This window comes from Pseudomonas sp. A1230, from assembly GCF_044218825.1.
GTDB classification, from domain to species: Bacteria; Pseudomonadota; Gammaproteobacteria; order Pseudomonadales; family Pseudomonadaceae; genus Aquipseudomonas; species Aquipseudomonas iridis.
This window is the reverse complement of record NZ_CP162582.1, coordinates 4,013,117-4,472,429: the sequence shown is the minus strand read 5'-3', so window position 1 is coordinate 4,472,429 and position 459,313 is coordinate 4,013,117. Positions and strand designations below refer to the sequence as shown.

Annotated in this window: 416 protein-coding genes, 13 tRNA genes, 6 rRNA genes and 8 pseudogenes (2 of these 443 cut by a window edge); 247 read left to right on the top strand and 196 right to left on the bottom strand. The window is 58.2% G+C overall.

Annotation, left to right across the window (positions count from 1 at the left end):
- On the top strand, window positions 1-1,636 hold the 3' portion of the coding sequence (locus tag AB4P97_RS21000) for an acyl-CoA dehydrogenase C-terminal domain-containing protein (RefSeq protein ID WP_042561411.1). The gene continues 143 nt to the left of window position 1, outside the view; 1,636 of the gene's 1,779 nt are visible here — the last part of the coding sequence; its start codon lies off the left edge, out of view; it ends in the stop codon at window positions 1,634-1,636.
- Between the two features lie 228 nt (window positions 1,637-1,864).
- On the opposite strand, the gene AB4P97_RS20995 is transcribed toward AB4P97_RS21000, so the two are convergent.
- Window positions 1,865-2,794 carry a LysR family transcriptional regulator gene (locus AB4P97_RS20995; RefSeq protein ID WP_042561410.1) on the bottom strand — a complete coding sequence of 310 codons (930 nt, stop codon included), beginning with the start codon at window positions 2,792-2,794 and terminating at the stop codon, window positions 1,865-1,867.
- Window positions 2,795-2,963: 169 nt separating this feature from the next.
- On the opposite strand from AB4P97_RS20995, the gene AB4P97_RS20990 reads away from it, so the two are divergent.
- Both AB4P97_RS20990 and AB4P97_RS20985 read left to right on the top strand, forming a co-directional pair.
- Window positions 2,964-4,247 carry an aspartate aminotransferase family protein gene (locus tag AB4P97_RS20990; protein ID WP_395601557.1) on the top strand — a complete coding sequence of 428 codons (1,284 nt, stop codon included), beginning with the start codon at window positions 2,964-2,966 and terminating at the stop codon, window positions 4,245-4,247.
- A gap of 196 nt (window positions 4,248-4,443) precedes the next feature.
- A complete protein-coding gene (locus AB4P97_RS20985; RefSeq protein WP_003228885.1) occupies window positions 4,444-4,602 on the top strand; it encodes a YqaE/Pmp3 family membrane protein in 159 nt (52 codons plus the stop codon).
- Between the two features lie 149 nt (window positions 4,603-4,751).
- Here AB4P97_RS20985 and AB4P97_RS20980 read toward each other — a convergent pair whose 3' ends face one another.
- The 15 genes from AB4P97_RS20980 to rpsU form a co-directional block, all read right to left on the bottom strand.
- Window positions 4,752-6,560, bottom strand: coding sequence for a S9 family peptidase (locus AB4P97_RS20980; RefSeq protein ID WP_395601556.1), 1,809 nt, complete (start codon window positions 6,558-6,560; stop codon window positions 4,752-4,754).
- Entirely contained in the window at window positions 6,526-7,686 is a 1,161-nt protein-coding gene (gene pqqE, locus AB4P97_RS20975; protein ID WP_395601555.1) for a pyrroloquinoline quinone biosynthesis protein PqqE, read from the bottom strand. The genes AB4P97_RS20980 and pqqE overlap by 35 nt, the downstream gene beginning before the upstream one ends.
- Entirely contained in the window at window positions 7,658-7,933 is a 276-nt protein-coding gene (pqqD, locus tag AB4P97_RS20970; RefSeq protein ID WP_042561406.1) for a pyrroloquinoline quinone biosynthesis peptide chaperone PqqD, read from the bottom strand. The genes pqqE and pqqD overlap by 29 nt, the downstream gene beginning before the upstream one ends.
- Entirely contained in the window at window positions 7,930-8,682 is a 753-nt protein-coding gene (gene pqqC / locus AB4P97_RS20965) for a pyrroloquinoline-quinone synthase PqqC (RefSeq protein ID WP_042561405.1), read from the bottom strand. Before pqqC ends, pqqD begins: the two co-directional genes overlap by 4 nt.
- Before the next feature lie 134 nt (window positions 8,683-8,816).
- Window positions 8,817-9,728, bottom strand: coding sequence for a pyrroloquinoline quinone biosynthesis protein PqqB (gene pqqB / locus AB4P97_RS20960; RefSeq protein ID WP_047303785.1), 912 nt, complete (start codon window positions 9,726-9,728; stop codon window positions 8,817-8,819).
- Between the two features lie 81 nt (window positions 9,729-9,809).
- The gene (gene pqqA / locus AB4P97_RS20955) at window positions 9,810-9,884 is read right to left on the bottom strand and encodes a pyrroloquinoline quinone precursor peptide PqqA (RefSeq protein ID WP_003422658.1); all 75 of its coding nucleotides are present in this window, start codon (window positions 9,882-9,884) and stop codon (window positions 9,810-9,812) included.
- A gap of 158 nt (window positions 9,885-10,042) precedes the next feature.
- Entirely contained in the window at window positions 10,043-12,448 is a 2,406-nt protein-coding gene (gene pqqF, locus AB4P97_RS20950; protein ID WP_395601554.1) for a pyrroloquinoline quinone biosynthesis protein PqqF, read from the bottom strand.
- Between the two features lie 38 nt (window positions 12,449-12,486).
- A complete protein-coding gene (locus AB4P97_RS20945; protein ID WP_261736655.1) occupies window positions 12,487-13,281 on the bottom strand; it encodes a carbon-nitrogen hydrolase family protein in 795 nt (264 codons plus the stop codon).
- 12 nt (window positions 13,282-13,293) lie between these two features.
- Window positions 13,294-14,976 (bottom strand): flavin monoamine oxidase family protein, encoded by a 1,683-nt coding sequence (locus AB4P97_RS20940; protein WP_395601553.1) that lies wholly within the window; start codon window positions 14,974-14,976, stop codon window positions 13,294-13,296.
- Window positions 14,977-15,197: 221 nt separating this feature from the next.
- A complete protein-coding gene (locus AB4P97_RS20935; RefSeq protein ID WP_042561399.1) occupies window positions 15,198-15,659 on the bottom strand; it encodes an Lrp/AsnC family transcriptional regulator in 462 nt (153 codons plus the stop codon).
- A 120-nt stretch (window positions 15,660-15,779) separates the two neighbouring features.
- Window positions 15,780-15,856, bottom strand: a tRNA-Ile gene (locus AB4P97_RS20930).
- A gap of 15 nt (window positions 15,857-15,871) precedes the next feature.
- Window positions 15,872-19,618: a bifunctional diguanylate cyclase/phosphodiesterase gene (locus AB4P97_RS20925; protein WP_395601552.1), complete on the bottom strand. Its 3,747-nt coding sequence runs from the start codon at window positions 19,616-19,618 to the stop codon at window positions 15,872-15,874.
- A 126-nt stretch (window positions 19,619-19,744) separates the two neighbouring features.
- On the bottom strand, window positions 19,745-21,592 hold the full coding sequence (gene rpoD, locus AB4P97_RS20920; protein WP_042561397.1) for an RNA polymerase sigma factor RpoD: 1,848 nt from the start codon (window positions 21,590-21,592) through the stop codon (window positions 19,745-19,747).
- Between the two features lie 67 nt (window positions 21,593-21,659).
- Window positions 21,660-23,624: a DNA primase gene (gene dnaG / locus AB4P97_RS20915; protein ID WP_042561396.1), complete on the bottom strand. Its 1,965-nt coding sequence runs from the start codon at window positions 23,622-23,624 to the stop codon at window positions 21,660-21,662.
- 483 nt (window positions 23,625-24,107) lie between these two features.
- The gene (gene rpsU, locus AB4P97_RS20910; protein WP_002551877.1) at window positions 24,108-24,323 is read right to left on the bottom strand and encodes a 30S ribosomal protein S21; all 216 of its coding nucleotides are present in this window, start codon (window positions 24,321-24,323) and stop codon (window positions 24,108-24,110) included.
- A 202-nt stretch (window positions 24,324-24,525) separates the two neighbouring features.
- Between rpsU and tsaD the strand changes: the two genes are divergently transcribed.
- Window positions 24,526-25,551 (top strand): tRNA (adenosine(37)-N6)-threonylcarbamoyltransferase complex transferase subunit TsaD, encoded by a 1,026-nt coding sequence (gene tsaD / locus AB4P97_RS20905; RefSeq protein ID WP_042561395.1) that lies wholly within the window; start codon window positions 24,526-24,528, stop codon window positions 25,549-25,551.
- A gap of 23 nt (window positions 25,552-25,574) precedes the next feature.
- Here the strand turns inward: tsaD and plsY are convergent, their stop codons facing one another.
- The gene (plsY, locus tag AB4P97_RS20900; RefSeq protein WP_042561394.1) at window positions 25,575-26,144 is read right to left on the bottom strand and encodes a glycerol-3-phosphate 1-O-acyltransferase PlsY; all 570 of its coding nucleotides are present in this window, start codon (window positions 26,142-26,144) and stop codon (window positions 25,575-25,577) included.
- Between the two features lie 74 nt (window positions 26,145-26,218).
- On the opposite strand from plsY, the gene folB reads away from it, so the two are divergent.
- The gene (gene folB, locus AB4P97_RS20895) at window positions 26,219-26,575 is read left to right on the top strand and encodes a dihydroneopterin aldolase (protein WP_042561393.1); all 357 of its coding nucleotides are present in this window, start codon (window positions 26,219-26,221) and stop codon (window positions 26,573-26,575) included.
- Window positions 26,566-27,081, top strand: a complete 516-nt coding sequence (folK, locus tag AB4P97_RS20890; RefSeq protein ID WP_042561392.1) for a 2-amino-4-hydroxy-6-hydroxymethyldihydropteridine diphosphokinase — start codon at window positions 26,566-26,568, stop codon at window positions 27,079-27,081. Before folB ends, folK (AB4P97_RS20890) begins: the two co-directional genes overlap by 10 nt.
- A 94-nt stretch (window positions 27,082-27,175) precedes the next feature.
- Here the strand turns inward: folK (AB4P97_RS20890) and AB4P97_RS20885 are convergent, their stop codons facing one another.
- The 11 genes from AB4P97_RS20885 to AB4P97_RS20835 all read right to left on the bottom strand — a co-directional run bounded on the left by AB4P97_RS20885 (window position 27,176) and on the right by AB4P97_RS20835 (window position 41,262).
- Window positions 27,176-28,399 (bottom strand): multifunctional CCA addition/repair protein, encoded by a 1,224-nt coding sequence (locus AB4P97_RS20885; protein ID WP_042561391.1) that lies wholly within the window; start codon window positions 28,397-28,399, stop codon window positions 27,176-27,178.
- A 63-nt stretch (window positions 28,400-28,462) separates the two neighbouring features.
- Entirely contained in the window at window positions 28,463-30,025 is a 1,563-nt protein-coding gene (locus AB4P97_RS20880) for a SpoVR family protein (RefSeq protein WP_042561390.1), read from the bottom strand.
- A complete protein-coding gene (locus tag AB4P97_RS20875) occupies window positions 30,022-31,293 on the bottom strand; it encodes a YeaH/YhbH family protein (RefSeq protein ID WP_042561389.1) in 1,272 nt (423 codons plus the stop codon). The genes AB4P97_RS20880 and AB4P97_RS20875 overlap by 4 nt, the downstream gene beginning before the upstream one ends.
- A gap of 117 nt (window positions 31,294-31,410) precedes the next feature.
- The gene (locus AB4P97_RS20870) at window positions 31,411-33,333 is read right to left on the bottom strand and encodes a PrkA family serine protein kinase (protein WP_042561388.1); all 1,923 of its coding nucleotides are present in this window, start codon (window positions 33,331-33,333) and stop codon (window positions 31,411-31,413) included.
- A 294-nt stretch (window positions 33,334-33,627) separates the two neighbouring features.
- The gene (gene glpE / locus AB4P97_RS20865) at window positions 33,628-33,957 is read right to left on the bottom strand and encodes a thiosulfate sulfurtransferase GlpE (RefSeq protein WP_042561387.1); all 330 of its coding nucleotides are present in this window, start codon (window positions 33,955-33,957) and stop codon (window positions 33,628-33,630) included.
- Between the two features lie 33 nt (window positions 33,958-33,990).
- Window positions 33,991-34,872 carry a symmetrical bis(5'-nucleosyl)-tetraphosphatase gene (locus tag AB4P97_RS20860; RefSeq protein WP_115147185.1) on the bottom strand — a complete coding sequence of 294 codons (882 nt, stop codon included), beginning with the start codon at window positions 34,870-34,872 and terminating at the stop codon, window positions 33,991-33,993.
- Window positions 34,872-35,252 carry a Co2+/Mg2+ efflux protein ApaG gene (gene apaG / locus AB4P97_RS20855; protein ID WP_042561385.1) on the bottom strand — a complete coding sequence of 127 codons (381 nt, stop codon included), beginning with the start codon at window positions 35,250-35,252 and terminating at the stop codon, window positions 34,872-34,874. Before apaG ends, AB4P97_RS20860 begins: the two co-directional genes overlap by 1 nt.
- A 113-nt stretch (window positions 35,253-35,365) precedes the next feature.
- The gene (rsmA, locus tag AB4P97_RS20850; protein WP_115147186.1) at window positions 35,366-36,184 is read right to left on the bottom strand and encodes a 16S rRNA (adenine(1518)-N(6)/adenine(1519)-N(6))-dimethyltransferase RsmA; all 819 of its coding nucleotides are present in this window, start codon (window positions 36,182-36,184) and stop codon (window positions 35,366-35,368) included.
- On the bottom strand, window positions 36,181-37,170 hold the full coding sequence (gene pdxA / locus AB4P97_RS20845) for a 4-hydroxythreonine-4-phosphate dehydrogenase PdxA (protein ID WP_395601551.1): 990 nt from the start codon (window positions 37,168-37,170) through the stop codon (window positions 36,181-36,183). Before pdxA ends, rsmA begins: the two co-directional genes overlap by 4 nt.
- Window positions 37,167-38,483: a peptidylprolyl isomerase SurA gene (surA, locus tag AB4P97_RS20840; RefSeq protein WP_147282620.1), complete on the bottom strand. Its 1,317-nt coding sequence runs from the start codon at window positions 38,481-38,483 to the stop codon at window positions 37,167-37,169. Before surA ends, pdxA begins: the two co-directional genes overlap by 4 nt.
- Complete coding sequence (locus AB4P97_RS20835; protein WP_042561382.1) at window positions 38,464-41,262, bottom strand: LPS-assembly protein LptD; 2,799 nt, start codon at window positions 41,260-41,262, stop codon at window positions 38,464-38,466. Before AB4P97_RS20835 ends, surA begins: the two co-directional genes overlap by 20 nt.
- A gap of 131 nt (window positions 41,263-41,393) precedes the next feature.
- Between AB4P97_RS20835 and AB4P97_RS20830 the strand changes: the two genes are divergently transcribed.
- From AB4P97_RS20830 to AB4P97_RS20820, 3 genes are read left to right on the top strand one after another with little or no spacing between them, the layout of a single operon-like run.
- Window positions 41,394-42,413, top strand: coding sequence for an aminoglycoside phosphotransferase family protein (locus AB4P97_RS20830; protein ID WP_042561381.1), 1,020 nt, complete (start codon window positions 41,394-41,396; stop codon window positions 42,411-42,413).
- Entirely contained in the window at window positions 42,410-43,081 is a 672-nt protein-coding gene (gene murU, locus AB4P97_RS20825; RefSeq protein ID WP_261736648.1) for an N-acetylmuramate alpha-1-phosphate uridylyltransferase MurU, read from the top strand. Before AB4P97_RS20830 ends, murU begins: the two co-directional genes overlap by 4 nt.
- A 1-nt stretch (window position 43,082) precedes the next feature.
- Window positions 43,083-43,850 (top strand): TerB family tellurite resistance protein, encoded by a 768-nt coding sequence (locus tag AB4P97_RS20820; RefSeq protein ID WP_042561379.1) that lies wholly within the window; start codon window positions 43,083-43,085, stop codon window positions 43,848-43,850.
- A 119-nt stretch (window positions 43,851-43,969) separates the two neighbouring features.
- Here the strand turns inward: AB4P97_RS20820 and AB4P97_RS20815 are convergent, their stop codons facing one another.
- Window positions 43,970-44,959, bottom strand: a complete 990-nt coding sequence (locus tag AB4P97_RS20815) for an alpha/beta hydrolase family protein (protein WP_395601550.1) — start codon at window positions 44,957-44,959, stop codon at window positions 43,970-43,972.
- A gap of 73 nt (window positions 44,960-45,032) precedes the next feature.
- Between AB4P97_RS20815 and AB4P97_RS20810 the strand changes: the two genes are divergently transcribed.
- From AB4P97_RS20810 to trpE, 10 genes are all read left to right on the top strand, one after another.
- Window positions 45,033-47,429: a PAS domain S-box protein gene (locus tag AB4P97_RS20810; protein ID WP_395601549.1), complete on the top strand. Its 2,397-nt coding sequence runs from the start codon at window positions 45,033-45,035 to the stop codon at window positions 47,427-47,429.
- Window positions 47,430-47,539: 110 nt separating this feature from the next.
- A complete protein-coding gene (locus tag AB4P97_RS20805) occupies window positions 47,540-48,169 on the top strand; it encodes a response regulator transcription factor (RefSeq protein WP_008147212.1) in 630 nt (209 codons plus the stop codon).
- 330 nt (window positions 48,170-48,499) lie between these two features.
- Window positions 48,500-49,624 carry an ABC transporter ATP-binding protein gene (locus AB4P97_RS20800; RefSeq protein ID WP_042561376.1) on the top strand — a complete coding sequence of 375 codons (1,125 nt, stop codon included), beginning with the start codon at window positions 48,500-48,502 and terminating at the stop codon, window positions 49,622-49,624.
- A gap of 48 nt (window positions 49,625-49,672) precedes the next feature.
- Window positions 49,673-50,716, top strand: a complete 1,044-nt coding sequence (locus tag AB4P97_RS20795; RefSeq protein ID WP_395601548.1) for an ABC transporter substrate-binding protein — start codon at window positions 49,673-49,675, stop codon at window positions 50,714-50,716.
- A gap of 194 nt (window positions 50,717-50,910) precedes the next feature.
- Window positions 50,911-52,158, top strand: a complete 1,248-nt coding sequence (locus AB4P97_RS20790; protein WP_042561374.1) for an ABC transporter permease — start codon at window positions 50,911-50,913, stop codon at window positions 52,156-52,158.
- Window positions 52,159-52,170: 12 nt separating this feature from the next.
- A complete protein-coding gene (locus AB4P97_RS20785) occupies window positions 52,171-52,995 on the top strand; it encodes an ABC transporter permease (RefSeq protein WP_042561373.1) in 825 nt (274 codons plus the stop codon).
- A 224-nt stretch (window positions 52,996-53,219) separates the two neighbouring features.
- The gene (locus tag AB4P97_RS20780; protein ID WP_395597993.1) at window positions 53,220-54,368 is read left to right on the top strand and encodes an iron-containing alcohol dehydrogenase; all 1,149 of its coding nucleotides are present in this window, start codon (window positions 53,220-53,222) and stop codon (window positions 54,366-54,368) included.
- Between the two features lie 114 nt (window positions 54,369-54,482).
- Window positions 54,483-55,157, top strand: coding sequence for a ribulose-phosphate 3-epimerase (gene rpe, locus AB4P97_RS20775; protein WP_042561371.1), 675 nt, complete (start codon window positions 54,483-54,485; stop codon window positions 55,155-55,157).
- Window positions 55,154-55,972 carry a phosphoglycolate phosphatase gene (locus tag AB4P97_RS20770; protein ID WP_042561370.1) on the top strand — a complete coding sequence of 273 codons (819 nt, stop codon included), beginning with the start codon at window positions 55,154-55,156 and terminating at the stop codon, window positions 55,970-55,972. The genes rpe and AB4P97_RS20770 overlap by 4 nt, the downstream gene beginning before the upstream one ends.
- Window positions 55,973-56,042: 70 nt before the next feature.
- Window positions 56,043-57,524, top strand: coding sequence for an anthranilate synthase component I (gene trpE, locus AB4P97_RS20765; RefSeq protein WP_042561369.1), 1,482 nt, complete (start codon window positions 56,043-56,045; stop codon window positions 57,522-57,524).
- Window positions 57,525-57,693: 169 nt separating this feature from the next.
- Here trpE and estP read toward each other — a convergent pair whose 3' ends face one another.
- Window positions 57,694-59,604, bottom strand: a complete 1,911-nt coding sequence (gene estP, locus AB4P97_RS20760) for an esterase EstP (protein WP_042561368.1) — start codon at window positions 59,602-59,604, stop codon at window positions 57,694-57,696.
- Window positions 59,605-60,010: 406 nt separating this feature from the next.
- Between estP and AB4P97_RS20755 the strand changes: the two genes are divergently transcribed.
- The 4 genes from AB4P97_RS20755 to AB4P97_RS20740 all read left to right on the top strand — a co-directional run bounded on the left by AB4P97_RS20755 (window position 60,011) and on the right by AB4P97_RS20740 (window position 63,332).
- Entirely contained in the window at window positions 60,011-60,604 is a 594-nt protein-coding gene (locus AB4P97_RS20755) for an aminodeoxychorismate/anthranilate synthase component II (RefSeq protein ID WP_025113531.1), read from the top strand.
- A 9-nt stretch (window positions 60,605-60,613) separates the two neighbouring features.
- On the top strand, window positions 60,614-61,663 hold the full coding sequence (gene trpD, locus AB4P97_RS20750; protein WP_042561367.1) for an anthranilate phosphoribosyltransferase: 1,050 nt from the start codon (window positions 60,614-60,616) through the stop codon (window positions 61,661-61,663).
- Complete coding sequence (gene trpC, locus AB4P97_RS20745; protein WP_042561366.1) at window positions 61,660-62,496, top strand: indole-3-glycerol phosphate synthase TrpC; 837 nt, start codon at window positions 61,660-61,662, stop codon at window positions 62,494-62,496. Before trpD ends, trpC begins: the two co-directional genes overlap by 4 nt.
- A 134-nt stretch (window positions 62,497-62,630) precedes the next feature.
- Window positions 62,631-63,332 carry a lipoate--protein ligase family protein gene (locus AB4P97_RS20740; RefSeq protein WP_042561365.1) on the top strand — a complete coding sequence of 234 codons (702 nt, stop codon included), beginning with the start codon at window positions 62,631-62,633 and terminating at the stop codon, window positions 63,330-63,332.
- Between the two features lie 9 nt (window positions 63,333-63,341).
- Here the strand turns inward: AB4P97_RS20740 and crp are convergent, their stop codons facing one another.
- A complete protein-coding gene (gene crp, locus AB4P97_RS20735; RefSeq protein WP_007966430.1) occupies window positions 63,342-63,986 on the bottom strand; it encodes a cAMP-activated global transcriptional regulator CRP in 645 nt (214 codons plus the stop codon).
- A gap of 236 nt (window positions 63,987-64,222) precedes the next feature.
- Between crp and AB4P97_RS20730 the strand changes: the two genes are divergently transcribed.
- Complete coding sequence (locus AB4P97_RS20730) at window positions 64,223-64,645, top strand: OsmC family protein (protein ID WP_003228794.1); 423 nt, start codon at window positions 64,223-64,225, stop codon at window positions 64,643-64,645.
- A 237-nt stretch (window positions 64,646-64,882) separates the two neighbouring features.
- Window positions 64,883-65,677 carry an adenosylmethionine decarboxylase gene (speD, locus tag AB4P97_RS20725; protein WP_042561364.1) on the top strand — a complete coding sequence of 265 codons (795 nt, stop codon included), beginning with the start codon at window positions 64,883-64,885 and terminating at the stop codon, window positions 65,675-65,677.
- Window positions 65,678-65,788: 111 nt separating this feature from the next.
- Here speD and coq7 read toward each other — a convergent pair whose 3' ends face one another.
- From coq7 to hemJ, 6 genes are all read right to left on the bottom strand, one after another.
- Complete coding sequence (gene coq7 / locus AB4P97_RS20720; RefSeq protein ID WP_042561363.1) at window positions 65,789-66,436, bottom strand: 2-polyprenyl-3-methyl-6-methoxy-1,4-benzoquinone monooxygenase; 648 nt, start codon at window positions 66,434-66,436, stop codon at window positions 65,789-65,791.
- Window positions 66,437-66,627: 191 nt separating this feature from the next.
- On the bottom strand, window positions 66,628-66,966 hold the full coding sequence (locus AB4P97_RS20715; RefSeq protein ID WP_003228789.1) for a histidine triad nucleotide-binding protein: 339 nt from the start codon (window positions 66,964-66,966) through the stop codon (window positions 66,628-66,630).
- Window positions 66,967-67,046: 80 nt separating this feature from the next.
- Complete coding sequence (locus tag AB4P97_RS20710; RefSeq protein WP_042561362.1) at window positions 67,047-67,835, bottom strand: SDR family oxidoreductase; 789 nt, start codon at window positions 67,833-67,835, stop codon at window positions 67,047-67,049.
- A 61-nt stretch (window positions 67,836-67,896) separates the two neighbouring features.
- Window positions 67,897-68,847, bottom strand: coding sequence for a DUF805 domain-containing protein (locus AB4P97_RS20705; protein WP_042562228.1), 951 nt, complete (start codon window positions 68,845-68,847; stop codon window positions 67,897-67,899).
- Window positions 68,848-68,926: 79 nt separating this feature from the next.
- Window positions 68,927-69,895, bottom strand: coding sequence for a nitronate monooxygenase family protein (locus tag AB4P97_RS20700; RefSeq protein ID WP_042561361.1), 969 nt, complete (start codon window positions 69,893-69,895; stop codon window positions 68,927-68,929).
- A 33-nt stretch (window positions 69,896-69,928) separates the two neighbouring features.
- Window positions 69,929-70,357, bottom strand: coding sequence for a protoporphyrinogen oxidase HemJ (gene hemJ / locus AB4P97_RS20695; protein ID WP_042561360.1), 429 nt, complete (start codon window positions 70,355-70,357; stop codon window positions 69,929-69,931).
- A 135-nt stretch (window positions 70,358-70,492) separates the two neighbouring features.
- On the opposite strand from hemJ, the gene argC reads away from it, so the two are divergent.
- Entirely contained in the window at window positions 70,493-71,527 is a 1,035-nt protein-coding gene (argC, locus tag AB4P97_RS20690; protein ID WP_042561359.1) for an N-acetyl-gamma-glutamyl-phosphate reductase, read from the top strand.
- A gap of 168 nt (window positions 71,528-71,695) precedes the next feature.
- The gene (gene erpA, locus AB4P97_RS20685; RefSeq protein WP_042561358.1) at window positions 71,696-72,046 is read left to right on the top strand and encodes an iron-sulfur cluster insertion protein ErpA; all 351 of its coding nucleotides are present in this window, start codon (window positions 71,696-71,698) and stop codon (window positions 72,044-72,046) included.
- 76 nt (window positions 72,047-72,122) lie between these two features.
- Here erpA and AB4P97_RS20680 read toward each other — a convergent pair whose 3' ends face one another.
- Together AB4P97_RS20680 and AB4P97_RS20675 are read right to left on the bottom strand one after the other, a co-directional pair.
- Window positions 72,123-73,214, bottom strand: a complete 1,092-nt coding sequence (locus AB4P97_RS20680) for an anhydro-N-acetylmuramic acid kinase (protein WP_042561357.1) — start codon at window positions 73,212-73,214, stop codon at window positions 72,123-72,125.
- A 3-nt stretch (window positions 73,215-73,217) separates the two neighbouring features.
- The gene (locus AB4P97_RS20675; protein ID WP_042561356.1) at window positions 73,218-74,642 is read right to left on the bottom strand and encodes a peptidoglycan DD-metalloendopeptidase family protein; all 1,425 of its coding nucleotides are present in this window, start codon (window positions 74,640-74,642) and stop codon (window positions 73,218-73,220) included.
- A gap of 212 nt (window positions 74,643-74,854) precedes the next feature.
- Here AB4P97_RS20675 and tyrS point away from each other — a divergent pair, with 212 nt between their 5' ends.
- The 56 genes from tyrS (at window position 74,855) to bfr (ending at window position 118,529) form a co-directional block, all read left to right on the top strand.
- Window positions 74,855-76,054, top strand: a complete 1,200-nt coding sequence (tyrS, locus tag AB4P97_RS20670) for a tyrosine--tRNA ligase (RefSeq protein ID WP_042561355.1) — start codon at window positions 74,855-74,857, stop codon at window positions 76,052-76,054.
- Window positions 76,055-76,607: 553 nt separating this feature from the next.
- Window positions 76,608-78,144 (top strand): 16S ribosomal RNA (locus AB4P97_RS20665).
- 82 nt (window positions 78,145-78,226) lie between these two features.
- A tRNA-Ile gene (locus tag AB4P97_RS20660) sits at window positions 78,227-78,303 on the top strand.
- A gap of 30 nt (window positions 78,304-78,333) precedes the next feature.
- Window positions 78,334-78,409, top strand: a tRNA-Ala gene (locus AB4P97_RS20655).
- Between the two features lie 248 nt (window positions 78,410-78,657).
- Window positions 78,658-81,551, top strand: a 23S ribosomal RNA gene (locus AB4P97_RS20650).
- Window positions 81,552-81,707: 156 nt separating this feature from the next.
- A 5S ribosomal RNA gene (gene rrf, locus AB4P97_RS20645) occupies window positions 81,708-81,823 on the top strand.
- Together the 16S, 23S and 5S rRNA genes with 2 tRNA genes alongside form the textbook arrangement of a ribosomal RNA operon.
- A 132-nt stretch (window positions 81,824-81,955) precedes the next feature.
- Window positions 81,956-82,909: a bifunctional biotin--[acetyl-CoA-carboxylase] ligase/biotin operon repressor BirA gene (gene birA / locus AB4P97_RS20640; RefSeq protein WP_042561354.1), complete on the top strand. Its 954-nt coding sequence runs from the start codon at window positions 81,956-81,958 to the stop codon at window positions 82,907-82,909.
- Window positions 82,899-83,648 carry a pantothenate kinase gene (locus AB4P97_RS20635; protein WP_042561353.1) on the top strand — a complete coding sequence of 250 codons (750 nt, stop codon included), beginning with the start codon at window positions 82,899-82,901 and terminating at the stop codon, window positions 83,646-83,648. Before birA ends, AB4P97_RS20635 begins: the two co-directional genes overlap by 11 nt.
- Window positions 83,649-83,655: 7 nt before the next feature.
- On the top strand, window positions 83,656-84,093 hold the full coding sequence (locus tag AB4P97_RS20630; RefSeq protein WP_042561352.1) for a hypothetical protein: 438 nt from the start codon (window positions 83,656-83,658) through the stop codon (window positions 84,091-84,093).
- 144 nt (window positions 84,094-84,237) lie between these two features.
- A tRNA-Tyr gene (locus AB4P97_RS20625) sits at window positions 84,238-84,322 on the top strand.
- Between the two features lie 25 nt (window positions 84,323-84,347).
- A tRNA-Gly gene (locus AB4P97_RS20620) sits at window positions 84,348-84,421 on the top strand.
- A 26-nt stretch (window positions 84,422-84,447) separates the two neighbouring features.
- A tRNA-Thr gene (locus AB4P97_RS20615) sits at window positions 84,448-84,523 on the top strand.
- Between the two features lie 84 nt (window positions 84,524-84,607).
- Window positions 84,608-85,801, top strand: coding sequence for an elongation factor Tu (gene tuf, locus AB4P97_RS20610; RefSeq protein WP_042561351.1), 1,194 nt, complete (start codon window positions 84,608-84,610; stop codon window positions 85,799-85,801).
- Between the two features lie 53 nt (window positions 85,802-85,854).
- Window positions 85,855-85,930 (top strand) — tRNA-Trp (locus AB4P97_RS20605).
- Between the two features lie 45 nt (window positions 85,931-85,975).
- On the top strand, window positions 85,976-86,344 hold the full coding sequence (gene secE, locus AB4P97_RS20600) for a preprotein translocase subunit SecE (protein ID WP_042561350.1): 369 nt from the start codon (window positions 85,976-85,978) through the stop codon (window positions 86,342-86,344).
- A gap of 9 nt (window positions 86,345-86,353) precedes the next feature.
- Window positions 86,354-86,887: a transcription termination/antitermination protein NusG gene (gene nusG, locus AB4P97_RS20595; RefSeq protein ID WP_007916492.1), complete on the top strand. Its 534-nt coding sequence runs from the start codon at window positions 86,354-86,356 to the stop codon at window positions 86,885-86,887.
- Window positions 86,888-87,004: 117 nt separating this feature from the next.
- Entirely contained in the window at window positions 87,005-87,436 is a 432-nt protein-coding gene (gene rplK / locus AB4P97_RS20590; RefSeq protein ID WP_042561349.1) for a 50S ribosomal protein L11, read from the top strand.
- On the top strand, window positions 87,436-88,131 hold the full coding sequence (gene rplA, locus AB4P97_RS20585; protein WP_042561348.1) for a 50S ribosomal protein L1: 696 nt from the start codon (window positions 87,436-87,438) through the stop codon (window positions 88,129-88,131). The genes rplK and rplA overlap by 1 nt, the downstream gene beginning before the upstream one ends.
- A 198-nt stretch (window positions 88,132-88,329) precedes the next feature.
- On the top strand, window positions 88,330-88,830 hold the full coding sequence (gene rplJ, locus AB4P97_RS20580; RefSeq protein WP_007916479.1) for a 50S ribosomal protein L10: 501 nt from the start codon (window positions 88,330-88,332) through the stop codon (window positions 88,828-88,830).
- 78 nt (window positions 88,831-88,908) lie between these two features.
- Window positions 88,909-89,274, top strand: coding sequence for a 50S ribosomal protein L7/L12 (gene rplL, locus AB4P97_RS20575; protein ID WP_042561347.1), 366 nt, complete (start codon window positions 88,909-88,911; stop codon window positions 89,272-89,274).
- A gap of 220 nt (window positions 89,275-89,494) precedes the next feature.
- Window positions 89,495-93,568 (top strand): DNA-directed RNA polymerase subunit beta, encoded by a 4,074-nt coding sequence (gene rpoB / locus AB4P97_RS20570; protein ID WP_042561346.1) that lies wholly within the window; start codon window positions 89,495-89,497, stop codon window positions 93,566-93,568.
- 64 nt (window positions 93,569-93,632) lie between these two features.
- Window positions 93,633-97,832, top strand: a complete 4,200-nt coding sequence (gene rpoC / locus AB4P97_RS20565) for a DNA-directed RNA polymerase subunit beta' (RefSeq protein ID WP_042561345.1) — start codon at window positions 93,633-93,635, stop codon at window positions 97,830-97,832.
- Between the two features lie 216 nt (window positions 97,833-98,048).
- A complete protein-coding gene (gene rpsL, locus AB4P97_RS20560; protein WP_003186084.1) occupies window positions 98,049-98,420 on the top strand; it encodes a 30S ribosomal protein S12 in 372 nt (123 codons plus the stop codon).
- A 107-nt stretch (window positions 98,421-98,527) separates the two neighbouring features.
- A complete protein-coding gene (gene rpsG, locus AB4P97_RS20555; protein WP_007916467.1) occupies window positions 98,528-99,001 on the top strand; it encodes a 30S ribosomal protein S7 in 474 nt (157 codons plus the stop codon).
- A 30-nt stretch (window positions 99,002-99,031) separates the two neighbouring features.
- A complete protein-coding gene (gene fusA / locus AB4P97_RS20550; RefSeq protein ID WP_042561344.1) occupies window positions 99,032-101,137 on the top strand; it encodes an elongation factor G in 2,106 nt (701 codons plus the stop codon).
- A 31-nt stretch (window positions 101,138-101,168) separates the two neighbouring features.
- Window positions 101,169-102,362 (top strand): elongation factor Tu, encoded by a 1,194-nt coding sequence (tuf, locus tag AB4P97_RS20545; protein WP_042561343.1) that lies wholly within the window; start codon window positions 101,169-101,171, stop codon window positions 102,360-102,362.
- 154 nt (window positions 102,363-102,516) lie between these two features.
- Complete coding sequence (rpsJ, locus tag AB4P97_RS20540; RefSeq protein WP_003186070.1) at window positions 102,517-102,828, top strand: 30S ribosomal protein S10; 312 nt, start codon at window positions 102,517-102,519, stop codon at window positions 102,826-102,828.
- Between the two features lie 80 nt (window positions 102,829-102,908).
- On the top strand, window positions 102,909-103,544 hold the full coding sequence (gene rplC / locus AB4P97_RS20535; protein ID WP_007253310.1) for a 50S ribosomal protein L3: 636 nt from the start codon (window positions 102,909-102,911) through the stop codon (window positions 103,542-103,544).
- 12 nt (window positions 103,545-103,556) lie between these two features.
- Window positions 103,557-104,159 carry a 50S ribosomal protein L4 gene (gene rplD, locus AB4P97_RS20530; protein WP_003228735.1) on the top strand — a complete coding sequence of 201 codons (603 nt, stop codon included), beginning with the start codon at window positions 103,557-103,559 and terminating at the stop codon, window positions 104,157-104,159.
- Entirely contained in the window at window positions 104,156-104,455 is a 300-nt protein-coding gene (gene rplW / locus AB4P97_RS20525; RefSeq protein WP_002555488.1) for a 50S ribosomal protein L23, read from the top strand. The genes rplD and rplW overlap by 4 nt, the downstream gene beginning before the upstream one ends.
- Before the next feature lie 14 nt (window positions 104,456-104,469).
- Window positions 104,470-105,294 carry a 50S ribosomal protein L2 gene (gene rplB / locus AB4P97_RS20520; protein WP_042561342.1) on the top strand — a complete coding sequence of 275 codons (825 nt, stop codon included), beginning with the start codon at window positions 104,470-104,472 and terminating at the stop codon, window positions 105,292-105,294.
- Between the two features lie 16 nt (window positions 105,295-105,310).
- Window positions 105,311-105,586, top strand: a complete 276-nt coding sequence (rpsS, locus tag AB4P97_RS20515) for a 30S ribosomal protein S19 (protein ID WP_003228731.1) — start codon at window positions 105,311-105,313, stop codon at window positions 105,584-105,586.
- 11 nt (window positions 105,587-105,597) lie between these two features.
- Window positions 105,598-105,930, top strand: a complete 333-nt coding sequence (rplV, locus tag AB4P97_RS20510; RefSeq protein WP_003103908.1) for a 50S ribosomal protein L22 — start codon at window positions 105,598-105,600, stop codon at window positions 105,928-105,930.
- 13 nt (window positions 105,931-105,943) lie between these two features.
- Window positions 105,944-106,630 (top strand): 30S ribosomal protein S3, encoded by a 687-nt coding sequence (gene rpsC / locus AB4P97_RS20505; RefSeq protein ID WP_003176422.1) that lies wholly within the window; start codon window positions 105,944-105,946, stop codon window positions 106,628-106,630.
- 12 nt (window positions 106,631-106,642) lie between these two features.
- Window positions 106,643-107,056: a 50S ribosomal protein L16 gene (gene rplP / locus AB4P97_RS20500; protein WP_003232424.1), complete on the top strand. Its 414-nt coding sequence runs from the start codon at window positions 106,643-106,645 to the stop codon at window positions 107,054-107,056.
- Entirely contained in the window at window positions 107,056-107,247 is a 192-nt protein-coding gene (gene rpmC / locus AB4P97_RS20495) for a 50S ribosomal protein L29 (protein WP_002555481.1), read from the top strand. Before rplP ends, rpmC begins: the two co-directional genes overlap by 1 nt.
- 2 nt (window positions 107,248-107,249) lie before the next feature.
- The gene (rpsQ, locus tag AB4P97_RS20490) at window positions 107,250-107,516 is read left to right on the top strand and encodes a 30S ribosomal protein S17 (RefSeq protein ID WP_003194644.1); all 267 of its coding nucleotides are present in this window, start codon (window positions 107,250-107,252) and stop codon (window positions 107,514-107,516) included.
- 23 nt (window positions 107,517-107,539) lie between these two features.
- Entirely contained in the window at window positions 107,540-107,908 is a 369-nt protein-coding gene (rplN, locus tag AB4P97_RS20485) for a 50S ribosomal protein L14 (RefSeq protein WP_002555479.1), read from the top strand.
- A gap of 11 nt (window positions 107,909-107,919) precedes the next feature.
- Window positions 107,920-108,234, top strand: coding sequence for a 50S ribosomal protein L24 (rplX, locus tag AB4P97_RS20480; RefSeq protein ID WP_042561341.1), 315 nt, complete (start codon window positions 107,920-107,922; stop codon window positions 108,232-108,234).
- Window positions 108,235-108,254: 20 nt separating this feature from the next.
- Window positions 108,255-108,794 carry a 50S ribosomal protein L5 gene (rplE, locus tag AB4P97_RS20475; RefSeq protein WP_003210069.1) on the top strand — a complete coding sequence of 180 codons (540 nt, stop codon included), beginning with the start codon at window positions 108,255-108,257 and terminating at the stop codon, window positions 108,792-108,794.
- Between the two features lie 13 nt (window positions 108,795-108,807).
- Complete coding sequence (gene rpsN, locus AB4P97_RS20470; RefSeq protein WP_003228726.1) at window positions 108,808-109,113, top strand: 30S ribosomal protein S14; 306 nt, start codon at window positions 108,808-108,810, stop codon at window positions 109,111-109,113.
- A 209-nt stretch (window positions 109,114-109,322) separates the two neighbouring features.
- Complete coding sequence (rpsH, locus tag AB4P97_RS20465) at window positions 109,323-109,715, top strand: 30S ribosomal protein S8 (protein ID WP_007966178.1); 393 nt, start codon at window positions 109,323-109,325, stop codon at window positions 109,713-109,715.
- A gap of 12 nt (window positions 109,716-109,727) precedes the next feature.
- The gene (rplF, locus tag AB4P97_RS20460) at window positions 109,728-110,261 is read left to right on the top strand and encodes a 50S ribosomal protein L6 (protein ID WP_003176412.1); all 534 of its coding nucleotides are present in this window, start codon (window positions 109,728-109,730) and stop codon (window positions 110,259-110,261) included.
- A gap of 10 nt (window positions 110,262-110,271) precedes the next feature.
- Complete coding sequence (rplR, locus tag AB4P97_RS20455) at window positions 110,272-110,622, top strand: 50S ribosomal protein L18 (protein WP_003186037.1); 351 nt, start codon at window positions 110,272-110,274, stop codon at window positions 110,620-110,622.
- 3 nt (window positions 110,623-110,625) lie between these two features.
- Window positions 110,626-111,126 (top strand): 30S ribosomal protein S5, encoded by a 501-nt coding sequence (gene rpsE / locus AB4P97_RS20450; protein WP_003176409.1) that lies wholly within the window; start codon window positions 110,626-110,628, stop codon window positions 111,124-111,126.
- A gap of 2 nt (window positions 111,127-111,128) precedes the next feature.
- A complete protein-coding gene (gene rpmD / locus AB4P97_RS20445; RefSeq protein ID WP_003176408.1) occupies window positions 111,129-111,305 on the top strand; it encodes a 50S ribosomal protein L30 in 177 nt (58 codons plus the stop codon).
- Window positions 111,306-111,308: 3 nt separating this feature from the next.
- Entirely contained in the window at window positions 111,309-111,746 is a 438-nt protein-coding gene (gene rplO, locus AB4P97_RS20440; protein WP_042561340.1) for a 50S ribosomal protein L15, read from the top strand.
- Complete coding sequence (secY, locus tag AB4P97_RS20435; RefSeq protein ID WP_042561339.1) at window positions 111,747-113,075, top strand: preprotein translocase subunit SecY; 1,329 nt, start codon at window positions 111,747-111,749, stop codon at window positions 113,073-113,075.
- 27 nt (window positions 113,076-113,102) lie between these two features.
- Window positions 113,103-113,219, top strand: a complete 117-nt coding sequence (gene rpmJ / locus AB4P97_RS20430; RefSeq protein ID WP_002555468.1) for a 50S ribosomal protein L36 — start codon at window positions 113,103-113,105, stop codon at window positions 113,217-113,219.
- Between the two features lie 129 nt (window positions 113,220-113,348).
- Window positions 113,349-113,705 (top strand): 30S ribosomal protein S13, encoded by a 357-nt coding sequence (gene rpsM / locus AB4P97_RS20425; protein WP_009045849.1) that lies wholly within the window; start codon window positions 113,349-113,351, stop codon window positions 113,703-113,705.
- A gap of 30 nt (window positions 113,706-113,735) precedes the next feature.
- Window positions 113,736-114,125 (top strand): 30S ribosomal protein S11, encoded by a 390-nt coding sequence (gene rpsK / locus AB4P97_RS20420; RefSeq protein ID WP_002555466.1) that lies wholly within the window; start codon window positions 113,736-113,738, stop codon window positions 114,123-114,125.
- Between the two features lie 18 nt (window positions 114,126-114,143).
- Window positions 114,144-114,764, top strand: a complete 621-nt coding sequence (rpsD, locus tag AB4P97_RS20415) for a 30S ribosomal protein S4 (protein WP_003176404.1) — start codon at window positions 114,144-114,146, stop codon at window positions 114,762-114,764.
- A gap of 22 nt (window positions 114,765-114,786) precedes the next feature.
- Entirely contained in the window at window positions 114,787-115,788 is a 1,002-nt protein-coding gene (locus AB4P97_RS20410) for a DNA-directed RNA polymerase subunit alpha (RefSeq protein ID WP_003186012.1), read from the top strand.
- 42 nt (window positions 115,789-115,830) lie between these two features.
- On the top strand, window positions 115,831-116,217 hold the full coding sequence (rplQ, locus tag AB4P97_RS20405; RefSeq protein WP_042561338.1) for a 50S ribosomal protein L17: 387 nt from the start codon (window positions 115,831-115,833) through the stop codon (window positions 116,215-116,217).
- 240 nt (window positions 116,218-116,457) lie between these two features.
- The gene (locus AB4P97_RS20400; protein ID WP_042561337.1) at window positions 116,458-117,912 is read left to right on the top strand and encodes a catalase; all 1,455 of its coding nucleotides are present in this window, start codon (window positions 116,458-116,460) and stop codon (window positions 117,910-117,912) included.
- A 149-nt stretch (window positions 117,913-118,061) separates the two neighbouring features.
- Window positions 118,062-118,529 (top strand): bacterioferritin, encoded by a 468-nt coding sequence (gene bfr, locus AB4P97_RS20395; RefSeq protein ID WP_047303712.1) that lies wholly within the window; start codon window positions 118,062-118,064, stop codon window positions 118,527-118,529.
- Window positions 118,530-118,593: 64 nt separating this feature from the next.
- On the opposite strand, the gene uvrA is transcribed toward bfr, so the two are convergent.
- Window positions 118,594-121,428: an excinuclease ABC subunit UvrA gene (gene uvrA / locus AB4P97_RS20390; protein ID WP_042561335.1), complete on the bottom strand. Its 2,835-nt coding sequence runs from the start codon at window positions 121,426-121,428 to the stop codon at window positions 118,594-118,596.
- A gap of 191 nt (window positions 121,429-121,619) precedes the next feature.
- Between uvrA and AB4P97_RS20385 the strand changes: the two genes are divergently transcribed.
- The 3 genes from AB4P97_RS20385 (at window position 121,620) to AB4P97_RS20375 (ending at window position 125,019) form a co-directional block, all read left to right on the top strand.
- Window positions 121,620-123,017 (top strand): MFS transporter, encoded by a 1,398-nt coding sequence (locus AB4P97_RS20385; RefSeq protein WP_042561334.1) that lies wholly within the window; start codon window positions 121,620-121,622, stop codon window positions 123,015-123,017.
- 9 nt (window positions 123,018-123,026) lie between these two features.
- Entirely contained in the window at window positions 123,027-123,551 is a 525-nt protein-coding gene (locus AB4P97_RS20380) for a single-stranded DNA-binding protein (RefSeq protein WP_042561333.1), read from the top strand.
- A 262-nt stretch (window positions 123,552-123,813) separates the two neighbouring features.
- Window positions 123,814-125,019 (top strand): acyltransferase family protein, encoded by a 1,206-nt coding sequence (locus tag AB4P97_RS20375; RefSeq protein ID WP_395601547.1) that lies wholly within the window; start codon window positions 123,814-123,816, stop codon window positions 125,017-125,019.
- 75 nt (window positions 125,020-125,094) lie between these two features.
- On the opposite strand, the gene AB4P97_RS20370 is transcribed toward AB4P97_RS20375, so the two are convergent.
- The 7 genes from AB4P97_RS20370 to AB4P97_RS20340 form a co-directional block, all read right to left on the bottom strand.
- Window positions 125,095-126,252 (bottom strand): glutathionylspermidine synthase family protein, encoded by a 1,158-nt coding sequence (locus AB4P97_RS20370; RefSeq protein WP_395601546.1) that lies wholly within the window; start codon window positions 126,250-126,252, stop codon window positions 125,095-125,097.
- 2 nt (window positions 126,253-126,254) lie between these two features.
- Window positions 126,255-126,950 (bottom strand): DUF1190 domain-containing protein, encoded by a 696-nt coding sequence (locus tag AB4P97_RS20365; RefSeq protein WP_042561325.1) that lies wholly within the window; start codon window positions 126,948-126,950, stop codon window positions 126,255-126,257.
- A gap of 17 nt (window positions 126,951-126,967) precedes the next feature.
- Window positions 126,968-127,393, bottom strand: a complete 426-nt coding sequence (locus AB4P97_RS20360; protein ID WP_042561324.1) for a DUF350 domain-containing protein — start codon at window positions 127,391-127,393, stop codon at window positions 126,968-126,970.
- 15 nt (window positions 127,394-127,408) lie between these two features.
- A complete protein-coding gene (locus AB4P97_RS20355) occupies window positions 127,409-128,059 on the bottom strand; it encodes a DUF2491 family protein (protein WP_395601545.1) in 651 nt (216 codons plus the stop codon).
- Between the two features lie 210 nt (window positions 128,060-128,269).
- The gene (locus AB4P97_RS20350) at window positions 128,270-128,968 is read right to left on the bottom strand and encodes a PspA/IM30 family protein (protein WP_042561322.1); all 699 of its coding nucleotides are present in this window, start codon (window positions 128,966-128,968) and stop codon (window positions 128,270-128,272) included.
- A gap of 17 nt (window positions 128,969-128,985) precedes the next feature.
- Window positions 128,986-129,567 carry a YjfI family protein gene (locus AB4P97_RS20345; protein ID WP_224787147.1) on the bottom strand — a complete coding sequence of 194 codons (582 nt, stop codon included), beginning with the start codon at window positions 129,565-129,567 and terminating at the stop codon, window positions 128,986-128,988.
- A 242-nt stretch (window positions 129,568-129,809) separates the two neighbouring features.
- Window positions 129,810-130,364, bottom strand: coding sequence for a cysteine hydrolase family protein (locus AB4P97_RS20340; RefSeq protein WP_042561320.1), 555 nt, complete (start codon window positions 130,362-130,364; stop codon window positions 129,810-129,812).
- A 101-nt stretch (window positions 130,365-130,465) separates the two neighbouring features.
- On the opposite strand from AB4P97_RS20340, the gene AB4P97_RS20335 reads away from it, so the two are divergent.
- The 3 genes from AB4P97_RS20335 (at window position 130,466) to AB4P97_RS20325 (ending at window position 133,604) form a co-directional block, all read left to right on the top strand.
- On the top strand, window positions 130,466-131,446 hold the full coding sequence (locus AB4P97_RS20335) for a GlxA family transcriptional regulator (RefSeq protein ID WP_395601544.1): 981 nt from the start codon (window positions 130,466-130,468) through the stop codon (window positions 131,444-131,446).
- 300 nt (window positions 131,447-131,746) lie between these two features.
- Window positions 131,747-132,856: a DUF3182 family protein gene (locus tag AB4P97_RS20330; RefSeq protein WP_273877722.1), complete on the top strand. Its 1,110-nt coding sequence runs from the start codon at window positions 131,747-131,749 to the stop codon at window positions 132,854-132,856.
- Complete coding sequence (locus AB4P97_RS20325) at window positions 132,846-133,604, top strand: alpha/beta hydrolase family protein (protein ID WP_395601543.1); 759 nt, start codon at window positions 132,846-132,848, stop codon at window positions 133,602-133,604. The genes AB4P97_RS20330 and AB4P97_RS20325 overlap by 11 nt, the downstream gene beginning before the upstream one ends.
- Before the next feature lie 111 nt (window positions 133,605-133,715).
- Here AB4P97_RS20325 and AB4P97_RS20320 read toward each other — a convergent pair whose 3' ends face one another.
- Genes AB4P97_RS20320 through AB4P97_RS20305 form a run of 4 tightly spaced genes read right to left on the bottom strand, consistent with a single transcriptional unit; the run spans window position 133,716 to window position 137,690 of the window.
- Window positions 133,716-134,702: a lysylphosphatidylglycerol synthase domain-containing protein gene (locus AB4P97_RS20320; RefSeq protein ID WP_395601542.1), complete on the bottom strand. Its 987-nt coding sequence runs from the start codon at window positions 134,700-134,702 to the stop codon at window positions 133,716-133,718.
- Window positions 134,699-135,973, bottom strand: a complete 1,275-nt coding sequence (gene clsB / locus AB4P97_RS20315) for a cardiolipin synthase ClsB (protein WP_042561315.1) — start codon at window positions 135,971-135,973, stop codon at window positions 134,699-134,701. Before clsB ends, AB4P97_RS20320 begins: the two co-directional genes overlap by 4 nt.
- Entirely contained in the window at window positions 135,970-136,767 is a 798-nt protein-coding gene (locus AB4P97_RS20310; protein WP_042561314.1) for an endonuclease/exonuclease/phosphatase family protein, read from the bottom strand. Before AB4P97_RS20310 ends, clsB begins: the two co-directional genes overlap by 4 nt.
- Window positions 136,764-137,690, bottom strand: a complete 927-nt coding sequence (locus AB4P97_RS20305; protein WP_042561313.1) for a DUF72 domain-containing protein — start codon at window positions 137,688-137,690, stop codon at window positions 136,764-136,766. The genes AB4P97_RS20310 and AB4P97_RS20305 overlap by 4 nt, the downstream gene beginning before the upstream one ends.
- A gap of 370 nt (window positions 137,691-138,060) precedes the next feature.
- Between AB4P97_RS20305 and AB4P97_RS20300 the strand changes: the two genes are divergently transcribed.
- From AB4P97_RS20300 to AB4P97_RS20290, 3 genes are all read left to right on the top strand, one after another.
- Entirely contained in the window at window positions 138,061-140,172 is a 2,112-nt protein-coding gene (locus AB4P97_RS20300; protein ID WP_395601541.1) for a mechanosensitive ion channel family protein, read from the top strand.
- A gap of 261 nt (window positions 140,173-140,433) precedes the next feature.
- Window positions 140,434-141,318 (top strand): sugar nucleotide-binding protein, encoded by an 885-nt coding sequence (locus tag AB4P97_RS20295; RefSeq protein ID WP_042561311.1) that lies wholly within the window; start codon window positions 140,434-140,436, stop codon window positions 141,316-141,318.
- Window positions 141,311-142,243 (top strand): NAD-dependent epimerase/dehydratase family protein, encoded by a 933-nt coding sequence (locus AB4P97_RS20290; RefSeq protein ID WP_200613307.1) that lies wholly within the window; start codon window positions 141,311-141,313, stop codon window positions 142,241-142,243. The genes AB4P97_RS20295 and AB4P97_RS20290 overlap by 8 nt, the downstream gene beginning before the upstream one ends.
- Before the next feature lie 254 nt (window positions 142,244-142,497).
- Here AB4P97_RS20290 and AB4P97_RS20285 read toward each other — a convergent pair whose 3' ends face one another.
- The 8 genes from AB4P97_RS20285 to AB4P97_RS20250 all read right to left on the bottom strand — a co-directional run bounded on the left by AB4P97_RS20285 (window position 142,498) and on the right by AB4P97_RS20250 (window position 148,919).
- Complete coding sequence (locus AB4P97_RS20285) at window positions 142,498-143,196, bottom strand: OmpW family protein (protein WP_042561309.1); 699 nt, start codon at window positions 143,194-143,196, stop codon at window positions 142,498-142,500.
- Window positions 143,197-143,419: 223 nt separating this feature from the next.
- Window positions 143,420-143,938, bottom strand: coding sequence for a DUF3299 domain-containing protein (locus AB4P97_RS20280; RefSeq protein WP_042562226.1), 519 nt, complete (start codon window positions 143,936-143,938; stop codon window positions 143,420-143,422).
- 11 nt (window positions 143,939-143,949) lie between these two features.
- Complete coding sequence (locus tag AB4P97_RS20275) at window positions 143,950-145,215, bottom strand: ABC transporter permease (protein ID WP_395601540.1); 1,266 nt, start codon at window positions 145,213-145,215, stop codon at window positions 143,950-143,952.
- Between the two features lies 1 nt (window position 145,216).
- A complete protein-coding gene (locus tag AB4P97_RS20270) occupies window positions 145,217-145,927 on the bottom strand; it encodes an ABC transporter ATP-binding protein (RefSeq protein WP_042561307.1) in 711 nt (236 codons plus the stop codon).
- 133 nt (window positions 145,928-146,060) lie between these two features.
- Window positions 146,061-146,669: a DUF2796 domain-containing protein gene (locus tag AB4P97_RS20265; RefSeq protein WP_395601539.1), complete on the bottom strand. Its 609-nt coding sequence runs from the start codon at window positions 146,667-146,669 to the stop codon at window positions 146,061-146,063.
- 158 nt (window positions 146,670-146,827) lie between these two features.
- Complete coding sequence (locus AB4P97_RS20260) at window positions 146,828-147,394, bottom strand: hypothetical protein (RefSeq protein WP_395601538.1); 567 nt, start codon at window positions 147,392-147,394, stop codon at window positions 146,828-146,830.
- Window positions 147,391-148,341 carry a CHAP domain-containing protein gene (locus AB4P97_RS20255; RefSeq protein ID WP_395601537.1) on the bottom strand — a complete coding sequence of 317 codons (951 nt, stop codon included), beginning with the start codon at window positions 148,339-148,341 and terminating at the stop codon, window positions 147,391-147,393. Before AB4P97_RS20255 ends, AB4P97_RS20260 begins: the two co-directional genes overlap by 4 nt.
- Complete coding sequence (locus tag AB4P97_RS20250) at window positions 148,338-148,919, bottom strand: PAAR domain-containing protein (RefSeq protein WP_395601536.1); 582 nt, start codon at window positions 148,917-148,919, stop codon at window positions 148,338-148,340. The genes AB4P97_RS20255 and AB4P97_RS20250 overlap by 4 nt, the downstream gene beginning before the upstream one ends.
- Before the next feature lie 125 nt (window positions 148,920-149,044).
- On the opposite strand from AB4P97_RS20250, the gene AB4P97_RS20245 reads away from it, so the two are divergent.
- Window positions 149,045-149,404, top strand: a complete 360-nt coding sequence (locus AB4P97_RS20245; protein WP_042561303.1) for a hypothetical protein — start codon at window positions 149,045-149,047, stop codon at window positions 149,402-149,404.
- Window positions 149,405-149,525: 121 nt separating this feature from the next.
- Here the strand turns inward: AB4P97_RS20245 and trxA are convergent, their stop codons facing one another.
- The 3 genes from trxA to AB4P97_RS20230 form a co-directional block, all read right to left on the bottom strand.
- Window positions 149,526-150,398 carry a thioredoxin gene (trxA, locus tag AB4P97_RS20240; RefSeq protein ID WP_395601535.1) on the bottom strand — a complete coding sequence of 291 codons (873 nt, stop codon included), beginning with the start codon at window positions 150,396-150,398 and terminating at the stop codon, window positions 149,526-149,528.
- Window positions 150,399-150,554: 156 nt separating this feature from the next.
- A complete protein-coding gene (locus AB4P97_RS20235) occupies window positions 150,555-151,211 on the bottom strand; it encodes a class I SAM-dependent methyltransferase (RefSeq protein ID WP_395601534.1) in 657 nt (218 codons plus the stop codon).
- Window positions 151,208-151,672, bottom strand: coding sequence for a YbaY family lipoprotein (locus AB4P97_RS20230; protein WP_115146582.1), 465 nt, complete (start codon window positions 151,670-151,672; stop codon window positions 151,208-151,210). Before AB4P97_RS20230 ends, AB4P97_RS20235 begins: the two co-directional genes overlap by 4 nt.
- Before the next feature lie 128 nt (window positions 151,673-151,800).
- Here AB4P97_RS20230 and nrdR point away from each other — a divergent pair, with 128 nt between their 5' ends.
- From nrdR to AB4P97_RS20170, 12 genes are all read left to right on the top strand, one after another.
- Complete coding sequence (gene nrdR / locus AB4P97_RS20225; protein WP_007910946.1) at window positions 151,801-152,265, top strand: transcriptional regulator NrdR; 465 nt, start codon at window positions 151,801-151,803, stop codon at window positions 152,263-152,265.
- Complete coding sequence (ribD, locus tag AB4P97_RS20220; RefSeq protein WP_042561300.1) at window positions 152,262-153,395, top strand: bifunctional diaminohydroxyphosphoribosylaminopyrimidine deaminase/5-amino-6-(5-phosphoribosylamino)uracil reductase RibD; 1,134 nt, start codon at window positions 152,262-152,264, stop codon at window positions 153,393-153,395. Before nrdR ends, ribD begins: the two co-directional genes overlap by 4 nt.
- A gap of 47 nt (window positions 153,396-153,442) precedes the next feature.
- Window positions 153,443-154,108, top strand: a complete 666-nt coding sequence (locus AB4P97_RS20215) for a riboflavin synthase (RefSeq protein WP_042561299.1) — start codon at window positions 153,443-153,445, stop codon at window positions 154,106-154,108.
- Window positions 154,109-154,124: 16 nt separating this feature from the next.
- A complete protein-coding gene (ribBA, locus tag AB4P97_RS20210) occupies window positions 154,125-155,216 on the top strand; it encodes a bifunctional 3,4-dihydroxy-2-butanone-4-phosphate synthase/GTP cyclohydrolase II (RefSeq protein WP_042561298.1) in 1,092 nt (363 codons plus the stop codon).
- A 91-nt stretch (window positions 155,217-155,307) separates the two neighbouring features.
- The gene (gene ribE, locus AB4P97_RS20205; RefSeq protein ID WP_003228649.1) at window positions 155,308-155,784 is read left to right on the top strand and encodes a 6,7-dimethyl-8-ribityllumazine synthase; all 477 of its coding nucleotides are present in this window, start codon (window positions 155,308-155,310) and stop codon (window positions 155,782-155,784) included.
- Window positions 155,781-156,281, top strand: a complete 501-nt coding sequence (gene nusB / locus AB4P97_RS20200) for a transcription antitermination factor NusB (RefSeq protein WP_042561297.1) — start codon at window positions 155,781-155,783, stop codon at window positions 156,279-156,281. Before ribE ends, nusB begins: the two co-directional genes overlap by 4 nt.
- A 17-nt stretch (window positions 156,282-156,298) precedes the next feature.
- Complete coding sequence (gene thiL, locus AB4P97_RS20195) at window positions 156,299-157,264, top strand: thiamine-phosphate kinase (protein ID WP_042561296.1); 966 nt, start codon at window positions 156,299-156,301, stop codon at window positions 157,262-157,264.
- A complete protein-coding gene (locus AB4P97_RS20190) occupies window positions 157,261-157,764 on the top strand; it encodes a phosphatidylglycerophosphatase A (RefSeq protein WP_011336134.1) in 504 nt (167 codons plus the stop codon). The genes thiL and AB4P97_RS20190 overlap by 4 nt, the downstream gene beginning before the upstream one ends.
- 34 nt (window positions 157,765-157,798) lie before the next feature.
- Window positions 157,799-158,536 (top strand): ABC transporter substrate-binding protein, encoded by a 738-nt coding sequence (locus tag AB4P97_RS20185; RefSeq protein ID WP_042561295.1) that lies wholly within the window; start codon window positions 157,799-157,801, stop codon window positions 158,534-158,536.
- Between the two features lie 254 nt (window positions 158,537-158,790).
- Window positions 158,791-159,408: a GTP cyclohydrolase II gene (gene ribA, locus AB4P97_RS20180; RefSeq protein WP_042561294.1), complete on the top strand. Its 618-nt coding sequence runs from the start codon at window positions 158,791-158,793 to the stop codon at window positions 159,406-159,408.
- Complete coding sequence (locus AB4P97_RS20175) at window positions 159,405-159,824, top strand: hypothetical protein (RefSeq protein WP_042561293.1); 420 nt, start codon at window positions 159,405-159,407, stop codon at window positions 159,822-159,824. The genes ribA and AB4P97_RS20175 overlap by 4 nt, the downstream gene beginning before the upstream one ends.
- A complete protein-coding gene (locus AB4P97_RS20170) occupies window positions 159,824-160,624 on the top strand; it encodes a cobalamin-binding protein (protein WP_395601533.1) in 801 nt (266 codons plus the stop codon). Before AB4P97_RS20175 ends, AB4P97_RS20170 begins: the two co-directional genes overlap by 1 nt.
- Window positions 160,625-160,732: 108 nt before the next feature.
- On the opposite strand, the gene AB4P97_RS20165 is transcribed toward AB4P97_RS20170, so the two are convergent.
- From AB4P97_RS20165 to AB4P97_RS20150, 4 genes are all read right to left on the bottom strand, one after another.
- Window positions 160,733-162,619: a TonB-dependent receptor domain-containing protein gene (locus tag AB4P97_RS20165; RefSeq protein WP_395601532.1), complete on the bottom strand. Its 1,887-nt coding sequence runs from the start codon at window positions 162,617-162,619 to the stop codon at window positions 160,733-160,735.
- 139 nt (window positions 162,620-162,758) lie between these two features.
- Window positions 162,759-164,657, bottom strand: coding sequence for a 1-deoxy-D-xylulose-5-phosphate synthase (gene dxs / locus AB4P97_RS20160; protein ID WP_042561290.1), 1,899 nt, complete (start codon window positions 164,655-164,657; stop codon window positions 162,759-162,761).
- Between the two features lie 91 nt (window positions 164,658-164,748).
- Window positions 164,749-165,636 (bottom strand): (2E,6E)-farnesyl diphosphate synthase, encoded by an 888-nt coding sequence (ispA, locus tag AB4P97_RS20155; protein WP_042561289.1) that lies wholly within the window; start codon window positions 165,634-165,636, stop codon window positions 164,749-164,751.
- A complete protein-coding gene (locus AB4P97_RS20150; protein WP_003228627.1) occupies window positions 165,633-165,875 on the bottom strand; it encodes an exodeoxyribonuclease VII small subunit in 243 nt (80 codons plus the stop codon). The genes ispA and AB4P97_RS20150 overlap by 4 nt, the downstream gene beginning before the upstream one ends.
- A gap of 380 nt (window positions 165,876-166,255) precedes the next feature.
- Here AB4P97_RS20150 and AB4P97_RS20145 point away from each other — a divergent pair, with 380 nt between their 5' ends.
- The 4 genes from AB4P97_RS20145 to AB4P97_RS20130 are packed head-to-tail and all read left to right on the top strand — an operon-like array spanning window position 166,256 to window position 174,004.
- The gene (locus AB4P97_RS20145; RefSeq protein WP_395601531.1) at window positions 166,256-167,047 is read left to right on the top strand and encodes a YfaP family protein; all 792 of its coding nucleotides are present in this window, start codon (window positions 166,256-166,258) and stop codon (window positions 167,045-167,047) included.
- A gap of 47 nt (window positions 167,048-167,094) precedes the next feature.
- Window positions 167,095-168,807 carry a DUF2138 domain-containing protein gene (locus tag AB4P97_RS20140; protein WP_395601530.1) on the top strand — a complete coding sequence of 571 codons (1,713 nt, stop codon included), beginning with the start codon at window positions 167,095-167,097 and terminating at the stop codon, window positions 168,805-168,807.
- Window positions 168,804-169,442, top strand: a complete 639-nt coding sequence (locus tag AB4P97_RS20135; protein WP_042561286.1) for a DUF1175 domain-containing protein — start codon at window positions 168,804-168,806, stop codon at window positions 169,440-169,442. The genes AB4P97_RS20140 and AB4P97_RS20135 overlap by 4 nt, the downstream gene beginning before the upstream one ends.
- Window positions 169,439-174,004 (top strand): alpha-2-macroglobulin family protein, encoded by a 4,566-nt coding sequence (locus AB4P97_RS20130; RefSeq protein WP_395601529.1) that lies wholly within the window; start codon window positions 169,439-169,441, stop codon window positions 174,002-174,004. Before AB4P97_RS20135 ends, AB4P97_RS20130 begins: the two co-directional genes overlap by 4 nt.
- On the opposite strand, the gene AB4P97_RS20125 is transcribed toward AB4P97_RS20130, so the two are convergent.
- Entirely contained in the window at window positions 173,997-174,299 is a 303-nt protein-coding gene (locus tag AB4P97_RS20125; RefSeq protein WP_395602960.1) for a hypothetical protein, read from the bottom strand. The two genes, AB4P97_RS20130 and AB4P97_RS20125, sit on opposite strands and share 8 nt — an antisense overlap.
- Here AB4P97_RS20125 and AB4P97_RS20120 point away from each other — a divergent pair.
- The gene (locus AB4P97_RS20120) at window positions 174,204-175,625 is read left to right on the top strand and encodes a DUF2300 domain-containing protein (RefSeq protein WP_395602959.1); all 1,422 of its coding nucleotides are present in this window, start codon (window positions 174,204-174,206) and stop codon (window positions 175,623-175,625) included. The two genes, AB4P97_RS20125 and AB4P97_RS20120, sit on opposite strands and share 96 nt — an antisense overlap.
- A 3-nt stretch (window positions 175,626-175,628) precedes the next feature.
- Window positions 175,629-176,441: a YfaP family protein gene (locus AB4P97_RS20115; RefSeq protein ID WP_042561284.1), complete on the top strand. Its 813-nt coding sequence runs from the start codon at window positions 175,629-175,631 to the stop codon at window positions 176,439-176,441.
- Window positions 176,442-176,464: 23 nt separating this feature from the next.
- Here the strand turns inward: AB4P97_RS20115 and AB4P97_RS20110 are convergent, their stop codons facing one another.
- The 4 genes and pseudogenes from AB4P97_RS20110 to AB4P97_RS20095 form a co-directional block, all read right to left on the bottom strand.
- Window positions 176,465-176,899 (bottom strand): hypothetical protein, encoded by a 435-nt coding sequence (locus AB4P97_RS20110; RefSeq protein WP_395601528.1) that lies wholly within the window; start codon window positions 176,897-176,899, stop codon window positions 176,465-176,467.
- Window positions 176,900-176,961: 62 nt separating this feature from the next.
- A complete protein-coding gene (locus AB4P97_RS20105; RefSeq protein WP_042561282.1) occupies window positions 176,962-177,519 on the bottom strand; it encodes a hypothetical protein in 558 nt (185 codons plus the stop codon).
- 172 nt (window positions 177,520-177,691) lie between these two features.
- Window positions 177,692-178,776 (bottom strand): annotated as a pseudogene (locus tag AB4P97_RS20100) (macro domain-containing protein).
- 57 nt (window positions 178,777-178,833) lie between these two features.
- On the bottom strand, window positions 178,834-179,754 hold the full coding sequence (locus tag AB4P97_RS20095; protein ID WP_042561281.1) for a restriction endonuclease: 921 nt from the start codon (window positions 179,752-179,754) through the stop codon (window positions 178,834-178,836).
- A gap of 347 nt (window positions 179,755-180,101) precedes the next feature.
- On the opposite strand from AB4P97_RS20095, the gene AB4P97_RS20090 reads away from it, so the two are divergent.
- The 9 genes and pseudogenes from AB4P97_RS20090 to AB4P97_RS20050 all read left to right on the top strand — a co-directional run bounded on the left by AB4P97_RS20090 (window position 180,102) and on the right by AB4P97_RS20050 (window position 186,484).
- Window positions 180,102-181,346, top strand: a complete 1,245-nt coding sequence (locus AB4P97_RS20090) for a tyrosine-type recombinase/integrase (protein ID WP_395601527.1) — start codon at window positions 180,102-180,104, stop codon at window positions 181,344-181,346.
- A gap of 67 nt (window positions 181,347-181,413) precedes the next feature.
- A complete protein-coding gene (locus tag AB4P97_RS20085; protein WP_395601526.1) occupies window positions 181,414-181,911 on the top strand; it encodes a hypothetical protein in 498 nt (165 codons plus the stop codon).
- 70 nt (window positions 181,912-181,981) lie between these two features.
- Window positions 181,982-182,215: an AlpA family phage regulatory protein gene (locus tag AB4P97_RS20080; RefSeq protein ID WP_395601525.1), complete on the top strand. Its 234-nt coding sequence runs from the start codon at window positions 181,982-181,984 to the stop codon at window positions 182,213-182,215.
- A pseudogene (locus tag AB4P97_RS20075) lies at window positions 182,215-182,412 on the top strand (topoisomerase); the annotation flags it as partial. The gene AB4P97_RS20080 and the pseudogene AB4P97_RS20075, both read left to right, overlap by 1 nt.
- A 24-nt stretch (window positions 182,413-182,436) precedes the next feature.
- Window positions 182,437-182,595 carry a hypothetical protein gene (locus tag AB4P97_RS20070; protein WP_395601524.1) on the top strand — a complete coding sequence of 53 codons (159 nt, stop codon included), beginning with the start codon at window positions 182,437-182,439 and terminating at the stop codon, window positions 182,593-182,595.
- Window positions 182,592-184,154 carry an AAA family ATPase gene (locus tag AB4P97_RS20065; protein WP_395601523.1) on the top strand — a complete coding sequence of 521 codons (1,563 nt, stop codon included), beginning with the start codon at window positions 182,592-182,594 and terminating at the stop codon, window positions 184,152-184,154. The genes AB4P97_RS20070 and AB4P97_RS20065 overlap by 4 nt, the downstream gene beginning before the upstream one ends.
- A gap of 210 nt (window positions 184,155-184,364) precedes the next feature.
- Window positions 184,365-184,604: a hypothetical protein gene (locus AB4P97_RS20060; protein ID WP_395601522.1), complete on the top strand. Its 240-nt coding sequence runs from the start codon at window positions 184,365-184,367 to the stop codon at window positions 184,602-184,604.
- A 622-nt stretch (window positions 184,605-185,226) separates the two neighbouring features.
- Window positions 185,227-186,012: an HNH endonuclease gene (locus AB4P97_RS20055; RefSeq protein WP_395601521.1), complete on the top strand. Its 786-nt coding sequence runs from the start codon at window positions 185,227-185,229 to the stop codon at window positions 186,010-186,012.
- Window position 186,013: 1 nt separating this feature from the next.
- Window positions 186,014-186,484, top strand: a complete 471-nt coding sequence (locus tag AB4P97_RS20050) for a hypothetical protein (RefSeq protein ID WP_395601520.1) — start codon at window positions 186,014-186,016, stop codon at window positions 186,482-186,484.
- Between the two features lie 279 nt (window positions 186,485-186,763).
- On the opposite strand, the gene AB4P97_RS20045 is transcribed toward AB4P97_RS20050, so the two are convergent.
- The 11 genes from AB4P97_RS20045 to AB4P97_RS19995 all read right to left on the bottom strand — a co-directional run bounded on the left by AB4P97_RS20045 (window position 186,764) and on the right by AB4P97_RS19995 (window position 202,785).
- Window positions 186,764-187,330, bottom strand: a complete 567-nt coding sequence (locus tag AB4P97_RS20045) for a hypothetical protein (RefSeq protein ID WP_395601519.1) — start codon at window positions 187,328-187,330, stop codon at window positions 186,764-186,766.
- Window positions 187,331-187,383: 53 nt separating this feature from the next.
- Window positions 187,384-192,678: a DEAD/DEAH box helicase gene (locus tag AB4P97_RS20040; protein ID WP_395601518.1), complete on the bottom strand. Its 5,295-nt coding sequence runs from the start codon at window positions 192,676-192,678 to the stop codon at window positions 187,384-187,386.
- Window positions 192,679-193,421: 743 nt separating this feature from the next.
- On the bottom strand, window positions 193,422-194,168 hold the full coding sequence (locus AB4P97_RS20035) for a helix-turn-helix transcriptional regulator (RefSeq protein WP_115146495.1): 747 nt from the start codon (window positions 194,166-194,168) through the stop codon (window positions 193,422-193,424).
- Window positions 194,169-194,390: 222 nt separating this feature from the next.
- Window positions 194,391-194,918 carry an inorganic diphosphatase gene (gene ppa, locus AB4P97_RS20030; protein WP_003205933.1) on the bottom strand — a complete coding sequence of 176 codons (528 nt, stop codon included), beginning with the start codon at window positions 194,916-194,918 and terminating at the stop codon, window positions 194,391-194,393.
- Between the two features lie 112 nt (window positions 194,919-195,030).
- Window positions 195,031-195,843, bottom strand: coding sequence for a zinc-dependent peptidase (locus AB4P97_RS20025; RefSeq protein WP_042561273.1), 813 nt, complete (start codon window positions 195,841-195,843; stop codon window positions 195,031-195,033).
- A gap of 4 nt (window positions 195,844-195,847) precedes the next feature.
- Window positions 195,848-196,498, bottom strand: a complete 651-nt coding sequence (locus tag AB4P97_RS20020; protein ID WP_042561272.1) for a DedA family protein — start codon at window positions 196,496-196,498, stop codon at window positions 195,848-195,850.
- A gap of 250 nt (window positions 196,499-196,748) precedes the next feature.
- Window positions 196,749-197,210 carry an N-acetyltransferase gene (locus tag AB4P97_RS20015; protein WP_016773002.1) on the bottom strand — a complete coding sequence of 154 codons (462 nt, stop codon included), beginning with the start codon at window positions 197,208-197,210 and terminating at the stop codon, window positions 196,749-196,751.
- A 115-nt stretch (window positions 197,211-197,325) separates the two neighbouring features.
- A complete protein-coding gene (gene eutC / locus AB4P97_RS20010) occupies window positions 197,326-198,153 on the bottom strand; it encodes an ethanolamine ammonia-lyase subunit EutC (protein ID WP_395602958.1) in 828 nt (275 codons plus the stop codon).
- Window positions 198,154-198,155: 2 nt separating this feature from the next.
- Entirely contained in the window at window positions 198,156-199,550 is a 1,395-nt protein-coding gene (locus AB4P97_RS20005) for an ethanolamine ammonia-lyase subunit EutB (protein ID WP_042561271.1), read from the bottom strand.
- A gap of 52 nt (window positions 199,551-199,602) precedes the next feature.
- Window positions 199,603-201,054, bottom strand: a complete 1,452-nt coding sequence (gene eat, locus AB4P97_RS20000; RefSeq protein ID WP_042561270.1) for an ethanolamine permease — start codon at window positions 201,052-201,054, stop codon at window positions 199,603-199,605.
- Window positions 201,055-201,264: 210 nt separating this feature from the next.
- Window positions 201,265-202,785, bottom strand: a complete 1,521-nt coding sequence (locus tag AB4P97_RS19995; RefSeq protein ID WP_042561269.1) for an aldehyde dehydrogenase family protein — start codon at window positions 202,783-202,785, stop codon at window positions 201,265-201,267.
- Between the two features lie 301 nt (window positions 202,786-203,086).
- On the opposite strand from AB4P97_RS19995, the gene AB4P97_RS19990 reads away from it, so the two are divergent.
- The 4 genes from AB4P97_RS19990 (at window position 203,087) to AB4P97_RS19975 (ending at window position 207,419) form a co-directional block, all read left to right on the top strand.
- Entirely contained in the window at window positions 203,087-204,991 is a 1,905-nt protein-coding gene (locus AB4P97_RS19990) for a sigma-54-dependent Fis family transcriptional regulator (RefSeq protein ID WP_395601517.1), read from the top strand.
- A 157-nt stretch (window positions 204,992-205,148) separates the two neighbouring features.
- Window positions 205,149-206,498 carry a UDP-N-acetylmuramate:L-alanyl-gamma-D-glutamyl-meso-diaminopimelate ligase gene (gene mpl, locus AB4P97_RS19985; protein ID WP_042561268.1) on the top strand — a complete coding sequence of 450 codons (1,350 nt, stop codon included), beginning with the start codon at window positions 205,149-205,151 and terminating at the stop codon, window positions 206,496-206,498.
- The gene (gene ubiX / locus AB4P97_RS19980) at window positions 206,495-207,142 is read left to right on the top strand and encodes a flavin prenyltransferase UbiX (RefSeq protein ID WP_042561267.1); all 648 of its coding nucleotides are present in this window, start codon (window positions 206,495-206,497) and stop codon (window positions 207,140-207,142) included. Before mpl ends, ubiX begins: the two co-directional genes overlap by 4 nt.
- Complete coding sequence (locus AB4P97_RS19975; protein ID WP_042561266.1) at window positions 207,135-207,419, top strand: YceK/YidQ family lipoprotein; 285 nt, start codon at window positions 207,135-207,137, stop codon at window positions 207,417-207,419. The genes ubiX and AB4P97_RS19975 overlap by 8 nt, the downstream gene beginning before the upstream one ends.
- A gap of 139 nt (window positions 207,420-207,558) precedes the next feature.
- On the opposite strand, the gene AB4P97_RS19970 is transcribed toward AB4P97_RS19975, so the two are convergent.
- The 3 genes from AB4P97_RS19970 to AB4P97_RS19960 form a co-directional block, all read right to left on the bottom strand.
- The gene (locus AB4P97_RS19970) at window positions 207,559-208,200 is read right to left on the bottom strand and encodes an oxidoreductase (protein ID WP_042561265.1); all 642 of its coding nucleotides are present in this window, start codon (window positions 208,198-208,200) and stop codon (window positions 207,559-207,561) included.
- Window positions 208,201-208,227: 27 nt separating this feature from the next.
- Window positions 208,228-209,955, bottom strand: coding sequence for a C13 family peptidase (locus tag AB4P97_RS19965; RefSeq protein ID WP_395601516.1), 1,728 nt, complete (start codon window positions 209,953-209,955; stop codon window positions 208,228-208,230).
- A 110-nt stretch (window positions 209,956-210,065) separates the two neighbouring features.
- Window positions 210,066-210,521: a MaoC family dehydratase gene (locus tag AB4P97_RS19960; protein WP_042561263.1), complete on the bottom strand. Its 456-nt coding sequence runs from the start codon at window positions 210,519-210,521 to the stop codon at window positions 210,066-210,068.
- Window positions 210,522-210,701: 180 nt separating this feature from the next.
- On the opposite strand from AB4P97_RS19960, the gene AB4P97_RS19955 reads away from it, so the two are divergent.
- From AB4P97_RS19955 to AB4P97_RS19945, 3 genes are read left to right on the top strand one after another with little or no spacing between them, the layout of a single operon-like run.
- The gene (locus tag AB4P97_RS19955) at window positions 210,702-211,064 is read left to right on the top strand and encodes a CidA/LrgA family protein (RefSeq protein WP_042561262.1); all 363 of its coding nucleotides are present in this window, start codon (window positions 210,702-210,704) and stop codon (window positions 211,062-211,064) included.
- Entirely contained in the window at window positions 211,064-211,780 is a 717-nt protein-coding gene (locus AB4P97_RS19950) for an LrgB family protein (protein WP_395601515.1), read from the top strand. Before AB4P97_RS19955 ends, AB4P97_RS19950 begins: the two co-directional genes overlap by 1 nt.
- A 10-nt stretch (window positions 211,781-211,790) precedes the next feature.
- Window positions 211,791-212,381 (top strand): LON peptidase substrate-binding domain-containing protein, encoded by a 591-nt coding sequence (locus AB4P97_RS19945; protein ID WP_200613249.1) that lies wholly within the window; start codon window positions 211,791-211,793, stop codon window positions 212,379-212,381.
- Window positions 212,382-212,390: 9 nt separating this feature from the next.
- Here AB4P97_RS19945 and AB4P97_RS19940 read toward each other — a convergent pair whose 3' ends face one another.
- The 3 genes from AB4P97_RS19940 to AB4P97_RS19930 all read right to left on the bottom strand — a co-directional run bounded on the left by AB4P97_RS19940 (window position 212,391) and on the right by AB4P97_RS19930 (window position 218,514).
- The gene (locus tag AB4P97_RS19940) at window positions 212,391-215,900 is read right to left on the bottom strand and encodes a calcium-binding protein (protein WP_395601514.1); all 3,510 of its coding nucleotides are present in this window, start codon (window positions 215,898-215,900) and stop codon (window positions 212,391-212,393) included.
- A gap of 488 nt (window positions 215,901-216,388) precedes the next feature.
- A complete protein-coding gene (locus tag AB4P97_RS19935) occupies window positions 216,389-217,705 on the bottom strand; it encodes a bifunctional DedA family/phosphatase PAP2 family protein (protein WP_200613233.1) in 1,317 nt (438 codons plus the stop codon).
- A gap of 113 nt (window positions 217,706-217,818) precedes the next feature.
- The gene (locus tag AB4P97_RS19930) at window positions 217,819-218,514 is read right to left on the bottom strand and encodes a DNA-3-methyladenine glycosylase (protein ID WP_395601513.1); all 696 of its coding nucleotides are present in this window, start codon (window positions 218,512-218,514) and stop codon (window positions 217,819-217,821) included.
- 177 nt (window positions 218,515-218,691) lie between these two features.
- Here AB4P97_RS19930 and AB4P97_RS19925 point away from each other — a divergent pair, with 177 nt between their 5' ends.
- From AB4P97_RS19925 to AB4P97_RS19865, 13 genes are all read left to right on the top strand, one after another.
- Complete coding sequence (locus tag AB4P97_RS19925) at window positions 218,692-219,963, top strand: glutamate-5-semialdehyde dehydrogenase (protein WP_042561256.1); 1,272 nt, start codon at window positions 218,692-218,694, stop codon at window positions 219,961-219,963.
- Window positions 219,932-220,654, top strand: coding sequence for a nicotinate-nucleotide adenylyltransferase (gene nadD, locus AB4P97_RS19920; protein ID WP_273877744.1), 723 nt, complete (start codon window positions 219,932-219,934; stop codon window positions 220,652-220,654). The genes AB4P97_RS19925 and nadD overlap by 32 nt, the downstream gene beginning before the upstream one ends.
- Before the next feature lie 72 nt (window positions 220,655-220,726).
- Window positions 220,727-221,221, top strand: a complete 495-nt coding sequence (gene rsfS / locus AB4P97_RS19915) for a ribosome silencing factor (RefSeq protein ID WP_042561254.1) — start codon at window positions 220,727-220,729, stop codon at window positions 221,219-221,221.
- A gap of 9 nt (window positions 221,222-221,230) precedes the next feature.
- Window positions 221,231-221,698, top strand: a complete 468-nt coding sequence (gene rlmH / locus AB4P97_RS19910) for a 23S rRNA (pseudouridine(1915)-N(3))-methyltransferase RlmH (protein ID WP_007937439.1) — start codon at window positions 221,231-221,233, stop codon at window positions 221,696-221,698.
- A 10-nt stretch (window positions 221,699-221,708) separates the two neighbouring features.
- Window positions 221,709-223,604 (top strand): penicillin-binding protein 2, encoded by a 1,896-nt coding sequence (gene mrdA / locus AB4P97_RS19905; protein ID WP_042561253.1) that lies wholly within the window; start codon window positions 221,709-221,711, stop codon window positions 223,602-223,604.
- A gap of 31 nt (window positions 223,605-223,635) precedes the next feature.
- Window positions 223,636-224,739, top strand: coding sequence for a rod shape-determining protein RodA (gene rodA, locus AB4P97_RS19900; protein ID WP_042562213.1), 1,104 nt, complete (start codon window positions 223,636-223,638; stop codon window positions 224,737-224,739).
- 17 nt (window positions 224,740-224,756) lie between these two features.
- Window positions 224,757-225,767 carry a lytic murein transglycosylase B gene (gene mltB / locus AB4P97_RS19895; protein WP_042561252.1) on the top strand — a complete coding sequence of 337 codons (1,011 nt, stop codon included), beginning with the start codon at window positions 224,757-224,759 and terminating at the stop codon, window positions 225,765-225,767.
- Window positions 225,767-226,777: a septal ring lytic transglycosylase RlpA family protein gene (locus AB4P97_RS19890; protein ID WP_042561251.1), complete on the top strand. Its 1,011-nt coding sequence runs from the start codon at window positions 225,767-225,769 to the stop codon at window positions 226,775-226,777. The genes mltB and AB4P97_RS19890 overlap by 1 nt, the downstream gene beginning before the upstream one ends.
- A 170-nt stretch (window positions 226,778-226,947) precedes the next feature.
- Window positions 226,948-228,105 (top strand): D-alanyl-D-alanine carboxypeptidase family protein, encoded by a 1,158-nt coding sequence (locus AB4P97_RS19885; protein WP_042561250.1) that lies wholly within the window; start codon window positions 226,948-226,950, stop codon window positions 228,103-228,105.
- 85 nt (window positions 228,106-228,190) lie between these two features.
- Window positions 228,191-228,466, top strand: a complete 276-nt coding sequence (locus tag AB4P97_RS19880; RefSeq protein WP_042561249.1) for a DUF493 domain-containing protein — start codon at window positions 228,191-228,193, stop codon at window positions 228,464-228,466.
- Window positions 228,466-229,113, top strand: a complete 648-nt coding sequence (lipB, locus tag AB4P97_RS19875; RefSeq protein WP_042561248.1) for a lipoyl(octanoyl) transferase LipB — start codon at window positions 228,466-228,468, stop codon at window positions 229,111-229,113. Before AB4P97_RS19880 ends, lipB begins: the two co-directional genes overlap by 1 nt.
- Window positions 229,114-229,138: 25 nt before the next feature.
- Window positions 229,139-230,137 (top strand): lipoyl synthase, encoded by a 999-nt coding sequence (lipA, locus tag AB4P97_RS19870; RefSeq protein ID WP_162184605.1) that lies wholly within the window; start codon window positions 229,139-229,141, stop codon window positions 230,135-230,137.
- Window positions 230,138-230,309: 172 nt separating this feature from the next.
- Window positions 230,310-231,260, top strand: coding sequence for an LD-carboxypeptidase (locus AB4P97_RS19865; RefSeq protein ID WP_395601512.1), 951 nt, complete (start codon window positions 230,310-230,312; stop codon window positions 231,258-231,260).
- A gap of 101 nt (window positions 231,261-231,361) precedes the next feature.
- On the opposite strand, the gene AB4P97_RS19860 is transcribed toward AB4P97_RS19865, so the two are convergent.
- The 5 genes from AB4P97_RS19860 to leuS form a co-directional block, all read right to left on the bottom strand.
- Window positions 231,362-232,684: a lytic murein transglycosylase gene (locus AB4P97_RS19860; protein ID WP_042561245.1), complete on the bottom strand. Its 1,323-nt coding sequence runs from the start codon at window positions 232,682-232,684 to the stop codon at window positions 231,362-231,364.
- Window positions 232,685-232,745: 61 nt separating this feature from the next.
- Window positions 232,746-232,910 (bottom strand): alternative ribosome rescue factor ArfA, encoded by a 165-nt coding sequence (arfA, locus tag AB4P97_RS19855; RefSeq protein WP_007960579.1) that lies wholly within the window; start codon window positions 232,908-232,910, stop codon window positions 232,746-232,748.
- A 159-nt stretch (window positions 232,911-233,069) separates the two neighbouring features.
- Window positions 233,070-234,107 carry a DNA polymerase III subunit delta gene (holA, locus tag AB4P97_RS19850; RefSeq protein ID WP_395601511.1) on the bottom strand — a complete coding sequence of 346 codons (1,038 nt, stop codon included), beginning with the start codon at window positions 234,105-234,107 and terminating at the stop codon, window positions 233,070-233,072.
- A 39-nt stretch (window positions 234,108-234,146) separates the two neighbouring features.
- Window positions 234,147-234,752 carry an LPS assembly lipoprotein LptE gene (lptE, locus tag AB4P97_RS19845; RefSeq protein ID WP_042561242.1) on the bottom strand — a complete coding sequence of 202 codons (606 nt, stop codon included), beginning with the start codon at window positions 234,750-234,752 and terminating at the stop codon, window positions 234,147-234,149.
- A gap of 88 nt (window positions 234,753-234,840) precedes the next feature.
- Complete coding sequence (leuS, locus tag AB4P97_RS19840) at window positions 234,841-237,447, bottom strand: leucine--tRNA ligase (RefSeq protein ID WP_115146503.1); 2,607 nt, start codon at window positions 237,445-237,447, stop codon at window positions 234,841-234,843.
- 254 nt (window positions 237,448-237,701) lie between these two features.
- On the opposite strand from leuS, the gene AB4P97_RS19835 reads away from it, so the two are divergent.
- On the top strand, window positions 237,702-238,025 hold the full coding sequence (locus AB4P97_RS19835; protein WP_042561240.1) for a hypothetical protein: 324 nt from the start codon (window positions 237,702-237,704) through the stop codon (window positions 238,023-238,025).
- A gap of 105 nt (window positions 238,026-238,130) precedes the next feature.
- Window positions 238,131-238,892 carry a YdcF family protein gene (locus AB4P97_RS19830; protein ID WP_042561239.1) on the top strand — a complete coding sequence of 254 codons (762 nt, stop codon included), beginning with the start codon at window positions 238,131-238,133 and terminating at the stop codon, window positions 238,890-238,892.
- An 86-nt stretch (window positions 238,893-238,978) separates the two neighbouring features.
- On the opposite strand, the gene lnt is transcribed toward AB4P97_RS19830, so the two are convergent.
- From lnt to miaB, 5 genes are all read right to left on the bottom strand, one after another.
- Complete coding sequence (gene lnt / locus AB4P97_RS19825; RefSeq protein WP_042561238.1) at window positions 238,979-240,502, bottom strand: apolipoprotein N-acyltransferase; 1,524 nt, start codon at window positions 240,500-240,502, stop codon at window positions 238,979-238,981.
- Between the two features lie 14 nt (window positions 240,503-240,516).
- Complete coding sequence (locus AB4P97_RS19820) at window positions 240,517-241,356, bottom strand: HlyC/CorC family transporter (RefSeq protein ID WP_024014438.1); 840 nt, start codon at window positions 241,354-241,356, stop codon at window positions 240,517-240,519.
- Window positions 241,357-241,361: 5 nt separating this feature from the next.
- A complete protein-coding gene (gene ybeY / locus AB4P97_RS19815) occupies window positions 241,362-241,856 on the bottom strand; it encodes an rRNA maturation RNase YbeY (RefSeq protein ID WP_042561237.1) in 495 nt (164 codons plus the stop codon).
- On the bottom strand, window positions 241,849-242,853 hold the full coding sequence (locus AB4P97_RS19810; RefSeq protein WP_042561236.1) for a PhoH family protein: 1,005 nt from the start codon (window positions 242,851-242,853) through the stop codon (window positions 241,849-241,851). Before AB4P97_RS19810 ends, ybeY begins: the two co-directional genes overlap by 8 nt.
- Before the next feature lie 228 nt (window positions 242,854-243,081).
- Complete coding sequence (gene miaB, locus AB4P97_RS19805) at window positions 243,082-244,410, bottom strand: tRNA (N6-isopentenyl adenosine(37)-C2)-methylthiotransferase MiaB (protein ID WP_042561235.1); 1,329 nt, start codon at window positions 244,408-244,410, stop codon at window positions 243,082-243,084.
- 133 nt (window positions 244,411-244,543) lie between these two features.
- Here miaB and AB4P97_RS19800 point away from each other — a divergent pair, with 133 nt between their 5' ends.
- Window positions 244,544-244,873: a DUF1820 family protein gene (locus AB4P97_RS19800; protein ID WP_042561234.1), complete on the top strand. Its 330-nt coding sequence runs from the start codon at window positions 244,544-244,546 to the stop codon at window positions 244,871-244,873.
- 123 nt (window positions 244,874-244,996) lie between these two features.
- Here AB4P97_RS19800 and AB4P97_RS19795 read toward each other — a convergent pair whose 3' ends face one another.
- The 4 genes from AB4P97_RS19795 to AB4P97_RS19780 form a co-directional block, all read right to left on the bottom strand.
- Window positions 244,997-245,551: a tetratricopeptide repeat protein gene (locus tag AB4P97_RS19795; protein ID WP_042561233.1), complete on the bottom strand. Its 555-nt coding sequence runs from the start codon at window positions 245,549-245,551 to the stop codon at window positions 244,997-244,999.
- Window positions 245,552-245,775: 224 nt separating this feature from the next.
- The gene (hemL, locus tag AB4P97_RS19790; protein ID WP_042561232.1) at window positions 245,776-247,059 is read right to left on the bottom strand and encodes a glutamate-1-semialdehyde 2,1-aminomutase; all 1,284 of its coding nucleotides are present in this window, start codon (window positions 247,057-247,059) and stop codon (window positions 245,776-245,778) included.
- Between the two features lie 17 nt (window positions 247,060-247,076).
- The gene (gene thiE, locus AB4P97_RS19785; protein ID WP_047303580.1) at window positions 247,077-247,700 is read right to left on the bottom strand and encodes a thiamine phosphate synthase; all 624 of its coding nucleotides are present in this window, start codon (window positions 247,698-247,700) and stop codon (window positions 247,077-247,079) included.
- 18 nt (window positions 247,701-247,718) lie between these two features.
- Complete coding sequence (locus AB4P97_RS19780) at window positions 247,719-248,516, bottom strand: hydroxymethylpyrimidine/phosphomethylpyrimidine kinase (protein WP_047303578.1); 798 nt, start codon at window positions 248,514-248,516, stop codon at window positions 247,719-247,721.
- Between the two features lie 313 nt (window positions 248,517-248,829).
- Between AB4P97_RS19780 and AB4P97_RS19775 the strand changes: the two genes are divergently transcribed.
- The 4 genes from AB4P97_RS19775 (at window position 248,830) to AB4P97_RS19760 (ending at window position 255,328) form a co-directional block, all read left to right on the top strand.
- Complete coding sequence (locus AB4P97_RS19775) at window positions 248,830-251,184, top strand: 7TM diverse intracellular signaling domain-containing protein (protein WP_395601510.1); 2,355 nt, start codon at window positions 248,830-248,832, stop codon at window positions 251,182-251,184.
- A 94-nt stretch (window positions 251,185-251,278) separates the two neighbouring features.
- A complete protein-coding gene (locus AB4P97_RS19770; protein WP_395601509.1) occupies window positions 251,279-252,928 on the top strand; it encodes an acyl-CoA dehydrogenase family protein in 1,650 nt (549 codons plus the stop codon).
- Window positions 252,929-253,120: 192 nt separating this feature from the next.
- Window positions 253,121-254,620, top strand: a complete 1,500-nt coding sequence (gene amn / locus AB4P97_RS19765; protein ID WP_162184593.1) for an AMP nucleosidase — start codon at window positions 253,121-253,123, stop codon at window positions 254,618-254,620.
- A gap of 72 nt (window positions 254,621-254,692) precedes the next feature.
- Window positions 254,693-255,328 (top strand): pseudouridine synthase, encoded by a 636-nt coding sequence (locus tag AB4P97_RS19760; protein WP_150688114.1) that lies wholly within the window; start codon window positions 254,693-254,695, stop codon window positions 255,326-255,328.
- On the opposite strand, the gene AB4P97_RS19755 is transcribed toward AB4P97_RS19760, so the two are convergent.
- Window positions 255,323-255,532: a DUF2788 domain-containing protein gene (locus AB4P97_RS19755; RefSeq protein WP_042561226.1), complete on the bottom strand. Its 210-nt coding sequence runs from the start codon at window positions 255,530-255,532 to the stop codon at window positions 255,323-255,325. The two genes, AB4P97_RS19760 and AB4P97_RS19755, sit on opposite strands and share 6 nt — an antisense overlap.
- 197 nt (window positions 255,533-255,729) lie before the next feature.
- Window positions 255,730-256,209 (bottom strand): Lrp/AsnC family transcriptional regulator, encoded by a 480-nt coding sequence (locus AB4P97_RS19750; RefSeq protein ID WP_042561225.1) that lies wholly within the window; start codon window positions 256,207-256,209, stop codon window positions 255,730-255,732.
- A 454-nt stretch (window positions 256,210-256,663) separates the two neighbouring features.
- Between AB4P97_RS19750 and AB4P97_RS19745 the strand changes: the two genes are divergently transcribed.
- Window positions 256,664-257,665 (top strand): DUF6515 family protein, encoded by a 1,002-nt coding sequence (locus AB4P97_RS19745; protein ID WP_273877752.1) that lies wholly within the window; start codon window positions 256,664-256,666, stop codon window positions 257,663-257,665.
- A 27-nt stretch (window positions 257,666-257,692) separates the two neighbouring features.
- Here the strand turns inward: AB4P97_RS19745 and AB4P97_RS19740 are convergent, their stop codons facing one another.
- Complete coding sequence (locus AB4P97_RS19740) at window positions 257,693-258,601, bottom strand: cation diffusion facilitator family transporter (protein ID WP_395601508.1); 909 nt, start codon at window positions 258,599-258,601, stop codon at window positions 257,693-257,695.
- 15 nt (window positions 258,602-258,616) lie between these two features.
- Window positions 258,617-259,036, bottom strand: coding sequence for a hypothetical protein (locus AB4P97_RS19735; protein WP_042561222.1), 420 nt, complete (start codon window positions 259,034-259,036; stop codon window positions 258,617-258,619).
- A gap of 365 nt (window positions 259,037-259,401) precedes the next feature.
- Between AB4P97_RS19735 and hrpB the strand changes: the two genes are divergently transcribed.
- Entirely contained in the window at window positions 259,402-261,921 is a 2,520-nt protein-coding gene (hrpB, locus tag AB4P97_RS19730) for an ATP-dependent helicase HrpB (protein WP_395601507.1), read from the top strand.
- 56 nt (window positions 261,922-261,977) lie between these two features.
- Here hrpB and AB4P97_RS19725 read toward each other — a convergent pair whose 3' ends face one another.
- From AB4P97_RS19725 to AB4P97_RS19715, 3 genes are all read right to left on the bottom strand, one after another.
- Window positions 261,978-262,898: a hypothetical protein gene (locus AB4P97_RS19725; protein ID WP_042561204.1), complete on the bottom strand. Its 921-nt coding sequence runs from the start codon at window positions 262,896-262,898 to the stop codon at window positions 261,978-261,980.
- A gap of 65 nt (window positions 262,899-262,963) precedes the next feature.
- Window positions 262,964-264,043: an endonuclease/exonuclease/phosphatase family protein gene (locus AB4P97_RS19720; protein WP_042561203.1), complete on the bottom strand. Its 1,080-nt coding sequence runs from the start codon at window positions 264,041-264,043 to the stop codon at window positions 262,964-262,966.
- A gap of 75 nt (window positions 264,044-264,118) precedes the next feature.
- Window positions 264,119-264,793: a YciC family protein gene (locus tag AB4P97_RS19715; RefSeq protein ID WP_042561202.1), complete on the bottom strand. Its 675-nt coding sequence runs from the start codon at window positions 264,791-264,793 to the stop codon at window positions 264,119-264,121.
- A gap of 178 nt (window positions 264,794-264,971) precedes the next feature.
- On the opposite strand from AB4P97_RS19715, the gene AB4P97_RS19710 reads away from it, so the two are divergent.
- From AB4P97_RS19710 to AB4P97_RS19700, 3 genes are all read left to right on the top strand, one after another.
- On the top strand, window positions 264,972-265,715 hold the full coding sequence (locus AB4P97_RS19710; protein ID WP_273876105.1) for a DUF2076 domain-containing protein: 744 nt from the start codon (window positions 264,972-264,974) through the stop codon (window positions 265,713-265,715).
- Window positions 265,716-265,853: 138 nt separating this feature from the next.
- On the top strand, window positions 265,854-266,333 hold the full coding sequence (locus tag AB4P97_RS19705; RefSeq protein WP_042561201.1) for an NYN domain-containing protein: 480 nt from the start codon (window positions 265,854-265,856) through the stop codon (window positions 266,331-266,333).
- 41 nt (window positions 266,334-266,374) lie between these two features.
- Complete coding sequence (locus tag AB4P97_RS19700) at window positions 266,375-266,980, top strand: PolC-type DNA polymerase III (protein ID WP_042561200.1); 606 nt, start codon at window positions 266,375-266,377, stop codon at window positions 266,978-266,980.
- 123 nt (window positions 266,981-267,103) lie between these two features.
- Here the strand turns inward: AB4P97_RS19700 and AB4P97_RS19695 are convergent, their stop codons facing one another.
- Window positions 267,104-267,556 carry an Lrp/AsnC family transcriptional regulator gene (locus AB4P97_RS19695; RefSeq protein WP_200613163.1) on the bottom strand — a complete coding sequence of 151 codons (453 nt, stop codon included), beginning with the start codon at window positions 267,554-267,556 and terminating at the stop codon, window positions 267,104-267,106.
- A gap of 164 nt (window positions 267,557-267,720) precedes the next feature.
- On the opposite strand from AB4P97_RS19695, the gene yedA reads away from it, so the two are divergent.
- Complete coding sequence (yedA, locus tag AB4P97_RS19690; protein WP_395601506.1) at window positions 267,721-268,656, top strand: drug/metabolite exporter YedA; 936 nt, start codon at window positions 267,721-267,723, stop codon at window positions 268,654-268,656.
- A 65-nt stretch (window positions 268,657-268,721) separates the two neighbouring features.
- Window positions 268,722-270,059, top strand: a complete 1,338-nt coding sequence (locus AB4P97_RS19685) for a DEAD/DEAH box helicase (protein WP_042561197.1) — start codon at window positions 268,722-268,724, stop codon at window positions 270,057-270,059.
- Between the two features lie 50 nt (window positions 270,060-270,109).
- On the opposite strand, the gene AB4P97_RS19680 is transcribed toward AB4P97_RS19685, so the two are convergent.
- Both AB4P97_RS19680 and AB4P97_RS19675 read right to left on the bottom strand, forming a co-directional pair.
- A complete protein-coding gene (locus AB4P97_RS19680; protein ID WP_395601505.1) occupies window positions 270,110-271,375 on the bottom strand; it encodes a TIGR03862 family flavoprotein in 1,266 nt (421 codons plus the stop codon).
- Between the two features lie 295 nt (window positions 271,376-271,670).
- On the bottom strand, window positions 271,671-272,591 hold the full coding sequence (locus AB4P97_RS19675; protein ID WP_273875892.1) for a histone deacetylase: 921 nt from the start codon (window positions 272,589-272,591) through the stop codon (window positions 271,671-271,673).
- A gap of 82 nt (window positions 272,592-272,673) precedes the next feature.
- Between AB4P97_RS19675 and AB4P97_RS19670 the strand changes: the two genes are divergently transcribed.
- The 3 genes from AB4P97_RS19670 to AB4P97_RS19660 all read left to right on the top strand — a co-directional run bounded on the left by AB4P97_RS19670 (window position 272,674) and on the right by AB4P97_RS19660 (window position 274,812).
- Window positions 272,674-273,243 (top strand): GNAT family N-acetyltransferase, encoded by a 570-nt coding sequence (locus tag AB4P97_RS19670; protein ID WP_395601504.1) that lies wholly within the window; start codon window positions 272,674-272,676, stop codon window positions 273,241-273,243.
- 109 nt (window positions 273,244-273,352) lie between these two features.
- Window positions 273,353-274,222 carry an acyl-CoA thioesterase II gene (tesB, locus tag AB4P97_RS19665; RefSeq protein ID WP_047303520.1) on the top strand — a complete coding sequence of 290 codons (870 nt, stop codon included), beginning with the start codon at window positions 273,353-273,355 and terminating at the stop codon, window positions 274,220-274,222.
- Window positions 274,219-274,812, top strand: a complete 594-nt coding sequence (locus AB4P97_RS19660) for an HAD family hydrolase (RefSeq protein ID WP_047303518.1) — start codon at window positions 274,219-274,221, stop codon at window positions 274,810-274,812. The genes tesB and AB4P97_RS19660 overlap by 4 nt, the downstream gene beginning before the upstream one ends.
- A 137-nt stretch (window positions 274,813-274,949) precedes the next feature.
- Here the strand turns inward: AB4P97_RS19660 and AB4P97_RS19655 are convergent, their stop codons facing one another.
- Window positions 274,950-275,900: an alpha/beta hydrolase family protein gene (locus tag AB4P97_RS19655; protein ID WP_395601503.1), complete on the bottom strand. Its 951-nt coding sequence runs from the start codon at window positions 275,898-275,900 to the stop codon at window positions 274,950-274,952.
- Complete coding sequence (locus AB4P97_RS19650) at window positions 275,901-276,788, bottom strand: neutral zinc metallopeptidase (protein ID WP_042561190.1); 888 nt, start codon at window positions 276,786-276,788, stop codon at window positions 275,901-275,903.
- A gap of 294 nt (window positions 276,789-277,082) precedes the next feature.
- Here AB4P97_RS19650 and AB4P97_RS19645 point away from each other — a divergent pair, with 294 nt between their 5' ends.
- A complete protein-coding gene (locus AB4P97_RS19645) occupies window positions 277,083-277,961 on the top strand; it encodes a DMT family transporter (protein WP_150617335.1) in 879 nt (292 codons plus the stop codon).
- Window positions 277,962-278,068: 107 nt separating this feature from the next.
- Here the strand turns inward: AB4P97_RS19645 and AB4P97_RS19640 are convergent, their stop codons facing one another.
- Window positions 278,069-279,406 (bottom strand): MFS transporter, encoded by a 1,338-nt coding sequence (locus AB4P97_RS19640; RefSeq protein WP_042561188.1) that lies wholly within the window; start codon window positions 279,404-279,406, stop codon window positions 278,069-278,071.
- Between the two features lie 269 nt (window positions 279,407-279,675).
- Between AB4P97_RS19640 and quiC the strand changes: the two genes are divergently transcribed.
- Window positions 279,676-281,577, top strand: coding sequence for a 3-dehydroshikimate dehydratase QuiC (quiC, locus tag AB4P97_RS19635; protein ID WP_395601502.1), 1,902 nt, complete (start codon window positions 279,676-279,678; stop codon window positions 281,575-281,577).
- Window positions 281,578-281,679: 102 nt separating this feature from the next.
- The gene (locus tag AB4P97_RS19630) at window positions 281,680-282,357 is read left to right on the top strand and encodes a TetR family transcriptional regulator (RefSeq protein WP_047303349.1); all 678 of its coding nucleotides are present in this window, start codon (window positions 281,680-281,682) and stop codon (window positions 282,355-282,357) included.
- A gap of 76 nt (window positions 282,358-282,433) precedes the next feature.
- On the opposite strand, the gene AB4P97_RS19625 is transcribed toward AB4P97_RS19630, so the two are convergent.
- The 4 genes from AB4P97_RS19625 to AB4P97_RS19610 form a co-directional block, all read right to left on the bottom strand.
- Window positions 282,434-283,288: a shikimate dehydrogenase gene (locus tag AB4P97_RS19625; protein ID WP_395601501.1), complete on the bottom strand. Its 855-nt coding sequence runs from the start codon at window positions 283,286-283,288 to the stop codon at window positions 282,434-282,436.
- Entirely contained in the window at window positions 283,285-283,734 is a 450-nt protein-coding gene (gene aroQ / locus AB4P97_RS19620; RefSeq protein WP_042561186.1) for a type II 3-dehydroquinate dehydratase, read from the bottom strand. Before aroQ ends, AB4P97_RS19625 begins: the two co-directional genes overlap by 4 nt.
- 270 nt (window positions 283,735-284,004) lie before the next feature.
- The gene (trmA, locus tag AB4P97_RS19615) at window positions 284,005-285,084 is read right to left on the bottom strand and encodes a tRNA (uridine(54)-C5)-methyltransferase TrmA (protein WP_395601500.1); all 1,080 of its coding nucleotides are present in this window, start codon (window positions 285,082-285,084) and stop codon (window positions 284,005-284,007) included.
- Window positions 285,081-286,376: an NCS2 family permease gene (locus AB4P97_RS19610; protein WP_395601499.1), complete on the bottom strand. Its 1,296-nt coding sequence runs from the start codon at window positions 286,374-286,376 to the stop codon at window positions 285,081-285,083. The genes trmA and AB4P97_RS19610 overlap by 4 nt, the downstream gene beginning before the upstream one ends.
- Window positions 286,377-286,598: 222 nt before the next feature.
- Here AB4P97_RS19610 and AB4P97_RS19605 point away from each other — a divergent pair, with 222 nt between their 5' ends.
- Both AB4P97_RS19605 and AB4P97_RS19600 read left to right on the top strand, forming a co-directional pair.
- Complete coding sequence (locus tag AB4P97_RS19605) at window positions 286,599-287,048, top strand: DUF4879 domain-containing protein (protein ID WP_395601498.1); 450 nt, start codon at window positions 286,599-286,601, stop codon at window positions 287,046-287,048.
- Between the two features lie 66 nt (window positions 287,049-287,114).
- Window positions 287,115-287,666 (top strand): DJ-1 family glyoxalase III, encoded by a 552-nt coding sequence (locus AB4P97_RS19600; protein ID WP_047303489.1) that lies wholly within the window; start codon window positions 287,115-287,117, stop codon window positions 287,664-287,666.
- Between the two features lie 5 nt (window positions 287,667-287,671).
- Here AB4P97_RS19600 and AB4P97_RS19595 read toward each other — a convergent pair whose 3' ends face one another.
- From AB4P97_RS19595 to AB4P97_RS19585, 3 genes are all read right to left on the bottom strand, one after another.
- Window positions 287,672-287,959: a HigA family addiction module antitoxin gene (locus AB4P97_RS19595; protein ID WP_047303344.1), complete on the bottom strand. Its 288-nt coding sequence runs from the start codon at window positions 287,957-287,959 to the stop codon at window positions 287,672-287,674.
- Between the two features lie 14 nt (window positions 287,960-287,973).
- Window positions 287,974-288,252, bottom strand: coding sequence for a type II toxin-antitoxin system RelE/ParE family toxin (locus tag AB4P97_RS19590; RefSeq protein ID WP_115146588.1), 279 nt, complete (start codon window positions 288,250-288,252; stop codon window positions 287,974-287,976).
- Between the two features lie 100 nt (window positions 288,253-288,352).
- Window positions 288,353-289,591, bottom strand: a complete 1,239-nt coding sequence (locus AB4P97_RS19585; protein ID WP_042561182.1) for an MFS transporter — start codon at window positions 289,589-289,591, stop codon at window positions 288,353-288,355.
- Between the two features lie 407 nt (window positions 289,592-289,998).
- Between AB4P97_RS19585 and AB4P97_RS19580 the strand changes: the two genes are divergently transcribed.
- The 3 genes from AB4P97_RS19580 (at window position 289,999) to AB4P97_RS19570 (ending at window position 292,704) form a co-directional block, all read left to right on the top strand.
- On the top strand, window positions 289,999-291,444 hold the full coding sequence (locus AB4P97_RS19580; RefSeq protein WP_042561181.1) for a cytochrome ubiquinol oxidase subunit I: 1,446 nt from the start codon (window positions 289,999-290,001) through the stop codon (window positions 291,442-291,444).
- Between the two features lie 3 nt (window positions 291,445-291,447).
- Window positions 291,448-292,455 carry a cytochrome d ubiquinol oxidase subunit II gene (gene cydB, locus AB4P97_RS19575; protein WP_042561180.1) on the top strand — a complete coding sequence of 336 codons (1,008 nt, stop codon included), beginning with the start codon at window positions 291,448-291,450 and terminating at the stop codon, window positions 292,453-292,455.
- Between the two features lie 81 nt (window positions 292,456-292,536).
- Entirely contained in the window at window positions 292,537-292,704 is a 168-nt protein-coding gene (locus tag AB4P97_RS19570) for a DUF2474 domain-containing protein (RefSeq protein ID WP_395601497.1), read from the top strand.
- Between the two features lie 68 nt (window positions 292,705-292,772).
- Here the strand turns inward: AB4P97_RS19570 and AB4P97_RS19565 are convergent, their stop codons facing one another.
- Both AB4P97_RS19565 and AB4P97_RS19560 read right to left on the bottom strand, forming a co-directional pair.
- On the bottom strand, window positions 292,773-293,897 hold the full coding sequence (locus tag AB4P97_RS19565) for a class I SAM-dependent methyltransferase (RefSeq protein ID WP_047303341.1): 1,125 nt from the start codon (window positions 293,895-293,897) through the stop codon (window positions 292,773-292,775).
- A 175-nt stretch (window positions 293,898-294,072) separates the two neighbouring features.
- The gene (locus AB4P97_RS19560) at window positions 294,073-294,786 is read right to left on the bottom strand and encodes an autoinducer binding domain-containing protein (RefSeq protein WP_042561178.1); all 714 of its coding nucleotides are present in this window, start codon (window positions 294,784-294,786) and stop codon (window positions 294,073-294,075) included.
- Between the two features lie 318 nt (window positions 294,787-295,104).
- On the opposite strand from AB4P97_RS19560, the gene AB4P97_RS19555 reads away from it, so the two are divergent.
- The gene (locus AB4P97_RS19555) at window positions 295,105-295,881 is read left to right on the top strand and encodes a ferredoxin--NADP reductase (protein WP_395601496.1); all 777 of its coding nucleotides are present in this window, start codon (window positions 295,105-295,107) and stop codon (window positions 295,879-295,881) included.
- Between the two features lie 46 nt (window positions 295,882-295,927).
- On the opposite strand, the gene mscL is transcribed toward AB4P97_RS19555, so the two are convergent.
- On the bottom strand, window positions 295,928-296,341 hold the full coding sequence (gene mscL / locus AB4P97_RS19550; RefSeq protein WP_042561176.1) for a large-conductance mechanosensitive channel protein MscL: 414 nt from the start codon (window positions 296,339-296,341) through the stop codon (window positions 295,928-295,930).
- Window positions 296,342-296,626: 285 nt separating this feature from the next.
- Between mscL and AB4P97_RS19545 the strand changes: the two genes are divergently transcribed.
- Genes AB4P97_RS19545 through radA form a run of 3 tightly spaced genes read left to right on the top strand, consistent with a single transcriptional unit; the run spans window position 296,627 to window position 300,186 of the window.
- Window positions 296,627-298,168 carry a catalase gene (locus AB4P97_RS19545; protein WP_115146534.1) on the top strand — a complete coding sequence of 514 codons (1,542 nt, stop codon included), beginning with the start codon at window positions 296,627-296,629 and terminating at the stop codon, window positions 298,166-298,168.
- Between the two features lie 59 nt (window positions 298,169-298,227).
- The gene (locus tag AB4P97_RS19540; protein WP_115146535.1) at window positions 298,228-298,773 is read left to right on the top strand and encodes an ankyrin repeat domain-containing protein; all 546 of its coding nucleotides are present in this window, start codon (window positions 298,228-298,230) and stop codon (window positions 298,771-298,773) included.
- Window positions 298,774-298,818: 45 nt separating this feature from the next.
- Entirely contained in the window at window positions 298,819-300,186 is a 1,368-nt protein-coding gene (radA, locus tag AB4P97_RS19535; RefSeq protein ID WP_008084632.1) for a DNA repair protein RadA, read from the top strand.
- A 112-nt stretch (window positions 300,187-300,298) separates the two neighbouring features.
- Here radA and AB4P97_RS19530 read toward each other — a convergent pair whose 3' ends face one another.
- Entirely contained in the window at window positions 300,299-300,667 is a 369-nt protein-coding gene (locus tag AB4P97_RS19530; protein ID WP_115146536.1) for a PilZ domain-containing protein, read from the bottom strand.
- Window positions 300,668-300,826: 159 nt separating this feature from the next.
- Here AB4P97_RS19530 and AB4P97_RS19525 point away from each other — a divergent pair, with 159 nt between their 5' ends.
- From AB4P97_RS19525 to yjiA, 3 genes are all read left to right on the top strand, one after another.
- Window positions 300,827-302,893: a carbon starvation CstA family protein gene (locus AB4P97_RS19525; protein WP_042561172.1), complete on the top strand. Its 2,067-nt coding sequence runs from the start codon at window positions 300,827-300,829 to the stop codon at window positions 302,891-302,893.
- Between the two features lie 15 nt (window positions 302,894-302,908).
- Window positions 302,909-303,106, top strand: a complete 198-nt coding sequence (locus AB4P97_RS19520; RefSeq protein WP_042561171.1) for a YbdD/YjiX family protein — start codon at window positions 302,909-302,911, stop codon at window positions 303,104-303,106.
- 163 nt (window positions 303,107-303,269) lie between these two features.
- Complete coding sequence (yjiA, locus tag AB4P97_RS19515; protein WP_042561170.1) at window positions 303,270-304,241, top strand: GTPase; 972 nt, start codon at window positions 303,270-303,272, stop codon at window positions 304,239-304,241.
- A gap of 122 nt (window positions 304,242-304,363) precedes the next feature.
- On the opposite strand, the gene AB4P97_RS19510 is transcribed toward yjiA, so the two are convergent.
- The 5 genes from AB4P97_RS19510 to morA all read right to left on the bottom strand — a co-directional run bounded on the left by AB4P97_RS19510 (window position 304,364) and on the right by morA (window position 312,880).
- The gene (locus tag AB4P97_RS19510) at window positions 304,364-305,074 is read right to left on the bottom strand and encodes a GntR family transcriptional regulator (protein ID WP_395601495.1); all 711 of its coding nucleotides are present in this window, start codon (window positions 305,072-305,074) and stop codon (window positions 304,364-304,366) included.
- Between the two features lie 24 nt (window positions 305,075-305,098).
- A complete protein-coding gene (locus tag AB4P97_RS19505; RefSeq protein ID WP_042561168.1) occupies window positions 305,099-305,803 on the bottom strand; it encodes a FadR/GntR family transcriptional regulator in 705 nt (234 codons plus the stop codon).
- 84 nt (window positions 305,804-305,887) lie between these two features.
- Complete coding sequence (locus AB4P97_RS19500; protein ID WP_042561167.1) at window positions 305,888-307,201, bottom strand: C4-dicarboxylate transporter DctA; 1,314 nt, start codon at window positions 307,199-307,201, stop codon at window positions 305,888-305,890.
- A 328-nt stretch (window positions 307,202-307,529) separates the two neighbouring features.
- Window positions 307,530-308,783, bottom strand: coding sequence for a serine hydroxymethyltransferase (gene glyA, locus AB4P97_RS19495; protein ID WP_395601494.1), 1,254 nt, complete (start codon window positions 308,781-308,783; stop codon window positions 307,530-307,532).
- 248 nt (window positions 308,784-309,031) lie between these two features.
- Window positions 309,032-312,880, bottom strand: coding sequence for a cyclic di-GMP receptor MorA (gene morA / locus AB4P97_RS19490; protein WP_115146539.1), 3,849 nt, complete (start codon window positions 312,878-312,880; stop codon window positions 309,032-309,034).
- A 609-nt stretch (window positions 312,881-313,489) separates the two neighbouring features.
- Between morA and AB4P97_RS19485 the strand changes: the two are divergent.
- Both AB4P97_RS19485 and AB4P97_RS19480 read left to right on the top strand, forming a co-directional pair.
- Window positions 313,490-313,673 (top strand): annotated as a pseudogene (locus AB4P97_RS19485) (IS256-like element ISPa46 family transposase); the annotation flags it as partial.
- A 6-nt stretch (window positions 313,674-313,679) separates the two neighbouring features.
- Window positions 313,680-314,448, top strand: a pseudogene (locus AB4P97_RS19480) (IS3 family transposase); the annotation flags it as partial.
- Between the two features lie 44 nt (window positions 314,449-314,492).
- On the opposite strand, the gene AB4P97_RS19475 reads toward AB4P97_RS19480, so the two are convergent.
- A complete protein-coding gene (locus AB4P97_RS19475) occupies window positions 314,493-314,723 on the bottom strand; it encodes a helix-turn-helix domain-containing protein (RefSeq protein ID WP_044319274.1) in 231 nt (76 codons plus the stop codon).
- Between the two features lie 381 nt (window positions 314,724-315,104).
- On the opposite strand from AB4P97_RS19475, the gene AB4P97_RS19470 reads away from it, so the two are divergent.
- The 4 genes and pseudogenes from AB4P97_RS19470 to AB4P97_RS19455 all read left to right on the top strand — a co-directional run.
- Window positions 315,105-315,539, top strand: a complete 435-nt coding sequence (locus tag AB4P97_RS19470) for a hypothetical protein (RefSeq protein WP_003348436.1) — start codon at window positions 315,105-315,107, stop codon at window positions 315,537-315,539.
- 49 nt (window positions 315,540-315,588) lie between these two features.
- Window positions 315,589-316,350 carry an SIR2 family NAD-dependent protein deacylase gene (locus tag AB4P97_RS19465; protein ID WP_395601493.1) on the top strand — a complete coding sequence of 254 codons (762 nt, stop codon included), beginning with the start codon at window positions 315,589-315,591 and terminating at the stop codon, window positions 316,348-316,350.
- A gap of 5 nt (window positions 316,351-316,355) precedes the next feature.
- Window positions 316,356-316,979 carry a BPSL0761 family protein gene (locus tag AB4P97_RS19460; protein WP_395601492.1) on the top strand — a complete coding sequence of 208 codons (624 nt, stop codon included), beginning with the start codon at window positions 316,356-316,358 and terminating at the stop codon, window positions 316,977-316,979.
- A gap of 104 nt (window positions 316,980-317,083) precedes the next feature.
- A pseudogene (locus AB4P97_RS19455) lies at window positions 317,084-317,283 on the top strand (diguanylate cyclase); the annotation flags it as partial.
- Between the two features lie 100 nt (window positions 317,284-317,383).
- On the opposite strand, the pseudogene AB4P97_RS19450 reads toward AB4P97_RS19455, so the two are convergent.
- The 3 genes and pseudogenes from AB4P97_RS19450 to AB4P97_RS19440 form a co-directional block, all read right to left on the bottom strand.
- A pseudogene (locus tag AB4P97_RS19450) lies at window positions 317,384-317,578 on the bottom strand (IS3 family transposase); the annotation flags it as partial.
- A 95-nt stretch (window positions 317,579-317,673) separates the two neighbouring features.
- On the bottom strand, window positions 317,674-317,994 hold the full coding sequence (locus AB4P97_RS19445; RefSeq protein ID WP_395601491.1) for a hypothetical protein: 321 nt from the start codon (window positions 317,992-317,994) through the stop codon (window positions 317,674-317,676).
- A gap of 156 nt (window positions 317,995-318,150) precedes the next feature.
- Window positions 318,151-318,381, bottom strand: a pseudogene (locus AB4P97_RS19440) (IS66 family transposase); the annotation flags it as partial.
- 432 nt (window positions 318,382-318,813) lie between these two features.
- Between AB4P97_RS19440 and AB4P97_RS19435 the strand changes: the two are divergent.
- The 5 genes from AB4P97_RS19435 to AB4P97_RS19415 are packed head-to-tail and all read left to right on the top strand — an operon-like array spanning window position 318,814 to window position 328,414.
- A complete protein-coding gene (locus tag AB4P97_RS19435; RefSeq protein WP_147490901.1) occupies window positions 318,814-319,719 on the top strand; it encodes a DUF4007 family protein in 906 nt (301 codons plus the stop codon).
- On the top strand, window positions 319,712-323,170 hold the full coding sequence (locus AB4P97_RS19430; protein WP_395601490.1) for a hypothetical protein: 3,459 nt from the start codon (window positions 319,712-319,714) through the stop codon (window positions 323,168-323,170). The genes AB4P97_RS19435 and AB4P97_RS19430 overlap by 8 nt, the downstream gene beginning before the upstream one ends.
- The gene (locus tag AB4P97_RS19425; protein ID WP_054997661.1) at window positions 323,148-323,975 is read left to right on the top strand and encodes a phosphoadenosine phosphosulfate reductase family protein; all 828 of its coding nucleotides are present in this window, start codon (window positions 323,148-323,150) and stop codon (window positions 323,973-323,975) included. Before AB4P97_RS19430 ends, AB4P97_RS19425 begins: the two co-directional genes overlap by 23 nt.
- Window positions 323,976-323,990: 15 nt before the next feature.
- Window positions 323,991-326,411, top strand: a complete 2,421-nt coding sequence (locus AB4P97_RS19420) for an ATP-binding protein (RefSeq protein WP_395601489.1) — start codon at window positions 323,991-323,993, stop codon at window positions 326,409-326,411.
- A gap of 2 nt (window positions 326,412-326,413) precedes the next feature.
- Entirely contained in the window at window positions 326,414-328,414 is a 2,001-nt protein-coding gene (locus AB4P97_RS19415; RefSeq protein ID WP_395601488.1) for a hypothetical protein, read from the top strand.
- Between the two features lie 192 nt (window positions 328,415-328,606).
- On the opposite strand, the gene AB4P97_RS19410 is transcribed toward AB4P97_RS19415, so the two are convergent.
- From AB4P97_RS19410 to AB4P97_RS19395, 4 genes are read right to left on the bottom strand one after another with little or no spacing between them, the layout of a single operon-like run.
- On the bottom strand, window positions 328,607-329,005 hold the full coding sequence (locus tag AB4P97_RS19410; RefSeq protein WP_054997658.1) for a hypothetical protein: 399 nt from the start codon (window positions 329,003-329,005) through the stop codon (window positions 328,607-328,609).
- A gap of 2 nt (window positions 329,006-329,007) precedes the next feature.
- Window positions 329,008-331,242 carry a hypothetical protein gene (locus AB4P97_RS19405; RefSeq protein ID WP_395601487.1) on the bottom strand — a complete coding sequence of 745 codons (2,235 nt, stop codon included), beginning with the start codon at window positions 331,240-331,242 and terminating at the stop codon, window positions 329,008-329,010.
- Window positions 331,235-332,824 (bottom strand): tyrosine-type recombinase/integrase, encoded by a 1,590-nt coding sequence (locus tag AB4P97_RS19400; protein WP_395601486.1) that lies wholly within the window; start codon window positions 332,822-332,824, stop codon window positions 331,235-331,237. The genes AB4P97_RS19405 and AB4P97_RS19400 overlap by 8 nt, the downstream gene beginning before the upstream one ends.
- Window positions 332,824-334,086 carry a tyrosine-type recombinase/integrase gene (locus AB4P97_RS19395; protein ID WP_395601485.1) on the bottom strand — a complete coding sequence of 421 codons (1,263 nt, stop codon included), beginning with the start codon at window positions 334,084-334,086 and terminating at the stop codon, window positions 332,824-332,826. Before AB4P97_RS19395 ends, AB4P97_RS19400 begins: the two co-directional genes overlap by 1 nt.
- 147 nt (window positions 334,087-334,233) lie before the next feature.
- Between AB4P97_RS19395 and ettA the strand changes: the two genes are divergently transcribed.
- Window positions 334,234-335,925 (top strand): energy-dependent translational throttle protein EttA, encoded by a 1,692-nt coding sequence (gene ettA, locus AB4P97_RS19390; protein WP_395601484.1) that lies wholly within the window; start codon window positions 334,234-334,236, stop codon window positions 335,923-335,925.
- An 81-nt stretch (window positions 335,926-336,006) separates the two neighbouring features.
- Here ettA and AB4P97_RS19385 read toward each other — a convergent pair whose 3' ends face one another.
- Entirely contained in the window at window positions 336,007-336,300 is a 294-nt protein-coding gene (locus tag AB4P97_RS19385) for a hypothetical protein (RefSeq protein WP_395601483.1), read from the bottom strand.
- On the opposite strand from AB4P97_RS19385, the gene gdhA reads away from it, so the two are divergent.
- On the top strand, window positions 336,299-337,636 hold the full coding sequence (gene gdhA, locus AB4P97_RS19380) for an NADP-specific glutamate dehydrogenase (RefSeq protein ID WP_395601482.1): 1,338 nt from the start codon (window positions 336,299-336,301) through the stop codon (window positions 337,634-337,636). The genes AB4P97_RS19385 and gdhA overlap by 2 nt on opposite strands.
- Here gdhA and AB4P97_RS19375 read toward each other — a convergent pair.
- The 4 genes and pseudogenes from AB4P97_RS19375 to AB4P97_RS19360 form a co-directional block, all read right to left on the bottom strand.
- Window positions 337,621-338,128 (bottom strand): annotated as a pseudogene (locus AB4P97_RS19375) (GreA/GreB family elongation factor). The gene gdhA and the pseudogene AB4P97_RS19375 overlap by 16 nt on opposite strands.
- Window positions 338,129-338,198: 70 nt before the next feature.
- Window positions 338,199-338,555 carry a hypothetical protein gene (locus AB4P97_RS19370; protein WP_042561161.1) on the bottom strand — a complete coding sequence of 119 codons (357 nt, stop codon included), beginning with the start codon at window positions 338,553-338,555 and terminating at the stop codon, window positions 338,199-338,201.
- 155 nt (window positions 338,556-338,710) lie between these two features.
- Window positions 338,711-340,564 carry a DUF4105 domain-containing protein gene (locus AB4P97_RS19365; RefSeq protein WP_042561160.1) on the bottom strand — a complete coding sequence of 618 codons (1,854 nt, stop codon included), beginning with the start codon at window positions 340,562-340,564 and terminating at the stop codon, window positions 338,711-338,713.
- A gap of 96 nt (window positions 340,565-340,660) precedes the next feature.
- Window positions 340,661-341,149, bottom strand: a complete 489-nt coding sequence (locus tag AB4P97_RS19360; RefSeq protein ID WP_042561159.1) for a DUF3015 domain-containing protein — start codon at window positions 341,147-341,149, stop codon at window positions 340,661-340,663.
- A gap of 277 nt (window positions 341,150-341,426) precedes the next feature.
- On the opposite strand from AB4P97_RS19360, the gene AB4P97_RS19355 reads away from it, so the two are divergent.
- Both AB4P97_RS19355 and AB4P97_RS19350 read left to right on the top strand, forming a co-directional pair.
- Complete coding sequence (locus AB4P97_RS19355; RefSeq protein WP_042561158.1) at window positions 341,427-343,865, top strand: Lon protease family protein; 2,439 nt, start codon at window positions 341,427-341,429, stop codon at window positions 343,863-343,865.
- 324 nt (window positions 343,866-344,189) lie between these two features.
- Entirely contained in the window at window positions 344,190-344,510 is a 321-nt protein-coding gene (locus tag AB4P97_RS19350) for a hypothetical protein (protein ID WP_042561157.1), read from the top strand.
- On the opposite strand, the gene AB4P97_RS19345 is transcribed toward AB4P97_RS19350, so the two are convergent.
- On the bottom strand, window positions 344,507-346,336 hold the full coding sequence (locus AB4P97_RS19345; RefSeq protein ID WP_395601481.1) for a hypothetical protein: 1,830 nt from the start codon (window positions 346,334-346,336) through the stop codon (window positions 344,507-344,509). The genes AB4P97_RS19350 and AB4P97_RS19345 overlap by 4 nt on opposite strands.
- Window positions 346,337-346,499: 163 nt before the next feature.
- Between AB4P97_RS19345 and AB4P97_RS19340 the strand changes: the two genes are divergently transcribed.
- The 3 genes from AB4P97_RS19340 (at window position 346,500) to AB4P97_RS19330 (ending at window position 348,166) form a co-directional block, all read left to right on the top strand.
- Window positions 346,500-346,988 (top strand): TIGR00645 family protein, encoded by a 489-nt coding sequence (locus AB4P97_RS19340; protein ID WP_042561155.1) that lies wholly within the window; start codon window positions 346,500-346,502, stop codon window positions 346,986-346,988.
- A 131-nt stretch (window positions 346,989-347,119) separates the two neighbouring features.
- Window positions 347,120-347,425, top strand: coding sequence for a DUF6482 family protein (locus tag AB4P97_RS19335; RefSeq protein WP_042561154.1), 306 nt, complete (start codon window positions 347,120-347,122; stop codon window positions 347,423-347,425).
- A gap of 123 nt (window positions 347,426-347,548) precedes the next feature.
- On the top strand, window positions 347,549-348,166 hold the full coding sequence (locus AB4P97_RS19330; protein ID WP_042561153.1) for an FKBP-type peptidyl-prolyl cis-trans isomerase: 618 nt from the start codon (window positions 347,549-347,551) through the stop codon (window positions 348,164-348,166).
- Window positions 348,167-348,296: 130 nt separating this feature from the next.
- Here AB4P97_RS19330 and AB4P97_RS19325 read toward each other — a convergent pair whose 3' ends face one another.
- The 3 genes from AB4P97_RS19325 to AB4P97_RS19315 form a co-directional block, all read right to left on the bottom strand.
- On the bottom strand, window positions 348,297-348,554 hold the full coding sequence (locus AB4P97_RS19325) for a hypothetical protein (protein WP_042561152.1): 258 nt from the start codon (window positions 348,552-348,554) through the stop codon (window positions 348,297-348,299).
- A 206-nt stretch (window positions 348,555-348,760) separates the two neighbouring features.
- Window positions 348,761-349,102, bottom strand: coding sequence for a zinc ribbon domain-containing protein YjdM (locus AB4P97_RS19320; protein WP_042561151.1), 342 nt, complete (start codon window positions 349,100-349,102; stop codon window positions 348,761-348,763).
- A 144-nt stretch (window positions 349,103-349,246) separates the two neighbouring features.
- On the bottom strand, window positions 349,247-350,215 hold the full coding sequence (locus tag AB4P97_RS19315) for a polyprenyl synthetase family protein (protein WP_007909817.1): 969 nt from the start codon (window positions 350,213-350,215) through the stop codon (window positions 349,247-349,249).
- Between the two features lie 240 nt (window positions 350,216-350,455).
- Here AB4P97_RS19315 and rplU point away from each other — a divergent pair, with 240 nt between their 5' ends.
- The 6 genes from rplU (at window position 350,456) to AB4P97_RS19285 (ending at window position 356,383) form a co-directional block, all read left to right on the top strand.
- Window positions 350,456-350,770 (top strand): 50S ribosomal protein L21, encoded by a 315-nt coding sequence (gene rplU / locus AB4P97_RS19310; protein ID WP_003230856.1) that lies wholly within the window; start codon window positions 350,456-350,458, stop codon window positions 350,768-350,770.
- 35 nt (window positions 350,771-350,805) lie between these two features.
- The gene (gene rpmA / locus AB4P97_RS19305) at window positions 350,806-351,063 is read left to right on the top strand and encodes a 50S ribosomal protein L27 (RefSeq protein WP_003176049.1); all 258 of its coding nucleotides are present in this window, start codon (window positions 350,806-350,808) and stop codon (window positions 351,061-351,063) included.
- 193 nt (window positions 351,064-351,256) lie between these two features.
- Window positions 351,257-352,480: an Obg family GTPase CgtA gene (gene cgtA / locus AB4P97_RS19300; protein WP_115146542.1), complete on the top strand. Its 1,224-nt coding sequence runs from the start codon at window positions 351,257-351,259 to the stop codon at window positions 352,478-352,480.
- A gap of 137 nt (window positions 352,481-352,617) precedes the next feature.
- A complete protein-coding gene (gene proB / locus AB4P97_RS19295; RefSeq protein WP_042561149.1) occupies window positions 352,618-353,736 on the top strand; it encodes a glutamate 5-kinase in 1,119 nt (372 codons plus the stop codon).
- Window positions 353,737-353,746: 10 nt separating this feature from the next.
- Window positions 353,747-354,214 carry a CreA family protein gene (locus AB4P97_RS19290; protein WP_042561148.1) on the top strand — a complete coding sequence of 156 codons (468 nt, stop codon included), beginning with the start codon at window positions 353,747-353,749 and terminating at the stop codon, window positions 354,212-354,214.
- Window positions 354,215-354,343: 129 nt separating this feature from the next.
- Complete coding sequence (locus AB4P97_RS19285) at window positions 354,344-356,383, top strand: hypothetical protein (protein ID WP_395601480.1); 2,040 nt, start codon at window positions 354,344-354,346, stop codon at window positions 356,381-356,383.
- 127 nt (window positions 356,384-356,510) lie between these two features.
- Here the strand turns inward: AB4P97_RS19285 and rpsT are convergent, their stop codons facing one another.
- The gene (gene rpsT / locus AB4P97_RS19280; RefSeq protein WP_003228351.1) at window positions 356,511-356,783 is read right to left on the bottom strand and encodes a 30S ribosomal protein S20; all 273 of its coding nucleotides are present in this window, start codon (window positions 356,781-356,783) and stop codon (window positions 356,511-356,513) included.
- 252 nt (window positions 356,784-357,035) lie between these two features.
- On the opposite strand from rpsT, the gene murJ reads away from it, so the two are divergent.
- From murJ to ispH, 6 genes are all read left to right on the top strand, one after another.
- Entirely contained in the window at window positions 357,036-358,574 is a 1,539-nt protein-coding gene (gene murJ, locus AB4P97_RS19275) for a murein biosynthesis integral membrane protein MurJ (protein ID WP_042561146.1), read from the top strand.
- Between the two features lie 129 nt (window positions 358,575-358,703).
- Entirely contained in the window at window positions 358,704-359,642 is a 939-nt protein-coding gene (ribF, locus tag AB4P97_RS19270) for a bifunctional riboflavin kinase/FAD synthetase (RefSeq protein WP_042561145.1), read from the top strand.
- 13 nt (window positions 359,643-359,655) lie between these two features.
- Complete coding sequence (gene ileS / locus AB4P97_RS19265) at window positions 359,656-362,487, top strand: isoleucine--tRNA ligase (RefSeq protein WP_042561144.1); 2,832 nt, start codon at window positions 359,656-359,658, stop codon at window positions 362,485-362,487.
- The gene (gene lspA / locus AB4P97_RS19260; RefSeq protein WP_042561143.1) at window positions 362,480-362,992 is read left to right on the top strand and encodes a signal peptidase II; all 513 of its coding nucleotides are present in this window, start codon (window positions 362,480-362,482) and stop codon (window positions 362,990-362,992) included. The genes ileS and lspA overlap by 8 nt, the downstream gene beginning before the upstream one ends.
- A gap of 7 nt (window positions 362,993-362,999) precedes the next feature.
- Window positions 363,000-363,437 (top strand): FKBP-type peptidyl-prolyl cis-trans isomerase, encoded by a 438-nt coding sequence (gene fkpB / locus AB4P97_RS19255; RefSeq protein WP_181818467.1) that lies wholly within the window; start codon window positions 363,000-363,002, stop codon window positions 363,435-363,437.
- Between the two features lie 139 nt (window positions 363,438-363,576).
- Window positions 363,577-364,521, top strand: coding sequence for a 4-hydroxy-3-methylbut-2-enyl diphosphate reductase (ispH, locus tag AB4P97_RS19250; RefSeq protein WP_042561141.1), 945 nt, complete (start codon window positions 363,577-363,579; stop codon window positions 364,519-364,521).
- Here ispH and AB4P97_RS19245 read toward each other — a convergent pair.
- The gene (locus AB4P97_RS19245; protein ID WP_042561140.1) at window positions 364,493-365,047 is read right to left on the bottom strand and encodes a GspH/FimT family pseudopilin; all 555 of its coding nucleotides are present in this window, start codon (window positions 365,045-365,047) and stop codon (window positions 364,493-364,495) included. The two genes, ispH and AB4P97_RS19245, sit on opposite strands and share 29 nt — an antisense overlap.
- Before the next feature lie 130 nt (window positions 365,048-365,177).
- Between AB4P97_RS19245 and AB4P97_RS19240 the strand changes: the two genes are divergently transcribed.
- Genes AB4P97_RS19240 through thiO form a run of 7 tightly spaced genes read left to right on the top strand, consistent with a single transcriptional unit; the run spans window position 365,178 to window position 371,949 of the window.
- Entirely contained in the window at window positions 365,178-365,651 is a 474-nt protein-coding gene (locus tag AB4P97_RS19240; RefSeq protein WP_042561139.1) for a GspH/FimT family pseudopilin, read from the top strand.
- Entirely contained in the window at window positions 365,648-366,097 is a 450-nt protein-coding gene (gene pilV, locus AB4P97_RS19235) for a type IV pilus modification protein PilV (RefSeq protein ID WP_042561138.1), read from the top strand. Before AB4P97_RS19240 ends, pilV begins: the two co-directional genes overlap by 4 nt.
- On the top strand, window positions 366,094-366,807 hold the full coding sequence (locus AB4P97_RS19230) for a PilW family protein (protein WP_042561137.1): 714 nt from the start codon (window positions 366,094-366,096) through the stop codon (window positions 366,805-366,807). Before pilV ends, AB4P97_RS19230 begins: the two co-directional genes overlap by 4 nt.
- Before the next feature lie 11 nt (window positions 366,808-366,818).
- Window positions 366,819-367,298, top strand: coding sequence for a PilX N-terminal domain-containing pilus assembly protein (locus AB4P97_RS19225; protein WP_042561136.1), 480 nt, complete (start codon window positions 366,819-366,821; stop codon window positions 367,296-367,298).
- Window positions 367,285-370,374, top strand: a complete 3,090-nt coding sequence (locus AB4P97_RS19220; RefSeq protein WP_042561135.1) for a pilus assembly protein — start codon at window positions 367,285-367,287, stop codon at window positions 370,372-370,374. Before AB4P97_RS19225 ends, AB4P97_RS19220 begins: the two co-directional genes overlap by 14 nt.
- A gap of 15 nt (window positions 370,375-370,389) precedes the next feature.
- Entirely contained in the window at window positions 370,390-370,791 is a 402-nt protein-coding gene (locus AB4P97_RS19215) for a type IV pilin protein (protein ID WP_047303296.1), read from the top strand.
- Between the two features lie 57 nt (window positions 370,792-370,848).
- Complete coding sequence (gene thiO / locus AB4P97_RS19210) at window positions 370,849-371,949, top strand: glycine oxidase ThiO (RefSeq protein ID WP_042561133.1); 1,101 nt, start codon at window positions 370,849-370,851, stop codon at window positions 371,947-371,949.
- A 129-nt stretch (window positions 371,950-372,078) separates the two neighbouring features.
- Here the strand turns inward: thiO and AB4P97_RS19205 are convergent, their stop codons facing one another.
- The 4 genes from AB4P97_RS19205 to AB4P97_RS19190 form a co-directional block, all read right to left on the bottom strand.
- On the bottom strand, window positions 372,079-373,425 hold the full coding sequence (locus AB4P97_RS19205; RefSeq protein ID WP_395601479.1) for a sigma-54-dependent transcriptional regulator: 1,347 nt from the start codon (window positions 373,423-373,425) through the stop codon (window positions 372,079-372,081).
- Window positions 373,422-375,011: a sensor histidine kinase gene (locus AB4P97_RS19200; protein ID WP_395601478.1), complete on the bottom strand. Its 1,590-nt coding sequence runs from the start codon at window positions 375,009-375,011 to the stop codon at window positions 373,422-373,424. Before AB4P97_RS19200 ends, AB4P97_RS19205 begins: the two co-directional genes overlap by 4 nt.
- Window positions 375,001-375,234 (bottom strand): PP0621 family protein, encoded by a 234-nt coding sequence (locus tag AB4P97_RS19195; RefSeq protein ID WP_042561130.1) that lies wholly within the window; start codon window positions 375,232-375,234, stop codon window positions 375,001-375,003. Before AB4P97_RS19195 ends, AB4P97_RS19200 begins: the two co-directional genes overlap by 11 nt.
- A 126-nt stretch (window positions 375,235-375,360) precedes the next feature.
- Window positions 375,361-376,377, bottom strand: a complete 1,017-nt coding sequence (locus AB4P97_RS19190; RefSeq protein ID WP_042561129.1) for an outer membrane protein assembly factor BamD — start codon at window positions 376,375-376,377, stop codon at window positions 375,361-375,363.
- 151 nt (window positions 376,378-376,528) lie between these two features.
- Here AB4P97_RS19190 and rluD point away from each other — a divergent pair, with 151 nt between their 5' ends.
- The 7 genes from rluD (at window position 376,529) to AB4P97_RS19155 (ending at window position 381,615) form a co-directional block, all read left to right on the top strand.
- Window positions 376,529-377,491: a 23S rRNA pseudouridine(1911/1915/1917) synthase RluD gene (rluD, locus tag AB4P97_RS19185; RefSeq protein ID WP_042561128.1), complete on the top strand. Its 963-nt coding sequence runs from the start codon at window positions 376,529-376,531 to the stop codon at window positions 377,489-377,491.
- A complete protein-coding gene (gene pgeF / locus AB4P97_RS19180; RefSeq protein WP_395601477.1) occupies window positions 377,488-378,210 on the top strand; it encodes a peptidoglycan editing factor PgeF in 723 nt (240 codons plus the stop codon). Before rluD ends, pgeF begins: the two co-directional genes overlap by 4 nt.
- 130 nt (window positions 378,211-378,340) lie before the next feature.
- Window positions 378,341-380,905 (top strand): ATP-dependent chaperone ClpB, encoded by a 2,565-nt coding sequence (clpB, locus tag AB4P97_RS19175; RefSeq protein ID WP_042561126.1) that lies wholly within the window; start codon window positions 378,341-378,343, stop codon window positions 380,903-380,905.
- Between the two features lie 296 nt (window positions 380,906-381,201).
- Window positions 381,202-381,277: transfer RNA gene (locus AB4P97_RS19170), tRNA-Asn, on the top strand.
- 9 nt (window positions 381,278-381,286) lie between these two features.
- Window positions 381,287-381,363: transfer RNA gene (locus AB4P97_RS19165), tRNA-Pro, on the top strand.
- 5 nt (window positions 381,364-381,368) lie between these two features.
- Window positions 381,369-381,444: transfer RNA gene (locus AB4P97_RS19160), tRNA-Lys, on the top strand.
- Window positions 381,445-381,538: 94 nt separating this feature from the next.
- A tRNA-Pro gene (locus AB4P97_RS19155) sits at window positions 381,539-381,615 on the top strand.
- 136 nt (window positions 381,616-381,751) lie between these two features.
- Here the strand turns inward: AB4P97_RS19155 and AB4P97_RS19150 are convergent.
- From AB4P97_RS19150 to AB4P97_RS19110, 9 genes are all read right to left on the bottom strand, one after another.
- On the bottom strand, window positions 381,752-382,159 hold the full coding sequence (locus AB4P97_RS19150) for a hypothetical protein (protein ID WP_042561125.1): 408 nt from the start codon (window positions 382,157-382,159) through the stop codon (window positions 381,752-381,754).
- Window positions 382,160-382,453: 294 nt separating this feature from the next.
- Window positions 382,454-383,752 carry an NAD(P)/FAD-dependent oxidoreductase gene (locus AB4P97_RS19145; protein WP_395601476.1) on the bottom strand — a complete coding sequence of 433 codons (1,299 nt, stop codon included), beginning with the start codon at window positions 383,750-383,752 and terminating at the stop codon, window positions 382,454-382,456.
- A gap of 63 nt (window positions 383,753-383,815) precedes the next feature.
- Window positions 383,816-383,989 (bottom strand): DUF3094 family protein, encoded by a 174-nt coding sequence (locus tag AB4P97_RS19140; protein WP_042561123.1) that lies wholly within the window; start codon window positions 383,987-383,989, stop codon window positions 383,816-383,818.
- Window positions 383,990-384,040: 51 nt separating this feature from the next.
- Window positions 384,041-384,568, bottom strand: a complete 528-nt coding sequence (locus AB4P97_RS19135; protein WP_042561122.1) for an MOSC domain-containing protein — start codon at window positions 384,566-384,568, stop codon at window positions 384,041-384,043.
- Window positions 384,565-385,191: a DUF1780 domain-containing protein gene (locus AB4P97_RS19130; protein ID WP_007909887.1), complete on the bottom strand. Its 627-nt coding sequence runs from the start codon at window positions 385,189-385,191 to the stop codon at window positions 384,565-384,567. Before AB4P97_RS19130 ends, AB4P97_RS19135 begins: the two co-directional genes overlap by 4 nt.
- Window positions 385,192-385,248: 57 nt before the next feature.
- Window positions 385,249-386,532, bottom strand: coding sequence for a C4-dicarboxylate TRAP transporter large permease protein DctM (gene dctM, locus AB4P97_RS19125; RefSeq protein ID WP_042561121.1), 1,284 nt, complete (start codon window positions 386,530-386,532; stop codon window positions 385,249-385,251).
- A complete protein-coding gene (locus AB4P97_RS19120; RefSeq protein WP_042561120.1) occupies window positions 386,529-387,161 on the bottom strand; it encodes a TRAP transporter small permease in 633 nt (210 codons plus the stop codon). Before AB4P97_RS19120 ends, dctM begins: the two co-directional genes overlap by 4 nt.
- A 73-nt stretch (window positions 387,162-387,234) precedes the next feature.
- Complete coding sequence (locus tag AB4P97_RS19115) at window positions 387,235-388,230, bottom strand: TRAP transporter substrate-binding protein (RefSeq protein ID WP_395601475.1); 996 nt, start codon at window positions 388,228-388,230, stop codon at window positions 387,235-387,237.
- A gap of 104 nt (window positions 388,231-388,334) precedes the next feature.
- Window positions 388,335-389,789 (bottom strand): TrkH family potassium uptake protein, encoded by a 1,455-nt coding sequence (locus AB4P97_RS19110; RefSeq protein ID WP_395601474.1) that lies wholly within the window; start codon window positions 389,787-389,789, stop codon window positions 388,335-388,337.
- A 245-nt stretch (window positions 389,790-390,034) separates the two neighbouring features.
- On the opposite strand from AB4P97_RS19110, the gene AB4P97_RS19105 reads away from it, so the two are divergent.
- A complete protein-coding gene (locus AB4P97_RS19105; protein WP_042561117.1) occupies window positions 390,035-390,724 on the top strand; it encodes an energy-coupling factor ABC transporter permease in 690 nt (229 codons plus the stop codon).
- A 65-nt stretch (window positions 390,725-390,789) separates the two neighbouring features.
- A complete protein-coding gene (locus tag AB4P97_RS19100; RefSeq protein ID WP_042561116.1) occupies window positions 390,790-391,005 on the top strand; it encodes a hypothetical protein in 216 nt (71 codons plus the stop codon).
- A gap of 5 nt (window positions 391,006-391,010) precedes the next feature.
- On the opposite strand, the gene yacG is transcribed toward AB4P97_RS19100, so the two are convergent.
- The 5 genes from yacG to pilB are packed head-to-tail and all read right to left on the bottom strand — an operon-like array spanning window position 391,011 to window position 395,622.
- The gene (yacG, locus tag AB4P97_RS19095) at window positions 391,011-391,211 is read right to left on the bottom strand and encodes a DNA gyrase inhibitor YacG (protein ID WP_042561115.1); all 201 of its coding nucleotides are present in this window, start codon (window positions 391,209-391,211) and stop codon (window positions 391,011-391,013) included.
- Window positions 391,208-391,831 (bottom strand): dephospho-CoA kinase, encoded by a 624-nt coding sequence (gene coaE, locus AB4P97_RS19090; RefSeq protein WP_395601473.1) that lies wholly within the window; start codon window positions 391,829-391,831, stop codon window positions 391,208-391,210. The genes yacG and coaE overlap by 4 nt, the downstream gene beginning before the upstream one ends.
- Window positions 391,828-392,700 (bottom strand): A24 family peptidase, encoded by an 873-nt coding sequence (locus tag AB4P97_RS19085; protein WP_150595329.1) that lies wholly within the window; start codon window positions 392,698-392,700, stop codon window positions 391,828-391,830. The genes coaE and AB4P97_RS19085 overlap by 4 nt, the downstream gene beginning before the upstream one ends.
- A 1-nt stretch (window position 392,701) precedes the next feature.
- On the bottom strand, window positions 392,702-393,919 hold the full coding sequence (locus AB4P97_RS19080; RefSeq protein ID WP_042561112.1) for a type II secretion system F family protein: 1,218 nt from the start codon (window positions 393,917-393,919) through the stop codon (window positions 392,702-392,704).
- A 2-nt stretch (window positions 393,920-393,921) separates the two neighbouring features.
- On the bottom strand, window positions 393,922-395,622 hold the full coding sequence (gene pilB, locus AB4P97_RS19075) for a type IV-A pilus assembly ATPase PilB (protein WP_395601472.1): 1,701 nt from the start codon (window positions 395,620-395,622) through the stop codon (window positions 393,922-393,924).
- Window positions 395,623-395,848: 226 nt separating this feature from the next.
- Between pilB and AB4P97_RS19070 the strand changes: the two genes are divergently transcribed.
- Entirely contained in the window at window positions 395,849-396,280 is a 432-nt protein-coding gene (locus AB4P97_RS19070; RefSeq protein WP_042561110.1) for a pilin, read from the top strand.
- 299 nt (window positions 396,281-396,579) lie between these two features.
- Window positions 396,580-396,936: a BON domain-containing protein gene (locus AB4P97_RS19065; RefSeq protein WP_042561109.1), complete on the top strand. Its 357-nt coding sequence runs from the start codon at window positions 396,580-396,582 to the stop codon at window positions 396,934-396,936.
- Window positions 396,937-397,201: 265 nt separating this feature from the next.
- On the opposite strand, the gene AB4P97_RS19060 is transcribed toward AB4P97_RS19065, so the two are convergent.
- The 15 genes from AB4P97_RS19060 to dksA form a co-directional block, all read right to left on the bottom strand.
- Window positions 397,202-397,501, bottom strand: coding sequence for a DUF2845 domain-containing protein (locus tag AB4P97_RS19060; protein ID WP_115146562.1), 300 nt, complete (start codon window positions 397,499-397,501; stop codon window positions 397,202-397,204).
- Entirely contained in the window at window positions 397,498-400,449 is a 2,952-nt protein-coding gene (locus AB4P97_RS19055; protein WP_395602957.1) for a DUF748 domain-containing protein, read from the bottom strand. Before AB4P97_RS19055 ends, AB4P97_RS19060 begins: the two co-directional genes overlap by 4 nt.
- Before the next feature lie 216 nt (window positions 400,450-400,665).
- On the bottom strand, window positions 400,666-401,682 hold the full coding sequence (locus tag AB4P97_RS19050) for a class I SAM-dependent rRNA methyltransferase (protein ID WP_395601471.1): 1,017 nt from the start codon (window positions 401,680-401,682) through the stop codon (window positions 400,666-400,668).
- Between the two features lie 117 nt (window positions 401,683-401,799).
- On the bottom strand, window positions 401,800-402,672 hold the full coding sequence (locus AB4P97_RS19045; RefSeq protein WP_395601470.1) for an oxygenase MpaB family protein: 873 nt from the start codon (window positions 402,670-402,672) through the stop codon (window positions 401,800-401,802).
- Window positions 402,673-402,723: 51 nt separating this feature from the next.
- Window positions 402,724-404,661: an acetate--CoA ligase gene (gene acs / locus AB4P97_RS19040; RefSeq protein ID WP_395601469.1), complete on the bottom strand. Its 1,938-nt coding sequence runs from the start codon at window positions 404,659-404,661 to the stop codon at window positions 402,724-402,726.
- 211 nt (window positions 404,662-404,872) lie between these two features.
- Window positions 404,873-406,537 carry a glucose-6-phosphate isomerase gene (gene pgi, locus AB4P97_RS19035; protein ID WP_200612993.1) on the bottom strand — a complete coding sequence of 555 codons (1,665 nt, stop codon included), beginning with the start codon at window positions 406,535-406,537 and terminating at the stop codon, window positions 404,873-404,875.
- A 342-nt stretch (window positions 406,538-406,879) separates the two neighbouring features.
- Window positions 406,880-407,740: a pantoate--beta-alanine ligase gene (panC, locus tag AB4P97_RS19030; RefSeq protein WP_042561102.1), complete on the bottom strand. Its 861-nt coding sequence runs from the start codon at window positions 407,738-407,740 to the stop codon at window positions 406,880-406,882.
- Window positions 407,737-408,537: a 3-methyl-2-oxobutanoate hydroxymethyltransferase gene (panB, locus tag AB4P97_RS19025; RefSeq protein ID WP_047303260.1), complete on the bottom strand. Its 801-nt coding sequence runs from the start codon at window positions 408,535-408,537 to the stop codon at window positions 407,737-407,739. Before panB ends, panC begins: the two co-directional genes overlap by 4 nt.
- Before the next feature lie 339 nt (window positions 408,538-408,876).
- Window positions 408,877-409,362 carry a 2-amino-4-hydroxy-6-hydroxymethyldihydropteridine diphosphokinase gene (folK, locus tag AB4P97_RS19020; protein ID WP_395601468.1) on the bottom strand — a complete coding sequence of 162 codons (486 nt, stop codon included), beginning with the start codon at window positions 409,360-409,362 and terminating at the stop codon, window positions 408,877-408,879.
- A 3-nt stretch (window positions 409,363-409,365) separates the two neighbouring features.
- The gene (locus AB4P97_RS19015) at window positions 409,366-410,766 is read right to left on the bottom strand and encodes a polynucleotide adenylyltransferase PcnB (RefSeq protein WP_042561099.1); all 1,401 of its coding nucleotides are present in this window, start codon (window positions 410,764-410,766) and stop codon (window positions 409,366-409,368) included.
- Window positions 410,767-411,501: 735 nt separating this feature from the next.
- A complete protein-coding gene (locus tag AB4P97_RS19010; protein ID WP_047303255.1) occupies window positions 411,502-412,938 on the bottom strand; it encodes a sigma-54 dependent transcriptional regulator in 1,437 nt (478 codons plus the stop codon).
- Between the two features lie 22 nt (window positions 412,939-412,960).
- The gene (locus tag AB4P97_RS19005; protein WP_162184591.1) at window positions 412,961-415,915 is read right to left on the bottom strand and encodes a sensor histidine kinase; all 2,955 of its coding nucleotides are present in this window, start codon (window positions 415,913-415,915) and stop codon (window positions 412,961-412,963) included.
- Window positions 415,899-416,075, bottom strand: coding sequence for a hypothetical protein (locus AB4P97_RS19000; RefSeq protein ID WP_003176118.1), 177 nt, complete (start codon window positions 416,073-416,075; stop codon window positions 415,899-415,901). Before AB4P97_RS19000 ends, AB4P97_RS19005 begins: the two co-directional genes overlap by 17 nt.
- A gap of 77 nt (window positions 416,076-416,152) precedes the next feature.
- Entirely contained in the window at window positions 416,153-417,049 is an 897-nt protein-coding gene (gene gluQRS, locus AB4P97_RS18995) for a tRNA glutamyl-Q(34) synthetase GluQRS (RefSeq protein WP_395601467.1), read from the bottom strand.
- 195 nt (window positions 417,050-417,244) lie between these two features.
- A complete protein-coding gene (dksA, locus tag AB4P97_RS18990; RefSeq protein WP_042561095.1) occupies window positions 417,245-417,688 on the bottom strand; it encodes an RNA polymerase-binding protein DksA in 444 nt (147 codons plus the stop codon).
- 334 nt (window positions 417,689-418,022) lie between these two features.
- On the opposite strand from dksA, the gene AB4P97_RS18985 reads away from it, so the two are divergent.
- Both AB4P97_RS18985 and sfsA read left to right on the top strand, forming a co-directional pair.
- Window positions 418,023-419,195, top strand: coding sequence for a pyridoxal phosphate-dependent aminotransferase (locus AB4P97_RS18985; RefSeq protein WP_042561094.1), 1,173 nt, complete (start codon window positions 418,023-418,025; stop codon window positions 419,193-419,195).
- The gene (gene sfsA, locus AB4P97_RS18980; RefSeq protein WP_047303250.1) at window positions 419,195-419,908 is read left to right on the top strand and encodes a DNA/RNA nuclease SfsA; all 714 of its coding nucleotides are present in this window, start codon (window positions 419,195-419,197) and stop codon (window positions 419,906-419,908) included. The genes AB4P97_RS18985 and sfsA overlap by 1 nt, the downstream gene beginning before the upstream one ends.
- On the opposite strand, the gene AB4P97_RS18975 is transcribed toward sfsA, so the two are convergent.
- Window positions 419,905-420,222, bottom strand: a complete 318-nt coding sequence (locus tag AB4P97_RS18975; protein WP_042561092.1) for a Rieske (2Fe-2S) protein — start codon at window positions 420,220-420,222, stop codon at window positions 419,905-419,907. The genes sfsA and AB4P97_RS18975 overlap by 4 nt on opposite strands.
- A 159-nt stretch (window positions 420,223-420,381) precedes the next feature.
- Here AB4P97_RS18975 and AB4P97_RS18970 point away from each other — a divergent pair, with 159 nt between their 5' ends.
- The 4 genes from AB4P97_RS18970 to AB4P97_RS18955 are packed head-to-tail and all read left to right on the top strand — an operon-like array spanning window position 420,382 to window position 423,928.
- The gene (locus AB4P97_RS18970) at window positions 420,382-421,254 is read left to right on the top strand and encodes a hemin ABC transporter substrate-binding protein (protein WP_395601466.1); all 873 of its coding nucleotides are present in this window, start codon (window positions 420,382-420,384) and stop codon (window positions 421,252-421,254) included.
- Between the two features lie 50 nt (window positions 421,255-421,304).
- Window positions 421,305-422,288 carry an iron ABC transporter permease gene (locus AB4P97_RS18965; RefSeq protein WP_261736636.1) on the top strand — a complete coding sequence of 328 codons (984 nt, stop codon included), beginning with the start codon at window positions 421,305-421,307 and terminating at the stop codon, window positions 422,286-422,288.
- A complete protein-coding gene (locus tag AB4P97_RS18960) occupies window positions 422,288-423,055 on the top strand; it encodes a heme ABC transporter ATP-binding protein (RefSeq protein ID WP_395601465.1) in 768 nt (255 codons plus the stop codon). Before AB4P97_RS18965 ends, AB4P97_RS18960 begins: the two co-directional genes overlap by 1 nt.
- A gap of 21 nt (window positions 423,056-423,076) precedes the next feature.
- Window positions 423,077-423,928: a ChaN family lipoprotein gene (locus tag AB4P97_RS18955; RefSeq protein ID WP_395601464.1), complete on the top strand. Its 852-nt coding sequence runs from the start codon at window positions 423,077-423,079 to the stop codon at window positions 423,926-423,928.
- Window positions 423,929-424,160: 232 nt separating this feature from the next.
- Here AB4P97_RS18955 and AB4P97_RS18950 read toward each other — a convergent pair whose 3' ends face one another.
- The 4 genes from AB4P97_RS18950 to AB4P97_RS18935 form a co-directional block, all read right to left on the bottom strand.
- Entirely contained in the window at window positions 424,161-424,955 is a 795-nt protein-coding gene (locus AB4P97_RS18950) for a Crp/Fnr family transcriptional regulator (RefSeq protein ID WP_395601463.1), read from the bottom strand.
- 16 nt (window positions 424,956-424,971) lie between these two features.
- On the bottom strand, window positions 424,972-425,244 hold the full coding sequence (locus tag AB4P97_RS18945; RefSeq protein WP_042561087.1) for a TfoX/Sxy family protein: 273 nt from the start codon (window positions 425,242-425,244) through the stop codon (window positions 424,972-424,974).
- A gap of 282 nt (window positions 425,245-425,526) precedes the next feature.
- Window positions 425,527-425,871 (bottom strand): pentapeptide repeat-containing protein, encoded by a 345-nt coding sequence (locus AB4P97_RS18940; protein WP_007909940.1) that lies wholly within the window; start codon window positions 425,869-425,871, stop codon window positions 425,527-425,529.
- 91 nt (window positions 425,872-425,962) lie between these two features.
- The gene (locus AB4P97_RS18935) at window positions 425,963-427,519 is read right to left on the bottom strand and encodes an AAA family ATPase (protein ID WP_395601462.1); all 1,557 of its coding nucleotides are present in this window, start codon (window positions 427,517-427,519) and stop codon (window positions 425,963-425,965) included.
- A gap of 118 nt (window positions 427,520-427,637) precedes the next feature.
- On the opposite strand from AB4P97_RS18935, the gene mrcB reads away from it, so the two are divergent.
- From mrcB to AB4P97_RS18920, 3 genes are read left to right on the top strand one after another with little or no spacing between them, the layout of a single operon-like run.
- The gene (mrcB, locus tag AB4P97_RS18930) at window positions 427,638-429,962 is read left to right on the top strand and encodes a penicillin-binding protein 1B (RefSeq protein ID WP_047303232.1); all 2,325 of its coding nucleotides are present in this window, start codon (window positions 427,638-427,640) and stop codon (window positions 429,960-429,962) included.
- Between the two features lie 16 nt (window positions 429,963-429,978).
- The gene (locus AB4P97_RS18925) at window positions 429,979-430,728 is read left to right on the top strand and encodes a tetratricopeptide repeat protein (protein WP_042561084.1); all 750 of its coding nucleotides are present in this window, start codon (window positions 429,979-429,981) and stop codon (window positions 430,726-430,728) included.
- Window positions 430,728-431,063 carry a YqcC family protein gene (locus tag AB4P97_RS18920; protein WP_047303230.1) on the top strand — a complete coding sequence of 112 codons (336 nt, stop codon included), beginning with the start codon at window positions 430,728-430,730 and terminating at the stop codon, window positions 431,061-431,063. The genes AB4P97_RS18925 and AB4P97_RS18920 overlap by 1 nt, the downstream gene beginning before the upstream one ends.
- An 18-nt stretch (window positions 431,064-431,081) precedes the next feature.
- On the opposite strand, the gene AB4P97_RS18915 is transcribed toward AB4P97_RS18920, so the two are convergent.
- Window positions 431,082-431,498 carry a DUF4124 domain-containing protein gene (locus tag AB4P97_RS18915; protein ID WP_047303229.1) on the bottom strand — a complete coding sequence of 139 codons (417 nt, stop codon included), beginning with the start codon at window positions 431,496-431,498 and terminating at the stop codon, window positions 431,082-431,084.
- Between the two features lie 399 nt (window positions 431,499-431,897).
- On the opposite strand from AB4P97_RS18915, the gene AB4P97_RS18910 reads away from it, so the two are divergent.
- From AB4P97_RS18910 to AB4P97_RS18845, 14 genes are all read left to right on the top strand, one after another.
- Window positions 431,898-433,622, top strand: coding sequence for an acetolactate synthase 3 large subunit (locus AB4P97_RS18910; protein ID WP_047303486.1), 1,725 nt, complete (start codon window positions 431,898-431,900; stop codon window positions 433,620-433,622).
- Between the two features lie 2 nt (window positions 433,623-433,624).
- Window positions 433,625-434,116, top strand: a complete 492-nt coding sequence (gene ilvN, locus AB4P97_RS18905; protein WP_003176102.1) for an acetolactate synthase small subunit — start codon at window positions 433,625-433,627, stop codon at window positions 434,114-434,116.
- Window positions 434,117-434,162: 46 nt separating this feature from the next.
- Window positions 434,163-435,179: a ketol-acid reductoisomerase gene (ilvC, locus tag AB4P97_RS18900; protein WP_042561081.1), complete on the top strand. Its 1,017-nt coding sequence runs from the start codon at window positions 434,163-434,165 to the stop codon at window positions 435,177-435,179.
- A gap of 147 nt (window positions 435,180-435,326) precedes the next feature.
- Window positions 435,327-436,184 (top strand): CDP-diacylglycerol--serine O-phosphatidyltransferase, encoded by an 858-nt coding sequence (pssA, locus tag AB4P97_RS18895; protein ID WP_042561080.1) that lies wholly within the window; start codon window positions 435,327-435,329, stop codon window positions 436,182-436,184.
- Between the two features lie 63 nt (window positions 436,185-436,247).
- Window positions 436,248-437,261 (top strand): protein-methionine-sulfoxide reductase catalytic subunit MsrP, encoded by a 1,014-nt coding sequence (gene msrP, locus AB4P97_RS18890; RefSeq protein ID WP_042561079.1) that lies wholly within the window; start codon window positions 436,248-436,250, stop codon window positions 437,259-437,261.
- Window positions 437,261-437,878, top strand: coding sequence for a protein-methionine-sulfoxide reductase heme-binding subunit MsrQ (msrQ, locus tag AB4P97_RS18885; protein WP_042561078.1), 618 nt, complete (start codon window positions 437,261-437,263; stop codon window positions 437,876-437,878). Before msrP ends, msrQ begins: the two co-directional genes overlap by 1 nt.
- 547 nt (window positions 437,879-438,425) lie before the next feature.
- A 16S ribosomal RNA gene (locus AB4P97_RS18880) occupies window positions 438,426-439,962 on the top strand.
- 123 nt (window positions 439,963-440,085) lie between these two features.
- Window positions 440,086-440,162: transfer RNA gene (locus AB4P97_RS18875), tRNA-Ile, on the top strand.
- A gap of 10 nt (window positions 440,163-440,172) precedes the next feature.
- Window positions 440,173-440,248 (top strand) — tRNA-Ala (locus tag AB4P97_RS18870).
- 241 nt (window positions 440,249-440,489) lie between these two features.
- A 23S ribosomal RNA gene (locus AB4P97_RS18865) occupies window positions 440,490-443,383 on the top strand.
- Between the two features lie 156 nt (window positions 443,384-443,539).
- Window positions 443,540-443,655, top strand: a 5S ribosomal RNA gene (rrf, locus tag AB4P97_RS18860).
- 148 nt (window positions 443,656-443,803) lie between these two features.
- Complete coding sequence (locus tag AB4P97_RS18855; RefSeq protein WP_042561077.1) at window positions 443,804-444,463, top strand: paraquat-inducible protein A; 660 nt, start codon at window positions 443,804-443,806, stop codon at window positions 444,461-444,463.
- Window positions 444,450-445,073: a paraquat-inducible protein A gene (locus tag AB4P97_RS18850; protein WP_395601461.1), complete on the top strand. Its 624-nt coding sequence runs from the start codon at window positions 444,450-444,452 to the stop codon at window positions 445,071-445,073. Before AB4P97_RS18855 ends, AB4P97_RS18850 begins: the two co-directional genes overlap by 14 nt.
- On the top strand, window positions 445,066-447,369 hold the full coding sequence (locus AB4P97_RS18845; protein WP_395601460.1) for an MlaD family protein: 2,304 nt from the start codon (window positions 445,066-445,068) through the stop codon (window positions 447,367-447,369). Before AB4P97_RS18850 ends, AB4P97_RS18845 begins: the two co-directional genes overlap by 8 nt.
- A gap of 218 nt (window positions 447,370-447,587) precedes the next feature.
- Here the strand turns inward: AB4P97_RS18845 and mksF are convergent, their stop codons facing one another.
- From mksF to mksB, 3 genes are read right to left on the bottom strand one after another with little or no spacing between them, the layout of a single operon-like run.
- Window positions 447,588-450,428, bottom strand: a complete 2,841-nt coding sequence (gene mksF, locus AB4P97_RS18840) for an Mks condensin complex protein MksF (RefSeq protein WP_395601459.1) — start codon at window positions 450,426-450,428, stop codon at window positions 447,588-447,590.
- Window positions 450,425-451,126, bottom strand: coding sequence for an Mks condensin complex protein MksE (gene mksE / locus AB4P97_RS18835; protein WP_395601458.1), 702 nt, complete (start codon window positions 451,124-451,126; stop codon window positions 450,425-450,427). Before mksE ends, mksF begins: the two co-directional genes overlap by 4 nt.
- Window positions 451,116-452,396 (bottom strand): Mks condensin complex protein MksB, encoded by a 1,281-nt coding sequence (mksB, locus tag AB4P97_RS18830; RefSeq protein ID WP_181818542.1) that lies wholly within the window; start codon window positions 452,394-452,396, stop codon window positions 451,116-451,118. Before mksB ends, mksE begins: the two co-directional genes overlap by 11 nt.
- A gap of 244 nt (window positions 452,397-452,640) precedes the next feature.
- On the opposite strand from mksB, the gene AB4P97_RS18825 reads away from it, so the two are divergent.
- Window positions 452,641-453,387: a hypothetical protein gene (locus AB4P97_RS18825; RefSeq protein WP_042561072.1), complete on the top strand. Its 747-nt coding sequence runs from the start codon at window positions 452,641-452,643 to the stop codon at window positions 453,385-453,387.
- Window positions 453,380-453,832 (top strand): ribosomal protein S18-alanine N-acetyltransferase, encoded by a 453-nt coding sequence (gene rimI / locus AB4P97_RS18820; RefSeq protein WP_047303173.1) that lies wholly within the window; start codon window positions 453,380-453,382, stop codon window positions 453,830-453,832. The genes AB4P97_RS18825 and rimI overlap by 8 nt, the downstream gene beginning before the upstream one ends.
- A gap of 139 nt (window positions 453,833-453,971) precedes the next feature.
- Here rimI and AB4P97_RS18815 read toward each other — a convergent pair whose 3' ends face one another.
- Window positions 453,972-454,376 (bottom strand): hypothetical protein, encoded by a 405-nt coding sequence (locus AB4P97_RS18815; RefSeq protein WP_047303171.1) that lies wholly within the window; start codon window positions 454,374-454,376, stop codon window positions 453,972-453,974.
- Window positions 454,377-454,517: 141 nt separating this feature from the next.
- Between AB4P97_RS18815 and can the strand changes: the two genes are divergently transcribed.
- Complete coding sequence (gene can / locus AB4P97_RS18810; RefSeq protein WP_042561069.1) at window positions 454,518-455,162, top strand: carbonate dehydratase; 645 nt, start codon at window positions 454,518-454,520, stop codon at window positions 455,160-455,162.
- A 22-nt stretch (window positions 455,163-455,184) separates the two neighbouring features.
- Here the strand turns inward: can and AB4P97_RS18805 are convergent, their stop codons facing one another.
- The 3 genes from AB4P97_RS18805 to AB4P97_RS18795 form a co-directional block, all read right to left on the bottom strand.
- A complete protein-coding gene (locus AB4P97_RS18805) occupies window positions 455,185-455,709 on the bottom strand; it encodes an SET domain-containing protein-lysine N-methyltransferase (RefSeq protein ID WP_042561068.1) in 525 nt (174 codons plus the stop codon).
- Between the two features lie 182 nt (window positions 455,710-455,891).
- Window positions 455,892-457,064 (bottom strand): hypothetical protein, encoded by a 1,173-nt coding sequence (locus AB4P97_RS18800; RefSeq protein WP_395601457.1) that lies wholly within the window; start codon window positions 457,062-457,064, stop codon window positions 455,892-455,894.
- 182 nt (window positions 457,065-457,246) lie between these two features.
- Window positions 457,247-458,665, bottom strand: coding sequence for a short-chain fatty acid transporter (locus tag AB4P97_RS18795; protein WP_042561066.1), 1,419 nt, complete (start codon window positions 458,663-458,665; stop codon window positions 457,247-457,249).
- 261 nt (window positions 458,666-458,926) lie between these two features.
- Between AB4P97_RS18795 and AB4P97_RS18790 the strand changes: the two genes are divergently transcribed.
- Window positions 458,927-459,313: the 5' end (the start) of an MFS transporter gene (locus AB4P97_RS18790; protein ID WP_042561065.1), read on the top strand. Its footprint extends 927 nt past the window's final position; 387 of the gene's 1,314 nt are visible here — the first part of the coding sequence; the start codon lies at window positions 458,927-458,929; its stop codon lies off the right edge, out of view.

Genomic DNA, 459,313 nt, shown 5'->3' with positions numbered 1-459,313 from the left:
CAAGGTCACCAGCAAAAGCATCGCGCCGCTGAGCCGTGCCGCTGATGAAGAAGGTTGTCACTGGGCGGACGGTGCCGTCACCACGCCGGCCGGTTTCCCACAGGCTTATCAGACTTACGCCGAGGGCGGTTGGGTTGGCGTTGGTGGCGATCCGCAATACGGCGGCATGGGCATGCCCAAAGCCGTGTCGGCGCAGGTCGAAGAAATGGTCAACTCCGCGAGCCTGTCCTTCGGTCTGTACCCGATGCTGACTGCCGGCGCGTGCCTGTCGATCAACGCCCACGCCAGCGAAGAGCTGAAAGCCGCCTACCTGCCGAACATGTACGCCGGCGTCTGGGCCGGTTCGATGTGCCTGACCGAGCCGCACGCCGGCACCGACCTGGGCATCATCCGCACCAAAGCCGAACCTCAGGCCGACGGTTCCTACAAGGTTAGCGGCACCAAGATCTTCATCACCGGTGGTGAACACGATCTCACCGAAAACATCATTCACCTGGTGCTGGCCAAACTGCCGGACGCACCAGCGGGCCCCAAAGGCATCTCGCTGTTCCTCGTGCCCAAGTTCATGGTCAACGCAGATGGCAGCCTGGGCGCGCGCAACCCGGCCAACTGTGGTTCGATCGAACACAAGATGGGCATCCAGGCGTCCGCGACGTGCGTGATGAACTTCGACGAAGCGGTGGGTTATCTGGTCGGTGAGCCGAACAAAGGCCTGGCGGCGATGTTCACCATGATGAACTACGAGCGTCTGGGCGTCGGCATCCAGGGCCTTGCCACTGGCGAGCGCTCCTACCAGAACGCCGTCGAATACGCTCGCGACCGCCTGCAAAGCCGCTCGCCGACGGGCGCGCAAAACAAAGACAAGGTCGCTGACCCGATCATCGTCCATCCGGACGTGCGTCGCATGCTGCTGACCATGAAAGCGTCGAACGAAGGTGGTCGCGCATTCTCCACTTACGTGGCGATGCAACTCGACACCGCCAAGTTCAGCGAAGACGCGACGACGCGCAAGCGTGCGGAAGACCTGGTGGCGTTGCTGACGCCGGTTGCCAAGGCGTTCCTCACCGATCTGGGTCTGGAAACTACCGTACACGGCCAGCAGATTTTCGGCGGCCACGGTTACATCCGCGAGTGGGGCCAGGAGCAACTGGTACGTGACGTGCGCATCACCCAGATTTACGAAGGCACCAACGGCATTCAGGCGCTGGACCTGGTGGGTCGCAAGATCGTCGGCAGTGGCGGCGCGTTCTATCAACTGTTCGCTGACGAAATCCGCCACTTCACTGCGACCGCCAGTGCAGATCTCGGCGAATTCACCAAGCCGCTGAACGACGCCGTCACAACGCTCGACGAGCTGACTTCGTGGGTGCTGGATCGGGCGAAAAGCAATCCGCACGAAATCGGCGCGGCGTCGGTCGAATATCTGCAGGCGTTTGGTTACGTGGCCTACGCCTACATGTGGGCATTGATGGCCAAAGCCGCGTTGGGCAAAGAAGCGCAGGAAGATTTCTATGCCAGCAAACTCGGCACCGCGCGCTTCTACTTCGCCCGTCTGCTACCGCGTATTCATTCGTTGAGCGCGTCGGTCAAGGCCGGTAGCGAGTCGCTGTACCTGCTGGATGCAGCGCAGTTCTGACCCCGATAGCGTCATGTAAGCAATCGCTTACATGACGTGCTGCTGTTCTCCCATATGCGTAGATTGGATCCACGGCTAATCTACATTTCATGGACGTCGCGCAGGAAGCGCAAAGCAACAACACGGACACGTAGGATTCTGCCAGGGTGGCGGAGTGAAATGGATGTCAGGGAAACAGTCTGCAAAGCCCCGCTTCGGCGGGGTTTTCTTTTGCCTGAAGAAAAGTTTTCAGGTCAGGGAATCCAGTGCTGGCGGGCTTTTGCGCGCTTTTTCATCGCGGCCCATGACCTCTTCCAGCAATGTCTGCAGCAGTGCCAGCGAAGCTTGCTGACGTTGCACGTCGCGACACACCAGCCCGACTTTCAACGGCACCCGTGGCTCGCTCAGCGGCTTCCATAGCAGATCTTCATCGTCGTACTCTTTTTGCGAGTGCCCGGGCAGCACCGTCGCCAGTTTGGTGTGCGGCAGACTGTCGAGAATCCCCAGCATATTGTTCAACTCGGCCTGCACTTGCGGGCGACGGCCAAGGCTGGTCAATTGCGCTTGCCAGATCTGGCGGATCTGAAACTCCTCGCCCAGTAACAGCATTGGCAATTCGGCCGCCTGGCGAATCGAAACCTTCTTGAATTCCCGCAACGGATGGTCCGCCGGGATGACCAGCGTCAGTTCATCTTCGTACAGCATCACGCCATGCAGCCCAGGCTGACGTGGCGGCAGATAGCTGATGCCGATGTCCAGCGAGCCGTTAAGCAAGCGCCGTTCGATCTCCAGCCCGGTCAATTCATAAATTTGCACCACCAGATGCGGTTGCGCCTTGCGCACTCGCTCAAGCATTTGCGGCACCAGACTGGTATGGACGGTTTGCAGCACGCCAATCGCCAAGGTGCGCAAAGCCTGGCCTTTGAAGTTGCCGAGCGCTTCGCGCGCGCGTTGCAGCCCGTCGAGCAATGGCAGCGCGTGGTTGTACAACGTGTGCGCGGCGAGGGTCGGCAGCAGGCGTTTACTGCTGCGTTCGAACAGGGTGACGTCAAGATTTTGCTCGAGCTGGCGAATCTGCTGTGACAGCGCGGGTTGGGAGATCGACAGGCGTTCGGCAGCCCGTCCGACATGACCTTCCTCGTAGACCGCGACGAAATAACGCAGTTGTTTGAAATCCATAAGTAATGCTTATCGAAAATGCTGATAAATCGAAATGGCCCAAGGCCGTCAGTGCGCCTAGTCTAACCGCAATCACAAGGCTTACAGGGCCATAGCGCGCGATGAATAGCTTTTGCTGCGACAGTGTTTGCATAGGCAGTTCAAAAAACCTCGGACGAGGTTTTTTCCAATGAATCTCTTCAATCTGCGGCGCCCTGCGCCAAGCCTCGATGACCTTGTCTTCGATGCCGAGCATTCCGATGCGGATGACAGCCTGAATAGCGATCGCCTGATGCCGAGCGTTGAACGGCCGCAGCAGGTTTTCGTTCGGGGTCAGGGGTCGTGGCTGTGGGACAGCAACGATCGCGCCTACCTCGACTTCTCCCAGGCCGGCGGCGCCAACAGCCTTGGCCACAGTCCTTCAGCATTAGTCAAAGCCATCGCCGGTCAGGCCCAGGCGTTGATCAACCCCGGGTTCAATCTGCACAACCGCGGCATGCTCAGCCTCGCCGAACGGCTGTGTGCCAGCACCTCCAGCGATCAGGCGTACCTGCTCAACAGCGGCAGCGAAGCCTGCGAGGCGGCGATCAAACTGGCACGCAAGTGGGGTCAACTGCATCGTGGCGGCGCCTCGCGAATCATCGTGGCGAGGCAGGGCTGTCACGGCCGTAGCCTGGCGACGATCTCGGCGTCAGACAGTTGCAACCTGCACAATCGCTTTGCACCGCTGCTGCCGGGTTTCGATCTGGTGCCCTTCAACGATCTTCCGGCGCTGCATGACGCCGTCGACGCGCAAACCGTGGCGATCCTGCTTGAGCCGATCCAGAGCGATGCCGGGGTTGTCCCTGCGGCCGATCGCTATCTCAAAGGTGTCGAACGCCTGTGCCGCGAACTGGGGATTCTGCTGATCCTCGACGAAGTACAAACCGGCATCGGCCGTTGCGGCACCTTGCTTGCCGAACAGTCCTACGGCGTGCGCGCCGACATTGTCGTGCTCGGCAAAGGCTTGGGCGGTGGCGTGCCATTGGCGGCGCTGCTGGCGCGTGGCAAAGCGTGCTGTTTCGACGCGGGCGAACTGGGCGGCACGCACCATGGCAATGCACTCATGACCGCGGCAGGGCTGGTGGTGCTCGACAGCGTTCAGGATCGCGCATTCCTTCAGCAGGTCCGGGACAAAGGCCAGCATCTTCGTGAAGGCCTCGCACGGCTGGCGCATCGTTATGATCACGGCGACCTGCGCGGTCAGGGGCTGTTCTGGGGTTTGACCCTGTCGGATGATTCAGCAGATGCCGTAGTCAAAGCAGCGCTGCATGAAGGCCTGATACTCAACGCCCCACAAGCCGATTGCCTGCGCTTCACCCCGGCACTTACGGTCAGCAAGGCCAACATCGACGAAATGCTCCTGCGCCTGGCCCGGGCCTTCTCCCGAGTGCGCACCGCACAACTGCAATGCCGCAAAGGGATTGCCGTCTGAGCCGAAGCTTCCTACCCGAATTCAAGAACCGTCTCGCGGTATAACGCACGCCCCACGCCTGATTCTTTTGGTGTGGGGCGTTTTTTTTGCGTGTGATAGTGGCGAACAAATGGCGGAAGCACTGAACCCTGACGAGCGGCACGGGTCATTAGCGTGTATGGCTCACGTGAGCCAACCCCCAATCAGGAGCTGACCCATGGATTTCATTCGTATCATCATCGCCATTCTGTTGCCGCCACTGGGTGTTTTTCTGCAGGTCGGATTTGGCGGGGCGTTCTGGCTGAACATTCTGCTGACGTTGTGCGGTTACATTCCGGGGATCGTGCACGCGGTTTACATCATCGCCAAGCGCTGAGTTCTGCGGCGCCAGGTAGATCGCTATCGCGGGCAGCCCGCTCCCACATTGGTCTCGGTTGTTCACACATTGCGTGTACACCAGAACACCTGTGGGAGCTGGCTTGCCAGCGATTGGGGCGACACGGATCCGAGTGGTGGAGGTGAATTTCAGTCCGCCAATGCCATCACCCGCCGATAAAACGCCCACTCCCGCTCCAACGCATGCGCCTGATTCACCGCTCGACGAAAGCCGTGGCGTTCGTCGGCGTAGTAGTGCGCCTCGACCGGAATGCCGTTCTGCTCCAGCGCCGTGACCATGTCGCGGGTTTGCTGCGGGACGACGACGGCGTCCAGTTCACCCTGAAAGAAAATCACCGGCACGCGGATGTTGCTCGCGTGCAGCAAGGGTGTGCGGGCAGCGTAGCGTTCGGCGTCCTGTTCGGGATCGCCGATCAGCCAGTCCAGATAATCGCCTTCGAACTTATGCGTCGCCCGGGCAAGGGCGACTGGATCGCTGACCCCGTAGAGGCTGGCGCCGGCGCGGAAGACTTGATGAAAGGCCAGAGCGCACAGGGTCGTGTAGCCGCCAGCGCTGCCGCCACGAATGAACGCGCGTTCACCGTCGATCAGGCCTTGTCTGGCGAGATAGTCGACCACGGCGCAGGCGTCCTCCACATCAACGTCACCCCAACTCAACTGCAACGCCTGCCGATATTCCCGGCCATACCCGCTGCTGCCGCGATAGTTGAGGTCGGCGACCGCGAAGCCGCGTTGCGTCCAGTACTGGATGCGCGGATCGAGCATCGGGTAGCAGGCTGAGGTAGGGCCGCCATGGATGAACACCACCAGCGGCGGCTTCGTTTCACCACTCATCGCCGGATAAAAGAACCCGTGAGCCTCGCCCGAACCGCTTGGGTAGCGCAGGGTTTGCGGGCGGCTGATGCGTTCGGCGGCCAGCGGCGCAACGCCGCCGGCCAGCACTGTTACTTTATGGGATGCGCGATCAATGGCGATCACCGCCGAAGGGCTGATCGGCGAGGCAGCGATGCAATAGATGAATCGCTCATCCAGTGCCAGATGCCGGAATCGGCTGTAATCGCCGGTAAGGTCATCGCCATTCAATGCGAGGCGACCGAAACCGCTCTCACTCCAACTGGCCAGATAGCCGTCAGCCATTGGCAGCCAGGTGCAGCCACCCATTTGCCACGGCGCTGGCGCGTGATCCGCTTGCACGCTGGGCAATGGCTCGAATCCATCCACTGATTCGACATAAGGCTGCCAAAAGCCAGCGCGGTCGGTCAGACAGTAAAGCTGTCCTTTCGCGTCGAAACGCGGCTGTTGAATCGACTCTTCAATGGCATCGCCCGCCACGCAGCGGGGCGCTGAAAAGCTCTGCCCGGAACGCTCGGCCACCATCAACCGGGTTGACGTCCATGGTTGATGCGGACGGCTCCACTCGATCCACGCCAGCCTTGCGCCATCCGGGCTGATAATCGGTGCGGCATAAAAGTCCGCGCCTTCGGCCAGCAAACGGCGCGTACCATCGGCCAGATCGATTGCGACCAGTCGGTGCTGATCGCCATTTTCCTCGACTGCCAAAATCTGCCCGTCGGCAAAATTCACATCGCCATACCGGCACTCGCCTGATGTCAGCGCCTCGGGCGAGCCATCCAGCGTTTGCCGGTAAAGCTGCTGATCCGCCTCATTAACGAAAACCACACCGTCAGGCGTCAGACAAAACGCTCCACCGCCATATTCGTAAACCCGACTGCGCACGCTGAAACCCGTGGGTGTCAGACATTTCGCCACGCCGTCGCGCCAGTGCCAGATTCGGCACGCGGCATCTTCCGGGCGATATTCGTTCCAGAACAAACCGTTGGCACCGAGTTGCAGTTCGGCAAAATCCATTCCGGCAGCGACGGCTTGGGCGGCGCTGAAAGGCTCAGCCTTTAGCGATGAGGCGCGAGTTTCGTTCATTGCGAAAGGCCAGTTGTTCGATGGTTTGGGTGGCGTGCTCGGCTTCTTCGCGGGCCGCAAAGATCACACCGTGATGTTCGGATTTGCTGCACACCGGGTCTGCATTGCTTGCATCACCGGTCAGCATGAATGCCTGGCAGCGGCAGCCGCCGAAATCCTTTTCCTTTTCGTCGCAGGAGCGGCACGGCTCTGGCATCCAGTCGTAACCGCGAAAGCGGTTGAAGCCGAACGAGTCGTACCAGATGTGCTGCATGCTGTGGTCGCGCACATTGGGAAATTGTACCGGCATCTGTCGGGCGCCATGACAAGGCAGGGCGGTGCCGTCCGGTGTGACTGTCAGAAAAATACTGCCCCAGCCGTTCATGCAGGCTTTCGGGCGTTCTTCATAGTAGTCCGGGGTAACGAAAATCAGCTTGCACGGATGCCCTTCGGCTTCCAGTTTGGCGCGGTATTCGTTGGTGATGCGCTCGGCACGGACCAGTTGCTCTTTGGTCGGCAACAGACCGACACGATTGAGCTGCGCCCAACCGTAGAACTGGCAAGTGGCGAGCTCGACGAAGTCGGCTTCCAGCGCAATGCACAGCTCGATGATGCGGTCGATCTTGTCGATGTTGTGCCGATGAGTGACGAAGTTCAGCACCATCGGATAGCCGTGGGCCTTCACTGCACGGGCCATCTCCAGCTTCTGCGCAAAGGCTTTTTTCGAGCCGGCGAGCAGGTTGTTCACTTGCTCGTCGCTGGCTTGGAAACTGATCTGGATGTGGTCGAGACCGGCCTTCTTGAAGTCGCTGATTTTCTGCTCGGTCAAGCCGATGCCGGAGGTGATCAGGTTGGTGTAAAAACCCAATTTCCGCGCTTCAGCTATCAGCTCGGCGAGGTCCTGGCGCACCAGCGGCTCTCCGCCGGAAAAGCCCAACTGAGCCGCGCCCATCTCCCGTGCTTCGCGGAACACCTTGATCCACTGTTCGGTACTCAGCTCTTTTCCCTGTTCGGCAAAATCCAGTGGATTGGAGCAGTACGGGCATTGCAGCGGGCAGCGATACGTCAGCTCGGCGAGCAGCCACAGCGGCAGGCCGATTTCAGGTTTTGCGGGCAGATCAACCAAGGGTGATCCAGTGTTGCGCACGGGCAACCTCCATGAATTGCTCGATGTCGTCACCGAGCTCGGGCACGCCGGGGAACTGCTCGTCGAGTTTGGCGATGATCGCCGCGACATCCCGTTCACCGTCAATCAAACCACCGATCAGCGCGGCCGTCTCGTTGAGTTTGATCATGCCTTCGGGGTACAGCAGCACATGGCCTTTTTGCGCCGGTTCGTACTGGAAACGGTAGCCGGGACGCCAGGTCGGGGTCTTGCTGCGGTCGAAACTCATAAGGTGATTCCTTTATGCCAGACGCGTTGCTCAGTCACGCTGTGATACGGCGGGCGGTTCAGTTCGTAGGCCATGCTCATGGCGTCGAGCATGCTCCAAAGAATGTCCAGTTTGAACTGGAGAATTTCCAGCATGCGCTCCTGGCCTTCGCGCGTCTTGTAGTGTTCCAGTGTGATCGCCAAGCCGTGCTCGACATCGCGCCGTGCCTGGCCGAGGCGGGTGCGGAAGTACTCGTAGCCGGTCGGGTCGATCCACGGGTAATGCTGCGGCCAGCTGTCCAGACGCGACTGATGGATCTGCGGCGCGAACAGTTCGGTCAGTGAGCTGCTGGCGGCTTCCTGCCAACTGGCGCGGCGGGCGAAGTTAACGTAGGCATCGACGGCGAAACGCACGCCAGGCAACACCAGTTCCTGCGAACGCAGTTGATCCGGGTCGAGGCCGACTGCCTGGCCGAGCCGCAGCCAGGCTTCGATACCGCCGTCTTCACCGGGAGCGCCGTCATGGTCGAGCAAGCGCTGTATCCACTCGCGGCGGATTTCGCGATCCGGGCAGTTGGCGAGGATCGCGGCGTCTTTCAGGGGGATGTTCACCTGATAGTAGAAGCGGTTGGCGACCCAGCCCTGAATCTGCTCACGGGTGGCGCGGCCTTCGTACATCGCCACATGGTACGGATGGTAGATGTGGTAATACGCGCCCTTGGCGCGCAGGGCCGCTTCGAATTCTGTAGGGGACATTGGCGTATCAGTCATGTCTGTTCTCCGGGAACAACCATTGGATTCTGTGGTGTCTGTCAGGACGCCATCGCTGGCAAGCCAGCTCCCACAGATTTTGCGTACGCCACAGAACCTTGTGGGAGCTGGCTTGCCAGCGATGAGGCCATCAGCTACAGCACAATACTCATGCCATCGAACGCCACTTCAACATCACGCCGCGCCAGTTCTGCGCGCTCCGGCGAATCCTCATCGAGAATCGGGTTGGTGTTGTTGATGTGGATAAGCACTTTGCGCTGTTCGGGCAATTGCTCCAGCACTTCGAGCATGCCGCCGGGGCCGTTCTGCGCCAAGTGGCCCATCTCGCGCCCGGTGCGGGTGCCAACGCCACGGCGCTGCATTTCATCGTCATCCCACATCGTGCCATCCACCAGCAGGCAATCGCTGCCGGCCATGATTTCCAGCAGCGGCGCGTCGACCTTGCCTAAGCCCGGGGCGTAAAACAGTTTGCCGCCGGTATTCAGATCTTCGACGATCAAGCCTATGTTGTCGCCTGGGTGCGGGTCGAAGCGGTGCGGCGAATAGGGCGGCGCGGCGCTGCGCAATGGCAGCGGGGTGAAGCGCAGGTTCGGGCACGCGGCAACGGTGAAGCTCTGGTCGAGCTCAATGCGGTTCCAGTCCAACCCACCGTTCCAGTGGGTGAGCATCTTGAACAGCGGAAACCCAGTGCTGAGGTCTTCGTGAACCATGTCCGTGCACCAGACCTGATGCGGGCAGCCTTCGCGCAGGCTGAGCAGGCCAGTGGTGTGGTCGATCTGGCTGTCCATCAGGATGATGGCGCTGATGCCGGTATCGCGCAGAGCGCGGCCCGGTTGCATCGGGGCAAAGCTTTGCAACTGCGCGCGGATGTCCGGCGAGGCGTTGCACAGCACCCAGTTCACGCCGTCATCGGAAATCGCGATCGACGATTGGGTGCGGGCCTTGGCATTCAGGCTGCCGTCGCGAAAACCTGCGCAGTTGACGCAGTTGCAATTCCACTGCGGAAATCCGCCACCGGCGGCCGAACCCAGAATCTGGACGAACATGAACGCTCCATCATTTCAACGCTGAAAATAAAACGCCCCGGCGAACCGAGGCGTTGCACTGCAATTCTGTCGAGGCAGAACTCAGCGGCTGGCGAAGTACATGGTGACTTCGAAGCCGATACGCAGGTCGGTGTAAGCAGGTTTTGTCCAGGACATAGGGTTACTCCTCAGGTGGTGGATGGGATAGCGCTGTCCATAGGTATAGTCCACGGCAGCGCAGGGATGTTCCAAATAGTTAGGCGGCTATGTTACTCAAAATTTCAACGTGATTGCCCGTGAATATTCGATAAAGCTCGTTGCAGCCTCGGTAATGATCACTTTGTCGCTTGCCACGGCGCGCCGAGCGGCGAATCGCTGGCGAGGCACAGCCAGCCACCCTCGGCGCGGTTCAGTCGTTGCGCGGCGGCCAGCAATGCTGGGCGTTCCAGCGAATCGATTGCGCTGACCAGTTGCGGCAGATAATCCGACGAGTGGCCGGCAAGTCTGGCCTGCCACAGCAGTTCGGCGACATCTTTGGTCGATAGATTTTCGTCGCTGAATTGATCGGCGAGGTTCTGCCGTTGCTGGACGAGGTCAGTCGCATCGATGAGCGAAGCAAGCGCTTCAATAAACTGTTGAATATGGCGGAGCAACTCCACCGGTGCGAACGTCGGCGATTGCACGCCGAACAGCAACCCGGTCTGTCCGTGCATCTGCCGCACGGCACTGAACACCGCGTAACCCAACTGCAACTCGACCCGCAGGCGTTGGTAGAACGGCGTTTGGCACGACTGCGCGAGCAGGCGCCAAGCGGCTTCATCAGCGACATCGCGACTGGCCGTTGGGCAGAACAGCAACAACGCGTGGTCGCTGGACGCGGTGTCGATGTGGCGCCACAGGTGTTGACCATTGATCGCCGACGGAGCCGGTATTTGAGTATCGGGTGTGCCGGGGATGCGGCTCAGGGCCAGGCCCATGGCTGATTGGGTTTGCGCACCGAGGCCCAAGGCCAGGCCATCCCAGCGAGAAGTTGTCCACAGGTGCCGAGCATTGTCGGATGTTTCTACAGAGGCCGAACATTGTTCAGGCAATGCCTTGAGCAATTGGCGGATCGGTAGCAACGGCGTTTCCGGCTCACCTCGCGCGGAATCGGCGTCAACTTGCGTAAGGCATTTCAGCGCATGCTCCAGGACGATCGGCATTGGTTCTTGCAGACCGGTCAGTTTCAGCAGCCATTGATTGCCGGTCGTGCTGAATGACAATTCAACCCCGGCCTGACGTGCGTCGTCCTGAGTTTCCCGCAGGCTGCCCTGCAGTTGCGCTTGCAGGCCAGCGGTGGCTGCCGCTTCCATCTGCCAGCGCAGATAAATCGCGCCTTGATCACCGTTGTCCGGCAATACCTGGCTGAAGTGCATCGGCGAGCGCTCGCGACGGCCGCGTGAACGATCCTGCGCGAACGTGCGCAGACCTCGGTGAGCGCTGGTTTGTCCGCGGATCAGTCCGGCGTTGGCGACCGGTTCGTTGGCGCGCAAAAACGGATTGGCAGTCGGCAAACGCCAATGGGCGCTGAAGTTATCCACAGTGCCGATCTCGCCAAGGATATGTTTGAGGGCAGCTACGCCGGTTGCGCTCAGGCCTGTTTCCAATTGTTCGCTGTCGAGCCGCGCCCGTTGCAATGCGCCGCTGACTTGCTGCTGACGCGCAAGCATGGCTGCGTATTCTTCACGCAGCGGCGTCCAGTCCTGCTGCGCGAAGAAGCTCAGCCAGTCCCGCACCTGTTCGCCAATGCTGCTCAGCGATTCGGAGGATGTATTGAACGCCAGATGCAGCAAGGCTTGGTCAGCAAAATGATAGAGCGGCGCCGCTTTCAAGCTGTCAGCCAAGCCCTGCTGCTGCAAATACGCAAGCAATCCTCCGGGCTTGGCGCTGTTCAACGAGTGGCAAAGAAACGCCAACGCTTCAGCGGATGAATCAGGCAAGGCGTCGAATGCAAACAGCAGATTGCACTGGCGTTCGGCGACCTGTTGATAACTTTTCACCTTTAACGGCGGCGGCGCGGCTTGCGCAATGTTATCCCCAGCCGGCAACGCCGCCGCGAACGTTTCCGCCAACTCGCGCAGCTGTTCGAGGCTTTGCGGCCCAACCAGGCTCAAGGTCATTTGCCCGGTGCGATAGAACTGCTGATGGAAGTCTGTCAGAGCCTTTTGAAACTCCGGCTGCTCGACCTGGAGAGTGTCCCGATTGCCAGCATGAAAGCCGCGCAATGGATGATCAGCCGGTAAACCTTCGTACAACGCAAACTGCTGCTGCGCCGTCGGATCTTGTGACCAGGCGAAAAATTCCGCCTGTAACACTTCCCGTTCCCGCAATTGATCGTCCGGATTCATACGCGGCTGAGCGAGCATGTCTGACAAACGCTCAAGCCCGGCACTGAATGACTGCCTCGGCAACTCAAAGAAAAAATCGGTAGTGCGCTCGCGAGTGCTGGCATTCACCTGCCCGCCGTGACGCTGCACGTAGGCCATCAGCCCTTCGCTCGCGGGAAAACGCTCAGTGCCGAGAAACAGCAAATGCTCAAGAAAATGCGCCAGTCCCGGCCACGCCAGCGGCACGTCATGACTGCCCGCGGCCACCCGCAGTGCGGCAGCGCTGCGCTTCAGACCAGGCACATGACGCAGGGTCACGCGCAAGCCGTTGGCCAGGGTTTCAGTGTGGGGGCGGGGGTGAGTCGGCGCAGGCATGGGCACTTCCAGAACAGTGAAGTGCCAATGCTAGCGGATTAGCGCTTGTTGAGCGCGCCGTAAAGTTCAGGCCGACGATCACTGAGATAGTGATTGGCCTTGCGGGAGTCGACCATTAACTGCCGATCCAACTCGCCGACGATCAACGCTTCGTCCAGGCCGGCCTGAGCAATACGACTGCCGTCCGGCGCGGCGATGCTGCTTTGTCCGCAATAATGGATGTCGCCCTCATGGCCGCAATAGTTGGCGTAGGCCACGTAGCACTGGTTTTCGAAGGCGCGCGAGCGGACGGTGACATCGGCAACGAAATCGAACGGGATCATGTTCGCCGTCGGCACCAGAATCAGCTCGGCGCCGGCGAGGGCCAGTCGTCGGGCGTTCTCCGGGAATTCGAGGTCGTAGCAGATCAGGAAACCGAGCTTCCAGCCGTTGAGTTCCACCACGGGAACCTCGTCTCCACCGGCGCTGAACATCGACCGGTCAAGATCCCCGAACAGATGGGTCTTGCGGTAATTGCACCGGCGCTCGCCGTGGGAGTCGATCAGCTGCACGGCGTTGTAGATCTGACCGTCGGCAGTGCGCTCGGGATAACCGTAGACGATCGCCAGGCCAGCGGTTTTGGCGATCCGGCCGATCTGCTGCGCCCATTCACCGTTGTAGACCTCGGCCAATGTGCTGACCGCCTCGACGCCAATGTTGTAGCCGGTCATGAACATTTCCGGCAGCACCAACAGGTCGGCGCCTTTGGCCTCCATCGCCAGTTGATGCAGGCGCTGGAGGTTGGCGGCGGGGTCCAGTGGCAGCGGTGGACATTGGTAAAGGGCTACACGCATCAGGAATTCCTCTTACTCGGGCAGGGCGATAGGGCCGATGTCTTTGAACACATCACCCGGGCCTGGGTTCTCTTTATGTGTGGCGCCGCCGAAATGTTTGATGATCCCCCACACCGCGTTGAGCGAAGTCTGCACCGCGCCTTCAACCCACGCAGGCGTCCACGACACATCGTCACCGGCGATGAAGATCCCGCGCTGCTCGGCTGGCATGTCGTCCTGCATGAAGTGCGCGTACATGCGCTGGTTATAGCGATAGTGGCCGGGCAGAGCGCCCTTGAACGCGCCGAGAAAGTGCGGATCAGCCTCCCACGACACGGTGATCGGATCGCCGATGATGCGCGCGGCAATGTCGACTTTCGGGTAGATCTTCTTCAGCGCATTCAGCGCCAGCTCTACACGTTTTTCTACCGGGTGCGGGAGCATTTTCAACGCGTCGCTCATCCACGAGTACGACAGGCAGATCACGCCAGGCTTGTCGTCGCCGTTGTCGAACAGATAGGTGCCACGGGTCAGGCGATCGGTGAGGGTCATGCTCATCAGATCGCGACCGGTTTCAGGGTCCTTGTCCTTCCAGAACGGCCGGTCGACCATCACGAAAGTCTTCGACGACTGCATATAGCGCGTGCGGTCGAGCGCCATCCACATCTTTTGCGAGAACAGCGTTTCGTCGCATTCGATCTGGGTGGTCAGCAGCCAGCTCTGGCAAGTGGTCAGGACGGCGGCGTATTCGCGGGTGTCGCCGTTGTTGTCGGTGACAGCGAAACGACCATCGGCTGCATGGGCGATTTTTTTCACGCCGGAACGCGGGGCGCCCCGGTGCAGGGATTTCAGGCTGGTGCCTTCTGGCCAGTGAACGCAACGTTCCGGCACATGACGCCAAATGCCTTGCGGCACCTGTTCCACACCGCCGACCACCAGGTGCTGGTGATCGTCGCAGTTGGTCATCACCACGCGGAAAATTTCCAGCATCGAGTTAGGGAAGTCCGAGTCCCATCCACCCGTGCCGAAACCGACCTGGCCGAACACTTCGCGATGATGGAACGACAGTTTGGCGAAGGCCTCGGAGGTGGCAACGAAATCGTAGAACGTGCGGTCGTCCCACAGCGGCACCAGAGTGTTCCACAGTTCTTTGAGGCGCGGCACATCACGGTCGCGGATGGCTTGCTGGATATCGGCGAATTGCGAACCGGCTTCCAGCGCGTCCGCCCAGGCGTCAGCCACTTCCTGGAACAGCGCAGGAAGATCCGCCAGTTTCTGTGCGTAATGGGTTTTGCCTTCCAGGTCGATCACTGTGCTGCCGGACGCCGGTGTCAGCGGGTTCGGGAACGGTTTGGTCTCCAGACCCAACTTGTCGACGTAGTGGTAGAACGCGGTGGAAGATACCGGGAAACGCATGCCGCCGAGCTCAGCGACAATACCGTCAGTGCCGTTGAACGCCTGCGAGCGCAGGCGCCCACCCAGTTTCGACGCCTCGTAAACCACCGGTTTCAGGCCCAGCTTCATTAACTCGTAAGCGGCCACAAGACCTGCGATGCCGGCGCCGACAATCGCCACTTCAGCGCCATGATTTTGCACCGGGATGCTACCGAGTCCGGCCGGGTGTTCGATCCAGTCGTCGAAGGCGAAAGGAAAGTCCGGGCCGAAAATGGTGATGGGCTTTTTACCGTCTGCAGGATGGCGATTGTTCTTGTTCATGGCTGACCTTGCTGGCGACCCGACGCGGAATGCGCGTCTGAGTATAGGAAAAGATGCCAGCCATTCTAGGGAGCGTAGAACACGTTAATAAGACGCAAAGTGTCGTCGTTTTGCCAGTTTCCTGTTCAAAATGACGATCTTAAGCTTCACTCTGTTCCCTGTGGGAGCGAGCTTGCCCGCGAATAGGCCCTATCTGACATCCGGGATCTCAATGCCTGCAGTCAGACTGGCTGACCCCGATCAATCTTGCTGCTCAAGATAATTGAAGTCGTGGTCTTCTCAACCCCATCCACACTGCCAATCTGATCCAGCAACTGATCCAGCTGCTCCGGCGAATCCGTGCGCAACCACGCCACATAATCAAATTCGCCACTCACCGCACACAGCTGCTGCACCTGCGCCATCGCACTCAAGCGGCGCAACACATCTTTACCGGAGCGCGGCTGAACCTTTATCCCGACATACGCCTGCAAACCGCCATCGACCACCCGCTGCCCCAGGCGTACGCCGTAACCGGTGATCACCTTGGCTTTTTCCAGCCGCGCCAATCGTGACGTCACCGTGGTGCGGGCAATCCCCAACTGTCGGGCGAGCATGGCCACGCTTTCGCGAGCATTGATTTGCAGGGCTGCAATCAACTGGCGGTCGATTTCGTCAAGCACGGGCGGGCGGATGTCGGGCACGGGGGGCTCCATTGGTGCGGATCGTTGATCAGCGCATGTTACAGGCGATGAAGCTCGCCAAGACTGAAAACACCAAACCATCACCCAAGAAAAAGCCGCGCATTTGCGCGGCTTTCAAAGTGGTGGGCCCACACGGACTTGAACCGTGGACCAAAGGATTATGAGTCCTCTGCTCTAACCAACTGAGCTATAGGCCCTCAGTAGGCCGCGGATTATAGCGACGGTTTCGCCGCTGTGCTATCCGAAAAATCCGATACCGTAATACGCAGAAACGTCGTGGCGAACTCTTCCGGTGGCAGCGGCAGGCTGACGATGTAGCCCTGGATCTGTTCGCAGCCTTCGGCGGCGAGAAATTGTTGTTGCGCCTGGGTTTCCACGCCTTCGGCGATGACGGTGAATTGCATGCTTCGGCCCAAGGCGATGATGGCGCGGACAATCGCCGCATCGTGCGGGTCGTCGGGCAGTCCGCGGACGAATGACTGATCGATTTTGAGGATGTCCAGCGGCAGACGCTTGAGGTAGCTCAGCGAAGAATAACCGGTGCCGAAGTCGTCGATTGCCAGTTGTACGCCCAGGTGTTTGAGTTGATGCAGCACTGTCAGTGCTTCTTCAGCCTGACTCATGATGAAGTTTTCGGTAATTTCCAGTTGCAGTAAATCCGGCCTGAGGCCGTTGTCCTTGAGCAGTTGCTCGATGCGCCCAAGCAGATTCGGTTGCCGCAGCTGCGCCCCGGCGAGGTTGACCGACAGCGGCCCGAGGCTGTCGTAGATCTGGTTCCACTCGAACATTTGCCGGCACGCGGTCTCCAGCACCCAATCGCCGATCTGCAGAATCATCCCGTTCTCTTCGGCCAATGGAATGAAGTGCTCCGGCGGCACCTCGCCAAAAGTTGGATGGCGCCAGCGGATCAGCGCTTCGGCGCCGACGAGGCTGTGGTCGTCGAGGCTGATTTTCGGTTGGTAGTAGAGATGCAACTCTTCACGCTCAATGGCTCGACGCAGTTCGTGCTCCAGTGCCACGCGCTCGATGGCCTGCGCGGTGAGGTCGCGGGTGTAACTCTCGACGCGGTTGCGGCCCTTGGCTTTGGAGCGGTACATCGCCGCATCGGCGTTTTTTACCAGTGTGGCCACGTCGCAACCGTCGCGGGGGTACAGGCTGGTGCCGATGCTGGCGCTTATGAAAAACTCGTGTTCGCCGGCCTGAAACGGTGCGCCGAAGCAATTGAGCAGTTTCAGCGCGATATGGTCGGCGTCGCTGGCCTGTTGCAGGCCGGGCAACAGGATGATGAATTCGTCGCCGCCGAGGCGGGCGACGGTATCGATGTCGCGCAACTGTTCTTTGAGGCGTACGGCGATGCCCTTGAGCAGCAGGTCGCCGACTGGATGACCGAGGCTGTCATTGATGTGTTTGAAGCGGTCGAGATCGAGGAACAGCACGGCACCCAGACCGCCGTTTTCCTGCTGATTATTGAGTGCCGTGAGCAAACGGCTTTCGAACAACGTGCGGTTCGGCAGGCCGGTGAGTGGGTCGTGGTGAGCCTGATAATCGAGTTTGGCCTGGGCGTGTTTGAGGCTGGAGATGTCGGCAAATACCGCAACAAAATGGGTGATGAGTTTGTCGCGGTTGCGCACTGCGCTGATGGTCAGCCAGCTCGGGTACAACTCGCCATTCTTGCGCCGATTGGAAATCTCGCCCTGCCAGTGACCTTCATCGGTCAACTGGTGCCACATCGCTGCGTAAAACGCGCTGTCGTGCAGGCCCGAGGCGAGCAGGCGCGGTGTATGGCCGAGGGCTTCGCTTTCGCTGTAACCGGTGATTTCGGTGAAGGCCCGGTTGACTGCGCTGATGTGCTGTTGGGTGTCAGTGATCAACACGCCTTCCGCGGTGCTTTCGAAAACAGTTGCAGCCTGTTGCAGTTTCTCCTGCATCAGGTGGCGTTCGGTGATGTCGCGGGCGATGGTCAGCATGCAGTCTTCTTCGCCGATCGGTAGCGGTCGGGCAGACACTTCGCACAGGCGAATCTGCCCATCGCTGCGGCGAATATGGCAGGTGAAATCACGGACGAAGCCGTCGCGGTGCAGCAGATCGAGTATCTGTTTGCGCTCGTTGAGGTTGACCCAGATGCCCAGGTCCAGGGCCGAACGATCCACCGACATGGCGCTGTTGAACCCGGTGATCCGGCTGAAACCGTCGTTGACTTCAAGCAGCAATCCGTCGCTTTGACGCGACAGCAGCAAGCCATCCGGCGATGCATGAAACGCCTTGGCAAACTTTTCTTCCGACGTTTGCAGTTGCTGTTGGGTTTCCTTGAGCTGAGTGATATCGCGCACCACCACGACCAGTGCGGGCGTGGTGTCGAGATCAAAGGGTTCGGCGGAAATCAACCCGGTAAACACCTGGCCATTGTTACGGCGAAAGGGCATTTCCAGATTGCGAATGCTGCCGGCCTGCAACCGCTGCAATAGCCCCGGCCCGACCCCGGGAATCCCCCAGATGTTGAGGTTGGTGGCGGTCTGACCGATGACTTCTTCGGCTTTCAGTCCGATCTGCTCTTCGAAGGCCTCGTTTACTTCCAGCAAGCAACCGTCGGACAACCGCGCGATCACCAGAATGTCCGGGCATTGCTGGAACACCGAAGCAAATTTCTGCTCGGACAGGCGCAAGGCTTCCTCGGTACGTTTGGTCTCGCTGATGTCGATCATCAGCCCGCGCATCACCGGTTCATGGCCGTGTTCGATAAGGCTGACGATGTCGCGTACCCACAGACAGCGACCGTCGGCGGTGATCACCCGGTAATCGAGGCTATGATCGCGTCCGGCCAGCACTTCGTGATCGCAGAAGCTCTGGGCGCGGGTCAGGTCGGCCGGGTGAATGATGTTGCGCCAGAACCCCGGAATCAGCCAATGCGATAGCGGATAGCCGAGCAAGTCTTCGGCGTGGGGTGACACATAGCTGTAGGTGAAGTCGCTCATTCGCGCTTCCCAGGCAATGGCCGACAAGCTCTCTACCAAGCCACGATAGTGATACTCACTGCTGCGCAATTCCTGTTCGAGGTTGATGCGGCGGGCGATCTCCGAACTCAGGCGGCGATTGATGCGGATAACCACCGCCAGCACGATGATCAGGATCACCAGGCCAGGCAGGCCGTAAACCAGCAGATCCGACCAGAATGTCCGGTGATCAAGCACGTTGCCAACCCAGTGCTCTTGAATCTCGCTGATTTCAGCGGGGGACATGTCCGCCAGGACTTTGTCCAGAATGCCCACCAGTATCTTGTTGTCACGGGGTACGCCCATCGCCAGCTGATAGCGATACGGTGTTTCGCCGCTGACGTACAGGCCGTCGAGTTTCAGCTGACGCAGGCTCCAGACACTGGACGCGAGATCACCGACTACGGCGTCGACTTCATCGGTCGCAAGCGCTTGCAAGGCAGAGCTGACATTGGGCATGGCGACCAGATTCAGGTCGGGATGGTGGGTGCGCAGGAGTTCATGGGGCGCGTAGTTTTCCACCACGGCGATCTTCAGGCCGTACAGATCGTCAAGTTTGCGCGGTTGTGCGCCGCCGACGTGGGCGAGGATGACGATGGGGAAGTCGAGGTAAGGACGAGTGAACGACAGATATCCCTGACGCTCCAGTGTCGACATGATCCCGGGCAGCAGATCGATCTTGCCCTGCTTGACCTGCTCAAGCACCACCGTCCAGCTCACGGGTTCGACCGGGGTGAGTTTGATCGCCAGACGCTGGCGTATGACGTCTATGTAGTCAGCTGCCAGGCCCTGATAGCGGGACTGATCGTCACGAAACTCAAAGGGCGGCCACGACGCGTCGACGCCTAGGCGCAAGTCCGGATGAGCCGTCAGCCAGCCACGTTCTTCATCGGTCAGAGTCAGCGCGTCAGCCGTTGCGGTCCAGATCATCAATGACAGCAGAATTAGCACGGACGCCAATCTGGGCATAGCGCTCTCGGTATGGCTCGGGGGTGGTTGTTTCGAGTGTAGACGGGGTATGCGGGGGAGGGGTGGTGCGGAGGATTTAATCTGCTACATAAACAAAACCCCCGGCCTGGGCCGGGGGTTCTGGTATCACTCGTCGAGGAAGGAGCGCAAATGCTCGCTTCGCGTCGGGTGGCGCAGCTTGCGCAACGCCTTGGCTTCGATCTGACGGATCCGCTCGCGGGTCACGTCAAACTGTTTGCCCACTTCTTCGAGCGTATGGTCGGTGTTCATGTCGATACCGAAACGCATGCGCAGTACCTTGGCTTCACGGGCAGTGAGGCCGGACAGCACTTCGCGAGTCGCTTCTTTCAGGCTCTCAACAGTGGCAACATCGATTGGCGACTGCATGGTCGAGTCTTCGATGAAGTCACCCAGATGGGAGTCTTCGTCATCACCGATCGGGGTTTCCATGGAGATCGGCTCTTTAGCGATCTTCAATACCTTACGGATCTTGTCCTCAGGCATTTCCATGCGTTCGCCCAGCTCTTCCGGGGTCGGTTCGCGACCCATTTCCTGCAACATCTGCCGGGAAATACGGTTGAGCTTGTTGATCGTCTCGATCATGTGCACCGGAATACGGATGGTGCGGGCCTGGTCGGCGATCGAGCGAGTGATCGCCTGACGGATCCACCAGGTGGCATAAGTCGAGAACTTGTAACCACGACGGTATTCGAACTTGTCCACCGCTTTCATCAGACCGATGTTGCCTTCCTGGATCAGATCGAGGAATTGCAGGCCGCGGTTGGTGTACTTCTTGGCGATCGAGATCACCAGACGCAAGTTCGCTTCAACCATCTCTTTCTTCGCGCGGCGGGCCTTGGCCTCACCGATCGACATGCGACGGTTGATGTCCTTGATTTCAGCAATGGTCAAACCGGTTTCGGTTTCCAGCGCGATCAGTTTCTGCTGGCAACGAATGATGTCCGGCTGAACACGGCCGATGGCTTCGGCGTATTTGCTCTTGCCTTTGGCCAGTGCGTCGGACCAGCTTTCGTCGACTTCGTTGCTCGGGAACTGACGCAGGAAATCGGCGCGTGGCATACGTGCATCACGTACGCACAGTTGCATGATCGCGCGCTCTTGCTGACGCAGACGATCCAGGGCACCGCGAACACGCTCGACCAGGGCTTCGAATTGCTTCGGCACCAGTTTGATCGGCATGAACAGCTCGGCCAGTAGCAGCAGTTCGGCAATCGCTGCCTTGTTGCTGCGACCGTGCTTCTTCAGCGCCTTGCGGGTGATTTCCATCTGATCGGACACAGCGCCAAAACGCTGGGCCGCGATGACCGGATCCGGACCGCTTTCGGCTTCTTCTTCGTCATCGGAAGAGTCGGCTTCATCATCGTCGGTGTCGTCGTCAGCCTTGACGGCTTTCGGATCGACCGGCGGCGGTACTTCTGCCGCAGGCGGCGCAATGCCGTCGTCCGGGTCGATATAACCGCTCAGGACGTCAGAAAGGCGACCACCTTCGGTGGTGACGCGGGTGTACTCGGAGAGAATGTGGTCAACCGTGCCAGGGAAGTGCGCGATTGCGCCCATCACTTCACGGATGCCCTCTTCGATACGCTTGGCGATTTCGATTTCGCCTTCACGAGTCAGAAGCTCAACGGTACCCATTTCACGCATATACATGCGCACAGGGTCAGTCGTGCGACCGATATCGGTCTCCACCGCTGCCAACGCGGCTGCTGCTTCTTCCGCAGCGGCCTCGTCGGTGTCGGCGTCGGCCAACATAAGGGCGTCCGCATCCGGAGCACTCTCGTGTACGGGGATCCCCATGTCGTTAATCATGCGGATGATGTCTTCCACCTGCTCAGGATCTGAAATATCCTCGGGCAGGTGGTCGTTGACCTCGGCGTAAGTCAGATACTTCTGCTCACGACCCAGTTTGATCAACTCAATAATACGAGACTGCTGTTGCGCTTTTCCGGACATAACACCCTATCCACTGAAGGTCTTGGCGGGCAAAAAACAAGCCGAGGATTATACCTGAGCTATGACCTCACGCGCCAGTTGAGGTCGGGCTTGATGCGGAAACATTGCGACTTAAAAGGTCGCGCAGTTGATTTTTCTCTTCGATACTCAGTTCGCTTTGACGCGCTTTCCTGAGTAACTGTTCAAGATTTCGCTCGCGTTGGCGGGCTGACAAGCTAGTAATGGTGTCGAAAAACTGTTGTTCAAGGTTATCTCCGTCAATCAGCCATTCCTTTTCTGCCAGTGCCTTGAGCAATCGACCCTGTTCAGTGCCGTGCCATCGCGCGATCAACTGAAATGAGTTTAGCTTGGGATTCTTCTGTACGGCTTCGAGCAGCGCCACAAGCAGCTGGGCGTTGGTCTGATTTTCGTCCGCAATGTGCCCGGCATCTTCGACGCGCTTGGCCAATTGCGGGTGATGAAGCAGTGTGCGCAGGGCGGTCAGGGTCGGCGACTCGACGCCGATTGGCGTCCGTGGCCGCTGCTGATCGCGATCGCCACCACGCTTGCCGTTTTTATCCCAGGGTTTTTTGTCCCATTTCTTGCCGCCGGCACCGGGTTTTTTCGGCGTCCACTCCTGCTGCGGCGCGTACATGTCCTGCGCCTGCGGCTGATGGTAGTCGCTGTAATCGGGCATTGCATCGTAATCGAAGCCCGGATCGTAGGCGGGCGGCGCTTCCTGCGGTGCGTTTTGCGCGAGCTGACTGACGGTTTCGCTGCTCAGGCCGGTGATTTCGGTCAGGCGCTGACGCATCAGAATGCGAAGATTTGCACCTGGCACTTTGTCGATCAACGGTGCAGCGAGGGTGGCCATGTGGGCCTTGCCTTCGAGCGAGCGCGGGTCGGACTCTTCGCTCAGTTGCTGGAAGAAATAATCTGCCAGCGGCTGCGCATGCTGATTGATTCGGGCCTTGAAGGCGTCGGTGCCCTCGGCGCGAACCAGGGTGTCCGGGTCTTCGCCTTCGGGCAAAAACAGGAATCGCGCGCGACGTCCATCCTGCAGGCTTGAAAGCGTTGCCTCTAATGCGCGCCACGCGGCATTGCGGCCGGCCTGGTCGCCGTCGAAACAGAACAAGACGTTGGGCACGACGCGGAACAGGCGTTTCATGTGCTCTTCGCTGGTCGCGGTGCCCAGCGTTGCGACGGCATTGCGCAGGCCTTGTTGGGCGAGGGCGATGACGTCCATATAGCCTTCGACGACGATGATTTCGTCAAGGTTGCGGTTGTTCTTGCGCGCTTCATAGAGGCCGTAGAGTTCCTGGCCTTTATGGAAAACCGGGGTTTCCGGTGAGTTCAGGTATTTGGGCTTGTCGTCGCCCAGTACGCGACCGCCGAAAGCAATGATCCGACCGCGGCTGTCGCGGATCGGGAACATCACGCGATCGCGGAAGCGGTCATAGCGCTTGCCGGTTTCGGCGTTCTCGATCAGCAGGCCGGCGTCGATCATGGCTTTTTGCTGAAGTGTGTCGCTGCTCAAGTGTTTGAACAGATTGTCCCAGCCCGGCGGAGCAAAGCCTAAACCGAAGTCTCGGGCAATCTCACCTGTCAGGCCGCGACCCTTGAGGTAATCCACGGCGGCTTTGCGCGCCGGGTGGCTCTTGAGTGCCTGCCGATAAAAGTCAGCGGCAGCAGTGAGCAGCGGATACAGCGGCGAATCGGTCGGCTGGCGCGGCTTGTGCGGGCGGCCACTTTCTTCGCGGGGTATTTCCATGCCGGCGGCTTTCGCAAGGTCTTCAACAGCCTGGGGGAAATCCAGGTTGTCGTGATCCATGAGGAAGCCGAGCGCGTTGCCGCCGGCACCGCAACCGAAGCAGTAATAGAACTGCTTGTCGGGGCTTACGCTGAACGACGGGGTTTTTTCTTTATGAAACGGGCAGCAGGCGGTGTAGTTCTTGCCAGCCTTCTTCAATTGCACGCGCGAGCTGACCACGTCGACGATGTCGGTGCGGTTCAGCAGGTCGTCAATGAAGCTCTGGGGAATCAGCCCGGCCATGGCGTGCTCGTCGTCTGCGCTGTAATAAGTCCGATGCGAAGGGCGGCCGGACGCGGGTCGTTGTTTGAAGCGCGCAAAATGTGCGGCTCGACCGGTGTCGTCTGCGTTATCGCTGTCGGGAAGTGTATCTGCCGAAAATCCACTGACGTTAGTACCAATCAGCCTTCGACTATTTGAAAGTGTTGCGCTGAATCCGCTGACGGCCGGTTAAAGACCTCGGATAGCTCAATAAAGCGGGCACGCATGCAGGTGCCTTGGGCTGATCGTCGTAAGAGGAATCAGTGGGTGTGCTCGTCAGTAGCCTTGAAAGGCTCGTCAGAAAAGACGTGCACCGCTGGCAAAAGAGCCAGGTCTGACGTTTGAAGCAGATTTGTCTCGGTCGCGTGTGCGGCGTCGACGATGAAGCATCAAGCGATATCCGCAAATGCCAATAGCCCGGCTGAGGGCCGGGCTTGGCAGAAGCTTGCTACGAACGTCTGTGTATTAGTACAGACGAACGGCGCGGCGCTGTTCGCGCTGAACTTTCTTGGCGTGACGCTTAACAGCGGCTGCTGCTTTACGCTTACGCTCAGAAGTTGGCTTCTCGTAAAATTCGCGGCTACGAACTTCAGCCAGTACACCGGCTTTTTCGCAGGAGCGCTTGAAACGACGCAGAGCTACGTCGAAGGGTTCGTTCTCTTTAACTTTGACGGCTGGCATCCAGAGCTACCTTCTTTCATTACCGGGATCAACGTTCTCGTCGCAAAAAATTCGCGGCTGAGGTCGTCGGTTTTTAAGGGTTGCGGATGTTAACCCCTCATCGCTCGGAATGCAAAGCCTCTGATCGAAAACCGCTGGTCGGGGCATCACGCGGGGACTATTATGCGCGCCTTCGAATTCAGCCTAAACAAGGCGCAAACCCATGCTAGTACTGGGATTAGAAACCTCCTGCGACGAAACCGGCGTCGCATTATATGACAGTGAACGGGGTCTGCTGGCCGATGCACTGTTCAGTCAGATTGACCTGCATCGCGCCTATGGCGGTGTGGTGCCGGAGCTGGCCTCGCGTGACCACGTCAAACGCATGCTGCCCTTGATTCGTCAGGTGTTGGCCGAGGCTGACTGTGTGCCGACCGAGATCGACGCGATCGCCTACACCGCGGGTCCTGGCCTGGTCGGGGCGCTGCTGGTTGGTGCTTCCTGCGCCCAGGCACTGGCGTTTGCCTGGGGCATTCCGGCACTCGGTGTGCATCACATGGAAGGTCATTTGCTGGCGCCGATGCTGGAGCCAGAACCGCCACAATTTCCGTTCGTCGCTTTGTTGGTCTCCGGCGGTCATACGCAGTTGGTTCAGGTCGATGGCATCGGTCAATACGCGTTGCTCGGTGAGACGCTCGACGACGCGGCCGGTGAAGCTTTTGACAAGACCGCGAAGATGATGGGCCTCAATTATCCCGGCGGGCCGGAAATCGCCAAGCTGGCGGAGAAGGGCGTCGCAGGACGTTTCACTTTCCCGCGTCCGATGTGTGATCGCCCGGGGCTGGAATTCAGCTTCAGCGGTCTGAAGACCTCGGCGCTCAACACCTGGCAGCAGCGCATCAGCGCCGGGGACGACAACGAGCAAGCCCGTTGCGACATCGCGCTGGCGTTCCAGCAGGCCGTGGTGGAGACTTTGACCATCAAGTGCAAGCGGGCCCTGAAACAGGCGGGCATGAAGCGCCTGGTGATTGCTGGCGGCGTCAGCGCCAACAAGGCCCTCCGTGTGTCACTGGAGAAAATGCTCGGCGACATGAAGGGCGATGTGTTTTATGCCCGTCCCGAGTTCTGCACCGACAATGGCGCGATGATCGCGTTCGCCGGTTGCCAGCGATTGCAGGCCGGACAGCAGGAAAGTCTGGCGATCAGCGTGCAGGCGCGCTGGCCGATGGAGCAATTGTCGGCGCTCTGATGGGCCGCGCTCATGAACGGTATTCAGAAATGCCGTTCGCGCCCGGCAAACAGGTCGCGTAGATTGCCACGGTGGCGCCAGACGATCAGCAGCGTCAATGCGCTCATCGGCAGCAGTGCCTCCGGTTCTTGCCAGGCCAGTAGCGGCAGAGTCAGCGGTGTGGCGATCAGCGCTGCCAGAGAGCTGGTGCGGGTCAGGTAGAACGTCAGCAGCCAGGCACACACCGCCAGCAGCGCAGCAGGCGGATACAGGGCCAGCAGCATGCCGGCAGCGGTGGCGACTCCCTTGCCGCCGCGAAAACGGAAATACAGCGGGAACAGGTGACCGATCACGGCGCACACGCCAATCCAGGCCTGATCTTGCAGCGAAAGGCCGATAGCCGCAGCGAGCAGTACCGGCAGCAGGCCTTTGCACAGATCACCCAGCAGGGTCAGGATCGCGAGTTTGCGACCGGCCAGGCGCAGCATGTTGGTGGCGCCGGCATTGCCCGAGCCACTCATTCGCGGGTCCGGATTTCCGGTCAGGCGGCTGAGCAAAATGGCGAAGGACAGAGAGCCGAGCAGGTAGGCGAGAGTCGCCAGTAACCAAAACATGCTTACTATTCCGGGCGAGGACGCCCTGATTCTAACGGCGCATTGCGCCCTTGTCGTGCAGCGGAGAAAAGTGCGTGGACAGAGTGTTTATCGAGGGCCTGGAAGTCGACACCGTGATCGGTGCTTACGACTGGGAGCGCGGCATCCGACAGTGTCTGCGTCTTGATCTGAGCTTCGCCTGGGACAATCGCCCGGCCGCGGCCGGTGATGACCTGACCCTGGCGCTCGACTACGCCAGCGTTTCCACGCGTATCCAGGCGTTTGCCGAACAGGCGCAGTTCCAACTGGTCGAGACCTTTGCCGAGCGTCTGGTCGCGGTACTCATGGACGAATTCAAGATCACCTGGGTACGCCTGAAGCTGACCAAGCCCGGCGCCGTGCCGGCCGCCAAGGGTGGCGTGGGTGTGGAGATCGAGCGCGGATGTCGCTGACTCAGGTCTATCTCGGGCTCGGTAGCAACATCGAGCGCGAAACCCATTTGCGCGCCGGTCTGGATGCGCTGGCCACTTTTTTGGTGGATATCCGCTGTTCGGCGGTATTCGAAAGCCAGCCTGTGGGGATCAAAAGTGGTCCGTTCTTCAACTTCGTGGTGTCGGCGTTTACCGACCTGCCGTTGATGGAACTCGATCGTCGCTTGAAATTCATCGAAGCAGATAACGGTCGGTATGCGCCTGACCGTAAGGGGTTGCCGCTGGATATCGACGTGCTGTTGTACGGCGATCTGGTGGGCAATTTCGACGGATTGGTTCTACCGCGCGCCGAAATACTGAAAAACGCCTTCGTGTTGTGGCCACTGTCGCTCATTGCGCCAGATCGCGTGCATCCGGCTGTGGGAAAAAGCTTCGCGACACTGTGGGCCGAGGCGCAGATTGATCAAGTGTTGGCGCCGGTGGGGTTCGAGTGGCGGGGCGAGCAGCTCACACCGCCAAGTCTATAAATCAAAAGATCTCAAGCTCCTACAGGGAAATGCGAATTCCCGTGTAGGAGCTGTCGAAGGCTCGGGCCGTGATCGGACATCTTTTGAGCTGGCCTCAGGCGTTCTCTTTGTAAGCCTTCAAAGCCTTGAGCCGTTCGCGCTTAAGCGCCTCGCCCAGTTCAGGGCCCTTGAATCCTTTCTCTAGCAGTGGCTGCACCGCCACGCCGCGCGCCACACTGGCCGCGCCCCGCAAATAATCAGCCTGTGGGTAACTCCTGTCCTCCAGCCCCTTGCGGCCTCGGGCATCCATCTCGCACGCAGCGATAAACTCTTCGAATCGCTGCGGCCGGCGATAGACATCAAAACTTTGCAGCAGCTCCAGCAACGTTGAGGCCTTCAACTCCAAGGCGCGGTGGCCGTGAGTGTGGTACTGGCCTACCAGCAGCGCCAATTCCTGACAGTCCTTCGGCGCCTTGAAGCGTTCGTTGACCACTTTGATCAGCTTCAGCCCCTTGTGTTCGTGGGCGATGTGTCGTGGCCATTCCTCTTCTGGCGTCAGGCCTTTACCGAGGTCGTGCAGCAGGCAGGCCCAGCGTACGGTGAGCGGCTGTTTGTGCCGCGCCGATTGCTCCAGCACGCTAAGCGTGTGGATACCGCTGTCGATTTCCGGGTGATGGATTTCTGGCTGCGGCACACCGAACAGCGCATCTACTTCAGGCATCAGCACTTTCAGTGCGCCGCAATCGCGTAAGACCTGAATGAACACCTGCGGTTGGTCTTCCATCAGTGCCCGGGAGATTTCCTTCCAGCTGCGTTCGGCTGTCAGTGCCTCAAGTTCGCCAGACTCACTGAGCTGACGCATCAGTTCCAGCGTCTCGGGCGCAACGGCAAAACCCAAATCCGCGTAGCGAGCGGCGAAGCGGGCAACACGCAGTACTCGCAGCGGATCTTCGGCGAATGCCGGCGAAACGTGACGCAGGACTCGAGCTTCGAGGTCGCGCTGGCCGTGATAAGGATCGGTCAGATTTTGCTGGTCGTCTTCGGCCATGGCGTTGATCGTCAGATCACGGCGGATCAGGTCTTCTTCAAGCGTGACTTCAGGGCTGGCGTGAAAGGTGAAGCCGCCATAACCGCGACCGCTTTTGCGCTCGGTGCGGGCGAGGGCGTATTCCGCGCCGCTTTTCGGATGAAGAAACACCGGAAAATCCGCGCCGACCGGGCGATAGCCCTGAGCGAGCATTTCTTCGGTGGTTGCGCCCACCACGACCCAGTCGATATCGGTGACCGGTTTGCCCAGCAAGCGATCACGTACCGCACCGCCAACCTTGAAAATCTGCATAAAAAACCTCCGTTAGCCCGACAGGATAACCCTTGCGTCGAACTTTCGGAGGCCAGAACCGAATCAAAGGTGAATGACGGCAAGGTCGAGCCGACCGTAATCCCCTTCGCTGTGTTCACCGCGTGGCGGAACGTGATGGGTTTTCATGATCTGGTCGCCTTGCAGCGTTTCCAGATGAATGTCGAAACCCCACAAGCGATGCAGATGTTTGAGCACCTCTTCGGTGGAGTCGCCCAGCGGTTTGCGGTCGTGTTGCTGATGCCGCAGTGTCAGCGAGCGGTCGCCGCGACGATCAATGCTGTATATCTGCACGTTCGGTTCACGATTGCCGAGGTTGTACTGCGCTGCGAGGGTTTCGCGGATAGTCCGATAGCCCGTTTCGTCATGGATGGCGGGTACCAACAGGTCATCTTTCTGGTCATCATCAAGGATGCTGAACAGCTTCAGATCGCGGATCACTTTCGGTGACAGGTACTGCAGGATGAAGCTTTCGTCCTTGAAGCTGCTCATGGCGAATTTGATGGACGACAGCCAATCCGTCCCGGCGATGTCGGGGAACCAGTGGCGATCCTCCTCGGTGGGCTCTTCGCACATGCGCCGGATGTCGCGGTACATGGCAAAGCCGAGTGCATAAGGGTTGATCCCGCTGTAGTAAGGGCTGTCGAAACCTGGCTGGAACACCACGCTGGTGTGCGACGTCAGGAATTCCATCATGAAACCGTCGGTGACCAGCCCTTCGTCATACAGGTCGTTCATCAGCGTGTAGTGCCAGAACGTCGCCCAACCCTCGTTCATTACCTGAGTCTGGCGTTGTGGGTAGAAGTACTGGGCGATCTTGCGCACGATCCGCACGATTTCCCGCTGCCAGGGCTCCAGCAACGGTGCGTGTTTCTCGATGAAGTAGAGGATGTTTTCCTGCGGCTCGGCCGGGAAGCGTGCGTTGTCCTTGTCGCTGTATTTGTCCGCGCCTTTGGGAATGGTGCGCCACAGATCGTTGATCTGTTTCTGCATATGTTCTTCGCGATCTTTCTGCCGACGACGTTCCTCTTCGGCGGAAATCGGATACGGGCGTTTGTAGCGATCAACCCCGTAGTTCATCAGCGCATGGCAGGAATCGAGCAGGTCTTCCACGGCATCAATGCCATGGCGTTCCTCGCATTGCATGATGTACTGCTTGGCGAACACCAGGTAATCGATGATTGAACTGGCGTCGGTCCAGGTGCGGAACAGGTAATTGCCTTTGAAGAAGCTGTTGTGCCCGTAGCAGGCATGGGCCACGACCAGGGCCTGCATGCAAATGGTGTTCTCTTCCATCAGATAGGCGATGCACGGGTCCGAGTTGATCACGATCTCGTACGCCAGCCCCATCTGCCCGCGACTGTAGGATTTTTCGGTGCTGAGGAAGTGTTTGCCGTAGGACCAGTGGTGGTAACCCAACGGCATCCCGACCGAGGCATACGCATCCATCATCTGCTCTGCGGTAATCACTTCAATCTGGTTGGGGTAGGTATCCAGCGCATAGCCGGCCGCGATACGGGCGATTTCGCGGTCGTAGGTCTGGATAAGCTCGAACGTCCATTCGGAGCCGGTGGAAATGGGTTGGCGTTTCTGCTCTTTGGCGGTCATGTCACTAACCTGCGCTGGAAGAGTTCACGGAAGACCGGATAGATATCCCCGGCCGAGACCAATTGCTGCTGGGCAAACGTATCGGAAAAGGCTTCGGCGATGCGTTCGTATTCGTACCAGAGGGCTTGGTGTTCGCGTGGGGTGATCTCCACGTAAGTGTAGTACTGCACAAATGGCATGATCTGATTGATCAGAATGTCGCGGCAGATGGGAGAGTCGTCGTTCCAGTTGTCTCCGTCGGAAGCTTGCGCGGCGTAGATGTTCCATTCGTTGCTCGGATAACGCTCTGCCATGATCTCCTGCATCAGTTTCAAGGCGCTGGAGACGATGGTGCCGCCGGTTTCCCGGGAATAGAAAAACTCCTCCTCGTCCACTTCCCGGGCGCTGGTGTGATGGCGGATGAACACGACGTCGATCTTGTCGTAGTTGCGCTTCAGGAACAGGTACAGAAGGATGAAGAAGCGCTTGGCGATGTCCTTGGTTGCCTGGGTCATCGACCCTGAAACGTCCATCAGGCAAAACATGACAGCCTTGGAGCTTGGGTTGGGTTGCTTGATCAGCAGGTTATATTTGAGGTCAAAAGTATCAAGGAATGGCACCCGATGGATGCGCGCGCTGAGCTTTTCGATTTCTGCTTCGAGTGTCTGAATATCGCCGAAGTTGTCGGGCTCTTCGCGTTTGATCCGCTCCAGTTCCGCTTTGGCTTCGCGCAGTTTTGCCCGGCTGCTGCCGGACAGGGCAATGCGCCGCGCGTGAGCTGAACGCAGGGTGCGGATGATGTTGATGCGTGAGGGATTGCCTTCGTTACTGATCCCTGCGCGCACGGTCTTGAAGGTGTCAGTGCCGGTCAGGTTGCGTTTGACCAGGTTCGGCAGTTCGAGGTCTTCAAACATGAATTCGAGGAATTCTTCCTGGGTAATCTGGAAGACGAACTCGTCCATGCCCTCGCCGGAATTACCCGCCTTGCCCGGGCCGCGTCCGCCGCCCCCTCCAGGAGGTCGGGCGATGTGTTCGCCGGCCGTGAACTCCTTGTTGCCGGGATGAACCACAGTCTGCTTGCCGCCGCGACCGTGGTGAAGCACCGGCTCGTCGATGTCGCGACCGGGAATGCTGATTTGTTCGCCGTGCTCCATGTCGGTAATGGAGCGACGGCTGACCGCCTCTTCGACAGCCTTTTTGATGTGGTCACGATAACGCCGCAGGAAACGCTGGCGGTTCACCGTGCTCTTGTTCTTGCCATTGAGACGTCGGTCGATCACATAGCTCATAGGCCCCTCCGGGGAGCTTCAAGTCATAAGCTTCAAGCTGCAAGTGAAAGCTCACCCCCTCTCGAGATCGGTTTTTGCTGTTCTCTTGCAGCTTGTCGCCAGAGGCTTGCAGCTGCTTTATTGCGATTTGCGGACCCGTAGGTACCATTCGGAAAGTAGCCGTACCTGTTTGTCGGTGTAGCCGCGTTCGACCATTCGTGTAACAAAGTCATTATGTTTCTGCTGGTCCTCTTTGCTGGCCTTGGCATTGAAGCTGATGACTGGCAGCAGGTCCTCGGTGTTCGAGAACATTTTCTTCTCGATGACCACCCGCAGTTTTTCGTAGCTGAGCCAGGTCGGGTTCTTGCCGTTGTTGTTGGCCCGGGCGCGCAACACGAAGTTGACGATCTCGTTGCGGAAATCCTTCGGATTGCTGATGCCGGCAGGTTTTTCGATTTTCTCCAGTTCCTCGTTGAGGGCGACACGGTTGAGGATCTCGCCGGTTTCCGGATCGCGGTATTCCTGATCCTGAATCCAGAAATCTGCATACAGCACGTAGCGGTCGAAGATGTTCTGGCCGTACTCGCTGTAGGACTCCAGGTAAGCGGTCTGAATCTCCTTGCCGATGAATTCGATATAGCGCGGTGCCAGATACTCCTTCAGGAAGCGTAGATAGCGCTCGCGGGTCTCCGCCTGGAACTGTTCCTGCTCGATTTGCTGTTCCAGCACGTACAGCAGATGCACAGGGTTAGCGGCAATTTCATGCGGATCAAAGTTGAAGACCTTGGACAGGATCTTGAACGCGAAGCGGGTCGACAGACCGTTCATGCCCTCGTCGACGCCTGCCGTGTCGCGGTATTCCTGAATCGACTTGGCCTTTGGATCGGTGTCCTTGAGGTTTTCGCCGTCGTACACGCGCATCTTCGAATAGATGTTGGAGTTTTCCGGCTCCTTGAGGCGCGACAGCACGGTGAACTGCGCCAGCATCTTCAAGGTGTCGGGCGCGCAATGCGCTTTGGCCAGGGAGCTGTTGAACAGCAGTTTGTCGTAGATTTTTACTTCATCGCTGACCCGCAGGCAGTACGGCACCTTGACGATGTAGATCCGGTCGATGAAGGCTTCGTTGTTCTTGTTGTTGCGGAAGGTGTGCCACTCCGATTCGTTGGAGTGGGCCAGCAGAATCCCGGTGAACGGAATCGCGCCCAAGCCTTCGGTACTGTTGTAGTTGCCTTCCTGAGTGGCAGTCAGCAGTGGGTGCAGCACCTTGATCGGTGCCTTGAACATTTCGACGAATTCCATCAGGCCCTGGTTGGCCCGGCACAGCGCACCGGAGTAGCTGTAGGCGTCAGCGTCGTTCTGTGGGTATTCCTCAAGTTTGCGGATGTCGACCTTACCGACCAGCGCCGAAATATCCTGATTGTTTTCATCGCCCGGTTCGGTCTTGGCCACGGCGATCTGGTTGAGGATCGACGGATACAGTTTGACCACGCGGAACTGACTGATGTCTCCGCCGAATTCGGCCAGGCGTTTGGTCGCCCAAGGCGACATGATGGTGTTGAGGTAGCGTTTGGGAATGCCGAAATCTTCCTCGAGGATCGCGCCATCTTCGGTGGCGTTGAACAGCCCCAGCGGCGACTCGAATACCGGCGAGCCCTTGATCGCGTAGAAGGGCACTTTCTCGATCAGCTGTTTCAGCTTCTCGGCCAGGGACGATTTACCGCCACCGACGGGGCCGAGCAGGTAGAGGATCTGTTTCTTCTCTTCCAGGCCTTGGGCGGCGTGGCGGAAATACGACACGATCTGGTCAATGCATTCTTCCATCCCGTGGAAGTCTTCAAAGGCCGGATAACGACGAATCACCTTGTTGGAGAAGATGCGTGACAGCCTCGAGTTGGTCGAGGTGTCGAGCAGTTCCGGTTCGCCGATGGCCAGCAATAGACGCTCGGCGGCGGAAACGTAGGCGCTACGGTCTTGCTTGCACAGCTCCAGGTACTCTTGCAGCGAGAGTTCTTCCTGGCGTGTGGACTCGAAGCGTTGTTGGAAGTGGCTAAAGATACTCATGACGTCACCTCGCTCGATACGTGGAGCCGACGCCGGATCACTCAGTCGATGCTGGCAAGCAGCCGTGGTGGCCACTTGTTTACCCCCCAGAACACTTTCGCGGTCGACAACCTTGAAAGTCACTCCCGATGACCCGTGCGCCGGTGTACCGGCTCTCCCCTGTTTTGGATGGCCTGGGCTTAAGGATAGTTGGGAATTCGGGAGGTAAAGGCGAGATACGTAATTAGTTGTGGCAGACCGTTCGTCTGTCACGCGCGGGCCCGCGGGAGCCGGGGCCTGCGCGGGACAAAAAAATTATTCGGTGGTGCCTTGCGCGGTTTCCGAAGGGTAGGTCGTACGCCACAGCTCGAAGCCGCCGTCCATGCTATAGACGTCGGAGAAGCCCTGGCTGATCAGGTACGCGGCGGCGCTCTGGCTGGAGTTGCCGTGGTAGCAGACCACTACCGTAGGTGCATCAAGGTCGGCGGCACGGATGAAGTCCGAGATGGAAACGTTGTCCAGATGCTTCGAACCGCTGATATGCAGTGCGGCAAAAGTAGCGGGATCACGGACATCGACCATCACCGCGCCTTGCTCGCGCAGGGCCTGGGCCTGTTCCGGGGAGATGCGTTTGAATTCGCTCATGGCGGGTTCCTGTTGCTCGGCTGATTGCGCAGTCTAACGCGGGGCGCTGACTGGCGAAGTTTCGGGGATAAGTGGTGTGAGCGGGGACAGCGCGCCGCCATGTTCATCGCATTTGCAGGAAAGGCGTTCGCCGCTGTCGACGTTCATCAGGGTCAGACTGCCGCCCCAGACGCAGCCGGTGTCCAGAGCGAAAATACCTGGCTCATGGATATTGCCCTCCAGTGCCGCCCAGTGTCCGAAGATGATCCGCGACCCTCTGGTCTTGCGCTCTTTATGCTGGAACCACGGTTTGTAACCGGGTGGGGCGGTGTCCAGACCTTCCTTGCTCTTGAGATCGAGTTTGCCTTCGGCCGTGCAGAATCGCATGCGGGTGAAATAGTTGGTGATCACACGCAGGCGGGTGACGCCTTTGAGGTCGCTATCCCATTTTGCCGGCTCGTTGCCGTACATGCCGTCGAGGAACGCGGGAAGCAGGTTGTCGTCACGCAGGGCTGTTTCGACTTCATTGGCACACTTCAGGGCGCGGCGCACAGACCATTGTGGCGGGATGCCGGCATGGACCATGGCAACGTCACGCGTCTCGTCGTAGTGCATGAGTTTTTGTTGGCGGACCCACTCAAGCAGTTCGTCACAGTCGGGGGCGTCGAGAATCTCGCGCAGGGTGTCGGACTTCTTCAGGCGTTCGATGTTCTTCGCCGCGGCGAGCAGGTGCAGATCATGGTTGCCGAGGACACAGACCAGCGAGTCGCGCATGCCATATAGAAAACGCAGGGTTTCCAGTGACTGCGGGCCGCGGTTGACCAGATCACCGACCAGCCAGAGCCGATCATGCGCAGGATCGAACGCCACTTGCCTGAGCAGACATTTGAGCGGTTCGAGACAGCCCTGCAGGTCACCAACAGCGTACGTTGCCATCAGTGCAAGGCTCCGGGCACGGCGAGGCGAAAGGGTTTGATGACGGCATCGAAATGCTTGCCGTCGTCGGCGACCATTTCGTAGGTGCCCTGCATGGTGCCGACCCTGGTCGTCATCACCGTGCCACTGCTGTAGGTATGGCTTTTGCCGACGTCGATCAACGGTTGTTGGCCCACCACACCTGCGCCGCGAACTTCTTCTTTATGCCCGTCACCGTCGGTGATCACCCAGTGCCGCGAAATCAATCGCGCCGGGATCTCGCCGTTGTTTTGCACGGTGATGGTGTAGGCGAAGGCGAAGCGGTCGTGCTCGGGTTGCGATTGGTCTGCCAGATAGTGGGTAACGACGCTGACATCGACCTGGTAACGGGAATCGGACATGCAAGAGGCCTTAAACAAAGCGGAACGCGGGGCGTAGCTGATGGGGATTCAGTCTAGGCAAGTATCGGGCAGTAAACCAGAGTGGCGTCCTGCCCGATAGCGTTCATCGCCGGTCAGTCGGCGGCGGGAGCTTCAGGGACTTGCTCGCTGAGCTTGTCGGCCAAGCGCACGAAGGCCGCCAGGTCGAGTTGTTCCGGGCGCAGGCTGCCATCGACACCGGCGGCTTCGATCTCGGCATTGCTCATTAATTGCTTGAGCGTGTTACGCAGAGTCTTGCGGCGCTGGTTGAAGGCTTCGCGCACGACGCGCTCCAGCAAACGATGATCCTTGGCCGGGTGCGGCAGTACCGCGTGCGGCACCAGACGAACGATGGCCGAATCGACCTTCGGCGGCGGATTGAACGCGCCCGGTCCGACGTTGAACAGATGTTCGACGCGGCAATGGTACTGAACCATGATCGACAGACGACCCCAGTCACCACCACCAGGGCCTGCGGCCAGGCGCTCGACCACTTCCTTCTGCAGCATGAAGTGCATGTCGCGAATGATGCCGGCGTTGTTCAGCAGGTGGAAAATCAGCGGCGTGGAGATGTTGTACGGCAGGTTGCCAACCACACGCAGACTGTTCGGCTCGGCGTTGAGCGTATTGAAGTCGAACTTCAGCGCATCGCCTTGATGCAGGTTGAAATTGCTCTTGCCGGCAAACTGCTGGTTGAGGATCGGGATCAGATCCTTGTCCAGTTCCACCACGTCCAGTTGCCCACCGGAGTTCAGCAGGCCGGCGGTCAACGCGCCCTGGCCCGGGCCGATCTCCAGCAGGCGATCTGTAGGCTTGGCGCTGATGGAGCGCAGAATGCGGTCGATGACGCCGGCATCGTGCAGGAAGTTCTGGCCAAAGCGTTTGCGCGCCTTGTGTTGGTATTGCTCGGTCATAAACGGGTCTCGGCCATCTGGTAGGCGGTTTCCAGGGCGACTTGCAGGCTGCCGGTGTCGATCTTGCCGCTGCCAGCCAGATCGAGGGCGGTGCCGTGGTCAACCGAAGTACGGATGATCGGCAGGCCCAGGGTCACGTTGACCGCGGCGCCGAAGCCTTTGTACTTCAGCACGGGCAGGCCCTGGTCGTGGTACATCGCCAGCACTGCATCGCAGTGCTCCAGATATTTGGGGGTAAACAGAGTGTCGGCTGGCAGCGGGCCACGAAGGTCCATGCCCTCGCCGCGCAGGCGCTCTAATGTAGGTTCGATGATGTCGATTTCTTCATGGCCCAGATGTCCGCCTTCACCGGCGTGCGGGTTGAGCCCGCACACCAGAATGCGAGGCTGGGCAATGCCGAATTTTTCCTGCAGGTCGGCGTGCAGAATCCGCGTGACCCGCTCCAGCCGCTCCGGCGTTATTGCATCGGCAATCTCGCGCAGGGGCAGGTGAGTGGTGACCAGAGCTACGCGCAAACCATGCGTGGCAAGCATCATCACCACCAGGGAGGTATGGGTCAGGTCAGCCAGAAATTCGGTGTGTCCGGAAAACGCGATACCCGACTCGTTGATCACGCCCTTGTGGACGGGCGCGGTGATCATGCCGGCGAAGTCGCCGTTGAGGCAGCCGTTGCCGGCGCGGGTCAGGGTCTCGAGGACGAAAGCGGCATTGGCCTTGTCCAGTTGTCCGGCGGCCACAGGTGCGCTGAGCGGTGTATCCCAGACATAGAGACTGTTAGCCGGTGCCGGAGCATCAGGCCAGTGATTCGGCCCGACTTCCAGCAGATTGACGGCCAGCCCCAGCTGCGCGGCCCGCTCAAGGAGCAGGTCGCGGCTGGTGATGGCAATCAGGGGGTGTGGCTGGACTTGCGAGGCGAGCAGCAGGCACAGGTCGGGGCCGATGCCGGCTGGTTCGCCGGGTGTCAGCGCGAAACGCTTGGGTTTCACTGCGCTGCCTGGTCTGCACCAGGGAGTTTGATCTCTACGTACGCTTCGTCACGGATCTGACGCAACCAGGTTTGCAGCTCTTCGTCGTATTTGCGGTTACGCAGTACGGTCATTGCTTGCTGCTCGCGGGCCTGTTCGGTGCTGTCGGTGGCGCGACGGCCAAGGACTTCCAGAACGTGCCAGCCGTATTGGGTCTGGAACGGCTTGGACAGCTGACCTTGTGGGGTATTGGCCATCACTTGACGGAATTCCGGAACCAGTACGTTCGGGTCGATCCAGTTCAGGTCGCCGCCGTTAAGGGCGGAACCCGGGTCTTCCGAGTAGCTCTTCGCCAGTTCAGCGAAATCTTCACCGGCGCTGATGCGCTCATACAACGACTGGACCAGTGCTTTGGTCTTGGCTTCGTCGCGGATCGGGCTTGGCTTGACCAAAATGTGGCGCACATGCACTTCATCGCGCATCTGGCTTTCGCCACCACGCTTGGCCAGCAGCTTCAGGATGATGAAACCACCCGGAGTGCGTGCAGGCTGAGTGATGTCGCCGACGGCCATGCTGCTCAGTTCGCGATCGAACGGAGGTGGCAATTGTGCGGCTTTACGCCAGCCCATGTCGCCGCCTTCCAGTGCGTTGTCGCTGGCAGACTTGGCCACGGCCATCTGACCGAAGTCAGCGCCTTGCTTGAGCTGCTGGTAAACCTCCATGGCCTGACGCGCGGCGTTCTGAATCGCTTCAGAGTTGGCGCTTTCCGGGGTCGGAATCAGGATGTTGGCCAGGTGCAGTTCTTCGGACAGTTGCATCTTGCCCAGATCGGAGGCGAGGAAGTTCTTCACTTCCTGCTCCGACACCTGAATGCGTTCGGCTACACGGCGCTGACGCACACGGCTGATGATCATCTCGCGGCGGATCTGGTCACGGGCGTCGTCATAAGACAGACCGTCGCGAGCCAGAGCAGCGCGGAACTGATCCACGCTCATGTTGTTGCGCTGGGCGATGGTACCAACCGCCTGGTTCAGTTCTTCATCGGTGATGCGAATGCCGGAACGTTCGCCAATCTGCAGTTGCAGGTTCTCGACGATCAGGCGTTCGAGCACCTGCTGATCCAGAACGCCCGGCGGCGGCGAGCCGCCACCACGCTTGGCGATGGTCTGCTGAACTTCGTGGACGCGTTGGTCCAGTTGGCTCTGCATGACCACGTCGTTGTCGACGATCGCAACCACTTTATCGATGGACTGTACTGCGGCGTTGGCCGCAGTACCCAGGAACAGCGCGCCCAGCATCAGCGGGCGCAGACAATCAGAAAGCTTGGTCTTCACGTTCACGATAACCTTGGATGCCTTTGTCGAGGAAGCTCTCTACTTTGGCGCCAGTGAGGCCGCCGAGTCCCTTCAGAACAATTTGGAGGAAGACGCCATGGTCGCCTTTTTCGTTTTGCGGAGCTTCCTGACTGAATTCGTCGTAGGAAACCCAGTAACGGTTGATCAGGCGCAATTTCCAGCAGCAGTTGTCGTACTCGAAACCACCGAAGGCTTCCAGGGTACGGTTACGGTTGTAGTCGTACTGCCAGCGGCTGATCGCATTCCACTGTGGAACGATCGGCCAGATGACCGAGAAGTCATGCTGCTGGATTTTGTAGTAGTCCTTCACGTAGCCAGGCTGGCCTGGGGTGCCGTAGTCGCCACCACCCACGGTCCATTTACCGGTGGTTTGGTCGTAACGAACCTGGTCATTGCGATAGCGATAGCCGACGTTGATGACCTTGTTCGGGTTATCTTCAGGCTGGTAGTGGAACATCGCGCTGCCCGAACGCGGGCTGCGGCTGTCCGGATCCCAGTTGTAGTCGGCCGTGGTGCGCCAATCGCGGTTCCAGCGGTATTCGTATTCCAGCGCGTACGGCGATACATCGGATTTTGCGTCGTCACGATCGTTAAATGCGATGCCCGGCAGTTGAACCTTGCGGTCCTTGAAATACAACGCCTGGCCAACGCTGATGCGTTGACGCTCGAAGCCGTCGTCTTCGATCCAGCGGCTGGTCACGCCCAGCGACAGTTTGTTCTCGTCGCCGACACGGTCGGAGCCGGAGAAGCGGTTGTCACGGAACAGTGAGGCATAGTTGAAGGTGTATTCGCTGGTGTCGAATACTGGAATGTCTTCCTGGTCGACCTCAGGTACATAGAGGTAGAACAGGCGTGGTTCCAGTGTCTGGCGGTAATTTTTGCCGAAGTACGACGTGTTGCGGTCGAAATACAGACCGCTGTCGATGCTGGCGATTGGTACGCCACGGTTTTGGTTGCTGTCGAAAGTGCCGTTGAGCTTGTTCTGCTCCGCGGTTTGCCCGGCGATGTCGCTCTTGCCCTTACCATCCAGATCAAGCTGATACTGGGTGTACTGATACTTGAGCGATGGCTTCAGGAAGCCATAAGTCCAGTTCATCGGCAGGCTGACGCCAGGCTTCAGATTCAGACGATCGCCGTTGGCACGGTCCAGGCCACGAATGTTGGTATCCAGACGTGGCGCCACATTCCCATCTTCGTCGATGAAATTGCCAGTTTTCAGATCACGATCAAACCGCACAATCTCGGTCTCGTAATCGAAATTCAAACCTTCCGGATGATACGGCAGCTGACCATTGAAGGTGATCTGCGGCAGACGACCATACGGTGTGATGTTCGAAACAGTGGCCAATTGGTACTGCTGAGCATTCAAGCGTGCGGTGTAATTGTCGCCACGATAGGTGACCGAACCCTGCTGATTCACGAAGTCGCTGGACTTCACGCCAATCTGATCAGTTTCCAGATCCTGGAAGTAATACGGATCGCTGATCTTGGTGTAATCCACCTGGGTGAGCACGCGGGAGTCGAGACCGCCCTTGTGCTGCCAGTTGTACATGTAGCGGGTTTTTTCGTAATCGGTCTGCTTGCTGCGCTCGGTGTCGTCATCATTCAGGTAAGCAGCGCCGAACTGGCCTTCACTCGACTTGGTCAGGTAACGGAACTCGCCTTCCACCAACATGCCACGCTTGCTCATGTAGCGCGGATACAACGTGGCGTCGTAGTTCGGCGCCAGGTTGAAGTAGTACGGAGTCACCAGTGTGAAGCCGGTATCGGTGCTGGTGCCAATGGTCGGCGGCAGGAAGCCGGACTGGCGACGGTCATCGATCGGGAAGTAGATGTACGGCGTGTACAGAATCGGAATGTCTTTTACGCGCAGCGTCACGTTGGTCGCGGTGCCGAAGCCGGTGGCCGGGTTCAAGGTGATGTTGTTGCCCTTGAGCTGCCAGGCGTTGCTGTTCGGTTCGCACGTGGTGTACGTGCCGTCCTTCAAGCGGATGATCGCGTTCTCTGCACGCTTGGCGTACAGGGCGCTACCGCGAATGCGCGATTTGTGCATCACGTATTCGGCGTTGTCGACCTTGGCTTCACCGGTGTCGAGCTGCACGTCGGCATGGTCGCCGACGATCAGAGCGCCGTTATCACGGATACGCACATCGCCATTGAGTTCGGCGCGGCTCTCGGCCTGATACAGGCTGGCCTCGTCGGACTCGACCTGCATGCTGCCCTGACGCAGGACGACATCACCGGCCAGCGTACCAACTTGATCATCGGTGTTATAGCGCGAAGCTTTTGCGCCGATAAAGGTCGGAGCATCGCTTTTGCTCGTCTTGTCATTCATGCCAGGACGAGTGGGTTCGATGTAGGCACCGGAGCAGTACGGGCCGGTTTCGGCCAGTTGGGCGGCGGTGAGCTTCTCGCGCGGAACCCAGTCGAGGTGACTGAAGTCTTCGCTACGGGATTTCAACCCACGGCCTTTGGCTTCGGTGACCAGCGTTGGCTTGGCGCCATTGTCGGCAACCGAACCTTTATCGCTCGGGGCATCGCCGGTGGCGCTGACGGCACTGCCGTCATGCACTGGACGTGGTGGCAATGCAGCCGCCGACGTCTTGGGCGCACAGTCCCAACCACCCGTAGCCGATACGGAGCAGTCATACTGCTCGGCGGCAACAACGAATTGACTGGCCAGAGGTTGCATAGCCAGCAGACTGCCGGTTACCAACAATGGAAATTTTTTACGAAACGCGGGGGATTTCAATGCCATCTTATTAGTCCGGGCTTCCTGCGTGCCATCTGCCCGCGGTGGTGGGCCGCACGCCTCTCGATGGTCTGAAAAAGATGCTGGATAATAAAGCATGACCCGCTTGACGGCTAGCGCCGTCGGAGACCCTTGCAATGCCTGACCAAGATGTACGCTTGCAACACCTGAAAGTTTGGCTCGATGAGCAGTTGGCAATCCTGTTTGCAGATCAGGGCTGGGGCGCCGTGCCCCCGGCCACGTTGACCGCGGCCAGTAGCGACGCGAGTTTCCGCCGTTACTTCCGTTGGGAAGGCGAGGGTCGCAGTTTCGTCGTGATGGACGCGCCGCCCCCCCAGGAAAACTGCAAACCGTTCGTGGATATCGCTTTTTTGCTGGCGAAATCCGGAATAAATGTGCCAAAAATTTATGCCGAAGACCTCGAACGTGGATTTCTTTTGCTCAATGACCTGGGCAACAAGACTTATCTGGACGTGATCGACAGCGAAAATGCCGACGCATTGTTCAGCGATGCCTTGCAGGCGCTGCTGGCTTTTCAGCAGTTGCCGATGGTCGCGCCGCTGCCGAGTTACGACGTTGCATTGCTGCGCCGCGAGCTGGAACTGTTCCCCGAGTGGTACGTGAAGCGTGAACTGGGCGTCGAACTCGATTCGACCCAACAGCAGCAGTGGCAGCGCATCAGCGACTTGTTGATCGACAGTGCGCTGGCGCAGCCCAAAGTGCTGGTGCACCGCGACTACATGCCGCGCAACCTGATGCTCAGCGAGCCGAACCCCGGCGTGCTGGATTTTCAGGACGCGGTCTATGGCCCGGTCACCTACGACGTGACCTGCCTGTTCAAGGACGCCTTCCTCAGCTGGCCTGAAGAGCGCGTACGCGGCTGGCTGGAAAGCTACTGGCAGCAAGCCTCGGCGCTGAACATACCGGTGCAGCCGGACTTCGAAGACTTCCTGCGCGCCAGCGACCTCATGGGCGTGCAGCGCCACCTGAAAGTCATCGGCATCTTCGCGCGGATTTGCCATCGCGATGGCAAGCCACGCTACCTCGCCGATGTGCCGCGTTTCTTCTCCTATATAGAAGCAGTGATCGCTCGGCGTCCCGAACTGGCAGAACTGCAAGCGCTGTTTACCAGCCTGCGTGGCGGAGCGACGGCATGAAGGCCATGATTCTGGCGGCAGGCAAAGGCGAGCGCATGCGCCCGCTGACCCTGACCACTCCGAAACCGCTGGTGCGTGCCGGCGGCGTTCCGCTGATCGAATACCACCTGCGCGCCCTCGCGGCGGCCGGCTTCAACGAAATCGTGATCAATCACGCCTGGCTCGGTCAGCAGATCGAGGATTATCTGGGAGACGGTTCGCAGTTTGGCTTGAGCATCCAGTACTCGCCGGAAGGTGAGCCGCTGGAGACCGGCGGCGGAATTTTCCGCGCGCTGCCGTTGCTTGGCGACGATGCGTTTCTGGTGGTCAACGGTGATATCTGGACCGATTACGACTTCAGCGTGCTGCATCAGCCGATCAACGGTCTGGCGCATCTGGTACTGGCGGATAACCCGGCGCATCACCCGACCGGCGATTTTTCGTTGGTGGAGGGGCAGGTCATCGACGGCCAACCGAACGTGGCGACGCTGACCTACAGCGGCATCGCCGTGCTGCATCCGCAGTTGTTCGATGGCTGCGCGGACGGGGCTTTCAAACTGGCGCCGCTCCTGCGCAAAGCCATGGCGGACGGTGAGGTGACGGGCGAGCGCCTGAAAGGTCATTGGGTGGATGTCGGTACGCATGAGCGTCTGGCCGAAGCTGAAACCTTGATAGAAGCGAGTCGCTGATATGTTGTGGCCAGGGACTCTGATTGGAGCCGGGGCGGGTTTTGCAATCGCCAGCATTCCGGGGGCCATGCTTGGGGCGTTGTTGGGGCAGGCGCTGGATCGGCGTCTGCACTTGCAGAGCTGGGGGCATTTAAGGGAAAAGCTCGGCGGCCGGCCGATGTTGCGCAACGACGAACTGCTGTTTGTGTTGCTCGGACGTCTGGCCAAGAGCGACGGGCAAGTCAGGGACGGGCATATTCAGCAGGCACGTAACGAGATGCGCGCGCTGGAAATGAGCGAGCCGGCAATGCGTCGCGCGATCGCTGCGTTCAATCGCGGTAAGTCGGGTGGCGATAATCTGCGCGGGTATCTGCGGCGTCTGAGTGCGCAACCCCATGCTACCGAAGGCGTGTTGCGTGCCTGTTGGCGCATGGTCTGGGCTGACGGCCGGGCCGGCGTCAGTGAGCGCGAGTTGTTGGCGCAGTGGGGCAAGTGGCTGGGCTGGACGCCTCAGCAGGTGCAAGCGCTGGCCAGCGATTACGAACCGGGTAAGCGGCCCATCGTCAGTGCAGCGGTGACTTATCAGCAAGCGATGCGTTTGCTCGGCGTCTCGGCGAGCAGCGAGCCGGCGCAGATCAAACGGGCTTATCGACGACTGCTCAGTCGTCATCATCCGGACAAGATCGCTGGCAGCGGCGCGACCCCTGCGCAGGTGCGTGAGGCGACCGATAGGACTCGGGAACTGCACAGTGCCTATACGTTGATTCGTGAGCGGCGGGATTTTCGTTAGGCATTTTTAAGGTCAAAAGATCGTCCGATCGCGGCCCGAGCCTTCGGCAGCTCCTACATGGGATTGATGTACACCCTGTAGGAGCTGCCGAAGGCTGCGATCTTTTGCTTTTGCTTTGGTCAGTCCGGAGTCTGCGGATTCAACCAGCCGCGCACCCGACGGAACAACTGTTCCTGCTCGGCCTTGTTATCCGGCAATGCCCTCAGCGCCACCTGGCTGAATGCCGGGGTCTTCAAACGCTTGCTCGCTTGCATACGCTCCAACGCCGCATGGCGATCCAGTGGTTTATCCATATAGAAGATATCCGCCGTCGGCAGCTTCAGCGTTGGCGTCAGTTCCGCCAGTGGCGGTTTGGCCTTGGCCGGTGCCTGCGCGTCGACCATGACGAATTTCTCCACCTGCGCTGTCTGCCGCTCGCTCAGGTAACGCGCTGCCCAATAGGCGCCGGTGCCGTGGCCGAGCACAACGATGCTTCGCGCGCTCTGCTGTTCGGCGTAGGCAATGGCTGCGTCGATCCGCGCGAAGATCCGTTCGGCATCGGCTTTGGACTGTTCTTCAGTCGTCTCGGCCACCACTTGATCGGCGACTTCCGCTTCACCGCCTGCGGCCTGTTCGATGGGTTGCGCCGTGGTGGCATCCTTACTGCCAGTTTCCGGCGCTTTCGGCGCCGCTGCGGCTTCGACTACCCGCGGCGCGACCGCATCGCTTTGCAGATCGGGCAGGGTAATACTCAGGCTGCTCCACTCGGCGTTCGGCAACTTCTGCCGCAAAGGGCCGATTGCTTGAGGCCAGTCAGCGGTCTCGCCCGCGCCCGGGACGATAATCACTGCGCCTTTGGGATCGGCGGTGTTGGCCGGTTTCCACAGGGCCAGGAAGGTCTCGCTGGCCGCCTGCAACTGTTGCTGTTCTTGCGCCGGCACTTTACGTTCAAGTGCTGCAGCTTCTTCCTGACTACGCTCAAGCAGTGGCTGACGTTCGGCCGGTTTTTCTTCAGCGGGTTTTTCCGCTGCAGCGGCCGGGGCCGGATCGGCGGCGTTGACGGAAAACGCACAAGGCAGGATCAGCGACAGGCACAATGCTGGCATTGCCAGGCGGTAAACAGAGGACATCGGTTATTCCAGGCCAGAAAGTATCCCGGCAGCCTAATGGGTTGGTCAGAATTTGTCAGTTCAAGAGACTTCAATGAAGCGATTTCACTGCCTGTGGGTTATCGGCTGTTTGTGGTTTCCCTTGATGGGCTGGGCGGCGCCTGCGCCACCGGCGCACGTTGCGCAATTGTCGGCGAGTGAGCAGCAATGGCTCGCGCAGCACAACGAATTGCGCGTCGGCCTGGTGTTGCAGGCACCGTACGCGCAATACGACCGACGCTTGCAGCGGTTGTCCGGGGCCAATGTCGAACTGATGAAGTTGCTCGCCCAGGCACTCAATGTTGAGCTGAGCTGGCGCAATTTTCAGGATCTGGCGCAATTGGAAGCGGCGGTGCGCGATGGCGAAGTCGATATCGCCCCAGGGCTGACCCAGACACCCAGTGCGCTGCGCCTGTGGCAGTTTTCCGATCCGTACATGCGCGTGCCGCAACTGGTGGTCAGCGATCAGAAGGCCAGCGGCGTGGTGGATCTGGAAAAGCTCGACGGCCAGACCCGCGTCGCCGTGCGCATGCCGAGTACTACTGCCGACTATTTGCGCGGCAACTATCCGCATCTGAACCTGCAAGGCGTGCCGCTGGAGCGTCAGGCGTTGCAGCTGTTGTTGAGTCAGCAGGCCTCTTACGCGGTGGTCGATGAAGCGCAGCTCGGTCGGCTGTCAGTGGAACCGGAGTTCGCCGAACTGGTGGTGGTTGGCGACATCGGTCTGCCGCAACTGCTGCGCGTGGCTTCGCGGCGCGATTGGCCGCAGCTGGCGGGTATCGTCCAGAGCGCATTGCGTGCGATCCCGGCCAAGGATCTGGAACGCCTGCACAATCAATGGCTGCAACCCAAGTATCCGAGGTTGTCGGACTCGCCTGGGTTTTGGCAGAACCTCAGTCTGTTGTTCGCCGTCATGTTGCTCAGTTGCATGGCGATTGTGTTCTGGCAGCGGCGTCAGCAGCGCAGTCTCGAACAGCGTCTGCTCGCCGCCCGCGAAGACATTGCCCTGCGCGCAGCCAGCGAAGAAGCCTTGCGGCTGACGCAGTTTTCCATCGATCAAAGCACCGTCGGCATTCTTTGGGTCAACTGGGACAGCCACGTGCGGTACGCCAATCGGGCTGCAGAAAACATGCTCGGTTACCCCTCGGGTGGGCTGATCGAACGGCCGTTGATCGACTTCGAACCGGGCCTGCACATGGACCGTTGGCTCAACCTGTGGAAACGCGCGCGAGCCAGTGAAGAAGGGCCGCAGAGTTTCGAAACCAGTTGCGTGCGCGCGGATGGCAGTGTTTTGCCAGCGGACGTGTCGCTGAGTTTCTTGCGCTTTCGTGACAGCGAATATCTGGTCGTTTACCTCACCGACGTCACCGACCGTCGTCGTGCACTGGCCGCGTTGCAGGAAAGCGAGGCGCGACTGCAAGGCATCGCCGCCAACGTGCCGGGGCTGGTGTTCCGTCTGGAGCGGGCGCCGGTCACCGGGCAAATCGACTTTGCCTATATATCCGAGGGCAGCGAAAGTCTGGTCGGTTATGCCCCTGCGGCCATCGCTCACCGTGACATGGGCCTGCGCAGTCTGGTGCATCCGGACGACAAGGCCAGTTATCACCAGACCCAGGATCAGGCGCTGGACACCGATAGCGACTGGTCGTGGCAGGGGCGAATCCTCACGCGCCAAGGGGTGCAGCGTTGGGCCGAAATCAAGGCGATCACCCGACAGCTTGAAGATGGCGCTTATGTCTGGGACGGCATTGTCTGGGACATCACCGAGAGCAAGCGCATCGAGCTGGAACTGGCGTCATCGCGCGAGCAACTGCGCGAACTGTCGGCGCACCTTGAAAGCGTGCGCGAGGAAGAGAAGGCGCGGATCGCCCGCGAGGTACACGACGAGTTGGGGCAAATGCTCACGGTGCTGAAGCTGGAGACATCGATGTGCGAATTGGCCTACGCGCAACTCGATCCGGGTCTGCACGAGCGGCTGAACAGCATGAAACGCCTGATCGCCCAGCTGTTTCAGCTGGTGCGCGATGTGGCGACCGCGTTGCGGCCGCCGATTCTCGATGCCGGGATTGCCTCGGCAATCGAGTGGCAGGCGCGAAGATTCGAAGCGCGGACGCAGATTCCGTGCCTGGTGCAGGTACCGGACAATCTGCCACCGCTCAGTGATGCCAAGGCGATTGGTTTGTTCCGGATCCTGCAAGAGGCGCTGACCAATGTGATGCGTCATGCCCAGGCGCATACTGTGGAACTGACGCTGGTGCTGGCAGGCGACGAATTGTGTCTGACAGTCAGCGATGATGGCGTAGGATTTGTCGCCGCTGCTGGTCGGCCGACTTCGTTTGGTTTGGTAGGCATACGTGAGCGGGTGCTGATCATGGGCGGGCGGTTTGCGCTTGAAAGTGAGCCGGGGGAAGGCACCAGTCTGATGGTGTGGGTGCCGGTGGATGAAGCCTGATGGTTGAGTGGTGTTGATGCTGGCCTCTTCGCGAGCAGGCGCGCTCCTACGTTGGAATGCATTTCCCTGAGGGAGCGAGCCTGCTCGTGAATTTTGAAGTGGAGAAGAACGTGATCCGAGTACTGGTAGCCGAAGACCACACCATCGTCCGCGAAGGCATCAAGCAATTGATCGGCCTGGCCAAGGATCTGCTGGTGGTGGGGGAGGCGAGCAATGGCGAACAATTGCTCGAAACCCTGCGCCATGTGCCGTGCGAAGTGGTCTTGCTCGACATCTCCATGCCCGGGGTCAACGGACTGGAAGCGATACCGCGAATCCGCGCGCTGAATAATCCGCCAGCGATTCTGGTGCTGTCGATGCACGACGAAGCGCAAATGGCCGCACGTGCGCTAAAGATCGGCGCCGCGGGTTACGCGACCAAGGACAGTGATCCGGCGCTGCTGCTCACTGCCATTCGTAAAGTTGCGGCGGGCGGGCGTTATATCGATCCGGATCTGGCTGACCGCATGGTCTTTGAAGTCGGCCTGACGGATTCGCGGCCGTTGCATTCGCTGTTGTCCGAACGCGAGTTCTCGGTGTTCGAGCGCCTGGCCCAGGGCGCCAACGTCAACGACATCGCCCAGCAACTGGCCCTGAGCAGTAAAACCATCAGCACGCACAAGGCGCGGCTGATGCAGAAGCTCAATATCACTTCACTGGCGGAACTGGTGAAGTACGCGATGGAACACAAACTTCTCTGACCTGAACGCGATCCTCTGTAGGAGCTGCCGAAGGCTGCGATCTTTTGATCTTGATCTTAAAAAACAAGATCAAAAGATCGCAGCCTTCGGCAGCTCCTACCAGGGGGGTGTGTGGGCATATCTGTTAGCGACAGCCGCTTTTGCTGGTTCTTGCGGCTCGCAGCTTGTCGCTCTTGGCTCGCTTGCCAATGCGCGCCATCCTTGTAGGGCGATCCCTACCCCCAACCTTCCATACGGCTGAGGCGATTCTCTCCTGCGCCCCGATTTGCGTGGCTGCCGCCAGCCACTAGGCTGGATACACAAGCAGTCATCAACAACAAAGGTGTGGGTATGAGCCAGGTCGATACAAGCGCAGGAGCCAGTGATGTACTGGTCAGCTTTCGTGGAGTGCAGAAAAGCTACGACGGCGAGAACCTGATCGTCAAAGACCTCAACCTGGACATTCGCAAAGGCGAATTCCTCACCCTGCTCGGGCCGTCCGGTTCCGGCAAGACCACCAGCCTGATGATGCTCGCCGGTTTCGAAACCCCGACCGCCGGTGAAATTCTGCTGGCCGGTCGCTCGATCAACAACGTGCCGCCGCACAAGCGCGACATCGGCATGGTGTTCCAGAACTATGCCTTGTTCCCGCACATGACCGTGGCCGAAAACCTCGCGTTCCCGTTGAGCGTGCGCGGGCTGAACAAGAGCGACGTCAGCGACAAGGTGAAAAAAGTCCTGAGCATGGTCCAGCTCGATGCCTTCGCCCAGCGTTATCCGGCGCAGTTGTCCGGCGGCCAGCAGCAACGTGTGGCGCTGGCCCGCGCGTTGGTGTTCGAACCGCAACTGGTGCTGATGGACGAACCCCTCGGCGCCCTCGACAAACAACTGCGTGAACACATGCAGATGGAAATCAAACACCTGCATCAGCGCCTCGGCGTGACCGTGGTCTACGTGACCCACGATCAGGGCGAAGCACTGACCATGTCCGACCGCGTGGCCGTGTTCCATCAGGGCGAAATCCAGCAGATTGCGCCGCCGCGCAGCCTCTACGAAGAACCGAAAAACACCTTCGTCGCCAACTTCATCGGTGAGAACAACCGCCTCAACGGCCGGTTGCTCAGCCAGAACGGCGAGCGCTGCGTGGTCGAGTTGGGTCGTGGCGAGAAGGTCGAGGCGCTGGCGGTAAACGTCGGCCAGACCGGCGAGCCGGTGACCCTTTCGATCCGTCCGGAACGCGTCAGCCTCAACGGTTCGAGTGATCAATGCGTTAACCGCTTCTCAGGGAGGGTGGCGGAATTCATCTATCTGGGCGACCACGTCCGGGTGCGCCTGGAAGTCTGCGGCAAGACCGACTTCTTCGTGAAACAACCGATTGCCGAGCTCGATCCAGGGCTCAGCGTCGGCGACGTGGTTCCGCTTGGCTGGCAGGTCGAGCACGTTCGCGCGCTTGATCCTCTTTTAGAGGCGAACTGATCGCCCCGGCAATACCAACACCAACCCTGCACGTGGAGAGAACAATAAATGTTGAGATCCCTGAAGTTCACCGCCCTTACCCTGGGCCTGATGGGTGCGGCAAGCGCAATGGCTGCTGGCCCGGATTTGACCGTGGTGTCGTTTGGCGGGGCGAACAAGGCTGCGCAAGTCAAAGCCTTCTATGCACCGTGGGAAGCGGCGGGCAACGGCAAGATCGTTGCTGGCGAGTACAACGGTGAAATGGCCAAGGTCAAAGCCATGGTCGACACCAAAAGCGTGTCGTGGGATCTGGTGGAAGTTGAGTCGCCAGAACTGTCCCGTGGCTGCGACGAAGACATGTTCGAGCCACTGGATCCTGCGCTGTTCGGCAAGACCGAAGACTACGTCAAAGGCGCGATCCAGCCGTGCGGCGTAGGTTTCTTCGTATGGTCCACCGTGCTCGCGTACAACGCCGACAAGCTGAAAGCCGCGCCAACCAGTTGGGTCGATTTCTGGGACACCAAGAAATTCCCGGGCAAGCGTGGCCTGCGCAAAGGTGCCAAGTACACTCTCGAGTTCGCCTTGATGGCCGACGGCGTGGCGCCGAAAGACGTCTACAAGGAACTGGCCAGCAAGGGCGGTCAGGATCGCGCGTTCAAGAAACTCGATGAGCTGAAGCCAAGCATCCAGTGGTGGGAGGCCGGCGCGCAGCCGCCGCAATATCTCGCTTCCGGTGACGTGGTCATGAGCTCGGCCTACAACGGTCGGATTGCTGCGGTGCAGAAAGAATCCAACCTGAAAGTGGTGTGGAACGGCGGCATCTACGACTTCGACGCATGGGCCATCCCGAAAGGTCTGGACGCCAAGCGTGCGGAAGCGGCGAAGAAATTCATCGCCTTCTCGGTACAGCCGCAGCAGCAGAAGACCTACTCGGAAAACATCGCCTACGGCCCGGCCAACACTCAAGCCGTGCCGCTGCTGGCCAAGGACGTCCTGAAAGACATGCCGACCACGCCGGAAAACATCGCCAACCAGGTGCAGATCGACGTCAGCTTCTGGGCTGACAACGGCGAGCAACTGGAACAGCGCTTCAATTCCTGGGCGGCGAAATAAGCAAGGCCTGGTGATGGTGGGCTTGCCTACCCCTGTGGGAGCGAGCCTGCTCGCGAAAGCGGTAGATCGGCCAGCATAGATGTTGAATGTGATGGCCTCTTCGCGAGCAGGCTCGCTCCCACAGGTAGCTGTGTTCCAACACAACAGAGGTGGTTCGCCACCTCTGTAACGATCAAAGATTTGCGGAGTACGTCATGGCCATCGCCGTTCCCCTGAACGAGGGCGCCAGCCCCACCTTGAAGCAGAAGCTCAAGCGCGCCGAGCGGGTCAACCGCTGGAAAGCGCAGGCGCTGATTGCGCCGCTGGTGATTTTCCTGCTGCTGGTGTTTCTGGTGCCGATCGTGGCGCTGCTCTACAAAAGCGTCGGTAACCCGGAAGTGGTCGGCGGCCTGCCGCGCACCGTGGCGGCCATCGCCAGTTGGGACGGCCGTGGCCTACCCGCTGAACCCGTCTATAAAGCGGCGAGTGAAGACCTCGCCGAGGCGCGAAAAAACCAGACCTTGGGCGATTTGTCCAAGCGCTTGAACATGGAGTTGGCCGGCTATCGCAGCCTGCTGACCAAAACTGCCCGGGCGTTGCCATTCGCCAGCGAACCGGCCTCTTATAAAGAAGCGCTCGAAGCCCTCGATGAACGCTGGGGCGATCCGGCCTACTGGCAAGCGGTCAAGCGCAACACCAGTAGCATCACCCCGTATTACTTGCTGGCGTCAGTCGATCACCGTATCGACGACCTCGGCGAAATCGCCCCGGCCACCCCGGACCAGGCGATCTACCTCGACATCTTCGCCCGTACCTTCTGGATGGGTCTGGTCATCACTGTGATTTGCCTGGTGCTGGCGTATCCGTTGGCATACTTGCTGGCGAACCTGCCGTCGCGTCAGAGCAACCTGCTGATGATTCTGGTGTTGCTGCCATTCTGGACTTCGATTCTGGTGCGAGTGGCGGCGTGGATTGTGTTGCTGCAATCGGGCGGCCTCATCAACAGCGGGCTGATGGCGATGGGCATCATCGATAAGCCGCTGGAACTGGTGTTCAACCGCACCGGCGTGTACATCTCGATGGTGCACATTCTGCTGCCGTTCATGATCCTGCCGATCTACAGCGTGATGAAAGGCATCTCGCCAACCTACATGCGCGCCGCGATTTCCCTTGGCTGCCACCCGTTCGCGAGTTTCTGGCGGGTGTACTTCCCGCAGACGTATGCAGGCGTCGGCGCCGGCTGCCTGTTGGTGTTCATCCTCGCCATCGGCTACTACATCACCCCGGCGCTGCTCGGCAGCCCGAACGATCAAATGGTCAGCTACTTCGTCGCGTTCTACACCAACACCAGCATCAACTGGGGCATGGCCACTGCGCTGGGCGGCTTGTTGCTGCTGGCGACCGTGGTGCTTTATCTGATCTACAGCTGGCTGGTGGGCGCCAGTCGCCTGCGCCTGAGCTAAGGGGAGTTTGAAATGCTGAGTCCTTACATGTCGCCCATCGAACGGGTGTGGTTCTACAGCTTGCGGATCCTCTGCGGCTTGATTCTGTTGTTCCTGATTCTGCCGGTGCTGGTGATCATTCCGCTCTCGTTCAACTCGGGCAGTTTTCTGGTGTACCCGCTGCAGGGTTTCTCGCTGCAGTGGTATCAGGACTTCTTCGCTTCGGCCGAGTGGATGCGCGCCCTGAAGAACAGCATCATCGTCGCCCCGGCCGCGACCGTGCTGGCGATGATCTTCGGTACGCTGGCGGCCATCGGCCTGACCCGTGGCGACTTCCCCGGCAAGGCGCTGGTGATGGCGCTGGTGATTTCGCCGATGGTCGTGCCGGTGGTGATCATCGGCGTGGCGAGTTATCTGTTCTTCGCGCCGCTGGGCCTGGGCAACAGCTTCTTTTCTCTGATCGTGGTGCATGCGGTGCTGGGTGTGCCATTTGTGATCATCACGGTTTCGGCGACGTTGCAGGGGTTTAACCATAACCTGGTGCGTGCCGCCGCGAGCCTTGGCGCTTCGCCGTTGACGGCATTCCGTCGCGTGACCCTGCCGCTGATTGCACCGGGGGTGATTTCCGGCGCGCTGTTTGCTTTTGCGACGTCGTTTGATGAAGTGGTGGTGACGCTGTTTCTCGCGGGGCCTGAACAGGCTACTTTGCCTCGGCAGATGTTTAGCGGGATTCGCGAGAACCTCAGCCCGACGATTGCCGCTGCAGCCACGTTGCTCATCGCCTTCTCGGTCATCCTGCTGCTGACCCTGGAATGGTTGCGTGGGCGGAGTGAGAAACTGCGTACCGCACAGGTTTAAGGATCCGCGCTATTCCCCCTGTGGGAGCGAGCCTGCTCGCGAAAGCGGTGTGTCAGCTGGCATATCAGTTGAACCAGACACCGTATTCGCGAGCAGGCTCGCTCCCACATTTTGATTTGTGTTGTGTTCAGATGTTTGGGTCATTCACATCCTGAATAGCAGACAACCCCAAATCCCCAGCTAATCTTGTGCCCAGCTCCCACATCTATAAGAGGCTGCGCACGATGAGTCTTTCCCAGTTCAAAATCGCTCACAAACTGATCACCGGCGCCGGAGCCATCGAGCAACTGGCGGCCGAACTCACTCGCCTCGATATCGATAATCCGCTGATCGTCACCGACGCCGCGCTGGTCAAGTCCGGTACCGTCGAGCTGGCGCTGTGCCAATTGGGCGGGCGCGAGTACGAGATTTTCGACCGTGTACTGCCGGACCCGGAAATCGCCATCGTCGAAGATTGCATGCGCGTGTACCGCGAAGGCGGGCATGACGGCTTGATTGGCCTCGGCGGCGGCAGTGCCATCGACATCGCCAAAAGTGTGGCGGCGTATGCCGGTTACCACGGCGCGCTGGAGGATCTGTTCGGCGTCGACCAGGTGCCGCGTAAAGGCCCGCCGCTGATCGCCATCCCCACCACCGCCGGCACGGGCTCGGAAGTGACCAACGTCGCCATTCTTTCGGACAAGGTCGCGCAACTGAAGAAGGGCATCGTCAGCGACTATCTGTTACCGGATGTCGCGCTGGTCAGTCCGCAAATGACCCTGACTTGCCCCCGCAGCGTTACTGCAGCCAGTGGCGTCGATGCGCTGGTGCACGCCATCGAATCCTATCTGTCGGTGAATGCCTCACCGATTACCGACTCCCTCGCCATTGGCGCAATCAAACTGATCGCCAATGCCTTGCCCAAGGCCTACGCCAACGGCGCCAATCTGCAAGCGCGCGAAGACATGGCCACCGCGAGCCTGATGGCCGGCATGGCATTCGGCAATGCCGGGGTCGGTGCGGTGCATGCGTTGGCGTATCCGCTGGGTGGGCGATTCAACATTGCCCACGGCGTCAGTAACGCCTTGTTGCTGCCGTATGTCATGACCTGGAACAAGATGGCCTGCGTCGAGCGCATGCAGGATATTGCCGAAGCCATGGGGGTGAAAACGGCGCATCTGAGCGCCACTGAAGCAGCGGACAAAGCCGTGCAGGCCATGACCGATTTGTGCGCGGCGGTGGAAATTCCCCCGGGGCTGCGCAGTTTCGGTGTGCCGGAAGACGCGATCCCGGCCATGGCCGTGGAAGCCGCAGGCATCGAGCGTCTGATGCGCAACAACCCGCGCAAGCTCAGCGCCGTGGATATCGAGAAGATCTACCGCGCGGCGTACTGATCCGTCGGCGACTAGCGGTCATGGCACAACCCAATCATCGCAGTCACGGTGCGCGCGCGGAAACTTGAGGTATACAATGCGCGCCATCGTGATTTAGCTCAGAAAAGGTGCGTCATGCAGCCCTTCGTAATTGCTCCGTCGATTCTCTCTGCCGACTTCGCCCGCCTCGGCGAAGAAGTAGACAATGTTCTGGCCGCTGGTGCCGACTTCGTCCACTTCGATGTCATGGACAACCACTACGTGCCCAACCTGACTATCGGCCCGATGGTGTGCGCGGCACTGCGCAAGTACGGCGTTACCGCGCCAATCGACGCGCATCTGATGGTCAGCCCGGTGGATCGCATCGTTGGCGACTTCATCGAGGCCGGCGCGACTTACATCACCTTCCACCCGGAAGCCACGCTGCACGTCGATCGCTCGCTGCAGCTGATCCGTGAAGGCGGCTGCAAATCCGGTCTGGTGTTCAACCCGGCGACCCCGCTGGACGTTCTCAAATACGTGATCGACAAAGTCGACATGGTCTTGCTGATGAGCGTCAACCCGGGTTTCGGCGGGCAGAAGTTCATTCCCGGCACCCTCGACAAACTGCGCGAAGCACGGGCGATCATTGATGCGTCGGGCCGTGACATCCGTCTGGAAATCGATGGCGGCGTCAACGTCAACAACATCCGTGAAATCGCTGCTGCTGGCGCCGACACCTTTGTCGCCGGCTCGGCGATCTTCAACGCGCCGAACTATCAGGAAGTCATCGACAAGATGCGCTCCGAACTGGCGCTGACTCGCCCATGAGCGGTTTTGAGCAGCTGTTCCCGGGCAAACTGCCACGGTTGGTGATGTTCGATCTGGATGGCACGTTGATCGACTCGGTTCCCGACCTGGCGGCAGCGGTGGACACGATGCTGCTCAGCCTTGGCCGCCAGCCGGCGGGCATCGATTCGGTGCGCGAGTGGGTTGGCAACGGCGCGCCGGTATTGGTGCGTCGGGCGCTGGCCGGCGGCATCGATCATTCGGCGGTGGATGACGTCGAGGCCGAACACGCGCTGGAAGTGTTCATGCAAGCCTACGGCGCCAGCCATGAACTGACCGTGGTTTATCCCGGTGTGCGCGACACCCTCAAATGGCTGCAAAAGCAGGGCGTGGCCATGGCGTTGATCACCAACAAACCGGAGCGCTTCGTCGCGCCGTTGCTGGATCAGATGAAGATCGGCCGCTACTTCAAGTGGATCATCGGCGGCGATACCCTGCCGCAGCAGAAACCTGATCCGGCGGCGCTGTTCTTCGTGATGAAAATGGCCAATATCCCGGCCTCGCAATCGCTGTTCGTCGGCGACTCGCGCAGTGATGTGCTGGCGGCGAAGGCGGCGGGGGTCAAGTGTGTGGCGCTCAGCTACGGTTACAACCATGGCCGACCGATTGCCGAGGAATCCCCGGCGCTGGTGATTGACGATCTGCGCAAGCTAATTCCCGGTTGCCTGGATCTGGCCGGTGGGATAACGTTGCCCGACGCTGTTCAACCCCCTTCTGGAAACGCCATCGTGGTGGTCACCCGCAAACTCTGGATGAAAGTCATCAAGGCCCTGGCCCGCTGGCGTTGGCGCGCCTGACTTTTTTCTGGCCGGCCTGCCGGCGCGTTTGCACACCTGACTGATGACACCTCACACCACGAGGCACCCTATGATCCGCGAAGAATTCCTGCGCTTGGCCGCTGACGGCTACAACCGCATCCCGTTGGCCTGCGAAACCCTGGCCGACTTCGACACGCCGCTGTCGATCTACCTGAAACTGGCCGACCAGCCCAACTCCTACCTGCTCGAATCGGTGCAGGGCGGCGAGAAATGGGGCCGTTACTCGATCATCGGCCTGCCGTGTCGCACTGTGCTGCGGGTGCACGACCATCACGTCAGCATCACCGTCGATGGCGTCGAGACCGAAAGCCACGACGTCGAAGACCCACTGGCCTTCGTCGAAACCTTCAAGGCCCGCTACAACGTGCCGACCATCGCCGGTCTGCCGCGTTTCAACGGTGGTCTGGTAGGTTATTTCGGTTACGACTGCGTGCGTTACGTCGAGAAACGTCTGGGCAAATGCCCGAACCCGGACCCACTGGGCGTGCCGGACATCCTGCTGATGGTCTCCGATGCGGTCGTCGTGTTCGACAACCTTGCCGGCAAAATGCACGCGATCGTGCTGGCTGACCCGGCGCAGGCCGATGCCTACGAGCAAGGTCAGGCGCGTTTGCAGCAATTGCTTGAGCAACTGCGCCAGCCGATCACGCCTCGTCGTGGTCTGGACTTCAGCAAGCAGCAGTCGGCCGACCCGGTGTTCCGCTCCAGTTTCACCCAGAACGATTACGAAAAAGCCGTCGACACCATCAAGGAATACATCCTTGCCGGTGATTGCATGCAGGTCGTGCCGTCGCAGCGTATGTCGATCGACTTCAAGGCTGCACCGATTGACCTGTACCGCGCACTGCGTTGCTTTAACCCGACGCCGTACATGTACTTCTTCAACTTCGGCGACTTCCATGTCGTCGGCAGTTCGCCGGAAGTGTTGGTGCGGGTCGAAGACAACCTGATTACCGTGCGCCCGATTGCCGGTACTCGCCCACGCGGGGCTACTGAAGAAGCGGATCTGGCGCTGGAAGTAGACTTGCTGTCGGATGACAAAGAGATCGCCGAGCACTTGATGTTGATCGATCTGGGTCGTAACGATACGGGGCGCGTCTCGGAAATAGGTTCGGTGAAACTCACCGAAAAAATGGTCATCGAGCGTTATTCCAACGTGATGCACATCGTGTCCAACGTTACCGGTCAGCTGAAGGAAGGCCTGACGGCGATGGACGCTCTACGAGCGATTCTGCCGGCGGGCACCCTGTCCGGTGCGCCGAAGATTCGTGCGATGGAAATCATCGACGAGCTGGAGCCTGTCAAGCGTGGCGTGTATGGCGGCGCGGTCGGTTACTTCGCGTGGAACGGCAACATGGACACCGCGATTGCGATTCGCACCGCCGTGATCAAGAACGGCGAGCTGCACGTGCAGGCCGGTGGCGGCATCGTCGCCGATTCGGTGCCGGCGCTGGAATGGGAAGAAACCCTGAACAAACGCCGCGCGATGTTCCGCGCGGTGGCCCTGGCTGAACAAACCCCGGACGTCTGATTCACGCAATTCCCTGTGGGAGCGAGCCTGCTCGCGAAGAGGGCGTGTCAGGCGCTATAGATGTTGGCTGATACACCGCTTCGCGAGCAGGCTCGCTACCACATGGGTTTTGTGTTCAGCCATAAAAAAAGCGGCGCCTGTGAGGGCGCCGCTTTTTTGTGCCTGCGATTTAAAAGTCCAGACTCACCCCGACGTTGATCCCTTGCTGGGTAAAGTCATCATCCTTGCGGACGTTGTAGCTGGCACGTAGCGCCAGGTCTTTGGTGAGGTTGTGGCTCACGCCCAGGTTCAAGCGATTGAGGTTGGTCTGCGGGGTGTAGCCTTCCAGGGTGTACTGGTTGCCCGGCAGGCTGTTGAGATTCATCGTCACATCCTGAGCGTCATCGTTGTACTCACGTTCGTGAGCCAATTCGCCGAACACCTGAGTTTGCGAAGTGATCTGGTATTTGCCCTGAATCCCCAGACCGAGACGCCGGGAGATGCGCGACTGGTCATCGAATGTCAGCGCGGTGGAGTCAGCGCCGTCCTCCGAATAGCCGTCGACCTCGACCTTGGCGAAATCAGCACTCACGAAGGGGGACAGGTGCCATGGGCTGCTCGCCTCTGGCGCGATGTCGTAACCCACGCGTCCGCTGAAAGCCAGGACATAACCGTCGGTGTCGCCTTTCTCGCCGCGCTCGTTCGTCCCCAACTGGAATTTACGCTTGAGGCTGTCGTAATCCAGGTGGCCGGCGGTCACGGCCGCGTCACCCCACCAGCGATTCTGCTGGTACTGGGCGAAAGCGGTGCCCATGTAGGTGTTCAGCTTGTAGTCGGAATCGTGCTCGCCAGCTTCGAGTTTCTGGTTGTAGAACCCGGCCGCCAGGCCAACGCGCCAGGCGTCGTTGAGGCGGTAGCTGCCACCGATGTTCAGGTTGTAGCCATTGCCGTCGGCGCTGGCGCCGCTGTCCTGGCTGTCGAAGTCCTGATGTTGGCCGCCGCCAGCGACAATCGCGCGCCATTGGCCAACGCCTTGCCAGTTTTCCCAGTCGGCCAGCCACTGGTTGCGCAGTTCATCCTGATGCGAGCGCAGGGTGCCATGCGCCATCTCTGGCAACAGGGTCGCTTCCCACGGTGCAGCCAGCAACGAGTAAGCGTAATCGGCGATCAGGCGCTGGCCAGCTTCGGTGGGGTGAACTGCATCGTTGTAGATGAGCTTGGTCGGGTCTGGCGTCGCACTGTTGATCCCGTACCGGGCATTCTCGGTGCAGCCGCTACCGCTGAAGCAGGTGGCGCTGAGATTCTGGTCGGTGGCCAGACCGAACTGGCCCGGGTTGGCAAACGACTCTTTGAGCAGCACCGGAATGTTCAGCGGAATCACGTTAGCGTTGACGCGCTGCAACTGGCTCACCAGTTCGGTGTTGAACTGACTGCTGAGCTGGGACGTGAACGCTTGCAGGGGAGAGCCATTGAAGGCCGGGGTGAAGCCGATGTCCGGCAGCAGCCATACCATGATGTAACGGGCGCCGGCTTGTTGCAGGGTTTGCGCACTGCTCGCCAGACGATCCGCCGCAGCGCTGGCCTGAGGCAGGCTGGTCACGCGTCCCTGAAGGAAGTCATTGCCGCCCCCCGACAGGTAATACAGCGCATTCGGATCGGCGCGAAAGCCGTTCGACGGCAGGTAACCGGCGCGAGTGCGTTCGCCGGTGGCGGATTGCGTGGTGATCGAATCAAGAATCTGGTCGGTACGATAGCCGCCTACCGCCCAGTTGTTACCATCGGCCAGGCCTTCGTCCGCGCGTACTGCCGATGACGAGGACGCTGTCTGATCCGGCGAGAACCCCAGTTTGCCGCCGAGAATCTGCGTCGCGTTGAGCGAGCGCAATTCGCCGCTGCCATCCAGATACACCGGGCCGGTACGGTTGGTGAAGCGCTGAGTGGCGCCGTCCGGGCCGCCGCTGTCGCTAAACGTGCCGGCGTCATTGAGGCTGTCGCCGAAAACAATGAAATTCGAATAAGGATTGGGCGCGGCATTCGCTTGGGCGCAGGCTAATGCGAGCAAGCAGCTGGCCATCGGTACAAACAACGTCTGTTTGATCATGAGCAAGTCCGTTTATTTATTGTTGTAGGTGAACAAAACGACAGTACCAAAAACTTCCGGCCTTTTGCCATCGGTCGCGATTCCTCCCCTGGATTTATCCACCAAAGCCCCGGCCATATTGCACGCTCCGCCCAGCTAAGTTACTGTGCCCGAACGTATGAACGAGACCTTCCCCGTGTTGATCACCAGCAAACTTCTGGATCAAGTCATCAAGGCACACGCCCGTTGGCGTTGGCGCGCCTGAATCTTTTCTGCCGGCTCGGCCGGATCTGTATCGCTTTGCCTTCCTTGCTCGTTTGAATTGCCGCTTTGCCGACGCCCCTGTGCGTCCGACATCGTGCAGCGCCCTGCGGGCAAGTCATCTGAAGGCTGTCTTCAAGTCAGAATTCAAGAGGTTCGAAACGCCATGTTGCTGATGATCGACAACTACGACTCCTTTACTTACAACGTTGTGCAATACCTCGGCGAGCTGGGTGCCGAAGTCAAAGTCGTGCGCAACGACGAATTGACCATCGCCGAAATCGAAGCGCTTAACCCCGAGCGCATCGTGGTGTCTCCCGGTCCTTGCACGCCGACCGAAGCCGGTATTTCCATCGAGGCTATCAAGCACTTCGCTGGCAAACTGCCGATTCTTGGCGTCTGCCTCGGCCACCAGTCCATCGGCCAGGCCTTTGGCGGCGACGTGGTGCGCGCGCGTCAGGTAATGCACGGTAAGACTAGTCCGGTATTCCACGAGGACAAGGGCGTTTTCGCCGGTCTGAATCATCCGTTGACAGTCACCCGCTACCACTCCCTGATCGTCAAGCACGATACTTTGCCCGATTGCCTGGAACTGACCGCGTGGACGCAACACGATGACGGATCAGTCGACGAAATCATGGGCCTGCGTCACAAGACCCTGAACATTGAGGGCGTACAGTTTCACCCCGAGTCGATCCTGACTGAGCAGGGCCATGAACTGTTTGCCAACTTCCTCAAACAAACCGGCGGCACGCGCTAAGGACTTCCCATGAATATCAAGACAGCCCTGAGCCGTATCGTTGAGCACCTCGACCTCAGCACCGAAGAAATGCGCGATGTGATGCGCGAGATCATGACTGGACAATGCACCGACGCGCAGATCGGCGCGTTCATGATGGCCATGCGCATGAAGAGCGAAAGCATCGACGAAATCGTCGGCGCCGTATCGGTCATGCGTGAGCTGGCCGATCAAGTCGAACTGAAAACACTCGACGGCGTGGTCGACGTGGTTGGCACCGGTGGTGACGGCGCCAATATTTTCAACGTATCCACCGCTTCTTCCTTTGTGGTTGCCGCTGCCGGTTGCACCGTAGCCAAGCACGGCAATCGCGCGGTATCGGGCAAGAGCGGCAGCGCCGATTTGCTCGAAGCAGCCGGTATCTATCTCAACCTGACGCCGGTTCAAGTCGCCCGTTGCATCGACAACGTCGGCATCGGTTTCATGTTTGCCCAGACCCATCACAAAGCCATGAAGTACGCCGCCGGCCCGCGCCGCGATCTCGGCCTGCGTACGCTGTTCAACATGCTCGGCCCGCTTACGAATCCGGCCGGCGTGAAGCATCAGGTGGTGGGTGTGTTCAACCCGGCGCTCTGCCGCCCATTGGCTGAAGTTTTGCAGCGTCTGGGCAGCAAGCATGTGCTGGTGGTGCATTCGAAGGACGGTCTGGACGAGTTCAGTCTCGCCGCGCCGACGTTTGTCGCCGAGCTGAAAAACAACGAAATCACCGAATATTGGGTCGAGCCGGAAGATCTGGGCATGAAGAGCCAGAGTCTGCACGGCTTGTCGGTCGACGGCCCGGAAGCGTCGCTGGCGCTGATTCGCGATGCACTTGGCAAGCGCAAAACCGAAAACGGCCAGAAAGCCGCTGAAATGATTGTGCTCAACGCCGGTGCAGCGCTTTACGCCGCCGACGTCGCCAGCAGTTTGAAACAGGGCGTGGAGCTTGCGCACGACGCCCTGCATACTGGCCTCGCTCGGGAGAAACTCGAGGAGTTGGGTGCCTTTACCGCGGTATTCAGAGTGGAGAATGAAGGATGAGTGTACCGACGGTTCTGGAAAACATTCTGGCCCGCAAAGTTCAGGAAGTCGCCGAGCGTAGCGCCCGCGTGAGCCTGAGCGAGCTGGAAAGTCTGGCCAAGGCGGCCGATGCACCACGCGGTTTTGCCCAGGCATTGCTGGCGCAGGCGAAGCAGAAACAACCGGCTGTGATTGCCGAAATCAAGAAGGCTTCGCCGAGTAAAGGCGTGATTCGCGAAGATTTCGTTCCCGCCGACATCGCCAAAAGCTACGAGAAGGGCGGGGCGACCTGTCTGTCGGTGCTGACCGACATCGATTACTTTCAGGGCGCCGACGCCTATCTGCAACAGGCTCGCGCCGCCTGCAAGCTGCCGGTGATCCGCAAGGACTTCATGATCGATCCGTACCAGATCGTCGAAGCCCGTGCACTGGGTGCCGACTGTGTGCTGCTGATCGTCTCCGCGCTGGACGATGTGAAAATGGCCGAACTGGCGGCGGTGGCCAAAGGCGTCGGTCTCGACGTGCTGGTGGAAGTGCACGACGGTGATGAACTGGAGCGCGCGTTGAAAACACTCGACACGCCACTGGTCGGCGTCAACAACCGCAACCTGCATACCTTCGACGTCAGCCTGGAAACCACCCTCGATTTGTTGCCGCGTATTCCGCGCGATCGTCTGGTGATCACCGAGAGCGGCATCCTCAATCGTGCCGATGTCGAGTTGATGGAAATCAGCGACGTTTATGCGTTCCTGGTCGGCGAGGCATTTATGCGTGCGGAAAGTCCAGGCACTGAACTGCAGCGCCTGTTTTTTCCGGAACGAGGTGGTTCGATCAGCGGTTCGACGCTCGACTGAGAACCTTTCAGACCGAGCCGACCCTTTCGCGAGCAGGCTCGCTCCCACATTGAAATGCAATCCAGTGTGGGAGCGAGCCTGCTCGCGAAGAGGCGCTTGAAACCCCTGAAGATTCAAATCTGCCGGAGCCCTCCATGTCGCTGCCAATCCCTCTGACCATCGAAGCGGGCCTCCAGGCCGAACAAGACCTGCTCGCCTCAGTCTGCGCCGGCGATTCAGAGTTCGGCCTTCTATTCTGGCAGCCCACTGACCGCGCCCTGGTCATGCCTCGCCGCCTCAATCGTCTACCCGGTTTCGATCACGCCTGCGAAGTCTCCGCCGCAGCCGGCTGGCCAGTACTCCTTCGCGAGACGGGCGGTGAACCTGTCCCGCAATCAGCCTCGACGATTAACATCGCGCTGGTCTACGCACCACCGCGCAGCGAAGGTGATCTCAATCGCATCGAAACGGGCTACCGGCGTCTTTGCGATCCGATTTGTCAGTTGCTGGATGAGTTGGGCGGTACGTCGTCGCTGGGCGAAATTGAAGGAGCGTTCTGCGACGGTCGCTTCAACGTCAATCTCGACGGCCGCAAAATGGTCGGCACGGCCCAACGCTGGCGTCAGAGTCAGGGAGGGCAGCGTCCTGTAGGCTTGGTGCACGGTGCGATGTTGATGGATAACGAGCGCGAATCGATGGTGGCGGCGGTCAATCGCTTCAACGAAGCTTGTGGCCTCGAGCAGCGGGTACGTGCGCAAAGCCACATTGCCCTGCATGAAAAATTCAACGCGCCACAGGCATTGGCGCGTCTTGATGAGCTGTTTCGATTGATGCTGGCGCAGATGTACAGCGCCTGATTTTCGAGCTTACCGCGTACCGAAGACCACCATGGTCTTGCCTTTCACGTCGACCAGGTTGCGTTCCTCAAGATCCTTGAGCACGCGACCGACCATCTCTCGCGAGCAGCCGACAATCCGCCCGATTTCCTGACGCGTCACCTTGATCTGCATGCCGTCGGGATGGGTCATCGCATCCGGCTGTTTGCACAGTTCCAGCAGGCAACGGGCGACACGACCGGTTACGTCAAAGAATGCCAGATCGCCGACCTTGCGCGTGGTGTTGCGCAAGCGTTGTGCGATTTGTCCGCTGAGCACGTAAAGAATGTCTGGATCTTGCTGCGACAACTCGCGGAACTTCACGTAACTGATTTCCGCAATTTCGCATTCAACCTTGGCCCGCACCCAGGCGCTGCGTTGCTGTTCCTGACCAGCCTGCTCGAACAGGCCCAGTTCACCGAAGAAGTCCCCGGCGTTCAGGTAAGCGATGATCATCTCGCGACCATCGTCGTCTTCGATCAGGATCGTCACCGATCCCTTGATGATGAAGTACAACGTATCCGAACGGTCGCCGGCGCAGATGATGTTGCTCTTGGCGGCATGACGACGACGCTGACAATGCATCAGCAGCTTGTCGAGGTTCTTGATTTTGGGTGTGGGGGTAATAGCAACCATGGTTGTATCCCGAAAAGACTGCACGGTGATGTTTGATTTTTTTAGGAGGCGCTGAAGGCGGTCGCTACACAGCTGGCATAGGCGCCAGCGAATTGGCGCCAGCTTAACAGACACTTCGTCGCAAATTCGAGAAATTACCTACACGGTTGGAGCATTCGTCCTAGGAATGCTGCTCGCTGTCAGGGCAATCCCCTGTGCTAAGCTGGCGACCCTTTTTTTACAGTGGAGTCTGGGCGATGAAGGCACGCATCCAATGGGCTGGCGAAGCCATGTTCCTCGGCGAATCCGGTAGCGGTCATGTCGTGGTCATGGACGGTCCGCCGGACGCCGGTGGTCGTAATCTGGGTGTTCGCCCGATGGAGATGCTCCTGCTGGGTGTCGGCGGTTGCAGCAACTTCGACGTGGTCAGCATTCTGAAGAAGTCCCGTCAGGCCGTTGAAAGCTGTGAAGCCTTCCTCGAAGCCGAGCGTGCGACCGAAGACCCGAAGGTGTTCACCAAGATCCACATGCACTTCGTGGTCAAGGGCCGTGGCCTGAAAGAAGCCCAGGTCAAACGCGCCATCGAACTGTCTGCCGAGAAGTATTGCTCGGCTTCGATCATGCTTGGCGCAGCCGGTGTGGCGATCACCCACGATTACGAAATCGTCGAACTGGGTTGAAGCGACATTCAACTATCATAAAAGCAGTGCAGACTCTGGCGATCCCCCGCTGACGTCTGCATAATGCGCCACTTTTTTCAGGGCAGTGATCGGTCAGCCGACGGGTCATCCGCCTGAACAGATAACCAAAATCGCCATCGCGAAGAGGTGTTAACCGTCCTACGCAGGTGCGTTGTTCGCATTTGACGGGCATGCTTGATCACGCGGCTGTGCCGCATACATAGAGAGTTTTTAACGGTGAAAAGCAAACTCAAGCTCCACGGGTTCAATAACCTGACAAAGACCTTGAGCTTCAACATCTATGACATCTGCTACGCGGAAACCCCGCAAGACCAGCAGGCGTACGTCGAGTACATCAATCAAGAGTACAACGCAGAACGTCTGACGCAGATCCTCACGGAAGTTGTAGAAATCATTGGTGCCAACATTCTGAACATTGCGAGTCAGAACTATGAGCCTCAGGGTGCCAGCGTCACGATTCTGATCTCGGAAGAGCCGGTGACCCCGACTGAAAGCCAGATCGAAGAGTCGCCAGGTCCATTGCCCGAAATTATCCTGGCCCACCTCGACAAGAGTCACATCACGGTGCATACCTACCCGGAAATCCATCCGGACGCCGGTATTGCGACTTTCCGTGTAGACATTGATGTGTCGACCTGTGGTGTCATTTCACCGCTTAAAGCGCTCAATTTCCTCATTCACCAGTTCGATTCGGACATCGTGACCGTGGATTACCGTGTGCGCGGCTTCACCCGTGACGTTGAAGGCAACAAGCACTTCATCGACCACGAGATCAACTCGATCCAGAACTACCTTTCCGAAGACACCCGCGACGCGTACCAGATGACCGACGTGAACGTGTATCAGGAAAACCTGTTCCACACCAAAATGCTGCTGAAGAACTTCGAACTGGACAACTACCTGTTCGGCGACGCCACCAGCAGCCTGTCGTCTGAGCAACGTGCCCAAGTGACTGATCGTGTGAAACACGAGATGCTGGAAATCTTTTACGCGCGCAACATGCCAGCGTAAGAGTTTCAGGCACAAAAAAAGGCGACCTTTCGGTCGCCTTTTTCATTCCATCACAGGATCTTTGTGGCAGCTGGCTTGCCAACGACAAGTCCCTGTCTGACGATTCAAACTTCAGATCCGATAAGTACTCTTGGTCATCACCTTGGCCAACAGACTCATCCCGAACTTCACTGGTGCCGGAAACCGGAAACCACCCGCATCGAGCGCACTCTCGGCATGATGCTCTTCATCAATGCGCATCTGCTCGAGAATCGCCCGAGACTTCTCGTCCTCGACTGGCAGTTGCTCCAGGTGCTCGTTCAAGTGCTTGCATACCTGATGCTCGGTCGCCGCAACAAACCCGAGGCTGACCTTGTCGCTGATCAGACCGGCCACAGCGCCAATCCCGAACGACATGCCATAGAACAGCGGATTGAGCACGCTGGTATGACTGCCCAACTGGTGAATGCGTTGTTCGCACCAGACCAGATGATCGATTTCCTCTTCGGCTGCGTGCTCCATGGCCTTGCGCACCTGTGGCAGCTTGGCGGTCAGCGCCTGTCCCTGATACAGCGCCTGGGCACAGACTTCGCCGGTATGGTTGATGCGCATCAGCCCGGCGACATGGCGGGTGTTTTCATCGCTCATCTGGGTTTCCGGCTGCAGAATCGCCGGTGACGGACGGTACGGCTGGCCGCTGAAGGGCAGCAGGGTACGCATCGCGGCATCGGCCTGCAGCAGAAGACGGTCAATCGGCGAGTAGTGACGTTGGGTAGTCATGCTGACCTCCGGGAAGAATCTCGGCGGCCAGTTTAACCGAATCGGCCGGAGAAGGTTTGCGCTGGGTCATTAGCCATGCGGTCATGCTTTTGTGGGAGCAGGCCTGCTCGCGAAGGTCGGCACATTCAAAGCATCAGCACCTGACACTCCGCCTTTGCGAGCAAGATCGCTCCCACAGTTTTTGCGTTACATCAGCCCGGAGGCCAGTTCATCTGGCGTTGTCCGAGTACGTGCATATGAATATGGTAGACGGTCTGCCCACCCTTTTCATTGCAGTTCATGACGACCCGGAAGCCCTCTTCACAGCCCAGCTCCAGTGCCAGGCGCTGCGCAGTAAACAGGATGTGCCCGGCCAGTGCCTTGTCGTCTTCGGTCAGGTCATTGAGGGTGCGCACCGGTTTTTTCGGGATCACCAGAAAATGCACCGGAGCCTGAGGGGCGATGTCGTGGAAGGCCAGAACCTGGTCGTCCTCGTAGATGATCTTGGCCGGGATTTCCCGGTTGATGATCTTGGTGAACAGAGTATCCACTGCTGTTTTCTCCGTTGTTTGGGCTGGTCTGAGTGTACTCATGGGGACTGAACCCGCCCAGTGTTTTGCCGTAGGACAGATCAGCGCGGGCAGTAGGCCTTGTTGACCATGCCGACGATGGTGCGGTTCAGCCAGCGCGAACCCAGTCGCGGTAAAAACGCGAACCAGCGATTGCGCCGTCCCGGAATGATGATCGCGCGATTTTTCTCCAGCGCGCGAACGGTGTAGAGCGCGACTTCTTCGGGGCTCATCAGCATTTTGCTGTCTTTGAGTTTGTCACTGTTCAACTGCGCGGTGCGGAAAAAAGCCGTGCGGGTCGGGCCTGGGCAGAGCACCGAAACCTTGACCGCGCTTTGTTTGAGCTCAACCCGCAATGCTTCGGAGAAGTGCAGCACATACGCCTTGCTGGCGTAATAGGTGCTCATCCACGGGCCAGGATTGAACGCCGCCACGGAGGCAACGTTGAGAATCTGTCCGCCACCCTGCAGCGCCATGCTATTGCCAATCGCATGGCACAGGCGGGTGAGGGCGAGGATGTTTACTTCGATCAGGTCCTGCTCGGTCATCCAGTCCTGAGCCAGGAAAGGGCCGCAAGTACCGATGCCGGCGCAGTTCACCAGCAGGTCGATTTGCCGGTCACCTTCTTCCAGCTCCAGCAGGAAACCGGAGAGGCGCAGCGGTTCGCCCAGATCGCAGGCTCTGAACAGGACTTCGACGCCGAAGCGTTGGGTCAGTTCGATAGCAATACTTTCCAGCTGATCACGCTGTCGTGCCACCAGAATCAGGCTGCGGCCGCGCCGGGCCAGCGCTTCGGCCATGGCCAGACCGATGCCGCTGGAGGCGCCAGTGATCAGAGCGTAACGGGTCATGCAATTCTCCCTCGCAACAGCTCCGCGCCAGCGACGCGGGTGTCACGGCGGGGAGCGCTGTTCATTCTTGCGCAGAGTCTACAGGGGCCTGCGCCGCTTCGGCTGCATCGTCGGTGGAATTCGCTGCGGGCTCGTCCTCGACTTCGACTTCATCGGTGGTCACCGAGCCGCTGTCGTAGCTGCTTTCGAGGCTTGTTTCGTATTCCTGCTGGATGGCCGAAATTCCGCCGAGTATCCCGCCCATGAAAAACAACCCGATAAAGACGATCCACAGTGCACTCAAAACCTTGACTGCTGTGTTGTTGGGCGGAGGTGGTGGCCCGTATCGGTTGGCACCGGTATTGCCCGGCACGACCATGATTACAAAAGGGAAGATGCTGCCCACGAATGGGACTAGGGTCAGCAACCACAGCCAGCCGGACCAACCGATATCGTGCAGGCGTTGCACGGTGAAGAAAATGCTGATGACGATGAGCGCCAAACCCAGAAAGAGCGCGACGATGCCGCCGATGATCAGTCCGCTGGTGGATTCGGCGCTGACCAGCCCCACGGCAATCAGCGCAAAAATGCTGATGATCGGCAGGCTTACCAACGTCACGACCATCGTCCAGGCCAGAAAGCGCAAGCGACCGATCCGGCCTTCCACACCAAGCGGTTTGAGCGGTGCAAACGCTGCGAAGGTTTCACCTACGCTGGCCCGCGGTGGCGCATAAGGCGAGGAGGGTTCTGCCACGGCAGCGGATTGCTCGCGTACGTCCGAGAGGTTCAGCTCGATGGCTGTTTCGGCTTCGATCCGGGCGTCGATCCCGGTTTTGTTCAATGCTTGCAGGTAGGTCTGCGCATCGCTGTGAGACAGATCGCGCTTGAGTGCCACGGTGCTGCCATTGAACAGCCGCTCAATGCTGGCCACTTCGCTTTTGAACAGATCTGCGAGATTCAGCTTGGCTGTGGTGATATCGACACCGGGCTGTAGAGCTCCGTCGAAAACGATCTTGTAACGGGGGTCGCTCATGGCCGAGGCATCCTTGTCGCGATAGATTGAAAGGTCGTCAGTGTAAGGCCAGTCCACCAGCGACTGGCCTGATTTTTTCTTAGCGCGGCCAGCGTTGCGGCAACTGCGCGGCACGTTCCTGAGCCTGCCGGTATTCAGTGTCGAGGCGGGCGATCAACTGATCCACGCTGGGCAGATCATCAATCTGCCCAACACCCTGACCGGCAGACCAGACAGTCTTCCACGCTTTGGCTTCATCGCTGATCGGCTTGAGCTTTTCGCCGAAATTGACTTCGCCTTTGCCTTGCAGCGTCGCCAGGTCGAAACCCGCGGCCTCAAGGCTTTGGCGCATGAAGCTGGCCGGCACCCCCGACACCGCTGGAGTATGAATGATGTCGGCTGCTTTGGCTGTCAGCAGCATCTCTTTGTAAGCGTCAGGCGCATGACTTTCGGTGGTGCCGATAAATCGCGTACCGAAGTAGGCCAAATCCGCACCGAGTAATTGAGCGGCCAGAATCTCGTGGCCATGGTTCAAACATCCCGCAAGCAGCAAGGTCTTGTCGAAGAACTGACGAATCTCGGCGATCAGCGCAAATGGACTCCACGTGCCTGCGTGACCCCCGGCGCCGGCCGCGACGGCGATCAAACCGTCGACGCCGGCTTCGGCGGCTTTCTCGGCATGGCGGCGAGTGGTGACATCATGGAAGACCAGGCCTCCGTAACTGTGTACCGCGTCGACCAACTCCTTCACCGCGCCAAGGCTGGTGATAACGATGGGCACTTTATGTTCGACGCAAATATCCAGATCCGCTTGCAAGCGCGGATTGCTGTTGTGAACGATCAGGTTCACCGCATACGGCGCCGGATTGTCCAGCGTCGCCAGTCCCGCCTCGATCTGTTCCAGCCAGGCTTTGAATCCGCTGCTTTCGCGTTGGTTCAGCGCCGGGAAGCTGCCGACCACGCCATTACGACAGCAGGCCAATACCAGTTCCGGATTGGAAATCAGAAACATCGGCGCCGCCACCACAGGCAGGCGCAGACGTTGTTCGAGCAGAGCGGGCAGCGACATTATGAACACCCCAAAGATTTGTACCGGTTGAAGTTAGAACGGCTTGACCACCACCAGAATTACGATAGCAATCAACATCAGAACCGGCACTTCATTGAACCAGCGATAAAAGACATGGCTGCGGGTGTTCTCGCCACGGGCAAAACGTTTTACCTGCGCGCCGCACATGTGGTGGTAGCCGATCAGCAAGACGACAAGGGTCAGCTTGGCGTGAATCCAGCCACCCATGCTGAAAATGCTCGGGTTGAGGTAGATCAGCCAGCCACCGAAGATCAGCGTGGCGATCATCGCCGGGCCCATGATGCCGCGATAGAGCTTGCGCTCCATGACACTGAAGCGTTCTTTGCTGATCGTGTCTTCACTCTGTGCGTGATAAACGAACAGTCGTGGCAGGTAGAACAGCCCGGCAAACCAGCACACAAGACTGACGATATGAAACGCTTTGATCCACAGATAGAGCATTTTTAGTTATTCCCAGGTTCACGGTAGTCTGGATAGTAGAGGCTTGAGCGTCCACACGTCACCTTGACGGTTGTCGCAGGCGCGCGCGGCCCCTATTATCGACGGCTTTCCAGTGGGTTCGTAGAGGGCAGGTTTATGGTCAAGGTCGGTATCGTCGGCGGCACGGGTTACACCGGTGTCGAACTGCTGCGTCTGTTGGCACAGCATCCGCAGGCAGAAGTGGCAGTCATCACTTCCCGATCCGAGGCCGGTCTGGCCGTGGCTGATATGTACCCGAACCTGCGCGGTCATTACGACGGCCTGGCCTTCAGCGTGCCGGACATCAAAACCCTCGGCGCTTGCGATGTGGTGTTCTTCGCCACGCCGCACGGTGTCGCTCACGCTCTGGCAGGTGAGTTGCTGGCGGCAGGCACGAAGGTCATTGATCTGTCGGCAGACTTCCGTCTGCAAGACGCTGAGGAGTGGGCCAAGTGGTACGGCCAGCCGCACGGTGCACCAGAGTTGCTGGATGAGGCGGTCTACGGTCTGCCGGAAGTCAATCGTGAGCAAATCAGGAAAGCCCGTTTGATCGCCGTGCCGGGGTGCTATCCGACCGCTACGCAATTGGGTTTTCTGCCGCTGCTTGAAGCCGGTCTGGCTGACACCTCGCGTCTGATTGCCGACTGCAAATCCGGTGTCAGCGGTGCCGGTCGCGGCGCGGCTGTAGGTTCTTTGTACTCCGAGACGTCGGAAAGCATGAAGGCTTATGCGGTGAAAGGTCACCGTCATCTGCCGGAAATTCGCCAGGGTCTGCGTCGTGCAGCGGGCAAGGATGTTGGTCTGACCTTCGTGCCGCACCTGACTCCGATGATCCGTGGTATTCACTCCACGCTGTACGCGACGGTAGTCGATCGCTCGGTTGATCTTCAGGCACTGTTTGAAAAGCGTTACGCCAACGAGCCGTTCGTTGATGTCATGCCGGCTGGCAGTCATCCGGAAACCCGTAGCGTGCGTGGCGCGAACGTCTGTCGCATCGCAGTTCACCGTCCACAGGATGGCGATCTGGTGGTGGTGTTGTCGGTGATCGACAATCTGGTCAAAGGCGCCTCGGGGCAGGCGGTGCAGAACATGAACATCCTGTTCGGGCTGGATGAGCGTTTCGGTCTTTCTCACGCAGGTATGCTGCCGTAACACTTTAACTCGCACAGCAAAAAGGCCCGTTCAACGGGCCTTTTTGCATTCTGAACAGCTCGTCGGGTTTATTGATATACCGTAACAATAGTTGACCGATTTTCTCGGACAAGCGGATAATGCGCGTCATCACGCATTATGGCGGCGTAACGCCGGGAGATAGTCAGCATGAGCGTCGAATCCTTCACCCCCACGGCTTTGCAATTCACCCAAGGTGCTGCGCACAAGGTGAAGAGCCTGGTCGATGAAGAGGGGAATGATCGCTTGAAGCTGCGCGTATTTGTTACGGGCGGCGGTTGTTCAGGGTTTCAATACGGTTTCACCTTCGATGAAGATGTTGCCGAGGACGACACCATTGTCGAGCGCGAAGGCGTAAGTCTGGTGGTTGATCCGATGAGTTTCCAGTACCTGGCCGGTGCGGAGGTGGACTACCAGGAAGGTCTGGAAGGTTCGCGCTTCGTGATCAAGAATCCGAATGCTTCCACGACGTGTGGTTGCGGCTCGTCGTTTTCGATCTGATCGCACTTCGCTGCAGACAATAAAACGCCGCAGAGCCTTACGGTTCTGCGGCGTTTTTTATTGGCCGGCGATCTACTCAGTTGGGGTAGATCGCGCCGAGTACACGCAGGCCTTTGGCGCCGGTGACGCTCGGGCGGTTGGTGGCGATGCCTTCGAGGCAGCAATGAGCCAGCCAGGCGAAAGCCATGGCTTCTACCCAGTCAGGATCTACACCGTGAGTGGCAGTGCTGGCGACTTTCGTGTTTGGCAGCAACTCGGCAAGACGATTCATCAGTGCCGCGTTGTGCGCGCCGCCACCGCAGACCAACAGTTCGCGGGTATTCGATTGAGCGCTTTTCAGCGACTCAATGATGGTCAGCGCAGTCAGTTCGAGTAACGTTGCCTGTACGTTTTCAGCTGGGTACGCCTGCAGGCTTGCAAGGTGTCGTTCCAGCCAAGGCAGGTTGAACACTTCCCGGCCGGTGCTTTTCGGGCCTTTGGTCACGAAGAACGGATCGCTGAGCAATGCTTTCAGCAGCGCTGGTTCAGCGGTACCGGAGGCAGCCCAATCGCCGTTACGGTCATAATTCTCGCCACGCTGCTGCTGAATCCAGGCGTCCATCAGCACATTCCCAGGCCCGCAGTCGAAACCGGCTACAGGCTTGGTCGGCTCAATCAGACTCAGATTGCTGAAACCGCCGACATTCAAGACCGCCTGATTACCGCTACGCTCTTCGAACAAAGCTTCATGGAAGGCCGGTACCAGAGGCGCACCTTGGCCGCCGGCAGCGACATCGCGGCTGCGGAAGTCACTGACCACCGTGATACCCGTCAGCTCTGTCAGCAGGGCAGGGTTACCAATCTGTACGGTAAAACCGCGCGCTGGCTCGTGGCGAATAGTCTGGCCATGGCTGCCGATCGCACGGATAGCTTCAGGTTTGAGCTGTTGCTGGCTGAGGAGGGCATCGATGCCCTGTGCCGCGAGCCTTACCCACTCTTGCTGGGCAATCGCCGAGCGAGCGATCTCGTCGGGGCCGCTTGCGCACAAGCCAAGCAGCTCGGCGCGCAGGGATTCAGGCATGGGAATGTAGTGCGTGGCGATCAGTTTGATCGCCGAGGTTTGCTCGATCAGGGCGATGTCCAGCCCGTCGAGACTGGTTCCGGACATCACCCCGATATAGAGAGCCATGGCTTATCGCTTGCTCGAAGCCAGCATGGTGGCCTTCTCTTGGTCCATACGTGCCATCAGTGGTTTGCTCTGCGCCAGGAAACGGGCGCGTTCGGCTTTGGCGATTGGATCGGCCATTGGCAGCTTCTGGCCCAGTGGGTCGACGTGAACGCCATTGACCTGGAACTCATAGTGCAAGTGCGGGCCGGTCGACAGGCCAGTCGTGCCGATGTAACCGATCACTTGGCCTTGTTTGACACTGCCGCCGGTCTTCACACCTTTGGCGAAGCCTTGCATGTGGCCGTAAAGCGTACGGTAAGTATTGCCGTGTTGAATGATGACAGTGTTGCCGTAGCCCCCGCGGCGGCCGGCCAGCAGCACTTTACCGTCACCGGCAGCCTTGATCGGCGTGCCGCGTGGGGCTGCGTAGTCGACGCCTTTGTGGGCGCGGATCTTGTTCAGGATCGGGTGCTTGCGGCCCATGGAGAACTTGGAGCTGATGCGGGCGAAGTCCACCGGAGTGCGGATGAACGCCTTGCGCATGCTGTTGCCATCGGCGGTGTAGTAGCTGCTATTACCCTGTTTGTTGGTGTAGCGCACAGCGGTGTAGGTCTTGCCGCGGTTAGTGAAGCGTGCTGACAGGATGGGGCCGGTGCCGACAGCCTTGCCGTTAACCACTTTCTGTTCGTAGATCACATCGAATTCATCGCCCTGGCGAATGTCCTGAGCGAAGTCGACGTCGTAGCCGAAGACACTGGCCATGTCCATGGTCATGCTATGGGAAAGCCCGGCGCGAGCGGCGGATTGCGATAGCGAACTATTGATTACACCGTGAGCGTAGGCGGTGCGAACGATAGGTTTTGTAGTAACCCGGTTGAAGGCGAAGCCCTTGTCATTCTTGGTCAGGGTGATGGTTTCAACGTCGCTGACTTTGCTGTGCAGGCTTGTCAGTTGGCCTTCAGGGGTGAGTTCGAACTCGAGTTTCTGGCCGCGCTTGAGCTGGCTGAACTGTTTGGCTTGTTTGTCGCTGGCCAGAACTTCATGCACGGCGGTTGCAGGCAAACCGACCTTTTCGAACAGGGTCGATAGCGTATCGCCTTTTGCAACAACTACTTCTCGATGCCCAGGGGCATTAGGTTTTTCAGCGATCGGAGCCGGGGCGGGCGCGGCTTCAGCGGTTTGCGGAGTGTTTTCTTCACTGTTTTCGATTTGGGCGAACGGCGAGGCTACAGGCTCATTTGTGGCTTGAGCGGCGTCTGCAGCGTCTTGATCTTGTGTCAGTTGTTCAGCAGGATTTTCCAGTTCAAGGCTCAGGGTTGTCTTTTTGGCTTCTACATCACTGGAAGGAAATACCAGGAGCGCCAGGCTGAGAAGGGCGGCGATTCCACTTGCAGCGAGCAGGTGGGTCTTCGGGTAAAGCGGTGGCGCTTTAGACGGTTCGGTGGTCATAGGTAATTTTGACTTTGAAAAGTAATGAATTGGAAAAGATGAATGACATGATGAAGATGAAATAACTGTATAAAATATAACCAAATCATCTCTGAAGCAAGTCTACAGACATCGCGTCTGTGGATTGGTGTCCGTGCGCCGGGCAAAACTTGTAATTGGTGCGCGATCTTGTATGGTTGGTTCCCTTTGAATCTGAGCCTTGCGGGTCTGTTATGAAGTCGGTTGAAGAGCAGCTAGCGCTGATTAAACGTGGTGCGGAAGAACTTTTGGTCGAGTCCGAGCTGATCGAGAAGCTCAAGCGCGGCCAACCGCTGCGTATCAAGGCTGGTTTTGATCCGACCGCTCCGGATCTGCACTTGGGTCATACCGTGCTTATTAATAAGCTGCGTCAGTTCCAGGAGCTGGGGCATCAGGTGATCTTCCTTATAGGGGACTTCACCGGGATGATCGGTGATCCGAGCGGCAAGAGTGCCACTCGTCCGCCGTTGACTCGTGAGCAGGTCCTGGAAAACGCCGAGACGTATAAAACTCAGGTGTTCAAGATTCTCGATCCGGCGAAAACCGAAGTTGCTTTCAACTCCACCTGGATGGATCAGATGGGTCCGGCGGATTTCATTCGTCTGACTTCGCAGTACACCGTCGCGCGCATGCTTGAGCGCGATGACTTCGACAAGCGTTACACCACCAACCAGCCAATCGCTATTCACGAGTTTCTCTATCCGCTGGTTCAGGGATATGACTCGGTCGCTCTGCGTGCGGACGTCGAGTTGGGCGGTACCGATCAGAAGTTCAACTTGCTGATGGGGCGTGAGCTGCAGCGTGGTTATGGTCAGGAAGCTCAGTGCATTCTGACGATGCCTCTGCTCGAAGGTCTCGATGGCGTGAAGAAGATGTCCAAGTCGTTGGGCAACTACGTCGGCATTCAAGAGGCGCCGGGCGTCATGTACAGCAAGCTCGTATCGATTCCGGATGCGCTGATGTGGCGTTACTTCGAATTGCTCAGCTTCCGCTCGATGGACGAGATCAATGCGTTGCGTGCTGATGTGGAAGCAGGCGCCAATCCGCGTGATGTGAAAATCAAGCTGGCTGAAGAGATCGTTGCGCGCTTCCATGGCGAAGAGGCTGCAGCGAACGCTCACCGCGCGGCGGGTAATCGTATGAAGGATGGCGAGCTCCCGGATGATCTGCCGGAGATCGAACTGGCTTCTGCTGAAGATATGCCGATTGCCGCCGTCCTTAATAAGGCAGGTCTGGTGAAGAACTCGGCAGCGGCGCGTGATCTTCTGGCGTCCGGCGGTGTGCGTATAGATGGTGAGGTCGTTGATCGCTCCTTTATATATGCAGTGGGTGCGACTCACGTTTGCCAAGCTGGCAAGAAGGCTTTTGCGCGTATCACGCTGAAATCTGAATAAAGTCGAAATTAACGGTTGACGGCAGATTCCAGACGTCTATAATTCGCCCCACTTCCGGCGCAGTCGAAACGGAAAACTCCTTGAGATTCAATGAGTTAAGTAGGTTTCGAGAGTGGGTCGCTTCAGTTCATCGAAGCCTGGAAGGAGTTGAAAGAGCGGTGATGTTTGGCTCTTTTAACGGTTCGATCTTCTCGGTCGAAAGCGGAGAAAAAGAGGTGTTGACAACAGCGAGTAACGCTGTAGAATTCGCCTCCCGCTAACGAGAGATCGGAAGCGCAAGTGGTTGAAGTTGTTGAAGAATTCTTCGAAAACTTCTGAAAATAATCACTTGACAGCAAATGAGGCTGCTGTAGAATGCGCGCCTCGGTTGAGATGAAAGATCTTAACCAACCGCTCTTTAACAACTGAATCAAGCAATTCGTGTGGGTGCTTGTGGAGTCAGACTGATAGTCAACAAGATTATCAGCATCACAAGTTACTCCGCGAGAAATCAAAGATGTAACCAACGATTGCTGAGCCAAGTTTAGGGTTTCTTAAAAACCCAAAGATGTTTGAACTGAAGAGTTTGATCATGGCTCAGATTGAACGCTGGCGGCAGGCCTAACACATGCAAGTCGAGCGGATGACAGGAGCTTGCTCCTGAATTCAGCGGCGGACGGGTGAGTAATGCCTAGGAATCTGCCTGGTAGTGGGGGACAACGTTTCGAAAGGAACGCTAATACCGCATACGTCCTACGGGAGAAAGCAGGGGACCTTCGGGCCTTGCGCTATCAGATGAGCCTAGGTCGGATTAGCTAGTTGGTGAGGTAATGGCTCACCAAGGCGACGATCCGTAACTGGTCTGAGAGGATGATCAGTCACACTGGAACTGAGACACGGTCCAGACTCCTACGGGAGGCAGCAGTGGGGAATATTGGACAATGGGCGAAAGCCTGATCCAGCCATGCCGCGTGTGTGAAGAAGGTCTTCGGATTGTAAAGCACTTTAAGTTGGGAGGAAGGGCATTAACCTAATACGTTAGTGTTTTGACGTTACCGACAGAATAAGCACCGGCTAACTCTGTGCCAGCAGCCGCGGTAATACAGAGGGTGCAAGCGTTAATCGGAATTACTGGGCGTAAAGCGCGCGTAGGTGGTTTGTTAAGTTGGATGTGAAATCCCCGGGCTCAACCTGGGAACTGCATTCAAAACTGACAAGCTAGAGTATGGTAGAGGGTGGTGGAATTTCCTGTGTAGCGGTGAAATGCGTAGATATAGGAAGGAACACCAGTGGCGAAGGCGACCACCTGGACTGATACTGACACTGAGGTGCGAAAGCGTGGGGAGCAAACAGGATTAGATACCCTGGTAGTCCACGCCGTAAACGATGTCAACTAGCCGTTGGGAGCCTTGAGCTCTTAGTGGCGCAGCTAACGCATTAAGTTGACCGCCTGGGGAGTACGGCCGCAAGGTTAAAACTCAAATGAATTGACGGGGGCCCGCACAAGCGGTGGAGCATGTGGTTTAATTCGAAGCAACGCGAAGAACCTTACCAGGCCTTGACATCCAATGAACTTTCCAGAGATGGATTGGTGCCTTCGGGAACATTGAGACAGGTGCTGCATGGCTGTCGTCAGCTCGTGTCGTGAGATGTTGGGTTAAGTCCCGTAACGAGCGCAACCCTTGTCCTTAGTTACCAGCACGTAATGGTGGGCACTCTAAGGAGACTGCCGGTGACAAACCGGAGGAAGGTGGGGATGACGTCAAGTCATCATGGCCCTTACGGCCTGGGCTACACACGTGCTACAATGGTCGGTACAAAGGGTTGCCAAGCCGCGAGGTGGAGCTAATCCCATAAAACCGATCGTAGTCCGGATCGCAGTCTGCAACTCGACTGCGTGAAGTCGGAATCGCTAGTAATCGTGAATCAGAATGTCACGGTGAATACGTTCCCGGGCCTTGTACACACCGCCCGTCACACCATGGGAGTGGGTTGCACCAGAAGTAGCTAGTCTAACCTTCGGGAGGACGGTTACCACGGTGTGATTCATGACTGGGGTGAAGTCGTAACAAGGTAGCCGTAGGGGAACCTGCGGCTGGATCACCTCCTTAATCGACGACATCAGCTGCTCCATGAGCTCCCACACGAATTGCTTGATTCATTGAAGAAGACGATAAGAAGCAGCCCGAAATTGGGTCTGTAGCTCAGTTGGTTAGAGCGCACCCCTGATAAGGGTGAGGTCGGCAGTTCGAATCTGCCCAGACCCACCAATTTTGTGTGGGAAACGCCTGTAGAAATACGGGGCCATAGCTCAGCTGGGAGAGCGCCTGCCTTGCACGCAGGAGGTCAACGGTTCGATCCCGTTTGGCTCCACCACTACTGCTTCTGACGTATGAAAGCTTAGAAATGAGCATTCCATTGAAAGATGGTGAATGTTGATTTCTAGTCTTTGATTAGATCGTTCTTTAAAAATTTGGGTATGTGATAGAAAGATAGACTGAACGTTACTTTCACTGGTAACGGATCAGGCTAAGGTGAAATTTGTGAGTTACTCTGAATTGAGTATTATCGAATTTTCGGCGAATGTCGTCTTCACAGTATAACCAGATTGCTTGGGGTTATATGGTCAAGTGAAGAAGCGCATACGGTGGATGCCTTGGCAGTCAGAGGCGATGAAAGACGTGGTAGCCTGCGAAAAGCTTCGGGGAGTCGGCAAACAGACTTTGATCCGGAGATGTCTGAATGGGGGAACCCAGCCATCATAAGATGGTTATCTTGTACTGAATACATAGGTGCAAGAGGCGAACCAGGGGAACTGAAACATCTAAGTACCCTGAGGAAAAGAAATCAACCGAGATTCCCTTAGTAGTGGCGAGCGAACGGGGACTAGCCCTTAAGTGGCTTTGAGATTAGCGGAACGCTCTGGAAAGTGCGGCCATAGTGGGTGATAGCCCTGTACGCGAAAATCTCTTAGTCATGAAATCGAGTAGGACGGAGCACGAGAAACTTTGTCTGAATATGGGGGGACCATCCTCCAAGGCTAAATACTACTGACTGACCGATAGTGAACTAGTACCGTGAGGGAAAGGCGAAAAGAACCCCGGAGAGGGGAGTGAAATAGATCCTGAAACCGTATGCGTACAAGCAGTGGGAGCAGACTTTGTTCTGTGACTGCGTACCTTTTGTATAATGGGTCAGCGACTTATTTTCAGTGGCGAGCTTAACCGAATAGGGGAGGCGTAGCGAAAGCGAGTCTTAATAGGGCGTCTAGTCGCTGGGAATAGACCCGAAACCGGGCGATCTATCCATGGGCAGGTTGAAGGTTGGGTAACACTAACTGGAGGACCGAACCGACTACCGTTGAAAAGTTAGCGGATGACCTGTGGATCGGAGTGAAAGGCTAATCAAGCTCGGAGATAGCTGGTTCTCCTCGAAAGCTATTTAGGTAGCGCCTCATGTATCACTGTAGGGGGTAGAGCACTGTTTCGGCTAGGGGGTCATCCCGACTTACCAAACCGATGCAAACTCCGAATACCTACAAGTGCCGAGCATGGGAGACACACGGCGGGTGCTAACGTCCGTCGTGAAAAGGGAAACAACCCAGACCGTCAGCTAAGGTCCCAAAGTTATGGTTAAGTGGGAAACGATGTGGGAAGGCTTAGACAGCTAGGAGGTTGGCTTAGAAGCAGCCACCCTTTAAAGAAAGCGTAATAGCTCACTAGTCGAGTCGGCCTGCGCGGAAGATGTAACGGGGCTCAAACCATACACCGAAGCTACGGGTATCATCTTAGGATGATGCGGTAGAGGAGCGTTCTGTAAGCCTGTGAAGGTGAGTTGAGAAGCTTGCTGGAGGTATCAGAAGTGCGAATGCTGACATGAGTAACGACAATGGGTGTGAAAAACACCCACGCCGAAAGACCAAGGTTTCCTGCGCAACGTTAATCGACGCAGGGTTAGTCGGTCCCTAAGGCGAGGCTGAAAAGCGTAGTCGATGGAAAACAGGTTAATATTCCTGTACTTCTGGTTATTGCGATGGAGGGACGGAGAAGGCTAGGCCAGCTTGGCGTTGGTTGTCCAAGTTTAAGGTGGTAGGCTGGAATCTTAGGTAAATCCGGGATTCTAAGGCCGAGAGCTGATGACGAGTTATCTTTTAGATGACGAAGTGGTTGATGCCATGCTTCCAAGAAAAGCTTCTAAGCTTCAGGTAACCAGGAACCGTACCCCAAACCGACACAGGTGGTTGGGTAGAGAATACCAAGGCGCTTGAGAGAACTCGGGTGAAGGAACTAGGCAAAATGGCACCGTAACTTCGGGAGAAGGTGCGCCGGTGAGAGTGAAGGACTTGCTCCGTAAGCTCATGCCGGTCGAAGATACCAGGCCGCTGCGACTGTTTATTAAAAACACAGCACTCTGCAAACACGAAAGTGGACGTATAGGGTGTGACGCCTGCCCGGTGCCGGAAGGTTAATTGATGGGGTTAGCTAACGCGAAGCTCTTGATCGAAGCCCCGGTAAACGGCGGCCGTAACTATAACGGTCCTAAGGTAGCGAAATTCCTTGTCGGGTAAGTTCCGACCTGCACGAATGGCGTAACGATGGCGGCGCTGTCTCCACCCGAGACTCAGTGAAATTGAAATCGCTGTGAAGATGCAGTGTATCCGCGGCTAGACGGAAAGACCCCGTGAACCTTTACTATAGCTTTGCACTGGACTTTGAATTTGCTTGTGTAGGATAGGTGGGAGGCTTTGAAGCGTGGACGCCAGTTCGCGTGGAGCCAACCTTGAAATACCACCCTGGCAACTTTGAGGTTCTAACTCAGGTCCGTTATCCGGATCGAGGACAGTGTATGGTGGGTAGTTTGACTGGGGCGGTCTCCTCCTAAAGAGTAACGGAGGAGTACGAAGGTGCGCTCAGACCGGTCGGAAATCGGTCGTAGAGTATAAAGGCAAAAGCGCGCTTGACTGCGAGACAGACACGTCGAGCAGGTACGAAAGTAGGTCTTAGTGATCCGGTGGTTCTGTATGGAAGGGCCATCGCTCAACGGATAAAAGGTACTCCGGGGATAACAGGCTGATACCGCCCAAGAGTTCATATCGACGGCGGTGTTTGGCACCTCGATGTCGGCTCATCACATCCTGGGGCTGAAGCCGGTCCCAAGGGTATGGCTGTTCGCCATTTAAAGTGGTACGCGAGCTGGGTTTAGAACGTCGTGAGACAGTTCGGTCCCTATCTGCCGTGGACGTTTGAGATTTGAGAGGGGCTGCTCCTAGTACGAGAGGACCGGAGTGGACGAACCTCTGGTGTTCCGGTTGTCACGCCAGTGGCATTGCCGGGTAGCTATGTTCGGGAAAGATAACCGCTGAAAGCATCTAAGCGGGAAACTTGCCTCAAGATGAGATCTCACTGGAACCTTGAGTTCCCTGAAGGGCCGTCGAAGACTACGACGTTGATAGGTTGGGTGTGTAAGCGCTGTGAGGCGTTGAGCTAACCAATACTAATTGCCCGTGAGGCTTGACCATATAACACCCAAGCAATTTGATTACTCGAAAGAGCATCAGATTGCGGTGTGTGAAGACGAAACGAACCGAAAGTTCGATGTTCACAAACACCGAAAGCTATCACATACCCAATTTGCTGAAGCGAGGCCATCTGGCCACGACTCAGTCCCCGAATTTCTTGACGACCATAGAGCGTTGGAACCACCTGATCCCATCCCGAACTCAGTAGTGAAACGATGCATCGCCGATGGTAGTGTGGGGTTTCCCCATGTGAGAGTAGGTCATCGTCAAGATTAAATTCCGAAACCCCAATTGCGAAAGCAGTTGGGGTTTTGTTTTGCCCGCAGGAAATGTACCTGCTTGATTTCTATGCAACGGCCCGGGGCATAGCTATCATTCGGGCCTCATTGTGAGGCGAGACTTGCATGCTGACGTTGTTGAATCTTCTGAAGGATGGACGGTTTCATTCTGGTCAGGACCTTGGCGCTGCCTTGGGAATTAGTCGAAGTGCGGTATGGAAGCAGCTTCAGCACCTCGAGGCTGAGCTTGGGCTATCCATCCACAAAGTTCGGGGGCGTGGCTATCAGCTATCTGCTCCGCTGATGTTGCTCGATCCTCTTAAAATGGCAGGAATGAAAGCAGTCTGGCCAATCACGGTCCTGGACACTACCGACTCCACTAATGCTGAGGCGTTGCGCGCCATTGGCTTAGGGCAAGAGGCCCCATTTTTGGTGCTTGCCGAGAGGCAGACCTCCGGGCGTGGGCGCAGGGGGCGCAAGTGGGTTAGCCCGTTTGCCGAAAACCTTTATTTCAGTCTTGTTCTGCGGATTGATGGAGGTGTGCGCCAGCTTGAGGGGCTCAGCCTTGTCGTTGGGCTGGCAGTCTTGCAAACCCTACGAAAGCTGGGTGTGACTGGCGCTGGTTTGAAGTGGCCCAATGATGTTCTGGTTGGCAATAAGAAGATTGCCGGCATCCTGTTAGAACTGGTTGGAGATCCGGCGGATGTCTGTCACGTGGTTCTGGGTATAGGCGTTAACGTGAATATGCAGGTTGCAGAAGAGGTTGATCAGCAATGGACGTCCATGCGGCTTGAGACCGGTAAAAGCTGTGATCGCAATATTCTAGTGGCCGAGTTGGGCGAGCAATTGCTGGCATACATACAGCGTCAACAAATAGATGGTTTCTCGGTTCTTCAGGCTGAATGGGAAGAAAATCATTTGTGGCAAGAGCGATCGGTGTCCTTGATTGCTGGTGTCAGTCAAATAGATGGAGTAGTGCTCGGAATTGATAACCAGGGTGCGCTGCGATTAAAGGTGAATGGCGTGGAAAAGGTCTTCAGTGGCGGCGAGCTCAGTCTGAGGTTACGCGATGATTCTTGAGCTCGACTGCGGAAACAGCTTCATAAAGTGGCGAGTGCTAAGTGGTGCTGAGGTTGTGTTGATCGCGGAGGGAGTGGTTGATTCGGACCTGGCGCTTTGCGAAAGCTTGTGCAAGCTGAGCGGGCTGTCGCTAAGAAGTTGTCGCATGGTGAGTGTTCGTACTGCTGCGGAGACTAGTGCCTTAATTGAGATGCTTGAGCGAGACTTTGGTGTTTCAGTTATCTGTGCGAAACCTGCTCGTGAAATGTCAGGTGTTAGAAACGGTTACGAAGATTACGAGCGTCTAGGTCTGGATCGCTGGTTGGCGATGCTGGGTGCTTTCCGTCTGGCTAAAGGTCCATGCCTCGTGTTGGACTTTGGTACGGCAGTGACAGCTGACTTTATCGCGATAGATGGGGATCATCTTGGTGGTTTCATTTGTCCTGGTATGCCGTTGATGCGCAACCAGTTGCGTACCCATACTCGAAAAATTCGCTATGACGATGTCGCTGCTGAGCGTGCGCTGACAAGCCAAGCGCCGGGACGAAGCACTGTTGAGGCTGTAGAGCGCGGATGCTCACTGATGTTGAGGGGGTTCGTGCTTACCCAGTTGGAAATGGCGCGATCCTATTGGGGGGAGGGCTTCACTGTATTTATTACAGGTGGCGACGCAGATCTGGTTGCAGGTGTAGCGCCCGGGGCCAGGTTTGTTCCAGATCTTGTATTCGTCGGTTTAGCTTTGGCGTGTCCTTTGTCTTGAGGTATGTATGCGTTGGATGTTCCTGCTGCTTCTTGTTCTCAATATTTTCTATTACGTCTGGCATCAACAGGAAGCGCCATTGCGGGCAAAGGACGTAACGCCGCTGAGTTTGTACAAGGGTTCACCGCAGGATATTCGTCTGCTGAGTGAAGGTGGAAGGGCCCCCAAGGAGAAGCCTGGTCCGCAACGAACTGAAAGTCAGTGCCTTTATCTAGGTGGTTTTGCTCGTCAGGAGATGGTTGCGGTGCTAGGCGAGCGTTTGGCTCAAATGGATATCAAGGCTCAGCCATCGCTTGAGGGGGCTCCTGCAGCGGGTTTCTGGATGCGTATTGCACCTGAAAGCCAGCGTTTGCTGGGGGATGCGCAGTTGCAAAACCTTTCCAACGAATTCAATGAGTTAAAACATAAAATAATGCGGTGTGAGGGGGTTGCACCTGCTGAATAGTTTGAATAGAATGGCGCCCGCTCCGCAGTGAAGACCTTTCAAAGGTTGACGAAGTAGAGCGATGTCAAAGCAGCTAACCTCAGGTTTTTAAATGAGAAATTGCTTGACAAGGGTTTGGCATAGTATAGAATGCCGGCCTGATTAGGAGGGGTTCCCGAGCGGCCAAAGGGATCAGACTGTAAATCTGACGTCTACGACTTCGAAGGTTCGAATCCTTCTCCCTCCACCAGATTTTAGCGTGAGCTGCAAGCTCTGCGGGTATAGTTTAGTGGCAGAACCTCAGCCTTCCAAGCTGATGATGCGGGTTCGATTCCCGCTACCCGCTCCAAGTTTGCAGGTTGTGCAAAGTGTTTCGCTCTTGTAGCTCAGTTGGTAGAGCACACCCTTGGTAAGGGTGAGGTCAGCGGTTCAAATCCGCTCAAGAGCTCCATATAACAAGGCAGATATGAAAATATCTGCCTTTGTTTTAATGGCTTTTGTTGTTTGCTTAATTCTTCTGATAGGGGTGATATCGATGGCTAAGGAAAAGTTTGATCGTTCCCTACCGCACGTCAACGTTGGGACCATCGGTCACGTTGACCACGGTAAAACCACTCTGACTGCTGCTCTGACTCGCGTTTGCTCCGAGGTTTTCGGTTCTGCAATCGTTGACTTCGACAAGATCGACAGCGCCCCGGAAGAAAAAGCTCGCGGTATCACCATTAACACCGCGCACGTTGAATACAACTCGCTGATCCGTCACTACGCTCACGTTGACTGCCCAGGTCACGCTGACTATGTGAAGAACATGATTACCGGTGCTGCCCAGATGGACGGCGCAATCCTGGTTTGCTCGGCCGCTGATGGCCCGATGCCGCAAACCCGTGAGCACATCCTGCTGTCCCGCCAGGTTGGCGTTCCGTACATCGTGGTTTTCCTGAACAAGGCTGACCTGGTAGACGACGCTGAGCTGCTGGAACTGGTTGAGATGGAAGTTCGCGACCTGCTGTCCACCTATGACTTCCCAGGCGACGACACTCCGATCATCATCGGTTCGGCTCGTATGGCTCTGGAAGGCAAAGACGACAACGAAATGGGCACCACTGCCGTTCGTAAGTTGGTTGAGACTCTGGATACCTACATTCCGGATCCGGTTCGCGTAGTCGACAAGCCGTTCCTGATGCCAATTGAAGACGTATTCTCGATCTCGGGTCGCGGCACTGTTGTGACTGGTCGTATCGAGCGCGGTATCGTTCGCGTTCAGGATCCACTGGAAATCGTTGGTCTGCGTGACACTACTGTCACTACCTGCACCGGTGTTGAAATGTTCCGCAAGCTGCTCGACGAAGGTCGTGCTGGCGAAAACTGCGGCGTGTTGCTGCGCGGCACCAAGCGTGACGACGTAGAGCGTGGCCAGGTTCTGGTTAAGCCAGGTTCGGTTAAGCCGCACACCAAGTTTGAAGCAGAAGTTTACGTTCTGAGCAAAGAGGAAGGCGGCCGTCACACTCCGTTCTTCAAAGGCTATCGTCCGCAGTTCTACTTCCGGACCACTGACGTGACCGGTAACTGCGAACTGCCGGAAGGCGTTGAAATGGTAATGCCGGGCGACAACATCAAAATGGTTGTCACCCTGATCAAGACCATCGCAATGGAAGACGGTTTGCGTTTCGCCATCCGTGAAGGCGGTCGTACCGTCGGTGCTGGTGTCGTAGCTAAAATCATCGAATAAGCGGTTGTAATGTATTTTTCGGGCCGGCATAATGGTCGGCCTGATTTTGTTTTAGGTCAGTAGCTCAATTGGCAGAGCGACGGTCTCCAAAACCGTAGGTTGGGGGTTCGATTCCCTCCTGACCTGCCAGATTCACTCGGTGTGTCTGGCTTTCTTTTCACAGGATCTTCATAGATGACTCCTAAGGCTGAAGCACAAAGCTCTCGCTTCGATCTGCTCAAGTGGCTTGTAGTAGTCGCTTTGGTAGTTGTAGGCGTTGTTGGCAATCAGTATTACGCTGCTTCGCCGATCCTGTACCGTGTACTGGCTTTGCTTGTCATTGCTGCTGTAGCTGCCTTTGTAGGCCTGCAGACTGCGAAGGGCAAGTCTTTCTTTGTACTGGTTAAGGAAGCTCGTACCGAGATTCGTAAAGTCGTGTGGCCAACTCGCCAAGAAACCACGCAGACCACCCTAATTGTGGTGGCTGTTGTTCTGGTTATGGCGTTGCTGTTGTGGGGGCTTGATTCCCTGCTCGGTTGGCTTGTTTCCTTGATTGTCGGCTAAGGGTGTCCCGTGGCTAAGCGTTGGTACGTTGTGCATGCTTACTCGGGTTACGAGAAGCATGTCATGCGCTCGCTCGTTGAGCGAGTAAAGCTGGCTGGCATGGAAGATGGCTTCGGCGAAATTCTGGTTCCCACTGAAGAAGTGGTTGAAATGCGTAATGGCCAGAAGCGCAAAAGCGAGCGTAAATTCTTTCCAGGCTATGTGCTGGTACAGATGGACATGAACGAGGGTACTTGGCACTTGGTCAAGGATACTCCTCGGGTGATGGGTTTCATCGGCGGTACTGCTGATAAGCCTGCGCCGATTACTGATAAAGAGGCGGAAGCAATTCTGCGTCGTGTTGCTGATGGTAGCGACAAGCCTAAGCCGAAGACTCTCTTCGAGCCAGGTGAAACAGTACGAGTCAACGACGGGCCATTTGCTGATTTCAATGGTGTTGTTGAAGAAGTTAACTACGAAAAGAGCCGGATCCAAGTGGCGGTGCTCATTTTCGGTCGCTCTACTCCGGTAGAGTTGGAGTTCAGTCAGGTCGAAAAGGTCTAGCTGAGCAAGCATCCCAACCCCGCAGCCTTAGGCTGTGGGGTTTTGTCGTCACTGGGATATACGCGCAAGTAACCGGGGAGCCTTCCGAGGCGTTTGAACCCGTAATTGGAGTGCCTCATGGCCAAGAAAATTACCGCTTACATCAAGCTGCAAGTGAAGGCCGCTCAGGCTAACCCAAGCCCACCTGTTGGTCCTGCTCTGGGTCAGCACGGCGTGAACATCATGGAATTCTGCAAGGCTTTCAACGCCCGTACTCAGGGTATTGAAGCAGGTCTGCCGACTCCAGTGATCATCACTGTCTACAGCGACCGTAGCTTCACTTTCGAAACAAAATCCACCCCTGCTTCGGTTTTGCTGAAGAAGGCGGCCGGTCTGACCAGCGGTTCCGCTCGTCCGAACACCGTTAAGGTTGGCACTGTTACCCGTGCTCAGCTGGAAGAAATCGCGAAAACCAAAAACGCGGATCTGACTGCAGCTGATATGGATGCAGCCGTGCGTACTATCGCCGGTTCTGCTCGTAGCATGGGCCTTAACGTGGAGGGTGTGTAATGGCTAAGCTGACCAAGCGTCAAAAGGCTATCGCCGGCAAAATCGAAGCAGGCAAGGCCTACAACATTGTAGACGCCGCTGCTCTGCTGGCTGAGCTGTCGACTGTCAAGTTCAGCGAGTCGTTCGACGTTGCTGTAAACCTGGGTGTAGACCCGCGCAAATCTGACCAGGTTGTTCGTAGCGCTACTGTGCTGCCACACGGCACTGGCAAGACCGTTCGCGTTGCTGTGTTCACCCAGGGTCCTGCTGCTGAGGCCGCTCTGGCTGCCGGCGCTGACCGTGTAGGTATGGACGACCTGGCTGCCGAAATGAAAGGCGGCGACCTGAACTATGACGTAGTGATCGCATCCCCGGATGCCATGCGCGTTGTAGGTCAGTTGGGTCAGATCCTTGGTCCACGTGGTCTGATGCCTAACCCTAAGGTTGGTACTGTAACTCCAGACGTAGCTACTGCGGTTAAGAACGCAAAAGCTGGTCAGGTTCGTTATCGCACTGACAAAAACGGCATCATTCACACTTCCGTTGGCAAGATGGGCTTCGACGCCGTCAAGCTGAAGGAAAACGTTGAAGCCCTGATCGCTGATCTGAAGCGTATCAAGCCAGCTTCTTCGAAAGGTATCTACGTCAAGCGCGTTACCCTGAGCACCACTATGGGCCCAGGTCTGATCATTGATCAGAGCTCGCTGGACGCGTAAGACAAAAATTGGCGCGGTTATTCGCGCCAGTTGAAAGATTGGGGTCCCTGCCTGGCGGGGGCTATCCAAGACCGTAGGCGACGCAAGTCTTAAACCATAAGCCTACGCAGATGGTGCTCCCGGTTCCTTACCGAATCAGACACCAAAACGACATTCGGTTTCGATCGAGTGAAACGGTAACAAGCAGGAGTTAAACCCGTGGCAATTAATCTCGAAGACAAGAAGGCCATCGTCGCTGAAGTCAACGAGGCTGCCAAAGTCGCTCTGTCCGCTGTCGTGGTTGATGCACGTGGCGTAACAGTAGGCGCAATGACCGGACTCCGTAAAGAGGCTCGTGAAGCTGGCGTTTACGTACGTGTTGTACGTAACACCTTGCTCAAGCGCGCTGTTGCTGACACTGAATACAGTGTTCTCAACGACGTGTTCACCGGCCCGACCTTGATTGCATTCTCCAACGAACATCCTGGCGCTGCTGCCCGTTTGTTCAAGGAATTTGCCAAAGGTCAGGATAAGTTCGAGATCAAGGCAGCTGCGTTCGAGGGCAAGTTCCTCGCAGCTAATCAGATCGACGTGCTGGCAAGCCTGCCGACCCGTGACGAAGCAATTTCTCAGCTGATGAGCGTGATTCAAGGCGCTACCAGCAAATTGGCTCGTACTCTGGCGGCACTTCGCGACCAGAAAGAAGCAGCTGCAGCTTAAGGCTCAGCGTTTCAACTCTCGCGTATTTTTGTTTATTTCGATGGCCTACAGGCTGTCCCCCAATTCAGGAAATAAGTCATGTCTCTGACTAACGAACAAATCATCGACGCAATCGGCGAAAAATCGGTTCTGGAAATCGTTGAGCTGATCAAGGCAATGGAAGAGAAGTTCGGCGTATCCGCTGCCGCTGCTTCTGCTGGTCCAGCTGCTGCTGCCGCTGTTGTTGAAGAGCAAACCGAGTTCAACGTTGTTCTGCTGGAAGCTGGCGAGAAGAAAGTAAACGCCATTAAAGCAGTTCGCGAGCTGACCGGTCTTGGCCTGAAAGAAGCCAAAGAGAAAGTAGACGGCGCTCCTCAGGTTGTTCTGGAAGGCGTTTCGAAAGAAGCTGCTGAAGACGCCAAGAAGAAGCTGGAAGAAGCAGGCGCTAAAGTCGAGCTGAAATAAGCATCGACTTTGCTCCTCCAGCCCGAGCGTCAAGCGACAGGCTGATGGCTGGTGGCTCTTGCCACCGGCCTTTTTCCGTTATTGGCAGCCGACTGGGTCGGTGCTGATAACGAGCTGTAACCACCCGATGTGGTGGAGCAAACCATGGGGTTTGCACGATTTTCTGGCTGCTCCCGTCGGGAGGGGCCAAACAAGCAGGTGACCAAGCTGGGGAACGCTGATGGCTTACTCATATACTGAGAAAAAACGTATCCGCAAGGACTTTAGCAAGTTGCCGGACGTCATGGATGTGCCTTACCTCCTGGCCATCCAGCTGGATTCGTATCGTGAATTCTTGCAAGCGGGAGCGACTAAAGATCAGTTCCGCGACGTGGGCCTGCATGCGGCCTTCAAATCCGTTTTCCCGATCATCAGCTACTCCGGCAATGCTGCGCTGGAGTACGTCGGTTATCGCCTGGGCGAACCGGCATTTGATGTCAAAGAATGCGTATTGCGCGGTGTAACTTTCGCCGTACCTTTGCGGGTAAAAGTGCGCCTGATCATTTTCGACAAAGAATCGTCGAACAAAGCGATCAAGGACATCAAAGAGCAAGAAGTCTACATGGGTGAAATTCCCCTGATGACTGAGAACGGTACCTTCGTAATCAACGGTACCGAGCGTGTAATCGTTTCCCAGCTGCACCGTTCCCCGGGCGTGTTCTTCGACCACGACCGCGGCAAGACGCATAGCTCCGGCAAACTGCTGTACTCCGCGCGTATCATTCCTTACCGCGGTTCGTGGTTGGACTTCGAGTTCGACCCGAAAGACTGCGTATTCGTGCGTATCGACCGTCGTCGCAAGCTGCCGGCATCGGTACTGCTGCGCGCGCTCGGTTATACCACCGAAGAAGTACTGGACGCGTTCTACACCACCAACGTATTCCACCTGAGCGGCGAAACCCTCAGCCTGGAACTGATTGCATCGCGTCTGCGTGGTGAAATTGCCGTTCTGGATATCCAGGATGAAAAAGGCAAGGTCATCGTTGAAGCCGGCCGTCGTATTACTGCGCGCCACATCAACCAGATCGAAAAAGCCGGTATCAAGACGCTGGAAGTGCCTCTGGACTACGTCCTCGGTCGCACCACCGCCAAGGTCATCGTGCATCCAGCCACCGGTGAAATCCTGGCTGAGTGCAACACCGAACTGAACGTTGAGATCCTCGGCAAAATCGCCAAGGCTCAGGTTGTTCGCATCGAGACCCTGTACACCAACGACATCGACTGCGGTCCGTTCGTTTCTGACACGCTGAAGATCGACTCCACCAGCAACCAATTGGAAGCGCTGGTCGAGATCTATCGCATGATGCGTCCAGGCGAGCCGCCAACCAAAGACGCAGCCGAAACCCTGTTCAACAACCTGTTCTTCAGTCCAGAGCGTTATGACCTGTCTGCGGTCGGCCGGATGAAGTTCAACCGTCGTATCGGTCGTACCGAAATCGAAGGTTCGGGCGTGTTGTGCAAGGAAGACATCGTCGCGGTACTGAAGACTCTGGTCGACATCCGTAACGGTAAAGGCATCGTCGATGACATCGACCACCTGGGTAACCGTCGTGTTCGCTGCGTAGGCGAAATGGCCGAGAACCAGTTCCGCGTTGGCCTGGTACGTGTTGAGCGTGCGGTCAAAGAGCGTCTGTCGATGGCTGAAAGCGAAGGCCTGATGCCGCAAGACCTGATCAACGCCAAGCCAGTGGCTGCGGCGGTGAAAGAGTTCTTCGGTTCCAGCCAGCTGTCTCAGTTCATGGACCAGAACAACCCGCTGTCCGAGATCACCCACAAGCGTCGTGTGTCTGCACTCGGCCCTGGCGGTCTGACTCGTGAGCGCGCAGGCTTTGAGGTTCGTGACGTACACCCGACGCACTACGGTCGTGTTTGCCCGATCGAAACGCCGGAAGGTCCAAACATTGGTCTGATCAACTCCTTGGCCGCCTATGCGCGCACCAACCAGTACGGCTTCCTGGAAAGCCCGTACCGCGTGGTGAAAGACGCATTGGTTACCGACGAGATCGTGTTCCTGTCCGCCATCGAAGAAGCTGATCACGTGATCGCTCAGGCTTCGGCCGCGATGAACGACAAGAAAATGCTGATCGACGAGTTGGTAGCTGTTCGTCACTTGAACGAATTCACCGTCAAGGCGCCTGAAGAAGTCACCTTGATGGACGTTTCGCCGAAGCAGGTAGTTTCGGTTGCAGCGTCGTTGATCCCGTTCCTCGAGCACGATGACGCCAACCGTGCGTTGATGGGTTCGAACATGCAGCGTCAGGCTGTACCAACTCTGCGCGCTGACAAGCCGCTGGTAGGTACCGGCATGGAGCGTAACGTAGCTCGTGACTCCGGCGTTTGCGTCGTGGCTCGCCGTGGCGGCGTGATCGACTCCGTTGATGCCAGCCGTATTGTGGTTCGTGTTGCTGATGACGAAGTTGAAACCGGCGAGGCTGGTGTCGACATCTACAACCTGACCAAGTACACCCGCTCCAACCAGAACACCTGCATCAACCAGCGTCCGCTGGTGCGTAAAGGTGATCGGGTTCAGCGTAGCGACATCATGGCTGATGGTCCGTCCACCGATATGGGTGAGCTGGCACTGGGTCAGAACATGCGCATCGCGTTCATGGCCTGGAACGGTTACAACTTCGAAGACTCCATCTGCCTGTCGGAACGAGTTGTTCAAGAAGATCGCTTCACCACGATCCACATTCAGGAACTGACCTGTGTGGCGCGTGACACCAAGCTTGGGCCAGAAGAAATCACTGCGGACATCCCTAACGTGGGTGAAGCTGCACTGAACAAACTGGACGAAGCCGGTATCGTTTACGTAGGTGCTGAAGTTGGCGCAGGCGACATTCTGGTAGGTAAGGTCACTCCGAAAGGCGAGACCCAACTGACTCCGGAAGAAAAACTGCTGCGTGCAATCTTCGGTGAAAAAGCCAGCGACGTTAAAGACACCTCCCTGCGTGTACCTACCGGTACCAAAGGTACTGTCATCGACGTACAGGTCTTCACCCGTGACGGCGTTGAGCGTGATGCTCGTGCTCTGTCGATCGAGAAGACCCAGCTGGACGAGATCCGCAAGGATCTGAACGAAGAGTTCCGTATCGTTGAAGGCGCGACTTTCGAACGTCTGCGTTCCGCTCTGGTAGGCCACAAGGCTGAAGGCGGCGCAGGTCTGAAGAAAGGCCAGGACATCACCGACGAAGTTCTCGACGGTCTTGAGCATGGTCAGTGGTTCAAACTGCGCATGGCTGAAGATGCTCTGAACGAGCAGCTCGAGAAGGCTCAGGCCTACATCGTTGATCGTCGCCGTCTGCTGGACGACAAGTTCGAAGACAAGAAGCGCAAACTGCAGCAGGGCGATGACCTGGCTCCAGGCGTGCTGAAAATCGTCAAGGTTTACCTGGCAATCCGTCGTCGCATCCAGCCGGGCGACAAGATGGCCGGTCGTCACGGTAACAAAGGTGTGGTCTCCGTGATCATGCCGGTTGAAGACATGCCGCACGATGCCAATGGCACCCCGGTCGACGTCGTCCTCAACCCACTGGGCGTACCTTCGCGTATGAACGTTGGTCAGATCCTCGAAACCCACCTGGGCCTCGCGGCCAAAGGTCTGGGCGAGAAGATCAACCGTATGATCGAAGAGCAGCGTAAAGTCGCAGAACTGCGTACTTTCCTGGATGAGATCTACAACCAGATCGGCGGTCGTAACGAAGATCTGGACAGCTTCTCCGATCAGGAAATCCTGGATCTGGCGAAGAACCTGCGTGGCGGTGTTCCAATGGCCACCCCAGTGTTCGACGGCGCCAAGGAAAGCGAAATCAAGGCCATGCTGAAACTGGCAGACCTGCCGGAAAGCGGCCAGATGCAGCTGACTGACGGCCGTACCGGCAACAAGTTCGAGCGTCCAGTTACCGTTGGCTACATGTACATGCTGAAGCTGAACCACTTGGTAGACGACAAGATGCACGCTCGTTCTACCGGTTCGTACAGCCTGGTTACCCAGCAGCCGCTGGGTGGTAAGGCACAGTTCGGTGGTCAGCGTTTCGGGGAGATGGAGGTCTGGGCACTGGAAGCTTACGGTGCCGCTTACACTCTGCAAGAAATGCTCACAGTGAAGTCGGACGATGTGAACGGCCGTACCAAGATGTACAAAAACATCGTGGATGGCGATCACCGTATGGAGCCGGGCATGCCCGAGTCCTTCAACGTGTTGATCAAGGAAATTCGTTCCCTCGGCATCGATATCGATCTGGAAACCGAATAACACGTGACGCGAATCGAGAGCGGGGCAGGATTGCCCGCTCTCTGCTCCGCCAGGAGGAAAGGCCTTGAAAGACCTACTGAATTTGCTGAAAAACCAGGGTCAAGTCGAAGAGTTCGACGCCATCCGTATTGGATTGGCCTCGCCTGAGATGATCCGCTCATGGTCGTTCGGCGAAGTTAAAAAGCCGGAAACCATCAACTACCGTACGTTCAAACCTGAGCGTGACGGTCTGTTCTGCGCCAAGATCTTTGGCCCGGTAAAGGATTACGAGTGCCTGTGCGGTAAGTACAAGCGCTTGAAGCACCGTGGTGTGATCTGCGAGAAGTGCGGCGTTGAAGTTGCACTGGCCAAGGTTCGTCGTGAGCGCATGGCGCACATCGAACTGGCTTCGCCGGTTGCCCACATCTGGTTCCTGAAATCGCTGCCGTCGCGTATCGGTTTGCTGATGGACATGACCCTGCGTGATATCGAGCGTGTTCTCTACTTCGAGAGCTATGTCGTTATCGATCCGGGCATGACTACCCTTGAAAAAGGTCAGCTGCTGAACGACGAGCAATACTTCGAAGCGCTGGAAGAGTTCGGTGACGATTTCGACGCCCGCATGGGTGCCGAGGCTGTCCGCGAACTGCTGCACGCTATCGACCTGGAGCACGAGATTGGCCGTCTGCGTGAAGAAATTCCGCAAACCAACTCCGAAACCAAGATCAAGAAGCTGTCCAAGCGTCTGAAGTTGATGGAAGCCTTCCAGGGTTCCGGCAACCTTCCAGAATGGATGGTGCTGACCGTTCTGCCGGTTCTGCCGCCAGATCTGCGTCCACTGGTCCCGCTGGATGGTGGTCGTTTCGCGACTTCCGACCTCAACGATCTGTATCGTCGAGTGATCAACCGTAACAACCGCTTGAAGCGTCTGCTCGATCTGTCCGCTCCGGACATCATCGTGCGTAACGAAAAGCGTATGTTGCAGGAAGCTGTCGATGCACTGCTCGACAACGGTCGTCGTGGCCGCGCTATCACCGGTTCGAACAAGCGTCCTCTGAAATCCCTGGCTGACATGATCAAGGGTAAGCAAGGTCGTTTCCGTCAGAACTTGCTCGGTAAGCGTGTTGACTACTCCGGTCGTTCGGTAATTACCGTAGGCCCGACCCTGCGTCTGCACCAGTGCGGTCTGCCGAAGAAGATGGCTCTCGAGCTGTTCAAGCCGTTCATTTTCGGCAAGCTTGAAATGCGTGGTCTCGCGACCACCATCAAAGCGGCCAAGAAAATGGTCGAGCGCGAATTGCCAGAGGTTTGGGACGTTCTCGCTGAAGTGATCCGTGAACACCCGGTTCTCCTCAACCGTGCACCGACCCTTCACCGTCTGGGTATCCAGGCGTTTGAACCGGTACTGATCGAAGGCAAGGCTATTCAGCTGCACCCTCTGGTCTGCGCCGCGTACAACGCCGACTTCGACGGCGACCAAATGGCCGTGCACGTACCGCTGACACTGGAAGCTCAGTTGGAAGCGCGTGCGTTGATGATGTCGACCAACAACATTCTGTCGCCAGCCAACGGTGAGCCAATCATCGTTCCGTCGCAGGACGTTGTATTGGGTCTGTACTACATGACTCGCGAAGCGATCAACGCCAAGGGCGAAGGTCGTGTGTTTGCGGATCTGCAGGAAGTTGACCGTGTGTTCCGTGCTGGCGAAGCCGCACTGCACGCCAAGGTTAAAGTACGTATCAACGAAACCGTCAACGACCGTGACGGCAACAGCGTGAGCGGTACCCGTATCGTCGACACTACCGTCGGCCGTGCGCTGCTGTTCCAGGTTGTGCCGAAAGGGTTGTCTTACGACGTCGTCAACTTGCCGATGAAGAAAAAGGCGATCTCCAAGCTGATCAACCAGTGCTACCGCGTGGTTGGTTTGAAAGAGACCGTGATCTTCGCTGACCAGTTGATGTACACCGGTTTCGCTTACTCGACCATCTCCGGCGTTTCCATCGGTGTTAACGACTTCGTTATCCCGGATGAAAAAGCCCGCATCATCGGTGCTGCCACCGACGAAGTGAAAGAGATCGAGAGCCAGTACGCCTCCGGCCTGGTAACCCAGGGCGAGAAGTACAACAAAGTGATCGACCTTTGGTCGAAAGCGAACGACGAAGTCTCCAAGGCGATGATGGCCAACCTCTCGAAAGAGAAAGTCATCGACCGTCATGGCGTCGAAGTCGACCAGGAATCGTTCAACTCGATGTACATGATGGCTGACTCGGGTGCGCGGGGTTCCGCAGCACAGATTCGTCAGCTGGCCGGTATGCGTGGTCTGATGGCCAAGCCGGACGGTTCCATCATTGAAACGCCGATTACTGCGAACTTCCGTGAAGGTTTGAGCGTACTTCAGTACTTCATCTCCACTCACGGTGCTCGTAAAGGTCTGGCGGATACCGCGTTGAAAACTGCGAACTCCGGTTACCTGACTCGTCGTCTGGTAGACGTGGCGCAGGATCTGGTTGTAACCGAGATCGATTGCGGCACCGAACACGGTCTGTTGATGACTCCGCACATTGAAGGCGGTGACGTTGTAGAGCCGTTGGGTGAGCGCGTATTGGGTCGTGTTATTGCCCGTGACGTATTCAAGCCAGGTACCGAGGACGTTATCGTTCCTGCCGGCACTCTGGTAGACGAGAAGTGGGTCGAGTTCATCGAGCTGAACAGCATCGACGAAGTGATCGTGCGTTCGCCGATCAGCTGCGAAACCCGCTATGGCATTTGTGCCAAGTGCTACGGCCGTGATCTGGCTCGTGGTCACCAGGTGAACATCGGTGAAGCGGTCGGCGTAATCGCTGCCCAGTCCATCGGTGAGCCGGGTACCCAGCTGACGATGCGTACGTTCCACATCGGTGGTGCGGCAAGCCGTACTTCCGCAGCCGACAGCGTTCAGGTGAAGAATGGCGGTACCGTCCGTCTGCACAACCTGAAGCACGTTGAGCGAGTGGATGGTCACTTGGTTGCTGTGTCCCGTTCTGGTGAGCTGGCAATCGCTGATGACTTCGGTCGTGAGCGTGAGCGTTACAAGCTGCCATACGGTGCTGTGATTTCGGTTAAAGAAGGTGACAAGGTCGACGCTGGCGCAATCGTGGCCAAGTGGGATCCGCACACTCACCCAATCGTTACCGAAATGAAAGGTACCGTGACCTACGTGGGCATGGAAGAAGGCATCACGATCAAGCGTCAGACTGACGAATTGACCGGTATGACCAACATTGAAGTACTCGACGCGAAAGATCGTCCAGCTGCCGGTAAAGAAATTCGCCCAGCAGTGAAGATGGTCGACGACAACGGCAAGGATCTGTTGCTGCCAGGCACTGACGTTATCGCTCAGTACTTCCTGCCAGCCAACGCCCTGGTCGGTGTTGCGGATGGTGCGAAGATTGCGATCGGTGATGTTATCGCTCGTATCCCGCAAGAAACTTCGAAAACTCGTGACATCACCGGTGGTCTGCCGCGTGTTGCCGACTTGTTCGAAGCTCGTCGTCCGAAAGAAGCGTCGATTCTGGCTGAAGTCAGCGGCACCATCGCGTTCGGTAAAGAGACCAAAGGCAAGCGTCGTCTGGTTATTACCCCGAACGATGGTACTGATCCGTACGAAGAGCTGATTCCGAAGTGGCGTCACCTGAACGTGTTTGAAGGCGAACAGGTAAACCGCGGCGAAGTTATCTCCGACGGTCCTAGCGATCCGCACGACATCCTGCGTTTGCTGGGTGTGAGCGCGCTGGCCAAGTACATTGTTAACGAGATCCAGGACGTTTACCGTCTGCAAGGCGTGAAGATCAACGACAAGCACATCGAGACCATTTTGCGTCAGATGCTGCGTAAGGTTGAAATCGCTGAATCCGGCGATTCCACTTTCATCAAGGGCGACCAGATGGAATTGACCCACGTACTGGTAGAGAACGAGCGTCTGGGCGCGGAAGACAAATTTGTCTCCAAGTTCACTCGCGTTCTGCTGGGTATCACCAAGGCGTCGTTGTCGACCGAATCGTTCATCTCGGCGGCTTCCTTCCAGGAAACCACCCGCGTACTGACCGAAGCGGCCGTCACCGGCAAGCGCGATTACCTGCGCGGCCTGAAAGAAAACGTAGTCGTGGGTCGTCTGATCCCGGCCGGTACCGGTCTGGCATATCACAGCGAGCGCAAGCGTCGTCGTGAAGCAGACAAGCCGTTGCGCGTAAGCGCCAGTGAAGTGGAAGCTGCACTGACCGAAGCGCTGAACTCGAGCGGTAACTGAGTTCTGCGATATATGAGCGTAAGGCCCTGATCGCACCGTTCATCGAATCGAGACAATTTGTCGAGGTTCGATGAGTGGGGAGGTCGGGGCCTTGCCTTGACTGGGGACAAGATCCTCTTTAGACTCTTGTACCCCTAAATTTGGCGGGAATTCGTTCCTGCCATTTTGCTTTTCTTGCAAGACAATAGCGTCGCAAGACAACAGTGGAGCTAGTAGATGGCAACTATCAACCAGCTGGTACGTCAGCCGCGTAAGCGTATCGTCGAGAAATCCGACGTGCCTGCGCTGCAGAACTGCCCGCAACGTCGTGGCGTATGCACCCGTGTGTATACCACCACGCCGAAAAAACCTAACTCGGCACTGCGTAAAGTATGCCGTGTGCGTCTGACCAACGGTTTCGAGGTTTCCTCGTACATCGGCGGTGAAGGCCACAACCTGCAAGAGCACAGCGTCGTACTGATTCGTGGCGGCCGTGTAAAAGACTTGCCAGGTGTTCGTTACCACACCGTTCGCGGTTCTTTGGATACTTCCGGCGTTAAAGGTCGTAACCAGGGTCGTTCGAAGTACGGTACCAAGCGTCCGAAGTAATCGGCCGTTTTGCAGATTTTTATTTTATTGAGTCGATAAGAGTAAGGTCGGGCACGCATCCTTTGGATCTGTCCCGAGCTAACCTGAAGACCGCTTGAGGGCTTATCATGCCAAGACGTCGCGTAGCAGCAAAGCGTGAGATTCTGGACGATCCGAAATACGGAAGCCAGATCCTCGCCAAATTCATGAACCACGTTATGGAAAGCGGCAAGAAAGCCGTTGCCGAGCGTATCGTTTATGGTGCCCTGGAAACCGTTGCGACCCGTAAGGCTGGCACCGATCCCCTGGAACTCTTCGAAAAAGCACTCGACGCCATCGCTCCGCTGGTCGAAGTGAAGTCGCGCCGCGTTGGTGGTGCTACTTACCAGGTTCCGGTCGAGGTTCGTCCTTCCCGTCGTAACGCTCTGGCAATGCGCTGGTTGGTAGACTTCGCGCGCAAGCGTGGCGAGAAGTCTATGGCTCTGCGTTTGGCTGGCGAGCTGCTGGATGCTGCTGAAGGTAAAGGTGCTGCTGTTAAGAAGCGTGAAGACGTGCACCGTATGGCAGAAGCCAACAAAGCTTTCTCGCACTACCGCTTCTAATTTTAGCTTCACTAATTTTGCGAGGGCTTTATGGCTCGTACTACTCCGATTAGTCGCTACCGTAACATCGGTATCGTCGCTCACGTGGATGCTGGTAAAACCACCACCACCGAGCGCGTCCTTTTTTACACTGGCAAAAGTCACAAAATGGGCGAGGTGCATGACGGCGCCGCGACCACAGACTGGATGGTTCAGGAGCAGGAGCGTGGTATTACCATTACTTCTGCTGCCATTACCGCCTTCTGGAAAGGTTCTGCTAAGCAGTACAAAGACGAGCATCGCTTCAACGTAATCGATACCCCGGGCCACGTTGACTTCACCATTGAAGTTGAACGTTCCCTGCGCGTACTCGACGGCGCTGTCGTTGTGTTCTGCGGTACTTCGGGTGTTGAGCCTCAGTCGGAAACCGTATGGCGTCAGGCCAACAAATACGGTGTTCCACGTCTTGTTTACGTGAACAAGATGGACCGTGCTGGTGCGAACTTCCTGCGCGTGATCGATCAGATCAAAAAGCGTCTGGGTCACACTCCGGTGCCAATCCAGTTGGCTATCGGTTCGGAAGACAACTTCCAGGGTCAGATTGATCTGATCAACATGGAAGCTGTGTACTGGAATGATGCTGATAAAGGTATGGTTCCTGTTCGTAAGCCTGTTCCTGAAGATATGCAGGAATTGGCTGCCGAATGGCGCGACAACATGGTTCAGGCTGCTGCCGAAGCCAACGAAGAGCTGATGAACAAGTACCTGGAGGGCGAAGAGCTGACGATCGAAGAGATCAAAGCTGCTTTGCGTCAGCGTACTATCGCCGGCGAAATCGTTCTGGCCGTTTGCGGTTCTTCCTTCAAGAACAAGGGTGTTCCCCTGGTTCTCGACGCCGTTATCGACTTCCTGCCTGCGCCAACCGATATTCCTGCTATCAAGGGTACTGATCCGGATAACGAGGAAGTCGAGCTGGAGCGTCACGCAGACGATGCGGAGCCGTTCTCGGCTCTGGCGTTTAAGATCGCTACCGACCCATTCGTGGGTACTTTGACCTTCGTTCGCGTTTACTCGGGCGTGTTGAACTCCGGCGACGGCGTGATCAACTCGGTTAAAGGCAAGAAAGAGCGCGTGGGTCGTATGGTGCAAATGCACGCAAACGCCCGTGAAGAGATCAAGGAAGTACGCGCTGGTGACATCGCGGCCCTGATCGGCATGAAGGACGTCACCACTGGTGAAACCCTCTGCAACGCTGACAAGCCAATCATCCTGGTTCGTATGGACTTCCCGGAGCCGGTTATTTCGGTTGCCGTAGAGCCTAAGACCAAGGATGACCAGGAAAAAATGGGTATCGCTCTGGGCAAGCTTGCTCAGGAAGACCCTTCTTTCCGCGTCAAGACTGATGAAGAGACTGGTCAAACGATCATCTCCGGCATGGGCGAGCTGCACCTGGACATCCTGGTTGACCGGATGCGCCGTGAGTTCAACGTCGAAGCCAACATCGGCAAGCCTCAGGTTTCCTATCGTGAGCGCATCACGAAGAACTGCGAAATCGAAGGCAAGTTCGTTCGTCAGTCCGGCGGTCGTGGCCAGTTCGGTCACTGCTGGATTCGTTTTGCTCCTGCTGACGAAGGTCAGGAAGGTCTGCAATTCGTGAACGAAGTAGTAGGTGGTGTGGTTCCTAAGGAATACATCCCGGCTATCCAGAAGGGTATCGAAGAGCAGATGAAGAACGGCGTTGTTGCCGGCTATCCGCTGATCGGCCTGAAGGCTACCGTGTTCGATGGTTCTTACCACGACGTCGACTCCAACGAGATGGCGTTTAAAGTGGCTGCTTCCATGGCGACCAAGCAACTGGCCCAGAAGGGTGGTGGTGAGTTGCTCGAGCCGATCATGGCTGTAGAGGTTGTTACGCCTGAAGACTATATGGGTGATGTGATGGGCGACCTTAACCGTCGTCGCGGCATGATCCAGGGTATGGAAGACACGGTCTCCGGCAAAGTAATTCGTGCCGAAGTTCCGTTGGGTGAAATGTTCGGTTATGCGACCGACGTTCGTTCCATGTCCCAGGGTCGCGCAAGCTACTCTATGGAATTCAAAAAATACGATACAGCCCCGTCGCACATCGTCGAGTCTGTTACCAAAAAACAAGGCTGATTCAGCCCCTTTAGGCTAGGAGTTAATTGTCGTGGCTAAAGAAAAATTTGATCGTTCCCTACCGCACGTCAACGTTGGCACCATTGGTCACGTTGACCACGGTAAAACCACTCTGACTGCTGCTCTGACTCGCGTTTGCTCCGAAGTTTTCGGTTCCGCAATCGTTGACTTCGACAAGATCGACAGCGCACCAGAAGAAAAAGCTCGTGGTATCACCATCAACACCGCGCACGTTGAATACAACTCGCTGATCCGTCACTACGCTCACGTTGACTGCCCAGGTCACGCTGACTATGTGAAGAACATGATCACCGGTGCTGCCCAGATGGACGGCGCAATCCTGGTTTGCTCGGCCGCTGATGGTCCGATGCCACAAACCCGTGAGCACATCCTGTTGTCCCGCCAGGTTGGCGTTCCGTACATCGTGGTTTTCCTGAACAAGGCTGACCTGGTAGACGACGCTGAGCTGCTGGAACTGGTTGAGATGGAAGTTCGCGACCTGCTGTCCACCTATGACTTCCCAGGCGACGACACTCCGATCATCATCGGTTCTGCTCGTATGGCTCTGGAAGGCAAAGACGACAACGAAATGGGCACCACTGCCGTTCGTAAGCTGGTTGAGACTCTGGATACCTACATTCCGGATCCAGTTCGCGTAATCGACAAGCCATTCCTGATGCCAATCGAAGACGTATTCTCGATCTCGGGTCGCGGTACTGTTGTAACTGGCCGTATCGAGCGCGGTATCGTTCGCGTTCAGGATCCACTGGAAATCGTTGGTCTGCGTGACACTACTGTCACCACCTGCACCGGTGTTGAAATGTTCCGTAAGCTGCTCGACGAAGGTCGTGCTGGCGAGAACTGCGGCGTGCTGCTGCGCGGCACCAAGCGTGACGACGTAGAGCGTGGCCAGGTTCTGGTTAAGCCGGGTTCGGTTAAGCCGCACACTACCTTCGAAGCTGAAGTGTACGTGTTGAGCAAAGAAGAAGGCGGTCGTCACACTCCGTTCTTCAAAGGCTACCGTCCACAGTTCTACTTCCGGACCACTGACGTGACCGGTAACTGCGAACTGCCGGAAGGCGTTGAAATGGTAATGCCGGGCGACAACATCAAAATGGTTGTCACCCTGATCAAGACCATCGCAATGGAAGACGGTCTGCGTTTCGCTATCCGTGAAGGCGGTCGTACCGTCGGCGCTGGCGTCGTAGCCAAAATCATCGCCTAACTCTTTTGAGTTAAATGATGAATTGAAGAAAGCCTCCGCTTAGCGGGGGCTTTTTTTATTGGGTTGACACCAATCTGGGGCGTCTATAGAATTGCGCCTCCTTTTAACGGGCGTATTGCGCTCGGTGGGAATAGCAGCCGGAGTCTGAAATCCAATGCAAAATCAGCAAATCCGTATCAGGTTGAAGGCTTTTGACCATCGCCTGATCGACCAATCCACCCAGGAAATCGTGGAAACCGCGAAACGTACTGGTGCTCAAGTGCGTGGTCCAATTCCACTGCCTACCCGTAAAGAGCGGTTCACCGTTCTGGTCTCCCCGCACGTCAACAAAGACGCGCGTGACCAGTACGAGATCCGTACTCATAAGCGCGTTCTGGACATCGTCCAGCCAACGGATAAAACCGTTGATGCACTTATGAAGCTTGATCTTGCGGCCGGTGTGGAAGTGCAGATCAGCCTCGGCTAAGACTCGGTCTTAGTCGTGTAACGCTCTGAAATGGGCGGCCATAGCGGGTGAAAGCCCCGTACACTCATGAGGTTTACAACATGACTATTGGTGTAGTCGGTCGTAAATGCGGTATGACCCGTATTTTCACCGAAGAAGGTGTCTCCATTCCGGTCACGGTCATTGAGATCGAACCGAATCGCGTCACCCAGTTCAAAACTGAAGAGACCGATGGCTATCGTGCAGTGCAAGTCACTGTAGGCGAGCGTCGTGCTTCGCGTGTTACAGCTGCTCAGGCTGGCCACTTCGCTAAGGCGAACGTTGCCGCTGGTCGCACTGTCATGGAGTTCCGTCTTGAAGAAGGCGACTACCAGGCTGGCGATCTGATCAACGCTGAAATCTTCGCCGCTGGTCAACTGGTTGATGTAACCGGTCAGTCCAAGGGTAAGGGCTTCCAGGGTACGATCAAGCGTTGGAATTTCCGCGGGCAAGATAACACCCACGGTAACTCCGTATCCCACCGCGTCCCAGGCTCTATCGGCCAGTGCCAGACTCCTGGTCGTGTATTCAAGGGCAAAAAAATGTCCGGTCATATGGGCGCTGAGCGCGTGACCGTGCAGTCCCTGGAAGTAGTGCGCGTGGACGCTGAACGCAATCTGTTGTTGGTCAAGGGTGCTGTTCCTGGCGCTACTGGCGGCAACCTGGTTGTACGTCCAGCAGCCAAGGCTCGCGGTTAAGGGGAAGCTGACATGCAATTAAATGTAAATGACGCTCAAGCGATCGAAGTTTCCGAACTGACATTTGGCGGCGAATTCAACGAGACTCTGGTTCACCAAGCAGTCGTGGCCTACATGGCCGGCGGCCGTCAAGGTAGCAAGCAGCAAAAGACCCGTTCCGACGTTCGTGGTGGCGGTAAGCGCCCATGGCGTCAGAAAGGTACTGGCCGTGCTCGTGCCGGTACTATCCGTAGCCCAATCTGGCGTGGCGGCGGTACCACTTTCGCAGCTCGTCCGCAGGATCACTCCCAGAAGCTGAACAAGAAGATGTATCGCGCAGCAATGCGTTCCATCCTTGCTGAGCTGGTGCGTACTGATCGTCTGGTCGTGGTTCAGGATTTCGCTGTTGAAACTCCGAAAACCAAAGATCTGCTGGGCAAGCTGAACAACATGAGCCTGACCGATGTTCTCATCGTGTCGGACGCTGTTGATCAGAACCTGTACCTGGCTGCTCGTAACCTGCCGCACGTAGATGTACGTGACGTTCAAGGTTCCGATCCAGTTAGTCTGATCGCATACGACAAGGTGTTGATCACCGTGTCGGCCGTGAAGAAATTCGAGGAGCTGCTGGGATGAACCAGGAACGCGTATTTAAAGTTCTGCTTGGCCCGCACGTTTCCGAAAAGGCTACGGTTCTGGCTGACAAGAAGGGCCAGTTCGTTTTCAAGGTTGCAACTGACGCAACCAAGCTGGAAATCAAGAAGGCCGTCGAAAGCCTGTTCAGCGTGAAAGTTGAGCGTGTTACTACCCTGAACGTTCTGGGTAAGAGCAAGCGCACGGCTCGCGGTCTGGGCAAGCGCAATGACTGGAAGAAGGCAGTTATCTCCCTTCAGCCAGGCCAAGATCTCGATTTCAGCAGCAGTGCTGAGTAAGGAAGGGGTGCATCATGGCAATCGTTAAATGCAAACCGACTTCCCCTGGCCGCCGTTTTGTGGTCAAGGTGGTCAACCAGGAGCTGCATAAAGGCGCTCCTCACGCACCGCTGCTCGAGAAAAAATCGAAGACTGGTGGTCGTAACAACAATGGCCGTATTACTACCCGTCACATCGGTGGTGGTCATAAGCAGCATTATCGTATGGTCGATTTCCGTCGCAACGACAAAGATGGCATTCCAGCCACTGTTGAGCGTATTGAATACGATCCAAACCGTACTGCTCACATTGCTCTTATGTTGTACGCAGACGGCGAACGCCGTTACATCATCGCCCCTAAAGGCGTGAGTGCTGGCGACCAGCTGATTTCGGGTGCTTTGGCTCCGATCAAGCCAGGCAACCAGTTGCAACTGCGCAGCATTCCAGTTGGTAGCACCGTACACGGCATCGAATTGAAGCCAGGTAAAGGCGCACAGATCGCTCGTTCCGCTGGTGCCTCGGCTCAGCTGATCGCTCGTGAAGGTGTGTACGTTACCCTGCGTCTTCGCTCCGGTGAAATGCGTAAAGTCCTGGCTGAATGCCGTGCGACCCTGGGCGAAGTCTCGAACTCCGAGCACAGCCTGCGTTCGCTGGGTAAAGCTGGTGCCAAACGCTGGCGTGGCGTTCGCCCAACCGTTCGTGGTGTTGCCATGAACCCGGTTGACCACCCACATGGTGGTGGTGAAGGTCGTACCTCTGGTGGTCGTCATCCGGTATCGCCATGGGGCTTCCCGACTAAGGGCGCGAAGACTCGTGGTAATAAGCGTACCGACAAAATGATCGTCCGTCGTCGCAAGTAAATAGAGGGATACGACAGTGCCACGTTCTCTGAAAAAAGGTCCTTTTATTGATCTTCACCTACTGAAGAAGATCGAAGTGGCGGCGGAAAAGAACGATCGCAAACCAATTAAGACTTGGTCGCGTCGTTCGATGATCCTGCCACAAATGGTCGGTCTGACCATTGCAGTACACAACGGTCGTCAACACGTCCCAGTTCTCGTTAACGAAGACATGGTCGGCCACAAACTGGGCGAGTTTGCCGGTACCCGCACTTATCGTGGGCACGTGGCAGACAAGAAAGCCAAGCGTTAAGGGGTTAGGAAATGGAAGTAGCCGCTAAGTTGTCGGGCGCTCGAATCTCCGCCCAGAAAGCCCGCTTGGTCGCCGACCAGATTCGCGGGAAGAAGGTGGGCGAAGCGCTCAACTTGTTGGCTTTCAGCAGTAAGAAAGCCGCCGAGATCATGAAGAAAGTGCTGGAGTCGGCCGTAGCCAACGCCGAGCATAACGAAGGCGCAGACGTTGATGACCTGAAGGTCAGCACCGTTTTCGTCAACGAAGGGCGTTCGCTGAAGCGCATCATGCCACGTGCCAAAGGCCGTGCTGATCGCATCGTCAAGCGGTCTTGCCATATCACTGTCAAGGTTGCTGACAAGTAACGGAGTCGAAGAGATGGGTCAGAAAGTACATCCCATTGGCATTCGCCTGGGAATCGTCAAGGAGCACACCTCCGTCTGGTACGCAGACGGTCGGACTTATGCGGACTATTTGTTCGCTGATCTGAAGGTGCGTGAGTATCTCCAAGACAAACTAAAAAGCGCGTCCGTAAGCCGTATCGATATCCATCGTCCGGCGCAAACTGCACGTATCACCATCCACACTGCTCGTCCAGGTATCGTTATCGGGAAGAAAGGTGAAGATGTTGAGAAACTGCGTCAGGACCTGACCAAGCAAATGGGTGTGCCTGTGCACATCAATATCGAAGAGATCCGCAAGCCGGAGCTCGACGGTATGCTGGTTGCGCAGAGCGTAGCTCAGCAGCTGGAGCGTCGCGTAATGTTCCGTCGCGCTATGAAGCGCGCTGTTCAGAACGCCATGCGCATTGGTGCCAAAGGCATCAAAATCCAAGTGAGCGGTCGTCTCGGCGGTGCTGAAATCGCACGTACTGAATGGTATCGCGAAGGGCGTGTGCCATTGCACACCCTGCGTGCCGACATCGACTATGCCAACTACGAAGCTCACACCACTTACGGTGTGATCGGTGTAAAGGTTTGGATCTTCAAAGGCGAAGTAATTGGTGGTCGCCAAGAAGAACTGAAACCACAAGCACCAGCGCCTCGTAAAAAAGCTGCTAAGTAAGGGGTACGCCAAATGTTGCAACCTAAGCGTACGAAGTTCCGCAAGCAGATGACAGGTCACAACCGTGGCCTGGCTCAGCGCGGTAGCAAAGTCAGCTTCGGCGAGTTCGCGCTGAAGTCTGTAGCTCGTGGTCGTCTCACCGCTCGTCAGATCGAGTCAGCGCGTCGTGCTCTGACCCGTCACGTTAAACGTGGCGGCAAGATCTGGATCCGTGTATTCCCGGACAAGCCGATTTCCAAAAAGCCCCTCGAAGTTCGGATGGGTAAAGGTAAGGGTAACGTGGAATACTGGGTAGCCCAGATTCAGCCAGGCAAAGTCCTGTATGAAATCGAGGGTGTAACTGAAGAGCTGGCGCGTGAGGCTTTTGCCCTGGCTGCTGCAAAGCTGCCGCTCGCCACCGCCTTTGTTAAACGGACGGTGATGTGATGAAAGCGAATGAACTTCGTGAAAAATCCGCACAGCAGCTGAACGAGCAACTGCTCGGCTTGCTGCGCGACCAGTTCAATCTGCGTATGCAGAAAGCAACTGGCCAGTTGGGGCAGTCTCATCTGCTCTCGCAAGTTAAGCGTGACATCGCTCGCGTGAAGACTGTGCTTAACCAGCAGGCAGGTAAGTGATCATGGCTGAAGCCGAAAAAACTGTCCGTACGCTGACTGGCCGTGTTGTCAGCGACAAGATGGACAAAACCATCACCGTTCTGATCGAGCGTCGCGTTAAGCACCCGATCTACGGTAAATATGTTAAGCGTTCGACTAAGCTGCACGCGCACGACGAAACCAATCAGTGCCATATCGGCGACAAAGTCACTATTCGTGAAACTCGTCCGATGGCCAAGACCAAGTCTTGGGCACTGGTTGATGTTCTCGAACGCGCTGTGGAAGTCTAAGGACTAGGGGTCGGAGAAATTATATGATTCAGACTCAATCCATGCTCGATGTGGCCGATAACAGCGGCGCTCGCCGTGTTATGTGCATCAAGGTGCTGGGTGGCTCCCATCGTCGTTACGCTGGTATCGGTGACATCATCAAAGTTACCGTGAAGGAAGCAATTCCTCGCGGTAAGGTGAAAAAAGGCCAAGTGATGACTGCTGTTGTAGTCCGCACTCGTCACGGCGTACGTCGTGCTGATGGCTCCATTATCCGCTTTGATGGCAACGCTGCTGTTCTTCTGAACAACAAGCAAGAGCCGATCGGCACCCGTATCTTTGGGCCAGTGACCCGTGAACTTCGTACTGAGAAGTTCATGAAGATCGTCTCGCTCGCCCCAGAAGTGCTGTAAGGAGATCCGACATGCAAAAGATTCGTCGTGACGACGAGATCATCGTGATCGCCGGCAAAGACAAAGGTAAGCGCGGTAAGGTGCTGAAGGTTCTTGCTGACAACCGTCTGGTTGTTGGTGGTCTGAACCTGGTCAAGCGTCATACCAAGCCTAACCCGATGTCGGGCGTACAAGGCGGTATCGTCGAGAAAGAAGCGCCACTGCACGCTTCTAACGTAGCCATCTTCAATGGCGAAACCAACAAGGCTGACCGCGTTGGTTTCAAAGTAGAAGAAGGTAAGAAAATTCGTGTCTTCAAGTCGACCCAAAAAGCGGTTGATGCTTGAACACTGCTAGGTAGAAGACCATGGCACGACTAAAAGAGATTTACCGGAAGGAAATCGCTCCGAAACTTAAGGAAGAACTTAAGCTTTCGAACGTGATGGAAGTTCCGCGCGTTACAAAAATCACCCTGAACATGGGTCTGGGCGAAGCGATCGGTGACAAAAAAGTCATCGAGCACGCTGTTGCTGACCTGGAAAAGATCACCGGCCAAAAAGTCGTTGTGACCTACGCTCGTAAATCCATCGCTGGCTTTAAAGTCCGCGAAGGATGGCCGATCGGTGTCAAGGTGACTCTGCGCCGTGAGCGTATGTACGAGTTCCTGGATCGTCTGCTGTCGATCTCCCTGCCTCGGGTTCGCGACTTCCGCGGCCTGAATGCCAAGTCCTTCGATGGTCGTGGTAACTACAGCATGGGCGTAAAAGAGCAGATCATTTTCCCGGAAATCGACTACGACAAGATCGATGCTCTCCGCGGTCTGGACATTACCCTGACCACCACTGCCAAGAACGATGATGAAGGCCGCGCTCTGCTGCGTGCTTTCAAATTCCCGTTCCGCAACTGATTGGAGTAGGAAAATGGCCAAGAAGAGCATGAAAAACCGTGAGCTGAAGCGTCAGCTCACTGTTGCCAAGTACGCCACCAAGCGTGCAGCGCTGAAAGCTATCATCGTTGATCTGAACGCAAGTCCAGAAGCACGTTGGGAAGCTACCGTAGCTCTGCAGAAGCAACCACGTGACGCAAGCGCTTCGCGCATGCGTAACCGTTGCCGCCTGACTGGTCGTCCGCACGGCGTTTACCGCAAGTTCGGCCTGGGCCGTAACAAGTTGCGTGAAGCTGCAATGCGTGGTGACGTTCCAGGTCTGGTTAAAGCCAGCTGGTAATCGCTGTCAAAGCCTCGATGGTCGGGTCCGCAAGAATCTGACTATCGGTGGCCTTGAATTTGAATCAAGCCCCTTTTGGGGCTTGATTCATTTCTGGGGTGTGTCTAGAATGACCGGCTCGCCTGAGCCCGTGTTTTTCATGCCCGGAAGTTCTCGGCGACAAGTAGTAGCCGCAAGGCTAATTTTTCTGTATTAGGAGCGTCTAGCCCATGAGTATGCAGGACCCGTTAGCGGACATGCTAACTCGAATCCGTAATGCCCAGATGGCTGAAAAGTCTGTCGTAAGCATGCCGTCTTCCACGCTGAAGGTGGCTGTAGCAAAAGTCCTGAAGGACGAAGGTTACATCGCGGATTTTCAGATCACCACCGACGCTAAGCCGTCGTTGTCCATCTCGCTGAAGTACTTCGAAGGCCGTCCGGTTATCGAAGAAGTGAAGCGCGTTAGTCGTCCAGGCCTGCGTCAGTACAAGTCCGTTGAAGATCTGCCGAAAGTTCGTGGCGGTCTTGGCGTGTCTATCGTCTCCACCAACAAAGGTGTGATGACGGATCGTGCTGCGCGCGCTGCCGGTGTCGGCGGCGAAGTTCTTTGCACTGTGTTCTAAGGGGGGATAAGCATGTCTCGCGTCGCTAAGAACCCCGTTAAGCTGCCAGCCGGTGTCGAAGTAAAATTCGCAGGCCAACAGCTTTCGGTGAAGGGTGCCAAGGGCACTCTTGAACTGAACATCCATTCGTCCGTTGAGATTGTTGAAGAAGCTGGTGAGCTGCGTTTCGCTGCTCGCAATGGCGATCAACAAACTCGCGCAATGGCCGGTACCACGCGTGCGTTGGTAAACAACATGGTCCAAGGCGTAAGCCAAGGCTTCGAGCGTAAGCTCCAGCTGGTCGGTGTTGGTTACAAAGCGCAAGCAAAAGGCACGGTTTTGAACCTTGCCCTTGGCTTCTCGCACCCAGTGGATTACGAACTGCCGGAAGGCATCACCGCTGAGACTCCTAGCCAGACCGATATCCTGATCAAGGGCATCGATAAGCAGCTGGTAGGTCAAGTGGCCGCTGAGATCCGCGACTTCCGTCCACCAGAGCCGTACAAAGGCAAAGGTGTGCGCTACGCGGACGAAGTCGTCCGTCGTAAAGAAGCCAAGAAGAAGTAGGGCATAGCAAATGACCGACAAAAAAGTTACTCGACTGCGTCGCGCTCGCAAAGCACGCCTGAAAATGCACGAACTCGAAGTCGTGCGTCTCTGCGTGTTCCGCTCGTCGCAGCACATCTACGCCCAGGTCATCTCGGCCGACGGCAACAAAGTCCTGGCAAGCGCCTCGACTTTGGATAAAGAACTGCGTGATGGTGCCACTGGCAACATCGACGCGGCCACAAAGGTTGGCCAGCTGGTCGCTACGCGTGCTAAGGCCGCTGGCGTCTCGCAAGTGGCTTTCGACCGCTCTGGCTTCAAGTATCACGGCCGCGTTAAAGCGCTGGCTGATGCTGCTCGTGAAGCTGGGCTGGAGTTCTAAGTTATGTCAAATAACGACCAAAAGCGCGACGAAGGCTACATTGAGAAGCTGGTTCAAGTTAACCGCGTAGCCAAAACCGTTAAAGGCGGCCGTATCTTCACTTTCACCGCGTTGACCGTGGTTGGTGATGGTAAAGGGCGTGTTGGCTTCGGCCGTGGCAAGTCACGTGAAGTGCCTGCTGCGATCCAGAAGGCAATGGAAGCTGCTCGCCGCAACATGATTCAAGTTGACCTGAACGGCACCACTCTGCAGTACGCAATGAAGTCCGCTCACGGCGCTTCGAAGGTGTACATGCAGCCTGCTTCTGAAGGTACCGGTATCATCGCTGGTGGCGCTATGCGTGCTGTCCTCGAAGTTGCTGGCGTTCAGAACGTTCTGGCCAAGTGCTACGGCTCGACTAACCCGGTAAACGTGGTTCACGCCACTTTCAAGGGTCTGAAAGCCATGCAATCTCCTGAGTCTATTGCCGCCAAGCGTGGCTTGACCGTCAAGGAGATCTTCTGATCATGGCTACCGTTAAAGTAACGCTGATCAAAAGCATGACCGGCCGCATCCCTAACCACAAATTGTGCGTTAAGGGTCTGGGTCTGCGTCGCATCGGTCACACTGTAGAAGTCCAGGATACTCCCGAGAATCGCGGGATGATCAACAAGGCTTACTACATGCTGCGTGTCGAGGGTTAATCGATGAAACTCAATGATCTGAGTCCAGCGCCGGGTTCCCGTCGTGAAAAGCATCGTCCGGGCCGTGGTATCGGTAGCGGTTTGGGTAAGACTGGTGGCCGCGGCCACAAAGGTCAGACCTCCCGCTCCGGTGGCACCATTGCTCCAGGCTTTGAAGGCGGTCAACAGCCGCTGCATCGTCGCCTGCCGAAGTTCGGTTTCGTTTCCCTGAAGGCTATGGATCGCGCAGAAGTGCGTCTGTCCGAGCTGGCTAAAGTGGAAGGCGACATCGTTACCGTGCAGTCCCTGAAAGATGCCAACGTGATTAACGTCAACGTACAGCGTGTGAAAATCATGCTGTCCGGTGAAGTGACTCGCGCTGTCACTATCGGCAAGGGAATCGGCGCCACCAAAGGTGCGCGTTCGGCTATCGAAGCAGCTGGCGGCAAGTTCGAGGAATAAATGGCTAAGCAAGGTGCTCTCTCTGCGCTCGGCAAAGGCGGTATGTCTGAACTCTGGGCTCGTCTGCGTTTTCTGTTCCTGGCGATTATCGTCTACCGAATAGGCGCACACATCCCGGTTCCAGGTATCAACCCGGACCGACTCGCAGAACTGTTTCGACAGAATGAGGGGACCATTCTTAGCTTGTTCAACATGTTCTCCGGCGGCGCGCTGGAAAGGATGAGCATCTTTGCACTGGGGATCATGCCGTACATTTCGGCATCGATCATCATGCAACTGATGACAGCCGTCAGCCCGCAGTTGGAACAGTTGAAGAAGGAAGGTGAAGCTGGGCGTCGCAAGATTGCTCAGTACACCCGCTACGGCACTGTCGTTCTCGCTCTCGTTCAGGCTATTGGCATGTCCATTGGTCTGGCGGGGCAGGGCGTATCGTTCACTGGTGACTTTGGCTTCCATTTCGTCGCGGTATCCACTTTTGTGGCTGGTGCGATGTTCATGATGTGGCTGGGTGAGCAGATTACTGAGCGTGGTGTTGGCAACGGTATCTCGATGTTGATTTTCGCAGGTATCGTCGCCGGTCTTCCGAGAGCGATCGGGCAGTCTTTCGAGTCTGCGCGTCAGGGTGACATCAACATTTTTGCCCTTGTTGCGATCGGTTTGCTGGCAGTAGCGATTATCGGTTTTGTGGTGTTCATTGAGCGTGGTCAGCGTCGTATTGCTGTTCACTACGCCAAGCGTCAGCAGGGCCGTAAGGTCTTCGCTGCGCAGACTAGCCACTTGCCGCTGAAGGTGAACATGGCCGGTGTTATTCCGGCTATTTTCGCGAGCAGCATTTTGCTGTTCCCGGCTTCGTTGGGTACCTGGTTCGGTCAGTCTGAAGGTTTGGGCTGGTTGCAGGACATCTCGCAGTCGATCGCTCCTGGTCAGCCGTTGAATATTCTGCTGTTTAGTGCAGGGATTATTTTCTTCTGCTTCTTCTATACGGCGTTGATGTTCAATCCGAAAGACGTAGCGGAAAACCTGAAGAAGTCCGGTGCCTTTATTCCGGGTATCCGTCCGGGCGAGCAGTCGGCGCGCTACATTGATGGCGTTCTGACCCGTTTGACCCTGTTCGGTGCTCTATATATGACGGCCGTATGTCTGTTGCCCCAGTTCCTGGTGGTTGCGGCAAACGTTCCGTTCTACCTTGGCGGGACCTCGTTGCTGATCGTGGTCGTGGTTGTGATGGACTTCATGTCCCAAGTACAATCGCACCTCGTTTCGCACCAGTACGAATCCCTGATGAAGAAAGCCAACCTGAAGGGTTACGGCAGCGGCATGTTGCGCTGAGTACCCATAAGGTTCGAGGAGTTGGTGATGAAAGTTCGTGCATCGGTGAAAAAGCTGTGCCGTAACTGCAAAATTATTCGCCGCGAAGGTGTTGTTCGAGTAATTTGCAGCGCGGAACCGCGTCACAAACAGCGCCAAGGCTGAGTGTGATCCGCTTGAAGCCCGGCAGCTAGTGCGCTGCCGGGTTGATTATTTGTTATTACAGCGATATTATCTCGCGCCCTATTTCTTGGCTTCCGGGGCGTAGGTAGCTGTCAATTGGAGTCCCACTGAATGGCCCGTATTGCAGGCGTTAACATTCCAGATAACAAGCACACTGTTATCTCGCTGACCTACATCTATGGTGTTGGTCGCACTACTGCGCAGAAAATTTGCGCAGAGACTGGGGTAAACCCAGCCGCAAAGATCAAAGATCTGAGCGACGAGCAGATTGAACAGTTGCGTGGCGAAGTGGCGAAGTTCACCACTGAAGGTGACCTGCGTCGCGAAATCAACATGAAAATCAAGCGTTTGATGGACCTCGGTTGCTACCGTGGTCTGCGTCATCGTCGTGGTCTTCCAGTGCGCGGTCAGCGTACCAAGACTAACGCGCGTACCCGTAAAGGTCCGCGTAAGCCGATCCGCAAGTAATCGCCCACGCGAATCGACAGGAAATTAATCATGGCAAAACCTGCTGCTCGTCCTCGTAAAAAAGTTAAAAAGACAGTGGTTGATGGCATCGCCCACATCCATGCTTCTTTTAACAACACAATCGTGACCATCACCGACCGTCAAGGTAACGCGCTTTCTTGGGCTACCTCTGGTGGTTCGGGTTTCCGCGGTTCCCGCAAGTCCACCCCGTTTGCTGCTCAGGTAGCTGCTGAACGTGCTGGTCAAGCTGCGCTGGAATATGGCCTGAAAAACCTCGACGTTAACGTCAAAGGTCCAGGTCCAGGTCGTGAGTCTGCTGTCCGTGCATTGAACGGCTGTGGCTATAAGATCGCCAGCATCACCGACGTGACGCCAATCCCGCACAACGGGTGCCGTCCGCCGAAGAAGCGCCGCGTGTAATCCAGGAGATTGTAAAGAATGGCTCGTTACATTGGTCCAAAATGCAAACTCGCTCGTCGCGAAGGCACCGATCTCTTCCTGAAGAGCGGCGTGCGCGCGATCGAATCGAAGTGCAACATTGAAGCAGCACCTGGTATCCACGGCCAACGCCGCGGTCGCCAGTCCGACTACGGCACCCAACTGCGTGAAAAGCAGAAGGTCCGTCGTATCTACGGCGTTCTCGAGCGTCAGTTCAGCGGCTACTACAAAGAAGCTGCTGGCAAGAAAGGTGCAACCGGTGAAAACCTGCTGCAACTGCTCGAATGCCGTCTGGACAACGTTGTATACCGTATGGGCTTTGGTTCGACTCGTGCCGAATCCCGCCAGCTGGTATCGCACAAGTCGATCAGCGTTAACGGTCAGACCGTAAACGTTCCGTCGTATCAGGTTCGTGCTGGTGACGTGGTTGCAGTTCGCGAGAAAGCAAAAAACCAGCTTCGCATTGTCCAAGCTCTCGATCTGTGTGCCCAACGTGGCCGCGTAGAATGGGTAGAAGTAGACACTGAGAAGAAGTCGGGCGTTTTCAAGAACGTTCCTGCTCGCAGTGATCTGTCCGCCGACATCAACGAAAGCCTGATTGTCGAGCTCTACTCCAAGTAAGGGCTAGAAAATAGGTGCATCCATGCAGATTTCGGTAAATGAGTTCCTGACACCCCGCCATATTGATGTGCAGGTTGTCAGTCCAACCCGCGCCAAGATCACTCTCGAGCCTCTCGAGCGTGGTTTTGGCCACACCCTGGGCAACGCGCTGCGACGCATCCTGTTGTCCTCAATGCCCGGCTGCGCAGTAGTCGAGGCCGAGATTGACGGTGTGCTCCACGAGTACAGCGCCATCGAAGGTGTACAGGAAGACGTAATTGAAATCCTGTTGAACCTTAAAGGTCTGGCCATCAAGCTGCACGGTCGTGACGAAGTTACGCTGACCTTGTCGAAGAAGGGTTCGGGGGTGGTTACCGCTGCCGATATTCAGCTGGATCATGATGTCGAGATCGTTAATCCCGATCACGTAATCGCTAACCTGGCGTCTAACGGCGCCCTGAACATGAAGCTCACTGTAGCTCGTGGTCGTGGTTATGAACCAGCCGACTCGCGTCAGAGCGATGAAGACGAAAGCCGCAGCATCGGTCGCTTGCAGCTTGACTCTTCGTTCAGCCCGGTTCGCCGTATCGCATACGTGGTGGAAAACGCCCGTGTCGAGCAGCGTACTAACCTGGACAAGCTGGTTATTGATCTGGAAACCAACGGTACTCTGGATCCTGAAGAGGCAATTCGCCGCGCTGCAACCATTCTGCAACAGCAGTTGGCTGCGTTCGTCGACCTCAAAGGTGACAGTGAGCCAGTGGTTGTCGAGCAGGAAGACGAGATCGATCCGATCCTGCTTCGCCCGGTTGACGATCTGGAACTGACTGTACGTTCGGCTAACTGCCTTAAGGCGGAAAACATCTACTACATCGGTGACCTGATTCAGCGCACCGAAGTAGAGCTGTTGAAGACTCCGAACCTGGGTAAGAAATCCTTGACTGAAATCAAGGACGTTCTGGCCTCCCGCGGTCTGTCCCTCGGCATGCGCCTCGACAACTGGCCGCCTGCAAGTCTTAAGAAGGACGACAAGGCGACTGCCTGATCGTCGTAATCACCGAACGTAGTGTTTGGTAAGGAATGAACCATGCGTCATCGTAAAAGTGGTCGTCACCTGAGCCGCACCAGCTCGCACCGCAAGGCCATGTTCCAAAACATGGCGGTGTCGCTGTTCGAGCACGAGCTGATCAAAACTACACTGCCGAAAGCTAAAGAACTGCGTCGCGTTGCTGAGCCGCTGATCACTTTGGCCAAGACAGACAGCCTGGCTAACCGCCGTTTGGTTTTCGACCGTACTCGTTCGAAAGCTATCGTTGGTAAGCTCTTCAACGACCTGGGCAAGCGTTACGCTACCCGTGAGGGTGGCTACCTGCGCATCCTCAAGTGCGGCTTCCGCACTGGCGACAACGCGCCTATGGCGTACGTCGAGTTGGTTGATCGTGCTACCGGCGGTGAAGCTGTATCCGCTGAGTAAGACGTCAGTCTGAAACGAAGAACCGGGCCTAGTGCCCGGTTTTTTGTGCCTGTAAGAAAATGATTGATTTGTACAAGCTTGCGGCTCCCCTCTTTTGTCATCATGTGCGGGAAATGATCATTAGTAATTTTCTATCGATGTCTGCAAGGCAATGAATTTGTAGGTGTCACGTTAATGATCAATACTTCCCACCAAGCCGATTAGCCGGCAGTTTGAAGACTGAAAGAGGAAGAAGACCGTATGAGCCAGATGAAAACGCTTACGACCGCCAGTGGCGCTCCAGTCGCTGATAACCAGAATTCTCGCTCTGCCGGCCCGCGCGGCCCGCTTCTGCTCGACGATTTTCACTTGATCGAGAAGCTCGCCCACTTCAACCGTGAAAACATTCCTGAGCGCCGCGTGCATGCCAAGGGCTCGGGTGCTTACGGTACGTTCACTGTTACTGGCGATATCACCCAGTACACCAGCGCCAAGCTGTTCGAGTCTGTGGGCAAGCAAACTCCGACCTTTCTGCGATTCTCTACTGTCGGCGGCGAGCGTGGATCGGCTGATACCGAGCGCGATCCTCGTGGTTTCGCTTTGAAGTTTTATACCGAAGAAGGCAACTGGGACATCGTTGGCAACAACACGCCAGTGTTCTTTATTCGTGATCCCCTGAAGTTTCCAGACTTCATCCACACTCAAAAGCGTATGCCACAAAGCAACCTGAAAAGTGCGCAAATGATGTGGGACTTCTGGTCGCATTCACCCGAAGCGCTGCACCAGGTCACGATTCTGTTCTCTGATCGCGGTATTCCCGACGGCTACCGTCACATGCATGGCTTCGGCAGCCACACGTACAGCCTGATCAGCGCGCAGGGCGAGCGTCACTGGGTGAAGTGGCACTACAAGACCAAGCAAGGGATCAAAAACCTCACGCCGGCAGATGCTGCGCGTTTGGCGGGCACCGATCCGGATTACGCCCAGCGTGACCTGTTCGAGGCGATCGAGCGCGGTGACTTCCCGAAATGGCGCGTGTGCATCCAGATCATGACCGAGGCTCAAGCTGCGGCGCATTTCGAGAACCCGTTCGATGTCACCAAGACCTGGTCGCAGAAAGAATTCCCGCTGATCGAAGTGGGCGAGCTGGAATTGAACCGCAATCCGCTGAATTACTTTGCCGAAGTCGAGCAAGCCGCATTCGGCCCAAGCAACATGGTTCCAGGCGTCGGTCTCTCGCCTGACCGCATGCTGCAAGGTCGTGTGTTCGCTTACGCTGATGCCCATCGCTACCGTGTCGGCACCAATCACCAGCAATTGCCGGTGAATGCTCCGCGCAGTCCGGTGAATACCTATCAGCGTGATGGCTCGATGGCTTTTGGCAGCAACGGTGGTGCGGCGCCCAACTACGAGCCGAACAGCCACATCGAGTCGCCAAAGCAAGCGCCGCATTATGCTGAACCTGCCCTGAGCTTGAGCGGTGCTGCTGATCGTTACGATCACCGCGAAGACACCGATTACTACAGCCACGCCGGTGCGCTGTTCCGCTTGATGAGTGACGAGCAAAAAGCTCTGTTGGTCAGCAACATTGCCGGGGCAATGAGCGGGGTTTCGCCTGACGTCGTAGACCGCCAGTTGCAGCACTTTTACAAAGCCGATCCGGCGTATGGAGAAGCAATCGCAAAGCTGCTCAACGTACAGCTTAACGAAGTCTAAACGATAAGCAGAACCGCCCTCATTTGGGCGGTTTTTGCGTTATTTAGGCCTCATTTCTCAGAATATCTTCGCTTTTATTGCGTAGAAAGGGTGACCTCCCGGTCCGGTTGGTTCAAACTACAGCCTTTCAAGCAGGGAGATGTAGGGCGATGCAAGGCCACCCAGACGTAATCGATTACCTCAACACGTTGCTGACCGGCGAACTGGCCGCGCGTGACCAATATTTCGTTCATTCGCGGATGTATGAGGACTGGGGGTTCACCAAGCTCTACGAGCGAATCAACCACGAGATGGAAGAAGAGGCTGGTCACGCCGATGCGTTGATGCGCCGGATTCTCATGCTTGAAGGCACACCGCGTATGCGTCCGGATGATCTGGATGTCGGCACCACGGTGCCGGAAATGCTCGAAGCGGATCTGCGCCTTGAGTACAAAGTGCGCGCTGCGCTGTGCAAAGGCATCGAGCTCTGCGAGCAACACAAAGACTACGTCAGTCGTGAGATCCTGCGGATTCAGCTGAACGACACCGAAGAAGATCACACCTACTGGCTGGAAAAGCAGTTGGGCCTGATCAAGCTCATCGGTCTCGAGAACTATCTGCAGTCGCATACTTCCTGATTGCAAAGATATAAAAAAGCCCCTGTCACTGATGAAGTGACAGGGGCTTTTTCATGCCCGGTGTTTAGGCCCGATCACGGATCAGCAACGGCTTGAGGTAGTAACCGGTGTGAGATTGCTTCATCTCGGCCACTTCCTCGGGTGTGCCGGTGGCAATGATCTGTCCACCCTTGGAACCGCCTTCAGGCCCGAGATCAACCAGCCAGTCAGCCGTCTTGATCACGTCCAGGTTGTGTTCGATCACCACCACGGTGTTGCCGTGATCGCGCAGGCGATGCAGCACATCGAGCAATTGCTGGATATCCGCGAAGTGCAGGCCTGTGGTCGGCTCATCGAGGATGTACAGGGTCTTGCCGGTGTCGCGTTTGGATAACTCGCGTGACAGCTTGACCCGCTGCGCTTCACCACCGGACAGCGTGGTCGCGGATTGCCCGAGCTTGATGTACGACAGCCCCACATCCATCAGCGTTTGCAGTTTGCGCGCCAGTGCCGGTACCGCATCGAAGAACACCCGTGCTTCCTCGATGGTCATCTCGAGGGTTTCGTGGATGTTCTTGCCCTTGTACTTGATCTCAAGGGTTTCGCGGTTGTAGCGCTTGCTCTTGCACACGTCGCACGGCACATAGATGTCAGGCAGGAAGTGCATTTCCACCTTGATCAGACCGTCGCCCTGGCACGCTTCGCAGCGACCGCCCTTGACGTTGAACGAGAAACGCCCAGGCCCGTAACCACGCGAGCGTGATTCCGGCACGCCGGCGAACAGTTCGCGGATTGGCGTGAACAGCCCGGTGTAAGTCGCCGGGTTGGAGCGCGGCGTACGGCCGATCGGGCTCTGGTCGATATCGACGACTTTGTCGAGATGTTCCAGGCCTTTGATGCTGTCGTGTGCTGCTGCTTCCAGCGTGGTCGCACCGTTGAGTGCCGTGGCGCTCAGCGGGAACAGCGTGTTGTTGATCAGCGTCGATTTGCCCGAACCGGACACACCGGTCACGCACGTCAGCAGGCCGATCGGGATTTCCAGATCGACATTGCGCAGATTGTTGCCGCGCGCGCCCTTGAGTGACAGGGTCAGCTTCTTGTTGCGTGGCGTGCGCTTGGCTGGCACTGCGATCTTCACCCGGCCCGAGAGATACTTGCCGGTGAGCGAGTCCGGGTGCGCCATGACTTCGGCGGGCGTACCTTCGGCGACGATATGGCCGCCATGCACGCCAGCGCCCGGCCCGATATCGACCACGTAATCGGCCAAACGGATGGCGTCTTCGTCGTGTTCGACCACGATCACCGTGTTGCCGATATCGCGCAGATGTTTGAGCGTACCGAGCAGTCGGTCGTTATCGCGCTGGTGCAGGCCGATCGACGGTTCGTCGAGGATGTACAACACGCCCACCAGGCCAGCACCGATCTGGCTGGCCAGACGAATCCGCTGGGCTTCACCGCCGGAAAGGGTGTCCGCGCTGCGGTCCAGCGAGAGGTAGTCCAGCCCGACGTTAACCAGGAACTGCAGACGCTCGCGGATTTCCTTGAGGATCTTGTCGGCAATTTCGCCACGACGACCGGTCAGCTTCAGCGTGCCGAAATACTCGCAGGCATCGCCGATTGGCAGGTTGGTCACCGCCGGCAGAGTCTTCTCGCCGACCCAGACGTGCCGCGCCTCGCGACGCAGACGTGTGCCTCGGCAATCCGGGCAGGACTGGGTACTGAGGAACTTGGCCAGCTCTTCACGCACGCTCGCCGATTCGGTCTCGCGGTAACGTCGCTCCAGGTTCGGCACGATGCCTTCGAACGGGTGCGAACGTTTGACGATATCGCCACGGTCATTGAGGTATTTGAAGTCGACGTTCTGCGAGCCGCTGCCGTGCAGGATGGACTTCTGCTGATCGGCCGGCAGTTCGTTGAATGGCTTCTCCAGACTGAAACCATAGTGCGAGGCCAGCGAGCCGAGCATCTGGAAGTAATAGACGTTACGCCTGTCCCAGCCGCGGATCGCGCCTTCGGCCAGCGTCAGTTCGCCGTTGACCAGTCGCTTGATGTCAAAGAATTGCTTAACGCCCAGACCATCGCAGGTCGGGCAGGCGCCGGCCGGGTTGTTGAAGGAGAACAGCTTGGGCTCGAGTTCGCTGATCGCATGGCCGCAGATCGGGCAGGCAAAGCGTGCCGAGAAGATCATCTCTTCGCCCGGTTCGTCGTCCATCGGCGCCACGAGGGCAATACCGTCCGCCAGTTTCAGTGCGGTCTCGAAAGACTCGGCCAGACGTTGCTGCAGATCGGCGCGAACCTTGAAGCGGTCGACGATTACATCGATCGAGTGCTTCTTCTGTTTATCCAGTTTCGGCAGCTCGTCGAGCTCGCAGATCCGGCCATTGACCCGGGCGCGGACGAAACCTTGCGCACGAAGTTCTTCAAAAACCGACAGGTGCTCGCCTTTGCGTTCGCGAATCACCGGTGCCAGCAGCATCAGTTTGCTGCCTTCCGGTTGCGCCAGTACCAGGTCGACCATTTGGCTGACGGTCTGCGCTTCCAGGGGAATATCGTGATCCGGGCAGCGCGGCGTACCGACGCGCGCATAGAGCAGGCGCAGGTAGTCGTAGATTTCGGTGATGGTGCCGACCGTGGAGCGCGGGTTGTGGGAGGTCGACTTCTGTTCGATGGAGATTGCCGGCGACAGGCCTTCAATGGTGTCGACGTCAGGTTTTTCCATCATCGACAGGAACTGCCGGGCGTAGGCCGACAGGGATTCGACATAGCGGCGCTGACCTTCGGCGTACAGGGTGTCGAAGGCCAGGGAAGACTTGCCGGATCCGGACAGGCCGGTGATGACGATCAGTTTGTCCCGTGGCAGGGTCAGGTCGATGTTCTTCAGGTTGTGGGTACGGGCCCCACGTATCAGGATCTTGTCCAAAGTGGCCTCGCTCGGCGGGCGTCGAAAACGTAGGAGTATACGGGCAAATACTGGATGGATGCACACTATCAAACCAAGCGTTTTTTGCCTTGCATGAAGAGAGTTTCATCTATGCGTGGCAAAGCGTCGCGATATACCCCGTCTTTCGATGGGACTGGTAGAATCGCCGCCGGTTCACACGAGGTTTTTCCATGCACGATCCCCACAGCGAACGCATGAGTGGCAGCGAGACCCGCGCAGCGAGCGGTCTGGCCCTGGTGTTCGCCTTCCGTATGCTTGGCATGTTCATGGTGTTGCCGGTGCTGGCGACCTACGGCATGGATCTGGCAGGAGCGACCCCGGCCCTGATTGGGTTGGCTATCGGCGCTTACGGCCTGACACAGGCGATTTTCCAGATTCCGTTCGGGTTTATTTCCGACCGCATCGGCCGCCGGCCAGTGATTTATCTGGGGCTGATCGTTTTCGCCCTCGGCAGTGTGCTGGCCTCTCAGGCCGACTCGATCTGGGGCGTGATCGCCGGGCGGATCCTGCAAGGCGCCGGGGCGATTTCCGCTGCGGTCATGGCGTTACTGTCTGACCTGACCCGTGAACAACACCGCACCAAAGCGATGGCAATGATCGGCATGACCATTGGCCTGTCATTCGCCGTGGCCATGGTGGTCGGGCCGCTACTGACCAGTGCCTTCGGCTTGTCTGGATTGTTTCTCGCCACTGGCGCAATGGCGCTGGTCGGAATCGTGATCGTCATGTTCATGGTGCCCAAGTCCACCGGGCCATTGCAGCATCGGGAGTCGGGCGTGGCGCGGCAGGCGTTGCTGCCGACGCTCAAGCATCCGGATCTGTTGCGCCTGGATCTGGGCATCTTTGTGTTACATGCCATGTTGATGTCGAGCTTCGTCGCGCTGCCCCTGGCACTGGTGGAAAAAGCCGGTTTGCCCAAGGAGCAGCACTGGTGGGTCTATCTGACGGCACTGCTGATTTCGTTCTTCGCCATGATCCCGTTCATCATCTATGGCGAGAAGAAACGCAAAATGAAACGAGTTTTGCTCGGCGCCGTCATGACGCTGATGCTGACTGAGCTATTCTTCTGGCAGTTCGGTGACAGCTTGCGGGCTCTGGTGATTGGCACGGTGGTGTTTTTCACCGCGTTCAATCTGCTGGAGGCTTCATTGCCGTCGCTGATCAGCAAGGTTTCACCGGCGGGCGGGAAGGGCACGGCCATGGGCGTGTATTCCACCAGCCAGTTCCTCGGTTCGGCTCTCGGCGGGATACTCGGCGGCTGGTTGTTTCAGCATGGCGGTCTGTCGGTTGTGTTCCTTGGATGTGCCGGGCTGGCTGCCATATGGCTGGCCTTTGCTGTTACCATGCGCGAACCTCCCTACGTGACGAGCCTGCGCTTGCCGTTGTCGCCCGAGGCGATCCGCGAAGCGGGTCTGGTCGAGCGCCTCAAGGCCCTCGTAGGGGTAACCGATGCAGTGATAGTTGCTGATGAAGCGGCTGTTTACATCAAACTGGACAAAGAATTAGTGGATCGCGACACCCTCGAACGCCTGGTGAACAACCCGGCCGGGGCTGCTTGCGAAGCCTAGGAGAACGTTATGGCCCGTGGGGTTAACAAAGTCATATTGGTCGGCACTTGCGGCCAGGATCCCGAAGTTCGCTACCTGCCTAACGGTAACGCCGTGACCAACCTGAGTCTGGCAACCAGCGAACAGTGGACCGACAAGCAAACCGGTCAGAAGGTCGAGAAGACCGAATGGCACCGTGTTTCGATGTTTGGCAAGGTTGCAGAAATCGCTGGCGAATACCTGCGTAAAGGCTCGCAGGTTTACATCGAAGGCAAGCTGCAGACCCGTGAGTGGGAAAAAGACGGTATCAAGCGTTACACCACCGAAATCGTGGTCGACATGCAAGGCACCATGCAACTGCTTGGCGGCCGTCCACAACAGGGCGAGCAACAAGGCGGCGGCAACAACTATCAGCAGTCCGCTCCAGCGCCACGTCAGCAGGCTCCACGCCCGCAGCAGTCGGCTCCGCAACAGCGTTCGGCCCCGGCTCCACAGCAAGCCGCGCCGCAACCGGCTCCGGATTTCGACAGCTTTGATGACGATATTCCGTTCTGATTCGTGTCCTGAATCGCTCCGGATTTAGTCTCAGAACCCCCGCATTGCGGGGGTTTTGTCGTTTTGGCAGGGCTGAAAGTGGCGGGCGCTCCATGAGATGACTGAACAGTCCCGGCGATTGCGGCAGTAAAGTTTTGTACTGAGCCTTGAAGGCGGGGCCAAGCCGATCCATGATCCGTCCCGGCGACTGGCGATCCAGTCGATTTTCTGCAAGAACAGGTCCCCCGGTGTAGGGGCTGTTCCATAACAACAAGAGAAACCCATGAGCAGTAGCAAGAACAAGGAAATCGAGTACCTGCGCGGCGTGGCGATCCTGATGACGGTTTTGGCTCACATCACTCTGATGTTGCCGTTCCATGCGGGGTTCTTTGGGAATTTGCTGAATGTGTACTCACCCTGGTCAGGGGTGGATCTGTTTTTCTGTATTTCCGGTTACGTGGTCAGCAAGGCCTATCTCGATTACTTCGACAAGAATCGCGAACAGAACCGGTTCGGCGTCGCCGCTACTTCTTTCTGGATCCGTCGCGCTTATCGTCTGCTGCCCACCGCGTGGCTATGGGTGCTGATACCGCTGGCGTTCTCGATCTTCTTCAACCAGTCGAATGCATTCCAGTCGTGGTTCGAGAACCTGCGCAGCTTTACCGCAGTCGCTACATTCTCGGGCAATCTGGCGAACCAGTATGGCGTGCTGCTGGGGCCGAATTCGGCGTACTGGAGCCTGGCGCTGGAAGAGCAGTTCTACTTTATCTTCCCGCTGTTCCTGTTGCTGATCACCTCTACGCGCTGGCGGGTAATCGCCTTGATCGCGCTGATTGCCGTGCAGTTTCCTCTGGATCGCAATGGCTTTGGCGCGCCACCCGCCCCGATGCTTTTCTCGTTCCGGCTGGACGCGATGATGTGGGGCATTCTGTTGTGCCTGTTCACGCGCACGTCCTTGTACAAGCAAATCGAGCCTGTGGCACTGGGTGATAGCGTGTTCAAACGACTGGGCATCACGCTGTTTCTGTTTTACATGCTCGGCGCCATTGCCGGCCAGATGATCTCGATGCCGATCGCTGTCGGGCTGATTGCGCTGAATGCATTGATCCTGGTCTGGCTCTCCAGTTATCAAAAAGGCTACATCTACTGTCCGGCGATTTTGAGCGGGTTCGGACAATGGCTGGGGTCGCGCTCCTATGCGTTGTACGTCATCCACATGTTCGCCTACCACTTGAGCACTGAAATCTGGAGCCGCGTGGCCAGCGAGCGGGGCGTGGTGCTGGGCCCAGAGTTCACGGTGGAAATGGTGCTCACCGCATTGGCGGTCATGGCCGTGTGCAGTGAGTTGAACTACCGCTTCGTCGAGACGCCACTGCGCCGTCGGGGGGCGGAAATCTCGCGCCGCAGAATGGCCGGCATCGGCACCCACGAGGCTCTCAAAGAAAAGCCTCTGGCGGATACGCCGGCTCGCTCTACCGAGCTTTCATAACCGCCAGAAACAAAAAACCCGTAGCGCTTCCACGCTACGGGTTTTTTGTTGCTGAAAATTTGCGCTTTTAGCGGCTCAGTCCAGGATCAGGTGCGGCAAGAACCGGCTCGAATCCTTGGTAATCAGACTGTTGTCCTCACGCACACCAATCCCCGCCGCTTGATCACCAATTACCCAAGAGCCGATCAGCGTGTAGCTGTCGTCAAACTTCGGCAATGGCGCAAACTCCTGCAGGATGAACGGCGCATCGGTGTAAGGCCCGTCTTCTTTGACGATCAGACCGTCCGCGGTTTGCAGCTCGATGTTGGCGCCTTCCCGGGAAAAGTACGGTTTGCGCACCCAGCCCCTGGGTACGGCGCTGGCCGGATTCGGATCGAGATGCGCCGCGAGCAGATTCGGATGGCCCTTGTGCAACTCCCACAGCAACGGCAGCGCGCCTTTGTTTGACAGGATCGCTTTCCACGCAGGCTCGAAAAACTGCGTATCGCACGCGGCAATCGCCGCGCCGAACGGCTCGTGGAAGATGAACTCCCAGGCGTGCAACTTGAACAGGTGCGGGATCCAGCGATCCTGCAGGTCGACGAAACGGCCGTCGGCACTGAGGCCAATGTCCTCGATGTCGATGTGCCGTGATTCGATGCCGACTTTTTCCGCGATCAGGCGCAGGTAGTCCGTGGTGCCCTTGTCTTCAACCGAGTCTTTCATCGAGGCGAAGTAGAACGGCCGCTTGAGCTGTAACTCGGCGAAGGCTTGGTGCAGTTTGGTGTCGATGCTGTTGAACTGGTCGGCCTGGCTCGGCAGCGTGCCGCGCTCGATGCATTGCTCCAGCCAGCCCCACTGGAACGCCGCTGCTTCGTAGAGGCTGGTTGGCGTGTCGTAGTTGAGCTCCAGCAGTTTTGCCGGACCGTTTCCACTGTAGGAAAAGTCCATGCGTCCGTACAGATGCGGATGACCTTCCAGCCAGGACGTGCGGATCATGTCGTAGTACGCAGGCGGGATGCTCAGTCGATCAAGCAACTCTTCGCTACGCACTACGCGGTCGACCAGGTCCATGCACATCTCGTGCAGTTCGGTGGTCGGGTCTTCCAGATCATTTTCGATCTGCGCGAGCGTGAACTGGTAGTACGCGCTTTCGTCCCAGTAGGGTTCGTCGTCGATGGTGTGGAACATGAAGCCGAGGCTCTCGGCTGTCGGTTTCCAGTCGGGGCGCTCGGCGCAGTGGATCTTTTTCATGGTCAGCTGCTCGAACGACCGGAACTGCTACCCCAGCCACCCCAACCGCTGCGCGCGCTGGACTGGCTGCCGAAGCCGCCACGGGAAGTCGAAGAGGCGACGTTCACCGGTTTGCTTCTGGTGCTCTCGTAGTCCGGTTGGCTGCGCGGTGCCGATTCGATTTTGCGGTACTGCGTCGAAGTGTTGTAGGTCTGGCGTGTATCGCGGTCGCGGTAAACCGTGCGGTTGGAATTGTTGCTCATCGCATTGCCGATCAGCCATCCGGTCAACATGCCATTGCCGCCGCCTCCACCACCGGAGTAGTGCGAAGTGCTCTGGGTCGCGTTGCTGGATGTTGTGTCACCCGCCGGCATCTGCGCGTCGGCGATGGCATCGAGATTTTGCGCGGCTTCACCGGGCTGCGGCACTTTGAAGCCACCGAGTTTCGGCACGAAGCGGCCATCGGAATTTTTCTGACACCAGTCGGCGGCAAAATCCGCATCGCATTTGGCTTTGTCGTCATACGCCGGAGCGATGCGTCGGTGCTCGGTCAGGGCCGCAACGTAAGCATTCGAGCAAACATCAGCGGCGACTTCGGCATCGACGCACTGTTCCACGCTCTGGAAGTTGCGGGGCTGATCGACTGCCGCCGCTTCGCCAGAGATGGCCATGGCCACCGACGCTGCGAGGGACAACTGAACGTATTTACTTCGTTTCATCTAAGGCTTCCTGCCGATCAGTTGGACGGCGTCATGCACGCAGCGTTGAGCATGCCGACGCTAATCGCTACGGCGGCGACGTAGATGCCAGCGGCCATTTCACCGTTGGCGATGCGCTGCGAAGTACCTTTGAGCACCAGGGTCGTGCCAAGGAACGCCAGCAGTTGCACCACTGCGGCGATCACCGCCCAAACCACGAAGTCGACAACGTTGACCGAAAAGGCAATCACGTTGCTGGCGGGAATGGCGAAACCGATGATTGCACCGGCCAGCGCGACGGCAGCGGCGGCGTTGCCGGAACGAATCAGCTCGAACTCTTTGTGCGGAGTGACGCGGGTGTAGACGAATTGAAACAGCATGAACAGCAGCACGGCGCCGATCAGGTAGACGATGAAACCGGTCAACGCGGTCTTGTTAAGGGATACGGCCAGCACTTCCAGCATGGAAAACTTCCTTATTTAAATGGTGCTCAGGTCAGTCGTGTACAACGAGATGCCCAGCGAGGTGCTCAGACTGACGGTGCCTTCTTCATCCTGTTCGACGGAGAACAGCAACAGTTCGCGGCGATCGGTCAGGCCGGTCTCGCGTGCGTAGAGCATCGAGTGATGGTTGATGGTGTAGCTTTCGTCCACATTGACCACGTGTTCGGTCATCGGCACCAGTTCGGTCTGGCCCTGTTCGGTGCCCCACTCGCGGGTGTATTCGACACCTTCGTGGGTGTAGGTCGGCAGGCCGATCAGGCTGTTGGGGCCGGCCAGGCGCTGCAGTTCGGCATCGCTGTTGACGGTCACGTACGTGAGGTAGTTGAACAGCGTGACCGATTCGATCTGGTCATTGCCGGTGACGTGGATCTGCACCCAGAAATCCTCGTCGTTCATGTAATAGCGGTGCAGTTTGTTGGACTGGCCGAGATCGACCCAGCCTGCGCTCCAGACCGCCTGATCGAAGGGCACACGCACCGAAGTCGAACCGTCGAGCAGCAACGAAAGGGTCGAATCGAACCTGACACCCTTGCCTTGCGCCATGCCGAGTGGGCCGCCGGCAACGGTTTGCGTTGGCGCAGCGGTCTGCCAGTTGCTGGTGCCCAGCAAATCTTTAAACCATCCCATGGGTACGTTCCTTGAAGCGGGTGGAGGTGTTCGTTGGCAAAAAAACGTCGCTAGTGTACCGGGCTGCGTGGTGAACGAGCAGAAGGATTTGAAGCCGGTAAACCATGTGGGAGCGAGCCTGCTCGCGAATGGTGCGTGTCAGTCAACATGGATGTCGACGGGTACACCGCTTTCGCGAGCAGGCTCGCTCCCACAGGTTTGGCGCAGTTTTTACTGAGCGGATTTCTGCTTCAGGCGCTCGAGAATCGCATTGGCGCTGCCCTCGTTCGGCGTGATACCGGCGTCGCGCAGTTTGCGGTCCAGATCGTTGCCGGTCGCGGCATCAGCCAGTTCGTCCGCAGCGCTCAGTTCGGCAGCACGCTGCTGCTGTTTGGCTTGCAGGCGGTTCAAGGTGCCGACTGCGGTTTCCAGTTTGCCGTTGGCACCGCCGCTGGCGATGGACGCGCTGACCTGGGCTTTCTGCACGCTGTCACGGGCCTTGGCCATGTCCACTTGCTGGCGCAGGCTTTTGATCCGCGATTCGGCCTTGTTGATGTCTTTGCGCATGTTGGCGGCGTAGGTGCCGAACTCGTCGCTTTGTTTCTTCTCGACATCCAGGTCGTTGGTCAGGGTCGAAATCGCTTCGGCCACTTCCAGTGCCAGGTCTTCACGGCCGGCGTTCAGGGCCGAGACAGCCTTGGCTTCCAGATCCTTGATCTTGGCGTCGTACTCGCTCACGCGGTCAGCAGCCAGTTTGTGTTTGGCCATGATGGTGACCAGTTCACGGCGGGCGTTCGACAGCGCGGTATCGGCGTCGCGGATTTCCTGATCGAGGATGCGCAAGGCCTGTTGGTCGACGATGCTTTCGCCGACTTCACTGGCGCCGCCGCGCAGTGCGGTGAACAACTTGCTCCAGATGGACTGAGTCATTGGATATTCCCTGTTGATTACTTGAAGAAGTGTTCGAAGGCTTCGCTCGCGCGCTGCACGTTGTCGACCAAGGTTTTCACCTCGGTGACCACGTTGGTCAGGCTCGAGTCGGCGCTCAGTGCGCCAAACATGTTGTAAACGGTCTGGCCGTTAGGCATCGACTCGATACCGATCGACGACAGCGGAAACATTTCCCGGCTGCGCAATACGGCGTCGTTGAAGGCATGGACGTCAGTGATCGAATCGATGTCCACCAGCACGGTGTCGACGATGATCTGCTGACCGGCCAGGGCGATGTGAATCGGCAGGCCGCCGAAATCGTTCATTTCCAGCTTGATGCTGGGCTCGGAGCTCTGGATCAGAGACAGCGTGATCTCTTGCGAAGCCACCTCGTCCAGTGCCTTGAGGGCGTTGAAGAGGCTATCGATGTTCCAGTTGTTGCCTGCGCTCATGTAATTCTCCGACATGAATGAGCCAGCCAGAATCGGTTGGCGTAGCTGTTGCTCCATCTGCTTGAGCAAGCTTCGGTTTTCGGGAAGCACCCAAGTTTCGTGTTTCACATAACCGGCGGCAGCCAGGCCCGCGCGCATCTGCTTCATGTAGAAACTCGACGGTTTTTTTGCGGACGGTCTCGAGCGCTCTCCCTTTGGGCTTTCTGATGCAATAGTGGAGGAGCGGCTTTTCATGGCAGTGACTCGGTTATGAATGTCTCACGCGTGAGCCACACTACAACCAATTCAAAATGCCATCAATGACTCACGCGTGAGATTTTCATGACAAGCGAAAAAAGGCCCGCAGCGAGGCGGGCCTTGGTGATTAGAAAGTATCGAGCGGCAGGGTTTTAACGATTGGCGGCGAGGAATTCGTCGGTCGACACCACACTGGCGTAAGCAAAACCCAGCGCCGACATGAACGCGGCGTGGACGTGCGCCGCCGGTACGGTAAGACCGTTGAACTCCAGATCACGGCTGGCGCAGGCGTCGTGGATCACCGTGACGCTGTAACCCATATCAGCCGCAGCACGGGTGATGCCGTCGACGCACATGTGACTCATGCTGCCGACCACCACCAATTCCTTGATGCCTTTTTCTTCCAGAATCGATTGCAGTTCGGTTTCGCGGAACGAGTTGACGAAATGCTTGAGCACCACGGGTTCATCGGCGCGGTTGAGTACTTTCGGATGCAGCTTCGCGCCGTCGGAACCTGGCGTAAAAAACGGGGCCTCGGGTGAGGTGAATTCGTGGCGGATATGGATCACCGAGTCCCCCGCATCACGGAATGCGGCGATCAGTTGGACGGCGTTGTCGGCAGCGGCGTCGGCACCGACCAGCGGCCACTTGCCTTGGGGGAAGTAGTCGTTCTGGATATCGACTACGATGAGCGCTTGCTTGGCCATGGGTGTGTCCTTGAGGTATTGGCTGAAAGTGGCTTCAGTATTGGCGCTGGCCGGTGATTCGAGGATTGGCCCCACCGACAATAGACAGGGGAAAACTGACAATGGGCGCAGAAAGGGCCGCCGTGGCTGAATTGGGCGTGCTGATTTATCCCGGCGCGCAGATGGCGGCGGTGCATGGTTTGACTGATCTGTTCGCGGTGGCCAACCGGATCGCTGGCGAGCATCAGGCTGCGCAATTGCCGCTGTTGCGCGTCAGTCACTGGCAGGTCGAAGGTGATCAGCCACCAGCGCGGGTTTACGACAGTCTTCCCGGCACCGAAAGCCATTTGCTGGCGGTGCTGATACCGCCCTCGATCGGCGGATTTTCTGCGTCACAAATGCCTGTCGCTCTGGCACCGTGGCTGCGCGAGCAACACGCCCGTGGTGCGACGCTCGGCGGGGTTTGCGTAGGCTCTCTGATGCTCGCCGAAAGCGGTCTGCTCGACGGCCGCAGCGCTACCACCCATTGGACCTCGACCAAGGCATTCGCCGAGCGTTATCCGAAGATCAAACTCAAGGCCGACACACCGATTGTCGATGACGGCGACCTGATCACCACGGCCGGTTTGATGGCGTGGTCGGAGTTGGGGTTGCGGCTTGTCGATCGTCTGCTCGGGCCGGGTATCGCCACCGCCACGGCGCGGTTTCTGGTGGTGGAACACAGCGACAGCGCTAGCGAGTGCGGAAGTAATTTCGCGCCGATCCTCAGTCATGGCGATGCAGCGATTCTCAAGGTGCAGCACTGGTTGCAAGGCACCGGCGCGACGGATGTTTCGCTGGCCGCGATGGCCGAGCGGGCAGGGCTGGAGGAGCGCACGTTTCTACGTCGGTTTCGTGCGGCGACCGGGTTGAAGCCGACCGAGTATTGCCAGCACCTGCGGGTGGGCAAGGCGCGGGAGTTGCTCGAGTTCACCAATGACACGATCGACCATATTGCGTGGACGGTGGGCTATCAGGATCCGGGGGCATTTCGCGCGATTTTCAAGAAGATCACCGGGCTGGCGCCGAGTGAATATCGGGGGCGGTTTGGTTTAGCTGGTTGATCAGAGACTGTCGTAATCTCTGTGGGGGCGGGCTTGCTGGCGATTCGGTCTTACAGTTGGGCAAGTCGGTGGCTGACCCACCGCTATCGCTGGCAAGCCAGCTCCCACAGGGTTATCTGTGAAGCGTTGGATCGTGCAATTTGCCGGGGATTAGTGAGTCGTCGTGCAGATTGAAACAGGCGCGGTGCCATTACGCTTTCGCCAAGCGGTTGATTCACCAGCGCTTTCCACCGGGTTACCGTTGGCCTGATCTCTGCACCTTTCCTGTCTACATTCATTAGCCTGCATGAAGGGGGACGCATGACCCCGACACCCCGCAAGAAAATCGTGGTTGCCCACTCCGTTCGCGCCGAAGCGCCGCAGCACGAGGTGGAAACCAACAAGGCCCTGGCGCGCTGGCTGGCGCAGATTCTCGGTTTAAAATTCGGCGGCGCTTATGACCCCGCGAAACATCGCGGCAGTGACCTGTATCTGTTGCCGACGCAAACCCTTGTTGGCGCCGCCAGCGCCCAGGCACTTGGGGTGAAAGGTCCCGATGACTTGTGGGGCGGCTATGTCGAATACGACTTCATCTGTACCAAAGCCATCAGCCATGGCCTGCGCAGTCATCTGGCCCGCGCGCCGCAAGGCTGGTCGCCGCTGTTCTCTGAACGCGTGCGCAGCGTGGTGCTTGATGGTCTCAGCGTGTTCGCCTTCGAAGATGCGCGGCCTGCCGCCGAGCATTTGTTGTACAGCGGGCCGATCCGTCTGAAGCCAATTCACGCTTGCGCCGGTCGCGGTCAGGAAGTCATCAAAAGCCTCGACGCCTTCGACGAAATTCTCGCCCGACCTGAAGCACACGAGCTGTTCAGCGAAGGCGTAGTGCTGGAGCAAGACCTGAGCGAGGTCATCACTCACAGCGTCGGCCAGTCATTCATTGGCGACAGCGTGCTGAGTTACTGCGGTGATCAATACTTGACCAAAGATGCTCATGGCGAAGACGTCTACGGCGGCTCGAATCTGCTGGTGGTGCAGGGCGGCTATGAGGATTTGCTGGCGCTGGAATTGCCCGATGACGTGCGTTTGGCCATCGAGCAGGCGCAAGTGTTCGACAGCGCCGCCGATGAGGCCTATCCGCGTTTCTACGCCTCGCGCCGCAACTACGACATCGCCCAAGGGTTGGACAGCAGCGGTAAAACCCGCAGCGGCGTACTGGAACAATCCTGGCGCATGGGCGGCGCCAGCAGCGCAGAAGTGGCGGCATTGCAAAGTTTCGTCAACGACCCTGCAATGCGCGCAATCCGGGTATCTTCAGTGGAAACCTATATCGATCAGCCGCTGCCGGCGGACGCCATCGAGGTGTATCGCGGCCCGGCTGAGAACAGCGAATTTCTCCTCAAATACGTAATGGTCAAATCTTATGACGGCTAGAAGCGAAAGCATTCAAATCGACATTGATGATGAACAAATGAGCGGGACGTTTCTCAGTCCTAAATCGAAGGTGCCGGGGGTGTTGTTTGTCCACGGTTGGGGCGGCAGCCAGGAGCGTGATCTTGAACGGGCGAAAGGGATCGCCGGCCTCGGCTGCGTGTGTCTGACCTTCGACTTGCGCGGCCACACTGGCGGCAGCGGAATTTCGCTGAGTCGGGTTACCCGCGAAGATAATCTGCGCGATCTGCTGGCGGCGTACGACCGCTTGCTCTCCCACCCGGCGCTCGACACATCGGCCATCGCCGTGGTGGGCACCAGTTACGGCGGCTACCTCGCGTCGATCCTTACCTCATTGCGCCCGGTGCGCTGGCTGGCGCTGCGGGTGCCGGCGCTGTACCGCGATGAGCAATGGCACACGCCGAAACGCGATCTGGACAAGGCTGACCTGCGCGATTATCGCGGCGCACTGGTTCGCGCCGACAACAACCGTGCACTGCATGCGTGTTCGCAATTCACCGGAGATGTATTGCTGGTGGAATCGGAAACCGACGATTTCGTGCCGCACGCGACGATCATGAGTTACCGCGCTGCGTGTCAGCAGACGCATTCGCTGACGCACCGGATCATTGATGGCGCGGATCATGCGTTGAGCGAGCCGGTTTCTCAGCAGGCATACACGTCGATTCTGGTGGACTGGATTACCGAGATGGTCGTAGGCGAGCGGTTGAGCATTATTCAGTCTGCATAGACTGTGGTGTTCTTTCCGGCGCCATCGCTGGCAAGCCAGCTCCCACAGGGGGCGCATTTCAAATGTGGGAGCAAGCCTGCTCGCGAAGAGGCCGGCATCTGCAAAACAGGTTCAGTACGGTGTTTTCTCGATCCGCAGCGACTTGGCCTTCGCCTCCACAACCAGGTACATCACCAGCGTAATCAGCAGCGGCAACAGGAAGTAAATCGCTCGATACGCCAGCAACCCCGCCACCAGGCTGCCTCGCGAGGCCTCGTGTTGCAGCAGCGCCACGAACACAGCTTCCAGCACCCCGAGCCCCGCCGGAATGTGCGTGATGACCCCGGCAATCGCACTGATCAATAGCACGCCAAGCACTAGCGGATAATCCAGTTTGCTCGGCAGCAGTGTGAAGATCACTGCTGCCATCAACGACCAGTTCAGCGCGCCGAGCAGCAGTTGCAGCACTGCCATTCGCAGCGATGGCAAGTTGATTTCCACCCCGCGAATCGACCACTCGCGGCGCTTTGAGAACTGGCACGCCGCGAGATACCCGGCACTGATCAACAGCAACAGCACGCCGATACCCTGCAACGCCGTGCTGCTGATTTTCCAGCCCGGCGGCATGCTCACCAGTCCGCTGCTGAACACCACGCCGGCAATGGTCATGTAGCCGAACCAATTGGTCGCCAGGCTCAGGCCGAGAATCTTGGCGATGTTGCCTTTGCTCACGCCGAGCCGTGAATACAGGCGATAACGCATGGCGATCCCGCCAACCCAGGCGCTGAGGTTGAGGTTGAACGCGTAGCTGATGATGCCCACCGGCAGAATCTGTTTCCAGGTCAGGTCCTGGCGAATGTAAGTGCGGCCGATCAGGTCGAAGCTGGCGTAGGTCAGAAAACTCACGAGGGTGATGCCGGCCGCGATGATCAGCGTGCGCACCTTGAAGTCGGCAAGGGTTTGCAGCACCTCGGCCCATTCGATGCGTGCGGCGAACATCGTCAATAGCACGATCAGCGCGAGAAAGAACACCACCGTCAGCGGACGTTTCCATTTGCTCCAGCGCGAGTGGGTTGCTGGCGCCGAATGGCTGGCGGATGGCGCGTCGGAATGGCTCATGAGCGATCACCTCGAAATGGCTTGAGCCGGGGTTTGTGCGCGGGCAACCAGCCGGCCATGGCCGGAAAGTGCCGCAGGAAGTGGAATACCAGAAAGCCCACGGTCATGTGCCAGATGCGTCCGCGCGGCGACTTGGCGGCATCCATGGCTTTGCAGTGGTTTTGGCTGAGGTCTTCGAGACGCTCGAACAGCATCTGATTGAACGCGCGGTCGCGGATCAATACGTTGGCTTCCAGGTTCAGCGACAGGCTCAGCGGGTCGAGATTGCTCGAGCCGACGGTGCTCCATTCTTCGTCTACGAGCGCGACTTTGCCGTGCAGCGGGCGCTGGCAATATTCGTGAATTTGCACGCCGGCCCTGAGCAGATAGTCATAGGTCATCCGCGCCGCGAGTTTGGCCACCAGCATGTCTGGCTGGCCCTGAAGAATCAGCCGGACATCGACCCCGCGCCGCGCAGCATTACGTATCTCGCGCAGCAAGCGATAGCCGGGGAAAAAGTAGGCGTTTGCGATTACCACGCGATGTTTGGCGCGGCGCAGCACCTGCATGTACACATCTTCGATATCGGTGCTGTGCTGGTCGTTATCGCGGAACACCAGGCGCACCTGGCCGTCGTGATCGGTGAAAGCCATCTCTGCACGGCGCTGGCGGCGACGTTGCCACCAAAACCTGGCCCGGCCCGGGCGACCGCTTTGCAGCAGGGCAAAGTGATGGATGTCGGCCACCGCCGGCCCCTGCACTTGCACCGAGTAATCCTGCTTGGCTTCAGGGCCGAAATCGGCGAGGTGATCACCGGAAAAATTGATCCCGCCGATGAACGCAACTAAACCGTCGACTACAACGATTTTGCGGTGCAAGCGGCGGAACCAGTTGGTGCGAACTCCGAGGTGTTTGGGGGCCGGGTCGAAGATTTGCAGATGCACGCCGGCATCGCTGAGGGCCGAGAGGTAACCGGTGGTTAACTCGCCGCAACCGAAGCCATCGAGGCTGACAGTGGTGCGCACACCGCGCTTGGCGGCGTCGATCAGAATCTCCTGCAATTCGGCGCCGACCTTGTCTTCAAAGACGATGAAGGTCTCCAGCAGGATTTCACTCTTCGCCGCCCGCATTGCGGCAAACACGCGGGGGAAATATTCCTCGCCGTTTTCCAGCAATTCCACGCGGTTGCCGCCCTGCCAGTGGTACTCGACATCGACTTGACCCGGCTGGCGCACAGGCGGGTTGATGCTTATCGGTTCCACAGCGGATTTTTCCATCGGTGCGCTGCTCATAGTTCGATCTCCACCGATAACGGGGCGTGGTCGGAAAGGTGTGACCAAGGCCGGTTCGCCAGCACTTTTGGCTGGCTGGCCTTGAGGTTGCGTACATAGATGCGGTCGAGGCGCAGCGTCGGCAAACGTGCTGGAAAACTGCGCGCCGGTTTGCCGTGATGCTCGGCGAACACTTCACGCAGACCGCAGGGTTTGAGCAGCGCATCAGCTCGCTGGCGCCAGTCGTTGAAGTCGCCGGCGACAATCACCGAAGCATCGTCCGGCAGTTCTGCAAGGCGTTGCATCAGCAAGCCCAGTTGCTCGTTGCGATGGCTCTCGCGCAGGCCCAGATGCACGCAGATCGCATGCACCTCTTTGCCGTCGCCGGGCAGGCGCAGCACGCAATGCAGCAGGCCACGGTTTTCGTGACCGCTGATGGAAACGTCGAGATTGTCGTGGCGGATGATCTGGAATTTCGACAGCAGCGCATTGCCATGATCGCCCTCCGGATACACCGCGTTGCGCCCGTAGGCGAACTGCGGCCAGAGGCTGTCGGCGAGGAATTCGTATTGCGGCATCGCCGGCCAGTTGTCGTAGCGCTGATGATGGTGCTCGTGGGTGCCGTGCACCTCCTGCAGAAACACCACGTCGGCGGCGACGCTGCGCACCGCTTCGCGCAGTTCCGGCAGGATGAAACGCCGGTTGAGCGCGGTGAAGCCCTTGTGGGTGTTGACCGTCAGCACGGTGAAGCTGCGCACGGATGACTCGACCTCGGCCCCTTCGTCGGTGAAACCGACCGGCTCTGAAACACTCATGCCAGCACTCCTTCGCCAGCGGGCTCACCGGGCGTGGTGGCCAAGTCGTGGTCGAGGTCGAAACGCTGCAGCAAGTTGCGCGCATCGTAGGGCGCGCGGACTTTGATGTCGTTGTCGAAATAGCAGAACACTTCACGTGATTTGCGCACTCGAGGTTTCAGGCGCGGGGCGATCAGATGGGCATCTGTCGGTTGTTTTCCGTGATGCCAGGCTTCGATCCGATCCGCCCAACGCTTGAGCGCCGGTGCGCTGTAACCGCTGGCGTAGAGTTCTTCGGCACCGTGCAGGCGCAGGTAGACGAAGTCACTGGTCACGTCTTCGCGATACGGCCATTTACCGCCGGTGTCGGCAATTACCAGTGCGATGTTGTGGCGTTTCAACAGGCGCACGAAGTCGACATCGATGAAGCTGTCATGACGAATTTCGACAGCATGGCGCAACGGTTTTTTGCGCCAGGCTTTCATGCTGGCGTGGCCATGCAGGTGCGAGTCGTGCTGACGGGCGAGGGCGGCGGCAGCTTCGGTGTCGTGGGGTAATAGGGCGAGAAAATGCTCGAAACGTTCGGCGTCGAATCTGAAGTTCGGTGGGAACTGCCAAAGGATCGGCCCCAGCTTTTCCTTGAGCTCCAGCACACCTGACGCGAAGAAATTCGCCAATGGCTTTTCTATCTCGCGCAAGCGGCGGATATGGGTGATGAAACGCGGCGCCTTCACACTGAAGACGAAGTCGTCGGGCGTTTCGGCGTACCACTGGGCATAGCGTTCGGGTCGTTGCAGGGCGTAGAACGATCCATTGATCTCTATGCTGTTGACCGCTCGCGAGGCGAACTGCAATTCGCGCTTCTGCGCCAGTCCATCGGGGTAGAAATCCCCGCGCCACGGGGCGTAGCGCCAGCCTGAAATACCGATGTGAATCGTTGCCATGCCGCCCTCCCGTTGAAAGTCCTCGTACAGCCTCTGTCTGTTCATGACTGCTGGCTGTTCGGGAAAGTTTCGGCGGTGTTACGGACGGTGCATTTGTGTAAATGCCATTAATTACCTGCGGGAGCAGAGATCAAAAGCCTCCCCCTCACCCCAACCCTCTCCCCCCAGAGGGGGCGAGGGGGAAAGGGAGCTGATCGGGGAATGTTCCAAAGCTGAGTTCGACTGAAGACTCGCAAGTCGGCGTACCTCCAGCATTCAACTCGGTCATTTCCCTCTCTTTCGGGAGAGGGCCAGGGTGAGGGGGCTCTTGAACTTGCCAGCCAATTGCCGATCAGTTCCTTACAGGTTCAGCCAACGGGAGATCGGAGTTTTGATGAAGTTCAGGATCGCCATTCTGCTGGGAGCATTGTTGTTTCTCGGTGCCAGCGAGCTCGAAGCCGCGACACTGCCGGGGTTGCCGGCCGCCACTGAAGAGCCGGCCAAGCCCGAACCGATTGTGCAGGGCGGGTTGCTCGGTGCCATCAGTACGAGCATCGACGACGTACAAGAAAAACTCGACCTCAACGAAGATCTGGTGGATGCCTGGCGCCTGCGCGCCGACCGTGCCGCGAATGAGGTCGACAAACTGGTCAATCACCCCTCGAACCGCTCTGGCTGGAGCGTCGCCGGGGACTTCCTGACGCTGTCCGGGGTGTGGCTCGGCACATTCGCCCTGTTGACCGTGCTCGGCAGCCTGTTGGCTAAACGTCTGCGCGAAGGACGCTGGTTTCGCACGCACCCGCGCTGCCAGGATCTGCTCGGCTATCTGTTGCCCTACACGTTGCCGGCGCTGATCTGCCTGCCGTTGACGCTGTACGTCAGCCATTTCCTGCAAGCGTCGGCAGGACGTGCCCTGGCGCTGTGTTTTGCTTATGCGACCAGCAGCGGCATCTTTTCCACGTCAATACTGTTGTGCGTGGTGGTGATGTTCAATGTCGGGCACAAACGCCCGGCGGCAAAAATCATCCGCGATTACTGTCCGCGACCCCTGTTCCTGATCGGCTTTCTCGCTGCGCTCAGCGATGCGTTGACCAGCCCGCAAATCGCACGGCAATTGGGCGGCAACATCACCAGCAGTATTGCAGTGTTCACCGGATTGATCGCTTCGATCATCTTCGGTTTATTGGTGATTCGCCTGCGCCGCCCGGTGGCGCATCTGATCCGCAACCGTTCGCTGAGCCAGCGTCTGAAACAGCCTTCGTTGCAGGAGTCGCTGCGGATTTTTTCCGGGTTGTGGTATTGGCCGATTGTGCTGATGGTGCTGGTGTCGGCGGTCAATCTGATCGGCATCGGCGAGGACAATCAAAAGGCCCTGCGTTGCGCGTTGTTCACCACGGTGCTGCTGATCGGGACGGTGTTTTTGAGCACCATCCTGCAGCACCTGTTCAAGTCGCGAAAGGCCGAGACGATCAAGCGCAGCAGTGCTTACAAAGAACGTTTCCTGAGCCTTTTGCATGCGTTGCTGCGGATCGTCATCGCCATTGCCTTCATCGATATCCTCGGGCGGATCTGGGGCGTGTCGCTACTTGATTTCGCGCAGAGCAGCACGGTCGGCCGGGCGATCAGCAATGCCTTGAGCAGCATTGGCCTGATCTTCCTGGTGACGTGGCTGCTGTGGGTGGTGCTCGACACGGCGATTCAAGAAGCGCTGAAACCGCCGGTCAGCAAGCGCGGGGCGCGCCAGCCCAGTACCCGGGTAAAAACCATCCTGCCGCTTTTGCGCAATGCGATCAAAATCATCCTCGTGGTGATTTGCGCGATCACGACCATGGCCAATCTGGGCATCAACGTTGCGCCACTGCTGGCCGGTGCCGGGGTGGTCGGTCTGGCCATCGGTTTCGGCTCGCAGCAGTTGGTGCAGGACGTGATCACCGGGTTGTTTATCATCATCGAAGATACCCTGTCGATCGGCGACTGGGTGGTGCTCGACTCCGGGCATGCCGGCACGGTTGAAGGGCTGACGATCCGCACGTTGCGCCTGCGCGACGGCAAGGGTTTTGTGCACTCGGTGCCGTTCGGGCAAATCAAGGCTGTGACCAATCAATCGCGGCAGTTTGCGTTCGCGTTCTTTTCGGTGCAGTTCACCTATGACACGGATGTCGAAAAGGCCATCGAGTTAATTCGCGAGACCGGCGATTCGATTCGCGAAGACCCTTTCCTCAAATACAACCTGCAAGGGCCACTGGATGTGTTTGGCGTGGACAAGATGGATCTCAACGGTGTGGTGCTCACGGCGCAATTCCGCACGGTGTCCGGCGGGCAATATGCGGTGAGCAGGGCGTTCAATCAACGTTTGAAGAAGCTTGTGGATAACAGCCCGTCGGTGCACTTCGCGCAGACTTATCCACAGCAGGTTGTATTGCCGCAGCGGCAAGGAGAGTTAGTGCAGGAGACGCCACCGGAGCAGTCGCCGGTAGTTTTGCCACACCCGTCTCGCAGCTGACCGCAGGATTTCACTAGGGCTGCTGGCCTCATCGCTGGCAAGCCAGCTCCCACAGGATTTGGAGACACCGCGAAACCTGTGGGGCTGGTTTGCCAGCGATAGGGCCAGTCGCGTTGGGATAAATCCCGGGGATCTACACTTTACGGGTGACGGTTGCGCACTAAACCCGCAAAATGCAACGATTCCGGCAATTATCGACGACGGTGCCGCTGGCATCGTCGCCAAAGCCATCGTTCCAATCAGACTGGGCCTGCTGACTTTATGCGAATGCGCCTTATGTTACTGGGCGGCGGAAATGCCCTTGGGCAGGCGCTGATTCGCCTCGGTGCGGAAGAAGACATCGGCTTCCTCGCCCCCCGCCCGCCAGAAGACGGCTGGGATGCCGCGAGCCTGACGCAACTGCTTGACGACACTCGTCCGGATGCGTTGATCAACCTCGCCTACTATTTCGACTGGTTTCAGGCCGAAACGGTCAGCGAAAGCCGCATGGCCGGGCAGGAACGCGCTATCGAGCGTCTGGCCGAACTGTGCCAGCACCACAATATCGTCCTCGTGCAACCGTCCAGTTATCGGGTGTTCGACGGCTCGCGTGCCACCGCGTACAGCGAAAAAGACGAACCGGTGCCGCTGGGCCTGCGCGGTCAGGCGTTGTGGCGGATCGAGCAAAGCGTTCGCGCCACCTGCCCGCAGCATGTGTTGCTGCGTTTCGGCTGGCTGCTCGATGACAGCGCGCAAGGCACGCTCGGGCGTTTCCTCGCCCGCGCCGAACTGCCGGAAGAGTTGCTCATGGCCGATGATCGCCGAGGCAATCCGACTCCGGTCGACGATGCCGCACGGGTGATCATCTCGGTGCTCAAGCAACTCGATTGCGCGGCGCCGCTTTGGGGCACTTATCACTACGCCGGGCATGAGGCGACCACACCGCTGGCGCTGGGTCAGGCGATTCTGACCGAGGCCCGCAGCCTCCACGCGCTGGCCATCGAAGCGCCGACCGCCCAGGCTCACGCCGCACGGCCGGACGCTGCCGAGGAACCGCAACACGCGGTGCTCGCCTGCAAGAAAATTCTGCACACCTTCGGGATCAAGCCGCGCGCCTGGCGTGCCGCGCTCCCGGGCTTACTGGATAGGTTTTATCGCCATGGCTGAAGGCACTGTTTTAATCACCGGCGGCGCGGGGTTCATTGGCTCGCACCTGACTGACGCATTGCTCGCCAAGGGGCATTCGGTGCGGATACTGGATGACCTGTCGACCGGCAAACGCAGCAACCTGCCGCTGGACAATCCTCGGGTGGAACTGATTGTTGGCGATGTCGCCGATGCGGCGTTGGTTGCCCAGGCGATGCAGGGCTGCAGCGCGGTCGCGCATTTGGCGGCGGTGGCCTCGGTGCAGGCGTCGGTGGATGATCCGGTGAAGACTCACCAGAGCAATTTCATCGGCACCTTGAATGTCTGCGAAGCCATGCGCCTGGCCGGGGTCAAGCGGGTGTTATACGCCTCCAGCGCAGCGGTGTACGGCAACAACGGTGAGGGCGAGTCTATTGATGAAGACACGCCAAAAGCCCCGTTGACGCCCTACGCGTCGGACAAACTGGCCGGCGAGCACTACTTCGATTTCTACCGCCGCCAGCATGGTCTTGAGCCAGCGATTTTCCGCTTCTTCAATATCTTCGGCCCACGCCAGGATCCATCCTCGCCGTACTCGGGGGTCATCAGCATCTTCAGCGAACGCGCGCAGAACGGCTTGCCGATCACCGTGTTCGGCGATGGCGAGCAGACGCGCGACTTCCTCTATGTCGAGGATCTGGTCGACATTCTGGTGCAGGCAATCGAAAAGCCTGTTGTCGAAATCGGCGCGGTGAACGTCGGCTGGAATCAGGCGATGAGCCTCAAGCAGATGCTTGAAGCGCTGCAAGCGGTAGTGGGCGAGTTGCCTCCCGTCAGCTACGGCCCGGCGCGCTCGGGCGACATCCGTCATTCGCGGGCGAACAATCGGCGGTTGCTCGAGCGATTCAAACTGCCGCCGCAGACGCCGATGAATGTTGGTTTGGCACGGTTGTTGGGGCGCGCCTGAAAAGCCCCTCACCCTAACCCTCTCCCTAATGGAGAGGGCTGGGGTGATGGGGCTGGATCTAGCTAACTCCACAAATCTCCCAGGCATGAAAAAGGCGCCCTTCAACAGGCGCCTTTTTCACGGCCGGGATTTGTCTCAATCCCTGTGGCAAGGGAATTTTATTCCCCGATCGACTGCACATCAGTCGCCTGCAGTTTCAACCTGCTCACCACCAAGCCTCATTCACCACCACGTGAACGTTCTGTACATCCGGCTTAGAACTTATAGCCCAAACCGACCATGTAGATGAACGGATCCACATCCACATTCACCCGTGCCCGAGTGCCCGGTGCAACGGCGTTGTTTTCAACGGTCGCGCGGGTGTCGATATCGATGTAACGCACTTGAGCGTTGAGCATGATGTTGTCGGTGATCATGTAATCCGCGCCGACCTGCCACGCCAGACCCCAGGAGTTTTTCGCCTTGAAGTTGCTGAAGCCGTTGGCGCTGGCTTCACTGCCGACGTGTTCGTCGTAGATCCAGGTGTAGTTGATGCCGCCGCCGACATACGGCTGGAAAGCCGACTTCGAATCGAGCGGGTAGTAGACGACGCTGAGGGTCGGTGGCAGGTGTTTCAGCGTGCCGAGTTTTCCGTTGGCTGCTGGCAGGGCAGTGCCTTTGAGCTTCACGTCATGTTCGAACGGCGTGGCTGCAAGCAATTCGATACCGACGTGATTGGTGAGCATGTAAGCGAAGTTCAAACCCAGTTGAGTATCGCTGCTCATGGTCGCCTTGCCGCCCAGATTGGCGCCGCTCAACGGACCCTGATCGACCTTGACGCTGGAGCTGTCGGCCTTCGGGTTGACGGTGATTGCACCGGCACGGATCAGGATGTCGCCGGCTTCGTGGGCGTGGGCGAGCGGGGCTGCGAGCGCGAGGGCAACCAGCGAAGCGCTGAGCAAGGACTTGTTCATGGGGGCTCCAAAAGGACATTAAAATTTTCTGATGTCCTATTGTAAGAAGCCGTCTGATCCGGTCTTTTGACTCAGCTCAATGAAACAGTGAAGGGGCGGGTTTTTGTGGGATTTTGAAGGGCCTCTTCGCAAGCAGGCTCGCTCCCACCTTGGAATGTAATCTCCTGTGGGAGCGAGCCTGCTCGCGAAAACGATAGGTCAATCAGCACAAAATTACCGGCATTCACTCTGGCAGCTCATACACATAAATCTTGTCTGCCTCCATCTGATACCCGGCATCCGCCAGTTCACTGCTGGACGCCTTGACCTGCATCGGCCCCTCGATCCAGTAAGGCTGATATAGCTCATCGAGCTTCACCCCGAGTTCGCTTTTCACATGCACGATCTGGTTCGACGGTGGTGGCGGCACGTGGATGCAGGCGCCGAAATACGGCACCAGCAAAAAGTCCGTGGTGCGCCCCTCTTCATTGACTTCCAGCGGCACGATATAACCCGGCAGGCGAATGTTCTGGCCGTCGAGGCTCTGCACCACCGGGGCATTCGGCAAGTCCTGTTTGGCTGCTGGCGCCGACTCAGCCGACAGCGCATCGCTCATCTTCGACAGGTCGTGCAGAGGCGTCATGTTCGGCACTTCCGGCGCGGCGTCCGGCGGGATCATTTCCGACCAGGTCAGGTCTTTTGGCGCGGCTGCCCATACGGGCAGGGCGACCAGTAATAACAGCGCGAGCAGTGCGCGGGGCATGGTGAACATCCTCATAAACGGATCGACAGGCCATCGGCCAAAGATTGGCGATAGGCGCGCCAGGCCGGCACGCTGCCCATCAGCAGCGCGGCCGCCAGAATGCCACCGAGCAGCGTCCATTCATACTCGCTCGGCCACGCCAGCGGCAGGAACAAACCGTAATTGGCCTGCACGTAACCCTGCGCAGCAGCAATGCCGATGTACAACAACGCCAGTCCGGCGATCACTCCGGTCAAAGCCAAGGCAAAGGCTTCCAGCACCAGCAGACTTGCAATGTGCCACGGTCGCGCACCCACCGAACGCAGGATCGCCATCTCGCGGCGCCGCTCGTTGAGGCTGGTGAGAATCGCCGTAAGCATGCCGATCAACCCGGTCAGCACCACGAACAGCGAGACCACGAACAGCGCTTTTTCGGCGGTGCTCATCAGGCTCCACAGTTCCTGCAAGGCCACGCCCGGCAGGATCGCCAGCATCGGTTCGCCACGGAATTCATTGATCTCGCGTTGCAGGGCGAAGGTGGAAATCTTGCTGTTGAGGCCCAGCATGAACGCGGTGATCGCTTGCGGCGTCAGGTCCATGTTTCGCGCCTGATCCGCGCTGATCCGCCCGTTGCCACGGGCCGGCACGCCGTTGTGCCAGTCGATGTGAATCGCCTCCATGCCGCCAAGGCTGATGTGCAGCGTGCGATCCACCGGCGTACCGGTGCGCTTGAGAACGCCGACCACGGTGAACGGTTTGTCGTCGTGTTTGACCAGACTGATCGCGGCCACGCCATGGGCCAGCACCAGTTTGTCGCCGAGCTTGTAATGCAGCGCGTCGGCCACTTCGGCGCCGAGCACCACTTCAAATGGATCGGTGGCAAAGGCGCGACCTTCGGCCAGCGCCAGATGCTGCTGGCGGCCGTATTGGTAATGCTCGAAATAGGCTTCGGTGGTGCCCATCACGCGGTAGCCGCGGTGGGAGTCGCCCAGCGACATCGGGATCGCCCACTTCACTTTCGGGTTGTTGGCGAAGTGTTCGAAGCTGTCCCAACGGATGTTGTTGGTGGCGTTGCCGATGCGAAACACCGAGTACAGCAGCAGGTTCACCGAACCGGAACGGGCGCCGACAATCAGGTCAGTGCCGCTGATGGTGCTGGCGAAACTGGCTTTGGCTTCGGTGCGCACACGCTCGACGGCGAGTAGCAGGCAGACCGACAGGGCGATGGCGAATGCAGTGAGCAACGCGGTGAAGCGGCGGTTGGCCAGGCTGGCCATGGCCAGACGAAACAGATACATCTCAGACCTCGGCAGACGTGGCGGCGCGATTGAGCTCGGCCAGGGACAGATGACGGTCGAATAGCGGTGCCAGACTCTGGTCGTGGCTGACGAACAGCAGGCTTGAACCGGCCTCGCGGCATTCGGCGAACAACAGGCGAATGAAATTTTCCCGGGCGTCGTAGTCCAGCGCCGAGGTCGGTTCGTCGGCGATCACCAGTTCTGGCTGACCGATCAACGCACGGGCGGCGGCGACCCGTTGTTGCTGACCAATGGACAGCGAGTCGGCGCGGCGACTGAGGATGCTTTCGTCCTTGAGGCCCAAATGCGCGAGCAGGGTGGCGGCGGCTTGATCGACACTGCCGTGACGCTGTTTCGCCCGTTCAGCGCGCAATTTCGAGAAGTGGCAGGGCAACTCGACGTTCTCGCGCACCGAGAGAAACGGCAGCAGGTTGAACTGCTGGAATATGTAGCCGGTGTGGTCGACGCGGAATGTGTCGCGGGCACCGGCCGAGAGTTCGGTCAGCTCCTGGCCCAGCAGACGAATGCTGCCGCGATCAGGTTTCTGCACGCCGCCAAGCAAGCCGAGCAGGGTCGTCTTGCCGCTGCCGCTGGGGCCTTTGAGGAACAGGGTTTCACCCGCTTCCAGCCGAAACGCCGGGATGTCCAGCAGCAGTGGGTGACCGGGCCAACTGAAGCCCAGGTCGGACAGTTCGATGAGTGCTTGGGTCATGACACCAATTTCATGGTTGAACACGGAACCCCGTAGGAGCTGCCGAAGGCTGCGATCTTTTGATCTTGCTTCAAAAGCCCAGGATCAAAAGATCGCAGCCTTCGGCAGCTCCTACAGGGGATTTTCGGTGTTTTTAGAATTTCAGCGAGGCAGCCTTCGCCGTCACTTCCGTACCTTGCTGGCCGCTTGCGCTGATCAGTTGTACCTGAATTTTCTGAGTCGCCGGGAAGGTGCTGAAGACAGTCGCCAGATCCAGCGTCTTCAGTGCGCCCGGAGCTGCGCACTTGAACTGATAGTGCGCGTGGATTTCGCTGTGGTCGTGGTGATGCTCGTGGCTGTCCTTGCCCGCTTCATCGTCGTCATGGTCGTCATGGTCGTCAGCATCCGGCTTGTCACCGAACAGTGGGCTTTCCAGTTCCTGACTGACCACTTTGCAACCGGCAGCGGCTGGCAGGTTGAACAGGGCCAATGGCTTTTCAAGCTGCGCACGGGCGGCGGCAACCTTGGCCTTGTCGGCGTCCGTGGTGGCGGCATGTTCGAAGCCCACCAGATTCATCGCCGGGCTTTCCAGCTCAAGTTCCAGCGTCTGGCCATCCAGTGCCGCGTTGAGACGGCCAACGCCATGTTCATGCGCGCCGAGGCTGCCGTGTTCATGGTCGTGATCGTGGTCATGCTCATTGGCAGCATGGGCGATGGCCAGCGGCAACAGGGCAAACGGCAAAGCGAGCAGCAGACGGCGCATGACGGTCTCCGAACAGTAAAATGAAAAGTTTGTTATGTAATCTTATAACGAAAGTGCGCAGAGTTTGCCCGTGCGTTCCGCTTTGCGCAAGACATGACTGAGCACCGCCTGGGATGGGTTCCGGGGCGGCGCGTAGATTGGAGGGCACATTCTTAGAGTCAGAAGCCTGCGCCGGGATATTCGAACCAATAGTGTCCCGATAGGACATGGTTGATCAGATCTGCGCCGAGCACGCTCGGTGCATCGCGAGAGAAGCGCTGGCGCCATGCTGGCAGCCACCAGTAATTGATGGCCGTTCCGCGTGGAAGTACGACCAGTGTCATCACTTCCCTATCGATTCTTTCTTCTACATAGAGTTGATGGCTGTAATCCATGAAGCCCATGTACTGACTGATCGGCAACTGGAACATCAGGGCGGTGGTGTAGATTTTTTCGCTCTGACTGAAGGATGGGCTTCGCAGTATCTGCAACGCTTCGCAGACATACACCTGTGGTTGGCCCGCAATCTTTTGGCCTTCAGGCGTGGATAGCACGTCGAAGCGGTCGTCCATATCCCGCCAATCAATTCGGCTATTGCCTTCAAAGTAATTGCGAATCACGACGGTGAGCGGACCCGGCGCGGTGTCGTTGGAGGTACAGGCTGCCAGGTCGGCGGGTGACCAGAAACGCCATGCCACGATCAGCAGAAGGGGGAGTGTCAGGAGTATCCAGAGGAGTCGGTTCATTGTGGTTTGCTGTGCTTATAACGTCGGAAAATGGTGAAGTCATGGTCACTGTCTACCGCATTGCCCGACGCATTTCGAAAACCTGCATCGTTGACTTCGACTTTGTCCCAGCCTGCGGAAATGCAGACGCCCTGTGTTAGCACAAAACCGACGTGTCCGCTGGCATCCGAGTAGTTGACAGCGTAAGCACCTACGTCGCCCGGCAGAGGCGAGCGCTCTACTTTCCAACTATTGAGCAGTCGTGAACTATCAGCCCATTCACCTGCTAGCGGTGGACTGACCTTGGAGAAATACGGAAGATATTTGGATTTTCCATGTTCGATCAAGGCTACGTTGACCCCGATCGAAGTCAGTACGTCATAAACAAACAGATTGCATTTGTTTGTGTTTGCCGAGAATTCCACACTTTGCTCTAGCGTTGGATGCGACAGAGACTTTTTGCTTTTGTTGCCCGCCCATTGAGTGGAGCCTCGGTGTGAAAGCGCCTCCATCAGTATTCGGCGCGGCATATCCTGAATGATCACCTTCACGGTGCGGGTCTCGTTTCTGCGTTTGACCCCGTATTCCACCTCGTAAAAGGTGTCATTCGAAACCGCACCGCTGGTGGACAGGGGCACTTTCACCCATGGAGAGACGGCAACGATCGACAGAGATTTACCTTCGGTCAGCGTGGCCGTGTGAATCGCCTTTGTCGCCCCGGATGCACCGACAATCTGAACGGTGACTTCGTGATTATCGCGGGTTTTTATTGACGGTAGTTTCTTTGTACCCGAGAGGGTTATTCCGGTTTGCCCCTTCTCAGAGATGAGTGAGTAAATTCGGGGTTTGTCATCGTTTTGAATAATGTTGTCGTCAATGACCAGTCCATCCACCAGCAACTGAAATTTAACGCCTTTAGGTGGCTGCATCAGAAAGTCTTTAAAGACCAGTTTGATTTCCGATTTCATGGCAGGTCCTGATTCATAGGTTCTTCGTAGGCGTAAAACGTCCACTCGGAATCTTCACCTACCAATAGGGTGTCGTAATCCGCGTGGTTTTCAACCGGGTGTTCACAGCCCTCGCCCGTGGCGTTACAGGTGCTGTCTTGCAAGACAGACACCTTTTTCTTGTCCTTGAGTTTGTAGGCCAATCCGGGTTTTTCGATGTCGTCCAAGCGTTCAATGATGACTTGCAAATACTGATACGAAGTCACCGCGGCAATTGGCGGACCCATGTCGATCGGGGCAGGGCGGCCTATTCCTGCAAAACCACTGTGTTGTTGGGGCAACAACTTGTTGGACATGGGCGGGCAGCCGCAGGCGACATAGTCATCTACCAACGCAGCCGGGCCAGCAGGCAATATCAGTGTTCTTTCACCCACCGCCACGATCGGACCTTTGCCGGGGCCGCACACCGGACAACTGGCCAATTGTCCGATTGAGGCGATGATTTTCCCTTCGATATTGAGGTTTTCGTTCCCCTCAAGAACCACGCCGCCCGTTGAGGTCGGGCCTCCCTTTGACGCCAGTTTTCGTCCTGAAGACATGGGTATCCTTCCCATGAAAAAAAAGAGAATGTAGTGGATAATCCGGGTTCTGCCAGCCACCGACACTTGGCGTTACACAAGCCCCGTGGGAGCATGCAGGTCAGAAATGTGCGGGAGCGAACTCAATGTTGCGGATACGCGGAACCGTTGGTGACTTGCCGGTGGATTTGACGGTGGAACTGGATGACAGCGATTGGGCCAGGCTCGGTTCGGCCTTGAATGCGCAGGCGCCGATTGCTCAACCTGAAGGCGTTGCGACGACGCCAGCGGCGAAACCGCTGAACCAGGACGATGCCTTGTGGCAGCTCGCCAAGGATCTGTTGCGCAAGGCCGGGCAACTCAGCGGGCCGGACTTGCTGGAACAGCTCGAAGGGCTGACCGGCAGCGCGGTATCAGGCAAGCGCCTGCTGGTGCGACTGCGACACAGTGCGGATGTGAAGGTGATGAGCGGCGGGGATACGCCGCTTTACAGCTGGGTAGAGTAGCGCGCAAAAAGCAAAAGATCGCAGCCTGCGGCAGCTCCTGCAGGTTCAGCGTTCACCCGCAAAACGGGTGGCAACTGCGATCCCCCTGTAGGCGCTGCGGCACGCTGCGATCTTTTGATCTTCAGTAAAGCGCAGCAAACATCTTGCGACGGTAAACAGTCACCAGCGGATGCTCGTTGCCCAACAACTCGAAAACCTGCAACAACGTCTTGTGCGGCAACCCTTCGCCATAGCTGCGATTGCGGATAAACAACTTAAGCAAGGCATCCAGCGCCGCTTCATATTGCTGACGCGCCAGTTGCTGGATCGACAGTTGATACACCGCTTCGTCGTCCTGCGGATCTTTCGCCAAACGTGCTTTCAGGTCGGCGGCGTCCGGCAGGTCGCGGGCAAGGCCGAGGAACTTGATCTGGGCCTTGGCCCCGGCCAGTGCGGCTTTGTGCTCATCGCTCTTGACCGCATCAAGCACGGTTTGCGCTTCGTCCAGTTCACCACGTTCAGTCAGGCATCGCGAGTAGAGAATCAGCGCCTTGGCGTTGGTGTTGTCCTCATTAAGCATCACCACCAGCGCCGCTTCGGCATCTGCGTAGCGACCGTCATCGAACAGCGCCTGAGCCTGTTCGAACGGATCGGCTGCGGCTGGCGGCGGCATCTGCACATGCGGTTCGAGCAAGGCGCGCACGGCGGATTCCGGTTGGGCGCCGGCAAAACCGTCCACCGGTTGACCGTCCTTGAACAGCACCACGGTCGGCAGGCTGCGAATGCCGAAACGGGCGACGATGTCTTGCTCGATATCGCAATTGACCTTGGCCAGCAGCAGCTCGCCCTGATAGCTCTCGGCAATGCCCTGCAGCATCGGCATCAACGCCTTGCACGGCGCGCACCACTCGGCCCAGAAATCCACCAGCACCGGTTTGTTGAAAGAAGCCTCGATCACCGACTGGTCGAAATCGGCAGTCGTGGCGTCGAAGATGTACGGCGTTTGCTGACTCATGGGGAATCTCTTTTAAGCGTCAATGAACGCACTATAAGGGGTGAAGCAAAAGATCGCAGCCTTCGGCAGCTCCTACAGGTTTATCGTTCATCCGCAATATTGGCGGTGGACCCGACCACTGTAGGAGCTGCCGCAGGCTGCGATCTTTTGGCGTTATCAATCACGCCGCGCATGGTAAAGGCTGACATGCCGAAATTCTTCCGGCTCAGCCAGATCCGGCAAAGTCATCGCCTCCAGCATCTCAATGCGTTCATACAACGGATGGCGAAAATCCCGGACCCGCGAATCCGCCACCAATGCCTCGCGGCCACGGCTGAGAAACGCATCCAGCAACGGCAGATTCGCCCGGTCGTACAACACATCCGCGACCAGGATCAGATCAAAGCGATCCGCCTCGGCAAAGAAGTCCGTCGAATAACTCATCTGCACATCATTGAGCGCGGCATTCGCCCGACAGGCGGCAATCGCCAGCGGATCGAGATCACAGGCCACCACTTCCAGCGCGCCGGCCTTCACCGCCGCAATCCCGGCGATGCCGGAACCGGCGCCGAAATCCAGCACGCGCTTGCCGCGTACCCATCCGGGAAACTCAGCCAGATAGCGCGCCACCGCCAGACCGCTGGCCCAGCAAAAGCTCCAGTACGGCGGCTCATGCAGGATTCGCTGGGTTTCTTCCTGGCTGAATTCGCGCGCCATGTTGTCGCCGTCGATCAGCCAGAGCTGTAAATCAGTCCCGGGCAACGCGCAGGCCTTGAGTCTGGCGTCGCCGAGCAATTCACCCAATGCCTGTTGCAGGTCGAGCGGTGCATTCATGGTGCTTTGACGAATTGCAACTGGCCCAACGCCTGCGTGGTCGGCTGGGTGATGGTTTGCGACGGTAGATGCAGGATCAGTTGGCCGGACTGACTCGCCCGGCCACGCAGCTCAACCCGCGCCCCCGCTGGAAAGGCCTCGGGATTGAAACGCACGTGGAATGGCAGGATCTGGTTGGTGCCGATCAGGCTGGAACTGGCGAGCAGTTGTTGCGGGCGATCCTTTGCATCGATCACCAGCAGCGCCAGTTCGACTTCGGCACCGGCCGGCACACCTTGCAGGGTGCCGCTCAGTTCGCGTTGATGAGCGGGCAGCGGGCCGAGGGCAGCGGCCTGATTGGCTTTTTTCTGCGCCTGCTGCGGCGCCGGTCCTGGTGTGGGCGGTTGAGGCTTGGGCGCATCGCTGCCACAGGCCACCAGCAGGCTGAAAAGACTGAGCAAAACGAGCGGACGTAAAGGCATTGGCAGCTCCGGCAAAATGAAATCCATGGATCAAACGATCATGCCCGTCTGTATACCGCAAACCCTATGTCTTGTCTTGCCACCGGGATGCGCTACCATGGCCCTCCCTTTTTTTGTTGCCAGCCACCATGCACTGTCCCTTCTGCGGTGCCAACGACACCAAGGTCATCGACTCGCGTCTGGTCGCCGAGGGCGAACAGGTGCGCCGCCGGCGTGAATGCCTGGCCTGCGGCGAACGTTTCACGACATTCGAGACGGCCGAACTGGTGTTGCCGCGCCTGATCAAAACCGATGGCAGCCGCCAACCGTTCGACGAAGAAAAACTGCGCGCGGGCATGCAACGCGCTCTGGAGAAACGTCCGGTGAGCGTCGAGCGCCTCGAATCCTCTCTGGTCCACATCAAGCACAAGCTGCGCGCCACCGGCGAGCGCGAGGTCAAATCCCTCGTGGTCGGCGAACTGGTCATGGCCGAGCTGCAAAAGCTTGATGAAGTCGCCTACATCCGTTTCGCTTCGGTGTACAAGCGCTTCCAGGACCTCAACGAGTTCCGCGAAGAAATCGACCGCCTCGCCCGCGAACCGGTGAAAGAATGACCACCGTCGCCGAGCAGGCCATCCTCGACGCCCACTTCATGGCGCGTGCGCTGGAACTGGCGCGCAAAGGTCACTACACCACGCACCCCAATCCTCGGGTTGGCTGCGTGATCGTGAAGGACGGGCAGATTGTCGGCGAAGGCTGGCACGAGCGCGCCGGCGAACCTCACGCCGAAGTCCACGCCTTGCGCGCCGCCGGTGAGCTGGCTCGCGGCGCTACGGCATACGTCACCCTCGAGCCTTGCAGCCACCATGGGCGCACGCCGCCGTGCGCCGATGCGCTGGTCATTGCCGGTGTCGGCCGAGTGGTTGCGGCAATGCGTGATCCGAATCCGCAAGTGGCCGGGCGCGGTTTGCAGCGTCTGGCCGATGCCGGCATTGCGACTGAAAGCGGCGTGCTGGAAGCCGAAGCGCGCAGGCTCAATCACGGATTTTTGAAGCGCATGGAGCACGGCCTGCCGTTCGTGCGCGTCAAGTTGGCCATGAGTCTGGACGGTCGCACGGCGATGGAAAGCGGCGAGAGCCAGTGGATCACCGGCCCGTCCGCGCGTTCGGCGGTGCAGCGTTTGCGTGCTCAGGCGGCCGTGGTGCTGACCGGCGCCGATACCGTGCTGGCCGATGGCGCGCGCTTGACGGTTCGCGCCGACGAACTGGGTCTGGATGCCGAACAAACCGCATTGGCCATGAGCCGCCCGCCGCTGCGGGTTTTGATCGACGGGCGTCTGCGGGTGCCGCTTGATGCGCCGTTCTTCAAGGCTGGCCCGGCGCTGGTCGCGACCTGCATGGCCGTCGAAGAGCAATACGCCAACGGCCCGGAATGTTTGATCGTGCCGGGTGATGACGGTCAGGTCGACCTGCATCAATTGCTGGTCGAGTTGGCCAACCGTGACGTCAACGAGGTGCTGGTCGAGGCCGGTCCGCGTTTGGCGGGGGCGTTTGCCCAGCTCGGTCTGGTCGATGAGTTCGTGATCTTTATCGCCGGCAAGTTCCTTGGCTCCACGGCGCGTCCATTGCTGGACTGGCCGCTGGCCTATATGAAGGATGCGCCGGAGCTGAAAATCACTGAAATTCGTGCGGTGGGCGATGACTGGCGAGTCACTGCCATCCCTGTCCTTACGGCGAGCGTATAATTCCCGGCCATCGCGTTAGCGCTGGCTTCGTTCTCAAGGAGAACCCCATGTTTACCGGCATCATCGAATCCATCGGCAGCATCCGTGCAATGACCCCAAAGGGCGGCGATGTACGGGTGCATGTTGAAACCGGCAAGCTCGACCTGAGCGACGTCAAACTCGGCGACAGCATCGCGGTCAACGGCGTCTGCCTGACGGCTGTCGAGCTGCCGGGCAACGGCTTTGCCGCCGACGTCAGCCGCGAAACGCTGGACTGCACCGCCATGAATGACCTGAAAAGCGGCAGCCCGGTCAATCTGGAAAAAGCCCTGACCCCGACCACTCGTCTCGGTGGTCACCTGGTCAGCGGTCACGTCGACGGTGTCGGCGAAATCGTCTCCCGCGCCGATAATGCCCGCGCCGTGGAGTTTCGCATCCGCGCACCGAAAGAACTGGCCAAGTACATCGCCCATAAAGGCTCGATCACCGTCGACGGCACCAGCCTGACCGTGAACGCAGTCGATGGCGCCGAGTTCATGCTCACGATCATTCCGCACACCCTGAGCGAAACCATCATGGCTTCCTACAAGCCGGGTCGTCGGGTGAACCTGGAGGTCGACTTGCTGGCGCGTTATCTGGAGCGCCTGCTGTTGGGCGACAAAGCCGCAGAGCCGAGCGCTGGTGGCACGATTACCGAAAGTTTTCTGGCCGCCAACGGCTACCTCAATTCCTGACTGAAGGGGGTGCCTTGTGGCGCTCAATAGCATCGAAGAACTGGTTGAAGACATCCGCCAAGGCAAGATGGTCATCCTCATGGATGACGAAGACCGCGAGAACGAAGGCGACCTGATCATGGCCGCCGAGTGCTGCAAGGCCGAACACATCAACTTCATGGCCAAGCACGCCCGTGGCCTGATCTGCATGCCGATGAGCCGCGAGCGCTGCGAGCTGTTGAAGCTGCCGCTGATGGCACCACGCAACGGCTCTGGGTTCGGCACCAAGTTCACCGTGTCGATCGAAGCGGCCGAAGGCGTGACCACCGGCATCTCCGCCGCTGACCGTGCACGCACCGTGCAGGCTGCCGCCGCGAAAGACGCCAAGGCTGAAGACATCGTCAGCCCCGGCCACATCTTCCCGCTGATGGCTCAGGCTGGCGGCACCCTGGCGCGCGCCGGCCACACTGAAGCCGCTTGCGATCTGGCGCGCATGGCCGGTTTCGAGCCAAGCGGCGTGATCTGCGAAGTGATGAACGACGACGGCACCATGTCCCGTCGCACTGAGCTGGAAGCGTTCGCCGCTGAACACAACATCAAGATCGGCACCATTGCCGACCTGATTCACTACCGGATGATCCACGAACGTACCGTTCAGCGGATTGCCGAGCAGCCACTGGACAGCGAACTGGGCCAATTCAACCTGGTGACCTATCGTGATTCGGTAGAAGGTGACGTACACATGGCCCTCACGCTGGGCACTGTTTGCGCTGAAGAGCCAACCCTGGTTCGCGTGCACAACATGGACCCGCTGCGCGATCTGTTGATGGTCAAGCAGCCTGGTCGCTGGAGCCTGCGCGCCGCCATGGCTGCCGTTTCCGAGGCCGGCAGCGGCGTGGTGCTGTTGCTGGGTCACCCACTGGATGGCGACGTGTTGCTGGCGCATATTCGCGAAACCGGCGATCAGGTGCCGGCGAAAAAACCGACCACTTACAGCATCGTCGGTGCCGGTTCGCAGATCCTGCGTGACCTCGGTGTGCGCAAAATGCGCCTGATGTCGGCACCCATGAAATTTAATGCGATATCCGGTTTCGATCTGGAAGTTGTAGAATACGTGCCCTCCGAATAATGACCGGTTGTTTCCGGCCCTGAATTCGCGGCAAATAAATCACTGAGGGACGCGTAGCAGACGCGTCCCGGCTCTTTAAGAGAACTGACGAATGACCCTGAAGACCATCGAAGGTACCTTCATCGCCCCTAAAGGCCGCTACGCTTTGGTAGTGGGCCGTTTCAACAGCTTCGTTGTTGAAAGCCTGGTCAGCGGTGCAGTTGATGCCCTGGTTCGCCACGGCGTGAGCGAAAGCGACATCACCATCATCCGCGCTCCTGGCGCCTTCGAAATCCCGCTGGTTGCGCAGAAAGTCGCTCAGAAAGGCGAGTTCGCAGCAATCATCGCCCTCGGCGCGGTCATTCGTGGCGGTACTCCGCACTTCGAATACGTGGCAGGCGAGTGCACCAAGGGCCTGGCCCAGGTGTCCATGGAGTTCGGCGTTCCGGTTGCGTTCGGCGTCCTGACCGTTGATTCCATCGAGCAAGCCATCGAACGTTCCGGCACCAAGGCCGGTAACAAAGGTGCTGAAGCTGCCCTGTCCGCACTGGAAATGGTCAGCCTGCTGGCACAGTTGGAGGCCAAGTGATTAGCGACGAAAGCGATCGTTTCAACCCGCGCGACCCACGTCCAGCGGACGCCGGCAAGCCTTCGAAAAGCGAGAAGCGCCGCGCTGCCCGTCAGTTGGCGACTCAGGCTTTGTACCAGCGGCTTCTGGCCGGCACTTCGCTGAACGAAATCGAAGCGCAGTTTCGCGTCGATAACGATTTTACCTTTGCCGATGCCAGCTACTTCCACGACATCCTGCACGGTGTTCCGGCCAACCAGACCGAGATCGACACTGCGTTGGCGCCGTGCCTGGACCTGACCATCGAAGAGCTGGACCCGGTTGAGCTGTGCGTGCTGCGCCTGTCCACCTGGGAGCTGCTCAAGCGCGTCGACGTGCCGTACCGAGTGGTGATCAACGAAGGCATCGAACTGGCGAAAGTCTACGGTTCGACCGACGGCCACAAGTTCGTCAACGGTGTGCTCGACAAGCTGGCCCCGCATCTGCGTGAAGCTGAAGTGAAGGCGTTCAAGCGCTGATACGCGCTTGATATCCAATGGGCGAGTTTGAGCTGATCCGCAATTTCTTCGCCGCCGCGCCTTGTGCGCAGGGCGGCGAGGGCGTTGCTCTCGGGATCGGCGACGACTGCGCCTTGCTGGCGGTTCCCCCCGGGGAACAGCTGGCAATCTCCACCGATACGCTGGTGGCCGGCGTGCATTTCGCCGATCCTTGCGATCCATATCTGCTCGGTCAGCGCTCGCTGGCCGTTGCGGTCAGCGATCTGGCCGCCATGGGCGCTACGCCCATTGCCTTTACCCTTGCCCTGACTGTGCCGACGGTGACCGCCGATTGGCTGCAAGCCTATGCCCGCGGTTTGAACCGCATGGCGCAGAGCTGCGGCGTGGCCCTGGTCGGTGGCGACACCACGCGCGGGCCGTTGAGCCTGACCGTCACGGTGTTCGGCCGCGTCCCCACCGGACTGGCCTTGACCCGCAGTGGCGCGCAGCCAGGTGATTTGCTGTGTGTCGGCGGTGAACTGGGCAATGCCGCTGGTGCATTGCCGCTGGTGTTGCGCCAGCGCGACGCCGCGCCGGACATCGCCCAGCCGCTGCTCGATCACTACTGGTCACCGCAACCGCAACTCGCGCTCGGTCAGGCGCTGCGCGGCAAAGCCACGTCAGCGCTGGATATCTCCGACGGTTTGCTCGCCGATTGCGGGCACATCGCGTTGGCGTCGAAGGTGCGACTTCAAATTGAACGTGAGCGTGTACCGCTGTCGGATGCACTAGTGGCGTTTCTTGGTCAGCGCGGTGCCGAGCGTGCGGCGCTGAGCGGTGGCGATGATTACGTGCTGGCCTTTACGTTACCGTCCGTCGAGTTGCCGGCACTGTTGGCCGATGGTTGGCCGATCCATGTTATCGGTCGTGTGGCAGAGGGGCAGGGCGTGGCGCTACTGGACCGCGAAGGGCACGACATCACCCCGCAAATCCGGGGCTATCAACATTTTCAGGAGTCACCGTGACAGATCACCCGAAACAGGTTCCGGCCGAATTCGTTCCGCCTTCTGTCTGGCGCAATCCCTGGCATTTTCTCGCCTTTGGCTTCGGTTCGGGCACCTTGCCCAAAGCACCGGGCACGTGGGGTTCGCTCGTTGCGCTACCCTTTATCCCGTTGTGGCAGATGTTGCCTGACTGGGGGTACTGGCTGATGCTCGGCATCACCATGCTGTTCGGCTTCTGGCTGTGCGGCAAGGTGGCCGACGATCTGCGCGTGCACGACCACGAAGGCATCGTCTGGGACGAAATGGTCGGGATGTGGATTACCCTGTGGCTGGTGCCGGAAGGCTGGTACTGGTTACTCGCGGGTTTCCTGGTGTTCCGCTTCTTCGACATTCTCAAGCCGTGGCCGATCCGCTGGATCGACCGGCATGTTCATGGCGGTGTCGGCATCATGCTCGACGACGTGCTGGCTGGCGTGTTCGCTTGGCTGGCGATGCAGGGGCTGGTGTGGGTATTTGCCTGATTCGAGGGTTGTCAGGTTAGAGAGGGTACTAAGGATGTCTCGGCGCTGGTTGGCAGGAGTGTTTTTGGCGGTGCTGGGCACTGTCGCCAGTGCGCAGGAAGCCGCGCCGATGCCCTCGGTGATTCATCTGGCCAGCGAAGTCTGGGAAGACTACACCGCTGCCGATGGCCATGGTCTTGCCTGGGATGTGATGCGTAAGGTGTTCGAGCCGGTCGGGGTAAAACTCGATATTCGCAGCGAACCCTATACCCGTTCTGTAGGGCTGGCGCAGCGTGCAGAAGTCGATGCTTGCGTGGGCTCCTATCACGAAGAGTTCAGTGATCTGCTCTATCCGCGCTGGAATTTCGATATCGATCACATCTATGCGCTGGGCCTTGCCAGCAACCCGGCGCCAACGCTGAAAACGTTGGGCAGCTATCGACTGGCCTGGGTGCGCGGCTACGATTACCAGAACTACCTGCCCAATGTGCAGAGCTTCAACGAAGTCATCCGACGCACCGGAATCCTGTCGATGCTGACCCACAACCGTGCCGACTATTACATCGACGCGCTGACTGAAATCAATTACGTGGTCAGTCGGGCGAGGGATCCGTCGCAATTTCGCACGACCCATGTTGCCGAGTTGCCGCTGTACCTGTGCTTCGCCAACACCCCCAAGGCGCGCACGTTGATGGCACTGTTCGACAAACGTATGGAGCAATTGGTGAAGAGCGGCGAGCTGAAACCGATTTTCGAGAAGTGGAAGCAGCCGTATCCGTTCGAGCAGCCGTGACGCGGATCGGTCGGTTCGAAACTGAACCCTGTGGGAGCTGGCTTGCCAGCGATGACGGTGTATCAATCGCAATATTATTCGCTGACCCACCGCAATCGCTGGCAAGCCAGCTCCCACAGGGACTCATGTTGTCGGGGAAGTCATCAAACTTTTTGATCGTTATGCCCGATAATTCAGCCTAAGCGTCTGTAGGAACCTGCTGTTACAATGCCGCCCAGCGAATCTTCAGACTTTTTTAGATCAGGAGCACACCGGTGCCTGTCGTTTTTGTTGCCGCTTCCAAGCTGCCAACGCCTTTTGCGCAATTCACCATGCACGGTTTTCTCGATGAAGCCACCGGCCGCGAGCACGTCGTACTGAGCTTGGGTGATTTCACCGACGGTGCCCCGGTACTCGGCCGATTGCATTCTGAATGCCTGACCGGTGATGCCCTGTTCAGCCAGCGCTGCGACTGCGGTTCGCAACTGGAAGGCGCGCTCAAGGCCATCGCTCGCGAAGGTCGTGGTGTATTGCTCTACCTGCGTCAGGAAGGTCGCGGCATCGGTCTGTTGAACAAGATCCGCGCCTATGAATTGCAGGATGGCGGCGCCGATACCGTTGAAGCCAACGAACGTCTGGGCTTTGCCGCCGACCAGCGCGACTACGCGATGTGCCTGCCGATGCTCGAACATTTGGGCGTGAAGGCCCTGCGTCTGATGACCAACAACCCGCGCAAGGTCAAAGCCCTGACCGACATGGGCATCGTCGTCGCCGAGCGCGTGCCGCTGCACACTGGCCACAACCCGCACAACAAACTGTATCTGGCGACCAAGGCCAGCAAGCTCGACCACATGATGGGCAATGAGCATCAGGGTGAGGTAGACAGGGCGTGACTCGCGGTCAGGTAAAGCGTCGCCTCAGCGTCGACTGGTGGAAATACCTGGCGTTAGCGCTGGTGCCGTTGTTCGTGCTGAATGCCGTGTTTGGTCAGGGCGAGGCGATTCTGCCGGTGCTGGCGATGCCGCTGTTCATTGCCGGTGTCGCGTCGATGTTCGTCAGCCTGAAGTATTTTGGCCGCTACAAACATGCGCTGATCGCTACGCAAAAAGCCCTCGATACAGCGGATGAGCCGGCAGCCTGGATCGCCCTCGCGGCAAGCCGCCGAGCGGCATTTCTCGCGGCCGCATTGCCTGCGTGGATCGGTGCACTGGCGGTATTTGTCGGCCTTGAAGCCATACCGCTGATGTTGCTGGCACTGTCCACCGTCGTGCTGTTTTACCTCTACCGTATCCCGCGTCAACTCGGCTGATGCACCGTCTCTGGCTGGCGGTTCTGCTGCTGGCCATCAATGGCCCTGTATTCGCCGCTCTGCGTGTGGTCAGCCTCGCGCCGTCTCTCTCTGAAATCGTCGTTGAACTGAATTCCGCCGATCTGCTGGTCGGCGTGCTGGATGCGGGCGAGCGGCCTGCTGCGATTGCGAATCTTCCCTCGGTGGGCCGCTATGGCCAACTCGACATGGAGCGTTTGCTCAGTCTCAAACCTGATCTGTTGTTGCTCTGGCCTGGTAGTGTCGGGCCGGCGCAGCGCGATCAGCTCAAGCGGCTGAACATCCCGACTTACGTCGCTGAATCGCACAGCCTTGAACAGCTTTCTGCGCAAATCGAAGCCATCGCCGGGCAACTGGGCCGGCCCGAGCGTGGGGTGAAACTGGCGACGGATCTTCGCCAGAAACTCGACCACCTGCGCCAGCGTTATCACCGGGACACGCCGCTTAAGGTGTTCTATCAGGTGTGGGACAAGCCGCTGTATACCGTTGGCGGGGGGCAGATCATCAGCGATGCGCTTGAGGTGTGCGGCGCGCGCAATGTGTTCGGCGACTTGAGCCTGCCGGCGCCGCAAGTCAGCATTGAGGCAGTATTGCAGCGAGATCCCGAGGTGATTCTGGCCAGTGATCAGGCGCAGCTGGATGCGTGGAAGGCATGGCCGCAGGTGGCGGCTGTAAAGCAGGGGGCATTGCTGCGGGTAACCGACAAAGGTCTGGAACGCCCGAGTGGCCAGATGATCGACGCCACCGCCAAGCTCTGCCACCTCATCCAGCCTGACAATTAACCCCTGTAGGAGCTGCCGCAGGCTGCGATCTTTTGATGTTGTTTTAGAAGATCAAAAGATCGCAGCCTGCGGCAGCTCCTACAGGGAGCATCAGCTACTTCAGAGGTTTCAGCGCAGTTCAGGCGTCCAGGTCACCCCAAACATCCAGGCCCGGCCTTCCTCGCGATAACCGTACTGGTTGCCGCCATAGCTGTAGTTTGCGCGGCTGTAACCCTTGTCCAGCAGGTTATCCACCTTCAGATCCAGTTTGATCTCCCGGTTCAGCGCCCAACTGCTGCGCAGACCGAACAACGCGTAACCACCTAGTGTTTGATTGTTGGTCAGGTCGTCATAGCTGCTGCTCACCGCCTGCCAACTGGCACCGACGCTCAGTCGATCAAACTGCCGATCCAGATCCCAACTCAACGTCCGCCGTGCTCGTCGTGCCAACGTATGGCCGGTATCACGGTCGCGCGGGTCGATGATCGCCACGCCAAGGTTGCTCTGCCAGCCAAACAATTCCTGCTTCAGCGCCGCTTCAAAGCCGTTGATCCGTGCTGAAGCCACGTTTTCCGGGCGTGAGTTGCTGCCGAAGATGATCGCGTCTTCAAGATCCGTGCGGTACAGCGACGCTTCCAGTCGACTGCTTTCACTCAACTGGCTACGCCATTGCAGCTCGTAGCTTTTCGAGGTTTCCGGTTTCAGGTTTGGGTTGCTGAAATCCGGGTAGTAAAGGTCGTTGAAGGTCGGTGCACGGAAGCCTTCGCTGTAGCTGAGCAGCAGATCGTTGTCCGGATTGAGCGGTAGGGTGAATGTGCCGCTCCAGGTGTTCTGACCGCCGAACTGCTGGTTGTCGTCGTGACGCAAACCGAGTTCGGTGGAGAAACTGTCAGCCTGATAACGGTGCTGGATGAACGCGGCGCGGTTCCAGCGGCTGTCCTCGTCGAACGCGGTGCTGCTATTGATCCGGTCTTCGTACCAGTCGCCGCCGAGGATCAGGCTGTTGCGTGCATCCAGGGTCAAGTCGTTCTGCCAGTTCACCGAATCGCGGTAAGTGTTGAACACTGTGCGCTCGTCGCTGAGCTTATCCAGTGTCTTTTCGCGGTTTTCGGTGTGGCCGAATTCAATGCGGGTTTTCCAGATATCGTTGACCCGGGCATCGACATAACTGCTGACGCTGCTAACGTTGAAATCGCTGTAGGGCTGTTGCTGGACCGATTCGAACGTGGTCATGTCGAAGCGTCCGAACGGATTGTCGAACTCGCTTTTGCCACGGTTATCCAGCAGGTTGGCGCCGACTTCTATGTCATCAGTCAGCGCATGGCTGAGGCTCAGGCTCACTGACTTGTTGCGGTAGGCATCGTGATCGCCGTCGCTCGGGTATGACTCATGAGTACGGTCGATCCCGGCGGTTTCATCCAGGCTGGCGCCAAGGTTGAAGCGGGTTTTGTCGTCGCCACCGGACAGGCCGAGGCTGCGTTCCCAGGTTTGATGGCTGCCGAAGCCGACATGCATGCGTGGTTGCACGCCTTGCTCAGCCCCGCGACGGGTAAAAATCTGAATTACCCCGCCAATCGCATCGCTGCCGTAAATCACCGAGCGCGAACCGCGCAGCACTTCCACGCGTTCGATCTGCTCGATGTTCAGGTGTTGCAGATTGCTGTCACCGGAAGTGGAACTGCCGATGCGCTGGCCGTCGACCAGCACCAGGCTTTGCGCCGACTGCGTCCCGCGGATATAGACCCCGGGCAAGCTGCCGCGCCCACCGGCTTGCGCCACTTGCACGCCCGGCACGCGACGCAGCAGGTCTGATACATCGCTCGGTTGCAGGCGATCAATGTCTTCGCGGGTGAACACAGTGTTGGCGGCGCTGCTGTCATTGCGCGCTTCGACCTGACGGTTGGCGCTGATCAAAACGTCCGGCAGCTTCAGCGCTTGATCCCGCTCGAAGGTGTCGGCGACAGCGCTAGCGGATGGCAGCAGGAAAAAGGGCAGGGCGAGGCGCGAGAGTTTCATGGCAATCCATCGGGAGTATCGGGTATACACAAATCAAATGTGGGAGCGAGCCTGCTCACGAATGCGGTGTATCAGTCAGAAATGATTTGACTGACAGTCCGCTTTCGCGAGCAGGCTCGCTCCCACAAGGGTATTGCGTTTACTTGTTAAGCAATTCCAGACGCTCACGAATCGACGCTTCGATCCCCGCTTCATCCAGCCCGCACTCGGCCAGCATCTGCGCAGGCTTTGCATGCTCGACGTAAACATCGGGCAGGCCCAGATGCAGCATCGACTTGAGGATATTCTCGCGGGCGAGAAATTCGCTGACTGCGCCACCGGCGCCGCCCATGATCGCGTTCTCTTCGATGGTCACCAGCAACTCGTGGCTGCCGGCAATCTCGCGCACCAAAGCTTCGTCCAGTGGTTTGACGAAGCGCATGTCGACCACTGTTGCATCCAGCTTCTCGGCGACTTTCAGCGCCTCGGCCAGTTGCACGCCGAACACCAGCAGGGCGACCTTGCTGCCCTGACGACGGACGATGCCTTTGCCGATTTCGATCGGTTCGAGGTCTTTCTCGATAGCCGCATTCGGGCCATTGCCGCGCGGGTAACGCACTGCCGCCGGGCCGTTGTACAGGTGACCGGTGGTGAGCATTTGGCGCAGTTCGTTTTCATCGCTCGGGGTCATGATGACCATGCCCGGGATGCAGCGCAGGTAGGACAGGTCGAAGCTGCCGGCGTGGGTCGGGCCGTCTTCGCCTACCAGGCCTGCGCGGTCGATGGCAAATAGCACGTCGAGGTTTTGCACCGCCACATCGTGAACGAGTTGGTCGTAACCGCGCTGGAGGAACGTCGAGTAGATCGCCACGACCGGTTTTGCGCCTTCGCAGGCCATGCCAGCGGCGAACGTCACCGCGTGTTGCTCGGCAATCGCCACGTCGAAATAACGCAGCGGGAAGCGCTCGCTGAACGCCACCAGATCCGAGCCTTCCTTCATCGCCGGGGTAATCCCGACCAGACGCGGATCAGCCGCGGCCATGTCGCACAGCCATTCGCCGAACACTGCCGAATACTTCGGCCCGCCGGTTTTCTTCGGCGCAGTGGCCGGCGCGTCGACAGGCTCGAGCTTGGTGATGGCGTGGTAACCGATCGGGTCGACTTCCGCCGGGGCGAAGCCTTTGCCTTTCTTGGTGACGATGTGCAGGAATTGCGGGCCCTTCAGGTCACGCATGTTGCGCAGCGTAGCGATCAGGGTCGGCAGATCGTGGCCGTCGATCGGGCCAATGTAGTTCCAGCCCAGCTCTTCGAACAGGGTGCCTGGAACCAACATGCCTTTTGCGTACTCTTCGGTGCGACGGGCGATTTCCCAGGCGCCGGGCAGGCGCGACAGCACTTTTTTACTGCCTTCACGCATGCTCGCGTAAGTGCGGCTGGAAAGAATCTTCGCCAGATAGTTCGACAGGCCACCGACGTTGCGCGAGATCGACATGTCGTTGTCGTTGAGGATCACCAGCATGTTGGCGTTGACTTCCGGCGCATGGTTCAGCGCCTCGAAGGCCATACCGGCGGTCAATGCGCCGTCGCCGATCACGGCAATCGCCTTACGATCACTGTTCTGCAGGCGGGCGGCAATCGCCATGCCCAGCGCTGCGCTGATCGACGTGCTGGAGTGGCCAACGCCAAAGGTGTCGTACTCGCTCTCGGCGCGACGCGGGAAAGCGGCGATGCCGTCCTTCTGGCGCAGCGATTCCATGCGCTCACGGCGACCGGTGAGGATCTTGTGCGGATAAGCCTGATGACCAACGTCCCACACCAGCCGGTCGTCCGGGGTGTCGAAGACGTAATGCAACGCGATGGTCAGCTCGATGACGCCCAGACCGGCACCGAAATGCCCACCGGTCTGGCCGACCGTGTAGAGCAATTCCAGGCGCAACTCATCAGCCAGGGTTTCCAGCTCGGCTTCGGCTAACCGGCGCAGGCCGTCCGGCGTATTCGCACGGTCGAGCAGGGGCGTGGTCGGGCGCTTGCGGGGAATCTCATGAAACGTCGTGGGCATCAGGCGAATCGTTATAGGTATAAAAGATGCGGCAGTTTACCTGATGCATCGCCCACTGCCCACGCGTTGATCTTTTTTGGCCGATTCGCCGTCAGCTGCGACGCTCGACGATATACCGGGCCAACTCGCGCAACGGCTCGGCTGCCGCGTCAAACGGTCGCAGGGCGTGGAGAGCCTGATCGCGCAGCTCCAGCGCATAGGCCTTGGCCGCGTCCAGGCCGAGCAGCGCCGGGTAGGTCGGCTTGTCCCGGGCGATATCGGCGCCTTGGCGTTTGCCGAGGGTGGCGGTATCGCTTTCGACGTCGAGGATATCGTCCTGCACCTGGAAGGCGAGGCCGATGGCTTGTGCGTAAGTCTGCAAGGATTGCAGTTCATCCGGCTTGGCGCGGCCGCTGGCCAGGGCACCGAGTTTGACGCTGACTTCGATCAGCGCACCGGTCTTGTGTCGGTGCATCAGTTCAAGGGCTTGCTGATCGAGCTTGAGACCGACCGAACCGAGGTCGATGGCTTGACCGCCGACCATGCCGGCCGGGCCTGCGGCCAGTGCGAGCGCACTGACCATCTGCAAACGGATATCGGCGCTCAGGTCGCTCAGGCGCGGATCGAGCAAGGCGCTGAACGCCAGACTCTGCAAGCCGTCACCGGCGAGAATCGCGCAAGCCTCATCGAATTTCTTGTGAGTGGTGGGCTGGCCGCGACGCAGGTCGTCGTCGTCCATCGCCGGTAAATCGTCGTGCACCAGCGAATAGGCGTGGATCAGCTCCACCGCGCAAGCCGCGCCGTTGGCCTGCTCAGCCTTGCCACCGAGGGCTTCGCACGCGGCGTAAGCCAACAGCGGACGCACGCGTTTGCCGCCGTTCATCACGCTGTAGCGCATGGCCTCATAGAGGCGCGCCAGTTCTGGCAACGGGGCGTTGAACAGGCTTTCCAGTGCCGCGTTGACCCGGGCCTGGCTGGTCGCCGAATACGCTGCAATCATTCTGGCTGTTCCGCGTCGAAGGGTTCCTCGGCGAGTTCGCCATCGCGCTCCAGCAGCACTTGCACCTTCTGCTCAGCCTGAGCCAGCGCTGCCTGGCAGTCACGGGTCAGCCCGATGCCCTGCTCGAAAGCGGTCAGCGAGTCTTCCAGCGACAATTCACCGTTCTCCAGACGCTCGACCAATGTTTGCAGGTCGGCGAGGGACTGTTCGAAATCCAGTGCAGCTTTTTTGCGGGCCATGGCGGCAGTTTCCGGTTGACGTTAAACCGGCGCGACACTAGCAGATAGGGGGGGTATGGGCAAATGAGCGGGCTATCTGCGCCCCGTATTTCTGTGGCGAGGGAGCAGGGGGATATAGGGGGATTCCAGGAGGGTGACGGTGTATTCGGCTCATTCTGTGAGCCGAATAATTCCGCTATTCGGCTCACGCACAACAAATACGCGTAATTCCTACAGCGATAGCACATGTATCCGATTGTTAAAAAAACGCCGAATGGATAATCTTCGCGCCTTCTACGACCCGATAGTCACGGGTCTTTCAGACGAAACGCAGTTTCAGAGGCTGTGAAGTACCGAGGATCGGGTGCAAGGTTTCGTTCAGGCATGGCAGGAGGCATTACATGCGTTCATTCATTTTGCTGTTGCTCGGGATGGTCTGCGCACCCGCGCTGCTGGCCGCACCGAGTGCCGAGCTGTCGGAACCGGTGGGTGGCTGGCGTTATCACGGCTTGCTCGATCGCACGGAAAACCCGCAAGTCGCCTATCCGACGCCACCGATCGATCGTGGCATCCAGCGCAATCGCACGATGATCCAGGGCCAGCTCAAAGCCATCGGCCATATGCGCCCGCCGCACAGCCTCGCCGTCAATGGCAATCCGCTGAATCTGTACACCGACGATCAGGGCCGTTTCGCCCGGCCATATGCCTTTGGCGCCGGTTCCAACAGTGTCGAGGTGATCAGCGCCGAGGGCGAGTCGCTCAAGCGCGTGCAATTTTATGAAGCAAATAATTTGCGCACGCCGGCGCGAATTCGTCTTGTCTTGGGGTGGGACGATCCAAAGGCTGAGCTGGATCTGCACATTGTCACGCCCGATGGCCAGCATGCGTTCTGGGCGCGGCCGGCATTGAGCAACGGCGGCGGCCTCGACCCCGACGGCGTCGATGGCCCCGGCCCTGAGATGTTCACCATGACCGCGCCGCTGCACGGCACCTATCTGGTTTACGTCAACTATTGGGGCAATTTCGGCAACGGCGGCTATAACTTCGAGGAGACCAGCAATCAGAACGAGGTGATTACCTCGCAAATCACGCTGGTGCTCAATGAAAACACCGTCGACGAAAAACGCGAGACGTTCATCGTGCCCCTGCGGGCGATTGGTGATCTGCTGCTGGTCAAGACTTTCAACTATTAAGTATCCCGCCATGGATGAAATCGTGAGCGTTGGGAATGAGCGTGAAGATGAGCGATAACACTGTTACCCCGGCTGCCGAAACACCTGCTGGCAAACCTTCCCGGCGCTGGCCGTTGCTGTTGGTCGGACTGTGCCTGGTGGCCAGCGTGGCGGGCGGTTTTGGCTGGCTGCTGCTCAAACCCAAGGCGCCGCCGGTGGAGCTTGCCGGTGACAGGCTCGGCCTGAGCCGCCCGGATGCATTGCTGGAAACCCGCTCGCTGAGCCAGTTACCCAAAGACCTGCTGACGGTACCGTTCCTCAAGGCCACGCTCACCGAAGATTTCGTCTTCTATTACGAAACCCACGCCGATCGCCTCGGCTTGATCGGTAGTCTGCGCCGAATCATTTACGAGCATGATCTGAAGTTGCAGGACAGCTTGATCGAACAGCTTTTCGATCAGCCAGCCGATGTCGCGCTGTGGCGCGGTGCCGATGGTCGCTTGAAGGACTTTCTGCTGGTGATGGATCGCGGTGGTTTGGCCAAGCTGCTGGAGCCGCTGGCGAAAGTCGCGCTCGATGACACGCAACTCAGTGTTTTCGGCAATCTCAAGGTTGGCAGTGACGAGGTGCCGCTGTACCAGTTGAGCTACAACGCCAGCAAATCGCTGCTGTTCGCTTCGCGCGGCGACAAACTGGTGGTGCTGTCCAATCCGGCCAAGTACTACGACCCTGAAAGCGGCGTGTCCGAGGAATCCGGCCACGTCTCGCCGCAAGCACTGGCGGCATTGCTCAACGGCGAAAAGCTGTTCCCCGAAGCCTTCGGCCTGCCTGCTAAAACCCCGGAAACCAGACAGCGACTCTCGGTGAATTCCAGCGTCCTCGCCATGGGCTACCAGCGCTTCATTCCGAACTTCGCCGGCCTGCGTTTCGACATGGACGACAAGGGCTGGCACAGCTACCTAGCCATGGACGAGCTGGAAAACCAGCCGGATTTCGATTTCAAACCGGTCTGGCAAGCCATGCCACTGGGCGCCAGTGCCTGCGTAACGTTGCCGGTAGCTGCCGAACCGCAAAAGCCGTTGCTGGTAAAACTCGGCGCCGAAGACGCCGTGGCACAGACGCTCACCGAACACGTGGCGGGTGCCGCGGGCTTGTGCTGGTACGCCGATTCGCGGTTGTACACGCCATTGCTGGTGGCCAGTCTGAAGGACGAGGACAGCAGCAAGCTCGACGGCGATCTCGGCAAACTGTTCGGGTCGATGGTCGGCGCCTTCGAGTCCAACGTCGAAGAAAAAGTATTCCCTGTAGTGGAGAAACAGGAAGGCCAGAGCCACGTCTGGCAGCGTCAAGTCAGCTCCAGCTTCGGTCCCTACGCGGCCAGGGACGCAGAGAATCCGGATGCAATCAGCGGCAAGGCTTTCATGAGGGTCAGCCTCGCCCGTCACGGCTCGACGCTGCTGTTTTCCCTCGACGACAAACTGGTCGACAAAGCCCTCGGTACCCTCGACAAACGCTTCCCGCCGATGGCCGATGTGCTGCCCAAAGACGTGCTGATGCCGATCTATTTCGGCCCGGATTCGATGGCGCAACTGATGCAGCAGGAAACCCTCGACAGCCTGCCGCAAGACATGGAACCGGTGTTCTACAACGCCGCGCAAACCTATCTGATCCCAAAACTTCGCACTCTCGGCGGCTACGGCAAATATGCCCTGACCTTGCCTGAAGGCAGCGAGCCGGATGGTCACTGGCAGTGGCTGCCGCTGGAGTGGAAAGCGCTGTGACGGCACTGATCCGCAGTCTCGGCTTGCTAGCGCTGTTACTCAGCGCGGGCGCCCGAGCCATCGAAACGCCTGCGCTCGATCCTGCACAATCCCAGGTGTTCCGCGCCTGGTTCGTGCGCATCGCCCAGGAGCAACTGAGCCAGGGCCCGAGCCCGCGCTGGTATCAACAGGATTGCGCCGGGCTGGTGCGCTTCGCTGCCAACGAAGCGCTGAAAGTCCATGACGATAAATGGCTGCGCAGCAATGGCCTGTCCAATCGTTACCTGCCGCCGGAACTGTCGCTGAGCGACGATCAGCGCAAGCTCGCCCAGCAATGGCAGCAGGGCGGCGGCAAGATCGGGCCGTACGTCAACGCAATCAAACTGATTCAGTTCAACAGTCATCTGGTCAGCCGCGACGTGTCGCAGGCACGTCCCGGTGACCTGATGTTTTTCGATCAGGGCGACGACCAGCACCTGATGATCTGGATGGGCCGCTACATCGCCTATCACACCGGCACCACCACCCCGACTGACAACGGCATGCGTTCGGCAAGCCTGCAGCAACTCATGACATGGAAGGACACCCGATGGATACCCGACGCAGCCAACCCCAACTTCATCGGCGTCTATCGACTGAACTTTCTCTCCCAATGACCGGTGCCCGCATGCTGCGTTTACTGCCTCTGCTGTTGCTATTAGCCCTGCCATTTTCGGCAGTGAACGCCGAAGACACCGTCGAACCGAGCGGCTACACACCGGTGTCCGGCGAAAGTTTTTTCCTGCTGGCTGACAGCAGTTTCGCTGCCGACGAGCAGGCCATGGTTCGCCTCGAAGCGCCGGGCCGCGACTATCGGCGTTTCCGCATGGAGCCTTACGGCGGCGCCGACATTCGCGTGTATCGCATCGACAAGCCGCTGGACTTCCTCAAGCGCCAGAAAAACCTGCACCGCGTGGTCAGCGACGGCCAGTTCAAGGGCGAAGGCTTGTCCAACACCCTCGCGTATCTGTGGGACAACTGGTACCGCAAATCCCGGCGGGTGATGCAGCGTGCGTTCTCCTATGAATCGCGCAAACAGGTCACCGAGGAAGTGCCGGAACTGAAGATGGGCAACGCCATCGTCGCGCCGACACCGTATGACGCGCAGCCGCAATTCGCGCTGATTCCGGGCTTGCCGGTGGTCAGCCAGTTCCGTTATCCGCTGTGGCAGGCCAAGCCGATTCAGCCACCGGCCGGGGTCAATCTGGCCGGGTCTTCCAGCGACTTTGTCAGCGTCGCGCCGGGTAACGTTTACATCCCGCTGGGTCAGTTGAAACCGGGTCTTTATCTGGTCGAAGCGCTGATCGGCAAGTACCGCGCGACCACCATGGTCTTTGTTTCCAACACCGTGGCAGTGAGCAAGATTGCCGGTGATGAATTGCTGGTCTGGGCTGCGCGCAAACACGAAGGCAGTTCGGTGCCGAAGGTCAATGTGCTGTGGACCGACGGCCTCGGCGTGATGAGCAGTGGCGCCACTGATGCCGATGGTTTGCTGCGCCTGAAACACGTCAGCCCCGAGCGTTCTTTCGTCATCGGCGAGGACGAGGAGGGCGGTGTATTCGTCTCGGAAAACTTCTACTACGACAGCGAAATCTACGACACCAAACTCTATGCCTTCACCGACCGACCGCTGTATCGCCCTGGTGATTGGGTGTCGCTGAAAATCGTCGGTCGCGAGTTCAAGAATGCGCGGGATTCGGTGTTGCCGGGTGCCGCAGACGTCAATGTCAGCGTGCTCGACGCCACTGGCACCGAGCTGCAACGCCTTGATCTGAAACTCGATTCGAAGGCCGGCACTCAGGGTCGTTTCCAGTTGCCGGATAACGCGGTGGCGGGCGGGTACGAGATTCGCTTCAACTATAAGGATCAGGCTTACAGCAGCGCCTTCCGCGTGGCTGAGTACATCAAGCCACACTTCGAGATTTCGCTGAATCTGGCCAAGCAGGATTACCGCACCGGCGAGCCGGTCAAGGGCAGTCTGGTGCTGTTGTACCCGGACGGCAAACCAGTGGCGAACGCCAAACTGACCCTGAGCCTGCGCGCGCAGCAACTGTCGATGGTCGACAACGAACTGCAATACCTCGGGCAATTCCCGGTGGAGCTGACCAGCACCGAACTGACCACCGACAGCAAAGGCAACGCCACCCTCGACCTGCCGGCCGCCGACAAACCGAGCCGCTACATGCTCACCGTGTTCGCCAGCGATGGCGCGGCGTATCGGGTCAGGACCACCAAGGAAATCCTCATTGATCGTGGCGCCGCGAGTTTCCGCTTGAGTGCGCCGCAGCGTTTCAGTGCGGTCGGCGACAAGGTCGCGTTCAGCTACGCCAACGAGGGCGGCACCGAGCAGAGCAAAGCGGTCACGCCGAGCACTTACGGCTGGGTGCGCCTGGAAGACCAGAGCACCGGCGAAGGCAAACTCGCGGCGACTGACAAAGGCTTCAGTCTGGCTTTTGAACGTCCGGGCACTTACAACCTGACGCTCAAGGATCAACACGGTCGCGTCCTCGGCGCCACCGGTCATGCGGTCACCGGTGACGGCGTCAAAGCTGTGCCGGGCACCGTCGAAATCGTCCTCGACAAACCTGAGTACAAGGCCGGCGATGAAGCGCTGGCACTGATCACCTTCCCTGAGCCGGTCAATGATGCACTGCTGTCGCTGGAGCGCGACAAGGTCGAAGCCACCGCGCTGCTGGCCAAGGGCGGCGACTGGTTGAAACTGGAAAAACTCAGCGACACCCAATACCGCGCACGCATTGCGGTGAAGGATAACTTCGCACCGAACCTGACCTTCTCCGTGCTTTACACCAAGGGCGGTCAGTACAGTTTCCAGAACGCCGGGATCAAAGTGATCGCACCGCAAATCGACGTGGCGATCAGCACCGACAAACAGGTGTATCTGCCGGGTGACACGGTGACCGTCGACCTGACTACGCAGTTCGCCGGTAAAGCAGTTCCGGCGCATCTGACGGTGAGTGTTGTCGACGAAATGGTTTACGCGTTGCAGCCGGAAGTCGCGCCGACCATCGACCAGTTCTTCTACCATCCACGGCGCAACAACGTGCGCACCAGCGCCAGCCTGTCGTTCATCAGTTACGACGTCGCGCTGCCGGGCAGTCCCGGTGCGCCGGGCAAAGCCAACCGCAGTGAACGTGGCGTAAAAGTGCTGGAGCGGCCGCGTCGTGAAGACGTCGATACCGCTGCGTGGCAACCGGAATTGCTGACCGGTGCCGACGGCAAAACCCGCTTCACCTTCAAGATGCCCGACTCGCTGACCCGCTGGCGCATCACCGCCCGCGCCATCGCCGATGACGGTCAGGTCGGTCAGAAGAAGCAGTTTGTCCGCTCGGAAAAACCGCTGTACCTGAAGTGGAGCGGGCCGAGCAAATTCCGTAAGGGTGATCAGCCGCAACTCGGTATTTTCGCGTTCAGCCAAGCCGAGAAACCGGTCAAGGCTGAGCTGGTCACCCACTACGCCGGCACCGAACAACGCCTGCCGGTGACCCTGAACAACGGCATCAACTACCTGCCACTGCCGGCGTTCGCATTGGCTTCCGGCGAGTGGACGGCGGAGTTGGTGCAGGACGGCAAAACCGCTGATTCTCTGGCCGTGCGCTTGAGCGCAACCGGTGACGGCTGGCAAGTGACGCAGACGCAAAGCCTCGACGTGGCCAGCGGCGATACGCCACTGAGCCTGCCGGCGGACGCCACCGATATTCGCCTGCGGCTGGATGACAGCCCGCAAGCGCTGTTCCGTTCGGCGCTGGATGATCTGCTCAGCTACCCGTACGGCGGGGTCGAGCAGACCGCCAGTCGCTTGTTGCCGCTGAGCATTGCCTATCCTTCGCTGGCATCGAGCCCGCAGATCCGCGAGCGCTTGCGTCTGATCATGCAGAACAGCCGTCTGCGGTTGGTGCAAATGGCCGGGCCGTCGGCGAGCTTCACCTGGTGGGGCTACGACGGTGAGCCGGATGCGTTCCTCACCGCTTACGCCTACTTCGCCGACTGGAATGCCAGCCAGGTACTGGATCTGACGCTGCCGCCGGAGCATTGGCAGCGCGTGTTGGAGGTTTACGCCAAACAGGCGCCGAACACTCCGTTGCTGCAACGGGCGTTGATTCTGTCGTTCGCCAAGCAGATGCATTTGCCGGTGAACACGCTGCTGACGGGGTTGATGGAGGATCTGGCGAAGGCGGGTGAAGGCAATGCCGAAACCCTGATCGACGATGGCGTAGACAGCCTGGTGATGAGCGATCCGGATTCGGCGCTCGGTCTGGCGGCGGCGCGAGTGTTGACCGCATCGCTGGCCACACAGGCGAAAGTCGCGTTGCCTGACGCATTCAATCGTCAGGTGGGCGCTGCGCAACAGCGTCTGTCGGTCAGTTCGCAGCCGTTTGTCGAAGCGCTGAATCTGTCGCTACAACCGTTCGATCAGGCTCGCGCGCAAGCCTTGCTGCAACGCCTGTTGCCGCAGCAATCGACGCTCGAGCGCGCACTGGCGCTGACCTGGCTGCAACGCAGCATCGCCCAGGCTTCGCCGACCATTGCGCTGACGCCGGGTGAGGGCTGGAAGAAAAGCTACGGTGCCAGTGGCGAGATGTTCTGGACGTGGCAGGGGGCGACGCCGGTGCCGAGCGTGTTGACGGTTTCTGGTACTCAGGAGCGTCCGCTGCGCGCGGCGCTGAGTTTCCAGACTCAACAGCCGGCCATCGATCCAATGGCCGTGACCATCACCCGGCGTCTGTCGCGACTGGTGCCGGGCGATGAAGCGTTCACTTTCAAACTGGAGCCGGTCGGCACTAAGCCGTTGTCCAGCGACAGCCTGTATCTGGACGAAGTGATCCTCACCAGCAAGGCGCCGAAACCGCTGCGCTACGGCATGCTTGAAGTACCGCTGCCACCGGGCGCTGATGTCGAGCGCACAACGTGGGGCATCAAGTTGCAGGGCAATGACGGCACCGAACCGACCGCACTCGAGAAAGCGCGTTTCGAGCCGGGGCAGTTGGCTTATGCCGTGCCGGTGGATGCGCTGAGTGGCGAATTGCGCCTGCGCCATCTGGTGCGTTTCTCGCAGAAGGGCCAGTTCAATTTACCGCCGGTGCGTTTCACCCAGGTCTACGCGCCGCAACATCAGGCTCAGGAAGCGAAAGCCGCCCTCGGTCAGGTCACGGTCAACTGACATGAAGCGGCCGCTGCTGTGGCTGATGTTGTGTGTGATTCCCGCGCTGGCAACGGCGCAGGATGAGTCTTTGCGCGTGGCCTACAAGGGTGAATTGTTGTCGTTGAGCCAGACGCAACTGATCGCTCGCGAGCCGTTGCCGCCTTCGCTGGATGCGCCGCTGGGCAGTCTGTGGAAGCTGTTTGTTTATGCGTGGCTGGTGGATACCGGCGCTCGCGAGCCCGCTTATGAATGTCGCGGGCAGTCGAAAGAAGAAGTTTATTGCTGCAGCGCTGGCGGCAAGATTGGACGTGATCAGGCGTTGGTAAAGTCGTGTGGGTTGTATTTTGAGCCTACGCGGTTGGGGATTTCTTCTACCGATTGGCGAGCGTATTGGCAGACGCGGCAGGCACCGTCGTGGTTGCTGGATCTGCCATTGGTGCAACCGGCTACCCGAGTTTCTGTGGCTGATTTGTTGATGGTGTTGTCTTTGCTGCCAGCTCAAGACCAGATGCGCCGCGTGTTGCTTGATGTCGTTCTGACTGCGGCGGATGGCAACGTCGTTGGTGAATTGGGCGGGCGCTTGCGGGTGAAAACCTGGAGCTGGCTCGGCGATAAGGACCCACAATCGCGACAGGGCGGATTTGCCGGTTGGACGGTGGATGGCTCGCCGGTTTGGGCGGGAGGGCGTGGCACCAGTCAAATGGTTCTACGAAATTACGGTCAGGCACTGGCGACGGTGTTGCCAACGGTCTGGCCAGCAGAGACGGGCCGTTGTGTCGAAGTCGTTCTGTTCTCGCGCTATCCGGTGTTACGTGTTTTGGCTGGCGATCGGGCGGTGACTTCCGGACCGTTGCAGGGCGATTACCGCGTCGAATTCGCTAACGGCAATGCGCTGGATATCCATAGCGACGGCGAACTGTTTCTGCTCAACAACAAACTCGTCGCCAGGCTTGATCGCGAAGAATACGTCGCCCGGGTGCTGGATCGCGAAGCCAAACCCGAACCCGCCGAAGCCGCCAAAGCGCTGGCCGTGGCGATCCGCACCTACCTGCTGCAAAACGCTGCGCGTAGCGGCGATTGCCTGAGCATCGATGACAGCAGCACCCGCCAGCGCGTCGCCCCGCGTCCGGCCTCGGCGGAGTCTCGCAGTATCGCCGCATGGACCGCGGATCTGGTGTTGGCCGGCAGTATCGTCACCTATCACTCAGACCAACCCGGCCCGGACAAACTCGCTTGGCAACAAGCCGTCGAGCAGGCCAATGCTGGTCAGCGCTACGACGCGATTCTGCTCCACGCCTATCCGCGCGCCAGCCTTAGCCGTTGGGACAACCCAGTCGCCTCCTGCGAAGCACTGCCCGCCGCCCAAGACTGGCTGCAAAAGCAACGACGCGGCTGGCGCCCGAAGCTGGAAAGCGAAACCGGCTACAACGAAGTCAGCACGTTCGCCGTGTGCAAACTGGCTTTTGGCAGACCCTTCGTCGACCGCGAGCGCCAACGAATCTATGTGCGCGGCGTACTCACCCTGCAGGATCGCCTCGACCTCACCCACGAATATCTGCACCTGGCTTTTGAAGCACATCCCAACGGCCAGGATGAAACCTACATTGAAGGGCTCGCCCGTCACCTCTTGCTGGAATAGACCATGAAACTCCGTTATCCACAGGTCTTGCTGCTGCTCTGCACGTTGACCGCGCTGTCGCCGGCCATTGCCGCCGACAGCGTCAAACTCGACACCCCGGTCGGCGGCTGGCGCAGCGGCGCGCCGCAAGGCGAGGGCGAAAGCTTCCGCCAGACCGTCAACTACCCAGCCTCCTCGGTGAACACCCCGATCGGCCAAGCCAACACCGCACGCATCAGCGGCGAAATCAAAGCCACACCGAAGAGCACAGAGCCCGGCCGCCTCATCGTCAACGGCGTCAGCATGCCGCTGAAAATCGACGACGCCGGCCGCTTCGACCGCCCATTCTCCTTCCCCAACGGCAGCAACAGCGTCGAAGTCCGCAGCCCTGACGGCAAACAACGCCACCGCACCCAATTCCTCAACACCAGCGGCGGCGCCACCCCAGCCAAACTGCGCGTCCTGCTCGCGTGGGACAGCGACGGCACCGACCTCGACCTGCATCTCGTCACCCCCGACGGCGGCCACATCTGGTACGGCAACCGCATCGCCCCCAACGGCGGCGCCCTCGACGTCGACGTCACCACCGGCTACGGCCCGGAAATCTTCGCCATGCCGGCGCCGATCAAGGGGCAGTATCTGGTGTATGTGAATTACTACGGCGGCGGGTATCGCGCAGATGACGAAGGTGGGGATGAAGCCGTGCAGGCGCTGACGACGGCGCAGGTGACGGTGATTACCGAAGAAGGCACGCCGAGCGAGAAGATGGAGACTTTTTTGATCCCGATGCGGACGGCGGGGGAGTTGACGTTGGTTAAGGCGTTTAGTTATCCCTGAGCAGGTACCTGCTCAGGGTTGCACTAGAAACCGGGCGGAATATAACCGGGCACGAACGGCACGTTGATGCACTTGCCGTGAATGATCTTTCCGTCCTCGATCCTGAACAGCACGATCTTTTTCGCCTTGTTGACGGTAGCCTCCAGTTTGCAATCCGAGCTGTGGCCGACCGTCTCGTAATACTCGGTGTAAACCATGCCGTTGCCGGTGTGATTCATTGAAGTAGCGGCCGCTTCTGTGGTGGTCCAGCTGGATGATTTATACCAGGTGAGCACAGCCAGATTCTCGCCGTTGGCAGTGGTCTGTTTTTTCATCGAGTCGGGTTTGCCGAACAAATCGAGCGCTTCCTGAACATCGCGTCCTTCCCAGCGCGACTGTGCAACAAGGTGGCAGCCATTCACCAACAAAGTTGTGGCTGTTATCAGTAGCGCCAGTAACGTTTTAGTCCATTGATTCATCATGACTCCCGATGTCATGTGCGATACGAAATAGCGCGCTGCAGCGTTATGAGGACAGGCTGTTACTTGTTGCCCAGTATCGAATCGAGGTTATCCATCATCTGGCCTTTTTCCTGAATAAGCGCCAGTTTGAAGAATATTTGCTGCATGCCCTGAATCATCTGCAAGTGCTCCATCTTGCCCAGCGCGATCATGTCTTTTTTCTCTGGAGAGCAAACGAAAGCAAGGGCACGTTGCACCCAGAACTCCTTCGGCTGCTGCCATTGCTGGTTCACTTTCAGGTGCCGCAGCAGGTAGGCAATTCGATCCACCGACTGGCCATTAACAAACCGCAGCTTGTTTGTCTTGCACTGAACTTCCAGGTTGTAGGCATCAATCATGGGCTTGCCCGGCTCTTCATACACCAGCGTCACCGCCAACATCTGCGCGCCCTTGGTAAGTGTCGACGGCACCACAGAAGTTGTGTCGGCGACATACATGATGTTCTTGTGCGGGACGCCGTTGCCATAAATGATCCACCAGTCGCCGATGGGGATCGGTTCTTCCGCTAACGCTGAAGTGGCTGACGATAGTGCGGTCAGTAAAGCGAGGGATTTACTCAGTTTTAAAAACGACGACATGGTGCTGCTCCATTCCTTGGCGCTTTTGTAATGCACAAAAACAGAATGGAAATTTAGTGGTGAGGGTGGGCGCGGGGCAATTAGGGCGGATGTGCTAATGGCTTATTGCGATTCCCGTTTCAATCAAGGAGCGGTAAGGGGCTAGTACCTCTTGCCCCATTTCATAACGATGTCAGGCCGCTATTTCCGGGCTGAAGCTGCTGGATGTCAGACGCGTAATCGCAATTCCTAGTGCCTGATCATCGAATAACTTGTTTTTATGCACCGCAGCTCCGGACCCACCTTCCCAGTTCTTCAGTGCTTTACGTACCGCAGGAACGGTTGGAGCAATCCTTTCCCGAATCAGCAACCAATCAACGGTCGCCAGCAACTCCATGCCGAAGGGTGACTCAAAACCGTCGATCAATTCAGCCGTTCGCTCTAAAGCTTGGGAGTATTCCTTGGCTTCAGTCTTGAGGTAGGTTTGCAAAAAGGCTTTGCGATCTTGATCAAACCAAATGACATCGGTGATTCCTGCATCACTGATGCGCTTGTCGCAATGTAAATAGCTGCCATCCAGATTGTTGAGCAGATGCTCCAATCGATTGGCATACGGACCGAATTTATGAGCGACAAATTTGAGGTTTAGCGGATTCTCAGTACCTGGAATTTTCTCGATTGCACGCTCAAGAAACCAAGCCAGTTTCTGAATTTCGAGCAGGCTGCATTCCATGCCCAGAACCCAATAACGCCGGACCAACTCAGCAATCAGTGCGCGTGCCGGAGTGAGTTGCTCAACGCCATCGCGCTTAGCGACATTCAGATACTGATTAGAGGGTTCGAACACTAATACATCGACATCCAGGTCACCCAGCACTTCTACAATCTGCTCGCGCACTTCAGGCCACTTCAAACCACCGTTACCAGCGCCCAGCGGAGGAACAGCGACGGATTTCACATCGTTTTCAAGTAAAAACCGTCGCAGATCATGCAAGCCTTCGGTTATCCATGCCATTTGCGACGGATACCGCCAGTGGCGCTGGTGGGGAAATTCACAATCCAGCGCGGTCCATCGAGTTCGTTGGTGGCAGTCACGTGCATTTTGCCGGTTTCTACTTCCCCGGCCTTACACGCCGCTGCATACACGCGGTAATTCTGCCCAAAGCGCTCTTTGAACATCAGCGCGATGCCCTTGCCCATCACGCCAACGGTATTCACCGTGTTGACGAGGGCTTCGGTTTTGGCTTCCAGCAGGTTGCCTTGGGTGAATCTGATCATTGGAAATACCATTTGGGGCGCGCATGGATGAAGGCCAACTCACAGGGCTTTTAACGCTTACTCCTCATCAAAATAATCGCGATCAAGCGTCGGCAACCGCAACAAACGCGATGTCACGCCCACCTCATGATCCATCATCAGATGCACCAGCCGCATGCCGTCTACCAACACAATGCCGTCCACCGATTTGGCGAAGTCGACAGCGTGCGCTGTAAAGCCAGAGGTGGTAATGAACACGCCACGCTTGGCTTTTTGCCCTGCGAGCGCCCCATAGAACGCCTGCAGTTCAGGCCGGCCAACCGTGTTCTGCCAGCGCTTGGCCTGAACGTAAACCTTCTCCAGCCCCAATTTATCGAGCGAGATAATGCCGTCGATTCCTGCATCACCGGAACCGCCGACACGTTGCAGATCATTACGACTGGCGCCGTAACCCAGGCGATGAAGTACATCCAGCACGATCACTTCGAAGCGGTTGGGGCTGACTTGCAGCAAGTTATCCAAAAGGTCGGCCGCCGTCGCATCGCGCAGTTCCTTTAGCGCTCGCTCCAATCGGTCATCGGGGCTTTCGGTGGCAGAGGCTAGATCTGGCTCCACATTTGGTTGGTCATCCAGTGGCTCGGCATCAGGCGCGACTTTCAGCTTCACATTCATGTAGCCGATCGCTAAATGCTCCACGTCCTTGGCTGACAGTGGAAATGCATGCTCCTTGGCGTACTGCACACCAGCGTCAGTCAACTTCCAATAACCGCGTTTGGCACTACTGGAAAGACCTGCACGCTTGAGGCGATCGTGTGCCCAGCCTGATCGGTTCTTGTAGGTGGCCTGACCACTCGCGATCAGATCTTCACGCTGCGCTTCTGTTAATTGCAGCATTTTGGCTGCCGCTTCGTGGGCGTCCCGAGCAATTGCACCGTCGGGTTTTGTGGCAAGAAACCGGAGGATCGGCTCGATGAACTGATCGTAGGTTGGAACAGACATGGGCGCATCCCTGTGCTGATGGGTGTTTTTGAACTGACCGACGGGCGAGTATAAATTAACGCTCGCTGAGGATGCCTTCGAGAGTAAGAGCTGGTGCCGTGAAAACGTAAGTCGCTGTGTCGTGGCGTCCTGATAGGGCGAGTAGCTGAGCAGAACACTTTCCAGCAGGCATTAAAAAGCCGGCTTGTGGCCGGCTTTTCTTTCGTCCGCAGCTTTTCGCCGACATCCTTAAAGCCTAGATTTTACAGGGCTTTGAGCCTAATATCAGTTCCTAAGTGTCCGCCGTTGATCGCTGGAAACCGCGATTAGGGTGTGGGTCAAAGTGTGGGTCGGGCTGAGGAGGCTTTATGGGCAAGCTGACGATTAAGGCAATCGAATCACTCGCCAGGTCTGGAGACGCAGGCAAAACCAACGACGGTGATGGTCTGTATTTCCAAGTAAGCAAAGCAGGAGTGTCCAGTTGGATTTTCCGCTACAAGATTGAGGGCAAAGGCCGTGAAATGGGTCTAGGCCCTTATCCAACCATCACTCTCGCGAAGGCCCGCGAACTGGCCGCAGATCAACGCAAGGTCCTGGCTGCTGGCAGTGACCCTCTGGCCGCCCGTGATTTCGAGCGAGAAGTGAAGCGTGAAGCAGAGCGACAAGCGCAATCGCGTCGTGTGACTTTTGAGTCGCTTGCGACCGAATACCGGAACGCGCATGGTTCCACTTGGTCGGAAAAGTGGCGTAAAGGCTGGCTGCGGAAACTGGAGCTGTATGCCTTCCCCGTCATCGGCAAGCTGCCTGCTGCTGAGGTTCAGACCGAGCAGGTCCTGAAAGTGCTTCGCCCCATCTGGCCAAGCAAGACCCGCACGGCCGACGAAGTGCGTGGACAAATCGAGCAGGTCCTAGACGCCGCCAAGGCGCACAAGCTGCGCGATGGCGATAATCCGGCACGCTGGCGCGGGCACCTGGACAGCCTGCTGAGCAAAGTGGAAAAGAAAAAAGCCCGCCAGCGCCAGCATTTTCCTGCGATGAAGTGGAAGGATGTGCCGACGCTTATGGTCAAGCTGGCGATGGACGAATCTCGCGCCTCAGTAGCGGCTCGACTGCTCATCCTCACTGGTGCGCGTGCGCTCATGGTCCGCTTTGCAAAATGGTCGGAGTTCGACTTGAAGGCAGGTATCTGGTCGCTGCCTGCCGAGCGAATGAAAATGCGCCAGGCCTTCAACATTCCGTTGGCTCCAGAGGTTGTCGAGCTGCTGGAAGCCCTGCCGCGCGATGAGGACAGCTCCTACCTATTTCCTGGCCAAGGCAAGACTGGCGTTATGCACGCTAACGCCATCCGCAACTTGTTACATAGCCTTGGGCATGATGACGTGACCCGTCACGGCTTTCGGTCCAGCTTCCGTGACTGGGCAAGCGAATACACTCAGTATCCTCGTGAAGTCTGCGAACTGGCCTTGGCGCACGACGAGCGTGATCAGACCGAGGCCGCCTACTCCCGATCCGACTTCATCGAGAAGCGCCGTGCCTTGATGGCTGATTGGGCGAAATTCACAACCACGCCGCCAGCGGCGAATGTCGTTCAAGGCGATTTCAAGTGCGCTTAAAAGTAGGTCTCGCGGGAAAAATATGGTCAATGCCCGCGGCCTATACCTGTTAGGAGAGGAGTAAGTGATGAAGTGGGCAAACGTTACGCGCGATGACCTGAAGGCAGCATTAGCCTCGATCAAGAATGGCTTTGATCCGGAAGCTGCCCAAAACCTCATTGAGTACTTTCATGAGCGCATGAGCAGCGGGCATCCATACGACGAAGAGATTCTCCGCGAACTGATGGCCTTGGTCTTCTCGAGAATGGTGGAGGATAAACGGACAGGGAGCCAAGCATTTGGTTTGAAGCTATGGAGAGGTGGGTACGATCGTGTTGATACGACGGAGCGCGATGTGAAGGCGGCAGCTTTTGTAGTGTTGCTGATGCGAAAAGATATCCGCTGGCAGGACGCAATCGGAGACGCTGCGAACCTTATGTTTCCTGATGGTGAAGGCGACAAAGCTGTCAAGGAAGCCTATGCACATTATAAATCTGAGGTTGAACACTACCCTGACGGCACCCTCATGGAGATTTTGGGGCCGTTTGCCGACACTCCCCTCATAAAGCGCGTTATGGCCGGTTAGAGCCTGCGTCACCTCCAGATGAAATGCCATCGTCCGCCCCAAACCGGGGTGATCCTCAAAGGTATTGACGATGGCAGCAACCAACCAAGAGTACGCCCAACAGAAAGCCACCCAGCGCCAGCAGCGCCGCATCTTGCGGCTCCCTGCCGTGAAGTCTGCAACGGGTTTGGGTCGTACCAAAATCTATGACTTGATGAAAGAGGGCCGCTTTCCGAAGGCCCGCCGCATTGCCGGTGCGAATCTTGTTGGTTGGGACTCGCTGGAGATCGAAGCCTGGATTTCCGAGCAGTTGGAGTGCCAATAATGAAAAACGGCCACTCACTGTTGTTTCTTGATGAACTGCAATCCGTTTATGGCCTGCTTGGTTTTCTCCCGGTGCCAGACGGCAAGATCCATCGCTTCCACGTCCCCGGTGATAAGCCTGGCAGTCTGAACGGCTGGTATCTGCTGTTTGCCGAACCCATCGCTAAGGGCTGCTTCGGTAGCCCGAAGGCTGGTGGTTTTTACATTGGCGAGGTGCTCTAAATGAAAAAGAGCCGCCCCCCTTATCAGCAGAGCAGCCCGTCGCGTGGTCAGTTTATCACCCTCATCGGCGTCTTGTCGGTCCTTGAGTACGCCCTCCGCCTGCCCGTGCTGCTGACGTTTGTTGCACTTCTGTATCGTTTGATCATGGAGGCAGCATGACCAAAATCGCCATTCACAACCACGTTGAACCACTCAACGTGCTGCTTTCGCGTCTGAAAGGTGTCAAGCAACACGGCGACCGCTTCATGGCTGTATGCCCCGCTCATCAAGACAAGTCCCCATCCTTGAGTCTGTCGCAGGCCGAGGATGGCCGCGCATTAGTTCACTGTTTTGCTGGTTGCAAGACCCGTGACGTACTGGGTGCGGTAGGCTTGGAAATGCGAGACCTGTTCACTGAGAGTTTGAGCCAAGAGCAGCGCAAGCAATTTCGGCGCATCAAGCTGCAAACAGTGCGCGGTTCAGAGTATTTGATTATCGAGGCGGCAAAAGCCGAGGCTAAGGCCGGCGCCTTGAGTGAAGAGAGCACCGCAAGGCTGGCACTGGCACAGGAGCGAGTCGACCATTTGAATCGCCAGTTGGAAGAGCTGGGGAGCGCCGAAACACCGCCGTACCGTGCATTGCGGGAGGTGAAGTTGGACGACGTGATGAACGCCAGTTTGGAAACCGTTCGTTATGCCGTGAATCCATTGATGCCTCGTCGGCACGTGACCCTGCTCGGGGGGCATGGTGGTATCGGTAAGTCGAGCCTCGCTTTGGCCATCAGCGCGCATGTTGCATGCGGTCTTCCCTTCGCCGGTCTGGCAGTCGAGCAATCCACCGTTCTGTTCGTGAGCTTGGAAGATGAGGCCAGCATCGTGCGTCTGCGCCTGCGCAGTATCATTGAAGCATACGGGCTGCCCGCGGAACGTGTGCTTGCCTCCCTGCGCCTGTTGGACGGTACGCAGACCATCGCCGCTCTGATGACGGAGGGAGACGGCTTCAGCGCACAGCCCGTTTTCACTCAGGCATACCGGGAACTGGAAGACGCTGCTCACGGTGCAGGTTTGATCGTGATCGATAATGCTTCTGATGCCTTCGATGCGAACGAAAACAGCCGTCGCATGGTACGTACTTTTGTGCGTGGTCTGGCCGACATTGCCCGCAAGCACAATGCTGCCGTGGTCCTGCTGGCGCATATCGATAAGAGCGCTGCCAGGGATGGCGCTCGTGGTAACAACTACAGTGGTTCGACTGCTTGGCACAACAGCGCTCGCTCGCGTTTGGCGCTGATGGGGCAGGAGGGGCGCATTCTGCTCGTACAGGAGAAGGCCAACCTTAGCGTGCGGGCAGAGCCTTTGGCCTTCATGTTTGTGGATGGTGTTCCCGTGCCTGAGGCTGGTATTAAAATGGATGGCCTGACCACTGAGAGCTTCGATCACGCCGAGATCCTTCGCGCGCTTACTGCAGCCCATGAGGCGGGTATCAACGTGCCCGCCAGTCTGACTCCAGGCGCGTATTCGGCTATGAAGGCGCTTGAGTCGCTTCCTGAGTATCGCCATACCTTCAGGGGCAAGCCGGGTGGTCAGCGCGCCGCACTCGCCATTACTGCGCTGATCCGTGCAGGGCGCATCCGGCGCACAGAGTACAAGACTCCCAATCGTAAGAACCGCGAGCGCCTGATGCTGGTCGAGCTGCCGGTGAAAGCCGCAGATTCGATCGATGATGTGCCCATTCAGTGAGTTTAAAAAGTGCGCCGCGCCACCCCCCTATAACCCCCCAGCGCATCGGCGCAGCGCATTGGATGCTTGCGCCAGTGCGCCAACCATGACCGGCGCAGCGCCGAACACCACCGGCGCAATCGGCGCAAATTAGAGCCCACCCCAAGTGCCGCCCAATCTTCAGATTAAGGGGTGGCGGGCATGTAATAAGTTGAGATCGAGGAGTAAACGATGAGCAAGAACCGTCTGTTCAAGAATCAGCCAAAAATCCGTCTGATCGTTTCTGTTGAAGGGGATGCGGTGGAAACCATTGACGAGCTCATTAGTTATCCCCTTGGCAGCGGGCATCCGGCTAAGGGCAACCGTTCGGAGTTCGTGCGCTTGGCAATAGAAGAGACGCTGGAGCGTGACATGGTTCGGTTTCAGAACAGTGTTTCAGCAGTCCCGAAGCATATTGAATCGGATGGATGATTTTCGTAGGCCATACATTGTGCAAACTTTGATGATTTTTATACCAGTACGCGCGTAGGGAGTAGTTGATGGGTAAACCCCAGGTTACCCGGAACAATCAATGGGCTTGGTACTCCTAGACGCGTTTGTGGTGTATCCCATATGAATACTTGCTCCAACCGCGGGGAACTGGCGCTTGAAGTGGTTTGGTTTCACAAAAAGGAACTGATGATAGGAAAAGCCAGAGCGGGCGAGGGGACTTGATACTTTTCGGAGCAGTACGCGCGCGCGTAGAGCATCAACAAGCGACCTGTCTAGGGCATCACCAATAGGGGTCGATCACCATCCAATTGATTGGGGCCTGGCCGAGGTACGCACCCCAGTCGGACAGTACCCGCTTGACAGGTGACCAGTAGAGAAAGGTCACAAGGGGGCATAGTCTTCAGCGCAACACCTGATAGCCGCCATCGGCGCCTTTCGCTTCAATTTGATTGCGTGCCAAAGATGCTTTGCAGCCATTGCTTATTTCAATCTGCGTTTAGCGATTTGAGCAGCTCAAACACCCCAGCCGAGGCACAAGCCCTTAGAAGATTCGTTTTAATGTTGATATTGTTGCCTACCGACTCTGCGCGAAGGACTGCTTATGTCTTCTATTACTACGCTTGATGCCCAAGGCCAATCGCTGCTGGCGCTCCTAGTCGCTAGGCTCCCTTCAGCAAAACCTGCCAACCCACAAACCTTCATCGGATATAAGCAAGCGCACGACCTTCTAGGCCTCCCTCAACTGCGAGAACGGTTTGGCGATAGCCTCAAGGCGCAGGGGCTCGTTTCTCTGGCTGAATGGACGCATGAGACCGGGAAACCCGCGATCACCGGCCTCGTCATTGATCGTGAGTCATTGATGCCAGGTCCAGGCTACTTTCAACTGTTTGGCAGACAGCCTGAGGACTTCACGTGGTGGCGAGGGGAGATTGAAAAATCGAAAAGCTTCGATTGGTCGCCATTCCTCCCGCAAGAGCCAGTGCCGGAACCACCTCTGGCTATCGATATTGATTGCCCAACTGGTCGCGAAGAAGTAACTATTTATCGAATCATTCGCGACACACTGTTGGCTCGGCAAGTTAAGCAACTGCATAACTACCAGTGCCAGCTCTGCGGTCACACGATAGTACTCCCCGATGGTAGCCGCTACGCTGAGGCCCATCATGTTCAACCATTGGGAACTCCCCATGATGGACCGGACGTATGGGAGAACATCGTTTGTGTATGTCCAAATCACCATGCCGAGCTTGATTATGGCGTACGAGCTCTTAATCACACCGACTTGCGCTTAGCAGAGGGGCACACCGTCGGCTCCCGCTTTCTGTCCTACCACAATACGAAGATCTATAAGGTACTTTCGAGCCCCGCAGAGAATGGGGAGGCGTAATATGTCAGCAGCAGCCGAATTGGATCTTGTTGCCTTTTCTTTTTTTCGTGAGTTTGCGCGTTGCGAGTATTGCCTCAAAGCCGTTGGTCTTTTGCTGGGTGCACCGAACAAACCACAGGCAGACTGGGGGACGTTTGCAGCAGAGGTGACTGCTGTTTTCGATGAGCCCCAGAGTTTAGAAGTTAGCGATGCTATTCAGTACTACCTTACACACCCGCCTAAGAAACAAGTATTTTTAGATGGTGTTCTAAGTTGGTCAGATACGCTTCCCAACTGTCGGAGCCAAGCAGAGCTAGTTTTACTTCTAGTGCGTCGAGTGAGGAATAATCTGTTTCATGGGGGGAAGTTCAACAGCCACTGGTTTGAGCCGCAAAGAAGTGAGGAGTTACTTCGTGGGGGATTGGTGATCCTACGAGCGGTGGTCTTGAGCCACTACAGAGTTCGTGATGCCTATGAAAATCGTGCTGAATGATCGACTCTGATGTTTAAATGGCTGCCTTGAGTCTGTTTTCTGGACTCTACAGGCAGCGCTGGGTCGTTTACTGCTGCTATGGGCCACGATGCGTGCAGATCAATTTGTAGCATTCCTCTTTTTTCGATACGGACATTCCCCCGCATCCAGCTAAGTGACACTTCGTGATCCCAGTTAGACGATTACCACAAACCGCTTGCGCCGCTTCCGTGCGGCTTACGGCACTACAGTTAACTCGTGTTCAATCGAAAAAAGTGGGCGTAATTTGAGCCTCGGCTTTCACCTGTCTTTAGGGTCCCAATAGAGCGTCACGACCTTGTGTCGAACAAAAAAATCTAGGCCAGAGCACTCGTGTTTGTGTGTCGATTGAAAGGTCAGTGGATTGCCACCTATTTTGTTGTCGACGGTAACATTAGAGTTACGAGCAACTAATACGCCTTTCCATTTCTCTAGCATTGCTTTTGCATCTTGAACAAAACAGTAGATCAAGACCTCCCCATGGTCTTGGCCGGGATTGCCCGTCGAGTACCGAGTGGAGAGTTGTTTAAAGCCTTTGTCGAGCCACGCATAGTCACTGTGCTTCTTTGCTTCCGCTAACCACAGAAAGTTAAACTTCCCTTCAATTACTACATCGCAGTGGCCGCCGACGGCGGCGTTATGTGTCGCCTTAATTCCGGAATGAGTGAGCATGTCGCAGACTTGGACAGTTAGTCCGTCTTCATCATCGTCCTGCTTTTTGTCTCGGTGCTTGATCAAATTATTGCAAGCAAAGTCCACTGAACGCTGGACAGCATTGACTCTCGCTTCGTGATTTTGGGCCAAAACGAAGTCAATTCCTGTTTCCATGGGTGTACCAGCCACTTGAACTCGTAGGATAGCTAGGGAGTCTGCATTGTTGCTCACTGCATCCGCCCTCCAAAAAGATCCTTTTCAAGTTCGAAGAATGGAATCACATGTTCCGATGCATGGGGGACCTCCACTCGTGTCACGGGATGCAGGACAGTATCCACGTCCAGAACCCTCTGGAAATCGTCAGTGGAGAGCTCGTGGCTTTGGCCTTCTTCGTCAATGAATTCGGCGGAGGCACGGAAGATTGCATATTCGGATTGAACCAATATCGCCAGTGCTCCGACCACATCTTGAGTTAGCTCAGTCCGGTCCAACATCCCCAGGATCTCCCCGACACGCCAGCTTTGCGTCGCCGCTCCGCCATTTCCAATTGCATCGATGATCTTCAACGCCGTAGTGGCGACAGGCAAATTTTTCCAGTGCTCGATGATGGCGAGTTTTAGTTCGTCAACGGTACGATCCTTCGGCTTTTCATTAATATCGATATCGAAAGCAGGAAGCTCCATCACGATCCGCATTGTTTCGAGACTAACGGTGATTACGCGTTGAAGAAGTTCCAGGGGGTATTTGGGGTCGCCGACCGTCTCATTAGCATAATCGTTAGCATCGTTGACTATGCCGCTGGCTTTGTCGGTCCTAACGCCTTGGCGCTCCATTACCCACTCCAGAGCAGGCTTGCCGTTGACGACATAATCATATGCCGCCAGCGGAATGTTTCGTATGGTGATGTTTTCGTTATAGATGACGGTGGTACGGTCCTTTTCTTTTCCTTTACCGCCAAATTTCATTTTTTTGACATAGTAAAATTTCTTGGGGTTCGACTCGGCCTCTGGGATTAGTCGATGGTCTCCTTCTTTAAAGATGACCAAGTACGGTTCAACGGTTTCGAAACCTACATGCAATTTACTTAAGGCGAGGCCAGCATCGCGGAAGGCGGTGAAATCAACAAAGCTCTTAACCGCTGGGATACGGGGAAGTTGCTTGGCGAGGTTGTTGCTGAACTGTTCGCGGTAGTTGGGCGAGTGCAGCAGGCCGTAGACGTAGTAGAAGAGATCTTCCTTACTGATTGACTCCCCTGGGTACGCGGCCTTGAAGTGCGCAAGCCCTACATCGGTGATGGCATCACGGCGGGTAAGATTCGAAGAAAGTTTATTAGCTGTGGCGAAGAGACCGTAATCGGATTGAGTCTCTTCGTAGAGATAGAGCGGGAAACATTGACCTTTTTCTATGTTGTCAAGGCAAGGGATTGTATCTGACATCAGAGCGGAAAAGTTCTTCGCTCCGACCCCCGAAACTTGGATTACCAAATTGCGAACTTCGCGATTTGGAAATATACGTGGCATTTGATACACACGATTGTTGAGGATTGGATCAAAATACAGATGCTGTTTTTGGAACGGTCTATAGACGCTTGGGAATATTTTTTCCTGCGAAAATTCGAGCGAAATTTTGCGGGCGAAATACTTTAATATGTCTCCTCCCCAACTAAAAGCTCGTTCATTAATTGAGACAAAGTTAATTAGTTTTTCTGTCGCCAACGACTGATTGGCTTCGGAAAACTTCGCAAGCTCTGCATTGTAGTATTCAATGCTGCTTTTTACATTTTTAGAAAGTCGGTCGGGACTGCCGTTGTATACCCATGCGTCTCGACTGGTCGTTACTCCCCTTGAGTTTTTCTCAAAAAGATTGCCAGACATTTCAATAAAATGTTCGAAGCCCCGATCAACTTGATCCAGCCAGTCATTGTTTCCATCAGGTACGATTCTCGTCCAGCCTTTAGATTCCGAGATTCCCTGAATAGATCCAAAATCACGGATAATCGCTAGTTTTTGCTTCTGGTCGAGATAATCGCCAATATCACGGAAATGAATACGCCCATATTCGGTGGCGTGGGGGTCTTTAACGAGAACCGAAATCGCAATCGGCGCGCGGCTACCAGAGCCGAAAATTTTGCCACCTTCCTTGCGGGAAAGTTCACCGGCCGTGCGCTGGTTGCCCCGCAAATGGAAGATGTAGAGATCATTAAACTCTGCGGCGAGACACTTACGCATTCCGTCGGCCGCGTTCCCATCGATCCAGCCGGCGTTTGTGACAAAAGCCATTACGCCCGCATTCCCGATCCGGTCACTGGCCCACCGGAAGGCGCGGATATAGCTGTCATAAAGCGAGTTTTTTAACGTTGCTGTTGAGTTGGCAGCGTATGTATCGCGAATTTTTGCATCCAGTTGCGGATAGGCAATGTTTGCCGCGTTATCGTTCGCGCTGTTCTGTCCCGCTGAATAGGGCGGGTTGCCGATAATCACGCGAATATCTAACGCCTTTTGCTTGGTCCTCCGTTCTGAGTTGTCGGGCAGAAGGTTAGCGACCATATCGCGCTCCTGCTCATACATTTGGAACGTGTCGGTCAGCAAAACACCCTCGAACGCGTCATAGGGAGCGTCGTCAGATAGTGAGCCGTAGGCCAATTCGTGATAAACCGTCTCAACGTTTACCGCAGCAATGTAATAGGCAAGTAGCACTATCTCGTTGGCATGAATTTCGTGTTTGTATTTGTGCTTAAGTTCGTCTTGCGCGATCAGCCCCGATTGCAAAAGGCGGGTTATAAATGTGCCTGTGCCGGTGAAGGGGTCAAGGATATGTACACCCTTTGAACCGAGCGTCTGGCCGAACTGGGTTTTCAGCACGTCATTAACCGAGTGGATGATGAAATCCACGACCTCGACAGGGGTATAGACGATACCAAGGCGCGCAGTGAGCACCGGAAATGCCGTACGGAAGAACTTGTCGTATAGCTCGGTTATGAGAGTTTGGCGGCCCTGTGCGGTTTTCACATCCGCAGCGCGGCGTTCCACACTAGCGTAAAATTTGGCCAGACTCTCAGACTCTTTCTCCAGATTGTGTTCATGCAGTTGGCCGAGAACGACTTCCATCGCTCGGGAAACTGGGTTTTCTTTAGTGAAGCGACTGCCTTTGAAAAGTGCGTCAAAGACCGGCTTTGTGATTAGATGCTGAGCTAGCATCTCAATGGCCTCAGCCTCGGAAATCTCAGGGTTTAGGTCGTCTTGCAGCTCACCGAGAAAGGCGAGGAACGAAGTGCGCTCCGATCCCTCTTTCGCGACGATGGTAGTGATCCGAGTAATATGAGTTTGAGCAATATCGGCAATATCTTTCGCCCAAGTATGCCAATAGTCGCGGGTTCCGCATTTCTCGACGATCTTCGCCATGATAGCGCGAGTAAATTCGTCAAAAATTAATGAGCCCTGTACGAATGCCTCCTTTTTGAGGTGTTCGCTTGTTTCGCCGCCGATGTCTGCTCTATCTTTGGAGCTCTTATTCTTGGAGGTTGCGAAGTCATCGACAACGGCAGTCAGCTCTTTCAGCTCAGTTTCCGAGGAAATACGGATCAGCTCAATTTTGTCGCTAATATCCTCGCCGATTTTGGCTTGGTTAATGCGGGCATCTAGGCGGTCGTCATGGGCGCGCAGTGCGTTGAGGATTTGCCATACGACCTTGTATCGCTCGTTGTCGTTCAGCGCCACTTCCGGTTTGGTATTGGGCGGGATTGCGACAGGAAGGATGACATAGCCCAGCTTTTTGCCCTCAGCGCGACGCATCACGCGGCCTACTGATTGCACCACGTCGACCTGGCTTTTTCGAGGATGCATGAACATGATGGCATCTAGGGCGGGCACATCAACGCCTTCAGAAAGCACTTTGGCATTGGTCAGGACGCGGCAGGTGTCATCTCCCGCGTCCGCCTTCAGCCAGCTCAGCAACTCCTCACGCGCGCTGGCATTGTAGCTACCGTCGACGTGGCGAACTTCTGTGCAGAGAGCCCCCGTATCGTCGACAAATTCGTTACCAGTGTATTCCTCGACGACCTGTGCGAACTCTTTCTCGATGACCTTAGATTTGGCAATGCTTTGGCAAAAAATCAGCGCACGGCGCATTGGGCTCGGATCGAATTCAAGATCGTTGGCGAGATCAGATTTTGTAAGCGCCTTATAACAGCCGATGATCTTGGTGGCGTCGTCGAGGGTCAGTTCCGCGCCATCCTTGAGGCGGTTCTGGATGGTGCTCGAGATTAGCCCTTCGTCCACGGCCAAGACGACCACTTTGTAATCAGTCAGTAACTCATTTTCGACCGCCCAACCGAAGCCACGATGAAACAGGTCTTTGCCAAACTTTGTTTCGTCGTCCATGGACGTTAGTTCGGCGTCGTGGTCGTCGGCCTTGCGTTTGGCCATATCTCCGAAAATACGGGGTGTGGCCGTCATGTAAAGCCGCTTCTTCGCGGTCACATAATCGTTGCTGTGGATACGGACAAATGTACTGTTGTCTTCATCCTTGAGCGTTACGCCCGTAGTGCGATGCGCTTCGTCACATATGACTAGGTCGAACTCGGGTAGACCGTAGTGCTCTTGGGCACGTGTCAGTACATCGATCGAATGATAGGTCGAGAAGACGACAGTCATCTTGTCAATAGTTGCGTTATTGACCTGACTGGCTAGTCGCTCTGGATCTGTTGTGGCCGGAAAGGCAAGGTCGTGGATGTTTAGATCAAGGCTGTCGGCGTCTGTATTTTGGCCGATTTTGATATCCGAACAGGCAGAAAACGCCGTGAAATCCTCTTGGCAGTCTTTTTTCCACTCGCGAACAGTCTGAGACATGAGTGAGAGCGAGGGAACCATGAAAAGCACGCGCTTTCCTTTACCCGCCATGGCTTCGGCGATTCGCAATCCTGTAAAGGTCTTGCCAGTGCCGCAGGCCATGATCAACTTGCCTCGGTCGGCCTCAGCCAAACCCTCCATGACCGCTTTCAGGGCGTCGGCCTGGTGGGCATGTAGTTTTTTCTTAGGCGCAAGGCTAACCGTGCCAGTGCGGATGAACTGCGACCAGTCGATTCGGCTAGCCTCAAGCTCATCGAGTCCGATTCGATTCCAATCTTTCGATAATTTATCGAGAGTATCTTTTGCATTACTCCCGAATTCTTTGCGGGTGGTGTCGGCAATGATCAGGCGCGTGAACAGAGCGTTAGATGCCGCCGAGATGAAGCTGTCGATGTCGGGCTTTTGGACGATGTGATTGGGCGAATAGAACTTACATTGGATTGCAGCGAATCCGGAGCCGTCAGAGAGCGTCGCAACCAGATCAATCCCGGTGTCAGTCGTACTCCAGCCTTGGGACCTCGCCCAATCGGCAAAAGGTACGACCTCAGAAAAATATTGTTTCTGCGTGTCATCCTTCTCAAGGAAAACGCGAACCAAACGTTCAAAATAATCACCCTTCTCGCGCTCTGACCGCGAAGAACTGCGATAAATGTTAAACAATTCTTGAAGGTCCATGACTATTACCGTTCCTAAAACTAAGGCGTTTTCTTGAGTTGGACGATGTCAGCTTGACGCGCACATCTGAGCGGCGGAGAGAGTAACGACGCTATGGGCTAAACCACAAGGGGGTCTACGGGTTCTATCCAATTCACACTGAAGGTTTTGACAGGGCTGAAAGGGTCAGAGATCGCCGGAGGGCTCTGCGACGCCTTCTCAGCTTTCGAAGTCGCTCGATATATTCGAATTGATCCACCCTCACTGCATTACTAATTTAAAGCGATTGATGAGCATGCTGCTCTCGCTTGCCCCACAGAGATTCAGATCGTAAATCTGGGGCTAACTCCGAGCTAGGGTGTGGGTCAAAGTGTGGGTCAATGAAGGGGTTTTGTATCAAGCCCGCATTCTACGTGGTTTTCAGGCATTAAAAAGCCGGCTTGTGGCCGGCTTCTCGGGGACTGGCTTGGCCTATTTTTGGTAAGCCTTGCCAGCCTTCAAAACGTACACCCGGATCTGCGTCCGGCTGTGGGACTTGGTCAGACGTTGGTCTGCCGCGTCGGGCGTCATCTGAGCCGCGGGAGCGGGGCGATGCGCAAATGTGGGGCGCAGGATACTGAGTTTTGCTTTGGATTCCCAGTGTGAAGTGCGGGTTAGAGCGATCTCGCTGGCAAAAAATCAAGATTTGTACCGGATATCAGGGCCTCATCGCCAGCAGGCTGGCTCCCACAGGTTCGGTGTGAGGCAAAGTCAGCCAAACCAGCTCAGAGAAATGGCACCACCGGCCGCCGTTTGCTCAGCGTCGACCACCAGAACACCCAACCCAATATATGGATCCGCTGCTCTTCGATTTGTGCGGGGCGAAAGACTTCGTCGGGATATTCAGCGCTGTTGTGGCTGCGCAGGCGCAGGCCGTTGCCGGGCATGCGATGCAGGTATTTGATGCGAAGCATGCCGTCGTGTTCGATGGCGTAGATTTCGCCGTCGACGACTTGGGTGAGGCCGCGGTCGATGGCGACGATGGAGCCGTCATCGATGCGGTCGGCCATGCTATTGCCGATCATGTGTGCGCAGATAGCGTCGCCTGGGCGGATTTCCAGTTGATCGAGGTGCGCGCGTAGCAGGCGGATGGACAGGTCCGGGTCCTGGATGACGTGGGTTTTTCCAGAGCCGTTGGTCTGCGGTGTTTCTTTGAAGAACGCCAGATCGATGTCGTTGGGGTCGATGACGTTGTAGACGCCACGGATGGTCTGGGCGTCGAAGGTGTCGCCGTTGCTCGCGGGCGGGGTCAGGCTTGGTATCTCTTTGGTGCCTTCGCCGGTTTTCAGCCATTCGCTGTTGACGGACAACAGGCGTGAGACTTCTTCCATGCGATACGCCGGGACGCCCCGGGTGTACCAGTTGTGGACATTTTGGGCTTCCGTGCCCCAGAACTTTGCGAAACCCGTGGTGGAGATGTTCGCTTTTTCCAGGAGTGCCTTGAATCTTGGACCGCTAGTGTTCTTTCTCATAAACACGGAGTCTACGGCCGTGCTAGAGGGGTTTGAATAAACTTGGCGTTCAAAAACGGGCTGAATTTTGCGACTGGATGTAAGACGTTCTTGTGGGAAATTAAACAAGTTAAAACCGTATCGCGCAGAGTTTAAACAGTCCGTTTAAGGGGGATGTTCTCGCACATAAAAAACCCCGGATCGACCGGGGTTTTATCCAAGCATCACGCAGGTTGCATGGACTCAGCCTTTGTAGGCAGCAACCGACTTGGTGATCGCTTCGCGGGCGGCGTCTGCACCGGCCCAGCCTTCGATCTTGACCCATTTGCCTTTTTCGAGATCTTTGTAGTTCGCAAAGAAGTGCTCGATCTGCTGGATCAGCAGCGGTGGCAGGTCGGTGTATTCCTTCACGTCGACGTACAGCTGGGACAGCTTGTCGTGTGGCACTGCGATAACTTTGGCATCGCCGCCGCCGTCGTCAGTCATGTTCAGGATACCAACCGGGCGTGCGCGGATTACCGAACCTGGCGCAACCGGGTAAGGGGTTACGACCAGCACGTCGAGGGGATCACCGTCGTCAGCCAGGGTGTTCGGGATGTAACCGTAGTTGGCCGGGTAGAACATTGGGGTGGCCATGAAACGGTCAACGAACAGGCAATCGCTGTCTTTGTCGATTTCGTATTTGATCGGCGCGTGGTTGGCCGGGATCTCGATCGCGACGTAGATGTCGTTCGGCAGGTCTTTGCCAGCCGGAATCTTGCTGTAGCTCATTGGGCGTTGCCCCCGTAGTTGACCAAAAACACTTGGCCGGATTGACCAAAAAGTGGCGGCGATTATAGGCATATTCTGCCGTCGACGCCATGAACCTAAAGTCGTGCAGAACTTAGTCGTGCGCCTGATAGACCGGGTCGCTGGCCTGAAGTTGCCGCAACCTGCCCAACGGGTCCTGCCGATAGAAAAGCTGCAGTTGCGCGTAGACCTGCGGATAAGCCTCGTGCAGCAGATCCGGGGCGCTGAAGAAGTATTCGCTGGTGACGGCGAAGAACTCGGCCGGGTTCTCGGCGGCGTAGGGATCGATGGCGGTTTCTGCGTCGGGATTGTCGTCGAGCTGGCGGTTGAGATCGTCGTAAGCCGTCTGCATCACATCGGCCCAGTCGCTGACGCGCATGTCGGTGTGCAGCGGCGGCAGGCCGTTGGCGTCACCGTTAAGCATGTCGAGTTTGTGCGCCAGTTCGTGAATCACCAGGTTGTAGCCCTCCCAGCCACCACTGGCCATCACGCCCGGCCAGGCGAGGATGATCGGCCCCTGCTGCCAGGCTTCACCGCTGTGTTCGCCATCCCATTCATGCTCGACGCCACTGGCATCGCGGTGACGCTGTGGGCTGAGGAAGTCGTCGGGATAGAGGACGATTTCGTGAAAACCCTGATACCAGTTCAGATCGCCCAGATGCAAAAGCGGTAATTGTGCCTGGGCGGCGAGCAGTAGGCGTTGCTCCTGATGCAATTCGACGCCGGGCAGGGCGCTCAGGTGTTTGTCTTCGAGAAACAGCACACAGGCTTCGCGCAGCCACTGATCTTCTGCGGGCGTGATGCCATCAAGAAAGCTCAGGTGATGGCGCACCTGTTGCCACATCTCGTCGGCAATCGGGTGCCTGGCCAGAATGCGCCGGCGGCGCCAGGCGCTCAGCGACCACATCGGCTTAGTGCGATTGGACTTTGGTGCCGCCGAATCGGCTGCGCACCACGCCGATGATCATCGGAATCAGCGACAGCAGAATGATGGCGACCACCAGCAACGACAGGTTTTTCTTGATGAACGGTACGTTGCCGAAGAAGTAACCCAGGGTCACCAGTCCGCCCACCCAGAGGATGGTGCCCAATACGCTGAAACCGAAGAAACGCGGGTACGGCATCCGTGCTACGCCGGCGACGAACGGTGCGAAAGTCCGGATGATTGGCAGGAAACGCGCCAGGGTCACGGTTTTGCCGCCGTGCTTGTCATAGAAATCGTGGGTCTTTTGCAGATAGTCGCGGCGGAAGATTTTCGAGTTCGGGTTGCTGAACAGCTTTTCGCCAGCCGTTCGCCCGATGACGTAGTTGGTGCTGTCGCCCAGGATCGCAGCGAGCATCAGCAGACCGCCCAACAGCACTGGGTCCATGCCGCCGCCAGCCGCAACAGCGCCGGCAATGAACAGCAGCGAATCGCCAGGCAGGAACGGCATCACCACCAGACCGGTTTCACAGAAAATCACCAGAAACAGGATGGCGTAGATCCACGGCCCGTAGTTGTTCACCAGCAAGTCGAGGTAAACGTCGAGATGCAGGATAAGGTCGAGCGGGTTGAAATCCATGGGGGCACCTGTATGGCGGCCCTACTCAGTGGGCCTGTGCGGATGACTTCGTGTAAGCCTACAGCGGGATGTAGTTTTTCTTACAAGCCGGGAAGATCGGGATTATACGGTTTGAATGATGACGCGCGTGTTGGTTTTGTAGCGCGGGATGTCGAGGTGTGAGGAATTGTCAGAGATACGGAGTTGTGGGGGCGTGAGTTTTTGTGGCGAGGGAGCTCCCCTGGCCACAAATAGACTCGTCAAACTGGCGTTATAGCTCGTCGCTGATCGGCAGCACGTAGTTCTTGAACTCGGTGTCTTCCTTGAAGCCAATCGATTCGTAGGTTTTCTGCGCCACTTCGTTGTTGGCACTGGTGGAGACGCGCATGCGCACGGCCTGGGTTTCCTTGGCCATTTTCTTCGCGGTACGGATCAGGTTGTCGGCGACCAGTTGGCGCCGAGCGTCTTCGGCGACGTAGATGTCGTTGAGGATCCACACGCGTTTGAGCGACAGCGAGGAGAAGCTCGGATACAGCTGACAGAAGCCCATCAGTTTTTTGTCGTCATCATCGGCCAGAGCCAGATAGATCACCGACTCTTTGCGGCGCAGGCGTTTTTCGAGAAACGCGCGGGAGGAATCCGGGTAAGGCAGGGAACCGTAGAACTCGCGATATTTGACGAACAACGGAGTCAACAAATCCAGATGTTCGAGGGTCGCTTGAATAATCCGCATGATAGGTCTCGTCTTCAAGTGGCTGTCTTCAACTGCTCTGACGGCGATGGGAAACCCTGGCGGCCGTGCGTCGATCCTGCCTTAAACCAGCGCAGAAACGCAATGCGGAAACGGTTCAGGCTGGGGGCGGATCGAGTAGGAAGTTTCCTTTCATGTCCGCTCCTGCGTCCGACTCCAGCGTCTGAACCTGTGCTTCGTCCTTCAGGTTGACCCCCGACAGCTGTCGCCGACAGGCTTCGCGCATCAGGTACAGCAAGCGATGCGCCGCCATGCCGTAGCTCAAGCCTTCAAGCCGTACGTTGGAAATGCAATTGCGATAGGCGTCGGTCAATCCGATTTTTGGATTGTAGGTGAAATACAAACCGAGGCTGTCCGGCGAGCTGAGGCCAGGGCGTTCGCCAATCAGCATGACGACCATTTTTGCGCCAAGCAGTTGACCGATCTCGTCGCCGACGGCAACGCGGCCCTGTTCTACCAGAACGAGGGGCGCAATCGACCAGCCGTCGCCGCCCATTTGCTCTTCCAGCCGGAGCAGAAACGGCAGCGTATGCCGATGCAACGCCAGCGCCGACAGACCGTCAGCCACGACAATCGCCAGATCGACGCCGCCCGGATGGGCCGCTGCGTAATCGCGCAAGGCCTGCGCTGACTCATCGCTGAGCTTGCGTCCCAGATCCGGACGTTGCAGGTAGCTGTTGCGGTCCACCGCTGCGCTGTGCACAAGCAGGCTTTCGCGCCCACGCTCACTCAGTTGCGCACTGAGCCCGGCATGATCGAACGGCAGATGCACCGCATCCCGCGCCTGAGCGTGGGCGTACTGGAAATCCAGTTGCGCACTGGTTGGCAGGCTGGTGCCGGTGCGGCCGAGGGCGATTCGCGCCGGCGTCAGGCGACGCAGTTCCAGCCATGGGTTTTGTGGGTCGACAGGCGGTTTATCCATCAGGCTTATCCCAGTTGCGCCAAGGCCTGGCGGAAGGCCGGCGGCAGGTTGTTGCCGAAGCGGACCTTACCGTCCGCCTGGGTGAAGATGCCCATGTTCGCCAGCCACTGTTCAAATTCCGGGGCTGGTTTCAGGCCCAGAGTCTGGCGCGCGTAGAGCGCGTCGTGGAACGAGGTGGTCTGGTAGTTGAGCATGATGTCGTCGGAGCCGGGGATGCCCATGATGAAGTTGATCCCCGCCACACCGAGCAGGGTCAGCAGGGTGTCCATGTCGTCCTGATCGGCTTCGGCGTGGTTGGTGTAGCAGATGTCGCAACCCATCGGCACGCCGAGCAACTTGCCGCAGAAGTGGTCTTCGAGGCCGGCGCGGATGATCTGTTTGCCGTTGTAGAGGTATTCCGGGCCGATAAATCCTACGACGGTGTTCACCAGGAACGGCTTGAAATGTCGCGCCACGGCGTAGGCTCTTGTCTCGCAGGTCTGTTGATCGACGCCGTGGTGAGCGTTGGCCGACAAGGCGCTGCCTTGCCCTGTTTCGAAATACATCAGGTTTTGCCCGAGGGTGCCGCGGTTCAGGCTTAATCCGGCGTCGTAGCCTTCCTGCAACACATTCAGATTGATGCCAAAACTGGCATTGGCCGCCTCGGTGCCTGCGATCGACTGGAATACCAGATCCAACGGCACGCCACGGTTGATCGCCTCGATGGAGGTCGTGACGTGGGTCAGCACGCAGGCCTGAGTCGGGATGTCGTAGCGCTGGATGATCGCGTCGAGCATTTCCAGCATCGCGCAGATTGAGGCGATGCTGTCGGTGGCCGGGTTGATACCGATCATCGCGTCGCCGTTGCCGTACAGCAGGCCGTCGAGAATGCTCGCGGCGATGCCGGAGGGCTCATCGGTGGGGTGATTCGGTTGCAGGCGGGTCGACAGGCGCCCGTGCAGACCGAGAGTGCCGCGAAACTTTGTGACCACGCGGATCTTCTGCGCCACCAGCACCAGATCCTGCACGCGCATGATCTTCGACACGGCGGCGACCATTTCCGGAGTCAGGCCAGGGGCAAGGGCTCGCAGACTGGTTTCGTCAGCGGCGTCGCTGAGCAGCCAGTCGCGAAAACCACCGACGGTGAGGTGGCTGACCACGGCGAAGGCCGGTTTGTCATGAGTGTCGATGATCAGCCGGGTGACTTCATCGGCTTCGTAAGGAATCAGTGCTTCCTGTAGGAAATGTGTCAGCGGAATGTCGGCCAGCGCCATTTGCGCGGCCACGCGCTCGCCGTCGTTGAGTGCGGCGACACCCGCGAGAAAGTCTCCGGAACGCGCCGGGCTGGCCTTGGCCATGACGTCCTTGAGGCTGTCGAAGCGGTAGGTCTGGGCGCCGACCGTGTGAGCGAAACTCGCCATACAGAATTCTCCGTGACGGCGCAGGTCTGTCCTGCGCCGTGGTTTTCGGCAGTCAGTGCAGGGCTTTTTCAGCGTTCTGAATCGCCGCGAATTCTTCTTCCGGCGTACCTGCTACCAAGTGATGTCGACTGTAGAAAGCAAAGTAAGCAATTAACACTCCATAGATGATAGCGGCGCCGATCACGACCCGTGGGTCGACCAGGAAACCCGCGATGACGGCGATGCAAGCCAGCACCAGCGCCACGCCGGAGGTGAAAATGCCGCCAGGCGTGCGGTACGGCCGATCCATTTTGGGGCGGCGGATGCGCAGCGTGATGTGCGCCGCCATCATCAGTACATAGGAAATGGTCGCGCCGAACACCGCGACCAGAATCAGCAGGTCGCCCTGGCCGGTCAGCGACAGACCAAAACCGATGATCCCTGGAATGATCAGCGCCAGCACTGGCGCCTTGCTTTTGTTGGTCTGGGAGAGTTTTCGCGGCAGGTAACCTGCGCGCGACAAGGCGAAAATCTGCCGCGAGTAGGCATAGATGATCGAGAAGAAACTGGCGATCAACCCGGCCAGGCCCACGAGATTGACGAAACCGCCCATCCAGGTCGAGCCGCCATAGGCTTTGCTCAGCGCTTCAACCAGCGGGTTGCCCGACGTCAGCAGCGAATTGGCACCCGCACCACCAGGCCCGACGATCAGGATCAGCAGGGCAAAGGCCAGCAGCACCAGCATGGCGCCGATGAGTCCGCGTGGCAGGTCACGTTTCGGGTTTTTGGTTTCTTCGGCAGCCAACGGCACGCCCTCAACGGCGAGGAAAAACCAGATCGCGTAAGGAATCGCCGCCCAGACGCCGACATAGCCGAACGGCAGGAAAGGGCTGGCGCCGGCAGCACTGGTCACCGGGATGTCGAGCAGGTTGGCGACGTCGAAGTGCGGCACCATCGCCACCAGGAACACGCCGAGCGCCAGCGCGGCGACGGCAGTGATGACGAACATCAGCTTCAATGCTTCGCCGACCCCGAAGATGTGGATGGCGATAAAAATGATGTAGAACGCCAGATAAATCATCCAGCCGCCGATGCCGAACAGCGACTCGCAATAGGCGCCGATGAACACGGCAATTGCGGCGGGTGCGATGGCGTATTCGATAAGGATCGCGGTCCCGGTCAGGAAGCCGCCCCACGGGCCGAACGCGCTGCGGGCAAAGCCGTAGCCGCCACCGGCGGTGGGAATCATCGAGGACAGTTCGGCCAGGGAAAAACACATGCACAGATACATGGTGGCCATCAGCAGCGTCGCGAGGAACATCCCGCCCCAACCGCCCTGCGCCAAGCCGAAGTTCCAGCCTGCATAGTCGCCTGAGATCACATACGCGACGCCAAGCCCCACCAGCAGAACCCAGCCGGCGGCGCCTTTTTTCAATTCGCGTTGTTGGAAGTAGTCCGAGCCGACTTTTTCAAAGTCGACGGATGAGCCGGTCGCCGGAGCGCCAGCGGGGGATTCGATAGGCATAGGGTTCACCATTTTTATTGTTTTATTGGCCCAGTTGCAGAGCCAGGGACCATGGGTTGAATCGCACATCGCTTTCGCGAGCAGGCTCGCTCCCACACTGGATGTGTGTCGGGTCGAGCATTGCGGGGCACGCAATTCCCTGTGAGAGCGAGTCTGCTCGCGAAAGCGGTCGAAAGGGCGAGCCAGGAATACCTGCCTCGCCCTGATGCTTTAGAAGAAGCCCAGCGGATTGATGTCGTAGCTCACCAGCAGGTTCTTGGTCTGCTGATAGTGATCGAGCATCATTTTGTGGGTTTCACGACCAACGCCGGACTTCTTGTAGCCGCCGAACGCGGCGTGCGCCGGGTACAGGTGATAGCAGTTGGTCCAGACGCGACCGGCCTTGATAGCCCGGCCCATGCGGTAGGCGCGGTTGATGTCGCGGGTCCACAGGCCGGCGCCGAGGCCGAACTCGGTGTCGTTGGCGATGGCCAGGGCTTCGGCTTCGTCCTTGAACGTGGTGATGCTCACCACCGGGCCGAAGATTTCTTCCTGGAACACGCGCATCTTGTTGGTGCCTTTGAGCAGGGTCGGCTGGATGTAATAGCCGGTCGACAGATTGCCCTCGAGTTTTTCCACTTTGCCGCCGGTCAGCAGCTCCGCGCCTTCGCCCTTGGCGATTTCCAGGTAGGACAGGATCTTGTCGAATTGCTGCTCGGACGCCTGGGCGCCAACCATGGTGTCGGTGTCCAACGGATCGCCACGTTTGATTTGCAGGACTTTCTTCATCACGACGGCCATGAACTCGTCGTAGATCGATTCCTGAACCAGTGCGCGAGAAGGGCAGGTGCAGACCTCGCCCTGGTTGAAGAACGCCAGCACCAGACCTTCGGCAGCTTTCTCGATGAAGGTTGGTTCGGCCTGCATGATGTCTTCGAAGAAGATGTTCGGCGATTTGCCGCCCAGTTCCACGGTGGACGGAATGATGTTTTCAGCAGCGCATTTCATGATGTGCGAGCCAACCGGCGTCGAGCCGGTAAAGGCAATCTTGGCGATGCGTTTGCTGGTCGCCAGCGCTTCGCCGGCTTCTTTGCCGAAGCCCTGCACAACGTTCAGCACGCCCGGCGGCAGCAGATCGCCGATCAGTTCGACCAGCACGGAAATACCCAGCGGCGTTTGCTCGGCAGGCTTGAGCACCACGCAGTTTCCCGCCGCCAGCGCTGGCGCGAGTTTCCAGGCGGCCATCAGGATCGGGAAATTCCACGGGATGATCTGGCCGACTACGCCCAGTGGTTCATGGATGTGATAAGCCACGGTGTTGCCGTCGATTTCGGCTGCGCTGCCCTCCTGAGCGCGGATGCAACCGGCGTAGTAGCGGAAGTGGTCGGCAGCCAGCGGGATATCGGCATTTAGGGTTTCGCGGATGGCTTTGCCGTTGTCCCAGGTTTCGGTGATCGCCAGCAGTTCGAGGTTCTGTTCGATACGGTCGGCGATTTTCAGCAGGACCAGCGAACGCGCCTGCACCGAGGTTGCACCCCAGGCGTCAGCGGCGGCGTGGGCGGCATCCAGTGCCTTGTCGATGTCTTCGGCAGTGGAGCGGGGGAATTCGGCAATCGGTTGGCCATTGACTGGCGAAGTGTTGGTGAAGTACTGACCTTTGACAGGCGCGACGAACTCGCCGCCGATGTAGTTACCGTACTTGCTCTTGAACGAGACTTTGGCGCCTTCAGTGCCGGGGTGAGCGTAACGCATGATGATGTTCTCCTTGGCTTTGTACTTATTAGAGAAACGCGCAAGTGCGCTTGCTATAAGCGTAGAGCAAAGGTCGGGCCACCGCCGTGCGGGTCATGTAAATCAAGGCGTTGCGTGGTTTCTGTCGGACGGGCGGATCGCAGCTGTGACGGTTTCGGTACAGGCTGAGTGACAGTTTGTACCGCTTTTGGCACAGCCAGTGACCGGGCAGTCTTGCCAGCATTGCAAACGCTGGTTGGCTGGAGGATGCTGGGCGTCACCTCAGCATTGGGCCGTCGAGCTTCGGGGAGAACAATAAGAAATGCACAACAATCATTTGAGTCGCCATGCCCAACAGGTGCTCACCGTTACCCAGGGCAAACCGCATCTGCACGGGCCGGGAGCCGATCCGTCGATAGCCCGCTCGTGGCTGCGCTGTGTTGAGGACTATCACCTCGACCCAGCGCTGAGCATGGCGCCTACCGTGCTCGAACATGGCCGCGTTCTTGAAAGCCGCGAGCGCCTGCAACAGGTGTTGCAGATTGCCGGCAATGAAATGAGCAGCCTGCATCAGCAACTCTCCGGTGCCGGACACGCGGTGCTGCTGACCGATGCCCGTGGGGTGATCCTCAACTGCGTTACCGCGCCGGCCGAACGCAAGATTTTCGAGCGTGCCGGCCTCTGGCTCGGCGCCGACTGGAGCGAAGCCTGTGAAGGTACCAATGGCATCGGCACTTGCCTGGTTGAACGCCAGGCGCTGACCATTCATCAGGATGAACATTTCCGCGGGCGCCACACCGGCCTGACCTGCTCGGCGAGCCCGGTGTTCGATCCGCACGGCGAATTGCTGGCGGTGCTTGATGTGTCCTCGGCACGTCACGACGTCTCGCGGCAGAGCCAGTTCCACACCATGGCGCTGGTCAATCTGTCGGCGAAGATGATCGAGAGCTGCTACTTCCTGCGCTGTTTCGATAATCAATGGTTGCTGCGCTTTCATTTACAGGCCGAGTCCGTCGGGCTGTTCAGCGAAGGGCTGCTGGCATTTGATGGAGAAGGGCGGATCAGTGCAGTCAACCAGAGTGCGCTGAACCTGCTTGGGCACATCCGCGGTGGATTGCTCGGTAAACCCGTCGAGGCGTTTTTCGATTGTTCGCTGGATGAATTGCTCGGTCGTGCTAGTGCCAATGCCAGCGCGAGTTGGCCATTACGCACCCGTGACGGGCGAAATCTGTTTGCGGTGTTGCGCGGCGAGTCGCGCAAAACGACGCCGATCATGCCCGCGCCGGTCGTGGCGCAGGCTGCGCGCCTGTCGGGGATTTGTCTCGGTGACGCGGCGTTGCAGGCGGACTTTCGCAAAGCCCTGCGGGTTTTCGAGCGTGATGTGCCGCTGTTGATCAATGGTGAAACGGGCTCCGGCAAAGAGGCTTTCGCCAAAGCTGTGCATCAGGCCAGTCAACGCGCGAGCAAAGCCTTCGTTGCCCTCAATTGCGCGGCGATTCCTGAAAGCCTGATCGAAAGTGAGCTGTTCGGCTATCGCGGAGGCAGTTTTACCGGCGCGCGCAAGGACGGCATGCGCGGCAAACTTCAGCAGGCCGATGGCGGCACATTGTTCCTTGATGAAATCGGCGACATGCCGTTGGCCTTGCAGACCCGTCTCTTGCGCGTGCTTGAGGACCGGCAAGTGGTGCCGATCGGCGGCGAGCCGGAAGCTGTCAACGTGCGGATCATCAGTGCGACTCACCGCAATCTTCTGGAGCGAGTCGAGAACGGCAGTTTTCGCGAGGATCTGTATTACCGGCTCAACGGCCTGGAAGTGGCGTTGCCGGCGTTGCGTGAGCGCAGTGATAAATCGCAACTGTTGGACTTCCTGCTGGCCGAGGAGGCGAGCGGGGAAACGATCCTGATTGAAGAGCTGGCGCGGCAGGCCTTGTTGGCGTTCAACTGGCCGGGGAATGTGCGGCAGTTGCGTAATGTCCTGCGCACGCTGGCGGCGTTGTGTGATGAGGGGCGGATCGGTCTGGAGGATTTGCCGGCGATGATTCGGCAGGTGCGGCCACAGGTGTTGGAGGTTTGCTCATCCGAACATCCGCTGGAGGATGCCGAGCGGTTGGCGTTGCTGAATGCCCTGGAACAGCAACGCTGGCATATGACGCAGACGGCGCAGCAGCTTGGGGTCAGTCGCAATACCCTCTATAGAAAGCTGCGTAAACACGGGATTGCCCGCTAAACCGCGCCGCACCGTTCGCGAGCAGGCTCGCTCCCACAGGGTTAGCGCCAACCTTGTGGGAGCGAGCCTGCTCGCGAAGGCGTCGGCAAAGGCGAAACACAAGGTGCGATTTCCCCCTCCCTACGCTAACCTGCGGCCATGTTTTACGAGGTCGACTATGCACATTCATATTCTGGGTATCTGCGGGACTTTCATGGGCTCGATGGCGGTTCTGGCCAAAGAGCTGGGCCATCACGTGACCGGCTCCGACGCCAACGTCTATCCGCCGATGAGCACGCAGCTCGAGGCCCAAGGCATTCAGCTGACGCAGGGCTACGATCCGGCTCAGCTCGATCCGGCGCCGGATCTGGTGGTGATCGGTAATGCCATGTCGCGCGGTAATCCGGCGGTGGAATATGTGCTGAACAAAGGCCTGCCGTACGTCTCTGGCCCGCAGTGGCTGGCTGATCACGTGCTGCAAGGTCGCTGGGTGCTGGCCGTTGCCGGCACCCATGGCAAAACCACCACCAGCAGCATGCTCGCCTGGGTGCTGGAGCACGCCGGCATGAGCCCGGGTTTCCTGATCGGGGGCGTGCCGCAGAACTTCTCGGTGTCCGCACGTTTGGGCGGTACGCCGTTTTTCGTGATCGAGGCCGACGAGTACGACAGCGCTTTCTTCGACAAGCGTTCGAAGTTCGTGCACTACCGCCCGCGCACCGCGATCCTCAACAATCTTGAGTTCGATCACGCAGACATCTTCCCCGATTTGCCGGCCATCGAACGGCAATTCCACCATTTGGTGCGCACCATCCCGAGCGAAGGCCTGGTGATCCATCCGACCACCGAGCCTGCCTTGCAGCGGGTAATCGAGATGGGCTGCTGGACCCCGGTGCAAACCACCGGTGCTGGCGGTCAGTGGCAGGTCAAATTGCTCAGCGAAGACGGCTCGGCCTTTGAAGTGATGTTCGAAGGTGTGTCCCAAGGCACGGTCGAGTGGGAATTGACTGGCCAGCACAACGTCGCCAACGCCCTTGCTGCGCTGGCGGCTGCGCGTCATGTGGGGGTGGTGCCGTCGATGGGCATCGCCGGGTTGAGCGCGTTCAAGAACGTCAAGCGTCGGATGGAAAAAGTCGCGGAAGTGCGCGGCATCACCATCTACGACGATTTCGCCCATCACCCGACGGCGATCGCCACCACGCTTGATGGCCTGCGCAAGCGCATCGGTGATGCACCGTTGATCGCGATCATCGAGCCACGCTCCAACTCGATGAAACTCGGCGCGCACCGTGACGGTTTGCCGGACAGCGTGAACGATGCCGATCAGGTGATCTGGTACGCCCCGGCCAACCTTGGCTGGGATCTGGCCGCCACCGCTGCGCTGTGCAAGGTGCCGTCGATTGTCAGCGATACGCTGGAAGGCATCATCGAACGCGTGAAAAGCCAGGCTCAGCCCGGCACTCACGTGGTGATCATGAGCAACGGCGGCTTCGGCGGCCTGCACGGCAAACTCGCCGAGGCGCTGCAATGAACACTTTTGCGCAGAACGGCGGCCCGGAGCGCATCACGCTGGCGATGACAGGTGCATCGGGCGCGCAGTACGGTTTGCGCCTGCTCGATTGTCTGGTGCGGGAAGATCGCGAGGTGCACTTCCTGATCTCCAAAGCCGCGCAACTGGTGATGGCCACCGAAACCGACGTCTCGCTGCCGCCCAAACCGCAGATGATGCAGGCGTTCCTGACCGAATACACCGGGGCCGCCGCCGGGCAGATCCGCGTGTACGGCAAGGAAGACTGGATGTCGCCGGTGGCCTCGGGCTCTGGCGCGCCAGCGGCGATGGTGGTTGTGCCGTGCTCGACCGGGACGCTGTCGGCCATCGCGACGGGTGCCTGCAACAACCTGATCGAACGCGCAGCCGACGTCACCTTGAAGGAGCGTCGCCAGTTGATTCTGGTGCCGCGCGAGGCGCCGTATTCAAGCATTCATCTGGAGCACATGCTCAAACTGTCGAACATGGGCGTGACGATTCTGCCGGCCTCACCCGGTTTCTATCATCAGCCGCAGACTATCGATGACCTGATCGATTTCGTCGTCGCGCGGATTCTCAATCTGCTGGGCATCCCGCAGGACATGCTGCCGCGTTGGGGTGAGCATCATTTGAGCAGCGATGAATAAGCTGCTGGTGATTGTGCTGGCGCTGCAACTGGCCGGGTGCGCCACTGTGCGCACGCTGGACGCGGCCAAACCGGGGGCGCCGGTGGTGTATTCCGGTACGCGGCTGGATTTGTATGCGTTGAATGGCGGGTGTTGTGCGATGGATCGATTCGGTGCCGAGGCGCCGAGTTATCCGGGTGTGGACCTGCCGGCGAGTGCTTTGCTGGATACGCTGCTGTTGCCGTTGTCGCTACTGACCGTGATCGGCGTGGGGTTTCAGGCGACTGGCGGGATGTAAAGATCAAAAGATCGCAGCCTTCGGCAGCTCCTACAGGGTGAAATTAAGATCCATGCAGGAGCTGCCGAAGGCTGCGATCTTTTGATCCCGGGAGTGCTGCGCACTCCATCGCCAGCCTGCTGGCGATTGCGATTTCAGATTATTTGCCCAGTTTCCTCAGTTCATCCGATTCGATCACCCGAACCCCATCCTGCTCCTCCAGCGCCAGCCGCCACATTGCCCGGGCCAGTTGGCACGCTTCGATTCCCCGGTATTTACCCGGAATCAACTTCGAAAACGGCGCAGCAAGCTGCTCGCCCAAGCGTGGTTCGGAACGTTCGCCGAGCAACAGCGACGGCCGGCAAATGGTCAGTTGCGGCCAGTCTTGCGCACGCAATGCCTGCTCCATTTCACCTTTGACCCGGTTGTAGAAAACCGACGATTTCGGATCGGCGCCGATGGCGCTGATCACGATCAGATGCCGCGCACCCATCTCCCGCGCGCGCTTGGCAAACGCCACCACCATGTCCAGATCGACTGCGCGAAACGCCGCTTCGGAGCCGGCCTGTTTGATGGTGGTGCCGAGGCAGCAATAGGCGATGTCGACGCGACCGCTGAGCTGCGGCAGAAAGGCCTGTGGGTCGCCGACCGGGTTTTCCAGGTGCGGATGCTCGGCCAGTGGCCGACGGGAGGGGGCGAGGACGCGAGAAATCGTTGGCTCGTTGAGCAAACGGTCGAGTAGATGTTCACCGGTCAAACCGGTGGCACCGGCAAGCAATACGTGCTGAGGCGTCAAGTACATAGTGTCTCTCCCTTGATACTGTTCAGCTTAGTTGCTCTTTATCGCTCCGTCGTTCAACGCAGCACTTTGCAAAGCTTTTCGCGCTTGCTGTTTACGCAGTTGCTGCCAGTGCGACAGCACGGTTTTCGGTGCCCAGATCTGCGGCTCCGAGGCTTCGAAATTGTCCGCCAGTTCACGCTCGGCGACGGTGGCCCTGGCCAGTTTGAAGGCTTGCTCCAGATCGTCGGTCTGGTTCAATGCCTGGGCGAACAGCGCATCGCCGAAGTAGGTGAAGTTGGCTTCTTCGGAGCAGCCGAAGGACACGCGATCAGCGCGCGAGGCGGTCATGATCAGCGTGCGTTCGTCTTTTAGCGCCGGGATGAAACCGCCGGAGTAACACGCGGAAATCACGATGATCTTGTCGCGGTTTTTCAGCGGCGCGAGCACGGCGGCGAGTTCGTCGGCGGGCAGGTCGGCCAGTTCCATGCGCGGCTGGTCGAGCACCAGCTCATGTTCGGCGGTGCCGTGGCTGGTCAGGTAGATGAACAGCAAATCTTCCGGACCACTGCGTTCGGCCAGGGTCAGTGCAGCGCGGCGCAGGTTCTCTCGAGTGGCCATCGGTCGGTCGCCGAGGTGGTCGCGGTGGTTGACCAGACGAATCTGGCCGTGCGCGCTGAAACGCGTATTGAGCATGTTGGCGACGTAGTCGGATTCGCGCAGGAACACGCTCTGCTTGCCGTCGCCGCCGAGGGTCAGGGTGTACAACTCGACCGCAGGCGTCGAGGGCGGAATCGCCGCCAATGCCTCATCAAGCAAACGGCCCTGAGCGAGCAGGCCGAGTTCGAGGGTGTCGGGCAGCAATTTGCCATCGGCATCACGCACACGCTGGCCGTTGATCCAGGTGCCGCTCATGACACTGCCGTCGGTGAGCACCAGCGTGCCGCGCCCCGAATAACTGTCGTTGTCGAATCCGCCGATATAAAAGCTGCCATCGGACAGGTTCAAGCGACCCTGACCGCTGAAGCGCCAGTCGCTGAACGAACCGATGTAATGGCTACCGTCGGCGCCTATCAATTCGCCCTTGCCGGTCAGCGCGCCTTCCTTGAACTGGCCCAGCCAGACATCGCCGTCGGCGTTTTCGTAGCGGCCCTTGCCGTGCAGTTGGTTGTTCTTGAAGCCACCGACATAGATGTCGCCGTCAGCGCTGTTGAACGTACCGTTGCCTTCAAGCTGACCGTTGACGAAATGGCCGGTGAACGAGTTGCCGCTGGAATCACCGCGCTGGCCTTCGCCATTGGGTTTGCCGTGGGCGAACTGGCCTTGATAAGAGCTGCCGTCATCCATTTCGAGACGGCCGAGCCCGGAATATTGATCAGCCTTGAATTCGCCACGGTAGGTCATGGCGTTTTCTTTCAACGTGCCTTCGCCGTCACGCCGGCCCTGTTTGAAGCCGCCGGTGTAACTGCTGGCATTGGTGGTCAGGCTGCCCTGACCGTCGAACAATCCCTGCTGGAACTGGCCGCGATAGATCTCGCCATTACTGCCATGCCATTCGCCCTGCCCATGCCACTGCCCCTTGTCGAACTGCCCGGCGTACCAGCTGCCGTTGGGGTAGTCGACACGTCCCTGACCTTGCAGCAAGCCATCGACCAACTCGCCGCGATAGCGTCCGCCGTCCGGCAGGCGCGCATCCGGGGGCAACAGCGATTCGCCGTCGCCGCAAGCGGCAAGCAACAGGGTCAAGGCAAGGGGTGCAAGACAAGCGAGTGAGCGCATAGCGGGATCCGGGCAATTAGGCGACCGAGTATGCCGCAGCTATGTGACCTTATACAGCCGCTCAGGGGAAGCAGATGCGAAACAGCGTGCGCCGCTTCGCATCCCGGCGCTTAAACGAAGCAGAGCGACAGCGGTTCAGCGATGTAGGCCGGTTTGTCCGAGCCTTCTATCTCAAGTGTCGCGGTGGCTTTGAGCAGCCACTGGCCAGGTTTTTTCTCGGTCACTTCAACCATGTCGACCTTGAGTCGGACTTTCGAATTGACCTTCACGGGCTGGATGAAACGCACACTGTCCAGACCGTAGTTGACGACCATCTTCACGCCTTCGGGCAGGATCAGGATGTCTTCCATCAGTTTGGGCATTAGTGACAACGACAGGAAACCGTGGGCAATGGTGCTGCCAAAAGGCGTTTGCGCGGCTTTGACCGGGTCGACGTGAATGAACTGAAAATCACCGGTGGCTTCGGCGAACAGGTTGATGCGTTCCTGATCGATGGTGAGCCATTCGGAACGTCCGAGTTCCTTGCCGACATAATCTTTGAGCTCTGCAACTGGAACATAGGGCATTGAGACTCTCCTTGGGTTCATCTGTTTTATAGTTTTTCAGGTGGGGGATTTGACCGCCCTGCGAACCACTGTAGATCATCATGGCAATTTGCTCAGGTCAACCGACCATGCTTTTGGCGAATGCCGATCCATAGCGCGGGCATGCTTATAATGCCGGGCGCTTTTTGTCGGAGATGTCAGATGTTGTTACGAGGCCTGACCCTGCTGGTGCTGTTCCAATTGCTCGGCACGGCACTCAATCATTTGCTCTTGCCGGTGCTGCCGGGGCCGATCATCGGTCTGCTGCTGTTGCTGGTATTCCTGATTATTCGCGGTGAAGTCGGCGAGCCGTTGAATCTGGCGGCCGGCAGCCTGTTGCGTTATCTGCCGTTACTGCTGGTGCCGCCCGCGGTGGGCGTGATGGTTTACGCCACGGCGATTGCCGCCGATTTCTGGGCGATTGTCGGTGCGCTGGTGGTGTCGCTGATTCTCTCGATGGCCTTCGCCGGTGTGTTGATGCAACGCCTGGCCAAGCGTCACGCACAGCCGTCGGAGGAGTCCTGATGCTCTTTGATTGGCACGGCGCCTGGGCGTCGGTGATTCACCATCCGCTGTTCGGCATCGGCATCACCCTTGGTGCCTATCAACTGGTGCTGGCGGCGTTCGAGAAAACGCGCTGGATCTTTTTGCAGCCGGTGCTGGTCTCCATGCTGTTGGTGATCGGTGTACTGGTCGGCTGCGGCCTGACGTACGCCGAGTACCGCAAGAGCACCGAGATCCTCAGCATTCTGCTCGGCCCGGCGACGGTAGCGCTGGCAGTGCCGCTGTATCTCAATCTGCGGCGCATTCGCCAATTGTTCTGGCCGATTTTTACTACGCTAGTGATAGGTGGAGTGGTCGCCACGGGCATGGGCGTCTTGCTGGGGGGGTGGTTCGGTGCTGATCACATGATCCTGATGACCATGGCGCCGAAGTCAGTGACCTCGCCGATTGCGATGCTGGTGGCCGAGCAGATCGGTGGCGTGGCGGCGCTGGCGGCGGTGTTCGTGCTGATCACCGGGGTCATCGGTGCGATCTTCGGCCCGGCGCTGTTGACCCGCCTCGGCGTGCACAGCCCCGAAGCACGCGGCATGGCGCTGGGCATGACCGCGCATGCCGTCGGCACGGCGGTGGCGATGCAGGAGAGTGATGAGACCGGCGCCTTCGCGGCGTTGGCAATGAGTCTGATGGGCGTGGCCACGGCGGTGTTCCTGCCGTTGGCGGTGTCGATGGTGGTGTAAGGAAATGTCTATGAGTCTGGCGCTTTTTCCGTTGAACACAGTGCTGTTTCCCGGCTGCAACCTCGACCTGCAGATCTTCGAGGCGCGCTACCTGGACATGATTGGCCGCTGCATGAAACAGGGTGGCGGCTTTGGCGTGGTGTGCATTCTCGATGGCCTTGAAGTCGGTATCGCTCCCGCGGGTTACGCGCTGGTGGGGTGTGAAGCGCGGATCACCGATTTCCAGCAGCAGGAAAACGGCTTGCTGGGCATTCGCGTACAAGGCGGGCGGCGTTTCCATGTGTTGCGCACCGAAGTGCAGCGCGACCAGTTGATCCTCGCCGACGTCGAGTGGCTGGACGATGAACCCGAGCAACCCTTGCAGGACGAAGACGCCGATCTGGTGGCACTGCTCAAGGCGCTGGCCGAGCACCCGATGGTCGAGGCGTTGAACATGGGCACCGAGGCGCACGGCCAGCAGTCATTGGCCAATCAGCTGGCCTACCTGCTGCCATTCGCCGAAGAAGACAAGATTGATCTGCTGCAACTCGACGATCCGCAGCAGCGACTGGATGCTATCCAGGCGCTGCTCGATGAACTGCAAGGTGAGTTGTTCGCGTGATGGTCGTTTTTATTTGTCGGTGACGCGCGGCAAGCTGATCGATTCAAGATCGATGCTGAGGTCTTCGGCGGCGATGCGGTAACCCGGCGGGTTGTCGACACTCCAGTAATCGTGCGTGGCGTTGTACAACACGTTCGCGCCGACAGCCTTGTCGGTGAAGATATTGCGAACCCTGACCACCCCCGCCAGTTGCTGGCGTTTGCGGTGTGCCCCGAGGTCTTCACTTAACGCTTTGACGCTGCTGTAAGCCTGCGCATTGACTTCGTGCAGTTGCAGCATTTCGAACACAAGGTTGATTTCATAGACATTGCCGCTGGAGGTGACTACATGAACCGACTCGACCGGAACATCAGCGGCTTCGATGTTGGGTAGCGTGATGATGACGGTTCCCACATGTAGAGTCGTGCCCTCCAGGCGTATCTCGTTGCCCGTGATCGTTTCCTTCATGTTTGCGGTGTGAATCGTCCAGCTCGAGGCATTCGCGGTTTTCGCCTCGGCACCTGGTGTTGCCAGGCTGATCATCGCGTTGCTGGCAGGGAAGACCTCGTACTCGGCACTCTGACCTTGCAGTGCGTAAATGCCTTGAGGTGTGTCTGCCTTGATCTCGATCCTGGCGTTATGCGCCGGGAGCAAGCTCTGCTCGGTGATCCTCGGCGCGTGGAAGAAATAGTGCCCATGGCGCAGTTTCAGGCAGTCGCGAGCATTTTTTCCCTGCAAGCCTGCGCGTTTTACGTCCTGCGCATACTCCAGCCTTGGCGCAACCAACCGGCAGGATTTGCCATCACGGAAGACCAGCACGACCTCATTGGCCATGTGCAAGCCATTGGTGAGAATGCCACTACCGCTATTGAATGTGGCGGCGTGTCGCTCGCTGATGACACCGACGAAGTTGATCACCCGGTTGGGAATGAACAGGCTCAGGTTGATGTTGCTGTAAATGAGTGACGAATAGCCCGACACCCCATGGCGGACATCAATGTTGTAGTTGATGTACGTGTCGCCCACGTCTGCATGGTTACAGTCGAGATAAACGATGGTAGCCGTCTTCCGGGTGGCAGTTGCGTCGAAGACGATCTTGCCATCGCCCTGGGGGACGAAATATTGCCTGGGGCTGGTGTTGGCGATCTGCACTTTTCCGCCATTGAGGATGCCCAGGGCGGATGGTTGCCGGCCCGCTACAGTCAGCGCCACCTGCACGTCATGGTCGTCGGCGTCATTGAGCGAGGCGGGCAGGACCGGGAGCAGTTCATAACCGTCGCGGGTCTTGAACAGCAGTTGCTGATGGTTGATCAAGCGCTGGCTGGCCAGTTCCCGGTAAACGTTTTCGACGGTCAGGACGTGCTCGGGCAGCTCGCCATCTTCGCCGCGCAAGGAACGCACCTCCAGTGACGTGCCGATGATCTGCCAGCGCTGAATGGTCGCCAGCGGCCAGTCTAGTTCGATCAGGCTCGACTGCCCGGCATCCTCGATAATGGTTACCTCCGCGCTGCTGGCGGTGATGAAGTAACGATCCCTGCCGGCGCCGCCGTTCACGCGGCAGTGCGTACCACGGATGAGGATGGTGTCGTCGCCTGCGGCGGCGTCCACTGTATCCATGCCGTTGGCACTAATCCGATTGGCAACGTCACTGCCGGTAACCCGACTCGCGCCTGCGGTCAATGTCGAGACGTTCTCGAGGCCAGTAGTCTGGGCAACCTTGATCAAGGTGTCCGTCGCCCCGGCGCCGCGCAAGCTGACTTCGCCGCTGTGCAGATTGACGTCGTAACCTTGCTGGCGAGTATCCGTGGCAGGACGCCTGGAAGTGAAGGAGAGCAGGTCGGAGCCTTCGCCCCCGTCAAGATTGCTGATGGCTGCCGGTGGCAATTCCCGCTCCAGTTCGGCGTGGGTCACCTCGTAGTGGAATTCGTCGGCCTTGTCGCCGCCAACGAGGTTTTTTGCGTCTGCGCGATATATGAAGAAATTCGATTTGGCCTTCACGCCGGTGATCGTGTCCTCGCCATCCCCCAGGCGCCACAGGATGCCCTTGTCGTCTCCCAGGGTGCCCGTCACCACGCCGCCAAGATTCTGCGGCAGGCCATCGCGGGCATCGATGACATCGGCGGTTTCCTGCACCACCGGTTCATGGCTGATCTTGAACGGTTGTTCGCCCGCGCCCGCATTCCATTGGTGCTTCCAGAGTTTCACCGGTTGCAGGCTGACGCTGTAACTGCCGTTGATCACCTGCTCGACGTAGTCGCGGTAGGCGCCGTCGAGCAACTCTCTGGCGGAGCGCTCGACCTGCCGACTGTGGTCGCTCTGGGTCTTGGCAACCTTGTAGCGATCCAGCACGTCCTGGTCGAGCTCCTTGCGCACGCTGGCGAACCAGCCGGAGCGCAGCCGTTCGTGCGCGCTCAATTCGATGTAGTCGTCGATATCGTCAACGATCCGCGCAGCGCGGTAGATCTCCGCACCCAGCACCAGCACACCCGCCGCCAGAATGCCCACGGGACCTGCGATGTTGCCGAAGCCGGCCAGCGCCGCGAGGCCGAGGATAATACTGACCCCGGCACTGGCCGCGCTCAGCGCGCCGCCGACGTAGTGATCCTGGGCTTCCTTGCCCTGGGCCGCCGCCGCAGCGTTGAATGATTTCACCGCGCCGATCACATCGAAGGGCAGGGTGATGGCGCTGGCGAACAAGCCGGCACCGCGGCCCAGCACCTTGCCCGCCGACGTCGTGGAGAAACGCTGGAAAACCACTCCGTTGCTCTTGAGCATCGCTTCGCCGGTCTTGCTCAGGCCGCGCTCGATGATCAGTGAGCCAAGCTCCGTGCCAACAGCTCCGGCGTTGAACGCGGCTTCGCCCCAGTCGCCGGTCTTGATCGCGTCCGCGATCCCGGCCATGCCGCTGTAGATTCCGTAAGCCTGCAGGCCGACCCCCGCGCCATTGAAAATGGAGCTTCTGGTTTTGCTGACCCATGTAGGCCAATGGCTAGCGTCGTCGACGCGCTGAATATCGATTTTCTGCGCGGCATTGACGAGTCTGCCGAAGCGCTCCATCGGGCTGCCAGGCGCCAGCGGCTCGGCGGCGCTGAACACTGGCGGCGCACCGATGGAGCGTTTGCACGCTAGTTCGAAGAAGAAGCTGGCAGTGGTGTTGTCCGCCTGCGCGACAGATTTGATCCGGGCCTCGACGGTGTCCGGGTTGAAGCCCAGTGCGTCGAGAAACGCCTGGTCGGGTGTCTTGAGGTCCGTGTTGTCTGCGCTGATCACATGCCCGGCGATTGTGGCGCCCATGGCCTGAAGCTCGACACGGGTGATGGCGAACTCACCGATGCGCAAGGCGCCCAAACGTTTGTCGAGCGATCTGAGTGTGCGCGAAGAGGGTTTTTCGGCGCCATCGGCTGGCGATTCATGAATGCCCGGCGGCGTTGCGCTCAGGCCCGTCGCAGGCTTTTGCAGATCGCTCGGCGCGTGGGTCGGTGTGACGTGAATGACTGGCTCAGGTGTTATCGGCCTGGCGGCGTCTATAGGTGTTGGCACAATTCAATCCTTTGAATGGTTGCTGTGAAGTGGCGGCTAAGTGCCGGCGTGTTGCACTCGGTAAACTCCCTGTTACAGCCAAAACAATTTCTTCGACGCATGCGACCTGGTCGCCCGGTGCGCGGGTTTATGGGCGCATGAAATCCTTGTCGATCATTTAATTGTTTGAAACGCAAAGTCTGGTCGCAGGCACATGAAGTGTTGTCGAGATGTCATTGAACGACACTGATTGTTCATGATGCTTTTGAGCGATAACTCAGGAAGTTCGCGCACCAATCTAATTGAATAGTGAAATTGTGAAAGTGCCGAAGTTGAATTTGCCCCATTGATATGTAACGCGGTTTTTATACGCAAGTTAATGCGCCGCCAAGTGCGTGAATGAATAGTTGCCGACAGGCAGACAACAACGCTCTCCGGGGCTGGCCAGGAGAGCGAAGAATGACGCTGAGACGAAATTATGTCCGATGGCGCCGAAGGGCTCGGCGTCGTCAGTAGGCGTATCGCACCAGGGTATGGGGCAGATGGCGCAAAGCAAAAAAGCTGAACAACGCCACCAGCGCTGGCAGAACCAGCCACCAGACTTTGAATGGCATGGCGTTCAACGGGGTTTTGCGCTGGCTCAACCACAACGCCGCCGCGCACACGCAAGACGCCAGCATGGCGCCGGCCAGTATGTCGGTCGGCCAATGCGCGCCCAGATACACCCGCGACAGGGCAATCGACAGCGCGGGTATGCAAGCGATCAGCAGCCAGGTCAGGCGCAGGCGTGGCGGTTGCCCGCGCCCGGCCAGCACGCCGAGGGTCAGGAACAGCGCGAACGCGCCCGATGAATGGCCGCTGGGCATGCTGAAGCTGGTAATAGGGTCGGTCAGCACTTCCGGGCGTACACGGGCGAAAAACTGTTTGGTCGCGGTGTTCGCCAGTGCGGTGACGAGCAGGGTGCCGCCAGCGAAAATGGCGTGGCGCCACTGTCGGCACAGCAGCAACAGGCCAGTCAGCAGGGCGCTGAACATCAGCATGTTGCGGAACTCACCGATCAAGGTGAAGGTGACCGCGATTTCATCCAGCACCGGTTGGCGATGTTCCTGCACCAGCGTCATCACGCCCTGATCGAGTGCCGTCAGGTACGGAAAGCCGATGAACAGGCCAACCAGAATCAACAGGCTCATGCTGCTGATCCAGACCGTTGCGCGGCGATGGCGGCGCAGGCTGCTGTTGACACTGAGGCCGACCATCGCCGCGATGCTGCCTGCGACGATCCCCGCTTCCAGCCAGAAACCTTCGGGCAATGGCAGACGGAATGCGGCGCCCGTGGCCCAGCCCGGCAGCAGATAGGCCAGTGTCCAGCCGGCCGTGGCCAGCAAACTGACGGCGGCGAAGCGGGGGAAGGGCATGTCGCACATGCCGGCGACCATCGGAAGCATCGGTCGCAGCGGCCCGATGAAGCGCCCGACCAGCAGGCTGGCGATGCCGTAACGTTGGAAATAGCTTTCGGCACCGCTCATCCATTCAGGATGATGGCGCAGCCCCGGCAGTCTGCGGATGTTCTGGTGGAAATGCCGACCGACGAAGTACGAGACCACATCGCCGAGAATCCCGCCAAGAAAACCCAGCAACAGGGTTTCGCTCAACGACAGTGCGCCGCTGCCGGCCAGCACCGCAACGGCAAACAGCAACACCGTGCCGGGCACGATTAAACCGGCAATTGCCAGGCATTCGACAAAGGCCACAATGAACACCGCGACGGCCAGCCACTGTGGGTTGGCCGCCAGCCACCCGGTCACGCTATCGAGCCATGGGCCCATACCAAAAACTCCATTTCATTGATTGCCCCCTGTAGGAGTTGCCGCAGGCTGCGATCCTTTGATCTTCAAAGCGAAAGATCGCAGCCTGCGGCAGCTCCTACAGGGGTTTTTATTTACAGCAGGAAATAGTCCCGACCTTCGACCTGACCCCGGCGCAGCGGGTTCCGCGTACACCATTGCGCGTAGGCGGCGTCGACGAAGCGGTACATCAGGTGTTCGTCACGGCCAGGGGGAATACCCAGGCGCGTAGTCTGAATGATGTGCGCGGGCGCCGGTCCGATATCTTCTACCAGCAACCGCTCATGATCAAAACGCCTGGCGTCCCACATCGGCACCTTCAAACCCAGCGCCTTGCACAATAAGGTCTGCCCGGCGCAGAGCTTCTGCGATGGCCGCGGCCGACCTTGCGCATCAGGATTGTTCAACAGCATCTGCGCCAGACTCGCCGGGCCGCTGATTTCATCGACCCACGGATAAGCCGATTTGATCAGTACGGCATTGCCCGGCCCCTGCGCGCTGAAGTTCAGCGAATCGCCGCCACGTGCGTAATACATATAGATGTGGCCACCATCCAGAAACAAAGCCTTACGCTTTTCTGTATAGCCGAGTGACGCATGGCTGCCTTTTTCCGCGCAGTAATAGGCCTCGGTTTCGATGATTCGCGCACTCAGCCACAGATCACCGACCCGATGGCGGATGACTTTGCCGAGCAGATCCCGCGCCAGTGTCTGAGAGTCACGGTCGAAAAAACTGTCCGCAAGCCCTTGTGGCAGGCGTTCGGCTTGGCTGGCAACGGTCAGGTCGGACATGGCAGGCAACGTTTATCCGGGCTGAAGAGGTCGCGATAATAACAATTTCAGTCTTAATTCCCGCTGAACGTTGGCAATTTGTAGTCCATTTCGACCATCCGCCCGTCACCGCTGTTAGTCCCGGGACGCGACAGCTATAATCTGCCGCTTTCCTCTTTGCCAAGACCCCAGCAGACCATGACTGAGTCCGTTCTTGACTATATGACCCGATTGGGTCGCGCCGCCCGCGAAGCTTCCCGGGTCATCGGCCGTGCCAGCACCGCGCAGAAAAACCGCGCCTTGCAGGCTGCGGCCAATGCACTGGATGCGGCTCGCGCCGAGCTTGCGGCAGCCAATGAACAGGATCTGGCCGCCGGTCGCGCCAGTGGTCTGGAACCGGCATTGCTGGAACGTCTGGAGCTGACCCCGGCGCGCATCGACGGCATGATTGTCGGCCTGCGTCAGGTGGCTGCGCTGCCGGATCCGGTCGGTGCGATCCGTGACATGAGCTTTCGCCCGTCGGGAATTCAGGTCGGCAAGATGCGCGTGCCGCTGGGTGTGATCGGGATCATCTACGAATCCCGGCCCAACGTGACCATCGATGCTGCCAGCCTGTGCCTGAAGTCCGGCAACGCGACTATCCTGCGTGGTGGCTCCGAGGCGATTCATTCCAATCGTGCGATTGCTGCGTGTATCCAGCGCGGTCTGGCCGAAGCCGAACTGCCTGCGGCCGTCGTGCAAGTGGTCGAAACCACTGACCGCGCCGCCGTTGGCGCGATGATCACCATGCCCGAGTACGTCGATGTGATCGTACCGCGCGGTGGTCGTGGCCTGATCGAGCGCATCAGCCGCGATGCCCGCGTGCCGGTGATCAAACATCTGGACGGCATCTGCCACGTTTACGTCAGTGCCCACGCCGATCTGCCCAAAGCCCAGCGCATCGCGTTCAACGCCAAGACTTACCGTTATGGCATCTGCGGGGCGATGGAGACCTTGCTGGTCGATCAATCGGTTGCCAAGGATTTCCTGCCGTCGATGGCAGCGCAGTTCCGCGAAAAAGGCGTCGAGCTGCGTGGCTGCGAGCGCACCCGGGCGATCATCGACGCCGTGGCGGCCAGTGAAGACGACTGGAATACCGAGTATCTGGCGCCGATCCTGTCGATCCGCGTCGTTGATGGGCTGGACCAGGCGATCGAACACATCAACCATTACGGCTCGCACCACACCGACTCGATCGTCAGCGAAAACCTCGCTGACACCCGGCGGTTTGTGGCTGAAGTCGACTCGGCGTCGGTGATGATCAACACCCCGACCTGCTTCGCCGATGGATTTGAATACGGATTGGGTGCCGAGATCGGCATTTCTACTGATAAGCTGCACGCCCGCGGCCCGGTGGGCCTCGAAGGACTGACCTGCGAGAAGTACATCGTGGTCGGTGATGGCCAGTTGCGCGGCCAGGCGACGGTCTGACTTGACCGACCTCGACCTGACAACGCCGCCGCCCGGCAACGAGACCCGCCCTCTGCGCATTGGCGTCCTGGGTGGTACGTTCGATCCGGTGCACATCGGCCATTTGCGCGGTGGGCTGGAAGTCGCCGAAGCGCTGGGGCTGGATGAGTTGCGTTTGATGCCGAGCGCGCGCCCGCCGCATCGCGGCACGCCGCAGGTGTCGGCGCAGGACCGGTTGGCGATGGTCGAGTGCGCGGTGGCCGGAGTGCCGCCGCTGGTGGTGGATGCCTGCGAATTGCAGCGGGACAAACCGTCCTACACCATTGATACCCTGGAGTTGATGCGTGCCGAAATGGCCGCCGAGACCCAGGTTTTTCTGCTTTTGGGCTGGGACGCATTTTGCGGCCTGCCCACTTGGCATCGCTGGGAAGAGTTGCTCCAGCATTGCCACATCCTGGTGCTACAGCGCCCGGACGCCGACAGCGAACCGCCGGATGCCTTGCGCAACCTGCTGGCAGCGCGTTCGGTGAGCGACCCGCTGGCCCTGAAAGGGCCGAGCGGACAGATTGCATTCGTCTGGCAGACACCGCTCGCGGTCTCTGCCACCCAGATCCGTCAACTGCTGGCCAGCGGTAAGTCGGTACGTTTCCTGGTGCCCGACGCGGTCCTGGCCTACATCGATGCGCACGGTCTATACCGTGCGTCGAACTGAACAAGGCGTGCTTAACTGATACGAATCCACGTGTCGCCAAGCCGCCGAATATATGAGCAAAACGAGTTTTATATGACTGACAAAGATCTACCTAAAGTAAAACGTAAAGGCACATTCAAAAGCGCTCCGTTGCCGGAAGTGGCCAACACCAACGAGCCGCTCAAAGGCGACGAACTGGTCAAGCTTGCTGTTGCCGCTCTTGAAGACGTCAAGGCGCAAGACATCCAGATCATTGATGTTCGCGACAAGCAGAGCATCACTGACTACATGATCATCGCCACCGGTACTTCCAATCGCCAGATCAACGCGATGCTGGACAAGGTTCGCGAAGAAGTCAAAAAGCAGGGTGCCAAGCCGCTGGGCGAAGAAGGCAAGGGCGACAGCGACTGGGTGCTGCTCGACCTCGACCTGGTGATCGTGCACATGATGACCGCCTCGGCGCGTCAGTTCTACGACCTGGAGCGCCTGTGGGCCGGTGCCGAGCAAAGCCGTGCGGCAGACGCCAAGCACCACAGCCCGGAAAACACCCACGAGCATTTCACCAAGCTCAACAAAGACCAGCTGTAAGGGATTGCTGTGCGACTGCGACTGATCGCCGTCGGTTCACGCATGCCCAAGTGGGTGGAAGAAGGCTGGCATGAATATGCCAAGCGTCTTCCGTCCGAGCTGGCGCTGGAACTGGTGGAAATACCGCTCAATACCCGTGGCAAGAATGCCGACGTGGCCCGTTTCATCCGCCAGGAAGGCGAAGCCATGCTGGCCAAGGTCGGGCCGAACGAGCGGGTTGTCACGCTGGAAGTCCACGGCAAACCCTGGAGCACCGAGCAGCTTGCGGTCGAACTCGACCGTTGGCGGCTGGATTCGCGCACGGTCAACTTCATGGTTGGCGGCCCCGAGGGGCTGGCGCCGGAAGTCTGCGCCCGCGCTGATCAGCGCTGGTCGTTGTCGCCGCTGACCTTGCCGCATCCGCTGGTGCGGATCCTCATCGGCGAACAGCTGTACCGTGCCTGGACCGTGCTGTCCGGTCACCCTTACCACAAGTAATCCTGCCCTCATGTCTCAGCCGATCCGCATCAAGGACCACGAAAAGGACGCACGCCTGGTGCGTAGCCGCGTCGTGTTCGGGGCCATTGCAGTCGTGCTGTTGATCTGCGTGTTGATTGCGCGGCTGTATTACTTGCAGGTGATCCAGTACGAGTACCACTCGACGCTTTCGGAAAACAACCGAGTTCACGTGCAGCCGATTCCGCCGACCCGTGGGCTGATTTTCGACCGCAACGGCGTGGTGGTGGCGGATAACCGGCCGAGCTTCAGCCTGAGCATGACCCGCGAGCGCTCCGGCGACTGGCAGCAAGTGCTCGACGTGATCGTCGAAGTGCTGGAACTGACGCCAGAAGACCGGGTGATATTTGAGAAGCGTATGCGCCAGGGGCGCCGGCCGTTCGAGCCGGTGCCGATCCTGTTCGAACTCAGCGAAGAACAGATCGCCCGCATCGCGGTGAACCAGTTCCGTCTGCCGGGCGTGGAAGTCGTTGCGCAACTGGTCCGTCACTATCCGCAGGGCGCGCATTTTGCGCACTCGGTGGGTTACATGGGGCGGATCAACGAGAAAGAGCTCAAAAGCCTCGATCCGGTCAACTACAGCGGCACCCACCACATCGGCAAGACGGGCATCGAGCGTTTCTACGAGCCTGAGCTGCACGGGCAGGTGGGTTACGAAGAAGTCGAGACCAACGCTCGCGGCCGCGTTCTGCGCGTGCTCAAGCGTACCGATCCGATTCCTGGCAAGGACATCGTCCTGAGTCTGGACATCAAATTGCAGGAAGCCGCCGAAGCCGCACTGGGTGGTCGTCGTGGTGCGGTGGTTGCACTCGATCCGAAAACCGGCGAAGTGCTGGCGATGGTCAGTCAGCCGAGCTTCGACCCGAATCTGTTCGTCACCGGCATCAGCTTCAAGGCGTACGCCGAGCTGCGCGATTCCATCGACCGGCCACTGTTCAACCGCGTACTGCGCGGTCTGTATCCGCCGGGTTCGACGATCAAGCCAGCCGTGGCGATCGCCGGCCTCGATTCGGGTGTGGTGACCGCGTCGAGCCGGGTGTTCGACCCGGGCTACTACATGCTGCCCAACTACGATCACAAATACCGTAACTGGAACCGCACGGGTGACGGCTTCGTCGACCTCGACATGGCGATCATGCGCTCCAATGACACCTACTTCTATGATCTGGCCCACAAGCTCGGTATTGATCGGTTGTCGGCCTACATGAACAAATTCGGCATTGGTCAGAAGGTTTCGCTGGACATGTTCGAAGAATCACCCGGCCTGATGCCTTCCCGCGAGTGGAAGCGCGCGACCCGCAAACAGGCGTGGTTCCCGGGCGAAACGCTGATTCTGGGGATCGGCCAGGGTTACATGCAATCGACCCCGCTGCAGTTGGCTCAGGCCACGGCTCTGGTGGCGAACAAAGGCGTGTGGAACCGGCCGCACCTGGCCAAATCCCTCGATGGGGTGAAGCCGGTGGACGAAAATCCGATACCGGACATCATCCTGCGCGATCCGTCCGACTGGGCCAAGGTCAACCATGGCATGCAGCAAGTGATGCACGGTGCCCGAGGTACCGCGCGTAAAGCGGCCATTGGCGCGCAATACCGTATCGCCGGCAAGTCGGGTACAGCCCAGGTCGTGGCGATCAAGCAGGGCGAGAAATACGACCGTTCCAAGGTTCAGGAACGCCATCGTGACCACGCCTTGTTCGTCGGTTTCGCTCCGGCCGATGACCCGAAAATTGTTGTTTCGGTGATGGTCGAGAACGGTGAGTCCGGTTCCGGCGTCGCCGCGCCCGTGGTACGTCAGATCATGGACGCCTGGCTTCTGGGTCAGGACGGACGTTTGAAGGCCGAATACGCCAGCCCAATCAGTTCGGAGGCTACGGCCCGTGATGAATAACTTTGATCGCATGCTCTCCAGTGAGGATGTGATGCGCCGCCGCGCGACGCTGCTGCAAAGACTGCATATCGATGGGCCGCTGCTGATCCTGTTGTTGATTCTCGCTGCCGGCAGCCTGTTCGTGCTGTATTCGGCCAGCGGCAAGAGCTGGGATCTGCTGGGCAAACAGGCCACTTCGTTCGGTATCGGTCTGGTGTCGATGATCGTCATTGCCCAGTTCGAACCGCGTTTCATGGCGCGCTGGGTGCCGCTGGGCTACGTGATCGGCGTGCTGCTGCTGTTGGTGGTCGACATCATGGGTCACAACGCCATGGGCGCCACACGCTGGATCAACATTCCCGGTGTGATTCGATTCCAGCCCTCGGAATTCATGAAAATCCTGATGCCGGCGACCATCGCCTGGTATCTGTCCAAGCGGACATTGCCCCCACAACTCAAGCATGTCGGCATCAGCCTGATGCTGATCGGCGTGCCGTTTGCGCTGATCGTTCGCCAACCGGACCTCGGCACTTCGCTGCTGATTCTGGCCGGCGGGGCATTCGTGCTGTTCATGGGCGGCTTGCGCTGGCGCTGGATCGTCAGCGTACTGGCTGCGGCCATTCCGGTGTCGGTCGCGATGTGGTTCTTTGTGATGCACGACTACCAGAAGCAGCGCGTACTGACGTTCCTCGACCCGGAAAGCGATCCGCTCGGCACTGGCTGGAACATTATTCAGTCGAAAGCTGCTATCGGTTCCGGCGGCGTATTCGGCAAGGGCTGGCTGCTCGGCACCCAGTCGCACCTGGACTTCCTCCCGGAAAGCCACACCGATTTCATCATTGCCGTGCTCGGCGAAGAGTTCGGCCTGGTGGGCATCTGCGCGCTGTTGCTGATTTATTTGCTGTTGATTGGCCGGGGTCTGGTCATCACCGCTCAGGCGCAGACGCTGTTCGGTAAATTGCTCGCCGGCGCGTTGACCATGACGTTTTTTGTTTATGTTTTCGTCAACATCGGTATGGTCAGTGGCCTGTTGCCGGTTGTAGGGGTTCCGTTGCCGTTCATTAGCTACGGAGGAACTTCGCTGGTGACACTGCTGTCAGCGTTTGGGGTTTTGATGTCGATCCATACCCATCGCAAGTGGATCGCACAGGTTTGAATAAGGTGAAGAGTTCAATGCAAGTAATGCGTGGCTGGGCGACTCGATGCGCGCCATGGGTTGGCCTGGTAGGCCTCCTTGGCAGCGTGCAGGAAGCGCTGGCCGGCGAATATGAAGGCTCACCCCAGGTGGCCGAATTCGTCGGTGAAATGACCCGCGACTACGGTTTCGCCGGTGAGCAACTGATGGGTGTTTTTCGCGAGGCTCAGCGTAAACAGGCGATTCTGGACGCCATCTCCCGACCTGCCGAGCGGGTCAAGCAGTGGAAGGAATACCGCCCGATGTTCATCACTGACGCGCGTATTGCGCGAGGTGTGGACTTCTGGCGTCAGCACGAGGCCACGCTGGCCCGTGCCGAGCAGGAATACGGCGTGCCGGCACAAGTCATCGTGTCGATCATCGGTGTTGAGACCTTTTTCGGACGTAATACCGGCAATTACCGGGTGATCGATGCCTTGTCGACGCTCGGTTTCGACTATCCTCCCCGTGCCGAATTTTTCCGCAAGGAGCTGCGCGAGTTTCTGCTGCTGGCGCGCGAAGAGCAGGTCGATCCATTGACGCTCAAGGGTTCATACGCCGGGGCGATGGGCCTGCCGCAATTCATGCCGAGCAGCTTTCGCGCCTATGCAGTGGATTTCGACGGTGACGGCCACATCAATATCTGGAACAACCCGGATGATGCGATCGGCAGTGTCGCCAGTTATTTCAAGCGTCACGGCTGGGTCGCCGGCGAACCGGTGGTCAGCCGCGCCGATGTCCGTGGCGAGCAGGCCGATGAAGGTCTGACCACTGGCATCGAGCCGACAAAGACCGTCGCGGAGTTGCGGGCGCTGGGCTGGTCAAGTCATGATGCGCTGCGCGATGATATGCCGGTTACTGCATTTCGCCTTGAAGGCGAGAACGGCCCTGAATACTGGATGGGCCTGAAGAATTTCTACGCGATCACGCGTTATAACCGCAGCGTGATGTACGCCATGGCCGTACATCAACTGTCTGAACAGCTGGTACAAGCACGGGGCGTCAAGTAATGCGGGCATTGCCTAACAATAAACCCCTGAAGCTGGTGGCATTTGCTGCGTTGGCGGTACTGGTCGCCAGTTGTTCGACCAGCCGTACCCCGACTCAGAAGGCGCCCACAACCGCCGTGCGCAAGCAGCCGGTTCTTGATATCAACCGTGCCCACAAAGATGGCGCGCCGTGGTGGGATGTCGATGTTTCGCGTATCCCCGATGCCACGCCAACCTTGCATACCGGTGCGTACAAGGCCAACCCGTACACTGTGCTGGGCAAGACCTACTTCCCGATACAGGAATCCAAGAGCTACGTCGCTTCGGGCACGGCGTCCTGGTACGGCACCAAGTTTCACGGGCAGAACACCGCCAACGGCGAGGTCTATGACCTGTACGGCATGAGCGCCGCCCACAAGACGTTGCCACTGCCAAGTTACGTTCGGGTGACCAACCTGGACAACAACCGCACAGTGATTCTGCGGGTCAACGATCGCGGGCCGTTCTATTCCGACCGGATCATCGACTTGTCCTACGCGGCGGCAAAAAAACTCGGTTATGCCGAAACCGGCACTGCGCGGGTCAAGGTCGAGGGCATCGACCCGCAGCAATGGTGGGCCGCCAAGGGCCGTCCGGCGCCGTTGATGCTCAATGAGCCGCAGGTTGCGCAGAACAGCGCCCCGGTGATCACGGCCTCGGCCGGCACCGTCGAGCAATGGACGCCACCGCCGCAGCAACACGCCGCGGCCGTTGTGCCAGTGCAGATTGATGCAAAAAAAAACGCTTCTGCAACAGCGTCTGGCCAGTATCTGCAGGTGGGCGCCTTCGCCAACCCGGACGCTGCAGAGCTGCTGAGGTCGAAGCTCAGCGGGATGGTGAGCGCTCCGGTGTTCATCAGCTCGATCGTGCGCAATCAGCAGACTCTGCACCGGGTACGCCTGGGGCCGATCGGCTCGCCGGGTGAAATCACCCAGGTGCAGAACAGCGTGCGCCTGGCTAACCTTGGTTCGCCAAGTGTGGTCACCGAGTAACACGTAGAACTTGATTGACGGTTCACCTGCGGTATTGGGGGGTGAACCAGGTTGTTGGCTCGTCGAAGAACAAAAGCCCGGCAAGGGTGACTGGAGTGAGCAGCTGAATACGCGATGACTCGTCAGAAAGTCATCTGATTAAATTTTGCATTAGCGATTTCGAGAGACGGATGAACATCACCACCTTTGCCAAACGCCTTTTCCTGCTAGTCCCGCTGCTCCTCTCACCCGCCGCGTTCGCGGTCGAGATGATGCCTTCGCCACCACAACTGGCCGCCAAGTCCTATGTGCTCATGGATGCCAGCAGCGGCAACGTGCTGGTTGAAAACAATGGCGACCAGCGTCTGCCACCGGCCAGCCTGACCAAGCTGATGACCGCGTACATCGCGACCCTGGAAATCCGTCGTGGCCAGATCGGTGAAAACGATCCGGTGACCGTCAGCGAAAACGCCTGGCGTACCGGCGGTTCGCGGATGTTCATCAAAGTCGGTTCGCAAGTCACTGTCAGCGACCTGCTGCACGGCATCATCATCCAGTCCGGTAACGACGCCAGCGTGGCACTGTCCGAGCACATCGCCGGTAGCGAAGACGCCTTCGCCGACGTGATGAACAAGACGGCCACCGAGCTGGGCCTGACCAACTCCCACTTCATGAACCCGACCGGTCTGCCAAACCCTGACCATTACTCGTCGGCTCATGACATGGCGATCCTGGCTCGCGCGATCATCCACGAAGACCCTGCTCACTACGCGATCTACTCGCAGAAAGAGTTCTTCTGGAATGGCATCAAACAACCTAACCGCAACCTTTTGCTGTGGCGCGACAAGACCGTTGACGGTCTGAAAACCGGTCACACCGACGAAGCCGGTTATTGCATGGTGTCTTCGGCTGTCCGTGATGGTCAGCGCCTGATCGCCGTGGTGTTCGGCACCAACAGCGATGTGGCTCGTGCTGCTGAAACCCAGAAGCTCTTGACCTACGGCTTCCGCTTCTTCGAAACCCAGACCTTCTATCAGAAGGGCACCGAACTGGCTCAGGCCCCGGTGTGGAAAGGCACCACCAGCCAGGTCAAGGCCGGCCTGGCGCAAGACCTGACCATGACCCTGCCAAAAGGCCAGCTGAAGAAGCTCGCTGCCAGCATGACCATGAACCCGCAACTGACCGCGCCAATCGCCAAGGGCGACGTAATCGGTAAAGTCGAAGTCAAACTGGAAGACAAGGTCGTGCACAGCGCTGACCTGATCGCTCTGGATGGCGTCGAGGAGGGTGGTATCTTCCGCCGCATGTGGGATAGCATCCGTCTATTCTTCTACGGCTTGTTCAACTGATTTGTGTTGACCTGCATGGCCCCGCCCCGATCCGGTGCGGGGCCATGTGCGTTACCACGGCTTGCGCTATAGAGGCCGTTACGCCATGACCGATACCGAAGTAAAGGCGCCAAAGATCGAATTCCCTGCCAACGATTACCCGGTTAAGGTGATCAGCGACACGGGTGTCGGCAACAAAGACAAGATCATCGAAATCGTCAAGAAGCACGCGACCATCAACGATGATCGTATTGACGAGCGTTCTAGCAGCAACGGCAAATACACCACAATCCAGTTGCACATCGTCGCCACCGGTCAAGACCAGCTGTACGATATCAACAGCGAACTGCGGGCGACCGGTTTCGTGCACATGGTGCTGTGATGCCGGGCACGCTGGGCTTTCGCGACCTCGGCCAGATGGCTTACGAGCCGGTCTGGCATGCCATGCAACGCTTTACCAACGAACGCGGCAGCGATGCCGCCGACGAAATCTGGCTCGTCGAGCACCCTCCGGTGTTCACGCAGGGTCAGGCCGGCAAGGCCGAGCACTTGCTTGTGCCGGGTGAAATTCCGGTGGTACAGGTCGATCGCGGCGGGCAGGTGACTTACCATGGCCCCGGCCAATTGGTGGCTTATCTGTTGCTGGATGTACGCAAGCTGGGTTTTGGCGTGCGTGATCTGGTCAGTCGCATGGAGCTATGCCTGATCGAACTTCTGGCCAGTTACGGTGTGACCGCAACGGCCAAGCCAGACGCTCCCGGCGTGTATGTAGATGGAGCGAAAATCGCTTCTCTGGGTTTGCGGATTCGCCACGGTTGTTCCTTTCATGGACTGGCCCTGAACGTGGATATGAACCTGGAACCGTTTCGACGGATTAATCCCTGCGGCTACGCCGGGCTGGCGATGACCCAGCTGAGCGATCACGCAGGATCGATTGAATTTGCCGAGGTAAGTGCCCGGCTGCGCGCGCAGCTCGTCAAACACCTCGACTATGCTGAGCAGACGACCCTGACGGGCGGAATCGACTGATATGACTACTGATGCAGTGCAAACCATGATCCCGACGCTCGACGTGACCGAGCGCCCGGCCCCGCGTCCCAAGGTTGAAGCCGGCGTCAAGCTGCGCGGTGCCGAGAAGGTTGCACGCATCCCGGTAAAGATCATTCCGACCACCGAGCTGCCGAAGAAACCTGACTGGATTCGTGTGCGCATCCCGGTTTCGCCGGAAGTCGACCGCATCAAGAGCCTGCTGCGCAAACACAAGCTGCACAGCGTTTGCGAAGAAGCGTCCTGCCCGAACCTGGGCGAGTGCTTCTCCGGCGGCACCGCGACCTTCATGATCATGGGCGACATTTGCACCCGTCGTTGCCCGTTCTGCGACGTGGGCCACGGTCGTCCGAAGCCACTGGACGTCAACGAGCCGCAAAGCCTGGCCATCGCCATCGCCGACCTCAAGCTCAAGTATGTGGTGATCACCTCGGTTGACCGCGACGACCTGCGTGACGGTGGTGCCCAGCACTTTGCCGACTGCATCCGTGAAATCCGCAAGTTGTCGCCGAACGTGCAGCTGGAGACCCTGGTTCCGGACTACCGTGGCCGCATGGACGTCGCCCTGGAAATCACCGCCGCCGAGCCGCCGGATGTCTTCAACCACAACCTGGAAACCGTGCCGCGTCTGTACAAGGCTGCGCGTCCGGGTTCGGATTACCAGTGGTCGCTGACCCTGCTGCAACGTTTCAAGCAGATGATGCCGCACATTCCGACCAAATCCGGTCTGATGCTGGGTCTGGGCGAGACTGACGAAGAAGTCATCGAAGTCATGAAGCGCATGCGCGAACACGACATCGACATGCTGACTCTCGGCCAGTACCTGCAACCGTCGCGCAGCCACTTGCCGGTGCAGCGTTTCGTGCACCCGGACACCTTCGCCTGGTTCGCCGAGGAAGGTTACAAGATGGGCTTCAAGAACGTTGCGTCCGGGCCTTTGGTGCGTTCCTCGTACCATGCCGATGAGCAGGCGAAGCTGGTCAAGGCTGAGCTGATGGGTTCTTGATCCGGCGCTGAATGAAAAAATGCCCGCCGAGGCTTTAACGCCCGGCGGGCATTTTTTTGCCTGTCTTACATTCAATGCTGATTTTTCCTGCAACCTGCGGCGTGGCCGAGCCTCTTCTGTTTACCGCCGTTCCTGACTACTGTGTGTGCATGACTCACAGGGAGATCCAAGGATGACCGTTCGACCAACCCACACACTTTGCCCGCACAAAGCCGTGCCCGCGTTGCTCTCAGAAGGGCTGATCGGCGTCATTGCACCAGCCGGCCCGGGTGTATTGGACACCGATAAGGCGGTGCAATGGATGCGCGCGCGGGGTTATGGGCTTAAGGTGTTCCCCGGCGTTTATGAAAAGGATGGCTATCTGGCCGGCGGCGACGACGTGCGCTTGCGCGATCTTCATGCGGCGTTCGCTGATCCCGAAGTCGATGCAATTATTTGCCTGCGTGGCGGCTACGGCACGCCACGGCTGCTTGACCGGATCGATTACGACCTGCTGAGCCGCCATGCCAAGCCATTCGTTGGCTACAGCGACATCACCGCGCTGCACCTGGCCATCAGCCGATACGCAGGCTTCGTGACCTTTCACGGGCCGCTGCTCAACGCTGACCTGTTGGGCGACAAGGAGCCGCCAACCGTCACTTCGTTCTTCGCCATGCTGCGCGGGCAAATGAAGGCGGGGAGTGTGCTAAGCCATCCTGTGGCGTATCCGTTGACTACGGTCGAACCCGGCATCGCGCACGGGCGCTTGCTCGGCGGTAATCTGGCGATGATCGCCGCCACCTTGGGCACGCCTTACGAAATCGATGTGGAGGGGGTGATTCTGCTCATCGAGGATATTAACGAGCCGCTGTATCGGATCGACCGACTGCTGACGCAGATGCGTCTGGCCGGCAAACTGGCCAAATTGCGCGGAGTTCTGGTTGGGGATGTCGCGGGGGTGGACGTCGGAGCTTTGAACCGCCTGCTCAAGCAGACGTTCGAGCCTTTGCGGATTCCGGTGCTGTCAGGTTGGCGTAGCGGCCATTGCGATCCGAACCTGACGCTGCCGATGGGCGCGCTGGTGCGGCTGGATGCGGGGAAGAAAGAGTTGATGCTGGAGCAGGATGTGGTCACCCGCCGATAATTGCGGGTGATGCAAAAAGATCGCAGCCTGCGGCAGCTCCTGCACCGGATTAACGTAAACCCTGTAGGAGCTGCCGCAGACTGCGATCTTTTGATTTTGCTTTATTGGTTACGCAGGCTTTCCAGCAGCTTATGCGTTGGATACCCATCCGCCGGCCAGCCAAACGACTGCTGTGCACTGCGAATCGCCTTGCGTGTATTGGCGCCGATGATCCCGTCTGCCGTGCCGGCATCGTAGTTGCGTGCACTCAGCAAGGTCTGCAACTCGATTCGCTCGGTGCGGCTCAGCGGCAGATCATCTTTAGGCCAAGAGCCATTGATCAAGCCAGCGCCGCCAAAGCGCTCGGACAGCAGGCTCACCGCCAGCGCGTACGACGAAGAATTGTTGTACTTGAGGATCGCCCGGAAGTTGTCGAGGACCAGGAACGCCGGGCCACGATAACCGGCCGGCAGCAACAGGGCGGCGGACAATTGTTCGGTTCCGGCGGGCGCCTGAGCCCCATTGGGCAGCATCACGCCCAGCTGACGCCATTCGGCGACGCTTTTGCGCAGGGTGCCATCTGCCAGCGTGTAGTCGAAGTTGCCGGGCAATTGCACTTCAAAGCCCCACGGCTGGCCCCGCTGCCAGCCGGAGCTTTGCAGATAGTGCGCGGTCGAGGCCAGCGCGTCGGCTGGACTGCCCCAGATGTCGCGGCGCCCGTCACCGTCGAAATCAACCGCATGGGTGTTGTAGGTGGTCGGGATGAACTGCGTCTGGCCCATGGCACCAGCCCAGGAACCGAGCATCTTCTCCGGCGTGATATCGCCCTGTTGCAGAATCTGCAGGGCGGCGATCAGTTGCGCGTGGGCAAACCCCGGGCGACGACCTTCGTAGGCGAGTGTGGCCAGCGAGTTGATCACCGATTTGCTGCCCTGGAACTGCCCGAAGTTGCTTTCCATGCCCCACACCGATACCAACGCCTGCCGGTCAACGCCATAACGCTGCTCGATGCTTTGCAGGATATCGGCGTACTGAATGATTAGCGCCTGGCCCTTGCGCACGCGCAGCGGCGACAGTGCTCCGTCGAGGTATTCCCACACCGGGCGGGAGAACTCCGGCTGACTGCGGTCGGCGCGAATCACGCTGGCGTCGAAACTGATATTGGCAAATGCACGATCGAACAGCTCGGCGCGAATCCCGGCTGCCAAGGCATCCTTGCGGAAACCTGCCTGCCATTCGGCGAAGGTCTGGGTCGGCTGAAGATCAAGTGGGTCGGCGGACGGCACTACCGGCGGAATAATCGCTGGGGCCGTGGCGACAGGGGCGGCTTGAAGAGGTTGCGCATCGGCGGCGGTAGGTTTTTCCGCACAGGCGACAAGCAGTATGAAGCTGGAGGCAGCGATCAATTGGCGAACAGGCCAACGACGGGAAAGACTAAAGGGCATGCACAGTTCCAGAGGATACGAATCAGGTGCAGACCTTAACATGACCGGGGGGTGCTGCGCTTTAAGCTGCCAGAAAGTAAGAAGCCTCCCAGCTATTAGACTGGAAGGCTTCGCGGCGGTAGCTGCCTTTACCCTTGGCTGGTTGTTCCTGGCGGCTGCGGAACAGGGGTTGGGCGATGATGGATTTGGCCTTGTTCGGGCCATGTTTCGATGGCTTTTTGCTCATGAGGGTTCTCTTGGTCGAGTGGGTTTTGCGCAGGGAATAATCTGCCGATGTCGGGCGTCTGTCTATAGGGCAAATGCAGGTGCTGTTTGTAGGAAAACAAACTCAAAAGATCGAAGCGTGCCGCAATTCCTACAGATAGAAGGCTGCGATCTTTTGACCTTATTCGGCGGGCAATGACAAGCGCTGGCCTGCCATCAACAACGCCAAACGACTGAGGCTCATCCAGGGCGACCCGGGCGCCTGGCCTTTGATTTGCGCATCAATACGCTGAGCTTCGAGCAACAACTGCGCCCAGCGTTGCGCCGAGTAACGTTGCAGGGCTTTGCTCATCAAGGGCTTGCGCTTGTCCCAGACCGGCGGTTTCGCCGAGCTGAAGCATTTGTCCAGCGGTGTGCCCTGGCTGTACTGCAGAGAGATATTGGCCAGCAGGCGCAATTCCCTCGCCAGTGCCCAGAGGATCACTGGAGGTTCGACCCCCTCACCACGCAACCCTTCGAGCATGCGCAGGGCGTGGGCCGGTTCACCGTTAAGGACCGCGTCGGTCAAGCCAAACACGTCGAATCGTGCACTGTCCGCCACAGCGGCCTGTACGGTTTCGACAGTAATCTGCCCACCTTCGGCCATCAGCTTGAGCTTCTCGATTTCCTGCGCGGCGGCGAGCAGGTTGCCCTCCACACGTGCAGCAATCAGTTCGACCGCATCCTGGCTGGCCGACAACCCCGCCTGCGACAGACGCTGACGAATCCAGCCCGGTAGCTGATTGGCATCCACTGGCCAGATCTGGATGAACTGCGTCTGCTGACCTTCAACCAACGCCTTGCCCCACTTGGTCTTCTGCGCGCTGCCATCAAGCTTGGGCAGGCTGATCAGCAGCACCGTGTCTTCGGCGGGACGCGAGCAGTACTCGATGAATGCGGCAGCCCCCTTGTCACCGGGTTTACCCGAGGGCAAACGCAGTTCCAGCAGACGCTTTTCAGCAAACAACGACATGCTGGCACCGGCCTGCATCAACGTGCCCCAATCGAAATTGGCGTCGGCGGCGAATACCTGGCGTTCGTCGAAACCTTGCTGGCGGGCAGCACTGCGAATGGCGTCGGCGGCTTCCTGACACAGCAGCGGGTCATCACCGCTGATGATATAGACGGGCGCGAGGGCGCCTTGCAGGTGTTTGCCGAGTTGCGCGGGAGCGAGCTTCATAAGAGAGGTCGAACGGGGCGCTTGAGCGCCCCGAACTTCTTATTGCTGCGGAATTTCGAGCGGCGACTGACGCGGGGTTTCCGCCTCAATCTTTTGCGCCGCTTCCAGCGCATCGGCTTCTGCCTTGGCGCGGTCATTGGCGGCCTGCTGCAGTTGCTGCAGTTGACCCGGGGTCAGCTGTTGCAGACGCAGCATCATGCGCTGAACCAGATCGCGACGGATATCGCGACGGGCGTCGTTGGCTTCCTGATCGGAGCCGACGAGGTTGTTGCCGTCGTGGATGAACACTTTCTGCACTTCAAGCTTGTCGCTGAGCAGAGACAGGTTTTTTTCACCGCGGATGTCGTAGCTCAGGACAGTGCTGAGCTGATACTCGCCCGTGCGACCGGCACCTGCATAGCTGAGGATACGCTGGCTTTCCTGTTCGTCAGCCAAGTACAGCTTGTACGGCGCACCGCTGTAAACCTTGACGCCGCTGGACTCCAGTACCTGACGCATTTGAGTGACGGTCTCGCCGTAGGCGTTACGGGCACTCAGGTCGAGTTCCTTGATCGTCAGTTCGTTGCTGCCAGTGCCACGCAGCTGGAAACCGCAGGCGCTCAGCAGAACAGCGAGGCCCATCACCAGCAGATTGCGTTTGATCATTGTGTTGCTCCCCTTGAAACCATGTGGGCCGACCTGGCGGCCCGAAAGGTTTTACAGTGCGTCAGGCAAACCTGACGCCCAATCCAATTTAGCTGGCGACGATGTTGACCAGTTTTCCTGGCACAACGATCACTTTGCGAATGGTCAGACCGTCGACGAAACGCAGCACGTTTTCGTTGACGCGAGCGGCGGCTTCAACTTCTTCGCGCGTCGCGCTCGCCGGCATTTCGATCTGGCCACGCAACTTGCCGTTGACCTGGATAACCAGGGTCAGGCTGTCCTGCACCAGTGCGCTTTCGTCCACTGCAGGCCAGCCTGCGTCGATCACGGCGTCGGCGTGCCCCAGTTGATTCCACAGCTCATGGCTGATGTGTGGCGTGATCGGAGCCAGCAGCAAAGTGACGGCTTCCAGACCTTCGTGCACCAGAGCGCGATCCTGCTCGGTGCCTTGCGCGGCTTTTTCCAGCACGTTCATCAGCGTCATGACCTGAGCGATGGCGGTGTTGAATTTGTGGTTCTGGCCGACGTCGTGGCTGGCTTGCTTGATAGCAAGGTGGATCGAGCGGCGAACGGCTTTTTGCTCGTCATTCAGGCTGGCAACGTCGAGTTTGCCCGGCAGGCCCTGGGTAACGTGGGCTTGCGCGAGACGCCAGACGCGCTTGAGGAAGCGATGCGAGCCTTCCACGCCGGAGTCGGACCATTCGGCGCTCATGTCAGGTGGCGAGGCGAACATCATGAACAGGCGGCAAGTGTCTGCGCCGAACTGATCAATCATCGACTGTGGGTCGACGCCGTTGTTCTTCGACTTGGCCATTTTCTCGGTACCGCCGATTTCCACCGGCAGGCCGTCGGCGATCAGCTTGGCGCTGATGACCTTGGCCTTGCTGTCGCGCTCCAGTTCTACGTCCGCCGGGTTGAACCAGGTGTAGGCACCGTTGGCTTCGCGACGGTAGTAAGTTTCGGCGATTACCATGCCTTGGGTCAGCAGGTTCTTGAATGGCTCGTTGGAGCTAACCAGGCCTTCGTCACGCATCAGCTTGTGGAAGAAACGTGCGTACAGCAGGTGCAGAATCGCGTGTTCGATACCGCCGATGTACTGATCCACCGGCAGCCAGTGGTCGGCCGCGGATTTCTCGACCAGGCCACCTTCAAAGTGCGGCGAGGCGTAACGGGCGTAGTACCACGACGACTCGACGAAGGTGTCCATGGTGTCGGTTTCACGCTTGGCAGGCTGGCCACATTTCGGGCAGCTGCACTCGTAAAACTCAGGCATGCGCGCCAGCGGCGAACCGGCGCCATCCGGCACCACGTCTTCCGGCAACACGACGGGCAGTTGATCTTCCGGTACCGGCACGTCACCGCAAGCGTCGCAGTGGATGATCGGGATAGGGCAGCCCCAGTAGCGCTGGCGGCTGATGCCCCAGTCGCGCAGGCGGAACTGGGTGCGCGAGGCGCCCAGTTCTTTTTTGATCAGCGCTACTTCGATCGCGTCGAACGCGCCGGCGAAATCCAGACCATCGAACTCGCCGGAGTTGATCAGCGTGCCGTGCTCGCCGTAGGCGTCTTGCCACGGGGCCGGGTTGGTCTCGCCGGAGCTGGTGCGCACTACCGATTTGATCGGCAGGTCGTACTTGTGGGCGAACTCGAAATCACGCTCGTCGTGCGCTGGCACAGCCATGACCGCGCCGTCGCCGTAGTGCATCAGCACATAGTTGGCGACCCAGACCGGGAGTTTTTCACCGGTCAGCGGGTGCTCGACGAACAGGCCGGTCGGCAGGCCTTTTTTCTCTTGAGTGGCGACGTCGGCTTCAGCCACGCTGCCGCCCTTGCATTCAGCGATGAACGCTTGCAGCTCAGGGTTGTTCTGCGCGGCCTGGGTGGCCAGCGGGTGTTCGGCAGCGACGGCCACGTAAGTCGCGCCCATCAGGGTGTCCGGACGGGTGGTGAAGACTTTCAGGGTGCCGGCTGTGCCGATCGAGTCGACGTTGTACGGGAACTGCACTTCCATACCGCGGGATTTGCCGATCCAGTTGCGCTGCATGGTCTTGACCTGTTCAGGCCAGCCAGTCAGTTCGTCGAGGCTCTCCAGCAGCTCATCCGCATAAGCGGTGATCTTGAAGTAGTACATCGGGATTTCGCGCTTTTCGATCAGCGCGCCGGAACGCCAGCCGCGACCGTCAATCACTTGTTCGTTGGCCAGAACGGTCTGATCGACCGGGTCCCAGTTCACGGTGCCGCTTTTTTTGTAGATCACGCCTTTTTCGAACAGGCGAGTGAACAGCCATTGTTCCCAGCGGTAGTAATCAGGTTTGCAGGTGGTGACTTCACGCGACCAGTCCACCGCCAGGCCCAGGCTGCGCAGCTGGGTTTTCATGTAGGCGATGTTTTCGTAGGTCCACTTGGCGGGCGCTACGTTGTTTTTCATCGCGGCGTTTTCCGCCGGCATGCCGAAGGCATCCCAACCCATCGGTTGCAGAACGTTCTTGCCTTGCATGCGCTGGTAGCGGGAGATCACGTCGCCGATGGTGTAGTTGCGCACGTGCCCCATGTGTAGCTTGCCGCTGGGGTAAGGGAACATCGACAGGCAGTAGAAAGTCTCCTTGCCTGGCTGTTCGCTGACTTCAAAGGACTTTTGCTCATCCCAGAACGACTGGGCGGCGGCTTCGATTTCACGGGGCTGATATTGTTCGTGCATGGCTACTTTTGTACTGGATAGGGGTGGCCTAATCCTCTTCAACGCGGCATTCGGGCTGGCCCGGACGAGCTGGAAGTGGAATGACAGGAAGCGCCGTAGCATACATGACCGCGCTTGGCCTAGGGAAACCCTGATTGCAGCTGTTTGGCCCGCTGAATGGGTGGCGAGGGCCGTTGGTCGCGGCGTGCAGCCGGTTCGTGCAGCGAAGCTAAGCTCTAACTGGGGAGTGAGTCTTATCTTCAATGAGGTGAGGGATGGTGGAGCAACAGCAAAGAAACGTCACGAAACCTGAGTTGTACGAGCGGTTGATGGACCGTCTGGGCATTGCTCTGGACGCTGCAAAAACCGCAGACCGGCTGCGCGACGAGCGCCCCTTGGAACTGGAATTGCGTGGCTTGAGCCCCGCCGAGTTCAAACTGGTCAAGGCCTATCTGGATCGCAGTGAACGTGAAACGCACGGATGTTTGTCGCAGGCAGTGAAGCAGCTCGATGAAACACATTCGGCCAAGGTCATCTGGCTCAAGGACAAGGCGCCGCGCAAAGACACCGTCAAGGTGCATGCTTTGCGGGCCAAGTAAGCGCATGGCAGGTCAAGAAACGGATCTTTTTCAACAGGATCCCACCCTATCGGTTGTCGCGTTGTATTAACCCACTTAGGCTTCGGGCATCTTTGGAGATGCCCGATGCCTTTACGTTATTTCATCAAACAACTTCTATTGCCGCCCGGCATTCTTTTGCTGCTGTTGCTGGCCGCGTGGTGGCTGCGCCGCTCACGGCCGCGACTGGCTGGATTGTGTTTTGCCCTCGGTTTTGGCGGATTCTGGCTGATGAGCCTGCCGGTGGTGGTGCAATGGGGTGCAAAAGCCCTCGAGCGAGAGCCGCCACTGGCCCGCGAAGAGTGGGCGACATTGGCGCAGCGTGCCGATGCGATTGTGGTGCTGGGGTCCGGGCGTGAGCGGGGTGATCTGGCCTGGGGCGACGATCAACCCACCGGCGTGGGACTTGAGCGTCAGCGTTATGCGGCGCGATTGGCGAAAGCCTCGGGACTGCCGATTTTGACCAGTGGCGGCTTGCACTACGGTACGCCTCCGACCGAGGCAAAGTTGATGGCCGATTCATTGCTGGACGATTTCGGCGTGACCGTGCGTTGGCAGGAAGGGGAGAGCCGCACCACTTGGGAAAACGCCAGATTCAGCGCCGATATGCTGTTGCCGCAGGGGATCAAGCGCGTAGTCGTGGTGACGCAGGCGTGGCACATGCCGCGATCGGTGTGGAGTTTTCAGGCGGCAGGGTTTGAAGTGGTGCCCGCGCCAGTGGGCTTCCTGGGGACAGACAACGCTCGGCCGTTTGGTGGCTGGCTGCCGGAGTTCAAATCGATCTGGCAGAGCGGACAGTTGCTGAATGAAGCGGTGGGGCAGGTGGGGTATTCGCTGTTTTACCGCTGAGAATCAAAAGATCGCAGCCTGCGGCAGCTCCTACAGGGGGAATACAAATCCCATGTAGGAGCTGCCGCAGGCTGCGATCTTTTTGCTTAGAGGGTTTTGGACATCCGGCTAGCCATCAGCGCCCAACCGAACAGCCCCAGACACAGGACGATCAGCGGCCACGAACGCCATTGCAGATATGGCGTCAGGTTGTGCATTGGCACCACTTCGCCATACAAAATGCCTTGTTCGAACTGCGGAATCTGCTCGGTGATCTGCCCGAACGGGTTGATCAGGCCGGTCACGCCATTGTTGGTGGCGCGGATCATCCAGCGTCCGGCTTCCAGCGCGCGCATCTGCGCCATCTGCAAATGTTGCAGCGGGCCGATCGAGGTGCCGAACCACGTGTCGTTGCTGATCGTCAGCAGCAGGTCGCTGCGCGCCGACAGGCTGGCGGCGAACTCCGGATACACCACTTCGTAGCAGATGAACGGCGCGATCTGGTAACCCTTGGCCTGCAGCATCGGCTGATCGGCGGGACCGCGGGCGAAGTCCGACATCGGCAGGTCGAAGAATGCGATCAGTCCGCGCAGCACATCCTGCAACGGCACGTACTCACCGAACGGCACCAGTTTCTGTTTCAGGTAAGTGCCATCGCCTTCGCCCACCACAGTGATGCCATTGTAGAAGCGTCTTTCGTGGTGCACCGTTTCGCGGATCGGTACGCCGGTGATCAGCGCCGATTTACGTTCGGCGGCGAAGTTACCCATCATGCTCAGGTAGCCCTCGGCGGACTCCTTGAGTACCGGCACCGCCGTTTCCGGCCAGATCAGCAGATCCACTGGTTTGGAGCGGAAACTCAGATCGCGGTACAGCGCCAGTTGCGCATTGAGCTGCGCCGGGTCCCACTTCATGCTTTGTTCGACGTTACCCTGAATGGCAGCAACGGTCAGCGGCTCGCCTGAAGGGCTGGTCCAGGCGTGGCCCTTGAGTGCAATCCCCGCCACCCATGGCCCGACCAGCAACAGCAGGCCAACCGCAACAAAAGCCTTGCGACCGGATTGCAGCAGACGCGGCGCGTTGTAGATCAGCGCAGCCGTCAATGCCAGAACGAACGACACCAGCCACATCCCGCCGACCGGCGCGAGACCGGCCAATGGACCGTCGAGCTGGCTGTAACCGGAATAAAGCCACGGGAAGCCAGTGAGGAACCAGCCGCGAAAGGCTTCCTGGCCGACCCACAGCGCGGCGAATGCCAAAGCATCGGCCAGCGGTGCCTCGTTACGGCGCAGCCAGCGCGCCCAGAGCCAGGCGGGCAGGGCGAAGAAAAAAGCAATCGCCGCGGTAAACAACAGCATCAGGAATCCGGCCAGCAGCACCGAAGCGCCGCCGAAGTGGTGAATGCTGTAATAGATCCAACTGGTACCGGCGCCGAACAGGCCGAAACCGAAGCACCAGCCACGGCCCAGTGCCTGACGGGGGCTTAGCTCACGCAGGCCGGCATAGAACAAACCGACCGCCAGCAAAGCCAGCGGCCAGATATCGAAGGGTGCCAGAGCGAACGTGGTGATTGCACCGGCCGCCACGGCCAGCAGGTTACCGGGCCAGCCGGGGCGGGTTGTCCAGCGCATTTCAGTCCTTAGATTTAACGAGCGATGGGCGTCAGTCGCAGCAAGTGAATCCGACGGCTGTCGGCGTTCAGGATGCGGAAACGATAAGCGCCGATTTCAGTGGTTTCGTTGCGTTTTGGCAAGTGCCCGAACGCGCTCATCACCAGGCCGCCGACGGTGTCGAACTCGTCGTCGGAAAACTCGCTGTCGAAGAACTCGTTGAAGTTCTCGATCGGCGTCAGTGCCTTGATCAGGAAGTCACCGCTGGGCAGCGGCTTGATGTAGCTGTCTTCTTCGACGTCGTGCTCGTCCTCGATATCGCCGACGATCTGTTCCAGAACGTCTTCGATGGTCACCAGACCTGCCACGCCGCCGTATTCATCAATGACGATGGCCATGTGGTTGTGGTTGGCGCGGAACTCACGCAGCAACACATTCAGACGCTTGGACTCCGGCACGAACGTGGCCGGGCGCAGCAGGTCCTTGATGTTGAAGCTGTCGCCGTTTTCCTTGAGGATCAGCGGCAGCAGATCCTTGGCCAGCAGCACGCCCATCACGTCGTCATGGCTTTCGCCGATGACCGGATAGCGCGAGTGGGCGGAATCGACCACGGCCGGGAGGAATTCACGCGGTGTCTGGGTCGCCTTGATGCTGACCATCTGCGAACGCGGCACCATGATGTCGCGTACTTGCAGGTCAGCCACCTGAATGGCACCTTCGACGATGGCCAGCGCTTCGCTGTCCAGCAGTTTGTTCTGATGTGCATCGCGCAGCAGCTCAAGGAGCTCCTGGCGGTTCTTCGGCTCGTGGGCAAAAGCCTGGGTCAGTTTACCCAGCCATGACTTCTGCCCGTTGCTCGATCGATCTTCGCTCATAGCGATTACTCTGAATCCTTTGTTGTAACGATTGGGGATGGTTCGGTTTCGTCGTCCGCGTACGGATCGGGATAGCCCAGTTCAGCAAGCAACTCGCGTTCCAGTGCTTCCATTTCTTCGGCTTCTTCGTCATCTATATGGTCGTAACCAAGCAGATGCAAGCAGCCGTGAATGACCAGATGTGCCCAGTGGGCCTTTAGTTCCTTGCCTTGTTCGGCGGCTTCGCGCTCAACCACGGCCACGCAGATCACCAGATCGCCGAGCAGCGGGATATCGAGAAACTCGTCGGGCACGTCAGCCGGGAACGACAGGACGTTGGTCGCGTAATCCTTCTGGCGCCAGGTGTGATTGAGCTCACGGCCTTCTTCCTCGTCGACCAGACGAATGGTCATTTCCGAGTCAGCGGTGCGCTGGCGCAGGGCCAGTTCGCACCATTGGCGGAACTCGGTTTCACTGGGAGCGGACGCTTCGGTCGCTATTTGCAGGTCAAGCTCAAGCATCGCGGCGAGTGTCCTTCGCAGGTTCATCAGTCACGCGATTTTCGAAGCGCTCGTAGGCTTCGACGATGCGTTGAACCAGCGGGTGGCGCACAACGTCTTTGGGCATGAAGTGCGTGAAGCTGATACCCGGCACGTCTTTGAGCACTTCGATCACGTGGTGCAGGCCCGACTTGGTGCCTTTCGGCAGGTCGACCTGGGTGATGTCCCCCGTGATAACCGCGGTAGAGCCGAAACCGATACGCGTCAGGAACATCTTCATCTGTTCGACGGTAGTGTTCTGGCTTTCGTCGAGAATGATGAAGCTGTTGTTCAGCGTACGACCGCGCATATAGGCCAGCGGCGCGACTTCGATCACCTGACGTTCGATCAGCTTGGCCACATATTCGAAGCCGAGCATTTCGTAGAGTGCGTCATAGAGCGGGCGCAGGTACGGGTCGATCTTCTGCGACAGATCGCCGGGCAGGAAACCTAGCTTTTCACCCGCCTCAACCGCCGGGCGCACCAGCAGGATGCGCCGGATCTGCTCGCGCTCCAGTGCATCGACCGCGCAGGCTACGGCCAGATAGGTCTTGCCGGTACCGGCCGGGCCTATGCCGAAGTTGATGTCGTTACCGAGTATTTCTTTCACGTAGCGCAACTGATTCAAGCCACGAGGGCGAATCATGCCTTTTTTGGTGCGCAGGGCGACGGAGGCTTCCGCGGGGGCGTGGTTGTCCAGCTCGACGACGGCTGATTCCTGCAGAAACAGGTGAACCATATCTGGCGACAACTCCGTACCCTTGGTTTCGCGGTACAGGCGGCGAATCAGATTTTCCGCAGACGTGGTGTGCTTGGAGTCGCCGATCAGCTCGAACTGGTTTCCGCGGTTGCGGATCTCGATACTCAGGCGCTGTTCGATCAAGCGCAAATGCTCGTCGAATTGCCCGCACAGATTGGCGAAGCGATGAGCCTCAAAGGGCTCGAGAATAAAACGATGTGGTTCTATGGGAGCGTTCAAGGTCGTATTTAGCCGCCCTGGGGCAATTAAGATGAAATCAAGGATAACGCCAGTGGCCTGGGTGCGAAAGCTCTTAAATTAATGAACACAATCTCAGTAACAGTGCAGTCCACTGTGGGAGCTGGCTTGCCAGCGATAGCGGTGCAACAGGCGACATATTTGTCGGGGCTGATGGCCTTATCGCTGGCAAGCCAGCTCCTACAGGATTCTCTATGTTCCTGATATTTGTTATTGGATCAGCGAACCGCGCAGCGAGTGCGGTTGCGCCGCATCGATGTGCACATCTGCGAACTGGCCGATCAGCGTTGGATTGTCGCAGCGGAAGTTGACGATACGATTATTCTCGGTGCGCCCTTGCAGTTCGCCCGGGTCTTTCTTCGAGTAATCGGTCACCAGAATTCGCTGGGTCGAGCCGACCATTTGTCGGCTGATCTCGAAACCTTGCTGATTCAGGCGGTGCTGAAGCGCGTTCAGGCGTTCTTTCTTGAGCGCTTCTGGCGTGTCATCGGCCAGATCGGCAGCCGGTGTGCCCGGGCGCTGGCTGTAAACGAACGAGTAGGAAAAATCGAAACCGACGTCTTCGATCAGCTTCATGGTCTGTTCGAAGTCTCTCTCGGTTTCACCCGGGAAGCCGACGATGAAGTCCGAGCTGATGCAAATCCCCGGCACCGCCGCGCGCAGTTTGCGCAACTTGGATTTGTACTCCAGCGCGGTGTGGTTGCGCTTCATCGCCGCCAGAATCCGGTCGGAGCCCGATTGCACTGGCAAGTGCAGGTGCTTCACCAGTTCCGGTACTTCGGCGTGGGCCTGGATCAGGCTGTCGGAGAACTCCAGCGGATGCGAGGTGGTGTAGCGAATGCGGTCGATGCCATCGACGGCGGCGACCACGCGGATCAATTCCGCCAGGTCGGCCAGACGACCGTCGTGGGTTGCGCCGCGATAGCCGTTGACGTTCTGCCCCAGCAAAGTGACTTCACGTACGCCGTTTTCGGCCAGATGAATGATTTCGGCGAGCACGTCGTCGAAGGGGCGGCTGACTTCTTCACCACGGGTATAAGGCACCACGCAGAACGTGCAGTACTTGCTGCAACCTTCCATCACCGACACGTAAGCACTCGGGCCGTCAATGCGCGGCTCGGGCAAGTGGTCGAATTTTTCGATTTCCGGGAACGAGACGTCGACTTGCGGCAATTTGGTGATGCGTGCGGCGTCGATCATTTCCGGCAGGCGGTGCAGGGTCTGCGGGCCGAACACCACGTCGACGTAGGGTGCGCGATCACGGATCGCCGCGCCTTCCTGGCTGGCCACGCAACCGCCGACGGCGATCACCATGTCCGGGTTGGCCAGTTTCAGTTCGCGCCAGCGGCCCAGTTGCGAGTACACCCGGTCCTGGGCGCGTTCGCGGATCGAGCAGGTGTTAAGCAGAATCACGTCGGCATCTTCGGCGCGAGCAGTGACTTCCAGGGCCTGATGTTCACCCAGCAGATCGACCATGCGCGAGCTGTCGTACTCGTTCATCTGGCAACCGTGGGTTTCGATGTAAAGCTTCTTGGCCATGGATTAGGATCGTCACGTGATTCAAAGAACCGCGCATTATAGGGAACATGTCTCCATGTTCCTACCGTTGTGCGTCCGGTGGCTATGCTATAGTTCGCGCCCTCATTTTTATCCCCGATGTTATCCGCCCGCCATGACCAAACGCGAAGCTCCAATCTACAAGGTGATTTTCCTCAACCAGGGCCAGGTGTTCGAAATGTACGCCAAGCAGATCTATCAAAGTGATCTGTGGGGCTTCCTGGAAGTGGAAGAGTTCGTCTTTGGCGAGCGCACGCAGATGGTCGTCGATCCGAGCGAAGAAAAGCTCAAGGCGCAATTCGAAGGCGTGGTGCGCAGCTTTGTGCCGATGCATTCGATCGTGCGCATCGACGAGGTTGAGCGTCTGGGTACACCGAAAATCAGCGAAGCCCGCGGCACCGTCGGCAATGTGATGCCGTTTCCGATGCCGATGCCTGAGAAGTAAGTTTCAAGACCGCGTCTCCCCATTCGCCAGCAGGCTTGCTCCCACATTTGATCTCCAGTGTTCCGAAGACCACTTGTGGGAGCGAGCCTGCTCGCGATGGGGCCAGCAAGATCGGCTCAGAAATCAGGGAAGAGGCGAAAACGGCGTGCGCCCATCGGCGCTCTGCAGTTCCATCAGGTATTTACGGAAAATTTGCCCGAGCACCTGTGTGGCGGTTTCGAGGTCTTCGCGGGACATTTTTTCAGAGACTTCGTCGGCAGTGTCCAGCGCCTCTTCGGCGCCGTTGACCGCGGCCATCTTCAGCACGATGTACGCCTGAATGTTGTTGGCCTGCACGCCTTCGCCGTGGAAGAACATCGTGCCGAGCTTGAATTGCGCCTGGGCATGGCCTTGCAGCGAGGCTTTTTCGAAATAGCTCAGGGCTTGATTGAGGTCGCGCGGCGCATTCTTGCCGTCGTAGTAGAACTCACCCAACTCGTATTGCGCTTGCGCATCCCCTTCATCCGCTGCCTTTTGGCAGGCGGCCAGTGCCTGCGTGACGTCTTGCGGCTGAGTATTGAGGGTGCAACGACCCATCGCCGGGATCAACAACGAGTTGCCGCCTGCTTGTGCATGCGCGAGCAGGGGCTGAAGGAGCAACAGGCAGCCCAAGGCAAGGGTGCGGCCGGTGCGGTTCATGGGAATCGACTTACCTCTGAAGGGCACGCGGACCCATCGAGGGATCCAATAAGCGCGCATTATGAAATAAGCAGGGCCATCCTTACAAAGTCTTTACTCGTTTTTCTGCTGCGCGGGGAATATATCGCCCACTTCAGGCGGATATTTAGCAGAGGCGTCGGAAAAACAGCTCGGGTGTAGGTGAAAGCTGACGCTGGCAATGGCCAACGTCAGCGGTTCGGCGATTATTTCAGTTTGGCGAAGGCGCGCTCGGCTGCATCCAGAGTCAATTTCAACTCGGCTTCGCCGTGGGCGATAGAAGTGAAACCGGCTTCGAATGCACTCGGCGCCAGGTACACGCCGCCTTCCAGCATCAGGTGGAAGAAGCGACCAAACAAGGCAGCGTCACTGGCCATCACGTCTTCGAAGGTGACGATGTCGTCGGCACCGCTGAAGTACAGGCCGAACATGCCGCCGGCCTGAGTGGTCACGAACGGAATGCCCGCTGCGTCAGCGCGTTGTTGCAGGCCGTCGAGCAGGCGCGTGGTGTAATCGGTCAGTTCGTCGTGGAAACCCGGACGGCTGATCAAGCGCAGAGTAGTCAAACCGGCAGCCATGGCCAGCGGGTTACCCGACAGCGTACCGGCCTGATACACCGGGCCCAGTGGCGCGATGCGTTCCATGATTTCGCGCTTGCCGCCGAAACAGCCGACCGGCATGCCGCCACCGATGATTTTGCCGAAGGTGGTCAGGTCTGGTTTCACGCCGTAGTAAGCCTGCGCCCCACCGAGGGCCACGCGGAAACCGGTCATCACTTCGTCGAAAATCAGCACAACGCCATGCTTGTCGCACAGCGAGCGCAGACCTTCGAGGAAGCCCGGCGCTGGCGGTACGCAGTTCATGTTGCCGGCCACTGGCTCAACGATGATGCAGGCGACGTCTTCACCGACTTCGGCGAGCATTTTTTCCACGGCGTCGATGTCGTTGAACGGCAGGGTCAGCGTGTGTTTGGCGAACGCTGCCGGTACACCCGCCGAGCTCGGAACGCCTTGGGTCAGTGCGCCGGAACCGGCCTTGACCAGCAGACTGTCGGAGTGGCCGTGGTAGCAGCCTTCGAATTTGATGATGCTGTCGCGGCCGGTGAAACCACGGGCCAGGCGGATGGCGCTCATGGTCGCTTCGGTGCCGGAGCTGACCATGCGCACCATGTCCATCGACGGCACCAGCGAGCAGACCAGGTCGGCCATCTCGGTTTCCATCGCGGTCGGCGCACCGTACGACAAGCCGTGCTGCAGTTGATTGCGCACCGCGTCCAGCACGTCCGGGTGGCTGTGGCCAAGAATCATCGGGCCCCACGAGCCAACGTAATCGACATAACGCTTGTCGTCTTCGTCAGTGACGTAGGCGCCTTCGGCATGTTTGAAGAACAGCGGCGTGCCACCCACGCTCTTGAACGCGCGAACCGGTGAGTTCACGCCACCGGGAATGTGTTTCTGGGCATTGGCAAACAGGGTTTCGGAACGAGACATGATCGGGCTCTCAAAAATCAGGATTTGAACAATTCATTGAATGCGCGGGCGCGGCGGGTCACTTCGGCTGTGCTGTCGGCACCAAACAAACCGTGGACCACAGCAAGCAAGTCGACGCCGTGGGCCACCAGCGGCGCAGCGTTGTCGAGGGTGATGCCACCAATCGCGCAGATCGGTAGATGCAGCGCACGTTTGGCTTCGTCGAGCAGATCAAGGCTGCAGGTCGGTGCACCGGGTTTTGTGTTGGAATTGAAGAAACGACCGAAGGCGACGTAACTCGCGCCTTCCTTGGCAGCCTGTTGCGCCAGTTCGATTTGCGCGTGGCAAGTCGAGCCGATGATCGATTTCGAGCCGAGCAGGGCGCGGGTCGGTGACAGCGGGCCGTCGGTCTGGCCCAGGTGTACACCGACGTTCAGGCGCGCGGCCAGTTCGGCGTCGTCGTTGATGATTAGCTGCGTCTTGTAGCGTTCGCACAGATTGCGCAGCGCCTCGGCCTCGCGCAGACGACGGGCTTCGTCGCTGCTCTTGTCGCGGTATTGCAGCAGAGTGACGCCGCCTTCCAGCGCCGCCTCCACGTACGACAGGAACTTGCCGGCCAGCAACTGGCTGTCGGTAATGGCGTACAGGCCACGTAGTTTCATCAGGCAGACCTCACGACGTTACGAGCAGAAATCCAGCGGCAGGCGACGCGGGACAAACTGGCCTTTGCCCAGCTGTTCGGCATCGCGCAGGGTGCGCCAGGTGTAATCCAGTGCACTGCGCACGGCGCTGGCGAGGTTTTCACCTTGCGCCAGGCGACCGGCCAAGGCACTGGCGAGGGTGCAGCCAGAACCGTGATAACTGCCCGGCAAGCGCTGGCAGTAAAAGGTTTCACGCAGACCGTCGCGGCTGTACAGGCGATTGTGGATTTCAGTTTCGTCGCCGTGGCCACCGGTAATCAGCAGGTTCTTGACGAACGGCAGAAGTTTTTCAGCGCACTCGTCCGCGGTGCCTTCGGGCAGTTCGGCAAGGATGCGCGCTTCGGGAAGATTGGGGGTCGCGATGATCGACAGTGGCAGCAGACGTTCGCGCATCGCATAGCCGACTTCGTCCTTGCCCAGACGTCCACCGCCGCCGGCGCGCAGTACCGGGTCACAGACCACCGGCAAGTGCGGGTGCGCCGACAACAGTTCGACAACGGTGTCGACCATTTCCAGCGAACCGAGCATGCCCAGTTTGACCGCAGCGACTTCGGAGTCGTTGAGCACGGCGTTGGCCTGGGCCAATACCCACTCACGGTCGAGGACGCGAAAGTCAGTGACGTTGACGGTGTCTTGCACGGTCAGGGCGGTGACGGCCGGAGCCGCATGGCAACCCTGCGCGAGCAGGGCTTCGATATCTGCCTGCAAGCCGGCGCCACCACTGGGGTCGTGGCCGGAGAGACAGAGGACAACGGGGCGGGAGCTGTAGATATTCATGGTGCGCGAGCTTACCACCAAAGCTGATTTTCGGGTGTGGCTGGCGCAGCAAGATCAAAAGATCGTCCGATCGCGGCCCGAGTCGTTGGAGGATCTTGTGATCTACCTGACTAATCAAACAGCTCTAGCTCGCTGCTTTGCTCTGAAACGCCCGTTCTAGAGCCTTTATAGGAAAATTCCGATGGTGCTCAATGGCCATCAACAGCTATGCTAGTCTGGATCCAAACCAATAACAGGTAACACCGGTTTTACGTCTACTCACAAGGAATGGGGGGCTTCCTGACACAACCGGACGAGCCACGCTGGGGCTTCAATGCGCTATCTGCTGATGTTGCTGTTCTGCTTGCCCCTCATGGCGAGCGCCGTCGAATTCGACGAATTCACCCAGAGCCTCCCTCTGGGCCGGTCACTGCAAGTGTTCGAAGACCCGAGCGGTCAGGCGAGCATTGCCGATGTCCGCGCGCAGGCTGCTGCCGGCAATTTCAAAGCCCACGACAAAGCCACGCTCAATGCCGGGTACTCACGCTCGGCATTCTGGCTGAAGATCGACCTGCATTACCGCCCGAGCAATCCTGGCGCCCAGCGCACCTGGCTGCTGGAGTTGGCGTATCCGCCGCTCGACCATCTCGACCTGTATCTGCCCGACGCCCGTGGCGACTTTCACCTGATCCGGCAAACCGGCGATGCCTTGCCGTTCGCCAGTCGTGAGATCCGCCAGAACAACTATCTGTTCGACCTGACGTTCGCGCCGGATCAACAGCAAACCGTGTACCTGCGACTCGCCAGCGAAGGCTCGATCCAGGCGCCGGTGACGTTGTGGTCGAGCACCGCGTATCTCGAAGACCAGCCGGTGCGCCTGTACGTGCTGGGCATCATTTATGGCGTGCTGCTGGGGATGGTGGTGTACAACCTGTTCATCTACCTGAGCGTGCGAGACACCAGTTACCTCTATTACATCTTCTACATTGCTTCGTTCGGGCTCTATCAGCTGTCGGTGAATGGTGCGGCAGTCGAGTACTTCTGGCCGAACAATCCGTGGTGGGCCAACGCCGCCACCCCGTTCTTCATCGGTTGCGCGGGGTTGTTCGGCAGCCAGTTCGCCCGCAGCTTTTTGCAGACCAGGACGCACAGCCGCTGGCTTGACCGCTTGCTGATCGCCTTGATCGCATTCGGCGCGCTGGTGGTTGGTCTGTCGTTGATGGCCAGTTACGCCTTGGCCCTGCGCCTGGCAACAACGTTGGCGCTGACCTTCACTGTGGTGATTTTCGCCGCCGGGATTCTGGCCTGGTGCCGCGGCCTGCGGGTGGCGCGCTACTTCATCATCGCCTGGTCGGCGTTTCTGCTCGGTGGCGTGATCAACACGCTGATGGTGCTGGGCTTGCTGCCGAACGTGTTCCTGACCATGTACGCCAGCCAGATCGGCTCGGCCATCGAAGTGGCGCTGCTGTCGCTGGCATTGGCCGATCGCATCAACGCGATGCGCGAACAACAGGCGCAGACGCTGTTCGATGCCAGCCAGAAACTCGAAGTGCTCAACCAGCAACTGGCCCGCAGTAACAAGCTCAAGGATGAATTCCTCGCGACCCTGACCCACGAACTGCGCACGCCGATGAACGGTGTGATCGGCTCGCTGGAACTGATGCAGACCGTCGACCTCGACCCGGAGCTTGAGCAATACCAGCAAACCGCTGCCGGTTCCGCCCGGGACATGATGCGCATGGTCAACGGCATCCTCACCCTTACCGAATTGCAAGCCGGCAAGCTCAAGGCGACACAGGGCAGCTTCAGCCTGCGCGGCGTGGTCGAGGCATTACGCGTGCAATTTGAAAGTAATGCGGCGAGCAAGTCGCTGGACTTCAAAGTCGACGTGCTGCCGACCCTGCCGGATCGCCTGAATGGCGACAGCACGAAACTGGCGCAATGCCTGGAATGCTTGCTGGATAACGCGATCAAGTTCACCCGCGTGGGCGGTCTGGCGCTACGTGTTAGCGGCAAACCGACGACGGACAATCGTATGGCGCTGTCGTTTGCGGTGATCGACACCGGTATCGGCTTCACTGATCTGGGCGAGGCGACGATGTATCAACGCTTCTTCCAGCTCGACGGGTCGATGACCCGTGAGTACGGCGGCTTGGGCGTGGGTCTGGCGATTTGCCGACAGTTGGTGGAATTGCTCGGCGGCAAGCTCACCCATCGTTCCGAACCCGGTCGCGGCAGCCGTTTCCAACTGGACGTCGAGTTCGAATTGCCGGTGGTCGAACCTGCGCCAACAGCGGCGCCTGCCCGCGATTGCATACGCGCCCCACAAGACTGCACGGTGTTGTTGGTCGATAACAACAGCGTCAACCAACTGGTGATGCGCGGCATGCTGCTCAAGCTCGGTTTCCGCGTGCGCGCCGCCGATAATAGTGCGGCAGCGCTTGATTACCTGCAGCGCGAGAGCTTCGACGCGGTACTGATCGATTGCCAGTCGCCTGCCCAGGACGGCGCGGCATTGTGCTGCCAGATCCATGCTTTGCCGGGTTGCGCGCATCTGCCGGTGTTCATGTTGGCGCTGAGTGCCGACCGCGAGATGTGCAGCCCTGGCGCGGTGATCGATTACCTGAACAAACCGGTGAAATTCGAAGATTTGCAGGCAGCGCTGGAGCGGCGCGTGCTCTGCTGTTGATAGGGTAAAAGCGCCGCAAAAACGGCGGATATGACACTTTGTTCGGCGTGGGGGCGGTGCTTAACTGACCTTCTCGCTGAAGAAGGAACCCGTCATGAACCTGCATCAGTTCGCCGAAACCCACGAAGTCACCAACCAGCCGCCGTCGCTGGACGGCAGCAACCTGTACCGCATTGATCTGCCGTTGCAGGAGTGGTCGCGCCGGTTTGGCGCCGGTTGGGCCGAATCGCGAATTGATGCCTACGGTGCTCTCGCTGGCGGGCCGCTGATGGAAGCCGGGTTCCTCGCCAATCAGAACAAACCGGTATTCGCCAGCCATGACCGCTACGGTCATCGCATCGATCTGGTGGAATTCCATCCCGCTTATCACGAGCTGATGCGCACGGCCATCGAGCATGGCCTGACTTCCTTGCCATGGGCCCACCCGCAGGACGGCGCCCACGTTGCCCGGGCCTCCATGAGTTACCTGCACAGCCAGGCCGAGGCCGGCAGTGGCTGCCCGTTGACCATGACGTTCGCCAGCGTTCCGGCCCTGCGTTTGCAGCCGAACCTGGCCGAGCAATGGCTGTCGAAAATCCTCGCCACCGAATACGATCCGCGCAATGTCGGCATGGCGCACAAGGCCGGGGTCACCATCGGCATGGCGATGACCGAGAAACAGGGCGGCACCGACGTGCGCGCCAATAGCACCAAAGCCTATCCGGTCGGTGCCAGCGGGCCGGGCGAGGCCTATGAACTGGTCGGGCACAAGTGGTTCTGCTCGGCGCCGATGTGCGATGCGTTCCTCACGCTGGCGCAGACCGACAAAGGCCTGACCTGTTTTCTGCTGCCGCGCCATCGTCCCGATGACACGCGCAATCAGTTCTACATCCAGCGCCTGAAAAACAAACTCGGCAATCAGTCCAACGCCTCCAGCGAGGTGGAATTTCGCGGGGCGCTGGCGTGGATGGTCGGTGAAGAGGGGCGCGGCGTGCCGACCATCATCGAGATGGTGGCCATGACCCGTTTCGATTGCATGGTCGGCTCCAGCGCGCTGATGCGTCAGGCGCTGACCCAGGCCAGCCATCACTGCGCGCACCGCAAGGTCGGCGGCAAACTGCTGAGCGAACAGCCGTTGATGCAGAACGTGCTGGCCGATCTGGCGCTTGAAAGCGAGGCCGCACTGGCCCTGAGCCTGCGCATGGGCAAAGCGCTCGATCATCTGGATGATCGCCACGAAGCGCAATTCGCCCGGTTGGTGACGGCGGTGGGCAAATACTGGGTCTGCAAACGCGCGCCGGCCATGATCAACGAAGCCGCCGAATGCATGGGCGGTGCGGGTTATGTCGAAGACAGCATCCTGCCGCGACTGTACCGCGAGGCGCCGGTCAACTCGACGTGGGAAGGCTCGGGCAACGTGCAGTGCCTCGACGTGTTGCGTGCCTTGTCGAAAGAGCCGGGCGTGCTGGATGTGTTGTTCAGCGAACTGGGTGACGGCCATGGCGATAAACGTCTGGCCGCGCATATTCAGCAGTTGCAGGCGCAGTTCAAGGATACGAGCGACATTCAATACCGGGCGCGGCAGTTGACTGAGGATATTGCGCTGGGGCTACAGGCCAAACTGTTGCTGGAGGCGGGGAATTCGGCGGTCAGTGATGCATTTATTGCCAGTCGTCTGAGTGGTGGCGGACGAGTCTACGGCGCGCTGCCGCGTGGACTGGACGTTGAAGCCATCGTCGCCCGCTCGACCCCGCAACGTTTCTGACCCCAATCTCCCCAACACCACAAAACCCTGTGGGAGCTGGCTTGCCAGCGATGGCGTTCTGTCACTCGACATCGATGTTGAATGTGACGACCTCATCGCTGGCAAGCCAGCTCCCACAGGGATTCGGGTTGTCTGAAAGATTTAGGTGTAGCCACAACGCCACTGTTCCCGTCACGCCACGATGCAGGCAAGATGAAGCTCTGCAAGTCAGAACACAGGAAGCTGATCGTGACCGAAGCGTTTATTGTCGTTCAAACCGCCGAACAAGCCGTGGATCGTCTGGCCGAGCTGCATGAGCGGGCCACCTCTGCGCTGAACTCGGCGCTCAAGCGGTACCTCAAGGATCGCGTCGAGCCCGACGCCGAGCAGCGTGCTCAGTTTCGTTATCCCGAACTGCGTTTGACCTATCACTGCCAGGGCGAAGTCCCGCAGACCACCCGCGCCTACGCCAAGGTGCAACTGCCGGGCACCTACAGCGTCACCGTCACCCACCCGGCGGCCTTTCGCAAATATCTGCTCGAACAACTTGTGCCGCTGATGCATGACTTCACCGTGACCGTGGAAGTCGGCGTCAGCCAGCAAAACATTCCGTATCCATACGTGGTCGAACAGGGCGACGAACTGGCCGGCTCCGGCGTGACGGCAGCGGTGCTGGCGCGCGTTTTCCCGAGTACCGATTTGTCTGCCGCCACCGATGGCATCGCCGACGGTCTCTACGATTGGGAAAATACCGATCCGCTGCCATTGGCGCTGTTTGATGCGGCGCGTGTGGATTTCTCGCTGCGCCGACTGGTGCATTACACCGGCAGCGACTGGCGTCATGTGCAGCCGTGGATCCTGCTGACCAACTATCACCGTTACGTCGACCAGTTCATCGTCCATGGTCTGGAGCAATTGCGCAGCGATCCGCGTTTCGTGCGCATGGTGTTGCCGGGCAACGTGATCATCGAAAAGAGCATGGATCACGGCGAAGCCTCGGCGATTGCTGCCGGTGTGGTCTGGCACCGCTACCAGATGCCGGCCTATCACCTGATCGCCAGCGATGGCCACGGCGTGACCTTGGTCAATATCGGTGTCGGCCCGTCCAACGCCAAGAACATTACCGACCATTTGGCGGTACTGCGTCCGCATTGCTGGCTGATGATCGGTCACTGCGGCGGTCTGCGTCAGTCGCAGACCATCGGCGATTACGTGCTGGCCCACGCCTACATGCGTCGCGACGGTATTCTCGATCGCGTCGTGCCGCCCAACATTCCGATCCCGGCACTGGCCGAAGTGCAAATGGCGCTGCAACAAGCGGCAGCCAATATCACGGGCGAGAAGGGCGATGATCTGAAAAAACGCCTGCGCACCGGCACCGTGCTGACCTACGACGACCGTAACTGGGAGCTGCGCTGGGCCCAGGAGCGACCGTTGATCAACCTGTCCCGCGCCGTGGCGGTGGACATGGAAAGTGGCACGATTGCCGCGCAGGGTTATCGCTTGCGAGTGCCGTATGGCACGTTGCTGTGCGTTTCGGACAAACCGCTGCACAGTGAAATCAAGCTGCCGGGTTCGGCCAACGCCTTCTACGAACGCGCGGTCAGCCAGCACTTGAAGATCGGCATCGAAGCGGTCGATCTGCTGCGCACCGAACTCAACTCGCTGCACTCGCGCAAACTGCGCAGCTTCGACGAACCGCCGTTCCGTTAACGGTTAGTCGTGGTCATTTGGCGATCCGGGCACTAGCATTGTCAGCCCAGATCGCCAGATGTTGTTTTGCCCATGTCCCGTCCTCCGCGTCCACCTTCTCGCCGTCCCGGCGCGAAGCCTCCGTCTTCTGCCCCTCGCCGTGTCGCCAAGGCGCCGCCGGCCGAGCCGAAGCTGATCCTGTTCAACAAACCGTTTGATGTGCTGACGCAATTCAGCGACGGTGAAGGGCGGGCGACACTCAAGGATTACATCGACGTGCCGGGCATCTACCCGGCCGGGCGTCTGGACCGAGACAGCGAAGGTTTGCTGCTGCTGACTAACGATGGCCAGTTGCAGGCGCGGATCGCAGACCCGAAACACAAGCTGGCGAAAACCTATTGGGTGCAGGTCGAAGGCGAGCCGACGGACGAGCAGTTGCAGCGTCTGCGTGATGGCGTCGAGTTGAATGACGGCATGACCTTGCCCGCCGAGGCGCGCCAACTCGATGAGCCAGAGCTGTGGCCACGCAACCCGCCCGTGCGCTTTCGCAAGAGCGTGCCAACGAGTTGGCTGGAACTGGTGATTCGCGAGGGACGCAACCGTCAGGTACGGCGCATGACTGCCGCGGTCGGGCTGCCGACGCTGCGGTTGGTGCGGGTCAGGATTGGTGACTGGACGATCGACGGTCTCGATCAGGGCCAGTGGGCGGAGGTGCCGGCGCGCTTATAGAGCGCCGGATTCGATCAGGCCGATCACCACGCTCTTGATGATGAACGCGGCCACACCCAGGCCCAGCACGAAGAACAGAATGAGCGAGCCGAAGCGACCGGCCTTGGACTTCTTCGCCAGATCCCAGACGATGAAACCCATGAAAATGATCAGGATGCTGACCAGACCGGTCATCATCCACTCTTCGAGTAGTGCAGGATCCATCGGACATCTCCGGCGCGGGGCGGGGTAAAGGGCGGCGGCGATTATACGCCATGGGCAATCGCTGAATCATTGACCTGCGTCGGTGTGCCACACCTCTTCAGTCACCGCTCCCCCCTGTAGGAGCTGCCGAAGGCTGCGATCTTTTGATTCTGTTTTTAAAAGATCGCAGCCTTCGGCAGCTCCTACAGGGAGAGATTTCAGCTACGCAAATGAGTCAGCGGCAACTCGGTACTGTTCAATACCTGATTCAGCACAAAGCTTGAGCGAACGCTGGTCACCCCATCAATCCGGGTGAGGTGACCGAGCAACAGCTTCTGATAGTGATCCATATCCGGTACCACCACTTTCAACTGGTAATCAGCATCCACCCCCGTCACCAGGCTGCACTCCAGCACCTGCGGCAACGTGCGAATCGCCGCTTCGAAATTCTCGAAACGCTCTGGCGTGTGCCGGTCCATGCCGATCAGCACGTAAGCCGTCAGGCTCAGGCCGAGCATCTTGCGGTCCAGTAGCGCCACCTGACGCGAGATATAGCCGTCGTCTTCCAGCTGTTTGACCCGGCGCGAGCAAGGGGAGGGTGACAGACCGATGCGCTCGGCCAACTCCTGGTTGGAGATGCGGGCGTCGCGTTGCAATTCCGCCAAAATGCTCAGGTCGTAACGGTCGAGTTTGCTCATCAATCTGTCCTTGGTTGTAACTATTGCGGAGGATTATCTATCCAGGGTGAAAAATTGCGCAAGTGATGTTTATTTGAGCAATCTTCGCAATCCTCTGTCGCAGCCTCCGGCTTATTCTTATCACCAGAATCACTGCTCGGTAACACAGTCCACGCGGCCCGCCCAATCAGGCCTGCCGCGGCCGCCACCCCCACCGGGGTTGGGCCGGCCCCCGAGCTACGCACTGTCCACAAGACGGCGTGAGGTGAGCCGACGTCAAAAGCGTCGAGCCAGGACGAAGTTCTCTAAAGGGAGGCCGACGGGTCTCCCTTTTTTCTTGTGCGCAATTTACTGCTGCGCCGCTCAATAAATAAGTTGCGTGACTGATAACCTGTTGCAGAACCCGGTGTGTGTTTCCCCGGTCTTAGCTACAGGCCACTCCAATCAAGGTCTCTGAGCCGCAGTGAGGAATTTCATGAAGTCGCGCATCTGGCAGCTGGCCGGTGTTGGTTTGCTGTGTATGAGTGTCGGTGCGCAGGCACTGGCCGATGAGCCGCAAAATCGTGGCCCCGACGGCGGCGGTCGCGGGCCGGAACATCAGGGCAATAATCAGGGCCATGGCGGCGACAATCAGCAGCGCCCGCAGAACAACGAAATCATCCGTGGCGACAACAGCCGCCAGTTCGAGCACAACGGTCAGCAGAACAACGGCCAGAACCAGAACCGCCCGGCCTACAACCCCAACCCGGTGCGCCAGCCCCCTCCACCGCCGCAGCTACCGGCCAACAGCCTGCCGATCCAGCCGCGCCCCGACGCCGTGCGCCAGACCCAGGAACCGCGTCAGGGTTACTACCGCGATGAGCGTCCGCAAAACGGCTACAACAATCAGCATTGGCAGACCGGCAATCGGCCCAACGATAACCACTGGCCGGGACGTCCGGACGGTCACGGCACTGGTTGGGGACCCGGCCCGCAATATCGCCCGGGGCATGTGATCGATCGCTTCCCCGATCGTGACTATCGCGTGCCGTATCGCGGTCAGGACTACTTCTATTCCGGCGGCTACTGGTATCGCCCGCAAGGCCCGCGCTACATCGTCGTGCAACCGCCGCGCGGGATTCGTACGCAGTACTTGCCGGATTACGCCCGTGAAGTTTGGGTCGGTGGGTCGCTGCTGTTCCTCGCTGCCGGCTCGTACTACGCGTATCAGCAAGACACGCAGGATTACATCGTGGTCGCGCCGCCCGTGCAGCAGCAACAGCCGCAATCCCAGGGCTACGACGTCGAGGCCTATCCGGCCAATGGACAGTCGCCGCAGCAGGTGCAGCAGGACGGATACCAGTGTTATCAGTACGCGGTGCAGCAAAGCGGTTTCGATCCGCGCACCGCGACGTATCAACCGGCGCCCGAGGTGGTCCAGGCCTACCGTCAGGCCCAGGGCAATTGCCTGAGCAGTCGCGGTTATCAGGTCAGATAGAAGCCGCTACGAGCTGCAAGTTTCGAGCTACAAGCTTGAATCTTGAGGCTGGCGGCTTGTAGCTGCTTTGATCGGGTCTGCGTGCACCAGCACTTCGGCTCGTGGGTAGGCTTTGTGAATGGCATCGGCGGCCTGATCGCTGATGCCGTGCGCGACGGACAACGTCAGCTCCCCCGGCAATTCCAGATGCAATTGCACAAACCAGTGGTTGCCCGAGATCCGTGTGCGCAAGTCATGCGCGCCCAGTACCCCCGGCACACTGCACGCCAGTTCGAGCATGTGCTGGCTGACGTCCGTCGGCAGCTCCTCGTCCATCAACACTGAGAAACTTTCTCGGGCGATCTGCACCGCGCTCCACAGGATGTAGACAGCAATCCCCAGACCGAACCACGCATCCAGTTGCTCAAAGCCAAACCCGGCCAGCACCAGCGCAATCAGAATGCTGCCGTTTAGCAGCATGTCCGAGCGGTAATGCAACGAATCGGCGCGCACGGCATTGGAGCCGGTCGCCTTGATCACCCGATGCTGCAACACCAGCAGCGCCAGCGTCAGCAGCAGGGAAAACACGATCACGCCGATGCTCAGCCAAGGCGCGCCCAGCGGCTGCGGATTGTTCAGCCGCTCATACGCCTGAAATGCGATCAACACCGCACTGCCACCAATGAACAGCGCCTGCGCCATGCCGGCCAGCGACTCCGCCTTGCCGTGGCCATAGCGGTGATCGTCGTCCGCCGGACGTAACGCGTAGTGCACTGCCAGCAGATTGAGCAACGACGTGACGCCGTCCAGCGCCGAGTCGGTGAGGCCGGCGAGCATGCTCACCGAACCGCTCAGCCACCAGGCGATGGCTTTGGCGACGATCAGCGTGCAGGCCACCGCCACCGAGGCGCGGGTGGCCAACCGCAGCAGGCGGGCGTGTTCGGGCTTGGAGATCATGGGCAGAGTGATTCCTTATGCGGCAGGTTGCAGGCCGAACATCGCTAGTTGCTGAGTGCTGCCCTTGTGCTGGATCAGGCGTGGATCGTCCAGCGGGAAGTTGCGCCCCAGTTCCGTTTCGAGAATAGCCTGCAACTTGTGGTTATCGACCTGACCGTCCGGGCCGACGGCTTGCTTGAGCTTGGCCGGATCGATTTGTGCGGTATGACCTGGCTCGAAATAGATCGCGCCAGTGGCGAAGTCGACAGCAAATGCGATCAGCCCGGGGATCACGTAGAACAGCAGCCCGACGGCATCGAGCACGGCAATCGCCGGGTCAATCTTGCCGTCGATCTGGCCGCGACGATCCGGATAGAAAATCGAGCCGCACGCGGTGATTTGAGTGAGCAGGGTGGCGACCAGCACGCCGCCGATCAGGCGAAAAGGTAAACGCATGGGAAATATCTCCTGAGTCATCTAATAACGAAGCGTCGTCGTGTGAAGTTAAGACCCTGACGAACGCCAAGCAGTTCGCCGTTATACTCGCCGCTGGCAGGGCTTGCCCACAGTAAATTGCGGCCTCGTCTCACCCCTACCGAAATATGTTGAGGATTGAAGTTGTTTTCTCCAGATCGACACCGCGTGAAGGCTGATGAGTCCTGTCGGGGTTCGGCCCTCCGGGCTAAAGCTGTGAGCGCGCCATGCTGCGTTGCGGGACTTGGCAAGGAAACGACCCTTACCTGCGTCCCGCGCCTTGCCTGGCACGCTCACATCTTTAACGTGACTCGCCATTTACTGTGGGCACGCCCTGGGGAGCCAGCATGATTTCTTTGCCGATCGATGAAGTTTTACCCGCCCTGCGTGAAGCGTTGGCGACACGCCACGAAGCCGTGCTCGAAGCACCGCCCGGCGCCGGTAAAACCACCCGCGTGCCTTTGGCGCTGCTCAATGAAGCCTGGCTCGATGGGCAAACCATCCTCATGCTTGAGCCTCGTCGTCTGGCGGCGCGTGCCGCAGCGGAACGACTGGCCAGCGAGTTGGGCGAGAAGGTCGGGGAGACCGTCGGGTATCGCATTCGTCTCGACAGCAAGGTTGGCCCCAATACCCGCATCGAAGTGGTCACCGAAGGCATTCTCACTCGCCGCTTGCAGGATGACCCGGCACTGGAAGGCGTGGGTCTGCTGATCTTTGACGAATTCCACGAACGCAGCCTCGACGCCGATCTGGCATTGGCCCTGAGTTTGAACGGTCGAGAGCTGTTTCGCGCTGAACAGCCGCTGAAGATTTTGCTGATGTCCGCAACGCTGGAAGGCGAACGCCTGGCCGGTTTGCTCGACGACGCGCCGATCCTGCGCAGCGAGGGCCGCATGTACCCGGTGACAATGCGCTGGGGGCGGCCGTTTCAGCCTGGCGAATACATTGATCAACGCGTGACGCAGACGGTACTCGAAGCGCTCAATGATGAAACCGGCAGCGTGTTGGTGTTTCTGCCGGGGCAGGCGGAAATCCGTCGAGTCCATCAGCAACTGAGCGACGCCATCGGTGAGCGCAGCGACGTGTTGCTCTGTCCGTTACACGGTGAGCTTGATCTGAACGCGCAACGAGCCGCCATCGATCCGGCTCCACCCGGTCAGCGCAAAGTGGTGCTGGCGACCAACATCGCCGAAACCAGTTTGACCATCAACGGCGTGCGCGTGGTGATCGATGCCGGGCTGGCGCGGGTGCCGCGTTTCGACCCGGGCAGCGGCATGACCCGCCTCGACACGCAACGCATTTCCAAAGCCAGTGCCACCCAACGCGCAGGCCGGGCAGGGCGACTGGAACCGGGCGTTTGTTATCGCTTGTGGTCGCAGGATCAACACGAGCAACTGGCGGCCTACGGCAGTGCGGAAATTCTCTCGGCAGATCTGGCCAGCCTTGCGTTGCAACTGGGGCGCTGGGGCGTGACACCGGGCGAACTGGTCTGGCTCGACGCGCCGCCGGCAGCGGCTTACGCACAGGCACAGGATTTGTTGCAGCGTCTGGGTGCGCTGGACGGCGAGGCGCTGACTGCGCACGGTCAGGCCATGGCCGAGCTGCCAGCGCATCCGCGTATCGGCCACTTATTGCTGCGCGGTCAGGCGTTGGGGCTGGCGACGATGGCTTGCGATGTCGCCGCGCTGCTGGGTGAACGCGATATCTTGCGCGGCGCCGGGGCCGACCTGCACAGCCGACTGGTCCTGCTTTCGGGCGAAGAGCGCGCAACCCGTGGCGCGCAGGGCGGCGTGCAGCGAGCGCGGCAACTGGCACGGCAATATCGCGGTTACCTGCGCGGTAAGGCGAGTGAGCCGGTCAACGATCCGGATCATCCGCGCTGGCTCGGCGCTTTGCTGGCGCTGGCCTATCCCGACCGTGTCGCCCAACAGCGCCGCGCCGGTGGCGCTGAATATCGCTTGGCCAATGGTCGCGCCGCGCTGTTCGCCGAAGCCGACAGCCTGATGAAAGAACCGTGGATCGTCATCGCCGACCTCGGCAGCCGTCAGGGCCAGCGCGAAGAACGGATTTATCTGGCGGCGGATTTTGATCCGGCGCTGTTCGATTCGGTGCTGGCCGAGCAGGTGCAGTGCGTCGATCAACTGGATTGGGACGAGCGCGAAGGTGTGTTGCGCGCCGAGCGTCAGCGCAAGGTCGGTGAGCTGATCCTCAGTCGTGAACCGTTGACCGGTCTCGATGAAAGCGCACGCAGTCAGGCACTGGTCAATCTGGTGCGGCGAAAGGGGCTTGAGTTGCTGCCATGGACACCGGAACTGCGTCAGTGGCAGGCGCGTGTCGCCCTGTTGCGGCATTTGGATCTGCAGACTCAAGACGCAAGCCAATGGCCGGACGTCAGCGATGTCTCGCTGATGAAATCCCTTGAACACTGGCTGATGCCGTATCTGGGCAAAGTTTCGCGGCTCAGTCATTTCGCCAATCTGGATCTGTCGAGCATCGTCCGCAATCTGCTGCCGTGGCCTCTGCCGCAACGGCTGGATGAGCTGGCGCCACATCATCTGAGCGTGCCGTCGGGTTCGTCGATTCGCCTGGATTACAGCGAGTTTCCGCCGATTCTGGCGGTGCGTTTGCAGGAGTTGTTCGGGCTGGCCGAAACCCCGCGAGTCGCTGGCGGCAGGCAAGTGGTCAAGCTGCATCTGCTGTCACCCGCGCGGCGTCCGGTGCAGGTGACGCAGGATCTGGCCAACTTCTGGCGCAGCACTTATGCCGAGGTGAAGAAGGATTTGAAGGGACGGTATCCCAAGCATTATTGGCCGGATGATCCGTTGGTGGCCGAGGCCACTGCCCGGGCCAAACCTCGTGGCACCTGAAGAACAAACGATCGCCGCCTGCGGCAGCTCCTACAGGATGTGAGTCGGCCAACAATTCATTGCTGCGAGAAAACCGTCTTCACCCAACCTTGCAGCGTGTATTTTTCATAGATGGGTGCAGGGATGTCCACGTACGGGGCTGTGATGAAGTGCTCCGGAATCACCGGGCCGTTTTCGTCGATGACCAGAATGTTTGCCGGATTGTAGAAGTCATAATCGACAACACTCTTGTTGGTCGTGATGACCTTTTTTCGCGAGGCCATGGCTTCAAAAAAGCGAAAGCTCAAACCGGTCTGACCCGGCTTGGAAATGTCCAGAATGATCCGCGAGCGCTTGACCAGCTCGCCCACAGATTCCAGCGACATTCTCTGCTCGAAGAACGTAATGCCCGGATGAGCCCCCGGGATCGGTTTGCACTGCACCAGAAACCTGTAATCGGTAATGCCGAGTCGATCGAACTCATTCGCCAGACCTTCAAGTGCCGGCACCCGGTCCTTGCCGGCCATCACCACAAACGCCGAGTAATCGCCGGGCGCACCGTCGGCAACATAATCGTCGTAAATGAAATTGTGCAGTTTTTTCAGACCGTGGCTCTTGGCGTTTTCCGGATCAAATGAAAACACCTCGTCATAACTGGCCAGCTCTTCGCGGCTCATCGGCCAGCGACTGAAGCTGTCGTACAGATAAGCGATCTTGCGGTCTGAGGCGCGCAATCCCGTCGCCAACTGCTTCGGATCGATTTGCGCCGGGTTGATGATGAGGGCAACGTCGAATCGCCCGCCTGCACCTATGGCGCGTTTGACCTGGCGCAACTGGGCCCAACGCTTGAGCGGACGACGGATGATCTTGGGGGCTCGATCGAACGTGTTGGCCATCGCCGACGTATCAATGAAGCACACGTCGTTATCCTTCCTCAGATGGTCAGCCAGTTTACGGGCATAACCGCCGATGTCCTTGCACATCAACAAGATTTTCATGCGTCTTCCATGTTGTAAATTCGAAGGCCGAAGCCGTGTAATCGGGCCGTTGAGCAATGCCGTTGCTATGGGGTGGCCGGGAGCAGAAAGCGGGCAATCACTGGCAAGTGATCGGAAATACGCAAGGTATCGTCCTGGCGCACCATCGCTTCAACCCGTTTGATCTTCGGGCTGTAGAACAGATAGTCGACCGTGCGATCCGGGCCGTTGAGGCCGGGATCGTTGGGGTAGTGCGTCAGCCACTGGGCGCGATTGATGCCGCTGGCTTCATTGTTGGTCGGGATCATCGGGTATTTGTCCCACAGCAGATGTAACTCGCTGTCGGCGGCGTAGGGCGTGCGCTGCTCTGCGGGCAAACGGCGATATTGGCCGATCGGCAGCAGGTTGAAGTCGCCGCCGACCAGCCACAGCAAACCCTGGCTTTCATACTTGTCGAGTACCTTGGCCACGGCCGTCACCTGCGCCTGCAAGGTGTCATTCGGTTGGCTGGCGCGTTCCAGATGCGTATTGAATACGGTCAGTTGCCCGCCATCGCTGAGCGGCAGACGGGTCGCGAGCAGGGCGTTTTTGGGCTGGAACTGGCGGCTGATGAAATTGCTCGAAGCCACCGGTAATTGCAGGCGTTCGGCGTGTTCGATGCGGTAGCGGCTCAGTGTCGCCAGTTGTCGTCCGACGCTGCCAAAGATGTGTGGTTCGGGAACAAAGTCGGCTTTCCAGTCAAACGCGCTGACGCTGCACGGATACAGATCGGCGACCCGCTCCTGCAACAGCTTGAGCTGATCCTGATAGTCGCTGGCCTTGGCGCCGTCATCCAGTTCCTGCAACAGCACCACATCGGGTTGCTCGTCGCGGATCACTCGCGCCACTTCATCGAGACTGAAGGCCATGTCTTCCAGGGTCGGCGCTTCGTCATTGCCCTGGGCCAGATCATTCCAGAACACGTAACGCTTGCCGGCCAGGTATTGCACGTTCCAGGTCATGACTTTCAGCGCTTGCCCGGGCACCAGCGCAGGCGGGGTGCCGGTGCAACTGACCGGCAGGGTTTCCCTAGTGTCGGGGCGCCAGGTCAGGCTGAACAACAGCGCGCCGATCAGAGCGATGGCGAGCACAACAAGCAACAGGGTGTAGCGCAGCAGACGGGTCATGGCTCGGCTTATAGCGTTACAGAAAGTGGCCCCGAGCATACCCGAGTGCGCGCCCGTCGCCCAAGGCCAAAGCGATCAGACCGCGCCACTACGTTTGTCAGGCAGTTCGCTGATCAGCATGAACAGGCGAAACAGCACCACGCTGGTGAACAGTTGCAGGAAGCTGTGGGCACTGTCGATCAGTACGGCGATCACCGGGTTTTGCGGCTCTGGATAAACCGCCAGGCTCGCCCCTTTGAGCAACCACAACGGTGTCATCACGCAAAGAATGCACAGCAGGATTCGCCAGAAATGCCCACGGGTCAGGCGCAGGCTTTCTTTCATGGCGTGCAATGGATTGAGGCCGCGCAGGACCAGCAGGTATTCGCCGAACGCCAGCATCACCATGAGGATCAGACCCGGCAGGAAATACAGCGAAATGCCCAGCAGGATCAGCAATGTGTTCAGCGCCGTCAGCAAGGCGAAGCGCGGCCACAGGGTGGCAGCCATCGCCAGCAGGTCGCGGTTGCGCGGCGACTCGCCACGACTGCGGGCATCGAGAAACAGAATCAGCGCGGCGGTATACAACGGATAAATCACCAGGCCGACGATGATGCTGCTCGCCGCAAAGCTTTCCGGCCCGGTGGCGCGATCGACCACCTGTTGCAAAAAGGCTTCGACGATCACCAGCGGCAGACACAGCTGCACGATGCTGACCAAATGGCGTTTGAAAAAAAACAGAGAGTCGCGCAGCACTTCGAAGGCATTCATCAGTCGGTATCGCAGGTCGAAAACAGTGGCTCACTTTAACCGATGATGTGCGGCGCGGCACAAACGTAAACATTCGGTAAAGGTCGTTGAAACATCCTGTCACCGTCGCCATTACAGGTGAGCACCCCGTCCAGTGTGGACGAGGGCAATGTTTTCCCCGGCAATCTACGAGGTCGCCATGAACAGCGAAGAGCAAACCCTGATCGATGGATTGTTTTCCCGGCTGCAACAGGCCGAGACGGAAGCAGCCCCGCGCGATGCCCAGGCCGAGGCGCGGATCAAGGAACACCTGACACGCCAACCGGCGGCAGGTTATTTCATGACCCAGGCGATTCTGGTGCAAGAGGCAGCGCTCAAGAGCCTCGACGAACAGAACAAGCAACTGACCCGGCAAGTCCAGCAGTTGCAGGCCGAACTGCAATCGGCCAAGGCCCAAGGTGCGGCGCCCACGCCGAGTGGTGGCGGTGGTTTTCTGTCGAGCATCTTCGGCGGCGGCACTTCGCGTCCGGCACCGGCCCAGAGCACCCCGGCATCCACTGGCGGCTGGCGTGAGCCGGCACCGCAGCAGAACTTCAATGCGCCCGCGCCGCAACAGAGCTTTGGCGCACAGTCGCCTAACTACGCGCAACAAGCGGCTCCGGCGGCAGGCAACAGCTTTCTCGGTGGCGCATTGAAAACCGCCGCTGGCGTGGCCGGTGGTGTGATGCTGGCGCAAGGCATCAGCAGCCTGTTTCATCACAATCAGCAGCCGGAAGAAATTGTTGAAGTGATCAAGGAAGAGCCGGCGCAGGTTGCAGATCAGAGCAACAGCGGTTGGGGCGATGACCAGCGCATGGCCGGAAACGACCAGGGTGGGGTTGCCGATACCGACTACAGCGATGACAACTCATCGTTCTTCGATGACGACGATTCCTTCGTCTGACTCACCATTCGTCCGGAGCCCCTGAGGGCTCCGGACCGATTATTCGCGTCACCTTCCTTCGGGCTGGCATACTGAGCGCCATTTTCGGGCCTGGCGCCTGATCCCGCTTCGTGCGCTTGCGCGCTCACAGGAACTCCGGTGAAAAAAATCGCAGTGTTCGCCGACGTGCAGAACCTCTACTACACCGTGCGTCAGGCCTATGGTTGCCACTTCAACTACGCGGCGCTGTGGGCAGACATCAGCAAGGACGGGCAGATCGTCGAGGCCTACGCCTACGCGATCGACCGTGGCGACAGCAAGCAGCAGCAGTTCCAGCAGATCCTGCGCAACCTCGGCTTCATCGTGAAGCTCAAACCGTACATCCAGCGCAGCGATGGCTCGGCCAAGGGCGACTGGGACGTGGGCATCACCCTCGACATCATGGACGCCGCCGACCACGTCGACGAAGTTGTCCTGGCGTCCGGTGATGGCGATTTCGACATGCTGCTGGAACGCATCATCAGCAAACACGGAGTGCAAGCGGTCGCTTACGGTGTTCCCGGCCTCACCGCCAACTCGCTGATCCGCGCCGCCAGCCGTTACGTGCCGATCGAAGGCGCACTGCTACTGAAGAATTGAGCGGTTACTGAAGAATTGATTTGTACGGAGTTGAACCCGGTTTGGAACGCATTGCAGTCATCGACTTTGAAACCACTGGCCTCTCGCCAAACAGCAGCTGTCGCGCCACGGAAATTGCCGTGGTCATGCTGGAAAACGGCCGCATCGTCGAGCGTTACCAGAGCCTGATGAACACGGGTGTACGCGTCCCCGCGTTCATCGAACAACTGACCGGCATCAGCAACGCCATGCTGCGCACCGCGCCGCCGGCGGAAAAAGTGATGAACGAGGTCAACGAGTTTGTCGGCTGCACGCCACTGGTCGCGCACAACGCTTCGTTCGATCAGAAGTTCTGGGACTTCGAACTGGGGCGGATCAAGCGCACACGCCTGCAAAACTTCGCCTGTTCGCTACTGTTGGCTCGCCGCTTGATGCCGGCAGCGCCGAATCACAAACTCGGCACCCTCACCACGTTCGCCCGCCTGCCACACACGGGTCAGGCTCACCGGGCAATGGCGGATGCGGAGATGGCGGCGAACTTGATGGCGCACCTTGCGGATGAGTTGCGCAGCAAGCACGGCGTGCGCGAGTTATCCCATGACCTGCTGTGCAAACTGCAGAAAGTCCCGGCCGCCAAAGTCAGCGAACATCTGCAGCGCTATCGCTGATCCCAAAATCACCGACGCTTCCCTGTAGGAGCTGTCGAGTGAAACGAGGCTGCGATCTTTTGATCTTGTTTTTAAGAGCAAGATCAAAAGATCGCAGCCTGCGGCAGCTCCTACAGGAGAACTCTACTTGCCGTTGCTTTCGATGTGCCCGAGCGGCACGCGCTTTTCGATGGCGCTCGACAGCACAATCGACGTCTTGCTGAACCCGAACTTCGCCACACGATTGATCAACTCCTCCAGCTCTGGCATCGAGCCCACCGCGGCCTTCATGATCACGCACGGATCGCCCGTCACTCTAAAACACTCGGTCAGTTGGGGGATTTTCACCAGTTCGTCGTAGACCTTCTGACTGCCGTTCTGGTGCAGACGCAGTTCGATCACGCACTGAATCGGCAGGCCGATTTTCGCCAGATCGATTTTTGCCTCATAGCCGGTGATCACTCCCGCTGCTTCAAGCTTGGCCACACGCTCCGCCACGGCGGGGGCGGAGAGGTTCACTTTGCGCGCCAGGTCGGCGTAGGACGCACGGCCGTTTTCGAGTAGGGCGCTGAGCAGCATGCGGTCGTATTTGTCCAAGGGGTGAACTCCTGAAATCGGCAGACTTTCGAAATCGTGGTTTATGCCGTTGATCTCCGTGCTTTCCAAAGTGTACCGGCGCGATAAACAGGTTTTGTAACTTATTTTTGCCGGCTGGCCTTTCTAGAATATCCAGTCTCCTGACGCTGACTGTCGAGTTGCTCATGTCTGCCCTGCGCCGTTTTTCCTTGCCGCTGATCGCCGCTTTTTTTGCATTGTATGTAATTTGGGGGTCGACCTATCTGGTGATCCGCATCGGCGTCGAATACTGGCCGCCGCTGATGCTGGGCGGCGTGCGCTTTGTGATTGCCGGCGCGTTGATGTACGGCTTCCTGCGCTGGCGCGGGGCACCGGCGCCGACGTGGGCGCAGTGGAAAGCGGCGGGGATCATCGGGATTTTGCTGCTCAGCTTTGGTAACGGCGCGGTGAGTGTGGCCGAGCACTCGGGGGTGGCTTCGGGAGTTGCTGCGTTGGCGGTGGCGACGGTGCCGCTGTTCACGTTGCTCTGCGGTTATTTCTGGGGCGCGCGTAATACCCGTCTCGAGTGGGCCGGGGTGGGCTTGGGCATTGTCGGCATCGCCATGCTCAACATGGGCTCGAATCTGCAATCGAGTCCGCTGGGTGCGGCGTTGCTGATTTTTGCGGCGGCGGCGTGGGCATTTGGTTCGGTGTGGAGCCGGCATCTGCCGCTGCCGCAGGGTGCGATGGCAAGTGCCGTGGAAATGCTGGTCGGCGGTGTGGTGCTGCTGATCGGTAGCACGCTGAGCGGCGAACATCTGGAAGCGCTGCCGCCGATTGAAGGCTGGCTGGCGCTGGCGTATCTGATTTTCTTCGGCTCGATCATCGCCTTCAATTCCTACATGTACCTGCTCAAGCACGTGCGCCCGGCCGCAGCGACCAGTTATGCCTACGTCAACCCGGCGGTGGCGGTGTTGCTGGGGATCGTGTTTGTTGGCGAGACGATTGGTATCGAAGAGGCGCTGGCGATGTTGGTGATCATCAGCGCTGTGGTGTTGATTGGCTTGCCGCAGTGGCGCCGGCCAGTACTGCCGCCAGTCGCAGCGCCGACAGCCGTTCCCGCGGAACAGCGTACGAATTAGGGTAAACTGCGCGGCATTGCACACTCGTGTCGCACAATTGCGCTGAATTTTCCTACGGTACTCCCATGACTTTCGCCTCCCTTGGCCTGATCGAACCTTTGCTGCGCTCTCTCGAGAAGCTCGGCTACCAGACCCCGACGCCTGTGCAGGCGCAAGCCATACCGGCCGTTCTGGCCGGTCGCGACCTGATGGCTGCGGCCCAGACCGGCACTGGCAAAACGGCCGGTTTTGCCTTGCCGCTGTTGCAGTTGCTGGCCATGGAAGGCCCAAAAGTCACCGCGAACTCGGCGCGTGCGCTGATTCTGGTGCCGACCCGCGAGCTGGCCGAGCAGGTTCATGAGTCTGTGCGCCAGTACGCCGAAAACCTGCCGCTGCGCACTTATGCGGTTTACGGCGGCGTCAGCATCAACCCGCAAATGATGAAGCTGCGCGGCGGCGTCGATGTGCTGGTCGCCACGCCTGGTCGCCTGATCGACCTGTTCCGCCAGAACGCGCTGAAACTCGATCAGTTGCAAACCCTGGTGCTGGATGAAGCCGATCGTATGCTCGACCTGGGCTTCTCCGAAGAACTGGCGAATATCTACCGCATGCTGCCGAAAAAGCGCCAGACCCTGCTGTTCTCCGCGACCTTCTCCGACGATATTCGCCTGCTGGCCGGGCAGATGCTCAACGACCCACTGAGCGTCGAAGTCAGCCCGCGCAACGTCGCCGCCAACACCGTCAAGCAGTGGGTGGTGACGGTGGACAAGAAGCGCAAGGCCGAACTGTTCGTGCATCTGATGCGCAAGAGCAAGTGGAAGCAGGTGCTGGTGTTCGCCAAGACCCGTAACGGCGTCGATGCGCTGGTGGAAAAACTCCAGGGCCTGGGCGTCAACGCGGACGGCATCCACGGTGATAAACCGCAGGCGACCCGTCAGCGTGCGCTGGATCGTTTCAAACTCAGCGAAGTGCAGATTCTGGTGGCCACCGATGTCGCGGCCCGTGGTCTGGACATCGAAGACCTGCCGCTGGTGGTCAACTTTGATCTGCCGATCGTGGCCGAGGATTACATTCACCGTATCGGCCGTACTGGCCGTGCCGGTGCGACGGGCGAAGCGATTTCGCTGGTATGTGCCGATGAAGTGAACATGCTGTCGGCGATCGAGATGCTCACGCGTCAGACGTTGAAGCGTCAGAACGAACCGGACTTCGAGCCTGAACACCGCGTGCCGGATACCGACGCCAGCGGCCAGGTGATCAAGAAGCCGAAGAAACCGAAAAAGCCGAAAACTTCCGGCGGTGGCGGCAAGCGCAACCTGGGTAAATGGGTCGACAGCGGCGAGACGCAGGCGCCAGAGCCTTCGATCAAACCTGTGCGCAAGGTGCCTGTGTTCAACACTGGGCCGCGCAAGCGCAAGCCGTAAAAGCAGCTTCGAGTGGATAGCTGCAAGCTGCAAGTTAAAAGCGCTGTGCTTTAGCTTGCAGCTTGTGGCTTAAAACCTGGCGCTGCTTTAAGCCACTGCACAATCCCCAACCCCGCGGCCCGCCCACTGGCAAAACACCCCGTCAGCAAATAGCCGCCCGTTGGCGCTTCCCAGTCAAGCATCTCGCCCGCGCAGAACACTCCCGGCAACGCCTTGAGCATCAATTGCTCATCCAGCGCTTCAAACGTCACGCCGCCAGCACTGCTGATTGCCTCATCCAAAGGACGGGTCTTCACGAGTGTCACCGGCAATGCCTTGATCGCCCGGGCCAACAACGCCGGATCAGCAAAGGTTGCAGCGTCAGTTAATTCACGCAACAACGCCGCTTTCACCCCATCAATCCCGACCTGACTGTGCAGATGCTTGGCCATCGACCGCGAACCGCGTGGCTTGCTCAACGCTGCCTGCAATTTATCCACAGGTCGGCCGGGCAACAGATCGATGTGAATAACCGCCGCGCCATATTGATTGATCGCCTCACGAATCGGCGCCGACAGCGCATAAATCAGACTGCCTTCAATGCCGGTCGCGGTGATCACGCATTCGCCCAAGCGCGGAATGTCGTCGTTCAAGCCGATGGCGATATTTTTCAGCGGCGCGCCGGCGAATTTGCTGACAAGCAATTCGCTCCAGGCCTGCACTTCGAAGCCGCAGTTACTTGGCTGCAATGGCGCCAGTCCTACACCACGCTGCTCAAGCGGCAACATCCACGCGCCGTCGGAACCGAGTCGCGACCAACTGCCGCCGCCGAGGGCGAGCAGCGTGGCATCGGGTTTGAGGGTTTTCTCGCCTTCCGGGCTGTCGATGCGCAGCGCGCCGTGTTCATCCCAACCGAGCCAGCGATGGCGGGTGTGGATAACCACGCCGCTGTCGCGCAGACGCTTGAGCCAGGCGCGCAGCAACGGCGCGGCTTTCATGTCGGTGGGGAACACACGGCCGGAGCTGCCGATGAAGGTTTCGATGCCCAGATCGTGAATCCAGCGGCACAACGCATCGGCATCGAAGCTGCGAAGCAACGGGGCGATTTGCGGTGCGCGTTCGGCGTAGCGCGAAAGGAACGCCGGGTAGGCTTCGGAATGGGTGATGTTCATGCCGCCGACGCCTGCCAGCAGAAACTTGCGGCCCACCGAGGGCATGCCGTCGTACAGATCGACGCGTACTCCCGCCTGGCTCAGCACTTCGGCGGCCATCAGGCCGGCAGGGCCACCGCCGATGATGGCGACGTGAGCGGGGGAGGAGGCGGTGTTCTGAGTCATGGCGTGCGCTGCGGTATGGCGAGATAAGGCGCGCATTCTAACAGCGCAGGCCAATGGGGGAGATCCCTGTGGGAGCGAGCCTGCTCGAGAAAGCGGTGGGTCAGTCACTTTTGATGTTGAAAGGACCGACTTCTTCGCGAGCAGGCTCGCTCCCACAGTGGATTTGTGGAGCAATTCAAATGTTGGTTAAAAAACAACCACCGCGCTGTACGCCATGTTCGCTGTGGCCTGTAGTCCCTTTCACTCAGGTTATCCACAGGCAGTTCCACAGCGATTGTGGGTAACGCAGCACAGCTCAATGACAACCGTGTGACGTCCAGACGCGCTGCGCGCTGTGATGAAGAATGCCGTGGCGGCGGGCGAGGGCGTGGCGATCCTTGCTGTAACCACCGCCGATCACGCCGACCACCGGGATGTCACGGCCCAGACAATGGCGCATCACGCTTCCATCGCGGGCGGCGACACCTTCGTCGGTGAGTTGCAGATAACCGAGGGCGTCGTCCTTGTGCACATCAACGCCGGCGTCATACAGCACCAGATCCGGTTGATACAGCGGCAGCAGATAGTTGAGCGTGTCGTCGACCACTTTCAAATAGTCGGCATCGCCCATGCCTTTGGGCAGCGGTATGTCCCAGTCACTTTCGGCTTTGCGTGCAGGAAAATTCTTCTCGCAGTGCAGGGACACGGTAATCGCCTCCGGGGTGTCATGCAGGATGCGCGCGGTGCCGTCGCCCTGATGCACGTCGCAATCGAAGATCAGCACGCGATTGACCCGGCCGCTTTGCAGCAGGTATTGGCTGATGATCGCCAGGTCATTGAAGATGCAGAACCCGGCCGGGTAGTCGTAATGCGCGTGATGGGTGCCGCCCGCCAGATGACAGGCCAGGCCATGCTCCAGGGCTTTTTCCGCAGCGAGGATTGAACCGCCGACCGCCCGCACCGTGCGCCGCGCCAGTGCTTCGTTCCACGGCAGGCCGAGGCGCCGCTGGTCTTCGCGGGACAACTCGCCGCTCATGTAGCGTTCGATATAGCTACGGTCATGCGCCAGCGCGAGGATGTCGTTGGGGCAGATTTGCGGACGCAACAGATCGGCGTCACGGGTCAGGCCGCTGTCGACCAGGTGATCACGCAACAGACGAAACTTGTCCATGGGAAAGCGGTGATCCGCTGGGAACTCGGGGCTGTAGTCTTCGTGGTAGATCAGCGGCAATGGCATGGCTTTTTCGCGTGGGAACGTTGGAAAGAGTGAAGGATCCTACCAGCGATGTAGACTTGCGGCATGGAAACGGAGGGGCACGATGGAGCCGATACTGCAACTGGAAAGCGCACGCCTGCTGATGCGTCAGTGGCAGGACGAGGATTTGCCGGAATTTGCGGCGATGTGTGCCGATCCTCAGGTCATGCGCTACTTTCCGGCACCCTTGAGCCGACTGGAAAGTGCCGCGTTGATCGGCCGGGTACGCGGACATTTTGCCGAGCATGGCTATGGTTTGTGGGCGCTGGAGCGCAAGGACAGCGGCGAGTTCATCGGATTCACCGGGTTGGGTGTCGTCGGTTTCGACGCCTCATTCACGCCGGCAGTGGAAATCGGCTGGCGTCTGGCCAAGGAACATTGGGGCCTGGGTTACGCCAGTGAAGCGGCGTGGACCGCTCTGCGCTGCGGCTTTGATCGATTGGCCTTGAAAGAGGTCGTGTCTTTCACCGCACAAAGCAATCTGCCTTCGGAGAAAGTCATGCAGGCGATCGGCATGCATCACGCGCCGGCCGATGACTTTGATCATCCGAAACTCGCTGTCGATCACCCGTTAAGAAGGCATGTGCTGTATCGCATCACCCGGGAACAATGGCTGCAAACCTTGCATGGATAAGCCGACACGGACGTTTACAATGGCCGCCAAATCATTGGCCTGCGCCAGAATCTGAATCGACCGCCGTAGCCAAGACTGCGCGGTATAGCTTTGTGTGAGGAGAGCCTGAATGAGCCAAGTGTTGGAAGATCTGGTCGATTTGCTGACCCTGGAACCGATCGAAGAAAACCTCTTCCGCGGCCGTAGCCAGGACTTGGGTTTCCGTCAGTTGTTCGGTGGTCAGGTGCTCGGCCAGTCGCTGTCGGCGGCCAGTCAGACCGTTGAAGAAACCCGCCATGTGCATTCGATGCACGGTTATTTTCTGCGTCCGGGCGATGCCAAGTTGCCGGTGGTCTATTCGGTTGATCGCGTGCGCGATGGCGGCAGCTTCAGCACTCGCCGTGTGACGGCAATCCAGAAGGGCCATCCGATCTTCACGTGCAGCGCTTCGTTTCAGTATGACGAAGAAGGCTTCGAGCACCAGACCCCGATGCCGGTTGTGGTCGGCCCGGAAAACCTGCCGTCGGAGCTGGAGCTGACTCAGCAACGTGCGCACCTGATCCCCGAGCACATGCGCGAAAAACTGCTGTGTCCGAAGCCGATCGAAGTGCGCCCGGTCACTGAAAAAGATCCGTATAACCCGCAGCCAGCGGACCCGGTGAAATACGTGTGGTTTCGCGCAGACGGTGCGTTGGCCGACATTCCGGCGCTGCACAAATACCTGCTGGCCTATGCCTCGGACTTCGGTCTGCTGACCACCTCGATGCTGCCTCACGGCAAATCGGTCTGGCAGAAAGACATGCAGGTTGCCAGCCTTGATCACGCGCTGTGGTTCCACAATGACCTGCGTGCCGATGACTGGTTGCTCTACGCGATGGACAGTCCGTGGGCCGGCAACTCGCGTGGTTTCTCCCGTGGCAGCGTGTTCAATCGCGCTGGGCAACTGGTGGCTTCGGTCACCCAGGAAGGCCTGATTCGGCATCGCAAGGATTGGGCATGAGCCTGGCTGACGTCCGCCATTGGGTGTTCGACATGGACGGCACCCTGACCGTCGCGGTGCATGACTTCGCGGCGATTCGCGTGGCATTGGCGATTCCGCCCGAAGACGACATCCTCACCCATCTCGCCGCATTGCCGGCCGATGAATCGGCGGCCAAGCATGCGTGGCTGCTTGAACACGAGCGCGACCTGGCCTTGGGTTCGACCCCGGCGACGGGTGCAGTGGAGCTGGTGCGTGATCTGCACTCGCGCGGTTATCGCCTCGGCATTCTGACCCGCAACGCGCGCGAACTGGCGCATGTGACCCTGGAGGCAATCGGTCTGGCTGACTGCTTTGCCGTCGACGATGTGCTGGGCCGCGATGAAGCACCACCGAAGCCGCACCCGGGTGGTTTGCTGAAACTGGCCGAGGCCTGGAACGTGTCGGCCAGTGAGATGGTGATGGTCGGCGATTACCGCTTTGATCTGGATTGCGGCCGTGCGGCGGGCGCGCGCACGGTGCTGGTGAATCTGCCGGATAACCCGTGGCCGGAGCTGACGGATTGGCATGCGCAGGATTGTGTCGATTTGCGGCGGATGTTGTTCACCTGATATCCCGGTTGTTTGAACTGGCCTCATCGCTGGCAAGCCAGCTCCCACAGGGATTTTCAGTGGATGCAGAAATGTGCCTGACACAAATCATTGTGGGAGCTGGCTTGCCAGCGATGGCGCCAGATCATTTACAGGACTTATTCGAACAAAGCCTTCTGCCCCTCCGGCGACGTCAGCATCTCGTCGCCGTTATGCCCAACCCGCGGCACCTCAACCAAGCGTTGATTCACCCCTTCCGGATGGCGGCGCAGCAAGTAACCGAAAAACATCTTGCCTCGCTCCAGGCGATACGCCCCCTGCGCTTTTGCCGAGCAACTCTTGTCCAACGCCGGATGCTGCGGGTCGATGTCCTGCTGCCCGAGTAGATAAATCACCTCGCGTTTGATGTAACTGCTTTCAAGCTGCAGCGCCGTTTGCCCACTGGCATACACCGGCATGTCTGACAGACCGTACTTCCAGCGATTGAAGCCCGGACATTGCGCGTGATCGAATGCCACGGGCCGCTGTTCGTTGAAATAGGCGTACGAGGAAGGGTTCGCTACCACGTAACGCAGGCGAATGCCGTTGGCTTTGAGCGCCGGTTGATCCTTGGCGAGCAGGGCATAACGCTGCACCACCTGGCCTCCGCCGGAGTGGCCAAAAATCACGATCTGCTTGACGTCCGGAAACTGTTTGCGATCGGTGATACGGGCGACGATTTCATCCAGCGCCGCATAGGAACTCAATGGATTCGGACCTGTGGAAAAACCGCCGCCCATCCACTCGTTGCCTTTCCAGCGCAACACCGTCGCGGGCAATGAGTACAACGGCACGTCACTTTCATTGAGAAACTGCGGGGCGATCACCAGCGTGTGCGCGGTTTGCCCCGCCAGCTCTGCCGCGCTTTCGGCGCTCTTGCGATAGGTCTCGGCGTTGCGCAGGCGACCATGAATGACGATCAGCACGCGCTCGATTTTCTCCGGCGCAGGGCCGATACCCACCGCCATTTCCCCGGCCTTCAGTTGCAATCGCCCGGGGCTGATTGCGTCGACGCCAGCCGCCTGCGCGGTGCTGCCAACGATCAGTAAAGCCAAAAGCCATTTGTGCATTTACAGGTTTTTCGCCGCAAAGGTGTCGCACTGGCTTACCTGGCCCTGCGCGAATCCGGTTTTGAACCAGCGCACCCTTTGCGCCGACGTACCGTGAGTGAACGAGTCTGGCACCACACGACCCTGACCCTGTTGTTGCAAGCGATCATCACCGATGGCGTTGGCCGCGTTCATGGCCTCTTCAATGTCGCCCGGTTCCAGCCAGTTCAGGCGCTTCTGCGCGCTGTAGGCCCAGACGCCGGCCAGGCAATCGGCCTGCAGTTCCTGGCGCACCAGCAAGCCACCGTCGCCCTCCATCTGCCGACCTTGCTGGCGGGCTGTCTGAATTTTCGCCGAGACACCGAGAAGCGTCTGCACGTGATGTCCGACTTCGTGAGCGATCACGTAGGCTTGTGCGAAGTCTCCGGACGCCTTGAAGCGTTGCGACATTTCCTGGAAGAACGCCATGTCCAGATAGACCTTCTGGTCTGCCGGGCAGTAGAACGGACCGGTAGCCGATGTGGCCATACCGCACGCGGAGTTGACCCGATTGCTGAACAGCACCAGGGTAGGATCTTTATATTGCCGGCCGGCCTGCTGGAAAATCGTGCCCCAGGTGTCTTCGGTATCGCCGAGGATCGAGCGGACGAACTCTGCCTGTTCATCGTTCGCCGGCGGTGCCTGGCGGGTCTGCGAAGTGGCTGCCGGTTGCTCGGACATTTGCCCGGTGAGCTGGCCGAGGATCTGCATCGGGTCTTGCCCGGTGATCCAGCCGATGCCGACGATCAGCAGAATTGCTCCAAGGCTCAGGCCCTTGCCGCCGCCAAAGCGCATGCCACCGCCACCGCCGGCGTCATCACCACGGGCATCGACGACGTTGTCACTGCGTCGGCCTTTTTTCCATAGCATGTGGGAATCCTCTATTGAACGTGATGATGAGTGTTGCTGGTGCGTGAGTATGGCGCCAGTCCGGTCGTCAGACACCCGGGTTGGCCCGGCGGTTCTATTGGCGCGTGAATCCGGGTTCACGTGCAGGATCAGGACTATAACTTCGCGTCATCAAAAGTTCTGCTGTCTTGCTCGTTATCATTGAAGCCGGTGTTGAACCATTTGGTGCGCTGTTCGCCCACTATTATGAATATTCTCTGTGAGAGTCTGACGCCTGGCTCTAGATTGTTTGGCAGTGTTTACAAAGGAGTGCCCATGACCGTCAGTACACCGTTGTCCGGCGTCAACCAACCCTTCAAAGGGATCATGCTGATTGTCGTGGCGACTTTCCTGTTCTCCAGTCATGACGCATTGTCGAAATACCTCTCCGGGTTTTATCCGATCGTGATGGTGGTGTGGGCGCGCTACGTGGTGCACACCCTGCTGATGGCGGGCATTTTTCTGCCGCAATCCGGGTTGCGCGTCCTGCGCACCAAGAAGCCTCTGTGGCAGTTGATCCGCGCACTTTGCCTGCTCGGCACCAGCCTGTTCTTCACCACGGCGCTGATGTACATCCCGTTGGCGGAAGCCACGGCGGTGAACTTCCTGGCGCCGGTGCTGGTGACCGCGTTGTCGGTGCCACTGCTTAAGGAGCGAGTGACCCGTGGTCAATGGATCGCGGTGATTTGCGGTTTTATCGGCGTGCTGATCATCGTCCATCCCGGTGGCGAACTGTTCACGCCGGCTGTTTTGCTGCCGCTGTGCTCGGCGCTGTTTTTCTGCTTCTACCAATTGCTCACTCGCAAGCTCGCCGAAGTCGACAGCCCGACCACCAGCAATTTTTTCGCCGGGTTGTGCAACACGTTGGTGATGAGTGCGCTGGTGCCGTTCTTCTGGCAGGTGCCAACGTTGACCCATGCCGGGCTGATGCTGGCGCTGGGCAGTTGCGGGATGACCGCGCACTTGTTCCTGACCCAGGCGTTCCGCCATGCCGCGCCGGCGTTGCTGGCGCCGTTCGGGTATTGCCAGATTGTGTTTGCGGGGCTGTTGGGCTGGCTGCTGTTCAATCACACGCCGAGCGGGTTGACGGTGATCGGTATTGCGGTGATCTGTTGCAGCGGCCTGGCGGCAGCGTGGCAGCAGAGCCGCCGCTGAAAGTAGCGACACAAACCTCTGTAGGCGCTGCGGCACGCTGCGATCTTTTGATCTTTAACAACAAGATCAACAGATCGCAGCGTGCCGCAGCTCCTACAGGGGGCGGATCACTCGGTGATGGCTGGAATCTTGCGCGGCGCCATGAAGTACATCCACGTCAGCGCGAGGAAGTACATCGCCGGAATCAGGGTGAACAGCACGGTGTAGTTGTTGTTGGTGACGGTGAGGATGTGGCCGACGATCTGGGTCATGAACATCCCGCCGATCGCTGCGCACATGCCGCCGAAACCGAACACCGTACTCATCATGTGCTTGGGCGTGTAGTCCATCACCAGGCTCCAGATGTTCGCGGTCCAGGCTTGGTGCGCGCCGATGGCCAGCGAAATCGCCGCCACCGCGACCCACAAGTTGGCGGAGCCGGCGGCCATGACCACCCCGATGATGCAGCAGGCGAACAGCAACATCGACAGCAACCGCGCCTTGATCGCGTTCATGCCGCGACCGATCAGGAACGAGGACAGAATGCCGCCACCGACACTGCCGAAGTCGGCGGTGACGTAGATGATGATCAACGGGATACCCATCTGGGTCACGTTGATGCCCAGGTTGTATTGCTGATTGAGAAACGGCGGCAACCAGTACAGGTAGAACCAGAACACCGGCGCGGTCAGCGAGTAGGCGAGGGCGAAGGCCCAGGTGCCGCGCATGCGCAGGATTTTCGAGAACGGCACGCGAGCCTGTTCCGGTTCGACTTCCTGCTGGATGTAGTCGAGTTCGGACTGTTTGACGCTCGGGTGATCTTCCGGGTTGAAGTACTTCAAACCCCAGAACAACAGCCAGATCCCGCCCAGTGCCGCCATGCACAGAAACGCCGCCTGCCAGCCCCATACGTGAAGGACCAGTGGCAACAGCATCGGCGTGAACATGGCGCCGACATTGGTGCCGGCGTTGAAGATGCCGGTGGCGACGGCACGTTCACCAGCGGGAAACCACAGGCGCGTGGTTTTCACGCAGGCCGGGTAGTTCGCCGCTTCCGTCAGGCCAAGGATAAACCGGCAGACCATGAAGCCGACCGCCGAAGTGGCCAGGCCGTGAGCGCCGGTGGCCAGGCTCCAGAGCAGCACGGCGCAGAAGAACACGCGCTTGACGCCGACCCGGTCGATCAGCCGCCCTTGCAGGACAAAACCGATGGCGTAGCCGACCTGAAACCAGAAGTTGATGTTGGCGTAATCCATCGCCGTCCAGCTCATTTCCTTGGCGAGGATCGGCTGCATGACGCCGAGGGCGGCGCGGTCGATGTAGTTCAGGGTGGTGGCGAAAAACACCAGCGCCAGCATGCCCCAACGGGTTTTGCCGACCGCCATGGCGCCGCGGATCTTGTCGCCGATGCCACCGGTGGCAGTGCTCATGGCCGGGGCCATGCGGGAAGTCTGTGAAGGAATCATGTGTTCCACCCGTTTTTGGATTTTTTATTTGGTGTTCTTTTGTTGTCGAACACTGCGACCGGTGGTTCATGTCCGGACTCAATGTGCAGTCGATGTTGGGCAGTGGACGAAAAATCGTCAATTCGTCAAACCGCCATTGTGTTCGATAATCGCCCGCAAAACTAACCGGGTAGTACACTTTAAATTGCTGCGCGAGGGGATGCAGCCAATAATTTCACCACGATAAAAATGATCACCCGTCACAAACGGCGCAGTCCGGGAGTAGAAACATGCAGCGTTCCATTGCCACGGTTTCCTTGAGCGGCACCCTGCCGGAAAAACTCGAAGCCATCGCCGCCGCCGGGTTCGACGGGGTGGAAATCTTTGAAAACGACCTCCTGTACTACGACGGCAGTCCGCGGGAAATTAAACAGATGTGCGCCGATCTCGGCATCGCCATCACCCTGTTCCAGCCGTTCCGTGATTTCGAAGGCTGCCGCCGCGATCGGCTGGCGCGCAATCTGGAGCGGGCGGAGCGCAAGTTCGATCTGATGCAGGAACTGGGTACCGACCTGGTGCTGGTGTGCAGTAACGCCTCGGCCGACAGCGTTGGCGATCAGCAGATTCTGATAGATGACCTGCGGCTTCTGGCGGAGCGCGCCGGGGCACGCGGTTTACGCATCGGTTATGAAGCGCTGGCGTGGGGCCGCCACGTAAACACTTATCAACAGGTCTGGGACATCGTGCGTCAGGCCGACCACCCAAACCTTGGCGTGTTGCTCGACAGCTTCCATACCTTGTCGCTGAAAGGCGATCCGTCTGCCATCGCCAACATACCCGGCGACAAGATCTTTTTCGTGCAAATGGCTGATGCACCGATCCTGGCAATGGATGTGCTGGAGTGGAGCCGACATTTCCGCTGCTTTCCGGGGCAGGGCGAGTTCGATCTGCCGGGCTTCCTCGCGCCGATCATCCAGAGTGGTTACACCGGGCCGCTGTCGCTGGAAATCTTCAACGATGGTTTCCGTGCCGCGCCGCCACGGGCTAACGCGGCCGACGGGTTGCGTTCATTGCTGTACCTGGAGGAGAAGACTCGGCTGCGCCTGGAGCAGGACGCGACCCCCGTTGCCAATCGCGAAATTCTCTTCGAAACGCCCAAGGCCAGCGAGTACAACGGCGTCGAGTTTCTTGAGTTTGCTGTCGATGAAAGCCTCGGCGCCAAGCTATCGAACTGGCTGGAACGACTCGGTTTCGTCAAGGCTGGGCAGCACCGCTCCAAGAGTGTGAGCCTGCTGCGCCAAGGTGATATCAACCTGATCCTCAATTCTGAACCGTACTCGTTTGCTCACAGTTTCTTCGAGGCCCACGGCCCATCGCTGTGCGCCACCGCCGTGCGAGTCAAGGACAGCGCCAGCGCGCTGGCCCGTGCAGTTGCTTATAAAGGTCAGCCCTATCGCGGGTTGGTCGGGCCGAACGAGTTGGAATTGGCTGCGGTACGCGCGCCGGACGGCAGCCTGATTTATCTGGTGGATGAACAGGCGGATGTCTACGGCACCGACTTCAATCTGCTGCCCGACGCACCGGGACGTGGCGGCCTCAAGCGCATCGATCACATGGCCATGGCATTGCCGGCGGACAGCCTCGACAGTTGGGTGCTGTTTTATAAAAGCCTGCTGGATTTCGAGGCCGACGACGAAGTGGTCCTGCCCGACCCGTATGGTCTGGTGAAGAGCCGAGCGCTGCGCAGTCGCGATAGCTCGATCCGTTTGCCGTTGAATATTTCCGAGAACCGCAACACGGCGATCTCCCACGCACTGTCGAGCTATCGCGGCTCCGGTGTGCATCACATCGCCTTCGATTGTGATGACATCTTCGCCGAAGTCAGTCGAGCCAAAGAGGCGGGGGTGCCGTTGCTGGATATTCCGCTCAACTATTACGACGATCTCGCCGCGCGTTTTGATTTCGACGACGAATTCCTCAGTGAGCTGGCGTATTACAACGTGCTGTATGACCGCGACGCGCAGGGTGGCGAGCTGTTTCACGTCTACACCGAGCCGTTTGAAGGGCGCTTCTTCTTCGAGATCATCCAGCGCAAAAATGGCTATGCCGGGTATGGCGCGGCGAACGTTGCGGTGCGTTTGGCCGCGATGGCCAAATCACGCAGTGGCGCGGTGCGCCAGGCGAAGTTGTAGGAAATTCGTAAACGCGGGATTAAACACGGGTCGCGCGGCTTCCTTCACTGTGCGGCTCGGCCCATAATCGCCAGCCTGTGCAGTGAAGGCCGTGAGCCCGCAATGACAATAAATTCAGAACTTTCCGCAGCTCCCGTCGAGTCCGTCGCAGAGCCGCGCAAAAGTCGCAAGAACAACCCGGAAAAGACCCGTGAGAACATCTTGCAGGAGGCGATCGTCGAGTTCGTCCAGCAGGGATTGTCCGGTGCCCGCGTCGACGCGATTGCCGAGCGCATCCACACCTCCAAACGCATGATCTATTACTACTTCGGCAGCAAGGAGCAGTTGTACGTCGAGGTGCTGGAGAAACTTTACGGCGATATCCGCAACACCGAAAACCGCCTGCACCTGACTGAGTTGCCGCCCGTGGTGGCGATTCGGCGACTGGTAGAGTTCACCTTCGATCATCACGACCGCAACGTCGATTTCGTGCGAATCGTGTGCATCGAAAACATCCACAACGCGGAGTTCGTGAAGCGATCCGACGCGATCAAGGCGATGAACAACACCATCCTCGATTCACTGGGCGAGATACTGCGTCGGGGTGCCGAGGAGGGTGTATTCCGCGCCGGGCTCAATGCGCTGGATGTGCATTTGTTGATCAGTTCGTTCTGCTTCTATCGCGTGTCGAACCGCCACACGTTCAGTGAGATTTTTCAGATTGATCTGCCGGACGAAAGCATCAAGCAGCGTCATCGCGAGATGATTTGCGATTCGGTGTTGCGCTATCTGCAAGCCTGACACTTCAAAAGATCGCAGCCTGCGGCAGCTCCTAATAAAACCTGCAGGAGCTGCCGCAGGCTGCGATCTTTGATCTCTAAATGTCCATACTTTGAAAATGCGCCAGCATCCGCTGCGCATCCGGCACCACGCCGCTGAACAACTCAAACGCCTTCACCGCTTGAAACACCGCCATGTTGCCGCCATCCAGCGTCCGGCAACCCAGTGCGCGGGCGTTACGCAACAATTCGGTTTCCAGCGGGAAATAGACGATTTCCGCCACCCACAACTCCTTGCGCAACAGCTCCACAGGCACCGGCATGCCCGGCAGTTTGGCCATGCCCATTGGCGTGGTATTCACCAGGCCGTCGGCCAGTTTCAAGGAGCTCGACAGCTCATGCCCGGCCGCTGCTCGGCCCCCGCCGAAGTGCTGGTTGAGGTTGTTCGCCAGGTGCTCGGCGCGTTCACGGTCTACGTCGAAAATACTCAAGTGCCGTACGCCTTCGCTCAACAGCGCGTGGGCCACTGCCGCGCCAGCGCCACCGGCACCCATCTGGACCACCCGCTCGCGTGCAGCGTCCTTCAAGCCACGGCGAAAACCTTCGGCAAACCCGAGGCAATCGGTGTTGTGGCCGACACGTTTGCCATCCTTCAGCACCACGGTATTCACCGCGCCGATGCCGCGCGCTTCGTCAGACAGTTCGTCGAGTAGCGGGATGATCGCTTGCTTGCACGGGAAGGTAATGTTCAACCCGGTGTAGTTCATCCGTTCGGCGGCCAGTAACAAGTCGGGGAGGGCGCTGCTATCCATGTGCAGTTGGTCGAGGTCGATCAACCGGTACAGATAACGCAGGCCCTGTGCGTCGCCTTCGTGCTCATGCAGCGCTGGCGTGCGCGAGGCCTGAATGCCGGCACCGATCAGCCCGGCCAGTATTACGTTTTTGCGAATCATGCCGCGCATCCCTTCAGCCGCTGGCTGAAATGTTCCAGGGCCAGACGATAGCCGTGGCTGCCAAACCCGCACATTACTGCCGTGGCGATGGCTGAAACGAAGGAGTGATGCCGGAATGCCTCGCGTGCGTGGACATTGGACAGGTGCACTTCGATCACCGGCAGTTCGCTGGCCACCAATGCATCACGAATCGCCACGGAGGTGTGCGTCCAGGCCGCTGGATTGATCACGATCCCGGCGCAACGGCCACGGGCGGCGTGAATCCAGTCGAGCAGTTCGCCTTCGTGATTGGTCTGGCGAAACTCCACGGTCAGGCCGAACTCTTCACCGGCACGACCGCACAGGGCAGAGATGTCAGCGAGGGTTTCGTGACCGTAAGTTGCTGGCTCACGAGTGCCGAGCAGATTCAGGTTCGGGCCGTTGAGCACCAGAACGATAGGGGGCATGAGAGGAAACTCCACTTATTGTTTTTGGCTTTGGCCGAGGGTTTCAGCCTGTGGAGATAAAATGTACTAGATGGTTACATTGGTCAATTGAACGCTTGGGTGCTTTGGGTTTTTTGTTCGGTGATCGCACAGATCAAAAGATCGCAGCCTTCGGCAGCTCCTACATTTGGAACGCGCTCCCCCTGTAGGAGCTGCCGCAGGCTGAGATCTTTCAAGGCACCCACAAAAAAGCCGTCATCACGACGGCTTTCCTGTATCCAGTATCTGCAATCAGCGCCGGGTTAGCAGCACACCCGATTCCATGTGATGCGTCCACGGGAACTGGTCGAACAACGCGCACTGGGTAATACGGTGCGTGTCGTGCAACTGGGCGATGTTGGCCGCCAGGGTTTCCGGGTTGCAGGAGATATAAAGGATGTTGTCGAAACGCCGGGTCAGTTCACAGGTGTCCGGGTCCATGCCGGCGCGCGGTGGATCGACGAATACGCTACCGAACTCGTAACTTTTCAGGTCGATACCGTGCAGGCGACGGAACGGACGGACTTCGTTGAGCGCTTCGGTCAGCTCTTCGGCAGACAAGCGCACCAGTGTGACGTTATCCACAGCGTTTTCGCTGAGGTTGCTCAACGCCGCATTGACCGACGTCTTGCTGATTTCGGTGGCCAGTACTTTACGCACGCGGGTTGCCAGCGGCAGGGTGAAATTGCCGTTGCCGCAATACAGTTCGAGCAGATCGTCAGTGCGATCGCCCAGTGCTTCGTATGCCCAGTTCAACATCTTCTGGTTCACCGTGCCGTTAGGCTGGGTGAACGCGCCTTCCGGCTGGCGGTAGCTGAAAGTGCGGCCGCCGACTTCAAGTTGCTCGACCACATAATCCTGGCCGAGGACTTCGCGTTTGCCCTTGGAGCGACCGATGATGCTGACGCCCAGGTCCGCCGACAACTGGGTCGCTGCCGCGTGCCAATGCTCGTCCAGCGGACGGTGATAGCACAGGGTGATCATCGCGTCGCCGGCGAGCGTGGTCAGGAACTCCACCTGAAACAGCTTGTGACTCAACGCCGAACTCGCCTGCCAAGCCGCCTTCAATTGCGGCATCAACTGGTTGATGCGCAGGCTGGCAATCGGGAACTCTTCGATGAGGATCGGCGTGCGCTTGTCATCCTGGGAGAACATCGCGTAATGCCGCTCACCGCCCTCGCGCCACAGGCGGAACTCAGCGCGCAGGCGGAAGTTCGCAAGCGGCGAGTCGAACACGGTCGGCTCGGGCGCATCGAACGGCACCAGCAGATCACGCAGGCGCGTGACCTTGGCTTCCAGTTGTTCGGCGTAAGCTTTGGAATCGAAAGTCATGCGTTGAACCAACCCAACTTGATCACGAACAGAATCGACAGAATCACCAGCGCCGGGTTCAGCTCACGAGCGCGGCCCGACAGCAGTTTGATCGCGGTCCAGGAGATGAAGCCAAACGCGATGCCGTTGGCGATCGAGTAAGTGAATGGCATGGCCAGCGCAGTTACGACGACCGGCGCGGCGACGGTGATGTCGTCCCAGTCTATTTCCGCCAGGCCCGAAGTCATCAACACGGCGACGAACAGCAACGCCGGTGCAGTGGCGAAAGCCGGAACGCTGGACGCCAGTGGCGAGAAGAACAACGCCAGCAGGAACAGAATCGCCACGACGATGGCCGTCAGACCGGTACGGCCACCAGCACTTACGCCAGCAGCGGATTCGATGTAACTGGTGGTGGTCGAAGTGCCCAGCAGCGAACCGGCCATGGCCGCGGTGCTGTCGGCGATCAGTGCGCGACCCATTTTCGGCATGTGGCCTTCCTTGCCCATCAGGCCGGCGCGCTTGGCAACGCCGATCAGGGTGCCGGAGTTGTCGAACAGGTCGACGAACAGGAAGGCGAAGATCACGCTGACCAGACCGATGTCCAGTGCGCCTTTGATGTCCAGTTGCAGAAAGGTCGGCGCCAGCGAAGGCGGCATCGAGGTAATGCCGCCGAACGGGGTGAAGCCCATGGCGATCGAGGTGATGGTCACCGCCAGGATGCCGATCAGCACTGCACCGCGCACTTTCAGCGCTTCGAGGGCGACGATCAGGGCGAAGCCGAGGGTGGCGAGGATTGGTGCAGGTTGTTTCAGGTCACCGAGGCCTACCATGGTCGCCGGGTTGCTGACCACGATGCCGGCGTTGTGCAGGGCGATCAGCGCCAGGAACAGGCCGATACCGGCAGCAATTGCCGAACGCAGGGGCAGCGGGATGCTGTTGATGATCCATTCGCGAATGCGGAAGATCGACAACAGGAAGAACAGCACTGCGGAAATGAACACCGCACCCAGCGCCACTTGCCAGGTGTGGCCCATGTGCAGGACGACGGTGTAGGTGAAGAAGGCGTTCAGACCCATGCCCGGTGCGAGGGCGATCGGGTAGTTGGCGATCAGACCCATCACCGCCGAGCCGATGGCGGCTGCCAGACAGGTGGCGACGAACAGCGCGCCCTTGTCCATACCGGTCTCGCCGAGAATGCTCGGGTTGACGAACAGAATGTAGGCCATGGCCAGGAAAGTCGTGATGCCCGCCAGAATCTCGGTCCGCACGTTGGTGTTGTGTGCCTTGAGTTGAAACAGCCTTTCCAGCATGTCCGCTCCCCGTGGCGCGCGTGGCGCCGTGAATGTATCGACCTCAACAGCAAAGCACAGACCGTCGCAAGCGCCTGGGAAATTGTGGTGGGCCGGAAAAAGCCGCGCATCATACCAGCAGCGTGAGGAATATGGCGGATGTTGGTGTCGATCGTCGGCGAAGTTTTGCGCTGTGGTCAACTGCGCCATACTGCGCGCAGATTTTTGGTGATGGGGGGAAGCATGAGCAAGTGTCGGTTTAAAGCTTTTGGATTGATCGCAGGCCTGATGGTCGGGACGTCGACAGCGTGGGCCGCCTCGGCGCCGGCCTTGTCGCAAGTCAAAGTCATCAAGGTGCAATCTTCGGCCTGCGGCCTTGAAGACATTGCCGATGGTCAGGCGCAAACCCAGTGCAATCACAGCGGCGCGAGCATCAAGGTCTACGTGCTGGAAGTCGGTTATGGCCAGAACCAACCGCAGGCTGCGCTGGACGGTTTCGAAGTGAACGGCACTCGGGCCCCGGTCTGTGCCTTTGATACCGGCAATCTGACCGAATGCACGCCCGGCAGCAAAACCGTCGGTTCTCTTTATACCTTCGATCTGGCGGGCAAGCAGGAAGGCACCTTCACCTTCAGCAACACCTCGATCAACGCTCCGCGCAACACAATGTCGACGCAGCTTTACATCAAGTAACGGCTGTTGCTGCGCGATCCGGGCGAAGCTGACTACGCTTTGAAGATCACCCAGCGGAAAGCGCCCATGACCTTTAGAGCCCTGATTACCCTCGCCGAGGGCATCGATGATTTGCACAGTGTGACCCTGATCGACGTACTGCGCCGCGCCGGCATCGAAGTGATGGCGGCCAGCATCGAGGGCCGCCGCATGCTGACCTGCGCCCGTGGCACGCGCCTGACCGCTGACGGCATGTTGGTTGATGTGCTGGCGCAGACCTTCGACCTGATCGTCCTGCCCGGCGGTGCCGTCGGTTCACAACACCTGGCGGCGCATCAACCGCTGCAACAATTGCTCAAGGATCAGGCCAGCGCCGGACGCCTGTTCGCCGCCATCGCCGAAGCCCCGGCTGTCGCCCTGCAAGCCTTCGGTGTCTTACGCCAGCGACGCATGACCTGCCTGCCGAGCGCCAGCCATCAACTGTCGGGTTGCACCTTTGTTGATCAACCCGTTGTCGTCGACGGCAACTGCATCACCGCCCAAGGCTCCGGCGCTGCGCTGGAGTTCGCACTGACGCTGGTCGAGCAATTGGGCGGCAAGGCGTTACGGGTGAAAGTGGCGGGGGAGTTGGTGGTTTGAAGTGATCAGGCGTGGGCAGCGAGAGGTTCAATCGCTGGCTGCTCGCGATGTTCCGCCTGCCACAGATCGTAATCTGTTTGTACACCCAGCCACACGCGCGCCTTGCCAATGCCCGCTCGCTCCAGCCGTACCGCCAAGTCCGGACTAATGGGTGCATGGCCGTGCAATACGCGGGAGAGATGCGGGCGAGCGAAGCCAAGGTGTCGTGCCAGTTCAGTAACGCTGATGCCAAGTTCGGGCAAGACGTCCATCAACAATGTTTCACCGGGATGTGGCGGGTTGTGCATGGGCATGAGCCTGCCTCCTGTCAGTGGTAGTCCAGATAATCGACCAATTCGATATCCGAGCCGATAAATCGAAAGATCACTCGCCAGTTGCCTGAAACACTTAGCGACCAGTAATCCCAGAGCTCGCCCTTGAGAGGATGCAAGCGCCAACCCGGAAGATCCAGATCTCCCGGAAGTGTCGCGCGATCCATGAACTGCAGCATGCGAGCCAAGCGTTTTGCGTGGTCGGCGCGAATTCCGCGAGTTGAACCTGTTTCATAGAAGCCCCGAAGGCCTTTGTGCTGAAAGGATTTGATCATGGCGGCGAGTGTAAGGCGATACATTACACTCTGTGCGGTATCCATGTACCGCACCTTCGCGATTAATTTGTGCTCGTCGTGCTGAGTTCTAAAGCGAACGTCAAACCTTCACCTCTTCCACCGGCACATGCATCCGGTCGCGGTTAGCCAGCGTCGGGAACAGTTTGATCCACGTCCCGGTCACCACCAGCGTGCCGATGCCGCCCATGACCACCGCCGGCACGGTGCCAAACCAGTGGGCGGTGACGCCGGATTCGAATTCGCCCAACTGGTTCGAGGCGCCGATGAACAGGCCGTTGACCGCGCTGACCCGGCCGCGCATTTCGTCCGGGGTTTCCAGTTGCACGAAGGAGGCGCGGATCACCATGCTGATCATGTCCGCCGCGCCCAGCACCACCAGCACGGCCAGCGAGAACCAGAACGAGGTCGACAGGCCGAAGGCAATGGTCGCGACGCCGAAGATGCCCACCGCGGTGAACATCACGCGGCCGACGTTACGCTCCACGGCAAAGCGCGCGAGGAACAGCGACATCCCCAGCGCGCCGACTGCCGGCGCCGAACGCAGCAGGCCCAGGCCCCACGGGCCGGTCAGCAAAATATCCTTGGCGAACACCGGCAGCAGCGCCGTAGCGCCACCAAGCAGCACCGCGAACAGATCCAGAGAAATCGCACCGAGAATGTCCGGGCGGCTACGGATGAAGCGAATCCCCGCCAGCAGTGAATCCAGCGTGGCTTTGCCTTTGTTCAACGGTGTCTGACGGGCCGGCAGGTTGAGCATCAATGTGCAGGCAATCACGTACAGGAGCACGGTCGGACCATAGACCCAGACGCTGCCAAACGCGTAGAGCAGACCGCCAAGCGCCGGGGCAACGATGGTTGCCGACTGTTGTGCCGATTGCGCCGCCGCGACGGCCCGGGGGAACAGCGCACTGGGCACGATACTCGGCAACAGCGCCTGAGTGGTCGGCATCTCGAACGAGCGCGCCGCGCCGAGCAGGAAGGCGAGGATGAAGATCAATTCTCGGGTGACGTGATCGGTGGCACTGCCAATGGCCAGTGCCAGCGCGATCAACGCCTGCAACGACTGACAGATGGCCGCGACCTTGCGTCGATCGTAGCGGTCGGCGACGTGCCCGGTGTGCAGCATGAACAGTACGCGCGGGGCGAATTCGACCAGACCGACCAGACCCAGATCGAGGACGTTGCCGGTCAGTTGATAGAGGTTCCAGCCGATGGCCACGGTGAGCATCTGGAAACCGCTGGCGGTGAAAATCCGTGCGAACCAGAACGCCAGGAACGGACGATGGTGACGTAACAGCAGGGGCTCTTGGCTGGGCATCTGAAGGCAGGTCTGGCTCGAGGGGAACCGCGAGATTATCACCAGTCTGTAACAGGAAGTTGCTATGACAAAAAATTTAGTTAGCCAGACATCGATCTTGACCCGCTGCCTGACGGCGTGTGGCGAGGGAAGGCGTGGCAAAGGGTTGCTGCTGCAGTGAGGCAACTTGTCACGCGGCAAACGACCACGCAGTTCTTCGTCGGAAATGGGACTACTCTTTCAACGTTGCTTGATCCAGATCAAGACCCTCCCGGGCCATGCTCTGGTGGCCCGTTGGCCAGACTCCCTGCGTTGCGATGGTTGTAAAAAAAGAACGAATCGGAATTCGCCGCACTCCATATCCGTGGGGGCAGTAGGTGCAGGGGCCACAAGCCCCGACGCCGGTATTACCTGACAGAGGAAGACTTATGTTCGGTTTAGAGGCACTCGATCTCGCCCGAATTCAGTTCGCGTTCACCATCTCGTTCCACATCCTGTTCCCGGCCATCACCATCGGCCTGGCGAGTTACCTCGCGGTGCTCGAAGGCTTGTGGCTGAAAACCCATAACGACACCTACCGTGACCTTTACCACTTCTGGTCGAAGATCTTTGCGGTCAACTTCGGCATGGGCGTGGTTTCCGGGCTGGTCATGGCCTATCAGTTTGGCACCAACTGGAGCCGCTTTTCGGACTTCGCCGGTGCTGTCACGGGACCGCTGCTGACCTATGAAGTGCTCACGGCATTCTTCCTTGAAGCCGGTTTCCTGGGCGTGATGCTATTCGGCTGGAACAAGGTCGGCCGTGGCTTGCACTTCTTCTCCACGGTGATGGTGGCGGTCGGTACGTTGATTTCGACCTTCTGGATTCTGGCCTCCAACAGCTGGATGCAGACCCCGCAGGGTTTCGAAATCATCAACGGTCAGGTGATTCCAACCGACTGGTTTGCAATCATCTTCAACCCGTCATTCCCTTACCGTCTGATGCACATGGCGACCGCGGCGTTTGTTGCGACGGCATTTTTCGTCGGCTCTTCAGCGGCCTGGCACTTGCTGCGCGGCAAGGACAATCCGGCGATCCGCACCATGCTGTCGATGGCGATGTGGATGGCGCTGATTGTCGCGCCGATCCAGGCTGTCATCGGTGATTTCCACGGTCTCAACACCCTCAAGCATCAACCGGCAAAAATCGCCGCGATTGAAGGCCACTGGGAAAACAAGGGTGACGAAGCAACACCCCTGATCCTGTTCGGCTGGCCGGACATGAAGGAAGAGAGAACCAAGTTTGCCGTAGAAATTCCGTATCTCGGCAGCCTGATCCTCACGCACTCGCTGGATAAGCAAGTACCGGCGCTCAAGGACTTCCCGCCCGAAGACCGGCCGAATTCGACCATCGTATTCTGGTCCTTCCGGATCATGGTTGGCCTTGGATTCCTGATGATTTTCACCGGCCTGTGGAGTCTGTGGCTGCGCAAGCGCGACACGCTCTACACCTCGCGTCCGTTTCTTTATCTGGCGCTGTGGATGGGGCCGTCCGGTCTGATTGCGATCCTCGCAGGCTGGTTTACCACTGAAATCGGCCGCCAGCCGTGGGTGGTTTACGGGCTGATGCGCACGGCTGATGCGTCTTCCAATCACAGCTTCGCGCAGATGAGCATCACGCTGATCATGTTTGTGGTGGTGTATTTCGCGCTGTTCGGTGCCGGTCTGGGCTACATGATGCGCCTGGTGCGCAAGGGGCCGAAGATCAGCGAGGGTCAGGAAACACCGGATGGTGGGCCTGGCAAGAAACGCACACCGGCCCGTCCGTTGTCCGCAGCCGACGATTCGTCCGATGCCGACCACGGCGACGACGTCACCCTGACCAAGGAGATTTGACTCATGGGTATTGATCTTCCGCTGATCTGGGCCGTGATCATCATCTTCGGCATCATGATGTATGTGGTCATGGACGGCTTCGACCTGGGCATCGGGATCCTCTTCCCGTTCATCCCGGGCAAGGTCGACCGTGACGTGATGATGAACACCGTCGCCCCGGTCTGGGACGGTAACGAAACTTGGCTGGTGCTCGGCGGTGCGGCGCTGTTTGGCGCCTTCCCGCTGGCGTATTCGGTGGTGTTGTCGGCGTTGTACCTGCCGCTGATCTTCATGCTGATCGGCTTGATTTTCCGCGGCGTGGCGTTCGAGTTTCGCTTCAAGGCCAAGGACGACAAGCGTCACCTGTGGGACAAGGCATTCATCGGTGGTTCGGTGGCCGCGACGTTCTTTCAGGGCGTGGCGCTCGGGGCGTTCATCGATGGATTGCCGGTGGTCAATCGGCAGTTTGCCGGTGGTTCACTGGATTGGCTGACGCCGTTCACGATGTTCTGCGGCGCGGCACTGGTGGTGGCTTACGCATTGCTCGGCTGTACGTGGCTGATCATGAAGACCGAAGGCAAGCTGCAAGAGCAGATGCATAACCTCGCGCGACCACTGGCCTTCGTGCTGTTGGCGGTGATCGGTATTGTCAGTATCTGGACGCCGCTGGCCCACCCGGACATCGCGACGCGCTGGTTCAGCATGCCGAACGTGTTCTGGTTCATGCCGGTGCCGATTCTGGTGCTGGTGACGATGTACGGCTTGATCCGCGCCGTGGCGCGTAACGCCAACTACATGCCGTTCCTGCTGACGCTGGTGCTGATTTTCCTCGGCTACAGCGGTCTGGGCATCAGCCTGTGGCCGAACATCGTGCCGCCGTCGATATCGATCTGGGACGCCGCCGCACCGCCGCAAAGTCAGGGCTTCATGCTGGTCGGCACGCTGTTCATCATCCCGTTCATCCTGGGTTACACCTTCTGGAGCTACTACGTGTTCCGCGGCAAGGTTACCCATGAAGACGGTTATCACTAGAACTGTAGGAGCGGGCTTGTTCCGGGCGGCGTTCCGACGATGGCGTCGGCGGCGTTATTGAGCTAACGGAGGATCGATGCAATGACTGGCAAACATTCCCTGCACGACATTAAAGAAGCCGAAAAAAAGCCGCTGTGGCAGCGGCTCGGCTGGTTGGCCATGATCTGGATTGGTAGCGTCGGCGCACTGTTTATCCTCGCGAGCCTGATGCGCATGTTCATGAATGCTGCAGGTCTGACCACCCACTGAAATATCCAGTCGCCTTCAAGGCACGGTTTTGAAACCCTCCGAACGGAGGGTTTTTTCTGCCTGGCGTTTTACTTGCGGGCTTTGAGAATCACGAATTTCGGTGTGTTCGCCACTTGTTCGACACCGCGGAACAGTCGCGCCAGTTTGCTGTGATAGCCCAGATGGCGATTGCCGACGATATACAACGCACCGCCTACCACCAACGCTTCGCGCGCTTGCTGGAACATGCGCCAGGCCAGGAAATCACCGACCACTTGCTGCTGATGGAACGGCGGATTACACAGCACCACGTCCAGCGATTGCGCTTCCTGACCGGCCAGACCATCGCCGGCACGCACGATCATGTCGCGATCACCAAGTGCTGCGCGCCAGTTCTCGGCAGCAGACTGCACCGCCATAAACGACTCGTCGACCAGCGTGTAGTGCGCATCGGGGTTTTGCAGGGCGCTGGCAATTGCCAGCACACCGTTGCCGCAGCCAAGGTCGGCCACCCGTGCACTGCCAAGGTTCTTGGGCAGATGCGGGAGAAAGGCACGGGTGCCGATGTCCAGGCCTTCTCGGCAGAATACGTTGGCGTGGTTGATCAGTTCGATGGCCGGCGCGTCGAGACGATAACGCGAAGGGTAGGGCGACACCGCCGGTTCTTTCGCTTCAGGGGTGGCAATCAACAGCCGTGCTTTTTTCACCGCCAGTGACGCCTGTACCGGGCCGATGTAGCGTTCCAGCAAATCGCCTGCAGCGCGTGGCAGATGTTTAATCATGGCGGCGGCGATCACTTCTGCGCCGGGCGCCAGTTGCCCTTGCAGGCGAATCAGTTGTTCTTCCAGCAAGGCCAGGGTTTTCGGTACGCGGATCAGTACTCGGTCGAACGGCCCGACCAAGGGCTCGCTCGCCGGGATCCCCTGGATCGCATCGAAGGCCTGGCCATTGCGCAGCAGATTCTTTTCCAGGCCCTGAAAACCCAGAAATGAATCGCCGCTGCTGCTGACTTCAACCTTGCCCAGCAAACTGGCGGCCAACGCGCCGAAGCTGTCGTTGAGCACCAGTACCCGTGTGCCGGCCACCGGTTGCTGCGCCGCCAGGTAATTGAGCAAATATTCATCGGCCGCGTCGAAAGCTTGCAGCGGTTCATTTTGCTGTTCGGGCTGGCGAATCAGGTCGAGTTGGGCGAAGGGCGTGTCAAGCAAGGGCATGGGGCGGGGACTCAGGGTGGTCAAGGTGTGTTCCGCGGCTGGGTTACTTGCGGCGGAACCCGACCCAGTGGACAGCGACTCTGACAAACAGCGTCATCACTCGGGAAGGGCCTGAATGGTACGTTTTTTTCCAGTGCAATACCCGTAAGTTTTTGAAGGACGCCAAGCGGCGATGTCAGATAATGCCGGCTCTGGCAGCGGCGATAACCGCAGAAATCTTGTTGCAGACGTTGAGTTTCTCAATCACGTTTTGTACGTGATAGTTAACGGTGCGCTCGCTCAGGCTGAGGATTTTTGAAATTTCATAGGCGGTTTTTCCGCCAGCCGACAATTGCAGAACCTCCAGTTCTCGTGGCGAAAGATGCGGCTGGTCGGGCTTCATCGACTGCTTTGGCAGCGTACGAGCAAACAATTCGCTCAAATGACTGGCTGCATAAAAGATGTAGCCAAAATGCTCATACAGTTCGAGTGGGCTGATCGGGCAGTGTTTGCGCGCCAGGCTGAGGATGCTGCACAAGCCGCTTTCCTTATGATGGAAAGATTGCGACCAGCCATGTTGCAGGCCTTGTTCCTGCAACGCTTGCCACACATGTGGAGCCTTCTCATACAGTGTTTCATTCCAGACAATCGGCATCATCGACTGATTGCAGTGTGCCGTTATCGGATCAATTGAACTGAATTTCCTTTGTTCATACTGCCTGTTCCATTCTTCGGGGTAGTTATTGATTTGCAAGGTTTTTATTGACGTAACCTGTTGCGGCATTGCAACGGTTACTGCACAAAAGTTAAAGCCAAGATTTTCGGCAAATCTGAGCAGTATCGGATACGCAGTATCGATGCCCTTGGCGAAAGTCAGCTGCTTCAACTGCGACTCCTTCCACGTTTCCATTAAAAATGCTCCGTGCAATTTCCGGGGTGCTTCTTGGATCCAATATGATCCGCACGAAAACGAGTGTATGACGTTTCCCACGTGATGCTCCGATTATTTTGCTCTTGGAACGAGTGATTAATTGAATGGCCGGTTATTAAGTACAGAGTGTTTTATATGTGACTTATCATTGTTACGGAATTTTCCTCTCCCACACGTAATGGAAGAGTGCACGCACATTATCCCAAGGGCAGGCATTCTGATATCACTACAAATCAGAGGTATTTAAGCAGGCAACTTTGCGCGAGACTGTTGGTTAACCGTTGAATGGAGTGCCCAATGACTGCCAGCACAGACAAATTCACCCATCAGACCTTGCTTGACGTGCAACCGTTGACGCCCAATCTGTTCACTCTGCGTACCACCCGTGATGCGGGTTTTCGCTTTCGTGCCGGTCAGTTCGCGCGACTCGGTGTGATCAAGGCCGATGGCAGCACAGTGTGGCGCGCCTACTCCATGGTCTCTTCACCGTTTGACGAGTTTCTTGAGTTCTTTTCTATCGTGGTACCCGGGGGCGAGTTCACCAGTGAGCTGAGTCGGCTGGAGGTTGGCGATACCTTGATGGTTGAACGTCAGGCCTATGGCTATCTGACCCTTGATCGTTTCGTCGACGGACGCGATTTGTGGCTGTTGTCGACAGGTACTGGGGTGGCACCTTTCCTGTCGATCCTTCAGGATTTCGAGGTCTGGGAAAAATTCGACAGGATCATTCTTGTGTACAGCGTCAGGGAAGCGCGAGAACTGGCTTACCAGTCGTTGATCGCCGAACTGGAACAGCGTGATTATCTGGCGGAGCACATCCACAAGCTGCAGTACATTCCCACTGTCACTCGCCAGACGCATCCCGGTGCGCTGAACGGGCGGATCACGACGCTGATCGAGAACGGTGAGCTGGAACGCGCCGCGGGTGTGGAACTGTCTGCCGAATACTCGCGCGTCATGCTGTGTGGCAATCCGCAGATGATCGACGACACGCGTGCCTTGCTCAAACAGCGGCACATGAGCCTGAGCCTTGCTCGGCGGCCTGGCCAGGTGGCGGTGGAAAACTACTGGTAAACAAACGGCGCCTCGCAGGCGCCGTTTTTTTTGGGGTGTGGCTGATTCAGGGCTGATTGTTCTGAGCCTTGAGCAAATCGCGGATCTCGCCCAGCAATTCCTCTTCTTTGGTCGGAACCGGCGGCAGGCTAGGCGCAACGGCTTCTTCGCGCTTCAGACGGTTGATGGCTTTGACACCCATGAAAATCGCGAAAGCAACGATCACGAAGTCCAAAACGGTTTGTAGGAACTTGCCGTACGCGAGCATCACCGCAGGCGCATCGCCCTGAGCCGCTTTCAACGTAATGGCCAGATCACTGAAGTCCACTCCGCCGATCAGCAGACCGATTGGCGGCATGATTACGTCACCGACAAAGGATGAAACGATTTTGCCGAAGGCGGCACCGATGATGATACCGACGGCCATGTCGACCACATTGCCTTTGACCGCGAAGGCCTTGAACTCGTTAAGCACGCCCATAGGTTATTTCCTTGTTACAGATGAGTTTGGTGTTGGCAGTGTAAATCAGTAAAACGCTTACTGCGCGAAACACCTTCTTACAATGCACGTTTTTATCGACACATGAATAGACGATTAGTTTTCAAAGTGCCACTAATCGCGCGCGATTTACGCCATAACCACATGACTTGGAAGGAATTTTTTTCAATCATTGCGTTACGTTCTTTCTATTTATGTTCAGCGTTGCGGGCCTCTAGCCTTGTGTTGGCGCACCTGGATGCGCTCAAAAAAACAGAGGATCCTGATATGAATTCCGCTATTGGATTAGGGGCTTTTCCCCATCGCCGCACGCTTGGGGTCATCACCGCCAGCCTGCTGACCTTTTCCGTGCATGCCGCCCCGCTGACTCGCGACAACGGTGCCGCGGTAGGTGACAACCAGAACTCGCAGACTGCAGGAGCCAATGGCCCGGTGCTGTTGCAGGATGTGCAACTGATCCAGAAACTGCAGCGCTTTGACCGCGAGCGCATTCCCGAGCGCGTGGTACATGCACGGGGCACCGGCGCCCACGGCACCTTTACGGTGACCAACGATCTCAGCGACTTGAGCAAGGCCAAGGTGTTCGCTGCCGGCCAGACTACCCCGGTATTTGTGCGTTTCTCCGCTGTGGTTCACGGTAATCACTCCCCGGAAACCCTGCGTGATCCGCGCGGTTTCGCCACCAAGTTCTACACGGCTGACGGTAACTGGGACCTGGTTGGCAACAACTTCCCGACCTTCTTCATCCGCGATGCAATCAAATTCCCGGACATGGTGCACGCGTTCAAGCCTGACCCACGCACCAACCTTGACGACGATTCGCGCCGGTTCGATTTCTTCTCCCATGTACCGGAAGCCACGCGTACGCTGACCGAGTTGTATTCCAACTCGGGTACTCCAGCCAGTTATCGAGAGATGGATGGCAACGGTGTGCATGCCTATAAGTTGGTCAATGCCAAAGGCGAAGTGCATTACGTCAAGTTTCACTGGAAGAGTTTGCAGGGCATCAACAATCTGACGCCCAAGCAAGTCGGAAAAGTCCAGGGTCAAGACTACAGTCACCTGACTAACGATTTGGTTACGAATATAAACAAGGGCAACTTCCCGAAGTGGGACTTGTACATTCAAGTGCTAAAACCACAAGATTTGTCCAAGTTTGATTTTGATCCATTGGATGCAACGAAGATCTGGCCAGGTATTGCGGAGCGAAAAGTTGGACAAATGGTCCTTAATCGTAATCCGGCAAATGTGTTTCAGGAAACTGAACAAGTAGCCATGGCGCCGGCCAATATTGTTCCTGGTATCGAGCCTTCGGAAGACCGCTTGTTGCAAGGTCGAGTGTTCTCTTATGCCGATACACAAATGTACCGCCTCGGTGCCAATGCCCTGCAATTGCCGATCAATGCACCGAAAGTTGCGGTGAACAATGGCAACCAGGATGGTGCGATGAACTTCGGTGCCAGCGCTTCCGGAGTGAATTATCAACCGAGCCGTCTGCAGCCGCGCGAAGAAACACAAACCGCGCGCTACAGCCAGATGGCGCTGTCGGGCAGCACTCAGCAGGCGAAGATCCAGCGTGAGCAGAACTTCAAGCAGGCAGGCGATCTGTACCGCTCGTTCAGCAAGAAAGAGCGTCGCGATCTGATCGACAGCTTTGGCGGCTCGCTGGCCACCACCGATGACGAGAGCAAGCACATCATCCTGTCCTTCCTTTATAAGGCTGATCCCGAGTACGGCACTGGTGTCACCGAAGTGGCCAAGGGTGACTTGAGCCGCGTCAAGGCACTGGCAGCCAAACTGGTCGACTGATTCCACACAACGTAACGCGGGGCCTGAGTCAGGCCCCGTTTCGCTGAGGGAGACTGCTGATGCGTGTCTATCTGTTTCTATTGTTCGGGTTTATGTCCTGTGGTGCGCTGGCAGCACCGGCCGTGCAAAGCCCTGACGCGATCAAAGAACAGCTACAGGATTACTATTTCGACGCCGCCCGGCGCGGTGATGTACCAATGCTCGATACCTTTATCGAATCCGGTTATTCACTCGACACTCGCGACGGCAAGGGTTACACCGCGCTGATTCTGGCGGCTTATCACGGTCAGGCACCCGCAGTGGAGCGCTTGCTCGTCGCTGGTGCGGATGCCTGTGCCCAGGATCAACGCGGCAACACGGCGTTGATGGGCGCGATCTTCAAGGGTGAGTTACAGATCGCCCGTCGGTTAATGGCCACCGATTGCAGCCCCGATCAACGTAACGGTGCCGGTCAGACGGCGGCGATGTATGCGGGTTTGTTCAAACGCCTTGAATTGCTCGACGCGCTGAAAGCCAAAGGCGCCGACCTGAATGCCGAAGATCCGCTGGGTAACAGCGCCGCACGTCTGGCCAGCGGCGAGATCCGTACCGCGGCGCCGCGCTGATCGGCGGCGCGTGCGTTATCATCGCGGTTTTTGTCGGGGGTTCTGATGGCCAAGGCCAAGCGCATGTACGGCTGCACCGAGTGCGGCGCAACCTTTCCCAAGTGGGCCGGCCAGTGTGGCGAGTGCGGTGCCTGGAATACGCTGACCGAAACCATGATCGAGAGCGGCGGCGCGACGGCGCCCTCCGGACGCACCGGTTGGACCGGGCAGCAGGCGCAGATCAAAACCCTGGCCGAAGTCAGCGTCGAAGAGATTCCACGGTTTTCCACTGCCTCCAGTGAGCTGGATCGTGTACTGGGCGGCGGCCTGGTCGATGGCTCGGTGGTGTTGATCGGCGGCGACCCGGGTATCGGCAAGTCGACGATTCTGTTGCAGACCCTGTGCAACCTCGCCAAGAGCATGCCGGCGCTGTACGTCACAGGCGAGGAATCCCAACAGCAAGTGGCCATGCGCGCCCGCCGCCTCGGTTTGCCTCAGGATCAGCTACGGGTGATGACCGAAACCTGCATCGAGACCATCATCGCCACGGCACGTCAGGAAAAGCCCAAGGTGATGGTGATCGACTCGATCCAGACGATCTTCACCGAACAACTGCAATCGGCGCCCGGCGGCGTGTCTCAGGTGCGCGAGAGTGCGGCGTTGCTGGTGCGCTATGCCAAGCAAAGCGGCACGGCGATTTTCCTCGTTGGCCACGTGACCAAGGAAGGCGCACTGGCCGGCCCGCGCGTGCTTGAGCACATGGTCGACACCGTGCTGTATTTCGAAGGCGAATCCGATGGTCGACTGCGTTTGCTGCGGGCGGTGAAGAACCGCTTCGGCGCCGTCAACGAGTTGGGCGTGTTCGGCATGACCGACAAGGGTTTGAAAGAGGTCTCCAACCCTTCGGCGATTTTTCTCACGCGCGCTCAGGAGGAAGTCCCGGGCAGTGTCGTGATGGCGACGTGGGAAGGCACCCGGCCGATGCTGGTGGAAGTGCAGGCGCTGGTCGATGACAGTCATCTGGCCAACCCGCGCCGTGTGACGCTGGGTCTGGATCAGAACCGATTGGCGATGCTACTGGCCGTTTTGCATCGCCATGGCGGCATACCGACTCACGATCAGGATGTGTTCCTCAACGTGGTCGGCGGGGTGAAGGTGCTGGAAACCGCATCCGACCTGGCGCTGATGGCAGCCGTGATGTCGAGCCTGCGCAATCGGCCGTTGCCCCATGACTTGCTGGTGTTTGGCGAAGTCGGGTTGTCCGGCGAAGTGCGTCCGGTACCAAGCGGTCAGGAGCGGTTGAAGGAAGCGGCCAAGCATGGCTTCAAACGCGCCATTGTGCCGAAGGGCAATGCGCCGAAGGAATCACCACCGGGGCTGCAGATCATTGCCGTGACCCGACTGGAACAGGCCCTCGACGCGCTTTTCGAATAACTACCAACTCCCTGTAGGAGCTGCCGAAGGCTGCGATCTTTTGATCCTGATCTTTTAAAAAGCAACATCAAAAGATCGTAGCCTTCGGCAGCTCCTACACGGCCAGGCTTTATCAGATTTCGATCAGTGCGCCCAACTCCCGCTCCAGCTCCTGCGGATCGCCCAGATTGAACTCAATCAAACGCCGCAGGCGTTCGATCGACTCCAGGCTGATGTGCTTGCAGACAAAGCCCAGTTGGCCGCGGTCATCGTGGGTCAGTTGCACATCCATCTTGATGCCGACCTCATCATTGAGATGAATCTCCACGAGGAAATGCCGTTCCCGATCACCCAGCCACGGCTCGGGTTTTTCGATCAACAGCCCCTTGAGCGAGAGATCGATCAACTTGACCTGCCAGATGTACTCGCCCTGACTCAATTCAGTTCGGGCATCGAACGCGATACGTTTGAATCGGCGACGCTCTGCTGGGTGCTCGCTCATGGCGCAATCCTCTCGAAGGTTTGCTGACTATAGACCCGACCAGCCGGGTGCAGCCAACGATCAAGGCGTCTAGACCTATGTCGGGGTATGGCCTTTGTCGTCTTAAGCGCTAAACTCGGGGTGGCTGTCTTTCTTGTCCACCCTGGCTGGAATAATAAAATGAAAAACAATAATAGCCTGCTACGCCACTTACCCTGGCTAGTGCTGGCAATCGTAGGAGCGTGCGCCCTGGGCGTAGTGGCATTGCGCCGAGGCGAGGCAATTAACGCCTTGTGGATTGTGGTCGCTGCCGTGGCCATTTATCTGGTTGCGTATCGTTACTACAGCCTGTTCATCGCAACCCATGTGATGCAACTCGATCCGCGTCGGGCCACCCCCGCCGTGCTCAACAACGATGGTCTGGACTTTGTTCCAACCAACAAACACATTCTTTTCGGTCACCACTTCGCGGCGATTGCTGGCGCGGGGCCTCTGGTCGGCCCGGTGCTGGCGGCGCAGATGGGGTATCTGCCCGGCACACTCTGGCTGATTGCCGGTGTGGTGCTGGCGGGCGCGGTGCAGGACTTCATGGTTCTGTTCATGTCGACCCGACGCAACGGCCGTTCCCTGGGCGACATGGTGCGTGAAGAAATGGGCCGTGTTCCCGGCACCATTGCACTGTTCGGCTGCTTCCTGATCATGATCATCATCCTTGCGGTGCTGGCGCTGATCGTGGTGAAGGCACTCGCCGAAAGCCCGTGGGGCATTTTCACCGTGATGGCGACCATTCCGATCGCGATGTTCATGGGCATCTACATGCGCTACATCCGCCCGGGCCGCATCGGCGAAATCTCCGTGGTCGGCGTGTTGCTGCTGCTGGGCTCGATCTGGCTGGGTGGGCAGATTGCCGCCGATCCGGTGTGGGCCAAGGCGTTCACCTTCACGGGTGTGCAGATTACCTGGATGCTGGTCGGTTACGGTTTTGTCGCTGCTTCGCTACCGGTCTGGCTGATTCTGGCGCCGCGTGACTACCTCTCCACTTTCCTCAAGATCGGTACCATCGTCGCGTTGGCGATTGGCATTCTGGTGACCATGCCCGAGCTGAAAATGCCGGCGCTGACCCAGTTCGTCGACGGCACCGGCCCGGTGTGGAAGGGCGGTCTGTTCCCGTTCCTGTTCATCACCATTGCTTGCGGTGCGGTCTCCGGTTTCCACGCGCTGATTTCTTCGGGCACCACGCCCAAGCTGCTGGATAACGAAACCAACGCCCGTTACATCGGTTACGGCGGCATGCTGATGGAGTCATTCGTGGCGATCATGGCCATGGTCGCTGCATCGGTGATCGAACCAGGCGTGTACTTCGCCATGAACAGCCCGGCGGCCGTCGTCGGCAGTGACGTGGTGTCGGTTGCGCAAGTGGTCACCAGTTGGGGTTTTGCGATCACGCCTGAGGCGCTGCAAGCCGTGGCGAATGACATTGGCGAAACGACCATCCTCGCCCGTGCCGGCGGTGCACCGACCCTGGCGGTGGGTATTGCGCAGATCCTGCACAGTGTCCTGCCGGGTGAAAACACCATGGCGTTCTGGTACCACTTCGCGATCCTGTTCGAAGCGCTGTTCATCCTGACCGCAGTCGACGCCGGTACTCGTGCCGGACGTTTCATGCTGCAGGATCTGCTTGGCTCCTTCGTTCCGGCGCTCAAGCGTACCGAATCCTGGACCGCCAACCTGATCGCCACTGCCGGTTGTGTGGCGATGTGGGGCTGGTTGCTGTATCAGGGCGTGATCGATCCACTGGGCGGCATCAACACCTTGTGGCCGCTGTTCGGTATCTCCAACCAGATGCTGGCCGGTATCGCGCTGATGCTCGGCACCGTGGTCCTGATCAAGATGAAGCGTCAGCGCTACATCTGGGTCACGCTGTTGCCAGCAACGTGGCTGTTGATCTGCACCACGACCGCAGGCTTCATCAAGCTGTTCGACGCCAACCCGGCGATCGGCTTCCTGTCGCTGGCCAGGAAGTACAGCGATGCACTGGCCAATGGTCAGGTGCTTGCTCCCGCGAAAAGCGTCGAGCAGATGCAGCACGTGATCTTCAACGCTTACACCAACGCCACGCTGACTGTGCTGTTCCTGTTCGTGGTATTCAGCATCCTGTTCTATGCGCTCAAGGTCGGCATCGCTGCCTGGGGCAAAAAAGAGCGTACGGATAAAGAATCGCCATTCCAGGCCCTGCCGGATGCGTAACCAGAGGATTGCAGCATGTTCAATGACCTGAGTCGCCTCGGTAAATACCTCGGTCAGGCCGCGCGCCTGATGGTCGGCATGCCCGACTACGACACTTACGTCGAGCACATGCAAAACAAACACCCGGACAAACCGGTGATGAGCTACGAGATGTTCTTTCGCGAACGTCAGGAAGCCCGTTACGGTGGCAAGGGTGGGCCGAAGTGCTGTTGATCTGACAGCCTGAGGTTGAAGCAAGCCCCCGGTGGGAGCGAGCTTTCTCGCGAGTGCGGAGTATCAGTCGATGAATAATTTGACTGACACACCGCTATCGCGAGCAGGCTCGCTCCCACATTTGTTTTTGTGTTGTTCATTCATTTTGTGAAGGAGAAAGCGTTTGTCCTCTCCCATTCCTGTCACGGTGCTCAGCGGTTTCCTCGGCGCCGGCAAAACCACGTTGCTGCGCCATATCCTGAAAGCCGAGCACGGCCTGAAAATCGCCGTCATCGAGAACGAATTCAGCGATGCCGGTATCGACACCCAGTTGCTGGGCGACGAGCCGGTGCAGGTCATGACCCTGGCCAACGGCTGCGTCTGCTGCACCATCCACACTGATCTGACCAAGGCTCTGTACCTGCTGCTTGAACGCCTGGACAGCGGCGAGATCGCCTTCGATCGTCTGGTCATCGAGTGCACCGGTCTGGCCGATCCGGCACCGGTCGCGCAGACCTTTTTCATCGACGAAGAATTGCGCGAGCGTTACTTGCTCGACGGCATCATCACCCTGGTCGATGCGGCTCACGCCGACGTGCACCTGACCCAGACCATCGCTCAGGCGCAAATCGGTTTTGCCGACCGTTTGCTGGTGAGCAAGACCGATCTGGTTGACGAAGCCACATTCACCGCGCTGAGCGAACGTCTGACCCGAATCAACCGGCGTGCGCCGATCCGCGTGGTCGAGCATGGCAACATCGATCTGGCCGAGCTGCTGGATGTGCGCGGCTTCAACCTCAATGCCGATCTCGGTGGCGGCCTGAGTCTGCGCCCGGTGAGCAAGGCACCTTCGATCGATCGCATCTCAAGCCTGGTACTGCGCACCGATCAGCCGCTGGATATCGATCAGCTCAGTGAGTTCATGAATGAACTGCTGGAAGAACATGGCAAGCAATTGCTGCGTTACAAAGGCGTGCTGAACATTGCCGGGGAAGATCGCCGATTGGTGTTTCAGGGCGTGCTGAAACTCTACGGTTTCGACTGGGACACCGAATGGGGCGAGGGTGAGAAACGCGAGAGTGTGATTGTGTTTATTGCCGATGATTTGCCGGAAGAGAAGATTCGGGCGGGGTTTGCCAACGTGGTGGCGAGCTGATGAATCTTCAGCGTCAGTGATGACGCTATCGCGGGCAAGCCCGCTCCCACAGGTCAAGCGTCGGTCATGAATGCTGTCGGCATCTTGACCACTGAGGGAGCGGGCTTGCCCGCGATGGCGATCTAGCCGACGACGCAGCGGTCATTGACGGAATACAGGAGGGTGTCCTCCAGATGATCCAGATGTTGATTCATCAGCATGCTGGCTCTGCAAACATCCCCAGACTCCACCGCCTCAACCAGTGCCAAATGCTCCTGCCACGCGCAACAGTTGTGCGTAGTCCCGCCACACCGCGCAATGGCCAGTGACGTCAGCGGCACCAGACTGCCAAGAAAATGCGCCAACGGTGCATTCCCCGCCATCCGCGCCAATTGCAGATGAAACTCCCCGGACAAGCGAATCGCCGCGCCCCGCTGATCCTGCTCTACAGCCTGCCGCTCACGCTCGATCAGCGCTCGTAGACGTTTCAAGCCGTCAGCCTGTGGGCGCTGGCACGCCAGGCGCACCAGCGTGTTTTCAGCCAGTCGCCGCGCATGCAACGTCTGTCGATTCTGTTCCGCATCCGGCTCGGCCACCCGTGGCCGATGATTGGTGCGCAATACGATGACGTGTTCGTTGCACAGCTGCGTCAGCACCCGGCGAACATCTGCGCGGCTGGCGCCGAACATCTGCTTGAGACTGTCTTCGGTGAAGCGGCTGCTCGGGTCGATGCGCTGCTCCAGAATCGCGTCGAACAGTCGCGGATACAGATCATCATCCGGCGCGCGCAGACGGGAGAAGGGCAGGGCGGCTGACATCTGGCGAGGGTGCGACGGCGAGGCAAGGCTGTTCATGGCCGGTCTCCAGTGTGAAATATTTCAGTTGCTCAAGTGGTCGTCCGGAATGTTCATCTCGATGCCCATCCGCTGCGCCTCACGCAGAATGTGCCGGCGCATTTCAGCGCTGGCCTGGGCGCTGTTCTTGCTGCGGATCGCACGGACCACGGCTTCGTTTTCTTCCAGCCGTTCGGCCAGATGTTCCGGGGAGTTGCGCAGCACTTCGGCGCTTTGCTTGAGGGCGTTGCTGGTCTGCTGCACCACACTCTGGAAAATCGGGTTTGAAGTCAGCGTGAACAGCTCTTCATGGAAGGCAACGTAGGCGCTGACTCCGGCTTCGCTGTCGCCGGCTTCAAGGGCTTCGCGCATGTCCATCAGCGTCAGGCGCAACTGGCCGACTTCCTTGCTGCTGATCGACTGCGCCACCAGGCCGACAATGAACGGTTCAAGGGTGTAGCGCAGTTGCAGCACGTCTTCGAGGCTGGCGCCGGCCACCGCGCTGTCGTGGCGTTGGCTGTCGCTGAGTTGCGCGTCGAGCACCACCACACCTTTGCCGGGCATTGAGCGGACGAGGCCGAGTGTTTCCAGGACGATCACCGCTTCGCGCAGGCTTGGGCGGCTGATACCCAGTTGTTCGGCCAGTTCGCGCTGGCCCGGCAACATGTCGCCGGAGCGCCACTGACCACGGGCCAGTGCGGCGCGGAGTTTTTCTACGACTGAGTTGACGACGGTGGATGTGGTAATCACTTGTCTTGCTCCATGTGCCTGTGAGGGCGGCCGCAGGCGACGAACAAAGGATCGACGCCTGCTGCACCTCCCACAGGGTTGAAATCAGAACTCCTGCTGGTGCGCCGGAGTTGCTGTTTTACGCGGTTGAAAGGTGTAGCCCTGCTGACCGCTGAGTACTTTATTGGCTCGCTGCACATCAATGTCCTTTTCCCAACGGGCAATGGCCACGGTGGCGACGCAATTGCCGATCAGGTTGGTCAGCGCGCGGCCGATGCCCATGAACCAGTCCACCGCCAGCACCAACACCAGGCCGACCACCGGAATCGCCGGGATTGCCGTCAGCGTCGCCGCGAGAATCACCAAGGCTGAACCGGGAATACCGTGGGCGCCTTTGGAGGTAATCAGCGACACCAGCAGAATCGTCAGCAAATCAGTCATGGCCAAAGGCGTGCCGGTGGCGTTGGCGATGAAGACGATGGCCAGCGTCAGGTAGATCGAAAAGCCGTCGAGGTTGAACGAATAGCCGGTGGGGATCACCAGTCCGACGGTCGAGCTGCCGATGCCCAGGTGTTCAAGTTTGCGCATGATCTGTGGCAACACGGCATCCGAGGACGCGGTGCCCATGACGATCAGCAGTTCTTCGCGCAGGTACTTGAGCAGCGGCCACATCCGCAAGCCGGACGCACGCATCACCAGGCCCAGAATCACGCTGACGAACGCGATACAGGTCAGGTAGAACAAGCCGACCAGGCTGCCCAGATGTTGCAGGGAATCGATGCCGTATTTGCTGGTGGTGAAGGCGATGGCGCCGAACACGCCGATCGGCGCCAGACGCACGATCATGCCCATGATCCGGAAGATCACATGGCTCAGTTCGTTGATCAGTCGCGAGATACCGGAGGCCGCTTCGCCGACCAGATTCAAAGCGCTGCCGAACAGTACCGAGAACAGCAGCACTTGCAGAATGTTGTTCTCGGCAAAGGCGCCGATCACCGATGTCGGGATCAGGTCCATGAGGAACTGCGTGGTGGTGTGCATGTGCTGGCCGCGCTCAGCCAGATCGCCCATGTCGGCCGTGGACAATTGCTCCAGGTGGATATTCGCACCGCTGCCGATGCCGGTGCTGAAGGCGAATACCAGACCGATCACCAGCGCGATGGTAGTCAGCACTTCAAAGTAGATAACCGACTTGAGGCCAATCCGGCCGACCTTCTTCAAGTCGCCCGCGCCACTGATGCCGCTGACCACTACGCAGAACACGATCAGGCCGATGAGCATCTTGATCAGTTTGATGAAGCCGTCGCCGAGCGGTTTGAGCTGGGCCGAGTATTCCGGAAGGGTCAGCCCGCAGACGATGCCGAGCACCAGTCCGAGAACCACTTGGAGGAAGATTGAACGCGAGCACCATTTGAGCATGGGAGAAATCCTGGTCGGTGTCCTGGCTGCCGTACGCGGGGCGTATCAGATTCAGGACTTAATTATTGTGGTCTTACCGGTATGTCCAGTGCGGGTGCAGTCTAGGCTCGGCTTTTTTGAAATGACAAGTGAAAATAGTGAAGTTGGCATGACCGGTCTGACCAGTGGCCAAAGATCAAAAGATCGCAGCCTTCGGCAGCTCCTGCACGGAAACGCGAATCCCAATGTAGGAGCTGCCGAAGGCTGCGATCTTTTGATCTTCCTTCAGGCGAAAAAAAACCGGCCAATCACTTGGCCGGTTTTTCATGCTGCGGGTTTAGCGTCGCAATTAAGCGCCGTATACCGGCAGTTTCTTGCAAATGGCTTTGACTTTCTCGCGAACGGCGTCGATCACCGCTTCATTGGAAAGATCTGCCAGGATGTCGCAGATCCAGCCGGCCAGCTCTTTGCACTCTGCTTCCTTGAAGCCACGAGTGGTCACAGCCGGAGTACCGAAGCGCAGGCCGGAAGTCACGAACGGCGAGCGTGGATCGTTTGGCACGGAGTTCTTGTTCACGGTGATGAACGCTTTGCCCAGAGCGGCGTCGGCGTCTTTACCGGAAATTTCCTGCTTGATCAGCGACAGCAGAAACAGGTGGTTTTGAGTACCGCCGGAAACTACGTCGAAACCACGTTCGATGAACACGCTGGCCATGGCCTGGGCGTTTTTCACCACTTGTTCCTGGTAAGTCTTGAACTCAGGCTGCAGCGCTTCCTTGAAGCAGATCGCTTTGGCGGCAATCACGTGCTCCAGCGGGCCTCCCTGGGCGCCCGGGAATACGGCGGAGTTGAGCTTCTTCTCGATGTCGGCGTTGGCGCGAGCCAGGATCAGGCCGCCACGTGGACCGCGCAGGGTCTTGTGCGTGGTGGTGGTCACGACGTCAGCGAAAGGCACCGGGTTCGGGTAAACGCCAGCGGCAACCAGACCGGCCACGTGAGCCATGTCGACGAACAGGTAAGCGCCAACCTTGTCAGCGATTTCGCGGAAACGCGGGAAGTCCAGGATCTGCGAGTAGGCAGAGAAACCGGCCACGATCATTTTAGGCTTGTGCTCAACCGCCAGACGCTCGACTTCGTCGTAGTCGATCAGGCCGTTGGCGTCGATGCCGTACTGGATCGCGTTGTACAGCTTGCCGGAGGAGGAAACGCTGGCGCCGTGGGTCAGGTGACCACCGTGGGCCAGGCTCATGCCCAGAATGGTGTCACCGGCCGACAGCAGGGCCAGGTAAACGGCGCTGTTGGCTTGCGAGCCGGCGTGCGGCTGAACGTTGGCGTAGTCGGCACCGAACAGTTCTTTGGCGCGGTCGATGGCCAGTTGCTCAACGATATCGACGTACTCGCAACCACCGTAGTAGCGCTTGCCCGGATAACCTTCGGCGTACTTGTTGGTCAATACCGAGCCTTGAGCTTCCATCACCGCTGGGCTGGTGTAGTTTTCCGAAGCGATCAGCTCGATGTGCTCTTCCTGGCGCACGGCTTCTTGCTCCATGGCGGCAAAGAGATCGGCGTCGTACTTGGCAATAGTCAAATCACGGCTGAACATGGCGGTCCTCAAGGATCGGGGGCAGAAAAGGGGGGCATTCTAACCCAACCGCTTTTGGATGGCATATGAAACGACATCATGTCGCAGACAAGTGGCGCTCATCACAGATGTGCGGTGCTTTTGCTGGCCCCATCGCTGGCAAGCCAGCTCCCACAATAACCGGGGTGGCCGCTGGGTTGTGTGATCGATATCAATCGCTGTGGGAGCTGGCTTGCCAGCGATGAGGCCAGGAGCCTCACCCCAAAAACTCAGTCGAACATGAACAGCGCATCATTGCTGAACTGCGCCTCAAACCGTCCCGCCGGCATTGGTCGCCCGAACAGATACCCCTGAACCTCATCGCAGCCATGCTCACGCAGGAAGTCCAGTTGTTCGTGGGTTTCCACGCCCTCGGCAATCACCGCCAGATTTAGGCTGTGAGCCATGGCGATGATCGCTCGGGCGATCTGCGCGTCTTGCTCGCCGGACGGCAGGCCATCGACGAAGGTACGGTCGATTTTCAGCACGTCGATCGGGAACTGCTTGAGGTAGTTCAGCGATGAGTAACCGGTGCCGAAGTCATCGACCGCGATGCTCAGGCCGAGGTTTTTCAGGCCGGCGAGGATCTGCATCGCTTCGCTGACTTCACGCATCAGAATGCTTTCGGTCAATTCCAGTTCCAGACAGGCCGGTGGCAGACCGGTTTCGCGCAGGATCGTGGCGATCCGCGTACCGAGCTGGCCGTCGGAGAACTGCCGCGCCGAGATGTTCACCGACACCTTCGGCACGCGCACACGGTTCTGGTGCCAGGTCTTGAGCTGACGGCACGCCTCGCTGATCACCCAGTCGCCGACATCGACCACCAGCCCGAGCTCTTCCAGCACCGGAATGAAATCTCCCGGCGGCACCAGTCCGCGACGCGGATGACGCCAGCGCAGCAGGGCTTCGGCACCGGTCAGACGTTTGCCGTCGCCGCTGAATTGCGGTTGGTAATACAGGACAAATTCGTCTTGTTCCAAGGCATGGCGCAGGTCGCTTTCCAGCTCCAGACGCTCCAGTGCACTGGCGTTCATGTCGGCCTGATAGAACTGGAAGTTGTTTTTGCCACGCTCCTTGGCGTGGTACATCGCGGTGTCGGCGTTCTTCATCAACTGGCTCAGTTCGTTGCCGTCCTGCGGGCTGAGGGCGATGCCGATACTGGCGGTGACAAAGAACTCACGACCTTCGAGCACGAACGGCCGCACCAGACTGGCGAGAATCTGCTCGGCGACATGAATCGCCCGGTTCAGCGCCAGTTCGCGGCTGGAACGATGTTGCAGCAGCAGGGTGAATTCATCGCCGCCCATGCGCGCCACGGTGTCGTCATCGTCGACGCAGGCCAGCAGACGTGTGGCCATGTCTTTCAGCATGCGGTCGCCGGCCGCGTGGCCGAGGGAGTCGTTGATCGGTTTGAAACGGTCGAGGTCGAGGAACATCAGCACCACCCACGACTTCTGCCGGTCGGCCGATTGCAGCGCGGTGTGCAGACGATCCTGGAACAGCGTGCGGTTCGGCAGATGGGTCAGGGCGTCGTAGTAGGCGAGGCGGTGAATCCGCTGCTCGCTGGCCTTGCGCTCGCTAATGTCACTGAAGAAGCACACGTAACTGGCCAGATCGCCCTCGTCATCGAGCACCGCGGTGATGCCGACCCACGCCGGGTAATGCTCGCCGTTTCGGCGCTTGAGCCAGACCTCGCCTTCCCACGTGCTGTGCTGATGCAATTGCTTGAGCACGTAACGCAGGTGTGCGTCCTGTTGTTCGTCGACGGTGAGCATGTTCGGCAACTGGTCGAGGACTTCGGCCACCGCGTAACCGCTGACCCGGCTGAAGGCTTCGTTGGCCTGGACGATGTAACCGGCCGGATCGGTGATCAGGATCGCCGAAGTCGAATGTTCGAAAACCGTGGCGGCCATGCGCAGGTCTTTTTCGGCGCGGCGCTGCTGGCTGATGTCGCGTCCCACGCCAAGCACACCTTCGAATGCACCGTGTTCGTCCCACACCAGCACCAGGCGCAACTCGATCGGGATCTTGCGGCCGTCGGCGCGCAGGCAGTCGAACAGGAACAGCTGGGTCTGGACCTGGTTGCGCAACAGCGCCAGTTGCTCGGGTTTGTCCAAAGCCTTGCTGACCCGATCCATCAGGGCGTGGATGCCATTCAGTTGCTGCGGGTTGGCGATGGTCGATTGCCAGCCGTTCTGAAAAATCCACTCGACGTCATAACCCAGCACCGCTTGCACCGAGGGGCTGACGTAGTTCAGCGACAGCTTGCTGTCGGTGGAGAAAATCACGTCGCTGATACTTTCGGCGAGCATGCGATAGCGCTGCTCGCTGTCGCGCAGGGATTCGCTGGCCTCGATCTGCTCGGTGATGTCCTTGGCCACCCCGATGATCCGCGTGACCTGATCGTGCTTGTCGCGGGCCAGTGCCTGTTCACGGATATCGAAGCGCCGCCATTCGCCGTCGCGATGGCGGAAGCGCAACTGACATTGCAGCAACTGGCTGTAACCGGCGTGGCGCTGCATCTGCCGCGAGCGGTGGTAATAGTCGGCATCTTCGGGGTGCAGCAGGATTTCCCAGAAATACTCGCCCATCTGATGCAGTTCGCTGCGGTTGTAACCGAGAGTCTGGCCGAGGTGGTGGTTGCTGAAAATCATCCGCTGGCTGATCACGTCCTGCACGTACAGGTGATCCGGCACGGTACGCACCACGTCGGACCAGAAACCTTCGCGCTCCAGCAGCGACAGTTCGATCAGTTTGCGGCTGGTGATGTCGTTGATGCTGAGGATCACGGCTTTGTAGTCATGCTGCTCGGTCGGCAGGCGCAGCACCATCCACAGATGCTGGTCACGACCATTGATGTCGGGCAGTTTGATTTCCAGTTCCAGCTGCTTTTGCTGCTGCAGCACGGCGTCCAGAATCTGATGGCCGATCGCGCAGTGACGGTGCGGATGGCCGTCGATCAACAGTTGCCAGGCGTCGTCACAGGAATTGACGTTGAGCAGTTGCAGCGCCACCTGATTGACCTCGGTGACGCGCAGTTCCTGGAGCAATTGCTGGCGCTGTTGCGGCTGATCGAGCCAGGCCTTGAGCTGGTCGCTGGTCTGGATCTGCACCTTGTCGAAAAATTGCTTGAGACCGGACAGGTCGAGCACGCAGAGGGCCACGCCGGTCCCCTCGAAAATGTCCTGATACCGGCGACGACCCTCATGCAGTTGGCGCTGACGGCGGCGCATGTTCAGCAGCGCAATCACCGGCAGCATCGAGAAGGCCAGGCCCAGCAGGCATTTGCCGATGAACGCCGGCAGCAACTCTTCAAGCACACGTCGACGGTCGAACAGGCCGCGCAACTGCCAGTCGCTGCTGCTCAGTGGCACAGTGAGCACGGTGTTGGCCAGATCATCGGGGCTCAGCACGCCAGGCCTGGCCGACGACGGTGCCTCATCGCGGCTGATGATCTGATGGTTGAGACGGTTTTCCACCAGCCACAGTGGACGCAGGCCGGTTTCACTTTGTTTGGTCAGCGAGTCGAAGAAGATCGGCGCAAGGCGCAAGACCCAGTAGCCGCGCGTGTTGCCGCTGGCCTGATGCAGCAGCAAATGCACCAGAGAACCGTCGTCCGCGTTGCTGAAGTAATGCGCCTGGGAGCGGCTTCGGCGCACCAGTTCAGTCAGGTAGTCGGCATCGGAACTGTCCGCTGCGCTGTCACTGATGATTCTGCCGGACGGACTGAGCAGCGCCATGCTGCGCAGACCGGGCAGCGATTGCTGGAGCTTGCGCAGCAACGCCTGCTGTTCGTCGGCTGACTGCGGCTGTTCGACGATCGGTAGCAGATTGAGCGCGATTTGCGCGTTCAGCGCCATGTTCAGGCTAACCTGCGAGGCGAGGTCGGCGGTGTAATCGATGGTGTACTGGCGCTGGTTTTTCTGGGTTTCGCGCAATTGGTCGAGCAATTGCCAGAACAGCAATGCCAACAGCAAAAGCACGAGTGTCGCCAGCGCACCCTTTAATGTTCCGCGCAGGGGCGAGCCTGGCGCCGGTTGGGTGCTGCTCACAGAGGCTGGCGGAGTGACATTGGACAAGCTGTAATCCTGCGGTCTGGCTGGACTGGCGCGACATGCACTATAAGCCGGACGCCCGAAGGGCGGCTAGCATGCCTTGAGTTGTGGCGAAGTGCCAGCCCCCTAGCGGGTGGACTGCCTTCTATCATTAAGGTAGCTTTGCCGGTTACGCGGGAGCGTTCCAGCTCCTACAATCAGACTTTTTCTGCGCGCACGCATTGATGACTATCAAGTGAACGACGCGCATCGGTCTGGCCGGGCATCGCCTGCGCTCCAATCATTCATCTGTCACTGACCCAAGGTTCTCCATGGCTCAATACGGTTATCTGCCTTATTAACTTTTAGTCGTGTTTTACGATCTGCAGTCGGTCCCTCATGGCCACTAGCTTTCGAGCCTGTCCAGCATCTTTTTCTTCTCAAACCTGTGTCAGGGAGGAGAAATTGGTTAGCTTTTGCTGATTTTGAGTCAAATCTAGACTCCAAAACTTAACTTTTTTGTAAGTGTTCCTATGATCGCTTCTTGTCAAGGCATGAGACGTCCGATTTTTTGTGTCACCGGCTGATGAGCGACACTGTCGCTACGAACTGCAGACACCATGAGCAAAGGCGTAACACTTCATCACTGAGGAAATGCTGAGTCAGCTCTTGGCTAACTATCAGGAGTCTGAAAACCTGGTCGATGCTGACGGCATCCTCAACCAACTGATCAAAATTGACCAAGATACTGGCCGAGCGCGCACTGGATGCGCGACTGACCTACCATCTAGGCCATGGCAAGCATCAACCTATCAGCAACCCAGCTGGCAACCCCCGCTGCCGGAAACGTCGGTATCCGAATGCCGAACGGGTGGTTTTGCGCAGCCGCGTGAACGAGCTGCTTACGCAAAGCCGAAGCGATGCGGGCAGCCGGAGCATCATGCTGATGATGAAAGAGGACGGCATGCAGATCGGGCGATTCAAGGTACGTAGGTTGATGCGCGAGATGAACTTGATCAGCAAACAGCTGGGCTCCCATGCCTACAAAAAGGCTACCGTGGAGCGGCCTGAAATCCCGAACGTGCTTGATCGAGAGTTCAATATTACATCCCCGAACAAGGTCTGGTGCGGTGACATTACGTACGTCTGGGCTGAAGGCCGATGGCACTATCTGGCGGCTGTCATCGTCCTTTGTGTCCGTCGTGTTGTAGGTTGGGCGTTCTCATCCACGCCCGACGCCGACCTGGTAATCAAGGCATTGGACATGGCGTACGAGCAGCGTGGCAGGCCGCAAAACGTATTGTTTCACAGCGACTAGGACAGCCAATATGGCAGCCGGGGTTTCCGTCAGAGACTGTGGCGATACCGCTTCACACAGAGCATAAGTCGTCGCGGCAAGTGCCATGATAATGCGCCGATGGAACGACTATTTCGCAGCCTAAAAAGTGAATGGATACCGACAGTGGGGCTACATGAGCGCTGCGCTAGCGCAACAGGATATCGGCCGGTTCCTGATGGAGCGATACAACTGGCGGCGACCGTATCAGTTCAACGAAGGGCTAGCGCCTGCGGTCGCTGAGGAAAAACTCAATTCAGTGTCCGGGATCAGTTGACCACTACACTAGTAACTTCAAACCTGTTTAAGCGCCATGGTCGATCAGGCGGGATGCAGCTCTGACACCTGAGGCAGTAGGCCGGATGGGTCGCATGCAAGCACACCTGCGATGCGATAAAGCTTCTCGACTGTAATATTTACTTCGCCACGCTCGATCCGGCCCATATAGCTGCGGTCGATATTGCAGGCCAGCGCCAGTGCATCCTGAGAAATCTGGCAGGCTTTCCTCTGCGTTCGGATGCGTCTCCCTAACGCTTTCGCCAACTTGTCCATGACCGTCTCAATTCCACTTGAGGCGGGACTATCCTGCGTTTGCGGACACACGAGCCACGGACTATAATCCGTACTTTTGGAAATCCACTCCTTTGGTACCTCAATGAAATCAGCCTCGTTCCATCTTTGACAGGCGTCTGTATGAGCTGCTTCAGGAGGAAAGGCGTACACGATTCACGACTCGTGAATTGCGGGATGCTTACGCCAAGCGTCTGGATGACATGAGTCTTCGTATCACCGATGTGCTGCGCTACCCATTGTTTTTCCACAAAGTGGATACATGCGGCGCCGACTGAATTGGGAGTGGCTTAGCAATTGATATACGTACTTGACCCTGCAGAACGGACTGTCTCCACCAGGACACACTGTGAATTGGAGGGCATGGTTTTTCTCTTGACTATCTCTTCCACTCAGACCGGGATGTGTGATCGCGCTGCAATGGTCAGTTGCGCGTATGAGCTTCAGCATTACATGACTGCCGCCTCGAATGTGGAGATCAGCCATGTCCAAATGCTTTGTCCACCAGCGATCAGCCGCTCTGGCAAATGGAGCCTCGAGGATCTAGATCGAATCACTTGTTTCCAAGGCGTCGCAACTGAGGACAGTGCTGTGGTGTATCGCACCTCGCAAGGCGTTTACAAAATGGGGGATCTAGACCTTCGCAGGAAGAAAACATCACGGGTATGGTTCTCGAAAAAGCGGCTAGAAAATCACCAGCCCAGAATGTCGGAGCCAGCCCATAAGTCCGCAGCTCACCAGATGTACGCTCCCCTTTACCTTAAGCCAGCACCAGTTTTTAGGGCGAATAGTCAATGATGCTCGCCAGATTCGTCCGTCTTTACCGGGTCAGTACCGAGGATATTCTGTGCCTGAATTTAGAAACGCTGCGAAGGCCTTGTCGGACGCCCTCGAGATCGTCGTCTTCACGGGTGCGGGAATCTCTGCTGAAAGTGGCATCCCCACGTACGGCGATCCATTGACCGGTATTTGGGCTTCATACGATCCGCGCAATATGGAAACAGCCAAGGCCTTTCGTGAAAATCCTCCGTTGGTATGGGGGTGGTACCTATGGCGGCGCCAACAGGTCTCTAATGCCACCCCCAATGCTGCACATCTCGCGGTGAGCCGATTGGCCAAATCGGGGTATAACGTCTCCGTGATCACTCAAAACGTCGATGACTTGCATGAGCGAGCGGGATCCGTGGATGTACTGCATCTACACGGGAGCCTTTCTGCGCCAAAGTGCTTTGCATGCCATCGAACGGCAGCAGTACCTCCATCGCAGGTGACTTCTGTTATCGGTGGCGAGGTCGAACCGCCACGGTGTGTCAGGTGCAACGGGAAGTTACGCCCTGGCGTAGTTTGGTACGGCGAGGACTTGCCTTCAGACGTTTGGAAGTCGGCAATCGCCTTGGTGAAGAGCTGCGACGTTCTGATCTCCGTAGGTACATCTGGAATCGTTACGCCCGCAGCTGACATCCCCAGGACTGCCCTGTCGTATGGTGCGACGGTGATTCACGTCAACACGGAGGATGTCAGCACCGGCGCGCAGAATGAGCTCATGCTGATTGGGAAGGCGACCGAAGTCTTCAAGAGACTGTGCGCCCTCCTACCGAGTGGGGAGTAAGCACTATGACCACTGCCTATGAGCGGACACGCAGCGTAATTGAAACGGGCGGATTTTTGGCGAGGATTTCCCGAGATAAAACCTTGCCCGACTACGTCCGCGAGCAAGCCAGGCAGTTGCTGCGTCACTACCCCACGGCAGAAGCTGTAAGACTGGCTGGGCGATGCGAAGCGATCAGGCAGGATGAAGTTTCAAAGCTCTCTGGCAGTCCGAGAGCACTGCATCCCGCACTTTCGACCTGGCCTCTTCTTGATCCTTTCTTCTACGACCCTACAATCCACGATGCTTCTCACCCGAGTGCTCCACCGGTTGTGGCTGGCTATACCGCGCTGCAACCCAGCCCTCGCACAGAGGACAGTATGGTGGCCGCCAGCTTTCGAATATTGGGGCTGGTTGCACCCGCAGGCACGGGCTGCTTGAGCATTGAACACCGCTGCTTCACATCAGCTCGAGCGCTGGTTCTCTCCCGCGCCACTGTGGTGTTGGGGTCACCATCAAGAGCCCGTAACTGGTTTGAGGGTCGCATCCGTAGCTTGGATAAGCAGCTGCCCTGCACGCTGATGAACAACGTTCACGAATTCACTCTGGTCATGGACACTCTTTTCCGCCTCGAGCACGGAATCTTCTGATAAGCCTCTTGCTTCCGATGCTTACTGTCCAAGTGTGCGTGGAATCCGCATGCTCCCTGGCCGCTGCCGCAACGTCTCGAAGATCGGGCCCCGCAACGCATGGAGGCTTACTGCGCACTTTTTTGGAGATGTTGTCGAGACGGCTCGTTGGACTGATTGGTACGGTCGGCGCTGGATGCACCTATCAGGGATGGAAAACCGTGATGAGGCTTTTTGGAAGCTATTGGACGATTACCGTGTGTTCGCTGTCTTCGACGAAATCCATCATTGCGTTTGTTACGACACACTCTTAAGCAATGCTTGGTGTCGGTGCTGATACGATTTTGACCCAGCGGTGTTGCCGCTGACCGAAAACTGACCCGGTGGGGATGCGGACAAAAACCTGGACTGGTTATGCCGCGTGGCCCAGTAATCTCACGATACTCAATGGGGCCTGAGAGCGCCGCGGGGAATTTTGATACGTTTCTCGTTGTACCAGCGAATGCATGAATCCAAGGCCTGAATGAACGGCTCTATGCTCGTTGACTGCCAATTGCCAGGATGAACAGTTCCGTTTTCAGCCGGCCGAAGATGCCTTCACAAGCCGCGTTGTCAGGCGATACAGTGACCCCTCGGATCGTTAGCTTAGTTATGCCAATCGTCCAGACAAAGAAAAGCCCGCTGGGTGCGGGCCTTGGTATGCGCTGGAAATTAGCTACCATGTGGCTGCATCAGGGATGTGCTGCAGTTCGAACGACATACAGTCTTCGACCTCGGAAACGCCTTCTGGATCCGTACGCCATGCGTCTTGAACATCTGATCCATTCACGCCAATGGTGACGTTCAAAAGCCAAGTGAAGGTGCCGTGATCGGTGTGAGCGAACCAGGTCACATTCCACTCCTCGTCGTCTTCCTTGTACTGAGCGGGTGCGTTGAGGACCCACTCGCCTTCTGTCAGATCGCTTGAATCTAGGCGGTATTCATCATCCTCTACCTTGTAGGAGACATCACCGGACGCTGAAATTTGTAGGCCCATAAATTTTCCTGTTTATGTTTGAGGTTAGCTTGCAGGTGATGGGGAACCGTACCCTCCTCATCCTCTTGCAAATTATACGCGATCGGTCTGTCGCAAAGAAATGTCAGCCTCTCTGTAATCGTCCAACCAATCCATCTTGTGTGACTAGAGCGGACGTCATATGTGCGGCAGATGCCCCTCCATCTCACTCTCTCGTTGCGTCGGCAAGCGCGTCAGTAAATCTTTGAGGTAGGCATACCTGGGTGAACCTCATCATCTCTGCTGCTCCTGTCCGGCCTCAAATGGCCCTGTCATAAAGGTGGCGCGACAGCGCTGCTAGCGTTTCAGACTGTAATCGAGTGCTCTGCTGACAACGGATCCTTCTGGAACTAGGTCGCTGTGGGCGAGAAAATTATGCTCGCCAGCCGTCTAGGTAGACAGAAGTCGACCGCGTGACCTGCTGCCAAGTCAGCTATCAGTGGCAATGGTGCCAAGCCTGAGGACGAGATTGGCCTAACGGACAAAAGACAGGGGAAATGAGCACCTTTAGGAGGCGCTCCCCCTGTGTTAGGTCTCTCAATAAAGTATCATACGAGTATTGATAAAGCCTGCCACGAGGCTTGGGGTAAGTAGGATGAAGGTTTTGTTTGACACCCGCAGGATCCAGAAGCTAGGGCGCGTTTCGCTTAGCGAGCAATTGCTGAGGAATGCCGGCCTACATGAAGGCGACCAAGTAGATATCTACTTTGATGCCGCCACGAAACGCATCATTATCGAGCCTGCAGCTCAGAGCAACGACCAAGCTGCTTCGGAGAAATTGGCACCAGGGAGGAAAGGTTGATGTCGAGTATTCAACGACGAGATGAGCGCTTCTCGGGACATGAGTCCTTCGTTTGCCGTTACGGATGGCTGCCAAAGCTACATCAAGCAATTATCAACAATCCCCTTGCGCTGAAAGATGAAGCTCAGGCGACGATTACGTTGGGCATTGGCCGCAACATGGTCAAGTCGATTCAATTCTGGGGTGAGGCTTTCGGGATAGTCGATGGTCGCGATTCTTCTGGCCTGCAATCCGGCCCGATTGGAAGCTTGCTGCTTTCGAAAGATGGTTGGGACCCTTTCCTCGAACAGCCTGAGTCGCTTTGGCTGCTTCACTGGTGGATTTCATCTCACGCGGAGATTGCAGTTTGGAACTTGGTCTTCGGGAGCGCAATGTATTCCCGTTTTGATCGAAAGACTCTCATCGCGGGTCTCGTGGATCAGGCATCCGCTAGCAACAAAAAGCTGGCGGTCTCCACCCTTGAGCAGCATTCAAGCATTTTCCTGCATTCGTACAAGCGGGAAGAGTCTGCAGGTGATGATACCTCGTGGTGCCCACTGCAAGATTTGGGACTTTTTGAAGAGGTCACTGCCGACGACGGCAGAACTGTTTACCTGGTAGGTAGAAATGCGCCCTTAGGTCTGTCTCCAAGAGTTTTCCTTTTTTCCTTGATTGATTACTTCGAGCGTCAAAATACCAACTCTCTCAGTCTCACCAAGATTGTTCATGGTGAATTCAGTCCCGGTAGCGTTTTCAGGTTGGATAACTTTCAAGTGAGTAGCTTGTTAGAAGGTGTAGAAAAAGAGTTTGGTGGTGTTGTGCGATTTATTGATACCGCTGATACCCAGCAAATTATTCTGGATACAACTTTCGCGCCCGCTTGGGCTGATTGCTTGCTGGGTGTGGGAGAAGAATCGAATGTCTGATCGACTGATAGATCATCTTGAGCTGGACTCCAAATTCCTGCGCTCCATTTCACTGACTAGAGATTTGCGGTCACAAGATTCGCTCGATAGTTATCTGATCACTCCTGCTGTCTTGGCAGTGCTTCGCCAGATTGGCGGTGCGTTGAAGTCGGGAAGCGCACAACGCGCCTGGAAACTCATTGGGCCCTATGGCAGTGGTAAGTCGGCGTTAGGGTTGCTGCTAGCCCGTTTGTTAGAAGGGCAAAAGAGCTCTCATGCAATTTACAAACAGCTCATTGAGGCCTCTACAGAAGTCGCTGAGCTTTTCCCACAAGGGCAAAATCGCTTTGCACTGGCAATAAGCGGTTCGCGCGTATCGTTGGGTGACGCGTTAGCACAGTCTATTCTCGAAGCGCTTGAGCACCTGCCAAAAAGCAAGCTGGCTACTGAGCTTAAGCGCCAGTTGGATACGAAAGCTCAGACCTATCGTGACGTACCCCTTAACGCAGCGACGAGTAGATTGCTGAATGACTTTGTTCTAATCACCCAAGGTGCTGGATGTTCCGGTGTCCTATTGCTGATTGACGAGCTTGGCAAATTCATCGAGTACGCAGCTCTAAATCCGGAAGCCGGCGATTTGATGTCTTTGCAGCAAATCGCTGAGGTCGCATCTCATCCTAAGGACGATGGTCTACTAGTCATATCAATGCTGCACCAGCACTTTGATGCTTATGCCACAGGTGTAGGTCGGACACTTTCCGATGAGTGGCATAAGGTCTCAGCACGCTTCGATGAAGTGCCTTTTGATGAGCCGGTCGAGCGGTATGCGCATTTCGCTCTTCATGCCCTAGGCGCGGATGAAACCATTACTGAGTCGGTTACCCTGAAAAAAGATGCCCGGAGCATCTACAAGCAAGCAATTGATTTCAACTTTTTCCGCGGAACTGGTGAGAGTGAGCTGTTCTCTCAGGCAGAGCGCCTGTACCCATTGCACCCAGCAGCTCTGGCTTGCTTAGCGGTCATATCTAAGCGATTTGGTCAGAGCGAGCGTTCATTTCACGCATTCATGCGTGGATATGAGTCCGGAGCACTGAGAGACTTCGCGGAGCGTAATATTGTCGATCATTCTTCTTGGTATGGAATGAGCGAGCTTTTTGACTACCTCACGACAGGGGTAGGGCTTCGCTTCCGTGATCTTGAAGCTGAGCGACGCTGGGATTTCGCTCGCTCTGTCGTAGAGCGTAATGACGCGGAGATGACGGCGTTACAGCTTGAATTACTCAAGTCGATTGCCGTCATCGAGCTGGTCGCTCAAGTCCTCCATGTGGTGTTGACCGTTGAGCTCCTTAGATTTGCTATGGGGGAAGACCTTGGAGCTATCTCCGAAGCTTTGAGTGAGCTAACTGCCAAAAGAATCCTAGTACATCGTCCTGCGAGTCATGATTATGGTTTTGCCGTCAGTCACGCTATCAACGTCGAGGCTTTATACGAGGAAACGATGCAGCGCTCTGCTGATGAACTGATGTTCAATGGCGTTTCACAAGCCCTATCTGAAAGAAGCGTTATTGCAAGTCGTCACTATCAGCAGACAGGAACAATCCGCTCGGTAAGAGTGACTGCAGGCACGTCGGATAGAATTGCGCAGTCCATCGGTGTTCATGGTCGCCATGATGGCAGTGTGGGGCTGATATTCGCAGACGCCGAATCGTCTGCTTTAGTCGGTGCTGCTGAAGAGGTAGCTCGCTCTACTGACGACGTTTTATCGCTTACCGCAATTGTCAAAGTCGGTCCGGATGAGCGAAATGCTCTCATTGAATACTCCCGCTGGTTGATGGTTCATGACCAGGTCAAGCTTAGTCATTTAGATCCCTGGACTGAGCGTTATGTCGAGTCGAGGTTCAGTACGGCACGTGAGCGTGTTAGCCGACTGGTCTTGGCATTGCTGAACCGGCAAGCAAAAGGGTCCTCCGGTATGCAGTATTGGCATAAAGGCAAGGTGATCGCCGATAGCGGAGCAATGAACCTTAGCCAAGCCGCCTCTTGGCTGTTCGATAAGGTTTACGAGGCGGCTCCGACGATCAATAACGAATTGATCAACAAAGAGAAGCCTTCATCTGCAATCAATGCAGCTCGGCAGCGTCTATTTGACCTGCTGGATAAAAAGGTTGATTCAGAGCTGCTAGGTATCGTCGACTTCCCACCCGAACGATTGCTCTACAGCTCTCTGCTTCAATCCACTGGACTGCATCAGAAAGGGGCTGGCGGCCGTTGGTTGTTAACGGCACCGGACGGTAATTCTCCTGCCGGCATACGTAAAGTTTGGGCGGAGCTTGATAAGCAACTGATGATTGACGGGCAGGTCACTTTTGCTGAGGTCATTTCCAGTCTGGCACTTCCGCCGCTAGGGGTCCGAAGTGGGCCGGCCAGCGTGTGGTTCATGGTTTACCTTCTTGTTAACAAGGAATCGTGCGCGATTTTCGAACGAGGAAGTCTGATCCTAGAGTTGACCTCCGATCATCAGCAACGGATGTTCAGAAGCCCTCACACCTTTAGCTTCCGCCGCTTCGACATTGCAGCAGAGCGCAAAGACCTGATCAAAGATTATGCAAAGGCATTTGGAGCGGTAGGTGTGCAGTTGGGGTTGAACGCATCTTACCTGGATGCTGCGCGGGAGCTGATCCGCTGGTACGGGCGTCTTCCGCAATATTCGCAAGAGACACTGCGACTTACAAACCAAACCAAAGCCCTTCGCGACGTAATTAAAAGAGCTACCGACCCAGTTTCGTTGCTCGCCGTTGATATGCCGCGCGTGGTGAAGGCTGGGAAGGGGAAGGACGCTAGTAGCTTCCCCGATCTGCTGGCGAAAAGCCTCACTGAGCTTGGTATGGCATACCGACGGTTGCAGGATGAGGTTAGCTTTTCCATGGCGCAGGCTTTTGAGATCACAGGCCCTCTGAAGGCCCTTCGATCGCAGCTCCAGGAAGAGTGCGCTGATACTGCGCAGTCTCTTGCCGAGGTAGATCTTAAAGCCTTCATCATGCGCTGTTCGGACATCACCTTGACTGACGACAAGTGGATGGATTCCATTGCGAGTGTTGTCGTTCATAGACCCTTAGATATCTGGAAAGACAGTGACGCTCCGATATTTGCGGAGTCCGTTCTTGAGCTATGCGGGCGCTACAAGCGCTGGCTTAGGGTAGCTATGCGTAAAGGCGAGTTTGAGCGTCAAGCGCAACGCTTCGTCGGGGTGACTTTGACTCTCCCCAGCGGCGAAGAAGCAGCGATGCTATTGACCTCTGATCATGAGACCAAGATCATGGCTAATGGCCTGCTAGAGACTCTCACTAAGCAAGTGGGCGGCAATTTGAATTTGGCCGCTTCAGCCCTTGCTCAAGCGTTGCTGCAATTGCAGCAGGGCTCCACTGAACACGATGAGAATGAGCTAAGCGATGAGCAACGAACCGCAGGTTAGACATATCCTTAGCCTCTCAGGGGGCAAGGACAGCGCAGCGCTGGCGATTTACATGCGAGATCGTGTGCCAGAAATGGAATACATCTTCAGCGATACCGGCAAAGAGTTACCAGAGACGTATGACTATCTGCAGCGTCTGGAAAATTACCTCGGGAAGCCGTTGCATCGTTTGAATGCTGACCTAGGCTTCGATCACTGGTATGACATGTATGGAGGGATGATTCCCTCCAATCATCGTCGTTGGTGCACGAAGATGCTCAAGCTTAAGCCTTTTGAGGATTTCTGCGGTGACCAACCAATAATCAACTACGTTGGGCTCCGTGCTGATGAAAACCGCACGGGGTACATCAGCCATAAGACAAATATCGAAGCTGTGTACCCGTTCCAGGAGGACGGGCTAATCCTGCGCGATATTGAAGAGATTCTACGAGTTTCTGGGGTTGGGATGCCCCCTTACACGAAATGGGGAAGAACCCGCTCTGGATGCTACTTTTGCTTCTATCAGCAAAAAATCGAGTGGGTGAAGTTAAAAGAAACACATCCCGATTTGTACGAGAAAGCTAAAGAGTATGAAGTGCCCTTTGAAAAAACAGGTAACTTCTTTACTTGGAGCCAAGGTGAAAGCCTTGCGGAGCTTGAACAACCGGAGCGTATGGCTCAGATTAAGCGTGATCATGCGCTTCGCGTGGAAAGAATGGCTCAGCGGAAGGATAATTCAACACTGATTGCGGTTTTTTCCGAGCTTGACTCAACTGAGGCTCCAGATGACGATGATGATCAGGGATGCTTGGTATGCTCGCTTTAGACGAAGGAATGTAATATGTCATTCAAAGTGAAGGCTAGAGTCTTGCTGGAGCTAGGAGCAGAGCTTATCAGTTCTGATGGAGTAGCACTTTACGAGCTGATTAAAAACTCCATAGATGCCGGGACTCCAAAAATTGAAGTGCGTATAAACGTCGCATTAACCGCTTCTGGATATCAGGCTCTTGTATCTAGTATCAAAAATGGACAGGAAGATTTTATTCCCGATACGCTGCTTATAAGTAATCTAACCCGTTTTTTTGAACCAAGTACACCTCTTGCTATTCGAGAGTCGTTGGTGCAGAAGCTGTCAGGGCTTAATCGTACTGATTCTTTAGTCGCTCTTAGGGATTTTTATTGTCAGCACTCTTATATTGAGGTGGAGGACTGGGGAAGCGGGATGACACACGCTGACTTAGATAAAAATTTCTTGACCATAGGTACGCCGCATAGAGCAAGCGAGCGGCTAGTGGGCGAAGATTCCGAGGGAAAGCGTCCTATATTAGGTGAGAAAGGAATCGGTAGACTTTCCGCGATGCGACTCGGAGAGAAGTTAGAGCTAATTACTGGCACAAAAAAAGACACTAATTGGTCGAATCTGTTCGTAGACTGGAAGATACTTGGTGATAATATTGACCTCGATCTCGGTGCGTTTAGTGTAAAGGCTGAAAAAGGCAAGAAGAAGAACAGTGTAAAACCCAATGGCACTCTAATTCGAATTAGTGACATACGAAGTGATTGGTCATTCCAAAGAGTTTCCCAAGTTTCTAAATCCGAACTGTCTAAGCTTCAAGACCCTTTTGATCTTGAGGCATCTGTACTCGATTTAAGAATTAGCTTTAATGGAAAAGATGTCGATGTGATCGAGGAAATGAATCCGGATTGGCTGGCCGGATGGCACGGGTATTTTAAGATTGATTTTTCCTATAGAGACAACAATGGAGTGAGAGAGCCTGTTATTAAAGGCATCGCAAAGTTCAGAGTTCCAGAAAAGGATGGCCAGAATGTTGACGACGAGTTGATCGATTCTGGGGAGATATATTCTGCAGGTGATGATTTATATAGCCTTCTTGCAGATATAGATCAGCCTTTGTATAAGGGCGGTACGGAAAATGGCCCAGCACGATTTGCGGGGATCCAAACGTTAGGCGAGTTTAGCGCTGTCGGTTACTGGTTTAATAGGCAGAGAAAGAGGAGGGAGCTACCTACCGAGAAATACAACGAGTTTGGTGAGTGGCTCTCTCAGTGGGCCGGTGGCTTGTTAATGTACAGGGATGGCTATCGAGTTTATCCTTATGCAGATCCCGATGACGACTGGCTTCAGCTGGATCAGAAAGCTCTCAAGCAGCGTTCTTTTAAGCTCAACCGAGGCCAATTTGTCGGTCGAGTGAAAATTAGTTCACGAGATAACCCTTTTCTGAAAGATCAAACCAACAGACAAGGTCTTTGTGACTCACCAGAGCAAAAAAAACTTGTTCAATGCCTTCAATATGTAATATGGAAAGAGCTCGGAGCCCTTGTTAAAAAATATGAGCTAAAAAGTACCTCCAAGTCTATGTCCAGTATAAAGGAGATAGATAATAAGGTTAAAGAAAGCTCCAAAGACGCTAGGGCTCAACTTCGTGAGTTAGCAAGGCAGCTTCCAGATGAAGAGAAAACAGTGCACGCTCTTCGCGGCTACGTAGAGGAGTTAGAAGCAGCTTGGTCTAAAGCTAAAACTACGATTCGAAAGCAGCAAGATCAGTCGGATGTCTACCTTCATCTTGCTGGCGCTGGAATGCTCATGGAGTTCGTAGTTCATGAGCTTAATCGGATGACTCGTTCAACGTTAGCCGACCTCAATAAGGTGAATTTTAATAAGCTTCCTCCATCTTTACAGTCATTAAATGCTCAGCTTAAAACACTTGAAAAGCGTTTGAGGATACTCGACCCGGTTAGCACTCCTGGGAGACAGAGAAAAGAAAGTACGGACGTTGTACAGGTAATACAAACTTTATTGGAGGCCCATAGTTCTCAGTTTGAGAGGCATGAGATTAACGTTTCATTTGAAGAGCCTAGCCATTTTTTTGCTACGGTCGTTCAAGGCCAGATGTATCAAATTTTTGAAAATTTGATATCCAATTCAGTCTATTGGTTAACACACCACAGCGCGATGCTTCTTGAGGCTAATGGTGAAAAAAATACCTATTTGCCCTGTATAGAAATCTTAGTCGATGTTAATGCGCGAGAAATTATTTTTAGAGATAACGGGCCTGGTATAAGAAAAGCCGATGGCGAGAAAGTTTTCGATCCCTTTTTTAGTAAAAAGCCGTCAGGTCGTGGGATCGGATTGTATATAGTAAAAAACTTGTGCGCTGAAAATAATATCTCGGTATCACTTATTAAAGCAGATTCTCGAGATGCTCATGCTGGTTTTGTATTTGGATTTGAGAGCAAATAAAAATGGCTACAAGGAAGTTGAAAAGAAAAGCATTGTTTATCGATGATGCTTTTGCACGCCCTACTGTTTCTGATTTCCAGAAGCAAACTGTGCAGTTGCGAAGATTTCTAAAGGATAATGTTGAGACCAGAGTTTGGTTTGATGAGCAGTTCGGACTGGATGGTGAACCTTCAGGACGCTTATACTTTGAACCTCTTACCTCTAAACCAGAAGAGATTCTGAGATTCTGGAGTATACGCAATAAGTCACCATCAAAGAACCAGCTAGTTAAGCACGTTTTTTCTGATTTGGTTGAAGAGCTTAGCCAGCATCATAAGCCTTTGTCTAAAATTGAAAGGATTTTAAAAAGTAAAGGGTGGAGCGTGGTGAAAACACCTGCTCTTCCAGATTTAGATCTTGTTGAAACAGATGTTTCATTAATAATTATAGATTACCTTCTTAGTAATGAGGTGCCGGATGATATTGAAGGAAAGGTTGCGGAAAGTATTGCATTCTTAAAATCAGTAATCACTCGCGCAAAACAAGAGGAAGGCTGTACTCATCCTTTCGTAATCCTTATCTCTAGTCTTCCTAATTTAGCGGAGAGTGATGCTTATAACTTTCGCAAAAGTTCTTCAACTCCTGGAGGTTTTTTTCGGTTTGTAAGAAAGTTAACGGCAGAAGCAGAGTTTTCTGATGCCGTAGATACATTTTCTCTTCAGGAGGGTGAATTAAAGAAATTTAGAAGTGTTCATGTCAGCCTTGAGAGAGCTATCTCGTCAGCTGCGCACAATCTCCTTGAGCAAATTGAAGGGCTGGAACTGGAGGACTTAGCTACTCTTTATACTGCTCAATTGGTCACAGAGAAAGAACCTTTGTCTGACTATTTGGGGTGGCTCTCGGGTCAGCTTTTGACCGCTTCAATCCAGAAAGATATCACACTGGCCGAGAAGTCTATGGATCTTCCACCGGAAAGCTATGAGGTATTGCTAGGGCACTGTGAGCCAACGCAAAACGTGTCTAATTTGTTTTCTGATTTTTCCTCTGTTAAACCTGCATCAGGGGAACTTTTTAGGAATAAGAACAAGCAAAGACAAATTCGTTTTGGCGATCTTTTTGTAAAGCTGTCATCAAAAAAATCTAACGGTAGTGGAAAGGAAGCTATCGTCAATGCGCCGGATGCAACTTTTTTAATGGTTATATCCCAAACTTGTGATTTGTTACAAGGAAAAATTACAAATGGCCAGGTGTTATGTGTTCAAGGTAGCGGGCGACAAGTCGAACCTACTGAGATTGAACTGCTGCGCGCTACAATAAAACAGATGGGTTCTGATGGTGATATCTTAATAAGAAATGGCGAAAAGTTTACCCAGATCGAGTGGGGGAATAAAAATCTCCTTACCGTCGATCAAAAAACGTTAAGTAAAGAGTTGGGCTTCTCCTATTTGGGGCGACTTAACGAAATTTATGCTTTAGAGGTTCAGCACACAGCGCTTCATCAATTAGGCCGTATTGGCGTCCCAATTGTTCCAGGTTATCGTGTTTTTTTTGGTGCTGTTGAAATTCGAGTGTTTTCTGCAAAGTCTGAACTTTCTGATTATTTTGTTAGTTTGAATAATAGTTCTGTCTTGGCCGTGCTGCGCAGCGAAAAAATCGCTAGCTCAATCAAGCAACGACTGCTTTTTTCTGGGGAACTTCATCGTTGGTTATCAGATCGTCTGAGTGAAATGCTATTGAAAGAGGGATTTCCAAACGGCTTAATAAAGAACGTAACCGATATTTCTGCAGCTCTGAAAAGCGTTGAGTCATTCAGTACTCTTGTAAAGTTTAAAGAGGGCATGATAGACGGCTTTTCGAGAGAACCAATTACGGAGTTGGGGGAGGACAAGGTTCAATCAATTCCAAATGGCGTACTGATAGTTTTGAAAGATCTGCCTCGTGTAGAAAAAAATATTCCATCTCCTAGAGTGCAGATTACATTTTTACCATCTATACAGTTCCATAAAGATAATGTTGATATTTGAAATTATATTCTATGAAGCTTAAGTGGAAGAGTATGATTAGCTCGATAAAAAAGGCTGCTCAGCGGCGCTTATTTTTGTTGGGCTAAAATTCTGGTTGCGGCACGAATAGCAGTCATCCCCCGCACAAATCCGTACGTGCGGAACCGCGCATAGGCGCCTGCATTGGGTAAGGTAGTTATCTTTCAAATGAGATCAGGTCCTCTTCTGAAGCTGTGAAACCGGCCGCTCCAACATTGATTGCGTTAGCCCGTGCATATCTGCATTGGCTTGCCAGATCAAAAATCGGCTATGCATATCTCGAACAGCGGCTAACAGCTTCTGGTTGGACGCTGTCACTTTCTCAATGTGCTCGTTGGCTGCCTGAATATCGCTAATCCAGCCAGGCTTAAGCTTCTGAGCCTTCAATGCCGCCTTGCAGTTCTTCATCGCTAAATCCACGGCAGGTAGATTCATCAGCGACTGGCGAGCACGACTGATACCCAGTTTTTGTTTGCAGGCCTCAACGAGCAAAGGCCAGGTCAGCTTCGGCTCTGACCATTCCTCAATCAGCTTTATGATGCGCTTCTCATCCTTTGGCGTTAAATGCCCCATCTTTAACCCTCAATCTCATTCAGCAAAGCCAAGACGTCATCTAACGATGATAACGCCTCTTGCGCTGGGTGCTCTTCAATGACTTTGACTGCGATCAGACCTGACATTGCGACGGCGTTCTTGGTCAGCGTCCAACCGTTATCAGCGTTCCACACAATGGCACCCTTTTCGAGTCCGGGGTTTTCCAGCATTTGGATGAGCTCCTCGCACTTAAAGAGCTTCTCACCCAGTTTCTTGGCCCACTCCGATGCCCCAAACACGTCCCGAGACTGCGCATCCAGGGCTTTATCGAGGCGTCGTTTAAGATCGTCGCGTTCTTCCTTAAGGTTGCCAAGCTTCACGTCATCCCCTTTGACGCATCCGAGCCGCCCGCAGTCCAAGCAGGCGCCCATTTTCGGGCAGGGCTCGGAAGCAAAGTTGTGCACACAAACGCCGAGATGGGTTTGATGGATAATGCGATCCTGCTCACCCTCGCGCAGTTCCCTTACATCTGCAAGCCTCAGAGGCTGATTGGTTTTAACCTTGTCCAGACGCAGGGCAGCGGTGCCGTGCTTCGTTTTGGGGTGATAATCCGCAACCCCTTGGGTGCGTTCCTCGACTGTTTCATGGTTGTAGACCGATCCCATCGACGAGCGCCCGGAGAAAGCATCAATCAAGAGCTGCGACAGACCGGCCTTGCGCATCTGCGTGTTCAATTCGTGCCGAAACGCATGCGTGTTGACCTTGACGCCGGGGTAACCATAGCGTTCGAACAGGCTTTTCACTGCTGGGTTGTTACTACCTCCTAACTGCGCATTCATTCGGCTAGTGGTCGCCGCTATCTCCACGCCAAACCCGTGTTGCGCACCAGATGTACCTGAGTCTCCAGCCAGTGCTCCCGTGCGCATGGTGAACAACGCATCACGGTACTTCAACCGAGCTTTGCCCTCCGTGTACGGCGTGGTGTATGGAAAATCCTTTGGAAGATACTTCTCCCGCAACAGCATATTGAGTCTGCGTAGCGTGATCACACATCGGTCGTCAAACTCCCAACCCTGGACCCCAAGCTTTCCCTTAACATGTATTCTCTTCCCTTTGCTGGAATCCCACCCGTCACGGATCTCGGCCAAGAGCGCTCGGACGGCGGGGCTCAACGCCTTTTGCTTCTCAAGGCTTTTCAGTAACTTGACATTGAATACTGATCGCGCGTGCCCCTTATGAGCGGCGAGTTTCAGCGCGGCACAAGCTTCGACGTATGTGAGCGGTTCATCAGCTCCCTTGGGTGGCACTCCTGCGTGGGGGGGGAACTCATCGGGATGGTCTTCCAGCCAGGCGGCGTAAGCCCGCGCTTCATCGGTGATCGGTTTCAGTAACATGATGACCCGCTCGACGACCGGCTCCATCTCAGGGATAACGACGGGCTTCGCCGTCATCTGGTTCATCTTTTCCGCGTACCAGCGCAGGAACATGCGCCGATTGCCCTGGGCATCCTCTTTGAATAGCAGGAAATTCAATGGAAGATCCGCCAATTCACCCACGCGACTGGGTACACTCAGTAACAGCGCACAGGCGGATGTCACTACGATGTCGAGGTGGCTGGTCAATTCGTTTGTGAACACTTCCCCGAGGGCTCTGATCGCTTCAGGGTTAGGCAGCTTCTTTTCCCGATCCTCTCTTTGCTGCTTGAGCGTGCCTCTCTGGCTCTGCCTCAGCGGAGATGTCCACCGGAAATCCGACTTGAGCAGTTTTTTGGCCAGCATCAGGGCGATGATGGCCTCAAGTGACTTACTGTAAACGTATGCGGTGTTTCCTTTCGTCCAGTGACGTCTCATGTGCTCGCACGCATTATTACAGACAGCGGCGGACACCCGCGTCACATCCAGCGTGCCGGTCAACTCGAACAGGGCGACTTCCAGCCCCCTAAGAGCGTTCATCCAGTCACTCATCCCCTTTTTCTGCAAATACACCCTTCGGTACACCAGTATGGCTTTGGTAAATTCCGTGAAGGGTGCCTGCATCGTCTTTCGGGCAGATAAGGTCGATCCGAGCGCCGTGAAGCTACAGCTTGAGAGGCCATGCGGGTGCCAACTGCCGTCTTCCCAGCGAATACTCGCGTTCACTCGATTGGGAATGCCTTTGGGCAGAGTGTTTTTTGCCCATTCGATAAACGCCACGAGGTGAGCCTCCGCATCCAGCTGGCTCTTGGGATTAAAATCAACAATGTTATTCGGCGGTTCAGAATCAAACGCTTCAGTCATTCTTCTGTGCCCTTGAGTCCGATGATCGGCGCATGGCCTCGCAATCCAGAATAACCTTTCGGCAAGCGAGAATGGCCCGATCCCATAGCACGCCGGTCGTTTTATCCGTGGCAATGGTTTGCTCCCGGCGACGCTCCAATCGCTCAAGGACCTCGCGGTGATTGGCGTGCAAAAGGGGCTGGAATTTTCCGCATGCATAACAGGTATACGGCGCATCGAGAAGGCAGGCGGTCGTGGCACCGCACACTGCCACATCCTCGATTAGGCGATCCGCTCGATCCCCGTTTATGGCTGAGGTGAGATCTGTGACGATGATCCCGGTGAACGCATTCACAATCAAGGCCATATGGTTGTTCATCTTCGCGTCGATCAACGCCAGCAACTCCGTCGACACGGCGCGGTACTTTCGCACTGTTCGAGTATCGCTATGCATCAATGCGCGGGCTATCGCAAACTCACTCAGCCCCGCATTGGAAAGGTCCGTGCCGAGGGTGTGCCTGAACCGGTGCCCCGTCACTTTCAGCGGCTGATGGGTGCGAGGCGAAATTGGAAAACTCTCCATCCGCTCGATGTGACGAAGCCATTGCTTGACCGTGCCTGATCCGACATGAAAGAGGGGCTGCGGCGCGTCTTCGAGGGCTTTTTGAAGGGGGCTATCGAGCAACACAGGGGGATTCCACCGCCGTTTCCAAGCTTCTGCTGCATCACGATCCAGCTTCTTACGAAAGAGCGGCACATTCTGGATGGCTACATTCCAATCGACACCGTTTGGGTACGTTTGCCAAAGTTGCGCCAGAATCATTGCCTTGTAGGCCTGCACTGTGTTGTAGAGGTCCTCATCCAGCCTAAATCTTTCGGATTTTTTTCGCCAACCCGCCTCGTCGCCTTTTTGCTTTGCCCAATGAAACTTGACCTCGCTCTCCGTGAAGTCACCAAAAACCATCATTCGCACCTGATAGCCACGCTGTCCGTAAATCATCAACATGCGCAGGTAAATGTACTGCTCGAAATCTAACTGCCCGTGACAAAACTGCTCATGTATCCATTGATGCAGCGCGTCCTGCTCGATCTGTGTGAGCGGGCCTTCTTCGGGGTCTAGGCTAAGGATCACATCGTTGCTGGAATTCTTTTTCCTGGGCAATTCCTTGTAGGCATCGATCAGGGATTGCGACGGGCGCTGTTCGAGGGATTCGCAATCGTGCCAAAACGCTATGAAGGAGGCCATGACACTAAACTCTTTATCGCTAAAGCGCTCCCGCAGTGCGATCAGTTGATCCTCGTTGAGCGGGTCAAGCCCAGCCTGAGCAGCCCGCGACAACACACTGGCAGTGTTAGCAACCGTGCGCGCTGCCACATCGCCCATTCGGTACACCAGGGCGGCGTGCAACCAAGGCCGCCAGTCCGGCGAGACGCAGGCAATAGCCGCTTTCCAGTTAACTGAATCACTAGCCGACTTATCCGGTTTCCACATGGGGTCAGCGGGCGTGAACACCTCCCCACATTTCGCCAGGCGAGGCGTGTTCAGCCACGCATCTAGGGTGCTCTGCTTTGGTGCCTGAAGTGCTTCGACGGGAATGTTCACTATGAACCTCCTCGTGTCGTGTCGGCTTTCTGACGGCTTGCCGTAAACCGCTCGGCCCGTTTCTGAATTGCTTTGTCTGCCTCTTCCTTCCAGAATTTCGCGCCGTAGTGGCCGGGCATGTTCGAGTCGGGACTCCAGCCGAACATCCAGGTTAGGGTCTTTTGGACTTGCGTTATGCGGTCCTCCGGCGTGAGCAGTGCAAGTTCCTCACGCATGCTTTCCAGCATCGTGCAAACCGCGTCATGCCTCAGAATATGCGGGTGCACATGAGCCAGTTCCGGCGCTATTTCGCGGACTCTGGACAGAACGCCATCCACTGCCTTGATGGTCAGAGGTCCGCCCTCATTTCGCTTGTGCGCCACCAGCAAAAACGGATGCCTTCTCGCTAGCGATGCACCGCTACGGAGCTTTCTGTGGCGATATTTCGATTCGTACTCAGTTATTGCGTCATACAAGTCATCGGTCATCACCAGCATGCGCTCGTTGGTTTTGAATTGCGGGGCCATCGTTCGTGGATCGAGGCTCTCATCCTCAAGGTTGACCACCGCTAGTTGACGACTGTGCCAGTGAATATCGCTAGTCTTGATCAGCAGCATCTCGGAGCGTCGTAGCCCCATGTCGAGGCCCAGCAGCAAAATGATGTAGTTACGCAGTCTGATGGCTTCATCTGAAAAGGGGTTCTCGGCGTGATCTGGATGCATGATTTCCAGCAATCGAGTTCGCTCTTGACTCGTAAGCCCCTTCATTTCTTTCGTTCGCGTTTTTTTCCACGCAGGTCTGGCCGCTTTGATCTTGCGGTTGATGCGCTTCTTCAGATCGTCAACCGCCTCATATCGTGTTGAGTGATCACCCAGCTTGTCATAGAGAAAGGCTAGATAGTCGCGTACAGCCTCGATTCGCTGCTGTGCGTGGACCTTGCCAACGGATTTGTAGGCAGTCGGATGCAAACGCATCCCCGCATATTTCATGGCCAAGGTTTGCTTGCTGAACCCCGCGTCCGACACAAACCTGGAAAGCTCACTGTCTGTCAGGTACCTGCTGTGAGGGCGCTGTTCGAGGTGAGAAATCAGATCAATGGAGGAAAACGCCAGAAACTCCTCAAACACAGCCAGATGCTCAAGGTATTTCTTGGTTGTTTCGAGGGCTCTGCCCGAGTGCTCCATGGTGATGTATAGGTTGGGGTAGTACACAGGAATGTAGTCTTGCACCAACAGCTTTCTTCGAGCAGCATTCACCACCTGCTCTATGACCTGGAAACCCATGTAGCTCCCTCATAAAACATAACTTTTCTAAGTATAGTCAGGGGTATCGGACGGTCAGCGCAAAACTTAACGTTTTATTTCCAGAGTTTAAGCGCCTGTCTCTACCCTCAAAGCACTGAAAATACAGGATTAAAGGCGAATCAAACCATGTCCAAAACTGACAAAGCAGGAAAAACAGGCTCTTACGTCTTCACCATGCATCGGCTGGGCAAAGTTGTTCCGCCGAAGCGGGAAATCCTCAAAAACATTTCGCTGTCCTTCTTCCCCGGCGCCAAGATCGGCGTGCTCGGCCTCAACGGTTCGGGTAAGTCCACGCTGCTGAAAATCATGGCCGGCGTCGACACCGAGTTCGAAGGCGAAGCCCGTCCGATGCCGGACCTGAATATCGGTTATCTGCCGCAAGAGCCGCAACTTGATCCGACCAAGACCGTGCGTGAAGTGGTCGAGGAAGCGGTCAGCGTGATCAAGAACGCCCAGGCACGCCTGGACGAGGTCTACGCGGCTTACGCTGAAGAAGATGCCGACTTCGACAAACTGGCTGCCGAACAGGCCAAGCTCGAAGCGATCCTGCAAGCCAGCGACGGCCACAACCTGGACCGTCAACTGGAAGTCGCCGCCGACGCGCTGCGTCTGCCGGCCTGGGACGCCAAGGTCGAATTCCTCTCCGGTGGTGAAAAACGTCGTGTGGCCCTGTGCCGTCTGCTGCTGTCCGCTCCGGACATGCTGCTGCTCGACGAACCGACCAACCACCTGGACGCTGACTCCGTGGCGTGGCTGGAGCACTTCCTGCACGACTTCCCGGGTACCGTGGTTGCGATCACGCACGACCGTTACTTCCTGGACAACGTTGCTGGCTGGATTCTGGAACTCGACCGCGGCGCGGGCATTCCTTACGAAGGCAACTATTCGGGTTGGCTTGAAGCCAAGTCCGATCGTCTGGCTGCCGAATCCAAGCAGCAGTCGGCTCACGAAAAAGCCATGAAAGAAGAACTGGAGTGGGTGCGCAAAGGCGCCAAGGCCCGCCAGTCGAAATCCAAGGCTCGTCTGCAACGCTTTGAAGAAATGCAATCGCAGGAATTCCAGAAGCGTTCGGAAACCAACGAGATCTACATCCCGGCCGGCCCGCGTCTGGGCGACAAGGTCATCGAATTCAAGAACGTTTCCAAGGGCTACGGCGATCGCGTGTTGATCGACAACCTGTCGTTCTCGATGCCGAAGGGCGCCATTGTCGGCGTAATCGGCGGTAACGGTGCCGGTAAATCGACCCTGTTCCGCATGCTGATGGGCAAGGAAACACCGGATTCGGGCAGCATCGAAGTCGGCGAAACCGTGCAACTGGCGTGCGTCGACCAGAGCCGCGAAGACCTCGATGGCAGCAAAACCGTGTTCCAGCAGATCTCCGACGGTTCTGACCAGATCCGCATCGGCAACTACGAGATCCCGTCGCGTACCTACGTCGGTCGCTTCAACTTCAAGGGTGGCGATCAGCAGAAGTTCGTCAAGGACCTGTCCGGTGGTGAGCGTGGTCGCCTGCACCTGGCGCTGACTCTGAAAGAGGGCGGCAACGTCCTGCTGCTCGACGAACCGTCCAACGACCTCGACGTTGAAACCCTGCGTTCGCTGGAAGAGGCTCTGCTGGACTTCCCGGGCGCCGCGATTGTGATCTCTCACGATCGGTGGTTCCTTGACCGCGTCGCGACCCACATCCTGGCGTACGAAGACGACTCGCAAGCGATCTTCTTCGAAGGTAACTACACCGAGTACGAAGCCGACCGCAAAAAGCGTCTCGGCGAAGCAGCGGCCCAGCCACACCGGGTACGCCACAAAAAACTGGCCTGATTCGGGTTGGTTGCATGAAAAAGCGGAGCCTTCGGGCTCCGTTTTTTTTGCTTTGATTTTTTCGGGGGTACCGAGGTGGATTCATCGCTGGCAAGCCAGCTCCCACAGGATTTGTGATGTGCCCGGAATGGGTGAGCACTGCTGAAACTGTGGGAGCTGGCTTGCCAGCGATTGGGGTGTAACTGTTGGTGCATCGTCGAGGTTGGTAATCGTCATTGAGGTGCAAAAAATCCCTGAAAAGGCTTCTGATTTATATCCTGTGCACCATTTAATTTCATAACTGCGACATCTTGCGCTGTTCCTGTGCGCAATTCGTTTGCTACAGTCCGGCTCAATTTCTTCCAACGATAATAAATTTGCCGAGACTTTTTCCATGATCGAATCCGTCGAATCCTTCCTCGCACGCCTGAAACAACGCGACCCGGATCAACCCGAATTCCACCAGGCTGTCGAAGAAGTCCTGCGCAGTCTGTGGCCGTTTCTTGAGGCCAATCCGCGTTACCTCACCTCAGGGATTCTGGAGCGCATCTGTGAGCCGGAGCGGGCGGTGGTGTTTCGCGTGTCGTGGGTCGACGATCAGGGCAAGGTCCAGGTCAATCGCGGTTTCCGTATCCAGATGAACAGCGCCATCGGACCGTACAAGGGTGGCTTGCGTTTCCATCCATCGGTGAACATGGGCGTGCTGAAGTTTCTCGCCTTCGAGCAGACCTTCAAAAACTCGCTCACCTCGTTGCCAATGGGCGGCGGCAAGGGCGGCTCGGACTTCGATCCGAAAGGTAAGAGCGACGCCGAAGTCATGCGTTTCTGCCAGGCGTTCATGAGCGAGCTGTATCGCCATATCGGCGCCGACGTTGACGTGCCTGCCGGTGACATTGGCGTCGGCGCGCGGGAAATCGGATTCCTGTTCGGTCAGTACAAGCGCCTGAGCAACCAGTTCACCAGCGTGCTGACCGGCAAGGGCATGGCTTATGGCGGCAGCCTGATTCGCCCGGAAGCCACCGGTTTCGGCTGCGTGTATTTCGCCGAAGAAATGCTCAAGCGCCGCGAGCAGACCGTTGAAGGCAAACGCGTGGCGATCTCCGGTTCCGGCAACGTTGCGCAATACGCCGCGCGCAAGGTCATGGATCTGGGCGGCAAGGTGATTTCCCTGTCCGACTCCGAAGGCACGTTGTATTGCGAAGCCGGGTTGAGCGAAGAACAGTGGCTGGCGCTGCTGGAACTGAAAAACGTCAAGCGCGGACGGATCAGCGAATTGGCGGCAGCCTACAACCTGGAGTTCCGCGCCGGTCAGTTGCCTTGGTCGCTGGCCTGCGACATAGCGCTACCGTGCGCCACGCAAAACGAACTCGACGCCGAATCCGCCCGCGTGCTGCTGCGCAACGGCTGCGTGTGTGTGGCCGAAGGCGCGAACATGCCGACCACTCTGGAGGCTGTGGATATCTTCATCGAGGCGGGGATTCTGTTCGCGCCGGGCAAGGCATCCAATGCGGGCGGCGTGGCCGTCAGCGGTCTGGAAATGTCGCAGAACGCCATGCGCCTGTTGTGGACGGCGGGCGAGGTGGACAGCAAGTTGCACGCGATCATGCAGTCGATCCACCACGCCTGTGTGCATTACGGCGAAGAGAACGGGCGGATCAACTACGTCAAAGGCGCGAACATCGCAGGCTTCGTCAAAGTCGCCGACGCGATGCTTGCTCAGGGAGTGGTCTGATCCGGCTCGATGCGAATCACTTCAATCATTTGATCGCCGGCGGGGCGCTGCCATAGCACCTCGTCGTTGAGCCGGGTGCCAAGCAGGGCCCGGCCCAGCGGTGAGCCCCAATTGATCAGGCCTTTGGCTGCGTCGGCCTGATCCTCACCGACCAGTTGCACGCGGCGTTCGGTGTCGTGTTCGTCGGCGTAGGTCAACCCAACTGCCGATTTGCACTTTGTCTGTAGACGTCGCGGCGACGGCGACTTGTGCGCTGCCGAGGCGCTGATTGAAATAACGCAAGTCTCGTTCGAGATCGGCCTGACGTTGTTTGTCGGCCTGTTCACCTTTTGCCGTTTGCTCGGCGTGCAAGGCTTGCAGCTCGGCGACTTTCGCCTGCAACTGTTGCAGACCTTGTTGTGTGACGTAATTGGGCTGCGCGCTGACCTGCCGTTCGACTGGCTGATCGGCTTGCGCGGCGGCGTTGTCTTCGTTGACGAAAGCACGGCTCATGGTGTCCTCCCCGTTAATGGGTTGGGCCATGCTCGCAGGGATTTGGTTTCATCGGATGTCTGCAAACGACCTATTGCGAGCGATAGGCCCGCGCGGCGCCCTGATCTTTCTGCTGCTGCCAGGCGCGCTCGCGCTCGTCCCAGTGCTCGTTGCGATAGTCGTTGCGATCCTTGTTTTCCAGCATCGCCTGACACTGGCGGAAACCGTCGGTCCAGCCCTCGGCGTATTGCTTGTCCTTGAGATAGCGCGGCACATTCTTGCGAAACTCGCCGCTGATCGATCCGGCGGCTTGTCGGCCGCTGACGCAACCGTCATCAAACCCGTCGGCAAAGGCCGGTGGATAACCCTTGGCGATCAAATCCTCGTGAGTGGTCTGGCAACCGCTCAGCAATAGCAAAACACCCAGCGAAACCACGCACCGCCACATCGCACTCTCCCGAGCCGTCACACGGCTTATGGGGTGAGTCTAGAAGGGGATTCGTTGATGGGGTGTGAAAGAAAGATCAAAAGATCGCAGCCTGCGGCAGCTCCTACACTTGGAATGCATTTGCCCCTGTAGGAGCTGCCGCAGGCTGCGATCTTTTAGTAGTGATACCACTTCACCTCAAGCATCACTTCAGTCTCAGGTGTTGCCACATGACTGAACTCGCGCTGCGCACTCAGGCGTAAACCCAGGTTACGCGACAGCTCCCACTGCTGATTCAGGCTGAGGCTGCGACGCACTTCGCCATTGATGAAGTAATCACCCTTGGCCTCCAGGCTCAGGTTGCCCAGCGGGTTTTTCCACAGTACGCCGGTATTGAAACCGCCGGCGGGGGAAACGAACTCGGCGAAGTCATTGTTGTGTTCGACGCGCACCGTGCCGAGGGCAAAACCGAGCACATCTTCACCCAATTGCCACGTACCGCCACCGCCGCCATTGACGTGGCTGACCAGGGTTTCGTCATCATGCTTGCCCGGTACGCGCTCAAGTCCGCCCGTGACTTGCCACGACAGCGGCTGCAGCAACTCGTTGCGTGGCGTCAGTGAGCGAATGGTCGCCAGATCTAGTTGCTGGAATTGCCAGTGATTGCCTTCGTACTGGCGCAGCTTCATCTGCAGGATTTCGATTTGCGCTCCGAGCGGGAAACTTTCGGCGTTGTCGTTGAGGTCGTGATACGCCATGCGCAAGCCGTACTCGGCGAACGCACGGTCGCCGCGAGTACCGAGGCCGGCCTGCCAGGTGCGCGACTCGTGGCCATCCTCCGGCAGACCGGGACGAGGAATTTCCAGCTCCGGTGCCGGGTTCTTGTTGATCGCCCGAAGCAGTTCAAAGCTGCGCTGCGCCCGTTGCGGATCACGTTCCTGACCGTTGGCGCGGTAGCGCTCCAGCCGATACGCGGCGTCGATGATCAGCGCTTGCCGGGCGCGGGGCAGGGCCTTGAAGGCCGGTTCCTGCAACACCTGCTGCTCGGCGCTGACTTTTAGCACCCATTGCTGTTCTTCGTCAGTCAACGGTTCGGCGCGGCTGAGCAATTCGCGTTCACGGGACGGGCGGTATTCGATGCTTTCTACCAGACCCGCTTCTTTAACGGCTTTGACCGTGTCAGTAGGGATTGCGGTCAGCGGGAATTGTTCGGTCAGGCGCAGGCTCGGCCGGGCCACTTGCAGCAGTTCGAGCAGACGGTAGGAGCAGTTTTCGTCGAAGAAGAAATAGTCGAACTGGATCTGCTTCAACTCCCACACATGCTCGACCATGCGTGCGGTTTCTTCTTGCGTCAGGTTGAGCCGGTACTCCCACAAGTCGCGGTTTTCCAGGCTGCGGTATTCGGAGAGTTTTTCCTGATACGGCACCAGCGCAAACAGCCCCGGATAGCCGCCCATCAAGCCTTTCCAGGCGTAAAGAATGCTGTTGTCCGAACCTTCGATGTAGGCGCCGAAGTTGATCGCGTAACTGAGCAGCGAGGTCTTGTCGCTTTGCACGTCAGCCTGATCGATACGCAGCAGGGTGTGGCCGAACATCGACGACGGACTGTTGAGATACGCTGCCGGAAAGATCATCACCGCGCTGTGCGGCGAGACGTCCTTGAACCACTTTTTGTATTCGGCGCACGCCGGCATCGGCAGGTCGGTCAGGTTGAGCTGCGTTTTCAACCAACGGGTGCGGGCCGGATAAACGCATTGCGCGTGCTGCTCACCGAGACTGGCCGGGGCGTACAACGCTTGCACGGTGGCGGCCAGCTCACGGTCGGGGTGTTCATTGCCATCGGGCGCGAGAAAGAATTTCTTGTCGCTGACATAGCTGCGCCAGCCGCCAAGCTTGGCGGTTTCGTAATGACCGAGGGAAATCCAGAAACGGTCATTGGCCAGTTGCTGCAAACGTTGAGGGTCGATGTTTGGCGCGGCGGACAGCGGGGCGCAGACACAGAGCGCCAGCCAGGCAAGGCGTTTGAGCATAGTCGGCAACTTAAACAGGAAAAAAACAAAAGCCCAAGGAGGGACGGGCCGAAAAAATAAAAACCCGCTCCCCGAAGGAAGCGGGCAGGGTCGAGCTTAAGCCTGCGTTGCGTACTTGGCCAGACGTGGGTCTGATTTCAGCACGGACAGGGTGTTGGTATGCACGTCTTCAGCGGTCACGTCAGCCTTGCTGAAGATCTGCTGGAAGTGCTCGTGAGTCACAGCAGCGAAGTGCGCACGGTCTTCCGGCGCCACGCCCAGTACCACGGCATAGGTCGTCAGCGCTTCGCCGTTGCCCTTGGCCATGTCTTCAGACAGCTCGTTCATCATGCCATTCATGGCAAACCAGGATTTGCCGCCATAGGTCAGCGACGCGTTGGTCGAGCAACCGTTGGTGCCGGAGGTCATACCAAACGTGGCGTTACCGGAAGTGCCGTTGGTGGTGGATGCCAGGAAGTGAGCCGGGGTGCCACGCTGACCTTCGAACAGCATGTTGCCCCAACCGCAATCCGGGCCGCCTGGAGCTTGCGCCATTGCGTTGATGGATACAGCGGTGAAGAGAGTACCGAGAAGAATCCGTTTCATAGCTTTTATCTCTTTATGTGCATACCAATGGACAGGGTTCTGGCTCCTGACGGTGCCAGTGGGCCGGTATTAGTTCCAGCCGCGCAGTTTGGAGTTTAGGCACGTTCCTGGGGTTCCGTGAGTTTTTGCAAAATATTTGGAATAAACCCCGGTTTCAAGGGGGCGGGTCACGGGACGGGCGTTTGTCTATGCTTTGTCACATGGCGCGCCTTGCCAGTGGGGTACAGGCAGCGCCAGAATGCCGCTATCTGCCCCGCCTGATTGTTAAGGAAGCCCGATGCCTGATCCTGTTGCTGCCAGCTTGCGTCTAGCGCCCGAAGCGCTTACCCGTCCGTTTTCCGCTGAACAGTTCAGCTTCACTACCACCAATGATCTGGAGCCCTTTCGCGGTGTGCTCGGCCAGGAACGTGCGGTCGAAGCCTTGCAGTTCGGTGTGGCCATGCCACGCCCCGGTTACAACGTCTTTGTCATGGGCGAGCCCGGTACCGGTCGCTTCTCGTTCGTCAAACGCTACCTGAAAGCCGAAGGCAAGCGCCTGCAGACCCCGGCGGACTGGGTCTATGTGAATAATTTCGATGAACCGCGCGAACCGCGCGCACTGGAGTTGCCATCGGGCACGGCCGGCGCGTTCATCGGTGACATCAACGGCTTGATCGACAACCTGCTGGCGACTTTTCCGGCGGTCTTCGAGCACCCGTCCTACCAGCAAAAGAAAAGCGCCATCGACCGCGCCTTCAACCAGCGCTACGACAAGGCCCTCGACATCATCGAGCGTCTGGCCCTGGAAAAAGACGTTGCCCTGTATCGCGACAGCAGCAACATCGCCTTCACACCGATGCTCGACGGCAAGGCACTGGATGAAGCTGAATTCGCCCAGTTGCCGGAAGCCGATCGCGAGCGTTTTCACGAAGACATTTCCGGTCTCGAAGAGCGCCTGAACGAAGAACTCGCCAGCCTGCCGCAGTGGAAGCGCGAGTCGAACAATCAGCTGCGTTCGCTCAATGAAGAAACCATCACCCTGGCCTTGCAGCCATTGCTGTCGCCCTTGTCCGAGAAGTACGCGGAGAACGCAGCGGTCTGCGGTTACCTGCAAGCGATGCAGGTGTACCTGCTGAAAACCGTGGTCGAGCAACTGGTCGACGACAGCAAGACCGACGCCGTCGCCCGCAAGCTGCTGGAAGAACAATACGCGCCGAGTCTGGTTGTCGGTCATCCGGTCAGCGGTGGCGCGCCGGTGGTTTTCGAGCCGCACCCGACGTACGAAAACCTGTTCGGTCGCATTGAATACACCACTGATCAAGGCGCGCTTTACACCACCTATCGCCAGTTGCGTCCGGGTGCCTTGCACCGCGCCAACGGTGGTTTCCTGATTCTTGAAGCGGAAAAAATGCTCAGCGAGCCGTTCGTGTGGGATGCGCTCAAGCGCGCCCTGCAATCGCGCAAGCTGAAAATGGAATCGCCGCTGGGCGAGATGGGCCGCTTCGCCACCGTGACCCTCAACCCGCAGCACATCCCGTTGCAGGTCAAAGTCATCATCATCGGCGCGCGGTCGCTGTACTACACGCTGCAGGACCTTGATCCGGACTTCCAGGAGATGTTCCGCGTTCTGGTCGACTTCGATGAAGACATCCCGATGGTCGACGAAAGCCTGGAGCAATTTGCCCAGCTGCTGAAAACCCGAACTTCGGAAGAGGGCATGGCGCCGCTGACGGCCGATGCGGTCGCGCGTCTGGCAACTTACAGCGCACGTCTGGCCGAACACCAGGGACGTTTGTCGGCGCGCATCGGTGATCTGTTCCAACTGGTCAGCGAGGCTGATTTCATCCGGCATCTGGCCGGTGATGAAATGACCGATGCCGGTCACATCGAGCGAGCCCTCAAAGCCAAGGCCACCCGCACCGGGCGCGTGTCGGCGCGGATTCTCGATGACATGCTCGCCGGGATCATCCTGATCGACACCGATGGCGCGGCGGTCGGCAAATGCAACGGGCTGACCGTGCTTGAAGTCGGTGACTCGGCATTCGGTGTGCCGGCGCGGATTTCCGCCACGGTGTACCCGGGCGGCAGCGGTATCGTCGACATTGAGCGTGAGGTCAACCTTGGCCAGCCGATCCACTCCAAAGGCGTGATGATCCTCACCGGGTATCTGGGCAGCCGTTACGCCCAGGAATTCCCGCTGGCGATTTCCGCGAGCATCGCACTGGAGCAATCCTATGGTTACGTCGACGGCGACAGTGCGTCGCTGGGCGAGGCGTGCACGCTGATTTCGGCGTTGTCGAAAACCCCGCTCAAGCAATGCTTCGCGATCACCGGTTCGATCAACCAGTTCGGTGAAGTGCAGGCGGTGGGCGGGGTCAACGAGAAGATCGAAGGCTTCTTCCGCCTCTGCGAAGCGCGCGGCCTGACCGGCGAGCACGGCGCGATCATTCCGCAGGCCAACGTCGCTACGTTGATGCTCGATGAGAAAGTGCTGGCGGCAGTGCGCGCAGGGCAATTCCACGTGTACGCGGTGCGTCAGGCCGACGAAGCGTTGAGCCTGCTGGTCGGTGAACCGGCCGGTGAGCCGAATGCCGATGGTGAATTCCCGGAGGGCAGCATCAATGCGCGAGTAGTGGAACGCCTGCGCGATATTGCCGAGATGATCAGCGAAGACGACCTCAAGGAAGCCGAGAAGGAATTGGCGCAGGAGGCATTGGTAGAAGCCAAGCCTGCCTGAGCCTTCATGCAGTAAATCTGTGGGAGCGAGCCTGCTCGCGAAAGCGCTGTATCAGACGACGATTAAGTTGCCTGACACTTCGCATTCGCGAGCGGGCTCGCTCCCACAGTGTTTTTCCAGATTGATTTTTGCGCTGATCTTCGTGAAAAGTGCCATCACTCTGACGCCAATATTCACACAATGACCATTCGGCGCATTCTGGTTTCATATGGCTTGCGCGGCGGACTTTTCTTCTATTCTCAGCTCAAGGATATCGACAGTATCACTGGATCGAGCCAGTCCTCCCGAGAGGGCTGAATACCGGCTTCACCGAGGGTCGCCGCCATGTCGCGCAACCTCTGCCTCACCCGTCAATGCCTGGGTCTCGTGACCCGTATCGAATGTGCCATCAAACCGTTGGCCGGCGATAACGGCATGTGGACGCTGCTCTTCGCTGCCGGCATGGCCGGTGAACAACCTTCCGCCATCAAAGCCCAGGGTCCGTTCCACGGCCCGATTGCCGCCGAGTCGATTCTCGACACCATCGTTGAAAGTCTGACGTTGCACGGCTATGAACTGGCCGACGACCCGCAGATCTGGAGCCTGCACCTGCAAGCCCAGCTTCGGCAGATCAACGGCGGGCGCGGCCGTAGCCTCAACGGTTAGGGCGCGGTGTCAGGCATCTGCGCCTTGTCGAGCTTGACCTCAAAGCCGTATTGCACGGTGGCGAGGTTGGTTCGCTGATAGGTTTCCACGTGGGTAGGACGGCCATAGAAGTAGTGCACGCCAAACAGCGCCGGGCCTTCTGCGCTCGCATCGTGGCTGACCGAGAGAATCTGCTTGAGGTATTTGCCGCTGTCGTCCTTGACGAAGAACCGCCATTCATCGGCAGGAAATAGCTTCAAGTCGACCACCAGCGTGTTGTTCCTGATCTCCAGACCTTTGGGCAAAGACTTGGCGTCGTAGGTTTTTTTCTCGACCGAGGCTAGAAACAGCGGCATTGAGCCGACGGCAATCGCCGGCGTATCCGGGAACAGGTTCAAGTCGTAGGTGATCGTCGCTTGCAGTGGATCGACCTGATAAGCCTCGGGCGGTAGCTCGATCGGTTCATCGAGTTTACCGCTGCGCTTTTCGGTGAAGAACGTCACCGGGCTGACCCCAGGGCTGAAGTCGTCCCCCAGCAGTTCGTCGTTGAAGGTGCGGCGGTGAGAAAACTCGATGCGCGCAGCGCTCGAGTCCTCCACCGATTGTTGAATACGCACGCCTGCCTTCAACTGATCCTCGGTCAGGCTCGCGCCTTTGAGCCAGTTCGTGGCCAGATCGTCATACACCACAATCGGCAAGTCCAATGGCTGGATTGTTTTTTCCATAGTGTGTGGGCTGAAGGTGCGAATTGGCAGATCCAGCGCTTTGCGTGTCACGGTTACCGAGGAAAAATCCAGCAGGCTGACTTCCAGCGTCTCGATCGGGCCATTGAAGTAGACCTTGTTGTAGCGGCGCGGGTGTTGTTGCTCGAACGCCAGTTGGTCGGCACTGAGCTGCTTTTCCAGCGCGTCGCTCCAGGTTTTTTGCTGTTGCAGGTGCGTCAGTTGCTTTTGGTAGAAGGAAACCTGCTCCGGACTTTCGTTGATCGAACCGGCACGCACCAGGTATTGACCAGTGCCATCACGCGCTTGAACGATCAGCGGATTGAGCTGGGCGTCAGCGACTTCCGGGGCCAGGGGCAGGTTGTTGCTGAATTCGACTTCGGCGTAGTTCTTTTCAAGCTTGAGCAGTTTGACGCTGAGATTGTCGTTGGTGCGGGTCTGACCGACATCTTTCTGCGTCAGGTCAAAACTGTACAAGCGGCGCGGCGCAATGACTTCGACCTGGCCTTGCAGGCGCACCGGTTGCGGCAAGGTCTTTTTGTCCACCCCAAGACCATCGATGAACGGGTAGGTCACGGTCAGGTCATCGGGATTGGTAACGTTGGAGCTGGACGGGCTGAGCTGGATGCCCGGATCGGTTTCCGACCATTCCGGCTGATAAGCAATGACGCGCTTGTTGCTCAACGTTACCGACTGCCATTCCACGCCATGCGGGAACAGGAAACCACCGGGGATGTTCAGGTTGAAAGGAAAAACCGGTTGCAGATCGGTGAGGTAATCGGAGCTGGCATCTTTGTGCAGCACGAACAGACCCTTGATGAACGTATCAACCAGCGCTTGCGGGGTGGGGTAGTGCTTGAGCACGCCGAGAGCGTCTTCGCCGTATTCGGTTTGTGCCGGATTGCTGTCGAGCTTGAGCTGTGCGCGTTCGAGCAACAGTAGCGAACCGCCGAGTTCGGTGACGGCGTCCTTGAGCTTCGGATCGGTGATGGCGTCCAGTGACTGTTCGAATTTTGCGGTTTTTTCTTCAAGGCTTACGGTGCGCTTTTCGTCACCTTGCGAGCAACCGCCAAGGAGCAGGGTGAAGCAAATTCCGGCAATCGTTATCGGCAATCGCACATCCATTTCCACTTTTCCTGTCCGCTTTCGCTGGGCCGTCAATGGTTTGGACACTAGCAGAAAAAATTGCCGCACACGTGCGCTGGTGGCGGATTTTCAGGCGGTTTCTGGCTGTCACAGGGGGCTGGTATACTCGCCCCCCATTACAACCCCCCTTGTGTGAGATTCAATGGAACGCTTTATCGAAAATGCAATGTATGCCACGCGCTGGCTGCTGGCGCCGATCTACATCGGGCTGTCTCTCGGACTCCTGGCGTTGGCACTGAAATTTTTCCAGGAAGTTTTCCACATCCTCCCCAACGTCTTCTCGATGGCCGAGTCGGATCTGATTCTGGTCCTGCTGTCGCTGATCGACATGGCGCTGGTCGGCGGCCTGCTGGTGATGGTGATGATTTCCGGCTACGAGAACTTCGTCTCGCAACTGGACATCGACGAGGGCAAAGAGAAGCTCAGCTGGCTGGGCACCATGGACTCCTCGTCGCTGAAAATGAAAGTGGCGGCCTCGATCGTGGCGATTTCCTCGATCCACTTGCTGCGCATTTTCATGGACGCCAAGAACGTCGATCCCGAGCACCTGATGTGGTACGTGATCATCCACATGACGTTTGTGATTTCGGCATTTGCCATGGGTTATCTGGATAAGCTCACCAAGCACTGATCATTCCTTGATTGCTGCAAAACCGCCCGTCTGTTGCGAAACAGACGGGCGGTGTCGTTTGTGGCTTGTGCTTTTTTGCCCGCGGGCATATCCCTGTAGACCTACTGGCTCGCCCTGCGTGAGGTGTGTTCATGAACCTGCAAGAGTTGAACGCGTATGCCATCGCCGGCAAGGTCGATGAGCTGAACCTGATCTCCATGGAAGGTGGCATTTACCTGCTCGAAGCGCGTATGCGTGGAGCGGCGTATCCGCTCAGCAATCCTCAAGGGCAGATGTTGACGCTACGCTCGGTCGAACATGCCCGGGATGTGCTGCATAGCTTCCCGGTGTTGCCATTCAACCTCGTACACACCTCGGTACATGATGAAATGTGTGGCCTCGGCGCCAGTGGCGAGGAAAGTCTGAAAGTGCCGCTCGCCTGGCGGTCCGCACTGTAGACCCGGCGCCCCAAACGCCAAGGCATCTGTGCTAGTCTGCTCGCCCTTTTGGTTCCGGGCGCGCCGGGACGCGCTGTGTACGCACGGCACGTCTGTTGGTCGTCCGCACAGCGGAGCAGTGTCATGTCCGAAGTAAATCTGTCCACCGACGAAACTCGCGTCAGCTACGGTATCGGCCGTCAGCTGGGTGACCAGCTGCGCGACAACCCGCCACCGGGTGTCAGCCTTGACGCCATTCTGGCCGGTCTGACCGACGCTTTCGCCGGTAAGGAAAGCCGTGTAGGTCAGGAAGAAATGTCCGCCAGCTTCAAAGTGATCCGCGAGATCATGCAAGCCGAAGCGGCTGCCAAGGCTGAAGCTGCAGCAGGCGAAGGCCTGGCATTCCTGGCTGAAAACGCCAAGCGTGACGGCATCACCACTCTGGCTTCCGGCCTGCAATTCGAAGTGCTGACGCAGGGCGAAGGCGCCAAGCCAAGCCGTGAAGATCAAGTGCGTACTCACTACCACGGCACCCTGATCGACGGCACTGTGTTCGACAGCTCCTACGAGCGTGGCCAGCCAGCAGAATTCCCGGTTGGCGGCGTAATCGCCGGCTGGACCGAAGCCCTGCAACTGATGAATGCCGGCAGCAAATGGCGTCTGTACGTGCCGAGCGAACTGGCTTACGGCGCTCAAGGCGTTGGCAGCATCCCGCCGCACAGCGTTCTGGTATTCGACGTCGAGCTGCTGGACGTTCTGTAAGACCTGGCCTGTCTGCATGACAGGCTAATGTGGGAGCCAGCCTGCTGGCGAAAGGGTCGAGCGGTTTTTGTTCAAGACCGCTTTGATGCCATCGCCAGCAGGCTGGCTCCCACAGTTTTTTCCGTGACTTTCATAGTTCTATCTTGTGATGCAGTTCATTCGTCGGGCGCAAGGCCCGGGCGTAGCAGAACAGGAACAGATTGCGCACCAGCTCTTTGAGCACCAGCGGCTCGCTGGAATTCAGGCTGTTCACATCCAGATCACCCTGATCCTGCAGCTCATGCAGGGCTTCTTCTTCAAGCACCGCACAGACTTCCCCGGTTTCACGATGCAGGATTCTGAGGTAGGGGTGTGGGCGATCCAGCCAGGCGTCGATCAAATAAGTCATGGTTCTCATCTCCATTGAAAGGGTTTCAATGAGAATAATTCTTATTCATCAAATAGCAAGCGCCTATTGGCGGATTGCAGATTTTTCAGGGTAAAGATTGCGTAAGGTCAAAACGGCTGGCGCTTGGCTATTGCGTGAATGTACCGAGGGAGCAGGGGAGGGGGAAGCTCCATCCCACGGCGGGCGTGGGATGGATGACAGCAGGTTCAGACTTTTCTGACGAACTCGGATTTGAGCTTCATCGGGCCGATGCCGTCGATCTTGCAGTCGATGTCGTGGTCGCCATCGCACAGGCGGATGTTCTTGACCTTGGTGCCGACCTTGACCACCAGCGACGTGCCTTTGACCTTGAGGTCCTTGATCACGGTGATGGTGTCGCCGTCCTGCAGGACGTTGCCGACCGAATCTTTCTTCACGGCGTCATCGGAGGCAGCTTCGGCTTCGCCATTGGCAGACCACTCGTGGGCGCACTCCGGGCACACCAGTTGGGTGCCGTCTTCGTAGCTGTATTCGGAATTGCATTTCGGGCAGGGTGGCAACGTGCTCACTAGGGCTCCTTGAGAGTGGATCGCTAAAAGTCGCACATTGTATAGGGTTTCTCCGCTGATGGCGCCAAAAGCAAAAAATCGCAGCTCCGACAGCTCTGTAGGAGCTGCCGAAAACTGCGATTTTTTGATTTTTTTTCAGCGATTTCAGTGTGTGCGGGCGACCGCAAACTCACTCAATTCAACCAGTGCATCACGGTATTCGCTGGCCGGCAGCGCTTCGAGGCACTTGATCGCACGGGCCACATAGTCGCGAGCCAATTGCGCGGTGTACTCAAGCGAACCGGAAGCTTCCACGGCGATGCGGATGCTTTCCAGGTCTTCGATCCCGCCTTTCTGGATCGCCTGGCGCACCAGTGCAGCCTGTTCAGGCGTGCCTTCGCGCATGGTGTAGATCAGCGGCAGGGTCGGCTTGCCTTCGGCCAGATCGTCACCGACGTTCTTGCCCAGGGTTTCAGCGTCGCCCTTGTAGTCGAGCAGATCGTCGACCAATTGGAATGCCACGCCCAGGTGATCGCCAAAGGTGCGCAGGGCTTCGCTCTGCTCGGCGGTTGCACCGGCCAGCGCGGCGGCGCTGTGGGTCGAGGCTTCGAAGAGCATCGCGGTCTTGCCGCGGATGACTTCCATGTAGGTTTCTTCGGTGGTGCTCGCGTCACGGACCTTGGACAGTTGCAGCACTTCGCCTTCAGCGATGATGCGCGTGGCCTGCGAGAGAATCTTCATCACCGGCATCGAGCCCAGTTCGACCATCATTTCGAACGAGCGCGAGTACAGGAAATCGCCCACCAGTACACTTGGCGCGTTGCCCCACATGGCGTTGGCAGTCGAACGGCCACGGCGCATGCCGGACATGTCGACCACGTCGTCATGCAGCAAAGTCGCGGTGTGCAGGAATTCGATGGTGGCGGCGAGCAGGCGCATGTCATCGCCTTCGCGACCCAGGGCCTTGCCACACAGCAACACTAATAAAGGACGCAGGCGTTTGCCGCCGGCCGAGGTGATGTAATCGCCGATTTTCGATACCAGCGGCACTCGGGAAGTCAGCTGCTTCTTGATGATGCCGTCGACGGCGCTAAAATCGTCCGCCACCGCGCGGTAGAAAGCTTGGGGTTGCATCAGCGAGAGTCGCTCCAGAAGGGTTGCGCGGCATGCTAGGACCCCCGTCCAGACCTGTCAAGGCGCGATGGACGGCTACTTGCAAGCCTGCGATAGCTTGCGTACAATCGCGCACCCTGAACTTCCTGGGCAGCACCTGCCTTACGCAATTGCTAGCGGGCCTTCCAGCCCCATGCAGCCATGCCAGCCAATACCTCTTCTTATAAAGAGCTGGGTGAGCAGGATTATCGGAGAAACACCATGTCTTATGCAGTAATCGTTACTGGCGGCAAGCAGTACAAAGTCGCCCCAGGTGAATACCTGAAGATCGAAAAACTGGAAATCGCTACCGGCGAATCCGTTACCTTTGATCGCGTTCTGTTGGTTGCCAATGGCGACGACGTAAACATCGGCGCTCCAGTTGTTGCTGGCGCTACTGTTGTGGCTGAAGTGATCTCCCAAGGTCGTCACGATAAAATCCGCATCATCAAGTTCCGTCGTCGTAAGCACCACATGAAGCGTATGGGCCACCGCCAGTGGTACACCGAGATCAAAATCACCGGTATTCAGGCTTAATTTCAGCCTAATTCCTCACTAGGAGAATTGAACTCATGGCACACAAAAAAGCTGGTGGTAGTACCCGCAACGGTCGCGACTCAGAAGCCAAACGCCTTGGCGTGAAGATGTATGGCGGCCAGAAGATCATTCCGGGCAACATCATCGTGCGTCAGCGCGGCACCCAATTCCACGCTGGTTACGGCGTTGGCATGGGTAAAGATCACACCCTCTTCGCGAAAATCGAAGGCGTGATCAAGTTTGAAGTAAAAGGCGCGTTCAACCGCCGTTACGTGAGCGTTGTCGCGGCTTAATCGCGAGATCGCTGGAAGAGCCCTGTCTTGCGACGGGGCTTTTTCGTTTGTGGGGTGAGTCTCTTGCAAAACTGTTTGTATGGGCTGTCGGCGTGCGATACAGGTCGTGTTTTGGGGTCGCTGCGCTCATTTTTGCAAGAGTCTTATGTCTTGATTGTTTTTCGGCTCGTCCGTATGGCGAGAGGCGTTGGTTATGAAGTTTGTTGATGAAGTATCGATTCGAGTAAAAGCTGGTGATGGCGGCAATGGCGCCATGAGTTTCCGTCGGGAAAAATTCATCGAGAACGGTGGCCCGAACGGTGGTGATGGCGGTGACGGCGGTTCCATCTACATGATGGCCGACGAAAACCTCAACACCTTGGTCGACTACCGTTACACCCGGCACTTCGATGCCGAGCGCGGTTCCAACGGCGGCAGCACCGACTGCACCGGTAAAAAAGGTGAAGACCTGATCCTGCGCGTTCCAGTCGGCACCACCGTGATCGACTCCGCTACTCAGGAAGTCATCGGTGACCTGACCAAGGCTGGTCAGAAACTGATGGTAGTGCAGGGCGGCTGGCACGGTCTGGGTAACACCCGTTTCAAATCCAGTACCAACCGTGCGCCGCGCCAGACCACTCCGGGTAAGCCGGGTGAGCAGCGCGACCTGAAACTGGAAATGAAAGTGCTCGCCGACGTAGGTCTGCTGGGCTTGCCGAACGCCGGTAAAAGTACCTTTATCCGTTCGGTCTCGGCAGCCAAGCCGAAAGTTGCCGATTACCCGTTCACCACGCTGGTGCCAAACCTGGGCGTGGTCAGCGTCGATCGCTGGAAGAGCTTCGTCGTTGCCGATATTCCGGGCCTGATCGAAGGTGCTTCCGATGGCGCCGGCCTGGGTATTCGCTTCCTCAAGCACCTGGCGCGTACGCGTCTGCTGCTGCACCTCGTCGACATGGCGCCGCTGGATGACGCCAGCGCGCCGGATGCCGCTGAAGTGATCGTCAATGAACTCATCAAGTTCAGCCCGTCCCTGGCTGAGCGCGATCGTTGGTTGGTGCTGAACAAGTGCGACCAGATCCTTGAAGAAGAGCACGAGGAGCGCGTCAAGGAGATCGTTGATCGTCTGGAGTGGACTGGTCCGGTCTACGTGATCTCGGCCATCTCCAAGCTGGGTACCGAGCGTCTGTGCCACGACATCATGCGTTACATGGAAGATCGTGCCGACCGCCTGGCCAACGACCCTGCCTACAAGGAAGAGCTGGCTGATCTCGATCAGCGCATCGAAGACGAAGCGCGTGCGCAACTGCAGGCGCTGGATGACAAGCGTGCCCTGCGTCGCAGTGGCGTGAAGTCGGTCCACGACATCGGCGACGATGATTGGGACGAAGAAGATGTGGATGACGAAGACGGTCCGGAAATCATTTACGTGCGTGACTGATCCGTTGCGATAAACTTGAACGCCGCTCAATCGAGCGGCGTTTTAGTATCTGGAAATCAGTAGTTGGTCAGGAATAGCCACGATTAACGTCACGGGTGGTGCCAGGTCGCGCCGCCCTCAAGCTAAGGTTGAAAATGATGCGGAGCAAGGTGACAGGTGCGCAGCGTTGGGTCGTGAAGATCGGCAGCGCTTTGCTGACGGCTGATGGCAAAGGGCTGGATCGTGCGGCAATGAGTGTCTGGGTCGAGCAGATGGTGGCTTTGCATGAGGCTGGTGTCGAGTTGGTGCTGGTGTCCTCCGGGGCGGTAGCGGCCGGCATGAGTCGCTTGGGCTGGACCGCACGACCCAGTGCGATGCACGAACTTCAGGCTGCCGCCGCTATCGGTCAGATGGGTCTGGTGCAAGCCTGGGAATCAAGCTTCGCCGAGCATGGCCGGCACACCGCGCAGATTCTCCTGACCCACGACGACCTGTCCGATCGCAAGCGCTACCTGAATGCCCGCAGCACCCTGCGAGCGCTGGTCGAGCTGAAAGTAATCCCGGTGATCAACGAAAACGACACGGTGGTTACCGACGAAATTCGTTTTGGCGACAACGACACGCTGGCGGCGCTGGTGGCCAACCTGGTTGAGGCTGATCTGCTGGTGATCCTGACGGATCGCGACGGTATGTTCGATGCCGATCCGCGCAACAATCCAGAGGCGCAGCTGATTTATGAGGCGCGCGCCGATGATCCGAGCCTGGATGCGGTGGCGGGTGGCACCGGTGGTGCGCTGGGGCGCGGCGGCATGCAAACCAAGTTGCGCGCAGCGCGGCTGGCGGCGCGCTCCGGTGCGCACACCATCATTGTGGGTGGTCGTCTCGAGCGTGTGCTGGATCGGCTGAAAGCGGGCGAGCGTATCGGTACGTTGTTGTCGCCCGAGCGCGGCATGTTGGCGGCGCGCAAGCAGTGGCTGGCAGGGCATCTGCAAACCCGTGGCACGCTGGTGCTGGATGATGGTGCTGTGTCGGCGCTGTCTCAAGGTAACAAGAGCCTGCTGCCGGTTGGCGTCAAGCTGGTGCAAGGCAGTTTCCGTCGTGGTGAAATGGTGGTCTGTGTGGCGCCGGACGGTCGTGAAATTGCTCGCGGCCTGGCCAACTACAGCGCGCTGGAAGCTCAAAAAATCATCGGTCAGTCGTCGGATGCGATTGTCGGTTTGCTGGGTTACATGGCTGAGCCGGAACTGGTTCACCGTGACAACCTGATTCTGGTGTAAGGAAAATTCAATGCGCGTAGCAAAAGGATTGTTGGGTCTGTTGATGGCGCTGCCATTGCTGGCCTCGGCCGAGGAAATCGGTCAGGTGTCGACGGTGTTCAAATTTGTCGGTCCGAACGACCGGATCGTGGTCGAGGCGTTCGACGACCCCAAGGTCGAAGGTGTGACCTGCTACCTGTCGCGTGCCAAAACGGGCGGCGTAAAGGGGAGTCTGGGGTTGGCGGAAGATCGCGCCGAAGCTTCGATTGCCTGTCGTCAGGTCGGTCCGATCAAGTTCAGGGGCGAGCTGAAGGACGGCGATGAGGTGTTCAAGGAGCGCACATCGTTGGTGTTCAAGACCATGCAGGTGGTGCGTTTCCTCGACAAGAAACGCAATACGCTGGTGTATCTGGTCTATAGCGATCGCGTGATCGAGGGTAGTCCACAGAATGCGGTGACGGCCATTCCGATTTTGCCGTGGGTGCCGGTTCAGCCATAAGGCTGGAAACCATTACAGGGTCGGGTTTGTTTCCAGGCCCATTGGTTGAATGATTGAGGGCGAGCCGTTTGGCTCGCCTTTTTGTTTCTCCTTGTTGAATTGATGTGCTTCAGGCGCGAAGGGATTCGTATGCGTTCTTTTTTTATGTCGCTGATGGTGTGTTGCTCGCTGTCCATGCAAGTGCAGGCCGAACCGTTTTATGCCGGAAAGTCATTGGCGCACCCGGTGATCCAGTCTCAGGAGAGTGGCGCGACGTTGGCGTTTGTTCGCGAGCCGTCGGGCGTTGTGGGGTATGCGTGCATGTGTGATGCGCCGACAGCGGTGCCGCAGATGCTCGACAATTTCGGTGATTCGAGCATCGAGTCAGTGTTCTACGCCAGTCTCGATAGCGATATACAGACCTTGATTGTCCTGTCCCGAGCGGGTGGGCGAAATGGGCTCCATGGCTATCGATTCAGTGAGCGATCGGGCAAATATCGCAAGCTGAACAGTCTGCAGCCGGTTCTGGATCGCATTGCGAGCAATCAGAAGAAGCTCAATGCCGCACGGGTAGTGAGCGAGCTGAACAAGTTGCTGCCCTATGACTACGGTTATGAGATGGCGGCAACTGGCATCCCCGAGTTCGATGCGCTCGATCCCACGGCTGGCACGTTAGTGGGCGAATTCGGTGTTGGTGGCGTTCCGGCCTCGGAGGGCGGTGAGCCGTCAGAAGATGGTGTCTATGACGCCTACAAGAAAACCTTTCTGCAGCGCGAAGGGCGTTGGTTGACGCTGACCTACGAGCGCACGCCGATGGAGGAGGGTGAGCTCGCTCCGGCCTTTCGTGTAACGCAAATGGCGTGGGAGTCTGACCCGAAACGATATGTGGGTTCGGAGGACGGCCCTCTCGTTAAGTTGTGGGGTGATCGTGTGCTGGAGCGAGGTGTGATGGTTCGGGGCAAGAAGACGGGTGACTGGATCGAGTTTGATGCAGCGGTCTCCGAGGCCTCGGGAGCTTATGCGAATGGTTTGAGGCAGGGCACCTGGGTGATCAACGAGCGCCATAGTGTTTCCGAGGGTTTGTTCGTCGATGGTTTGCGTGAGGGGCGCTGGACGATCACTGCGTACGATAAAGACGAAGATATTTCCGGGTTCGATACGTATAAACACGATGTTCTGGACGGTCCGACAGAGCGAGTCAGGGGAAGTGAGGTTGTCTCGCGCGGCGAGTACCGGAATGGTCGGCAGAACGGTCATTGGCTCAGTGGTGAGGGTGAGGGCGGTTACGTGTCAGGTGCCAGGGAGGGCGCCTGGACTCTCAAAGTGGACGGCGACCGCGTTCAAACCTTGTCGTTTGTCGCGGGTAAAAAGGATGGAGAGCTGCGCGAGGTTGATGCTACGGGTGTGCTGCGACTGCTTGAGCACTACAAGGCTGGTGCGCTTGATGGCTTGAGAGAGACTTACGCTGCAAACGGCAAGCTGACCTATTCGGCGACCTACGTGGCGGGGCAGATCAAGGGGCGTGCGCTGACCTATACCGATGATGGTTCGGTACTGCTGTCTGAGATCACTTGGCTTCACGGAAATAGAGAGGGGCCCTTTCGTACCTATCACTCAAATGGTCGGTTAGACCGAGTGGCTATTTATGAGGCGGATGAGCCCATCGGCAACGATCAGTCGTTTAATGAGGCTGGGGCGTTGGTTTCAGACAGAAATTACTGCCATGTGGTCGATGGCAAGTACACAAGAATCAAGCCGTGTGGCCTGCAGCGTAGTTTTCGCGGTGATGGGGTAGCCTACTTCGAGGCCGATTACCTGTTCGGGGTCAGGCAAAGTGTGCGTCACGAGTCTTACGAGGGGCGAAAGGTCGAGGAGTTGCTGTTGGGTGCGGATGATCGTGTGATACACAACGATTACTACCCCAATGGGCAATTGAAGTGCTCCGAGCCCATGCAGGGATATCGTCTGATCACCGTTGAGGGGCGGGAATACAAAGACTATTCCTATGCGAAGCGTGAAGGTGAAATGGTCTGCTACTACTCGACCGGCGTCGTTGAGCGTCGCTTCAACTTTAAGGGTGGCGAGCTGGTCGGCTGTTACACCGGGTACGATGAGTCGGGCGTGCAGAACTTTCCGCCGCCAGAGGGGTGTCCTCCACCGAAGCCGGTCATGTTCAATTTTGGTGAGTAGACTCGGTGAGTCGGGTGCGTACCCTTGATCGGGTGCGTGCCTGTTTGCGGGGTTGTGATGAGAGGGGCGCCAAATCGCAGGCAATAAAAAACCGACCCGAAGGTCGGTTTTCTAATGACTACGTCGCTTAGGCAGCTTCTTTCAGTGCCTTGACGTGGCCATTCAGACGGCTCTTATGACGAGCAGCCTTGTTCTTGTGGATGATGCCTTTATCGGCCATACGGTCGATAACTGGCACAGCCAGAACGTATGCAGCTTGAGCTTTTTCAGCGTCTTTTGCGTCGATGGCCTTAACTACATTCTTGATGTAGGTACGAACCATGGAACGCAGGCTGGCGTTGTGGCTGCGACGCTTCTCAGCCTGTTTTGCACGTTTTTTGGCGGAAGGTGAGTTGGCCACCGTCGAGCTCCTCGAAAGACTTTTTAGGAAATAGCAAACAAAATAGGCCGCGAATCATGCCGATGAAGAGAAGTCTTGTCAAGGGCACTTGAATCGTTCCGCTAAGTGGTAGGTATAAAGAGGCGGGATATTTATTTCCGGCGCTTGACCTGTAAACTCGCGAGCTTTGGCTCTGTGCTGCTGCGGCGCGGAGTATCGCACAAGTAGGCGCTTTATTCGCCTGCTGTTTATCGACAGGCATAAACTCCTTCAATGAATCTGCTCAAATCGTTGGCCGCCGTCAGCTCTATCACGATGATTTCCCGGGTTCTCGGGTTTGTTCGCGATACGCTGATTGCTCGAATATTCGGCGCCGGAATGGCGACAGATGCCTTCTTTATCGCCTTCAAATTGCCCAATCTGTTGCGGCGGATCTTCGCCGAAGGGGCTTTTTCCCAAGCGTTCGTGCCCATTCTTGCGGAATACAAAAGCCAGAAGGGCGAAGAAGCTACCCGCACTTTTATCGCCTATGTTTCGGGTTTGCTGACGCTGGTGCTGGCGCTGGTCACCGCGCTGGGCATGATCGCCGCGCCGTGGGTCATCTGGGCCACCGCCCCGGGGTTCACCGATACCCCGGAAAAATTCCAGCTCACCTCTGACCTCTTGCGGGTGACGTTCCCTTATATATTGCTGATCTCCCTGTCCTCGCTGGCCGGTGCGATCCTCAATACCTGGAACCGCTTCTCGGTGCCGGCATTTGTGCCGACCTTGCTCAACGTCAGCATGATCGTGTTTTCGCTGTTCCTCACGCCGTACTTCGATCCGCCGGTCATGGCGCTCGGCTGGGCGGTATTGGTCGGGGGGCTGGCGCAGTTGCTGTTTCAACTGCCGCACCTGAAAAAGATTGGCATGCTGGTGCTGCCGCGCCTGAATCTGCGTGATACCGGTGTATGGCGGGTGATGAAACAGATGCTGCCAGCGATCCTTGGCGTATCGGTCAGCCAGATTTCGCTGATCATCAACACCATTTTTGCTTCGTTTCTGGTTGCCGGATCAGTGTCCTGGATGTATTACGCCGACCGTTTGATGGAATTGCCATCGGGGGTGCTGGGCGTGGCGTTGGGCACAATTCTGCTGCCGACGCTGGCCAAAACCTACGCCAGCAAGGATCGCCACGAATATTCGCGGATTCTCGACTGGGGCCTGCGCCTGTGCTTTGTGCTGGTGTTGCCGTGCTCTTTGGCGCTGGGGATCCTCGCCGAGCCGTTGACCGTTTCGTTGTTCCAGTATGGTCAGTTCACTGGCTTCGATGCCGAAATGACTCAGCGAGCATTGATTGCCTATTCTGTCGGTCTGCTCGGGATTATCGTGATCAAAGTGCTCGCGCCAGGCTTCTATGCGCAACAGAACATCCGTACGCCGGTAAAAATCGCAATCTTCACGCTGGTATGTACTCAGTTGTTCAACCTGGTATTGATTGGTCCGCTCGCCCACGCCGGCCTGGCCCTGGCGATCAGTGCCGGTGCGTGCCTCAACGCCGGGCTGCTGTTCTATCAGTTGCGCAAACAGCAGATGTACCAGCCGCAACCGGGTTGGGCCAAGTTCGGTTTCAAGCTGATCGTGGCAGTGGCGGTGATGTCGGTGGTGTTGCTGATCGGCATGCATTTCATGCCGGCGTGGGATCAAGGCCACATGCTTGAGCGCTTCCTGCGTCTGGGGGCATTGGTGGTGGCTGGCGTGGTTGCGTATTTCGGCATGTTGCTGCTGCTCGGTTTCCGTCTGCGCGACTTCAATCGCAAGGCCTTGAGCTGAGGTTTTACCCTTTATGAATGGGCGCGGGCCGGCAGTTTTGTCGGCTCGATCACTTTGCGTTACGGTGTTGCCTGTCGTCGACCGTCGGGTGTGGTTATAATCGACCACTTTATGAGCAAGAAGCGCGTTATGCAGCTGGTTCGAGGCCTCCACAACTTGCGCCCCCAGCATCGGGGCTGCGTCGCCACTATTGGCAACTTTGACGGTGTTCACCGTGGTCACCAGGCTATCCTGGCCCGACTGCGTGAGCGTGCGCTCGAGTTGGGCGTACCCAGCTGCGTGGTGATTTTCGAGCCGCAGCCACGGGAGTTTTTCGCCCCCGAGACCGCGCCGGCACGTCTGGCCCGGTTGCGCGACAAACTGCAGCTACTGGCCGCCGAAGGTGTCGACCGGGTCCTGTGCCTGGCCTTCAACCAGCGTCTGAGCAAACTCAGCGCCAGTGAGTTCGTCGACACCATTCTGGTGGACGGGCTCGGCGTGCAGCATCTGGAAGTCGGTGACGATTTCCGCTTTGGCTGCGACCGCCTCGGCGATTTCGATTTCCTGTTGCAGGCCGGGCAGGTTCACGGGTTTACCGTCGAAGCCGCGCAAACCGTCGAGCTGGATGGCATTCGCGTCAGCAGCACTCAGGTGCGTAACGCCTTGGCCGCCGCCGATTTTGCCTTGGCCGAACGTTTGCTCGGTCGCCCGTACCGCATCGCCGGTCGTGTGCTGCATGGCCAGAAGCTGGCTCGGCAATTGGGTACGCCCACTGCCAATATTCAACTCAAGCGTCGTCGCGTGCCGTTTACCGGGGTGTATCTGGTGGATGTCGACATCGACGGCAAGACCTGGCCCGGCGTCGCCAATATTGGCGTACGGCCCACGGTGCAAGGTGATGGCAAAGCTCACCTTGAAGTCCATCTTTTAGATTTTGCCGGCGATCTGTATGACCGGCGTTTGACGGTGGTTTTCCACCAGAAGCTGCGTGAAGAGCAGCGATTTGCCTCTCTGGAGGCGCTGAAAACGGCGATCAATGCGGATGTCGCCACCGCCCGTGCACTAGCCGCACCTAGCGCCCATCGCTAATGAAGAGCCTTAAATGACCGACTATAAAGCCACGTTAAACCTTCCGGACACCGCCTTCCCAATGAAGGCCGGCCTGCCACAGCGCGAACCGCAGATTCTGCAGCGCTGGGACAGTATTGGCCTGTACGGAAAGTTGCGCGAGATTGGCAAGGATCGTCCGAAGTTCGTCCTGCACGACGGCCCTCCGTACGCCAACGGCACGATCCACATCGGTCACGCTCTGAACAAGATTCTCAAGGACATGATCATCCGCTCGAAAACCCTGTCGGGTTTCGATGCGCCGTACGTGCCTGGCTGGGACTGCCACGGCCTGCCGATCGAGCACAAGGTTGAAGTGACCCACGGCAAGAACCTGGGCGCGGACAAGACCCGCGAACTGTGCCGTGCCTACGCCACCGAGCAGATCGAAGGGCAGAAGTCCGAATTCATCCGCCTCGGCGTGCTGGGCGACTTCGCCAACCCGTACAAGACCATGAATTTCCAGAACGAGGCCGGTGAAATCCGCGCTCTCGCCGAGATCGTCAAGGGCGGTTTCGTGTTCAAGGGCCTCAAGCCTGTGAACTGGTGCTTCGACTGTGGTTCGGCTTTGGCCGAGGCGGAAGTCGAGTACGAAAACAAGAAGTCGTCGACCATCGACGTGGCCTTCCCGATCGCTGACGAAGCCAAACTGGCTGCCGCGTTCGGCTTGCCGTCGCTGGCCAAGCCTGCCTCGATCGTGATCTGGACCACCACCCCGTGGACCATCCCGGCCAACCAGGCGCTGAACGTTCACCCGGAATTCAACTACGCGCTGGTTGATGTCGGCGACAAGTTGCTGGTGCTGGCTGAAGAGTTGGTCGAAGCCTGTCTGGCTCGTTACAGCCTGGAAGGTTCGGTGGTTGCGACCACCACCGGTAAAGAACTGGAGCTGATCAACTTCCGTCACCCGTTCTATGACCGTCTGTCGCCGGTATATCTGGCCGACTACGTCGAACTGGGCGCTGGCACCGGTGTGGTTCACTCCGCCCCGGCTTATGGCGTAGACGACTTCGTGACCTGCAAGAAGTACGGCATGGTCAACGATGACATCCTCAACCCGGTTCAGAGCAACGGCGTTTACGTGCCGACGCTGGAATACTTCGGCGGCCAGTTCATCTGGAAGGCCAACCCGGCCATCGTCGAAAAATTGACCGAAGTCGGTGCGCTGATGCACACCACCGTCATCGAACACAGCTACATGCACTGCTGGCGTCACAAGACTCCGCTGATCTACCGCGCTACCGCGCAGTGGTTCATCGGCATGGACAAAGAGCCGGTCAGCGGCGACACCCTGCGTATTCGCTCGCTCAAAGCCATCGAAGAAACCAGGTTCGTTCCGGCCTGGGGCCAGGCGCGCCTGCATTCGATGATCGCCAACCGTCCCGACTGGTGCATCTCGCGTCAGCGCAACTGGGGCGTGCCGATCCCGTTCTTCCTCAACAAGGAAAGCGGCGAGCTGCACCCACGCACCGTCGAACTGATGGAAGAAGTGGCCAAGCGCGTTGAAGTCGAAGGCATCGAAGCCTGGTTCAAGATGGACGCCGCCGAACTGCTGGGTGATGAAGCGCCGCAGTACGACAAGATCAGCGACACCCTCGACGTCTGGTTCGATTCGGGTACCACGCACTGGCACGTCCTGCGCGGTTCGCACCCTATGGGCCACGAGACCGGCCCGCGTGCCGACCTGTACCTGGAAGGTTCCGACCAACACCGTGGCTGGTTCCATTCGTCGTTGCTGACCGGTTGCGCCATCGACAACCACGCGCCGTACCGCGAACTGCTGACCCACGGCTTCACTGTCGACGAAGCGGGCCGCAAGATGTCCAAATCCCTGGGCAACGTGATCGCACCGCAGAAAGTCAACGACACCCTGGGCGCCGACATCATGCGTCTGTGGGTGGCTTCGACCGATTACTCCGGCGAAATCGCCGTGTCCGAGCAGATCCTGGCTCGCAGTGCCGATGCCTACCGCCGGATCCGTAACACCGCGCGCTTCCTGCTTTCCAACCTGACCGGTTTCAACCCGGCCACCGACATCCTGCCGGCTGAAGAAATGCTCGCGCTGGATCGTTGGGCGGTGGATCGCACCTTGCTGCTGCAACGCGAGCTGCAAGAGAACTATGGTGAATACCGTTTCTGGAACGTCTACTCCAAGATCCACAACTTCTGCGTGCAGGAGCTGGGTGGTTTCTACCTCGATATCATCAAGGATCGCCAGTACACCACCGGCGCCGACAGCAAGGCACGTCGCTCGTGCCAGACTGCGCTGTTCCATATCTCTGAAGCGCTGGTGCGCTGGATCGCGCCGATCCTCGCCTTCACTGCCGACGAACTGTGGCAATACCTGCCGGGCGAGCGTAACGAATCCGTCATGCTCAACACCTGGTACGAAGGTCTGACCGAACTGCCGGAAGGCTTCGAGCTGGGCCGTGAGTACTGGGATCGCATCATGGAAGTGAAAGTCGCGGTCAACAAAGAGATGGAAATCCAGCGTGCAGCGAAAGCTGTCGGTGGCAATCTGCAAGCCGAAGTGACGCTGTTTGCCGAAGAGGCTCTGACTGCCGACCTGGCCAAGCTGAGCAACGAACTGCGCTTTGTATTGATCACTTCGACCGCCAGCGTTGCACCATTCGTACAGGCTCCGGCCGACGCGGTGGCTACCGAAGTCAGCGGCCTGAAGCTGAAGATCGTCAAATCGGCATTCCCCAAGTGCGCTCGCTGCTGGCACTGCCGCGAAGACGTCGGCGTGAACCCGGAGCATCCGGAAATCTGCGGTCGTTGCGTCGACAACATCAGCGGCGCTGGCGAGGTTCGTCACTATGCCTAATGCCATTGGCCGTTTCGGACGGTTGGGCTGGCTCTGGTTGAGCTTGCTGGTGCTGGTCATCGACCAGGCCAGCAAGTTCTACTTTGAAAACAAGCTCGAAATGTTCCAGCAGATCGTGATCATCCCCGATTATTTCAGTTGGACCCTGGCGTACAACACCGGCGCTGCCTTCAGCTTTTTGGCTGACAGCTCCGGCTGGCAGCGCTGGCTGTTCGCCCTGATCGCGATTGTGGTCAGTGCGGTGCTGGTGGTCTGGCTCAAGCGTCTGGGTCGCAACGAAACCTGGCTGGCCATCGCCTTGGCGCTGGTGCTGGGTGGTGCGTTGGGCAATCTGTATGACCGCGTGGCCCTGGGCCATGTAATCGATTTCATTCTGGTGCACTGGCAGAACCGCTGGTACTTCCCGGCGTTCAACATCGCCGACAGCGCTATCAGCGTTGGCGCGGTGATGCTGGCACTGGATATGTTCAAATCCAAGAAAACCGAAGAGGCCGCTCATGACTGAACAAGTATTGGCTGAGCAACGCATTGGCCAGAACACGGAAGTCACTTTGCACTTTGCATTGCGCCTGGAGAACGGCGACACCGTCGACAGCACGTTCGACAAGGCTCCGGCGACCTTCAAGGTCGGCGACGGCAACTTGCTGCCGGGTTTTGAAGCGGCGCTGTTCGGCTTCAAGGCGGGTGACAAGCGCACCCTGACCGTCGAGCCGGAAAACGCTTTCGGTCAACCGAACCCGCAGAACGTGCAGATCATCCCGCGCTCGCAGTTTGCCGACATGGAACTGTCTCCCGGTTTGCTGGTGATCTTCAACGATGCGGCCAATACTGAGCTGCCGGGCGTGGTGAAAGAGTTCGATGACGCGCAAGTGACCATCGACTTCAACCACCCGCTGGCGGGCAAGACGTTGACCTTTGACGTGGAAATCATTTCCGTCAAAGCGCTGTAAAAATATGGGAGCGAGCCTGCTCGCGAAAGCGGTGTGTCAGGCGACATCGATGTTGAATGTCAGTCAGCTTTCGCGAGCAGGCTCGCTCCCACCCAGTTGGTAATTCATTGTTTTTCGCGCGCAAGACACGAGGCATAGCATGCAAATCAAACTCGCCAATCCCCGTGGCTTCTGCGCCGGTGTGGACCGGGCGATCGAAATCGTCAACCGCGCCCTGGAAGTCTTCGGGCCACCGATCTACGTGCGTCATGAAGTGGTGCACAACAAGTTCGTCGTCGAAGACCTGCGCAGCCGTGGTGCGATCTTCGTTGAAGAACTGGATCAGGTGCCGGACGACGTCATCGTGATCTTCAGTGCTCACGGCGTATCGCAGGCCGTGCGTACCGAAGCCGCTGGTCGTGGCCTGAAAGTGTTCGACGCTACCTGCCCGCTGGTCACCAAGGTGCACATCGAAGTCGCGAAATACAGTCGCGACGGTCGTGAATGCATCCTGATCGGCCACGCCGGTCACCCGGAAGTCGAAGGCACCATGGGCCAATACGACGGCAGCAATGGCGGCGCGATCTACCTCGTCGAAGACGAAAAAGACGTCGCCGAATTGCAAGTGCACAACCCGGAGAAACTGGCCTTCGTCACCCAGACAACCTTGTCGATGGACGACACCAGTCGTGTCATCGATGCGCTGCGTACGCGCTTTCCGGCCATCGGTGGGCCGCGCAAGGACGACATCTGCTACGCCACACAAAACCGTCAGGACGCCGTCAAACAATTGGCCGACGAGTGTGACGTGGTGCTGGTGGTCGGCAGCCCGAACAGCTCCAACTCCAACCGCTTGCGTGAACTGGCTGAACGCATGGCCACCCCGGCCTACCTGATCGACGGCGCCGAAGACCTGCAAAAGAGCTGGTTTGATGGCGTCGAGCGTATCGGCATCACCGCCGGTGCTTCGGCGCCGGAAGTGCTGGTGCGCGGCGTGATTCAGCAGTTGCACGCCTGGGGCGCTACCGGTGCCGATGAGCTGGCCGGACGCGAAGAGAACATCACCTTCTCCATGCCTAAAGAGCTGCGCGTCCGCTCGATCTGACGCTTTTGGCTTTTTGACACAGCGCCTGTTCAGTCTTTTCGCTGCTCAGGCGCACGCGACCGGTCGCTGCCAGCACTATCTGGCGCTGGCTGACCGCCTCGCGAGTCGAGCAGATATGTAACGTCCCGGCCTGAAATTTGCGCCCGGGCATCAGCGGTTGCCCCAGATTGCTGAACCGCACATAACGATTTACCAGCCAATTGCCGACAATCGGCACCTTCGCATCGCTCGCATGCTCCATCAGCAGCGGGTTGTTGCTGTCCTCCGCGCCCTTGCCGCTGATATCCAGAATGATCCGCCAACCCTGACTCCAATCGCCGTTGATGCCATGAATCACCGTGGTCTGATTGCGCGTGATGGCTGTTGTGCGGGCGTTACGAATACCCTCGATCAATGACTGCGCTGCCTGGTCGCGCTGGTTCGATTCGGTGAGCGTGGCAAACGCCGGACTGACCAGCAGCAGAACAATTGCGCCAATCGCCAGTCCCATAAGCAGTTCGATCAGGCTGTAGCCTTGTTGCGACATGAAAACGCCCTCCTTGGAGTGTGATCAGCGACGCGTTCCCTGCGTCGCTGCGAGTAAATCAACCGACATGTATCGATTGAATGTTCTAGCGTGTAGAAGCAGGTATAGCCGACGGCAACGGAGGGCATCGATGGATCATCGTACAAAAGGTTTCACGCTGATCGAGTTGCTGGTCGCCATCGCGATTTTTTTGGTCCTGATCACACTGGCGGTGCCCGCCTTCACCCGATCCATACAAAGCAGCAAGGCCGATACCGAAATGGGCGATCTGCAGCGGGCGATCAATTTCGCCAGGCTCGAAGCGATTGACCGCGGCGCGACGCTGCGTCTGCGTCCGACCGCCGGGGGCGGCGTCTGGACCGGTGAGTTGGCTGTCTACGACAGTACTGGCACTGCGGCCAATGTGTTGCGGGTTGTTCCGGCGATGAGCAGCGGCGCAACTCTGACGCTAACCTCAGGAGTGACCGCGCTGGATTTCAACAACCTCGGCGGTCTGGCCGCACCCTCAACGGCAGTGGTCATCAGTTACACGCTGGGAACGCAGAGCAGGACGCTTAACGTGTGTTTGAACGGACGAATTCAACTGGGTGGAAGTTGCGGATGAGGGCAGGGAGCAAAGGCGTACAGCAGGGCATGACGCTGATCGAAGTGCTGGTCGCGTTGCTGATTCTGACGGTCGGGCTGCTAGGGGCGGCGGCGGTGCAAATCAATGCACTGAAATACACCGACAGTTCACGCATGACCAGTCAGGCCAGTTTCATCGCCTACGACATGATGGACCGCATCCGTGCCAACTCCGGTGCGAATTACACCGTTACGCCACCGACCTCGGCCAACCCTGGCAACGCCCGGGATCAGGATCTCTACGATTTCACCACTAGTATCGTCAACTTCGGCGGGCCGACCGCGACGGGCAGCATCACCCTCAACCAGCGGGTTTACACCATCACGATCACCTGGAGTGACGCGCGCGCGGCCAACACGGCCAGCGCTCAGCGCAGTTTCGTCCTGAGCAGTCGCGCCGCCGTTGATCCGGTGGTCATGCCATGAAGCGCCAAAATCGCGGTTTCGGGCTTATCGAATTACTGGTTGCTTTGGCGCTGGGGCTGATCGTGGTGTTGGGCGTGGTGCAGATTTTCATCGCCGCAAAAAACACCTATGTCAGCCAGAACAGCGCTGCTGCCATGCAGGAAGACGCGCGCTTCGTGTTGAGCAAGATGATCCAGGAAATCCGCATGGTCGGAATGTTCGGCTGCCTTGGCACCATCACCGATTCAAGTAATGCCGGGGACTTCAATGCGGCGCAGATCACGCCGATCAATTGGGATAACGCCAATCTCAAGTTGACGCTGGTCACGGCGGATATTGGCGGTGGCGGCGGCACACCCACCTGGACGGTGCTGTCCGATTGCCGCAACAGCGCGACGGCCTATACCGGGTTGCGAAGCCCGGCGACCGGGCAAATTTCTTTTCCTGTCAGACGTTTGATCTACAGCTTCAGCAATAACCAGATATTGATGGGTACTGGCAGCGGCAATCCGGCGCAACAGGTGCTGGTGAATAACGTCAGTGCTTTCAACGTGACATTCGGTGTGGCGAGTTCTGCGACGGATGTCGCAGCCTCGACCTACAGCACCAATCCGGGCGATCCGGCACTTATTCGCAGCGTGCGCCTGAGCCTGACCCTCGCCGACCCCAACAACCGGGTGCGCAATCAAACCTTCAACGTGGTTGCCGCTTTGCGCAACCGCTTGCAGTGAGGGTCAGGGCGATGAGGATTTCTCTCCATCAGCGTCAGGCGCAGAGGGGCATGGTGCTGCTAGTCAGTCTGGTTTTTCTGTTGCTGATGACGATGATCGGCCTGTCATCGATGCAGAGTGCCAACCTGCAGGAAAAAATGGCCGGGAGCGTAGGCCTGCGCAATCAATCATTTCAGACCGCCGAAGCAGCGTTGCGTGTGGGCGAGAGCGCGGTGCAACTGGACAGTTTCGCGTTGGCAGTGTGCAGCGGCACCACGCAATGTGCGCCGCCAGCCGAGTCGTCGGTGGTGAGTACGGCGGGGCTCAATTCAACCTCGGGGGTGCTCTGGATTGCCGCAGGTAACGGCTTCTATGGCGTGCAGAACATCGGTACGACGCTGACCGCCGTGAATGTGCCGAGCAACACCTCGGCGACGCTTTATCGGGTGACCGCTGTCGGCATCGCCGGTACTTCGCGTAGCGTTGTGGAGAGCATCTATGCAAAGTTTTGAACGCTGCGTATCTCTGCTGATCGGCATGCTGCTGACTTTCTATCTGGCCGCACCGGCTTATGCGTTCACGCCGTCTGACTCGCCATTGCTGAGTGCGGCGGCGGTGCCACCGAACGTTATGTTGCTGATCGACGATTCGGGGAGCATGAACAGCATCATCTATGCGGCGGGATTCGATCCGACGCTCAACCGCACGCCCGCCCGGGAGTGCAATGCGTTCCTGGGGTTGTGCTCAGGCCTGAATGCGCCAGCGATTACGGGCGATACAGTGTTCTTGTCGAGTCTGCCGACCTCAGGTTGCTCTGGCGGTGCCTATGCGTTTTACAACAACAGCCTTGCGCCGCTTTGCCTGAAACTGCCAGACCCGGTGGGTGGCGGTAATACCCGCTACTCAGGGGATTACATTTCGTACGTGGTCGGTCTTGCCATCAACAATGGCACCCGCGACTTCACCACCGGGGCGATCCCCAACGATTACCGAATCAACGTCGCACGCAACGTATCCACGGCACTGGTCAGCAGTAACCGCACTTTGCGCATGGGCCTGTCGACGTTCAACCCGGCGACCAGCAGCAACTCTGGCAATGGAGGTTACATTGCCCGTTCCATTGCTGATCTGTCTCCGGTCGCCGGCAGCGTGACCCAAGCCCAGGCTGACTCCAATTACAACGTGTTGATCTCCTCGATCAATAACTTGAGCGCCGTGGCCAACACGCCGTTGGCGGAAACCTATTACGAAGTCACTCGCTACATGCGCGGCATGGCGCCGTTCTATAACAGTACGCCGACTACCTACACCAGCCCGATCCAGTACCGCTGCCAGAAAAATTACGGCGTTGTGATTACTGACGGCTTGCCGACTTTCGACCGTACCTTCCCGACCAATGATCCGCTGGGTACAAACCGTTTGCCGAACTGGGACGGCGTCAACAATGACGGCGACAACCTTAACGGCGACGGTGAGGGCGACACGTTGTATCTGGATGACATCGCCAAATTTGCCTACGACATCGACATGCGCTCCACCGGCACCGACGCGGCAGGCAAGAGCTGGAACGCAGTGGATTTCCCCAGGCAGAACATGAACACCTACACCGTGGGCTTCGCCGCTGACAACGACATGCTCTCGGACGCAGCGAGTTACGGGCAGGGCCGGTACTATCAGGCAACCGACAGCGCTGGCCTCAATGCTGCGTTGTCGTCGGCGCTGAGCGACATCACCTCCAAGGCCGGTTCGGGCGGTGCTGGTGCCGTTAGCGGAGCCACCCTCAGCAGTAACAGCAGTTTCTATCAAACCACCTATGACCCCAAGGACTGGCGCGGCACGATCAAGGCATTCGGCTTCACATCGGCCGGAACCGTTAATACCTCGACGGCACTCTGGAACACCGACACAACAATTGTCCCCGGGGCCACGGCGCCGACTTACCAATCATGGAACACCTCCAGTAACGCCGCCGTCACGCTGGCCTACGGTAATTTTTCCGCCGGGCAGCAGACGACACTCAGCCAGGGCCTGCCCACCGGTATCACCGGCATTGATCTGGTGGAGTGGAGCAAGGGCACCAACAAGAGCGGGCTCAAGGTGCGCAGCGTATTGCTCGGCGACATCATCAACTCGCCATTGGTGCTGGCCTCGCCTGCGGACAAAACCGCCTCCGACCTGTCGGGCGACACCACTTACAGCACTTACCTGACGACCAAAGCGGCGAACATGAGCGCCAGCCTGGTGGTGAATGCCAACGATGGTTTCGTCAACGTCATCAATTCGGCCAATGGCACCCGGCGTTACGCTTACATGCCATCCAGTGTGTTGCCGTCGTTGCGCTTGATCGCCGACCCGAACTACATCAATGGCGTCAGCCACAAGTTTCTGGTCGACGGCCAGGTCGGCGTGTATGACGCGCAACTCAACAACGCCTGGAAAACCCTGGCCATTGGCGGCACCGGAGCGGGTGGCAAAACCTTTTACGCGCTGCAACTGTTCGATGCTTCCGCAGGCAACGTCATGCGTGCGTTGTGGGAAGTCAGCGCACCGACCATCGCCAACACCGGCAACGCTTTTAATGATCTGGGTTATGCCTATGCGCGACCGGAAGTGGCACGCTTGGTCGATGGTCGCTGGGCGGCGTTTATCTCCAATGGTTATGGCAGCAATTCGGGGCTGGCAGCGCTGTATGTGCTGGATGTACGCGACGGTTCGTTGATCAAAAAGATCGTTGTCGACAGTACGGACACCAGTAACGGTTTGTCCTCGGTGAAGCTCAAGGTCAACTCGCAAAATGTGGTGCAGGCTGCCTATGGCGGTGACTTGAAAGGGCGGTTGTGGAAATTCGACCTCAGCGCCACTGCGCCCGACAGCTGGGGCGTGGCGTTTTCCGGCAAGCCGCTGTTCACCACGGCGGGCGGGGCGACGCAGCCGATCACGGCGCAGCCTTTGCTGGCGGACAACGCATCGGGCGGTAAGCAGATCTTCGTCGGTACCGGTAAATTCAACGAAACCGCCGACAAGACCAACAAGGATTTGCAGGCGTTCTATTCAGTGTGGGATGCCGATGGCGGGTCCGGGCAGCTCACTGTCAGCAACTTGCAGCCGCAGGCGATTACCGGCTCTTTCTCTGGCAGTTCCGGGCAATTCCTGACCACCACGCAGAACGACACGACGTATCCGGGGGAGAAGGGCTGGTACTTGCCGCTGGTGTATAACAACGTGCTGACCGGCGAGCGAGTCATCAATCAAGCGAGTATCGTGCTGGGCCGTATCGTCTTCACCACGGCCAGCGTCGACACCACCGATCCCTGTGCGAGTTTCGGTACCGGCAAACTGGTCGAACTCGATGCGTTCAGCGGTAAGATGCTCAACTATGCCGTGCTCGACACCAATTCCGACAACCTGGTCGACAGCAATGACACGATCTCCAGTGGCGTGATATTCACTGGCGGCATTCCGACGCTGAACTTCATCTCCAGTGACGGCAAACGCAAAGGCATGACCGACACCAGCGGCACCATCACCATCATTGTTGAAAAGGGCGGCGGCGGCAGTCGTCGTATCATGTGGCGACAAATACAGTAAGTGAGAGTTTGAGGCATGCGCAGATCCAACCGAGGTTTCACCCTGATCGAAATCATGATCGTGATTGCGATCATCGGGATTGTGCTCACCATCAGCATTCCAAGCTACAACGAATACGTGAAGAAAGGCCGCCGCGCCGAAGTGGTGTCGCTGCTCTCGGAGCAGGCACAGAGCCTCGAACGTTTCTACACCAAGAACAATGTCTACACCGGTATCACCGGTTTGAGCGCGGGCAATGATTTCTACACCCTTACGCCGACGATCACTGATCAGACCTTCCTGCTGACTGCCGCCCGTAAAACGGGCACGGCCATGGCCACCGACAAGTGCGGGGATTTTACCCTGACCAATACCGGTGTCAGAAGCATGAACAACGCGACCACCGGGCTGACCACCAAGGATTGCTGGGGCCGCTGAGGCGCTTATCTTCGGGCGCCTTTTGCGCTCACTGTCTTTTTTACGGTTGGATCAAACATGACCAGGCAACAGCAAGTGGTGATTGTCGGTGGCGGGGTGATTGGCCTGCTGACCGCCTACAACCTCGCCTCCGAAGTACGCAGCGTGGTGCTGCTGGACCGCTCGAATGTCGGCCGGGAATCGTCCTGGGCGGGCGGCGGTATCGTTTCTCCGCTGTATCCTTGGCGCTATAGCCCGGCGGTCACCGCCCTGGCGCATTGGTCTCAGGATTTTTATCCACAGCTCGGCGAGCGTTTGTTTGCCGACACCGGCGTTGATCCTGAAGTCCACACCACGGGTTTGTACTGGCTGGATCTGGACGACGAAGCCGACGCGCTGGCGTGGGCTGAGCGGGAAAACCGTCCGTTGCGGGCTGTGGATATCTCGGCGGCGCATGATGCAGTGCCGGTGCTCGGTGCTGGATTCTCGCGGGCTATCTACATGGCCGATGTGGCCAACGTAAGAAATCCACGCCTGGTGAAATCCCTGAAGGCAGCCTTGCTGGCGCTGCCGAACGTGACTATTCACGAGCAGTGTGAAGTCAGCGGTTTTGTTCGCGAGGGCGAGCGGGTTGTTGGCGTGCAGACTTCCACTGGCGTGATCACTGGGGATCAGGTCGTGCTGACGGCTGGCGCGTGGAGCGGTGATCTGCTCAAGACGCTGGATCTGACGCTGCCCGTCGAGCCAGTCAAAGGCCAGATGATTCTCTACAAGTGTGCGGCTGACTTTCTGCCGAGTATGGTGCTGGCCAAGGGGCGCTATGCGATTCCGCGTCGTGACGGGCACATACTGATTGGCAGCACGCTGGAACATGAAGGCTTCGATAAGACCCCGACCGATGTGGCGCTGCAGAGCCTCAAGGCTTCGGCGGTTGAGCTGTTGCCGGCACTGGCGGATGCCGAAGTGGTGGGGCATTGGGCAGGGTTGCGTCCGGGTTCGCCGGAGGGGATTCCCTACATTGGCCGAGTGCCAGGGTTTGAGGGGCTGTGGCTCAATTGCGGGCATTACCGCAACGGTTTGGTGTTGGCGCCGGCGTCGTGTCAGTTGTTTGCCGATGTGATGCTGGGGCGAGCGCCGATTATTGATCCGGCGGCGTATGCGCCTGAAGGCCGTATTTAGCCGTGGATTGTCCAGGCGTCTGTTAGATCGCCATCGCGGGCAAGCCCGCTCCCACAGTGTTCGTGGTGTTCATCGAACCCATGTACACCAAGAAAACCTGTGGGAGCGGGCTTGCCCGCGATAGGGCCCTCAATCCAGACCGAGTTTTTTCAGTCTGTAACGCATCGACCTGAATGAAAGACTCAACCGCTGCGCCGCCGCAGTCCGATTCCAGCGGGTCTCCTCCAGCGCCTGCAAAATCAGTTTACGTTCGACGTTCTCCAGATAATCTTCCAGATTGTCGATCTGCGTCAGATCGGCAATCGCGCCATCCGCTGCACAGTTGCCTTCGCTCAAGCGCAAATCTTCAGCCTCGATCGTACGGTTCTCGCACAAGGTATGCGCCCGTTCGAGCACGTTCTCCAGTTCCCGCACATTCCCCGGAAACCGATAGTTTTTCAGAGCCTCCAAAGCGTGCAGATGAAGGAGTGCCGCTGGTTGGCCGGTGTCTTTGGCCAGGCGCTGAAGCATGTGCGCCGCCAGCACTTCAATGTCATCCCGTCGCTCGCGCAGGGGCGGCACACGCAATTCGATCACGTTTAGCCGGTAATAAAGATCCTGACGAAAGCGCTCGGCGGCGACTTCTGCGTCGAGGTCCTTGTGCGTCGCGCAGAGAATGCGCACATCGACCACGGTTTCCTGCTGACCGCCGACACTGCGTACGGCTTTTTCCTGAATCGCCCGCAGCAGCTTCACCTGCATCGACAGTGGCAAGTCCGCCACTTCATCGAGAAACAATGTCCCGCCCTGTGCTGCCTGGAACAGGCCCGGTTTGTCCTCGACCGCGCCGGTAAAACTGCCTTTGCGATGGCCGAAAAACTCGCTTTCCATCAGTTCCGAGGGTATTGCCCCGCAGTTCACCGGCACGAACGGCTTGCCGGCGCGAGGCCCTTGTTCGTGGATCAGTCGTGCGACCAGCTCTTTGCCGCTGCCGGATTCGCCGCTGATGTACACCGGTGCCTGGCTGCGAGCGAGCTTGTCGACTTGTTTGCGCAAGTTGCGCATCGGCGGCGAATCACCCAGCAAGCGGCGATCAATTGAGGTGCTTGCGTCGCCAGCGGCGGGCATGCGCAGTGCTGTCGCGACCAATTCCCGCAGTCGGGTGAGATCTACCGGTTTGGTCAGAAAGTCGAAAGCTCCCGCCTTCAACGCATTGATTGCCGTTTCCAGGCTGCCGTACGCGGTGATCATCGCCACCGGCAGTTGTGGATAACGTTGCTGAATATGCTGCACCAGTTCCAGCCCCGTGCCATCGGGCAGGCGCATGTCGGTCAGGCACAGGTCGAAGGTCTCGCGCTGCAACAGCGCCTGGGCCTCACCCAGATTGCGTGCGCTGTAGCTGTTGAGTTTCATCCGTCCCAGAGTGATTTCCAGGAGTTCGCGGATATCGGGTTCGTCGTCGACGATGAGGATTTTTTGCCGTGGGCTCGTGTTCAACTTTGTTTCCGTCCGTGAGCAAAGGTGATGCGAAAGCAGCCGCCGCCTTGGCGTGGATTGAAGTCTAGGCGCGCTTGGTTGCTTTCGCACAGCTCACGGGACAGATAAAGCCCAAGGCCGGTGCCTTGGCTGCTAGTGGTGAAGAACGGTTCGAACAGATGCGCTTGCTGATCAAGCGGTACGCCGGGGCCGTTGTCCTGAACCTCGAGTACCGCCAGTTGGCTCTCGGGTTCGATGAACAGGGCCAGCCAGACCTCGGCCTGATCATGCAGCATGGCGCTGTGACGCCAGCCGTTGCGTAAAAGATTGTCGAGAATTTGTGTGAGCTGGTTGGGATCCATCAGGGTGGCGAAGTCGCCCGAGTTGATCCGCAGATGAATCTTCTGCCGCTCGGTAGCCTGCATTCGGCTCTCAGTGACGAAGTTTTCCAGCCACGGCTTGAGGTCCAGCCGTTGTGGAGCGCTCTGTTGACGGCGGGACAGTTGCAGGACGTTTTCGATAACTCGGTTCATGCGCTGGGAGTGGTCTTGAATAATCTGCGTCAGACGCCGATCCGCGCTATCGAGTTCCTCGGACTCCCCCAACAACTGCGCGGCATGACTGATGGCGCCCAGCGGATTGCGAATCTCGTGGGAAATGCCGGCCGTCAAACGCCCGAGCGCGGCAAGTTTCAGTTGCTGGGCTTGTTGAGCGATCTGCGCGAGGTCTTCGAGAAACACCAGGGTTTGCTGATTGGGGCTTTGTTCGAGGGCGATGAAGCTTGGCTGCAGTTCCAGGCCGTTGCCGGGGATTTTCAGACTTTGTGGGCGCAGTGTCGGGTTGTTCAGCCACAGTTGCAGGCGTTCGACCAGCGCGGTCGAGTAATCGTCGATCAAATGGCCCTGAAGGTGCGATTGCGCGAGCAGGGTCTGCGCGCTGTGATTGGCCAGCTGTACCCTGCGTTGTTCGTCGAGCACCAGGATCCCGGTGCGCATGCGTTGCAGGATCAGCGCATTGAGAGCCTCCAGACCGACCACTTTGCTGGCGGTTTGCTCGGCCAGGGTTTCGCTGACCTCCAGCCGCCGGACCAGCCCCTGCACCAGCAACGACGCGGCAAAACACAACGCGCCGAGGGTGCCGGCCTGCAGGTATTCGTTGGCGCTCAGGGGATGGCTGAAACTCAGCAGAAAGCTTAAACCGACAATGCCGATGGCGCCGATGGCGGCGATCAGCAGACCGATGCGGCGGCGCAGCAAGGTATTGCTGATCGCCACAGAAACGATCAGCAAGTTGCCGAGCGCACTGGCCACGCCGCCAGCCGCGTAGAACAAGCCGCACAGCATCAGAACGTCGACCAGCGCCAGGCTGAACAATTGCGCGGGGCGTCGGGTGTTCTCCAGGAACACCACCAGCAAAATGTTCAGCGCCAGATACAGCCAGCTGCCGTTGCGCAGCAGATCGTCGTTGGCCGACGTCAGCAGGCGGTTGTCCATGTTGCTGGAGATCAGCAGCACCAAGGTGATGCCGACACTTAAACGGTAAAGATGATAAAGGCGCAGCAGACGCTGAGCCTGTTTGCTGTCGGCGTGGGAGGCCTCAGCGATCACTGGAACCTGGGCCTTGCTCGAGGTGAGCCTGGCTGCAATACCACTGTTGTTGAAGGCTCAGCGCGCGGTCGCGGGGCAGATGCACGCCGCAATGGGCGCAGCGCACCATCGGCGCAGCATCTTGCTCGCGAGGAGACTGGGCGGACGAAGCAGGGGCCTTGAACTTGCGCCACAACCAAATCGCGGCAAATATCAGGGCAATCCAGAACAATAAACGAAGCATGATGAGCGGCTTTTCGACGGATGATTCGGCAGTTTAGCCAAGGTCCTGACAAGCGCACAGCGCTATTAAGGGCGGTAATGAAAAAGGGAGATCCGAAGATCTCCCTTTTCTTTGCATCCGGTGTGATCAGTCGAACACGCCGAAAGTCATGTAGCTGAACCACGAGCGGTCGGTGTCGGCAGATTCCGGCTCCGGCTCTTCGATCACGTCGCCGTTCTCGTCTTTAGGCTTGAGCTCGTTCGGGATCGAGTCTTTCGCGTCCTGGTACTGCTTCTGCACGTCCTGGTTGGCGCGGGTCTCTCCCGGCGGCAGTGGCGGACGCGACTCGATCAGACCGAGGGTCGCCTTGCTCAGGAACGAACGGTTGTCGGCTTCTGCAACCCTTGGCACGAACTGGCCGTCTTGCAGGGTCGGGTGATCCGGGTAGTTGAGCTTCAGGGTTTCCAGGCTGGTGTTGGCCAGTTCGTCCAGGTGCAGACGCTGGTAAGCCTCGGTCATCACCGCCAGGCCGTCGCCGACCGATGGGGTTTCCTGGAAGTTTTCCACTACATAACGGCCACGGTTGGCGGCGGCGACGTAAGCCTGACGGGTCAGGTAATAGTCGGCTACGTGGATTTCGTAGGCGGCCAGCAGGTTGCGCAGGTAAATCATGCGCTGCTTGGCGTCCGGCGCGTAGCGGCTGTTCGGGTAGCGGCTGGTCAGCTGCGCGAACTCGTTGTAAGAGTCGCGGGCAGCGCCCGGGTCACGCTTGGTCATGTCCAGCGGCAGGAAGCGCGCCAGCAGGCCGACGTCCTGGTCAAAGGAAGTCAGACCCTTGAGGTAATACGCGTAATCCACGTTCGGATGCTGCGGATGCAAACGAATGAAACGCTCCGCGGCAGACTTTGCAGCCTCCGGCTCAGCGTTCTTGTAGTTGGCGTAGATCAGTTCGAGTTGTGCCTGATCAGCATAGCGACCGAACGGATAACGCGACTCCAGGGCCTTCAGCTTGGCTGTGGCGCTGGTGTAGCTATTGTTGTCCAGGTCCTGCTGAGCCTGCTGATACAGCTCGGCTTCACTCAGGTTTTCGTCTACGACTTCCTTCGATGAGCAAGCAGCGGTCAATGCGAGGATGGCGATCAGCAGCAGGTGTTTCACTTGCATGGCGGCTTGCGTCCCTATGACGGCCGCTGTCTTGGGCGGGGCCGTCCTGTTATGATGAGCGCCCCGTTGAAAAGCCTCGGGGCAAAAGACGCCGTATTTAACCACAAGCGCGCAGCCGAAACCAAAAGCTGTGCCGACGCACAGTCAGAGCATGTCCGATAAAATTGAACTTCGCGCAGAGGTGCCGTCCGAATTGGGCGGCCAACGCCTCGATCAAGTCGCTGCCCAACTCTTCGCTGAGCACTCACGCTCGCGCCTTTCCGCCTGGATCAAAGAAGGTCGCCTGACTGTGGACGGGGCGGTCATCCGCCCGCGCGACATCGTTCATGGCGGTGCCATCCTTGAACTGACTGCCGAGCAGGAAGCTCAGGGTGAGTGGATCGCCCAGGACATCGAACTCGATATCGTCTACGAAGATGACGACATCCTGGTGATCAACAAGCCTGCGGGCCTGGTGGTGCACCCGGCTGCCGGTCACGCTGATGGCACGCTGCTCAACGCCTTGCTGCACCATGTGCCGGACATCATCAATGTCCCGCGCGCCGGTATCGTGCATCGTCTGGACAAGGACACCACCGGTCTGATGGTGGTGGCCAAGACCATTCAGGCGCAGACAAAGCTTGTTACTCAATTGCAGAGTCGCAGCGTCAGCCGGATCTACGAGTGCATCGTGATTGGCGTGGTCACCGCCGGGGGCAAGATTAACGCCCCGATCGGTCGTCACGGCCAGCAGCGCCAGCGCATGGCGGTGATGGAGGGCGGCAAGCCTGCCGTCAGCCACTATCGCGTGCTGGAGCGTTTCCGTTCCCACACTCACGTGCGGGTCAAACTGGAAACCGGTCGTACTCACCAGATTCGCGTGCACATGGCGCACATCAACTTCCCGTTGGTCGGCGATCCGGCGTACGGCGGTCGCTTCCGCATTCCGCCAGCCGCGAACGTGAACATGGTCGAAACCCTCAAGCAGTTCCCGCGTCAGGCACTGCACGCGCGTTTCCTTGAGCTGGATCATCCGACGACCGGTCAGCGCATGAGCTGGGAATCGCCGTTGCCGGAAGATTTCGTCTGGCTGCTGACCCTGCTCAAACAGGATCGCGAGGCGTTCATCGGATGAACTGGCTGACGCCGGACTGGCCTGCGCCGGCCAGCGTCAGGGCCTGTGTCACCACCCGCGAGGGAGGTGTCAGCGAGGCGCCGTTCGACAGCCTCAATCTGGGTGATCATGTTGATGATCGTCCCGAGGCTGTTGCCGAGAATCGTCGGCGACTGACCGATCACTTCTCTATAAAGCCTGCCTGGTTGCAGCAAGTTCACGGGATAGCCGTGGTTCATGCTGATCCAGGCATTGTTGCGACAGCAGATGCTAGTTGGACGGCAACGCCGCGCATTGCCTGCGCGGCGATGACGGCGGACTGTTTGCCGGCTCTGTTCTGCAATCGCGCGGGCACTCGTGTTGCGGCAGCCCATGCCGGTTGGCGTGGTCTGGCAGCAGGCGTGCTTGAGGCAACTCTCGACAGCCTCGATGTTCCGGCTGCAGAGGTGCTGGTCTGGCTCGGTCCGGCCATTGGCCCCAAAGCCTTTGAAGTCGGCCCGGAAGTACGGGAAGTCTTCATCAATCAACTGCCTGAAGCAGCAGAAGCGTTCGTACCGAGCGACAATGCCGGCAAGTTCATGGCTGACATCTATCTGCTGGCGCGCCTGCGTCTGGCTGAACGGGGTGTCACGGCTGTTTATGGTGGCGGTTTCTGCACCGTGACCGATCCGCGCTTCTTTTCTTACCGCCGTGCGTCGCGCACCGGTCGTTTCGCCTCCCTTGTTTGGCTCACCCGCTAAACTCTCTGATCTGCATCAACTCACCGACGCTTGAATCTCCCAGAATCGACCGCATCTACAGTGGTATCTGGCAGGTTTCTTTATTCAGGATGGTTTTCAGGTCCGGCCTGCTCAAAAGGAAGGTGACCCCATGCGTATAGACCGTTTAACCAGCAAATTACAGTTGGCCTTGTCCGACGCCCAGTCGTTGGCTGTCGGCCACGATCATCCGGCCATCGAGCCGGCGCACTTGATGCAGGCCATGCTTGAACAGCAGGGTGGTTCGATTAAACCTCTGCTGATGCAAGTAGGCTTTGACGTCAACAGTCTGCGAAAAGAGCTGACCAAAGAGCTCGATCAATTACCAAAAATCCAGAACCCGACTGGCGACGTGAATATGTCGCAGGATCTGGCGCGCCTGCTCAACCAGGCTGATCGTCTGGCCCAGCAGAAGGGCGATCAGTTCATTTCCAGCGAACTGGTGTTGCTCGCTGCGATGGACGAAAACAGCAAGCTCGGCAAACTGTTGCTCGGCCAGGGCGTGAGCAAGAAAGCTCTGGAAAACGCGATCAACAACCTGCGCGGTGGCGAAGCCGTTAACGACGCCAACCACGAAGAGTCGCGTCAGGCGCTGGATAAGTACACCGTCGACCTCACCAAGCGTGCCGAAGACGGCAAGCTTGATCCGGTGATCGGCCGTGACGACGAAATCCGTCGCACCATCCAGGTTCTGCAGCGTCGCACCAAGAACAACCCGGTGTTGATCGGTGAGCCTGGCGTGGGTAAAACCGCGATTGCCGAAGGTCTGGCCCAGCGCATCATCAATGGCGAAGTGCCGGATGGCCTCAAGGGCAAGCGTCTGCTGTCCCTCGATATGGGCGCACTGATTGCCGGTGCCAAGTATCGCGGTGAGTTCGAAGAGCGCCTGAAATCGCTGCTCAATGAGCTGTCGAAGCAGGAAGGGCAGATCATTCTGTTCATTGACGAACTGCACACCATGGTCGGTGCCGGTAAGGGCGAAGGCTCCATGGATGCGGGCAACATGCTCAAGCCTGCGCTGGCTCGCGGCGAGTTGCATTGCGTTGGCGCAACCACGCTCAACGAGTACCGCCAATATATAGAGAAGGATGCGGCCCTCGAACGGCGCTTCCAGAAAGTTCTGGTGGAAGAGCCGAGCGAAGAAGACACCATCGCGATCCTGCGTGGCCTCAAAGAGCGTTACGAGGTTCACCATAAAGTCGCGATCACCGACGGCGCGATCATTGCGGCGGCCAAGCTCAGCCACCGTTACATCACTGATCGGCAGTTGCCGGACAAGGCCATCGACCTGATCGACGAGGCCGCCAGCCGCATCCGCATGGAGATCGATTCCAAGCCGGAAGTGCTGGATCGTCTGGAGCGCCGTTTGATTCAGTTGAAAGTTGAATCTCAGGCACTGAAGAAAGAAAGCGATGAAGCGGCGATGAAACGCTTGGAAAAACTTCAGGAAGAAATCGTCCGTCTTGAGCGCGAGTACTCGGACCTGGAAGAAATCTGGAACTCGGAAAAAGCCGAGGTGCAGGGTTCTGCACAGATTCAGCAGAAGATCGAACAGTCCCGTCAGGAACTGGAAGCCGCGCGCCGCAAAGGCGATCTGAACCGCATGGCGGAGTTGCAGTACGGGGTCATCCCGGATCTGGAACGCAGCCTGCAAATGGTCGACCAGCACGGCAAGAGCGAAAACCAGTTGCTGCGCAGCAAGGTGACTGAGGAAGAAATCGCGGAAGTCGTGTCGAAGTGGACCGGCATCCCGGTGTCGAAAATGCTCGAAGGCGAGCGCGACAAGCTGATGAAGATGGAAAGCCTGTTGCACAAGCGCGTGATCGGTCAGGAAGAGGCGGTCGTGGCGGTCTCCAATGCGGTGCGTCGTTCGCGCGCCGGGTTGTCCGACCCGAATCGTCCGAGCGGCTCGTTCATGTTCCTCGGCCCGACCGGTGTCGGTAAAACCGAGCTGTGCAAGGCTCTCGCCGAGTTCCTCTTTGATACTGAAGAGGCGATGGTGCGGATCGACATGTCCGAATTCATGGAGAAACATTCCGTGGCACGGCTGATCGGTGCGCCACCGGGATACGTCGGTTACGAAGAGGGCGGTTATCTGACCGAAGCGGTACGGCGCAAGCCTTACTCTGTGATCCTCTTGGACGAAGTCGAGAAGGCGCATCCGGATGTGTTCAACATTCTGCTGCAAGTGCTTGAGGATGGCCGTCTGACCGACAGTCATGGCCGTACGGTCGATTTCCGCAATACCGTGATTGTCATGACCTCTAACCTCGGCTCGTCGCAGATCCAGGAGCTGGTCGGTGATCATGAGGCACAACGTGCGGCCGTCATGGACGCGCTGACTTCCCACTTCCGTCCGGAGTTCATCAACCGGGTCGACGAGGTGGTGATCTTCGAGCCTTTGGCGCGGGATCAGATCGCGGGTATCACCGAGATCCAGTTGGGCCGCCTGCGCAGCCGTCTGGCCGAGCGCGAGCTGAAGCTGGAACTGAGTCCGGAGGCGATGGACAAGCTGATTGCCGTCGGCTACGACCCGGTCTATGGCGCACGTCCTCTGAAGCGGGCGATCCAGCGCTGGATCGAAAACCCGTTGGCGCAACTGATCCTGTCGGGGCATTTCCTGCCTGGCGCGACAGCAACAGGTGCAGTGGAGAACGACGAAATCGTTTTCAACTGATCCGCAGCGTCAATAAAATAAGGAAGGCCTCGCATTGCGAGGCCTTTTTTTCGCCAGGCTGTTGAACTGAAAGGAAAAGGCTTGTAAAGTGCGCCCCGCAGTCAGTCACCCACAAGGGTTTCAGCTCACTGAGCGGAAATCTGAAATAAGTTGCAAATCATTAACTTGAAAGCGATTTAGGGGGTTGACAGAGGTGTTCTAGGTTGTAGAATAGCGCGCCTCAGACACACGAACGCAGCGATGCGAACGGAGTCTGAAAGCTGCAAGTTTCACCGTTGTAAATTGAAATATGTAGTTCCGTGATAGCTCAGTCGGTAGAGCAAATGACTGTTAATCATTGGGTCCCAGGTTCGAGTCCTGGTCACGGAGCCAATTTCAAACCGGGGTATAGCGCAGTCCGGTAGCGCGCCTGCTTTGGGAGCAGGATGTCAGGAGTTCGAATCCCCTTACCCCGACCATTTTTGGGTCGTTAGCTCAGTTGGTAGAGCAGTTGGCTTTTAACCAATTGGTCGTAGGTTCGAATCCCACACGACCCACCATTTTTGAAACCAGTTAACGCTGGGATCGAATCTTAAGATCAGAGGCCAAAAGCGCTGATCGAAGAAGGCGATCGAAAGGTCGCCTTTTTTTTACCGGGGTATAGCGCAGTCCGGTAGCGCGCCTGCTTTGGGAGCAGGATGTCAGGAGTTCGAATCCCCTTACCCCGACCATATTAAAAATCCTCGTATCGAAAGATACGGGGATTTTTTTTGTCCGGCATTTATAAGCCCCACAGCAACAGTGCTTGTTTGGGGCGTAAAAAAGCCGCGTTTTCCAAAGGAAGACGCGGCTTTGTCTACAGCCGACTCAGGCGCCGTCTTGATCCTTCAGGTGTTCGAACAGACCCTTGGGCATTTTCTTGCCGTTGGCTTCGAAGTTGGCTTTCACGTTGTCATACGCCTCTTGCTCATCGATGAAGCCGTCATGGTTGGTGTCGATCTTGTCGAAGTCGGATTTCGGCGCGACTTTGATGAACTCGGCGCGCGAGACTTTGCCGTCGCCATCGCTGTCAGTCTTGGCCATCGAGGCGTCGCCGCATTTGCCCTCACCGCATTTGCCTTCCGGGGTTTTTACCGAGGTTTCTGCTGAAGCGACCATGTAGCCCTGAGCCAGTGGCTGCGCGGCGAATACCGAGCCGGACAGCATCAGGCCTCCCGCCAGTGCAGCGCCGAACAGGCCAATGGATTTTTTGCCGAGAGTCGAGTGATGGGACATTGCATTCTCCTACGGTTGCACAGCGCAACCACACGTTAAGGGCGATCAGCCGGAGCAGGTGTGCTCAGGTGGGGCCATTAGGCGGTGGCGGTGTATCGCGTCTGTGTCGTGGAGCGGGGCGTTTGTAAGCGAAGGTGGGGAGAGCGGGGCGGGATACAGTCAGACACATCTCTGCAGATCACCCTCAAACCCTGTAGGAGCATTCGAGTGAAACGAGGCTGCGATCTTTTGATCCTGATCTTTAAAAACCAGGTCAAAAGATCGCAGTGTGCCGCAGCTCCTACAGGTATTGCATCAGTGCAGCTTCAGACGCGGCTCAGTCCCGCGACCGATCTTGCTGCCCAGCATCAGCATTGCCGTGCGGAAAGGCCCGTACAGCGCCATCTGGTGCATGCGATACAGAGACACGTAAAACATCCGCGCCAGCCAGCCTTCGAGCATCACGCTGCCGGTCAGGTTGCCCATCAGGTTACCCACAGCCGAGAAGCGCGACAGCGAAATCAGCGAGCCGTAGTCGGTGTATTTGTACTCCGGCAGGGTCTTGCCTTCGATGCGCAGTTTCAGCGACTTGGCCAGCAGTGACGCCTGTTGATGCGCGGCTTGCGCACGCGGCGGCACGTTGCGGTCGGAGCCCGGTTGCGGGCATGCGGCGCAATCGCCGAACGCGAAGATGTTTTCGTCGCGGGTGGTTTGCAGGGTTGGTAGCACTTGCAGTTGATTGATGCGGTTGCTTTCCAGGCCATCGAGATCCTTGAGGAAACCCGGTGCGCGAATGCCCGCCGCCCAGACCTTCAGGCTGGCCTTGATCTCGTTGCCATCGGCGGTAATCAGGCTGTCGGCCGTCACTTCGCTGACCGACGCGTTGGTCATCACGTTGACCCCGAGTTTCTCCAGCGTCTTGTGCACCGGCCCGCTGATGCGCTCCGGCAGGGCAGGCAGCACCCGTGGCCCGGCTTCGATGAGGGTGATGTGCATGTTTTCCGGTTTGATGCGGTCGAGGCCGTACGCCGCCAGTTCATGCGCCGCGTTGTGCAGTTCTGCCGCCAGCTCGACGCCGGTAGCACCGGCGCCGACGATGGCCACGCTGATCTGCTGGACCACATCGGACTGCCCGGCATGGGCACGCAGATAGTGGTTGAGCAGCTGCTGGTGGAAACGCTCGGCCTGTTTGCGGGTGTCGAGGAACAGGCAGTGCTGCGCGGCGCCCTGAGTGCCGAAATCGTTGGTGGTACTGCCTACTGCGATCACCAGCGAGTCATAAGCCACTTCGCGGGCGGGCACCAGTTCGACGCCGTTTTCGTCGTAGGTGGCGGCCAGCTGGATTTTTTTCGCGGCACGATCAAGCCCGCTCATGCGCCCCAGCTGGAACTCGAAGTGGTTCCATTTTGCCTGGGCAACATAGTTGAGTTCGTCTTCGGAGGAGTTCAGCGATCCAGCCGCCACTTCGTGCAACAGCGGTTTCCAGATGTGCGTCAGGTTCGCGTCGACCAGCATCACACTGGCCGTGCCGCGCTTGCCCAGAGTCTTACCCAGGCGGGTAGCCAACTCCAGACCGCCGGCGCCGCCGCCGACAATAACAATACGATGGGACATAGGGATAACTCGCAAGGTTTTTAAAAGAAATCGGTGCGATTACCCGAGCGAGCGCGATGCAGCTCATAGCGTCAGGTAACTGATAAATCGGCTCAACAGGCCGAGACCAATGGTCACTGCCAGCACCAGCACCAGGAGCATCCAAGGCCGGAAAGGCCGGCGCTCGACACGGTGTTGGGAAAGTTGCAGGTACTCTTCGACATGCTTTTGGTCTTCGGGTTTCAGGCGGCTGGTCATAAAGGCCTCGTCAGGTAGACGTTGCTGAATGTGCAGAAGCTACAGCGGTTTTCAACCGGGGTTGAACGCAGCATAGCCGCTGTCCGGAACCGGTTCGACACAGAGGCTATCGTCGAGGCGAATGATGCCGCTTTGTAACACTCGCGCGGTGATTCCGCCATGCCCGCGCACCGCTTGAAAGGTGCCGGGGCCGAGGTTGTTCTGCAGGCGTGCGCAGGGCTGGCACCAGCCGGTGGTTTCGAAAATCGCCTGACCGATACGAAAGCGCCTGCCCTTGAGGCTGAACAGGTTGATCCCGCTTATAACGAGATTGCGCCGCAGATCTTCAGGTTTTACCGGTTGATCGTGCGGGCGTCCCATCAATGCGCTGATCACGGCCAGATGTTCCCACTGAATCAGCGTCACTTGCCGCGCGTTGCGCACCCCGGGGCGGGCGTGGTCGCCGGTCAGTCCGGCTTCAAGGCGTGCTTCAACGGCATCGAGTTCGATCATCGGTCCACGGGATTCGGGGCGCACGCCGATCCAGCGCACGGTGCCGGTTTGCGGGACATCGGCGATCAATTGCTGAAGTGGTGTCACAGGCTGATCCCTACATCGAAGACGATGCTGCGCCCCAGGTTACTGCGCAGAAAGTCCGGTGCATCGGGGTGCGCAAACAGCACGCGGGCGAACGTCGGGCCGACGAGGGACAGCGAACGCCAGCCCTGACGCAAATATTCGGTCGGCGGTGGAAAGTGGCTGTTGAGGTCCAGCACTTCGCGCTTGAGGCTGGCGAACGCGATGATGTCCAGCTCGCCCAGATCCATGCCGCGCTCCTTGTAGTTGTGGGCTTTTTTGCGCAGCGTCGGCGCGAGGCGCAAGAGGAATTCATTGGCCGGAATCCGCTTTGGCTTGGCTTCGCGGCGCACCAGTTGACTGAGGGAAAACGCGCTACGCCGACGTTGCAGTTCATCGCGCCATTCGTCGTTAAGCCTGCGCCCCTCGTCGAGGACGAAGAATACTTCGAAGTTGGCGTCGCGAAACAGCACGTCCGGCGGCTCGCCGGCAGGCGCGAATTCGTCGGCGCGATAAGGAATGTTCAGGCCTTGCAGCAGGCGCTGGCAGACCCAACGCTCACGCTCCCATTTGCGGGCATTGGACAGGAATGCGTTGGCCTGCTCGGCCGCGATGGTCAGCAGGCGTAAGTAATCTGAGTCATCCATAGGCCAAGCTTAGCGTTCAAATGTGATCGAAGTAGTGGCCAGGAAAACTCTTCCCGGTTACGTCATCCCCAGCCAGTTTGGCAGGGCCAGCGAAATCCACGGTACATAGGTTATCAATATCAGGAACAGTAACAGGATAATCAGCCAAGGCATCGCCGCACGGATGGTGGCACCCAGCGACATGCCTGTCACCGCCGACGTGACGAACAGGTTCAGCCCCACGGGCGGAGTAATCAGCCCGATCTCCAGGTTCACCACCATGATGATGCCCAGGTGGATCGGGTCGATCCCCAACTGCACGGCAATCGGAAACAGGATCGGCGCCAGGATCAGGATGATTGCCGAAGGCTCCATGAACGCCCCCGCCACCAGTAATACGATGTTCACCACCAGCAGGAACGTCACCGGCGTCAGCCCCGCGCCGATGACCCAGGCGGTGATCTGTTGCGGAATTTGCTCGGTGGTCAGCACATGAGCGAACAGCATGGCATTGGCGATGATGAACATCAGCATGATGCTCAGCTTGGCGGATTCCAGCAGCACTTTCGGTGTCTCACGGAACGTCATGTCCTTGTAGACGAACAGTGCAATGAATGCCGAGTAGACCGCCGCGACTGCCGCCGCCTCGGTCGGGGTGAACATTCCTGAGTAGATGCCGCCCAGGATGATGACCATCAGCAACAGGCCCCAGATGGCTTTGCGTGCTGCCGTAAACCATTCACGAACGGTGGCACGAGGCATGGCGGGCAGGTTTTTCCTGACGGCGACGACATAGATAGCCACCATCAGCGCGGTACCCAGCAGCAAACCCGGTATGACTCCGGCCATGAACAGCTTGCCGACCGAGGTCTCCGTCGCAGCGGCATATACCACCATGACGATGGAGGGTGGAATGAGAATGCCCAGCGTACCGGCATTGCACACGATGCCGGCACCGAACGCCTGTGGATAACCGGAGCGGACCATGCCCGCAATTGCGATGGAACCCACGGCCGCGACCGTTGCAGGGCTCGAGCCGGACAGCGCGGCGAACAACATGCACGCGAGGACGGCTGCGATGGCCAGACCACCGCGAATATGACCGACACACGCATTGGCAAAGTCGATCAGGCGTCGCGCCACGCCGCCCGTGGTCATGAACGCGCCGGCCAGCAAAAAGAACGGGATCGCCAGTAACGTGTAGTGCTCGGATGTCTCGAATAACTTGATGGCCAGTGAGCGCACGGAGTCGGGGCTGAACAGAATGATCGTCATCGAACCGGCCAAACCCAGGGAAATGGCGATCGGCACGCCGATGAACATCAGCACGAACAGGGCGACGAAGAGGAACAGAATGGTCATTTCTTGTCATCCTCATGTTCGGTCAGTTTCATCGCATCTGCGGCTTCATCGGCCAGGCCCAAACCGGTTTGACGGTGTTGCACAATGCGCACGAGGATTTCGGCAAAGCGAATGAACACCAGAGCGAAACCGACAGGCACGATCAGCCCGATGTGCCACTGCATGATGCCGTAGTGACCGAGATCCTCGGCGCCGATACCGGCGATGAACAACGTCTGAATCCATTCGAAACTGCTGACACTGAGCAGCCCCGCATAGGCGAGACAGCACAGGCAGGCGATGATGGCGATGATGCGCTGAGCCGGTTTGCTGGCCAGCTTCACCAAGGCATCGACGCCGATATGCCCGGCAGTGCGCACGCCATAGGACAAGCCAAAAAAGATCAGCCAGGCAAACAGGGCTTTGGTCAACGCGATGCTCCACGTCATGGCCTGGGCCATCCCCATGATGCTGTCGCCAATCGCGAATAACGGTTCACTTGCGCCTTGCCATTGCTCAGCGAAGCTGTAGAAAACGCTATAGAGGTTGTTCAGGATGACGTAAACGAACGTCACCAGCGTCATTGCCGCCAACAGGAAAACAATGAAGCCTTCCTCGAAGTGGTCCCAGATGCGCCGCAAGGCATTCATGAGTAACTGCTCCCGATCGAGTGACGACAATGAAACAGGTGCCGCCCTTTTGAGGCGGCACATGCGGGCAGATTTACTGAGCCTGGTTTGAGGCGTCGGCGGCCTTGATCAGGTCGGCGCCGATAGCACCTTCGAACTTCGCCCAGACCGGCTTCATTTTTTCACGCCACTCGCCACGTTGTTCCGGAGTCAGCAGGATGATTTCAGTGGTTTTGGCGTCGACGATATGCTGTTTGGCGTCCTGGTTGAGCTTCTCGGCGTCTTTGTTCACCTGAGCGGTAACCTCGACGATTATTTTGTCCAGTTCGGCTCTCACATCCGGCGGCAGGCCATTCCAGAACTTGGTATTGGTGATCAGCATGTAGTCGAGCAAGCCATGGTCGGATTCGGTGATGAACTTCTGCACCTCGTGCATTTTCTGACTGAAGATGTTCGAGTAAGGGTTTTCCGCGCCATTCACGACACCGGTCTGCAAGCTCTGATACACCTCGGCGAAGCTCAACTTGCGCGGGTTGGCTTTCACTGCTTTGAATTGTTCATCCAGTACGGCCGACGCCTGTACACGGAATTTCAGACCCCGGGCATCGCCCGGTACAACCAGCTTCTTGTTGGCGGACAACTGCTTCATGCCGTTGTGCCAATAAGCCAGGCCTGTGATGTTCTTGCTTTCCATCGACTTGAGCAGTTCCTGGCCTTGAGGGCTGCGCTGGAAACGGTCGACGGCCGAGATGTCGTTGAACAGGAACGGCAAGTCGAATAGCTGCAATTTCGGTGTGTATTGTTCGAACTTTGCCAGCGACGGAGCAATGAGTTGCACATCGCCCAACAGCAGTGCCTCCATTTCCTTGCCGTCGCCAAACAACGAAGAGTTCGGGTAGACCTCAACCTTGACCTTGTCCTTCAGGCGTTCTTCGACGAGTTTCTTGAATAGCAGGGCGCCTTGACCCTTGGGCGTTTGCTCGGCGACTACATGGGAAAACTTGATAATGATTGGATCGGCCGCCAGCGCCAGGCCCGATACGCCCAGCGCAAGTGCGCAGACGACTGCGTTGCGCAATGATTTAAGCATTGAGATGTTCCTCTTGTTTTAGTTCTCGTGCGGCTCATGACTCAAAAGCGTTTGCACGGTGGACAAGAGGAGTCTAGGCAATAAATCTCAATTGGTTGTCGAGACTAGTATTTCCAGAAGACCGGTGTGAGCAGCACCAGGACAGTGAGGATCTCCAGTCTTCCCAAAAGCATGCCGACAGTCAGCAGCCATTTGGCAGCATCGGGCAATGTGGAAAAGTTTCCCGCCGGCCCAATGATCGAGCCAACGCCAGGCCCGACGTTGCAGACGGCGGTAGCCGCGCCACTCAATGCAGTTGTCCAGTCCAGGCCGATGAGCGCCAAACCCATGGCGATCACCCCGATAGTGATGGTGAAAAAGAATGAAAACGTCAGCAGCGAACGGGCGATGTCCTCGTCGATGGGGTGTTTGTTGTATCTTTTTCGGATCACGGCGCGAGGATGGATCAATTGATTCAGACTGCCCATTAGCAGCGTGCCAGCCACCTGAAAGCGGAATATTTTAAGACCGCCAGCGGTGGAACCGGAGCAGCCCCCGACAAAGGTCAGATAGAAGAACAGCAATACGGCAAAACTGCCCCATAACGTGTAATCCCCCAGTGCTACGCCGGTTGTCGTGACCACCGATGTCACGTTGACCGCCACGATCCGAAACGCTTCCCACCAGCCGTACTCGCTGTGCAAGCACAACCAAGTACCGACCAGCACCCAGGTAATGAGCAAAAAGCCGATGAACCCGCGTACCTGATGATCCTTGAACAAGGCCCGTTTATTGCCGCGAAGCGTGCTCACGTACAGCGTGAAAGGGAGGCTGCCCAGAATCATGGTAGCGACCGCCACCCAATGAATGGACGGTTGTGTCCAATGTGCCAGCGAGGCATCGGAGGTTGAAAATCCTCCCGTGGAAATCAATGACATTGAATGGTTGATGGCTTCGAACGGCGTCATCCCTGCTATCCACAGGGCCAGCGTGGCAAGACCGGTAAGCCCGACATAAAGCCCCAGAATATATTTGGCGGCGACATGGGAGCGCGGCGTGACCTTCTCCGACCAGTCGGACGATTCGGTCTTGAATAGCCGCATGCCCCCGACCCGCAGTAATGGCAGGATAGCCACCGCCATGCCGATGAAGCCGATCCCGCCCAGCCAATGCAGCATCGACCGCCAGATCAGCAATCCTGGAGATGCCGTGTCCAGCCCGGTAAGGATGGTCGATCCAGTTGTGGTGATGCCTGACATCGTTTCAAAAAACGCATCGGTGTAGCTGATGTGCTGGATAAGCACCATAGGCAATGCGGCGAATATGCACACAACCACCCAACTGGCGGTCGTCAGCATGTACATATCGCGAGGACGTAACTGAACGTTCTCGGGACGACCCTTGTTAATCATCACCAGTCCGCACAGCGCTGTGATCAAGCTCGACCACAGGAAGGCCGACATATCATCTTTGCGATCATGGATCACCAGCGTCAGCATGGGTATCAGCATGCTCACCGCCAGCGTGATCAGAATAATTCCCAGAATGAAGCTGATGAGTCGTAATACCGCAATGGACATATGTAACGCCTTTTTGTTAGCGCCGCGCAGTATCGGCGGGCCTGTTGTCTCGTCCCGTAAAGTTTTCGTAACTTTTTCTCTCCTCCGGATTCTCTGCGCGCCACGCGCAGAAGCGTGATACGGCGAGTCGCAAACGGCGGTATAGACTGAGATCTGCCTCGACGGGAGAACCGCGTGAAAAATATAACAGTGTTGCTGCTCGATCTTTGGCTGGCGCGGCGCCAGGCGTCAGCGAAGGATCACCTATGATCGGCGCCGAATTGCTGTCATCCACAAGCCTGACGCTCGGATGGCTGATCTATCTGCCGGTGCTGTTCTGGGCGATTGTTCGTGCTCCTTGGGTCGAGTTGTTCAGTGATAGCCGTCGCCAGCATCTGTTGTTCGGCACGGTGTTCGCGCTGTTTCTGTTGTGGCTGGTGCGCCGGGATTTCGATACCGGGGTGGCTTATCACTTCATCGGCATGACGGCGGTGACATTGCTGCTCGACTGGCCGCTGGCGATTCTCGGCGGGCTGGTGGCGCAAGTTGGCCTGGTGCTTCTCGGGCGCCAGGATCTCGCGGCACTGGGGGTCAACGGTGCACTGTTTATTCTGCTGCCGGTGCTGGTTACCGAGTGCGTGGCGATCCTCGTCGAGCGCGCCCAGCCTCGCAATCCCTTTGTGTACATCTTCTGCTCCGGGTTTCTCGCCGCCGCGCTGTCGGCGCTGTTGTGTCTGCTGCTGAGCCTGACATTGCTCTGGTACGACGGCCTGTTTGCCATGCCCGAATGGCTGGAAGACTTCATCGGCTACCTGTGGCTGATCATATTCCCCGAGGCGTTCATCAACGGCATGGTGGTCAGCGCACTGGTGGTGTTCAGCCCGGAATGGCTGGAGACGTTCAATCGCACGCGCTACCTTTCGGCACCCTGGAAGGACGACGATCCCAAGTCTTGATCCACATCAAACCCGCCACGCGCGCGGCATTTCATGCTCGGCCAAATTCCTTCAGGAGCGGCAGCATGAGTGTTTACGAGTGGGCGCGGCAGGAAACCCGCAAGAGTCTGGAGATGGCGCAAGAGGTGGGGTTCGATCCGGGGTTGAGCCTGCGCGCCTTGCTCAGTGCGGTGGTGCAACAGAGCAAGACCGTGCGCAACGCCGAAGACCTGGCCGACGAGTTGCGCTTTCTGGCGGAAAACCTCGACGACGATCAGGACTACGGCTTCATGCGGCCCTGAAGGGATCAGTGGCGCGGATCGAAATCGCCGGAAAACAGTTCATCCTCGGCGTCCGGTGCGACCGGGATCTTGTGTTCTTCCGAGGCCCAGGCGCCCAAGTCGATCAGTTTGCAGCGATCGGAGCAGAACGGCCGGAATTTGTTATCCGGAGTGAATTCCACGGGGGCGCCACACGTTGGGCATTCTACGGTCGGGATCTGGCTCATGATTGGCCTCCACTTAAAGTCAGGTAAAAGTCATGCAGGCGCTCGACCTCGCTGTGCAGCCAGGCGAGGTCGCGGTCGTTGACCACCACGTCGTTGGCACGGCTCACGCGGTCTTCACGGCTCGACTGGGCCTTGAGGATCGCCTGAACCTGCTGTTCGCTGGTCTGGTCACGCTGCAAGGTGCGTTCGATCTGCAGTTGTTGCGGAGCGTCGATCACCAGGATTCGCTGGGTCATCGCGTATTGCCCGGATTCGATCAACAGTGGCGAAACCAGAATCGCATAGGGCGATTTTGCCAGCGCCAGATGATGGGCGATTTCCTCGGCGATCAACGGATGCAGCAGGGCTTCGAGCCAGCGGCGCTGCTCCGGGACTTCGAAGATCAGCTTGCGCAGGGCGGCGCGATCCAGCGTGCCGTCAGCCTGTAACACGCCGGCGCCGAAGTGCTCGGCAATCCTGGCCAGCGCCGGGCGACCCGGTTCGACCACCCAGCGTGCTGCGTGATCAGCGTCGACCACATGGACGCCAAGGTCGATGAAGTGCTGGGCCGCGGCGCTTTTGCCGCTGCCGATGCCGCCGGTCAGGCCGAGAATCCAGGGTTTTTCCACAGGGGTATTCATTTCAAACCGACAAACTGCCAATAGAAGTCGGTTATTTGACCACCCCAGAGCAAGGCAATCCAGCCGGCAATTGCCAGATAGGGGCCGAAGGGGATCGGCGTCGAGGTTTTCTGCTCGCGCACACGCAGCAAAATCACCCCGAGAATCGCTCCCACCAGCGAAGACAGCAGGATCGTCAGCGGCAGAATCTGCCAGCCACCCCAGGCGCCGAGCAGCGCCAGCAGCTTGAAATCACCGTGACCGATGCCGTCCTTGCCGGTCAGCAGTTTGAACAGCCAGAAAACCGACCACAGCGCCATATAACCGGCCACCGCGCCCCACATTGCATCGTGCAGCGGCACGAACAGCCCGAAACTGTTGACGATCAGCCCCAGCCACAACAACGGCAGCACCAGCACATCGGGCAGCAATTGATGCTCGGTGTCGATCAGACTCATCGCCAGCAAGCCCCAGGTGAGGAAGATCAACAGACAGGCCGGCCAGCCAAAACCCACCTGCCAGGCGATAAACGCCGAAAGCAGTCCACAACTCAGTTCGGTCAACGGATAGCGTTTGCTGATCGGCGCTGCACACGCGGAGCAGCGTCCGCGCAGGCACAGATAACTGAGCAGCGGGATGTTTTCCCACGCACGAATTCGATGTGCGCAGTGCGGGCACTCGGAGTGCGGCAGCATCAGGTTGTAGGTCGGCAGCGGCGTTTCGCCGGGCAGACCGAGCACGTCCTGCGCCTGCTGGCGCCAATCGCGCTCGAGCATTTTCGGCAGGCGCCAGACCAGCACATTGAGAAAGCTGCCGACGATAAGACCGAGCAGCAACGCCGTGCAGACGAAGGCCAGTGGGTAAACGGCAAACAGTTCGTCGATAGGCATGTCAGATCGCTGAGCCGAGTTGGAAGATCGGCAGGTACATCGCCACCACCAGACCGCCGACAATCACCCCCAGGACGACCATGATGAACGGCTCCATGAGGCTGGTGAGGTTGTCGACCATATTATCCACTTCGTCCTCGTAAAACCCGGCGACCTTGTCGAGCATCTCGTCCAGCGCGCCGGACTCTTCGCCGATGGCGGTCATCTGCACCGCCATGTTGGGAAAAACCCCGGTGGTGCGCATGGAAAAATTCAGCTGCATACCCGTGGAAACATCCTGGCGGATGCGCAATACCGCGCGCTTGAAAACCACGTTGCCCGTGGCGCCGGCTACCGAGTCGAGCGCTTCCACCAACGGCACGCCGGCAGCAAATGTGGTCGACAGGGTCCGGGCGAAGCGTGCAACGGCAGATTTGTACATCAGCGTGCCCACCAACGGCAGCTTCAATAGCCAGGTGTCTTTGCGATCGCGCATGGCCTGGGATGTTTTCAGCGCACGGCGGGTGCCGAAAAAAGCGGCCACCAGCGCAACGAGTATCGCCCACCACCATTGCTGCATGAATTCCGAGAGGCTGATGACCAGCAGGGTGAAGGCCGGCAACTCGGCGCCAAAACCGGAAAAAACCGACTCGAACTGCGGCACCACTTTCACCAGCAGAATCCCGGTCACCACGGCTGCAACCAGCACCACGGCGGTGGGGTAGGTCATGGCTTTCTTGATCTTGGCCTTGAGGGCTTCGCTTTTTTCCTTATAGGTCGCGACCCGTTCCAGCAACGTGTCGAGGGCGCCGGACTGTTCGCCGGCATCCACGAGGTTGCAATACAACTCATCGAAATACTGCGGCTTCTTGCGCAGGGCGTTGGCGAAACTGTTACCGGCGGCGATCTCCTGTTTCACCTCGTCGACCAGTTTGCGCATGGCCGGGTTTTCGAAGCCCTCACCGATGATGTCGAACGACTGCAGCAGCGGCACGCCAGCCTTCATCATGGTCGCCATCTGCCGCGTGAACAGGGCGATGTCCCGGGGCTTGATGCGTTTGCCGAAGCTAAAAAGCGAGGCAGTTTTTTTACGCACCTTGCCCGGATTGATCCCTTGCTTGCGCAGTTGAGCCTTGATCAGTGCCGGGTTCTGCCCGCTTAATTCACCGCTGAGTTTGCTGCCTTTCCTGTCCGTGCCTTCCCAGGCGTAGACGCTGATTTTCGCTGCCTTGACCGCCATGTTCAGTCCTTGGTGACCCGGTTGATTTCTTCCAGGCTGGTAATGCCTTGCATGGCCTTGCGCAGGCCTGAGGTACGCAGGTCGTCGAAGCCGTCGCGGCGCATCTGGATGTCGATTTCCAGCGAGTTGCCCTCGGCCATGATCAGTCGTTGCAGGTCTGCTGTGTTCTTCACCACTTCATAAATCCCCACGCGTCCCTTGTAACCGCCATTGCAGTGATCGCAACCGACTGGCTCGTAGATCGTGAAACTGCCGATGCGTTCCTCGGGGAAGCCTTCCTTGATCAGGGCTTCGCGCGGAATCTCGATGGCTCTCTTGCAGTGGCTGCACAACTTGCGCGCCAGCCGCTGGGCGATGATCAGGCTGACCGAAGTGGCGATGTTGAAGCCGGGGATGCCCATGTTATGCAGTCGCGTCAGGGTTTCCGCGGCGCTGTTGGTGTGCAGTGTCGAAAGCACGAGGTGGCCGGTCTGCGCAGCCTTGATCGCGATCTCGGCGGTTTCCAGATCGCGGATCTCGCCGACCATGATCACGTCCGGATCCTGACGCAGAAACGAGCGCAAGGCCTGGGCAAAGTCGAGCCCCTGTCTGGGGTTGACGTTGACCTGGTTGATGCCTTCCATATTGATCTCCACCGGGTCTTCGGCGGTGGATATGTTGATGTCGACCGTGTTGAGAATATTCAGCCCGGTGTACAGCGACACCGTTTTGCCCGAGCCAGTGGGGCCGGTGACCAGAATCATCCCTTGTGGCTGCTTGAGGGCTGCCAAATACAGGTCTTTCTGCTCAGGCTCATAGCCGAGGGCGTCGATGCCCATTTGCGCGCTGGAGGGGTCGAGAATCCGGATCACCACTTTCTCGCCCCACAGGGTCGGCAGGGTATTGACCCGGAAGTCGATCGACTTGCTTTTGGACAGGCGCATCTTGATCCGCCCGTCCTGCGGTTTGCGCCGTTCCGAGATGTCGAGGCTGGCCATGACTTTCAAACGTGCGGCGATGCGCCCGGCCAGTTGGATCGGCGGCTTGGCAACCTCGCGCAGAATGCCGTCGGTGCGCACCCGTACCCGGTAGTTTTTTTCGTAAGGCTCGAAATGCAGGTCGGAGGAGCCGCTTTTGATCGCATCGAGCAGCATCTTGTGGACGAAACGCACCACCGGCGCATCGTCGGCGTCTTGTCCGCCGATGGCGTCCTGCTTGTTGTCGTCGATCGATTCGACATCGAGGCCGTCGAGATCGACGTCGGCCATGTCTTCGAGACCGCTGGCGTGAGTGTCGAAGAATTTTTCGATGGCATCGCTGAGCTTGTCGTCCTCCACCAGGATGGCTTCGGTGCTCAACCCGGTGCTGAACTGGATGTCGTTGATTGCCTGATGATTGCTCGGGTCGGAAATTCCCACGAACAGCTTGTTGCCGCGCCGCCACAAGGGCAGGGCATGATGCTGGCGCACCAGTTTTTCACTGACCAGGCCTTTGGGCTGGGTTTCCTTGTCCAGGCAATTAAGGTCGAGGAACGCCATGCCGAAGTGCTCGGAGGCGATCTCGGCGACCTGCGCGCTCTTTACCAGTTTGTTCTGCACCAGATAGCTGACCAGCGACAGCCGATTGCGCTGGGCCTGTTGCCAGGCCTGCTGGGCACTTTTTTCCGTGAGCAGTTCGGCCTGCACCAATTGCTTGGCCAGACCGCTCAGAGCGATGTCATTCATGGGGATTCCGCACGCTTGCAGTTCATGACTTATAGCCTAGTCAAGTGACAGCGCCAAACACGGTCGGTGCAGGTGACAAAAAGTGTCAGATAGTGCGGTTGCGGGCTGTAGGAAACTGCGTAGAGCGCTGCTCGCGCTTTGTGGGCAGGGCTTTCAGGCGCTTGGCATGGGCTATGCTCTGCTCTTCTCAGATCATGAGATTTCGACTCATGCATGGAGCGTTTCTATGAAAAAACAACAAGGTTTTACGCTGATCGAGCTGCTGATCGTTGTGGCGATCATCGGGATTCTGGCGACTATCGCCCTGCCGCAGTATTCGAAATATCAAGCGCGATCCAAGGTGACGGCGGGGCTGGCAGAGATCAGTGCGATGAAAGTGCCATTCGAGGACGTCATTAACCAAGGTACTGATCCCACACTGACTAACGTGGCGGGCAGTGCGACGGTTACCACCTCAAACTGTTCGGTGACCGCGTCGGGCACAGCTTCTTCGGGTGCCGGGACTATCGTTTGTACGATCAAAAATGCGCCAGGCCCAGTATTGGACAAAACCATCACGCTCACTCGGTCCTCTGGCACCGGCGCGGGTCTCTGGACTTGCGGCACTACCGTTGCACCTGACTATTCGCCAAAAGGCTGTACTGCTAGCGGTACATAAGGCTTTCATTGTTTTTTGGTTAAGTGCCCCGCAATGCGGGGCATTTTTCATTGCGCAGCGCTTCACAAAAGCTTCAATAATTTCAGCGCCTTAGGAACTTTTCAAAAAGCCGCAACTTGCATGTGAATATTCAGCCACTCATGCATTTTGCATGAATCCGGAAATTTGTCTTATTTATAAGTTGTTGATTTATAAGGGTTTTGTGTCATCTGAAAAGTTGGCACAGCGTTCGCAATATCTACGGTAACCCTGCTGACAAGACATCCAGCAGACTTTCCAGAAAAACAGGAGTTACTCGTATGAAGAAGTTCGCTATCACTGCCGCTGCTGCAACCGCGCTGACCCTGACCATGGCTTCCGGTGCATTCGCACAATCGGCTCAGGCTACTCAGGCTCCAATGACTCTGGCAGCCGGTGAAGTCACCGAGATGAAACAAGATACTTCCGATACCTGGATCACCACTAAGGTCAAAGCTGACCTGGTCACCGAAAAAGGCATTCCAGGTACCGACATCAAAGTAGAAACCAACAAAGGCGTTGTGTCGCTGTCGTCGACTACTGCTGTAACCGAATCGCAGAAAGACGTAGCTGTTGCCATCGCCAAGAAAATCAAAGGCGTTAAAGCGGTATCCGCTGACGGCCTGAAAGCCGAGTAAGGCATGACTTCTCGCCTGGACCGGGAGAAGGGGCGACAGACGGGCCGAGCAATACGTCTGCCGCAACTTTAGAGTTCATGCGAACGATCACATGGATGTGATCATTACGGGCCCCGACACTTTGTGTCGGGGCCCGTTTTATTTGGCACGCAACAAACAATGTGGGAGCGAGCCTGCTCGCGAAGTGCTCCGTCAGCCGACGAAGATGTCGACTGACGCGTTGCATTCGCGAGCAGGCTCGCTCCCACATGAGTTTGGTGTCGGGTCAATTACCGCGTTTGCTATCGATCTGCTTCAGACGATTGCCTTCAAAGCGCAGGTATTGATACATGCCGTTGTTCGGGCCGTAGGTCCATTCCTCGACCTGAAACTCTTCCCGCCGATTGGCGCTGCGCTTGTAACCCAGTACATCGCGGCTCACGGGCTCGCCACACTTGTTCAGCACCTCGCTTGCGCGGTCGCCTAGGCTGATCAGTTGGCTGCCGCAACGCAACGTATCGGAGGCTGACGCCTGGCCAGCAACGAATGTCAGTGCCATTGCCGCCAGCCATTTACGATGGGTCATTCGGCATCCAGGTGCATTTGCGTCACCACCCGACCGTCGCTTTCAGCCTCGCCCAGATTGGTGTCGATGAAGTACACGCGGTCGTCAGCCAGTTGGCCCTTGTCCACCAGGAAATCCTTGATGCTGCTGGCACGGTCCTGGCCCAACTGACGCAGCAGCACATCGCTGGAACTCCAGAACTGGATAACGCCTTCGCGCATTTTCGCTGTGCGTTCTTCCTTGCCCAGATCCTTCCATTCGGCCGGCGGCTGAGTCTTTAGACGAGTGCGATAGATGCCTTCGAGCAGTGGGCCTTTCTCGCTGTCCGGCACGTCAATCAAGGATGCCTGGGCCGGGACTTTATCGCCGCGGCGCTGGAGCATCTTGTAGTAGTTGTATTGGTATTCACGTTCCAGACGCTGTTCGGCAAGCAATGGGCCGTCGCTGCTTTTGGCGGCGACGCCCTCGATTTCCAGGCGCAGGGCCGGACGCTCCTTGAGTGCCTGGGACAGCTTGATCAGCGCACCCTCGGCATCCTTGTTCAACTCGCTGGAGCCGGGCGCGAAGGACACCGTGCCGAGATCCTGGGAGCCGCCACCGCTGACCAATCCACCAATCATTTTGAATGGCGCCGCAGCGGCTTTGACGATCAGATTACGCAGGGTCTGCCAGACAATCGGCATCACGCTGAATTGCGGATTGTTCAAGTCGCCCGTCACGGGTAACTCGATGGAGATTTTGCCGTCGACGTCTTTGAGCAACGCGATCGCCAGTTTCAAAGGCAGGCTTGTCGCATCCGGACTGTCGACTCTCTCACCCAGCTGCAATTGCTCGACCACCACTTTGTTCTCGGCCTTCAGTTGGCCCTTGGTGATCAGGTAATGCAGGTCGAGGTTGAGCCGGCCCTTGCGGATGCGGTATCCGGCGAATTTGCCGGAGTAGGGTGTCAGGGTGGTCAGCTCGACCCGTTTGAAACTGGTGGTGATGTCGAGGCTGGCCATCGGGTCGAAAGGATTGACCGCGCCCTTGATGGTCACCGGTGCATAGCGATCAACCTTGCCTTTGATGTCGACAGTGGCCGGTTTCGACTGTCGACTGTCGATGGTGCCGATCTGGCCGTTGAGTTGCTGGACGGCGGTGGCGAAATTCGGCGTCAGGCTGAAGTCGGCGAAGTTGGCAGAGCCGTCGTTGATGGCGATACCGCCGATGCGAATGCCCAATGGTTTGTCTTTGCTGGCCGGTTTGGCAGCGGCGGTTGTCGTGCCGCTGTCGGCAGGCTGCGGAATCAGCAGATCATCGATATTGGTGGTGCGGTCATCGTTGATCATGAAGCGCACGTACGGCTGTAACAGGTTGACCTTGTCGATCGACAGGCTGTCGCCATGCTGATAGTTCAAGCCTTCCACAACGACTTGCTGCCACTTGAGGAAGTCGCGGGTTTTCAGGGTGTCGAGGGTGTGCAGTTGATCGATCTGCGCGCGGCCGGTCACGCTGAGCGCCAGCGGTTCGGTGCTCTTGAGGTTGACCTTGAGGTCACTGCCGAGCATGCCGCTGCGCAATTCGAGACGAATGAACGGATTGATGTAGGACTGCGCAACACGCAGGTCGATGTCCTGGGTTTTAACGTTGAGCTGGGCGTTGACCGGCGCCAGATTGACCGTGCCATCGGCGAGGATCTTGCCCTGCTTGCCTAACCCGGTATCGAGTTTGAGCTTGAAGGGTGATCCGTTGAGGCTGTCAAAATCCTGCAGGTCGACGTTCAGCGGGGTGACATCCAGTGTCACCGGTGGATTGGCCGACCGGTCAGCCAGATGGACGGTGTAGTTGCGCAGCTGCACATCTTTGAGCAGTACTTGCCATGGCTTGTCCGGCGCGCTCGGTTCAGGTTTTGGCGAGTCGGCGGTCGCAGGCGTGCTGGCCGGTTCGGCGGCGGCTTTGGCGGCGGGTTTCGAAGGCTGGCTGGCGAACAGTTTCTGCCAGTCCAGTTGCCCGTCAGCCTCAAGGGCGGCCCAGGTTTCCAGTTTCTGGCTACGAATCTTGCCAACCACCACTTGCTGTTTCGCCAGGTCCACCGAGGTCTCGCTGACATCAAGGCGTTCAAGTTTCGCCAGTGGGCGCCCGTCGGGTGCCTTGATCGCGAACGGCGCGATGCTCAGTGCGATGTTGTTCAGTTGCAGCTCGGTTTGTTTCGACAGATTGAGTTTGTATTCTGTGCTGAGGTTCATCACGCCGTTTTCAAGAACCAGGGGCACCGCGTCTCGTACGTAAGGCCAAAACGCTTTCATATTGCCGTCGGTGATTTTCAGCGTGCCTTCGGAGGTGATCGGGATCAGGCTGAAATTGCCGCTCCAGTCGATTCGGCCACCGTTGGGACCAATCGCGACCAGCGTCATGTCGGCGCTGTCTTCGGGCAGAGTGCTGAGATTTTTCAGCTCGAAGTTGAGATCGTCGTAGAGGAATTCGATGGGTTCGCTCGGGCGCACATCCTCAAAGTGCACGACACCGTTGGCGAGTTTGATCTGGTCGATGCGCAGAGGAAACGGTTTGGCATCGGGATCGACGGGTGTCGGTTCACTGGCGGGTATGTTGAAAAGACCGAGCAGGTTGAGCTTGCCGTCTTTGGCGAAGAGGATTTCGGTCTTCGGTTTGTCCAGTTCGATGTTGGACAGATGGACTGCTTTCGTCCACAGGCTATCGAGTTGCAGGTCGGCGTACAGGCGTTCAAAACCGACCTGTTCTTTGCCGGGCTCGCCGATGACCAGGCCCCACAAGGTGACTTCAAGGCTGAACGGATTGAGTTCGATGCGCTGGATATGCGCAGGCACCGCTGCGTAGTTGGCCAGTTGCTGGTTGGCAACACGCAAGGCAATGCCCGGTAAAATCAGAAACCCGAGCAAGCTGTAGAGGGCCAGAGCGGTCAACAGTGCGCCAATCGCGCGAATCAATCCTTTGGGCATGTGCGGCTTCATCTGTCGGAAACGGAGTGCCTTGGAGTATGGCACGCGATTCTGGTTCCGAAGTACCTGGTGTAGAACAGGATTGTTCAGATTCTTCGGAAAACATAAAACACTGTGGGAGCTGGCTTGCCAGCGATGACGGCCGATCATTCGACATAGATGTCGCCTGGTCCACCGCAATCGCTGGCAAGCCAGCTCCCGCAGGTTGTTCGCCGCAAAGCAATGTGATCAGAGTTGCAGGATCAAGGTTTTCAACGGCGGCTGTTGGTCCAGCGACGGAAAATCCGCGCCCGGGGTCATCACGCTCCATTCGCGCACCGGGCGCCCGGCCTTCTCGGCGCAGCGCAGGACCTGTTCGCGCCAGTCATCCATGCTGACTTTCGCCAGGTTGTTGCAGCAGATCAGCACGCCGTTGTCGGCGGTGGTCAGCAGGGCCGGTTTGAGCAGGCTTTGATAGTCGCGCAGCAGGTCGACGGTGCCGAACGCGCTCTTGGCCCAGGCCGGCGGATCGAGCAGTACCAGATCGTACTGGCGCTGTTCCAGGCGCTGATAGCTCGGCAGTTTCTGCCCGCGTCGTTGACTGATGGGCAGACCGGCCAGTTGGCGGATGGCCGGAAAGTAGTCGGACTGGACGAACTCCATTTCCGGCAACTGCGGATTGAGCAAACCGTTTTCGCGACCAACGGCGAGGTTGCCTTCGGCAAAATCCAGGTTGCACACTTCACGGGCGCCACCGGCCGCGGCACTCAGGCCAACGCCGCAGGTGTAGGCGAACAGGTTGAGCACGCTTTTGCCTTTGGCGTGGTCCTTGACCCAGCCGCGGGTGTTGCGCAGGTCGAGGAACAGCAGTGGATCCTGCCCGGCATGGCGTCCGCGTACGCGGTAATTCAGGCCCCATTCGTGACCGACCAGATCCACCAGCGCCGCGTCATCGGCACGGTAGACGTGGTCTTCGCGGTCGATACGCGAGTTGCCGCGGGAACGGTCGTTGTAGACCAGCAAAGTCTCCAGGCCCAGGGTCTGGTTGACGATAGCGTGCAGTTGCAGCAACTCGTCACGCTCCAGCGTCTGGTGAAAGCTTTGCACCAGCAATTGCGGGCCGTAACGGTCGATGGTCAGGCCGCCGGCACCTTCCTGGCTGCCATGGAACAGGCGATAACAATCGGTGCCCTGGCTGTGCAGTACAGAGAGCAAGTCCTGACGTTGATCGAGGGCGGCGCGCAGCGCCTGATTCAAGGAAGACATGCGGGCGCCTTGCTGGAGAGAATTGGGGCGCGGGAGTTTAGCAGTTACTGAGCTGCAAGCTCTAAGCTTCAAGCCTCAAGCTCAAAACTTGCAGCTTGCAGCTTGCAGCTCTGAGCGTCAGCGAAGCAGCCCCATCCGCCGCTTTGCCCGTTGCACCGAGCCATTGCGCATCGCCCTGCGTAGCATCGGCGCGCTGCGCTTGACGCTGGCGCGGATCAGTTGGCGTTGCAGCGGATTCTGTCGGGCGTCGAGCATGTCGCTGGCCCAGTCTGGCAACAGATCGATGCCGGCCTTCATCATCAGATCGCCAAATGGCCGCGCCATCAGGCTGGGGGCCGGGGCTTCGAGCAGCAGGCGCAGGACTTCGCGGCTGCGCTCATCGCAGAGCAACTGCGGGCGCATGCGTTGCAGATAATCCGCCACGGCCTGCCGCGATTTCGGCACATCCCGGGCGCCGAGGCGCTCGGCGACCACGGCGATTTCTGCGTAATACCGGTCCTGATCGGCCAATGACAACTGTGGGTTGCGATAACGCAGATGCGCCGCGAGAAAGTTACTGACTTCCGCCACATGCACCCACGTCAGCAAATCCGGATCGCTGGCCGCATAAGGCCGGCCATCTGGCGCCGTGCCGACGACTTGCAGGTGAATGGTGCGGACTTTCTCGATCAACCAGTCGGCGTCGCGGCGTGAACCGAAAGTGGTGCCGGAGACAAACTGACTGGTGCGGCGCAAACGTCCGAGCATGTCTTCACGAAAGTTCGAGTGGTCCCAGACCCCGGCCAGCGCCAGTGGATGCAGCGCCTGCAGCAATAGCGCACTGATGCCGCCGATCAACATGCTGCTGAAGTCGCCGTGCACCTGCCAACTGACCGAGTCGGGGCCAAACAGCCCCGGGTCGCCCTTGGGGTTTTCCAGATCGAGCTGGCCGAGGGACAGACCGGTCAGGCTCATGAGTTGGTTTTCGATACGACTGCGGATGAATTCCATGAGCACTCAGTGAGGGAGTGGGGCGCGCTCGGTTGGCCGCGCCCGCAAGGGTTACTGATTGAGGCGCGTGTCGATCAGGCCTTGCACCACGCTCGGATCGGCCAGGGTCGAAGTGTCACCGAGGCTGTCGAGTTCGTTGCAGGCGATCTTGCGCAATATGCGCCGCATGATCTTGCCTGAGCGGGTTTTCGGCAAGGCCGGCGCCCACTGGATCAGATCCGGTTTGGCGAAGCTGCCGATCTCCTTGCTGACGTGGGCCAACAGTTCTTTTTTCAGCTCATTGCTGGGCTCGGTGCCGTTCATCGGTGTGACGAAGGCGTAAATGCCCTGGCCTTTGACGTCATGTGGATAACCGACCACCGCCGCCTCGGCGATGCTGTTGTGCAGCACCAGCGCGCTTTCCACTTCAGCGGTGCCGATACGATGGCCGGAGACGTTGATCACATCGTCGATACGTCCGGTGATCCAGTAATCGCCGTCCTCGTCGCGACGGGCGCCGTCGCCGGTGAAGTAGTAGCCGGGGTAGGGCTTGAAGTAGGTATCGACCATCCGTTGCGGGTCGCCGTAGACACTGCGGATCTGTCCCGGCCAGCTTGATTTTATGGCGAGCACGCCGCTGCCGGCGCCTTTGATCTCCTTGCCGTGTTCATCAAGCAGCACCGGTTGCACGCCGAACATCGGTTGCGTGGCGCAGCCCGGCTTGATCCGCTGCGCACTGACCAAGGGGCTGAGCATGATGCCGCCGGTCTCGGTCTGCCACCAGGTATCGACGATGGGGCAGCGTTGTTCGCCGACCACGTTGAAATACCATTCCCACGCTTCCGGGTTGATCGGCTCACCGACGCTGCCGAGTAATCTGAGGCTCTGTCGGGAAGTTTCCTTCAACGGTTCGGCACCTTCGCGCATCAACGCGCGCAGTGCCGTCGGTGCGGTGTAGAAGATATTGACCTTGTGCTTGTCGATGACCTGCCAGAAGCGCGAGCTGCTCGGATAGCTCGGCACGCCTTCGAACATCAGCGTGGTCGCGCCATTGGCCAGTGGCCCGTAGACAATGTAGCTGTGGCCCGTCACCCAGCCGACGTCGGCCGTGCACCAGAACACTTCGCCGTCGCGGTAATCGAGCACGTATTTGAAGGTCATCGCCGCTTGCAGCAGATAGCCGCCGGTGGTGTGCAGCACGCCTTTGGGCTTGCCGGTGCTGCCGGAGGTATAGAGGATGAACAGCGGGTCTTCGGCGTCCATCGGTTCCGGTGGACAGTCGTCGCTGACGTCGCGCACAGCCTGGTGATACCAAAGGTCCCGGCCTTCGACCCAATCGACCTTGCCTTGGGTACGCTCGACCACGATGACAGTGCTGACATCCGGGCAACTTTGCAGGGCTTTGTCGACGTTGCTTTTCAGCGGCACGAATTTGCCACCGCGCACGCCCTCGTCGGCGGTGATCACGGTGCGGCAATCGGCATCAAGGATACGGTCGCGCATGGAGTCAGGGGAAAAACCGCCAAACACCACCGAATGAACGGCGCCAATTCGGGTGCAGGCGAGCATGGCGTAAGCCGCCTCGGGAATCATCGGCATGTAGATGCACACCCGATCGCCTTTCTTCACGCCACGGCTTTTCAATACGTTGGCCAGTCGGCAGACGTGATGATGAAGTTTTTTGTAGGTGATTTGCGCCGATTCGGCAGGGTCGTCGCCTTCCCAGAGCAGGGCGGTTTGATCGCCGCGCTGTGCTAAGTGACGGTCGATGCAGTTGTAACTGACGTTCAGTTTGCCGCCGGCAAACCAGGCGGCTTCACCGGTTTTCAGGTCGTAGCGCTGAACGGTTTGCCACGGTGTGCTCCAGTCGAGGAAGCGTGTGGCCTGTTCGGCCCAGAAACTGCTGGGGTGTTCAATGGATTCGCGGTACAGGCGCTGATAGTCGTCCTGACTCAACTGAGCAGCCCGGCGGACGGCATCGGCTTGGGGGAACGTGCTGATATCGAACATGACGGTTCCTTATTCTTGTTGTGCGAAGAATAAAGATGCGCCGAGCGGTCAACAGGTTCAAGTCATCCACAAACAACTGTGGGAGCGAGCCTGCTCGCGAATGCGGAGTGTCAGTCAACAAAGATGCTGAATGACAAACCGCATTCGCGAGCAGGCTCGCTCCCACAGTGGATAAGTGTTGCCCGCAGGATCTGTGGGCAACACAGTCAAATCAACCGCGGTGACGACCGCGGAAGTAGCTGATCAAGCCCTGGGTGGACGGATCGTCAGCGTTGGTTTCGTCGCTGCCGACCAGGCGATTGTAAACGCCCTTGCCCAATTCCTTGCCCAGTTCCACGCCCCACTGGTCAAAGGCATTGATGCCCCAGACCACGCTTTGCACGAACACTTTGTGTTCATACATGGCCACCAGTGCGCCAAGACGACGCGGGCTGATGCGTTCGACCACGAGGGTGTTGCTCGGACGGTTGCCCGGGATCACCTTGTGCGGAGCAAGTTTGTGCACCTGGTCTTCGCTCATGCCCTTTTCGCGCAATTCGGCTTCGGCTTCCGGCAGGGTCTTGCCGAGCATCAGCGCCTGGCTCTGCGACAGGCAGTTGGCGTACAGCCACTGATGGTGGTCGGCCACCGGGTTGAAGCTGACGATTGGCACGATGAAGTCGGCCGGGATCAGTTGGCTGCCTTGATGCAGCAGCTGGTGGTAGGCGTGCTGACCGTTGCAGCCGACGCCGCCCCAGATCACCGGGCCGGTATCAGTCGAGACCGGGGTACCGTCCTGACGCACGCTCTTGCCGTTGGATTCCATGTCCAGTTGCTGCAAGTGCTTGGTGATGTTGCGCAGGTAATGGTCGTACGGCAGGATCGCGTGGCTTTGCGCGCCCCAGAAGTTGCCGTACCACACGCCGAGCAGCGCCAGCAGCACTGGCATGTTCTGTTCGAACGGCGCGGTCTGGAAATGCTGGTCCATGGTGTAGGCACCGGACAGCAGTTCCTTGAAGTTGGACATACCGATGGCCAGGGCAATCGGCAAGCCGATGGCCGACCACAGCGAGTAACGGCCGCCAACCCAGTCCCACATCGGGAAGATGTTTTCTTCACGAATGCCAAACGCCACGGCCGCGGCGTTGTTGCTCGACACAGCGATGAAGTGACGATACAGCTCGGCTTCCGAACCGCCCTGAGCCAGGTACCAGGCGCGTGCGGCCTGAGCGTTCTTCAGGGTTTCGAGGGTGTTGAACGACTTCGACGAGACGATGAACAGCGTGGTTTCGGCGCGCAGTTTTTGCGTCAGTTCATGGAACTCGCTGCCGTCGATGTTTGCCAGGTAGTGGCAGCGCACGCCTTTTTGCGCGTAGGACAGCAAGGCTTCGGACACCAGCTCTGGGCCTAGGAACGAGCCACCGATGCCGATGTTGACCACGTCAGTGATCGGCTTCTCGGTGTAACCACGCCACAGACCGTCGTGGATGCGGCCGACCAGATCGGTGATCTGATTCAGTACCTTGTGCACTTCCGGCATCACGTTGACGCCGTTGACCGACAGCTTGTCGCCGACCGGACGGCGCAGGGCGGTGTGCAGCGCTGGACGCTGTTCGGACGTATTGACGATTTCGCCGTCGAACAACGCTTTGATCGCGCCCTTCAGATCGACTTCATTGGCCAGGTTCACCAGCAGGTCGCGGGTCTGGGCGTTGATCAAATTCTTCGAATAATCGAGAAACAGCCCGCAGCTGCTGAGGGTGAACTGATTGAAGCGCTGCGGATCGGCGTTAAAGGCTTCGCGCATGCTGAAATCCTGCATGGCTTGGCGGTGATCTTTCAACGCTTGCCAGGCGGGCAGAGCGGTAACGTCTTGAGGATTGAGGTAATACGCCATCGCTGCGGTTTTCCTTTTTACTTGAACGGCCTTTTGAACACTGAACAGGCCTGCACGCCATGTTTGGGCGTGGGCCAACTGCGTTGTCACGGTTTCTGGACACAGGGCGAATACAGTAAACCTCGCGCTGCAATCTGTCTTGACTTTGTCTGACCCGATCCCTGTACTTTTTTAACATTGATACCGGGAACGAGGCGACAAACGGCCAATACACACCAGCAGTGGAGCGAAAACAAATGTGGGAGCGAGCCTGCTCGCGAAGCGTCCTGTCAGGCGGCGCGGGGCTATCTGACAGTTTGCATTCGCGAGCAGGCTCGCTCCCACTGGGTATTGCGGTGATGCTTACGTCGGCGTATCGAGATTCAGGTGCAGGTTATCGATCAACCGCGTAGTGCCGAGGAACGCTGCCACCAGAATCACCAGATCACGGTCTTCAGCCGTCGCCGGACGCAAGGTCACGGCGTGGCGGATTTCCAGATAATCCGGGCGCAGGCCAGCGGCTTCGAGCTGCTGCAGTTGCGCGCTGATCAGCGCCGGGAAATCCCGTTCACCTTGCTTGATCGACTCGGCAATCGTGCTCAGGGTGCGATAGACCACTGGAGCTACGGCGCGTTGTGCTTCGCTTAGGAAACCGTTGCGCGACGACAGTGCAAGGCCATCGTCAGCGCGGACTGTCGGTTCGCCGATGATCTGGATCGGCATGTTCAGGTCATGCACCAGCGCGCGGATCACCGCCAGTTGCTGGAAATCCTTCTGACCGAAAATCGCCAGATCCGGCTGAACCATGTTGAACAGTTTGCTGACCACTGTCGCCACACCTTCGAAATGCCCCGGACGGCTGGCGCCACACAGGCCTTCGGAAAGTTGCGGCACGCTGACCCGGGTCTGCCCGGCCATGCCATCGGGGTACATTTCTTCGACGGTCGGCGCGAACAGCAGCGAGCAACCGGCTTCCAGCAGTTTTTCCTGATCCGCCGCGAGGGTGCGCGGGTATTTGTCGAGGTCTTCGCCGGCGCCGAACTGCAGCGGGTTGACGAAAATGCTCGCGACCACGAAATCCACGCGTTGGGTGGCTTTGGTCACCAGCGCGACGTGGCCGCTGTGCAGGTTGCCCATGGTCGGCACGAAGCCGATGCGCTTGCCTTCGCTACGGGCGCGGGCTACAGCAGCGCGCAGTTCGCGTACGGTTTTGACGGTGTTCATGCAGAGAATCCGTGTTCGATGCCAGGGAACGTGGTGGCTTTGACTTCGCTGACGTAAGCCTTGAGGGCCGAATCGATACTGTCCTGACCGTGCATGAAGTTTTTCACGAACTTGGGTACGCGGCCGGAGATCGACAGACCGAGCATGTCGTGCAGCACCAGGACCTGACCATCGGTGGCGCTACCAGCGCCGATGCCGATGACCGGAATCTTCACTGCCTGACTGATTTCCGCAGCCAGTTCGCTCGGTACGCATTCGAGCAGCAGCATGGCCGCGCCAGCCTGTTCCAGTGAAATGGCGTCAGCACGCATCTGCCGCGCCTGGTTCTCGTTGCGGCCCTGCACTTTATAGCCACCGAGAATGTTCACCGCTTGCGGGGTCAGGCCCATGTGCGCGCAGACCGGGATACCGCGTTCGGCGAGCAGACGGATCGACTCGGCCAGCCACAATGCACCCTCGACCTTGATCATGTGCGCGCCGGCCTGCATCAGCATGGCGGCGTTGGTCATGGTTTGCTCGAGAGTGGCGTAGGCCATGAACGGCAGGTCGGCCATGATCAGGGCATCGCGGTTGCCGCGTTTGACGCAGGCAGTGTGATAGGCCATTTCTGCGGTGGTCACCGGCAGGGTGCTGTCGTGACCTTGCAGGACCATGCCGAGTGAGTCGCCCACCAGCAACACTTCGACACCGGCCTCGTTGCAGGCGTGGGCGAAAGTCGCGTCATAGCAGGTCAGCATGGTGATCTTTTCACCTTTCTGCTTGAGGCTCTGGAGCGTGGTCAGGGTGATGGCTGGCATGTAAAAAATCCTCGTTCAGGCGCTCTGGAAACTACTGCGAGTAACGCGCGTGATTCTTCATCTACTCAGGCGCACGGTCTTTTGTCGTGCTTATAAGGCCTGGATTGCGCCCGTATGTGCCGGGTTGGCGGCAGCGGGACGCCTATAGTCGTGAGGAGCCAAGCGGAAGTCAATTGTGTGTGTTACCGCGTTGTTACGAGGGGAGTGTTACCGGCGTTACTGATGCGATTCAGCGGCGCGGCGGGGCTGATTCGCGGGGTTTTTGTCCGACAAAAATAGCGATGCCGCACGCTATCCATGTAGGCGCTGCCTGCGGCAGCTCCTACAGGGGGATTTGTTTCAGGCTTGAGGGAGGCGTTCCAGGCCGACGAACGGGCAGGCGGCCAGCAGACCGGCGAGGCTACGGCCATCGGCAAGAAGCAAATCGGCTGGAGCCAGTTCGGCCATCGGATACAGGACGAACGCGCGTTCCTGAATCTGGTAGTGCGGGACTTTCAGTCGTGGTTCGTCGATCAGTCGATCACCGAACAGCAGAATATCCAGATCCAGCGTGCGCGGACCCCAGCGCTCCAGACGTTCGCGGCCCTGATCGTTTTCGACGGCTTGCAGCGCGTCGAGCAGATCCAGCGGGGCCAATGCGCTGTCGAGCGCGGCGACCGCGTTGGTGTAACGCGGTTGGCCCGGCAGCAGCGAGTCGCTTTGATAGAAGGCGGAAACGCCGACGAGTGCGGTCTGCGGCAATTGCCCCAGCGCGTCGACCGCGCTGCGCAATTGTTCGGCAGGGTCAGCGAGGTTGCTGCCCATGCCGATGTAGATGCGTTCCATGCCTTACTCGCCTGTGGCGCTCGGCGCACCGGCGCGCTTGCGCTTGGAACCGCCGCTGCGACGACGTTTGCGCGGAGCACCGCTGGCATCGTCACCCTTGCCGCTGAGGTCGCGGATCATGTCGCGACGTTCGCTGTCGTTGGCATCCTGATAGTCAGTCCACCATTCGCCCAGGCCGTCGGTCTGCTCGCCAGCGCTTTCACGCAATAGCAGGAAGTCGTAACCGGCGCGGAAGCGCGGGTTGTCGAGCAACAAGTCGGCACGCTTGCCGCTGCGCCGTGGCAGGCGCTCCTGCATGTCCCAGATCTCGCGGATCGGCATGGTGAAGCGCTTTGGAATCGCAATGCGCTGGCACTGTTCGGCGATCAGCTCGTGCGCGGCTTCCTGCATTGCCGGAATCGGCGGCATGCCACGCTCTTGCAGACGCAAAACGCGGGCCGGCAGGGCGGGCCACAGCATCGCGGCAAACAGGAACGCCGGGGTCACCGGTTTGTTCTGCTTGATGCGCAAGTCGGTGTTGGTCAGCGCTTCGCTGATCAGCGTGTGGGTGTAATCCGGGTTGTGATCCAGTGCGTCGGCGCTGGCCGGGAACAGCGGGGCGAACAGTTGCAGATCGACCAGCATCTCGAAGGTGATCGCACCGTGTCCGGAGAGGAACAGCTTGAGCACTTCTTCGAACAGGCGCGCCGAGGGAATCTCGCGCAGCATCGGTGCCAGTTCGCGGATCGGCTGAACGGTGTGTTTTTCGATGCCGAAATTGAGCTTGGCGGCGAAACGCACGGCCCGCAGCATACGTACCGGGTCTTCCTGGTAACGCTGCTTTGGATCGCCAATCAGGCGGATCAAGTGATTGCGAATGTCGTGTACGCCGTTGGCGTAATCGAGAATGCGCTCGCTGACCGGATCGTAATACAGGGCGTTGATGGTGAAGTCGCGGCGTTGCGCGTCTTCTTCCAGAGTGCCGTAGACGTTGTCGCGCAGAATCCGCCCGCTTTCGTTACGCGAAGACTGATTACTGTCTTCATCGTCTTCGTTTACGGGGTGATTGGCGCGGAAGGTCGCGACTTCAATGATTTCGCGACCGAAATGGATATGCACCAGTTTGAAGCGGCGGCCGATGATCCGCGCATTGCGGAATTCGGCGCGGACTTGCTCAGGCGTGGCGCTGGTGGCGACGTCGAAATCCTTGGGCGTGATGCCCAAAAGCATGTCACGCACGCAACCGCCGACCAGATAGGCCTGGTAACCGGCGCCCTGCAAGCGTTCGACAATATTGACCGCATAGCGGCTGAATTGCGTTTTCTGCAGCGAATGTTGACCGCTGTTGAGCACTTCAGGGGTGCTACGGATGTGTTGCGTACGACGCACGGGAGTTCGGAATGACTGGAACAACTTCTTCAGCATGGGATGCACTGTTTGAAGGAATGTTCGGCCATACCAAAGAATGACCGCATGATGGGCGCAGATTCTAGCATTTAGTCAGGGGATGGTGTAGGAGACAGCAGATTCGAGCTGAAAGCCGCAAGCTACAAGGGTGAAGCGGGAGTAAAAGGGCGATTTTTACAGATGGGAGAAACTACAAGGGGAGCCGAAGCTCCCCAAGAAAGTAGTTGCGTGCTCTTTTTTATTATTGATTCGGGCTTCTTGTTTTTGTTGAGTGCCCTCGCCATGAAGCTTTTCCTTCATGACCCTCCCAATCGGGAGCCAAGAGCAAACGGATTGCTTTGGTCGCTGAATTGCAGTGATCTCTCGATCCAACCAGTACTGGCTCTGTCTTAGGACAGTTTTTGTTGTTCTCGGCCTGGTCGTGGGGCAAGCCCCAAATACAACGCCTCTCCAAAAGAATCAGTTAGCTGCGCCTCTCGCCGTCTTGTTTTTATTGTGCGTGAGTCGATTCGTCTTATTTTTATTGTCTTGTGCATTGCTTGTTATTGTTCTTGTACCAAACATATAGCAGGGGGCGTGCCAACTTTTGCGAGGCCCAATAAAACAAGGGGTTAGGTCGATATAACCGTTTTTTCGGGACGAAAAAAAGCCGGGGTTTCGTTACCGATAACCCCGGCTTCTGTTACGTGAATGGACTGAGGTAACAGTTTTTTCACATCTTTAAACGTTACCCGCACACTCGGCAGGTAACGTTCAGCTCTCGCTGGCAACCCCGGTCTTGCGCCGTGGAATGCCCAGACGCTGACGCCGTTCCCACAGGCATTTACGGCTGACGCCCAGTTTGCGCGCCAGTTCGGTCTCGGTCATGTGGTCTTGATGCTCGAGGACGAAGTGCTGGAAGTAGTCCTCCAGCGACAGATCTTCAGTCGGCTCGTGGCTGCTGTTGCTGGCGTTACCGCTCGTTTGCGGTGGCAGGCCGATGAACTCGTCGTCTTCCAGATCGCTCAGCTCGATGTCGATGCCCAGCAGCTCCGCGGAAATCTCCGGACTCTCGCTGAGAATCACCGCGCGCTCCACAGCATTTTCCAACTCGCGCACGTTACCCGGCCAGGAATAGTGACGGATGGCCTGTTCGGCATCCGCGGCAAATGTCAGGTCGGTACGGTTGATGCGCGCACTCTGGCGTGCGAGGAAGGCGCTGGCGATCTCGTTAACGTCAGCACCGCGCTCACGCAGGGCCGGCAGTTTCAATGCGATCACGTGCAGGCGGTAATAAAGGTCTTCGCGGAACTGGCCGATTTTCGCCAGGCTCTTGAGGTCCCGGTGAGTCGCCGCGATCAGGCGCACATCGACCTTCTGCGACTGCACCGAACCCACCCGGCGAATTTCGCCTTCCTGCAACACACGCAGCAAGCGGGCCTGGGCTTCGAGTGGCAGTTCGCCGATCTCGTCGAGGAACAGCGTGCCACCGTCCGCGGCTTCGACCAGGCCAGCGCGCCCGGCGCTGGCGCCAGTGAACGCGCCTTTTTCGTGGCCGAACAGTTCGGATTCGATCAGGCTTTCCGGGATGGCCGCGCAGTTCACCGAGATCATCGGCGCCTTGGCGCGTTTCGACAGGTTGTGCAGGGCGCGCGCCACCAGCTCTTTACCGGTGCCGGACTCGCCCTGGATTAGCACATTGGAATCGGTCGGGGCGACTTTGCGGATCTTGCTGTAAAGGTCCTGCATGGGCGGGCACGAGCCGATGATGCCGATTTCGCCATTGCTGTTGTCGACGGCGGACTTGCCGCCGCTATTGGCGGTTTTGGCGGTAACCGTCTCACCCGCAGCAGGCGCCGATTGACGATCACGCAAGATTCGCGCGACAGCCTGGAGCATTTCATCGTGGTCGAAAGGCTTGGCGATGTAGTCCACCGCGCCCATCTTCATCGAATCCACCGCCGAGCGCAGGCTGGCGTAACTGGTCATGATCAGCACCGGCGTGCCTTGGCCAAGCTTGATCAGCTCGGTGCCAGGGGCGCCCGGCAAGCGCAGATCGCTGACGATCAGATCGAACGTTGGAATGGTGAAGCGTTCTTGTGCTTCCTGCACTGAACCGGCTTCGCTCACCTGGTACTGGTTACGTTCCAGCAGGCGGCGCAAGGCGGAGCGGATAATTGTTTCGTCTTCGACGATCAAAATGTGCGGCATTGATTCGATACTCTCGACGGTCTCAGTTCACAGCGGACGTCGCTTCGACATGACGCGGTAAGGTCACCCGGATACGGGTGCCGCGTTGGCTTTGTACATCAGCCGGGCTGTCGATGGTGATTTGTCCATAATGCTCTTCAACGATGGAATAGACCAGTGCAAGGCCCAGACCGGTGCCTTCGCCAGGATCCTTGGTGGTGAAGAAGGGTTCGAACAATCGGTCCATGATGTTCTTCGGAATACCGCTGCCTTCGTCCTCCACGATCAGGTCGACCGTGTGTTCGCCGGCTTCACTCTTGACCCGCACCGCGCTGTGCGGCGGGGAGGCGTCACGGGCGTTGGAGAGCAGATTGATCAGCACCTGGGCGAGGCGCTGCGGATCGCCTTCGACCCAGTGATCGGGATCGCAGAGGTTGTAGAACTGCACTTCGAAATTACGCCGGTTCAACGCCAGCAGCCCGATCGCATCCTGCGCGACTTCGGCCAGACAAACGGGCTCGTCGCTGTGCTGATGGCTGCCAGCATGGGCGAAGCTCATCAGCGACTGGACGATGCGTGACACGCGTTTGGTCTGTTCAAGAATCTGCCCGCTGATTTCGGTCAGCTCGCTATCGTCTTCGCGTTCTTCGCGCAGGTTCTGCGCCAGACAGGCGATACCGGTGATCGGATTGCCGATTTCATGGGCCACGCCCGCAGCAAGACGACCGATGCTGGCCAGGCGCTCGGAGTGCACCAGTTTGTCTTCGAGCATCTGGGTTTCGGTGAGATCTTCGACCAGCAGCACCAGACCGCTGTTGCCTGGGGCCAGCGGTTCGTCAATCGCTGCTTTGTGCAGATTGAGCCAGCGCGTCTGGCCGTCGAGGGCCAGGTGTTGTTTGTGCAAGTGCTCATCGGGCAGGTTGATGAAGCCCTGGAGCAATTCTTTCCACGGATCGCCAATGGTACTCAGGCGCGAGCCGACCACGCGTTGCGCAGCGATCCCGGTGAGTTCTTCCATGGCCTTGTTCCACATCAGGATCTCCTGATCCTTGGCCAGCGAGCAGACGCCCATCGGCAGTTCCTGCAAGGTCTGGCGGTGGTAGCGGCGCAGGGCATCGAGTTCGGCGGCCAGACCTGTGAGGCGCGAGTGGTAATCCTCGAGGCGGCTTTCGATGAAGTGAATGTCTTCGGTCACGTAGTTTTCGCCGCCGGCCTTGTACGGCAGGAAGGTTTCGACCATGTCCTGAGCGACGCTTGGGCCCATCAGACCGGAAAGGTTGGCTTCGATACGGTCGCGCAAACGGCGCAAGGCGTACGGGCGGCGTTCATCGAACGGCAGATAAAGATCACGCAGCGCCTGTTCGACTTCTTTCTGCGCAGCCTTGGCGCCCAGCGGTTTGGCCAGTTGCGTGGCGAATTCCTGTGGCGAGGCGGCATGCAGTTCGCGGCGTTGCGGGCGACGCACGTTGTCCACGGCGCAGGCTTCGGCAGCGGACGCTTCCTCGGGGCTGGCGTTGGTGAACAGCGAGATCAGAGTGAACATCAGCACGTTGGCGGCCAGCGAGGCGATCGCCGCCATGTGCCAACTGGTGTCATCCAGCACGTAAATCATGTTCAGCAGCGGGATGTAGAAACCTTGCAGATTGCCGACCAGCGGCAGGAGCATGGTCACCACCCACACCAGAATCCCCGCCAACAGACCGGCGATAAAACCGCGCCGATTGGCGGTCGGCCAGTACAGCACCGACAACACGCCCGGCAGGAATTGCAACGTGGCCACAAAAGCAACGATGCCCAGGTTGGCCAGATCCTGGCCGGCGCCGAGCATCAGATAGAAGCCGAAACCGGCCATGATGATCGCGACGATCAGCGCCCGGCGGGTCCACTTCAGCCAGCGATAGATATTGCCTTCGGCGGGCGGCTGATAAAGCGGCAGCACCAGGTGGTTCAGCGCCATGCCCGACAGTGCCAGGGTGGTGACGATGATCAGGCCGCTGGCCGCCGACAAACCACCAACGTAGGCGAGCAATGCCAGCGGCTTGCTGTTGGCGGCAATGCCGATGCCGAGGGTGAAATATTCCGGGTCGGTGGTGGCGCCGAGCTTGAGGCCGGCCCACAAAATCAGCGGCACTGCCAGGCTCATCAGCAGCAGGAACAGCGGCAAACCCCAGCTTGCGCTGACTAATGAGCGCGGGTTGAGGTTTTCGGTGAAGGTCATGTGATACATGTGCGGCATCACGATTGCCGAAGCGAAAAACACCAGCAGCAGCGTGCGCCACGGGCCTTCCTGCAACGGCGTGTGCAACGCGGCGAGGGCGGTCTGGTTTTGCAGCAGCCACAGCTCAAGCTGTTGCGGGCCGTCGAATACGCCGTACAGCGCATAAAGGCCAACGCCGCCGAGGGCGATCAGTTTGATCACCGATTCGAAAGCAATCGCGAACACCAGCCCTTCGTGCTTCTCGCGAGTGGCGATATGCCGGGAGCCGAAGAAAATCGTGAACAGAATGATCAGCGCGCAGAACGCCAGCGCCACGCGGCTCTGAATCGGCTCGCCGGTGAGGATGCCAATGGAATCGGCCACCGCTTGAATCTGCAACGCCAGCAGCGGCAGCACGCCGATCAGCATGAAAATCGTGGTCAGCGCCCCGGCCCAGGTGCTGCGAAAGCGGAAGGCAAACAGATCCGCCAGCGACGACAGTTGATAGGTGCGGGTGATTTTCAGGATCGGATAGAGCAGCACCGGCGCCAGCAAAAATGCGCCGGACACCCCGAGATAACTGGACAGAAAGCCGTAGCCGTACTGATAGGCCAGGCCCACCGTGCCGTAGAAAGCCCAGGCACTGGCGTAAACCCCCAGCGACAACGTGTAAGTCAGCGGATGGCGAATGATCGCCCGTGGAATCATTCCACGCTCACTGATCCAGGCTACGCCAAACAGTGCGGCCAGGTAGGCGGCGCTGATCAGGAGCATCTGGGTCAGGCTAAAGCTCATCGGCATCTTTTTGGCTCTGCAGGATGAAGGTCACGACAATCAGGATCAGCCAAAGCAGATAGGGGCGATACCAGGCGCCCGTAGCGTCGATCCACCAATCCATGATGGCGGGCGAAAACAGATAGATCCCCACGACCAAAAGCAGGACCAAGCGATAGATGTACATCCCGGCCTCTCTTTTTTATGCGCGTGCCCGAAAACGTGCGGCGATGGTAACGGATGGCAGCGCGACTGCAAGTGTCGTCATAGCAGTTGCGCTTCGGGCAGGGTCAGTGTGCGCGGGATCCGGGTGGCATCCCAGTGCGCGCTGCCCCACTTCAGCAGTTCCTGCGGCGTGGCGTGTTCGAGTTCCGCGCCGGGGTTTTGCCCCAATGCACGCAAGGCCCGCAGCAGCAACGGCGTGGCTTGATCCGCCTCAAGCGGCGGCGAGCGGTAGGACTTGCCGAGTTTGTTGCCGTCCGGTTGGGTGATCAACGGCAGGTGCAGGTAGTGCGGTTGACGCAAGCCCAGCAGTTCTTGCAGATAGAGCTGGCGCGGCGTGGAGTCGAGCAGATCGGCACCGCGTACGATATCGGTGATGCCTTGCCAGGCATCGTCGAGCACTACGGCCAGTTGGTAGGCATAGAGGCCGTCGCGACGGCGAATCACAAAGTCGCCGACATCGCGGCCCAGATGCTGGCGATATTCGCCCTGCACCCGATCAATGAAGTGATATTCCAGCTCCGGCACGCGCAGGCGGATCGCCGCGTCTTGCTGGTCGTGGCCGGCGTTGCGGCACAACCCCGGATAAATCCCGTGATACGGCTCCAATTGCTTGCGCGAGCAGGTGCAGGCGTAGGCCAGGCCGTGATTGAACAGGCTGTTGAGCACTTGGGCATAAGCGTCGTGTCGATCGCTCTGGCGCACCATGTCGCCATCCCATTCAAAGCCGTAGCTTTCCAGGGCCTTGAGGATCGCTACCTGCGCGCCGGGCTCTTCGCGCGGCGGGTCGAGATCCTCCATGCGCACCAGCCAGCGGCCGCCGACCGAACGCGCGTCCAGGTAAGAGGCGAGGGCAGCGACCAGCGAGCCGAAGTGCAGGTGGCCACTGGGTGTCGGGGCGAAGCGGCCGATGTAGGCGGGGGAAGTCTTGGCAGTCATGAATGCGATAGTACTTTTGAGGACTTGCGGCGGCCACTGTGGGAGCGAGCCTGCTCGCGAAAGCGCAGTGTCAGACAATTAAATGCTGAATGACACAGCGTTTTCGCGAGCAGGGCCGCTCCCACAAAAGCAGATAGCAAACGGCAGAAACAAAAACGGAGCGTTCGCACGCTCCGTTTTTCGTTCAGGTCGATATTACTTGCCGACCTGCTTTTCCTTGATTTCAGCCAGGTTCTTACAGTCGACGCACATGTCGGCGGTAGGACGGGCTTCGAGGCGCTTGACGCCGATCTCGATGCCGCAGGATTCACACCAGCCGTAATCTTCGTTCTGGATCAGATCAAGCGTCTTGTCGATCTTCTTGATCAGCTTGCGCTCGCGATCGCGGGCGCGCAGTTCCAGGGCGAATTCTTCTTCCTGGCTGGCACGGTCGGCCGGGTCAGGGAAGTTGGCCGCTTCGTCTTTCATGTGGTCGACAGTACGGTCGACTTCCTGCATCAAGTCCTGCTTCCACTTGTTCAGGATCTTGGTGAAGTGGGCCCGCATTGGGGCGCCCATGTACTCTTCGTCTTTGGCCTGAACATAAGGTTCGAAACCGCTGACGGTCGGATTAGCCTGTTGCTTTGCTTGGGTGGGCATGAAATGGACCGCCTCTACTCTTGTAATCCATTGCGCAGGATTGCTCCATCACCGACACCTGCCGGCCCTGCGGCTGCAAGCGGGCGAACTTACCAGATCAATTCGGCCCGCGCTACTCCCGGATGTCGAGGCTGCGGCCGACGGTGCCTGGAAATGTTTGCCAAGCCATGTCTGGCGGTGTTGAAGACCTGTTCAATCACTGATTTTAGTCAATCCTGGAGCGTACGTTCTTATCGTTACAGTCCAGCGTTCTTGTGGCTGTGACCGCTACGGGTTCTCGCTCGTTCCGGCAGATGGGTAGAATCGTTTCTTTTCCCTCGTCGAAGGAAGGCCAATGGCTCAGCCCTACAGTGCGCGCAGTCGTGCGATCGAACCGTTCCATGTGATGGCGCTGCTGGCGCGGGCCAATGAATTGCAGGCTGAAGGGCACGATGTGATCCACTTGGAAATCGGCGAGCCGGACTTCACCACGGCCGAGCCGATCATCCAGGCGGGGCATGCCGCGCTGACGGCGGGCAAGACGCGCTACACCGCCGCGCGCGGTATTCCCGAGCTGCGCGAAGCGATTTCCGGTTTTTATCAGTCGCGATACGGCTTGAACATTGATCCGCGGCGCATCCTGATCACACCGGGTGGCTCCGGGGCCCTCCTGCTGGCCAGTGCTCTGCTGGTCGATCCCGGTAAACACTGGTTGCTGGCGGACCCGGGTTATCCGTGCAACCGGCACTTCCTGCGCTTGGTCGAAGGCGCGGCGCAGCTTGTTCCGGTAGGGCCGGAGGTGCGTTACCAACTGACTCCGGACCTGGTCGAGCGGCACTGGGATCACGACAGCGTCGGCGCACTGGTGGCCTCGCCGGCCAACCCGACCGGGACGATCCTGACTCGCGATGAACTCGCCGGGTTATCCACAGCCATCAAGGCGCGACACGGGCATCTGGTGGTGGATGAGATCTATCACGGCCTGACTTACGGCACCGATGCGGCCAGCGTTCTGGAAGTTGATGACAGCGCTTTTGTGCTCAACAGTTTCTCCAAATATTTCGGCATGACCGGATGGCGTCTCGGCTGGTTGGTCGCACCGGATGCGGCGGTCAGTGAATTGGAAAAACTCGCACAGAACCTCTACATCAGCGCACCGAGCATGGCCCAGTACGCGGCGCTGGCGTGTTTCGAGCCGGATACCATCGCGATTCTTGAGGAGCGCCGAGCCGAATTCGGCCGACGTCGAGATTTCCTGCTGCCGGCATTACGCGAGTTGGGGTTCAACATCGCGGTAGAACCGGAAGGCGCGTTTTATCTCTACGCGGATATCAGCAAGTTCGGCGGCGATGCCTTCGCGTTCTGCCGTCATTTCCTCGAAACCGAGCACGTTGCGTTTACCCCGGGGCTCGATTTTGGCCGTTATCAGGCCAGTCACCATGTGCGATTTGCCTACACGCAAAACCTCCCTCGCTTACAGGAAGCGGTGGAGCGGATTGCCCGTGGCTTGAAGAGCTGGCAAGCCTGATGCGGTTTTATCCTCCTCTGGAAGAGGCGCGACTGATCCGCCGATATAAGCGTTTTCTCACCGATATCGAGACCGTTAACGGCGAGTTGCTGACTATTCACTGCCCGAACACCGGTTCGATGCTCAATTGTCAGGTCGAGGGCGGGCAGGTCTGGTTTAGCCGATCCAACGACCCGAAGCGCAAATTACCCGGCACTTGGGAAATCGGTGAAACCCCGCAAGGACGCTTGTTCTGCGTGAATACCGCACGAGCCAATGGACTGGTTGAAGAGGCGTTGCAGGCCGGCGTCATTACCGAGTTGAACGGCTTTACCGCGTTGAAGCGCGAAGTGGCTTACGGACAGGAAAAAAGCCGCATCGATTTTCGCCTCGAATACCCGAGCGGCCCGGCTTACGTGGAAGTGAAAAGCGTCACGCTGGGTTTCGATGGCACGAACGTGGCGGCGTTTCCCGATGCTGTCACCCAGCGCGGCGCCAAGCATTTGCGTGAGCTGGCGCATCTGGCGCGGGATGGGATTCGTGCAGTGCAGTTGTATTGCGTGAATCTCAGCGGAATTGAGGCAGTGCGTCCGGCCGAAGAAATCGATTCGGCCTATGCCGAGGCGTTGCGTGAGGCGGTCGCCTGTGGTGTTGAGGTTTTGGCTTACGGGGTTCGCCTGAGCCATGAAGAAATGGTGATCGACCGCCGCCTTGATGTGCTGCTTAACGGTTAAACATCTATCCACAGGCCTTGCGCATCTTCGCGGCAAGGTATGGCCGTCAGCGATTGTCCGGCGCAGGGCCCTGAAACGCATTCACCGTCCTCGATCAGAAACAGTGCGCCGTGAGTGGCGCACTGGATCAGGCTATTGCTCGGGTCGAGAAACTGGTCGGGTTGCCATTCCAGCCCTACACCGCGGTGCGGGCAGCGATTGAGATAGACATACGCCTGACCTTCGCGACGCACGGCAAACAGTTTTTTCCCGTCGACATCAAAACCGCGACTGCCGGCCTCGGCCAGAGCGGCGCCCGCGCAGAGAAACTTCATGGCTATCCTCTAGTGTCGTGTCGGGATATGTCCGAGCTTGACGTTTAAATGCAAACAATTATCAAATGGCGGCCTTCACCCGAAGGCGCCGGACAGATGCCGAGGATACTTGGCCTGACATCCTGACGCCCGGGAAAACCTTGTTCAAGGAAGCTGTGTATGCGCCTGAGTACCCGCGTTGCTGTGCTGTGTGTCGGACTTTTCGTCAGTCACCAGGCTGCAGCGGCTGATTTGCCGCAACGCTGGGTCAGTGCCGGCGGTTCGCTGTCGGAGTGGGTCAGTGCGCTGGGTGGCGAGTCGAAACTGGTCGGCGTCGATACCACCAGTCAGCATCCGCAAACGTTGAAGGCTCTGCCGAGCATCGGCTATCAGCGCAGTCTGTCTGCGGAGGGCATCCTCAGTTTGCGTCCGGACATTCTGATCGGTACCGAGGAAATGGGCCCGCCACCAGTGCTGGCGCAGGTGAAAGCGGCCAAGGTTCAGGTGGAATTGTTCTCGGCTCAACCGGATCTGCCGACACTGGAGAAAAACGTCTCCCATCTGGGCCAGCTACTTGGAGCGGAAAAACAGGCCGCTCAACTGCTGCAAAGTTATCAACAGCAACTCGACGCGCAAAAAACGTGGGTGACTGAAGCGCAATCCAGACTAAAGGCGCCGGGTGTGCTGCTGTTGCTCGGGCATGCCGGTGGCAAGCCGCTGATTGCTGGCAAGGACACCGCCGCTGACTGGCTGCTGCAACAGGCAGGCGGGCGTAATCTCGCCACCCACACCGGGTACAAGCCGTTTTCCGTGGAATCCCTCGCCAGCCTCGATCCAGAAGTGCTGGTGTTCTCCGACCGGGCGTTAACCGGTGAGGCGGCCAAAACTGCGTTGTTCAAGGAAAACCCTATTCTCAACTCCAGCCGCGCGGCCAAGGCCGGGCGGGTGCTGGAGCTCGATCCAACCCTGTTGGTCGGTGGGCTCGGACCACGTTTGCCGGCAGCGCTGAAAACCCTTTCTGACGGTTTTTACCCGGCCAAGAGCGGCCAATGACCACACTGGTAAAACCCCGCAGCCTGTTTATCGGCCTGACACTTCTGTGTCTGCTGGCGATCTGGTTGTCGTTGGCGCTTGGCCCGGTCAGCCTGCCACTGTTCGATACGTTGCGCGCGGCGTTGCGCATGATCGGCGTACCGCTGGCACCGGAAGGGCTGGAGCAGGCTGAGCTGATTCTCGGGCAGATTCGTCTGCCGCGAACCTTGCTCGGGCTGGCGGTCGGCGGCGTGCTGGCGTTGTCGGGGGTCGCGATGCAGGGACTGTTTCGCAACCCGTTGGCAGACCCGGGTCTGGTCGGCGTTTCCAGTGGTGCGGCGCTGGGCGCGGCGATTGCGATTGTCGGCGGTTCTTTTTTTGGTGGCTTGCCGGAATGGTTCGGGCCTTATCTGTTGTCGGCGTGCGCGTTTCTTGGTGGGCTCGGTGTTACAGCACTGGTTTATCGTCTCGGTCGGCGCAATGGGCAAACCAATGTCGCGACCATGTTGCTGGCGGGGATCGCGCTGACGGCACTCGCCGGTTCGGCAGTTGGCCTGTTCACTTATCTGGCAGATGACGCGACCCTGCGTACGCTGACGTTCTGGAACCTCGGTAGCCTCAATGGCGCCAGTTATGCGCGGCTGTGGCCATTGCTGATCATCAGTGCCGGTGTGGCGTTGTGGTTGCCGCGTCGGGCGAAGGCACTGAACGCCTTGTTGCTGGGTGAATCCGAGGCCGGGCATTTGGGCATCGATGTCGAACGGCTCAAACGTGAACTGGTTTTTTGCACGGCGCTGGGTGTCGGCGCGGCAGTGGCGGCGGCGGGGATGATCGGGTTTGTCGGGCTGGTGGTGCCCCATCTGGTGCGATTGCTGGCCGGCCCTGATCACCGGGTCTTGCTGCCGGCCTCGGTGTTGGCAGGGGCGAGCCTGTTGTTGCTCGCTGATCTGGTGGCGCGACTGGCCCTGGCGCCGGCGGAGTTGCCGATCGGTATCGTCACGGCGTTTATCGGTGCGCCGTTCTTCCTGTATCTGCTGCTGCGGGGGCGTGCCTGATGTTGCGTACGCACAATCTGCACATCCGCCGTGGTCGTAAAACCGTGCTCAGCGGTATCACCCTTGAGCTTGAACCGGGTGAAGTACTCGGTGTGCTCGGTCCGAATGGCGCCGGAAAGAGTACCTTGCTCGGCGCTTTGTGCGGTGAGTTGACGGCCAGTGAGGGAGAGGTCTTGCTCGACGCGCACGTGTTGAGCCACTGGACCGGCACCCAACGCGCGCAACGCCTGGCCGTGTTACCGCAGGTGTCGACGCTGGATTTTGCCTTTCGCGTCGAAGAAGTGGTCGGCATGGGGCGTTTGCCTTATCAAAGTGGCCGGGTGCGCGATGACGAGATTGTCGCCGCGGCACTGGCGGCCGCAGACGCCGGGCATCTGAGCGGTCGCAGTTATCTGGCGTTGTCCGGTGGCGAACGGCAGCGCGTGCATCTGGCGCGGGTGCTTGCGCAACTCTGGCCGGGGCAGGCGGGGCAAACGCTGTTGCTGGATGAGCCGACCTCGATGCTCGACCCGCTGCATCAACACACGACGTTGCAAGCGGTGCGCGAGTTTGCCGATCGTGGCGCCGCCGTGCTGGTGATCCTGCATGATCTGAATCTGGCAGCACGTTATTGTGATCGCGTGTTGCTGCTTGAAGGCGGGCGTTCGGTAGCATTGGACACGCCGCAACAGGTATTGCAGCCGGAAACGCTCAAAGCCGTGTTCGGCCTTGAGGTATTGGTGCAGCCGCACCCGGAGCGTGGGCATCCGCTGATCATCGCCCGCTGATTTTCTCATCGAGGTGATCGCATGCGTGGGATGTGGCTTTTGGCTGTGTTGTTGCTCGCCGGGTGTCAGCATGTTGCTGCGCCGCCGCCGATCGGTGGTCAGATTCGTGATCTGCACAGCGGTCAGGTGCTGACCGCGCAGCAATTGCTCGCGCGTCTCGCCGAACCCGATCGGGTGATCGTCGGTGAGCAGCATGACAACGCCGACCACCACGCTGCGCAGTTATGGCTTTTACGGTCGCTTGGCGAGCTGCGGCCGCAGGGCAGCCTGCTGCTGGAAATGCTCACGCCGGATCAGCAGGCCAAAGTTACTGCGGTTCGCCAGTCCGCGTCGCCTCCCTCTGACCTTCCCGGCGCATTGGCCTGGCAGGAGGGTTGGGACTGGAATCTCTATGGGCCGATTGTCCGCTTCGCCCTCACGCAACCGTATCCGCTGCTGGCCGCCAACCTGGATAACGGCGAAATCCGCGTCTTCTATCGTAATCCGCCGGGTTTGAGTGGCAAGCGCAGCAATGCTGAAGCAGTGAAAACGACTTTGCTGGGGCAGATCAGCGATTCTCACTGTGGTCTGCTGCCTGATTCACAGATGCCGGCGATGCTGGCGGTTCAGCAGCAGCGGGATCGACGCATGGCAGAGGTTTTGCTGTCGGCGCCGACTCCGTCCTTGCTGCTGGCCGGTGCGTGGCATGCGCGCAAGGATGTCGGGGTGCCGCTGCACGTCGTGGATGTGAGCGAGTCCCGAGCACCGACGGTGCTGATGCTGGCAGAGCAGGGCGATGAGGTGACTGAGGCGATGGCCGATTACGTCTGGTACACCCCGGCCACCCCGAAGCGCGATTACTGTGAAGAGATGCGTAAACAGTTCGGCAAATGACTTTTCCACAGGCAAAAAAAGACCCGGTAAGAACCGGGTCAAATAACCGTGATTAGCCTGATGAGGAGATAATCTGAGAGTCCGAACCAAGGGCTTTTCAGAATATCGACTGATCTCGCGACCAGTTGTGATAATCATAGCGATTCTCATTACCATGTCAATCGCTGATTCTGCATTTATTTGATCTGATCTCTGCAATGGCTCGAACGCCCCGTAAATAAAGGAGTTCGCGCTACCCTTTGTCAGCCGTCAAGCGGGCGATCTGTTGGTTCATTTGGCCGATGCGCCGCGCCATGCTCGCGATCAGGCTGTGGGCGATCTTCGGATTACTGCTGGTCATGCTCAAAAATTGATCCCCGGGAATCAGCATGACTGTGCAAGGTTCTCGCGTGATCACCGTAGCGTTGCGCGGCTCCCCGGTGAACAGCGCCATGGCGCCGAAAATTTCGTCCTTGGGAACCTCGCCGACCTTGTGTCCGTCGACAAAGGCTTCGGCGTGCCCCTCGATGATCACGAACACGTGATCGGCGGGGTCGCCTTGGTGAATCAGGGTTTCCCCGGCCTCGACCCGCTTGAAACCGTTGGTACTGCGAAACTCCCGCGGTTTCAGTTCGGCCACGGCGTGGGCGAGGAGGGCCATTTGTCCCAGCAGATACTCGAGAAATAGCTCCGCACGGCTGGCGTCTGCAAATAAATGCTGGAAGACATCACTGCGCCGATAAGGCAACAAACGTAACGGCCCGTCACTGCGCAAGCGGCAATCGGCCCAGGCGTCACTCTGCTGGAGGCCGATCAAGTCGCCTTCCTGCCAATAGAACAGTGCGCGCGAACCGATGAAACCATTGATCACCCCTTCAGCCAGTAGAAACACTTGATCGTCGGGCAACTGCGCCGACAGATCATCAGTCGCTTCCAGTTCAATCGCCGACCCGCACGACAAAAGGCCTTCCAGCCACTGTGCAGGCAGATTCTGCAAACGGTTGATCATTGCGTCGGCCAATGCCGATTGTTCCCCAAGCAGGTACATGGCAGTCAGCGCCCGTTCAGTTCTTGTGGCGTGTGGAAATGGCTTCGAGCTGCTTGTTCAGGGCGTCCTTGCGTTCGGCGGGGATGTCGTTCCAGTGCACATCCATCAACGCGCCTTCGATCGCATACAGCAACACCTTCGACGCGCGAAACCCGCGGGTGCGCACGGCCCGGTAGGCGTCCACTGCGCCCAGGCGACGCAAGTCCGAGGCGCTGTGGATGCCCACGGCATGCAGCCATTGCGCCGACGTCTTCCCAAGATTCTTCAGGTGTTGCAGTTCATCATTCATCAAGCCTCCTTGCGACGGCCGAATGGTGCGTGGGCGAGCTTCTCAGGAGTGTAGCCATCAGTAGGAAAAGCGTGGTTGTTTGGTCGGATTCAACGCAAAAGCTTCTAAGAAACGACAACCGGAGGGTGTGAAAGGCCTGCGAACGCAGAAAGAAGGGGGCAAACAAATATCAAATGTGGGAGCGAGCCTGCTCGCGAAAGCGGTCTTACTTTCACGATCAGGGTGACTGACACTCCGTCTTCGCGAGCAGGCTCGCTCCCACAGGGTGTGGTGTCAGAGATATCAGCGAGTGCGATAACGCAGGCGTGTGCCGAAATTCATCGACATCAGGATCTCGTCAGCACTCAGTTCCGGCGGGAAGTACGCCCCGGAAATCTGCGCGTGGGCCAGGCTTGCGCCTTCAAGCGACGCGTTGCGGAAATCAATGCCACGCAAATCGGCAGAACGGAAATACGCGTCCCGGAAATCTACGCCATCGGCGTTCAATTCGCGCAAATCGAGGCCACGGAAGTCGCCACCGACCATGTCGATCGGGCCGTCTTGTGGGCGTTCCTTGTTGAAACCTGTGATGTCATCTTTATGCAGCAAGGCATACAGCGGGGTGTCGAGAAGTTTCGGCTGGCTCATGTCACATCACCTGTTGGTTTTATGACGCCAGTATAGTGCCACTATTTAGCGGCCGTGAAGCGAGCGAGGGCTTCACGGCCGAAATAGTTTCTTACAAGCCTGGCAGGCGCTGACGGATCTGCGCGACAACGGTGTCCAGTGTCCCGGATTCATTGGTCTGAACGCGTTTGCTGCGCAGAATCTCTTCCGGCGTCAACGCTTCGCGGTTGGCCTGTTGTGCTTCGATCACAGCCAACGTGGCGTCGGACGGATCCTGTTTATCGGCCTGACGAATCGCCAGCCAGCTCTCGATCACTGCTTGCGGGGCGTTACAGTCGAGGATCAGGAACGGTGTGCCAGTCGCTTCAGCGATTTTTGCGGCGTTATCGCGCTGCTCACGCTTGAGGTAAGTCGCATCGATAACCACCGGGAAACCGGCGTGCAGGATGACCTCGGCAATTTCATGCAGGCGCGAGTAGGTTTTGGCGCTGGCGTCGGCGCTGTAAATGCCGGCCTGCACATCGTTGGCCACGGTCTGCTCGCCGAACAAACGCTTGCGTTCAACGTCGGAGCGCAGACGAATTGCCCCCAGTGCTTCGACCAGGCGCATGGCCACGTGGCTCTTGCCGACAGCGGAAACGCCGTGGGTAATCGCCATGAAGCGCGAAGGGATGGTGCTGTAGCTTTCCGCCAGGTTGGCGTAGTTGCGGTACTGGCGCAGGGTAGTGGCGCGCTGCACCGGAGTCGCGTCCGCCGGCATGCTGAACAGGGCCACTTTGGCGCGAACCAGTGCGCGGTAGGCTTTATAGAAGTTCAGCACTTCCAGGCCTTGGTAGTCGCCGGTCAGTTCCAGGTATTGGCTGATGAAACGGCGAGCCAGCGACTTCAGGCCGCGGTCTTCCAGGTCCATCGCGAGGAAACCGGTATCGGCGTAGACGTCGGTGAAGCGGAACGGCTCGTTGAATTCGATGCAGTCGAAAATCACCACTTTGCCGTCGATGACGGTGGCGTTGCCCAAGTGGATGTCACCGTGGCATTCGCGGGTGAAACCTTCGGCCTTGCGCTGGGCGAACAGCGGCTTTAGGCGCTCGAAGCTGCTTTCGGCCCAGGCTTTCAGAGCCTCGAGTTGCAGCAAATCGTTTTTGTCGCTGAGGAACGGCAGGATCTGTTCGAAGTTTTGCGACACCGGTGCCATCACGCTGTCCGGGGTGCCTGCGTCGTGCTCGGCTGGGACTTTCGGCGCGGTGAGGTGGAACTTGGCGATCTGTTCAGCCATTTCGTCGATGTGCTGAGTTGTCAGCTCGCCGTTGGCTTGCAGGGTGCTGAGCAAGCCGGACTGTGGAAACTGGCGCATTTTCAGCACGTAGTCGATCGCTGGGCCGTCGCCGCCCAGTCGCGGGGCGTCGACGCTGCCCGTCACCGGCAACACTTCCAGATACAAATCCTCGGTCAAACGCTGGTTCAGACGCAGCTCTTCAGCGCAAAAGTGTTCGCGTTGATCGAGGCCGGTGAAGTCGAGGAAGCCGAAATTCACCGGCTTCTTCACTTTATAAGCAAAGGGACCGGTGAGGATCACCCACGAAATATGGGTTTCGATGACCTGGAACCCTTCGACGGGGTGCGGATACAGGGCCGGGTTTTGCAGGGCAGCGATCAGGGACTGGCTCACGGGCGATCCTTCAGAGACTGGGGGAAATTCGAGGTCGCCATTATGGCCGCTCGCCCGCCTGACGCAAACCTCGGAGCGCTCCTGTTGAGTCTGAATAAAGTGCGTATAATCCGCCGCCATGACTCGAACTCGATCTCCCCGTACCAAGAAAAAACCACCTTCCAAGGGCCTGCGCCCATGGATGGGCTGGGCCATTAAACTCAGTCTGGTCGGCCTTGTAGTGCTGGCCGGCTTCGCCGTTTACCTCGATGCCGTGGTGCAGGAGAAGTTCTCCGGCAAGCGCTGGACCATCCCGGCCAAGGTATACGCGCGCCCGCTTGAGCTGTTCGTCGGACAGAAACTCAGCAAGGAAGATTTCCTCACCGAACTCGACGCACTCGGCTATCGCCGCGAAGCCGTGAGCAATGGCCCCGGCGCTGCCGCAGTCTCCGGAAACACCGTTGACCTGAATACCCGTGGCTTCCAGTTCTATGAAGGCCTTGAGAAGGCGCAACCCGTGCGCGTGCGCTTCTCGGGCGATTACGTGGCCGAGTTGTCGGCGACCAACGGTTCGAAACTGTCCGTGGTACGTCTGGAGCCGGTTCTGATCGGCGGGATTTATCCGAAGAACCTCGAAGACCGCATCCTGATCAAACTGGATCAGGTGCCGCCGTATCTGCTGGAAACCCTGGTCGCCGTCGAAGACCGGGATTTCTACAGCCACTGGGGCGTGTCGCCGAAGTCGATTGCCCGGGCGATCTGGGTCAACACCTCTGGCGGCAAGATGACTCAGGGTGGCAGTACGCTGACCCAGCAGTTGGTGAAAAACTTCTACCTGACCAACGAACGCAGCCTGAGCCGCAAGCTCACCGAAGCAATGATGGCGATGTTGCTGGAACTGCATTACGACAAGAAGGAAATCCTTGAGGCGTACCTCAACGAAGTCTTTGTCGGTCAGGACGGTCAGCGCGCCGTGCACGGTTTTGGTCTGGCCAGTCAGTTCTTCTTCGGTCAGCCATTGTCCGAGCTCAAACTGCATCAGGTCGCGATGCTGGTCGGCATGGTCAAAGGCCCGTCCTATTACAATCCGCGCCGCAATCCGGAACGTGCACTGGAACGTCGTAATCTGGTGCTCGACGTGCTCGAGCAGCAAGGCGTAGCGACTGCCGAGCAAGTGGCCGCCGCGAAGAATATGCCTCTGGGTGTCACCACTCGCGGCAAACTGGCCGATAGCTCCTTCCCGGGTTTTATCGACCTGGTCAAACGTCAGCTGCGTGAAGACTATCGCGACGAAGACTTGACTGAAGAAGGCCTGCGGATCTTCACCAGTTTCGACCCGATCCTGCAGATGAAAGCCGAGGCGTCGGTCAACGACACCTTCAAGCGTCTGTCCGGTCGCAAGGGCTCCGATGATGTGGAAGCGGCGATGGTCGTGACCAATCCTGAGACCGGCGAAGTCCAGGCCATGATCGGCAGCCGCCAGGCCAGTTATGCCGGTTTCAACCGGGCACTGGACGCCGTGCGGCCAATCGGCTCGTTGATCAAACCGGCGGTTTATCTGACTGCGCTGGAGAAACCGAGCCAGTACACGCTGACCAGTTGGCTGTCGGATGATCCGTTGTCGGTCAAAGGCGCGAACGGTCAAGTCTGGAAGCCGCAGAATTACGATCGTCGTTCCCACGGCACCGTGTTCCTGTATCAGGGGCTGGCGCATTCCTACAACCTGTCGACCTCGCGCCTGGGTCTGGAAGTGGGCGTGCCGAATGTCCTCAAGACGCTGGCCCGTCTGGGGGTGACCCGTGAGTTCCCGGCGTTCCCGTCGATGTTGCTGGGCGCGGGCGCGATGACGCCGATGGAAGTGGCGACCATGTACCAGACGCTGGCCAACGGTGGTTTCAATACGCCGATGCGCGGCATTCGCAGCGTACTGACCGCCGAAGGGGAGCCGCTCAAGCGCTATCCGTTCCAGATCGAGCAGCGGTTTGATCCGGCCTCGATCTATCTGATCCAGAACGCCATGCAGCGGGTGATGCGCGAAGGTACCGGCAGCTCGGTTTATAACGTGTTGCCAAAGACTCTGACGCTGGCCGGCAAGACCGGCACCAGTAACGATTCGCGCGATAGCTGGTTCGCAGGTTTCAGTCAGGACTTGCTGGCAGTGGTCTGGCTGGGCCGTGATGACAACGGCAAGACGCCGTTCACCGGCGCGACCGGTGCGTTGCAGGTCTGGAGCAGTTTCATGCGCAAGGCCGATCCGCTGCCGCTGGACATGCCGCAGCCTGACAACGTCGTGCAGGCATGGGTTGATTCGCGTACCGGGCAAGGTTCTGACGCCAACTGCCCGGGTGCGGTGCAGATGCCGTATATTCGCGGCAGCGAACCACCACCCGGCGCTGCGTGTGCAAGCGAAACGCCTGCATCTGGCGAGTCGGTGATGGATTGGGTCAAGGGCTGGATGAATTAAGCAAAGAGGGTTTCAAGTGAACAAGTGGTTGATTCCAGCGGTGACCGCCGTGGCTTTGCTCAGCGGCTGCTCTACCGTTCAGCGTGGTTCGATCCCTGTAGTGGATTCGGGCACAGCCGTGTCCAACAGCGAGCGCATTTCCGCCAATGGCGGTTTCCGTCAGACGACGGTCAAGCGTCCTGTGCAGGGCCAGCCTCAAGCCATCCCGCAAGGCGATACCGGCGTCGTAGTGATGGTGCCGGGCGGTGGCGCGACAACGTCGGCACCGATCAGCGCGGCGCCAATTGTGCCGGGCCCGGCATCCGGCGGTATTACGCCGGGGCCATATAACCCGTCGCCAGTCGAGTCGGCACCGATCAACTCCGGCAGCTACAGCATGCCCTCGACACCGAGCGGCATTCCTTCGGCCAGCAGTAGCGGTGGTTTGTCGGCGGACGAGCAACTGGATGGTCCGGTGCTCGCCTTGTTGACGACTGCTCAACAGCAACAGGCCGGTGGCGACCTCAACGGTGCGTCGTCGAGCCTTGAGCGCGCGCAACGTGTCGCCCCGCGTGAGCCGCAAGTGCTCTATCGTCTGGCTCAGGTGCGCATGGCCCAAGGCGATGCGCCACAGGCCGAGCAATTCGCCCGTCGTGCGTTGACCATGGCCGGCGGCCGTCCGGACTTGCAGGCCAACCTGTGGGAAATCATCGCTCAGTCCCGTGAGAAACAAGGTGACTCCGCCGGCGCTGCTCAGGCCCGTCAAAAGGCCAAGGTAACGCTGTGATGGATGCGCGCTTCCCGAAAATCGCCGATCAGTTATTGCTGATCGAGCGTGAGCTGCGTACCCAGGGTTGGTGGGATGAGGTCTCGCCGTCGGCCGAAGCCTTGAGCAGTGTCGAGCCGTTTTCGGTCGACACACTCGAGTTCGAGCAGTGGCTGCAATGGATCTTCCTGCCACGCATGAAGATGATCCTTGAACAGGATCTGCCGCTGCCGAACGCCTCGGGCATTCAGGAAATGGCGGAAATGGTCTTCGCCCAGCGCAATCTGCAGGGCAAGGATCGACAGCTGCAGCTACTCCTTAAAGAGTTTGACCTGCTGATCACCGCTTCCCGCTGAACCGAAAACTGCCAGGCTTTACTGGCAGTTCTCTCTGATCTGTTTCTGCGCTTCGACAATGCGCTCCTGCCGTTGTGCATCATCCAGCCGCCGCAATTCTCCCCCCACGTCCTCTCGCAAACGCGGATTGTTCTGCAATTGCGCAAGATTCGTCCGTGCCTGCTCACAAAATGCCTTGAGCTGCGCTTGTTGGTCGTCGACCTGTTTCTTGACCTTGTCGTCGATGGCTTTCTGATCGCCCAGCACACCGCTGCCTGGCATGGCTGCGGGTTTTGCCGGGGCCGAGGAGGGCATGTGTACCGTGGTGGATGGTTGGCCTGGCGGAGGTTGCGCATCGAAGTGCGTAACACCTTGGGCATCGACCCATTTGTAAATCTGAGCGGCTGTGCACCATGGGCTGAGGCCGATCAGCAGGGTTAACAGAAGCATTCGCATGCTGATTCCTTGGCAAAATTGCGCAATTGACGCTAACAGAGTAGCTGTTTTCAGGTTTTTTCTTGCGTTCTCATGTGCTTACCCACAATTAACTACAGAGACGGCTTGACTTGGAGAGGACGAAACAGAAGAATCCAAAGTCCGCTGTAGAGGGACTGCCAGAAGCAGACCCACTCGGTAGATCATGAGGCGCATACCCGCGCCGACCTGTTACACCCGCAACGCGTTACCTCGCGCTGGGTGGGAAAGGCCCGCAACACTTGGGACGATCCCAATACTTGCTCAGTCAGTGCTGACGTAGTCGGCGACCACCGTCGCTCATGCTCTGCCGAGAAGTAAACCTATTAAGACCCGTCCCATTTTCGTGGGCGGTATTCTGGCGTTTTAGAGGTGAACAACGTGGAGCTTTTATCTGGCGGTGAGATGCTCGTCCGCTTCTTGCGTGACGAAGGCGTCAAATATATCTACGGGTACCCGGGCGGTGCTCTCCTGCATGTTTACGATGCCCTGTTCAAAGAACCGGAAGTGACTCACATCCTGGTTCGTCACGAACAAGCGGCAACCCATATGGCTGACGGCTACGCCCGTGCCACCGGTAAAGCCGGCGTGGTATTGGTGACTTCCGGTCCAGGCGCCACAAACGCCATCACCGGTATTGCCACAGCCTATATGGACTCGATTCCAATGGTGATCATTTCCGGTCAGGTGCCAAGCACCATGGTCGGCACCGATGCGTTCCAGGAAACCGACATGATCGGTATCTCCCGGCCGATCGTGAAGCACAGCTTCATGATTAAGCACGCCTCGGAAATCCCGGAAGTCATGAAGAAAGCGTTCTACCTGGCGCAATCCGGTCGTCCTGGCCCGGTCGTGGTCGATATCCCGAAAGACATGACCAACCCGGCCGAAAAGTTCGAATACATCTTCCCCAAGAAAGCCAAGCTGCGTTCCTACAGCCCGGCCGTTCGTGGGCACTCCGGGCAAATCCGCAAGGCAGCAGAAATGCTCCTGGCAGCCAAGCGCCCAGTGCTGTACTCCGGCGGCGGCGTCATTTTGGGCAACGGTTCCGCTCCGCTGACCGAACTGGCGAAAATGCTCAACCTGCCGGTGACCAACACGTTGATGGGCCTGGGCGGTTTCCCTGGCACTGATCGTCAGTTCATCGGCATGCTCGGTATGCACGGCAGCTACACCGCTAACCTTGCGATGCACCATGCCGACGTGATCCTGGCGGTTGGCGCACGTTTCGATGACCGAGTGATCAACGGCCCGGCGAAGTTCTGCCCAAACGCCAAGATCATTCACATCGACATCGACCCGGCTTCGATTTCCAAGACCATCAAGGCCGACGTGCCTATCGTTGGTCCGGTGGAAAGCGTCCTGACCGAAATGGTCGCGATCCTCAAGGAAATCGGCGAGACCCCGAACAAGGAGTCCGTGGCCAGTTGGTGGAAGCAGGTTGATGAATGGCGCGGTGATCGCGGCCTGTTCCCTTACGACAAGGGCGACGGCAGCAAAATCAAGCCGCAGACCGTTATCGAAACCCTGTGCGAAGTGACCAAGGGCGATGCCTATATCACCTCCGACGTGGGTCAGCACCAGATGTTCGCTGCGCAGTACTACACGTTCAACAAGCCTAACCGCTGGATCAACTCCGGTGGCCTGGGCACCATGGGCTTCGGTTTCCCCGCAGCCATGGGCATCAAGTTGAGCTTCCCGGACGACGACGTTGCCTGCGTCACCGGCGAAGGCAGTATCCAGATGAACATCCAGGAACTGTCGACCTGCCTGCAATATGGCTTGCCAGTGAAAATCGTCATCCTGAACAACGGCGTTCTGGGGATGGTTCGTCAGTGGCAGGACATGAGCTATGGCAGCCGTCACTCGCACTCCTACATGGAATCGCTGCCTGACTTCGTCAAGTTGGCTGAAGCTTATGGCCACGTCGGCGTACGCATCACCGAATCGAAAGATTTGAAGTCGAAGATGGCAGAAGCGTTCGCCATGAAAGATCGTCTGGTGATCATCGATGTTTCGGTTGATACCAGCGAGCACGTCTACCCGATGCAGATCAAAGACGGCTCCATGCGCGATATGTGGCTGAGCAAGACGGAGCGTACTTAATCATGCGGCACATTATTTCCTTGCTTCTGGAAAACGAACCCGGCGCTTTGTCTCGCGTAGTCGGCCTGTTCTCGCAGCGCAACTACAACATCGAAAGCCTGACCGTGGCCCCGACCGAAGACCCGACCCTGTCGCGTCTGACGCTGACCACTGTGGGGCATGATGAAGTCATCGAGCAGATCACCAAAAACCTGAACAAGCTGATCGAAGTGGTCAAGCTGGTGGACCTTTCGGAAAGTGCTCACATCGAGCGCGAACTGATGCTGGTCAAGGTCAAGGCCACTGGCGCCCAGCGCGCCGAGATCAAACGCACCACCGATATTTACCGTGGACAGATCGTCGATGTCAGCGCCAGCGTGTATACCGTTCAATTGACCGGTACCAGCGACAAGCTCGACAGCTTCATTCAGTCCATCGGCACCGCATCGATTCTGGAAACCGTCCGTAGTGGCGTGACCGGTATTGCCCGCGGCGACAAAGTACTCAGCATCTAAACCAAATTAGCGAATGGCCTTAACGGCCTGGATATAGGGGAATTTCATGAAAGTTTATTACGAAAAAGACTGCGACCTGTCGATCATCCAGGGCAAGAAAGTTGCCATCATCGGTTACGGTTCCCAGGGCCACGCCCAGGCGTGCAACCTGAAAGACTCCGGCGTCGACGTCACCGTTGGTCTGCGTAAAGGTTCGGCCACCGTTGCCAAAGCTGAAGCTCACGGCCTGAAAGTGACCGACGTTGCTTCCGCTGTTGCTGCTGCCGACCTGGTCATGATCCTGACCCCGGACGAGTTCCAGTCTGCTCTGTACAAGAACGAAATCGAGCCAAACATCAAGAAAGGCGCCACCCTGGCCTTCTCCCACGGCTTCGCGATCCACTACAACCAGGTTATTCCGCGTGCCGACCTCGACGTGATCATGATCGCGCCGAAAGCACCGGGCCACACCGTACGTTCCGAGTTCGTGAAAGGCGGCGGTATTCCTGACCTGATCGCGATCTACCAGGACGCTTCCGGCAACGCCAAAAACGTTGCACTGTCCTACGCTGCCGGCGTTGGTGGCGGTCGTACCGGCATCATCGAAACCACCTTCAAGGACGAGACTGAAACCGACCTGTTCGGCGAGCAAGCCGTTCTGTGTGGCGGTACCGTTGAGCTGGTAAAAGCCGGTTTCGAAACTCTGGTTGAAGCTGGCTACGCGCCGGAAATGGCCTACTTCGAGTGCCTGCACGAACTGAAGCTGATCGTTGACCTCATGTACGAAGGCGGTATCGCCAACATGAACTACTCGATCTCCAACAACGCCGAATACGGCGAGTACGTGACCGGCCCGGAAGTGATCAACGCCGAGTCCCGTCAGGCCATGCGCAACGCCCTGAAACGTATTCAGGACGGCGAATACGCCAAAATGTTCATCAGCGAAGGCGCAACCGGCTACCCTTCGATGACCGCCAAGCGTCGTAACAACGCCGCTCACGGTATCGAAATCATCGGCGAGCAACTGCGCTCCATGATGCCGTGGATCGGTGCCAACAAGATCGTCGACAAAGCCAAAAACTAAGTCGTCGTCCCTTGTACGAAAAACGCGGCCTCGGCCGCGTTTTTTCGTTTGGGTCGATGGTTCTGGTATAAAGCTGCATCGTTTGTGGCCGAACTGTCGTCCACAGGCACCTGTCGAATTTTTCCAAACCGTTGCAAGGTAATGTCCATGAGCGAACGTCCCGAAGAGCCGAACAAGGCTTCAGACGCCGAAAGCCTGCTGCCCATCGATGAGCACATCGAAGAAGGGCATGACGCAGAAGGCCGTAAAGTCCGGCATCGTGGTATCTATCTGCTGCCGAATCTATTCACCACTGCGAACCTGTTTGCCGGGTTTTACTCCATCATCAACTCGATGAGCGCGCAGGCGGCGTTGAGCGCTGGTGATTCCGTCAATGCGAGCAAGTATTTCGCGTTCGCCGCAATCGCGATTTTTGTCGCGATGGTGCTCGACGGTCTCGACGGTCGTGTCGCGCGCATGACCAACACGCAAAGTGCCTTCGGCGCCGAGTATGACTCGCTGTCCGACATGGTCGCCTTCGGTGTTGCCCCTGCATTACTGGCCTTCGGCTGGGCGCTGGGTGACATGGGCAAGGTCGGCTGGATGGTTGCCTTCATCTATGTAGCGGGCGCGGCGTTGCGTTTGGCGCGTTTCAACACTCAGGTGGGGACAGCGGACAAGCGCTACTTCATCGGGCTGGCCAGTCCGGCAGCTGCCGGCGTGGTGGCGGGTATTGTCTGGGCGTTCAGCGATTACGGCATCCAGGGTTCGAAGATGTCGTTTCTGGTTGCACTGATGGTGGCGGCTGCCGGCATGCTGATGGTCAGCAACATCAAGTACAACAGCTTCAAGGAGCTGGATTTGAAAGGTCGCGTGCCTTTCGTGGCAATCCTCGCGGTAGTGCTGGTGTTCGCTGTCGTGTTCAGCGATCCACCGCGCATTCTGCTGCTGGTATTCCTCGCTTATGCGGCTTCCGGCCCAATTCAGTATCTATTGCATCTTCGTCGTCACAAAAACGCCGAGTGATGTAATTTCCAGCATACTCCGCAGTCTATGGGTGCATCTGTCCTCCAAAGCTGCGGAGTTGCCATGCTCATCAAAATTCCTAAAGCGTCTGACTGCCATGAGTCGGACGTCACGTCTGAATCTATCTATCTGTCTCGCCGCCAGCTGCTCGGAGCCACCGCGGCCGGCATCGCCGTGAGCAGTCTTCCGCGGTGGGCCAATGCTGACGATGTGGCGCGATATGCCGATGTCGAACCTGGCAAGGCGCCCGCCTGGTTTGCCGAAAAACTCCCCTCTACTCAATGGGGGGCGGTAAACGTCAAGGATGAGGCGATCACGCCTTATAAGGACGCGACTCACTACAACAACTTCTATGAGTTCGGCACCGACAAGGGCGATCCGGCCGCTAATGCCGGTTCGTTGAAAACCGAACCGTGGAGTGTAGTGGTGGACGGGGAGGTGGGTAAGCCGGGGCGTTATGCGCTGGAAGACTTCATGAAACCGTACCAGTTGGAGGAGCGTATCTATCGTCTGCGCTGTGTCGAGGCCTGGTCGATGGTCATTCCGTGGATCGGGTTTCCCATCGCGGCGCTGCTCAAACAGGTCGAGCCGACTTCCAAGGCCAAGTACATTCGCTTTGAGACCCTTCAGGATCCTAAAAGCATGCCCGGGCAGCGATCAGGCTTTGCCTTGATCGAGTGGCCTTATGTAGAAGGCTTGCGTCTGGATGAGGCGATGAATCCATTGGCGATTCTGGCGGTGGGCATGTATGGCCGCGAATTGCCGAATCAGAACGGAGCTCCTCTGCGGCTGGTGGTGCCATGGAAGTATGGCTTCAAGAGTGTCAAATCCATCGTGCGTATCAGTCTTGTCAGTGAGCAACCGAAAACGACCTGGCAAAGTATTGCGGCGGACGAATACGGCTTCTATGCAAATGTGAATCCGACTGTCGATCATCCGCGCTGGACGCAAGCGCGCGAGCGCAGGCTACCGAACAGTCTGTTCAAGCCGAATGTGCGCGATACCCAGATGTTCAACGGCTATTCGGAAGAAGTCGCTTCTTTATATACAGGGCTCGATCTGCGGAAGAACTACTGATGCGATATCCGGTCTGGCGGGTGAGTGTTTTCATTGCTGCAGCGATTTGGCCATTGCTGTGGTTCTATCAGGCTTTCGCGGATCTGCTTGGGCCGGATCCTGGCAAGGTGTTGGTTGACAGGTTGGGCCTTGGCACGTTGGTGCTGCTGTTGATCACCTTGAGCATGACGCCTTTGCAAAAACTGACCGGTTGGGCGGGGTGGATTGCTGTTCGGCGGCAGTTAGGCCTTTGGTGTTTTGCCTATGTGGTTTTGCACCTATGCAGCTATATGGCTTTTATCCTGGGTTTCGACTGGTCTCAACTGGGTGTCGAGTTGCGCAAGCGGCCATACATTATTGTCGGTGCGTTGGGTTTCCTCGGATTGTCGGCGTTAGCGGTAACCTCAAATCGCTACAGTCAGCGCCGTTTAGGTGCTCGCTGGAAGAAGCTGCATCGGATGGTATACGTGATTCTTGGGCTGGGATTGCTGCATATGTTGTGGATCGTGCGCGCTGATCTCAAGGAATGGGCAATTTATGCTTTTATAGGTGTTCTGCTTCTATTGCTGCGTGTCCCTCCTGTTGCTCGTCGAATCCCGCGTTTACTGGCTAAAAAGCAGGTTCTGCAACAAAAGTGAAATTAACGGTTGACGGCAGATTCCAGACGTCTATAATTCGCCCCACTTCCGGCGCAGTCGAAACGGAAAACTCCTTGAGATTCAATGAGTTAAGTAGGTTTCGAGAGTGGGTCGCTTCAGTTCATCGAAGCCTGGAAGGAGTTGAAAGAGCGGTGATGTTTGGCTCTTTTAACGGTTCGATCTTCTCGGTCGAAAGCGGAGAAAAAGAGGTGTTGACAACAGCGAGTAACGCTGTAGAATTCGCCTCCCGCTAACGAGAGATCGGAAGCGCAAGTGGTTGAAGTTGTTGAAGAATTCTTCGAAAACTTCTGAAAATAATCACTTGACAGCAAATGAGGCTGCTGTAGAATGCGCGCCTCGGTTGAGATGAAAGATCTTAACCAGCCGCTCTTTAACAACTGAATCAAGCAATTCGTGTGGGTGCTTGTGGAGTCAGACTGATAGTCAACAAGATTATCAGCATCACAAGTTACTCCGCGAGAAATCAAAGATGTAACCAACGATTGCTGAGCCAAGTTTAGGGTTTCTTAAAAACCCAAAGATGTTTGAACTGAAGAGTTTGATCATGGCTCAGATTGAACGCTGGCGGCAGGCCTAACACATGCAAGTCGAGCGGATGACAGGAGCTTGCTCCTGAATTCAGCGGCGGACGGGTGAGTAATGCCTAGGAATCTGCCTGGTAGTGGGGGACAACGTTTCGAAAGGAACGCTAATACCGCATACGTCCTACGGGAGAAAGCAGGGGACCTTCGGGCCTTGCGCTATCAGATGAGCCTAGGTCGGATTAGCTAGTTGGTGAGGTAATGGCTCACCAAGGCGACGATCCGTAACTGGTCTGAGAGGATGATCAGTCACACTGGAACTGAGACACGGTCCAGACTCCTACGGGAGGCAGCAGTGGGGAATATTGGACAATGGGCGAAAGCCTGATCCAGCCATGCCGCGTGTGTGAAGAAGGTCTTCGGATTGTAAAGCACTTTAAGTTGGGAGGAAGGGCATTAACCTAATACGTTAGTGTTTTGACGTTACCGACAGAATAAGCACCGGCTAACTCTGTGCCAGCAGCCGCGGTAATACAGAGGGTGCAAGCGTTAATCGGAATTACTGGGCGTAAAGCGCGCGTAGGTGGTTTGTTAAGTTGGATGTGAAATCCCCGGGCTCAACCTGGGAACTGCATTCAAAACTGACAAGCTAGAGTATGGTAGAGGGTGGTGGAATTTCCTGTGTAGCGGTGAAATGCGTAGATATAGGAAGGAACACCAGTGGCGAAGGCGACCACCTGGACTGATACTGACACTGAGGTGCGAAAGCGTGGGGAGCAAACAGGATTAGATACCCTGGTAGTCCACGCCGTAAACGATGTCAACTAGCCGTTGGGAGCCTTGAGCTCTTAGTGGCGCAGCTAACGCATTAAGTTGACCGCCTGGGGAGTACGGCCGCAAGGTTAAAACTCAAATGAATTGACGGGGGCCCGCACAAGCGGTGGAGCATGTGGTTTAATTCGAAGCAACGCGAAGAACCTTACCAGGCCTTGACATCCAATGAACTTTCCAGAGATGGATTGGTGCCTTCGGGAACATTGAGACAGGTGCTGCATGGCTGTCGTCAGCTCGTGTCGTGAGATGTTGGGTTAAGTCCCGTAACGAGCGCAACCCTTGTCCTTAGTTACCAGCACGTAATGGTGGGCACTCTAAGGAGACTGCCGGTGACAAACCGGAGGAAGGTGGGGATGACGTCAAGTCATCATGGCCCTTACGGCCTGGGCTACACACGTGCTACAATGGTCGGTACAAAGGGTTGCCAAGCCGCGAGGTGGAGCTAATCCCATAAAACCGATCGTAGTCCGGATCGCAGTCTGCAACTCGACTGCGTGAAGTCGGAATCGCTAGTAATCGTGAATCAGAATGTCACGGTGAATACGTTCCCGGGCCTTGTACACACCGCCCGTCACACCATGGGAGTGGGTTGCACCAGAAGTAGCTAGTCTAACCTTCGGGAGGACGGTTACCACGGTGTGATTCATGACTGGGGTGAAGTCGTAACAAGGTAGCCGTAGGGGAACCTGCGGCTGGATCACCTCCTTAATCGACGACATCAGCTGCTCCATGAGCTCCCACACGAATTGCTTGATTCATTGAAGAAGACGATAGAAGCAGCTTTAAGCTCCAAGCTGATAGCTCTGAGCTAACAGTTACAAGCTCGAAATTGGGTCTGTAGCTCAGTTGGTTAGAGCGCACCCCTGATAAGGGTGAGGTCGGCAGTTCGAATCTGCCCAGACCCACCAATTTTGTTATGGGGCCATAGCTCAGCTGGGAGAGCGCCTGCCTTGCACGCAGGAGGTCAGCGGTTCGATCCCGCTTGGCTCCACCATAAACTGCTTCGTAAGTTTGAGAGTTTAGAAATGAATATTCGCGCTGAATATTGATTTCTAGTCTTTTGATTAGATCGTTCTTTAAAAATTTGGGTATGTGATAGAAAGATAGACTGAACGTTACTTTCACTGGTAACGGATCAGGCTAAGGTAAAATTTGTGAGTTACTCTGAATTGAGTATTATCGAATTTTCGGCGAATGTCGTCTTCACAGTATAACCAGATTGCTTGGGGTTATATGGTCAAGTGAAGAAGCGCATACGGTGGATGCCTTGGCAGTCAGAGGCGATGAAAGACGTGGTAGCCTGCGAAAAGCTTCGGGGAGTCGGCAAACAGACTTTGATCCGGAGATGTCTGAATGGGGGAACCCAGCCATCATAAGATGGTTATCTTGTACTGAATACATAGGTGCAAGAGGCGAACCAGGGGAACTGAAACATCTAAGTACCCTGAGGAAAAGAAATCAACCGAGATTCCCTTAGTAGTGGCGAGCGAACGGGGACTAGCCCTTAAGTGGCTTTGAGATTAGCGGAACGCTCTGGAAAGTGCGGCCATAGTGGGTGATAGCCCTGTACGCGAAAATCTCTTAGTCATGAAATCGAGTAGGACGGAGCACGAGAAACTTTGTCTGAATATGGGGGGACCATCCTCCAAGGCTAAATACTACTGACTGACCGATAGTGAACTAGTACCGTGAGGGAAAGGCGAAAAGAACCCCGGAGAGGGGAGTGAAATAGATCCTGAAACCGTATGCGTACAAGCAGTGGGAGCAGACTTTGTTCTGTGACTGCGTACCTTTTGTATAATGGGTCAGCGACTTATTTTCAGTGGCGAGCTTAACCGAATAGGGGAGGCGTAGCGAAAGCGAGTCTTAATAGGGCGTCTAGTCGCTGGGAATAGACCCGAAACCGGGCGATCTATCCATGGGCAGGTTGAAGGTTGGGTAACACTAACTGGAGGACCGAACCGACTACCGTTGAAAAGTTAGCGGATGACCTGTGGATCGGAGTGAAAGGCTAATCAAGCTCGGAGATAGCTGGTTCTCCTCGAAAGCTATTTAGGTAGCGCCTCATGTATCACTGTAGGGGGTAGAGCACTGTTTCGGCTAGGGGGTCATCCCGACTTACCAAACCGATGCAAACTCCGAATACCTACAAGTGCCGAGCATGGGAGACACACGGCGGGTGCTAACGTCCGTCGTGAAAAGGGAAACAACCCAGACCGTCAGCTAAGGTCCCAAAGTTATGGTTAAGTGGGAAACGATGTGGGAAGGCTTAGACAGCTAGGAGGTTGGCTTAGAAGCAGCCACCCTTTAAAGAAAGCGTAATAGCTCACTAGTCGAGTCGGCCTGCGCGGAAGATGTAACGGGGCTCAAACCATACACCGAAGCTACGGGTATCATCTTAGGATGATGCGGTAGAGGAGCGTTCTGTAAGCCTGTGAAGGTGAGTTGAGAAGCTTGCTGGAGGTATCAGAAGTGCGAATGCTGACATGAGTAACGACAATGGGTGTGAAAAACACCCACGCCGAAAGACCAAGGTTTCCTGCGCAACGTTAATCGACGCAGGGTTAGTCGGTCCCTAAGGCGAGGCTGAAAAGCGTAGTCGATGGAAAACAGGTTAATATTCCTGTACTTCTGGTTATTGCGATGGAGGGACGGAGAAGGCTAGGCCAGCTTGGCGTTGGTTGTCCAAGTTTAAGGTGGTAGGCTGGAATCTTAGGTAAATCCGGGATTCTAAGGCCGAGAGCTGATGACGAGTTATCTTTTAGATGACGAAGTGGTTGATGCCATGCTTCCAAGAAAAGCTTCTAAGCTTCAGGTAACCAGGAACCGTACCCCAAACCGACACAGGTGGTTGGGTAGAGAATACCAAGGCGCTTGAGAGAACTCGGGTGAAGGAACTAGGCAAAATGGCACCGTAACTTCGGGAGAAGGTGCGCCGGTGAGGGTGAAGGACTTGCTCCGTAAGCTCATGCCGGTCGAAGATACCAGGCCGCTGCGACTGTTTATTAAAAACACAGCACTCTGCAAACACGAAAGTGGACGTATAGGGTGTGACGCCTGCCCGGTGCCGGAAGGTTAATTGATGGGGTTAGCTAACGCGAAGCTCTTGATCGAAGCCCCGGTAAACGGCGGCCGTAACTATAACGGTCCTAAGGTAGCGAAATTCCTTGTCGGGTAAGTTCCGACCTGCACGAATGGCGTAACGATGGCGGCGCTGTCTCCACCCGAGACTCAGTGAAATTGAAATCGCTGTGAAGATGCAGTGTATCCGCGGCTAGACGGAAAGACCCCGTGAACCTTTACTATAGCTTTGCACTGGACTTTGAATTTGCTTGTGTAGGATAGGTGGGAGGCTTTGAAGCGTGGACGCCAGTTCGCGTGGAGCCAACCTTGAAATACCACCCTGGCAACTTTGAGGTTCTAACTCAGGTCCGTTATCCGGATCGAGGACAGTGTATGGTGGGTAGTTTGACTGGGGCGGTCTCCTCCTAAAGAGTAACGGAGGAGTACGAAGGTGCGCTCAGACCGGTCGGAAATCGGTCGTAGAGTATAAAGGCAAAAGCGCGCTTGACTGCGAGACAGACACGTCGAGCAGGTACGAAAGTAGGTCTTAGTGATCCGGTGGTTCTGTATGGAAGGGCCATCGCTCAACGGATAAAAGGTACTCCGGGGATAACAGGCTGATACCGCCCAAGAGTTCATATCGACGGCGGTGTTTGGCACCTCGATGTCGGCTCATCACATCCTGGGGCTGAAGCCGGTCCCAAGGGTATGGCTGTTCGCCATTTAAAGTGGTACGCGAGCTGGGTTTAGAACGTCGTGAGACAGTTCGGTCCCTATCTGCCGTGGACGTTTGAGATTTGAGAGGGGCTGCTCCTAGTACGAGAGGACCGGAGTGGACGAACCTCTGGTGTTCCGGTTGTCACGCCAGTGGCATTGCCGGGTAGCTATGTTCGGGAAAGATAACCGCTGAAAGCATCTAAGCGGGAAACTTGCCTCAAGATGAGATCTCACTGGAACCTTGAGTTCCCTGAAGGGCCGTCGAAGACTACGACGTTGATAGGTTGGGTGTGTAAGCGCTGTGAGGCGTTGAGCTAACCAATACTAATTGCCCGTGAGGCTTGACCATATAACACCCAAGCAATTTGACTACTCGAAAGAGCATCAGATTGCGGTGTGTGAAGACGAAACGAACCGAAAGTTCGATGTTCACAAACACCGAAAGCTGTCACATACCCAATTTGCTGAAGCGAGGCCAGCTGGCCACGACTCAGTACCCGAATTTCTTGACGACCATAGAGCGTTGGAACCACCTGATCCCATCCCGAACTCAGCAGTGAAACGATGCATCGCCGATGGTAGTGTGGGGTTTCCCCATGTGAGAGTAGGTCATCGTCAAGATTAAATTCCGAAACCCCAATTGCGAAAGCAGTTGGGGTTTTGTTTTGCCCGCAGGAAAGTTTTTGTTCGCACCACCGAACAAATTTGCACAGTTATTTTCGTATCAGAACACTAGAATAGCCCCATCTTTTTCGGAGCCAGAGCCTTTATGTCAGATCCGGTTGACGCCCCAGGGCTGTCAGATTTACCACTGGAAGACCTGGTGGCCTGTCATGAGTGCGACTTGCTGATGCGCAAGCCGAAGCTTGCCCACGGCGAAAAGGCCCTGTGCCCACGCTGCGGTTACGAGTTGTACGCCCACCGCCACAATGTGGTGCAGCGCAGCCTTGCTTTGGTCATCGCGGCACTCTTGCTCTACGTGCCAGCGAACTTTTTACCCATCATGCAGCTCAATCTTCTCGGGCAGTCGTCGCACGACACTGTCTGGAGCGGTGTTGTGGGTTTGTTCAACACCGGCATGCAAGGTGTTTCGATCGTCGTATTCCTGTGCAGCATGGCCATTCCGTTAATCAAGTTGCTGTGCCAACTGGCGGTATTGCTGACGATCCGCTTGAACCTTGGGCGCAGCTACGGCCTGCTGCTCTATCGCATTTACCACCACCTCAAAGACTGGGGAATGCTCGAGGTCTACCTCATGGGCGTACTGGTGGCGATCGTTAAACTGGCGGACATGGCGGCCATCACCGTCGGCCTCGGTCTGGCGTGTTTCATCGGCTTGTTGTTGATTCAGGTCTGGCTGGAGGTGGTGATGTCGCCGCATCAGATCTGGCAGGCGTTATCTGGAGAGGATGCTCATGCGGGCGATTGATGCGGGCATTCTGACTTGTACCGAATGCCACGAGTTGAACAGGCAAGAAACGGACGCCGACGAGCAAACCTGCACGCGCTGCGGCGCACTTGTTCACCCGCGCCGTCCGAACAGCCTGGCCAGAACCTGGGCACTGCTGATCACTGCAGCGATTATCTATATCCCGGCCAATGTGCTGCCGATCATGACTGTCAGTTCTTTGGGGCAGGGGGATCCGAGCACCATCATGTCCGGGGTGATCCAGTTGGTGCAGCACGGCATGATTCCTATTGCTGCGGTCGTTTTCATCGCCAGTATTCTGGTGCCGACTTTCAAACTGGTGGGCATCGCACTGTTGCTGTTTTCGGTGCAACGACGTCAGCCGTTGTCCGCGCGTCAGCGCATCTGGATGTACCGTTTTATCGAATTCATTGGCCGCTGGTCGATGCTCGATATTTTTGTGATCGCCATCCTCGTGGCGGTCATCAACTTCGGCCGGCTTGCCAGTGTCGAAGCCAATCTTGGCGCCGTCGCCTTTGCCACTGTGGTGATTCTGACGATGCTTGCTGCAGTAACTTTTGATCCCCGACTGATTTGGGATAACACGGAGTCGGATGACGACCATGACTGATTTGCCTGTAGCGAGAACCCGACCGGCTTCGAACTGGTCTGCCATTTGGGTACTGCCTTTGATTGCGCTGATCATCGGCGGCTGGCTCGGCTGGCGTGCTTACTCCGAAACCGGTATCGAGATCCAGATTCGCTTCGAGAGCGGCGAAGGCATCCAGGCCAACAAGACCGAGGTCATGTACAAAGGTATGTCGGTCGGTAAGGTCAAGACGCTCAAGCTCGACGATGAAGGGAGCTCCAAAGGAGTGATCGCCACGGTCGAGATGAATAAAGACGTCGAGCCATACCTCAAGACCAGCACCCGTTTCTGGCTGATCAAACCAAGCGTGACCTTGGCCGGTATTACCGGGCTGGAAACACTGGTCTCCGGTAATTACATCGCCATCAGTCCCGGCGAAGGCGAGCCTTTGCGCAAGTTCAAGGCGCTGGCTGAAGAGCCGCCGCTGTCTGATGCCAAGCCTGGTCTGCACCTGACCATCAAGGCTGATCGGCTCGGCTCGCTGAGCCGCGGCAGCCCGGTGTTCTACAAGCAGATCAAGGTCGGTCAGGTCAAAAGCTATCTGCTTTCGGAAGACCAGAGTACCGTCGAGCTCAAAGTTTTTATCGAGCCGACCTACGCCAAACTGGTGCGTAAACACACACGTTTCTGGAACGCCAGCGGCATCAGCATCGACGCCAACCTGTCTGGGGTAAAGGTGCGCAGCGAATCGCTGGCGAGTATTGTCGCCGGCGGCATTGCCTTCGCAACACCTGAGAATCGCAAGGACAGCCCGGCGACCGATCCAAGCTTGCCGTTCCGTCTTTATGAAGACTTCGACGCCGCCGCTGCCGGAATCCGCGTGAAGGTCAAACTCAGTGACTTCGAAGGTCTGCAGGCCGGTCGTACGCCGGTGATGTACAAAGGTATTCAGGTCGGCAATCTGAAGGCGCTGAAGGTCGATGCGGATCTGAACAGCGCCACTGCCGAACTCACCCTTGATCCATTGGCCGAAGACTATCTCGTCGATGGCACGCAATTCTGGGTGGTCAAACCGTCGATTTCCCTGGCCGGTATCACTGGGTTGGAAGCACTGGTGAAAGGTAACTACATCGCCGTGCGCCCCGGTGACAAAGGGGCTGCCCCGAAACGTGAATTCGAGGCCAGGCCAAAGGCACCGCCGCTGGATCTGCGTTCGCCGGGCCTGCACCTGGTGCTGTTCACCGATGCCCTTGGTTCGATTGAAGTCGGCAGTCCGATTCTTTACAAACAGGTCAAGGTTGGTTCGGTTCAGAGCTACCAGTTTTCCAAAACCCGAAAGCAGGTGGTTATCGGTGTTCACATCGAGAAGGAATACGAAAATCTGGTTAACGCCTCGACCCGTTTCTGGAATGTCAGCGGTATTACCTTGACCGGTGGCCTGACGGGCGGCATTCAAGTGAAGAGTGAATCACTGCAGACGTTGATGGCCGGCGGTATTGCTTTCGAAACGCCACAGCCCAAGGCGCCATTGCAGAAACGTATTCCGCGCTTCCGCCTGTTTGCCAGCCATGACGACGCCAATCAAAAGGGCGATGTTGTGACGATAAAGGTTGATCGTGCCGATGGTTTGCGCAGCGGCACGCCAGTTCGCTTCAAGGGGCTGGATGTCGGCAAGATTGAAAGTGTCGATCTGACCGACGATCTGCAAGCGGTCATCCTCACCGCACGCATCACGCAAGTGCCGGAGAAAATTGCCCGGGTTGGTAGTCAGTTCTGGGTGGTGAAACCGGAGTTGGGGCTGATCAAGACTTCCAATCTGGAAACCCTGGTCACCGGGCAATACATCGAAGTGCAGCCGGCGGCGAAGAACCTCGGGCCGCAAAAGAACTTTGTCGCGCTGGCTAATGCACCGGAAGTGACCAGGCAAGAGGCGGGTTTGAGTCTGGTATTGAGCGCGGCTCGTCGTGGCTCGCTGAAACCGGGTGTGCCAGTGACCTACCGTGAAATCACCGTGGGCAAAGTTACCGGTTATGAACTGGGCCAGACCGCTGATCGCGTGTTGGTGCACATTCTGATCGAGCCGAAATATGCGCCGTTGGTACGCAGTGGCAGCCGCTTCTGGAACACCAGTGGTGTGGGTTTCGATATCGGCTTGTTCAACGGCTTGACGGTTCGCACGGAATCGCTTGAAACAGCGATTCAGGGCGGGATTGCTTTTGCTACGCCGGATGGCGAGCGCATGGGTAATCCGGCGCGGCCTGAGCAGACGTTCCCGCTGTTCGATAAGTTCGAGGATGAGTGGCTGACGTGGGCGCCGAAGATTTCGCTCGGTAAATAACCCGTATTTGATGTGGCGTCTGAAAAGATGCTTTCGCGAGCAGGCTCGCTCCTACAGTGGATCGGCGGTAGACACAGATTCTGTGCCAACCATAAATCCCGGTGGGAGCGAGCCTGCTCGCGAAAAGGCCTCAGCGTTCAGCACACATCCCAAGCCATAAAAAAGGGCTGCGATCCAATCAGATCGCGGCCCTTTTTATTGCCTTCAGTTAACGCCGATCAAACCGCATCCAGCTCCGGCTCATCCGCTTCAACATTCACCGTGGCTTTGACCGCATCATGGCGGCGGATGTACTTCCAGTCCGCCTCGTCGATGTAGATCCCCGCCGGGCCGCTGCCGCCTTCCAGGTCGATGGCGACACTGGCGCAGACCTGCGGCTTCACGCTCGCCAGAATCGGCACGAAGCCCAGTTGCAGGCTGGTTTCCAGCAAGGCTGCCTGGTTCTTCTCGTCAATGTCCGCCGCCTCATCGAGGTAGTACGGCAGGCGTACACGACCGGCCTGATCGCGGTCCATCAAGTGCAACAACAAGTACATGTTGGTCAGCGCCTTGATGGTCATGGTGGTGCCGTTGGACGCCGCGCCGTCGATGTCGGTGTGGATAACCGGTTGGCCGTTGACCTTGGTGATCTCGAACGCCAGTTCAAACAAGTCCTTGAGGCCGAGCTGGTTGTGGTTTGCCGCCACCAACCGCGCCAGGTATTCCTTGGCCTCTTCGTTCTTGTTGTCCTGCTCGGCACTCTGGCTGAGGTCGAACACCGACAGGGTTTCGCCTTCTTCGTACTGACCGGCGCTGTGGATGATCTGGTCGATGTGCTTGAGCGCTTCCTTGTTCGGCGCGAGGACGATACGGAAGCTCTGCAGGTTGGACACCTGACGCTTGTTGATCTCGCGGTTGAACAGCGCCAGTTGGTGCTCGAGGCTGTCGTAGTCGCTACGAATGTTGCGCAGGGTCCGGGCGATGTCGGTGACTGCCGCACGCCGCGCCTTGCCGAGGGTCAGCGCCTCGTCGGTACGGTGCGCGTAGGCGTTGATCAGCAGTGACAGGCGGCGCTCCATGTCGTCTTCGCTGTCGAACTTGGCCACGCCTTTGAGGCGCACTTGCGCGTACAGCGCTTCGATCTGGCCATCGGCGCGCAGCAGACCCTGCCAGCTGTCCTGATAGTCGTTGAGCAGCGGCAGCAGGTTGTCCATCGAGTCGTCGACCGGATCCATGAACGGCGTGCCGAACGGCAGGTCCGCCGGCAGCAACTGGCGGCGGCGCAGGGCGTCGTCGAGGGTACGTTGCTTGGCTTCCATATCGGCGATCTGCCGGCCAACCAGTTGCAGCTTGGCCGACAGTTGCTGGACGCGCTCGGTGAACGCGTCGCTGGAGCGTTTGAGTTCGTCCTGCGCGCCTTCCATCTGCGCCAGTTGCTCAAGCTTGTCGCCTTCTTCGGCGCTCAGGGTCTGGCAGCGACGGAAGTCTTCCAGCGCCTTTTGCGCATCCAGAACCTGCTGATACAGCGCTTCGGTCTGGGTCTTGCTCGCGGTGCGGTCGGCGGCCACGGCTTGCTGGGTTTTCAGTTGCTTGAGCTCTTTATCAAGACGCTCTTTCTGATCGCGCAGCGCGGCACGGTCAGCCAAGGCTTGCAGGGCCGGCGGCTCGATGTGCGAGAGGTCGATCGACAGGCCCGGCACCTCGAAGCGCTCGCCTTTGAAGCCATCGAGAATCAGCTCAACCGATTTGACCCACTCGCCATTGTCGTCGAGGGTGATGCCGTGCTCGCCCAGCGGCAAGCTGAACAGCGCGCTGTTGAACAGACGCATCAAACGCTCGACGTCAGGCTGCGAGAACTCTTCGCGCAGACGGGCGTAGCTGTTGTTGTCGGCGTGATCGAGTTGCTGCTTCACCGACTTCAGGCGTTTTTCCAGATCGCGCAGACGCTCTTCCAGATCTTCGGCGCTGAACTGACGCGATTGCGCCAAGGCACCGGCCAACTCGTCGTGAGCGTCTTTGGCGGCGAGCAATTGTTGCTCCAGCACTTTGACGTCATCGACCAGCGCAAAGCGATTTTTCAACACCGACAGTTCGCCGAGCCAGCGCTGGATGCCGGAAATTTCCCGTTCCAGACGCATCAGTTCTTGTGTACCGCCACGCTGATTGTTTTGCAGTGCATCCTGCTCGCCGCGGTAGTGATCGGCCTGAATCGTCAGCTCTTCCTTGCGCGCACCGGCGTAATCCGACCAGGTGCCGAGTAGCGAATCGAGCAGCGGCGACAGGCGGTGCAGTTTGCCGCGCAGCACGTCGCGCTGTTTCACGCCATTGGCCAAGGCTTCGACCAAGGGGCCAGCGGCGACCAACGAGTTGTAGTCCTGTTCCATGCGGCGTACGTCGCGGAACGCTTCTTCGCACGCGGCAATGTAATCGACGCTACCCGAACGCAAGCTGTGCTCAAACGCATCGAGGAACAGTTGCTTGAGTTTGGCCGCGGTGATTTCGCGCATGTGCAGCAGGTTGATGAACAGTGCGCGGAACGTCTTCAGGCTCTGCTCACTGGTGGAGCGCAGCGGGATCAGGGTCAGGTCCAGCGGGATCGACGTGTGACCGCCAACCAGCAAGCGACGCAGTTCGTCAGGCTTGAGTTCGTAGGCTTTCAGGCCTTCTTTCTCAAGGTTGCTGAACAGCTCTTTCTGGCGCAGGCAAGTGTCGTTTTTCTGGTAGTGGGCCAGATCGAGTTTGCCGGCGTAGGCAAAGAACTGGTGACCGAAACCACCGCCCGGGCCGCGACCGACCACGCCGATAACGTGCGGGCCGTGGGGTAGGCTTACTTCGACAAGGATGTAACTGGTATCGGTCGCGAAGTAGAAGCGCCGCGATTGTTCCAGGCTGTACTTGCCGAAACTCATGTCCGACATGCGCGCCAGAATCGGGAACTGCAAGGCGTTGATCGACGCCGATTTACCGAGGTTGTTCGCGCCATAAACCGACAGCGGTTCTTCCAGCGGGAACAGGCCGAGGCTGTAACCGGCGGTGTTCAAAAGGGCAAAGCGGCGGATGCCGTAGCGTTCCTGGCTCATGCGTCGGACTCCTGTTCTTCGGCAATGGCGCGGGCCAGTGCGTCTTCTTCACTCTCTACGTCAAATTCCGAGAGATCGAGCGGATCGTCGGTTTCGAGGAATTTGGCTTCGGCAGCTTCGTCGATCAGCACTGGCGCTGGCAGCGGCAGAACGCTGTGCACGCTGGCGGCCAGGTCGCGGTCTTGCTGAACCGACAGGCACACATCGAGGAATCGGTGCATCGGCGGCAGGAAACGGTACACACCGTTCTCTTCGCCAGCGAAGCCGAGCTGGGTCATGCGGCGCATGATCTTTTCTTCCAGCTCTTCAACGGTCTGTACTTCGGCCTGAATAAACAGATCGCGGTACTTCTCCAGCAACGATGGCAGCTCTTCGCGGCCGAGGCTGCCACCATCAAGCACAGCAATCGGGTCGCGGCCCTGATCGGCCAGATGCTCGACGAGGATGAAGGTAAACAGGGCCAGACGCTGGGCCGTCTTGTTCACCGCCGCCGCGGCCAGGTCCGGTACGAAGTAGTAGAAACCACGGGTGTCGCAGACCAGTTCAAAGCCCAGGGCCTTGAACAGCGTGCGGTACTGATCCTGAAAGTTCGACAGTTGCGCGTACAGCTCCGGATCACGGCGGCTGACGTGGTAGCCCTTGAACAGTTCGCGGAAGATCGGCGCGAGTTGAGACAGTTCGGAGAGATCAAGATGCATTTGGGATGCTCGCAGAATCCTCGGCGGCGGGGTCGCGGGCCGAGAGCAGGGCGAAGGAGCGCAGGCTGACCTGGTGCTCGTGAGTGTGGTATTCGCGGCGTTCCAGACGTTCGCGCTTGAAGCGTTTTTCCCGCGACAGGCGCGAGAACCAGTAAAGCAATTCGTCGGTGGCGCCGTCCGGTTCCTGCTCCAGCAGCCAGACCATAAGGTCCGGCATCGGCAGGGCGTCTTCGCAGCGATCGAGCATTTCGCGCACCGTGCGAGGCGCACGTGGAGCTTCGCCACCTTTTTGGGTTTTGTGGGCCTTGGGGAAACGCGCCGGCTTGGGCTCGAAACGCGCCAATGCATAAACGTAGGCTTCGACCTGGCTGGCGCTGCCGAGGAAGGTGCTTTGCGGCCGGGTGAACAGCGGCATCGCCGCTTGCGGCACGGCATCGATACCTTTGCGGCGGATCGCGGCCAGCGCCAGTGCGGCGCCACGGGTCACGGCATTATGGCGGCGCGCTTCTTCACGCAGCGGCAGCAGCAGTTCGCGGGCATGACGCAGGGTCAGTTGGGCGCTGGTCTGCATTTCGAGGATGCGCGCGTGGGTGCGCAGCAGCATGTCGTCATCGACCAGATGGCCGAGGCGTTGCTGTTCGCTGAGCATCTTCAGCAGTACGGTTTCGACCTTGCGCACGCCTTGTTCGAAGGCACCGTCGGCGTTGACCAGATCGATCATCGGCTCGACGTATTCGTCCCAGGTCGCCAGAACTTCGGCGTAACGCTGACGCAGTGGAATCTGTCGGTCGCTGGTCTTCGCGCGTTCGGCCACGGCCACCAGCGCCTGCTCGTCGTTGTCGAGCTTCTTCAACACGTCGCGTACGCGCATGTCGAGCAAGCGCAGCTGGCGGGCCAGGTCGTGGCCATCGCGGATGTCGAATGCGTCCTGAATATAACCAGCCAGGCGTTCGAGGTGCCGCAGATACGCTTCGATTTCCAGGCACAGGCCCAAACGGTGCTCACGGCGCAGGTAGGCGAGGAAGTCGTGAATCTGCGCATTGAGCTCGAAACGGTTCGGGCTTTTCGCCACGGGCACCAGAATGTCGAGGCGAATCCACACGTCGAGCAGACTGGTGATGTCCTGCGGCGTGCTGTCCAGTTGTTGGGCGGCCAGTTGCGTGCGCAGTTCGTTGAGGCTCAGTGTGCCTTGGTCGAAGTGCTCGCACAGTGGCTCCAGAAGTGCCCAGTGTTCAGCGAGGGCGCGCAAGACGCGCTTGGGTTCGATCATCGGAATGGCCGGCTGGTTGGCGATTAAAAGCCGCGATTGTACTGCATCACGAAGGATGCGATTCACTCTCGGGACGGGCTGTCGCTTTTTTCAAGGTAAAGAGCATGGATAAAGCGCCAGGCTCAAGACTATCGATCAACAGCGAGCGATCTTGAGCGAAGGGCGGTAGAATCGCGCACTTCAGTTATCCACAAGTGGCCGACCTTTGCTTATCGAGTCCCGCCGCCGCGCCTATTTGAACGCCATGCAGGTGGTCAATTGGCTGCCGCGCACCGAATTGCCCTTCGCTGCCCCTTCGCGGCCCGAGCTGCTGGACATGCCCGAGCCCGAAATCGAGGCGCCGGTTGTGGCTGCGCCTCAGGCCGAAACCCCGGTGCAGCCTGTCGTTCGCCCCACCGAGCGGCAGAAGATCGAAGTGCCGCGACCTTCGTCGCCGAGTACTCGAGCCAGCACAAAACCGGTCGAGGAGGCGGACGACACGCCGGTGGTCGCCAAACCTGCGCCAGTGCCCCCCCCGCGTTTCGCCCTGCAACTGCTGCGCGCCGGGCGTTGCCTGCTACTGGTGGAGTTACCCACAGGTGAATCCTTCCAGAGCCGCGATCCGGCGTATCTCTTGCTCAAGGACATGTTGCGTGCCGCCGGTCTGCCGGATGCGCCGCAGATCGTCGGCGAGCCGGTGCGCTGGCCGTGGTTGAATCGCGGCACGATGGATCAGGGGCCGGAAGCTGCGCGCGACTTCGTGCAAGGTTTTCTTTCGGTACAAATGGAAGCGGCGCCGTGCGCCTGCCTTTGGCTGATCGGCCTGCCGGCGGTGCGTTTTGCCGGTGAAGCTGACGCCGAAGCGTTCAATCGTGAATTGCAGATCGAAGGTCTGGGCCCGGCCTGGGCCATTCCCGGTCTGGAATTGTTAATGGAAGAGCCACAGCGCAAAGCCGCTGTGTGGCAAGCCATGCGTCGGCTGATGGCGCGCTGGAAAGAATCGAATGAGTGACGCTGTAACGTTCCGCCCGATGACCGAGGCGGACCTGGACGCTGTGCTGAAGATTGAATTCGCCGCCTACAGCCACCCGTGGACCCGTGGAATTTTTCTCGACGGCCTGGGCAAATACCAGATCTGGTTGATGTTCGAAGGTCAGCAGCAGGTCGGTCACGGCGTGGTGCAAATCATTCTGGATGAGGCGCACCTGCTCAACATCACGGTCAAACCGGAGAATCAGGGGCGTGGGCTGGGGCTTACGTTGCTGGAGCATCTGATGTCGCGGGCGTATGCCGCCCAGGCGCGCGAGTGTTTTCTGGAGGTGCGTGACAGCAACCGGTCGGCGTTCCGTTTGTATGAGCGTTATGGCTTCAACGAGATTGGCCGGCGTCGGGATTATTATCCGGCGGTGGGTGGGCGTGAAGATGCGGTGGTCATGGCCTGCACCTTGGTTGACTGATCCCGCTCATGTATGGCTGAGCCCCCTGTAGGAGCTGCCGAAGGCTGCGATCTGTTGATCTTGCTTTGGATGTTGAACAACAAGATCAAAAGATCGCAGCCTTCGGCAGCTCCTACAGGGATTGCGTTACTGCAGGTGATCAGCGATTGCCATCCAACGGTTCGCGCCGCGCCAGCTCTGCTTCATCCAGACCATTGCCGCCGCCGATATCGTCTTCATCGACCACGCTCAAATCCCAGTCCGCAGGATTGTCTTCACCGGATTCCTTCGCATCCCGTGCGCCATCCTCATGAATCAGCGTTTCCGGGCTCATGTCATCGTCGGTCGGCTCATGGTCGGCAGTCGACGCGCCAGTGAGACCCGCTTCACGCACGCGCTCTTCTGGCATCAGTTGCTTGCGCTCCTGCTCCGGCAGTTCGTCGCCGATTTTCGCGCTGGGCTGTTCGTCGTCGAAATCCAGCTCGTGCATCGAACCCATGCGATCTTCGTTATCATCGATGGGTTCCGGTTGCACCGCATCGTAAGGGCGTCGTGAATCAGTCATGGCAAATCCTCATAGTGTGGGCCTTACTAAGGTGGACTCGCCGGGCACACGAGAATTCCAACAAAAACACTTGCGATCCTTTCGTGACCCCGACTGACGGTCGTCTGTCAAAGCAGCGCATCTTTCTTGAGGCCTTACAGCATGCATGACTTACAAGACCTGATTGATAACAACGAGCGTTGGGCTGACGCGATCACCAAGGAAGACCCGGATTTCTTCGCCAAGCTGGCGCGTCAGCAAACCCCTGAATATCTGTGGATCGGCTGTTCCGACGCACGGGTGCCGGCCAACGAAATCGTCGGCATGTTGCCGGGCGATTTGTTCGTACACCGCAATGTCGCCAACGTCGTGCTGCACACCGACCTCAATTGCCTGTCGGTGATCCAGTACGCGGTCGATGTGCTCAAGGTCAAACACATTCTGGTCACTGGCCACTACGGTTGTGGCGGTGTGCGGGCGTCGATGCAGGATCGTCAGCTCGGTCTGATCGACGGCTGGCTGCGCTCGATCCGTGACCTCTATTACGACAAGCGTGACGAGCTGGCCAAGCTGCCGACCGAAGAAGAGCGGGTCGATCGCATGTGCGAGCTCAACGTGATCCAGCAAGTGGCCAACGTCGGCCATACCAGCATTGTGCAAAACGCCTGGCATCGCGGGCAGAGCCTGTCGATCCACGGTTGCATCTACGGCATCAAGGATGGGCGCTGGAAAAGCCTGAACGCGACCATCAGCGGTTTCGAGCAATTGCCGCCGCAGTATCGCTTGCGTCCTGTCGGGGCGCCGTAGCCGCCGAAGGTTGCCGCGCGGATCAGCGTGAGCCTTGCCGTCGCCAGCGCTGTAAAAAGTGCTGGCCCTCGATGCTCGGGGGTTCGTTGTAACCGGTGATCCACCCACGGCAACGTACAGAACCGCAACCGCAGGCAAACTGACGCAGCAGTTTGTCTTCGGTTGCGGCGTAATCCATGGTCAGCCGCTCACCCCTGTGGATATCTTTCAACGCCCACAGCCACAGTTCGCTCATGTCGAGAAATACGTTCGGGTCGCAGGCGTGTTCGAGTGCTCCGCAAAAGCGTGGATCGTAGACGTGGATACCGTTCAACAGCTGTCGGGTCTGTCGACAGCGGTAGGGCAGTAACTGTCCAGACACCCTGCACATTCGGCAGGTGCGCTGAAATTCCCGACGCGCCGCGACGCCTGTCGGGGTGCCGTGCTCATCGTGGAAGACTTCGAAGTCGGCGCTGGACGGAAACCCGAGGCGCACCGGGAGGCCAGCGAAGGGATAGATACCTTCGGTATCGCGTGGAACAGATCCAGCAATCGCATGGGTATTCATAACAGTCCTTGTTGCAGGGAGGGCGCGACTTCCTTTATCTGACGTCCTGTCAGCGCGGCGCCACTATTCTTTGGATCCAATGTAGTTGTAATAGGTATAGACGGTCTACTGTCAGATCTGACAGGCGAGATAGACGCTTTCCCGCGTCAGTCATGGCTGACACGGGAATGACATCAACGCGATTACAGGTGTGGAGCGGGGGCCGCAGTGGCGGGCAGCGGGGCTTTGAGCTGTTGCAGTTGAGCCTTGACCGGTGGTGTGGCGCACTGGGTGGCGGCTTGCTCCGGGGTCAGGTTGCGAATGGAGGTGTAGAACAACTCGCAGGTTTTGACCTTTTGCGTGACTTGCCAGGTCTGTGTGCACGTACTGAGCGTGCTCTGCGCATCGCTGTCCGGTTTGCTGCCCATGTCGGCCTGCCAGCAGGCGGCGCTCAAATCCTGCCCCATTACCCTCAGGCCTGCCGCGTCAGCCTTGGCTTGCGCATCGTCGCCGGTGTAGCTTTTGGGATCGGCGGCGTACCAGATGTAACTGGGGTGGTTCGAACCCAGCACCGGCACGTTCACCCCTGTGCTGGGGCTGATGGTCGCCAGGCCGAGGACGTTCACGGTCGGACCGTATTGCTGCTTGATCCAGTTCCTCACCGGTGCACCGAACGCCACCATCGGCAGCGTCTTGCCGCTGGCGGTCTGGCTGAACTGCTTGACCAGCGTGGTCTGGTAGTCCTTGAAGTAGTCATAGACACCCTCCAGGTCACTGCCGGCGTTGGACGGCGCGGCGATCGGGGCGATGTCGATGATGGTCTGATAGGCCGGGGTCTGATCGGCGGGGATGCCATTGACCGTCAACAGCTTTGCCCAGCGGTCGGTGGTATTGGAGCGCAGATAATCCTGAGCCTGGGTCAGCGAGTAATCCGGCGGAAAGTGCAGCAATTCGACGCTTTTACGATTCTCCAGGGCCATGCCCAACGGCAGGAACAGATACCAGCTGTACGCCCATTTGCCATCGGCGTTGAGCTTGCTGGCGCCGGTGTAGGCCAGATCTCCCGCGTCCAGCAGCGCCGACAGCGGTTTGTCGTAGCCCTGCGGCACGCCGCTGATTTCGGCGTAGATCTGGTCGTTATCGGTTTTGACCAGAACCTTCGCATTGGCATAGCCGTCGCGTTGCACGCTCTGGGTCAGGTAATGCGCGACGGTCTGCTCCAGCGTCCAGTTGCGGAAGCAAATCACGCTGCAGTTGTTGGGGTAGGCGAACAGACGTGTGACGCGCTCGGTGCTGCCCAGTTTCAGGTCGACATCGGCGTGGGCGGCGGCGCTCAGTGTCAGCGCGGCGAGGGTAAGTCCTGCGAGTTTGAACATGCTCAGATCCTTTTCAGCGTGGTTCCCGGTTGCGGGGCGGGTACATACTGAAACCACGGGTGTCGCGCGGTCTAGTGGGCAGTAGAAAAGTTATCGAGTGAGTCGTTGCAAACGTGGGAGTGAGCCTGCTCGTGATAGCAGGCTCACTCCCACATTGGTTTTATATGGTGAGGTCGAACGCTTTACGGCATCACCGGCGGCGTATACGCCAGTGTCGTCCCGAGCGCCCACAGCAACAGCAGCACCAGCGGTGTATGCACCAGCAATTGCACGAACGAGAAACCGATCAGGTCCCGCGCCTTCAAGCCGAGCACGCCCAATAGCGGCAGCATGTAGAACGGGTTGATCAGGTTCGGCAAGGCTTCCGCCGCGTTGTAGATTTGCACCGCCCAGCCGAGGTGGTATTGCAGATCGTTGGCGACTTGCATCACGTACGGCGCTTCGATGATCCACTTGCCGCCGCCGGACGGGATGAAGAAACCGAGAATCGCCGAGTACACGCCCATCAGCAGCGCGTACGTGTCGTGCGAGGCGATGCTGACGAAGAACGTCGAGATGTGGTGGGCCAGGGTTTGCGCGTCGGCGCCTTTGACGGTGGTCATCAGCGCGGCAATCGAGCCGTACAGCGGAAACTGGATCAGCACGCCGGTGGTGGTCGGCACCGCGCGGGCGACGGCATCAAGGAAGCTGCGCGGACGCCAGTGCAGCAATGCGCCGAGCATGATGAACAGGAAGTTATAGGTGTTGAGCCCGGAAATCGCGGTAATCGCCGGTTTCGTCGAGAACTCGTGGAACAGCCATCCCGCCGCCAGCAGCACCAGCACGATGATCAGCAGCGGACTGTGTTCCAGCCATTCGCCAGGGCGCGTGCGCGGTTGCAGCGGCGGCAGGTTGAAGGCAGGGTCAATCCCGCAGGCCTCGGCGCTGCGCGCAGAGTTAGGGCCGGGGGCGGTGGCATAGGCAATGATGATCGAAACCACGATCAGCGCCAGCAACATCACGCCGGACTGCCAGAGGAAAATGGTTTCGGTGAACGGGATAACGCCAGTGATCGACAAAATCGACGGCGGCAGGCTGCCGGGGTTGGCCTGCAACTGCGCCGCCGACGACGACAGCCCCAGTGCCCAAACCGCGCCAAGTCCCAGATACGCGGCGGCGCCAGCTGCACGGTAATCCATTTTCAGATCGGTGCGGCGGGCGAGGGCACGGACCAGCAAACCGCCGAATACCAGCGACAGGCCCCAGTTCAGCAACGAGGCAACCATCGAGATCAACGCGACCCAGGCCACGGCAGAGCGGCCGTTTTTCGGGATACGCGCCAAGCGATCAATCAGTTTAACGGCAGGCGGGGAACTGGCGACTACGTAGCCGCCGATCACCACAAAGGCCATTTGCATGGTGAACGGGATCAGGCTCCAGAACCCGTCGCCAAATGCCATGGCGGCGGCGGTGGGTTTGGCGCCCATGGCCATTGTGGCCAGCGCAACGATGATCACGGCCAACGCCGCGAATACCCAGGAATCGGGAAACCAGCGTTCGGCAAAACTTGAACAGCGCAGGGCAAAGCGTGCAGAGCGGCTATCTTCGATATCAACGGCCACGGGAGTACCTCGGATTTTTTATGGTTATTGTGGTCCGCGGGAGCCGCCGCCCATCTCGACAGCAAAGAGCTCCCACATGGGGTTCGCTGCGGTTGGTCGGCGTTGCGTCGTCCCTCTGGACAGGCCTGAACAGTAATTCAAGCCAAGCCATTTTGTGAGCAGGTTTTTGCAAAATCGGGACTATGGTCTAACGGGTTGTCCATCGACGCATTTGCGTAGACCATGTGCGCCTTGGTTTTTTGCCTGCCAGAGTTCTTTGCCATGACTGCCCAAAACACTGCCAAACCGGTGCCGTTCAGCCGCTCCGACTACAAGACCCTGGGCCTTGCGGCCCTTGGCGGGGCTCTGGAAATCTACGATTTCATCATCTTCGTATTCTTCGCCCTGACCCTCAGCCAGTTGTTCTTCCCGCCGGAAATGCCCGAGTGGCTGCGGCTGCTGCAAAGCTTTGGAATTTTCGTCACCGGTTACCTGGCGCGGCCGCTGGGCGGGATTCTGATGGCGCATTTCGCCGACCGGATGGGCCGCAAAAAAGTCTTCAGCCTGAGCATCCTGATGATGGCGCTGCCGTGCCTGCTGATCGGAATCATGCCGACTTACGCCCAGATCGGTTATTTCGCTCCGCTGCTGTTGTTGGCGCTGCGCATC

Coding starts and splice junctions, on each gene's coding strand:
- AB4P97_RS20995 (WP_042561410.1), bottom strand. CDS start 2,794: ATGGATTTCAAACAACTGCGTTATTTCGTCGCGGTCTACGAGGAAGGT.
- AB4P97_RS20990 (WP_395601557.1), top strand. CDS start 2,964: ATGAATCTCTTCAATCTGCGGCGCCCTGCGCCAAGCCTCGATGACCTT.
- AB4P97_RS20985 (WP_003228885.1), top strand. CDS start 4,444: ATGGATTTCATTCGTATCATCATCGCCATTCTGTTGCCGCCACTGGGT.
- AB4P97_RS20980 (WP_395601556.1), bottom strand. CDS start 6,560: ATGAACGAAACTCGCGCCTCATCGCTAAAGGCTGAGCCTTTCAGCGCC.
- pqqD (WP_042561406.1), bottom strand. CDS start 7,933: ATGAGTTTCGACCGCAGCAAGACCCCGACCTGGCGTCCCGGCTACCGT.
- pqqC (WP_042561405.1), bottom strand. CDS start 8,682: ATGACTGATACGCCAATGTCCCCTACAGAATTCGAAGCGGCCCTGCGC.
- pqqB (WP_047303785.1), bottom strand. CDS start 9,728: ATGTTCGTCCAGATTCTGGGTTCGGCCGCCGGTGGCGGATTTCCGCAG.
- pqqF (WP_395601554.1), bottom strand. CDS start 12,448: ATGCCTGCGCCGACTCACCCCCGCCCCCACACTGAAACCCTGGCCAAC.
- AB4P97_RS20945 (WP_261736655.1), bottom strand. CDS start 13,281: ATGCGTGTAGCCCTTTACCAATGTCCACCGCTGCCACTGGACCCCGCC.
- AB4P97_RS20940 (WP_395601553.1), bottom strand. CDS start 14,976: ATGAACAAGAACAATCGCCATCCTGCAGACGGTAAAAAGCCCATCACC.
- AB4P97_RS20925 (WP_395601552.1), bottom strand. CDS start 19,618: ATGCCCAGATTGGCGTCCGTGCTAATTCTGCTGTCATTGATGATCTGG.
- rpoD (WP_042561397.1), bottom strand. CDS start 21,592: ATGTCCGGAAAAGCGCAACAGCAGTCTCGTATTATTGAGTTGATCAAA.
- dnaG (WP_042561396.1), bottom strand. CDS start 23,624: ATGGCCGGGCTGATTCCCCAGAGCTTCATTGACGACCTGCTGAACCGC.
- rpsU (WP_002551877.1), bottom strand. CDS start 24,323: ATGCCAGCCGTCAAAGTTAAAGAGAACGAACCCTTCGACGTAGCTCTG.
- tsaD (WP_042561395.1), top strand. CDS start 24,526: ATGCTAGTACTGGGATTAGAAACCTCCTGCGACGAAACCGGCGTCGCA.
- plsY (WP_042561394.1), bottom strand. CDS start 26,144: ATGTTTTGGTTACTGGCGACTCTCGCCTACCTGCTCGGCTCTCTGTCC.
- folK (WP_042561392.1), top strand. CDS start 26,566: ATGTCGCTGACTCAGGTCTATCTCGGGCTCGGTAGCAACATCGAGCGC.
- AB4P97_RS20885 (WP_042561391.1), bottom strand. CDS start 28,399: ATGCAGATTTTCAAGGTTGGCGGTGCGGTACGTGATCGCTTGCTGGGC.
- AB4P97_RS20880 (WP_042561390.1), bottom strand. CDS start 30,025: ATGACCGCCAAAGAGCAGAAACGCCAACCCATTTCCACCGGCTCCGAA.
- AB4P97_RS20875 (WP_042561389.1), bottom strand. CDS start 31,293: ATGAGCTATGTGATCGACCGACGTCTCAATGGCAAGAACAAGAGCACG.
- AB4P97_RS20870 (WP_042561388.1), bottom strand. CDS start 33,333: ATGAGTATCTTTAGCCACTTCCAACAACGCTTCGAGTCCACACGCCAG.
- glpE (WP_042561387.1), bottom strand. CDS start 33,957: ATGAGCGAATTCAAACGCATCTCCCCGGAACAGGCCCAGGCCCTGCGC.
- AB4P97_RS20860 (WP_115147185.1), bottom strand. CDS start 34,872: ATGGCAACGTACGCTGTTGGTGACCTGCAGGGCTGTCTCGAACCGCTC.
- apaG (WP_042561385.1), bottom strand. CDS start 35,252: ATGTCCGATTCCCGTTACCAGGTCGATGTCAGCGTCGTTACCCACTAT.
- rsmA (WP_115147186.1), bottom strand. CDS start 36,184: ATGACCGAGCAATACCAACACAAGGCGCGCAAACGCTTTGGCCAGAAC.
- AB4P97_RS20835 (WP_042561382.1), bottom strand. CDS start 41,262: ATGGCATTGAAATCCCCCGCGTTTCGTAAAAAATTTCCATTGTTGGTA.
- AB4P97_RS20830 (WP_042561381.1), top strand. CDS start 41,394: ATGCCTGACCAAGATGTACGCTTGCAACACCTGAAAGTTTGGCTCGAT.
- murU (WP_261736648.1), top strand. CDS start 42,410: ATGAAGGCCATGATTCTGGCGGCAGGCAAAGGCGAGCGCATGCGCCCG.
- AB4P97_RS20820 (WP_042561379.1), top strand. CDS start 43,083: ATGTTGTGGCCAGGGACTCTGATTGGAGCCGGGGCGGGTTTTGCAATC.
- AB4P97_RS20815 (WP_395601550.1), bottom strand. CDS start 44,959: ATGTCCTCTGTTTACCGCCTGGCAATGCCAGCATTGTGCCTGTCGCTG.
- AB4P97_RS20810 (WP_395601549.1), top strand. CDS start 45,033: ATGAAGCGATTTCACTGCCTGTGGGTTATCGGCTGTTTGTGGTTTCCC.
- AB4P97_RS20800 (WP_042561376.1), top strand. CDS start 48,500: ATGAGCCAGGTCGATACAAGCGCAGGAGCCAGTGATGTACTGGTCAGC.
- AB4P97_RS20795 (WP_395601548.1), top strand. CDS start 49,673: ATGTTGAGATCCCTGAAGTTCACCGCCCTTACCCTGGGCCTGATGGGT.
- AB4P97_RS20790 (WP_042561374.1), top strand. CDS start 50,911: ATGGCCATCGCCGTTCCCCTGAACGAGGGCGCCAGCCCCACCTTGAAG.
- AB4P97_RS20785 (WP_042561373.1), top strand. CDS start 52,171: ATGCTGAGTCCTTACATGTCGCCCATCGAACGGGTGTGGTTCTACAGC.
- AB4P97_RS20780 (WP_395597993.1), top strand. CDS start 53,220: ATGAGTCTTTCCCAGTTCAAAATCGCTCACAAACTGATCACCGGCGCC.
- rpe (WP_042561371.1), top strand. CDS start 54,483: ATGCAGCCCTTCGTAATTGCTCCGTCGATTCTCTCTGCCGACTTCGCC.
- AB4P97_RS20770 (WP_042561370.1), top strand. CDS start 55,154: ATGAGCGGTTTTGAGCAGCTGTTCCCGGGCAAACTGCCACGGTTGGTG.
- trpE (WP_042561369.1), top strand. CDS start 56,043: ATGATCCGCGAAGAATTCCTGCGCTTGGCCGCTGACGGCTACAACCGC.
- estP (WP_042561368.1), bottom strand. CDS start 59,604: ATGATCAAACAGACGTTGTTTGTACCGATGGCCAGCTGCTTGCTCGCA.
- AB4P97_RS20755 (WP_025113531.1), top strand. CDS start 60,011: ATGTTGCTGATGATCGACAACTACGACTCCTTTACTTACAACGTTGTG.
- trpD (WP_042561367.1), top strand. CDS start 60,614: ATGAATATCAAGACAGCCCTGAGCCGTATCGTTGAGCACCTCGACCTC.
- trpC (WP_042561366.1), top strand. CDS start 61,660: ATGAGTGTACCGACGGTTCTGGAAAACATTCTGGCCCGCAAAGTTCAG.
- AB4P97_RS20740 (WP_042561365.1), top strand. CDS start 62,631: ATGTCGCTGCCAATCCCTCTGACCATCGAAGCGGGCCTCCAGGCCGAA.
- crp (WP_007966430.1), bottom strand. CDS start 63,986: ATGGTTGCTATTACCCCCACACCCAAAATCAAGAACCTCGACAAGCTG.
- AB4P97_RS20730 (WP_003228794.1), top strand. CDS start 64,223: ATGAAGGCACGCATCCAATGGGCTGGCGAAGCCATGTTCCTCGGCGAA.
- coq7 (WP_042561363.1), bottom strand. CDS start 66,436: ATGACTACCCAACGTCACTACTCGCCGATTGACCGTCTTCTGCTGCAG.
- AB4P97_RS20710 (WP_042561362.1), bottom strand. CDS start 67,835: ATGACCCGTTACGCTCTGATCACTGGCGCCTCCAGCGGCATCGGTCTG.
- AB4P97_RS20705 (WP_042562228.1), bottom strand. CDS start 68,847: ATGAGCGACCCCCGTTACAAGATCGTTTTCGACGGAGCTCTACAGCCC.
- AB4P97_RS20700 (WP_042561361.1), bottom strand. CDS start 69,895: ATGTCGCTGCCCGCTCTGCTCGAACAACGTCTGCGCCTGCCTGTGGTG.
- hemJ (WP_042561360.1), bottom strand. CDS start 70,357: ATGCTCTATCTGTGGATCAAAGCGTTTCATATCGTCAGTCTTGTGTGC.
- argC (WP_042561359.1), top strand. CDS start 70,493: ATGGTCAAGGTCGGTATCGTCGGCGGCACGGGTTACACCGGTGTCGAA.
- erpA (WP_042561358.1), top strand. CDS start 71,696: ATGAGCGTCGAATCCTTCACCCCCACGGCTTTGCAATTCACCCAAGGT.
- AB4P97_RS20680 (WP_042561357.1), bottom strand. CDS start 73,214: ATGGCTCTCTATATCGGGGTGATGTCCGGAACCAGTCTCGACGGGCTG.
- AB4P97_RS20675 (WP_042561356.1), bottom strand. CDS start 74,642: ATGACCACCGAACCGTCTAAAGCGCCACCGCTTTACCCGAAGACCCAC.
- tyrS (WP_042561355.1), top strand. CDS start 74,855: ATGAAGTCGGTTGAAGAGCAGCTAGCGCTGATTAAACGTGGTGCGGAA.
- birA (WP_042561354.1), top strand. CDS start 81,956: ATGCTGACGTTGTTGAATCTTCTGAAGGATGGACGGTTTCATTCTGGT.
- AB4P97_RS20635 (WP_042561353.1), top strand. CDS start 82,899: ATGATTCTTGAGCTCGACTGCGGAAACAGCTTCATAAAGTGGCGAGTG.
- AB4P97_RS20630 (WP_042561352.1), top strand. CDS start 83,656: ATGCGTTGGATGTTCCTGCTGCTTCTTGTTCTCAATATTTTCTATTAC.
- tuf (WP_042561351.1), top strand. CDS start 84,608: ATGGCTAAGGAAAAGTTTGATCGTTCCCTACCGCACGTCAACGTTGGG.
- secE (WP_042561350.1), top strand. CDS start 85,976: ATGACTCCTAAGGCTGAAGCACAAAGCTCTCGCTTCGATCTGCTCAAG.
- rplK (WP_042561349.1), top strand. CDS start 87,005: ATGGCCAAGAAAATTACCGCTTACATCAAGCTGCAAGTGAAGGCCGCT.
- rplA (WP_042561348.1), top strand. CDS start 87,436: ATGGCTAAGCTGACCAAGCGTCAAAAGGCTATCGCCGGCAAAATCGAA.
- rplL (WP_042561347.1), top strand. CDS start 88,909: ATGTCTCTGACTAACGAACAAATCATCGACGCAATCGGCGAAAAATCG.
- rpoB (WP_042561346.1), top strand. CDS start 89,495: ATGGCTTACTCATATACTGAGAAAAAACGTATCCGCAAGGACTTTAGC.
- rpsL (WP_003186084.1), top strand. CDS start 98,049: ATGGCAACTATCAACCAGCTGGTACGTCAGCCGCGTAAGCGTATCGTC.
- rpsG (WP_007916467.1), top strand. CDS start 98,528: ATGCCAAGACGTCGCGTAGCAGCAAAGCGTGAGATTCTGGACGATCCG.
- fusA (WP_042561344.1), top strand. CDS start 99,032: ATGGCTCGTACTACTCCGATTAGTCGCTACCGTAACATCGGTATCGTC.
- rpsJ (WP_003186070.1), top strand. CDS start 102,517: ATGCAAAATCAGCAAATCCGTATCAGGTTGAAGGCTTTTGACCATCGC.
- rplC (WP_007253310.1), top strand. CDS start 102,909: ATGACTATTGGTGTAGTCGGTCGTAAATGCGGTATGACCCGTATTTTC.
- rplD (WP_003228735.1), top strand. CDS start 103,557: ATGCAATTAAATGTAAATGACGCTCAAGCGATCGAAGTTTCCGAACTG.
- rplW (WP_002555488.1), top strand. CDS start 104,156: ATGAACCAGGAACGCGTATTTAAAGTTCTGCTTGGCCCGCACGTTTCC.
- rplB (WP_042561342.1), top strand. CDS start 104,470: ATGGCAATCGTTAAATGCAAACCGACTTCCCCTGGCCGCCGTTTTGTG.
- rplV (WP_003103908.1), top strand. CDS start 105,598: ATGGAAGTAGCCGCTAAGTTGTCGGGCGCTCGAATCTCCGCCCAGAAA.
- rpsC (WP_003176422.1), top strand. CDS start 105,944: ATGGGTCAGAAAGTACATCCCATTGGCATTCGCCTGGGAATCGTCAAG.
- rplP (WP_003232424.1), top strand. CDS start 106,643: ATGTTGCAACCTAAGCGTACGAAGTTCCGCAAGCAGATGACAGGTCAC.
- rpmC (WP_002555481.1), top strand. CDS start 107,056: ATGAAAGCGAATGAACTTCGTGAAAAATCCGCACAGCAGCTGAACGAG.
- rpsQ (WP_003194644.1), top strand. CDS start 107,250: ATGGCTGAAGCCGAAAAAACTGTCCGTACGCTGACTGGCCGTGTTGTC.
- rplN (WP_002555479.1), top strand. CDS start 107,540: ATGATTCAGACTCAATCCATGCTCGATGTGGCCGATAACAGCGGCGCT.
- rplX (WP_042561341.1), top strand. CDS start 107,920: ATGCAAAAGATTCGTCGTGACGACGAGATCATCGTGATCGCCGGCAAA.
- rplE (WP_003210069.1), top strand. CDS start 108,255: ATGGCACGACTAAAAGAGATTTACCGGAAGGAAATCGCTCCGAAACTT.
- rpsN (WP_003228726.1), top strand. CDS start 108,808: ATGGCCAAGAAGAGCATGAAAAACCGTGAGCTGAAGCGTCAGCTCACT.
- rpsH (WP_007966178.1), top strand. CDS start 109,323: ATGAGTATGCAGGACCCGTTAGCGGACATGCTAACTCGAATCCGTAAT.
- rplF (WP_003176412.1), top strand. CDS start 109,728: ATGTCTCGCGTCGCTAAGAACCCCGTTAAGCTGCCAGCCGGTGTCGAA.
- rplR (WP_003186037.1), top strand. CDS start 110,272: ATGACCGACAAAAAAGTTACTCGACTGCGTCGCGCTCGCAAAGCACGC.
- rpsE (WP_003176409.1), top strand. CDS start 110,626: ATGTCAAATAACGACCAAAAGCGCGACGAAGGCTACATTGAGAAGCTG.
- rpmD (WP_003176408.1), top strand. CDS start 111,129: ATGGCTACCGTTAAAGTAACGCTGATCAAAAGCATGACCGGCCGCATC.
- rplO (WP_042561340.1), top strand. CDS start 111,309: ATGAAACTCAATGATCTGAGTCCAGCGCCGGGTTCCCGTCGTGAAAAG.
- secY (WP_042561339.1), top strand. CDS start 111,747: ATGGCTAAGCAAGGTGCTCTCTCTGCGCTCGGCAAAGGCGGTATGTCT.
- rpmJ (WP_002555468.1), top strand. CDS start 113,103: ATGAAAGTTCGTGCATCGGTGAAAAAGCTGTGCCGTAACTGCAAAATT.
- rpsM (WP_009045849.1), top strand. CDS start 113,349: ATGGCCCGTATTGCAGGCGTTAACATTCCAGATAACAAGCACACTGTT.
- rpsK (WP_002555466.1), top strand. CDS start 113,736: ATGGCAAAACCTGCTGCTCGTCCTCGTAAAAAAGTTAAAAAGACAGTG.
- rpsD (WP_003176404.1), top strand. CDS start 114,144: ATGGCTCGTTACATTGGTCCAAAATGCAAACTCGCTCGTCGCGAAGGC.
- AB4P97_RS20410 (WP_003186012.1), top strand. CDS start 114,787: ATGCAGATTTCGGTAAATGAGTTCCTGACACCCCGCCATATTGATGTG.
- rplQ (WP_042561338.1), top strand. CDS start 115,831: ATGCGTCATCGTAAAAGTGGTCGTCACCTGAGCCGCACCAGCTCGCAC.
- AB4P97_RS20400 (WP_042561337.1), top strand. CDS start 116,458: ATGAGCCAGATGAAAACGCTTACGACCGCCAGTGGCGCTCCAGTCGCT.
- bfr (WP_047303712.1), top strand. CDS start 118,062: ATGCAAGGCCACCCAGACGTAATCGATTACCTCAACACGTTGCTGACC.
- AB4P97_RS20385 (WP_042561334.1), top strand. CDS start 121,620: ATGCACGATCCCCACAGCGAACGCATGAGTGGCAGCGAGACCCGCGCA.
- AB4P97_RS20380 (WP_042561333.1), top strand. CDS start 123,027: ATGGCCCGTGGGGTTAACAAAGTCATATTGGTCGGCACTTGCGGCCAG.
- AB4P97_RS20375 (WP_395601547.1), top strand. CDS start 123,814: ATGAGCAGTAGCAAGAACAAGGAAATCGAGTACCTGCGCGGCGTGGCG.
- AB4P97_RS20370 (WP_395601546.1), bottom strand. CDS start 126,252: ATGAAAAAGATCCACTGCGCCGAGCGCCCCGACTGGAAACCGACAGCC.
- AB4P97_RS20365 (WP_042561325.1), bottom strand. CDS start 126,950: ATGAAACGAAGTAAATACGTTCAGTTGTCCCTCGCAGCGTCGGTGGCC.
- AB4P97_RS20360 (WP_042561324.1), bottom strand. CDS start 127,393: ATGCTGGAAGTGCTGGCCGTATCCCTTAACAAGACCGCGTTGACCGGT.
- AB4P97_RS20355 (WP_395601545.1), bottom strand. CDS start 128,059: ATGGGATGGTTTAAAGATTTGCTGGGCACCAGCAACTGGCAGACCGCT.
- AB4P97_RS20350 (WP_042561322.1), bottom strand. CDS start 128,968: ATGACTCAGTCCATCTGGAGCAAGTTGTTCACCGCACTGCGCGGCGGC.
- AB4P97_RS20345 (WP_224787147.1), bottom strand. CDS start 129,567: ATGAAGCAGATGCGCGCGGGCCTGGCTGCCGCCGGTTATGTGAAACAC.
- AB4P97_RS20340 (WP_042561320.1), bottom strand. CDS start 130,364: ATGGCCAAGCAAGCGCTCATCGTAGTCGATATCCAGAACGACTACTTC.
- AB4P97_RS20335 (WP_395601544.1), top strand. CDS start 130,466: ATGGGCGCAGAAAGGGCCGCCGTGGCTGAATTGGGCGTGCTGATTTAT.
- AB4P97_RS20330 (WP_273877722.1), top strand. CDS start 131,747: ATGACCCCGACACCCCGCAAGAAAATCGTGGTTGCCCACTCCGTTCGC.
- AB4P97_RS20325 (WP_395601543.1), top strand. CDS start 132,846: ATGACGGCTAGAAGCGAAAGCATTCAAATCGACATTGATGATGAACAA.
- AB4P97_RS20320 (WP_395601542.1), bottom strand. CDS start 134,702: ATGAGCCATTCCGACGCGCCATCCGCCAGCCATTCGGCGCCAGCAACC.
- clsB (WP_042561315.1), bottom strand. CDS start 135,973: ATGAGCAGCGCACCGATGGAAAAATCCGCTGTGGAACCGATAAGCATC.
- AB4P97_RS20310 (WP_042561314.1), bottom strand. CDS start 136,767: ATGAGTGTTTCAGAGCCGGTCGGTTTCACCGACGAAGGGGCCGAGGTC.
- AB4P97_RS20305 (WP_042561313.1), bottom strand. CDS start 137,690: ATGGCAACGATTCACATCGGTATTTCAGGCTGGCGCTACGCCCCGTGG.
- AB4P97_RS20295 (WP_042561311.1), top strand. CDS start 140,434: ATGCGAATGCGCCTTATGTTACTGGGCGGCGGAAATGCCCTTGGGCAG.
- AB4P97_RS20290 (WP_200613307.1), top strand. CDS start 141,311: ATGGCTGAAGGCACTGTTTTAATCACCGGCGGCGCGGGGTTCATTGGC.
- AB4P97_RS20285 (WP_042561309.1), bottom strand. CDS start 143,196: ATGAACAAGTCCTTGCTCAGCGCTTCGCTGGTTGCCCTCGCGCTCGCA.
- AB4P97_RS20280 (WP_042562226.1), bottom strand. CDS start 143,938: ATGCCCCGCGCACTGCTCGCGCTGTTATTACTGGTCGCCCTGCCCGTA.
- AB4P97_RS20275 (WP_395601540.1), bottom strand. CDS start 145,215: ATGTATCTGTTTCGTCTGGCCATGGCCAGCCTGGCCAACCGCCGCTTC.
- AB4P97_RS20270 (WP_042561307.1), bottom strand. CDS start 145,927: ATGACCCAAGCACTCATCGAACTGTCCGACCTGGGCTTCAGTTGGCCC.
- AB4P97_RS20265 (WP_395601539.1), bottom strand. CDS start 146,669: ATGCGCCGTCTGCTGCTCGCTTTGCCGTTTGCCCTGTTGCCGCTGGCC.
- AB4P97_RS20260 (WP_395601538.1), bottom strand. CDS start 147,394: ATGAACCGACTCCTCTGGATACTCCTGACACTCCCCCTTCTGCTGATC.
- AB4P97_RS20255 (WP_395601537.1), bottom strand. CDS start 148,341: ATGAAATCGGAAATCAAACTGGTCTTTAAAGACTTTCTGATGCAGCCA.
- AB4P97_RS20250 (WP_395601536.1), bottom strand. CDS start 148,919: ATGTCTTCAGGACGAAAACTGGCGTCAAAGGGAGGCCCGACCTCAACG.
- AB4P97_RS20245 (WP_042561303.1), top strand. CDS start 149,045: ATGTTGCGGATACGCGGAACCGTTGGTGACTTGCCGGTGGATTTGACG.
- trxA (WP_395601535.1), bottom strand. CDS start 150,398: ATGAGTCAGCAAACGCCGTACATCTTCGACGCCACGACTGCCGATTTC.
- AB4P97_RS20235 (WP_395601534.1), bottom strand. CDS start 151,211: ATGAATGCACCGCTCGACCTGCAACAGGCATTGGGTGAATTGCTCGGC.
- AB4P97_RS20230 (WP_115146582.1), bottom strand. CDS start 151,672: ATGCCTTTACGTCCGCTCGTTTTGCTCAGTCTTTTCAGCCTGCTGGTG.
- nrdR (WP_007910946.1), top strand. CDS start 151,801: ATGCACTGTCCCTTCTGCGGTGCCAACGACACCAAGGTCATCGACTCG.
- ribD (WP_042561300.1), top strand. CDS start 152,262: ATGACCACCGTCGCCGAGCAGGCCATCCTCGACGCCCACTTCATGGCG.
- AB4P97_RS20215 (WP_042561299.1), top strand. CDS start 153,443: ATGTTTACCGGCATCATCGAATCCATCGGCAGCATCCGTGCAATGACC.
- ribE (WP_003228649.1), top strand. CDS start 155,308: ATGACCCTGAAGACCATCGAAGGTACCTTCATCGCCCCTAAAGGCCGC.
- thiL (WP_042561296.1), top strand. CDS start 156,299: ATGGGCGAGTTTGAGCTGATCCGCAATTTCTTCGCCGCCGCGCCTTGT.
- AB4P97_RS20185 (WP_042561295.1), top strand. CDS start 157,799: ATGTCTCGGCGCTGGTTGGCAGGAGTGTTTTTGGCGGTGCTGGGCACT.
- AB4P97_RS20170 (WP_395601533.1), top strand. CDS start 159,824: ATGCACCGTCTCTGGCTGGCGGTTCTGCTGCTGGCCATCAATGGCCCT.
- AB4P97_RS20165 (WP_395601532.1), bottom strand. CDS start 162,619: ATGAAACTCTCGCGCCTCGCCCTGCCCTTTTTCCTGCTGCCATCCGCT.
- dxs (WP_042561290.1), bottom strand. CDS start 164,657: ATGCCCACGACGTTTCATGAGATTCCCCGCAAGCGCCCGACCACGCCC.
- ispA (WP_042561289.1), bottom strand. CDS start 165,636: ATGATTGCAGCGTATTCGGCGACCAGCCAGGCCCGGGTCAACGCGGCA.
- AB4P97_RS20150 (WP_003228627.1), bottom strand. CDS start 165,875: ATGGCCCGCAAAAAAGCTGCACTGGATTTCGAACAGTCCCTCGCCGAC.
- AB4P97_RS20145 (WP_395601531.1), top strand. CDS start 166,256: ATGCGTTCATTCATTTTGCTGTTGCTCGGGATGGTCTGCGCACCCGCG.
- AB4P97_RS20140 (WP_395601530.1), top strand. CDS start 167,095: ATGAGCGATAACACTGTTACCCCGGCTGCCGAAACACCTGCTGGCAAA.
- AB4P97_RS20130 (WP_395601529.1), top strand. CDS start 169,439: ATGACCGGTGCCCGCATGCTGCGTTTACTGCCTCTGCTGTTGCTATTA.
- AB4P97_RS20115 (WP_042561284.1), top strand. CDS start 175,629: ATGAAACTCCGTTATCCACAGGTCTTGCTGCTGCTCTGCACGTTGACC.
- AB4P97_RS20110 (WP_395601528.1), bottom strand. CDS start 176,899: ATGAATCAATGGACTAAAACGTTACTGGCGCTACTGATAACAGCCACA.
- AB4P97_RS20105 (WP_042561282.1), bottom strand. CDS start 177,519: ATGTCGTCGTTTTTAAAACTGAGTAAATCCCTCGCTTTACTGACCGCA.
- AB4P97_RS20095 (WP_042561281.1), bottom strand. CDS start 179,754: ATGTCTGTTCCAACCTACGATCAGTTCATCGAGCCGATCCTCCGGTTT.
- AB4P97_RS20090 (WP_395601527.1), top strand. CDS start 180,102: ATGGGCAAGCTGACGATTAAGGCAATCGAATCACTCGCCAGGTCTGGA.
- AB4P97_RS20085 (WP_395601526.1), top strand. CDS start 181,414: ATGAAGTGGGCAAACGTTACGCGCGATGACCTGAAGGCAGCATTAGCC.
- AB4P97_RS20080 (WP_395601525.1), top strand. CDS start 181,982: ATGGCAGCAACCAACCAAGAGTACGCCCAACAGAAAGCCACCCAGCGC.
- AB4P97_RS20070 (WP_395601524.1), top strand. CDS start 182,437: ATGAAAAAGAGCCGCCCCCCTTATCAGCAGAGCAGCCCGTCGCGTGGT.
- AB4P97_RS20065 (WP_395601523.1), top strand. CDS start 182,592: ATGACCAAAATCGCCATTCACAACCACGTTGAACCACTCAACGTGCTG.
- AB4P97_RS20060 (WP_395601522.1), top strand. CDS start 184,365: ATGAGCAAGAACCGTCTGTTCAAGAATCAGCCAAAAATCCGTCTGATC.
- AB4P97_RS20055 (WP_395601521.1), top strand. CDS start 185,227: ATGTCTTCTATTACTACGCTTGATGCCCAAGGCCAATCGCTGCTGGCG.
- AB4P97_RS20050 (WP_395601520.1), top strand. CDS start 186,014: ATGTCAGCAGCAGCCGAATTGGATCTTGTTGCCTTTTCTTTTTTTCGT.
- AB4P97_RS20045 (WP_395601519.1), bottom strand. CDS start 187,330: ATGGAAACAGGAATTGACTTCGTTTTGGCCCAAAATCACGAAGCGAGA.
- AB4P97_RS20040 (WP_395601518.1), bottom strand. CDS start 192,678: ATGGACCTTCAAGAATTGTTTAACATTTATCGCAGTTCTTCGCGGTCA.
- AB4P97_RS20035 (WP_115146495.1), bottom strand. CDS start 194,168: ATGAGAAAGAACACTAGCGGTCCAAGATTCAAGGCACTCCTGGAAAAA.
- ppa (WP_003205933.1), bottom strand. CDS start 194,918: ATGAGCTACAGCAAGATTCCGGCTGGCAAAGACCTGCCGAACGACATC.
- AB4P97_RS20025 (WP_042561273.1), bottom strand. CDS start 195,843: ATGTGGTCGCTGAGCGCCTGGCGCCGCCGGCGCATTCTGGCCAGGCAC.
- AB4P97_RS20020 (WP_042561272.1), bottom strand. CDS start 196,498: ATGGATTTCAACCCGCTCGACCTTATCCTGCATCTCGACGTTTACCTC.
- AB4P97_RS20015 (WP_016773002.1), bottom strand. CDS start 197,210: ATGCGGATTATTCAAGCGACCCTCGAACATCTGGATTTGTTGACTCCG.
- AB4P97_RS20005 (WP_042561271.1), bottom strand. CDS start 199,550: ATGGCGAGTTTCGCTCACACGGTCGGCGCCCAGACCTACCGCTTCGAC.
- eat (WP_042561270.1), bottom strand. CDS start 201,054: ATGCCTATCGAATCCCCCGCTGGCGCTCCGGCGACCGGCTCATCCGTC.
- AB4P97_RS19995 (WP_042561269.1), bottom strand. CDS start 202,785: ATGCGTTACGCTCACCCCGGCACTGAAGGCGCCAAAGTCTCGTTCAAG.
- AB4P97_RS19990 (WP_395601517.1), top strand. CDS start 203,087: ATGCACAACAATCATTTGAGTCGCCATGCCCAACAGGTGCTCACCGTT.
- mpl (WP_042561268.1), top strand. CDS start 205,149: ATGCACATTCATATTCTGGGTATCTGCGGGACTTTCATGGGCTCGATG.
- ubiX (WP_042561267.1), top strand. CDS start 206,495: ATGAACACTTTTGCGCAGAACGGCGGCCCGGAGCGCATCACGCTGGCG.
- AB4P97_RS19975 (WP_042561266.1), top strand. CDS start 207,135: ATGAATAAGCTGCTGGTGATTGTGCTGGCGCTGCAACTGGCCGGGTGC.
- AB4P97_RS19970 (WP_042561265.1), bottom strand. CDS start 208,200: ATGTACTTGACGCCTCAGCACGTATTGCTTGCCGGTGCCACCGGTTTG.
- AB4P97_RS19965 (WP_395601516.1), bottom strand. CDS start 209,955: ATGCGCTCACTCGCTTGTCTTGCACCCCTTGCCTTGACCCTGTTGCTT.
- AB4P97_RS19960 (WP_042561263.1), bottom strand. CDS start 210,521: ATGCCCTATGTTCCAGTTGCAGAGCTCAAAGATTATGTCGGCAAGGAA.
- AB4P97_RS19955 (WP_042561262.1), top strand. CDS start 210,702: ATGTTGTTACGAGGCCTGACCCTGCTGGTGCTGTTCCAATTGCTCGGC.
- AB4P97_RS19950 (WP_395601515.1), top strand. CDS start 211,064: ATGCTCTTTGATTGGCACGGCGCCTGGGCGTCGGTGATTCACCATCCG.
- AB4P97_RS19945 (WP_200613249.1), top strand. CDS start 211,791: ATGAGTCTGGCGCTTTTTCCGTTGAACACAGTGCTGTTTCCCGGCTGC.
- AB4P97_RS19935 (WP_200613233.1), bottom strand. CDS start 217,705: ATGGGCCCATGGCTCGATAGCGTGACCGGGTGGCTGGCGGCCAACCCA.
- AB4P97_RS19930 (WP_395601513.1), bottom strand. CDS start 218,514: ATGTCCGACCTGACCGTTGCCAGCCAAGCCGAACGCCTGCCACAAGGG.
- AB4P97_RS19925 (WP_042561256.1), top strand. CDS start 218,692: ATGACTGAGTCCGTTCTTGACTATATGACCCGATTGGGTCGCGCCGCC.
- nadD (WP_273877744.1), top strand. CDS start 219,932: ATGGCCAGTTGCGCGGCCAGGCGACGGTCTGACTTGACCGACCTCGAC.
- rsfS (WP_042561254.1), top strand. CDS start 220,727: ATGACTGACAAAGATCTACCTAAAGTAAAACGTAAAGGCACATTCAAA.
- mrdA (WP_042561253.1), top strand. CDS start 221,709: ATGTCTCAGCCGATCCGCATCAAGGACCACGAAAAGGACGCACGCCTG.
- rodA (WP_042562213.1), top strand. CDS start 223,636: ATGCGCCGCCGCGCGACGCTGCTGCAAAGACTGCATATCGATGGGCCG.
- mltB (WP_042561252.1), top strand. CDS start 224,757: ATGCAAGTAATGCGTGGCTGGGCGACTCGATGCGCGCCATGGGTTGGC.
- AB4P97_RS19890 (WP_042561251.1), top strand. CDS start 225,767: ATGCGGGCATTGCCTAACAATAAACCCCTGAAGCTGGTGGCATTTGCT.
- AB4P97_RS19885 (WP_042561250.1), top strand. CDS start 226,948: ATGAACATCACCACCTTTGCCAAACGCCTTTTCCTGCTAGTCCCGCTG.
- AB4P97_RS19880 (WP_042561249.1), top strand. CDS start 228,191: ATGACCGATACCGAAGTAAAGGCGCCAAAGATCGAATTCCCTGCCAAC.
- lipB (WP_042561248.1), top strand. CDS start 228,466: ATGCCGGGCACGCTGGGCTTTCGCGACCTCGGCCAGATGGCTTACGAG.
- lipA (WP_162184605.1), top strand. CDS start 229,139: ATGATCCCGACGCTCGACGTGACCGAGCGCCCGGCCCCGCGTCCCAAG.
- AB4P97_RS19865 (WP_395601512.1), top strand. CDS start 230,310: ATGACCGTTCGACCAACCCACACACTTTGCCCGCACAAAGCCGTGCCC.
- AB4P97_RS19860 (WP_042561245.1), bottom strand. CDS start 232,684: ATGCCCTTTAGTCTTTCCCGTCGTTGGCCTGTTCGCCAATTGATCGCT.
- arfA (WP_007960579.1), bottom strand. CDS start 232,910: ATGAGCAAAAAGCCATCGAAACATGGCCCGAACAAGGCCAAATCCATC.
- holA (WP_395601511.1), bottom strand. CDS start 234,107: ATGAAGCTCGCTCCCGCGCAACTCGGCAAACACCTGCAAGGCGCCCTC.
- lptE (WP_042561242.1), bottom strand. CDS start 234,752: ATGATCAAACGCAATCTGCTGGTGATGGGCCTCGCTGTTCTGCTGAGC.
- leuS (WP_115146503.1), bottom strand. CDS start 237,447: ATGCACGAACAATATCAGCCCCGTGAAATCGAAGCCGCCGCCCAGTCG.
- AB4P97_RS19835 (WP_042561240.1), top strand. CDS start 237,702: ATGGTGGAGCAACAGCAAAGAAACGTCACGAAACCTGAGTTGTACGAG.
- AB4P97_RS19830 (WP_042561239.1), top strand. CDS start 238,131: ATGCCTTTACGTTATTTCATCAAACAACTTCTATTGCCGCCCGGCATT.
- lnt (WP_042561238.1), bottom strand. CDS start 240,502: ATGCGCTGGACAACCCGCCCCGGCTGGCCCGGTAACCTGCTGGCCGTG.
- AB4P97_RS19820 (WP_024014438.1), bottom strand. CDS start 241,356: ATGAGCGAAGATCGATCGAGCAACGGGCAGAAGTCATGGCTGGGTAAA.
- ybeY (WP_042561237.1), bottom strand. CDS start 241,856: ATGCTTGAGCTTGACCTGCAAATAGCGACCGAAGCGTCCGCTCCCAGT.
- miaB (WP_042561235.1), bottom strand. CDS start 244,410: ATGGCCAAGAAGCTTTACATCGAAACCCACGGTTGCCAGATGAACGAG.
- AB4P97_RS19800 (WP_042561234.1), top strand. CDS start 244,544: ATGACCAAACGCGAAGCTCCAATCTACAAGGTGATTTTCCTCAACCAG.
- AB4P97_RS19795 (WP_042561233.1), bottom strand. CDS start 245,551: ATGAACCGCACCGGCCGCACCCTTGCCTTGGGCTGCCTGTTGCTCCTT.
- hemL (WP_042561232.1), bottom strand. CDS start 247,059: ATGTCTCGTTCCGAAACCCTGTTTGCCAATGCCCAGAAACACATTCCC.
- thiE (WP_047303580.1), bottom strand. CDS start 247,700: ATGAAACTACGTGGCCTGTACGCCATTACCGACAGCCAGTTGCTGGCC.
- AB4P97_RS19780 (WP_047303578.1), bottom strand. CDS start 248,516: ATGAATATCTACAGCTCCCGCCCCGTTGTCCTCTGTCTCTCCGGCCAC.
- AB4P97_RS19775 (WP_395601510.1), top strand. CDS start 248,830: ATGCGCTATCTGCTGATGTTGCTGTTCTGCTTGCCCCTCATGGCGAGC.
- AB4P97_RS19770 (WP_395601509.1), top strand. CDS start 251,279: ATGAACCTGCATCAGTTCGCCGAAACCCACGAAGTCACCAACCAGCCG.
- amn (WP_162184593.1), top strand. CDS start 253,121: ATGAAGCTCTGCAAGTCAGAACACAGGAAGCTGATCGTGACCGAAGCG.
- AB4P97_RS19760 (WP_150688114.1), top strand. CDS start 254,693: ATGTCCCGTCCTCCGCGTCCACCTTCTCGCCGTCCCGGCGCGAAGCCT.
- AB4P97_RS19755 (WP_042561226.1), bottom strand. CDS start 255,532: ATGGATCCTGCACTACTCGAAGAGTGGATGATGACCGGTCTGGTCAGC.
- AB4P97_RS19750 (WP_042561225.1), bottom strand. CDS start 256,209: ATGAGCAAACTCGACCGTTACGACCTGAGCATTTTGGCGGAATTGCAA.
- AB4P97_RS19745 (WP_273877752.1), top strand. CDS start 256,664: ATGAAGTCGCGCATCTGGCAGCTGGCCGGTGTTGGTTTGCTGTGTATG.
- AB4P97_RS19740 (WP_395601508.1), bottom strand. CDS start 258,601: ATGATCTCCAAGCCCGAACACGCCCGCCTGCTGCGGTTGGCCACCCGC.
- AB4P97_RS19735 (WP_042561222.1), bottom strand. CDS start 259,036: ATGCGTTTACCTTTTCGCCTGATCGGCGGCGTGCTGGTCGCCACCCTG.
- hrpB (WP_395601507.1), top strand. CDS start 259,402: ATGATTTCTTTGCCGATCGATGAAGTTTTACCCGCCCTGCGTGAAGCG.
- AB4P97_RS19725 (WP_042561204.1), bottom strand. CDS start 262,898: ATGAAAATCTTGTTGATGTGCAAGGACATCGGCGGTTATGCCCGTAAA.
- AB4P97_RS19720 (WP_042561203.1), bottom strand. CDS start 264,043: ATGACCCGTCTGCTGCGCTACACCCTGTTGCTTGTTGTGCTCGCCATC.
- AB4P97_RS19715 (WP_042561202.1), bottom strand. CDS start 264,793: ATGAATGCCTTCGAAGTGCTGCGCGACTCTCTGTTTTTTTTCAAACGC.
- AB4P97_RS19710 (WP_273876105.1), top strand. CDS start 264,972: ATGAACAGCGAAGAGCAAACCCTGATCGATGGATTGTTTTCCCGGCTG.
- yedA (WP_395601506.1), top strand. CDS start 267,721: ATGTCTGCCCTGCGCCGTTTTTCCTTGCCGCTGATCGCCGCTTTTTTT.
- AB4P97_RS19685 (WP_042561197.1), top strand. CDS start 268,722: ATGACTTTCGCCTCCCTTGGCCTGATCGAACCTTTGCTGCGCTCTCTC.
- AB4P97_RS19680 (WP_395601505.1), bottom strand. CDS start 271,375: ATGACTCAGAACACCGCCTCCTCCCCCGCTCACGTCGCCATCATCGGC.
- AB4P97_RS19675 (WP_273875892.1), bottom strand. CDS start 272,591: ATGCCATTGCCGCTGATCTACCACGAAGACTACAGCCCCGAGTTCCCA.
- AB4P97_RS19670 (WP_395601504.1), top strand. CDS start 272,674: ATGGAGCCGATACTGCAACTGGAAAGCGCACGCCTGCTGATGCGTCAG.
- tesB (WP_047303520.1), top strand. CDS start 273,353: ATGAGCCAAGTGTTGGAAGATCTGGTCGATTTGCTGACCCTGGAACCG.
- AB4P97_RS19660 (WP_047303518.1), top strand. CDS start 274,219: ATGAGCCTGGCTGACGTCCGCCATTGGGTGTTCGACATGGACGGCACC.
- AB4P97_RS19655 (WP_395601503.1), bottom strand. CDS start 275,900: ATGCACAAATGGCTTTTGGCTTTACTGATCGTTGGCAGCACCGCGCAG.
- AB4P97_RS19650 (WP_042561190.1), bottom strand. CDS start 276,788: ATGCTATGGAAAAAAGGCCGACGCAGTGACAACGTCGTCGATGCCCGT.
- AB4P97_RS19645 (WP_150617335.1), top strand. CDS start 277,083: ATGACCGTCAGTACACCGTTGTCCGGCGTCAACCAACCCTTCAAAGGG.
- AB4P97_RS19640 (WP_042561188.1), bottom strand. CDS start 279,406: ATGATTCCTTCACAGACTTCCCGCATGGCCCCGGCCATGAGCACTGCC.
- quiC (WP_395601502.1), top strand. CDS start 279,676: ATGCAGCGTTCCATTGCCACGGTTTCCTTGAGCGGCACCCTGCCGGAA.
- AB4P97_RS19630 (WP_047303349.1), top strand. CDS start 281,680: ATGACAATAAATTCAGAACTTTCCGCAGCTCCCGTCGAGTCCGTCGCA.
- AB4P97_RS19625 (WP_395601501.1), bottom strand. CDS start 283,288: ATGATTCGCAAAAACGTAATACTGGCCGGGCTGATCGGTGCCGGCATT.
- aroQ (WP_042561186.1), bottom strand. CDS start 283,734: ATGCCCCCTATCGTTCTGGTGCTCAACGGCCCGAACCTGAATCTGCTC.
- trmA (WP_395601500.1), bottom strand. CDS start 285,084: ATGACTTTCGATTCCAAAGCTTACGCCGAACAACTGGAAGCCAAGGTC.
- AB4P97_RS19610 (WP_395601499.1), bottom strand. CDS start 286,376: ATGCTGGAAAGGCTGTTTCAACTCAAGGCACACAACACCAACGTGCGG.
- AB4P97_RS19605 (WP_395601498.1), top strand. CDS start 286,599: ATGAGCAAGTGTCGGTTTAAAGCTTTTGGATTGATCGCAGGCCTGATG.
- AB4P97_RS19600 (WP_047303489.1), top strand. CDS start 287,115: ATGACCTTTAGAGCCCTGATTACCCTCGCCGAGGGCATCGATGATTTG.
- AB4P97_RS19595 (WP_047303344.1), bottom strand. CDS start 287,959: ATGCCCATGCACAACCCGCCACATCCCGGTGAAACATTGTTGATGGAC.
- AB4P97_RS19590 (WP_115146588.1), bottom strand. CDS start 288,252: ATGATCAAATCCTTTCAGCACAAAGGCCTTCGGGGCTTCTATGAAACA.
- AB4P97_RS19585 (WP_042561182.1), bottom strand. CDS start 289,591: ATGCCCAGCCAAGAGCCCCTGCTGTTACGTCACCATCGTCCGTTCCTG.
- AB4P97_RS19580 (WP_042561181.1), top strand. CDS start 289,999: ATGTTCGGTTTAGAGGCACTCGATCTCGCCCGAATTCAGTTCGCGTTC.
- cydB (WP_042561180.1), top strand. CDS start 291,448: ATGGGTATTGATCTTCCGCTGATCTGGGCCGTGATCATCATCTTCGGC.
- AB4P97_RS19570 (WP_395601497.1), top strand. CDS start 292,537: ATGACTGGCAAACATTCCCTGCACGACATTAAAGAAGCCGAAAAAAAG.
- AB4P97_RS19565 (WP_047303341.1), bottom strand. CDS start 293,897: ATGCCCTTGCTTGACACGCCCTTCGCCCAACTCGACCTGATTCGCCAG.
- AB4P97_RS19560 (WP_042561178.1), bottom strand. CDS start 294,786: ATGGAAACGTGGAAGGAGTCGCAGTTGAAGCAGCTGACTTTCGCCAAG.
- AB4P97_RS19555 (WP_395601496.1), top strand. CDS start 295,105: ATGACTGCCAGCACAGACAAATTCACCCATCAGACCTTGCTTGACGTG.
- mscL (WP_042561176.1), bottom strand. CDS start 296,341: ATGGGCGTGCTTAACGAGTTCAAGGCCTTCGCGGTCAAAGGCAATGTG.
- AB4P97_RS19545 (WP_115146534.1), top strand. CDS start 296,627: ATGAATTCCGCTATTGGATTAGGGGCTTTTCCCCATCGCCGCACGCTT.
- AB4P97_RS19540 (WP_115146535.1), top strand. CDS start 298,228: ATGCGTGTCTATCTGTTTCTATTGTTCGGGTTTATGTCCTGTGGTGCG.
- radA (WP_008084632.1), top strand. CDS start 298,819: ATGGCCAAGGCCAAGCGCATGTACGGCTGCACCGAGTGCGGCGCAACC.
- AB4P97_RS19530 (WP_115146536.1), bottom strand. CDS start 300,667: ATGAGCGAGCACCCAGCAGAGCGTCGCCGATTCAAACGTATCGCGTTC.
- AB4P97_RS19525 (WP_042561172.1), top strand. CDS start 300,827: ATGAAAAACAATAATAGCCTGCTACGCCACTTACCCTGGCTAGTGCTG.
- AB4P97_RS19520 (WP_042561171.1), top strand. CDS start 302,909: ATGTTCAATGACCTGAGTCGCCTCGGTAAATACCTCGGTCAGGCCGCG.
- AB4P97_RS19510 (WP_395601495.1), bottom strand. CDS start 305,074: ATGAACAGCCTTGCCTCGCCGTCGCACCCTCGCCAGATGTCAGCCGCC.
- AB4P97_RS19500 (WP_042561167.1), bottom strand. CDS start 307,201: ATGCTCAAATGGTGCTCGCGTTCAATCTTCCTCCAAGTGGTTCTCGGA.
- glyA (WP_395601494.1), bottom strand. CDS start 308,783: ATGTTCAGCCGTGATTTGACTATTGCCAAGTACGACGCCGATCTCTTT.
- AB4P97_RS19475 (WP_044319274.1), bottom strand. CDS start 314,723: ATGGACAAGTTGGCGAAAGCGTTAGGGAGACGCATCCGAACGCAGAGG.
- AB4P97_RS19470 (WP_003348436.1), top strand. CDS start 315,105: ATGGTTTTTCTCTTGACTATCTCTTCCACTCAGACCGGGATGTGTGAT.
- AB4P97_RS19460 (WP_395601492.1), top strand. CDS start 316,356: ATGACCACTGCCTATGAGCGGACACGCAGCGTAATTGAAACGGGCGGA.
- AB4P97_RS19445 (WP_395601491.1), bottom strand. CDS start 317,994: ATGGGCCTACAAATTTCAGCGTCCGGTGATGTCTCCTACAAGGTAGAG.
- AB4P97_RS19435 (WP_147490901.1), top strand. CDS start 318,814: ATGTCGAGTATTCAACGACGAGATGAGCGCTTCTCGGGACATGAGTCC.
- AB4P97_RS19430 (WP_395601490.1), top strand. CDS start 319,712: ATGTCTGATCGACTGATAGATCATCTTGAGCTGGACTCCAAATTCCTG.
- AB4P97_RS19425 (WP_054997661.1), top strand. CDS start 323,148: ATGAGCAACGAACCGCAGGTTAGACATATCCTTAGCCTCTCAGGGGGC.
- AB4P97_RS19420 (WP_395601489.1), top strand. CDS start 323,991: ATGTCATTCAAAGTGAAGGCTAGAGTCTTGCTGGAGCTAGGAGCAGAG.
- AB4P97_RS19415 (WP_395601488.1), top strand. CDS start 326,414: ATGGCTACAAGGAAGTTGAAAAGAAAAGCATTGTTTATCGATGATGCT.
- AB4P97_RS19410 (WP_054997658.1), bottom strand. CDS start 329,005: ATGGGGCATTTAACGCCAAAGGATGAGAAGCGCATCATAAAGCTGATT.
- AB4P97_RS19405 (WP_395601487.1), bottom strand. CDS start 331,242: ATGACTGAAGCGTTTGATTCTGAACCGCCGAATAACATTGTTGATTTT.
- AB4P97_RS19395 (WP_395601485.1), bottom strand. CDS start 334,086: ATGGGTTTCCAGGTCATAGAGCAGGTGGTGAATGCTGCTCGAAGAAAG.
- ettA (WP_395601484.1), top strand. CDS start 334,234: ATGTCCAAAACTGACAAAGCAGGAAAAACAGGCTCTTACGTCTTCACC.
- gdhA (WP_395601482.1), top strand. CDS start 336,299: ATGATCGAATCCGTCGAATCCTTCCTCGCACGCCTGAAACAACGCGAC.
- AB4P97_RS19385 (WP_395601483.1), bottom strand. CDS start 336,300: ATGGAAAAAGTCTCGGCAAATTTATTATCGTTGGAAGAAATTGAGCCG.
- AB4P97_RS19370 (WP_042561161.1), bottom strand. CDS start 338,555: ATGTGGCGGTGCGTGGTTTCGCTGGGTGTTTTGCTATTGCTGAGCGGT.
- AB4P97_RS19365 (WP_042561160.1), bottom strand. CDS start 340,564: ATGCTCAAACGCCTTGCCTGGCTGGCGCTCTGTGTCTGCGCCCCGCTG.
- AB4P97_RS19360 (WP_042561159.1), bottom strand. CDS start 341,149: ATGAAACGGATTCTTCTCGGTACTCTCTTCACCGCTGTATCCATCAAC.
- AB4P97_RS19355 (WP_042561158.1), top strand. CDS start 341,427: ATGCCTGATCCTGTTGCTGCCAGCTTGCGTCTAGCGCCCGAAGCGCTT.
- AB4P97_RS19350 (WP_042561157.1), top strand. CDS start 344,190: ATGTCGCGCAACCTCTGCCTCACCCGTCAATGCCTGGGTCTCGTGACC.
- AB4P97_RS19345 (WP_395601481.1), bottom strand. CDS start 346,336: ATGGATGTGCGATTGCCGATAACGATTGCCGGAATTTGCTTCACCCTG.
- AB4P97_RS19340 (WP_042561155.1), top strand. CDS start 346,500: ATGGAACGCTTTATCGAAAATGCAATGTATGCCACGCGCTGGCTGCTG.
- AB4P97_RS19335 (WP_042561154.1), top strand. CDS start 347,120: ATGAACCTGCAAGAGTTGAACGCGTATGCCATCGCCGGCAAGGTCGAT.
- AB4P97_RS19330 (WP_042561153.1), top strand. CDS start 347,549: ATGTCCGAAGTAAATCTGTCCACCGACGAAACTCGCGTCAGCTACGGT.
- AB4P97_RS19325 (WP_042561152.1), bottom strand. CDS start 348,554: ATGACTTATTTGATCGACGCCTGGCTGGATCGCCCACACCCCTACCTC.
- AB4P97_RS19315 (WP_007909817.1), bottom strand. CDS start 350,215: ATGCAACCCCAAGCTTTCTACCGCGCGGTGGCGGACGATTTTAGCGCC.
- rplU (WP_003230856.1), top strand. CDS start 350,456: ATGTCTTATGCAGTAATCGTTACTGGCGGCAAGCAGTACAAAGTCGCC.
- rpmA (WP_003176049.1), top strand. CDS start 350,806: ATGGCACACAAAAAAGCTGGTGGTAGTACCCGCAACGGTCGCGACTCA.
- cgtA (WP_115146542.1), top strand. CDS start 351,257: ATGAAGTTTGTTGATGAAGTATCGATTCGAGTAAAAGCTGGTGATGGC.
- proB (WP_042561149.1), top strand. CDS start 352,618: ATGCGGAGCAAGGTGACAGGTGCGCAGCGTTGGGTCGTGAAGATCGGC.
- AB4P97_RS19290 (WP_042561148.1), top strand. CDS start 353,747: ATGCGCGTAGCAAAAGGATTGTTGGGTCTGTTGATGGCGCTGCCATTG.
- AB4P97_RS19285 (WP_395601480.1), top strand. CDS start 354,344: ATGCGTTCTTTTTTTATGTCGCTGATGGTGTGTTGCTCGCTGTCCATG.
- murJ (WP_042561146.1), top strand. CDS start 357,036: ATGAATCTGCTCAAATCGTTGGCCGCCGTCAGCTCTATCACGATGATT.
- ribF (WP_042561145.1), top strand. CDS start 358,704: ATGCAGCTGGTTCGAGGCCTCCACAACTTGCGCCCCCAGCATCGGGGC.
- ileS (WP_042561144.1), top strand. CDS start 359,656: ATGACCGACTATAAAGCCACGTTAAACCTTCCGGACACCGCCTTCCCA.
- lspA (WP_042561143.1), top strand. CDS start 362,480: ATGCCTAATGCCATTGGCCGTTTCGGACGGTTGGGCTGGCTCTGGTTG.
- ispH (WP_042561141.1), top strand. CDS start 363,577: ATGCAAATCAAACTCGCCAATCCCCGTGGCTTCTGCGCCGGTGTGGAC.
- AB4P97_RS19245 (WP_042561140.1), bottom strand. CDS start 365,047: ATGTCGCAACAAGGCTACAGCCTGATCGAACTGCTTATGGGACTGGCG.
- AB4P97_RS19240 (WP_042561139.1), top strand. CDS start 365,178: ATGGATCATCGTACAAAAGGTTTCACGCTGATCGAGTTGCTGGTCGCC.
- pilV (WP_042561138.1), top strand. CDS start 365,648: ATGAGGGCAGGGAGCAAAGGCGTACAGCAGGGCATGACGCTGATCGAA.
- AB4P97_RS19230 (WP_042561137.1), top strand. CDS start 366,094: ATGAAGCGCCAAAATCGCGGTTTCGGGCTTATCGAATTACTGGTTGCT.
- AB4P97_RS19225 (WP_042561136.1), top strand. CDS start 366,819: ATGAGGATTTCTCTCCATCAGCGTCAGGCGCAGAGGGGCATGGTGCTG.
- AB4P97_RS19220 (WP_042561135.1), top strand. CDS start 367,285: ATGCAAAGTTTTGAACGCTGCGTATCTCTGCTGATCGGCATGCTGCTG.
- AB4P97_RS19215 (WP_047303296.1), top strand. CDS start 370,390: ATGCGCAGATCCAACCGAGGTTTCACCCTGATCGAAATCATGATCGTG.
- thiO (WP_042561133.1), top strand. CDS start 370,849: ATGACCAGGCAACAGCAAGTGGTGATTGTCGGTGGCGGGGTGATTGGC.
- AB4P97_RS19195 (WP_042561130.1), bottom strand. CDS start 375,234: ATGCTTCGTTTATTGTTCTGGATTGCCCTGATATTTGCCGCGATTTGG.
- AB4P97_RS19190 (WP_042561129.1), bottom strand. CDS start 376,377: ATGCAAGTGAAACACCTGCTGCTGATCGCCATCCTCGCATTGACCGCT.
- rluD (WP_042561128.1), top strand. CDS start 376,529: ATGTCCGATAAAATTGAACTTCGCGCAGAGGTGCCGTCCGAATTGGGC.
- pgeF (WP_395601477.1), top strand. CDS start 377,488: ATGAACTGGCTGACGCCGGACTGGCCTGCGCCGGCCAGCGTCAGGGCC.
- clpB (WP_042561126.1), top strand. CDS start 378,341: ATGCGTATAGACCGTTTAACCAGCAAATTACAGTTGGCCTTGTCCGAC.
- AB4P97_RS19150 (WP_042561125.1), bottom strand. CDS start 382,159: ATGTCCCATCACTCGACTCTCGGCAAAAAATCCATTGGCCTGTTCGGC.
- AB4P97_RS19145 (WP_395601476.1), bottom strand. CDS start 383,752: ATGTCCCATCGTATTGTTATTGTCGGCGGCGGCGCCGGCGGTCTGGAG.
- AB4P97_RS19140 (WP_042561123.1), bottom strand. CDS start 383,989: ATGACCAGCCGCCTGAAACCCGAAGACCAAAAGCATGTCGAAGAGTAC.
- AB4P97_RS19130 (WP_007909887.1), bottom strand. CDS start 385,191: ATGGATGACTCAGATTACTTACGCCTGCTGACCATCGCGGCCGAGCAG.
- dctM (WP_042561121.1), bottom strand. CDS start 386,532: ATGACCATTCTGTTCCTCTTCGTCGCCCTGTTCGTGCTGATGTTCATC.
- AB4P97_RS19120 (WP_042561120.1), bottom strand. CDS start 387,161: ATGAATGCCTTGCGGCGCATCTGGGACCACTTCGAGGAAGGCTTCATT.
- AB4P97_RS19115 (WP_395601475.1), bottom strand. CDS start 388,230: ATGCTTAAATCATTGCGCAACGCAGTCGTCTGCGCACTTGCGCTGGGC.
- AB4P97_RS19110 (WP_395601474.1), bottom strand. CDS start 389,789: ATGTCCATTGCGGTATTACGACTCATCAGCTTCATTCTGGGAATTATT.
- AB4P97_RS19105 (WP_042561117.1), top strand. CDS start 390,035: ATGATCGGCGCCGAATTGCTGTCATCCACAAGCCTGACGCTCGGATGG.
- AB4P97_RS19100 (WP_042561116.1), top strand. CDS start 390,790: ATGAGTGTTTACGAGTGGGCGCGGCAGGAAACCCGCAAGAGTCTGGAG.
- yacG (WP_042561115.1), bottom strand. CDS start 391,211: ATGAGCCAGATCCCGACCGTAGAATGCCCAACGTGTGGCGCCCCCGTG.
- coaE (WP_395601473.1), bottom strand. CDS start 391,831: ATGAATACCCCTGTGGAAAAACCCTGGATTCTCGGCCTGACCGGCGGC.
- AB4P97_RS19085 (WP_150595329.1), bottom strand. CDS start 392,700: ATGCCTATCGACGAACTGTTTGCCGTTTACCCACTGGCCTTCGTCTGC.
- AB4P97_RS19080 (WP_042561112.1), bottom strand. CDS start 393,919: ATGGCGGTCAAGGCAGCGAAAATCAGCGTCTACGCCTGGGAAGGCACG.
- pilB (WP_395601472.1), bottom strand. CDS start 395,622: ATGAATGACATCGCTCTGAGCGGTCTGGCCAAGCAATTGGTGCAGGCC.
- AB4P97_RS19070 (WP_042561110.1), top strand. CDS start 395,849: ATGAAAAAACAACAAGGTTTTACGCTGATCGAGCTGCTGATCGTTGTG.
- AB4P97_RS19065 (WP_042561109.1), top strand. CDS start 396,580: ATGAAGAAGTTCGCTATCACTGCCGCTGCTGCAACCGCGCTGACCCTG.
- AB4P97_RS19060 (WP_115146562.1), bottom strand. CDS start 397,501: ATGACCCATCGTAAATGGCTGGCGGCAATGGCACTGACATTCGTTGCT.
- AB4P97_RS19055 (WP_395602957.1), bottom strand. CDS start 400,449: ATGAAGCCGCACATGCCCAAAGGATTGATTCGCGCGATTGGCGCACTG.
- AB4P97_RS19050 (WP_395601471.1), bottom strand. CDS start 401,682: ATGTCTTCCTTGAATCAGGCGCTGCGCGCCGCCCTCGATCAACGTCAG.
- AB4P97_RS19045 (WP_395601470.1), bottom strand. CDS start 402,672: ATGGAATTCATCCGCAGTCGTATCGAAAACCAACTCATGAGCCTGACC.
- acs (WP_395601469.1), bottom strand. CDS start 404,661: ATGTTCGATATCAGCACGTTCCCCCAAGCCGATGCCGTCCGCCGGGCT.
- pgi (WP_200612993.1), bottom strand. CDS start 406,537: ATGGCGTATTACCTCAATCCTCAAGACGTTACCGCTCTGCCCGCCTGG.
- panC (WP_042561102.1), bottom strand. CDS start 407,740: ATGAACACCGTCAAAACCGTACGCGAACTGCGCGCTGCTGTAGCCCGC.
- panB (WP_047303260.1), bottom strand. CDS start 408,537: ATGCCAGCCATCACCCTGACCACGCTCCAGAGCCTCAAGCAGAAAGGT.
- folK (WP_395601468.1), bottom strand. CDS start 409,362: ATGGAACGCATCTACATCGGCATGGGCAGCAACCTCGCTGACCCTGCC.
- AB4P97_RS19015 (WP_042561099.1), bottom strand. CDS start 410,766: ATGCTGAAGAAGTTGTTCCAGTCATTCCGAACTCCCGTGCGTCGTACG.
- AB4P97_RS19010 (WP_047303255.1), bottom strand. CDS start 412,938: ATGCCGCACATTTTGATCGTCGAAGACGAAACAATTATCCGCTCCGCC.
- AB4P97_RS19005 (WP_162184591.1), bottom strand. CDS start 415,915: ATGCCGATGAGCTTTAGCCTGACCCAGATGCTCCTGATCAGCGCCGCC.
- AB4P97_RS19000 (WP_003176118.1), bottom strand. CDS start 416,075: ATGTACATCTATCGCTTGGTCCTGCTTTTGGTCGTGGGGATCTATCTG.
- gluQRS (WP_395601467.1), bottom strand. CDS start 417,049: ATGACTGCCAAGACTTCCCCCGCCTACATCGGCCGCTTCGCCCCGACA.
- dksA (WP_042561095.1), bottom strand. CDS start 417,688: ATGCCCACCCAAGCAAAGCAACAGGCTAATCCGACCGTCAGCGGTTTC.
- AB4P97_RS18985 (WP_042561094.1), top strand. CDS start 418,023: ATGGCTCAGCCCTACAGTGCGCGCAGTCGTGCGATCGAACCGTTCCAT.
- sfsA (WP_047303250.1), top strand. CDS start 419,195: ATGCGGTTTTATCCTCCTCTGGAAGAGGCGCGACTGATCCGCCGATAT.
- AB4P97_RS18975 (WP_042561092.1), bottom strand. CDS start 420,222: ATGAAGTTTCTCTGCGCGGGCGCCGCTCTGGCCGAGGCCGGCAGTCGC.
- AB4P97_RS18970 (WP_395601466.1), top strand. CDS start 420,382: ATGCGCCTGAGTACCCGCGTTGCTGTGCTGTGTGTCGGACTTTTCGTC.
- AB4P97_RS18960 (WP_395601465.1), top strand. CDS start 422,288: ATGTTGCGTACGCACAATCTGCACATCCGCCGTGGTCGTAAAACCGTG.
- AB4P97_RS18955 (WP_395601464.1), top strand. CDS start 423,077: ATGCGTGGGATGTGGCTTTTGGCTGTGTTGTTGCTCGCCGGGTGTCAG.
- AB4P97_RS18950 (WP_395601463.1), bottom strand. CDS start 424,955: ATGTACCTGCTTGGGGAACAATCGGCATTGGCCGACGCAATGATCAAC.
- AB4P97_RS18945 (WP_042561087.1), bottom strand. CDS start 425,244: ATGAATGATGAACTGCAACACCTGAAGAATCTTGGGAAGACGTCGGCG.
- AB4P97_RS18940 (WP_007909940.1), bottom strand. CDS start 425,871: ATGAGCCAGCCGAAACTTCTCGACACCCCGCTGTATGCCTTGCTGCAT.
- mrcB (WP_047303232.1), top strand. CDS start 427,638: ATGACTCGAACTCGATCTCCCCGTACCAAGAAAAAACCACCTTCCAAG.
- AB4P97_RS18920 (WP_047303230.1), top strand. CDS start 430,728: ATGGATGCGCGCTTCCCGAAAATCGCCGATCAGTTATTGCTGATCGAG.
- AB4P97_RS18915 (WP_047303229.1), bottom strand. CDS start 431,498: ATGCGAATGCTTCTGTTAACCCTGCTGATCGGCCTCAGCCCATGGTGC.
- ilvN (WP_003176102.1), top strand. CDS start 433,625: ATGCGGCACATTATTTCCTTGCTTCTGGAAAACGAACCCGGCGCTTTG.
- ilvC (WP_042561081.1), top strand. CDS start 434,163: ATGAAAGTTTATTACGAAAAAGACTGCGACCTGTCGATCATCCAGGGC.
- pssA (WP_042561080.1), top strand. CDS start 435,327: ATGAGCGAACGTCCCGAAGAGCCGAACAAGGCTTCAGACGCCGAAAGC.
- msrP (WP_042561079.1), top strand. CDS start 436,248: ATGCTCATCAAAATTCCTAAAGCGTCTGACTGCCATGAGTCGGACGTC.
- msrQ (WP_042561078.1), top strand. CDS start 437,261: ATGCGATATCCGGTCTGGCGGGTGAGTGTTTTCATTGCTGCAGCGATT.
- AB4P97_RS18855 (WP_042561077.1), top strand. CDS start 443,804: ATGTCAGATCCGGTTGACGCCCCAGGGCTGTCAGATTTACCACTGGAA.
- AB4P97_RS18850 (WP_395601461.1), top strand. CDS start 444,450: ATGCGGGCGATTGATGCGGGCATTCTGACTTGTACCGAATGCCACGAG.
- AB4P97_RS18845 (WP_395601460.1), top strand. CDS start 445,066: ATGACTGATTTGCCTGTAGCGAGAACCCGACCGGCTTCGAACTGGTCT.
- mksF (WP_395601459.1), bottom strand. CDS start 450,428: ATGAGCCAGGAACGCTACGGCATCCGCCGCTTTGCCCTTTTGAACACC.
- mksE (WP_395601458.1), bottom strand. CDS start 451,126: ATGCATCTTGATCTCTCCGAACTGTCTCAACTCGCGCCGATCTTCCGC.
- mksB (WP_181818542.1), bottom strand. CDS start 452,396: ATGATCGAACCCAAGCGCGTCTTGCGCGCCCTCGCTGAACACTGGGCA.
- AB4P97_RS18825 (WP_042561072.1), top strand. CDS start 452,641: ATGCAGGTGGTCAATTGGCTGCCGCGCACCGAATTGCCCTTCGCTGCC.
- rimI (WP_047303173.1), top strand. CDS start 453,380: ATGAGTGACGCTGTAACGTTCCGCCCGATGACCGAGGCGGACCTGGAC.
- AB4P97_RS18815 (WP_047303171.1), bottom strand. CDS start 454,376: ATGACTGATTCACGACGCCCTTACGATGCGGTGCAACCGGAACCCATC.
- can (WP_042561069.1), top strand. CDS start 454,518: ATGCATGACTTACAAGACCTGATTGATAACAACGAGCGTTGGGCTGAC.
- AB4P97_RS18805 (WP_042561068.1), bottom strand. CDS start 455,709: ATGAATACCCATGCGATTGCTGGATCTGTTCCACGCGATACCGAAGGT.
- AB4P97_RS18800 (WP_395601457.1), bottom strand. CDS start 457,064: ATGTTCAAACTCGCAGGACTTACCCTCGCCGCGCTGACACTGAGCGCC.